Source organism: Halomicrobium sp. HArcel3 (genome assembly GCF_058933135.1).
Map to the genome: position 1 here is coordinate 1 of NZ_JBZYDN010000001.1, position 445,442 is coordinate 445,442.

At 66.9% G+C, this 445,442-nt stretch carries 436 protein-coding genes, 3 tRNA genes and 2 pseudogenes (1 of these 441 running past the window's edge); 243 read left to right on the top strand and 198 right to left on the bottom strand.

Features of this window, described 5'->3' with window-relative positions:
* The 11 genes from AC5FRV_RS00005 to AC5FRV_RS00055 all read left to right on the top strand — a co-directional run.
* Positions 1-869 (top strand): TrmB family transcriptional regulator sugar-binding domain-containing protein (locus tag AC5FRV_RS00005; protein ID WP_493559087.1); only part of this gene is annotated, 869 nt, incomplete at its 5' end.
* Between the two features lie 409 nt (positions 870-1,278).
* Positions 1,279-3,021 (top strand): cellulase family glycosylhydrolase, encoded by a 1,743-nt coding sequence (locus AC5FRV_RS00010; protein WP_493559088.1) that lies wholly within the window; start codon positions 1,279-1,281, stop codon positions 3,019-3,021.
* 61 nt (positions 3,022-3,082) lie between these two features.
* On the top strand, positions 3,083-4,900 hold the full coding sequence (locus AC5FRV_RS00015; protein WP_493559089.1) for a cellulase family glycosylhydrolase: 1,818 nt from the start codon (positions 3,083-3,085) through the stop codon (positions 4,898-4,900).
* A gap of 351 nt (positions 4,901-5,251) precedes the next feature.
* Positions 5,252-5,686: a hypothetical protein gene (locus tag AC5FRV_RS00020; RefSeq protein WP_493559090.1), complete on the top strand. Its 435-nt coding sequence runs from the start codon at positions 5,252-5,254 to the stop codon at positions 5,684-5,686.
* Positions 5,683-7,563, top strand: coding sequence for a sialate O-acetylesterase (locus AC5FRV_RS00025; protein ID WP_493559091.1), 1,881 nt, complete (start codon positions 5,683-5,685; stop codon positions 7,561-7,563). The genes AC5FRV_RS00020 and AC5FRV_RS00025 overlap by 4 nt, the downstream gene beginning before the upstream one ends.
* Before the next feature lie 190 nt (positions 7,564-7,753).
* The gene (locus AC5FRV_RS00030; RefSeq protein ID WP_493559092.1) at positions 7,754-9,061 is read left to right on the top strand and encodes a PKD domain-containing protein; all 1,308 of its coding nucleotides are present in this window, start codon (positions 7,754-7,756) and stop codon (positions 9,059-9,061) included.
* Between the two features lie 76 nt (positions 9,062-9,137).
* A complete protein-coding gene (locus AC5FRV_RS00035) occupies positions 9,138-11,675 on the top strand; it encodes a cellulase family glycosylhydrolase (protein WP_493559093.1) in 2,538 nt (845 codons plus the stop codon).
* A gap of 32 nt (positions 11,676-11,707) precedes the next feature.
* A complete protein-coding gene (locus AC5FRV_RS00040; RefSeq protein ID WP_493559094.1) occupies positions 11,708-13,654 on the top strand; it encodes an endo-1,4-beta-xylanase in 1,947 nt (648 codons plus the stop codon).
* A gap of 171 nt (positions 13,655-13,825) precedes the next feature.
* Positions 13,826-15,772 carry a glycoside hydrolase family 5 protein gene (locus AC5FRV_RS00045; protein WP_493559095.1) on the top strand — a complete coding sequence of 649 codons (1,947 nt, stop codon included), beginning with the start codon at positions 13,826-13,828 and terminating at the stop codon, positions 15,770-15,772.
* Between the two features lie 138 nt (positions 15,773-15,910).
* Positions 15,911-17,746 (top strand): hypothetical protein, encoded by a 1,836-nt coding sequence (locus tag AC5FRV_RS00050; RefSeq protein ID WP_493559096.1) that lies wholly within the window; start codon positions 15,911-15,913, stop codon positions 17,744-17,746.
* An 84-nt stretch (positions 17,747-17,830) separates the two neighbouring features.
* Entirely contained in the window at positions 17,831-18,679 is an 849-nt protein-coding gene (locus AC5FRV_RS00055; protein ID WP_493559097.1) for a VOC family protein, read from the top strand.
* Between the two features lie 290 nt (positions 18,680-18,969).
* Here AC5FRV_RS00055 and AC5FRV_RS00060 read toward each other — a convergent pair whose 3' ends face one another.
* On the bottom strand, positions 18,970-19,878 hold the full coding sequence (locus AC5FRV_RS00060) for an RIO1 family regulatory kinase/ATPase domain-containing protein (RefSeq protein ID WP_493559098.1): 909 nt from the start codon (positions 19,876-19,878) through the stop codon (positions 18,970-18,972).
* Positions 19,879-19,994: 116 nt separating this feature from the next.
* On the opposite strand from AC5FRV_RS00060, the gene AC5FRV_RS00065 reads away from it, so the two are divergent.
* The gene (locus AC5FRV_RS00065) at positions 19,995-20,339 is read left to right on the top strand and encodes a DUF8062 family protein (RefSeq protein ID WP_493560136.1); all 345 of its coding nucleotides are present in this window, start codon (positions 19,995-19,997) and stop codon (positions 20,337-20,339) included.
* Positions 20,340-20,356: 17 nt separating this feature from the next.
* Here AC5FRV_RS00065 and AC5FRV_RS00070 read toward each other — a convergent pair whose 3' ends face one another.
* The 4 genes from AC5FRV_RS00070 to AC5FRV_RS00085 form a co-directional block, all read right to left on the bottom strand.
* Positions 20,357-20,836: an acyl-CoA thioesterase gene (locus AC5FRV_RS00070; protein ID WP_493559099.1), complete on the bottom strand. Its 480-nt coding sequence runs from the start codon at positions 20,834-20,836 to the stop codon at positions 20,357-20,359.
* On the bottom strand, positions 20,833-21,366 hold the full coding sequence (msrA, locus tag AC5FRV_RS00075) for a peptide-methionine (S)-S-oxide reductase MsrA (protein ID WP_493559100.1): 534 nt from the start codon (positions 21,364-21,366) through the stop codon (positions 20,833-20,835). The genes AC5FRV_RS00070 and msrA overlap by 4 nt, the downstream gene beginning before the upstream one ends.
* Positions 21,367-22,140: 774 nt before the next feature.
* Positions 22,141-22,350, bottom strand: coding sequence for a heavy-metal-associated domain-containing protein (locus AC5FRV_RS00080; RefSeq protein ID WP_493559101.1), 210 nt, complete (start codon positions 22,348-22,350; stop codon positions 22,141-22,143).
* 62 nt (positions 22,351-22,412) lie between these two features.
* Complete coding sequence (locus tag AC5FRV_RS00085) at positions 22,413-24,068, bottom strand: NADH-quinone oxidoreductase subunit D (protein WP_493559102.1); 1,656 nt, start codon at positions 24,066-24,068, stop codon at positions 22,413-22,415.
* Positions 24,069-24,154: 86 nt separating this feature from the next.
* Here AC5FRV_RS00085 and AC5FRV_RS00090 point away from each other — a divergent pair, with 86 nt between their 5' ends.
* Positions 24,155-24,847 (top strand): helix-turn-helix domain-containing protein, encoded by a 693-nt coding sequence (locus AC5FRV_RS00090; RefSeq protein WP_493559103.1) that lies wholly within the window; start codon positions 24,155-24,157, stop codon positions 24,845-24,847.
* A gap of 44 nt (positions 24,848-24,891) precedes the next feature.
* On the opposite strand, the gene AC5FRV_RS00095 is transcribed toward AC5FRV_RS00090, so the two are convergent.
* Positions 24,892-26,262, bottom strand: coding sequence for a hypothetical protein (locus AC5FRV_RS00095; protein WP_493559104.1), 1,371 nt, complete (start codon positions 26,260-26,262; stop codon positions 24,892-24,894).
* 117 nt (positions 26,263-26,379) lie between these two features.
* Between AC5FRV_RS00095 and AC5FRV_RS00100 the strand changes: the two genes are divergently transcribed.
* Positions 26,380-27,225, top strand: coding sequence for a lipoate--protein ligase family protein (locus AC5FRV_RS00100; protein WP_493559105.1), 846 nt, complete (start codon positions 26,380-26,382; stop codon positions 27,223-27,225).
* Positions 27,226-27,236: 11 nt separating this feature from the next.
* Here AC5FRV_RS00100 and AC5FRV_RS00105 read toward each other — a convergent pair whose 3' ends face one another.
* Positions 27,237-28,865, bottom strand: a complete 1,629-nt coding sequence (locus AC5FRV_RS00105) for an ATP-binding protein (protein ID WP_493559106.1) — start codon at positions 28,863-28,865, stop codon at positions 27,237-27,239.
* 338 nt (positions 28,866-29,203) lie between these two features.
* On the opposite strand from AC5FRV_RS00105, the gene AC5FRV_RS00110 reads away from it, so the two are divergent.
* From AC5FRV_RS00110 to AC5FRV_RS00125, 4 genes are all read left to right on the top strand, one after another.
* On the top strand, positions 29,204-29,653 hold the full coding sequence (locus tag AC5FRV_RS00110) for a hypothetical protein (RefSeq protein WP_493559107.1): 450 nt from the start codon (positions 29,204-29,206) through the stop codon (positions 29,651-29,653).
* A 90-nt stretch (positions 29,654-29,743) separates the two neighbouring features.
* On the top strand, positions 29,744-30,577 hold the full coding sequence (locus AC5FRV_RS00115; RefSeq protein WP_493559108.1) for a deoxyribonuclease IV: 834 nt from the start codon (positions 29,744-29,746) through the stop codon (positions 30,575-30,577).
* Between the two features lie 140 nt (positions 30,578-30,717).
* Positions 30,718-31,362 (top strand): ferredoxin Fer, encoded by a 645-nt coding sequence (fer, locus tag AC5FRV_RS00120; RefSeq protein WP_493559109.1) that lies wholly within the window; start codon positions 30,718-30,720, stop codon positions 31,360-31,362.
* 684 nt (positions 31,363-32,046) lie between these two features.
* Positions 32,047-32,790: a class I SAM-dependent methyltransferase gene (locus AC5FRV_RS00125; RefSeq protein ID WP_493560137.1), complete on the top strand. Its 744-nt coding sequence runs from the start codon at positions 32,047-32,049 to the stop codon at positions 32,788-32,790.
* 19 nt (positions 32,791-32,809) lie between these two features.
* Here AC5FRV_RS00125 and AC5FRV_RS00130 read toward each other — a convergent pair whose 3' ends face one another.
* From AC5FRV_RS00130 to AC5FRV_RS00140, 3 genes are all read right to left on the bottom strand, one after another.
* Positions 32,810-33,397, bottom strand: coding sequence for a DUF7965 family protein (locus AC5FRV_RS00130; RefSeq protein ID WP_493559110.1), 588 nt, complete (start codon positions 33,395-33,397; stop codon positions 32,810-32,812).
* Positions 33,390-33,836, bottom strand: coding sequence for a CopD family protein (locus AC5FRV_RS00135; protein ID WP_493559111.1), 447 nt, complete (start codon positions 33,834-33,836; stop codon positions 33,390-33,392). The genes AC5FRV_RS00130 and AC5FRV_RS00135 overlap by 8 nt, the downstream gene beginning before the upstream one ends.
* 69 nt (positions 33,837-33,905) lie before the next feature.
* Entirely contained in the window at positions 33,906-34,571 is a 666-nt protein-coding gene (locus tag AC5FRV_RS00140) for a DUF7095 family protein (RefSeq protein ID WP_493559112.1), read from the bottom strand.
* Positions 34,572-34,682: 111 nt separating this feature from the next.
* On the opposite strand from AC5FRV_RS00140, the gene AC5FRV_RS00145 reads away from it, so the two are divergent.
* From AC5FRV_RS00145 to ncsA, 5 genes are all read left to right on the top strand, one after another.
* Complete coding sequence (locus AC5FRV_RS00145; protein ID WP_493559113.1) at positions 34,683-35,144, top strand: SHOCT domain-containing protein; 462 nt, start codon at positions 34,683-34,685, stop codon at positions 35,142-35,144.
* Between the two features lie 75 nt (positions 35,145-35,219).
* Positions 35,220-35,537, top strand: a complete 318-nt coding sequence (gene sugE, locus AC5FRV_RS00150; protein ID WP_089816574.1) for a quaternary ammonium compound efflux SMR transporter SugE — start codon at positions 35,220-35,222, stop codon at positions 35,535-35,537.
* Between the two features lie 32 nt (positions 35,538-35,569).
* Positions 35,570-36,661, top strand: a complete 1,092-nt coding sequence (locus tag AC5FRV_RS00155) for a DUF2332 domain-containing protein (protein ID WP_493559114.1) — start codon at positions 35,570-35,572, stop codon at positions 36,659-36,661.
* Positions 36,662-36,711: 50 nt separating this feature from the next.
* Positions 36,712-37,482 carry an alpha/beta fold hydrolase gene (locus tag AC5FRV_RS00160; protein ID WP_493559115.1) on the top strand — a complete coding sequence of 257 codons (771 nt, stop codon included), beginning with the start codon at positions 36,712-36,714 and terminating at the stop codon, positions 37,480-37,482.
* A 322-nt stretch (positions 37,483-37,804) separates the two neighbouring features.
* Positions 37,805-38,827 (top strand): tRNA 2-thiolation protein NcsA, encoded by a 1,023-nt coding sequence (ncsA, locus tag AC5FRV_RS00165; RefSeq protein ID WP_493559116.1) that lies wholly within the window; start codon positions 37,805-37,807, stop codon positions 38,825-38,827.
* A gap of 22 nt (positions 38,828-38,849) precedes the next feature.
* Here the strand turns inward: ncsA and AC5FRV_RS00170 are convergent, their stop codons facing one another.
* The 4 genes from AC5FRV_RS00170 to cdrS all read right to left on the bottom strand — a co-directional run bounded on the left by AC5FRV_RS00170 (position 38,850) and on the right by cdrS (position 43,275).
* Complete coding sequence (locus AC5FRV_RS00170) at positions 38,850-40,220, bottom strand: right-handed parallel beta-helix repeat-containing protein (RefSeq protein WP_493559117.1); 1,371 nt, start codon at positions 40,218-40,220, stop codon at positions 38,850-38,852.
* A gap of 160 nt (positions 40,221-40,380) precedes the next feature.
* Positions 40,381-41,724, bottom strand: coding sequence for a NosD domain-containing protein (locus tag AC5FRV_RS00175; RefSeq protein ID WP_493559118.1), 1,344 nt, complete (start codon positions 41,722-41,724; stop codon positions 40,381-40,383).
* A gap of 166 nt (positions 41,725-41,890) precedes the next feature.
* Positions 41,891-43,084 (bottom strand): cell division protein FtsZ, encoded by a 1,194-nt coding sequence (gene ftsZ, locus AC5FRV_RS00180; protein WP_493559119.1) that lies wholly within the window; start codon positions 43,082-43,084, stop codon positions 41,891-41,893.
* A 2-nt stretch (positions 43,085-43,086) separates the two neighbouring features.
* Positions 43,087-43,275, bottom strand: a complete 189-nt coding sequence (gene cdrS, locus AC5FRV_RS00185) for a transcriptional regulator CdrS (protein WP_089816579.1) — start codon at positions 43,273-43,275, stop codon at positions 43,087-43,089.
* A 580-nt stretch (positions 43,276-43,855) separates the two neighbouring features.
* Between cdrS and AC5FRV_RS00190 the strand changes: the two genes are divergently transcribed.
* Positions 43,856-43,929: transfer RNA gene (locus AC5FRV_RS00190), tRNA-Tyr, on the top strand.
* A 478-nt stretch (positions 43,930-44,407) separates the two neighbouring features.
* Here the strand turns inward: AC5FRV_RS00190 and AC5FRV_RS00195 are convergent.
* Both AC5FRV_RS00195 and AC5FRV_RS00200 read right to left on the bottom strand, forming a co-directional pair.
* Positions 44,408-44,863 carry a hypothetical protein gene (locus AC5FRV_RS00195; protein WP_493559120.1) on the bottom strand — a complete coding sequence of 152 codons (456 nt, stop codon included), beginning with the start codon at positions 44,861-44,863 and terminating at the stop codon, positions 44,408-44,410.
* Complete coding sequence (locus AC5FRV_RS00200) at positions 44,860-46,260, bottom strand: metallophosphoesterase (protein WP_493559121.1); 1,401 nt, start codon at positions 46,258-46,260, stop codon at positions 44,860-44,862. The genes AC5FRV_RS00195 and AC5FRV_RS00200 overlap by 4 nt, the downstream gene beginning before the upstream one ends.
* A 657-nt stretch (positions 46,261-46,917) precedes the next feature.
* Here AC5FRV_RS00200 and AC5FRV_RS00205 point away from each other — a divergent pair.
* From AC5FRV_RS00205 to AC5FRV_RS00250, 10 genes are all read left to right on the top strand, one after another.
* A complete protein-coding gene (locus AC5FRV_RS00205; RefSeq protein ID WP_493560158.1) occupies positions 46,918-47,088 on the top strand; it encodes a hypothetical protein in 171 nt (56 codons plus the stop codon).
* Between the two features lie 170 nt (positions 47,089-47,258).
* On the top strand, positions 47,259-48,248 hold the full coding sequence (locus AC5FRV_RS00210; RefSeq protein WP_493559122.1) for an aldo/keto reductase: 990 nt from the start codon (positions 47,259-47,261) through the stop codon (positions 48,246-48,248).
* A 403-nt stretch (positions 48,249-48,651) separates the two neighbouring features.
* On the top strand, positions 48,652-49,071 hold the full coding sequence (gene nikR / locus AC5FRV_RS00215) for a nickel-responsive transcriptional regulator NikR (protein ID WP_089816583.1): 420 nt from the start codon (positions 48,652-48,654) through the stop codon (positions 49,069-49,071).
* Positions 49,072-49,128: 57 nt separating this feature from the next.
* Positions 49,129-49,752 carry an HAD family hydrolase gene (locus AC5FRV_RS00220; RefSeq protein WP_493559123.1) on the top strand — a complete coding sequence of 208 codons (624 nt, stop codon included), beginning with the start codon at positions 49,129-49,131 and terminating at the stop codon, positions 49,750-49,752.
* On the top strand, positions 49,746-50,687 hold the full coding sequence (gene cbiB / locus AC5FRV_RS00225; protein ID WP_493559124.1) for an adenosylcobinamide-phosphate synthase CbiB: 942 nt from the start codon (positions 49,746-49,748) through the stop codon (positions 50,685-50,687). The genes AC5FRV_RS00220 and cbiB overlap by 7 nt, the downstream gene beginning before the upstream one ends.
* Positions 50,678-51,424, top strand: coding sequence for an adenosylcobinamide-GDP ribazoletransferase (gene cobS / locus AC5FRV_RS00230; RefSeq protein ID WP_493559125.1), 747 nt, complete (start codon positions 50,678-50,680; stop codon positions 51,422-51,424). Before cbiB ends, cobS begins: the two co-directional genes overlap by 10 nt.
* On the top strand, positions 51,424-51,963 hold the full coding sequence (locus AC5FRV_RS00235; RefSeq protein ID WP_493560138.1) for an NTP transferase domain-containing protein: 540 nt from the start codon (positions 51,424-51,426) through the stop codon (positions 51,961-51,963). Before cobS ends, AC5FRV_RS00235 begins: the two co-directional genes overlap by 1 nt.
* Positions 51,964-52,109: 146 nt before the next feature.
* Positions 52,110-52,934 carry a hypothetical protein gene (locus tag AC5FRV_RS00240; RefSeq protein ID WP_493559126.1) on the top strand — a complete coding sequence of 275 codons (825 nt, stop codon included), beginning with the start codon at positions 52,110-52,112 and terminating at the stop codon, positions 52,932-52,934.
* A 178-nt stretch (positions 52,935-53,112) separates the two neighbouring features.
* A complete protein-coding gene (cobD, locus tag AC5FRV_RS00245; RefSeq protein WP_493559127.1) occupies positions 53,113-54,156 on the top strand; it encodes a threonine-phosphate decarboxylase CobD in 1,044 nt (347 codons plus the stop codon).
* On the top strand, positions 54,149-54,877 hold the full coding sequence (locus AC5FRV_RS00250; RefSeq protein WP_493559128.1) for an adenosylcobinamide amidohydrolase: 729 nt from the start codon (positions 54,149-54,151) through the stop codon (positions 54,875-54,877). Before cobD ends, AC5FRV_RS00250 begins: the two co-directional genes overlap by 8 nt.
* 79 nt (positions 54,878-54,956) lie before the next feature.
* Here AC5FRV_RS00250 and AC5FRV_RS00255 read toward each other — a convergent pair whose 3' ends face one another.
* The 3 genes from AC5FRV_RS00255 to AC5FRV_RS00265 are packed head-to-tail and all read right to left on the bottom strand — an operon-like array spanning position 54,957 to position 57,304.
* Positions 54,957-55,154 carry a hypothetical protein gene (locus AC5FRV_RS00255; RefSeq protein WP_493559129.1) on the bottom strand — a complete coding sequence of 66 codons (198 nt, stop codon included), beginning with the start codon at positions 55,152-55,154 and terminating at the stop codon, positions 54,957-54,959.
* A 60-nt stretch (positions 55,155-55,214) separates the two neighbouring features.
* Positions 55,215-56,132, bottom strand: a complete 918-nt coding sequence (locus tag AC5FRV_RS00260; RefSeq protein WP_493559130.1) for an ABC transporter substrate-binding protein — start codon at positions 56,130-56,132, stop codon at positions 55,215-55,217.
* Between the two features lie 2 nt (positions 56,133-56,134).
* The gene (locus AC5FRV_RS00265; RefSeq protein WP_493559131.1) at positions 56,135-57,304 is read right to left on the bottom strand and encodes a PGF-CTERM-anchored ABC transporter substrate-binding protein; all 1,170 of its coding nucleotides are present in this window, start codon (positions 57,302-57,304) and stop codon (positions 56,135-56,137) included.
* Positions 57,305-57,401: 97 nt separating this feature from the next.
* On the opposite strand from AC5FRV_RS00265, the gene AC5FRV_RS00270 reads away from it, so the two are divergent.
* On the top strand, positions 57,402-58,187 hold the full coding sequence (locus AC5FRV_RS00270) for a cobalt-precorrin-7 (C(5))-methyltransferase (protein WP_493559132.1): 786 nt from the start codon (positions 57,402-57,404) through the stop codon (positions 58,185-58,187).
* Positions 58,184-58,852: a cob(I)yrinic acid a,c-diamide adenosyltransferase gene (locus AC5FRV_RS00275; RefSeq protein ID WP_493559133.1), complete on the top strand. Its 669-nt coding sequence runs from the start codon at positions 58,184-58,186 to the stop codon at positions 58,850-58,852. The genes AC5FRV_RS00270 and AC5FRV_RS00275 overlap by 4 nt, the downstream gene beginning before the upstream one ends.
* Here the strand turns inward: AC5FRV_RS00275 and AC5FRV_RS00280 are convergent.
* The 3 genes from AC5FRV_RS00280 to AC5FRV_RS00290 form a co-directional block, all read right to left on the bottom strand.
* Complete coding sequence (locus AC5FRV_RS00280; RefSeq protein ID WP_493559134.1) at positions 58,849-59,127, bottom strand: DUF8152 family protein; 279 nt, start codon at positions 59,125-59,127, stop codon at positions 58,849-58,851. The genes AC5FRV_RS00275 and AC5FRV_RS00280 overlap by 4 nt on opposite strands.
* 77 nt (positions 59,128-59,204) lie before the next feature.
* Positions 59,205-59,663 carry a hypothetical protein gene (locus AC5FRV_RS00285; RefSeq protein ID WP_493559135.1) on the bottom strand — a complete coding sequence of 153 codons (459 nt, stop codon included), beginning with the start codon at positions 59,661-59,663 and terminating at the stop codon, positions 59,205-59,207.
* Positions 59,660-60,310 (bottom strand): SatD family protein, encoded by a 651-nt coding sequence (locus tag AC5FRV_RS00290; RefSeq protein ID WP_493559136.1) that lies wholly within the window; start codon positions 60,308-60,310, stop codon positions 59,660-59,662. The genes AC5FRV_RS00285 and AC5FRV_RS00290 overlap by 4 nt, the downstream gene beginning before the upstream one ends.
* Before the next feature lie 179 nt (positions 60,311-60,489).
* Here AC5FRV_RS00290 and AC5FRV_RS00295 point away from each other — a divergent pair, with 179 nt between their 5' ends.
* The 6 genes from AC5FRV_RS00295 (at position 60,490) to AC5FRV_RS00320 (ending at position 66,262) form a co-directional block, all read left to right on the top strand.
* On the top strand, positions 60,490-62,022 hold the full coding sequence (locus AC5FRV_RS00295; RefSeq protein WP_493559137.1) for a cobyric acid synthase: 1,533 nt from the start codon (positions 60,490-60,492) through the stop codon (positions 62,020-62,022).
* A gap of 581 nt (positions 62,023-62,603) precedes the next feature.
* Complete coding sequence (locus tag AC5FRV_RS00300; RefSeq protein WP_493559138.1) at positions 62,604-63,371, top strand: nucleotide-binding protein; 768 nt, start codon at positions 62,604-62,606, stop codon at positions 63,369-63,371.
* Entirely contained in the window at positions 63,368-63,949 is a 582-nt protein-coding gene (locus AC5FRV_RS00305; RefSeq protein WP_493559139.1) for a DUF8054 family protein, read from the top strand. The genes AC5FRV_RS00300 and AC5FRV_RS00305 overlap by 4 nt, the downstream gene beginning before the upstream one ends.
* An 84-nt stretch (positions 63,950-64,033) precedes the next feature.
* Positions 64,034-64,993, top strand: coding sequence for a mannonate dehydratase (locus AC5FRV_RS00310; RefSeq protein ID WP_493559140.1), 960 nt, complete (start codon positions 64,034-64,036; stop codon positions 64,991-64,993).
* 246 nt (positions 64,994-65,239) lie between these two features.
* Positions 65,240-65,386 (top strand): hypothetical protein, encoded by a 147-nt coding sequence (locus AC5FRV_RS00315; RefSeq protein ID WP_493559141.1) that lies wholly within the window; start codon positions 65,240-65,242, stop codon positions 65,384-65,386.
* A 69-nt stretch (positions 65,387-65,455) separates the two neighbouring features.
* Positions 65,456-66,262, top strand: coding sequence for an SIMPL domain-containing protein (locus tag AC5FRV_RS00320; RefSeq protein WP_493559142.1), 807 nt, complete (start codon positions 65,456-65,458; stop codon positions 66,260-66,262).
* Positions 66,263-66,318: 56 nt separating this feature from the next.
* On the opposite strand, the gene AC5FRV_RS00325 is transcribed toward AC5FRV_RS00320, so the two are convergent.
* Complete coding sequence (locus AC5FRV_RS00325; RefSeq protein WP_493559143.1) at positions 66,319-67,326, bottom strand: TIGR03557 family F420-dependent LLM class oxidoreductase; 1,008 nt, start codon at positions 67,324-67,326, stop codon at positions 66,319-66,321.
* 120 nt (positions 67,327-67,446) lie between these two features.
* Between AC5FRV_RS00325 and AC5FRV_RS00330 the strand changes: the two genes are divergently transcribed.
* A complete protein-coding gene (locus tag AC5FRV_RS00330) occupies positions 67,447-68,313 on the top strand; it encodes an SMP-30/gluconolactonase/LRE family protein (RefSeq protein WP_493559144.1) in 867 nt (288 codons plus the stop codon).
* A gap of 94 nt (positions 68,314-68,407) precedes the next feature.
* On the opposite strand, the gene AC5FRV_RS00335 is transcribed toward AC5FRV_RS00330, so the two are convergent.
* Entirely contained in the window at positions 68,408-68,581 is a 174-nt protein-coding gene (locus AC5FRV_RS00335; protein ID WP_493559145.1) for a hypothetical protein, read from the bottom strand.
* Positions 68,582-68,735: 154 nt separating this feature from the next.
* Positions 68,736-68,969 (bottom strand): HTH domain-containing protein, encoded by a 234-nt coding sequence (locus AC5FRV_RS00340; RefSeq protein WP_493559146.1) that lies wholly within the window; start codon positions 68,967-68,969, stop codon positions 68,736-68,738.
* A 217-nt stretch (positions 68,970-69,186) separates the two neighbouring features.
* On the opposite strand from AC5FRV_RS00340, the gene AC5FRV_RS00345 reads away from it, so the two are divergent.
* The 3 genes from AC5FRV_RS00345 (at position 69,187) to AC5FRV_RS00355 (ending at position 73,005) form a co-directional block, all read left to right on the top strand.
* Positions 69,187-70,383 (top strand): hypothetical protein, encoded by a 1,197-nt coding sequence (locus AC5FRV_RS00345; protein WP_493559147.1) that lies wholly within the window; start codon positions 69,187-69,189, stop codon positions 70,381-70,383.
* Between the two features lie 125 nt (positions 70,384-70,508).
* Positions 70,509-72,215: an ABC transporter substrate-binding protein gene (locus tag AC5FRV_RS00350; RefSeq protein WP_493559148.1), complete on the top strand. Its 1,707-nt coding sequence runs from the start codon at positions 70,509-70,511 to the stop codon at positions 72,213-72,215.
* A 1-nt stretch (position 72,216) separates the two neighbouring features.
* The gene (locus AC5FRV_RS00355; protein WP_493559149.1) at positions 72,217-73,005 is read left to right on the top strand and encodes a phosphatase PAP2 family protein; all 789 of its coding nucleotides are present in this window, start codon (positions 72,217-72,219) and stop codon (positions 73,003-73,005) included.
* Here the strand turns inward: AC5FRV_RS00355 and AC5FRV_RS00360 are convergent.
* Together AC5FRV_RS00360 and AC5FRV_RS00365 are read right to left on the bottom strand one after the other, a co-directional pair.
* A complete protein-coding gene (locus tag AC5FRV_RS00360) occupies positions 73,002-74,606 on the bottom strand; it encodes a glycosyltransferase family 39 protein (RefSeq protein ID WP_493559150.1) in 1,605 nt (534 codons plus the stop codon). The genes AC5FRV_RS00355 and AC5FRV_RS00360 overlap by 4 nt on opposite strands.
* On the bottom strand, positions 74,603-75,997 hold the full coding sequence (locus AC5FRV_RS00365; RefSeq protein WP_493559151.1) for an aryl-sulfate sulfotransferase: 1,395 nt from the start codon (positions 75,995-75,997) through the stop codon (positions 74,603-74,605). Before AC5FRV_RS00365 ends, AC5FRV_RS00360 begins: the two co-directional genes overlap by 4 nt.
* An 890-nt stretch (positions 75,998-76,887) precedes the next feature.
* Between AC5FRV_RS00365 and AC5FRV_RS00370 the strand changes: the two genes are divergently transcribed.
* Entirely contained in the window at positions 76,888-77,862 is a 975-nt protein-coding gene (locus AC5FRV_RS00370; protein WP_493559152.1) for an endo-1,4-beta-xylanase, read from the top strand.
* Between the two features lie 36 nt (positions 77,863-77,898).
* On the opposite strand, the gene gfo6 is transcribed toward AC5FRV_RS00370, so the two are convergent.
* A complete protein-coding gene (gfo6, locus tag AC5FRV_RS00375; protein WP_493559153.1) occupies positions 77,899-78,966 on the bottom strand; it encodes a D-xylose 1-dehydrogenase Gfo6 in 1,068 nt (355 codons plus the stop codon).
* Between the two features lie 710 nt (positions 78,967-79,676).
* Between gfo6 and AC5FRV_RS00380 the strand changes: the two genes are divergently transcribed.
* The 3 genes from AC5FRV_RS00380 (at position 79,677) to AC5FRV_RS00390 (ending at position 83,833) form a co-directional block, all read left to right on the top strand.
* On the top strand, positions 79,677-81,134 hold the full coding sequence (locus AC5FRV_RS00380) for a family 4 glycosyl hydrolase (RefSeq protein WP_493559154.1): 1,458 nt from the start codon (positions 79,677-79,679) through the stop codon (positions 81,132-81,134).
* A 193-nt stretch (positions 81,135-81,327) separates the two neighbouring features.
* Positions 81,328-83,460 carry an endo-1,4-beta-xylanase gene (locus tag AC5FRV_RS00385; RefSeq protein ID WP_493559155.1) on the top strand — a complete coding sequence of 711 codons (2,133 nt, stop codon included), beginning with the start codon at positions 81,328-81,330 and terminating at the stop codon, positions 83,458-83,460.
* Positions 83,461-83,584: 124 nt separating this feature from the next.
* Positions 83,585-83,833 (top strand): hypothetical protein, encoded by a 249-nt coding sequence (locus AC5FRV_RS00390; RefSeq protein WP_089816618.1) that lies wholly within the window; start codon positions 83,585-83,587, stop codon positions 83,831-83,833.
* On the opposite strand, the gene AC5FRV_RS00395 is transcribed toward AC5FRV_RS00390, so the two are convergent.
* The gene (locus tag AC5FRV_RS00395; RefSeq protein WP_493559156.1) at positions 83,830-84,213 is read right to left on the bottom strand and encodes a hypothetical protein; all 384 of its coding nucleotides are present in this window, start codon (positions 84,211-84,213) and stop codon (positions 83,830-83,832) included. The two genes, AC5FRV_RS00390 and AC5FRV_RS00395, sit on opposite strands and share 4 nt — an antisense overlap.
* 117 nt (positions 84,214-84,330) lie before the next feature.
* Between AC5FRV_RS00395 and AC5FRV_RS00400 the strand changes: the two genes are divergently transcribed.
* The gene (locus AC5FRV_RS00400) at positions 84,331-86,469 is read left to right on the top strand and encodes a periplasmic substrate-binding domain-containing protein (RefSeq protein WP_493559157.1); all 2,139 of its coding nucleotides are present in this window, start codon (positions 84,331-84,333) and stop codon (positions 86,467-86,469) included.
* A gap of 122 nt (positions 86,470-86,591) precedes the next feature.
* Here the strand turns inward: AC5FRV_RS00400 and AC5FRV_RS00405 are convergent, their stop codons facing one another.
* Together AC5FRV_RS00405 and AC5FRV_RS00410 are read right to left on the bottom strand one after the other, a co-directional pair.
* On the bottom strand, positions 86,592-88,376 hold the full coding sequence (locus AC5FRV_RS00405; protein WP_493559158.1) for an ABC transporter substrate-binding protein: 1,785 nt from the start codon (positions 88,374-88,376) through the stop codon (positions 86,592-86,594).
* A gap of 100 nt (positions 88,377-88,476) precedes the next feature.
* A complete protein-coding gene (locus tag AC5FRV_RS00410) occupies positions 88,477-88,893 on the bottom strand; it encodes a cupredoxin domain-containing protein (protein WP_493559159.1) in 417 nt (138 codons plus the stop codon).
* Between the two features lie 169 nt (positions 88,894-89,062).
* Here AC5FRV_RS00410 and AC5FRV_RS00415 point away from each other — a divergent pair, with 169 nt between their 5' ends.
* From AC5FRV_RS00415 to thsA (AC5FRV_RS00460), 10 genes are all read left to right on the top strand, one after another.
* On the top strand, positions 89,063-90,043 hold the full coding sequence (locus AC5FRV_RS00415; protein WP_493559160.1) for a DUF4129 domain-containing protein: 981 nt from the start codon (positions 89,063-89,065) through the stop codon (positions 90,041-90,043).
* Positions 90,040-92,031: a DUF58 domain-containing protein gene (locus AC5FRV_RS00420; RefSeq protein WP_493559161.1), complete on the top strand. Its 1,992-nt coding sequence runs from the start codon at positions 90,040-90,042 to the stop codon at positions 92,029-92,031. The genes AC5FRV_RS00415 and AC5FRV_RS00420 overlap by 4 nt, the downstream gene beginning before the upstream one ends.
* A complete protein-coding gene (locus AC5FRV_RS00425; RefSeq protein ID WP_493559162.1) occupies positions 92,031-92,591 on the top strand; it encodes a DUF7519 family protein in 561 nt (186 codons plus the stop codon). The genes AC5FRV_RS00420 and AC5FRV_RS00425 overlap by 1 nt, the downstream gene beginning before the upstream one ends.
* 143 nt (positions 92,592-92,734) lie before the next feature.
* On the top strand, positions 92,735-93,706 hold the full coding sequence (locus tag AC5FRV_RS00430; protein WP_089816624.1) for an AAA family ATPase: 972 nt from the start codon (positions 92,735-92,737) through the stop codon (positions 93,704-93,706).
* 14 nt (positions 93,707-93,720) lie between these two features.
* On the top strand, positions 93,721-94,443 hold the full coding sequence (locus AC5FRV_RS00435) for a YIP1 family protein (RefSeq protein WP_493559163.1): 723 nt from the start codon (positions 93,721-93,723) through the stop codon (positions 94,441-94,443).
* A 234-nt stretch (positions 94,444-94,677) separates the two neighbouring features.
* On the top strand, positions 94,678-95,664 hold the full coding sequence (locus tag AC5FRV_RS00440; protein WP_493559164.1) for an ABC transporter permease: 987 nt from the start codon (positions 94,678-94,680) through the stop codon (positions 95,662-95,664).
* Position 95,665: 1 nt separating this feature from the next.
* Complete coding sequence (locus tag AC5FRV_RS00445) at positions 95,666-96,682, top strand: ABC transporter permease (protein ID WP_493559165.1); 1,017 nt, start codon at positions 95,666-95,668, stop codon at positions 96,680-96,682.
* A gap of 1 nt (position 96,683) precedes the next feature.
* Positions 96,684-97,811 (top strand): ABC transporter ATP-binding protein, encoded by a 1,128-nt coding sequence (locus AC5FRV_RS00450; RefSeq protein ID WP_493559166.1) that lies wholly within the window; start codon positions 96,684-96,686, stop codon positions 97,809-97,811.
* Positions 97,808-98,962, top strand: a complete 1,155-nt coding sequence (locus tag AC5FRV_RS00455; RefSeq protein ID WP_493559167.1) for an ABC transporter ATP-binding protein — start codon at positions 97,808-97,810, stop codon at positions 98,960-98,962. The genes AC5FRV_RS00450 and AC5FRV_RS00455 overlap by 4 nt, the downstream gene beginning before the upstream one ends.
* A gap of 105 nt (positions 98,963-99,067) precedes the next feature.
* Complete coding sequence (thsA, locus tag AC5FRV_RS00460) at positions 99,068-100,693, top strand: thermosome subunit alpha (protein WP_493559168.1); 1,626 nt, start codon at positions 99,068-99,070, stop codon at positions 100,691-100,693.
* 45 nt (positions 100,694-100,738) lie between these two features.
* On the opposite strand, the gene AC5FRV_RS00465 is transcribed toward thsA (AC5FRV_RS00460), so the two are convergent.
* Positions 100,739-101,500, bottom strand: coding sequence for an IclR family transcriptional regulator (locus AC5FRV_RS00465; protein WP_493559169.1), 762 nt, complete (start codon positions 101,498-101,500; stop codon positions 100,739-100,741).
* 365 nt (positions 101,501-101,865) lie between these two features.
* Between AC5FRV_RS00465 and rdfA the strand changes: the two genes are divergently transcribed.
* Positions 101,866-102,519: a rod-determining factor RdfA gene (rdfA, locus tag AC5FRV_RS00470; RefSeq protein WP_493559170.1), complete on the top strand. Its 654-nt coding sequence runs from the start codon at positions 101,866-101,868 to the stop codon at positions 102,517-102,519.
* A gap of 42 nt (positions 102,520-102,561) precedes the next feature.
* Here rdfA and AC5FRV_RS00475 read toward each other — a convergent pair whose 3' ends face one another.
* Positions 102,562-103,020 carry a universal stress protein gene (locus AC5FRV_RS00475; RefSeq protein ID WP_493559171.1) on the bottom strand — a complete coding sequence of 153 codons (459 nt, stop codon included), beginning with the start codon at positions 103,018-103,020 and terminating at the stop codon, positions 102,562-102,564.
* A gap of 562 nt (positions 103,021-103,582) precedes the next feature.
* Between AC5FRV_RS00475 and AC5FRV_RS00480 the strand changes: the two genes are divergently transcribed.
* Entirely contained in the window at positions 103,583-104,506 is a 924-nt protein-coding gene (locus AC5FRV_RS00480) for a hypothetical protein (RefSeq protein ID WP_493559172.1), read from the top strand.
* 39 nt (positions 104,507-104,545) lie between these two features.
* On the opposite strand, the gene AC5FRV_RS00485 is transcribed toward AC5FRV_RS00480, so the two are convergent.
* The gene (locus tag AC5FRV_RS00485) at positions 104,546-105,817 is read right to left on the bottom strand and encodes a tRNA (N(6)-L-threonylcarbamoyladenosine(37)-C(2))-methylthiotransferase (RefSeq protein ID WP_493559173.1); all 1,272 of its coding nucleotides are present in this window, start codon (positions 105,815-105,817) and stop codon (positions 104,546-104,548) included.
* Positions 105,818-106,002: 185 nt separating this feature from the next.
* On the opposite strand from AC5FRV_RS00485, the gene arlH reads away from it, so the two are divergent.
* The gene (gene arlH / locus AC5FRV_RS00490; RefSeq protein WP_493560139.1) at positions 106,003-106,746 is read left to right on the top strand and encodes an archaellum protein ArlH; all 744 of its coding nucleotides are present in this window, start codon (positions 106,003-106,005) and stop codon (positions 106,744-106,746) included.
* A 97-nt stretch (positions 106,747-106,843) separates the two neighbouring features.
* Here the strand turns inward: arlH and AC5FRV_RS00495 are convergent, their stop codons facing one another.
* On the bottom strand, positions 106,844-107,032 hold the full coding sequence (locus tag AC5FRV_RS00495; RefSeq protein ID WP_493559174.1) for a hypothetical protein: 189 nt from the start codon (positions 107,030-107,032) through the stop codon (positions 106,844-106,846).
* 315 nt (positions 107,033-107,347) lie between these two features.
* A complete protein-coding gene (locus AC5FRV_RS00500) occupies positions 107,348-108,469 on the bottom strand; it encodes a KaiC domain-containing protein (RefSeq protein ID WP_493559175.1) in 1,122 nt (373 codons plus the stop codon).
* A 153-nt stretch (positions 108,470-108,622) separates the two neighbouring features.
* On the opposite strand from AC5FRV_RS00500, the gene AC5FRV_RS00505 reads away from it, so the two are divergent.
* On the top strand, positions 108,623-109,483 hold the full coding sequence (locus AC5FRV_RS00505; protein WP_493559176.1) for an NAD(+)/NADH kinase: 861 nt from the start codon (positions 108,623-108,625) through the stop codon (positions 109,481-109,483).
* On the opposite strand, the gene AC5FRV_RS00510 is transcribed toward AC5FRV_RS00505, so the two are convergent.
* Positions 109,480-109,767 carry a DUF8006 family protein gene (locus tag AC5FRV_RS00510; protein WP_493559177.1) on the bottom strand — a complete coding sequence of 96 codons (288 nt, stop codon included), beginning with the start codon at positions 109,765-109,767 and terminating at the stop codon, positions 109,480-109,482. The two genes, AC5FRV_RS00505 and AC5FRV_RS00510, sit on opposite strands and share 4 nt — an antisense overlap.
* Before the next feature lie 128 nt (positions 109,768-109,895).
* Between AC5FRV_RS00510 and AC5FRV_RS00515 the strand changes: the two genes are divergently transcribed.
* Entirely contained in the window at positions 109,896-110,474 is a 579-nt protein-coding gene (locus AC5FRV_RS00515) for a response regulator (protein ID WP_493559178.1), read from the top strand.
* A gap of 28 nt (positions 110,475-110,502) precedes the next feature.
* Here the strand turns inward: AC5FRV_RS00515 and AC5FRV_RS00520 are convergent, their stop codons facing one another.
* On the bottom strand, positions 110,503-111,258 hold the full coding sequence (locus AC5FRV_RS00520) for a hypothetical protein (RefSeq protein WP_493559179.1): 756 nt from the start codon (positions 111,256-111,258) through the stop codon (positions 110,503-110,505).
* A gap of 96 nt (positions 111,259-111,354) precedes the next feature.
* The gene (locus tag AC5FRV_RS00525) at positions 111,355-111,975 is read right to left on the bottom strand and encodes a TetR/AcrR family transcriptional regulator (protein ID WP_493559180.1); all 621 of its coding nucleotides are present in this window, start codon (positions 111,973-111,975) and stop codon (positions 111,355-111,357) included.
* 240 nt (positions 111,976-112,215) lie between these two features.
* Here AC5FRV_RS00525 and AC5FRV_RS00530 point away from each other — a divergent pair, with 240 nt between their 5' ends.
* From AC5FRV_RS00530 to AC5FRV_RS00540, 3 genes are read left to right on the top strand one after another with little or no spacing between them, the layout of a single operon-like run.
* Positions 112,216-113,796: a COG1361 S-layer family protein gene (locus AC5FRV_RS00530; protein WP_493559181.1), complete on the top strand. Its 1,581-nt coding sequence runs from the start codon at positions 112,216-112,218 to the stop codon at positions 113,794-113,796.
* Positions 113,797-116,325 carry an efflux RND transporter permease subunit gene (locus tag AC5FRV_RS00535; protein ID WP_493559182.1) on the top strand — a complete coding sequence of 843 codons (2,529 nt, stop codon included), beginning with the start codon at positions 113,797-113,799 and terminating at the stop codon, positions 116,323-116,325. It begins immediately after the preceding gene.
* A gap of 57 nt (positions 116,326-116,382) precedes the next feature.
* Positions 116,383-117,795 carry a dihydrolipoyl dehydrogenase family protein gene (locus AC5FRV_RS00540; RefSeq protein ID WP_493559183.1) on the top strand — a complete coding sequence of 471 codons (1,413 nt, stop codon included), beginning with the start codon at positions 116,383-116,385 and terminating at the stop codon, positions 117,793-117,795.
* 67 nt (positions 117,796-117,862) lie between these two features.
* On the opposite strand, the gene AC5FRV_RS00545 is transcribed toward AC5FRV_RS00540, so the two are convergent.
* Positions 117,863-118,570 (bottom strand): 5-formyltetrahydrofolate cyclo-ligase, encoded by a 708-nt coding sequence (locus tag AC5FRV_RS00545; protein ID WP_493559184.1) that lies wholly within the window; start codon positions 118,568-118,570, stop codon positions 117,863-117,865.
* Between the two features lie 1,059 nt (positions 118,571-119,629).
* On the opposite strand from AC5FRV_RS00545, the gene AC5FRV_RS00550 reads away from it, so the two are divergent.
* The 3 genes from AC5FRV_RS00550 to AC5FRV_RS00560 all read left to right on the top strand — a co-directional run bounded on the left by AC5FRV_RS00550 (position 119,630) and on the right by AC5FRV_RS00560 (position 123,391).
* On the top strand, positions 119,630-122,161 hold the full coding sequence (locus AC5FRV_RS00550; protein WP_493559185.1) for a DEAD/DEAH box helicase: 2,532 nt from the start codon (positions 119,630-119,632) through the stop codon (positions 122,159-122,161).
* Between the two features lie 24 nt (positions 122,162-122,185).
* A complete protein-coding gene (locus AC5FRV_RS00555) occupies positions 122,186-122,851 on the top strand; it encodes a helix-turn-helix domain-containing protein (RefSeq protein WP_493559186.1) in 666 nt (221 codons plus the stop codon).
* An 87-nt stretch (positions 122,852-122,938) separates the two neighbouring features.
* Positions 122,939-123,391 carry a HalOD1 output domain-containing protein gene (locus tag AC5FRV_RS00560; RefSeq protein WP_493559187.1) on the top strand — a complete coding sequence of 151 codons (453 nt, stop codon included), beginning with the start codon at positions 122,939-122,941 and terminating at the stop codon, positions 123,389-123,391.
* Between the two features lie 63 nt (positions 123,392-123,454).
* On the opposite strand, the gene AC5FRV_RS00565 is transcribed toward AC5FRV_RS00560, so the two are convergent.
* Positions 123,455-123,805, bottom strand: a complete 351-nt coding sequence (locus AC5FRV_RS00565; RefSeq protein WP_493559188.1) for a putative quinol monooxygenase — start codon at positions 123,803-123,805, stop codon at positions 123,455-123,457.
* A 101-nt stretch (positions 123,806-123,906) separates the two neighbouring features.
* Here AC5FRV_RS00565 and AC5FRV_RS00570 point away from each other — a divergent pair, with 101 nt between their 5' ends.
* The gene (locus AC5FRV_RS00570; protein WP_493559189.1) at positions 123,907-124,032 is read left to right on the top strand and encodes a hypothetical protein; all 126 of its coding nucleotides are present in this window, start codon (positions 123,907-123,909) and stop codon (positions 124,030-124,032) included.
* Positions 124,033-124,044: 12 nt separating this feature from the next.
* Here the strand turns inward: AC5FRV_RS00570 and AC5FRV_RS00575 are convergent, their stop codons facing one another.
* Positions 124,045-124,968 (bottom strand): LLM class oxidoreductase, encoded by a 924-nt coding sequence (locus AC5FRV_RS00575; protein ID WP_493559190.1) that lies wholly within the window; start codon positions 124,966-124,968, stop codon positions 124,045-124,047.
* A gap of 768 nt (positions 124,969-125,736) precedes the next feature.
* Between AC5FRV_RS00575 and AC5FRV_RS00580 the strand changes: the two genes are divergently transcribed.
* Positions 125,737-126,432, top strand: a complete 696-nt coding sequence (locus AC5FRV_RS00580; protein WP_493559191.1) for a hypothetical protein — start codon at positions 125,737-125,739, stop codon at positions 126,430-126,432.
* Between the two features lie 56 nt (positions 126,433-126,488).
* Here the strand turns inward: AC5FRV_RS00580 and AC5FRV_RS00585 are convergent, their stop codons facing one another.
* Positions 126,489-126,725, bottom strand: a complete 237-nt coding sequence (locus tag AC5FRV_RS00585; protein ID WP_493559192.1) for a hypothetical protein — start codon at positions 126,723-126,725, stop codon at positions 126,489-126,491.
* Positions 126,726-127,150: 425 nt separating this feature from the next.
* Here AC5FRV_RS00585 and AC5FRV_RS00590 point away from each other — a divergent pair, with 425 nt between their 5' ends.
* Genes AC5FRV_RS00590 through AC5FRV_RS00600 form a run of 3 tightly spaced genes read left to right on the top strand, consistent with a single transcriptional unit; the run spans position 127,151 to position 128,631 of the window.
* On the top strand, positions 127,151-127,633 hold the full coding sequence (locus AC5FRV_RS00590) for a type IV pilin domain-containing protein (protein ID WP_493559193.1): 483 nt from the start codon (positions 127,151-127,153) through the stop codon (positions 127,631-127,633).
* 10 nt (positions 127,634-127,643) lie between these two features.
* Positions 127,644-128,117, top strand: a complete 474-nt coding sequence (locus AC5FRV_RS00595; RefSeq protein ID WP_493559194.1) for a type IV pilin domain-containing protein — start codon at positions 127,644-127,646, stop codon at positions 128,115-128,117.
* 10 nt (positions 128,118-128,127) lie between these two features.
* The gene (locus AC5FRV_RS00600; RefSeq protein ID WP_493559195.1) at positions 128,128-128,631 is read left to right on the top strand and encodes a type IV pilin domain-containing protein; all 504 of its coding nucleotides are present in this window, start codon (positions 128,128-128,130) and stop codon (positions 128,629-128,631) included.
* A gap of 207 nt (positions 128,632-128,838) precedes the next feature.
* Here AC5FRV_RS00600 and AC5FRV_RS00605 read toward each other — a convergent pair whose 3' ends face one another.
* The 5 genes from AC5FRV_RS00605 to AC5FRV_RS00625 form a co-directional block, all read right to left on the bottom strand.
* Positions 128,839-128,958, bottom strand: a complete 120-nt coding sequence (locus AC5FRV_RS00605; RefSeq protein WP_493559196.1) for a DUF7692 domain-containing protein — start codon at positions 128,956-128,958, stop codon at positions 128,839-128,841.
* Positions 128,959-129,198: 240 nt separating this feature from the next.
* Positions 129,199-130,212, bottom strand: a complete 1,014-nt coding sequence (locus AC5FRV_RS00610) for a hypothetical protein (protein ID WP_493559197.1) — start codon at positions 130,210-130,212, stop codon at positions 129,199-129,201.
* Positions 130,213-130,860: 648 nt separating this feature from the next.
* Positions 130,861-130,934 (bottom strand) — tRNA-Ile (locus AC5FRV_RS00615).
* 84 nt (positions 130,935-131,018) lie between these two features.
* A complete protein-coding gene (locus AC5FRV_RS00620; RefSeq protein ID WP_493559198.1) occupies positions 131,019-131,582 on the bottom strand; it encodes an FxsA family protein in 564 nt (187 codons plus the stop codon).
* Between the two features lie 427 nt (positions 131,583-132,009).
* The gene (locus AC5FRV_RS00625) at positions 132,010-133,389 is read right to left on the bottom strand and encodes a cytochrome P450 (RefSeq protein WP_493559199.1); all 1,380 of its coding nucleotides are present in this window, start codon (positions 133,387-133,389) and stop codon (positions 132,010-132,012) included.
* Between the two features lie 142 nt (positions 133,390-133,531).
* Between AC5FRV_RS00625 and AC5FRV_RS00630 the strand changes: the two genes are divergently transcribed.
* The 10 genes from AC5FRV_RS00630 to AC5FRV_RS00675 all read left to right on the top strand — a co-directional run bounded on the left by AC5FRV_RS00630 (position 133,532) and on the right by AC5FRV_RS00675 (position 141,725).
* On the top strand, positions 133,532-135,220 hold the full coding sequence (locus tag AC5FRV_RS00630; protein ID WP_493559200.1) for a DUF255 domain-containing protein: 1,689 nt from the start codon (positions 133,532-133,534) through the stop codon (positions 135,218-135,220).
* 82 nt (positions 135,221-135,302) lie between these two features.
* On the top strand, positions 135,303-136,106 hold the full coding sequence (locus tag AC5FRV_RS00635) for a TrmB family transcriptional regulator (RefSeq protein WP_493559201.1): 804 nt from the start codon (positions 135,303-135,305) through the stop codon (positions 136,104-136,106).
* A gap of 92 nt (positions 136,107-136,198) precedes the next feature.
* Positions 136,199-136,927, top strand: a complete 729-nt coding sequence (locus AC5FRV_RS00640; RefSeq protein ID WP_493559202.1) for a DUF2103 domain-containing protein — start codon at positions 136,199-136,201, stop codon at positions 136,925-136,927.
* Between the two features lie 294 nt (positions 136,928-137,221).
* Complete coding sequence (locus AC5FRV_RS00645) at positions 137,222-137,500, top strand: 50S ribosomal protein L37ae (RefSeq protein ID WP_089816695.1); 279 nt, start codon at positions 137,222-137,224, stop codon at positions 137,498-137,500.
* The gene (locus tag AC5FRV_RS00650) at positions 137,500-137,634 is read left to right on the top strand and encodes a DNA-directed RNA polymerase subunit P (RefSeq protein WP_012807557.1); all 135 of its coding nucleotides are present in this window, start codon (positions 137,500-137,502) and stop codon (positions 137,632-137,634) included. The genes AC5FRV_RS00645 and AC5FRV_RS00650 overlap by 1 nt, the downstream gene beginning before the upstream one ends.
* An 18-nt stretch (positions 137,635-137,652) precedes the next feature.
* The gene (locus tag AC5FRV_RS00655; RefSeq protein WP_493559203.1) at positions 137,653-137,901 is read left to right on the top strand and encodes a KEOPS complex subunit Pcc1; all 249 of its coding nucleotides are present in this window, start codon (positions 137,653-137,655) and stop codon (positions 137,899-137,901) included.
* A gap of 144 nt (positions 137,902-138,045) precedes the next feature.
* Complete coding sequence (locus AC5FRV_RS00660) at positions 138,046-140,403, top strand: bacterio-opsin activator domain-containing protein (RefSeq protein WP_493559204.1); 2,358 nt, start codon at positions 138,046-138,048, stop codon at positions 140,401-140,403.
* Positions 140,404-140,546: 143 nt separating this feature from the next.
* On the top strand, positions 140,547-140,864 hold the full coding sequence (locus AC5FRV_RS00665; RefSeq protein ID WP_493559205.1) for a DUF7344 domain-containing protein: 318 nt from the start codon (positions 140,547-140,549) through the stop codon (positions 140,862-140,864).
* A gap of 179 nt (positions 140,865-141,043) precedes the next feature.
* The gene (locus tag AC5FRV_RS00670; RefSeq protein ID WP_493559206.1) at positions 141,044-141,433 is read left to right on the top strand and encodes a prefoldin subunit beta; all 390 of its coding nucleotides are present in this window, start codon (positions 141,044-141,046) and stop codon (positions 141,431-141,433) included.
* Between the two features lies 1 nt (position 141,434).
* Entirely contained in the window at positions 141,435-141,725 is a 291-nt protein-coding gene (locus tag AC5FRV_RS00675; RefSeq protein ID WP_493559207.1) for a DUF3194 domain-containing protein, read from the top strand.
* Between the two features lie 77 nt (positions 141,726-141,802).
* Here AC5FRV_RS00675 and AC5FRV_RS00680 read toward each other — a convergent pair whose 3' ends face one another.
* From AC5FRV_RS00680 to AC5FRV_RS00690, 3 genes are all read right to left on the bottom strand, one after another.
* Positions 141,803-142,060 carry a DUF8142 family protein gene (locus AC5FRV_RS00680; protein WP_493559208.1) on the bottom strand — a complete coding sequence of 86 codons (258 nt, stop codon included), beginning with the start codon at positions 142,058-142,060 and terminating at the stop codon, positions 141,803-141,805.
* Between the two features lie 625 nt (positions 142,061-142,685).
* Entirely contained in the window at positions 142,686-142,841 is a 156-nt protein-coding gene (locus AC5FRV_RS00685; RefSeq protein WP_177227426.1) for a DUF7563 family protein, read from the bottom strand.
* Positions 142,842-142,981: 140 nt separating this feature from the next.
* On the bottom strand, positions 142,982-145,441 hold the full coding sequence (locus AC5FRV_RS00690; protein WP_493559209.1) for an ATP-dependent DNA helicase: 2,460 nt from the start codon (positions 145,439-145,441) through the stop codon (positions 142,982-142,984).
* 673 nt (positions 145,442-146,114) lie between these two features.
* Between AC5FRV_RS00690 and AC5FRV_RS00695 the strand changes: the two genes are divergently transcribed.
* Positions 146,115-146,276 (top strand): ribbon-helix-helix domain-containing protein, encoded by a 162-nt coding sequence (locus AC5FRV_RS00695; protein WP_177227429.1) that lies wholly within the window; start codon positions 146,115-146,117, stop codon positions 146,274-146,276.
* A gap of 22 nt (positions 146,277-146,298) precedes the next feature.
* Here AC5FRV_RS00695 and mct read toward each other — a convergent pair whose 3' ends face one another.
* Entirely contained in the window at positions 146,299-147,489 is a 1,191-nt protein-coding gene (gene mct, locus AC5FRV_RS00700; protein WP_493559210.1) for a succinyl-CoA:mesaconate CoA-transferase, read from the bottom strand.
* A gap of 120 nt (positions 147,490-147,609) precedes the next feature.
* Here mct and glmS point away from each other — a divergent pair, with 120 nt between their 5' ends.
* From glmS to citE, 5 genes are all read left to right on the top strand, one after another.
* On the top strand, positions 147,610-148,050 hold the full coding sequence (glmS, locus tag AC5FRV_RS00705) for a methylaspartate mutase subunit S (RefSeq protein ID WP_493559211.1): 441 nt from the start codon (positions 147,610-147,612) through the stop codon (positions 148,048-148,050).
* A 2-nt stretch (positions 148,051-148,052) separates the two neighbouring features.
* Entirely contained in the window at positions 148,053-149,516 is a 1,464-nt protein-coding gene (locus AC5FRV_RS00710) for a methylaspartate mutase subunit E (protein WP_493559212.1), read from the top strand.
* Positions 149,506-150,777 (top strand): methylaspartate ammonia-lyase, encoded by a 1,272-nt coding sequence (locus AC5FRV_RS00715; protein WP_493559213.1) that lies wholly within the window; start codon positions 149,506-149,508, stop codon positions 150,775-150,777. The genes AC5FRV_RS00710 and AC5FRV_RS00715 overlap by 11 nt, the downstream gene beginning before the upstream one ends.
* Positions 150,770-151,855 (top strand): 2-methylfumaryl-CoA hydratase, encoded by a 1,086-nt coding sequence (mch, locus tag AC5FRV_RS00720; RefSeq protein WP_493559214.1) that lies wholly within the window; start codon positions 150,770-150,772, stop codon positions 151,853-151,855. The genes AC5FRV_RS00715 and mch overlap by 8 nt, the downstream gene beginning before the upstream one ends.
* Before the next feature lie 86 nt (positions 151,856-151,941).
* Positions 151,942-152,982, top strand: coding sequence for an L-malyl-CoA/beta-methylmalyl-CoA lyase (citE, locus tag AC5FRV_RS00725; RefSeq protein WP_493559215.1), 1,041 nt, complete (start codon positions 151,942-151,944; stop codon positions 152,980-152,982).
* 4 nt (positions 152,983-152,986) lie between these two features.
* On the opposite strand, the gene AC5FRV_RS00730 is transcribed toward citE, so the two are convergent.
* On the bottom strand, positions 152,987-153,253 hold the full coding sequence (locus AC5FRV_RS00730) for a hypothetical protein (RefSeq protein WP_493559216.1): 267 nt from the start codon (positions 153,251-153,253) through the stop codon (positions 152,987-152,989).
* A 106-nt stretch (positions 153,254-153,359) separates the two neighbouring features.
* On the opposite strand from AC5FRV_RS00730, the gene AC5FRV_RS00735 reads away from it, so the two are divergent.
* Together AC5FRV_RS00735 and AC5FRV_RS00740 are read left to right on the top strand one after the other, a co-directional pair.
* Positions 153,360-153,899, top strand: a complete 540-nt coding sequence (locus tag AC5FRV_RS00735; protein ID WP_493559217.1) for an SRPBCC family protein — start codon at positions 153,360-153,362, stop codon at positions 153,897-153,899.
* 12 nt (positions 153,900-153,911) lie between these two features.
* Positions 153,912-154,298, top strand: a complete 387-nt coding sequence (locus AC5FRV_RS00740; RefSeq protein ID WP_493559218.1) for a hypothetical protein — start codon at positions 153,912-153,914, stop codon at positions 154,296-154,298.
* Between the two features lie 17 nt (positions 154,299-154,315).
* Here the strand turns inward: AC5FRV_RS00740 and AC5FRV_RS00745 are convergent, their stop codons facing one another.
* Positions 154,316-155,329, bottom strand: coding sequence for a sulfite exporter TauE/SafE family protein (locus tag AC5FRV_RS00745; RefSeq protein WP_493559219.1), 1,014 nt, complete (start codon positions 155,327-155,329; stop codon positions 154,316-154,318).
* A gap of 294 nt (positions 155,330-155,623) precedes the next feature.
* Here AC5FRV_RS00745 and AC5FRV_RS00750 point away from each other — a divergent pair, with 294 nt between their 5' ends.
* The gene (locus AC5FRV_RS00750) at positions 155,624-156,232 is read left to right on the top strand and encodes an HdeD family acid-resistance protein (RefSeq protein WP_493559220.1); all 609 of its coding nucleotides are present in this window, start codon (positions 155,624-155,626) and stop codon (positions 156,230-156,232) included.
* A gap of 87 nt (positions 156,233-156,319) precedes the next feature.
* Here AC5FRV_RS00750 and AC5FRV_RS00755 read toward each other — a convergent pair whose 3' ends face one another.
* Positions 156,320-157,438: a pyridoxal phosphate-dependent aminotransferase gene (locus tag AC5FRV_RS00755; RefSeq protein WP_493560140.1), complete on the bottom strand. Its 1,119-nt coding sequence runs from the start codon at positions 157,436-157,438 to the stop codon at positions 156,320-156,322.
* Between the two features lie 829 nt (positions 157,439-158,267).
* Positions 158,268-158,534 (bottom strand): HalOD1 output domain-containing protein, encoded by a 267-nt coding sequence (locus AC5FRV_RS00760; protein ID WP_493559221.1) that lies wholly within the window; start codon positions 158,532-158,534, stop codon positions 158,268-158,270.
* Between the two features lie 272 nt (positions 158,535-158,806).
* Between AC5FRV_RS00760 and AC5FRV_RS00765 the strand changes: the two genes are divergently transcribed.
* Positions 158,807-159,316 carry a CinA family protein gene (locus tag AC5FRV_RS00765; RefSeq protein WP_493559222.1) on the top strand — a complete coding sequence of 170 codons (510 nt, stop codon included), beginning with the start codon at positions 158,807-158,809 and terminating at the stop codon, positions 159,314-159,316.
* Between the two features lie 34 nt (positions 159,317-159,350).
* Here AC5FRV_RS00765 and AC5FRV_RS00770 read toward each other — a convergent pair whose 3' ends face one another.
* The gene (locus tag AC5FRV_RS00770) at positions 159,351-160,085 is read right to left on the bottom strand and encodes a PHP-associated domain-containing protein (RefSeq protein WP_493560141.1); all 735 of its coding nucleotides are present in this window, start codon (positions 160,083-160,085) and stop codon (positions 159,351-159,353) included.
* A 314-nt stretch (positions 160,086-160,399) separates the two neighbouring features.
* On the opposite strand from AC5FRV_RS00770, the gene AC5FRV_RS00775 reads away from it, so the two are divergent.
* The 15 genes from AC5FRV_RS00775 to AC5FRV_RS00845 all read left to right on the top strand — a co-directional run bounded on the left by AC5FRV_RS00775 (position 160,400) and on the right by AC5FRV_RS00845 (position 173,351).
* Positions 160,400-160,966 carry a hypothetical protein gene (locus AC5FRV_RS00775; protein WP_493559223.1) on the top strand — a complete coding sequence of 189 codons (567 nt, stop codon included), beginning with the start codon at positions 160,400-160,402 and terminating at the stop codon, positions 160,964-160,966.
* Between the two features lie 71 nt (positions 160,967-161,037).
* Positions 161,038-162,105, top strand: a complete 1,068-nt coding sequence (locus tag AC5FRV_RS00780) for a TIGR00341 family protein (RefSeq protein WP_493559224.1) — start codon at positions 161,038-161,040, stop codon at positions 162,103-162,105.
* Positions 162,102-163,265, top strand: coding sequence for a DUF7972 family membrane protein (locus AC5FRV_RS00785; protein WP_493559225.1), 1,164 nt, complete (start codon positions 162,102-162,104; stop codon positions 163,263-163,265). Before AC5FRV_RS00780 ends, AC5FRV_RS00785 begins: the two co-directional genes overlap by 4 nt.
* Positions 163,266-163,316: 51 nt before the next feature.
* Positions 163,317-164,108 carry a DUF2182 domain-containing protein gene (locus AC5FRV_RS00790; RefSeq protein ID WP_493559226.1) on the top strand — a complete coding sequence of 264 codons (792 nt, stop codon included), beginning with the start codon at positions 163,317-163,319 and terminating at the stop codon, positions 164,106-164,108.
* Positions 164,105-165,085, top strand: coding sequence for a twin-arginine translocation signal domain-containing protein (locus AC5FRV_RS00795; RefSeq protein ID WP_493559227.1), 981 nt, complete (start codon positions 164,105-164,107; stop codon positions 165,083-165,085). The genes AC5FRV_RS00790 and AC5FRV_RS00795 overlap by 4 nt, the downstream gene beginning before the upstream one ends.
* A 69-nt stretch (positions 165,086-165,154) precedes the next feature.
* Entirely contained in the window at positions 165,155-165,358 is a 204-nt protein-coding gene (locus AC5FRV_RS00800) for a heavy-metal-associated domain-containing protein (protein WP_493559228.1), read from the top strand.
* Positions 165,359-165,464: 106 nt separating this feature from the next.
* On the top strand, positions 165,465-167,096 hold the full coding sequence (locus tag AC5FRV_RS00805; RefSeq protein WP_493559229.1) for a permease: 1,632 nt from the start codon (positions 165,465-165,467) through the stop codon (positions 167,094-167,096).
* A complete protein-coding gene (locus tag AC5FRV_RS00810) occupies positions 167,093-168,475 on the top strand; it encodes a hypothetical protein (protein WP_493559230.1) in 1,383 nt (460 codons plus the stop codon). The genes AC5FRV_RS00805 and AC5FRV_RS00810 overlap by 4 nt, the downstream gene beginning before the upstream one ends.
* A 27-nt stretch (positions 168,476-168,502) precedes the next feature.
* Positions 168,503-170,119: a cytochrome c oxidase subunit I gene (locus AC5FRV_RS00815; protein WP_493559231.1), complete on the top strand. Its 1,617-nt coding sequence runs from the start codon at positions 168,503-168,505 to the stop codon at positions 170,117-170,119.
* 121 nt (positions 170,120-170,240) lie between these two features.
* Positions 170,241-170,648 (top strand): helix-turn-helix transcriptional regulator, encoded by a 408-nt coding sequence (locus tag AC5FRV_RS00820; protein ID WP_493559232.1) that lies wholly within the window; start codon positions 170,241-170,243, stop codon positions 170,646-170,648.
* Between the two features lie 81 nt (positions 170,649-170,729).
* A complete protein-coding gene (locus AC5FRV_RS00825) occupies positions 170,730-170,993 on the top strand; it encodes a hypothetical protein (protein WP_493559233.1) in 264 nt (87 codons plus the stop codon).
* A 7-nt stretch (positions 170,994-171,000) separates the two neighbouring features.
* Complete coding sequence (locus AC5FRV_RS00830) at positions 171,001-171,327, top strand: hypothetical protein (RefSeq protein WP_493559234.1); 327 nt, start codon at positions 171,001-171,003, stop codon at positions 171,325-171,327.
* Positions 171,328-171,334: 7 nt separating this feature from the next.
* On the top strand, positions 171,335-172,663 hold the full coding sequence (locus AC5FRV_RS00835; RefSeq protein ID WP_493559235.1) for a hypothetical protein: 1,329 nt from the start codon (positions 171,335-171,337) through the stop codon (positions 172,661-172,663).
* Positions 172,660-172,974 carry a hypothetical protein gene (locus AC5FRV_RS00840; RefSeq protein ID WP_493559236.1) on the top strand — a complete coding sequence of 105 codons (315 nt, stop codon included), beginning with the start codon at positions 172,660-172,662 and terminating at the stop codon, positions 172,972-172,974. Before AC5FRV_RS00835 ends, AC5FRV_RS00840 begins: the two co-directional genes overlap by 4 nt.
* Positions 172,975-173,045: 71 nt before the next feature.
* Complete coding sequence (locus AC5FRV_RS00845) at positions 173,046-173,351, top strand: DUF7565 family protein (protein ID WP_089816734.1); 306 nt, start codon at positions 173,046-173,048, stop codon at positions 173,349-173,351.
* Positions 173,352-173,440: 89 nt separating this feature from the next.
* Here AC5FRV_RS00845 and AC5FRV_RS00850 read toward each other — a convergent pair whose 3' ends face one another.
* Positions 173,441-175,966: a DUF7405 family protein gene (locus tag AC5FRV_RS00850; RefSeq protein ID WP_493559237.1), complete on the bottom strand. Its 2,526-nt coding sequence runs from the start codon at positions 175,964-175,966 to the stop codon at positions 173,441-173,443.
* Between the two features lie 368 nt (positions 175,967-176,334).
* On the opposite strand from AC5FRV_RS00850, the gene AC5FRV_RS00855 reads away from it, so the two are divergent.
* Positions 176,335-177,126: a hypothetical protein gene (locus tag AC5FRV_RS00855; protein ID WP_493559238.1), complete on the top strand. Its 792-nt coding sequence runs from the start codon at positions 176,335-176,337 to the stop codon at positions 177,124-177,126.
* A 65-nt stretch (positions 177,127-177,191) separates the two neighbouring features.
* Here AC5FRV_RS00855 and AC5FRV_RS00860 read toward each other — a convergent pair.
* The 8 genes and pseudogenes from AC5FRV_RS00860 to AC5FRV_RS00895 form a co-directional block, all read right to left on the bottom strand.
* Positions 177,192-177,290, bottom strand: a pseudogene (locus tag AC5FRV_RS00860) (transcription elongation factor Spt5); the annotation flags it as partial.
* Positions 177,291-177,399: 109 nt separating this feature from the next.
* Positions 177,400-177,837 carry a transcription elongation factor Spt5 gene (locus tag AC5FRV_RS00865; protein ID WP_089816737.1) on the bottom strand — a complete coding sequence of 146 codons (438 nt, stop codon included), beginning with the start codon at positions 177,835-177,837 and terminating at the stop codon, positions 177,400-177,402.
* Positions 177,838-177,841: 4 nt separating this feature from the next.
* Positions 177,842-178,021: a protein translocase SEC61 complex subunit gamma gene (locus tag AC5FRV_RS00870; RefSeq protein WP_089816738.1), complete on the bottom strand. Its 180-nt coding sequence runs from the start codon at positions 178,019-178,021 to the stop codon at positions 177,842-177,844.
* A gap of 78 nt (positions 178,022-178,099) precedes the next feature.
* On the bottom strand, positions 178,100-178,276 hold the full coding sequence (locus tag AC5FRV_RS00875) for a hypothetical protein (RefSeq protein ID WP_493559239.1): 177 nt from the start codon (positions 178,274-178,276) through the stop codon (positions 178,100-178,102).
* A 77-nt stretch (positions 178,277-178,353) separates the two neighbouring features.
* Positions 178,354-179,061 (bottom strand): DUF2270 domain-containing protein, encoded by a 708-nt coding sequence (locus AC5FRV_RS00880; protein WP_493559240.1) that lies wholly within the window; start codon positions 179,059-179,061, stop codon positions 178,354-178,356.
* Positions 179,062-179,154: 93 nt separating this feature from the next.
* Positions 179,155-180,321, bottom strand: a complete 1,167-nt coding sequence (ftsZ, locus tag AC5FRV_RS00885) for a cell division protein FtsZ (protein ID WP_493559241.1) — start codon at positions 180,319-180,321, stop codon at positions 179,155-179,157.
* A gap of 116 nt (positions 180,322-180,437) precedes the next feature.
* Positions 180,438-181,811 (bottom strand): D-aminoacyl-tRNA deacylase, encoded by a 1,374-nt coding sequence (locus AC5FRV_RS00890; RefSeq protein ID WP_493559242.1) that lies wholly within the window; start codon positions 181,809-181,811, stop codon positions 180,438-180,440.
* Complete coding sequence (locus AC5FRV_RS00895; RefSeq protein ID WP_493559243.1) at positions 181,811-183,142, bottom strand: calcium:cation antiporter family protein; 1,332 nt, start codon at positions 183,140-183,142, stop codon at positions 181,811-181,813. Before AC5FRV_RS00895 ends, AC5FRV_RS00890 begins: the two co-directional genes overlap by 1 nt.
* A 234-nt stretch (positions 183,143-183,376) precedes the next feature.
* On the opposite strand from AC5FRV_RS00895, the gene AC5FRV_RS00900 reads away from it, so the two are divergent.
* The 5 genes from AC5FRV_RS00900 to AC5FRV_RS00920 all read left to right on the top strand — a co-directional run bounded on the left by AC5FRV_RS00900 (position 183,377) and on the right by AC5FRV_RS00920 (position 188,204).
* On the top strand, positions 183,377-184,183 hold the full coding sequence (locus AC5FRV_RS00900) for a shikimate dehydrogenase (RefSeq protein ID WP_493559244.1): 807 nt from the start codon (positions 183,377-183,379) through the stop codon (positions 184,181-184,183).
* A 181-nt stretch (positions 184,184-184,364) separates the two neighbouring features.
* Positions 184,365-185,072 carry a helix-hairpin-helix domain-containing protein gene (locus AC5FRV_RS00905; protein WP_493559245.1) on the top strand — a complete coding sequence of 236 codons (708 nt, stop codon included), beginning with the start codon at positions 184,365-184,367 and terminating at the stop codon, positions 185,070-185,072.
* Positions 185,073-185,116: 44 nt separating this feature from the next.
* Positions 185,117-186,688, top strand: coding sequence for an anthranilate synthase component I family protein (locus AC5FRV_RS00910; protein ID WP_493559246.1), 1,572 nt, complete (start codon positions 185,117-185,119; stop codon positions 186,686-186,688).
* A complete protein-coding gene (locus tag AC5FRV_RS00915) occupies positions 186,685-187,344 on the top strand; it encodes an anthranilate synthase component II (RefSeq protein ID WP_493559247.1) in 660 nt (219 codons plus the stop codon). Before AC5FRV_RS00910 ends, AC5FRV_RS00915 begins: the two co-directional genes overlap by 4 nt.
* Positions 187,329-188,204 (top strand): aminotransferase class IV, encoded by an 876-nt coding sequence (locus AC5FRV_RS00920; protein ID WP_493559248.1) that lies wholly within the window; start codon positions 187,329-187,331, stop codon positions 188,202-188,204. Before AC5FRV_RS00915 ends, AC5FRV_RS00920 begins: the two co-directional genes overlap by 16 nt.
* 666 nt (positions 188,205-188,870) lie before the next feature.
* On the opposite strand, the gene AC5FRV_RS00925 is transcribed toward AC5FRV_RS00920, so the two are convergent.
* Positions 188,871-189,017 (bottom strand): hypothetical protein, encoded by a 147-nt coding sequence (locus AC5FRV_RS00925; protein WP_493559249.1) that lies wholly within the window; start codon positions 189,015-189,017, stop codon positions 188,871-188,873.
* 46 nt (positions 189,018-189,063) lie between these two features.
* A complete protein-coding gene (locus tag AC5FRV_RS00930; RefSeq protein WP_493559250.1) occupies positions 189,064-189,588 on the bottom strand; it encodes a GNAT family N-acetyltransferase in 525 nt (174 codons plus the stop codon).
* A 107-nt stretch (positions 189,589-189,695) separates the two neighbouring features.
* Here AC5FRV_RS00930 and AC5FRV_RS00935 point away from each other — a divergent pair, with 107 nt between their 5' ends.
* From AC5FRV_RS00935 to AC5FRV_RS00950, 4 genes are all read left to right on the top strand, one after another.
* Positions 189,696-190,178, top strand: coding sequence for a redoxin domain-containing protein (locus tag AC5FRV_RS00935; RefSeq protein ID WP_493559251.1), 483 nt, complete (start codon positions 189,696-189,698; stop codon positions 190,176-190,178).
* Between the two features lie 45 nt (positions 190,179-190,223).
* On the top strand, positions 190,224-190,907 hold the full coding sequence (gene nth / locus AC5FRV_RS00940; protein ID WP_493559252.1) for an endonuclease III: 684 nt from the start codon (positions 190,224-190,226) through the stop codon (positions 190,905-190,907).
* 50 nt (positions 190,908-190,957) lie between these two features.
* Positions 190,958-191,260 (top strand): hypothetical protein, encoded by a 303-nt coding sequence (locus AC5FRV_RS00945; RefSeq protein WP_493559253.1) that lies wholly within the window; start codon positions 190,958-190,960, stop codon positions 191,258-191,260.
* Positions 191,261-191,336: 76 nt separating this feature from the next.
* Positions 191,337-193,580, top strand: coding sequence for a glycoside hydrolase family 3 N-terminal domain-containing protein (locus AC5FRV_RS00950; RefSeq protein ID WP_493559254.1), 2,244 nt, complete (start codon positions 191,337-191,339; stop codon positions 193,578-193,580).
* On the opposite strand, the gene AC5FRV_RS00955 is transcribed toward AC5FRV_RS00950, so the two are convergent.
* The 3 genes from AC5FRV_RS00955 to AC5FRV_RS00965 form a co-directional block, all read right to left on the bottom strand.
* Positions 193,574-194,062, bottom strand: coding sequence for a DUF7321 family protein (locus AC5FRV_RS00955; protein WP_493559255.1), 489 nt, complete (start codon positions 194,060-194,062; stop codon positions 193,574-193,576). The two genes, AC5FRV_RS00950 and AC5FRV_RS00955, sit on opposite strands and share 7 nt — an antisense overlap.
* Positions 194,063-194,126: 64 nt before the next feature.
* Positions 194,127-194,480, bottom strand: coding sequence for a DUF7344 domain-containing protein (locus AC5FRV_RS00960; protein WP_493559256.1), 354 nt, complete (start codon positions 194,478-194,480; stop codon positions 194,127-194,129).
* A gap of 86 nt (positions 194,481-194,566) precedes the next feature.
* Positions 194,567-195,244 carry a helix-turn-helix domain-containing protein gene (locus AC5FRV_RS00965; protein ID WP_493559257.1) on the bottom strand — a complete coding sequence of 226 codons (678 nt, stop codon included), beginning with the start codon at positions 195,242-195,244 and terminating at the stop codon, positions 194,567-194,569.
* Positions 195,245-195,400: 156 nt separating this feature from the next.
* Here AC5FRV_RS00965 and AC5FRV_RS00970 point away from each other — a divergent pair, with 156 nt between their 5' ends.
* The 8 genes from AC5FRV_RS00970 to AC5FRV_RS01005 all read left to right on the top strand — a co-directional run bounded on the left by AC5FRV_RS00970 (position 195,401) and on the right by AC5FRV_RS01005 (position 200,654).
* Complete coding sequence (locus AC5FRV_RS00970) at positions 195,401-196,198, top strand: DUF308 domain-containing protein (RefSeq protein WP_493559258.1); 798 nt, start codon at positions 195,401-195,403, stop codon at positions 196,196-196,198.
* Between the two features lie 61 nt (positions 196,199-196,259).
* A complete protein-coding gene (locus AC5FRV_RS00975) occupies positions 196,260-197,063 on the top strand; it encodes a halocyanin domain-containing protein (protein WP_493559259.1) in 804 nt (267 codons plus the stop codon).
* Entirely contained in the window at positions 197,063-197,458 is a 396-nt protein-coding gene (locus AC5FRV_RS00980; protein WP_089816757.1) for a DUF7318 family protein, read from the top strand. The genes AC5FRV_RS00975 and AC5FRV_RS00980 overlap by 1 nt, the downstream gene beginning before the upstream one ends.
* A 3-nt stretch (positions 197,459-197,461) precedes the next feature.
* Complete coding sequence (locus AC5FRV_RS00985) at positions 197,462-198,322, top strand: Rieske (2Fe-2S) protein (RefSeq protein WP_493559260.1); 861 nt, start codon at positions 197,462-197,464, stop codon at positions 198,320-198,322.
* 4 nt (positions 198,323-198,326) lie between these two features.
* Positions 198,327-199,130 carry a cytochrome b gene (locus AC5FRV_RS00990; RefSeq protein ID WP_493559261.1) on the top strand — a complete coding sequence of 268 codons (804 nt, stop codon included), beginning with the start codon at positions 198,327-198,329 and terminating at the stop codon, positions 199,128-199,130.
* A gap of 4 nt (positions 199,131-199,134) precedes the next feature.
* Complete coding sequence (locus tag AC5FRV_RS00995; protein ID WP_493559262.1) at positions 199,135-199,905, top strand: cytochrome b family protein; 771 nt, start codon at positions 199,135-199,137, stop codon at positions 199,903-199,905.
* 169 nt (positions 199,906-200,074) lie between these two features.
* Positions 200,075-200,395: a DUF7315 family membrane protein gene (locus AC5FRV_RS01000; RefSeq protein ID WP_493559263.1), complete on the top strand. Its 321-nt coding sequence runs from the start codon at positions 200,075-200,077 to the stop codon at positions 200,393-200,395.
* Positions 200,388-200,654 (top strand): DUF7314 family protein, encoded by a 267-nt coding sequence (locus AC5FRV_RS01005; protein ID WP_493559264.1) that lies wholly within the window; start codon positions 200,388-200,390, stop codon positions 200,652-200,654. The genes AC5FRV_RS01000 and AC5FRV_RS01005 overlap by 8 nt, the downstream gene beginning before the upstream one ends.
* A 1,077-nt stretch (positions 200,655-201,731) precedes the next feature.
* Here AC5FRV_RS01005 and AC5FRV_RS01010 read toward each other — a convergent pair.
* From AC5FRV_RS01010 to AC5FRV_RS01020, 3 genes are all read right to left on the bottom strand, one after another.
* On the bottom strand, positions 201,732-202,169 hold the full coding sequence (locus tag AC5FRV_RS01010) for a DUF7313 family protein (RefSeq protein ID WP_493559265.1): 438 nt from the start codon (positions 202,167-202,169) through the stop codon (positions 201,732-201,734).
* A 109-nt stretch (positions 202,170-202,278) separates the two neighbouring features.
* Positions 202,279-203,019 carry an NAD(+)/NADH kinase gene (locus tag AC5FRV_RS01015; RefSeq protein ID WP_493559266.1) on the bottom strand — a complete coding sequence of 247 codons (741 nt, stop codon included), beginning with the start codon at positions 203,017-203,019 and terminating at the stop codon, positions 202,279-202,281.
* 102 nt (positions 203,020-203,121) lie between these two features.
* A complete protein-coding gene (locus AC5FRV_RS01020) occupies positions 203,122-204,354 on the bottom strand; it encodes a digeranylgeranylglycerophospholipid reductase (protein WP_493559267.1) in 1,233 nt (410 codons plus the stop codon).
* Positions 204,355-204,522: 168 nt separating this feature from the next.
* On the opposite strand from AC5FRV_RS01020, the gene AC5FRV_RS01025 reads away from it, so the two are divergent.
* Positions 204,523-205,683, top strand: a complete 1,161-nt coding sequence (locus AC5FRV_RS01025) for a hypothetical protein (RefSeq protein WP_493559268.1) — start codon at positions 204,523-204,525, stop codon at positions 205,681-205,683.
* An 87-nt stretch (positions 205,684-205,770) separates the two neighbouring features.
* Complete coding sequence (locus AC5FRV_RS01030) at positions 205,771-206,301, top strand: DUF1349 domain-containing protein (RefSeq protein ID WP_493559269.1); 531 nt, start codon at positions 205,771-205,773, stop codon at positions 206,299-206,301.
* Position 206,302: 1 nt separating this feature from the next.
* Here AC5FRV_RS01030 and AC5FRV_RS01035 read toward each other — a convergent pair whose 3' ends face one another.
* A complete protein-coding gene (locus AC5FRV_RS01035; protein WP_493559270.1) occupies positions 206,303-207,166 on the bottom strand; it encodes a 2-oxoacid:ferredoxin oxidoreductase subunit beta in 864 nt (287 codons plus the stop codon).
* Entirely contained in the window at positions 207,163-208,926 is a 1,764-nt protein-coding gene (locus AC5FRV_RS01040) for a 2-oxoacid:acceptor oxidoreductase subunit alpha (protein WP_493559271.1), read from the bottom strand. Before AC5FRV_RS01040 ends, AC5FRV_RS01035 begins: the two co-directional genes overlap by 4 nt.
* A 174-nt stretch (positions 208,927-209,100) precedes the next feature.
* Between AC5FRV_RS01040 and AC5FRV_RS01045 the strand changes: the two genes are divergently transcribed.
* Positions 209,101-209,832, top strand: coding sequence for an FAD-dependent oxidoreductase (locus AC5FRV_RS01045; protein WP_493559272.1), 732 nt, complete (start codon positions 209,101-209,103; stop codon positions 209,830-209,832).
* Positions 209,833-210,202: 370 nt separating this feature from the next.
* A complete protein-coding gene (locus AC5FRV_RS01050; protein WP_493559273.1) occupies positions 210,203-210,991 on the top strand; it encodes an SDR family NAD(P)-dependent oxidoreductase in 789 nt (262 codons plus the stop codon).
* A 6-nt stretch (positions 210,992-210,997) separates the two neighbouring features.
* Here AC5FRV_RS01050 and AC5FRV_RS01055 read toward each other — a convergent pair whose 3' ends face one another.
* Positions 210,998-211,165, bottom strand: coding sequence for a hypothetical protein (locus tag AC5FRV_RS01055; RefSeq protein ID WP_493559274.1), 168 nt, complete (start codon positions 211,163-211,165; stop codon positions 210,998-211,000).
* A gap of 2 nt (positions 211,166-211,167) precedes the next feature.
* On the bottom strand, positions 211,168-211,353 hold the full coding sequence (locus AC5FRV_RS01060) for a hypothetical protein (protein WP_493559275.1): 186 nt from the start codon (positions 211,351-211,353) through the stop codon (positions 211,168-211,170).
* Between the two features lie 115 nt (positions 211,354-211,468).
* Here AC5FRV_RS01060 and AC5FRV_RS01065 point away from each other — a divergent pair, with 115 nt between their 5' ends.
* Positions 211,469-211,759: a transcriptional regulator gene (locus AC5FRV_RS01065; RefSeq protein WP_089816772.1), complete on the top strand. Its 291-nt coding sequence runs from the start codon at positions 211,469-211,471 to the stop codon at positions 211,757-211,759.
* Between the two features lie 54 nt (positions 211,760-211,813).
* On the opposite strand, the gene AC5FRV_RS01070 is transcribed toward AC5FRV_RS01065, so the two are convergent.
* Complete coding sequence (locus AC5FRV_RS01070; protein ID WP_493559276.1) at positions 211,814-212,236, bottom strand: Rieske (2Fe-2S) protein; 423 nt, start codon at positions 212,234-212,236, stop codon at positions 211,814-211,816.
* Positions 212,237-212,358: 122 nt separating this feature from the next.
* Here AC5FRV_RS01070 and AC5FRV_RS01075 point away from each other — a divergent pair, with 122 nt between their 5' ends.
* The 8 genes from AC5FRV_RS01075 to AC5FRV_RS01110 all read left to right on the top strand — a co-directional run bounded on the left by AC5FRV_RS01075 (position 212,359) and on the right by AC5FRV_RS01110 (position 221,682).
* Positions 212,359-213,936 (top strand): bacterio-opsin activator domain-containing protein, encoded by a 1,578-nt coding sequence (locus AC5FRV_RS01075; protein WP_493559277.1) that lies wholly within the window; start codon positions 212,359-212,361, stop codon positions 213,934-213,936.
* 53 nt (positions 213,937-213,989) lie between these two features.
* Positions 213,990-215,063, top strand: a complete 1,074-nt coding sequence (locus AC5FRV_RS01080; protein WP_493559278.1) for a phytoene/squalene synthase family protein — start codon at positions 213,990-213,992, stop codon at positions 215,061-215,063.
* On the top strand, positions 215,063-216,670 hold the full coding sequence (gene crtID / locus AC5FRV_RS01085; RefSeq protein ID WP_493559279.1) for a bifunctional phytoene desaturase/3,4-desaturase: 1,608 nt from the start codon (positions 215,063-215,065) through the stop codon (positions 216,668-216,670). The genes AC5FRV_RS01080 and crtID overlap by 1 nt, the downstream gene beginning before the upstream one ends.
* Positions 216,667-217,500 (top strand): prenyltransferase, encoded by an 834-nt coding sequence (locus tag AC5FRV_RS01090; RefSeq protein ID WP_493559280.1) that lies wholly within the window; start codon positions 216,667-216,669, stop codon positions 217,498-217,500. Before crtID ends, AC5FRV_RS01090 begins: the two co-directional genes overlap by 4 nt.
* Positions 217,493-218,347, top strand: coding sequence for a bisanhydrobacterioruberin hydratase (gene cruF / locus AC5FRV_RS01095; RefSeq protein ID WP_493559281.1), 855 nt, complete (start codon positions 217,493-217,495; stop codon positions 218,345-218,347). Before AC5FRV_RS01090 ends, cruF begins: the two co-directional genes overlap by 8 nt.
* A gap of 908 nt (positions 218,348-219,255) precedes the next feature.
* The gene (locus AC5FRV_RS01100; RefSeq protein ID WP_493559282.1) at positions 219,256-220,824 is read left to right on the top strand and encodes an RtcB family protein; all 1,569 of its coding nucleotides are present in this window, start codon (positions 219,256-219,258) and stop codon (positions 220,822-220,824) included.
* A 136-nt stretch (positions 220,825-220,960) separates the two neighbouring features.
* A complete protein-coding gene (locus AC5FRV_RS01105) occupies positions 220,961-221,251 on the top strand; it encodes a toxin-antitoxin system TumE family protein (RefSeq protein WP_493559283.1) in 291 nt (96 codons plus the stop codon).
* Positions 221,252-221,277: 26 nt separating this feature from the next.
* Complete coding sequence (locus AC5FRV_RS01110) at positions 221,278-221,682, top strand: HVO_A0114 family putative DNA-binding protein (protein ID WP_493560142.1); 405 nt, start codon at positions 221,278-221,280, stop codon at positions 221,680-221,682.
* Positions 221,683-221,714: 32 nt separating this feature from the next.
* On the opposite strand, the gene AC5FRV_RS01115 is transcribed toward AC5FRV_RS01110, so the two are convergent.
* Entirely contained in the window at positions 221,715-222,857 is a 1,143-nt protein-coding gene (locus AC5FRV_RS01115; protein WP_493559284.1) for an acyl-CoA dehydrogenase family protein, read from the bottom strand.
* Positions 222,858-223,086: 229 nt separating this feature from the next.
* On the opposite strand from AC5FRV_RS01115, the gene AC5FRV_RS01120 reads away from it, so the two are divergent.
* Positions 223,087-223,887: an RIO1 family regulatory kinase/ATPase domain-containing protein gene (locus AC5FRV_RS01120; protein ID WP_493559285.1), complete on the top strand. Its 801-nt coding sequence runs from the start codon at positions 223,087-223,089 to the stop codon at positions 223,885-223,887.
* Between the two features lie 19 nt (positions 223,888-223,906).
* On the opposite strand, the gene AC5FRV_RS01125 is transcribed toward AC5FRV_RS01120, so the two are convergent.
* From AC5FRV_RS01125 to AC5FRV_RS01135, 3 genes are all read right to left on the bottom strand, one after another.
* Positions 223,907-224,461, bottom strand: a complete 555-nt coding sequence (locus AC5FRV_RS01125; protein ID WP_493559286.1) for an NAD(P)/FAD-dependent oxidoreductase — start codon at positions 224,459-224,461, stop codon at positions 223,907-223,909.
* A gap of 40 nt (positions 224,462-224,501) precedes the next feature.
* Positions 224,502-224,981 carry an SRPBCC family protein gene (locus AC5FRV_RS01130; RefSeq protein WP_493559287.1) on the bottom strand — a complete coding sequence of 160 codons (480 nt, stop codon included), beginning with the start codon at positions 224,979-224,981 and terminating at the stop codon, positions 224,502-224,504.
* Between the two features lie 88 nt (positions 224,982-225,069).
* The gene (locus AC5FRV_RS01135) at positions 225,070-225,912 is read right to left on the bottom strand and encodes an HpcH/HpaI aldolase/citrate lyase family protein (RefSeq protein ID WP_493559288.1); all 843 of its coding nucleotides are present in this window, start codon (positions 225,910-225,912) and stop codon (positions 225,070-225,072) included.
* A gap of 166 nt (positions 225,913-226,078) precedes the next feature.
* Here AC5FRV_RS01135 and AC5FRV_RS01140 point away from each other — a divergent pair, with 166 nt between their 5' ends.
* On the top strand, positions 226,079-227,062 hold the full coding sequence (locus tag AC5FRV_RS01140) for an aldo/keto reductase (protein ID WP_493559289.1): 984 nt from the start codon (positions 226,079-226,081) through the stop codon (positions 227,060-227,062).
* 115 nt (positions 227,063-227,177) lie between these two features.
* On the opposite strand, the gene AC5FRV_RS01145 is transcribed toward AC5FRV_RS01140, so the two are convergent.
* From AC5FRV_RS01145 to AC5FRV_RS01155, 3 genes are all read right to left on the bottom strand, one after another.
* Positions 227,178-227,660 (bottom strand): PIN domain-containing protein, encoded by a 483-nt coding sequence (locus tag AC5FRV_RS01145; protein ID WP_493559290.1) that lies wholly within the window; start codon positions 227,658-227,660, stop codon positions 227,178-227,180.
* A complete protein-coding gene (locus AC5FRV_RS01150; RefSeq protein WP_493559291.1) occupies positions 227,660-227,953 on the bottom strand; it encodes a UPF0175 family protein in 294 nt (97 codons plus the stop codon). The genes AC5FRV_RS01145 and AC5FRV_RS01150 overlap by 1 nt, the downstream gene beginning before the upstream one ends.
* Before the next feature lie 266 nt (positions 227,954-228,219).
* Positions 228,220-229,071, bottom strand: a complete 852-nt coding sequence (locus AC5FRV_RS01155; RefSeq protein WP_493559292.1) for an endonuclease III domain-containing protein — start codon at positions 229,069-229,071, stop codon at positions 228,220-228,222.
* Between the two features lie 94 nt (positions 229,072-229,165).
* Between AC5FRV_RS01155 and AC5FRV_RS01160 the strand changes: the two genes are divergently transcribed.
* Entirely contained in the window at positions 229,166-230,044 is an 879-nt protein-coding gene (locus tag AC5FRV_RS01160) for an NmrA family NAD(P)-binding protein (protein WP_493559293.1), read from the top strand.
* An 82-nt stretch (positions 230,045-230,126) separates the two neighbouring features.
* On the opposite strand, the gene AC5FRV_RS01165 is transcribed toward AC5FRV_RS01160, so the two are convergent.
* Positions 230,127-230,558, bottom strand: a complete 432-nt coding sequence (locus AC5FRV_RS01165; RefSeq protein WP_493559294.1) for a DUF371 domain-containing protein — start codon at positions 230,556-230,558, stop codon at positions 230,127-230,129.
* A 25-nt stretch (positions 230,559-230,583) separates the two neighbouring features.
* Positions 230,584-230,763 carry a hypothetical protein gene (locus AC5FRV_RS01170; RefSeq protein WP_493559295.1) on the bottom strand — a complete coding sequence of 60 codons (180 nt, stop codon included), beginning with the start codon at positions 230,761-230,763 and terminating at the stop codon, positions 230,584-230,586.
* A gap of 258 nt (positions 230,764-231,021) precedes the next feature.
* Between AC5FRV_RS01170 and AC5FRV_RS01175 the strand changes: the two genes are divergently transcribed.
* The 4 genes from AC5FRV_RS01175 (at position 231,022) to AC5FRV_RS01190 (ending at position 235,504) form a co-directional block, all read left to right on the top strand.
* Positions 231,022-231,546 carry a DUF2062 domain-containing protein gene (locus AC5FRV_RS01175; RefSeq protein ID WP_493559296.1) on the top strand — a complete coding sequence of 175 codons (525 nt, stop codon included), beginning with the start codon at positions 231,022-231,024 and terminating at the stop codon, positions 231,544-231,546.
* 129 nt (positions 231,547-231,675) lie between these two features.
* The gene (locus AC5FRV_RS01180) at positions 231,676-233,508 is read left to right on the top strand and encodes a glycosyl hydrolase 2 galactose-binding domain-containing protein (RefSeq protein ID WP_493560143.1); all 1,833 of its coding nucleotides are present in this window, start codon (positions 231,676-231,678) and stop codon (positions 233,506-233,508) included.
* A 250-nt stretch (positions 233,509-233,758) separates the two neighbouring features.
* Positions 233,759-234,649, top strand: a complete 891-nt coding sequence (locus AC5FRV_RS01185; protein ID WP_493559297.1) for a coiled-coil protein — start codon at positions 233,759-233,761, stop codon at positions 234,647-234,649.
* A gap of 189 nt (positions 234,650-234,838) precedes the next feature.
* Positions 234,839-235,504 carry a LysE family translocator gene (locus AC5FRV_RS01190; protein WP_493559298.1) on the top strand — a complete coding sequence of 222 codons (666 nt, stop codon included), beginning with the start codon at positions 234,839-234,841 and terminating at the stop codon, positions 235,502-235,504.
* Here the strand turns inward: AC5FRV_RS01190 and AC5FRV_RS01195 are convergent.
* The 6 genes from AC5FRV_RS01195 to AC5FRV_RS01220 form a co-directional block, all read right to left on the bottom strand.
* Positions 235,501-236,217: an HD domain-containing protein gene (locus AC5FRV_RS01195; RefSeq protein WP_493559299.1), complete on the bottom strand. Its 717-nt coding sequence runs from the start codon at positions 236,215-236,217 to the stop codon at positions 235,501-235,503. The two genes, AC5FRV_RS01190 and AC5FRV_RS01195, sit on opposite strands and share 4 nt — an antisense overlap.
* Positions 236,218-236,441: 224 nt before the next feature.
* Positions 236,442-237,557 carry a DNA-methyltransferase gene (locus AC5FRV_RS01200; protein ID WP_493559300.1) on the bottom strand — a complete coding sequence of 372 codons (1,116 nt, stop codon included), beginning with the start codon at positions 237,555-237,557 and terminating at the stop codon, positions 236,442-236,444.
* 122 nt (positions 237,558-237,679) lie between these two features.
* A complete protein-coding gene (locus AC5FRV_RS01205) occupies positions 237,680-237,949 on the bottom strand; it encodes a DUF7571 family protein (protein ID WP_493559301.1) in 270 nt (89 codons plus the stop codon).
* A 264-nt stretch (positions 237,950-238,213) separates the two neighbouring features.
* Positions 238,214-238,645, bottom strand: a complete 432-nt coding sequence (locus tag AC5FRV_RS01210) for a hypothetical protein (protein ID WP_493559302.1) — start codon at positions 238,643-238,645, stop codon at positions 238,214-238,216.
* Positions 238,646-238,883: 238 nt separating this feature from the next.
* Entirely contained in the window at positions 238,884-239,741 is an 858-nt protein-coding gene (locus AC5FRV_RS01215) for a hypothetical protein (protein ID WP_493559303.1), read from the bottom strand.
* 609 nt (positions 239,742-240,350) lie between these two features.
* Positions 240,351-240,423 (bottom strand) — tRNA-Gln (locus tag AC5FRV_RS01220).
* A gap of 181 nt (positions 240,424-240,604) precedes the next feature.
* Here AC5FRV_RS01220 and AC5FRV_RS01225 point away from each other — a divergent pair.
* Positions 240,605-241,039 carry a hypothetical protein gene (locus AC5FRV_RS01225; protein WP_493559304.1) on the top strand — a complete coding sequence of 145 codons (435 nt, stop codon included), beginning with the start codon at positions 240,605-240,607 and terminating at the stop codon, positions 241,037-241,039.
* A gap of 29 nt (positions 241,040-241,068) precedes the next feature.
* Here the strand turns inward: AC5FRV_RS01225 and AC5FRV_RS01230 are convergent, their stop codons facing one another.
* The 6 genes from AC5FRV_RS01230 to AC5FRV_RS01255 form a co-directional block, all read right to left on the bottom strand.
* Positions 241,069-241,500 carry a metal-dependent transcriptional regulator gene (locus AC5FRV_RS01230; RefSeq protein WP_493559305.1) on the bottom strand — a complete coding sequence of 144 codons (432 nt, stop codon included), beginning with the start codon at positions 241,498-241,500 and terminating at the stop codon, positions 241,069-241,071.
* Between the two features lie 125 nt (positions 241,501-241,625).
* Positions 241,626-242,108, bottom strand: coding sequence for a ferritin-like domain-containing protein (locus AC5FRV_RS01235; RefSeq protein ID WP_493559306.1), 483 nt, complete (start codon positions 242,106-242,108; stop codon positions 241,626-241,628).
* Positions 242,109-242,199: 91 nt separating this feature from the next.
* Positions 242,200-242,376 (bottom strand): hypothetical protein, encoded by a 177-nt coding sequence (locus AC5FRV_RS01240; protein ID WP_493559307.1) that lies wholly within the window; start codon positions 242,374-242,376, stop codon positions 242,200-242,202.
* A 78-nt stretch (positions 242,377-242,454) separates the two neighbouring features.
* Positions 242,455-243,666 (bottom strand): Fe-S cluster assembly protein SufD, encoded by a 1,212-nt coding sequence (sufD, locus tag AC5FRV_RS01245; protein ID WP_493559308.1) that lies wholly within the window; start codon positions 243,664-243,666, stop codon positions 242,455-242,457.
* A 15-nt stretch (positions 243,667-243,681) separates the two neighbouring features.
* Positions 243,682-245,112, bottom strand: coding sequence for a Fe-S cluster assembly protein SufB (sufB, locus tag AC5FRV_RS01250; protein ID WP_493559309.1), 1,431 nt, complete (start codon positions 245,110-245,112; stop codon positions 243,682-243,684).
* Between the two features lie 64 nt (positions 245,113-245,176).
* Entirely contained in the window at positions 245,177-246,094 is a 918-nt protein-coding gene (locus AC5FRV_RS01255) for an ABC transporter ATP-binding protein (RefSeq protein ID WP_493559310.1), read from the bottom strand.
* Positions 246,095-246,486: 392 nt separating this feature from the next.
* Between AC5FRV_RS01255 and AC5FRV_RS01260 the strand changes: the two genes are divergently transcribed.
* Both AC5FRV_RS01260 and AC5FRV_RS01265 read left to right on the top strand, forming a co-directional pair.
* Entirely contained in the window at positions 246,487-247,386 is a 900-nt protein-coding gene (locus AC5FRV_RS01260) for a hypothetical protein (RefSeq protein WP_493559311.1), read from the top strand.
* A gap of 49 nt (positions 247,387-247,435) precedes the next feature.
* Positions 247,436-248,269, top strand: coding sequence for a M14 family metallopeptidase (locus tag AC5FRV_RS01265; protein WP_493559312.1), 834 nt, complete (start codon positions 247,436-247,438; stop codon positions 248,267-248,269).
* Positions 248,270-248,332: 63 nt separating this feature from the next.
* On the opposite strand, the gene AC5FRV_RS01270 is transcribed toward AC5FRV_RS01265, so the two are convergent.
* The 3 genes from AC5FRV_RS01270 to AC5FRV_RS01280 all read right to left on the bottom strand — a co-directional run bounded on the left by AC5FRV_RS01270 (position 248,333) and on the right by AC5FRV_RS01280 (position 254,111).
* Positions 248,333-249,004, bottom strand: coding sequence for a DUF4166 domain-containing protein (locus tag AC5FRV_RS01270; RefSeq protein ID WP_493559313.1), 672 nt, complete (start codon positions 249,002-249,004; stop codon positions 248,333-248,335).
* On the bottom strand, positions 249,001-249,918 hold the full coding sequence (locus tag AC5FRV_RS01275) for a DoxX-like family protein (protein WP_493559314.1): 918 nt from the start codon (positions 249,916-249,918) through the stop codon (positions 249,001-249,003). The genes AC5FRV_RS01270 and AC5FRV_RS01275 overlap by 4 nt, the downstream gene beginning before the upstream one ends.
* A gap of 140 nt (positions 249,919-250,058) precedes the next feature.
* The gene (locus AC5FRV_RS01280) at positions 250,059-254,111 is read right to left on the bottom strand and encodes a DNA polymerase domain-containing protein (protein ID WP_493559315.1); all 4,053 of its coding nucleotides are present in this window, start codon (positions 254,109-254,111) and stop codon (positions 250,059-250,061) included.
* Between the two features lie 311 nt (positions 254,112-254,422).
* On the opposite strand from AC5FRV_RS01280, the gene AC5FRV_RS01285 reads away from it, so the two are divergent.
* From AC5FRV_RS01285 to AC5FRV_RS01300, 4 genes are all read left to right on the top strand, one after another.
* Positions 254,423-256,690, top strand: coding sequence for an endo-1,4-beta-xylanase (locus tag AC5FRV_RS01285; protein WP_493559316.1), 2,268 nt, complete (start codon positions 254,423-254,425; stop codon positions 256,688-256,690).
* Positions 256,691-256,825: 135 nt separating this feature from the next.
* Complete coding sequence (locus AC5FRV_RS01290) at positions 256,826-257,014, top strand: DUF7331 family protein (protein WP_089816806.1); 189 nt, start codon at positions 256,826-256,828, stop codon at positions 257,012-257,014.
* A gap of 37 nt (positions 257,015-257,051) precedes the next feature.
* Positions 257,052-257,426: a DUF7322 domain-containing protein gene (locus tag AC5FRV_RS01295; protein WP_493559317.1), complete on the top strand. Its 375-nt coding sequence runs from the start codon at positions 257,052-257,054 to the stop codon at positions 257,424-257,426.
* A gap of 25 nt (positions 257,427-257,451) precedes the next feature.
* A complete protein-coding gene (locus tag AC5FRV_RS01300) occupies positions 257,452-257,874 on the top strand; it encodes a DUF7346 family protein (RefSeq protein WP_493559318.1) in 423 nt (140 codons plus the stop codon).
* Positions 257,875-257,902: 28 nt separating this feature from the next.
* Here the strand turns inward: AC5FRV_RS01300 and rad50 are convergent, their stop codons facing one another.
* From rad50 to AC5FRV_RS01320, 4 genes are all read right to left on the bottom strand, one after another.
* Positions 257,903-260,578 (bottom strand): DNA double-strand break repair ATPase Rad50, encoded by a 2,676-nt coding sequence (gene rad50, locus AC5FRV_RS01305; RefSeq protein WP_493559319.1) that lies wholly within the window; start codon positions 260,576-260,578, stop codon positions 257,903-257,905.
* A 43-nt stretch (positions 260,579-260,621) separates the two neighbouring features.
* Positions 260,622-262,001 carry a DNA double-strand break repair protein Mre11 gene (gene mre11 / locus AC5FRV_RS01310; RefSeq protein ID WP_493559320.1) on the bottom strand — a complete coding sequence of 460 codons (1,380 nt, stop codon included), beginning with the start codon at positions 261,999-262,001 and terminating at the stop codon, positions 260,622-260,624.
* On the bottom strand, positions 261,998-262,414 hold the full coding sequence (locus AC5FRV_RS01315) for a DUF7966 family protein (protein ID WP_493559321.1): 417 nt from the start codon (positions 262,412-262,414) through the stop codon (positions 261,998-262,000). Before AC5FRV_RS01315 ends, mre11 begins: the two co-directional genes overlap by 4 nt.
* 98 nt (positions 262,415-262,512) lie before the next feature.
* Positions 262,513-262,782 carry a winged helix-turn-helix transcriptional regulator gene (locus AC5FRV_RS01320; RefSeq protein ID WP_089816811.1) on the bottom strand — a complete coding sequence of 90 codons (270 nt, stop codon included), beginning with the start codon at positions 262,780-262,782 and terminating at the stop codon, positions 262,513-262,515.
* Positions 262,783-262,970: 188 nt separating this feature from the next.
* Here AC5FRV_RS01320 and pan1 point away from each other — a divergent pair, with 188 nt between their 5' ends.
* Positions 262,971-264,185, top strand: coding sequence for a proteasome-activating nucleotidase Pan1 (pan1, locus tag AC5FRV_RS01325; protein WP_493559322.1), 1,215 nt, complete (start codon positions 262,971-262,973; stop codon positions 264,183-264,185).
* A 202-nt stretch (positions 264,186-264,387) separates the two neighbouring features.
* Positions 264,388-264,516, top strand: a complete 129-nt coding sequence (locus tag AC5FRV_RS01330) for a hypothetical protein (RefSeq protein WP_493559323.1) — start codon at positions 264,388-264,390, stop codon at positions 264,514-264,516.
* Between the two features lie 15 nt (positions 264,517-264,531).
* Here the strand turns inward: AC5FRV_RS01330 and AC5FRV_RS01335 are convergent, their stop codons facing one another.
* Positions 264,532-265,287 (bottom strand): SIMPL domain-containing protein, encoded by a 756-nt coding sequence (locus AC5FRV_RS01335; protein ID WP_493559324.1) that lies wholly within the window; start codon positions 265,285-265,287, stop codon positions 264,532-264,534.
* Between the two features lie 142 nt (positions 265,288-265,429).
* The gene (locus tag AC5FRV_RS01340; RefSeq protein ID WP_493559325.1) at positions 265,430-265,717 is read right to left on the bottom strand and encodes a DUF7111 family protein; all 288 of its coding nucleotides are present in this window, start codon (positions 265,715-265,717) and stop codon (positions 265,430-265,432) included.
* A gap of 115 nt (positions 265,718-265,832) precedes the next feature.
* Between AC5FRV_RS01340 and AC5FRV_RS01345 the strand changes: the two genes are divergently transcribed.
* Genes AC5FRV_RS01345 through AC5FRV_RS01360 form a run of 4 tightly spaced genes read left to right on the top strand, consistent with a single transcriptional unit; the run spans position 265,833 to position 268,173 of the window.
* Positions 265,833-267,296, top strand: coding sequence for an HTTM domain-containing protein (locus AC5FRV_RS01345; RefSeq protein ID WP_493559326.1), 1,464 nt, complete (start codon positions 265,833-265,835; stop codon positions 267,294-267,296).
* Between the two features lie 60 nt (positions 267,297-267,356).
* Positions 267,357-267,635, top strand: coding sequence for a helix-turn-helix transcriptional regulator (locus tag AC5FRV_RS01350; protein ID WP_493559327.1), 279 nt, complete (start codon positions 267,357-267,359; stop codon positions 267,633-267,635).
* A 49-nt stretch (positions 267,636-267,684) separates the two neighbouring features.
* A complete protein-coding gene (locus AC5FRV_RS01355; RefSeq protein ID WP_493559328.1) occupies positions 267,685-267,930 on the top strand; it encodes a hypothetical protein in 246 nt (81 codons plus the stop codon).
* Between the two features lie 36 nt (positions 267,931-267,966).
* Entirely contained in the window at positions 267,967-268,173 is a 207-nt protein-coding gene (locus AC5FRV_RS01360) for a hypothetical protein (RefSeq protein WP_493559329.1), read from the top strand.
* Between the two features lie 49 nt (positions 268,174-268,222).
* Here the strand turns inward: AC5FRV_RS01360 and AC5FRV_RS01365 are convergent, their stop codons facing one another.
* Both AC5FRV_RS01365 and AC5FRV_RS01370 read right to left on the bottom strand, forming a co-directional pair.
* A complete protein-coding gene (locus AC5FRV_RS01365; protein ID WP_493559330.1) occupies positions 268,223-269,389 on the bottom strand; it encodes an acyl-CoA dehydrogenase in 1,167 nt (388 codons plus the stop codon).
* Positions 269,390-269,903: 514 nt separating this feature from the next.
* Positions 269,904-270,764 carry a 3-hydroxyacyl-CoA dehydrogenase family protein gene (locus tag AC5FRV_RS01370; protein ID WP_493559331.1) on the bottom strand — a complete coding sequence of 287 codons (861 nt, stop codon included), beginning with the start codon at positions 270,762-270,764 and terminating at the stop codon, positions 269,904-269,906.
* Between the two features lie 194 nt (positions 270,765-270,958).
* On the opposite strand from AC5FRV_RS01370, the gene AC5FRV_RS01375 reads away from it, so the two are divergent.
* Both AC5FRV_RS01375 and AC5FRV_RS01380 read left to right on the top strand, forming a co-directional pair.
* The gene (locus AC5FRV_RS01375) at positions 270,959-271,747 is read left to right on the top strand and encodes a class I fructose-bisphosphate aldolase (protein ID WP_493559332.1); all 789 of its coding nucleotides are present in this window, start codon (positions 270,959-270,961) and stop codon (positions 271,745-271,747) included.
* A complete protein-coding gene (locus AC5FRV_RS01380; protein WP_493559333.1) occupies positions 271,744-272,643 on the top strand; it encodes a class 1 fructose-bisphosphatase in 900 nt (299 codons plus the stop codon). Before AC5FRV_RS01375 ends, AC5FRV_RS01380 begins: the two co-directional genes overlap by 4 nt.
* Before the next feature lie 33 nt (positions 272,644-272,676).
* Here the strand turns inward: AC5FRV_RS01380 and AC5FRV_RS01385 are convergent, their stop codons facing one another.
* Complete coding sequence (locus AC5FRV_RS01385) at positions 272,677-274,716, bottom strand: PKD domain-containing protein (protein ID WP_493559334.1); 2,040 nt, start codon at positions 274,714-274,716, stop codon at positions 272,677-272,679.
* A gap of 117 nt (positions 274,717-274,833) precedes the next feature.
* Between AC5FRV_RS01385 and AC5FRV_RS01390 the strand changes: the two genes are divergently transcribed.
* A complete protein-coding gene (locus AC5FRV_RS01390) occupies positions 274,834-276,648 on the top strand; it encodes an acyl-CoA carboxylase subunit beta (RefSeq protein ID WP_493559335.1) in 1,815 nt (604 codons plus the stop codon).
* 18 nt (positions 276,649-276,666) lie between these two features.
* Here AC5FRV_RS01390 and AC5FRV_RS01395 read toward each other — a convergent pair whose 3' ends face one another.
* A complete protein-coding gene (locus tag AC5FRV_RS01395; protein ID WP_493559336.1) occupies positions 276,667-277,275 on the bottom strand; it encodes a GNAT family N-acetyltransferase in 609 nt (202 codons plus the stop codon).
* A gap of 169 nt (positions 277,276-277,444) precedes the next feature.
* On the opposite strand from AC5FRV_RS01395, the gene AC5FRV_RS01400 reads away from it, so the two are divergent.
* The gene (locus tag AC5FRV_RS01400) at positions 277,445-277,816 is read left to right on the top strand and encodes a DUF5658 family protein (RefSeq protein ID WP_089816826.1); all 372 of its coding nucleotides are present in this window, start codon (positions 277,445-277,447) and stop codon (positions 277,814-277,816) included.
* 84 nt (positions 277,817-277,900) lie between these two features.
* On the opposite strand, the gene AC5FRV_RS01405 is transcribed toward AC5FRV_RS01400, so the two are convergent.
* The 5 genes from AC5FRV_RS01405 to AC5FRV_RS01425 form a co-directional block, all read right to left on the bottom strand.
* Positions 277,901-278,083: a DUF7511 domain-containing protein gene (locus AC5FRV_RS01405; protein ID WP_493559337.1), complete on the bottom strand. Its 183-nt coding sequence runs from the start codon at positions 278,081-278,083 to the stop codon at positions 277,901-277,903.
* A gap of 100 nt (positions 278,084-278,183) precedes the next feature.
* On the bottom strand, positions 278,184-279,428 hold the full coding sequence (locus tag AC5FRV_RS01410; protein WP_493559338.1) for an MFS transporter: 1,245 nt from the start codon (positions 279,426-279,428) through the stop codon (positions 278,184-278,186).
* A gap of 247 nt (positions 279,429-279,675) precedes the next feature.
* Positions 279,676-280,875 (bottom strand): outer membrane protein assembly factor BamB family protein, encoded by a 1,200-nt coding sequence (locus AC5FRV_RS01415; protein WP_493559339.1) that lies wholly within the window; start codon positions 280,873-280,875, stop codon positions 279,676-279,678.
* A gap of 64 nt (positions 280,876-280,939) precedes the next feature.
* Positions 280,940-281,395: a MaoC family dehydratase gene (locus tag AC5FRV_RS01420; protein WP_493559340.1), complete on the bottom strand. Its 456-nt coding sequence runs from the start codon at positions 281,393-281,395 to the stop codon at positions 280,940-280,942.
* A gap of 45 nt (positions 281,396-281,440) precedes the next feature.
* Complete coding sequence (locus AC5FRV_RS01425; protein WP_493559341.1) at positions 281,441-283,360, bottom strand: beta-CASP ribonuclease aCPSF1; 1,920 nt, start codon at positions 283,358-283,360, stop codon at positions 281,441-281,443.
* 259 nt (positions 283,361-283,619) lie between these two features.
* Between AC5FRV_RS01425 and AC5FRV_RS01430 the strand changes: the two genes are divergently transcribed.
* The 5 genes from AC5FRV_RS01430 (at position 283,620) to gltB (ending at position 293,519) form a co-directional block, all read left to right on the top strand.
* Positions 283,620-284,135 (top strand): DUF7984 family protein, encoded by a 516-nt coding sequence (locus tag AC5FRV_RS01430; protein WP_493559342.1) that lies wholly within the window; start codon positions 283,620-283,622, stop codon positions 284,133-284,135.
* Between the two features lie 60 nt (positions 284,136-284,195).
* Positions 284,196-284,912 (top strand): hypothetical protein, encoded by a 717-nt coding sequence (locus AC5FRV_RS01435; RefSeq protein WP_493559343.1) that lies wholly within the window; start codon positions 284,196-284,198, stop codon positions 284,910-284,912.
* Between the two features lie 401 nt (positions 284,913-285,313).
* The gene (gene proS, locus AC5FRV_RS01440; RefSeq protein ID WP_493559344.1) at positions 285,314-286,768 is read left to right on the top strand and encodes a proline--tRNA ligase; all 1,455 of its coding nucleotides are present in this window, start codon (positions 285,314-285,316) and stop codon (positions 286,766-286,768) included.
* Positions 286,769-287,382: 614 nt separating this feature from the next.
* Positions 287,383-288,639: a Glu/Leu/Phe/Val family dehydrogenase gene (locus AC5FRV_RS01445; RefSeq protein WP_493559345.1), complete on the top strand. Its 1,257-nt coding sequence runs from the start codon at positions 287,383-287,385 to the stop codon at positions 288,637-288,639.
* A gap of 272 nt (positions 288,640-288,911) precedes the next feature.
* Positions 288,912-293,519, top strand: a complete 4,608-nt coding sequence (gltB, locus tag AC5FRV_RS01450; protein ID WP_493559346.1) for a glutamate synthase large subunit — start codon at positions 288,912-288,914, stop codon at positions 293,517-293,519.
* Between the two features lie 392 nt (positions 293,520-293,911).
* Here the strand turns inward: gltB and AC5FRV_RS01455 are convergent, their stop codons facing one another.
* Positions 293,912-294,034 (bottom strand): hypothetical protein, encoded by a 123-nt coding sequence (locus AC5FRV_RS01455; protein WP_281244900.1) that lies wholly within the window; start codon positions 294,032-294,034, stop codon positions 293,912-293,914.
* Positions 294,035-294,217: 183 nt separating this feature from the next.
* Between AC5FRV_RS01455 and AC5FRV_RS01460 the strand changes: the two genes are divergently transcribed.
* A complete protein-coding gene (locus tag AC5FRV_RS01460) occupies positions 294,218-295,276 on the top strand; it encodes an NAD(P)-dependent glycerol-1-phosphate dehydrogenase (protein ID WP_089816837.1) in 1,059 nt (352 codons plus the stop codon).
* Between the two features lie 32 nt (positions 295,277-295,308).
* Here the strand turns inward: AC5FRV_RS01460 and AC5FRV_RS01465 are convergent, their stop codons facing one another.
* From AC5FRV_RS01465 to AC5FRV_RS01480, 4 genes are all read right to left on the bottom strand, one after another.
* Positions 295,309-295,785, bottom strand: a complete 477-nt coding sequence (locus AC5FRV_RS01465) for a hypothetical protein (protein ID WP_493559347.1) — start codon at positions 295,783-295,785, stop codon at positions 295,309-295,311.
* An 83-nt stretch (positions 295,786-295,868) separates the two neighbouring features.
* A complete protein-coding gene (locus AC5FRV_RS01470) occupies positions 295,869-297,707 on the bottom strand; it encodes a S9 family peptidase (RefSeq protein ID WP_493559348.1) in 1,839 nt (612 codons plus the stop codon).
* 62 nt (positions 297,708-297,769) lie between these two features.
* Positions 297,770-299,314, bottom strand: coding sequence for an FAD-dependent oxidoreductase (locus tag AC5FRV_RS01475; protein WP_493559349.1), 1,545 nt, complete (start codon positions 299,312-299,314; stop codon positions 297,770-297,772).
* A 48-nt stretch (positions 299,315-299,362) separates the two neighbouring features.
* Complete coding sequence (locus tag AC5FRV_RS01480) at positions 299,363-300,094, bottom strand: Yip1 family protein (protein ID WP_493559350.1); 732 nt, start codon at positions 300,092-300,094, stop codon at positions 299,363-299,365.
* Between the two features lie 173 nt (positions 300,095-300,267).
* On the opposite strand from AC5FRV_RS01480, the gene AC5FRV_RS01485 reads away from it, so the two are divergent.
* The 3 genes from AC5FRV_RS01485 to AC5FRV_RS01495 all read left to right on the top strand — a co-directional run bounded on the left by AC5FRV_RS01485 (position 300,268) and on the right by AC5FRV_RS01495 (position 304,731).
* Positions 300,268-301,329 (top strand): glycosyltransferase, encoded by a 1,062-nt coding sequence (locus AC5FRV_RS01485; protein WP_493559351.1) that lies wholly within the window; start codon positions 300,268-300,270, stop codon positions 301,327-301,329.
* Positions 301,330-301,581: 252 nt separating this feature from the next.
* The gene (locus tag AC5FRV_RS01490; RefSeq protein ID WP_493559352.1) at positions 301,582-302,793 is read left to right on the top strand and encodes a sensor histidine kinase; all 1,212 of its coding nucleotides are present in this window, start codon (positions 301,582-301,584) and stop codon (positions 302,791-302,793) included.
* A gap of 60 nt (positions 302,794-302,853) precedes the next feature.
* Positions 302,854-304,731, top strand: a complete 1,878-nt coding sequence (locus AC5FRV_RS01495) for a DEAD/DEAH box helicase (RefSeq protein WP_493559353.1) — start codon at positions 302,854-302,856, stop codon at positions 304,729-304,731.
* A 730-nt stretch (positions 304,732-305,461) separates the two neighbouring features.
* Here AC5FRV_RS01495 and AC5FRV_RS01500 read toward each other — a convergent pair.
* The gene (locus AC5FRV_RS01500) at positions 305,462-306,070 is read right to left on the bottom strand and encodes a class I SAM-dependent methyltransferase (protein WP_493559354.1); all 609 of its coding nucleotides are present in this window, start codon (positions 306,068-306,070) and stop codon (positions 305,462-305,464) included.
* Between the two features lie 172 nt (positions 306,071-306,242).
* Between AC5FRV_RS01500 and AC5FRV_RS01505 the strand changes: the two genes are divergently transcribed.
* Both AC5FRV_RS01505 and AC5FRV_RS01510 read left to right on the top strand, forming a co-directional pair.
* The gene (locus tag AC5FRV_RS01505; protein WP_493559355.1) at positions 306,243-307,343 is read left to right on the top strand and encodes a DUF8127 domain-containing protein; all 1,101 of its coding nucleotides are present in this window, start codon (positions 306,243-306,245) and stop codon (positions 307,341-307,343) included.
* 157 nt (positions 307,344-307,500) lie between these two features.
* Positions 307,501-307,938: a GNAT family N-acetyltransferase gene (locus AC5FRV_RS01510; protein ID WP_493559356.1), complete on the top strand. Its 438-nt coding sequence runs from the start codon at positions 307,501-307,503 to the stop codon at positions 307,936-307,938.
* Positions 307,939-308,033: 95 nt separating this feature from the next.
* On the opposite strand, the gene AC5FRV_RS01515 is transcribed toward AC5FRV_RS01510, so the two are convergent.
* From AC5FRV_RS01515 to purH, 8 genes are all read right to left on the bottom strand, one after another.
* Complete coding sequence (locus AC5FRV_RS01515) at positions 308,034-308,498, bottom strand: cupredoxin domain-containing protein (RefSeq protein WP_493559357.1); 465 nt, start codon at positions 308,496-308,498, stop codon at positions 308,034-308,036.
* Positions 308,499-308,662: 164 nt separating this feature from the next.
* Positions 308,663-309,127, bottom strand: coding sequence for a cupredoxin domain-containing protein (locus AC5FRV_RS01520; protein WP_493559358.1), 465 nt, complete (start codon positions 309,125-309,127; stop codon positions 308,663-308,665).
* 75 nt (positions 309,128-309,202) lie between these two features.
* Entirely contained in the window at positions 309,203-311,680 is a 2,478-nt protein-coding gene (gene folP, locus AC5FRV_RS01525; protein ID WP_493559359.1) for a dihydropteroate synthase, read from the bottom strand.
* Positions 311,681-311,793: 113 nt separating this feature from the next.
* Entirely contained in the window at positions 311,794-312,441 is a 648-nt protein-coding gene (locus AC5FRV_RS01530) for a hypothetical protein (RefSeq protein ID WP_493559360.1), read from the bottom strand.
* 64 nt (positions 312,442-312,505) lie between these two features.
* Positions 312,506-313,081, bottom strand: a complete 576-nt coding sequence (locus AC5FRV_RS01535; protein WP_493559361.1) for an SHOCT domain-containing protein — start codon at positions 313,079-313,081, stop codon at positions 312,506-312,508.
* 87 nt (positions 313,082-313,168) lie between these two features.
* Positions 313,169-314,254, bottom strand: coding sequence for a Gfo/Idh/MocA family protein (locus AC5FRV_RS01540; RefSeq protein WP_493559362.1), 1,086 nt, complete (start codon positions 314,252-314,254; stop codon positions 313,169-313,171).
* Between the two features lie 87 nt (positions 314,255-314,341).
* Positions 314,342-315,301, bottom strand: coding sequence for a formate/nitrite transporter family protein (locus AC5FRV_RS01545; RefSeq protein ID WP_493559363.1), 960 nt, complete (start codon positions 315,299-315,301; stop codon positions 314,342-314,344).
* Positions 315,302-315,373: 72 nt separating this feature from the next.
* The gene (gene purH / locus AC5FRV_RS01550; RefSeq protein WP_493559364.1) at positions 315,374-316,954 is read right to left on the bottom strand and encodes a bifunctional phosphoribosylaminoimidazolecarboxamide formyltransferase/IMP cyclohydrolase; all 1,581 of its coding nucleotides are present in this window, start codon (positions 316,952-316,954) and stop codon (positions 315,374-315,376) included.
* Positions 316,955-317,124: 170 nt separating this feature from the next.
* Between purH and AC5FRV_RS01555 the strand changes: the two genes are divergently transcribed.
* The 4 genes from AC5FRV_RS01555 (at position 317,125) to AC5FRV_RS01570 (ending at position 322,353) form a co-directional block, all read left to right on the top strand.
* Complete coding sequence (locus tag AC5FRV_RS01555; RefSeq protein ID WP_493559365.1) at positions 317,125-317,676, top strand: hypothetical protein; 552 nt, start codon at positions 317,125-317,127, stop codon at positions 317,674-317,676.
* A gap of 94 nt (positions 317,677-317,770) precedes the next feature.
* Positions 317,771-318,757 (top strand): PrsW family intramembrane metalloprotease, encoded by a 987-nt coding sequence (locus AC5FRV_RS01560; protein ID WP_493559366.1) that lies wholly within the window; start codon positions 317,771-317,773, stop codon positions 318,755-318,757.
* A gap of 794 nt (positions 318,758-319,551) precedes the next feature.
* On the top strand, positions 319,552-320,937 hold the full coding sequence (gene purB / locus AC5FRV_RS01565; protein WP_493559367.1) for an adenylosuccinate lyase: 1,386 nt from the start codon (positions 319,552-319,554) through the stop codon (positions 320,935-320,937).
* Positions 320,938-321,078: 141 nt separating this feature from the next.
* Positions 321,079-322,353, top strand: coding sequence for a hypothetical protein (locus tag AC5FRV_RS01570; protein WP_493559368.1), 1,275 nt, complete (start codon positions 321,079-321,081; stop codon positions 322,351-322,353).
* Positions 322,354-322,481: 128 nt separating this feature from the next.
* On the opposite strand, the gene AC5FRV_RS01575 is transcribed toward AC5FRV_RS01570, so the two are convergent.
* Positions 322,482-323,594, bottom strand: coding sequence for a glutamate-cysteine ligase family protein (locus tag AC5FRV_RS01575; protein ID WP_493559369.1), 1,113 nt, complete (start codon positions 323,592-323,594; stop codon positions 322,482-322,484).
* Positions 323,595-323,779: 185 nt separating this feature from the next.
* Between AC5FRV_RS01575 and AC5FRV_RS01580 the strand changes: the two genes are divergently transcribed.
* Positions 323,780-324,397 carry a phosphoribosyltransferase gene (locus tag AC5FRV_RS01580; RefSeq protein WP_493559370.1) on the top strand — a complete coding sequence of 206 codons (618 nt, stop codon included), beginning with the start codon at positions 323,780-323,782 and terminating at the stop codon, positions 324,395-324,397.
* Here the strand turns inward: AC5FRV_RS01580 and AC5FRV_RS01585 are convergent.
* From AC5FRV_RS01585 to dapA, 6 genes are all read right to left on the bottom strand, one after another.
* A complete protein-coding gene (locus tag AC5FRV_RS01585; protein WP_493559371.1) occupies positions 324,389-325,513 on the bottom strand; it encodes a M20 family metallopeptidase in 1,125 nt (374 codons plus the stop codon). The two genes, AC5FRV_RS01580 and AC5FRV_RS01585, sit on opposite strands and share 9 nt — an antisense overlap.
* Positions 325,510-326,778 (bottom strand): diaminopimelate decarboxylase, encoded by a 1,269-nt coding sequence (lysA, locus tag AC5FRV_RS01590; RefSeq protein ID WP_493559372.1) that lies wholly within the window; start codon positions 326,776-326,778, stop codon positions 325,510-325,512. The genes AC5FRV_RS01585 and lysA overlap by 4 nt, the downstream gene beginning before the upstream one ends.
* A gap of 397 nt (positions 326,779-327,175) precedes the next feature.
* Positions 327,176-327,979, bottom strand: a complete 804-nt coding sequence (locus AC5FRV_RS01595; RefSeq protein WP_493559373.1) for an Nmad3 family putative nucleotide modification protein — start codon at positions 327,977-327,979, stop codon at positions 327,176-327,178.
* 10 nt (positions 327,980-327,989) lie between these two features.
* Complete coding sequence (locus tag AC5FRV_RS01600; protein ID WP_493559374.1) at positions 327,990-328,820, bottom strand: 2,3,4,5-tetrahydropyridine-2,6-dicarboxylate N-succinyltransferase; 831 nt, start codon at positions 328,818-328,820, stop codon at positions 327,990-327,992.
* Entirely contained in the window at positions 328,817-329,578 is a 762-nt protein-coding gene (dapB, locus tag AC5FRV_RS01605; RefSeq protein ID WP_493559375.1) for a 4-hydroxy-tetrahydrodipicolinate reductase, read from the bottom strand. The genes AC5FRV_RS01600 and dapB overlap by 4 nt, the downstream gene beginning before the upstream one ends.
* Positions 329,575-330,501: a 4-hydroxy-tetrahydrodipicolinate synthase gene (gene dapA / locus AC5FRV_RS01610; RefSeq protein ID WP_493559376.1), complete on the bottom strand. Its 927-nt coding sequence runs from the start codon at positions 330,499-330,501 to the stop codon at positions 329,575-329,577. The genes dapB and dapA overlap by 4 nt, the downstream gene beginning before the upstream one ends.
* A 416-nt stretch (positions 330,502-330,917) precedes the next feature.
* On the opposite strand from dapA, the gene AC5FRV_RS01615 reads away from it, so the two are divergent.
* Complete coding sequence (locus AC5FRV_RS01615; protein ID WP_493559377.1) at positions 330,918-331,415, top strand: LabA-like NYN domain-containing protein; 498 nt, start codon at positions 330,918-330,920, stop codon at positions 331,413-331,415.
* Between the two features lie 36 nt (positions 331,416-331,451).
* Here the strand turns inward: AC5FRV_RS01615 and AC5FRV_RS01620 are convergent, their stop codons facing one another.
* Positions 331,452-331,634, bottom strand: a complete 183-nt coding sequence (locus tag AC5FRV_RS01620) for a hypothetical protein (protein WP_493559378.1) — start codon at positions 331,632-331,634, stop codon at positions 331,452-331,454.
* A gap of 151 nt (positions 331,635-331,785) precedes the next feature.
* Between AC5FRV_RS01620 and AC5FRV_RS01625 the strand changes: the two genes are divergently transcribed.
* The 3 genes from AC5FRV_RS01625 (at position 331,786) to AC5FRV_RS01635 (ending at position 333,691) form a co-directional block, all read left to right on the top strand.
* Positions 331,786-332,262: a PUA domain-containing protein gene (locus AC5FRV_RS01625; protein ID WP_493559379.1), complete on the top strand. Its 477-nt coding sequence runs from the start codon at positions 331,786-331,788 to the stop codon at positions 332,260-332,262.
* A 299-nt stretch (positions 332,263-332,561) separates the two neighbouring features.
* Positions 332,562-332,963 (top strand): nascent polypeptide-associated complex protein, encoded by a 402-nt coding sequence (locus tag AC5FRV_RS01630; protein WP_493559380.1) that lies wholly within the window; start codon positions 332,562-332,564, stop codon positions 332,961-332,963.
* Positions 332,960-333,691, top strand: coding sequence for a methyltransferase domain-containing protein (locus AC5FRV_RS01635; protein ID WP_493559381.1), 732 nt, complete (start codon positions 332,960-332,962; stop codon positions 333,689-333,691). The genes AC5FRV_RS01630 and AC5FRV_RS01635 overlap by 4 nt, the downstream gene beginning before the upstream one ends.
* A 40-nt stretch (positions 333,692-333,731) precedes the next feature.
* Here the strand turns inward: AC5FRV_RS01635 and AC5FRV_RS01640 are convergent, their stop codons facing one another.
* Genes AC5FRV_RS01640 through AC5FRV_RS01650 form a run of 3 tightly spaced genes read right to left on the bottom strand, consistent with a single transcriptional unit; the run spans position 333,732 to position 335,623 of the window.
* Entirely contained in the window at positions 333,732-334,349 is a 618-nt protein-coding gene (locus AC5FRV_RS01640; RefSeq protein ID WP_493559382.1) for a DUF6517 family protein, read from the bottom strand.
* Positions 334,350-334,355: 6 nt separating this feature from the next.
* A complete protein-coding gene (locus AC5FRV_RS01645) occupies positions 334,356-334,679 on the bottom strand; it encodes a transcription factor S (protein ID WP_089816872.1) in 324 nt (107 codons plus the stop codon).
* A 44-nt stretch (positions 334,680-334,723) separates the two neighbouring features.
* Entirely contained in the window at positions 334,724-335,623 is a 900-nt protein-coding gene (locus AC5FRV_RS01650; protein WP_493559383.1) for a cell division protein CdpA domain-containing protein, read from the bottom strand.
* A gap of 342 nt (positions 335,624-335,965) precedes the next feature.
* Between AC5FRV_RS01650 and AC5FRV_RS01655 the strand changes: the two genes are divergently transcribed.
* Both AC5FRV_RS01655 and AC5FRV_RS01660 read left to right on the top strand, forming a co-directional pair.
* Positions 335,966-336,256: a DUF5789 family protein gene (locus tag AC5FRV_RS01655; RefSeq protein WP_493559384.1), complete on the top strand. Its 291-nt coding sequence runs from the start codon at positions 335,966-335,968 to the stop codon at positions 336,254-336,256.
* A gap of 75 nt (positions 336,257-336,331) precedes the next feature.
* Entirely contained in the window at positions 336,332-336,772 is a 441-nt protein-coding gene (locus AC5FRV_RS01660; protein ID WP_493559385.1) for a DUF302 domain-containing protein, read from the top strand.
* A gap of 8 nt (positions 336,773-336,780) precedes the next feature.
* On the opposite strand, the gene AC5FRV_RS01665 is transcribed toward AC5FRV_RS01660, so the two are convergent.
* The 6 genes from AC5FRV_RS01665 to nreA form a co-directional block, all read right to left on the bottom strand.
* Positions 336,781-336,903: a hypothetical protein gene (locus AC5FRV_RS01665; protein ID WP_493559386.1), complete on the bottom strand. Its 123-nt coding sequence runs from the start codon at positions 336,901-336,903 to the stop codon at positions 336,781-336,783.
* Positions 336,904-336,935: 32 nt separating this feature from the next.
* Positions 336,936-337,169 (bottom strand): preprotein translocase subunit TatA, encoded by a 234-nt coding sequence (locus tag AC5FRV_RS01670; RefSeq protein ID WP_493559387.1) that lies wholly within the window; start codon positions 337,167-337,169, stop codon positions 336,936-336,938.
* A 100-nt stretch (positions 337,170-337,269) separates the two neighbouring features.
* Positions 337,270-337,434: a hypothetical protein gene (locus tag AC5FRV_RS01675; RefSeq protein WP_493559388.1), complete on the bottom strand. Its 165-nt coding sequence runs from the start codon at positions 337,432-337,434 to the stop codon at positions 337,270-337,272.
* A gap of 149 nt (positions 337,435-337,583) precedes the next feature.
* Positions 337,584-337,817 (bottom strand): preprotein translocase subunit TatA, encoded by a 234-nt coding sequence (locus AC5FRV_RS01680; RefSeq protein ID WP_493559389.1) that lies wholly within the window; start codon positions 337,815-337,817, stop codon positions 337,584-337,586.
* 80 nt (positions 337,818-337,897) lie between these two features.
* Positions 337,898-338,110, bottom strand: coding sequence for a hypothetical protein (locus AC5FRV_RS01685; protein ID WP_493559390.1), 213 nt, complete (start codon positions 338,108-338,110; stop codon positions 337,898-337,900).
* A gap of 39 nt (positions 338,111-338,149) precedes the next feature.
* The gene (gene nreA, locus AC5FRV_RS01690) at positions 338,150-339,436 is read right to left on the bottom strand and encodes a DNA repair protein NreA (protein ID WP_493559391.1); all 1,287 of its coding nucleotides are present in this window, start codon (positions 339,434-339,436) and stop codon (positions 338,150-338,152) included.
* 162 nt (positions 339,437-339,598) lie between these two features.
* On the opposite strand from nreA, the gene AC5FRV_RS01695 reads away from it, so the two are divergent.
* Entirely contained in the window at positions 339,599-340,006 is a 408-nt protein-coding gene (locus tag AC5FRV_RS01695) for a hypothetical protein (protein WP_493559392.1), read from the top strand.
* 269 nt (positions 340,007-340,275) lie between these two features.
* On the opposite strand, the gene AC5FRV_RS01700 is transcribed toward AC5FRV_RS01695, so the two are convergent.
* Both AC5FRV_RS01700 and AC5FRV_RS01705 read right to left on the bottom strand, forming a co-directional pair.
* Complete coding sequence (locus AC5FRV_RS01700; protein ID WP_493559393.1) at positions 340,276-341,241, bottom strand: transcription initiation factor IIB; 966 nt, start codon at positions 341,239-341,241, stop codon at positions 340,276-340,278.
* 5 nt (positions 341,242-341,246) lie between these two features.
* Positions 341,247-341,411 (bottom strand): hypothetical protein, encoded by a 165-nt coding sequence (locus tag AC5FRV_RS01705; protein ID WP_493559394.1) that lies wholly within the window; start codon positions 341,409-341,411, stop codon positions 341,247-341,249.
* 9 nt (positions 341,412-341,420) lie between these two features.
* On the opposite strand from AC5FRV_RS01705, the gene rnhA reads away from it, so the two are divergent.
* Together rnhA and AC5FRV_RS01715 are read left to right on the top strand one after the other, a co-directional pair.
* Complete coding sequence (gene rnhA, locus AC5FRV_RS01710; RefSeq protein ID WP_493559395.1) at positions 341,421-342,014, top strand: ribonuclease HI; 594 nt, start codon at positions 341,421-341,423, stop codon at positions 342,012-342,014.
* Positions 342,007-342,561, top strand: coding sequence for a DUF7108 domain-containing protein (locus AC5FRV_RS01715; protein ID WP_493559396.1), 555 nt, complete (start codon positions 342,007-342,009; stop codon positions 342,559-342,561). Before rnhA ends, AC5FRV_RS01715 begins: the two co-directional genes overlap by 8 nt.
* A 3-nt stretch (positions 342,562-342,564) precedes the next feature.
* On the opposite strand, the gene AC5FRV_RS01720 is transcribed toward AC5FRV_RS01715, so the two are convergent.
* On the bottom strand, positions 342,565-342,927 hold the full coding sequence (locus AC5FRV_RS01720; protein ID WP_089816884.1) for a PadR family transcriptional regulator: 363 nt from the start codon (positions 342,925-342,927) through the stop codon (positions 342,565-342,567).
* A gap of 241 nt (positions 342,928-343,168) precedes the next feature.
* Between AC5FRV_RS01720 and AC5FRV_RS01725 the strand changes: the two genes are divergently transcribed.
* From AC5FRV_RS01725 to AC5FRV_RS01735, 3 genes are all read left to right on the top strand, one after another.
* Positions 343,169-343,702 carry an inorganic diphosphatase gene (locus AC5FRV_RS01725; protein ID WP_493559397.1) on the top strand — a complete coding sequence of 178 codons (534 nt, stop codon included), beginning with the start codon at positions 343,169-343,171 and terminating at the stop codon, positions 343,700-343,702.
* Positions 343,703-343,877: 175 nt separating this feature from the next.
* A complete protein-coding gene (locus AC5FRV_RS01730) occupies positions 343,878-344,027 on the top strand; it encodes a hypothetical protein (RefSeq protein WP_493559398.1) in 150 nt (49 codons plus the stop codon).
* A gap of 79 nt (positions 344,028-344,106) precedes the next feature.
* The gene (locus AC5FRV_RS01735; RefSeq protein ID WP_493559399.1) at positions 344,107-345,450 is read left to right on the top strand and encodes an alkaline phosphatase family protein; all 1,344 of its coding nucleotides are present in this window, start codon (positions 344,107-344,109) and stop codon (positions 345,448-345,450) included.
* Positions 345,451-345,477: 27 nt separating this feature from the next.
* Here the strand turns inward: AC5FRV_RS01735 and AC5FRV_RS01740 are convergent, their stop codons facing one another.
* Positions 345,478-346,365 (bottom strand): alpha/beta fold hydrolase, encoded by an 888-nt coding sequence (locus tag AC5FRV_RS01740; RefSeq protein ID WP_493559400.1) that lies wholly within the window; start codon positions 346,363-346,365, stop codon positions 345,478-345,480.
* An 86-nt stretch (positions 346,366-346,451) separates the two neighbouring features.
* Here AC5FRV_RS01740 and AC5FRV_RS01745 point away from each other — a divergent pair, with 86 nt between their 5' ends.
* Positions 346,452-347,096 (top strand): helix-turn-helix domain-containing protein, encoded by a 645-nt coding sequence (locus tag AC5FRV_RS01745; protein ID WP_493559401.1) that lies wholly within the window; start codon positions 346,452-346,454, stop codon positions 347,094-347,096.
* A 47-nt stretch (positions 347,097-347,143) separates the two neighbouring features.
* On the opposite strand, the gene AC5FRV_RS01750 is transcribed toward AC5FRV_RS01745, so the two are convergent.
* The 4 genes from AC5FRV_RS01750 to AC5FRV_RS01765 all read right to left on the bottom strand — a co-directional run bounded on the left by AC5FRV_RS01750 (position 347,144) and on the right by AC5FRV_RS01765 (position 349,859).
* Positions 347,144-347,338 (bottom strand): hypothetical protein, encoded by a 195-nt coding sequence (locus tag AC5FRV_RS01750; protein ID WP_493559402.1) that lies wholly within the window; start codon positions 347,336-347,338, stop codon positions 347,144-347,146.
* 246 nt (positions 347,339-347,584) lie between these two features.
* Positions 347,585-347,938, bottom strand: a complete 354-nt coding sequence (locus AC5FRV_RS01755) for a transposase (protein WP_493559403.1) — start codon at positions 347,936-347,938, stop codon at positions 347,585-347,587.
* Entirely contained in the window at positions 347,880-348,650 is a 771-nt protein-coding gene (locus AC5FRV_RS01760; protein WP_493559404.1) for an IS630 family transposase, read from the bottom strand. Before AC5FRV_RS01760 ends, AC5FRV_RS01755 begins: the two co-directional genes overlap by 59 nt.
* A gap of 132 nt (positions 348,651-348,782) precedes the next feature.
* Positions 348,783-349,859: a tubulin/FtsZ family protein gene (locus AC5FRV_RS01765; RefSeq protein WP_493559405.1), complete on the bottom strand. Its 1,077-nt coding sequence runs from the start codon at positions 349,857-349,859 to the stop codon at positions 348,783-348,785.
* A gap of 79 nt (positions 349,860-349,938) precedes the next feature.
* Between AC5FRV_RS01765 and AC5FRV_RS01770 the strand changes: the two genes are divergently transcribed.
* The 12 genes from AC5FRV_RS01770 to AC5FRV_RS01825 all read left to right on the top strand — a co-directional run bounded on the left by AC5FRV_RS01770 (position 349,939) and on the right by AC5FRV_RS01825 (position 363,329).
* Positions 349,939-350,466, top strand: coding sequence for a DUF7310 family coiled-coil domain-containing protein (locus AC5FRV_RS01770; protein ID WP_493559406.1), 528 nt, complete (start codon positions 349,939-349,941; stop codon positions 350,464-350,466).
* Entirely contained in the window at positions 350,463-350,990 is a 528-nt protein-coding gene (locus tag AC5FRV_RS01775; RefSeq protein ID WP_493559407.1) for a DUF7311 family protein, read from the top strand. Before AC5FRV_RS01770 ends, AC5FRV_RS01775 begins: the two co-directional genes overlap by 4 nt.
* Complete coding sequence (locus AC5FRV_RS01780) at positions 350,935-352,812, top strand: ATPase, T2SS/T4P/T4SS family (RefSeq protein WP_493559408.1); 1,878 nt, start codon at positions 350,935-350,937, stop codon at positions 352,810-352,812. The genes AC5FRV_RS01775 and AC5FRV_RS01780 overlap by 56 nt, the downstream gene beginning before the upstream one ends.
* On the top strand, positions 352,806-354,497 hold the full coding sequence (locus tag AC5FRV_RS01785; RefSeq protein ID WP_493559409.1) for a hypothetical protein: 1,692 nt from the start codon (positions 352,806-352,808) through the stop codon (positions 354,495-354,497). Before AC5FRV_RS01780 ends, AC5FRV_RS01785 begins: the two co-directional genes overlap by 7 nt.
* 173 nt (positions 354,498-354,670) lie before the next feature.
* On the top strand, positions 354,671-355,138 hold the full coding sequence (locus tag AC5FRV_RS01790; protein WP_493559410.1) for a DUF7283 family protein: 468 nt from the start codon (positions 354,671-354,673) through the stop codon (positions 355,136-355,138).
* Complete coding sequence (locus AC5FRV_RS01795) at positions 355,119-355,508, top strand: DUF7285 family protein (protein WP_493559411.1); 390 nt, start codon at positions 355,119-355,121, stop codon at positions 355,506-355,508. The genes AC5FRV_RS01790 and AC5FRV_RS01795 overlap by 20 nt, the downstream gene beginning before the upstream one ends.
* Positions 355,499-356,404, top strand: coding sequence for a DUF7284 family protein (locus AC5FRV_RS01800; RefSeq protein WP_493559412.1), 906 nt, complete (start codon positions 355,499-355,501; stop codon positions 356,402-356,404). Before AC5FRV_RS01795 ends, AC5FRV_RS01800 begins: the two co-directional genes overlap by 10 nt.
* Positions 356,401-359,409, top strand: a complete 3,009-nt coding sequence (locus AC5FRV_RS01805; protein ID WP_493559413.1) for a DUF7286 family protein — start codon at positions 356,401-356,403, stop codon at positions 359,407-359,409. Before AC5FRV_RS01800 ends, AC5FRV_RS01805 begins: the two co-directional genes overlap by 4 nt.
* Before the next feature lie 70 nt (positions 359,410-359,479).
* Positions 359,480-359,908: a DUF5791 family protein gene (locus AC5FRV_RS01810; RefSeq protein WP_493559414.1), complete on the top strand. Its 429-nt coding sequence runs from the start codon at positions 359,480-359,482 to the stop codon at positions 359,906-359,908.
* Positions 359,909-359,911: 3 nt separating this feature from the next.
* The gene (locus AC5FRV_RS01815) at positions 359,912-360,805 is read left to right on the top strand and encodes an SDR family oxidoreductase (RefSeq protein ID WP_493559415.1); all 894 of its coding nucleotides are present in this window, start codon (positions 359,912-359,914) and stop codon (positions 360,803-360,805) included.
* Between the two features lie 178 nt (positions 360,806-360,983).
* Positions 360,984-362,177, top strand: a complete 1,194-nt coding sequence (locus tag AC5FRV_RS01820; protein WP_493559416.1) for a DHH family phosphoesterase — start codon at positions 360,984-360,986, stop codon at positions 362,175-362,177.
* Positions 362,178-362,243: 66 nt separating this feature from the next.
* Positions 362,244-363,329: an aldo/keto reductase gene (locus tag AC5FRV_RS01825; RefSeq protein ID WP_493559417.1), complete on the top strand. Its 1,086-nt coding sequence runs from the start codon at positions 362,244-362,246 to the stop codon at positions 363,327-363,329.
* An 89-nt stretch (positions 363,330-363,418) separates the two neighbouring features.
* Here the strand turns inward: AC5FRV_RS01825 and AC5FRV_RS01830 are convergent, their stop codons facing one another.
* Positions 363,419-363,589: an HVO_0758 family zinc finger protein gene (locus AC5FRV_RS01830; protein WP_493559418.1), complete on the bottom strand. Its 171-nt coding sequence runs from the start codon at positions 363,587-363,589 to the stop codon at positions 363,419-363,421.
* A gap of 150 nt (positions 363,590-363,739) precedes the next feature.
* Here AC5FRV_RS01830 and AC5FRV_RS01835 point away from each other — a divergent pair, with 150 nt between their 5' ends.
* From AC5FRV_RS01835 to AC5FRV_RS01855, 5 genes are all read left to right on the top strand, one after another.
* Complete coding sequence (locus tag AC5FRV_RS01835; RefSeq protein WP_493559419.1) at positions 363,740-364,855, top strand: glycosyltransferase family protein; 1,116 nt, start codon at positions 363,740-363,742, stop codon at positions 364,853-364,855.
* Between the two features lie 431 nt (positions 364,856-365,286).
* A complete protein-coding gene (locus AC5FRV_RS01840) occupies positions 365,287-365,775 on the top strand; it encodes a DUF7109 family protein (RefSeq protein ID WP_493559420.1) in 489 nt (162 codons plus the stop codon).
* A 311-nt stretch (positions 365,776-366,086) separates the two neighbouring features.
* Positions 366,087-366,713: an NUDIX hydrolase gene (locus AC5FRV_RS01845; RefSeq protein WP_493559421.1), complete on the top strand. Its 627-nt coding sequence runs from the start codon at positions 366,087-366,089 to the stop codon at positions 366,711-366,713.
* 624 nt (positions 366,714-367,337) lie between these two features.
* On the top strand, positions 367,338-368,117 hold the full coding sequence (locus AC5FRV_RS01850) for a DUF7388 family protein (protein ID WP_493559422.1): 780 nt from the start codon (positions 367,338-367,340) through the stop codon (positions 368,115-368,117).
* A gap of 13 nt (positions 368,118-368,130) precedes the next feature.
* Positions 368,131-369,228, top strand: a complete 1,098-nt coding sequence (locus AC5FRV_RS01855) for an NAD(P)/FAD-dependent oxidoreductase (protein WP_493559423.1) — start codon at positions 368,131-368,133, stop codon at positions 369,226-369,228.
* Positions 369,229-369,248: 20 nt separating this feature from the next.
* Here AC5FRV_RS01855 and AC5FRV_RS01860 read toward each other — a convergent pair whose 3' ends face one another.
* Together AC5FRV_RS01860 and AC5FRV_RS01865 are read right to left on the bottom strand one after the other, a co-directional pair.
* A complete protein-coding gene (locus AC5FRV_RS01860; protein WP_493559424.1) occupies positions 369,249-369,785 on the bottom strand; it encodes an Hsp20/alpha crystallin family protein in 537 nt (178 codons plus the stop codon).
* Positions 369,785-369,943, bottom strand: coding sequence for a DUF7559 family protein (locus AC5FRV_RS01865; protein ID WP_177227466.1), 159 nt, complete (start codon positions 369,941-369,943; stop codon positions 369,785-369,787). The genes AC5FRV_RS01860 and AC5FRV_RS01865 overlap by 1 nt, the downstream gene beginning before the upstream one ends.
* Positions 369,944-370,042: 99 nt before the next feature.
* On the opposite strand from AC5FRV_RS01865, the gene AC5FRV_RS01870 reads away from it, so the two are divergent.
* The 4 genes from AC5FRV_RS01870 to AC5FRV_RS01885 all read left to right on the top strand — a co-directional run bounded on the left by AC5FRV_RS01870 (position 370,043) and on the right by AC5FRV_RS01885 (position 375,897).
* Positions 370,043-371,761, top strand: a complete 1,719-nt coding sequence (locus tag AC5FRV_RS01870) for a radical SAM protein (protein ID WP_493559425.1) — start codon at positions 370,043-370,045, stop codon at positions 371,759-371,761.
* 54 nt (positions 371,762-371,815) lie between these two features.
* Positions 371,816-373,678 carry a lysylphosphatidylglycerol synthase domain-containing protein gene (locus tag AC5FRV_RS01875; protein WP_493559426.1) on the top strand — a complete coding sequence of 621 codons (1,863 nt, stop codon included), beginning with the start codon at positions 371,816-371,818 and terminating at the stop codon, positions 373,676-373,678.
* Between the two features lie 248 nt (positions 373,679-373,926).
* Entirely contained in the window at positions 373,927-374,892 is a 966-nt protein-coding gene (locus AC5FRV_RS01880) for a transcription initiation factor IIB (RefSeq protein WP_493559427.1), read from the top strand.
* 105 nt (positions 374,893-374,997) lie between these two features.
* Positions 374,998-375,897 carry a methyl-accepting chemotaxis protein gene (locus AC5FRV_RS01885; RefSeq protein ID WP_493559428.1) on the top strand — a complete coding sequence of 300 codons (900 nt, stop codon included), beginning with the start codon at positions 374,998-375,000 and terminating at the stop codon, positions 375,895-375,897.
* A 63-nt stretch (positions 375,898-375,960) separates the two neighbouring features.
* On the opposite strand, the gene AC5FRV_RS01890 is transcribed toward AC5FRV_RS01885, so the two are convergent.
* Positions 375,961-376,665, bottom strand: coding sequence for a hypothetical protein (locus tag AC5FRV_RS01890; RefSeq protein WP_493559429.1), 705 nt, complete (start codon positions 376,663-376,665; stop codon positions 375,961-375,963).
* Between the two features lie 167 nt (positions 376,666-376,832).
* Between AC5FRV_RS01890 and AC5FRV_RS01895 the strand changes: the two genes are divergently transcribed.
* From AC5FRV_RS01895 to AC5FRV_RS01905, 3 genes are all read left to right on the top strand, one after another.
* A complete protein-coding gene (locus AC5FRV_RS01895) occupies positions 376,833-377,522 on the top strand; it encodes a type I 3-dehydroquinate dehydratase (RefSeq protein ID WP_493559430.1) in 690 nt (229 codons plus the stop codon).
* A gap of 231 nt (positions 377,523-377,753) precedes the next feature.
* The gene (locus AC5FRV_RS01900) at positions 377,754-378,164 is read left to right on the top strand and encodes a DUF7575 domain-containing protein (protein ID WP_493559431.1); all 411 of its coding nucleotides are present in this window, start codon (positions 377,754-377,756) and stop codon (positions 378,162-378,164) included.
* A 237-nt stretch (positions 378,165-378,401) separates the two neighbouring features.
* On the top strand, positions 378,402-380,168 hold the full coding sequence (locus AC5FRV_RS01905; protein WP_493559432.1) for a sensor histidine kinase: 1,767 nt from the start codon (positions 378,402-378,404) through the stop codon (positions 380,166-380,168).
* 150 nt (positions 380,169-380,318) lie between these two features.
* Here AC5FRV_RS01905 and AC5FRV_RS01910 read toward each other — a convergent pair whose 3' ends face one another.
* Both AC5FRV_RS01910 and AC5FRV_RS01915 read right to left on the bottom strand, forming a co-directional pair.
* Positions 380,319-381,485: a 3-dehydroquinate synthase II gene (locus AC5FRV_RS01910; RefSeq protein WP_493559433.1), complete on the bottom strand. Its 1,167-nt coding sequence runs from the start codon at positions 381,483-381,485 to the stop codon at positions 380,319-380,321.
* A 48-nt stretch (positions 381,486-381,533) separates the two neighbouring features.
* Positions 381,534-382,322, bottom strand: a complete 789-nt coding sequence (locus AC5FRV_RS01915; RefSeq protein ID WP_493559434.1) for an SDR family NAD(P)-dependent oxidoreductase — start codon at positions 382,320-382,322, stop codon at positions 381,534-381,536.
* A gap of 157 nt (positions 382,323-382,479) precedes the next feature.
* Here AC5FRV_RS01915 and AC5FRV_RS01920 point away from each other — a divergent pair, with 157 nt between their 5' ends.
* Positions 382,480-383,724 carry a P-loop NTPase gene (locus AC5FRV_RS01920; RefSeq protein ID WP_493559435.1) on the top strand — a complete coding sequence of 415 codons (1,245 nt, stop codon included), beginning with the start codon at positions 382,480-382,482 and terminating at the stop codon, positions 383,722-383,724.
* Positions 383,725-383,771: 47 nt separating this feature from the next.
* The gene (locus AC5FRV_RS01925; RefSeq protein WP_493559436.1) at positions 383,772-384,470 is read left to right on the top strand and encodes an HAD family hydrolase; all 699 of its coding nucleotides are present in this window, start codon (positions 383,772-383,774) and stop codon (positions 384,468-384,470) included.
* Positions 384,471-384,552: 82 nt separating this feature from the next.
* Here AC5FRV_RS01925 and AC5FRV_RS01930 read toward each other — a convergent pair whose 3' ends face one another.
* The 4 genes from AC5FRV_RS01930 to trpC are packed head-to-tail and all read right to left on the bottom strand — an operon-like array spanning position 384,553 to position 388,236.
* Positions 384,553-385,359, bottom strand: coding sequence for a 2-amino-3,7-dideoxy-D-threo-hept-6-ulosonate synthase (locus AC5FRV_RS01930; RefSeq protein WP_493559437.1), 807 nt, complete (start codon positions 385,357-385,359; stop codon positions 384,553-384,555).
* 26 nt (positions 385,360-385,385) lie between these two features.
* Positions 385,386-386,216: a tryptophan synthase subunit alpha gene (gene trpA / locus AC5FRV_RS01935; protein ID WP_493559438.1), complete on the bottom strand. Its 831-nt coding sequence runs from the start codon at positions 386,214-386,216 to the stop codon at positions 385,386-385,388.
* Positions 386,213-387,460: a tryptophan synthase subunit beta gene (gene trpB, locus AC5FRV_RS01940; protein WP_493559439.1), complete on the bottom strand. Its 1,248-nt coding sequence runs from the start codon at positions 387,458-387,460 to the stop codon at positions 386,213-386,215. Before trpB ends, trpA begins: the two co-directional genes overlap by 4 nt.
* A complete protein-coding gene (trpC, locus tag AC5FRV_RS01945; protein ID WP_493559440.1) occupies positions 387,457-388,236 on the bottom strand; it encodes an indole-3-glycerol phosphate synthase in 780 nt (259 codons plus the stop codon). The genes trpB and trpC overlap by 4 nt, the downstream gene beginning before the upstream one ends.
* Positions 388,237-388,511: 275 nt before the next feature.
* On the opposite strand from trpC, the gene AC5FRV_RS01950 reads away from it, so the two are divergent.
* Positions 388,512-388,970 (top strand): MGMT family protein, encoded by a 459-nt coding sequence (locus AC5FRV_RS01950; RefSeq protein ID WP_493559441.1) that lies wholly within the window; start codon positions 388,512-388,514, stop codon positions 388,968-388,970.
* A gap of 22 nt (positions 388,971-388,992) precedes the next feature.
* Here the strand turns inward: AC5FRV_RS01950 and AC5FRV_RS01955 are convergent, their stop codons facing one another.
* The 3 genes from AC5FRV_RS01955 to lonB are packed head-to-tail and all read right to left on the bottom strand — an operon-like array spanning position 388,993 to position 392,384.
* Positions 388,993-389,376 (bottom strand): hypothetical protein, encoded by a 384-nt coding sequence (locus AC5FRV_RS01955; RefSeq protein ID WP_493559442.1) that lies wholly within the window; start codon positions 389,374-389,376, stop codon positions 388,993-388,995.
* Positions 389,377-389,401: 25 nt separating this feature from the next.
* On the bottom strand, positions 389,402-390,262 hold the full coding sequence (locus tag AC5FRV_RS01960; RefSeq protein WP_493559443.1) for a CPBP family intramembrane glutamic endopeptidase: 861 nt from the start codon (positions 390,260-390,262) through the stop codon (positions 389,402-389,404).
* A 4-nt stretch (positions 390,263-390,266) separates the two neighbouring features.
* On the bottom strand, positions 390,267-392,384 hold the full coding sequence (lonB, locus tag AC5FRV_RS01965) for an ATP-dependent protease LonB (protein ID WP_493559444.1): 2,118 nt from the start codon (positions 392,382-392,384) through the stop codon (positions 390,267-390,269).
* Positions 392,385-392,553: 169 nt separating this feature from the next.
* Here lonB and AC5FRV_RS01970 point away from each other — a divergent pair, with 169 nt between their 5' ends.
* The 3 genes from AC5FRV_RS01970 (at position 392,554) to AC5FRV_RS01980 (ending at position 396,477) form a co-directional block, all read left to right on the top strand.
* Positions 392,554-393,132 carry a nicotinamide-nucleotide adenylyltransferase gene (locus AC5FRV_RS01970; protein WP_493559445.1) on the top strand — a complete coding sequence of 193 codons (579 nt, stop codon included), beginning with the start codon at positions 392,554-392,556 and terminating at the stop codon, positions 393,130-393,132.
* A 3-nt stretch (positions 393,133-393,135) separates the two neighbouring features.
* Entirely contained in the window at positions 393,136-393,906 is a 771-nt protein-coding gene (locus AC5FRV_RS01975) for an SAM hydrolase/SAM-dependent halogenase family protein (RefSeq protein ID WP_493559446.1), read from the top strand.
* Positions 393,907-394,044: 138 nt separating this feature from the next.
* Positions 394,045-396,477, top strand: a complete 2,433-nt coding sequence (locus AC5FRV_RS01980; RefSeq protein ID WP_493559447.1) for a DUF5059 domain-containing protein — start codon at positions 394,045-394,047, stop codon at positions 396,475-396,477.
* 150 nt (positions 396,478-396,627) lie between these two features.
* Here AC5FRV_RS01980 and AC5FRV_RS01985 read toward each other — a convergent pair whose 3' ends face one another.
* Positions 396,628-398,634 carry a hypothetical protein gene (locus AC5FRV_RS01985; protein WP_493559448.1) on the bottom strand — a complete coding sequence of 669 codons (2,007 nt, stop codon included), beginning with the start codon at positions 398,632-398,634 and terminating at the stop codon, positions 396,628-396,630.
* A gap of 546 nt (positions 398,635-399,180) precedes the next feature.
* Here AC5FRV_RS01985 and AC5FRV_RS01990 point away from each other — a divergent pair.
* The gene (locus tag AC5FRV_RS01990; RefSeq protein WP_493559449.1) at positions 399,181-399,894 is read left to right on the top strand and encodes a hypothetical protein; all 714 of its coding nucleotides are present in this window, start codon (positions 399,181-399,183) and stop codon (positions 399,892-399,894) included.
* Between the two features lie 10 nt (positions 399,895-399,904).
* Here AC5FRV_RS01990 and AC5FRV_RS01995 read toward each other — a convergent pair whose 3' ends face one another.
* Positions 399,905-400,138 (bottom strand): hypothetical protein, encoded by a 234-nt coding sequence (locus AC5FRV_RS01995; RefSeq protein ID WP_493559450.1) that lies wholly within the window; start codon positions 400,136-400,138, stop codon positions 399,905-399,907.
* A gap of 215 nt (positions 400,139-400,353) precedes the next feature.
* A complete protein-coding gene (thsA, locus tag AC5FRV_RS02000) occupies positions 400,354-401,913 on the bottom strand; it encodes a thermosome subunit alpha (RefSeq protein ID WP_493560144.1) in 1,560 nt (519 codons plus the stop codon).
* 175 nt (positions 401,914-402,088) lie between these two features.
* Between thsA (AC5FRV_RS02000) and AC5FRV_RS02005 the strand changes: the two genes are divergently transcribed.
* Positions 402,089-402,898, top strand: a complete 810-nt coding sequence (locus AC5FRV_RS02005; protein WP_493559451.1) for an amidohydrolase family protein — start codon at positions 402,089-402,091, stop codon at positions 402,896-402,898.
* Positions 402,899-402,929: 31 nt separating this feature from the next.
* On the opposite strand, the gene AC5FRV_RS02010 is transcribed toward AC5FRV_RS02005, so the two are convergent.
* The 3 genes from AC5FRV_RS02010 to AC5FRV_RS02020 form a co-directional block, all read right to left on the bottom strand.
* The gene (locus AC5FRV_RS02010) at positions 402,930-403,826 is read right to left on the bottom strand and encodes a glycosyltransferase family 2 protein (protein ID WP_493559452.1); all 897 of its coding nucleotides are present in this window, start codon (positions 403,824-403,826) and stop codon (positions 402,930-402,932) included.
* A 111-nt stretch (positions 403,827-403,937) separates the two neighbouring features.
* Positions 403,938-404,642 carry a class I SAM-dependent methyltransferase gene (locus AC5FRV_RS02015; protein WP_493559453.1) on the bottom strand — a complete coding sequence of 235 codons (705 nt, stop codon included), beginning with the start codon at positions 404,640-404,642 and terminating at the stop codon, positions 403,938-403,940.
* A gap of 91 nt (positions 404,643-404,733) precedes the next feature.
* Positions 404,734-405,135, bottom strand: a complete 402-nt coding sequence (locus AC5FRV_RS02020; protein ID WP_493559454.1) for a PPOX class F420-dependent oxidoreductase — start codon at positions 405,133-405,135, stop codon at positions 404,734-404,736.
* Positions 405,136-405,297: 162 nt separating this feature from the next.
* Between AC5FRV_RS02020 and AC5FRV_RS02025 the strand changes: the two genes are divergently transcribed.
* The 3 genes from AC5FRV_RS02025 to AC5FRV_RS02035 all read left to right on the top strand — a co-directional run bounded on the left by AC5FRV_RS02025 (position 405,298) and on the right by AC5FRV_RS02035 (position 407,147).
* Positions 405,298-405,567 (top strand): MarR family transcriptional regulator, encoded by a 270-nt coding sequence (locus AC5FRV_RS02025; protein WP_089816936.1) that lies wholly within the window; start codon positions 405,298-405,300, stop codon positions 405,565-405,567.
* Positions 405,568-405,583: 16 nt separating this feature from the next.
* Positions 405,584-406,360 carry an MBL fold metallo-hydrolase gene (locus tag AC5FRV_RS02030; RefSeq protein WP_493559455.1) on the top strand — a complete coding sequence of 259 codons (777 nt, stop codon included), beginning with the start codon at positions 405,584-405,586 and terminating at the stop codon, positions 406,358-406,360.
* A gap of 94 nt (positions 406,361-406,454) precedes the next feature.
* Complete coding sequence (locus AC5FRV_RS02035; RefSeq protein ID WP_493559456.1) at positions 406,455-407,147, top strand: YkgJ family cysteine cluster protein; 693 nt, start codon at positions 406,455-406,457, stop codon at positions 407,145-407,147.
* A 39-nt stretch (positions 407,148-407,186) separates the two neighbouring features.
* On the opposite strand, the gene AC5FRV_RS02040 is transcribed toward AC5FRV_RS02035, so the two are convergent.
* The gene (locus tag AC5FRV_RS02040) at positions 407,187-407,588 is read right to left on the bottom strand and encodes a TRAM domain-containing protein (protein WP_089816939.1); all 402 of its coding nucleotides are present in this window, start codon (positions 407,586-407,588) and stop codon (positions 407,187-407,189) included.
* A 305-nt stretch (positions 407,589-407,893) separates the two neighbouring features.
* On the opposite strand from AC5FRV_RS02040, the gene AC5FRV_RS02045 reads away from it, so the two are divergent.
* Positions 407,894-408,136, top strand: a complete 243-nt coding sequence (locus AC5FRV_RS02045) for a DUF7123 family protein (RefSeq protein ID WP_089816940.1) — start codon at positions 407,894-407,896, stop codon at positions 408,134-408,136.
* A 151-nt stretch (positions 408,137-408,287) separates the two neighbouring features.
* Here AC5FRV_RS02045 and AC5FRV_RS02050 read toward each other — a convergent pair whose 3' ends face one another.
* The 4 genes from AC5FRV_RS02050 to AC5FRV_RS02065 are packed head-to-tail and all read right to left on the bottom strand — an operon-like array spanning position 408,288 to position 411,234.
* On the bottom strand, positions 408,288-408,899 hold the full coding sequence (locus AC5FRV_RS02050) for a winged helix-turn-helix transcriptional regulator (RefSeq protein WP_493559457.1): 612 nt from the start codon (positions 408,897-408,899) through the stop codon (positions 408,288-408,290).
* Positions 408,900-408,945: 46 nt separating this feature from the next.
* Entirely contained in the window at positions 408,946-410,094 is a 1,149-nt protein-coding gene (locus AC5FRV_RS02055) for an SPFH domain-containing protein (RefSeq protein WP_493559458.1), read from the bottom strand.
* Between the two features lie 54 nt (positions 410,095-410,148).
* Positions 410,149-410,751 carry an NfeD family protein gene (locus tag AC5FRV_RS02060; RefSeq protein ID WP_493559459.1) on the bottom strand — a complete coding sequence of 201 codons (603 nt, stop codon included), beginning with the start codon at positions 410,749-410,751 and terminating at the stop codon, positions 410,149-410,151.
* Positions 410,752-410,790: 39 nt separating this feature from the next.
* Positions 410,791-411,234 carry a DUF7312 domain-containing protein gene (locus tag AC5FRV_RS02065; RefSeq protein WP_493559460.1) on the bottom strand — a complete coding sequence of 148 codons (444 nt, stop codon included), beginning with the start codon at positions 411,232-411,234 and terminating at the stop codon, positions 410,791-410,793.
* A 129-nt stretch (positions 411,235-411,363) separates the two neighbouring features.
* Here AC5FRV_RS02065 and AC5FRV_RS02070 point away from each other — a divergent pair, with 129 nt between their 5' ends.
* Positions 411,364-412,149 carry a DUF7847 domain-containing protein gene (locus tag AC5FRV_RS02070; protein ID WP_493559461.1) on the top strand — a complete coding sequence of 262 codons (786 nt, stop codon included), beginning with the start codon at positions 411,364-411,366 and terminating at the stop codon, positions 412,147-412,149.
* 36 nt (positions 412,150-412,185) lie between these two features.
* Here the strand turns inward: AC5FRV_RS02070 and metG are convergent, their stop codons facing one another.
* The gene (metG, locus tag AC5FRV_RS02075; protein WP_493559462.1) at positions 412,186-414,354 is read right to left on the bottom strand and encodes a methionine--tRNA ligase; all 2,169 of its coding nucleotides are present in this window, start codon (positions 414,352-414,354) and stop codon (positions 412,186-412,188) included.
* 384 nt (positions 414,355-414,738) lie between these two features.
* Here metG and AC5FRV_RS02080 point away from each other — a divergent pair, with 384 nt between their 5' ends.
* Entirely contained in the window at positions 414,739-414,966 is a 228-nt protein-coding gene (locus AC5FRV_RS02080) for a hypothetical protein (protein ID WP_493559463.1), read from the top strand.
* A gap of 11 nt (positions 414,967-414,977) precedes the next feature.
* Here AC5FRV_RS02080 and mfnA read toward each other — a convergent pair whose 3' ends face one another.
* The 3 genes from mfnA to AC5FRV_RS02095 form a co-directional block, all read right to left on the bottom strand.
* Positions 414,978-416,033 carry a tyrosine decarboxylase MfnA gene (gene mfnA, locus AC5FRV_RS02085; RefSeq protein WP_493559464.1) on the bottom strand — a complete coding sequence of 352 codons (1,056 nt, stop codon included), beginning with the start codon at positions 416,031-416,033 and terminating at the stop codon, positions 414,978-414,980.
* 156 nt (positions 416,034-416,189) lie between these two features.
* Positions 416,190-418,565: a phosphoenolpyruvate synthase gene (gene ppsA, locus AC5FRV_RS02090; protein ID WP_493559465.1), complete on the bottom strand. Its 2,376-nt coding sequence runs from the start codon at positions 418,563-418,565 to the stop codon at positions 416,190-416,192.
* Between the two features lie 143 nt (positions 418,566-418,708).
* Positions 418,709-419,611, bottom strand: coding sequence for a PhzF family phenazine biosynthesis protein (locus AC5FRV_RS02095; RefSeq protein WP_493559466.1), 903 nt, complete (start codon positions 419,609-419,611; stop codon positions 418,709-418,711).
* A 435-nt stretch (positions 419,612-420,046) separates the two neighbouring features.
* Between AC5FRV_RS02095 and AC5FRV_RS02100 the strand changes: the two genes are divergently transcribed.
* Positions 420,047-420,739 carry a phosphoribosyltransferase gene (locus AC5FRV_RS02100; protein WP_493559467.1) on the top strand — a complete coding sequence of 231 codons (693 nt, stop codon included), beginning with the start codon at positions 420,047-420,049 and terminating at the stop codon, positions 420,737-420,739.
* Positions 420,740-420,802: 63 nt separating this feature from the next.
* Complete coding sequence (locus AC5FRV_RS02105; RefSeq protein ID WP_493559468.1) at positions 420,803-421,753, top strand: AEC family transporter; 951 nt, start codon at positions 420,803-420,805, stop codon at positions 421,751-421,753.
* Positions 421,754-421,960: 207 nt separating this feature from the next.
* Here AC5FRV_RS02105 and AC5FRV_RS02110 read toward each other — a convergent pair whose 3' ends face one another.
* From AC5FRV_RS02110 to AC5FRV_RS02135, 6 genes are all read right to left on the bottom strand, one after another.
* Complete coding sequence (locus AC5FRV_RS02110; RefSeq protein WP_493559469.1) at positions 421,961-422,971, bottom strand: segregation/condensation protein A; 1,011 nt, start codon at positions 422,969-422,971, stop codon at positions 421,961-421,963.
* Complete coding sequence (gene smc / locus AC5FRV_RS02115; protein WP_493559470.1) at positions 422,964-426,557, bottom strand: chromosome segregation protein SMC; 3,594 nt, start codon at positions 426,555-426,557, stop codon at positions 422,964-422,966. Before smc ends, AC5FRV_RS02110 begins: the two co-directional genes overlap by 8 nt.
* A 23-nt stretch (positions 426,558-426,580) precedes the next feature.
* Entirely contained in the window at positions 426,581-426,895 is a 315-nt protein-coding gene (locus AC5FRV_RS02120) for a DUF7518 family protein (RefSeq protein ID WP_493559471.1), read from the bottom strand.
* A gap of 107 nt (positions 426,896-427,002) precedes the next feature.
* On the bottom strand, positions 427,003-427,758 hold the full coding sequence (locus tag AC5FRV_RS02125; protein ID WP_493559472.1) for a hypothetical protein: 756 nt from the start codon (positions 427,756-427,758) through the stop codon (positions 427,003-427,005).
* 72 nt (positions 427,759-427,830) lie between these two features.
* Positions 427,831-428,994, bottom strand: a complete 1,164-nt coding sequence (locus tag AC5FRV_RS02130; RefSeq protein ID WP_493559473.1) for a hypothetical protein — start codon at positions 428,992-428,994, stop codon at positions 427,831-427,833.
* Complete coding sequence (locus AC5FRV_RS02135; RefSeq protein WP_493559474.1) at positions 428,991-429,875, bottom strand: twin-arginine translocation signal domain-containing protein; 885 nt, start codon at positions 429,873-429,875, stop codon at positions 428,991-428,993. Before AC5FRV_RS02135 ends, AC5FRV_RS02130 begins: the two co-directional genes overlap by 4 nt.
* A gap of 130 nt (positions 429,876-430,005) precedes the next feature.
* Here AC5FRV_RS02135 and gatB point away from each other — a divergent pair, with 130 nt between their 5' ends.
* Positions 430,006-431,523: an Asp-tRNA(Asn)/Glu-tRNA(Gln) amidotransferase subunit GatB gene (gatB, locus tag AC5FRV_RS02140; protein WP_493559475.1), complete on the top strand. Its 1,518-nt coding sequence runs from the start codon at positions 430,006-430,008 to the stop codon at positions 431,521-431,523.
* Positions 431,524-431,550: 27 nt separating this feature from the next.
* A complete protein-coding gene (locus AC5FRV_RS02145) occupies positions 431,551-431,868 on the top strand; it encodes a winged helix-turn-helix domain-containing protein (protein ID WP_493559476.1) in 318 nt (105 codons plus the stop codon).
* Between the two features lie 16 nt (positions 431,869-431,884).
* Here AC5FRV_RS02145 and AC5FRV_RS02150 read toward each other — a convergent pair whose 3' ends face one another.
* Together AC5FRV_RS02150 and AC5FRV_RS02155 are read right to left on the bottom strand one after the other, a co-directional pair.
* Positions 431,885-432,610: a rhodanese-like domain-containing protein gene (locus AC5FRV_RS02150; RefSeq protein WP_493559477.1), complete on the bottom strand. Its 726-nt coding sequence runs from the start codon at positions 432,608-432,610 to the stop codon at positions 431,885-431,887.
* A 62-nt stretch (positions 432,611-432,672) separates the two neighbouring features.
* Positions 432,673-433,173 carry a hypothetical protein gene (locus tag AC5FRV_RS02155; protein WP_493559478.1) on the bottom strand — a complete coding sequence of 167 codons (501 nt, stop codon included), beginning with the start codon at positions 433,171-433,173 and terminating at the stop codon, positions 432,673-432,675.
* Between the two features lie 224 nt (positions 433,174-433,397).
* Between AC5FRV_RS02155 and AC5FRV_RS02160 the strand changes: the two genes are divergently transcribed.
* A complete protein-coding gene (locus AC5FRV_RS02160; RefSeq protein ID WP_493559479.1) occupies positions 433,398-435,986 on the top strand; it encodes a DNA topoisomerase I in 2,589 nt (862 codons plus the stop codon).
* Between the two features lie 42 nt (positions 435,987-436,028).
* Here the strand turns inward: AC5FRV_RS02160 and AC5FRV_RS02165 are convergent, their stop codons facing one another.
* Together AC5FRV_RS02165 and AC5FRV_RS02170 are read right to left on the bottom strand one after the other, a co-directional pair.
* Complete coding sequence (locus AC5FRV_RS02165; protein WP_493559480.1) at positions 436,029-436,778, bottom strand: potassium channel family protein; 750 nt, start codon at positions 436,776-436,778, stop codon at positions 436,029-436,031.
* Between the two features lie 852 nt (positions 436,779-437,630).
* Complete coding sequence (locus tag AC5FRV_RS02170) at positions 437,631-438,053, bottom strand: Rieske (2Fe-2S) protein (RefSeq protein WP_493559481.1); 423 nt, start codon at positions 438,051-438,053, stop codon at positions 437,631-437,633.
* Positions 438,054-438,093: 40 nt separating this feature from the next.
* Between AC5FRV_RS02170 and AC5FRV_RS02175 the strand changes: the two are divergent.
* The 3 genes and pseudogenes from AC5FRV_RS02175 to AC5FRV_RS02185 all read left to right on the top strand — a co-directional run.
* Positions 438,094-438,360, top strand: a pseudogene (locus AC5FRV_RS02175) (restriction endonuclease); the annotation flags it as partial.
* A 141-nt stretch (positions 438,361-438,501) separates the two neighbouring features.
* Positions 438,502-439,215: a phosphoglycerol geranylgeranyltransferase gene (locus tag AC5FRV_RS02180; RefSeq protein WP_493559482.1), complete on the top strand. Its 714-nt coding sequence runs from the start codon at positions 438,502-438,504 to the stop codon at positions 439,213-439,215.
* A 96-nt stretch (positions 439,216-439,311) separates the two neighbouring features.
* Entirely contained in the window at positions 439,312-439,743 is a 432-nt protein-coding gene (locus AC5FRV_RS02185; RefSeq protein WP_493559483.1) for a universal stress protein, read from the top strand.
* Between the two features lie 856 nt (positions 439,744-440,599).
* Here AC5FRV_RS02185 and AC5FRV_RS02190 read toward each other — a convergent pair.
* Positions 440,600-442,810, bottom strand: coding sequence for an amino acid permease (locus tag AC5FRV_RS02190; RefSeq protein ID WP_493559484.1), 2,211 nt, complete (start codon positions 442,808-442,810; stop codon positions 440,600-440,602).
* A 397-nt stretch (positions 442,811-443,207) separates the two neighbouring features.
* Positions 443,208-443,675 (bottom strand): Lrp/AsnC family transcriptional regulator, encoded by a 468-nt coding sequence (locus tag AC5FRV_RS02195; RefSeq protein ID WP_493559485.1) that lies wholly within the window; start codon positions 443,673-443,675, stop codon positions 443,208-443,210.
* Positions 443,676-443,779: 104 nt separating this feature from the next.
* On the opposite strand from AC5FRV_RS02195, the gene aspS reads away from it, so the two are divergent.
* The gene (gene aspS / locus AC5FRV_RS02200; RefSeq protein WP_493559486.1) at positions 443,780-445,078 is read left to right on the top strand and encodes an aspartate--tRNA(Asn) ligase; all 1,299 of its coding nucleotides are present in this window, start codon (positions 443,780-443,782) and stop codon (positions 445,076-445,078) included.
* A gap of 149 nt (positions 445,079-445,227) precedes the next feature.
* On the opposite strand, the gene AC5FRV_RS02205 is transcribed toward aspS, so the two are convergent.
* Positions 445,228-445,442: the end of a hypothetical protein gene (locus AC5FRV_RS02205; protein WP_493559487.1), read on the bottom strand. Its footprint extends 751 nt past the window's final position; the window shows 215 of its 966 coding nt (coding positions 752-966); its start codon lies off the right edge, out of view; the stop codon is at positions 445,228-445,230.

A 445,442-nucleotide genomic window follows, 5' to 3' on the forward strand; every position in this document is an offset into this window, starting at 1 on the left:
TGCACGCGCGCGCGTGCGACCCAGTCGAGTTCATCGAGGACCTCCACCACAAGAGCGCACGCCTCTCCGACGTCGCCTCGGAGATCGAGGACCGGTGGGAGCACTCTCCCCTCGGCGAACACGAGATCAACGTGACCAAACACGCCCAGACGGTCCTCGACCACGCGGAGGCCAAGATTCGGGACGCGGAGTGGGTCGTCGACCTCGCCGTGACCGACCGGCAACTCGCCGACCTGGAGGGGGCGCTTGAAGCGGCCGTGGCGAACGACGTCGTCGTCCGCGCGTCGGTGTACTCGGAAGCCGGGGAGTCGTCCATCCTCGACGGCCATCCGGTGACCGACGTCGTGACAGAGATCAGGGCCCGATCCATCAGCGGGCCGTTCCTCGCGGTGATGGACCGGACGGTGGCCTGTCTGGCCCCGACCGAGCGGATGCCGGACCCCTACGGCGTCGTCGTCAACGACGAACTCATCTCCTTCATCTTCCAGTGGTACTTCCAGACCTGTCTCTGGGCGGTGTGGGAGACCCACGACCAGCGCCGCCGGTATCCCGTCCGGTACGTCTCGCTCAAGGAGTTCGTCTGTGACGTCTACCCGGTCTGGTGGGAGGACGCGGTCATCTCCGTGACTGTGGAGGGAATCGACACGACCTCGGGCGAGCAACGGGTCGTTTCGGGCGTCATCACGGACGTTCTCTTCCCCGGCAAGGACCTGACGGGTACCGCCCCCGGCCTGATTCAGCTGGCGGGACAGGCGACGGTGGTCGTCCAGACGCCGGACCGGGTGTGCACGGTCGGTGGATGGGGCGCGCTCATCGAGGACGTCGAGGCACGTCGTATCACCATCGACGCGATCGAGTGGCCTGCCTGATCCGGTTAGCTCACTCGCCACTTCCGTTCTCGACGCACCGCGCCTGACCGCGAGCGGCGCCCACGTGCGACGCCGGTTACCTGCGAATTGCGTGTCAGGTAGACACTTTTACGCGAGTTAAAATGATGGTGGAACTGACAGTGTGCCCACTTTCGTCCACGATATGGCTGGAATTCGAACTCTCGAAGTCATATATGAATAATTACCTGTGGGGAAAACAATAGTAAATTACCAGATTGCTTATACTAGGTGTGAAAAACACAATACTGCTAAGAACGGCGGTTAGAGCGTTTTTAGGACGTTTTTAATATTCTAAAATAATTAACCCATCAGTATAGGAAAGTATTTTATATGGTCCTGTATATAGTATGGCAATACGCACCGTCGGGTGCGTGTAGAAGGGGTCACAATGACAGACCGAGAGACTCCCCCGAAAGGGGATAGAGAGGCATCGCTGTCCGACCAATCGAAGCCCGGAGGGAGCACCCTCAGGCGGGACTTCCTCAAGAGCAGCGCCGTGGCCGGCGCGCTCGCGCTCGGGGCGGGGTCGTTCGCCACCGGTGGCGCGTCCGCTGGTATTCCGACGCCGCGGCTCCATCGAGACGGGAACCTGATCAAGGATCCGGAGGGCAACACCGTCACGCTGCGCGGGGTCAACATCGCCGACCCGAAGCGCATCAACGTCACCTCGCAGGCGCGCGGGATGACCGCGACGCAGGTGATAGACATGCTCACCGACGAGAGCAACGGCTGGTACAACCGGGCGATCCGCGTCCCGGTACAGCCCGTCGACATCGGTGAGTACGAGCCCGGTTCCGGCCCGCCGGTACCGGCGTTCGACGAGACTCAGCTGGAGAGCTACCTCACGAATCACCTCGACGAGGTCGTCCAGCACTGTGCGGACCGTGGCGTCTACTGTATCATCGACTACCACCGCCACCGGGACGTCCAGTGGGCCGAGGGCCAGGACGGGCCGGTCAACACCGAGCTCCAGGACGAGGTCGACATGTTCTGGGACATCGTCGCGCCGCGGTACGCCGACCAGTCCCACGTCCTCTACGAGGTGTACAACGAGCCCACCGAGCCCGGGATGTGGGAGGACCCGACGACGACGCAGTGGGTCGCCGACATCTGGCAGCTCTGGCTCGAGATGGCTCAGCCGTGGGTCGACACCATCCGCTCGCACGCGGACAACCTGATCCTGATGGGGTCGCCCAGCTGGTCACAGAGCCCGGAAGGCGCCCTCGTCGAGGAGTTCGACGGCGAGGACATCGCCTACACCTTCCACATCTATCCGGGGCACAACTCCAGTCAGAACAACGACTGGGAAGACGCCTCGAACAACGGCGAGGGCGTCGCCGGCGTCTACGAGCAGGCACCCCTGTTCGTCACCGAGTTCGGCTGGGAAGAGAACGCCGGCGAGTACATCGGCGGGACCGACTCCGGCTACGGCGAGGCTATCCTCGACTGGATGGAATCCAGCGAGGCGATCCACTGGACCGCCTGGTGCGCCGACCCGGTCTGGCGCCCAGTGATGTTCAGCCGGCCGTTCGCCGACAACGCGAACGACTCGGTCGGCGATCCGTACAACGGGGCCGTCCCCGAGGCCTGCGCCGACCTGCCCTGTGAGTGGGAGCTCACGACCGGCGATGGCGGCATGGGTGACAACGTGAAGAACGCCCTCGAGCAGTACCGCAACGACGGGCTTCCGGGCGACGTCACCGTGACGTCCACCCCGGACACGGATACACCTGAGACGGACACGCCGGAAACCGATACGCCGGAGACGGACACGCCGGACACCGACACGCCAGATACCGATACGCCCGATACAGACACGCCGGACACGGATACGCCGGAGACGGACACGCCAGATACCGATACGCCGGTGTCGGGCGACCTGATCGCGTCGATCGATCCGGGGACGATGTCGGCGTCGACCGGCGACCTCGTCCAGTTCTGGATCACCGACGAGACGGGCAACAGCACCTGGATCACCGACCTCCAGTGGGAGCTGGGCAACGGGTCGACGGGCAGGGGCTGGTACACCGACGAACGCTACCAGTCCGCGGGCACCTACACGGTCACTCTCACCGCCACCGACAACGAGGGCAACACGAGCACCGATTCGGTGGAGGTCACCATCTCCTGACCGGATCGGCACGATTCGACTCGCATAGCGACGCAACTGACCGACTACCAACGACAACACAATGTCAAAGCAAAACGCGAACGACGGCGGCGAATCGAACGGACGACGTATCGACAGCGTCTCGCGACGCGACGTACTCAAGGCCACGGGGGCGACGGCGCTCACGGCCGGCCTGGCGAGCAACCTCGTCGGGTCGGCCGCTGCGGTCGGCATCCCGACGCCGCGACTACAGCGCGACGGCAACCAGCTCGTCGATCCGAGCGGGAACCAGGTCATCCTCCGCGGCGTGAACATCGCCGACCCGGCCCGCGTCACTCGCAGCTGGCGGAGCAAGGACTCGATGGCCATCTTCGAGAAGGCGACCAACACCGACGAGTCCAACGACGGCGGCTGGCACAGCCACATCATCCGCGTGCCGACCCAGCCCCAGGACATCGCCGACGGCGGCTCCGGTAGCGTCGGGGACATGCCCCACGGCGACGACTGGGGCCCGCTCCTCCCCGGACAGTTCGACGAGTCCCATCTGGAGACGTACTTCTCCTCGTACGTCGACCCGCTCGTCGACGCCGCCGAGGAGAACGGCACGTATATCATGATCGACTATCACCGGCACTTCCCCATCTTCCACCAGCCACAGCACGAGGAAGACCTCGGTGACTATCAGTGCGGGAACGAGAGCTTCCCGAACGACATCGGTTTCTGTGGCGAACGGGGCGTCCTCTGGCACGGCGAGGACCAGGCCGACCAGCTCGACGGCTACACCGAGGAGTACGCCGCCGAACTCAACCAGGAGCTCGAGCTGTACTGGAACTTCGTCGCGCCCCGCTACGCCGACCGGGAGCACGTCATCTACGACATCTTCAACGAGCCGACGGGCCCGTACGCCGGCGACTGGGGCTCGCCGACCTCGCTTCCGAACACCGGCGAAGAGGGATCGGAGAACCCCTCCTACGACGACTCCGCGAACCAGCAGTACTGGGACATGTGGGTCGACCGAGCGCAGCCGTGGGTCGACATCGTCGAAGAGAACGCGCCCGCGAGCGTCAAGACCATCGGTTCCCCGCGGTGGAGCCAGCTGACCTACTGGGCACCGACCAACGAGTTCGACGGGGACAACATCTGTTACACGGGCCACGTCTACACCCACGAGGGCATGCGCCCGCTGTCGGACTCCTTCGGCACGGCGGCCGAAGAGGTTCCCGTGTTCTTCAGCGAGTTCGGCTGGGCCGAAGGCGGCGGCAAGGACGGATTCAACTTCCTCGAAGGGACGGCCGACGAGTACGCCGACGACTTCGAGAGCTTCCTCGACGAGTATCCGGTCCACCCCATCTGCTGGAACTTCGACCACACGTGGGAACCCGCGTTCTTCCAGCACGAGTCGAGCCAGGACGGTTCCTGGGAGATCCACCCGTACCAGGACCGTCCCGGCCAGTGGTGGCAGGAGTACCTCGCGGCCAACGCGGAGAACGACATCCCCGGCGAGAGCGACGACGACACGACGACGGAGCCGCCGACGACGACAACGACGACGTCGACGCCGGAGACGGACACGCCGGACACCGACACGCCGGACACCGACACGCCGGAGACGGACACGCCGGACACCGACACGCCGGACAGCGGCGACCTGGTCGCCTCCATCCGGCCCAGCACGACGTCGGCGTCGACCGGCGACCTGGTCCAGTTCTGGATCACCGACGAGACCGGCAACAGCACCTGGATCACCGACCTCCAGTGGGAGCTGGGCGACGGGTCGACGGACAGTGGCTGGTACGCGGACAACCGGTACAGTTCCAGCGGCAGCTACACCGTCACCCTGACCGCGACGAACAACGAGGGGACTTCGAGCACGACCTCGGTGGAAGTCTCGATCTCCTGACGACCGACGCGATAGCAGTGACGACGCCGCGCCACGTGACGCGCGGGCCGTTCGGCCCAGGCAGGGGGACTCGGTCCCGACCACACCGGTCGGACCCGAGCGCTGGTGGCCGAACCGACGCGGCGGCCGACCGCCCCGTCCGGCGGTCGCCCGCCCCGGGGTAGCGAACGCCGGTTCGCCGGTTCCGGGGCGACCGACTCGCCGCCGTTCGATGGCGGCGCACGCCGGGCCCCGGTCACCGGAACGAATCACGCGACCGACCACGTCACTCCCGGCTATCGTCGGGCACGTTACGGGGGTAACTGCCGCCCGACGGCCACCGGGGCTGGCCGACGCAGACACGAGACGACGATGACAGAAAACGACGCGACCGGACCGAGATCCGACGCGAGTGGACCGACGAGCGGACACAGATCGCACGGCGAGCAGCGGGACGGGAGCGCCGGCGAACCCGATACCACGAGCAGGCGGGCGTTCCTGCAGGCCGTCGACACCGGAGCCCTCGTCGGGAGCGCCGCTCCGTCCGCGGACCGGGCGCACGCCGACGACTTCCTGACTGTCTGCGAGACGCTCGATTCCGATTTCGTGTGCCCGCGGGCTTGCTGCTCGGACGAGGCCAGTCACTGTCGCCAGCCGAACCCGGACGTCTACGACGAGGTGGGGTTCCAGCACGCACGAAATCGACGGGATACGACTCGAATTGCCACACGATTGCTCGACGCACCCGCGACGACGCCCCGGTGGTCGGGGCCGACCAGGCGGGCGACGCGAACGAACATTACATGACACGACGGACAGACAGCACCGACGAATGGGGCGAGGGACCGAGTAGCGACGCCGACTATGGCGGAACGAACGAGCGAGACGAGACCGGGGGAACCCAGCATCGACGCGACTTCCTGAAGGCGGGGGCGACGGTCGGCGCGGGCGCGTTCGCGCTCGGACTGGGCGAACAGGCGTCCGCGGCCACCGAAACCGACCCGTCGGACCTCGACATCTACCTGCTGTTCGGCCAGTCGAACATGGAGGGGGCGGGTCCGATCGAGGAGCAGGACCGGGAGACGCATCCGCGGATACACGTCCTCGCGGACCTCGACTGTTCGAACCTCGGGCGCGAGTACGGCGAGTGGTACCTGGCCGAACCACCGCTCAATCGATGTAACGCGGGGATCGGCCCCGGGGATTACTTTGCGAAGACCGTGATTCAGGAGATGTCGGAGGACAGGGGTATCGGCCTCGTCCCCGCGGCCGTCGGGGGCGCCGACATCGCGCTCTTCCAGAAGGGCGCGCCCATCGGCCGGAACGACCGCAACATTCCGTCGCAGTTCGACGGCGGCTACCAGTGGCTGCTGGACCTGGCCCAGAAGGCCCAGCAGGTGGGGACGATCAGGGGCATCCTGTTCCACCAGGGTGAGACAGACACCAACGACCAGGAGTGGACGTCGGACGTGGCCGGTATCGTCGAGAACCTCCGTTCCGATCTGGGTATCGGCAACGTCCCGTTCCTCGCCGGCGAGATGCTCTACGACTCGCAAGGCGGGTGCTGTGGCTCGCACAACACCGAGGTCAACGAACTTCCGGACGTGATCCCGAACGCCCACGTCGTCTCGGCCCAGGGACTGGCGGGCCAGGATTACGCCCACTTCACGACGGAGGCCTACCGGGAGTTCGGCCGGCGCTACGCCGACGAGATGCTGGAACACGTCGACGTCGGCGGGACCGGCGGCACTGGTGGCACCGGCGGCGATTCGGGCGGTGACGGCGGTGGAGACTCGGGCGGTGACTCTGGCGGAGACAGTGGCGGCGGCTCCGGCACCCAGCAGCCGTACGACGGCTCGCCCCACGCCGTTCCCGGCACCATCCAGGCCGAGGAGTACGACGAGGGCGGCTCCGGCGTCGCTTACAGCGACAACACCGCCGAGAACGAGGGCGGTGCGATGCGGACCGACGAGGCAGTCGACATCACCTCCAACAGCGCCGGGTCGGGCTACGGCATCGGCTACATCGAGTCCGGCGAGTGGGTCGAGTACACCGTCGACGTCCAGCAATCGGGCGAGTACACACTCGAAGCGCTCGTCGCCTCCGATTCCGGTGGTGGATCCTTCCACCTCGAGGTGAACGGCCAGGACGTCAGCGGGACCGTGGACGTTCCCGCCACCGGTGGCTGGGATTCCTGGGAGACCGTCTCCACCGCCGGCGTCTCCCTCGACGCCGGACAGCAGGTCGTCCGCGTCGCCATGGACGAGAGCTGGTGGGACCTCAACAACGTCTCCCTCTCGCTCGACAGCGGCAGCGGCTCCACTGGCGGCAGCGACGGTGGCAGTTCCAGCGGCGATTCGGGCGGAAGCGGCGGCGGTTCGGGCGGTAGCTCCGGTGGATCCGGCGGTAGCACCGGCGGCGGAACCGGCGACCTGATCGCCGAGATGGACCCGAGCACGACCACTGCGAGCGTCGGCGAGCGCGTCACCTTCGGCGTCACCGACACGACCGATTCGAGCACCTGGATCGACTCGCTGTCGTTCGACTTCGGCGACGGCGCTTCGGCTACCGGCTGGTGGGCCGAACACGCCTACGACTCGGCGGGGAGCTACACCGTCGCACTGACCGCGACCAACAACGAGGGCAGTTCGACGACCCACGAGGTGACGATCACGGTGTCGTGAACCGAGCTACCGCTCGCCTGGACGGCTCCCGGTCTCCCGGACCGGACGCCGTGGCTCGGCGGGTGATTCGAACGAGAACCGACGACCTATCCCACGCTCGACCGTCGTGGGACGAACCGCCGCTCTGCGGCACGTTCCCGACGGTGACGGCTGGGATCGCGAGATAAACGCACGCAGCTGATTCACACCAATGACACGAGACACGACCGACGAAGGAATCGACGAACGACTGACCGACCCGGCCGACGAACGACCGGCCGACGGCGACGGCCGGGCTCCGCTGGCGAATCCCTCACGGCGGGACGTCCTGAAGGCGAGCGCCGCGGTCGGCGCCGCCGGCCTCGGACTCGGCCTGGGCAACTCCGCCACGGCGGCGACGGCCGAGGAGATCTGCGACTCGGAGTACGGCCAGATCGACGTCGGCGGCGGGTACAGCGTGATGGACAACCAGTGGAGCATGTCGAACGTGCCCCAGTGCGTCTGGCTGAACGACGACGGGAGCTACGGCTACGACTTCGACGCCTCGAACGCCAGCGGCGGCCCCAACTACCCGGAAGTGTTCATCGGAACGCGCCCGTGGGGCGAGGACACCGGCGTCGCCGAGTTCCCCATCCAGCGCCGCGACGTCGACCAGCTTGAGATGGCGATCGACGCCGACTACAGCCAGTCCGGCGGCGAGTGGAACTGGGCAGAGGAGTGGTGGCTGATGGAACAGCCGCCGGGCCAGGAGACCGGGACCCACGTCTACGAGATCATGTTGCTGCTGGACTGGAACGACCAGCACAACCACGGCGGGATGGAGAACGAGGCCGCCTGGACCGACCAGTACGGCAACACGATCGACCACTGGACCACCTACGACGGCGGCGGTACGGACGCGACGTTCCCCATCTTCCGCGTCCAGGGCGGGTACGACGGCAGTCGGATCGACATGACCGAGATCATAGACTACGTCAGCGCCGAATTTGGCGCCTCCGGGGACCTCTGGCTCTCCGGCATCGAACTCGGCAACGAGTACTGGGAGGGCGCCGTCGGCGAGACGACGTACAACGCCTTCGAAGTCACCATCAACGGCTCGACGTACACCAGCGGGAGCGGTAGTATCGAAACGCCGGAGACGGACACCCCGGAGACGGATACGCCGGAGACGGACACACCAGAGACCGATACGCCAGAGACGGACACGCCGGAAACCGATACGCCAGAGACGGACACGCCGGACACCGACACGCCGGAGTCAGGCGATCTGGTCGCGTCTATCCGTCCCAGCACGACGTCGGCGTCGACCGGCGAGATGGTGCAGTTCTGGATCACCGACGAGACGGACGGTGGCACCTGGATCACCGACCTCCAGTGGGAGCTGGGCGACGGCTCGACGGACAGCGGCTGGTACGCCGATGCCCGGTACGACTCGTCGGGAAGCTACACCGTCTCGCTGACCGCGACCGACAACGAGGGCAACACGAGCACCGACGAGGTGACCGTCCAGATATCTTGACCGAACTGCCGCGCTCGCGACCGACGAGCGGCGACTCGAATCGAGACGCAACCGACGGCACGGCGGCCTGCCAACGATGACAACTGACGAGACACCACACGACGCGGCGGGGGGAACAGAGGACGACCAGACGCGAGCGATGGAGCAGACGGGTGAGGGGGGAACCACCAGGCGGACCGCGCTGAAGACCATCGGCGCGTCCGTCGGTGGGCTGGCGCTGACGGGCAGCGTCGACACCGCGGCCGCGGTTCCGACCCCGCGGCTCCACACCGACGGGAAGTGGATACGGGACCCGAACGGGAACGAGGTCCAGCTCCGCGGCATGGCGCCGGCCGACCCGGCGTTCTACCGGCGGACCCACTCGAAGAGCTTCGAGGAGGTGCTTCGGTGGGCGACCGACGAGTCTCGCGGGTGGCACCCGAACGTCGTCCGCCTGCCGTTCACCCAGGACAACGTCGACTACTACGGCATCGACACGCTGGTCGAGGAGTTCGTCCGGCCGTCGGTCGACCTGCTGGCCTCGCGGGACGTGTACGCCCTGGTCGACTTCCACCTCATCAGGCCCTACACCCAGGAGGCGACCGAGACGTACAACTCCGAGAACGAGGACACGCTCGACCCCATCGACGACGTGATGCGGACCTTCTGGAACGCGGTCGCCCCGGAGTTCGCCGACGACGAACACGTCATCTACGAGCTGTTCAACGAGCCGACCCGGCCGGGGATGTACGGCGACGACGCGGGCGCCTGGCAGACCTGGCGCGACGCCGCCCAGCCGTGGGTCGACCTCGTCCGCGAGCACGCGCCGGAGACGCCGATAATCATCGGTTCGCCCCGGTGGACGTCGCTGACGCACATGGCACCGGAGTACCCCTTCGAAGGTGACAACCTGATCTACGCGGCCCACATCTATCCGGACAACGGCGCACCCTCCGAGTTCGACCAGTACTACGGCGAACCCGCCAACGACGTCCCGGTCGTCGTCACGGAGTTCGGCTGGGACCCCGCCGGGGGGAACATCGACCAGGGGACCAACTCGGAGTGGGGCCAGCCCTTCCGCGAGTGGGCCGAGGGCTACGAGAACATGGGGTGGATCTCGTGGTGTTTCGACGACAGCTGGGCGCCGACGTTCTTCGACTCGCCGGGCGAGGGCGCGAACGAGCCCTGGACGCTCAAGGACGGCGACGAGCAGATGGGCGGCTTCATCAAGACCTGGCTGGCGGAGACCCAGGACGACAGTATCCCGGAGAATACGATCGACGATACCATCGCGCCGCCCACTCCCTCGAACCTCACCGTCACCCGGACCTCGGAGATCAGCGTCGAGGTGTCCTGGGACGCCGTGACCGACGAGGGCGAGGCCGGCCTCTCCCACTACGTCCTCTCCGTCGACGGCGAACCGAACCAGGAGGCCCTTCCCGACACCACGTCGGCGTCGGTCACCGACCTCGACCCGGCGACGACCTACGAGATAGCCGTCAGGGCCGTGGACGACGCCGGCAACGAGTCCGGCCCGGCGACGGTCATCGCCGAGACCATCGCGACCGACGCCGAGCAGTCCGCGTTCAACGGTCCGCACACCATCCCGGGCCGCATCCAGGCCGAGGACTTCGACGAGGGCGGCCAGGGCATCTCCTACTACGACACCACCTCGTCGAACCAGGCCGACGGCTCCTACCGCGACGCTTCAGTCGACATCGGGACGTCGGCCGAGTCCGGCTACAACGTCGGCTACATCGACTCCGGCGAGTGGCTGGAGTACACCGTCCAGGTCGACTCGGGCGACGGGCTGGTCACTCACGTCAACGCCGCGGCCGGTGAGGGCGGCGGCGGCACCCTCCGGATCGACGTGGACAGCGAGACCGTCGCCACCCAGGACGTCTGGCAGACCGGCGACTGGACGAACTGGGAGGAGATCCGGGTCGGGAGCCTGGACCTCCCCGAGGGCGAGCACCTCGTCCGGATAACCGCAGAGTCCGGTGCCTGGAACTTCGACTGGATCGAGTTCGGCGATGGCGAGGGTGGCACGGGGACTGAAACGGAGACTGAGACTGAAACGGAGACGGAGACGGAGACAGAAACTGAGACCGAGACGGAAACGGAAACTGAGACCGAGACCGAGACGGAAACGGAAACTGACACTGAGACAGAGACGGAGACCGATGACCCGTCCGGAGGGACGCTGGTAGTCAACGACTACGACGGCAGTCCGTCGTGGTCGTCCGGCTGGAACGACCTCGGTCAGTGGTGTGGGGCCGGGTCCTTCGAGAACGGTGGCGGCGAGGTCGAAGACGGCGCACTGGTTCTGGAGTACGACAACGGCGGCTGGTTCCAGGAGCAGATCAATCGGGACGTGAGCGAGTACTCCTCGCTGGTCTTCTCGGTCAGCGGCGCCAGCGGTGGCGAGGAATCGGAGGTGGTGTTCAGCATGGGCGGGGCCCGCGGCCTGCTCGCCGACGTCACCGACGATTCGATCGGAACGACCACTGCCGACGTGGCGGTCGACCTCGATTCGGCTGGGGTCGACACGTCCTCGTCGAGCCTGGCCCTCCGCCTGAGCTTCTGGCAGGGCGGCGCCAGTACGCTCGAAATCGACGAGATCCGACTCGAATAGTGGAACAAACGACAGACGTTCGAGACAATTCAATGACGAACGACGATACACGCGACGACGGGGAACCGACGGACGAACAGACGGGGATCGAAACGGCGAACGGGCCGACCGATATCGACGGCGCAGACGAACCGACGGCGGCCGAAGTCACGGCGGAGGCAGACGGCGTCCTGGACTCGATCGACCGTCGGGATTACATGAAGGCGGTCGGCGCAGCGGCGGCCGCCAGCGCCATCGGCGGCGCGGCGTCCTCGCCCGCGACGGCGGAGACCGCCGACACCTCGATCAGCGTCGACGAGCGGATCCAGGAACACCGCACCGGAGACCTGGAGATCACGGTCCAGAACGCCGACGGGTCGACGGTCTCCAGCGCCGACGTGACGGTCGAACAGCAGTCCCACGAGTTCGACTTCGGGACGGCCGTCAACGCCAACACCCTGATCAACAGCTCCAGCGAGGGGGACAACTACCGGGAGTACATCCCGGAGCTGTTCAACACGGCGGTGATGGAGAACCGGCACAAGTGGGACTTCTGGGAGAACGAACAGCAGCTGGCCGACGAGGCGACCCAGTGGATCCTCGACCAGGGGCTGGACATGCGCGGGCACGTCTGCCTCTGGGGCCGTGAGGACGTCGCTGCCATTCCCTCCGACATCCAGACGGCCATCGACAACGAAGACGCCGAGACGATCCGCACCCGGACGATGGACCACATCGAGGAGATCATCACCCACTACGGCGACGACCTGACCGAGTGGGAAGTCGTCAACGAGGTGATGCACGTCTACCAGATGCAACTCGGCGTCTATGGCGACCAGATCGACACCGAGGAGCCCTGGACCGGCGAGGTCGTCCCGTGGACCTCGGACCTCCTGGCCGACTGGTACAGCCAGGCGGCGGACGTCATCGAGCAGAACGGCTACGACCTGGACATCGCGGTCAACGACTTCAACCAGTTCGCCTACGGCTACACCGACGACCGGTACGTCTCCCAGATCCAGCACCTGAACGACAACGCAACGGACATCGACATCGTCGGACTGCAGGCCCACGTCGCCGCTCGCCAGGGCGAGTACAACTCCAACGACGACCCGGACGGCCGCATCTCGGCCAGCCAGGTCGTCCAGGAGATGAACAAGTGGGCAGACCTCGGTGCCCGCCTGAAGATCACGGAGTTCGACACGTACAACGGCGACGACTGGAACAGCGACCAGGAACGCGCCGACATGCTGGAGAACTACCTCCGTGGCGCGTTCTCCCATCCGGGCTGTGACGCGTTCATCATGTGGGGCTTCTGGGACGGGCGCCACTGGGAGAACGAGGCGCCGCTGTTCTACGACGACTGGTCGGAGAAGCCGGCCTACGACGTCTGGACCGGCCTCGTCTTCGACGAGTGGTGGACCGACGAGTCCGGCACGACGGACGGGTCGGGAAGCTACTCGACGAGCGCCTTCCTCGGCGAACACGAGGTCACCGTCAGCACCGACAGCGACTCGGCGACGACGACAGTCTCGGTCACCGACACCGGCACGACGTCGGTCACCATCGACGTCGAGGGTGATGGCACAGGTACCGAGACGGAGACTGATACGGAGACGGACACGGAGACTGATACGGAGACGGACACGGAGACTGACACCGAGACGGAGACGGAGACAGATACCGAGACGGAGACGGAGACAGATACCGAGACGGAAACGGATACCGAGACGCCGACCTCCGGTGACCTGATCGCCTCCATCGACCCCGGGGCGACGTCCGGGTCGACCGGCGACCTGATGCAGTTCTGGATCACCGACGAGACCGGCAACAGCACCTGGATCACCGACCTCCAGTGGGAGCTTGGCAACGGGTCGACCGGGAGGGGCTGGTACACCGACGAGCGCTACCAGTCCGCTGGCACGTACACGGTCACCCTCACCGCCACCGACAACGAGGGCAACACGAGCACCGACGAGGTGAGCGTCCAGATATCGTGATCTGAACGGGACGGCTCCGTCGGCGGCGACGACGCTACAGGCGCAGTCGGCTGCCGTCGACGGACACCGACGGCCGCCAAGCCGCTCGTTCACGAGGGGCCTGCGGTGGCGAGACGACGGGCGACACCGAGAACCGGCGAACGACTGCTCGACGACGCGGAATTCAGACAAATGACACGACCGACGGACGACGCCGACGGCACGGGGGAACAGGACGACGGAACGAGCGCGGATAGCGACACCAGCCCGCGGAGAGACGAGCGAAGTGAGCTCACAGATTCCATCAGCGGCGGCTCCCGGCGCGACTTCCTGAAGGCGACCGCCGGAGCCAGCGCCGTCGCCGCGGGCATCGGCTTCGGCGTCAGCGGTTCCGCGTCGGCGGGTATCCCGACGCCGTGGCTCGAACGGGACGGGAACCTCATCAGGGATCCCAGCGGCAACGAGGTGATCCTCCGCGGGGTGAACATCCCCGACCTGAAACGGCTGAACTCGGACAACTACTACTCCTACAGCGTCGACGAGTACATCACCTGGGCGACGAACGGCAACTCGCCGCCGGGGACGGAAGAGGAGAACGGCTGGTACTCGCGGGTGATCCGTCTGCCGTGCCAGCCGGTCGACATCGGCGGGCACGACCCCGGCGCGGCTCCGCCGGCGCCCGGCTTCGACCAGAGCCAGCTCGACAGCTACCTGGAGAATCACCTGCGGCCGGCCGTGGAGAAGTGCGCCGAGCAGGGCGTCTACGCCATCGTCGATTACCACCGCCACCGCGGCGAGCACGACGAGACGCTCCACTACACCAGCGACGAAATCGACGAGGAGATCCGGATGTTCTGGGAGACGATCGCGCCCGAGTTCGCCGAGGAATCCCACGTCCTCTACGAACTGTACAACGAACCGACGGCGCCGTACGCCGACGAGACCGACCCGACGTCGGACTCTCAGGCCGCACAGGAGACCTGGACCACCTGGAAGGAGACGGCCCAGCCGTGGGTCGATCTGATCCGCGAGTACGCGCCGCGGAACCTGATCCTCATCGGCTCGCCACGCTGGAGCCAGTGGACGGCCCAGGCGCCAAACGACGAGTTCGAGGGCGACAACCTGGCTTACACCGGCCACGTCTATGGGCAGGAGAACATGCGGCCCCTGTCGGCGTCCTTCGGCGAACCCGGGGAGGAAGTGCCGGTGTTCATGACCGAGTGGGGGTACAAGAACGGCCGCGCGCCGTACCTCTCGGGGACGACCGACGAACAGGGCCAGCAGTTCCAGGAGCTGTTCGACAACTACCCGCTCCACCCGGTGCCGTGGATCTTCGACTTCCGGTGGACGCCCCAGTTCTTCAACCGGGAGTCCCGGGACGATTTCGAACTGCTCCGGAACAACGACACCCACGGCGGCATCGTCAAGGACATCCTCTACGAGAACCGGAACTCGGACCTGCCGAGCGGCGGCGGCGGTTCGACCACGACGACGGACACGCCGACGACGACCACAGTGCAGCCGACCACCCCGCCGCCGACGACCACGACCGAACCGCCGACGACCACGACCGAACCGCCGACGACCACGACCGAACCGCCGACGACCACGACCGAACCGCCGACGACCACGACCGAACCGCCGACGACCACGACCGAACCACCGACGACGACCACGACGGAGCCACAGACGCCGGACGGCACCGCGCTCCTCGTCAACGACTACGACGGGGACCCGGCGTGGTCAGGCGAGAACGACCTGGGTAACTGGAACGGTGCGGGGTCGTTCGCGAACGACGACGGCGAAGTGGTCGACGGGGAACTCGTCCTGGAGTACGACGGCGGCGGCTGGTTCGTCGAGCAGGTCAACCGGGACGTCTCGAACTACGACCAGCTGGTGTTCAGCGTCCGCGGTGCCAGCGGCGGCGAGGGGAGCGACTTCGTCCTCGACGTCGGCGGCGCGCGCGCCCAGTTCAGCAGCGTCGCCGGGTCGGCCATCACGACGAGTACCGTCGACGTCGCCGTCGACATGGAAGCCGCAGGGATTGACCGCTCGTCGCCCGGTGAGCTCCGATTCGATTTCTGGGGAGGTGAGAACGGGACGAGCACGCTCTACGTCGACGAGGTGCGTTTCGAGTAAGTCGACTCACCCGCGCTTCGCCCGCTGTCAGCCCGCCCGCCGCAGGCCGGCTCGGCCTAGCGGCACGCTTACTAGATTATAAAATTTATTTACTAGTCCGTTAAATTTATTTTGCCAGAGGGGTTATTGTCACGTGCAATGGTAAAAAGACGAACCATACTCAAAAGCAGCATCGCGTTCGGGAGCCTCGGGTTCGCGGCGACGGCACTCGGTCAGGAGTCCTCGCTCGTGGTCCACTCCTTCGACGGCGGCAGTTATCCGGGGTCGAACGACCTCGGTAACTGGGCCGACGCGGGCAGCTTCGCCAACGGCGACGGCGCCGGCGAGGTAGCAGACGGCGCGCTCCGACTCGAATACGACAACGCCGGCTGGTTCGGGAGCAACGTCCAGCAGTCGGTGGCCGACGCGTCGACGCTGAACCTCGTCGTCCGTGGGGACAGCGGCGGCGAGGAGAGCCACTTCCAGCTCAGCGTCGGCGGCGCCTCCGACCTCCTGTCGAACCTCACCGACGACACCATCGGGACGGAGTGGTCGACGGTGTCCGTCGATCTCTCGGCGGTCGGCGCCGACCCCGACAGCCCACAGGCCGTCCGGTTCAACTTCTGGCAGGGCGCCTCGGGAGCCATCGAGATCGACACCATCGCGTTCACGTCCGGCTCGGAGCCCCCGACGGATACGCCGACGACCACGACGCCTCCGACGGACACGCCGGACACGGAGACGCCCGACACGGAGACACCGGACACGGAGACGCCGGACGACGAGACCGAGACTCCCGACGACGGAGAGCCCACGTGGGACGTCCCGTTCCCGGACCGACCGCCGGAGCCGGACACGCTCCCGTCGGACATCACGGGCAGTACGACGGTCGCCGAACTGTACGAGCACTTCGACGACCCGTACTACGTCCCGCGTGACTTCCTGGACTACCTGCCCGGCGAGACGTCCTCAACCGGGCAGACCTGGACGGACTCCGAGAAGGCCGACGAGTTCAACTACGACGTCGCGGCCGTCCAGGACAACGTCCAGGACGGGTCGCTGACCCTCGACCAGCTGGGGACCCAGGCGCTGCCGTACGTCCAGCAGCTCGCGGACAACGACTTCCCCGCGCACGCCACGGTGAAGCTCCTCCCACGGCTGGCGTTGCTGCCCGACGAGACGGAGGACCCCGGCACGCACGACGACCCCGATAACGTCTGGAGCGAGACGGCTGGGCCGACCGCGGCGACGAACGGCCCGGGCCAGTTCATCCAGGACCGCTGGCCGACGGACGCCCGGTCCTACCAGCCCGACGAGGTCCGCGTCCGCGACCGGGTCCACGACCAGCCCGAGTACGACGACACCCGCGAGTGGGGGAACTCGGCGGACCTGCCCGACGACGTCGTCAACAACCCGGACAACCCCATCCACGACATGGTCGCCGACAAGGTCGACCCGCGGACGGGTAGTTCGCTCGGCGGGGACGGGTTCACCGCCAACGCGCCGATGGAGGCGAGTATCGAAATCCACGAGAACGGCGGCAGCTACTGGAACCAGTACATCGTCCTGAAGAACACTAGCGAGGTGCCCTACTTCCAGGACGGCATGGTCATCACGTGGCTCGGTCCGTCGGGCGACGCCGCGAACCTCGCTGACGGCCACTGGAACAACCCCCACCGGCCAGCCCAGTCGCTGGGTCACCCCCAGCGCGACGTTATCGAGGTCATCCACCCCGACTACGAGGGCCTCTCGTCGTACGCCGTCCGCTGTGCGAACCACGACGAACCGTACCACATGCGGACCATCTACCCGAACCAGCAGGTCGCGATGGAGGTCGGCACGCCCGCGAACCTGGACCAGTGGTCCTCGGCCTCTGAGCGCCAGGACCTCGTCGACACGATGCTCGACTCGCTCCACGTCGAACTGGAGACGAACCTCAGCCGGAACGACCGACTCATCGACGAGATCGACCTGAAGTACCGCGTGCCCAACTGAACGGGACGCGACGCCGGTCGACCCTGGAGCGATAGCGGTTGACTCTCCCCACATCATTTCTTTCCGGCGCTCGAGTACTCTCCCATGGAGAGCACAGACGCTGTGATGCCGGCGAGTGCCCACGTCGGCCGCGTCGGACTGACCGTGAACGACCTCGACGCAGCGGTCCGGTTCTACGCCGACGTGGTCGGCCTCCGGGTCCAGTCCCGCGAGAAAGACCGGGCCACGCTGGGGGCGGACGGCGACCCGCTCGTCGTCCTTCGCGCCGACCCGGACGCTCCGGAGCGCGGCCGCGGGGAGGCGGGCCTCTTCCACACCGCGTTCCGCCTGCCTACGCGTGGGGCCCTGGGGGACGCACTGGACCGGGTGCAGGAACGGTGGCAGTTGTCGGGGGCGTCGGACCACCTCGTGAGCGAGGCGCTGTACCTCTCCGATCCGGCGGGAAACGGCGTCGAGATATACTGGGACCGCCCGCGCGAGGAGTGGCCAGTCACCGACGACGGTCACGTCGGGATGGACACGCTGCCACTCGATCTCGACGACCTGCGGGCGGCAGCCGCCGGTGGCGACGCCGCGCCGGACGGAGCCGACGTCGGGCACGTCCACCTGGAGGTGACGGACCTGGCCGCCGCCCGGGAGTTCTACGTGGACTGCCTCGGACTCGACGTTCGCCAGCGGTTCGGCGATTCAGCGCTGTTCGTCGCCGCGGGCGAGTATCACCATCACGTCGGCCTCAACACCTGGAACGGCCGGTCTGAACCGGCGTCGGCCGGCACACGGGGGCTCGACTGGTTCGAACTCGTCGTGCCGGACGACGAGGCGTTCGAGGAGGTCCGGTCTCGGCTCGACAGCGGTGGAGCGTCCCTCGAGTCGACCGACGACGGCCTGGCAGTCTCTGACCCCGACGACATCGGGGTTCGACTCCGTCGGTAGTCCTGAACGTCAGTAGCGCTGAACCGGGGCTTCGAGAGCCAGTTTCGACCGCCGAATCGCCGCGAAACCCCGGGGGTGGTCGCCCCCACGGCCGTAATTTCCAGCCGTAATTTTCCGAATCGCCCGATTTCGGGAGCGACAGCGCTTCGTTCGCAGGTTTGAGAACAGTCGGTAGCGTTCTGATCAGTACTGATTTCCTATAGCGTTATATAGTTTATAAGTAGTGACAGATCCGCCCCTGTCGTGGCGGTCGCTATTCGGTGATCGGCAAAATTCGGGGAAAAGCGGCCTCAGCTACGGTGGTCGTCGAGCGCGTCGAAGCTATCGTCGGCGATGGCGGCGGCCAGGCCGGCGACGTCGACTTCGTCGACGAACTGGGGGTACTTGCGGCTGAAGTAGCCGACGACGTTCGTCACGTCGCGTTCCAGTAGTTCGCGGGCGTTCTCGTGGTCGGTGGGGACGGCCTGGGGCCAGTCGAAGACGGTGACACCCTCGCTGGAGACGAAGACGTTGTACTCGCTCATGTCGGCGTGGACGAACCCCTCGGCGTAGGCCGTCTGCATCTCGTCGAGGACGAGTTCGAGGACGGGGACGACCTGCTCGTCTTCGAGTTTCGTCCGCGCGAGTTCGACGCCCTCGATCTTCTCCATCACGATGGCGTGGCGGTTCTGGTCGATTGGCTGGGGGACGCTGACGTCGGGGTACAGCGTCTCCAGGGCCTCGTACTCCCGCTCGGCGGCCTTGCGGGCGGTGTACTGCCAGGAGACGTGGTCGCGGTCGGACGTGTACTCGCGTTCCTTCTGGACCTCGCGGAAGTTGGTGTACCCCTCGCGGTGGAACTTCAGCGCGAGTGGCTTGTACGAGCGCACCTCGTAGACGTCGCTCTCCTTGCCGACGCCGAGCGGCGCGCCGAATCCCTCTATCGTCCCGCGCTCGACCAGGGTGTGCAGCGCCAGGGCGTCGTACCCCTCGAACGTGAGTTTGAATCCCTCGTACTGGATGGTCTTGCGTTCGAGAAAGCCCCGGTCCTCGCAGCGGTCCAGCCGGTAGTCGACGTTCTCGGCGGTGAGCCGGGAGAACTTCGGAATCTTCTCGCGGTCGACGTACTCCGAAAAGCGCATCCCCTGCTCGACGCCCGAGAGGAGGTGGAAGTCCTCCGCCTCGAGGTCCGCCATCTCGCTGGCGACGTTCTGGACCATCGACCGGCCGTAGACGCCGGACTCCTAAAAGGACAGCGCGTTGCCGCCGGAGGGTGATTCAAGGGGCCGGGTCGCCAATTTCATCTGTGACAGACCCAGACGACGGGACGGGTGACCTGCCCGGGGAACCGGGCGGACCGGCCCGCTCGCCGGCGACAGACGACCTCACCGTCTCCTGCGAGCGGTGCGACCGCGAGTGGGACCTCTCGGACGAGCTCCAGGCCGTCGGCAACCAGGCCTTCGAGCAGTTCGCACTGGACCACCGCCGCCACACCGGTCACTTTCCCGATAGCGTCGAGACCTGGCGAGCGAGTTGTCGTAACTGCCCGGAGGAGGCCGAGCGCCTCGACGAGGGCGCAGTCCACCGCTGGGCCGAGACGCACGCCCGTCACACGAGACACGACGTCGAGATCAGGCACGCGACGGCCGAGGAAGTCTCAGTCGTCGAGGGCGGAGCGTAGGCGTCGCGGCGGTCCGCTCAGAGCCCTTCGAACGAGGAAATTCGCTCGCGCCAGCTGTCCGGAAGCGGTCGCGACGCGCCCGCCGCGCGGTCGTAGGCGACCATCGTCGTCGTCCCCTCCGCGGCGACGTCGCCGTCCGAGCGGACCTCGTACTCGATGGGGAAACTCGAGCCACCCAGCCGCGGGACGCGGACGCTCACCGTTACGGCCTCGACCAGGCCGACGGAGTGGCGGTACTGGATGTCCAGGCTGGCGACGACGATGCCGACGTCGTCGCCCTCGGCCGACTCGGCGGCCAGCGACCGGGCCTCGTCGCCCAGCACCGCGTCGAGGTAGTCGATCCGCGCCTCCTCCAGGTAGGTCGCGTAGGTCGCGTTGTTGACGTGCCCGTAGGTGTCGACGTCGGAGTAGCGGACGTCGACCGTCGTCTCGAACGAGAACACCCCCGTCGTCCCGTCATCGGCGTCGGGGCCGCCGGCCTCGCGCTCGTCGCTCACGCCGCCATCAGCTCCTGGAACTGCTTGCGGACCTTCTCGACCTTGGGGGCGGCGTTGACGGAACAGTAGGCGTCGTTCGGGTTCTTCTCGAAGTAGTCCTGGTGGTACTCCTCGGCCTCGTAGAACGTCTCCAGCGGCGCGATCTCGGTGACGATGTCGTCGTCGTACCCCGACTGGATGTCGTCGACGAAGGCCTCGACGGCCTCGCGCTGGGCCTCGTCGTGGTAGAAGACGGCCGAACGGTACTGACTCCCCACGTCCGGGCCCTCTCGGTCCTTCGTCGTGGGGTCGTGCGTCGAGAAGAACACCGTCAGCACGTCCTCGTAGGAGAGCACGTCCGGGTCGTACTCGACCTGCACGCACTCGGCGTGACCCGTCTCACCGCGACAGACGGCCTCGTAGCTCGGATCCTCGACGTGCCCGCCGGCATACCCCGAGGTGACCCGCTCGACGCCCGCGAGTTGCTTGAACACGGCCTCGGTACACCAGAAACAGCCGCCCGCGACTGTTGCGACCTCTGTGTCGGTCATTACCACCGGTTGGGCGCCTGGCCACTAAACCCTCACTCTCGACGGATCGTTCTTGTTGGTCGTCTCTCGATTTCGCTGCCTGATCTGATGGATGGTCGGTACAGGTGAGCTACGTATCGATTGGTGGGTGTCGGCGTGAGTGCCGTGAGCATGAATTCAAACTACTCGAAAGCCCTCGGCACGCTTCGCGGCCGCTCAGCGGGATACCCTCACGTCCGTTCGGGTAGTGCCCGCTGAGCGACTGCCCTTTGGCGCGACCGTGCCTCGCCCTTTCAGTCCGCCAGGAACTGCATCGCTCGCGCGATGAAACGCGCTCGCGATTAATACCGCCAAACCTCCCCGGTCGCGCCTGGCGGCGCGATACGCTTCCTTATTACTCCACCGTCAGAACGAAGTTCTGAGGAGCATCGCCTCACTACGTTCTGCTCAACGCAACCGCCCGGCCGGGAGCGCGTCCCCGAGCAGACGCGAGGGGCGTGCGACCAGGGGAAGGGCAGGGCTGCGGTGTTGTGCAGTCCTCGGAGGGCTGAAAGGGCGAGGCGGGCTCTGGGAACCCCGGGCCTACAAGCACCGCAGCGAAGCGAGGAGCGCAGTAGGTCCGCGGGACCGGAGCCCGCCGAGGGGTTTCTGGTTGTTGGCAGTGCCGGTACCGATTTCAGAGAGCGCGCCGAGGGCTTTCTGGCTGGTGGCGGTAGCATTTCTTCCATCGAGATCACGACGAACCACCCACTCACTTCACAACTCTACCGAGCAATCACCTCGAATCGGTCACGTTCAGAACGTCGACGGGTAGCCGGCCGCTTCGACGGCTTCGAGCAGCTCTTTCAACTCCGTCGCCGCGGGGTCGAACCGGATGCCGACGACGCCGGTGGGCGAGGACGTCGCCACCCACTGGACGCCCGGGAGGTTGATGAGCGCCGACGTCACCGCCCGTTCCGCGTCCCGTGAGCGGACGCCGGGGACGTCGAGCGCGACCTGTTGCATGCGAATAACTACGAAGTTCTCAGCAATACTATTTTGGGGACCACGGGAAGACGGCGTGGTGACTACCTGTCGACTTCACCCATGATTGTGTCGAGGCTGCCGATAGTGGCCACCAGGTCGGCGACGAACTCGCCACGGCCCATCACGGGAAGCGCCTGGAGGTTCGAGAACGACGGCCCGCGGATCTTGAAGCGGGCGGGCGTGTCAGTGCCGTCAGAGCGGATGTAGATGCCGAGTTCGCCCTTCGCCCCCTCGACGGCGCTGTACACCTCCCGGTCCTTCTCGGGTCGGAGCGTTCTGGGGACGTTCGACTGGAGCGTGCGCTCGTCCTCGGGCCACGATTCGAGGAGGTCGACGCACTGCTCGACGATGCGGGCGGACTGCTCGACCTCCCCCATCCGGACGAGCAGCCGCGCGAGGTTGTCACAGCCGTCTTCGGTGACGACGTCCCACTCCAGTTCGTCGTAGTAGCCGTACGGGTCGTCCCGGCGGAGGTCGTAGTCGACGCCCGACCCGCGGGCGACGGGCCCCGTGCAACCGAACTCCTTCGCGCGTTCCGGCGGCAACAGTCCGGTGTCCATCGTTCGTTCCTGCAGAATCTCGTTGTTCGAGAGCAGGTCGTGGTACTCGACGACTTTCTCGGGGAGGCCGTCGACGAACTCGCGAATCTTCTCGAAGAACGCCGCGCGCGGTTCGGGGACGTCCCAGGCGACTCCGCCCAGGCGGAAGTAGTTGAACATCAGGCGCTGGCCGGTCAGGTCCTCCAGGATATCCTGTATCAGCTCCCGGTCCCGGAAGGCGTACATCCACGTCGCGTTGAACTCGCCGACGACGTCGAGCGCGTACGCGCCCAGCGCCAGGAAGTGCGACAGCATCCGGGACAGCTCCGCCGACATCGTCCGGAGCACCTGGGCGTATTCGGGCACCTCGATGTCGGCCAGTCGCTCGGCGGCGCGAGCGTAGGCCCACTCGTTGCACAGCCCCGCACCGCCCCAGTCCCACCGGTCGGGGTAGGGCATGATCTGGTGGCGATAGGTACCCTGCTGGCACATCTGCTCCTCGCAGCGGTGGATGTAGCCGATGTCTGGTTCGACGTCGGCGACCACCTCGCCGTCCAACTCGACGAGGAGGTGGAGTACGCCGTGGGTCGAGGGGTGGTGTGGCCCCATGTTCAGTAGCATCGTGTCGGGCCCCACCTGCCGATCTTCCATGATCCGTTCGTGCTCACGGTAGGTGACGATCTGTGGCTGGTCCTGGTCGTAATCGTCGGTCAGCGGGTGACCCTGCCACGTCTCCGGCAGGAGGATCCGTCGGAGGTCGGGGTGGTCCTTGAACGTCAGGCCGAACAGGTCGTAGGCCTCTCGCTCGTGCCAGTCGGCGGTCTCGTACACCGGCGCCGCCGACTCGTTGCCCGGATCGTCCTTCGGCGACGGGACGACCACCGACACCTCGTCGGTCGGGTCGTCGTACGTCCTGAGGTGGTAGATGGCCTCGAACCGGTCGCCGTACTCCTGGGCCGTGACGCAGGCGCAGTGGTCGTAGCCTGCCTCATTCTTGAGCGCCGTGAGGACGTCCTGGACGGCGTCGGCCCGGACCACCACCGCCGGCGCGTTGACGTGCCCCTCGTATCCTACTACGGCATCGTCCGGAAGGCTGTCCGGCAAGTCGTCGAAACCGGCCTCCTCCGTCCTCGTACCCTGTTGCTGCGTGGCTTCCATCGTCCGAAACTCGGGCCGGAACGCCCCTCGCGTTTCTGCCTCAGCAGTGGGGTGGATTTATACGAGGTGGCTGTCAGCAGTCCCGCATGAAGTACGTCCGCCTGGCTCTGGACCAGGACCCCGAGGTCCGCCACCCCATGCACCAGTTCGTCGTCGCACACGACGGGTACGAGGTGTCGCGCCTGCTAGAGGTGAGCTACAGCCAGTTCGGCGGCGACGCCGACACGGGGTTCGGCATCCAGACTGCGCTGTTCCACGTCACCGGGTCGCCGATCGAACCCTACGAGGCCGCCCTGCAGGGGACCGAGGAGGTCATCGAGTACGAGATCTCCCACCGTGACGACGAGTCGTTCTACCTCTACGTTCGCGGCGAGCACACCGACGCCGACGACCGCCTTGTCGAGGCGTTCAGCCAGCAGGGCCTCGTCCTGATGATGCCGGTCGAGTTCCGCGCCGACGGCACGATGCGTGCCACCGTCATCGGCCCCGGCGAGACGGTCCAGCGCGCCCTCGACCAACTTCCCTCCGCGTTCGACGTCGACGTCCGTTCCATCGGCGAGTACGACGCCCGCTACTTCGCCACTGGCGGCGACCTCACCGACCGCCAGTACGAGGCCGTCGAAGCCGCCGTCGACTGTGGCTACTACGAGGAACCACGTAGCGGGAGCGTGGCTGACGTGGCGGAGGTGCTGGGGTGTGCCCCCGGGACAGCGGCGGAGCATCTCCGCCGGGCCGAGGCGTCGGTGATGGCCGACGTCGTCTCCGACCGGCTCTCCTGACCATCGGCCGCGTTCGCGAGCGGGCTGGGGGATCCGGACAGCCGCTACTCTCGTCCGGAACGGACCCGAACTGCCAGAACCGCGAGCGGGATGGCCGCGAGGACGGAGACGACGGCGCCGGCGCCCATCAGCAGGATCAGGGGCCCGAACGGCCGAGTCGCGACGGGAACCCGGACGACTGCGGCCAGGAAGAACGCGAACACGGCGCCAATGAATCCGGAGACGATCGTCCAAGCGGTCCGGGTCGAGCGCGGTCCAGCGACCGCGAGCCCGAACGCCGGCGCGACCGCCACGGGGAGGTGGTATGCGGTCTGTTCGAGCACGGTCCGGGCGGAACTGCCGTGCGCCCAGGCGGTGGGCTCGATGGCCGTGGCGACGACCCCGGCTCCGAGCGCGGCGACGACGCCCACTTCGAGTGCATCGCGTACCGACTCCAGGCGGTCGGGCCGTCGCCGGTCGACGAGGGCGGTCACGAGATAAATTGTCGCCAAGCCGCCGTACCACGCTGGCTCGTGAACACGCTGTGCCAGCACGGCCGCGAGGATACCGACGAGGCCGAGCCCGGCAACGACGCCGCCAAGTCGCCCGGAATCACCGGATCCGGCTCTCCGGACCACCGCGACGCCACCGAGCAACAGGACGCCGTAGATGGCCGTCGGTGGGAGGACGTACAACTTGACGTTCTCCAGCCAGAGGGGCGCGGTGGCGAGCGCGACTGCGCCACCGGCGTGGTACTCGCTGGTGTCGGGCGGTCCGTACACGAGGTAGACGTTCTGAAAGATGAACGAACCCCAGTCCGTCGCCGGCCCGGTCCAGGTGACTCGCCGGCCGTCCACGTCCGGAACGCCCGGTGCGTCGGCAGTGTCGGCGTGAATGGTCTCGTTCGGTTCGTTGACCAGCTCCGTCCCCGGCGGGCCGACGACGGTGAACCGGTCGGCGTTGAGAAGCCAGCCGCCCCTGACCCCGCCTTTGTGGAGCGTGCCCGCGACGGTGAGACCGAGTCGTGATTCGCTGGCGTCGCGCTCTCGGAACCGGACCGTGACGTTCCTGTCGTCGACGGAGGCGGTGACAGACGTTCTCGGTACTCTCGTTCCGACGGGGGGTTCGTACCCCTCCGTCGCAGCCGCCCGGGCGACGCGGTGGAGCGCGGCGGGTGACTCGGTGAACTGGTCGGCAGCGGACTGGTCGACGCGATTGGTCACGACCCACGTCGCGGACCCGTTCTCGTGGACGTACACCGTCGCCGTGCTGTGGGTCACGCTGGCTGGCACTCCCTGTTCGCTGGCGGCGTCTTCGAAGGCGTCCCCGCAGGCGCCACAGACGTTGTCGGGCCCGCTACTCGCCATCGCCGGGCCGGCGACCGCCACCAGAAAGAACGCGACGACGAGCAGCGCGCGGCCGGCGACCGGTTTCATTGCCCACGTGTGTTCTCGACCGCCCTATATGTCTTCTGACGTGACACGGGGAGGTCGAAATTCCTCACTTGCGGTCCCCCGTAACCCATTTCCACCGCTCCCGCCAACCCACCCACGATGACGGATCTCGCCGACGAGGAGTGGCGGATCATCGCCGAGGAGTCCCGCGAGGGCCCCCTCAACATGGCGCTGGACGAGATAGCGGCGGAGACGGCGGCTGCCGGCGGTCCGCGTACCCTCCGCGTATACCGATGGGAGCCCAGCACGCTCTCGTTGGGGTACAATCAGGACCCCGAGACTATCGACTGGGACTTCTGCGAGCGGGAGGGGATCACTGTCACCCGGCGGCCGACCGGCGGCGGCGCCATCTACCACGACTCGTGGGGCGACGTCTCCTACTCCATCGTCGTCCCGGCCGACGAGGTGCCCGGCGATCTGATGGAGTGCTACGAGCTGCTCTGCGAACCCGTTCTCTCGGCGTTCGAGCGGCTGGGCGTCGACGCTGGCTTCGCCGACGAGGAGCGCTCCGCGGTCTACGAGCCCGCCTGCTATCTGCGGGCGCTCCATCCGGCCCACGACGTCGTCGGCCCGGACGGCCGGAAGGTCTCTGGCAACGCCCAGTACCGCCAGCGCGACGCCGTCGTCCAGCACGGCTCGCTCACGTTCTCGACCAACCCCGAGCGTCACTGCGCGTGTTTCACGGGCTATCCCGACGCAGACGGCAGCGACGGTAACGCGCCCACGCCTGATCCGGCCGCCTTCGCCGACCGCGTCGCCGGCATTGACGAGTACGTCGACGTCGATCGTGATGGGGTGGTCGAGGCACTGACCGCGACGCTGGCCGAGTGGGCCGACGCCGACGAAGGGGCGTGGACCGACGACGAACTGGCCCGCGCTCGCGACCTGGCCGAGCGAAAACACGAGACAACCGCCTGGACGCGGGACGGAACGGACCCGACCTAAAATTCGGCGAATCAGAGAAGCATCGCGACGCCGACGCCGACGACGAGGCCGATGGTCAGCAACATCACCGCGACGATGATGCCGACGAGCGGGCGGCGGTCGCTGGCGGGCTGGCTGGTCGAACTCGCCGTTCCGGTGTTCGTACCGAGCACCGAGCCGATTGCCCGCTCGACGGTGAGGCCGAGATTGACCGTTGCGGCGCCCAGCGACCCGATGAGGTAGGCGACGAACTCGGCGACCTCCCAGACGGGGTCGTCGGCCGGGTCGGGATCAGGGCTGGGCCGGCGTGCGCGGCGATTGACGCCGCCGTCGGACTTGGCCGACGCGGTCCCCTTGCTCGCCCGCGACCTCCCGCTCGCGTTGCCGGCAGACGCACTGACGTCGCCGGCGGAGACGTTCCGGGCAGCCCGTTCGAGGGCGTCTTCAGTCGTCTCCGCTGCGGGTTCGTCGGACTGCGACTGGGTGCTGGACTGCGACTGCGATTCGCTCGGCGCAACTTCGTCCGGGTCGGGTTCGTCCAGTTCGTCGAGTTCCGAGGGGTCGGTCGACGGTTCCTGGGATCCGCCGGTCGATTTGGAAGCCTGCTGGGAGTCCCTGGCCGCCGCGTCGGCGGCGGGTTCCCCGGCGGCCGCCCCTTCGCCGCTGGGCTCGCGAGGCGCCGTGTCGGCGGGCTCCGGGTCCGCACGCCCGGGGTCCTCGGCGACGGCGTCGACGGCGCTCGAGGTCGCGGCGGCCTCGTCCTCGGCGTCCCAGTCCTTCTGTTCGCCCTTCTCGGTGAGGCTCGCGCCGGCGTCCTCGAGTTCGTCGACGATGTCCGACCGGACCGACTGGGTCTGCGGGTCGTCGATGCCGTCCAGATCCGGCGTCGCGCCGGCGTCCAGCGTGCGCTTGCGGCGGAACTTCACCCGGATCTTGTCGTCCTCCCAGTCGGCCATGATGATCGCTTCACCGGGTTCGAGGCTCTGGACCTCGTCGGCGGTCTGGGAGCCCATGATGGAGGAGACGACCTGGGTGTCGTTCTTCCAGGTGAGGCGGTGCCAGACCAGCCAGTCACACTGGGTGATGAAGTCCTTCGAGACCGAGGCGGGGCGCTGGGACATCGCGCAGACGCCCAGGCCGCGCTTCCGCCCTCGCTTGGCGACGCGGACGAGCATCTCGCCGACCTCGTCGAGTCCCCCCGATTCGGGGATGAACTCGTGGGCCTCCTCGATGAGCAGGAGGTAGGGCACCTTCGCCTTCTTCTCCTTGATGAACAGCTCCCGGACCACGTCGTGGACCAGGCGCTTGGAGTCGGACTCTTCGATGAATCCGGAGACGTCGAGGATGATGGGGACGTTGCTCCCCAGCGTGATGTCGGCGATCTTCTCGGCGTGTTGCGGACCGATACGGAGGTCACAGCGCTCGTCGCCGCCGACGTGGAGCATCTCGTACTCCTCCTTGAGGCCGTAGTACTCCCCGTCGGTGTCGACTATCATCAGCGGGACGCCCTCGTCGAGCAACTCCTCGCAGAGCACGCTCGCCGTGTTGGACTTCCCGGAGCCGGACTTACCGGTGATGAACCCTCGCCCCGTCACCACGTCCGCGATGGGCATGGGCTTGTGTTCCTCCGTCAGTATCATCGTCCGGTCCGCGCTCGACATGTACTGAACACGGCTATGTGCTGGGGGGATAAATGCTTCCTGTCCCTCGCTCGTTCGTCAGACGCATTCGCCTGGGATGATAGATATAGGTGTGATACGTACGACGCGAGACTGTGGGACCTGTTCGTGTGCGGGTAATTTTGCGTCAGTTGGCGTGAACTGAAACAGCGCTTCCGTTGACGGTGGCGTCGGTACCCGTTCAGACGTCGCCGATTCTTCACGACCGACCTTCAGCCGTCACACTGGCGACAGTGTCACGATACCCGCTCCCATCACCAACGCGTCACTCGAATCCGATTTCCCAGTAACCTTTTATCGGCCTGTACTCACCAGCTACTATGAGCGTTCGAGAACGAACAGTGGGGTTCCTGTGGCAGCGGGTGCTGACGCCGATGGCGCTGGGGGTCATCATCCTCTCGCTGACGCTGACGGCGGCGTTCCTCGGCCTCGTGGGGCTGATCAGTGGGGCAGATCTCAACGTGATCACGCGCTTGCCGGCGTACTCGCTGGTGATGGGCATCGTCTTCGTCGTGGCCATCCTGCGACTCGACTCGCCGAACCGCGACGGCATGATGGTGCTCGTCTCGACCAGCGGCATCGCCGTGCTGGCGTTCGTCCTCGTCGGCCTCGCCACCGAGGGCGTGATGTACACGTACAATTCCCCCGAGGAGGTCGTGATGTCGAATCTCATCTTCTACTTCGCCGCTGCAGGCATGGTGTGCACGGGCGTCGTCTTCTGGGCGTTACACCACTGGCGCGAGTTCGCCACGAACGATTCGCGACTGTAGGCCGGCGTTCCGGTCTGTTTCTTTCGCTGCCGTCTCTCCGCACCGCTTCGCTTCGAAGCCCCTATAGTCGCGCTCGCGTAGCCTGATGGTATGCAAGTCGGCGCACACACCTCCATCGCGGGCGGCGCGTACAACGCGGTCGACGAACAGGTCGAGTACGGCGGGAACTGCGGGCAGATTTTCAGCCACTCCCCGCAGGTCTGGCAGGACCCGAACATCGACGACGACGAGGCCGAGCAGTTCCGTGACCTGACCGACGAGCACGGCGTCGGGCCGTGGGTCATCCACTCCTCCTATCTCGTCAACCTCTGCACCCCGAAGGACGACCTCCGCGCGAAGTCCATCGACTCGATGCAGAAGGAGGTCGACGCCGCGGACAAGCTCGACGTCGAATACGTCAACGTCCATCTCGGTGCCCACACCGGCGCCGGCGTCGACGGCGGCCTCGACAACGCCGCCAGCGCCCTGGACGAACTCGACATCCCCGACGGCGTCACCGTCCTCGTCGAGTCAGACGCCGGCAGCGGCACCAAGCTCGGCGGCGAGTTCGAACACCTCGCGGAGGTGCTGGACCGGTCCTCGCAGGACCTGGAGATCTGCGTCGACACGGCCCACGCATTCGCCGCGGGCTACGACCTCTCGACCGTCGAGGGCGTCAACGAGACCGTCGCGGAGTTCGACGAGGTCGTCGGCCTGGACAAGCTGGCGTGCATCCACCTCAACGACTCCAAGCACGAGTGCGGGACGAACAAGGACGAGCACGCCCACATTGGCGAGGGCGAGATCGGCGTCGAGGGGATGCAGACTATCCTCACCCACGAGGCGCTCGAAGACGTCCCGTTCGTGCTGGAGACGCCCACCGAGGACGGCAAGAGCTTCGCGTGGAACATCGAGCGAGCCAGAGAATTAGCTGGAGCGGAGTAACACGACGAGGCGGCTCACGGCTCCCGCTGGTCGCCGCTCGCCAAGAGCTGGTCCCTCGCACGCGGCTCACTGCGTTCGCCGCTCGCTCGGCACCAGCCGCGTCAGAAGATTTTTCGCCTTGATTCGGTTAGGGTAACCCAGTGGATTCCCCGTTCGACGTCCTCCACCTCGACCCCGGCGCCGACGACGAGGCGGTCAAGCAGGCCTACCGCCGCCGGGTGAAGGAGGCCCACCCGGACCACGGCGGATCCAAGGCGGAGTTCCAGCGCGTGCGGGCGGCCTACGAAGCGATCAAGGCCGGCGAGACCCTCCCCAAATCCTGGCCCGAACCCGAGGTCGAGGAGGAGACCGAGCCGGAAGACCAGGACCCTCTCGTCGAGTACCTCGACTACGAGGTGCTGGCCGACAACGGGTGGGAGCTGACCGACGAGGACCTCTTCGAGAAGGCCGCCGCCGCGAACCTCGACAGCGAGGACTACGGCGAGTTCCGGGTCGAGGAGCGGGACACGCTGCTCGAAGCCGCCGAGGAACACGGCTTCACCTGGCCGTTCTCCTGTCGCGGCGGCGCCTGCGCTAACTGCGCCGTCATCGTCGTCGATGGCGACCTCTCCCTGCCCGTGAGCCACGTCCTCCCCTCCGAAATGACCGACCGAGGGATCCGGCTTTCGTGTGTCGGCGAGCCCATCACTGACGACCTGCAGGTGGTGTACAACGTCAAACACCTCCCCGCCTTGGACGAACTGCGGTTGCCGCCCGGCCCCTACGAGTGGGCCTCCGATGACTAGGAGTGACGGCTTTTGTTTGGATATGGGTCGCTGGCTGCTACTTTGAGATAGCAATCAGCAACTCGAAAGCCCTCGGCACGCTCCGGTCCCGCGGCCCCGCTGCGCTCCTCACTGCGTTCGGTGCTTACGGGGCCGGGGTTCCCGGAGCGTACCTCGCCCTTTCATTCCTCCAGGAGAGCAAGCTCTCCTGAGCCTTGCGCTCACTCCGTTCGCGCAAGACTCCGAGGACAGCACCGCAGCCCTGCCCTTCCCCTGGTCGGCCGACGAGACGGCCTCCCGGCCGAGCGGTTGCGGGAGGAAGCGTGACCCGCCGCGGACGCGGCGGGTTCGGGGAGGGCTGGTGGCGCCAATCGCGAGCGCATTTCATCGCGCGAGCGATGCTGAACCTGGCGGAATGAAAGGGCGAGGTGCGGTCGGCGAAGTCCGAACCCGCAAGCACGCGAGGAACGAGCGCGCACAGCGGGTTCGCACGAGTCGAGCGCGCCGAGGGCTTTCGAGGTGTTTGCTGTATCAATTCCGACTCCAGAGAGCCCGCCGAGGGCTTTCGAAGTCTTGTCCGAGTTTCTTGCTCTCGCTCTCACACGAACTCACCCACCAGATAATCGACCCGTTTTTTCCGGTCCGTGCGCAATCACGGGTGTGCGACAGTTCAGCGCCGACTACCTGGAAACGACGCGCCAGGGGATGTGGGAGGGGTCCCGGGAGGCACTCGTGGACCTCGACCTCGCCGAGCGCGAGTCGGTCCTCGACGTCGGCTGCGGAACGGGCGTCCTCACGCGTGTCCTCAGGGAGGAGTGTCCCGCCAGGGTCGTCGGCCTCGACGCGGACCCGACGCTCCTCCAGGCCGTCGACCCGCCGGTGGTCCGCGGCGACGCGACGCGCCTGCCGTTCCGTGAGGACGCCGTCGACCTGGTAGTCTGCCAGGCGCTGCTGATCAACCTCCCGGACCCCGCCGTCGCGGTCCGGGAGTTCGCCCGCGTCGCCGCCGACGCCGTCGCCGTGGTCGAGCCCGACAACAGCGCCGTCACGATCGAGTCCACCGTCGACGACGAACCGGCACTGGCCCGGCGGGCCCGCGAACGCTACCTCGACGGCGTGGACACGGACGTTGCGCTCGGCGCCAGCGCCGCCGACCTGTTCGACGACGCGGGCCTCGACGTGGTCTCGACCCGGCGCTACGACCAGGTGCGGCGGACGGGCCCACCGTACTCCGAGAGCGCTATCGAGGCGGCCCGCCGGAAGGCGACGGGTGAGGCCATCGCCGACGACCGGGCGGAGATTCTCGCCGGCGACGCCAGCGAAGCCGACTACGACGAACTCCGCCGGCAGTGGCGCTCGCTCGGACGTGACGTCGTCGAGCAGATGCAGAACGAAGCGTACGAGCGCACCGAGACGGTGCCCTTCTTCGTCACTGTCGGTCGCGTCTGACGCTGCCGGTCAGCGTGGGCTACTCTCCCTCGCCGACCGGTTCGGAGTCGGGCGTCGACTCTGCTGACTCTGTCTGCTCCGTCGCCGACCCGACCGCCGCTTCGGTAGCCATCGGATTGGGCCCGTCCCTGTCGGGGACGACCAGGCCCGCGATCCGGACCGCAGCCAGGTCGAGCAGCGTGAACACCAGGCCGAAGGCCACGCCGACGACGGTGGCGATACCCGAACCGATCGCGACGATGAGCGCGATACCCGCCGGATTGCTGGGGCCAGAGAGCAGGTCCTGGATCGTCAGGAGGACTACCGGTCCGAGGAAGGTTCCCAGGCCGACCAGCCCACCGCCGGCGCTCCCCCTAAGAATCACGGGCCGTACTGCCCCGACGAGCGTCGCTTCGAACACCTCGTCGGTGAGCACCCAGCGCGTCGCCAGGAAGGAGAGCACCCAGAGGTACGCGTAGCCGAGGAACCCCAGCACAGTCCCGAACTCCGGGAGGACGTCGCTCAGGCCGCCGGAGGCGTACGCCGGGAGGACGAATCCGACCGTGAGCCCGGCGACGTGGAACGACGCCAGCGTCCAGACCAGGAGTCGCCGGTCGGCCTCAGCCATGAGCGAGCACCTCCGCGAGGACGACTAGAACGAGGAGGGCGGCGGTCGTCGCACCGTAGGCCCGCCGGTAGAACGGAACGCTCGCAGGGCCTGGACGTCCTTCCTCGGCGTCTATCCGGGCGATCGCGACTGTACGGACGAGCGACCCGAGCACGAACACGGCGACGACGACGAGCTTCACCAGCAGAATGGTTCCCCAGCGGGTCTCGGGACCGGGCGCCCCGAGCGCGCCGAGGTTGCCGACGCCGGTGACCACCATCACGCCCAGCGCGCCCCAGAACGCCCACTCGTAGCCGCTGGCGAGCGACGACGCCGTGTCACTGCCACCGCCACGACCATCGCGACGAGCCACGTACCACACCATGCCCGCGCCGCCGAGCAGGACGACCATCCCGAGGACGTGCAGCGTGCGAACGGCGACGTGGAGGGTTTCGGCCATCGGTCGGGGTTCACCCGCCGGATAGAAATAGACTGTCGCTGTCACCGGCGACAGGGGCTGTCACACCGCTCAGACCACGTCGCCGCGGACCGTCGCGCCGTCCTGGCGTTCGCGATAGGCCTCGACGACGTCGGCGGCGGCGCTGGCCTCGTCCGCCTCCATCCCGAGCATCTCCAGGGCGCCCGACAGCGTCGGGAAGACGAGTTCGCCCTCCCTGAGTTTGCGGAACGCCTCGTCGCTGCGCTGGCCGCCGGAATCGTCGTCGACCCACAGGCAGACACCTCTGGGATCCAGGATCTGTTCGTAGTTCTCGCGGGCCTGGGCGCCCTTCAGCCGCTGTCGCACGTTGTCCTCGAAGGAGGCGTTGCACACCTCCAGGTGGACCGGTTCGTCGTCGTCGAGCAGCTGGGCCGCCAGACACTGTTCGGGCGCGGCGTGGCCGTTCGAATTGGCCCGGACGTGCTCGGGGTACTCGTCGGCCCACGCGGCCCGGACCGTCTTGCCGACGCCCTGGACGCCGAGTTCCGCCTCGAACTCCTCGGCGCGGTCGGGTGCGTCGCGCATCAGGATGTCCTTGGTGAGGTAGACGTCCAGCCGTTCGACGGGGTCCAGCCCGAGCGCGACGTCGCCGTACACCCAGACCTCGCGGACCGGGACCGGCATCGGTTCACTCGCGACGGTCGAGACGATCTCCGCGACGCGGTCGATGGCTTGCTCTCGACCGAACTCGTTCATTGGGACTCTCTTGGCGAGTGCGAAGGAAAACGGTTTCCAGTCGGCCCGGACGGCCTCGGACCGCTCGACACCGACGCAACCATTAAGCGACGGCTGGCGGTACCCGGACGTATGGAGGACGCCAGTCCGGCCCAGCGGGCCCGCGAGAACGCGACGGGCATCGTCTCGATGCTCGTGACCGGTATCTGGCTGGCCGCGCTCTTCCTGGGGTTCGAGTGGTGGCTCCCGTTCATGCTGTTCGGATACATCGTGCTGATCCCCCTCACTGCCATCCTGTTCGGCGACGAAGACGACGTCGAGGAGTGGGTCGGCGAGGACGTCGCCAGCGGATCGACGACTGGCGAGTCGACCGACGAATCGGCCGACGCAAGGGCCGCTCGCACCGACGCGGACGGGGACGACGAGGCGCTGGCACGGCTGCGGGAGCGCTACGCGAACGGCGAACTCACCGACGACCAGTTCGAGCGGAAGGTCGAGCGACTCCTCGAAACCGACACCCTGGAGAACGTCGAGGACCGGCAGCGTGACCGCGAACGAGGACGAGGGACCGAGCGCGAGACCGAGTTCGAGTGAGCCCGGGACTCGCAACGCCCGCTGTACGCGCTCGAAACGCAAGCACTACCGGCACTCCGCTCCCACAGTTCGTCGATGTCCTGGCTCCTGCTGTTCGTCGCCGGACTGTTCGAGGCGGTGTGGGCCATCGGCCTGGAGTACTCCGACGGGTTCACGAGGCCGGTGCCCACTGCAATCACTGTCGTCGCACTCGCCATCAGCATGGTCCTGCTGGCCCGGGCCGTCCGTGACCTGCCCATCGGCACCGCATACGCCGTCTGGACTGGCATCGGCGCCACGTCGACGGCCATCTACGGCCTGACGGTGCTCGACGAGCCAGCCAGTCCCGCCCGACTGTTCTTCCTCGGGTTCATCGTCGTCGGCATCGTCGGACTCCACAGCACGGGAGCCTAACACTTACTGCCACGCTGGCAGAAGCGGCGGGCATGGTGGACGACGTGGACGCTCACGAGGGGGTGGACGACGTGCCGGCGCAGGAAGGGGTGGCCGAGGCGTTTACCGACCTGGCCGGGTGGGCCGCCGACTCCTCGCCGCTGTACGAACGCATCGGTCGCATCGTCGCCGACGACCCCGACCTCCTCGAACTCGCCGCGGCAGTCCCCGAGGACCGCTCGACGGCCAACGTCTTCCTCGCCGCGGTGCAGTTTCTCCTCTTGCGCGGCGCAGACCACCCGCTGGCCGATTACTACCCGAGCGTGACCGAAACCCCACGTGCTCCGGACGACGCGCTCAGCGACCGACTTCGCGACTTCTGCGAGACGTACGAGGACGACCTCCGCCCGCTGCTCGCGACCCGGCGAACCCAGACGAACTCGGTCCGTCGTGCCGCGGCGCTGTATCCCGCGATCTCTCACGTCGCCCGGCAGGTCGACGGCCCGCTCGCGCTCGTCGAACTCGGCCCCAGCGCCGGGCTGAACCTCCTGTTCGACCGCTACCGCTACGAGTTCGGTGACCGCACCGCCGGGCCGGTCGACGCCCCCGCGACCGTGCGGACGACGGTCCGCGGAGACGAGGACCCACCGCTCCCCGACGACCCGCCGGCCGTCCACTCCCGCGTCGGTATCGACCTGAACCCGATGGACGTGACTGACCCGGACGATGCGGACTGGCTACGGGCGCTCGTCTGGCCCGAACACGACGAGCGTCGTCGGACGCTGGAGGGGGCCATCGAGACTGCCCAGCGGGACCCACCGAACCTCGTCACGGGCGACCTCCTGGAGGACCTCCCGGCCGTCCTCGCCGACGTCCCCGACGACGTGCCGGTCTGCGTCTTCGACACGCTGGTGCTGTACCAGGTCCCAGAGGCCGTCCGCGAGCAACTCGACGAGACCGTCCGCGAGTTCGCCGCGCGGCGCCCGCTCCACTGGCTCGCCGGTGAGACGGTGTTCGGCGATCAGGACGGCATCCGTCTGGAGTGGACCCGTGCCGAGGACGGCGAGGTCAGGACCGACCTCCTGGCCGCCTTCGAACAGCACGGCGACTGGGTCGAGTGGCGGCCGGACGAGGACGCGACGTAGTTCTCCGGAATCGGCGCCCGTTTTTTCCCGCTCGCGGCAGATGCTCGTCCATGGAGTTCGACGTGTTCGGGTCGGCGGACGCCGCGGCCGACGCTGGTGGAGGCGCGGTCGTCGACGGCGAAGCTGACACCAGCGACGGTGCGGCCGAACGTGACTGCCTGTTCGTCCTCGGCTGGGGGAATCGACCGGACCACGAACCCGTCCGCTGGCTGATCGACCGTCTCGTCGCGGACGGCTGGCGCGTCCACACCGCCACCCTCCCGGTCCACGTCAGGAACGTCAGGCACGAGTGGGTCGCCCCCGTCGAGCGCTACGCCGCCGACCTCGACGAGTTCGCCCTGCTGGGCCACAGCGCCGGCGGATTGACGGCCGCCCACGCCCGCGTCTCCGGCGTGACGACGCGGACCTACCTCAGTCCCTGGTGGGGATATCCTCCGGCGACGAGCGGCCCGCTCCCGTCGCTACTCGCGAAGATTCCCGCCGACGCGAAGGTCCTTCCCAGCGGTATGGCGGGGCCGCACCTCCTCGGGGAGTACGCCACCGAGCGGCAGCTGCGGGAGACGCCGAGTCGCGTCTCGCCCCGCTTCCTCCGGGCGACGCGCGAGGCCCACGACCGACTCCCCGCTATCGACGACGACGCCGTCGTCTTCTGCTCGCTGTCGGACCGCGTCGTCTCGACGCGCGCTATCGGCGACCGCGCGAATTCGGACCACATCGTCCTCTACGACGGCGGCCACGAACTGTTCTCGTCGGCCTCACGAGAGGACCATCTGGAGACGTTGCTCGACGTGCTCGCCGACGGGTCGGACGCGCTCGATTGACTCCGCGGTGCGATGTGGAAGGAAGCGTGATTCGCGCCGGACGGCGCGAATCCGGGGAGGGTTGGTGGCCATAATCGCGAGCGTGTGCCGAACGAAGTGAGGCCGCGCGAGCAACGCTGTCCCTGGAGGAATGAAAGGGCGAACGCGTTTGCGGGAACCCGGGCGCAGCAAGCACCGAACGGAGTGAGGCGCGCAGCAAGCCCCGGGACCGCAAACGCGCGAGGGCTTTCTGTGTCTTGGCGTCCACTCTGACGTTCACGAACACAGCTCCGTCACGTCCAGAACGAAACCCTCACCCTCGCGCGTTCACAACCACACGCCAATGGAGTGCGACAAGTGCGGCGACTCGGCGGCGGTCCACGCCGAATACAGCGGCCTCCACCTCTGCGAGGGTCACCTCTGCCAGGCCGTCGACAAGCGGGTCCGCCGCCGGGTTCGCGAGGACGGCCTCGTTCCGGACGACGCGACGCCCGAGGACCCCGACACCTGGGTCATCGGGCTCTCGGGCGGGAAGGACAGCGTCGTCCTCACGCAGATCCTCCACGAAACGTTCGCCGAGGACCCGCGGATCGAACTCGTCGCGCTGTCGATCCACGAGGGGATCGAGGGGTACCGCGACGAGAGCCTGGAGGCCTGCGTGGAACTCACCGAGGACCTGGGAATCCGCCACGAGGTCGTCCACTACGAGGACGAGTTCGACGTCCGGATGGACGACGTCGTCGAGGACGACCCGGAGAACATGGCCGCCTGTGCGTACTGCGGCGTCTTTCGGCGGGATATCCTCTCCCGGTACGCCGAGGAGCTGGGCGCCGACAAACTGCTCACTGGCCACAACCTCGACGACGAGGCCGAGACGGCGCTGATGAACTTCCTGGAGGGCGACGTCGGCCAGATGGCCAAACACTTCGAGGCGTCACTTGGCCCGTTCGATGGGAACCAGTCTGGCGACCGAGCCACGGACGGCGGCGCCGCCACGGACCACGCCCGCGAAGACCAGGACCACCACGTCCCGCGGGCCAAGCCCCTGCGCGACGTTCCCGAGAAGGAAGTCGCGCTCTACGCCCGCTTCCGCGACCTGCCGGCCCACATCACCGAGTGTCCCCACGCCGAGGAGGCCTACCGCGGCGAGATACAGCAGCTGATGCTGAAACTCGAAGAGAACCACCCCGGCACGCGCCACTCGATCATGGCCGGCTACGAGGAACTCGCCTCGCTGGCCTCCAGCGCCCAGGATCCCGACGACGAGGGCACGCCAGACTTCGGCGAGTGCGAACGCTGCGGCGCGCCGACGGCCCGCGACCTGTGCCGGAAGTGTGGGCTGCTCGACGCGCTGGAAGCGGTGTAGCCGAAAAGCGATCCGAGAGCAGTCAGCCTGCGGTCCCGTTCGTCGGTTCCTGCGGGAGCCACGGGTCGAAGTGGACGCCGCTGGAGACAGGTGCGCCGTCACCGTCGGCGGCCGTGCCCGTTATCGGGTCGGTCACGTTCTCACCGGCCGGACTTGATGGCCCGTTCTCGGCGCCCCAGTAGTTGTTGGTCGCGGTGACGACCTGCTCGTCTTCGTTCACGACGGCGTAGGCCTGCCGGTCACCGTCGCTGACCGTGAAGTTATTCGCGCGGACGTCGACGAACGCCGCGCGGGTCCACCGGGGCCGACAGCGGTCCTCGTTGGCGATACGGACGCCGTAGGTGGCGTCGATATCGTTGTGACGGATCGTCGTCTGTCCGGTCGCCCGTCGGACGAACACGCCGTGGACGCCGCCGAGGTCGTTCGAGGCGACCACGTGGTCGTCACCGGCGAGTCGCAGCGCTCCACCGTAGTCGGAGCCGTCCCCGCCGCGGCTGAACTCGTTTTTCACTATCGTGTGATTACTTCCCTCGACGAGCGCGCCCCACTCCGCGGCGCGGCTGACGTCGTTGTTCGAGACGGTGTGTCCGGATCCATCGACGTCGATGCCGGTGTCGTCGGCGCGTCTGATGGTGTTCTCCGCGACCGTATTCTCGTGCCCGTTCAGCAGGATCCCGTGATTCGGCCGTCCTGCGACGACGTTCTCCGCGAGGAGGTTCCCGGACCCGCTCTCGACCGAGATCGCGGAGCCGAACTGCTTGACGTCGAACGAGTTCCGTTTCACGACTGAGTCGGACAGTCGCTCCGCTTCGACTCCGAGGGACGTCGCCGAGAACGTGTTGTTGCTCACAGTGGCATTCGTCGTATCACTGATCCGCACCGCCGCGTAGCCCGCGTGGTACGTATTGTGCAGTTCGCTCTCGCGGATTTCGACCCGTTTGGACTGAACGACCTGGACGCCCTCACCGTAGCTGTTCGGGTCCAGGCTCGTGACGTTCGTAATTCGTCCGTCGGTCACGTTCTCGAATCGGACGTTGACGACGTTATCCGTCCCCTCGAGGTCGGTCACGGTGACGTTTCGAACCGGCATCGAGTTACCCGTTCCGACGGCCTTCGTGAACCTGCCGCTATCGACCACGTGGCCGTCGCCGTCGAGGATGACGTCGTTCGCCCGGATATCGATACAGGCCCGCTCGTCGAGTCCGACGACGTGTCCCTGGTTCGGTAGATCGATGTCCTCCGTCAGGACGTAGTAGCCGGGTTGGTCGATGACTGTACACGAATCGATCGAGGAGGTCTGGGCCGACGCCGGCCCAGTAGCGAGGACCGCGGTACCGGATACGCACACCGCGAATGCGACCAGTACCGCGACCGGTTTCGTCGATAGGCTCATACTGGTACGAGCGGGACGACTCGAGTAGATACATTTACTAATAACACAATAACGGACGCTCTGTACGACCACGGTCGTACTCGAAGAAGCCGTCCTCCGGTCCAGAACTGCCGTTCACGGGGTGCAAGCGAAAGGAGGCCTCGAAGTGCTCTCCGGCCGGTCAGGCCCCGGACTGGTTCGCCGGCTCCTGACCGAGCCACGGGTCGAAGTGGACGCCGCTGGAGACGGGCGCGCCGTCACCGTCGGCGGCCGTCCCCGTTATCGGGTCACTCACGTTCTCACCGGCCGGACTCGACGGCCCGGTCTCGGCGCCCCAGTAGTTGTTCGTCGCGGTAAGGACCTGCTCGTCTTCGTTCAGGACACCGTAGTACTGACCGTCCCCGTCGTCGGCGGTGAAGTTGTTCGCCCGAACGTCGACGACCGCGCCACCGCTCCGCCGGGGCAGACAGAGTTCCGTCTCGTCGACCCGAACGCCATAGATGGCGTCGACGTCGTTGTGGCGAATCGTCGTGGGACCGGTCGCATTCTGGAGGTACACACCGTGGACGCCCTGGAGATCGTTCGAGGCTACCAGGTGCCCACCGCCGGCGAGTTCCAGCGCGCCGCCGCTTCGCTCGATACCGTCACCACCACCGAACCTGTTGTTCACGAACCTGTGGTTACGCCCTTCCGCTGACGCGGCCCACCCGGAGATCCGCGTCGCGTCGTTGTCCGCGACGGTGTGGCCGGATCCCGAGACGCTGATCCCGTTCCTCGCGATTCCGATGGCGTTGCCGGTCACCGTACTATTCTGTCCGCCGACTGCGATAGCGACCTCGGGCCGCTGTTCGAACGTGTTGTTCGCGACGACGTTGCCGGCCCCGCTCGAGAGGTCGACCGGGGTGCTGTCGACGTCGAACGCGTTCTCGGCTATCCGGGACCGGTTCGTCCGTTCGGCGTCGATTCCGGTGACGTATCCACCAGTCACCGCGTTGTTTTCGACGGCGACGTCGGTGACGTCGCGGAGCCGCACTGCGGGGCTTCCCATGTTCGCCCCCAGGTCGCCGTCCCGAATCTCGACCCGTTCCGACTCGACGACGGCGACGCCGGAACCGGCGGATTCCGGCTCCTCGCTCGTCACGTCGACGACCCGGCCGTCGGTGACGTTCTCGAACCGGACGTTCGTTGCGCCCTGGCGGACGGTGAGGTCGACGACGCTGACGTTCTCGACAGCGGCCGATCCGTTCGTTCCGACGACCGTCCCGTAGCTGTTCCCGGTGATGCCGTGGCCGTCGCCGTCGAGGACGACGTCGCTCGATCGGATCTCGATACACGCGCTCTCGGTCTCGTCGGGCTGATCGACGTCCTGCGTCAGGACGTAGTGGCCCGGTTCGTCGATGACTGTACACGAATCGATGGAGGTCGCCTGGGCCGACGCCGGCCCAGTAGCGAGGACTGCGGTACCGGCCGCGCCCACCGCGAGCGCGACCAGTAGCACGGCCACCTGTGGTAATCTTCTGCTCATAGGGCTGTCGACTGACCGAACAGCGTGCTATCGGTTTATTACGAACTAGATAAGGCGGGTAAATTTCACATTATCGCCGCACGATGTAGCTCTCGCTCACCGGTCGAGCGTCGTGAGAAAAGCGAGATAACCGTGTTCGAGAACTCCTGGCGTGGAGTGCCGGGAGTTACTGGTTCGTCCGGACGACGTCGAGACCGTTGTTCTTCTCGTGGGAATCCTGGCCGCCGTCGGTGTGGCCGAACTCCTGGGAGGACTCGACGTTCTGGCTGGCGTCGAAGGACATGTCGTCGTCGTCGACGCCCTCGATGGCCTGCCGGGACTTGTCGGCCTGCTTCTGCGTGCTCGGGCCGAGCACCTGCGCCGACTGGACGCCGGTCATGATGGCCATGACGCGGACCTTGCCCTTGTACTCCTCCTGGATGCGGGCGCCCCAGATGACGTTGGCGCTGGCCTCCAGGCGTTCGGTGATGTTCTGGGCGATGCCCTCGGCCTCTTTCAGCGTGAGGTCGGGACCGCCGGTGATGTGGACGAGGCCACCGCTGGCGCCGCGGTAGTCGACGTCGAGCAGCGGGTGGTTCATCGCGTCCTTCACCACTTCCTCGGTCTTGTTCTTGTCCTGGGTCTCGCCGACAAGCATGACGGCGACGCCGCCCTGGTTCATGATCGAGGTCATGTCGGCGTAGTCCAGGTTGATCAGGGACGGCTGGGTAATCGTCTCCGAGATACCCTTGACGGTCTCGGCGATGATCTGGTCCATCACCGAGAACGCCTTGCCGATGGGCAGGTTGGGGACGTAGTCCAGCAGTCGGTTGTTGTCCAGGACGATGATGGAGTCGGCCTCGTTGCGGAGCCGTTCGAGACCCTCCTCGGCCTTGACTGTCCGGGCACGCTCGACGTTGAACGGCGTCGAGACCATGCCCACGACGATGGCGCCCTGTTCCTTGGCGATCTTGGAGACGACCGGCGCCGCGCCGGTGCCCGTACCGCCGCCCATGCCTGCAGTCACGAAGACGAGGTCGGCGTCGCCGAGGACTTCCTTGACCGTCCCCTGGGCCATCTCGGTGGCGCGCTCGCCCATGTTGGGGTCGCCGCCAGCGCCGAGGCCGTTGGTCAGGGACTTGCCGACCAGGATCTTCGTGTCGGCCTCGATCATCTTGAGGTGCTGCTTGTCCGTGTTGATGGCGACGGTGTCGGCGCCCTCGACGCCGATGTTGTACAGACGGTTGACGGTGTTGTTGCCGGCACCACCACAGCCGACGATGACGATCCGCGGATCGCCGAACCCGTCGACGCTCTCGTCGTCCATCTTCTGCTGCTCCGCTTCGTCACGCTCGAGCGCTTCCTTGACGATGTCCTGCATCGTTAGGCCCTCGCCCAGGTGCGCCGCTTGCGTTTCTCTGATGGCCGTTCCTGAGATGGTTCCTGTTCGGAGAGCATCTCACGCACAGCGGAGCGGATAGCCTCGCTGCGGTTGGGGTATTCCCCCGTCTCGACCATTCGTTCGACCTCTTCTATCTGCTGCTTCGGAATCCGTAGTGTCACACGCTCCATTGTTATTCGTTCCCCGGTAAGACGGATGGCGTTTACACGCCGGACAGTGTGTCACACAGCGAAACCCCCAGACGGCAACGCCGTCCGCGCTGATTCGCACTGTGTAAGACGACCGTCTTACGCGTACCTCACAACAAACTATGGCATAATAAAGGTTACGACGGTGTATGACATTGGCACGTTTACGACTCTAAACGGTGCCTAAATGGCGTTTACAGGCCTCTCGGCCGAGCAAACCCCTTCTGCCGTCGCGGCCGTTCGACCCCGCCAACGAGGGGGCGAAAGCCGGGCTTGAACTCCCGCGTTCCGTCTGGCGCTCCCTCTCGCGGAAGGTGTGTAAACGCGAATAACGGGTGTTTCGAGCCGTAACTAGACGATCGAGGAGATCACAGGACCCGTTTACACGCATCGTTCGGAGCACCACTCGACGTCTGCAAACATCCTCTGAGACGGTCGAAATCGGTGCCATTCGGTTCGTCGTATGGGTCACCGGCGGACTATATCAACTTTCCTCCCCGACCTCCCTGTCACACGGAATGATAACCGTTAAGTCCGGCAACGGCGCTACCATTGAGTACGCCCGCCCTTAGCTCAGACTGGTAGAGCAGTCGACTGTAGATCGACTTGTCCCCCGTTCAAATCGGGGAGGGCGGATTTCTCCTGCGAACGACAGTGAACAGTGAAAAATATTGCCCGAGCCGATTTGAACACGCCAGTCGCAGCCCCGCGCAGGGAGCGCAGCGACCGAGCAGGAACGTCTGGCATCTGTTCAAATCGGGGAGGGCGGATTTCTTCGAAGCCGATTCGCGAGCGTAGCGAGCTGTCGGCTTCGAGAGGGTGTACCGACCCGATTTCGTGCTCGGCAGTCGCAGTCAACAGGCGTAGCGAAACCGCTTCTTTCGTTTAAATCGGGGAGTGCGGACTGAATTTGGGCCGACCGCGACCAGAGGAAGCCAGTGCCGGCTAACCAGCTAACGCCCGAGTCGATTTCGTCGCGGAAATTGCACGCGCCGCGGCTGCAGTCTCCGCTGTCCAGCGACGAAACGCGACTGGCGACGGGAAGGCAGTCGTCGTTTCTGCTCCGTTCGAAAGATCGCAAGCCCGTCCATTCGATGTGTTCAGTATCGATCAGTCAATCGCCGGCCGATTTCTCGGCAGGCTCGAACTCGACGGAGATCTCCTTCTCGGCAGTCCACGGCGCGAGGACCTGCGTTTCCACTCGCGTGAACAGCTCCCCCGCCTCGGAGACAGTGGTTTCGTCCCGTTTGTTCCCGTCGACGTAAAGAACTGCTTTGAGATCGGATCGGCCGGCGTTCATCGATCTGATCCTGCAGACGCGGGCACGAAACTCCTGGGGGACTCCAGCCACGTACGGATACTTCTCAACAGAGCCACCGATACTTCTCGTGGCGCTCCTCACGAGCGCCGCGTGGGTAATCACAGCCAGGACGAATCGAATGTGCCAATCGTCGCCCCCACAGCGAACAAAGCGACCGGGCAGGCACGTCTGGTCAATGTTCGCGTCGAGTGAGCCGTGCGGGAAGCCAGGGATATCTCCCTCCGGGCCGGGGCCGAACGGCAGCGTCACCGACCACGTCCGGCGTCCCGAGTTCCGTCGACGTCTACGTCGCTGCCGATCCGGTCGTCGGTGGGGCGCTCCGACTCGGGTCGCCACGGCCCGTCGCCGCCGTCGACGATAGTCCGCGGCGGAATCGATTCCTGGGGCGTCGCCAGTGGCGTGAGCAGTCGTTCCAGGAGACTCAGGTCGTCTGGGTTCGGTTTCTGGACGGTCTCGTACTCGACGACGACGTCGCCGTCCGCCTCCGAGATGCACACGTAGTTCAGGCGGTACGAGGGGTAGAACACGTCCGGAAGCAACCCGAGCACGACCGATCGCCGGTGGAGTCGTCGCAGCCACGTCCCCGTGTTTACGACGACGCGGTCGGCGACCTCCGTGACGGAGGCGCGGTGGGTGTGTCCGTAGAGGAACACCGCGACCTCGGGGTGTTCGTCGAACACCGCCCGGGCCACGTCGACGTACCTGTCGCTGACGTCTTCCGGGTCGTCTCCGCCGACCAGTCCGAACCGGGTGAGCGTCTTTCGGACGTCTCGCGCGAGGAAGAAGGCCGGAATCGCGAGGAAGGCGAGAATGGCGATGACGACGACGTTCACGACGAGGACGAGGTCGATGAGCGTACCGACGATACTCAACCTGGTGAGCACGAACGACACCGCCTCCGCCGGCAGCGACCAGACGCCGAGGACGTCGAGCGCCACGGCCAGGAGGTAGAGTAGACTCACCTGGAACAGCAGGAGGAACGGCACCGCGGTGTAGCGAAGCAGGGGGCTCATCTCCCGGTAGAAATACTGGGAGATCATCCAGTCGGGAATCCGCGTCATCGGCGTCACCGACTGGATGTCCTTCAGCCAGTTGAACCGCCCTCGCTTCGAGAGCCGTCCCGCTTTGCTCGTGACGTGGCGGTTCACGTGGTAGCCCGGTGGATTCGCGTAGGGGTTTCCGAAGTCGGGACTCCTGTTGTTCGGGTCGCGCTGTTGGCCGTGTTCGATCCAGACGACGCGGTCCGCGACTTCGCGAGTGATGACGATCTCCTGTTCGAGGGAGACGTTGTACTCCGCCAGCCGCTCGACGTACTCGGGGTGACACGCGAGTTCGTAGTCGTGATTCCCCGGGATGACGGTGGTCGGGACCTGCTCGCCGGTCGCCCGGAGTTGCTCGAACAGTTCGGGATACAGTTCGAGCAGCGCGTCGAACTTCTCCATCCCCTCCAGTTCGGTGAACTCCCAGAGCCCGAACAGGTCGCCGTTGATTATGAGCTCCGCGTCCTCGTCGCGCTCGGGTAGCTCGCGGAGGAACGCGAGGAATTCGTCCATGAACTCGACCTCCTGGAGCGTCTCGTCGCCCCCGATGTGGAGGTCGCTGACGAAGTAGTACCGCGTCGCATTCTGGTCTGGCTCTCCGCTCATGCTACGTGCGGGTTCGCACGGGTGCGTCTCGGCCGCCCCCTCGCGTCCGGTCGACGAACGGTCTCGACGGGTGCGGTGACGTCGTCCGGCGCCGTGTCGTGACGGTCCCGGGTCAGGAGAATCGTCGTCGGGAGTACGAGCACGTCTCCTCCTTCGACCGACGACTCAATGAATGTTGTCGGGGTACCGGTTCGGCGCCCCGACTCGTGGCGGTACAGTGAGAGCCCCACGCGCCGTCGGGGACGTCGCGGAGTCCGAGAACTGCTCGTCGAGGAGCGCGACTCGGACCGTGGGATGACTGCTGCCGAGTTCGGCACGGTAGTCACGCCTCTCTACCGGGGAGTGGAGATACGCTTCTCCTTATTCATTCCTCCATTAGACAAACTCGCGCGTGCGCGCGTTGATCATATCAAATTGTAGGGGTACTCTCGACGGACAGGAGCCGTGCGACGGGGAGTGATTCACTCTGACGTCAGTTCCCTGACGCCGACGTCGAGTTTCAGTGGTGTCCCCGAACTACTACCACTGGGGAGCGATGGGCGCGTGCACGACGAACTGTGGGTCCGTTCCATTCAGGTGACAGTAACTGGACAGCTACCGCCGAAAATCACGTGAACGATAGGCTCGCTTTTTAACTACCTGGGTGGTACCTCGGGTGTGGTCGCAATGGGAGTCTTCACCGGAGCGAACGACGGATCGCGCTTCGGGAACCTCGATGGCCGTCCGTACATCTGCATGGGGTGTGAGGCGACCTTCGAGGTCCAGTACCACTCGTGTCCGTCCTGTGGCGGGTTCGACGTCCGCCGGGCCGAGTGGCTCGGCGAGTGACTCCCGGCGTCCACGAAACGGCACGTCCTGTCCGAGTGGGTCCGTGACCCACCGAACCGACGACAGCGGCAGTCCGGAATCTCCGTTCCTGTCATCGGTCCGTTTCGATCGTCTCGTGCGACAGCCTGTTTTGCACATATCCAAGTGTGATCGGTGCATAGTCCCGCTACATGCAGCGACGCGAACTCGGTACGACTGGCTGGAACGTCACTGAGGTCGGCCTGGGAACCTGGAACATCGGCGGAAGCTGGGGCGACGTGAGCGACGAAGACGGTCGCGACGTCGTCCGCACCGCGCTCGACGCCGGCATCGACTTCATCGACACCGCGGACGTCTACGGCGACGGCCGGAGCGAGAAGCACATCGCGAACGTCCTCGACGAGCGCGAGGCACGCGACGACGTCGTCGTCGCGACCAAGGCCGGCCGTCGGCTCGAAGAGCACACCGCCGAGAACTACGACTACGAGCACCTCTCCGAGTTCGTCGATCGCTCGCGGGAGTACCTCGGTCAGGACACGCTGGAACTCGTCCAGCTCCACTGCCCGCCCAACGACGCGTACTACCAGCCCGAGACGTTCGAGGCGCTCGACCGGCTGAAGGAGGAAGGCAAGATCGCTCACTACGGCGTCAGCGTCGAGAAGGTCGAACAGGCGCTGAAGGCCATCGAGTACCCCGGTGTCGAGACGGTGCAGATCATCTTCAACATGTTCCGCCAGCGCCCGGCCGAACTGTTCTTCGAAGAGGCCGAGCGTCGCGACGTCGGCGTCATCGTCCGCGTGCCACTGGCCTCCGGGCTCCTCACCGGGAAGCTCTCCCGGGACGACGAGTTCCCGGAGAACGACCACCGGAATTTCAATCGCGAGGGCGAGGCTTTCGACCGCGGCGAGACCTTCGCCGGGCTCCCCTTCGAGCGCGGCCTCGACGCCGTCGACGAACTCGAAACCCACCTTCCCGGGGACCTGACGACGGCCCAGGCCGCCCTGCGCTGGATCCTCGACTTCGACGCGGTGTCGACGGTCATCCCGGGGTCGACGTCGCCGGAACACATCCGCGACAACGTCGCCGCCAGCGAGGCCGACCCGCTCAGTCACCAGACCCACGGTGCCGTCCGCGACGTCTACGAGAAGTACGTCTTCGACGACGTGCACCACCGCTGGTAATTATATACACTTCCGACACCACTCTGTATTTAGAACTTTTGAATCCGTAATTAGCGTTCTTTCGCCGTTTCGGGTAGCGACAGCGCCATACTCTGGAACAGTAACCATGAATGGAAAAGATGGTGACAAAACCACATGCTGCTATATCAAATCGCCATCGCAAAGCCCGATGCGACCTTTTCAGAACCGTAAAATTTACACTCTTAATCCTGTTTTGAGCCATATCTGTGGTTCTCTCCGGAAAATTTGCTGGAATATCTCGAAATAGTGCTTTCGATGCGATCATCGCTGAAGACGAGTAGCGCGATCGCCCCGAACGTGCTGGCTGATGCGACGGCGAGTGGACGCTCGTCGCGTCTCGAGAATGTGAATTTTTATTACTCGATGCCGTCTTCGTTAATACATGGGCGTCGTCAGCATCTCGATGCCGGACGAACTGGAGCACAGGATCGACGAGTTCGCGGAGGACCACGGCTATACGGGCCGGTCTGAGATCGTCCGCGAGGCCGTGCGCAATCTGATGAGCGAGTTCGAGGACAAGCGCCTCGAGGACCGCGAGCTGATGGCCATCGTCACCGTCCTCTTCGACTACGAGACCACCGCCGTCGAGGAGAAGATGATGCACCTTCGCCACGACCACGAGGACCTGGTCGCGTCGAACTTCCACAGCCACGTCGGCGACCGCTACTGCATGGAGCTGTTCGTCCTCGAAGGGCAGCTGGAGGACATCTCGTCGTTCGTCGGTCGCGTTCGCGCGACGAAGGACACGCTGTCTGTCGATTACTCGGTGCTGCCGGTCGACGACATCGCGTCGATCACCTGACCTGTCCCGCTCGACCTGACCGGACTGTTCAAGTGCGATTGCAGTAATCACAGGTGTGTGGCAGTATCGTTCGACTGCTTCGGGACGCTCGTAACTGCAGACCGGCCCACCGAGCCGTGGGTCGCGGTCGCGGCCGAGCTCCGCGAGCGGGACGTCGCCGTCCCGGACGACTGGGAGGCAGCCTACCGCTCGTCTCACCGCGAGTACGACCGCGGCGCGGAGGCGCCCCTCGACGAGCACGTTCGCCTCGCGCTGGCCAGCCGCGGCGTCGAGATATCGGTGGCGACGGCTCACGACGCGACACTGGTGGCCTTCGACTGCGACGTCTCGGTTCGCGACGGCGCTCGCGAGGCACTCTCTACCGGACGCGATTACGGCCCCGTCGCCGTCTGCTCGAACTGCAGCGTGCCGGGACTCGTCGAGCGGACGCTCGACCGGGCCGACCTCGCCGTCGATGCCGTCGTGACGAGCGTCGACTCCGGCTGGCGCAAGCCCCACCACAAGATATTCGAGGCGACCGCGACGGCGCTGGAGTGCCCGCTCGACGCGCTCGTCCACGTGGGCGACGACGCCCGAACCGACGGCGGCGCTGGGCGGGCCGGCGCGACGTCGGTGCTCGTCGGGGACGTCCCGCTCACCGCGTTCCCGGCCTGGCTCGAAGCGGAGGGATCGCCGTGCTGACGCCCGTCGCCGTCGTCGTCGCGGGCGTGCTCGAAGCGACGCTCGGCGAACCACCGCAACGGCTCCACCCCGTGGCCTGGCTGGGCCGCCTCGTCACCCCGTTCGATCGCCAGTGGTCGCGCCCCCGGGCCGTCGGACTGACCGCGGCGGCCCTCTTGCCGCTGGTCGCCGCGGCGCTCGTCGGAACTGTGGTCGTCCTGGCGGTCCTCGCTCACTCGTGGCTGGGGATCCTGGTCACCGGTGTCGCGCTCTTCGTCACGACGAGTCTGCGAATGCTCCTGACCGAGGCCAGGGGAGTCGTGACGACGACGGACGCTGACCTCCCGCGTGCGCGTGAACGGCTCCGGTCTCTCGCGGGACGGGACGCCGCCGACCTCTCGGCCGGCCAGGTCCGCAGCGCGGCCGTCGAGAGCGCGGCGGAGAACCTCGCCGACGGACTGGTCGCGCCGCTCGGCGCGTTCACCGTCGTCGCCGCGGTGACCGGCGCGCTCGACCCGGCCGCACAGCTCGGACTCGCGGCCGGCGCGGCCACGTGGGTGAAAGCCGTGAACACCCTCGACTCGATGCTGGGCTACCGGTCGAAGCCCGTCGGCTGGGCGTCGGCCCGCCTCGACGACGCCGTGATGTGGCTGCCCGCCCGCGCGAGCGCCGTTCTCCTCGCCGTCGCAAGCGGACGACCGGACGCCCTTCCGGCAGCACGCGCGTGGCTCGACGGGGTTCCCTCGCCGAACTCCGGGTGGCCGATGGGCGTCCTGGCTGCGACGGCCGGCGTCCGACTCGAAAAGCCCGACGCGTACGTGCTCAATCCGGACGCGCCGCTGCCGACGACTGCGGCGGCGCAGTCGGCGGTCCGGACCGTGGGGGTCGCCGGCGTGCTGGCCTACCTGCTCGCCGCCGGGACGCTCGCACTGACGGAGGGGATCGCGTGGTCCTGACCGCCGTCCGGGGTGCGCTCGGGTTCCTCAGCCGGCTCCCCGTCGGCCGCGACGAGGCCGCGCTCGAAGCGTTCCAGCGCAGGCCGGTCGCCTTTCCTCTGGCGGGCTACGTCGTCGGAGCGCTACTCGCGCTCCCGTTCGTCCTCGGCCTCCCGGCGACGACGACGGCCGTCCTGTTTCTCGCGTGGGTCGTGCTGAGTACGGGCGTCAACCACGCGGACGGCCTCGCCGACCTGGGCGACGCGGCGGTCGTCCACGGCGACCCCGCCGAACGGCGGGACGTGATGCGAGACACGACCGTCGGCGTCGGCGCGGTGCTCGCGCTGGGGACCGGCCTCCTCGGGCTGGCGCTCGCCGGCCTGGGACTCGCCGAACTGCCGGTCCGGGTCGCCGTCGGCGTCGTCGTGACCGCGGAGGTCGGTGCGAAACTCGCCGTGGCACTCCAGGTCGTCACCGGCGAGGCGAGCCACGAGGGGTTCGGATCGCGATTCGTCGACCGCGCCGCCAGCGGCGACCGGCCGTTGATCGCATTCGTCGCGCTCCCGGCGCTCCTCGCGAGCGGGTCGGTAGTGGTCGGCGTCGCCTGCTTCTCGGCGGCCCTCGCCGTCTCGGTGCTCGTCCACCGGTGGGCTGACCGCCGGCTGGGCGGCGTCGGCGGCGACGTCTTCGGCGCGACGAACGAACTCGCTCGCGTCGTCGCGCTACACGCGGGGGTGGTCGCGTGGACGCTCTGGTGATGTGCGGCGGCCTGGGCTCCCGGCTGGACGGTGACGTCGAGAAACCTCTCGTGGAGGTCGACGGCGTCTCGATGGTCGACCGCGTCGTCGCCGCGCTGGCTGGCAGTCCCGTCGACGACGTCTACGCAGTCACCTCGCCGAACGCGCCCGCGACGGCGGCCCACGTCGATGCCCCCGTCATCGAGACTGGTGGCGAGGGGTACGTCGCCGACCTCCGGGCGGCCCTCACCGATTCGCGGGTCGACGAGCCGGTCCTCACCGTCGCTGCGGACCTCCCGTTGCTGGATTCGGAGTCGGTGACGGCCGTCCTGGACCGCTGGGACGCGGGCTCGCTGACGGTCGCGGTTCCCGTCGCGCGCAAACGCGACCTCGGGGTGAGCGTCGACTCGTCGTTCGCACACGAGGGCCGCGAGGTGGCGCCGTCTGGCCTCAACGTCGTCGGCGGGGAACCCGAGGCGGTTCTCGTCCGCGACGACGAGGGGTTGGCGGTCAACGTCAACCGTCCCGCGGACCTGGCCCTCGCCCGGCGGCTGGCGTGAGGCCCGGAACCGCTCGGGCCATGGCCGCCGTCGTAGGGCCGGCTTACACCGCTCGCCGGCCCGCTTCGCGGCCGGTCGACAGTCACCGCATCAGTGACCTAAGCGGTTCCTTACAATGTCACGAAGCGGTGTACCCCTCGGTACTGATGTCACAGACGACCGATCGCCTTCGGGACTGCCTTCTCGCAGAGGAACCGTTACAGGGCGTCTACGCGGCGACGCTCTCGGACGAGAGCGCGCCGAAGGAGGTGTCCGTCGGCGTGACCGACCGCCGGTTGGTCTGCCTCGCCGACGACGGGACCTTCCTCGACGTGGGTTACGGCGCCATCTGTGCGATTCGGAGCCGTCCCGAGTCGACGTTCACCTGCCGCGGTAACGACTATCGCCTGGTGGCCGGGGCCGGTGCAGGACTCTCGGTTCTCGGATTCGTCGCGCTGGCGGCGTTCTCCTCGAACCCCGCCGTCCCCGTCCTCGCGCTCGCGACCGTCGGCGCGCTCGTCGCGACTGCCCTCTTCCGCTGGAACGACCAGGTCACCGAACTGGTGACGCTGGAGGCCCTCGACGAGCGGACCGCCGCCGACTTCGACGGCATGGCAGCGCTCCGCCGCGTCGAGCGAGCCCTGCCGGCCCGGGCCGACGGCCGCCGCGTCCTGCTCTCGGTGAGTGCGCTCCTCACCGTCGTGTGCTTCGCTGGCACCGTCGCACTGACGGTGAATCCACTGCTGCTGCTGAGCTTCCTCCCGATGCTCGCCGGCATCGGACTCGTCGAGTACGCGCGCCGCCACGCCGACGAGTTCGACGGTATCGAGATACGCCGGGAACGTGCCCGTAACGTCCGGATCAGTACGGCGGACGGCCGGACGGTCTCGCTGGCGGTCGACCCGTCGGCGGAGATCGACCGCGAGCTCGGCCGACTCACCGCCGTCACCGCCCGCGACGACGCCGTCTCGGCTATCTCGGCGCGGGCCTGATAGTGGTGGTTGTAAGCCTGGCCCCCCTTGGACTGGCCGGTGCCGGCGAACGCCGGTAACAAGGTACAACCACCACTATGAGCCGGTCCGTTCCCAGTCCCGTCACAGCCTGTTCCCCGTCCGTCCCCGGTTCTGCGCCCGCGAAAGTATTATCCGCCGGTGCGACGGACGGGCGGACATGCACCCGGAGGCAGTCGACGCGCTCCGCTCGGGGGCCGAGGACGCCATCGACGCTGACGGCCGCGTTCCCCACGGGAGTTCCGACGACCCCGACGTTCTCGATTTCAGCGCCAACGTCAACCCGCGGGTCCCCGACGGCGCCGAGGCCGTCTTCCGGGAGTCGTTCGACACCGCTCGCAGCTACCCGGACGACGCCTACCCGGAGTTTCGCCGTGCGGCGGCGTCCTACGTCGACTGCGACCCGGACGCGGTCGTGCCGACGGCCGGCGGCCTCGCCGCGATTCGGCTGGCCATCCAGACGGCAGTGAGCCCTGGCGATTCGGTCCTCGTTCCGTTCCCCAGCTTCGGCGAGTACGCCCGCGAGGTCCGCTTGCAGGGCGCCGAGCCGACTTTCGTGGATCACGACGAATTGCTCGACGCCGCCGTCGACGACCACGCGATGGCTATCCTCTGCAATCCGAACAATCCGACAGGGGAAGGTGTCGACGCCGACGCGCTCGACCGCTTCGCCGACCGGTGCCGCGCCGCGGGGACCACGCTCCTCGTCGACGAGGCGTTCCTCGGATTCACGGACCGGCCCTCGCTCGCCGGCGCCGACGGGGTGGTCGTCGCGCGCTCGCTGACCAAACTGTTCGGCCTGCCGGGACTGCGCGCCGGCTTTGCGGTGGCGACGGGTGACCACCGCGCCCGGCTCGAAACGGCCCGGATGCCCTGGTCGCTGGGCACGCCCGCCGCCGCCACGGGGGCGTACTGCATGCGCCAGGACGCGTTCGTCGAGGACACGCGAGCACGAGTCGAGCGGGAGCGTGCGCGCATGCGCGGGCGCCTCGAACACGAGTTCGCCGTCTTTCCGTCCGACGCCCCCTTCCTGCTGTTCGACTGTAGCTCTTCGGCGGCGGTCGACGCCGTGCTGGAGCGCGTCGCCGACGACTCCATCGCCGTCCGGGACGCCCGGACCTTCCGCGGGCTGGACTCGCACGTCCGCGTCGCCGTTCGGCGCCCCGACGAGAACGACCGCTTGCTGGAGGCCGTCGGTGTTTGACCCGACGGTCCGCGACGGCGTCTGCCGGTGCCTGCGCGACGGCGCCCGCTGGCTGGTCACCGGCTGGGACGGCGGCTACCGCGACGCCGACGCGGTGTACAACGTCACCGTCCCCGACGGGTTCGACCGGACCGACCTGGCCGCGTTTCGTGACGAACGACTCCGCGCCGTGGGCTTCGAGGATCTGGGGCCCGCGCTGCTCACCGGCGTCTCGATGGCCCACGCCCGGTGTGCGAGCGCCGGCCCGGTGACGGCGCTGGCGACGGCCGGCGTCTCGAATCCCGCGGCGCTGCCGATGGACCCTCAAACGTCCGAATCCACGGCGGAGGGGAGCGCTGCCGACGGCCCGCAGGACTGGCGCCCGGGAACCGTCAACGTCGTCGTCGGGACGGAGCGGTCGCTCGCTAACGGCACGCTGGCGGAACTGCTCGCCACCTGCGTCGAGGCCAAAGGGGCGACGCTCTCGGACCTGGTCGGCGTTCCGGGAACGACGAGCGACGCCATCGCAGTCGGGTGCGTCCCCGAGGGTGAGCGAGCCGAGTTCGCCGGGAGTGCGACCGAAGTGGGGGGTCGCGCGCGGGCCTGCGTCCGGGATGCGATTCGGGCGAGTTTCTCGTCACGGTACGCGGAAGCGGAGCCGCCGGAGTCGGTCGCCGAGGCGGAGTACGGCGTGGTAACGGACCGGAAGACTGACGTCTGGAACCCGGCCGACCCGGACTGAACTCGGTCGGTACGGTCGCTGTCGCTGGCTCCGGACTGTGGCTGGCACTCGTGCCCCATCGCGGGGAGTGCGCCGATGACTACGGGAGATGCGAGAGGCCGGTCCAGATCAGTCCGCAACCCAGAATCCGGTGTAGCCAGAGACCGCCCCACGTCGGCTCCGACGACTCCCCTCGCAGGAAGTCGAACCCCGTGCTGTACACCCTTCGCGGAACGGCGACGTACGCGAGTCCGATGAGGACGGTGCCGATGGCGGCGATTTGTACGAGCAAACTCATGTCGAATATCGCTCTTGTCTGGCATTTCAATCCGACGGACGCCAATCTCATCGCAGATGGTCAGTCGTGGAGCCGTTCCGCCAGCGGCTCGCCCTCGAACAGCTCCGGATGGAGCACGGTCGCGATGCGCTGGCACTCGCCGGCGAGCCGCGGCGTCCAGCGGTTGAGTGCTTTGCCGTCCAGCACGTACACCCGGTCGTTCCGGACGGCGGGAAGGTCGTCCCAGCCCGGGCGGTCGGTGAGTTCCTCGATAGCGGCGAAGGAATCGTCCAGCGTGTAGCTACACGGCGCGACGACGATCACGTCGGGGGCGGCCTCGCGGACGTCGTCCCAGTCGACCTTCACCGAGCGGTCGCCAGGGTCCGCGAGCGGGTAGTCGCCGCCTGCGTGTGCGACGACCTCGGGGACCCAGTTCGCCGCCAGGTGGAGCGGATCGAGCCACTCGAAGACGGCGACGCTCGGCCGGTCGCCGGAGTCGGCGGCGACCCCTTCGTCGATGATCGACTCGACGGTCGCGAAGCAGTCTTCCAGCTGACCGATCAGCCTCGCGGCCCGCTCCTCCCGGCCCACGGCCGCGCCGACGGTCTCGATGGTGTCGAGGACACTGGAGAGGTCGCTGGCCCGCATCCCCAGTACCTCCGGGTCGGTCGGTTCGTCGGCGAGGATCTCGCGGACGCGGCCCTCGTCGACGGCGCAGACGCCACAGACCGACTGGGTGAGGATCAGGTCGGGTTCGACCTCGCGGAGCAGCTCCTCGTCGATGTCGTACACCTCGTGCGAGGAGGTGGCCTGGCCGTCGCGCTCCGAACTGGTTTCGCCGTCGACGCGGGAGCGGTCCAGGCGCGGCCGGTCGGCGATCGACGGCGGATGGTCACACGACCCGGAGACGACCGCGGGCTCGACGCCGAGGGCGCAGAGTATCTCCGTGCCCGACGGCGACGTCGAGACGACCGTGGGGTCGGTCGACTGGTCGGCCATCGTCAGGCCTCGCGGCGGGCGGCGACCAGCGAGAGGGAGACGAGCGCGACCAGCGCGCCGACGGCGGTGAAGCCAGGACCGCTCGCACCGGTGCCGGCGCCGTCGTCGGTGTCGGTACCGGGCGACCCGGTCGGGGGCGCGGTCGTCGCGGTCGGAGACTCGGTCCCGGTGTCACCTTCTGTCTGTCCGGTCTCCGTCGCCGTTTCGGACGCCGTCTGGTTCGCCTCGGCGTACGCCTCCGGATGCATCGCCTTCGTCATCTCGACGAGCGGGTAAATCACCCGTGGCGCGGGTCGGTTCAGCTGGTTGTAGTTGACGACGACGACCTGGTCCTCCTGGACGGCGGTCGTCCCATTGTAGGCCGCCGTCTTCGGCACCTGGTCGTCGTCGCTGTTCAGCAGTATCCAGTCGGGGTCCTGGTCGACGAGCACCTCGTCGTTGACCTCCTGGTAGCCTTCGATGCCGGCCTCGGCGGCGACGTTCCTCGCGCCGGCGCGCTGGATGACGTTTCCGATGAACGTCCCGTCGCCGGCGGTCCAGCCGAAGAAGGTGTAGATCATCCCAGGACGGTCCTGGCCCTCGACGGCCGCGTCGACCGTCGCGAGCTCGGCGTCCATCCAGTCGACGGTCTCCTCGGCGGCCTCGCACTCGCCGGTGAGTTCACCGATGATACGGGTCTTCTCCTGGATGCCCGCGATCGACCCGGCCTCGCCGAAGTGGTAGACGGTGAGGCCCGCGTCGCGGAGCGACTGGACCGTCTCGTTGTCGATGGTGTTCGGCGCGAGCACGAGGTCCGGCTCCAGGCCGACGACCTTCTCGTTACTGATGGTCTGGCCGCCCGCCGAGATGTTGGTCTTCGCCTCGGCGCCCTCCAGGTTCATGGCGTGTTTCGTCACGCCGACGACCTTGTCCCTGGCGCCGATCTCCCACATCGTCTGGGCCGCGCTGGGGTTCAGCGTCACGACGCGCGAGGGCTCTTCCTCGACGGTCACGTTCGTTCCCGACTGGTCGGTCAGCTCGACCGGGAACGTGCAGTCCGATTCCTGTGCCGCGACGTCCGCCGCCGGCGCGGTCGCCGGGGCCGCCGGGGCTGCCGGTGCGGTCGCCGCAGTCGCCGGGGCCGTCGCTGCCAGCACGAGCAACAGGGCTCCGAAAAGTGGTGCGTATCGCATTCTGCTAGGCACTCCATCGGCACCCAATAAATATTTGTCTACCCCAACTGAGTTTTCACTCCATGCGACCAGCACCAGCCGCTTGCGGAGGGGTGACGTGACCGACCCGGAGGCGGCAGACTCGGGGTCGACGGATCCGGCGACGTTCGCGTCTCGGGAAGCGGAGTCGACCGCGGAGCCGGTCGTCCACGCCGTCGGCGTCGGTCCCGGAGCGCCCGCCTTCCTCACCGGGCGCGCCCGCGCCCTCCTCGCCGCGGCCGACGTCGTCGTCGGGTTCGAGACGGTCGTCGACTTCGCTCGCGGGGCCATCGACGGCGCCGACACCGACTGTCTCACCTGCGGCTACGCCGACGAGGGCGAGACGCTCTCGGCCTTCGCCGACCGCGTGGCAGAGGGCGAGCGCGGCGTCGCCCTGTTGATGGGCGACCCGAACGTCTCGGGCTACCAGTTCCTCGGCAAGGTCGAACGAGCGGTCGACGCGCCCGTCCGCGTCGTTCCTGGTATCTCGTCCATCCAGGTCGCCGCCAGCCGGGCGCGGACGCCGATGGAGGACACCACCTTCCAGACGCTCCACGTCCGCGGCGACGTGACCGGGGCGCTGGACCGCCTGGCCGCAAACGCCGGCGACCGACACCTAATCGTCATCCCCCGCCCTTACGACTGGATGCCCGAGGACGTCGCGGCGTTCCTGCTCGACCGCGGCGCGCCCGGCGAGTCGACCGCGCTCGTCTTCGAGCGCCTCACGCACGACAGTGAATCGCGAGCCGAGACGACGCTGGCCGACCTGGCAACAGGTGCTGGCGGCGACGGCCCGGACGACACTGTGTTCTCGGACCTCTCGATACTCGTTGTCCGGGCACCGACCGACACCGACCTATCATGACCGACAACACGACCGACGCCGCTACCGACGAATCGCCGACCGACCACGCCATCGAACCCAGCGCGCCCGAGGAGTTCGGCCTCGTTCAGGTGTGGTGGGGCGACGGCAAGGGCAAGACCACCGCCTCGCTTGGCATGGGGATGCGCGCGGCCGGCCACGGCTACCGCGTCCACCTGCTCCAGTTCATGAAGGGCGGCACCGCCTCCGTCGAGAACGTCCGCGGCGAGTACAACGCCATCGCCGCGCTGCCGGGGTTCTCCTACGAGAACGCCGGCCACTTCGGCTGGCACGGCTTCATGGACGGCTCCGACGACGACGAGCACGCGGCCCGCGCCGAGGGGGCGCTCGCCCGCGCCCAGGAGATCGTCGAGGGCTCGGCCGATGCGGACCTGACGTCGCCGCTGGACCCCGACGGGGCTCCGGACGAGGGCGTCCACATGCTGATAATCGACGAAATCGTCTACGCCGCGAACCGGGACCTCCTCGACCCCGCAGACGTCGTGGCCCTGGTCGAGTCGAAGCCAGAGGACCTGGAACTCGTCCTCACCGGCGGGCACGAGCGCCCCGAGTACCTGCTCGACCACGCCGACCTCGTCTCGAACGTCCGCAAGGAGAAACACCCGCTGGAGAACGGCCACCCCGCCCGGAAGGGGACCGAGTACTAGTCGAAGCGAGAACGTGCGTCCGCGAGTCGCTCCCGCGCGGCCGCGACGTGTTCGTCGGCTCGCTCGTCGCCCGTTTCGTCGACTGCACTCAGTAGTTCCTCGATCGTCGCGAGACGGTCGGCGACCACGTCCTCGGAAAGGTCGCTCTCGCGCAGGTCAGCGGCGAGCGCTTCGGCCTCCCCGAGCCACCGACTCGCCGACCGCTCGACGGGCAGTTCGGCGGTCGCGGCGAGGTGGTCGTGGAGCGCCGCCAGGTCGTCGGCGTCGTCGGTCACGACTGGTCGCAGGAGCGCCGGCGGGAAAGGTGGCCGGGAGTCACGCGGTCCGGCCAGCGGACCCGAACCGGTCCCGTTCAGCTCGCCACGGCGAGCACGCGGGCCAGCGCGACGCCGTAGACGAGCGAGTAGGTGACGTTGGCGACGCTCCCGGTGAGGTAGTAGGTCGTGTTGCCGCTGGAGATGTCCTGGTAGCGGACGATGGACTTCGCGGTGAAGACCAGCCCCAGCGCCGTGTACGCGCCCAGGAGCGTCAGCGTGAGGATGAGGACGTTCTCGACTTTCCCGACCGCGCGGCCGGTGTCGGCCTCCTCCTCGCCGACGTCGGCGCCCGCGAAGCGGAGCGACCCGGCGACGACGTAGCCGCTGGTCGCCACGAGCAGGCCGTAGCCCGCGGCGAGCGTCAAGATGGCCGTCGCGTCGCGGGCGAAGACGGCCGGTGCCGGCGTCGCCCACAGCAGGACGGCCACCGACGCCGCCGCGATACCGACCGACGCGCCCCGTCGGAGTGCACTCCGATACCCGTCCCCGATCACGCCAGGTCACCCCACAGTTCGGCCATGGCTGTCTGGAGGTCCCGCTCCATCCCCATAATCGTCACGGCGTCGGCCCTCGCGAGCGTCTGTGAGACCGACTGGACGGAGACGTCGAGCCGGTCTGCCACCGCCGCCATCTCCCCGAGGTCGCGGTACTCCTTCGCGACCTCCATCTGCCGGGCGGTCCACCCGGCCTTCCACATACAGACGAGGTCGACCTGGTTGGTCAGCAGGTCGACGAGCCACTCGTCGGTCCCGTCGACGGACAGGCCGACGTACCGGTCGGCCCGTTCGACCTCGCCGAGGAGGTCGTCGGCCTCGTGGAACGCCGGGCCGTCCATCCTGGCGACGTCGTCGGCGTCGGTGCCCACGTCGACGTCCCCCCAGACGACGGCGAACCGGATTCCCGTCGGGTGGACCGCGTCGGTCAGTTCCCGTACCGCGTGGTAGGCCCGGCCGGGATCCGTGAGGACGCCCCCGACCTCGTCGACGCCTTTCAGCGTCGTGAAGGGGGCGACGAGCCGGTCGCCGACGGCGTCGTTCGCCCGCTCGATGCCCGATTCGAGGCTGTCGTGGAGCGCCTCCCTGTCCTCCACCGCGCGCGAGTCGACGACGTCCCCGACGATCACGCATCGACGCCTGGTCATTGCCCGATGTTCAATCTATTTTGGTTTAACTGTTGTGGGTAAATTGGATACAGTTTAATCACGCCGAGGGCGATCAGTTGAATGTGGTTTAGAAAGGTGTGATAAACTGAATGTGTTTGACTCTCGGCGTGAGAGCAGTGGCGAAAGACACGTGGCCCCACACGTCACAGGTGTGAGTGATGACCCGGACCGTCCTCGTCGCCGGCACGGCGAGCCACGTCGGCAAGAGCACCGTCGCGGCGGGGCTCTGCCGGCACCTGGTGAACGAGGGGCGCTCGGTCGCGCCGTTCAAGGCCCAGAACATGTCCAACAACGCCCGCGTCGTGCCGCGCGCCAACGAGGACGATTCGGACGGTGCCACGGACGGAACCGGGACCGCGGCAGACGACGATCCCTGGGGCGAAATCGGCGTCTCGCAGTACGTCCAGGCCCGCGCCGCCCGAATCCCGGCGACGACGGACCACAACCCCGTCCTGCTCAAGCCCCGCGGGGACGGGGAGTCCCAGCTGATCGTCGACGGCCGGGCCGTCGGCCACTTCGAGGCAGGGACCTACTACGACGACCACTGGGACGACGCCCTGTCGGCGGCCAGCGCTGCCCACGCCCGTCTCGCCAGCGAGCACGACGTCGTGGTCGCCGAGGGCGCTGGTTCAATCGCGGAGATCAACCTCCACGACCGAGACCTGGCGAACGTGGAGACGGCTCGATTCGCAGATGCCAATATCCTCCTCGTCGCCGACATCGAACGCGGCGGCGCGTTCGCTTCTCTCGTGGGTACGCTCGAACTGATGCCCGAGGACTGCCGCGAGCAGGTGGCGGGCTGCGTGATAACGAAGTTCCGCGGCGACCGCTCTATCCTCGATCCCGGCATCGAGCAGTTCGAAGACCGCACCGGCGTGCCAGTGCTCGGCGTGTTGCCCTACGACGACCCTGGGTTACCCGAGGAGGACAGCGTCGCCCTTCCCGCAGTTGAGGAGCGGTCGATTCGCGGGGAGGACGACGGGGTGGCCGCGGCCCGGAGCGTCACCGTTGCCGTCCCGCGCCTGCCTCGCATCTCCAACGCCACCGACCTGGAGCCCCTCGCCGCGGAACCCGGTGTCCGCGTGGCATACGTCCCCCTCGACGGCTCGCTGGCCGACGCGGACGCCGTCGTCATCCCGGGGACCAAAAACACCGTCGACGACCTGCTGGCGCTCCGGGACGCGCATATGCACGAGGAACTCCGCACGTTCGACGGCCCCGTCGTCGGCCTCTGCGGCGGCTACCAGATGCTGGGTGAGGAGATTACGAATGCTTCGCTCGAGGGTACTGGTGGGGAAAGTCGCGTCGAGGGCGTCGGTCTGTTGCCGATTACGACCCGGTTCGACCCCGAGAAGACGCTGGAGGCGGTCACCCGGGAACTATCGGGCGTCGATCCACTAGCCGGGGCCGACGGCGAGGTTTCCGGCTACGAGATCCACGCCGGCGAGACGGAGATCGTCGGCGACGTGAAACGGCCGTTCGCCGACGAGGGCGCGGCGACCGACCGCGTCCTCGGCACCTACCTCCACGGTCTCTTCGAGAACGAGGTCGCGCTGGACGCGTTCGTCGAGGGCGTGTTCGAGTCCGTGGGGCGGGAGCGGCCCGACGGGGATTCTGTGGCGGCTGATCCCTACGAGCGCGCCGCCTCGCTTATAGCGGAGTACGTCGATCTGTCGCCGATTCTTGGGTAGTGCTCGTTACGACGAGAGCGACTGCAAACAGAGGAAAGCCCTCGGCGCGCTCGACTCGCGCGGACCCCCTGCGCTCCTCGCCTTCGGCTGCGGTGCTTGCGGGCCCGTGCTTCGTCGACCCCGCCTCGCCCTTTCATTCCGCCAGGATCAGCATCGCTCGCGCCACGGAAGCGCTCGCGATTGTGGCCACCAAACCTCCCCGGATTCGCGGCGTCCGCCGCGAATCACGCATCCTGACCGCGCCGCAACCGCCCGGCCGGGAGTGAGTGGCCGAGCGAAAGCGAGGCCCTCGCGACCAGGGGAAGGGCAGGGCTGCGGTGCTGTACGGTCCTGGTGGACTGAAAGGGCGAGGTGCGGTCCGGGAACCCCGGGCCCGCAAGCACCGCAACGGAGTGAGGAGCGCAGGGGGCCCGCGGGACCGGAGCGCGCCGAGGGCTTTCTGGGTGTTGGCGTCTCGATTCCGACTCATGAGAGCGCGCCGAGGGCTTTCTGGTCGTTAGCGGTAGTTCTGTCGACACCTGGCGACCCACTTTCCCAGCGATCCACACCTTTTAATCAGAACGGGACGACACCGTAAGATAATGGTCGAGGCGTTCGCGGTGGCGAGCGGGAAAGGCGGGACGGGGAAGACCACGAGTACGCTCGCGCTCGGGATGGCGCTGGCCGAGTCCCACGACGTGACCGTCGTCGACGCCGACACGGGGATGGCGAACCTGCTCTTTCACGCCGGGCTCTCGGAGGCGGAGACGACGCTGCACGACGTGCTGTCCGGAGATGCGACCGTCGAGGAGTCCTGTTACGAGCGGTTCGGGATGACCGTCGTCCCGTGCGGTACGAGTCTGGACGGCTTCCGCGACGCCGACCCGGCGCGGTTGCGCGAGGTGGTCGCGGAACTCGCCGCCGACACCGACGTCATCCTGCTCGATTCGGCGGCGGCCCTGTCGAGTCGGTCGGCGATACTACCGGTCGTGCTGGCCGACCGCGTCGTCGTCGTGCTCCAGCCCACGATTCCGTCGCTGTCGGACGGGATCAAGGTCCAGGAGTACGCGAGTTCCTACGGCACCGGCGTGGCGGGACTGGTGTTCAACAAGGTGCGGGACGACGACGCCATCGGTCGGATCGCGGAGAAGTCCGAGCGGTACTTCGACGGGCCGACGCTGGCGACGGTGCCGGCCAGCGAGGCGGCCCGCGAGGCCCGGCGGGCGGGCAGACCGCTGCTGGCCCACGCCCCAGACTCGGACGCGGCGGCGGCGTTCGAGGACGCCGCGGCTGCCATCGACGTCCGCGACGGGGGCTCGGAGGCCGTGGCCGACCGCTTCCGCAGCGCCGTCATCCCGGACCCGCCATGAACCTCCCCGACGGTCGGCTCCTGAAGTCCCGCGTCGTGAGCGACCCGCGGTACCCGCTCGCGGAGGCGCTGGACCGGAACCTCACCGGCTACGCCGTCCTCGAACCGCAGGAGACGCTCCTGCTCGAAGGCGAGGGGCGCGGCGTCGTCACCTTCCGCGACGGCGTCCCGGACCTGACCTACGCCACCGGCACCGAGCGGGGCGGCCCGGCGGCGCTGGGCGACCTGGCCATGCCCGGGCCCTACCACGTCGAACTGTACGAACTCCCGGACGACGCCTTCGACGCGCTCGACGACGCCGCGGCGTTCCGCGTGCCGCCGGGGATGCCCGCCGAGCGACTGGCCGGCGACCCCGCCCTGGCCGCGAGCACGCGCCGCGCCGCCCCGGACGCCCGTGTCGACGCTGGAACCGGTAGCGGCGACGCGTCGGATGGCGACAACGATGGCGCAGAGAGCCGGGCGCCGGAGGACCGCAGCGCCGTCGAGGCGTTCCTCGACGACGAGGAGAAGATCGAGGCGATCCGCGAGCAGGCCCGTCGGGAGGCCGAGGCTCGCGCCGAGGAGTGGGGCTTCGACTGATCCAGCCGTCGATAGCTGTCACAGCACCAGTGGCCGCCACCGCACAGCGAAAGCCTATTTGCCCGTCTGTACCCACGAGTTCGCATGGTACGACCTGCACTCGTTCTGCCGCCGTATCCCGACGAGCGATGGGAACTCGCCAAACAGATGGGCGTCACCGACGCCGTCATCCACCCCCTGGAGATCGGCGACGACAAGACCCAGTGGACGTACGACGAACTCCGCGGGCTGCAAAACTACCTGGAGGGTGCCGACCTGCGTTTCTCCGTCCTGGAGGGGAGCGTCCCCATCTCGGACCGGATCCGCCTCGGACTCGATGGCCGCGACGAGGACATCGAGGTGTTCAAGCAGTTCCTCCGGCACTGCGGTGACCTGGGCATCCCGGTCGTCTGCTACGACTGGATGGCCGGCGTCCGCTGGGCGCGCACCGAGGCCCACAACGAGCTCCGGGGCGGCTCCCTCGCGACGGGGTACGACGACGCCAAGATGCAGGGCGGGCCCGCCGTCGAGGCTGCGGCAAAGAGCCACGAGGACATCTTCGAGGCGCTGGCGTACTTCCTCGAGGAGGTCGTCCCCGTCGCCGAGGACGCGGGCGTCAAACTCGGCCTCCACCCCGACGACCCGCCGCGCGAGGAACTGCGCGGCGTCCCCCGCGTCGTCACCAGCGTCGAGAACTACGACCGCATCCTCGACGTCTACGACAGCGAGTACAACGGCGTCACCTTCTGCCAGGGCAACTTCGCTGCGATGGGCGCGGACATCCCCGAAGCTATCCGCCACTTCGGCGAGAAGATCAACTTCGTCCACTTCCGCGACGTCGACGGCGACGCAGACCGCTTCGTCGAGACGTGGCACGACGACGGACCGACCGACATGCACGCCGCGATGGAAGCCTACGTCAGCGCCGTCGACGACGACGTCCCGATGCGGCCCGACCACGTCCCGACGATGGCCGGCGAGGACAACTCGAACCCCGGCTACCACACCAAGGGTCGGCTGTGGGCCATCGGCTACATGCGCGGGCTGCTCGACTCGCTGGAGTAAGTTCTACCACTGATTCTCGTAGCGCCGGTCGTTCGTTGACGTCCGGCCAGCCGGCGTCTGACGCCCGTCAGACGCCACCACCCCGTTTTCGGCTGGAAACCGACCGCGTAGCGAGCCCGCAGATTCCGTGGTAGCGGTGCTACGTCGGGGCGAGAGACGCCTTCCCCACGACTGGCGACCGGCGTCGCGTTTCACTTCCGCTCCGGTTGGCTGGCGTATATACTCGTCTGGGTCGAAGCCGGGGATATGATCGAACGCCTGCAGCGAGCACTGGACCGGCGGACCAGTGCCACCGAGTACGGCGAATGCAGACAGTGCGGGACGACCGTCGACACCGATACCGCGCGGTGTCCCGACTGCGGGTCGGGCGAAATCGCGAGCTACACGTTCTGATGCCTGAACGTTCAAACCGGATTTTGAGCGTAGGGAACCTTAACTGACCGTCCCGGTGAACGACCGGGTATGAACCGACGAGAACTGATCGTCGCGTCCGGAGGTATCGCTGCGACCGCGCTGTCCGGCTGTCTCGGCATCGGCGAGGGCGACGGGAGCGCCGCTGCACAGCAGTCGTCGCCAACCGTCGAGGAACGGAGTAACCGGAGCATCGTCGTCAGCAACGCCGGCCAGGTCCAGGGCGAACCAGACCTCGCGCTCCTCGACGTGGGCGTGGAAGCCAGCGGCGAGTCGGCCGGGGCCGTGCGAAACGAACTCGCGACCCGTGCCGAGGAACTGCGGACGGCGCTGCTCGATTTCGGGCTCGACGAGGACGCCGTGACGACGAGCAACTTCTACATCAGCGACCGCGTCGACCGCCGCCGGATGGAGGAAGAAGGCGTCCGACCCGACTCCGAGAAGGCCGACGAGTACGTCTACTACCAGGGAAACCACTCGTTCTCCGTCGAGGTCGAGGCCATCGACGAGGTCGGCGCGGTCATCGACGCCGCAGTCGACGGGGGCGCGGACCGGGTCGGACGGGTGACGTTCACGCTCTCCGAGGAGCGCCGGACCGAGTTGCGCGAGGAGGCCCTCCGGAAGGCCATCCAGGGGGCCCGCTCGGAGGCCGAGGCCATCGCCGACGAGGTCGGCACGTCCATCGCCGAGACCACGGTCGTCGACGCGTCCCAGGGGCAAGTGACCCCGTTCCACCGGGAGTTCGCCTACGACGCCGCTGCCACGGCCACGGAGACGGCCGGCGGCGCGTCGACCGGCGTCGAACCCGGCGACGTAACCGTCTCGGCCAGCGTGCGCGTCCGGTACCGGATGGCCTGACGCGCCCGGACTCGAATCGCAACCCGCTCACTCGAACGACGGAATCCGTAGCCCGCTCACTCGAACGCTGGTAGCACGTCCTCGGCCATCACGTCGCAGAAGGCGGCCTGGTCGGGACTGGAGCTCTGGAAGACGACCTCGTCGAAGCCGACGTCCACGTAGGTCTGCGTGACGTCGACCAGGTCCTGCGGGTCGGACGTGACGACGAACGCCTCCCGCAGTCGTTCGTCGGAGACGTCCGCGCCCATCGCCTGGAGTTCGCGGGGGTCCGCCGAATCCGACGACCAGACGTCGTCGAGCAGCGTGAGTCCCCAGGGACGGATCTCCTCCAGGGCGGCCTGCTCGTCCTCGTCGTAGGCGCAGTGGACGTGGACGGTCCGGTGGACGTCGTCGAGTGATTCGTTGCGCGCCGATTTCTCGACGCCCGCTTCCGCCGCGGGGAACAGCTCCTCGCGGACGCGCTCGGGCGGCTCGTACACCGTGACCAGCCCGTCGCCGAGGTCGCCGGCCATCCGTGCGGAGGTGGGCCCGCTCGCGGCGACGTGAATCGGTGGGGCCTCGTCCGGGCCGGTGTAGAGGTTCGCGCCGTCGAGGGTCCAGAACTGCCCCTCGTGGTCGACGAACTCCTCCGCGAACAGCCGGCGGATCATCCGGATGGCCTCGGCGGTGCGGCGGGCGCGCTCGCCGTAGTCGGGCAGCGGGTTACCCAGCGGCACCTCGTTGAGCGACTCGCCGGTGCCGATGCCGAGGAAGACCCGGTCGGGGTACAGTTCCGCCAGCGTGGCCAGCCGGTGGGCGACGTTGGCGGGGTGGTAGCGGTTGATGACCGCCGTCACGCCGGTCCCGACGTCGATGTCCTCCGTCCGGTCCAGCGCGGCGGGGAGCCACGTCCAGCAGTTGCCGCCGTGGGCCGAAGAGCCGTCTGCGAGGTGGTCGAACCAGGGGTGGAAGTGGTCGTTCACCCAGACGCTGTCGAAGCCCGCGGCCTCGGCGAGTTCGACCTGGTCGAGGCAGGCGGCCGGCGAGAACTCCTCCAGCGAGGCGAAGTAGCCGAATCTGACCATGCTGACCAGACGGGCGAGGCCGGAATAAGCGTCGGGGTCGGGCCGCCAGCCGTGGTGGCCGGAACTCCCGCCCGCGGCCGTTCTGGTGGACTTAAGGGCCACTCGGTCGTGTGTCCGTCCATGACACGGTACGAGCGCGTCGCGGACTACCACTCACACACCGGCGAAGGACCGCTGTGGCACCCCGACGAGGGACGGCTCTACTGGGTCGACATCCCGAACGGCGACCTGTTCCGGTACGACCCCGATACCGACGAGCACGAACAGTGCTTCGAACGGGACGTCGTCGGCGGGTTCACCATCCAGGACGACGGCTCGCTCTTGCTGTTCGAGGACGGCGGCCGCATCGAGCGCTGGGTCGAGGGAGCGGGGACGACCACCGTCGTCGAGGGCATCGACGGCGAGGCCGACTCCCGGTTCAACGACGTCGTCGCGGACCCGCGCGGCCGGGTGTTCTGCGGGACGATGCCGACCGACGACCGGCCCGGGCGACTCTACCGCCTGGACACCGACGGATCGGTGACGACGGTGCTCGACGAGGTCGGCCTCCCCAACGGGATGGGGTTCACCCTCGACCGGCGACGGTTCTACTTCACCGACTCCGGCAACGGACGCATCGACCGCTACGACTACGACCAGGCGACGGGCGCCATCTCGAATCCCGAGACGGTCGTCGAGGTGGACGAGGGCGAGGCGATTCCTGACGGGATGGCCGTCGACGCCGAGGGGTACCTCTGGTCCGCCCGCTGGGACGGGGGCTGTCTCGTCCGCCACGACCCGACGGGCGCCGAAGTCGCCCGCATCGAGTTCCCGGCGCGGAAGGTGTCCTCGGTGACGTTCGCCGGTCCGGACCTCTCCGAGGCCTACGTGACGACGGCGCTGACGGAGAATTCGAGGGACGAGGAGGGCGACGGCGCGGGTGCGCTGTTCCGGTTCGACCCGGACGCCGTTGGGGTGCCGGAGTTCCGGTCGCGAGTCGAGATCTGAGGGGGCCGGTTTCGGGCTGTCCGTCGACGAACCGACTGTCGGTTAGGGATGCAAACTGAGCACTGAGGATTACACGATAGAGGGCGCTTCCAGATCAGTATATCGACAGAGTTGCAATCACACCAATAAAAAATCCCGCGAGGAGTAAAAAGAATGAACCATCACCTGCGAAGACACCAATTACAGTCAATTGGAGGGCAAAGAGTAGTAATGCGATCCCTCTAAGAGCAGCGAGGATGTCAAGCCAGACTGAATCATTAGCAGCCATATGATCGGTACATTTCACCTATAAATTAATATTGGTGTCAAACCTAAATCGTAATCGAAATTCTGGTCTCGTTCGGTCGCTCTTTAGCCTGTACTGACCGAGAGCGCAGTCCCGATAGACGAACAATTCCACCTACCGATCCGAATAGAATCCGTCAGTCCATCCGGACCGGGATCCACCAGACGCGACTGCGCCCGCCTACCTTCTTGCTCGTGACGTCGGTGCTCTCCTGCAGGTCGTGGAGTTTGTTGAGCGCGGTCCGGCGCGAACAGCCCAGCAACTCGGCGACCTCCGACGCCGTCAGCGGTTCGGCGTAGTCGGAGCGGTCCTTGAAGACCTGGATGACGTCGGACTCGGAGTACTCGATCTCCCGTCCAGGTGGTGACATGGGTCGCGCTAGGGAGTCGAGATACTTAGCGGTTCGTACGTCCGCCGTCCCCGGATTTTCGTGGTCGGGGCGCCTGTGTCCTGGGGGTCGAATCGGCCCGCTACCCCGGAAACGACGAGCGGGCGAGCGATCGTTCGGACCGGCACCCGGCGCCCGCGTTCGCCGTCGGCCCGGGGGAGTGCAAGATATTTCCACGTCCGCGCCCACGGTCCGGTAGATGCGGTACCGCCGGGCTCTCGCCGTCGCCGTGCTGGTCGTCCTCGTTACGACGGCAGTCGTCGTCGCCGCGGAACTGAACAGCGACCCGCGGGTCGGGCCCGGACCGAACGACGTCCGCCTCGTCGACATGGAGACGGGCGACGACCGCCTCTGGCCCTACACCAGCCGGCACGCGGACTTCGCTTCGCGGACGCTGGCCATCAACCTCATCGTCTACGACGACCCCGAGGTCGTTCGCTATCGGCTCGAACGGCGCTCGAACGCGACCTGGACCGAACTCAACGAGTCCGAGGAGACGGCGAACTTCAGCATCGAACTGACCGAGGAACGGGTCGGGTTCGACTGGCACTCGGCCCACGGCGCGATGCGCTACACCTACGTCGAGCGCGACGGACGGGGCCGGTGGCTCCCCCAGCGCTACCAGTTGCACGCCGGCACCTACCTCGGGACTCGCTCGCACGTCAGAGTGTACGCGCCCGGGGGCGACAGCGAGTGGAGCGCCATCCAGGCACACAGCGAGTACTGGGACTGGTTCCGCATGCGCCACGGCGTCACCGACGTCTGGGGCACTAGCCGGCAACTGGAGGAGGACTTCGCCGACCAGCCCCTCGTCTCGGACGTCGAGCGGGCCTACGCGACCGAACGGGGTCCGATGTCCGACGGGATCTCCGTGGTCCACGTCGCCTCGGTGCTGCTCGCGGTCTCGGTGCCCGCGGTCCGCCGGCGAGTCACCGCGGTGGCCGACGAAGCCGGACTGGCGACGCCGACCCGACGCCGCTCGGTCGCGCTGTTCGGCTTCGCGCTGGCCGTCCCTCTCGTCGTCCGGGGCGCCGGAATCGGGCTGGAACAGGCGCTCCCGTGGCTCCCGCCGAAACTGATCGCTGCACCGCTGTACGTCGTCCTCGTCGCCGGGCTCCCCGTCGGCGTCTACCGGCTGAGCGAGGACGTTCCGACCGAGCGGGCCGTCGCCCTCGCGGTGATGGGGTTCCTCGCCGGCATCACGCTGGACGCCGTGGCCATGGACGTCACGGCGACGGTGATGGCGCGGTACGCCTGGCACCGCCTGGCGCTGGCTGTCGGCCTCGGCGCTATCGCTGGCGGGACGCGAGAACCGGGCCGGTCGCGCACGTTGCTCACCGCGGGATTCTGTCTCTGGTCGGCCGCGGTACTGGCGGCCGCACTGGACGTCATCTGACACTCGTTCGACAACGGAGGACTGTTATGGCATCGACGTAAATATTCAGGTCGATGACTCCGCCGGTCGACCGCCCCTCCACGACAGCGACCCGGCGAGCCGTACTGGCAGGTGTCGCTGGCAGTATGGCCGCCACGAGCGGTTGCGTCAGCCGTCTGCGCACGGTGATGGGCCGCGAGCGCCCGGACCCGGTGACCGTGACGATCAAGACCGTCCCCGCGGACGACGACCCCTACGCCCTGTTGATCGCTCGCCAGCTATCCGAGTGGCTTCGCGCCGCGGGGATCAACGCCAACGTCCTCCCGATGGCGAGCGAGGAACTGCTCCGGCAGGTGCTGGTCAACCACGAGTACGACCTGTTCGTCGGCCGCTATCCGGACTCGACTCTCGACGCCGACTCGCTGTACTCGCTGTTGCACTCCCAGTTCGCCACGGAGCCGGGCTGGCAGAACCCCTTCGGCTACGCTAACCTCTCGGTCGACGACCTGCTGGCGCGCCAGCGAACCACCGACGGTGACGAACGGCGCCAGGCGGTCGCCGACCTCCAGTCGACCGTCGCCCGCGAGAACCCCTTCACGGTGCTGGCCTTCCCGGACGTCATCCGCGCCGCCCGGGACGACCGGTACTCGCGATTCGGGACGACCAAGAGCGACGAGGCGCTGGGCATGCTCCAGTTGCACCGCGCCGACGACGGCGCCGACGCGCTCCGCGTGACGACGACCGACGAGCGCGTCACCAGTACCCTCAACCCGCTGCTGGCCTCGGTCGGCCGGGTCGGGACCGTCACCGACCTGATCTACGACCCGCTGGTCCGGCGCTACCGGGGCGAGCGCTACCCCTGGCTCGCCGAGTCGACGACGTGGGTCGAAGACGGCGTCCTCGAAGCGACGCTCAGGCCCGACCTCTCCTTCCACGACGGCGAGGCGCTGACCGCCGACGACGTCGTCTTCTCGTACAGATTCCTCCGCGACACCGCAAGCGGCGAGCGAAACCAGGCGGCGCCGACCATGCGCTTTCGCGGCCGGTCGACGCTGGCCGAATCGGTCACCGCGCCCGACCGGCGAACGGTCAGACTCACGTTCGGCGAGGAGACGGACTCGGTCGCGGAACGCGCGCTGACTGTGCCGATCCTCCCCCGCCACGTGTGGACGGAGCGGACTGGCGAGCCCAGGGTCGGCGGCCTCGACCTGGGTGGCGGGACGACAGAGGCGCTCGTCACCGCCAACGTCCCGCCGGTCGGGAGCGGGCCACTCGCGTTCGTCAGCGCGACGCGCAACGACCGGCTCGTCCTGAAGCGGTTCGCGGACCACTTCCTCGAGACGGCGGACACGCCGGCGTTACCCGACGCGGTGGCCGACGGCGCCGCCTTCGAGGAACTCGTGATGAAACACGTCGGGTCGGACTCCTCCGCCGTCGACCTGGTCGACTCCGGGGACGCGGACCTGACGCTCGCCGGGCTCGGTCCCGGCGTCCTGCGACGCATCGGGCAGGCCGACGAGCTGGACCTGCTCGTCGACCGCTCGCAGTCGTTTTACTTCCTGGGGTTCAACACCCGCCGGGCGCCGTACGCGAACCCCCGCTTTCGACAGCTCATCGCACAGCTCGTCGACAGACGCCACCTGGTGCAGTCCGTCTTCTCGACGTTCGCCGCCCCCGCCATCTCGCCACTGGCACGCACCGACTGGGTCACCGACGACCTGACCTGGCGCGGCCGAGACCCGATCACTCCGTTCATCGGGGCCGCGGGGGAAGTCGACGACGCCCAGGCCCGGGCGGCGTTCCGTGAGGCCGGCTACCAGTACGACGAGCAGGGCCGACTGCTGGGGGTCTGAGATGGGGCTGCTGGCCGTCGTCGTGGAGGTGGTGACCGCAGTGAGCCTGTTGCTGGTGACGACCGCCGCAGCCGTCGTCGGTCCGGAGCGACTCCGGCGGCTCCGGTGGACGCTGCGCGGCCGCGTTCGCGGCGCCCTCGGACCGATCGTCGCGCTCGCGGTGGTCCTCGCGATCAACGCCGTCGTCCGTGACGTCGGCCTGGAGCTGTCCTGGCTCGTCGGCGTCAACGTCACGGCGGCCATCTACGCCGTCGAGGGCGAGTTCGTCGCCTGGTTCCAGTCGCTCGGGACGCCCGCCGTCACCACGGTGCTTGGCTACGTCTACGTCTACGGGTACGCCTTCCTCGTCACCTTCCCGCTGGTGGCGTATCTGGCTCTGGAGGACCAGCGATACCTCCGCGCGACTGCGACGGCCTACGTCGTCAACTACGGCGTCGGCCTGGTCTGTTACGTACTCTTTATCGCCTACGGCCCCCGGAACTACATGCCCGACATGGTCCAGTCGTTGCTGTACGACGCGTTGCCGCGGTTCCAGCTGCTTACGAGCGAGATCAACACGAACACGAACGTCTTCCCCTCGCTGCACACCTCGCTGTCTGCGACCGTCGCGTTGCTGGCCGTCCGGACGCGCGATATCTATCCGCGCTGGTTGCCGGTGGCATCGGTTCTCGCCGTGCTCGTCGCGCTCGCGACGATGTACCTCGGCATCCACTGGGCGACCGACGTGGTCGCCGGACTCGTCCTGGCCACGGGGGCCGTCGCCGTCGCCTCGCGAGTCCACTCCATCTAGCCGTCGCCGTTCCCGGTAGCACTACTGCCACCCACACCACCGCCACCGTCGCCGACGTCGCGGACCCGGAAGACGACGACGCCCTCGTTCTCGAACACCGGCTCGTACCGCTCGCGATGGGCGAGCGACCGGTCGAGCGTGCCGAAGTTCGCCTGGTCGAAGCCGCGGACGGTGTAGTGGCCCTTCGGGACGTAGAGGTAGTCCGGCTCCTGTTCGACGCTGGCGGTCCACCGTTCCACGCAGCCGGCCGACTGGCACGTCGACGCGTTCACGTACGTGCCGAGGTGGCGCTCGTAGGTGGCCGGCTCGCGCCACTCCATCCCCCACGGGCCGAGGAGGATGGTCCGGTCGGCCACCACCGGGAACCACTCTGCCGCGTCGCCGAGCACGACGAACGTGGCATCCGGCGACGTCTCGGTGCCGGCCCACTCCATCGCAGCGACGTCCGCGTCGTCGACGAACGCCGGCGTCGTGTCGCCCGTCCGCTCGTCGAACTCGTAGCCGACGGCACCGACACCGGCCGTCGCGACGACGACGAGCGCGACCATCGCCAGTTCCCGTCGGTGCTCCCTGACTGTCGGCGACCACGAGCTACCCCTGTCGACGAGGACGACCGCCGCGCCGACGAACGCGAACGCGCCCACGGTGTAGGCGAAGCGGGGCTGTTTGAACAGGAACTCGGCGGCGAGGAGCCAGACTCCGATCACTCGCCAGCCGCCGAGGACGGCGACGGCGCCAGCGGCGAGGACGAGGAGGGACCACGTCGAGACGCCCGACAGCGCCGCGAACAGGCCGCCGCCGACGCCGCCGTGGGTCCCCGCGGCGGACGTGAACACGTCGAACCCGAACCGCGAGGCGACGGTCAGCCACCACGGGGCGGTGAGGACGAGGCCGCCGACGCCGACGACGGCGCCGTCCAGGAGGCCGGGCACGGAGCGGTCGTAGCCCGCCCAGAACACGAGGTAGGTCACGACGACGAACAGCGCGTACGTCGGATGGGTCAGCAGGACGAGCGCGAACAGCGGGAGTCCGACTGCCACCCACTCCCGGTCGCGGTCGCGGAAGATCCGGAGGGCGGCGTACGCACCCGAGAGCGCGAGCAGGAACGCCGGCGCGCGGACGAGTCCGCCAGCGCTGACGTGCCACTCCAGGACCTGCGGGTTCACCGTGACGAGGACCGCCGCGGCCGCCCCCCGGGGACGGCCGTCGAGCAGGTCCCTGCCCAGCAGGTAGGCGGGGACGAGGGCGAGGACGACGACCAGCGGCGGGACGAACCGTGCCGCTGCGAACGCGCCGGCCCCCAGGTCCCGCAGGACGGCGAGCGCGTAGAACGCCAGCGGCGGGTAGGCGAAGGGGACGCCCTCGGTAGTGTAGTGGGGTATCGTCTCCGGCAGTCCGTAGCCCGCCGCGCGTATCTCGTCGGCCGTGAGCGTGTACAGTCCCGCCCCGTAGGCGGGGTACTGGTTGAGCGCGAGGTAGAGGCCCGCGACGACCAGGCCCACGAGCAGCGCGCCGCCGAGCCAGGGGCGGTCCCGCCGGTCGAGGGGGACCTGCAGTCGATGGAACCGGTCGGCCGAGCGGGTGAACAGGCGGTAGCTCATCGGCGGCGGACGTCGAGTGGTGACTGGAGGTCGACCTGCAGGTCGGCCCGGCGCCACTCGTGGCGCGCCCAGAGCGGGACGGCCACGAGCAGACCCACCGCGGCCACGATCTGGAGGGGACCGACCCAGGACGGCAGCAGGTAGATGATTCCGTTGACGACCGGCTTCGGCAACAGGTCGACGACCGACTGGGACGCCTGCTCGGTCCCGGAGTCGGCGGACGGCTCGCGGCTCGTCAGGTCCAGACTGGCGGCGCTCTCGCCGCCCGCACTCTCGTCGCCGGTCCCCAGCCGCTCGGCTTCGTAGGGGAAGCCAATATCGACGCTCCAGACGACGCTCCCGTTGGGGGCGACCTCGATCACTCGGTTCCCGTTCGAGTCGGTGACGAGCGTGTTGCCGTTCGGCAAGCGGTCGGCGTCGCGGGGCCACTGGAGGCGACTGTCCTCCCAGGTCCAGGACTGCTCCCAGTCACCGTCTTCGCGCTGGTACTCCACGACGCGGCCGTTCTCCGAGTCGGCGACGATGACGGCTGGCCCGCCCCGCTCGGCGGGGACGAAGTCGGGGTTGTGCTGTTCGTATACCGTGTCGTAGTCGTCCTCGCTCCCGAGGGTCCACTCGTCCATGAGCCCCCGTTCCACGTCGACGAAGACGACCTGGTCCTGGTTGCGCAGGCTGATCATGACGACGTCGCGGCCGTCGATTTCGACGAGTTCGACGTCGTTCAGGTGCGTCCAGTCCTCGGGGTAGGGGCCGCCGCTGTCGGTGTCGAAGTCGGCCTGGGCGTCCCACTCCCACTCGACGAGCTGGCTCGTCGTGTTGACGACGTAGGCGCGGTCGCGGTCGATGTCGGCGACGAGGAGTCGGTGCTCGTCGATCCGGTCGACGTCGTGCCACCGGGTCGAGTGCTTTCCGGGCGTGATCCGGCTGTAGACGTCGGTCACGTCGCCGGTGGTGAGGTTGACGCGCTCGACGCCGTTGCGCGTACAGACCGTCTCTGCGTCGCACTCGTCGGCGTCGAGGTGGTCGGCGTAGACGTACTCCACGGTCGCGTCGGTTCCAGCGACGGGGTCGACGTCCCAGTAACGCGTGTGTGAGTTGTTGTGGTAGTAGATACTCCCGTCGGGGGCGAGGGCGACCAGTTCCGCGCGCTCGCGGGGACCGGACCCCTCGTCGGTGACGAACGCCGTCGAGTCCGTCGCGATGACGGTGATGTTCTCGCGGGGTTCGACGATCGGGTCGCGGTCCCCGGTTTCGAAGGCGCGTTCGAGGCTCGATTCGTCGCGGAGCTCGTCGCCGGTGACCTGGGGCGCCGCGTAACTCACCAGGAGCGTCGCCGCGAAGACAACGGAGACGACGGCGAAGACCAGTCTGACCCTGTCGGAACCGACCATCTACCCGAAAATCGAGGAGAACGCGAAAAACTGTTGTGTTTTCTCACTGGTGTGTCGGACGTCGGTCCGCACGCCAACCGTCGACGTCGAGGCGGCCCGCCCCGTCTCGAACACTGGTAGTCGGTGTGACGTCGTCGGCCAGTCACCGATTGCGTTTCAGCGTCGGGGCACTCACGCGGTCGAGAACGGCGAAACGTACCAGTTCCAGATACATATACGGAATTGTATAGATAGGATGCCGGTACCGCTCCCGCGGGACACGATACATTACCTCGGTGACTCTCCGAACCACGGCGCGCGAGCGCTCTTCAGTTGTCGACGAGTGTCGTCACTCCGCCCTCGCCAGGGACCCTGACGGCGAGAGCGGGGCCACCCCGGAGACTGCCCATCCCTCGACCAGTTTCACAGCAGACTGGATACGGTTGCAATCGCTATCCTGCGAACAGTCTGGGCGTTCTCCGGTCAGACTCTCCGGAGTCGGTCTCCTACGACTGTACGGGCTCGAGCGGATCCGCTATCGTTCGGATCGACCGCTGACGGATCGAACGTCATCCGTCCGCTATCGCCGTCCCTGGTCCTGTGACGCCCGGCTCGTCGAGGGGGCGCCGACGCACAGCGATCTAATCACGACAGTCGGTGTTACTGACTTCTGTGACTAGTCGAGATACCTAATTATCCAGTGAATAATTTTCAGTGATGTCGTCTCCCTTTCCCCATCACCGGGACCAACGGGCCGCACCGCGCAGTCAGTTGACGGACGCCGAGTCCCATTACAATACTAAGATTGTAAATGTCGTCTGGAGAAGACCTCGCGAGTAATGGATACTGGGAATACCGTCCACTCGCGCCGGCACCACTAATTTTATCCAACTACCGGCGAGAGTAACTCTATGCCAGAGAACGACACCCTCAGAACGGTCGGCACGGAACGCGGATTCGACGTCGGTGCGGCGGTGAGCGCCGCGCCGCTTCGGAGCGACCCCGGCTACAAGAAGACACTCCGGCGGGAGTTCAACACCATCACCGCCGAGAACGCGCTGAAGATGGGGCCGCTGCGGCCGTCGCGACACACCTACGACTTCCACGACGCCGACGCAGTCGTCGACTTCGGTCGGGCCAACGACATGCGGGTCAGGGCGCACACGCTCGTCTGGCACAATCAGACACCCGAGTGGTTCCAGGAGTGGGACTACACGGACGACCAGCTCGAGGCGTTCCTGCGGGACCACGTCCACACCGTCGCGGGCCGGTACCGGGACAAGGTCGACACCTGGGACGTCGTCAACGAGGCCGTCGCCGACGACGGCTCGATGCGCGAGACGGTGTGGTACGAAGCGATGGGCGAGGAGTACCTGGACAAGGCGTTCCGGTGGGCGAGCGAGGTCACCGACGCCGACTTGTTCTACAACGACTACGGCGCCGACGGGGTCAACGAGAAGTCCGACGCCATCTACGACCTCCTGGAGCGGTTGCTGGACCGGGGCGTCCCCATCGACGGCGTCGGCCTCCAGATGCACGCCCTCCACGAGAAGCCCGACCCCGAATCCGTCGCCGAGAACATCCGCCGGTTCCAGGACCTGGGGCTCGACGTCGAGATAACGGAGATGGACGTCGCCTACCTCCCCGAGGACGACCCCGGCGACGAGGCCGCGCGCCGCGAGTTGCAGGCCGAGTTCTACCGCGACATCGTCGAGGTCTGTCAGGAGACCGGCTGTGACACCGTCGTCGTCTGGGGCGTCCGGGACTCGGACTCGTGGATCCCGACGTGGTTCGGCGAACTCACGGACGACCCGCTGCTGTTCGACGCCGGCAACGACCCGAAACCAGCCTACGCCGCGGTCAAAGAAGCGCTCGCGAACGACTGAAGTGGGATCGTTGGCTGCCGATTTCGGGACCGGACGCTACAGATCGACGCGGCGACCCTCGTCGCTGGATTCGTAGACGGCCTCCGTCACGCGCAGGTCGAAGTAGCCGTGGCGGCCGTCGGGACCGATCTCGCGGTCGCCGAGCACGGCCGTCGCGAAGAAGTCGAACTCCTCGACCATCTCCGGGGGTTCGGTCACGTCGACCGTCGTCTCGCCGTGGTCGCGCGCGATGGTGATCCGACGGTCGGCGTCGACGTCGAACACCGGGTCGACAGTGATGCGTCCGTCGGTCCCGACGATGGTCATGTGGTTCGCGCCGCTCGCGCCGTAACTCGCGGTACACTGCGCCGTGACGTCGTCGGGGAACTCCAGCGTGAAGCTGACGTGCTCGTCGACGCCGTCGAATTCGGGCGGGTTCTCGATTGCCGTCGCGTGGACCGCCACCGGGTCGGCGTCGAGGACGAACCGAGCGGTGTTCAGCGGGTAGACGCCGACGTCCATCAGCGCGCCGCCGCCCGCCAGGTCCGGGTCGAGTCGCCACTGGTCCGGGTCGCCGCCGCCGGCGAGCATGTTGAAGGAGAACTCGCCGGCGAACTGGACGGGGTCACCGATCACGCCCGCGTCGATCTGGTCGCGGACCCACCGGACCGACCGCGTCGTCTGCATGCGGTAGGCGGTCATCAGGCGGACCCCGGCCTCTTCGCAGACTTCGACGACGCGTTCGGCGCGCTTGGCAGTCGCCTCCAGGGGCTTCTCGCAGAGGACGTCCTTGCCGAGAGTCGCCGCCGTCTCCACGTGCGGGAGGTGGAGCGCGTTCGGCGTGACGACGTAGACGGCGTCGTATGCCTCGGCGTGCTCCCCGTCGGCGTACTCCTCGTAGGTGAGCGCGGCGTCGAGTCCGCGTTCCTCGGCCACCGACGAGGCCTTTTCGGCGGATCCGCTGACGACCGCCGTCGCTTCACAGTAGTCCGAATCTTCGATGGCCGGGAGGGCGACGTCCCGGCCGAACCAGCCGAGGCCGACGACGGCGAACCGCAACGGTCCGCCGTCGACGGCTCGCTCCCAGTCTCGGTCGGCGAATCGCGTCGGGATTTCCAGATTCATGCACGGTCCTTTAGGGTCCTCCCTCAAATAGTGCGCTGATACGGCTACTACCGTCGCGCTCGGACCGGAGACGAGTCGTCGCGGAACGGCGGGAGAGCGATCCGTCGCCCACCGTCCGACCTCGTCTTTCCTGACGATCGCTGTTCTACGATACAGAATCTGATTCTCTATCCATGGGCGTGATGTGGTATTTCATCGCATGACATGTTCAGCGAAGCGGAACGATACTGCGAGGGAGGTGTCTCGAGGAGATCTCGACGGCGCTAGAACGGTGATTCAGGCCCTCAGCCGTCGATCACTGGCCGGCGGCTGCGTCGCGACCACAATAACGCCCTTAGGCCCGTTATCCCGCTGCCCCTGACTGTCGGCTCATCTTTCAGATGGATAGATCGTGATAATCAATCTGTGATATCTGGGGGGCATTCACAATTACCGGGTTATACGCGCTCGTGGCGGGATTTTCTGTCGCAGCTATCGCCGAATCTCGGCAGAGAAATTTGGAGTGTGTGGTAGCGGTCGTTCTGCGAAACAGAACGGGGGTCTAGTAGGATCCGGTACTGTTCTACTTGTCCTCGAATTCGTTCTCGTAGGTGGAATATCGGAGGTGTGGGTCGCCAGGTCGTGGCCACCGACCGGCGGTGCGCGCGTCGACCGGGCCGTCTGTGACGGTGACCACAGTTATTTACTCTCCCGGTCGCCATCGAACGGACGTGACAATCGAGTCTTTCGACGCAGACGGCGGTCTGGACGGTGACGACCTCACGATCGCGTACGTCGGGGGCGGGAGCCGGCAGTGGGCCCCCAACCTGATCCGCGACCTGGCGCTCTCCGAGTTCGACGGACACGTTCGGCTGTACGACACGAACGAAGAGAGCGCCCGGCTCAACGCAGAGTTCGGGAACTGGGTTCAGGCGGACGACGACGCCACCGCCGACTGGAGTTACGAGGCGGTCGGCTCGCTGGAGACGGCGCTCGCCGGCGCCGACGTCGTGATCCTCTCGACCCAGTACGACCCGCGGGAGACGTTCGTTCACGACCTGTCCATTCCCAGGGAGTACGGCATCTACGGGGCCGTGTCGGCGACGATCGGTCCAGGCGGCATCTTCCGGGCGATGCGGACCATCCCGGTGTACCGGCGCTTCGCAGCTGCGATCCGCGAGCACTGCCCCGACGCCTGGGTGTTCAACTACACCAACCCAGTTCACTTCGTCACGCGCGCGTTGTACGACGAGTACCCCGACATCAACGCGCTCGGGCTCTGCCACGAGGTGCTCGGGACGCGCTGGCACCTCGCTATGCTCGCCGAGGAGGAACTCGGGATGGACGCCGAGCGCGCCGACGTCGACGTGAACGTCAAGGGGATCAACCACTTCACGTGGGTCGACGAGGCCCGCTGCAAGGGCGTCGACCTCTGGCCGCTGCTCGAGGAACTGAAAGACGGCGAACGCGGAAACAGACGGTTCACCTGGGAAGACCTGGCAGACGAGAGCGTCTTCACCGACAACTGGCAGGTCACCTGGGAGCTGTTCCGCCGGTTCGGCGTTCTGCCCGCGGCGGGCGACCGTCACCTCGTCGAGTACGCCACCTCGTTCATCCAGGGCGGCCAGGAGACGCTCAACCACTGGGGCGTCAAGCGCACCGGTGCCGACTACCGGGCGAAACACTGGACGCCGGCCGAGTCCGACCAGACCACGGACGTCGAGGCCTGGCTGGAGGGCGAGAAGGAGTTCGAACTCGAACCCTCCGGCGAGGAGTTCCTCGACATCCTGGAGGGGCTCACCGGCGACGGCCCGTACGTCACGAACGTCAACCTGCCCAACACCGGCCAGATCTCGGATATCGAGCAGGGTCCGGTCGTCGAGACGAACGCCGTCGTCCGCGCGGGCCAGGTCAAGCCAGTCGCCGCCGGCGGCTTCCCGCGACCTGTCCGGAGTCTGATCCAGGGCCACGTCGACACCATCGAGACGATCATCGAGGCCGCACGGGAGGGGGACGTCGACAGGGCGTTCGAAGGCTTCTCGATCGACTCCCAGGTCCAGACGCTGACGCCAGACGAGTCGCGTGATCTGTTCGGCGAACTCGTCGCCGCCGAGGCCGACTACCTGGCGGACTGGGACCTCGGGGAGTCGGACGTGCTCGCCGAGGCCGAGACGTACCCCCGGGCCTGACCCGCGGGAGGTCGACCTGACGCGCGGGAAGGCAGGACCTGAAGCCCCACTCGGATCCGCCGCGAGACGGCCGCCGACATCCGCCTTCGATATTCGCCAACACGACTCTCGATCGTGCAATTTTCGCCGTAGCTATGCTGCAATTATCCAGTACATATTTGGCGTAATAATAGAAAGAACGGGTGAACCACAGATGACAAACGAACGCGCGGACATCGGCAGCGACCGACGGACGTTCATCGGTTCGCTCGCGGCGCTGGGCGCACTCGGCGCCCTGCCGGGAGCGGCCAGGGTGGGCGCTGCACAGGAAGACGCCTCGATCGACGACTACTATCAGACGCTTCGACAGATCCTCACCCAGTTCCGGGGCCTCCCCGAGGGTGAGTTCGTCTACGAACCGGACGAGCAGGTGACCATCGAGACCTTCGACAACGTCGGCCCAGGGGGGAGCAGCTCGTCGACGTTCACCGTGGACGACGTGAACGTTCCCTTCACGCAGGCCGAACGCGTCGAGATCAACGAGGACCCGGAGAACAACTGGACGTACTCCTACCAGGGGATCATCCCCGACGGCCAGTTCGAGGCCGGCGACGTGCTCCTGGGCGTGGCTCACGTCCGGAGCGAGACCAGCGACGCTCAGATACAGGCCGGGTTCAAGTACCGCTACGAGAACTCCGGCGGCGAGACGGCCTACGGGGACGAGAACTTCGTCGCGGAAGGGGCGTTGATCGAGCCGACCGGGTCCTGGGAACGATACTACTTCCCCATCGAGGTCGGCGAGAAGCCCGAGGGGTCGAACCACGAGCCGTACATGGAGTTCTGGACCGGCTTCACGCAACAGAACCTCGATTTCGGTGGGCTCGCGCTCATCGACTACAGCGCCACGGACGTCGCCGTCGGCGACCTTCCCGTCGGCCAGCACTCGCACCCCATCTTCGACTACGACGGTCGGTCCGAGGGTGCCACGTGGCGCGAAGACGCGTACGCGCGCATCGAGGAACTCCGGAAGGCGTCGCTGGACGTCTCCGTCGTCGACGCCGACGGGAACCCGCTCCCCGGGGCGAGCGTCGACGTCGCGATGCAGGACCACGAGTTCGACTTCGGCAGCGCCGTCTCCGTCGAGCACATCACCGGTGACGGCGACGACGACGACGTGTACCGCGCTCGGTTCCTGGAGAACTTCAACAAGGCCGTCGTCGAGAACGGGATGAAGTGGCCGGCCTGGGGCGGCGACTGGGATATCGACAAGGAGGCCACCAGACAGACCGTCCAGTGGCTGAACGACAAGGAGATTCCGACGCGCGGGCACTACCTGGTATGGGAGGAGTACGGCGGCGCCAACGGTGGCGGGATGGACGTCAGCGAGGGCCTCTCGGACAGCGAGTTGCAGGACGAGATCCTCTCCAAGATCGAGAGCCACACCGCCGAGTTCGAGGGGCAGGTCACAGACTGGGACATGCACAACCACCCGATGTGGCAGAGCAACATCCGTGACCGTCTCGGCTGGGACGCGGCCCTCGAGTGGTGGTCGACCGCCGCCGAGGCGACGGACGCCGGCCTCTACACCAACGAGATGGGCAACGTCGCGGGTGACTTCCTCCGCGACCAGCACCTCGAGTTCGTCCAGCGCCTGGTCGACGAGGGCGCGCCCGTCGACGGCGTCGGCTTCATGGGCCACGTCCAGTTCTCCAACGGCAACGTGACCCCGCCCAAGGAGATGCTCTCGACGTTCGACCAGTTCGGGGAGCTGGATCTGCCGATCCTCATCACGGAGTTCGACATCCAGATCGACAGTCGCGACGACCAGCGACAGGTCGACTGGCAGGCGGACTACCTCAGCGACTTCCTGATCGCCTGCTTCAGCCACGAGGCCGTCGAGGGCCTCGTGAACTGGGGCTTCTGGGCCGGCGACCACTGGCGGCCGACCGGTGCCCTCTTCGACTCGAACTGGGGGCTCCGACCCCACGGTGAGCAGTTCATGAACCTGGTCTTCGACGAGTGGTGGACCGAGAACAGCGGCGAGACGAACGACCAGGGCGTGTACTCCTCCTGGGCGTTCAAAGGCGAGTACGAGGTCACCGCAAGCTACGAGGGTGCGGATGCGTCGACGACGGCGACGCTCTCGGACGGCGGGACGACGGTCGAACTGTCGCTCGACGCCGAGCAGTCGACGGCGACAGCGGAGAGCGGGTCGGACGCCGACGCCGACACCGAGACGGAGTCGACGTCGGCCGTCGGCCCCGGTCTGGGCGTGGGCTCAGCAGTGGCGGGCGCCGGTGCGCTCGCGGGCTACAAGCTGACGCGCGACGACGACGACGAAGCGTAGTCGGTCGGATACCGGATTCCGTTTTTTGTCGCTGCCACGGACCACCGAAGCGATCGCCTGGCCCGTCCGGAGTGGGGTAGCCGGCCTCGGTATCTTTTTACGCTCCCCCGGGTGACCAACTGACATGAATCAGGAGGCCCGCAGCGGGAACGAGTCGCGCGAGCGGCTGGTGGCGGAACTGTGCGACCGGCAGCACTACTTCGTGGTCCTCTTCGCGTTCGCGGTGGTGTTCCTGCTGATACAGGTCCCCTACCTGTTCGTCGCCGACAGTGACTCGGCGCTGTACGTGGTAGTCACGATGAACGTGGCCGGGAGCGCTGCGTTCGCCCTCGGAAGTGGCGTCGTCCTCCGGACCTGTGCCCGGCGGGACTAGAAGGAGTTGAGTTCGGCGTCGAGGTCGGATTCGGGCTCGGTGTCGGCGTCGGACTCGGCCGACGAATCGGTCTGGATCCGTGCGACGAACTGGTTGAGCCAGAGGGCACCGTACGCGAGGACGCCGAGGAGGACGACCGTCGCGCCCCAGACGCCGAACATCCCCGCGAAGACGCCGTGGGCGAGCACGTTCAGCGGTCCGTCGGCCCCGAACAGGAAGCCGGGGCGACCCGAGAGGACTGTGGCGCCGAACGCCATCATGGCGATGCCGACGAGCACGGCCACGATGGACATGTTGTTCGCCAGGAAGTAATACGCGGCGAGCAGATATCGTTTCGCGCCCGTGGCCTCCGCGTTCGCCCGTTCGAGTGATCGCTTCATCGGTGAGTGCTGCCACGGGAGATTATTTCAAAGTTTGGGTCGTCGGTACTAGTACCGCCGTCAAAGATCGTGAAAGAATCGGGTACTTTTATATAATATTGGCTGAACGTAGGTAGCATGCGGGAAACTGACAATAACCGCGAGAAGTTGTCGCGACGACGGTACGCGCAACTGGTAGCTGGATCGAGTGCGGCAGCACTGGCCGGCTGTCCGGAGTCGGGGTCCGAGGGAACCGAGACGGAACCCGCCACGAGCGAATCGGACACTGACGAGTCGACGACCACGGACGGGGACTCGACGCCCGATCCGAGCAACCGGATGACCGACACCGTCCGCGTGTTCGTGTTGAACACGCCGGACACCTTCGACTGGAATCCCCACACGCCACAGGACAACACCACTGGCGACCTGTTCATGTCCGAACTGCACGGCATGTCGAACTCCCACGATACGTCGAAGCGCCTCCACGGCGACGACGCGACGTTCGACGCGCCGTGGGTCCAGGGGAAAGACGAGATCAGCCTCGTCACCTGGATCAAGGACTGGGAGGTCGAACCGCCCTACGACCTGTGGAACACCCACGACGAGCGCTCCACGTTCTGGAACGGCGAGCCCAACGACGCCGAGACCCGGTACAAGTACGACAAGGTGCGCTACTTCGTCGAGGGCAACAAGTTCCAGGAGGGCCAGATCCACCGTGCCGAGGCCGAGAGCCAGTGGCGCTACCACTTCTGGCACGCCAGAGCCGAGGTCGAGGGCGCGGACGACGACCCGGCGAACGAACCGCTGCTCGCCGACGAGGCGGCGGCGACCGACGGCGACCCGCCGCTCCCGCAGGAGTGGAGCGACCCGAAGCTACGGGAGTTCGACGCCGCCGGGACCCAGGAGCGGTACAACGAGGTCATCAGCAACGTCCGCGGCGACCGCGTCTCGCTCGAACGGCTGGCCGAGAACGGCTGGGGGACGGGCCCGTACGAACTCCGCTCGACCGACGACATCGGCTCCGACCGCGCCATCCTTCGGCTCCGCGACGAGGACGCCGAGTCGCCACATCCCCACCGCGAGCACATCAACATCCCCAAACTCCAGCTCCAGTTCGGTAACGAGGACCGTGAGCAGACGCTGGCGAACAACGGCGCCATCGACGTCCACGCCGGGTCCATCACGCCCAACAACACCTGGAATCCGGAGAGCCTCCCGGACCACGTCGACAACGTCACCACCTACCTGCGCCCGAACGGCGGCGACTCGTGGTGGTTCAACTGGAACAACCCGCACCTCGGACGGCTGTGGGTCCGACGGGCGCTCGTCACGGCCATCGACTGGAACGTCGTGGGCGCGAACGGCTGGGGCGACCAGCGCTCCGTCCCGCTCGAACACGACACCGGAATGCTCGACGCCCACTCCGAGTCGACGTTCTCCGAGGAGTTCCTGAACAGCCTCCACTCCTGGCCGAAGGAGGCCGACGTCGAGACCGCCAACGAGTACATGGAGCGGGCGGGCTACACGAAGAACGGCAACATCTGGGTCGACCCCGACGGCAACGACTTCAAGCTCGACGTCCTCATCACCTCGAACATCGAGGACTGGATCGGTGCCGGCCAGACCATCCGGCAGCAACTCCGCAACTTCGGCGTGGACGCGACGTTCACCCAGCAGGACTGGGGGACGTGGTCGAACAACCTGGACACGTTCAACAACGAAGAGCCGAACTTCGACACCTCGATCCACTGGTACAACCAGCCGACCCGCTTCGGCTACTACAAGTCCCAGGCCGCGTGGTGGGACAACGCGTCGCTGCTCGGCGGCGACCCCAACGCTACCGGGTCGGACCGCCGTGCCGTCGACCCCGACGACGAGTTCACCATCAAGGGCGAAGTCGTGCAGGCCCATCTGCCGACCAAGGTGGGCTCGATCGAGGCCCCCGACCAGGCCGGGCAGCAGCCCGACCTCGAGGGCGTCACCGACTACGAGGAGGTGAACATGGCCGAAGTGGTCGAGAACATCCGGAAGCCCGCCGATTCGGAAGAAGAGCTCCAGGAGCGCTTCCGGACGTGTGCCCGGTACTACAACTACTACGTGCCGAAGTTCGCGTTCCACCAGTACACCTACGGCGAGTGGGCGAACGTCCGCGACTTCGACTGGCCCGGGGAGGACGACGACGCCCTGGACTGGGAGCGGAGCTTCAACATCACGGACACCGTCACGCTGGGCGGTATCGCCCAAGCCAGTTACGACTCCGAGATGGACCGCTGACGTCGGTCCGACTCCAGCGGCTCGGATCGGAACTTTCGTCGAATCGAACGGACCAGACAGGCTGTCACTACCACTGCGATACGCGCCGTCGATTCCGGGGGCGTCCCGGACTGCCGTGCTTTTTAGCTGTCTCCCGGCCGGACGAGCCCGTGCTTCAGCGCGTAGAACGCCGACTGGTTCTCCGGGCCCGCGGTCCGGTAGGCGTCGTCGTCACCGACCCACTCGAAGTCGCGCGTGTTCCCCCACGTCCCGCTGACGCTCGTCGCGACGTGGATATCGGGCAGGGTGTGGTTCCACCACCGGGCGAACGCGGCCACCGCGTCGGCCGTCGTCTCCCGGTCGGACTGGCTCCCGAGTCGGCGCCACTGGTCGACGAGGTTCACCCTCCGCTCGTCGTCTCCACCGGCCGCCGGAATCGTGACCTCGACGGGCTTGCCGTGGGCCGACGTCTCCGTCGTCGGGTCGGTGACGCCGTAGCCGAGTGCGGTCGTCCCAGTCGCCGTGACGTCGTAGAGCGTGTGGGGGCTCCCGTCGCTGGGCCACAGCAACACGTCGAAGTTGTGCGTGTCGACGTCGGTGACCAGCCGCGGAGCGGGGATCTGCGAGAAGTCGACGTCGAACCCGAACTCGGTCAGCGCCTGGTCGACGAGTTCGGCGCTGGCCTTCCAGTCCGGCCACATGGGCGTGCGGAGGCGGAACCAGACCGACTCGCCGTCGGGGTCGTACCAGTCACCGTCGTCGCGCGTGTACCCCGCCGAGCGCATGTACTCCGCCGCGCGCTCGGTGTCGGACTCGACGGGGTACTCGCGGAGGTCGGCCAGCACGTCCTCGTCGAGCCAGCGCCGTTCGGCTGGCGTCGCCATGCCCGTCTGTCGCGTCGTCGCCTCGCCGAACCCGCCCACGTCGACGACGTCGTCGAGCGGGAGGGCCGCGAGCAACGCGCGCCGGACCGCCAGCCGACCGAGGTGGGCGTTCCGCCAGTCGAGGGCGAGTTTCGTCCCGCCGGTCGTCGGGTACCGGGCGATCTGGTCGACGTTGTCCGCGGGCGACCCCTTCAGCCCCGTCAGCAGGCCACTGCCGCCGTCGAGCGTCCCCTGCTGGACGAACTTGTCGAGGGACACCGACTGGACGACGGGGAACCACAGCGTCGGAACCGCGATGTCGTCGGCCCGGGGATGGTCCTCGAAGCGTTCGAGCATCAGTCGGTTCATCGACGCCTCCACGAGCTCGTAGGGCCCGCACCCGACCCCCTTCTCCGCCGCGTCCTCGAGCGAGACGCGCCACTCGTGGAGTTCCGAGACGACGTCCTCGCTGGCCGCCGAGGTCGACGCAGCGTCCAGGCGGTCCACCCACTGTTCGAACAGCCACGCCGGCGTGTTGACGGCGCCGCCGACGACGTGGGACAGGACCAGGGGTTCGGCGAGTGCGCGGTCGAACTCGTAGACGAGGGTGTGCTCGTCGCGCAGCGTCACGGCCGGCCGGTCCTCGTCGCTCACGGCCGACTGGATCCGCTCGTACACCCACTGGTCGCGCGCCGTCACGGGCTTCCCGTTCCACCAGGAGAATTCGTCGCTGTAGGTCACCGTCGCGGTCGTCCCGTCGATGGCGACGTCCTCGACGACGTCGCCCAGTCGACGCTCGCCGCCGGGCCGCTGGACGGACTGGACCTCGAACAGCATCGTGTAGAAGTGCCAGGGGTACGAGCCCGACAGCCACGGGTTGAGCTGGACGCTCTCGGTGGCGTATGGAAAGGCGTGACCGAACACGTCCGTGGCGTGTTTGACGTCGTCCGGGTCGGACGAGCAACCCGCGAGGCCGCTCAGGGTGAGCGCGCCGGCGCTCGCCAGGACCTGCCGTCGCGTCGTCGTCCCCGAACCGGATCCGTCGCGTCCGCGGCCGTCTCTCATTGGCGGCTTCGTTGTGTAGCGGGGTGTATAAACGCTCCGTCGGCCTGCCGGACGGCTGCTCGACGGAGTGCGGGACCGCGAGAAGTGGTACGGTCGCGGCTTATTCGCAGGGGAGCGATCCGACGTCGTCCTCGCTCGTGTCACCGACGGCGACGGCGCCACACATCAGGAAGTGCGTGTCCTGGGCGTCGTGGTAGGAGTACACGCCGGAGCTCTGGAACGTGTGGGCGCCCGACTCTCCGGCCGCGATGGCCAGGTCCAGTTCCCACTCGTTCGAGCCGTCGACTTCGGTGTTCGCCCGGACGGTCCGCTGTTCACCGGTCTCGTTGATCCACCTGACGGCCTCACCCTCGGCGACGTGGACCCGAAGCGGGTCGAAGGCCTCGCCCTCGGTCAGCGTCACCTCCGCGGTGACCTCGCCCTGTGGTTCGCTGGAGCCGCTCCCGCCGCCACAGCCGGCCACCGCGATCGTCGATGCCGCCACTGTCGTCGTCGTGAGGAATTGTCGTCGTTTCATAACCTTTGATCCCCGGGTGTATGAGGGTAGCTCACACCGTTGGGGAAAATACTTTTCCCCCGGACAGGGTCACCCGAGTTCGACCAGCGCCGATCGTTCCGGTGATCGACTGCCAACTGGATGAAAACAATCCGAACAAACATATAACCGGGTGTCAACACATCGGTGTATGGACTACGTGTCACGTGACACGGCGCGAGTCGTTGCTATCGGGGTGGTGAGCATCGTGGCCATCGCGATGGGGGCGGCGACCATCCAGACTACCGTCGATTTCGGGACCGGCACCGCGTCGGGCGGGCTCGAAATCGGCCAATCGGGTGGCCAGGCCGGTGGCCTGAACGACTCGACGTCGGAGACCAACGGCAGTATCGACATGGGGGAGGGCGGAGGCTCGGACGGGTTCATCGCACAGACCTCGACCTGCGTGGAACCGCTCTCGAAGTGGTACGGCGGACTCGGCTACTTCGGCTTCTTCGGCCTCGTGCTGTACGGGATCAAGCGTCGCTACTCGCTGGGTGCGTCGTTCCTCGGAATGTACGCGATCGCGCCGGTGGCGCTGACGGCGTACTTCCTCACGACCGACTGTACGGCGGCCCTCGACGGCCAGAACGGCCAGTCGGGCGTCGTGGAGGGCATCGGCGACGCGGCCGGGCAGGGCGTCGTCTCGACGGACGTCTCGCCGATGGTCGTCGGTGGCGTGTTCGCCCTCGCGCTGGTCGCGACGGCCGTGGTGCTCTACCGCGCATCGAGCGACCAGACGGCCGCGATGGTCGAGGAGGACGACGAGGAGGAACTCGGCAAGCCGGACGTCGGCGACCTGGCGGCCGCCGCGGCCGCCGCGGCCGACCGACTGGAGGAGCGCAACGCCGACGTGGACAACGAGGTGTACGCCGCGTGGCGCGACATGACCGCGTTGCTCCGGGTGTCGAAACCCGAGAGCTCCACGCCGGGCGAGTTCGCCGAGGCGGCCGTCGAGGCCGGTCTCGACGAGGACGACGTCGGACAGCTCACGCAGCTGTTCGAGGAGGTCCGCTACGGCAAGCGCGACCCCGAGTCCCGCGAGGAGCGAGCCATCGAGGTCTTCCGCTCCATCGAGGCGGCCTACGGGACGGGCGACGACGCCGGCGCGGACGAGGGAGGTGAACGATGAACGTCGACGAGATACTGAAGCGGCTGATCGTCGGAATCGGCCTGCTGTTCGTCGTCGTCGGCGTCGCGCTTATCGCCGTCCCGGACCCGTTCCCGTTCGGCGCAGAGGTCATCTTCGCCGCCGGCGTCGCCGCGCTCCTGGCCGCGGCGCTGACGGTCCGGGGCCGACTCCAGGGCGAAATCACCGAGACGGTGATGCCCGACCCCGAGCGACCGGCGGACAACCAGCGCCCCGGCGACGAGGTCGACCGGATGCTGTACGAGATGACCGAACTCCGTCAGGGCGTCGCGGAGAACAGCGAACACCTCGAAGAGCGCATGGATCGCCTCGGGGTCGCCATCGTCCAGGACCGCGAGGACTGCTCGGTCGCGGAGGCCAGGGCGGTCCTCGAGTCCGGCGACTGGACCGACGACCCCGACGCCGCCGCGTTCTTCCAGGGCCAGCGGACCGAGGCCGACGAGGCCGGATTCACGGGACTCGTCCAGGACGGCGACGACGGCGGCTTCGAGACCGAGTTCCGCGCGGCCGTCGAGGCGCTGCTCGACTACGGCGAGATCGAGGTCGACCCCATCGAGACCGAGGAACCGCCGAGCCGGTTCGAGCGGATCTTCGGCCGGTCCGGTGACGACGACGCCGAAGCGGGCGTCGAGACGAACTGGAACGAGGCGGACTCCTCGATCCCGGACTTCGACACGAACGGGCCGCTGGAGGACGTCTCGCTCCACCACACCAACCGGTGGCTCGGTGTCACCGCCTTCGGGCTGTTCGCCGTCGGTGTCGGCGTCGTCACCTTCTCCCCGGCGCTGATGATGGCGGGGACGGTCGGCATCGCCTACACCATCTACGGTCGCGTCTCGGCGGTACCACGCGTCGAGTCGCTCGCCGTCGAGCGCGAACTCGAGGCCGAGGACCCACAGCCCGGTGACGAGGTAGCGGTGACCGTCACCGTCCGCAACGAGGGTGACTCGATACTGCCCGACCTGCGGATGGTCGACGCCGTCCCGGACGCCTTCGTCGTCACCGACGGCGTCCCGCGGCTCCACACCGCGTTGCGCCCCGGGTCGAGCGCGACCTTCTCCTACGTCGTGCGAGTCGAACGCGGCGAGTACAGGTGGCCGGTGGTCTGCGTCTCGCGGGACTTCAGCGGCGGGGCCGAGCGGACGTCGCTGCTGACGCCCGAGACGGAACTGACCTGCGTGCCGTCGCTCAAAGTCACGAACGACGTGCCGGTACGGGCACAGACGACCCAGTACTCCGGCGACGTGAACACCCAGAAGGGCGGCTCGGGCCTGGAGTTCCACTCCGTCCGGGACTACCTGCCCGGCGACCCGATGAACCGGATCAACTGGAAGCAGGTCGCCCGAACTGGTGACCTGGCGACCATCGACTTCCGCCAGGAGCGGGCGGCGACGGTGACGCTGCTGTTCGACACGCGACAGCGCGCCTACGTCGCCTCCGAGCCGGGCAAACCCCACGCCGTCGACAGCGCCGTCCACGCCGCCAGCGACGTGTTCGGCGCGCTGTTCGACCAGGGCAACCTCGTCGGCATCGCGGCGTTCGACACCGTCCCGTGCTGGTACGACGCTGGCGCGGGCAGCGAACACCGCGAGCGGGCCCGGATGCTGTTCGCCCAGCACCCGGCGCTGTCGCCGCGGCCGCCGGACCGCCAGGACACCGAGGGCGGGTACATCGACCCGATGACGCACGTCCTCCGGCGGCTGTCCAGCAACTCCCAGATATTCCTGTTCACGCCGCTGGCCGACGACTACGCGATGGAGGTCGCCAGTCGGCTGGACTCGAAGGGACACCTGGTGACGGTGCTGAGTCCCGACGTGACGAACGACCAGACGGTGGGCCAACGGCTCACCCGGGCCGAACGGACGGCGCGCGTCCGCAACCTCAGGCAGCGCGGCATCCGCGTCATCGACTGGAATCCGGACGACAAACTGCGACTGCAGATCGACCGAGCGAAAGCGAGGTGGGCATGATGAGTTCAGAACGAGTCAACGGCAGTATGGCGGGGTCGGAACAGGGCGACGAACCGGTGACGGCAGTCGAGGTAACGCACTCTCCGGCGACGGTGAGCAGTGTCCTGGCGGTCGTCGCGGCGGTGCTGGCAGTCGTCGCCAGCGCCACGTCGCTGCTGGCGATGGCGGTCAGCGCATTCGGCCTGGTCGGCGTCGTCGCGGGCCTGTTCGCGTTCGAGTCCGAGCGCGCGGCCGCTATCGGGACGGGCATCGTCTTCGTCGGCGTCGTCCTGAGCGGCGTGTTCGGCAACTCGCTGCCGCTGCTGGTGCTGGGCGCGCTGGCGACGGTGCTGTCGTTCGACTACGGGCAGAACGCCTTCAGCGTCGGCTCGCAGCTCTCGGACCAGACCGACACGGTCAGGGGAGAGGTCGTCCACGCCGCGGCGAGCGTCGTGGTCGGCATTCTCATCGTCGGCGTCGCCTACGGCGTGTACGCGGTCGCCGTCGACGGACTGTCCTACGGCGCGCTCGCGTTCCTGCTGTTCGGCGGGTTGCTCCTGATCTGGGGCATCAGGTCCTGACCGGTTTCGCCCCGAACATTCGTTCTCGACGCGTCGCGCGGTCGTTCCCGGGTCGCGGAGTGGCGACGACGCCGCGCGGTCCGTGGTATCGTGAGGTGCGACACACCGTCACAATTAAGGTGACCTGTCTGCCCATCCATACTATGGCGTCAGAGTTATCGATCCAAGCGGCAAGTGAAGAGATTGACCTGGTAGTCGACGAGATACGATCGTCGGTTATCATCGAGGAGGAGTTCCTCGAGACGGTCCTGGTGGGGCTGCTCTCCCAGGGCCACGTCCTCCTCGAGGACGTCCCCGGGACGGGGAAGACGCTGACCGCGAACAGTTTCGCCGAGGCGCTCGGGCTCTCGTTCTCCCGTATCCAGTTCACGCCGGACCTGCTCCCCAACGACGTCACTGGGACGTACATCTACAACGAACAGAAAGGCGAGTTCGAGTTCAACGAGGGCCCCATCTTCGCAAACGTGATCCTGGCCGACGAGATCAACCGCGCGCCGCCGAAGACCCAGGCCGCCCTGCTCGAGGCGATGGGTGAGGGCCAGGTCACCACCGAGGGTGACACGCGCCAGCTGCCCGAGCCGTTCTTCGTCATCGCGACGCAGAACCCCGTCGAGCAGGAGGGGACCTTCCCCCTCCCCGAGGCGCAGGTCGACCGATTCAACATCAAGTCCAGCATCGGCTACCCCGACAACGACGGCGAGGTCGAACTCCTGCGCCGCCGGAACGACCGCTCGGCGCCGACGCCGACGGTCGAGCAGGTGCTGGACCACGACCGCGTCACGGCGCTCCAGGAGGTCCCCGAGACCGTCACCGTCACGGAGGACATGCTCGAGTACATCGCGGCCATCTCTCGGGCGACCCGAGAGGACCACCGCGTCCAGGTCGGTATGAGCCCCCGCGGGACCCAGCGTCTCTACGAGGCCGTACGCGCCCAGGCGGTCGTCGAGGGGCGTAACTACGTGACGCCGGACGACGTCAAGACCGTCTCGCGGGCGACGATGGCCCACCGCATGGTCCTGACCGCCGAGTCACAGGTCCAGGACGTCGACCGCAACGACATCATCGAGGACGTCCTCGAAGAGATTCCGGTACCGACCGTCGAGGCACCGGCCTGACCACATAGATACCAATGGCTATCTCACAGGCGGTTCGAAACCCGCGATCGTACCTGAGTCGGACGCTCGGGATGTACCGGACGCTGCTGACCGACCCCGGGACGTTCTACGACGAGTACGTCGGCACCCGCGGGCTCCGGGTCGAGATACTGCTGGTCCTGGTCGTCGGCGCCGTCGGCTTCGTCGGGAACGTCTACGCGCTCCTCCAGGTCGAGGAGCTGTTCGCACAGCTCGAAATCCCGCTGGGCCAGGACGTCGCCTTCGCGATGTGGGGCGAGGTCGCCGCGCCGCTGGTCGGCGCCGTCCTCCTGTGGATCGGCCTGACCACGGCACTGTATATCGTCGGCTGGCTATACTCCGCGGTCGGCGAGTACTACGTGCTCCTGAAGTGGACGGCGTGGGCGCTGGTGCCGCTGGCGTTCGCGAACCTGATCCACTCGGTCGCGGTAGCGTACGCCGCGTTCTCCGTCTCGGCCGGGGACGTGGCGACCTCGGAAGTCCCACGGGTTCCGGAGGATCGTGCTGCCTTCGTGTGGGACGTGGTGGCGGGCGAAATCGCCGTGGTCGCCGCCGCCGTCGTCGGCATCGCCTTCGCGGTGTGGGCGGGGTACATCGCCGCCTACGCCGTCCGCGGCGTCCGTGACATCGAGACCGACGAGGCCTACCGGGTCGCTGCCGTCCCGACGGCGGCCTACGTGCTGTACGTGGTCTACGAAGTGGCCACGACGGCGCTGTAGACCGGGCGAACCGATCAGGGGGAGCGGTCGCCGGGGCCGAACTCGCTGTCGTCGAACGCGACGGTGACGACCCGACCGTCACTGCACGGACGCGAGGGTGGTGGGGACCGATCCATTCGTCCGCCCAGCGGACGGTCCGTCCCGCGATTGCTCATCATTGTTGACGGAAGATATAAGGGGTGCTGGGTTGCGTCAACATACATGCGATACTATGTCAGACGCATAGCGCAGTCAGTGTTTACCTTGTTGTCGGGACTGTTCCTGACCTACGCCCTGTATCGCCTCATCCCGGGGAGTCCGCTGAAGGCGATCATGGCCAACCTCATCGCCCAACAGCAACGCAGGGGGGAGGTAGACACCGAACAGGTCGCGAGGATGGCCGAGCAGATGACGGGGATCAACCCGGACGAACCGATCATCGTCGGATTCTTCAACTACGTCAGCGGGATCGTCTTGCGCGGGGACTTCGGGACCTCGATCCTCTACCAGGACCCGGTGTTCGACATCCTCTTCCGGGCGATGCCGTGGTCCATCTTCCTCAGCGTCTACGGCATCATGCTCGGGTTCACAGCGAGTATCCTCGTCGGCGTGCTGATGGCCTGGCACGAGGGCTCGAAGCTCGACTCCGGGCTGACGGTGCTGGTCCTCTCGGTGAACGCCATTCCGTACTACGTCGGCGCGATCGTCATGCTCTCGCTGCTGGCGTTCCAGTGGGGACTGTTCCCGACCGGCGGTCGGGCGCCGCGGGCAGTCGCGCCGGGATTCAACGTCCAGTTCATGCTGGGTATCCTCCATCACGGGGCGTTACCGATCCTGTCCACGTTCCTCCTCGGGTTCGGCGCGGGTTCGCTCGGGATGCGGGCTAACACCGTCCGCATCGTCGGCTCCGACTACCTCCGGTCGGCGCGCCTACGGGGGGTGAGTAGCAACCGCATCCTCACCCGATACCTGACCCGGAACGCGATACTGCCGCTGTACACGGGACTGGTCGTGGGAATCGGCGCGCTGTTCGCGTCGAACGTCATCACGGAGTACATCTTCCAGTACCAGGGCGCCGGGTGGTTCCTGTTCGAGTCCGTGGTCAACCAGGACTACCCGCTGATCATGGGGTCGTTCCTCTTCTTCGGCACCGTGACGGTGCTCGGCATCCTGCTCGCCGACCTCACGTACGGCCTCATCGACCCGCGTGCGGAAACCGGCGCAACGAGGGATACCTTCTAACATGTCACGAGACGACCTCGAAACGGACGGCGGCGTCACGCAGGAGAGCATCTTCGGAACCGGTGAGGACGAGCGGCGCAGTCGGTCCTCGCCGAAGGAACGCTTCGGCAGGGGGTTCGACTCCTACGTGCGAACACCCTTCCGGATCGCCTGGAACGACTGGCGGACCCGCATCGGCGGCATCGGCATCCTGATCTACCTCCTGATGGGCACGGTCGGCGTCATCATCGTGCCAGCGCCGACGCTGAACGAGGGGCCGCGCTACCTCCAGCCGTTCCAGGACTGGACGATTCCGTTCGGCACCGACAACCTCGGTCGCGGCATCTTCAAACAGCTCATTCACTCGACGCCCGCAATGTTGAAGATGGCGCTGGCCGGCCTCGTCTTCGCCGTCGGTGTCGCCATCCTCTTCGGCATGATCGCCGGCTACAAGGGCGGCGTCATCGACACCGTGCTGATGACCATCACGGACATCTTCTTCGTGATCCCGGGGCTCCCGCTCATCATCGTCCTGTCGGCCATCTTCACGCCGCGGGACCCCTTCATCGTCGGCGCCATCCTCTCCATCTCCGTCTGGCCCCGGCTCGCCAGGGAGTTACGCTCGCAGGTCCTCTCGTTACGGACGGAGGACTACGTCGAGGCCTCACGCTCGATGGGGCTGTCGACGCCGACTATCATCGGCCAGGAACTCATGCCGAAACTCGCCCCCTACATCCTCATCCGCGGGTCGGGGTCCGCGGTGCGGATCATCAGGGACTCGGTCGCGCTGTACTTCCTGGGCATCCTGCCCTTCAGCACGACCAACTGGGGCATCATGATGCAGTTCGCCTACAGCCAGGGGAACGCCATCTCGACGCCGAGTCACCTCTACTGGCTGGTCGTCCCCCTCGTCGCGCTGGCGGGGATGGGCTTTTCACTGATCCTGTTCTCGCAGGGCCTCGACCGGGTGTTCAACCCGCGACTCCGGGCCCGGAACACGGAACACGGTGCCGACGAAGACGGGACGGGGGTGATGTGAGATGGCGATAGACCAGCCGGGAACGACCGGCACGCCCGACGCAGACGAGGACGAACCGGAAGATATCGTCATGTCGGTCCGCGACGCGCGGGTGTCCTTCGACATGGCCCGCGGGCAGGCGTGGGTGCTCAACGACGTCGACCTCGACGTCCGGCGCAACGAGATTCTCGCCGTCGTCGGCGAGTCCGGGTCGGGCAAGTCGATGTTCGCCTCGGCGCTGCTCGACGCCGTCGAGGACCCCGGCGTGCTCGCCGGTGACGTCACCTACTACCCGGACGAGGCGGCCGGGGAGAGCCAGACCATCGGCTCGTTCGACCAGGGACTCGACGACTCCGTGGACGTGCTGGACCTGGACTCGGACGAACTGCAGGCGTTCCGGTGGGAGAAGGTCTCGATGGTGTTCCAGGGGGCGATGAACTCGTTCAACCCCACGATGAAGATCAAGGCCCACTTCCACGAGACCATCCAGGCCCACAACGCGGTACTCGAGGAGCGGATGGACCACGTCCGGAAGCTCTTCGACGCGCTGTACATCGACTTCGACCGCGTGATGACGTCCTACCCCCACGAACTCTCCGGCGGGATCAAACAGCGGACGCTGATCGCACTGGCGCTGGTGCTGGAACCCGAGGTGCTCGTGATGGACGAGCCCACCGCCGCGCTCGACCTGTTGATGCAGCGCTCTATCATCTCGATGCTGCGCAACCTCCGCGACGAGTTCGACCTCACTATCGTGTTCATCACGCACGACCTGCCGCTGGTCGGGGGCCTCGCGGACCGCATCGCCGTGATGTACGCCTTCGAGTTCGTAGAGGTCGGCGCGACGCGGGACCTCATGAAGAACGCCGCCCATCCGTACACCCGTTCGCTGTTGCGGTCGGTGCCGAGCATCAACTCGGACGTCGACGAGATGGAACCGATCGAGGGGGCGCGGCCGGACCCGGTCAACATCCCGACCGGCTGTTCGTTCCACCCGCGCTGTCCCGTCGCCGACGACCGCTGTGAGATCGAGGACCCGGACCTGGCCGCCGTCGAGGACGACCTCCAGGCGGCGTGTTTCTACACCGACCAGGCGCGCGAGAAGATCGACTACACGCTGGAAGACGAATCCACGGAGGACGACAGATGAGCACCGACGACGCGACCGACGGGGAACAGCACGACGAGGAAGCCGAGCACGCCGACGAGCCCCTCCTCTCGCTTTCGGACGTCGAGGTCCACTACGATACGGGGACCGGCATCGAGCGCTACCTCAGCGACAAGCGCGTGAAGGCCGTCGACGGGGTGAACCTCGAACTCGAGGAGAACGACATCGTCGTGCTGGTCGGCGAGTCCGGGTGTGGGAAGACGACGCTCGGGAAGTCCGCTGTCGGGCTCGAACGGCCGACCGGTGGCTCCGTGAAGTACCGCGGCCAGGACATCTGGGAGGCCAAGGACCACCCCAGAGGGGCCGACATCGAGTTCCGGGAGATCCGCCGGGCGATGCAGATCATCCACCAGGACCCGGCGAACGCGCTCAACGCCTCGCGTCGGGTGCGGGCCATCCTGTCCGACCCGCTGAAGAAGTACCGGACGGAACTCGGCCCGCAGGAACGCGAAGAGACGATCTACCGCTACCTGGAGTACGTGGACATGACGCCGGCGGAGGACTACGCCGACCGGTACCCCCACCAGCTCTCGGGCGGCGAGAAACAGCGCATCACGCTCGGGCGCGCGCTGTTGATGAACCCGGACGTCATCCTGGCCGACGAGGCGATCAGCGCGCTGGACGTCTCCCTGCGCGTCGAGATGATGGACCTCATCCTCGACCTGCAGGAGACGTTCGACACCTCCTACGTCTTCATCTCGCACGACCTGGCGAACGCCCGCTACCTGGCCAAGCGGGCCGGCGGCCGGATCGCCATCATGTACCTCGGCAACATCGTCGAGATCGGCGGTCCGGACGAGGTGATCCAGAACCCGAGCCATCCCTACACGGAGGTACTCCGGTGGTCGACGCCCTCGATGGACCCGGACGTCGCGATGGAACGGATCAAGGAGAAACCGCCCGTGCGTCAGATCGACGTTCCCGACCCGCAGGACCCGCCGTCGGGCTGTGCGTTCCACCCGCGCTGTACGAAGGCCCGGGAGGCCTGCGCCGAGGGGGCACCGGAACTGTACGACGCGGAGGAAACCAAGGCGGCCTGTTTCCGGGCCCTCGACAACCACGAGTACTGGTCGAGTCCGGAACTCGAGGACGCCGAGGGTTCCGGGACGGCGGAACTCGGCGTCGGCGACTAAGTCCGAATCTCCTGCGACCGTCGCACCGAACCGAACGCCGCCGCCCGCTCGCGATGACCGCGGGAGGGCAACGCTTATCTTTGCTACCGAGTCATCAGGGTACACATGACACGGCAGACGCAGTCAGGCCCGACGAGCGTCACGTCCGAGGAAACCCAGCGCAGCGCCGGCGAGCAGGCGCTGGCGCTGAACGTGGCCGCCGCCGAGGGCGTCACCGACGCGGTGCGGACCACGCTCGGCCCCCGCGGGATGGACAAGCTGCTCGTCGACGGCTCGGGCGACGTCGTCGTGACCAACGACGGCGTCACCCTGCTTTCGGAGATGGACGTCTCCCACCCGGTCGCCCGGTCACTCATCCAGGTCGCGACGACCCAGGAGGCCGAGGTGGGCGACGGAACGACCTCCGCCGTCGTGCTGGCCGGGGCGCTCCTGCAGGAGGCCCTGGACCTGGTCGACGACGGCGTCCACCCGTCGACCGTCGCCACGGGGTACTGGATGGCGGCCGACGTCGCGGGCGAGACGCTGGACGAGATGGCCCGGGGCATCGGGTCGGACGACGTCTCCGTGCTCGAACGCATCGCCGCGACGGCGATGACGGGCAAGGGCGCAGAGCAGGCCAGGGACCAGCTCGCCTCGGTCGTCGTGCAGGCGGTGCGCGCGGCGCTGGCGGAGAACGGCCGGGTGAACGACGACTCGCTCGTGCTGCGAGCGTTCCCGACGCGCTCGCTCACTGACTCTCAGTTCGTCCCCGGACTGCTGTTCGACTACAATCCGTGTCACCGGGGAATGCCCCGCTCGCAGTCCGACGCGGACGTGCTCGTCTACGACGGCGCCGTCGAGACCGCGGAACTGTCCAACGACGGCGGGGCCACCGTCACCGACTTCGGCGAGTACCAGTCGTTCGTCGACCGGGAACACGCCGAACTCGACGCCGCCGTCGACCGAATTCTCGACGCCGGTGCGGACGTGGTCCTCGCGACTGGGAACGTCGAGTCCCGGGCACGGGAACGACTGGCCAGAGCGGACGTGACGGCGTTCTACGAGGTCGACGACGACGACTGCCGGCAGGTCGCACTGGCGACCGGCGCCACGCCCGTCGGCGACCTCGACGTGCTGACCGCGGACCACCTCGGCTTCGCCGGCAGCGTCGAGCAGGAGACGTTCCGGGAGCTGACGCACAAGCAGGACGCGCCGGCCGAGCGGACGATGGTGTTCGACGACCTCCCGGGCGAGACGGTCGGGACCATCCTGCTGCGCGGCGGGACCGAGCACGCTCTCGACGAGGTCGAACGCGCCGTCGAGGACAGCGTCGGTGTGACGGTCGCGGCCGTCGAGGACGGCGTCATCGTGCCAGGTGCGGGCGCCCCGGAGATAGAACTCGCACGCGCCGTGCGCGAGCGCGCGCCGGACGTGGCGGGGCGCGAGCAACTCGCGCTCGAGGCGTTCGCCGATTCGCTGGAGACCCTGCCCCGGACGCTCGCGGAGAACGCCGGTCACGACGTCGTCGACGCGCTCGTCGCACTGCGGACGCGCCACGACGACGGCGACTGGGCCGCCGGCCTCGACGCCGACACTGGCGAGGTCGTCGACGCCTACCGGGCCGGCGTCATGGAGCCCTATCGGGTGAAATCCTGCGCGCTGTCCACCGCGGTCGACGCCGCGACGCTGGTCCTGCGCATCGACGACGTCATCTCGGCGGGCGACCTGACGGCGAGTGATGACGAGAACTAAGATCGGATTCGGGCGGCGGTGAGATCAGGGGCAACCGCGCGCCGGTCAGGAGTGGTTGTGTTCCAGTTCGACGACGTTGGCCGCACTGAGAACTTCGTTGGGAAGTTCCTCGAAGAACCGCTCGTCGTCGACCCGCTGACTCGGACAGGAGACGCTGATGGCGGCCAGCGCCCGGTCGTGGCCGTCGGTGATGGGCACCGCGATACAGCGCAGGCCGGGGAGTCCCTCCTCGCGGTCGACGGCGTAGCGCTGCTCGCGTATCTCGTCGAGCTCTTCGAAGAACGTCTCGCGGTCGGTGATCGTCTTGTCCGTCGCCGCGGGCATCCCGTGCTCGTCGAGGATCGCCTCGACCTCCTCGCGCGGGCGGAACGCGAGGATGGCCTTGCCGAGCCCGGTCGAGTGGAGGTGGACTCGCTGGCCTGCGTAGGTGCCCAGCTGGACGGCCTGGTCGCCCTCGGCCTTGTAGAGGAAGATGCCCCGCCCCTGTTTCTCGACGAGCAGGTTCACGAGCTCGCCGGTCTCCTCGGCGAGTTTGTCGACCGCCGGCCGGGCGGTGTCGTATATCTCGTTTCGATTGCGGGCGTAGGCGCCGAGGCCGAGAAAGGCCAGGCCGATGTGGTACTCGTCACCCTCCTTGACGACGTACTCGCGCTGGGCGAGCGTGTTGAGGTGATTGTGCACCGCGCTCTTCCCCACCTGCACCCTGTCGGCGATCTCGGAGACCCCAGCCCCGTCGAGTTCGCGGATGATCTCGAGGATCTCCAGCGTCCGGTCCACGGTCCGGACCGGATGGTTCGTCTGTGCCATACCTTCGCAACTTACCGAACGAATATAATGGTTCTGCCTGGCCAAACGACGTTCTGTCTGTGGCGGCGCTCTCCGGCTCACGGACGAGGAGCGTCCCGACGAGCGATTCGGCCCGTGGCTGTCGTAATTTTATATAGGATGGGATCCAAATAACGTCTGTCCCGGGGTAACACACGGGACTGGTGGAATCGAACAGCCACGAACCACTGCTACTCACTGCTATGAGTACGCGCGGCGGCGTCGCGGACGCGTCGCGGGACGGATCGCCACTATCCACCCGCGTCCGTCTGCACCGATCCGGAGACACGAACGCCGCCGCGCTCACCACAACAGATTTGGCTCCCATTCCCCAAGACCCGACAGGAATGACTGACGAGGGCCACGTAGACGAGGACGGCGCGGGCGGGGACGGCCCGACGACGCCCGAGAGCCGGCGGAGCAAGGTCGGGCGCGTTCTCGCAGAGCGGGAACTGGACGGGCTGGGCACGGAACTGGAAGCGTACTGGACCGGCGAGGGGAGCGAGCGCTACAGCCTCCGGGATCTCGCGGACCACTTCAACCGGCGCGTCCTCCGGGCGGCGCTCAGAGCGGCCGACCAGGACCCTCTCGACGGCGAGGCCGAGAACCTCTACGAACTGCTCACCGGCGACGAGGTGACCAGCGGGACCCGTATCCAGGCCGAACACCGGCTCGAACGGGCCGGCGTCGACGTCGACCGGCTCGAGCGCGACTTCGTCTCCCACCAGGCCGTCCACACCTACCTCACGAAGTACCGCGACGCCGAGGCGCCGTCCTCTGGCGACGGCACGACCGTCGAGAGCGCCCGGACGACGGTCCAGCAACTGCGGAACCGCCTCCAGGCGGTGACGGAGACGACGATCGGCGCCCTGCTGAACGCGAACCTGCTGTCGCTCGGCGACCACCACGTCTACGTCGACGTCCGCGTCACCTGCAACGACTGCCAGAACCAGTATCCGGTGACCGACCTGTTCGACGCGGGCGGTTGCGAGTGCGAGTGACGCGTTCGAGGCCTCTTCTCTCCGTGCGTTCTTCCGTGCGCCTCACCCCATGACCACCGTGACCGGGCCGTCGAAGTTGAGGATGATCCGCTGGGCCACGTCACCGAAGATGACCTTCCCCGTCGGCGAGCGCCGGCGGCCGACGACGAACACGTGGTCGCAGTCCTCGCGACTCGCCGCGTCGAGTATCTCGTCGGCCAGTTCGCCGTCGTCGGCGACCGAGGCGGTGACGTCGAATGCGGGCGCGTCGTCCCCGAAGACGTCGTCGGCCAGCGTCCGCGCGAAGTTCCGCGCGACGTCCAGCGCGTCGGTGCCGCTGTAGGAGGCGTGCTCGGCCGTCTCGAGGGCCTCCATCGTCTCCGCGTCCTCGTCGTACTCTCCGGGAGTGACCCAGGAGAACAGGACCAGTTCGGCATCGACACCTCGGGCGAGTTGCCCCGCCTCTGCGAGCAGTTCGCGATTCGCGTCGCTGTCGTCCACGACGACAAGTGCCCGTTCCATATCCACGTACCTGCACGCTCTCCCCCATAAGTGTTCCTGGGACGGCCGTTCAGCGGTCCGGATACGTCCCCGCCGACTGCCGGAAACCGATCGAACACGGATCGAATCACATAAAATTCTACTAATACATACATTTCTGATACAACGTGGGATCGTCAGCGACGGGATGCTGCGCTGGTTCACGTCGTTTCTTCGGGTCAGGACTGGGCTGCAGCTCGAAGGTTGCTTCTAGAGGGCAGGAACGTGTCTAATCGGTCGTCGAGTTATCTCGATCCAGTCGGTTTACCGATCGCTGGAATCACGCCGATCTACCGGGCCGCCTTCGAGGGTCAATACTTGTCCCTGGTTCCTTAAACGGTGTTTTTGGACGATGAATGCCTCAGATAGAACCTGCACGGCTGTTCGTTCGACCCGGATTGCCAGATATGATTGAACTTTTAGCATTTACAAGATTTATAGATATTCTGCTATTAGAATTGCCGATCTCGTCACCACATGGCTATCCGGGCCCGGCGTCGATGGCAACCGATACTATAAACAGAGTGCCACGAGCACTGCCGCCATGCCCATCGACCGTCGAACCGCCCTCCAGACGGTGGGAACGGCCGGCCTGGCCGCACTCGCCGGGTGTCCCCTCCTGTCCACGAACCACTACGAGTACACCCTCACGGTGGACTCCGTCGACCAGTCGCTGGCCGACTACGCGCTGTACGACCCGGACGAGGAGTCGCTGTTCGACACCGCGGCGCGGGACGCCCTCGACACGATACTCCCGGACGGCCGGCACACGACGTACGGCTACGAACCGCTCCCGACCGGCGCCTACGTCGAGGATGGGGGCCGGTACTACCAGACGGCGGCCGTCGTCACCGGCCGCGAGCGGATGGAACGGACGCTCGTTCGCGCCGACCGGCTCGAATTGGACTCCGTCTCGGCCGAGACGGTTCCCCTCGATTCCCTCTCGACGGTGAGCCGCCGTATCGTCGAAAACCTCCACGAGTACCACGCGACGGACGCCGCTGGTCACTCGACTGATTTGCTCTGGGACGGCGCGTACGTGCTCCGCCGGCCGGCCGAACTGGACAGCGCGGTCACCGACGAGATCGACGACGCGACGGTGGCGGTGGATCCAGGGGAAAACTCGGCCTACCGTGTCTCGCTCGCCACCGAACGGATCACCGAGCGCGTGGTCGAATCGTTCGCCGTCGCCGTCGCCGAGGACTCGCAAACTTTCAGCGACGTCGTCCTCGCCACCAGGATCGACGCCGAGGTCGAGGGCCCGGACCTGGATCCAGGGGTCAGGCAGGCGCTCGACGACGTCGTCGAAACCGGCGAGACGAGTGAGACGACGCCGTTGACCCCCTCGTTCGAGGGATTGCTCGAACGCCTGGGGCTGGGCGACGTCGACGTCGGCAGGAACGGACAGTTGCTGTGGTACGACGAGCGGCTCTATCGCTACGGCCTGTACGTGAACCCGGCCAACTGAGCGGGGTTCGGTTATGGACTGGCCGAGTTGCGTCCGCGCTCAGTTGACTGGTTCGCCGAAGGCGTACACCGTGTTGTGGCTCGTTATCTCGCAGTCGACGAATTCGCCCAGTTCCAGCCCGCGTTCTTCGGCGTCGGCGATCACGACCTGCCGGTAGGCCCCGTCGTAGCCCACGAGCGACTCGTCGGTGCCGTCCTCGACCAGGAGGACCTCGCGGGTCTCGTCGCTCTCGACCATCGCCTCGTAGGCCTCGGCGACGACGTCCATCTTCAGTTCGGACATCGCCTTCGAGCGCTCCTTCTTGACCGTCCCGCCGAGCCCCTTCATGTCGGCGGCGTCGGTGCCGGGCCGCTTCGAGAAACGGGTGACGTTGATCTTCTCCGGGCGCGTCTCGCGCAGGAGCGCCATCGTCTGCTGGAAGTCGCGGTCGTCCTCGGTCGGGAAGCCGACGATGAAGTCCGTCGAGAGGGTCCAGTAGTCGAGGTACTCGTCGAAGGTCTCCACGACTTCGACGTACTCCTCTACCTCGTGCTGGCGTCGCATGTCGGCGAGCACGTCGTCGGAGCCCGACTGGACTGGCGCGTGCAGGAAGCTGTACAGTTCGTCGTGGGTCGCGAACAGGTCGGCCAGTTCCTCGCGGACGCCGTGGATGCCCTTGGGATTCGCCATTCCGATCCGGACCCGGAACTCGCCGTCGATTTCGGTGCAGATCCGCTCCAGTAGCTCCGGGAGGAGGCTCTCGCCCTGGTTGCGGTCCCAGCCGTAGACGCCGGTGTCCTGGCCCGTAATCCTGATCTCCTTCGCGCCGGCGTGAACCAGCGCGCGGGCCTTCTCCAGGTTCTCCTCGACCGGTGGGGACTCGATCCGGCCAGTCGCCTGCTTGGTGATGCAGTAGGAACAGTCGCTCATGCACCCGCGGGCGATGGGGAGGATGCCGACGACGCCGTCGAGGACGGGTTCCGTGTCCGGCGTGACCGTCGGGCACTCCCCGTTGAGGACGTGCTGGGGGACGTCGTCCCAGTGGAGCACGTCGGCGTCGAGGTCCGCGTTTCGGAACTCCTCGCCCTGGGCCAGCGCCATGCAGCCTGTGATGACGAGGTCTGCGGGGGTCTCTTCGTCGAGTTCTTCGGCCCGTCGGAGCATGTTGCGCTCCGTCTTCTCGACGACCGTGCAGGTGTTGAGGATGGCGACGTCCGCCGACTCTGGGCCGTCGGCCGGGTGGTGGCCGCCGTCGCGGAGCGCCTGCTCGATCTGTCGGGACTCACCCCTGTTCGAGGTGCAGCCGTACGTTTCGATGTGGTAACGGGCCATGGTGGATCGGAGACTGCGACCGCTGCTTGTCCTATCCTTGGTGCTCGCGGCCAAAAGCGCGACGGATCTGACCGGGGCGATTGGACAGGGCGGGGGCGGGTTTTATCGTGCCGTCTCCACTGGATGGGACAAGGTTCTACTGCATGCGTTCGTCCTCGTCCTCCTCTTCGTTCCCGACCGGCCCGATGGAGAGCGTCGCCGGCCGGCTCTACTCGCTGGGCATGGCTCACCACGACCGGCTGAACCACGCCTTCGGCGGCGGCCTTCCCCGGGGGAGCATCGTCCTCGTCGAAGGAGAGTACGGCGCCGGCAAGTCCGTCCTCGCCCAGCGCTTCGCCTACGGGCTTTGCTCGGAGTCCCACGACGTCACCTACCTCTCGACAGAACTGACGACGGGCAAGTTCGTCGCCCAGATGGACTCGCTGGGCTACGACGTCACCTCGCTACTCCTCCAGAACCGCCTGCTCTTCCTCCACGGCGCCGTCGGCGGCACGACGAGCGACGGCAAGCGACTGAACCTCCTCGAACGACTCATGGGCGCGACCGCGATGTGGGACGCCGACGTCGTCCTCGTCGACACCTTCGACGCCATCCTGCGCAACGACCCCACGTTCGAGTCGCTCGTCGCCGACGGCGAACACCGCCAGGCCGCCCTCGAAATCATCTCCTTCTTCCGCCGCCTCACCGCCTCGGGCCGGACCGTGGTCCTGACCGTCGACTCGTCGAACCTCTCCCGGGATTCGCTCGGCCCGTTCCGCTCCATCGCCGACGTCTACCTCGAACTCTCGGTGATGCAGGTGGGGCGCCACCAGCGACGGAACATCGAGGTGAAGCGCTTCGCCGGGATGGGTACGCAGGTGGGCAACAGGATCGGTTTCTCCGTCCGGCCGGGCATCGGTATCGTCGTCGAGAATCGGATGGTCGTCTGATAGTGGTCGTTGTAACTTTTTACCGGCGTTCGCCGGTACCGTCCACGTCGAACGCCGGTAAGGGTTTACAACGACCACTATGAGGGATACGCGGTCCTCAGGCGGTGCCCTGCGCCGCCGCCATCTTCATGATCTGCGGGACGACCAGAACCTCGAGCACGGCGATGCCGAGCACGAGCCATCGCATCGTCCCCTCGAGGACGGTGAACGCGATAATCGTGAGTATCACTGCGCTGCCGATGCCCATGCCGTAGCGCATCGCGGGGGTCTCCAGGGGTGCAGGCATACGATCGGGTGCCCGCGAGCTACCTACATAATGTTTGTCAACTATGGCGGGTAGCAGTGTATCCCTGGTCGATTCAGCCTTGACGTGGCGGTCACGATAGTGCCTCGACGGGGTGGGATCCAAGCATACCGCTCGCCGGAGGCGAGCGGTTTCCCCGGTCGCGAACGGAGTGAGCGACCGGCCTTTTTCACCACCGGGAGAGCAGAGCTCTCCCGAGCCCACACTCGCTCCGCTCGCGTGGACGACGTTTTTCGAGGAGAGGTTCCCGCAGGCTGCCGGAGGCAGCCGAGGAAACCCGACGAAGAAAAAGGTCGCTTAGAAGATACTCGCCTGCTGGTAGACCGAGATGCCGTCAGCCGTTATCTCGTAGGGTTTGGTCTCGCGGGAGTGGTTGGCGTTCCGGATTTTCTGTATCTCGACGGCGAGTCTGGTCTCCTGGTTCTCCGAGCGGACGTACTTGAGGACGAAGACGGCGTCGGTGAGGTACTCGATGATGCCGTGGCGGGAGGCGTAGGGGTTGGTCTCGCTGGCTTCGGAGGTGAGCATGGTCGTGACGCCGGCGCGCTTGAGTGCGCGCGTGAAGTCGAACACTTCGGTCCGGCGGCGGGCCTGGTCGTCGTACATCATCTCCAGCAGCGAGACGGAGTCGAGCACGAGGCGGTCGGCGTCGAACTCTTCGATGAGGTCCGGGAGTTCGCCGCGGATGTTGTCGAGGCTGTTGGCCATCTCCACCGGGTCGAGGCCGACGACGGCGAGCTGGCCGTCGTCCTCGTAGGTCTCGAACTCCCAGCCCCACTCGTCGGCGGTGGCCATGATGGCGTCGTGGCTCTGTTCGAGCGTGACGAAGATGGCGTTCTCCCCCTGTTCGAGGCCGTGATGGAGGAACTGGAGGCCGAAGGTCGTCTTCCCGGTCCCGGCGGAGCCGATGGCGACGATCAGGTGGCGCGCCGGGACGCCGCCCTGGATCATCGCGTCGAGGCCGGCGATGCCGATGTCGATGCGCGGAATCTCGGACTCGAAGTCCTCGTCGTCGAACTCCGCCTCGCCCGGTCCGCCGGCCGATTCGAACGCGGACTCGAAGTCGTCTTCGAACAGCGATCCGCCGCCGTCCTGGGCTCCGAGGTCGACGCCGCCGGCACCGTTGGTCGCGTCGAATCCGCCAGCCCCGCCGTCGTCGAACGGGTCGTCGTCGGTCGCGTCCGACGGCTGGTCCACCTCGCTCTCGATGCGGGCCTGTGCCGCCGCGAAGGCGTCCTCCGCCGCGTCGTCGAGATCGCGATCCGACGGCCCGGCCGCCGTCGTTCCGTCACGCGTCCCCGCGTCGCTCGTCGTCCCGCCGTTCGTCGAGTCGTCCGTCGACTCGCTCTCGTCGACGTCTCCGTCGTCGCCGCTGACGGCGCGTTCGAACCAGTCGTCGTCGGAGGACTCCTCACTCATCTGTGATCCGGGCCCCGCCAGCGAGCCGTTGGGAGGTAACTCGCGTCGGGACAGATTAACCTTACCCGCCGCGTTCGCGTTCCTGATAATTCCGTCGCGGCTCGCGGCCGCCCGTGGACGGGTTTATGTGGACCCCGCCGAAAGCCCGAGGCAATGAAGGTCGGCATCGTCGCCCAGCGAGACAACCGCCGGGCCACGTCTCTCGCCGGGCGCCTCGGCGTGCGACTCCGTTCGGCGGACGCGACCGTCGTGTTCGACGAGACGACCGCCGCCGCGCTATCGGAGGGCGACGGCGAGTGGTCCGCGACGGAGGGACCGGCGACCGGCGTCGACGTCGACGAGATGGCGTCGTGCGACCTGGTAGTGAGTATCGGCGGCGACGGCACGTTCCTGTACGCCGCCCGCGGCGCGGGGTCGACGCCCATCGTCGGTGTCAACCTCGGCGAAGTCGGGTTCCTGAACGCTGTCTCGCCCAGCGAGGCCATCGACGCCGTCCTCGAGGAGGTCCGCCACTGCCGGGAGAACGGCGGGCCGCGGACGACTGACATGGCGCGCATCGCCGCCAGCGGCGCGGACTGGTCGCTATCGCCCGCCATCAACGAGGTCGTCGTCCACGGCCCGCGCCGGGGACACGGCGGCGGTGCGGAGTTCGAAGTGCGCGTCGACGGGTCACTGTACACCAGCGGCCACGCCGACGGCGTGCTCGTGGCGACGCCGACCGGGTCGACGGCGTACAACCTCAGCGAGGACGGGCCGCTCGTCCACCCTGGCGTCGACGGACTGGTCGTCTCCGAGATGGCCGGCGAGGAGTCGATGCCGCCGCTCGTCGTCGGTGCCGACAGCGAGGTGACGGTACGAATCGAGGGCGCAGAATCCGGGGTCGTCGTCAGCGACGGGCGCGCGCGACAGCGGGTCGACCCGCCGGAACTGGTGACGCTCACGCGGGCGGACGTCCCGGTGCGGATCGCCGGGCCGCCACGGGACTTCTTCGGTGCGCTCGGGAAACTGGCCTAACGACGGCCGATGGCGAAGATGACGGGCGCCATGACGAGCAGCGCCAGGCCGACGAACTTGTACATCGCCACGCTCTGGAGGAGGCTCCCGCCTTTCGGCTCGAGCATGTTGCCGGGCAGGACGACGAACAGGAGCCCGAACGTGAGCAGGTGGAGCCCGAACAGCTTGTTCGAACGCTGGACGAGGATCCCGATGGCACCAAGTACGGCGACGAGCAGGAGAACGTCACCGATGTTGTAGTTAAACAGGAAGCTGTCGACGACTTGCAGCGGTAACGCGAGCATCCTTGTCCGAATCTCACGATGGCGGAATCAATAAACTTCCGTTCCGCGCCCGCGCGCTCGGTCGTCGGTGGCCAGGCCGGCGCGGGAGCAAACACACTTATTAGCTGTCGGCCGTGAAACAACTCATTGTGCCGGAGTCATCCGCCGACGCGAGCGTGCTGGTCGTCGACGACGAACGGGACGTCGCCGACGTCTACGCGCTGCGACTGTCAGACGAGTTCGAGACGCGGACGGCCTACAGCGGCGGGGCAGCCATGGAGTCGCTCGACGACGACGTCGACGTGGTGTTGCTCGACCGTCACATGCCGGAGATCTCGGGCGACGACGTCCTCGAGGAGATCCGCGCGTGCGACGTCGAGTGCCGGGTGATCATGTTGACCGCGGTCGACCCGGACTTCGACATCATCGATATGCCGTTCGACGACTACCTCTGCAAGCCCGTCCAGAAGACCGACCTCGTCGCCGCCATCGACCAGCAGCTGACGGCCCGTCGCTACGACGAGCGCCTCTCCGACTACCTGAAGGCCACCTCGAAGCTCGCGCTGTTGCAGGGCGAGAAGCGGGTCGAGAGCCTCGAGGCCAACGAGAAGGTGGCGGCCCTCGAACAGCGGGCCAGCCGCATCAGGGGCGAGATGGACGAAGCGCTCGCGTCGTTCGACGACATCGACGCCGCGTTCAAGGAAATCGGTCGCCACCCCGGCAACTGACGACCGTCACCGCGGCGACTGACTGCCGTTATTCCTCTCGCTCGATCCGTGTGTAGATGACGTAGCCGTCGGCGCCGCCGCTGGCGGTCCGCACCCGGAACCGTTCTGGCCCCGACGGCGTCCGGCAGGCCAGCGACTCCTCGACCGGGTCACCGCCGGCGACGGCGTCGACGACGGCTTCGACCGCCGGATCGTCCTCTTCCTCGGCCATCAGTGACTCGTCGAGCGGCGTCTCGCTGAGGGCGTCGGCCGGCACGTCGAACGTCTCGGCGAAGGCGTCGTTGGCCGCGAGGACGACCGGTCCGTGGCCCCGGTCGGCGACGTACAGCACCGGATCCGGGTGGTCGTCGAACAGGTCGGCGGGCCGGGGCGAGGGCGAGTCGTCCGTCTCCATGTCGACGGTCATCGACTCCGACTGGTCGACGTCCTCACCCCGGGCCTCGGCGGCCAGGAGGTTCGAGACGACGCCGATGCCACCGCCGAGCGCGATGCCTAGCCCGATGGCGCCCTGGGCCGCGAGCGGGAATCCGGCGATCAGGAAGGTCGCAGCGTAGCCGACCCCGGCGCCCAGTAGCGACCCGCCGACCAGCCAGCCGACGAGCCACGTGAGCCCTCGCTTTTCACGCACGTCACCGAGAAAGAGGAGCGACGCCGCCACGGCGAGGCCGTCCCCGGTCGTGGTGGCGACCAGCGCGCTGGCGACGGCGCCGACCCCCCAGGCGACCGCGAGCTGACGCCCCCACGGCATCCGTTCGCGTTCGCTGTCGTGACCCCTTTGTTTCATCGTATCTGGCCTCTGGATGGCCCGCGGTATAACTGTACCTCACCCGGCCGACGCGTCTCGGGGCCGCCTCCCGGTGCCATCGTGCACGCCGGTCCGTCAGGCCAACAGGCGCGATTCGATATAGGCGTTGACCTCGTCGGCGACCGCTTCGTGGTCGTGGGCGTCCCCCGTCGTTCGTCGAAAGATGTTGCCGGCCAGAACGGTGGCGATGAACGTGGCGGCAGCCTCCGGATCGACGGGTTCGAACTCGCCCTGTTCGATCCCGGCGCGAACGATCTCCGAGAGCTGGTCGGCGAAGATCTCGTCCGCCTCGGTGAACTTCTCGAGGATCGTGTCGTCGCGGACTGCCTGTGCTCGCAGTTCGACGTATGTTCCCACGATCTGGAGGACCTCCTCGGGTGGGTGGTCGCCGACGTTGGGGTCCAGGCCGACGAGCAGTTCGACGAAGGTACGGAGGTTCTCGACCGGGTCGTCGCCGGATTCGAGCGAGAAGATCCGTATAAATTCCTCCAGCGTGAAATCCACGAAAGCAGTGAGCAGGTCGTCTTTGCCGTCGTAGTGGTGATAAAACGTGGATTTACTCAGATCGGCCTCATCGGCGATCCGCTGGATCGAGAGGCCGGCGTACCCGTATTCGCGCAAGGCGAGGTACGTCGCGCGCATGATCGCCTCCCGTGAGTCTACCGGTTCGCCCACGAAGGGGAGGTCCTCGTCCATACCGAACGAATATTCGGTCGGGGCAAAAGGGTCTTTCGGCCCGAACGGCACCGGTCAGAGTCGATAGTTTGATAAGCGACCGAACGTTCGTTCGAGTATGGAAAGACGGACGGGTCTCCAGACAGCCGGTGACTCGCGAGCTATCTCTTCCGCCCACCGAACCCGGCCGTTCCGCGGCGTGCCGAAACCGACGCCGGTCCGGTCCAGCGACCGGCGACCCACCTACCGAGTGACTATCCAATGAAACGACGCCTCCAGATCGCGATCGCGATCGTCGTATTGCTCTCCGTCCCCGGCTTCGCCCTGGCCGACGTCAGGGGGAGTCCGGACCTGACCGCCCACATCGGCGACAACCACGTCGTCCCCGGTGAACGGACGACGCTGTCGGTCACGCTCCTCAACGACGGGGAACTCGAATCCAGTTCCAACAGTAACCCGTCGCTGAACGGCGAGGTGACGACGGCACGCGGAGTCACGGTCAACGTCAACTCCGGCGACGCGCCCTTCGACGTCAAGACGGGCCGCCAGGCGGTCGGGACCATCCCCGAGGGCGTCTCCAGCCCCATCCAGTTCACCGTCGTCGTGCCCGAGGACGCCAAGTCAGACACCTACCGCATCCCGGTCCGGGTGTCTTACAGCTACTACGACTACGTCTCCGAGGGCGGCACCCGAACCGAGAGCGACGAACAGCACACCTTCCGCATCCCGGTCACCGTCGAGGACCGCGCGCGCTTCGACGTCGTCAACGTCTCCTCCGACGTCGGCGTCGGCTCGTCGGGCACCGTCTCGGTTACCGTCGAGAACGACGGATCGATGACCGCGCGCGAGACCCAGCTCTCGCTGGCGTCGTCGAGTGCGGATCTTACCTTCAGCGGCGCACAGGAGGGGACCCGCTCGGCAGGGCGGATGGAACCCGGCGAGCAGCGCACGCTCAACTACAGCGTCGCGGCGAGCGCCGACGCAGACACGTCGTCGTACCCGCTGACGCTCACGGCCGACTACAAGGACGGCGACGGCCAGCAGTACACGACGAGCGGGACGCGACTGACCGTTACGCCCGAACCCGAACAGACCTTCGCCGTCGGCCAGGTCGAATCGACGCTCGCGGTCGGTGACGACGGGGAACTGTCCGGCGTCCTGACCAACACCGGGCCGAGTGACGCCGACGACGTCGTCCTGACGTGGGCGAGCGAGCAACAGAACGTCAACCCGACCGAGACGGAGTACGCCATCGGTGCCCTCGAAGCCGGCGAGTCCGCCGAGTTCGAGTTCGACGTCGAGGTAAGCGACGCCGCCCGGAGCGGCCCGCGCCAGTTCTCGCTCGTCGCCGAGTTCGAGAACGACCAGGGCGACGACCGAACCACCGACCCGCTCACCGTGCGACAGGAGGTCGCCGACGCGAGCGACGAGTTCGAGGTCGACATCGTCAACGCGAACGTCTCGGCAGGGGGCAGTTCCACGATCGAACTGGAGCTGACGAACACCGCCGGCGAGGAGTTGACCGACATCTCCGCCGCGCTGTTCGCCGACTCGCCCATCTCGGCCGACGACGACGAGGAGTACGTCCAGTCGCTGGAGCCGGGCGAGTCCGAGACGCTCGTCTTCGGCATCAGCGCGGGCGGTGGCGCGCTTGAGAAGGAGTACCCGCTGTCGATGGACTTCCAGTACGACGAACCCGACGGCGACACGGTGACCTCCGATACGTACCGGGTGCCGGTGCAGGTGACCACGCCCGACGGCGGCGGGTCCCCGCTGGCGCTCATCGGCGGCGCCGTCCTGCTCGTCATCGTCGCCGTCGGAGCCTTCATGCGGTTCCGATAGATGGACTACCAGCGCTACATCGAATGGGCGGACGACCGCATCGTCGAGGACTCACGGACGGTGATCCTCGTCTTTCTCCTCCTGACCAGCGTGTTCGCCGTCGGCCTGGGGAACATCTCCATGGCGGCCGGAACATCGCAGTTCACGACCGGGCTGCCCGCCGAGGAGGCGCTGACGGACATCAATCGGGAGTTCTCGCCCAGTTTCTCGGCCGACACCGGCAACACGCAGCTGATCCAGGAGGGGACGAACGTCCTCTCGAAGGACTCCATGTTGCGGATGTTGCGCGCCCAGGAGCGCGTCGAGGACCACGACGAGTTGCGCGTCACCTCGACGAGTAGCGCCGCGACTATCGTCGCAACCCAGCTGGACCCGGAGGCGACGACAACGTCGGCCCAGATAGACGCCGTCGAGGAAGCGACGCCGACCGAGATAGACCAGGCCGTGCGCAGTGCCGACGAGCGGAGTCCCCAGTTCTCGGGGCTCGTGAGCAGCGACTTCAACCGGAAGTCGGCGTCGGCGTCGGCGACCATCGGCCTCGTCGTCCACGAGATACCGGCCGGTATCTCCGAGGGGTCGGGTCAGGGCGGGTCGAGCCCGCTGACGTCTATCCAGAAACAGGCCGACTTCACGGTGAGTTCGGCCGGTCAGGGGACGATCATGGTGTTCGGGTCCGGGATGATCGCCGAGGAGTTCTCGAACGTCATCGTCGACTCGCTGCTGATCGTGGTCCCTGCGGCCGTCCTCTTTATCTTCCTGTTTCTCACCATCGCGTACCGTGACCTGGCGGACCTGGCGCTCGGGCTACTGGCCCTGTTGATCACGATCATCTGGACGTTCGGCTTCATGGGCCTGGCCGGCATCGCCTTTAGCCAGATGCTGATCGCGGTGCCGCCGCTGTTGCTCGCGGTCGGTATCGACTTCGGTATCCACGCCGTCAACCGCTACCGCGAGGAGCAGGTCCAGGGGATCCCACCGGGGCCGGCGATGCGGACGACGACCGACCAGTTGCTAGTGGCCTTCTTCATCGTCACCGGGACGACGGTGATCGGCTTCCTCTCGAACTTCGCCAGCGACCTCGCACCGATCCAGGACTTCGGGCTCGTCGCGTCGATCGGGATCGTCTTCACCTTCTTCACGTTCGGCGTCTTCCTGCCGGCCGCGAAGGTCGAACTCGACCGGCTCCGGGTCAGGTATCCGATCCCGACGTTCAGCAGGACGCCGCTGGGCTCCGAGGAGTCCAGGCTCGGGTCCGTGCTCCGGAGCGGCGTCGTCATCGCCACCAATGCGCCGGCGGTGTTCCTCGTGCTCGTGCTGGTCTCCAGTGCGGGCGTGGGCGTCTACGCCAGCGACGTCGACACCAGTTTCACCCAGGAGGACTTCCTCCCGCCCGAGGAGACCCCCGACTACCTCCAGCAGCTTCCAGAGCCGTTCAAACCCAGCGACTACACCGTCACCGAGCAGCTGAACTTCCTCGAGGACAAGTTCGAGTCGACCCAGGGCAGCCAGTCGACGGTGTACGTCGAGGGGCACCTGCAGCGTGACGACGCCCTCGAAGAGATCTATCGCGCGGGCGAGGACCCGCCCGAGAGTTTCGTCCGCCAGGACGGGCGCGCAGAGAGCACGTCCATCGTCACGGTGATCCAGGACCACGCCGAGCGCGACCCCGAGTTCCGCCGCCTGGTCGACCGAAACGACCGCAACGACAACGGCGTGCCCGACGACAACCTGCGGGAGGTCTACGACTACCTGTTCGCGTCGTCTGCCGGCGACCAGGCGCGAAACTACCTCACCGAGGACCGCCGGAGCACGCGCGTCGTTTACACCGTCGAGGCCGATGCCGAACAGGACGAGGTGACGGCGGACACCCGGCAGGTCGCCGACGACTTCCGGATGACCGCGACGGCGACGGGACAGACGGTCGTGTTCAAGGCCGTCTCCGACGTGATCCTCGAGTCAGCGCTGGTGAGCCTCGCCCTCGCGCTGGTGGGCGCGACGCTGTTCCTCGTGTTCATCTACTGGGTCGTCGAGGGGTCGCCGCTGCTCGGCGTGGCCAACATGGTCCCGGTGCTGGTCACGGTCGCCCTGGTCGCGGGGTCGATGCGCTACTTCGGCATCGCGCTCAACGCGATCACCGCGACTATCCTGGCGATCACCATTGGCCTCGGCGTCGACTACTCCGTCCACGTCACTCACCGGTTCGCCGACGAACGCGAGCGCCACGACCTGGTCACGGCGCTGGACCTGACGGTTCGCGGGACGGGCGGGGCACTGCTCGGCAGCATGCTCACGACCGTCTTCGGCATCGGCGTCCTGGCCCTGGCGGTGTTCCCCGCCATCGGCCAGTTCGGCGTCATCACCGGCATGTCCATCGCGTACGCGTTCTTCGCGTCGATGCTGGTCCTCCCGGCGACGCTCGTGGTGTGGGACGCGATCGTCAACGACGACGTCAGCGTCCGCTCGCTGTTCCTCCCGGGCGTCGCGAACAAAATCGACCGCGACGAACCATCGGAACGGACGCGGTCGTGACTCCCTCGCGCATTCGCACTCGACCCTTTATGGGTGACCCAGACGGTACATCACGATATGACCCACGTCGTCATCGTCGGCGCCTACGGTAGCGCCGGATCCGCCGTCGCCGAGGAACTGGTCGACGAACCCGGGATCGAACTCACCCTCGTCGACGACGGCGACCCCGGCGGTGGCCTCTGCATCCTCGACGGTTGCATGCCCTCGAAGGAGGTCCTCTCCGCGGCCGAGCATCGGTTCCAGGCCCGCCACGACGACCGACTGGTCGGTGACCTCCCCGAGATGGACCTGGAGGCGGTCGTCGAGGGCAAGGACGACCACACGCTCGGCTGGGCGGCCCACCGCCGACGAGGGATCGAGGAGCTGGCCGAGCGCGAGGACGTCGAGTTCGTCCACGAGACGGCCAGATTCGTCGACGACCGGACCCTCGCCGTGGGGGACCGCGAAATCGAGGCCGACTACGTCGTCGTCGCGACCGGTTCGGTCGTGAACGTCCCCGACCTGCCAGGGATCGAAGAAGTAGAGTACATGACCAGCGCCGACGTGCTCGACGCGACCGCGTTCCCAGATTCGGGTATCGTGATGGGCTTCGGCTACGTCGGCATGGAGCTGGTGCCGTACCTCGCCGAGGCCGGCGGGATGGATATCACGGTGATCGAACACGACGACCGCCCCCTCGACGAGGCCGACGCCGAGTTCGGCGACGCGCTGCTGGATATCTACGAGGAGCATTTCCCCATCGACGTCCCGACCAGCGTCTACGAACGCGAACTCGAACCGACCGCCGACGGCGGCGTCCGACTCACCGTCGAGCGCGCGGACGGGAGCGAGGAGACCTACGAGGCCGACCAGCTGTTCTGTTTCACCGGCCGCCGCCCCAGCGTCGACCGCCTGGGCTTCGAGCGAACGGCCATCGAACCCGGCGTCGACTGGGTCGCGGAGACGATGCAGGCCCGCGACGACGAGCGCGTCTTCGTCGTCGGCGACGTCAACGGGAAAGAACCCATCCTCCACGTCGCCAAGGAACAGGGGTTCACCGCGGCCGAGAACATCTTGCGCCATCGTGACGGGCGCGACGTTCGTGAGTACCACAACGTCCACCACCACGTCGTCTTCACCGGCCTGGGCGTCTCCCCCTACGCCCGCGTCGGTCACTCCGAGGAGACCGCCCGCGACGCCGGCCACGACGTCGTCGTCGCGACGCGCCAGGCCAGCGACGACGGCGTGTTCAAGGCCAAGGCCGTCCCCGAGGGACTGGCGAAACTCGTCGTCGACGCCGAGGACGGCACCGTCCTGGGCTGGCAGGGCCTGCACTACCACGCCGACGTGATGGCCAAGACGATGCAGGTGGTCGTCGAGATGGGGCTGGACGCCCGGGAGATTCCGGACCGGGCGTACCACCCGACGACGCCCGAGACCATCGACGGCCTGCTCCGGGACTGCGTGGCACAGCTGGACGACGCCGTGTAAGGCGTCGACTGGGCGTCGACTGGGCGTCGACGGCGCCGTGCCGCTCGTATCGGAGAGACGTGACGGGTCAGCTGGGCCGACGGGCAGCCAGCACCGGCATCTCCTCGATCCGTTCGTCGTCGAGTTCGTCCCAGTCGACGCCAGTCGGCCGGTCGAACGGCGTCTCGGTCTCGATAGTCCGCTCGGGCGTCACGAGGTAGTCCATCGGCACGTCGTGGTCGTCGACGGGCCAGTCCGAATCGCTCATCTGCATCTCGTGGACCGTCGTCGCCACGGGCGTCTCGTCGTCGACCAGTCCGAGTTCCCGCAGGACGGCGTACTCCAGGTCGCTGTACCCCTCGCCCTTGCCGATGCGGGCGCCGTCCTCCCGGACCGCGACGCTCCCCGAGACGACGAAGTCGACTGACTCGACCGCTTCGGGTCCGACCTGTTGCCCATACTCGTCCATCGAGGAGACCGTCGGCGCGGCGTCGAGGTCGTCGATCCGTTCGGGGTCGAGTTCGACGAAGCACTTCTCGTCTCGGAGTCTGGGGACCGCCATGTAGACGGTCTTTCCTTCGTGGAGCGCCCGGCGGCGGACCGGTAACTGTGGCGCGTCGGGGTTGGCCTTGATCGCGTCGGCGGCTTGCCAGTCCTTGAGTTCCGCGAGGCGGTCGGCGGCCGCTTTCGCGCCCACGAAGTTGGGGATGCGGCCGTGGGGCGGGAACGGAAACCGTGCCTGGCCGCTCTCCTCCAGTTCGTCCCAGACCCGCTCTCGGAGGTCCTGCTTGTCCATTATCTGGGGGTGTCGGCCCGTTCCCGGAAGTCGGTTCGGATCGCTGGAGGATGGGTCTCGTGTGTCTTAGTATCGTTTGGTAGGGGTCGAACCAATGACGTGATCACGGATACCACCACCTCGAAAGCCCTCGGCGCGCTTCGCGGTCGCTCAGCGGGATACCCTCACGTCCGTTCGGGTAGGGCCCACTGAGCGACTGCCCTTCGGCGCGAGCCCGCCTCGCCCTTTCATTCCTCCAGGCCTAGCCTCCCTCGCGCGGGCTTCGCCACGCGCTCGCGATTAGAACCACTACCCCTCCCCGGTCGCGCCGCGTCCGCGTCGCGACACGCTTCCTGACCGCTCCGCACCCGCTCGGCCGGGAGCGAGTGGCCGAGTGAAAACGAGGCCCTCGCGACCAGGGGGAGGGCAGGGCTGCGGTGCTGTGCTGACCTGGTGGACTGAAAGGGCGAGGCGGGCTCCGGGAACCCCGGCCCACCAAGCACCGCAACGCAGTGAGGAGCGCAGGTGGGCCGCGGGACCGGAGCGCGCCGAGGGCTTTCTGGGAGTTGGCGGTGACGATTCCGACTCTTGAGAGCGCGCCGAGGGCTTTCTGATTGTTGGCGGTCTCGATTCCGACTCGTGAGAGCGCGCCGAGGGCTTTCTGGGAGTTGGCGGTGACGATTCCGACTCTTGAGAGCGCGCCGAGGGCTTTCTGATTGTTGGCGGTCTCGATTCCGACTCGTGAGAGCGCGCCGAGGGCTTTCTGATTGTTGGCGGTCTCGATTCCGACTCGTGAGAGCGCGCCGAGGGATTTCTGGGAGTTGGCGGTCTCGATTCCGACTCGTGAGAGCGCGCCGAGGGCTTTCTGATTGTTGGCGGTCTCGATTCCGACTCGTGAGAGCGCGCCGAGGGATTTCTGGGAGTTGGCGGTGACGATTCCGACTCGTGAGAGCGGCCAAGGGCTTCCTACATCTTGCTGTTCCTGACCCTGACAAAGCAGACGACTCAAACCACTCATTCAGTAAACACACCCGCCCATCGAAGAGCAAGAGGAATACGGCTCCACGTAGTACCGCGTGCGTGGACGAGACGATCGCGTGGCTCCGGGACAGACCGTACTACGAGGGCCAGATCCGGGACGAACGAACCGTGCCCGGCCGCGGCGCCGACTTCGACGACGTCGCCCTGGACTCGCGACTGGCGAGCACCCTGGAGTCGGAGGGCATCGAGCGCCTCTACGACCACCAGGCGGAGGCCGTCGACGCGGTCCGCGGGGGAGAGAACGTCGTCCTCGCGACGGAGACGGCAAGCGGGAAGAGCCTCGCATACACCGTCCCGGCGTTCGAGCGCGGGATGGACCGCCGGGCGACCACGCTCTACATCGCGCCGCAGGTCGCGCTGATCAACGACCAGACCGACACGCTCTCCGAGCTGGCCCAGGGGCTGGGCTTCGCCTCCGGCGTGCAGGTCGACCAGTACACCGGCCGGCAGTCCAAGTCCGAGAAGGAGGCCATCCGGGAGTGCCAGCCCACCGTCCTGCTGACGACGCCGGACATGCTCCACTACGGGATTCTCCCGCACGCCCATCGGCTGTGGAAGTGGTTCTTCGAGCGCCTGGAGACGGTGGTCATCGACGAGGTGCACGAGTACCGCGGCGTGTTCGGGAGCCACGTCTCGCTCGTGATGCGGCGGTTGAGCCGGATGGTCGAGCGGTTCGCCGACGACGGGCCTGTGGAAGCGGACGGAAACCCGGAGTGGGTCTGCTGTTCGGCGACCATCGGGAACCCCGTCGAGCACGCCGCCACGGTGACGGGCCAGCCCGACGATTCGTTCGCCCTGGTCGACCACGATTCGAGCGCTAGCGGGCCGAGACACTGGCTGCTGTGGAACCCGCCGGAGTACGGCGGGGGCGGGCTGGCATCCGGGGACGGGGACGGGAGCGCAGGCGGAGGCGGAGGAGGGTGGGGCGACAGCGGCCGCCGCCGGTCGAGTCACGTCGAAGCCAAGAACCTCTTCGTCGACCTCGTGGAGCGTGGCCTCCAGACCGTGGTGTTCACTCGGTCGCGCCAGACCGCCGAGCGGTACGCCAGCCAGTGCGCCGACGAGTTGCAGGATAGGGGGGAGCACGACCTCTCTCGCTCGGTTGGCGCCTACCAGGCGGCGCTCACCGACGAGCGCCGTCGCGACCTGGAGGCCGAACTGCAGTCCGGCGAGCTACGCGGTGTCTGGAGCACCAACGCGCTGGAGCTGGGCGTCGACGTGGGCGGGCTGGACGCCGTGATTCTCGACGGGTATCCCGGCACGCGGATGCAGACGTTCCAGCAGGCCGGCCGGGCGGGCCGCGGAACCGACCCCGCACTCGTCGTCCTGCTCGGCGGCGAGGACCAGCTCGACCAGTACGTCATGCGCAATCCCGAGGTCCTGTTCGACCACCCGCCGGAGCAGGCCGTCACGAATCCCGAGAACGACCAGCTGATGCCCGACCACGTGCTGTGTGCCTCCCGGGAGAACTGGCTCAGTCCCGACGACGACCGCCACTTCGGCGGGACGTTCCCCGACGTCGTGAGCGACCTGGAGGCGGCGGGGGATCTGGACCGGCGGACCACCGACGCCGGCGTCCGGTGGCTCTCCGCGGTCGACGGTAGCCCCCACCACGAGATGAGCCTGCGGACCATCGACTCCCAGGAGATCCGGCTGTTGCACAAAGGCGATATCGTCGCCACGTTGCCGTTCGGCGACGCGTTGCGGGACGCCCACCCGGGCGCCATCTACCACCACCAGGGCCGGACCTACGAGGTGACCGACCTCGACCTGGACCGGGGCGTGGCCGAACTCGACCGCACGTGGGCCGACTACTACACCAAAGTCCTCCACGACAAGGAGATCACCGTCGAGACAGACCTTGGCGAGCAGTCTCTCGACGCCCGGCCGGACGTCCCCGTCCGCTTCGCCGAGGTGACCATGCGCAAGCAGATAACGGGCTACGAGCGCCGGGACGGCCGGAGCGGCGAGAAGATCGGCGAGCGCTCGCTGGACCTGCCCGAGACCAGCCTGGAGACCAAAGCCCTCTATTTCACCGTCCCCGGCGACGTCGAGCGGGCGATGCTGGGCGCGGGCGTCGGCGGCGAGTCGGTCGCGGACGGCGGTGACAGCGGCGGGCACTCGCCATCCGGTGACGAGGGAACGCCGTCCGCCCAGCCGGACGGCCCAGCCCCGGTCGCCGAACTCCCCGACGAACCCGGCGACTTCCCGGGCGGCATCCACGCCGCCGAGCACGCGATGATCTCCATGTTCCCCTTCGAATACCTCTGTGACCGCCGGGATATCGGCGGGCTGTCGACGCCGCTGCACCCCCACACCGAGGAGCCGACAATCTTCATCTACGACGGCTACCCCGGCGGCGTCGGCCTCGCGAAGAGCGGCTACCGCGGCGTGGACGACCTGATGGCGACGACGCTGGACATGCTCCGTTCCTGTGGCTGTGCGGACGGCTGTCCCGCCTGCGTCCAGTCGCCCCACTGCGGCAACGCCAACGACCCGCTGGACAAGGGGCTGGCCATCTACCTGCTCGACGCGCTGACGGCGTCGGGTTCTCCCCGTGCGATCAGGTAAGTGAGTCCGAACCGAAGGTGAGATATGGCCGTCATCACCGAATTCAGCGTCGACCACGTGGAGTTCACCCTCGCGGGCGTCTTCGAGGACTATCCCGACGCGACGGTCGAACTCGACCGGGTGGTGCCGACGGACGAGGCGTTCCTCCCGTACTTCTGGGTGTGGGGTGCCGACGTCGCCGACGTCGCCGAGCTGGTCCGCGAGGCAGACCCCCTTTCCGAGGTCAAACTCGTCGACGAGGTCGACGACGGCGGTCTGTTTCGCGCCTGGTGGACTCGCGACGTGGGTGGGATTCTCGACACGATGGGGGCCTCGGGGCTGACGTTGCGGAAGGGGGTCGGGTCGGCCGAGGGCTGGCTGTTCGAACTGCGGGCCGAACACACCGAGGACCTCTCGACGTTCCAGCGCTCGCTCACCCAGATCGACGTCGACGCCGAACTCGTCAGGATGTACGAACTCGACGACGACGCGACGACCGGCCGGTACAACCTCACGCCCGAGCAGCGCGAAGCGCTCGAGACAGCGTACGACCGCGGATACTACGATCAACCCACGGAGACCGACCTCGAATCGATGGCTGCCGACCTGGACATCTCCCGGTCGGCGTTCAGCGCGCGCCTCAAGCGAGGCTACCGCAACCTCGTCGAGGCCACCATCGCCCACGAACGAGAACCGGACGTCGACCGATAGCTCGCCCGCTTTTCAATCCCCGACATACTGAAGGCCAACGTTCTCTCCTGTGCGGCGTCTACTCAGACGTGATGTTTTATGATTGATATGGCCGAGCACGAGACCTCCCAGTCTGCCGTCGACGCGCGCATCGGGCCCCGCGAGTCGGTCGTCCAGTCGGTTCTCGACGCCGTCCACGCCGCCGCGGGCGAGGACCTGGTCGGTCGCGATTCGACCCGGGACGAAGCCAGCACTGTGACGCCGCCCCCGCTCTACGACTTCGTCAATCCGGACGCGCTGGAGGCGCTGTACACCCATGCGCTCGACCACAGGGGAACCGCCGAGTGGACGACGACGTTCCGCTACGGCGACGACGTCGTCTCCGTCACCAGCACGGGCACCGTGACGGTCGAACCTCGCGGAGCCCAGGGTTCGAACCGACGCGGCCACGCGTGCCCCGACTGCGAGGACGCGACCGTCGGCGTGAGCGACGACCGGTTCGTCGTCGGCGCCACCCTGCAATGCCCCGAGTGCGGTCACGAGTGGGACGTCGCGTTTTAGGGGGGTCTTCACGGGTCCGATGCTCTACGGACGGTGCGCAGTCCTATCCGGAAGACGACGGCGCTACTGCCGGTCCACGTCGACCTCGACGTCCGCGTTCGGATCGACGGCCTCCTCGACGGCGAACTGCGTGACGTCGATGGCGTCGAGGAGGTCCTGATCGCTGTCGAGTAGCTCCGGTAGCTGCGCTTCGAACTCCCGGTAGTGCTCGGACTCGTTGTGGGCCTCCAGCGCTGCCTCGTCCTCGTACTGTTCGACGAATCGGACCACGTTGGGGTTGGCCACCTCCGTCGTGGCCACGTACTCGATCACTCCCGCTTCCTCTCGCGTTTGTCCGACGAGCTCCTCGACCGCGTCGAGGGCTGCTTCGCGCCGGTCCGGGTCGACCTGGAGAGCCGCGTGGACGACGATCATGGTCTGACGAGTCATGCAGACAACAGATAAAGGTTGTACACCTTTGCGCGGACGGCGTCCGAGCGAAAACCACTAGTCTGTGCCCCGACGAATCTGCCGGTATGAACGAGCACGTCGCCGTCTGCCGGGACTGTGAGTGGGAACAGGTGTTCCCGAAACGGGACATGGCCGAACACGGAAAGCGCGTCCACGAGGACGAGACGGGCCACGCGGTCGTACTGGAGTGACGGGACCGCGTCTCACCGCACCGGTTCGACGACCTCCTCGGCGAATCGCGTGAGGTTCGCCGCGGGGTCGTCGCCGCCCGGCGAGACGAGCACGTGGTCGACGCCCAGCTCCGCCAGGTCGCGGAAGTACTCGGCGAACCACTCGGTGCCGGCGCGGTAGCCCAGGTGGATCGGTTCGGGTCCGGCGGTCGGGTCGTCCGCGAGTTCTGTCTGCACCGCCATCGCGTAGGGCTTGTCACCGGCCGCCTCCCGCCAGTCGGCGAGGTAGCTCTCGAGGGTCTCCATCGGAAGGTGGTAGAAGAACCAGCCGTCGCCGTGCTCGGCGATCCACTCGACCTCCTGGCGGGCGTGACCTGTCGGGAGGAGCGGGATCGTCTCGGTCGTCGGCTTCGGAACCATATCCATCTCGCCGTCGAGCGTGCCCCACGCCGACTCTATCTCGGGGAAGTCCTCTCGCCAGACCGTCCGCATGACGTCGACGCTCTCGCGGAACAGGTCGCCGCGCTCGTCGGGGTCGACGTCGAAGGCCGGGAACTCCGGGTCGCGGTCGCCCGTCGCGACGCCCATTACTAACCGGCCGTCGGAGAGCCGGTCGACCGTGGCGGCGGACTTGGCGACGTGGAGAGGATGGCGCAGCGGCAGGACGACGCTGGCGGTCCCCAGTGCGATCTCCTCGGTGTGGGCCGCGGCGTGGCTCAGCCACGGCCACGTGTCGAACGTCTGGCCCGCGTCGCCGAACCGCGGCCAGTAGAGCGGGACGTCCCGGGCCCACAGCGCGTCGAAGCCGACCGACTCGGCGTGAGCCGCCAGTTCCATCTCCTCGTCGACAGGCGGCTGGGATTCGTTGATTCCGGTGAGTGGGAAGCCGGTCCCGAAGGTGAGCCCATCGGTGTCGAAGATCCGTTTCCAGCCCGCGTTGGCGTGGCCCCGTGTCACGTGAGATGGTTTGGTCTGTCGCCTGAAGGGGACTGTGATTTTGGGTGTGTTCGTCGGGTATCGCGTGGGTGAGTGCGACGACTATCCTGGAAGTGCATGCGGTCACTACTGACAGCACTACCACGTCGAAAGCCCTCGGCGGGCTCTCTGGCGTCCGAATCGAGACCGCCAACACCCAGAAAGCCCTCGCGGCTCTCGACCGCTCCGGGGCTCGCTGCGCTCCAGTAGGTGCTTGCGTCGCCCGGGAGGGACGAGAGCCGCTCGCCCTTTCAGTCCACCAGGTACCGCATAGCTCGCGCCCAGAGGCGCTCGCGATTGCCTCCGCCACCCCTCCCCGGTCGCGCCGCGTCCGCGTCGCGACACGCATCCTGCCCGCTCCGCTACCGCCCGGCCAGGAGCGCGTTTCATCGCGCGACTAGGGGAAGGGCAGGGCTGCGGTGGGGGCCCTGGAGGAATGAAAGGGCGAGGCGGGCTCCGGGAACCCGGGCGCAGTAAGCACCGCAGCGGAGCGAGGAGCGCAGCAAGCCCCGGGACCGGAGCGCGCCGAGGGCTTTCTGGGTGTTGGCGGTCTCGATTCCGACTCTTTGCGAGCTTACTGAGAGTTCTCGTAGAAGTCACGAAATCTGTACCGTCACGACGCGCTCGGCTCGATACCATCGCTCGTGAGAACTCGATCGGTATCGCTCGTCTCGTTTTGTCCGGGCACCAAAACCATTCGAACCGAAGTCACGAAGAAAAGCTCTTCTCGGAGGCGACGAACGCCGGAGTATGCGACGACGATCCGTCCTCGCCGCTCTCGCCTCTCTCGGGTCTGCGGCTCTTGCGGGCTGTTCTCTCGACCGCGAACAGGTCCACGACGACCCACCCACTGTTCGGCCGTCGACCGAGACGACCGAACGGACGCCCACCGCAACGGCCATCCCACAGGAATCGACGCCACAGGAATCCACGCCGCGGCCCGGCGACGTCCCCGCCGAGCGCGTCGTCGACGGCGAGGCAGTCTCGGAGAACGGCGTCGGCGTGACCGCCGACCGATGGTTCGCGCTGGAAGAGCTTCGATACGAAGACGGCGACGGCGAGCACCAGACCGTGTCGTCCGACAGCGGCTGGTTCGTCGCGTGGGAGTTCACCGTCGCGAACCGGAGCGACTCGCGGGCCGAGGCGTTCCCGGACTCGATATTCGAACTCCGCGTCGACGGGGCGTCGTACGCCCACCTCCACGAGTTCCCCGGTGGTGTGTCGTTCGGCGCGCTCGACCAGCCCGACTCGGAGCCCCAGGTCCGGGAGCTGGCGTGGTACGGCGGCCTCGACCCCGGCGAGGCGGTGTCGCTCCAGCTTGTCTACGAGGCGCCGGTCCGGCGCGACTACCGGCACTACCTGGCCTGGGACCCCGATTCACCCGTCGAGGACGCGTCGGAGCCGGTGTACCTCACCGGCCGGCGCGTGCTTCCCGACGGGGAATGAGTGGGCGGTGAGGGCCGGGCCGGGTCGCGTCGGGTTGGTCGCGGGTCGCGGTCGGGTTAGCCGCGCGCGAGTCGCGAGGCCACGTCGCCCAGCCACTCCGGTTCGTCGAGGTCGGCGAGGACGCCGTCGCGCCAGCTGGTAACGATCTCCGTCGCGCCGTCGCGCGTGACGTCGACGTGCCACTTCCGACCGTCCTCCGTGGTGAGTTCGAACCGCGCGCCGCCGCCCGGGAGCGCGTCGAGGTGTTCGATGGTCACCGACTCGCCCGTGTAGACCTCGATGGTTTCCTTCATGGGTGGGTTCTGGTATCGAGGTAACTTAAACAGCGGCGGGGATTTCGGACCGGCTGTTTCGCCAGGGAGGTAGATTTTGGTCGATGAATAGCGGGCCAAAATTCGGTCTGACCTTGACCTCTTTTAGCTACTGTCGAGACAAAGATTAGCTGTTGCTCGGAGAACGTCATCGTACACCTGAGCCGACACGTACGCCCCTTCAAGCGGGCCTTGAGCTGCTAAAATAGGTAGTAATGCGGCGTGATAAAGCTGGTCTCGCGGGGTTCTAACCGCTGAATGCGGGGGATAGAACTGATCCGGCCCGGGGTGTTCCCATAGCCTCCACACGCACCCCTTCAGTACCCGTCAAGTAGCACTTGATTAATGCAGAATTAGCGAACGGTACTGAGGGTTTAATGTCCACTCTATCAGGGTTCAACCCGCACATGCAGATCAAACACCTCATGCAAGACGACGATGCCGTTTCACCGGTCATCGGCGTCATCCTCATGGTCGCGATCACCGTGATCCTCGCGGCCGTTATCGCATCGTTCGTGCTCGGTCTCGGTGACCAGGCACAGCAGACAACTCCGCAGGCCAGCTTCTCGTTCGACTATGACCAGAGCGCGACGATTTCTAATGGTGACTTTAGTAGTACTAGTGGCGCGCTTGGTTCAGACGGACTCCTCACAATCACGCACGATGGTGGAGACACAATAGATGGGGCAAGAGTGAATCTCACGGACGGGACCGATACCACAGATACATTCGCCCTCGGTGGAAGCACCTCACCCGATATTGATGAGCTTTCGGCAGGAAGCAGCGCGAAGGTTGGAATCGACAATTCTGACACAATCCGAGTAATCTTCACGGGCCAGTCGGGAGACAGTAGTTCCACGCTCGCAACGTACGAAGCCCCTAACGCCTAAATCTCAAAAAATGGATATCAAATCAATCCTCAGCGACGACGACGCTGTATCGCCGGTGATCGGCGTGATCCTTATGGTCGCGATCACCGTAATTCTCGCGGCTGTGATCGCATCATTCGTGCTTGGTCTCGGTGACCAGGCACAGCAGACAACTCCGCAGGCCAGCTTCTCGTTCGACTACAACGCAAGCGGGGACTCAACAACTGGCCAATTCGGTGGTGATGCTCTCGGCTCAGATGGTCTTCTCACAGTCACCCATGATGGGGGCGATACTATCGACGGGGACAGAGTAAACCTGACTGACGGGAGCGCTACAACGAATACCTATAACGCAGCCTCTGACTCTCCCGGTATTGGCGAGATCTCCGCAGGAACCAGCGTTGACGTCGGCGTCGGAAATTCTGACACCGTGCGCATCATCTACACGGGCGAGTCGGGAGACAGCAGTTCGACGCTCGCAACGTGGGAAGCACCAAACGCCTAAAACTCTAAGGATGGATATCAAATCAGTCCTCAACGACGACAACGCTGTATCGCCGGTGATTGGCGTGATCCTTATGGTCGCGATCACTGTGATCCTCGCGGCCGTCATCGCGTCGTTCGTCCTCGGCCTCGGTGACCAGGCTTCGAATACAACGCCACAGGCGAGTTTCAGTTTCGACTACGACGCCTCTGGTAGCGACGACTTACTCACAATTACACACGATGGCGGTGACACGATAGACGCTGAGAGGCTCAACGCTACTGTCAGCGGTGCCACAGATGATGGTGGTTCTAACGATGCAACATTCGGGAATGACGGTTCCAACAATGGTGGGGAACTCTACAACTCTACCACGTACGACGATGTACAAGCAGGATCTACCTACGACCTGAATTCGGAGGACTTCGATCAAAGCGATCTCGACCTCTCCGGAGCCACTGTAAGAATCGTCTACACCGCTGAGAGTGGAGACCAGTCTTCGACCCTCGCGACCTGGGAAGGCCCAGACGCGTAATTGCTAACGCACTTCCTTTTTCGACGTCTAACGACTGAGTGACATCTATCTCGTAGTAACTCGGAACGGTCAGCGTCTCCGCGATCTCGCGCTTCTGCGTGCTGGTCAAATCATCCCGCGCCAGCACCTTCCGGATCCGCTGGTCGATTCGGAGGGCGTCCTGCGCGAGCGTAGCGAGCGCAGGGCTCGGGTGACGACCAGCGGGAGTCAGCCGGTGAACTCGGCGGACTTCACGAGCGCCGTGGTTTTGTTGCAGCTCCAGAACTCCGCGGCCTGGTCGATCGTGTCTTCGCGTCGAGCGTGCTTCCCGTCGGTTCGGATTCGCATACCCGCCGCTCGTACACACGGGGCCGTAAAACAGGGTCTGCTCGGGTAACTGAACGCTTTTTCTTTAACTACTACTCCGTAGCCATTGCCCATCGCTTGCCAGTCTCCGGACTGAGGCCATCGGAGCCCACTCAATATGCACACGGACTGAACGGGCTTGTGTGCATATCGGAGCGAGTGGTTTTCTCGACGCGCAAGTGGTAGGGACCAAGGACAATTGTCCACAAGCTGTTGCTAAGGTCACGTGCCCTCAATGTCGCCAGAAGACGCGTTTAGATAGTCATAGACGAGATAGTCAAGGTAGAGCCTCTTATACTGATTTTCGCCATTCATAAAGATCAGTCCCATGAATAGCATTCCCGTGCCGAAAACTAGCATCCCCGTATCCATCCCAATTTGTGAATAAACGATTGGGGTGTAATTATCGGTTACAAATAGAATCTCTGCAATAATGCCCGGGACCCATGCAGGCGGATCTGGGTCTAAAGAGACTACAACATATGGAAGTGAAAATGATAGAAGAATAACCCACATACTCCGACAAAAGGAAAATGTGGCATGGAATTTGCGTGACCGTCCAATTCGGCTGAACTCTAGATAGCTCACGATGCTCATATATACCATATCAGAATCTGTTTGATCTATCCAATCCATTCTTTCAGTAACTTCTTCGAGAAGAACTTTCGACAATTCAGTGTCCGAGGCCATTTTTTGGTCGTATAATTGCCGGTGAGGTGTCAGAACCCCCTTTATCCAATCTTGGAGCCTCCCTTTTGGTTCAACAATTATGCTCAGAACTCCTATCAAAAAGCCCCCGACGATAGGGATGTAAAGCTCGTACCTCCCCGTGACGAGTGGATAACCAATACCAAACGCGGCGGTGAGAATAATTCGAATTATGTCTAATTTCTCAAGAGTTGACTTTCCCCTTCCATTCTCTGTTGATTTTCTCCCACTTTTGATCTCTTTTAATATATAGCCAGAGAATGTAATAAGCCGAGAGTAGCTCCTAAGTGTAGAATAGAACAGATTCTCAACGATTACAGCAAACGAATGAACAGCTTGGCCTATTACAAAACCTAGTACTACTGCTATTAGCAGTGTTGCAGCAAGTAGTGCAGGCGACTCTCCCGAAATGAAGGAGATACTGCCCTCGGGGAGTAACGATGCAAACAGCAACAGGAACACTGTCCCTGGGAATGCCTTTGCGTATAAATTATAGGAGTCAAAAATGCTTGAAATCTGTGGTTGCACGTTTTCAACACCCATCCTTTCGACATAAATATCACTACTTCAGCCTTTTCTTTCCTACCTGTCTTAAACCGGCCCACTCGGAACGCGGTGAGTAGCTGCTGAAGGACTGGTAACAGCCCGACAGGCAGTCACACTACCGCAAATGTTCGGACAAATCGACTTCGAGGACGCCCTCGCGGGCGGCCTGTTCACAGTCCCGTCCCGAGACGACCAAACCAGACCTACCGCTCCAGAATCAGTGTCACACCGAGATGAATTGGCTGGGGAGTTGCGCGACCCAGTCGAACGGTCGAGGACCGTTCGGAAGTGGGATGGGCCAACGCGGATTGTGAACCAGAGGAAGACGATCGACCTCACTCCGTTCGGTCGCTGCGACTTCCAGGGTTCAAATCCGCTCGGCTACACGATTCGCTCCTCACGTCCGTTCACTGGAACGGCAGAGCCGTTCCAAGCGTTCGTTCACTCTGTTCGCGAACACGTCGCAGAATAGTGGGCCAACGCGGATTGTGAACCAGAGGAAGACGTTCCGGGCGTGCGGCCTCGCTGCGCTCGGCCGTTCCGGGACTGCGACTTCCAGGGTTCAAATCCGCTCGGTTGTATTTTTGCTACACTCACGGCTCACGTTCGTTCGCTGTTCGGTAGCAAAAATGGGCCAACGCGGATTTGAACCGCGAACCTCCCGGTTATCAGCCGAGCGCTCAACCTGATTGAGCTATTGGCCCGCTGAGCGCATCAGAATGTATCCGAGGGCTACTGTTAAGCGTTACTACTCCGGCCTCGAATGCGGCACAGTACCACCCGACCGCTCACTCGTCACCTTTCTCCTCGAAGTCGATGTCGGTGGCGTTGTCGTGGTCGAACCCGCTGTTCTCGCCGCCGCCAGCGCCGCCGGCGCCGTCCGGGCCCGGTCGGCCCATCCCGCCGAAGCCCACGCGGTCGGTGTCGTCGTCGCCGGGGAACCCGCCGATGTAGACGTTCCCCGTCGCGAACCCGCCGGACTTGGCGTCGATGTAGGGCGTGATGACCCACTTCTTCGCGGCGACGCGGACGGGCCAGCGCGTGAACGGGATGGCCAGCAACAGCGCGAGGGCGTCCGTCACCAGTCCGGGCGTGAGGAAGAACGCGCCCGCGGCGATGAGCAACCCGCCGTCGATGACTTCGTCGGTCGGGATCTCCCCGCTGGCCAGCTTGCGCTGTATCTCGCTGAGGGTGTGCCGACCCTCGGCGCGGACGAGCAACATTCCCAGCAGCCCGGTCAGGACGACGATGAGGATAGTCACCGGCCAGCCCAGGAACTGCTGGCCCACCACTGCCAGCAGGACGACGTCGAGCAGCGGTATCAACAGCAACACCGCGATGACGCGCAGCATACCTCGTCTTGACGGTGGCGCCTCAAACCGTTTTCGTGCTAGGTGTGCCCATCGCTAGAATAAACAGTGGAGATCCGTGAACTGACAGCGCTGTCGAGGTTTCAACAACCCGAAAGCCCCGATAGGCTCCACTCGGGGGGCTCGCTGCGCGCCTCACTCCGTTCGGTGCTTGCGTCGCCCGCCTTCGCGGAGCCTATCGCCCCTTTCAGTCCCACCCAGTGTTCGTTCGTCCGGCCGAGTTACTGTGGACTGATGAGTTTTCCAGATGGGTGGGATCGAAAGGGGCCGACCGCTCGGGGAAGGCGGACGCAGCAAGCACCGAGCGAAGCGAGGCGCGCAGCAAGTCCCCCGACCCGAGCGGGAGGGGGCTTTCGAGTTGTTGCTGGACGTGATCACAGTCCTCGTTGCACTCCCTCCCCTTCTCACGTCACCTCGCGCGAGGAATCACGTCGATACCGTCGCTCGGCTGCAACGTAATCTGCATCGAGAGGTCGAGCGGCGGTTCCGTCACGGGGTCGAACTGGAAGCGCTGGCATAGCGTCGCCAGGATCAACCGGGCTTCCATCGTGGCGAAGCGCATCCCGATGCAGTGGCGGGGGCCGCCCCCAAAGGGGTAGTAGGCGTACTCGGGCAGGGCCTCCTCCATCGACTCCGTCCAGCGCTCGGGCCGGAAGGTATCGGGGTCGTCGTACCACCGCTCGTCGCGGTGGACGTTCCACTGGGGGAGCGACAGCGTCGACCCGGCGGGGATGGTGTACCCGCCGAGTTCGACGTCGGTCGTGGGCTCGCGAAAGATGACGAACGCGGGCGGGTAGAGCCGCAGGGCCTCCTGGATGACGCGCTCCAGGTAGGGCAGGTCGGACAGGTCCGCAGCCGTCGGCGTCCCGCTACCCAGCGCGTCCAGTTCCTCGTGGACGCGGACCTGTTTCTCCGGGTTCGTCGCGAGCAAGAAAATCGCATAGGTCAGCGTCAGCGCCGTCGTCTCGTGGCCGGCGAACAGAAAGGTCATCAGTTGCTCGCGGACGCGCTGGGACTCCATCGTCGTCCCGTCCGGGTACTCCCGTTCCAGGAGCAGGGAGAGCAGGTCGTCGCGCTCCGCGTCCTCGGCCTGTCTCTCAGCGATGATCTCGTCCACCGCGTCGAAGAACTCCTGGACGGCGCGCTTGCAGCGCAGGTTTGCGGGCGTGGGGACCCAGAGCGGGAGGTACGCCGAGAACCCCGAGGTGTCGAAGCGCTCGGCGATAGTCTCGCTGGCGTGCCCGATGGCGGTCTGCTTGTCCCGGACGTCCACGTCGAGCAGCGTCTTGGCCAGGACGTCGAGCGTCAGTCCCTTCAGGCGGTCGTCGATGCGGACAGGCTCACCCGAGGGCAGGCTATCCGCGAACCCGCTGGCGTACTCGCCCATCATCGGTGCGTGGGTCTCGATGCGCTCGCGGTAGAACGCGGGCTGGATGAGGTTCCGGTCCCGCTGCCACTCGTCGCCGCTGGTCGAGATGAGTCCCGTCGGTGCGATGGCGCCGATGGACTGCTCGACGACGGTCCCCTTGACGAACTCCCGGTCGCGCTCGACGAGGACGGTCTGGACGTCGTCGGGATGGGTGAGCATGTAGCCGTTCGTGCCCGCGATGCGGTAGTGGACGACGTCGCTGTCGAACTCCTCCCGGCAGCGCTCGTAGAACGCGAAGGGGTCGCGGACGAACTGGAAGGTGTTGCCCGCCAGCGGGAGTCCGTCCGGACCCGGCGGCGTCTCCCCGGGCGGCCGCTCCACCCGTCGCTCGGCCTCGCCGTCGCCGTGGCTGGTTGCCATCGTTCGACGGTTGACGCGCCCGTCACAAGTCCGTTCCCCCGCGCTGGTGAGGGCCGTTTATGCGATATCCACGGCTGGCCATCTCGGGCGCCCCGTCGCCCCAGAGTGCAAGGTACTTTCCGTCCTCTCACGTAGCGCGAGTATGGACGAGTTCGCTGCGGACACGAAGGTCGAGTGGCGCGAGTGGGGCCCCGCGGCGTTCGAGGACGCCGCCGAGGCCGGCAAGCCGCTGTTGCTCGCGCTGACGGTGCCGTGGAGTTCGGAGTGTCGCGAGATGGACCGGCGAACCTACGGCGAACCGCGCATCGCCGCCAACGTCAACGACGGCTTCGTCCCGGTCCGGGTCGACGCCGACCGGCACCCGCGCGTCCGCGAGCGCTACAACATGGGCGGGTTCCCGTCGACGGTGTTCCTCACGCCCGAAGGGACGGTGCTCTCCGGCGCGACCTACCTCGGTCCGGACGGCTTCCGGGACATCCTCGACGGCGTGCGCGAGACGTGGGACGCGAAGGGAGAGGCCGCCGGGTCGGTCCCCCGCTCGGTCGGGGCCGGCGTCCCGCCCGCGGGCGAGGTCACTCCCCGCATCGAGGAGCACATGGTCGAGCAGCTGCTGGGCGCGTACGACGAGGAGTTCGGCGGCTGGGGCAGCGACGTGAAGTTCCCGATGGCCCGAACCGTCGAGTTCGCGCTCGTTCGCGCCCGCGACCAGGCCACCCGCACGCTGGAGGCCATCCGGACCCACCTCCGGGACACGTACGACGGTGGTTTCTACCGTTTCGCCACCAACCGCGACTGGTCGGAGGCCCGCAGCGAGAAACTGCTCGACGAGAACGCCGCCATCCTCCGGGCGTTCGCCCACGCCTATCGCTACACCGGCGAGGAGGCCTATCGGGAGACGGCCGAGGGGACGGTGGAGTACCTGACGACGACACTCTGGGATGGCGAGGCGCGTAGCGCCTCGGAAAATGCGAGCGGGGAGCAGAGCGACCCGCGAGCAACGCGGGGCGCCTTCGCGGGCAGTCAGGCTGGCGACAGTTCGTACGCGCAGCTCCAGGCCACCGAGCGGGAGGAATCGGACGCGCCCCACGTCGACGCCACCGTCTTCGCCGACCGCAACGGCGTCGCCGTCGACGCGCTGTGTACCTACGCCGCCTACACCGACGACGAGCGCGCACAGCGATACGCCGAGCGCGCCCGCGACCACGTCGTCGAACAGCTGGTCGACGACGACGGCGCCGTTATCCACTACGCCGACCCGGACGCGGGCGACGTCGGCGAGCGCGGCCTGTTACTCGACCAGGCCCGCGTGCTCCAGGGGCTGACGTCGTCCTGGCAGGTGCTGGGCGAGGGCGGCCCCGCCACCGCCGTCGCGGACTGGACTTTGGACGAACTGCAGGCCGAGAGCGGCGCGTTCCGCGACGGGCCGGTGACGGGCGCGGGCCTGCTCTCCGAGCCCCAGTATCCTCTCGACGCCACCGTCGAACTCGCCGACGCACTGGTGGACCTGGCCGAACTCACGGGCGACGACGAGTACCGGGAAGCCGCCGAGAGGGCCGTCGCCGCCTTCGCCGGCGCGGCCGACCGGATGGGCGTCGAGGTGGCGGCGTACGCCAGCGTCGCGTCCCGACTGCTCGAACCGGCGAGCGTCCGCGTCGGCGCACCGGCGGGCAGCGACCTCCACCGCGCGGCCCTGCGACTGGCGGACCACGAGTCCGTCGTCGTCCCCGGCGTATCCGATCTGGACGACGTGGCCGAGCAGCGCGTCGACGGCGAGGTGACCGGCACGGCCGAGTCGCCGGCCGAACTCGAAGCGCTCTTGACCGGCGAGTAGGCAGGTCCCTCCGACAGGCCGGCAACTGACAACCCGGTCAAACCGGCGGTGCGTTTTTGGATGCGGACCGAGAACGACTGGTATGCCCAACCTGCGCGACCTCGGCCTCTCGGAGTACGAAGCCCGCGCGTTCCGATCGCTGCTCGACACCGGTCCGACAACGGCCAAGGAGTTGTCTCGCGCGAGCGACGTCCCGATGGGGCGCATCTACGACGTGCTCAACAGCCTGGAGACGCTGAACCTCGTCCGGAGCCAGGCCGCCAGCCGGCCCAAGAAGTTCGTCGCCGTCGAACCGGAGACCGCCCTCGACAGGCTGCTGGAGGACCGCAAACGCCAGCTCGAGGAGAAGGCCAGTCAGTACGAGACTATCGTCGACGAACTCGCCGACCAGATGGAGTCCGCCGAACCGGTCGACGAGCCGTTCTGGACGGCCGCCGTCGGTCCGGGAGAGACCGTCGATCTGCTCGTCGAGCGCCTGGCGGCCGCGGACGACCGCATCGTCGTGGTCGGTTCGGTCCCCTCCCAGCAGTTCGACGTCACCGAGGCCGCCGACCGCATCGTCGACGAGATCGAACGCGCCCTCGAACGCGACGTCGAGGTGTTCATGTTGCTCCCGCCGGCGTTCTACGAGCACATCCCGACCGAGCGCGGACGCGACTACCAGCGTCGCCTCCAGAACTACGACCGGTTCAACTACCGGGCCAGCGACGAGATAACGTCGACGTTCGAGATCATCGACGACGTCGAGGTCTGTATCGAGGTGCCCCACCCGATGGGCGGGTCGACGTTCGCGATGATCGACCTGAAGGACCCCGAGTTCGCCGACGAGGTGTACGAGGAGTTCCGGCCACAGTGGGACGGAGCGCGGAGGGTCTCGGGAGCCTGACCCACGGCTTCCACCTGGACCTGACTGCCGACTGACGCGACGTCTCCCCGGAATCGCCCCGTTTATCCACGTCCGGAAGTGACGCTCCGACAATGGAGTGTCGGCAGTGCGCCTCGTCGCTGGACCGACCGGGCGACTACTGCCTGGTCTGCCGGACGGCCAACGCCGACACCGTCGTACTGGAACTCGAGAGGGATCGGGCGACCGTCACTGCCCTCCTCGACGAGGACGTCGTCGGTGCCCGGACGATAACGACGACGCCGGAGGACGCCGACGACGGCGAGGCGAACGTCGTCGAACTCCGGAACTTCGCGGGACTGATCGCCGACGAGGTCCGCCGCAAGCGCCCGGAGGAGGTGTACGTCACCGGGGACCGCGACGTCGTCGCGGCGGTCCGCTCGCAGCTTCACTACCCTTTCTACCGCGTCGAGGCCGAGAACCCGGTCGAGCACGTCGTCGAACGCCGCGGTGAACCGGCCCTGGAGGTGGTCGAGGCCTCGCTCTCCGAGAAGCTCGGCGGCTCGCACTCGACGCTCGTCGGCGGCCGTGCGGGCAAGCGCGCCCTCGAAACCGTCGCCGCCCACCCGCACGTGAAGAAGGTCATCCCCGGCCCCATCGACGCCGGCGGCTCCGGGTCCCGAACCGGCGTCCGGGCCAAGGCGACCCGGGCCGACCAGCACGGCAACGTCCGCCTGCTCATCCGCGACGGCTCCTCCGTCCAGGAGAACCGCATCGTCACCACCGCCGGGGACCGCGAACTCGGCGAGCGCGTCCGCGCCGACCTCAACGACGCCCTGCAGGAGACTGAGCTTCAGGAGTGAGGTGGCGATGACCCGACCAATCACGGGGTGGGAATGAAAGGGGCGGCGGGCTCGACGACGGCAGCCGAAGTAAGCAGCGAGCGTAGCGAGGCGCGTGGTTCGAGAGAGCGGAGCTCTCTCGTCATCACGAAAATCTCCGATTTTCGGACGACAGCGAGGCTCCCGAGTCGAGCCCGCCGGGGCTTTCGAGTTGTTGTCTACCGTCGCCGTCTCGTTCTCACTGCCGTGCCATCCCGCTGCTCCTAGCCGCAACTCAACAGGTTTATTTGGCCGCTGTGCCGATACCACGATACTATGGCCAGTAACAAGGGACGGACCGGCAGCGCCGGTCGCTTCGGGGCCCGCTACGGGCGCGTCGCCCGCCGCCGGGTCGCCGACATCGAGTCCGACATGAACGACGACCACGCGTGCCCCGAGTGCGGGAAGGACCGCGTCGACCGCCAGGGCACGGGTATCTGGGAGTGCGGCTACTGCGGCTACAAGTACACCGGCGGCACCTACCGACCGCAGACCCCCGGCGGAAAGACCGTTCGCCGGTCCATCCGCGCGGCACTCGCCGACGACGAGGAATAATGAGCTACAAGTGTTCCCGCTGCAAGCGCGACGTGACGCTCGACGAGTACGGCGGCGTCCGCTGTCCGTACTGCGGCCACCGCGTGCTGCTGAAGGAGCGCTCGCGCGACGTCAAGGAAGTCGACGTCAAATAGCCGTCGGGACGGGGTAGCGTGGACCACGAAGCTGTTCTCTCCTTCGAATACGACGACGGCGAGCGGGCGCGCCGGGTCGAGCGGAGCGTCCGGCCGGAAATCGGCGACATCGACGGCGACCGCACGACGGCGACGCTCGACCGGGACGGCGCCGTCGTGAGCGTGCGAGTCGCGGCGGCCGACCTCGTCGCGCTTCGGGCGGGCGTCAACACCTGGTCGACGCTGGTGGGCGTGGCCGAGCGGGCCGGTGTGGCCGATCTGCGGTAGTTGCAGTCGAGCGGGCCCGTCGACGCACTCGTTCTGGGGCCGGGTCGACGGGGGGTGTGGCGGCGAACTATTATACTGTTGTAACTCCGGGTGTCACGTAGATGAACAGATCGTGGGGGACGACCACGGCGAGGACGCCGACGTATGGTGAGTGAGCTCGAGGCGGACTACCGGGTGGTGCAGGGCGAGGCGGCGACGAGACTCCTCTACGTCGACGCCGACGAGGAGACGATGGCGACGGTCGCCACGTACGTCGAACGGGAGTACTCAGACGTCGAGCTCGTCGGGACGACGGATGCCGGGGCGGCGGTCGACACGCTCCGGTCCGCCGGATGGGGCTGTCTCGTCGTCGGCGGCGACCTCCCGGTCGCCGACCGAAAAGCACTGGTCGAGGCGGCGTCGTGCCCCATCGTCTCCTTCACGAGGGCCGGTCGGGACGCGGACACCGACCCGGTCGTCGCGGCGGCGACGATGGTCCTGGAGAAGGGGACCGACGAGCGGATCCTGGCGATGCTCGTCGACAAGGCCCGACAGTTCGCCGGGGCGGGACCGGACGGGGACGACGAACCGCTCGCGCGGACGCTCGCCCGGCTGGGGGACGCCGACGAGGACATCGCGTGTTTCGTCGTCGACGACGGCGACCTCGCCTGGGCCAGCCGGCCCTTCGAGACGACGTTTCCGGTCGCTGCGGCGGACGTTCCGGACGGGGACTTCGACGACCGGCTCGCCGCGGTGTTCGGGGGCGTCCCGGACCCCGGCGCGTCGCTGGTGACCGTCGAGACAGACGACGCGGGCTCGGCCAGCGCGGACTCGGCCGGCGAGGGTCCCGTGCTGCGCTACTATCGATACGCCAGCCACCGGATCCCGGGCGAGCGCCGGCTGGACGTGTTCGAGGACGTGACCGACAGGGTCGAGCGCGAGACTCGCTCGGGGCTGTACGAGCTCCTCGTCGAGCAGGCCCGCGACGGGCTCTACGTCTTCGACGCCGACGGCGTCGTCGTGTTTACCAACGAGGCGTTCGCGTCGATGCTCGGCTACGACCCCGAGGACCTGATCGGGAAACACGCCGCGGAGATATTCGCGGAGGGCGAACTGCACGCGGCCCAGCGGGACATCAAGAACGTGGTCAGCTCCGAGGACACCGGCGGCGCGGGGGACCGGACGTTCCTCGACTGTCACGGCGACCCGGTCCCGGTGTCGGTCAACTACACCGTCCTGGCCGGCGACGAGACCGACTTCGACGGGTTCGTCTGCGTCGCGCGCGACGTCACCGAACGTCGAAAGCGCGAACGCGAACTCGCGGCCCGACGCGACGAACTGGCCCGCATCAACCGCGCCGACGCGCTGGTGCAGGACGTCGTCCGCGAACTGGGCCAGGTCGCCTCGCGCGACGAACTCGAACGGGCGGTGTGTGAGTGCCTCATCGAAGTCGACGGCGTGACCCTGGCGTGGGTCGGCAACCGCGAGGGTGCCAGTGACCGCATCGTTCCGGGCACCGTCGTGGGCGAGCCCAGACAGTACCTCCACGACCTGCTGGCGTCGACGTCCGTGGAAGGGGCGACGGGCGGCCCGGCAATGCGTGCCGTCCGGACGGGCGACGTCAGGCTAGCCGCGGACCTCCGCGAGGGCGACCGGGAGGACGTCTGGCGTTCGCTGGCGCTGTCCCACGACCTCTACTCGCTGGCGACGATCCCGCTGATTCACGGCGAAACCGTCCACGGCGTCCTCGCCGTCTACGGCGACCGACCGGAGGCCTTCGGCGACGCGCTGACCGACCGGTTCCACCTGCTCGGTGACACCATCGGGTTCGCGATGACGGCCGTCCAGAACAGGCGACTGCTTGAGGAGGACGTCACCGTCGAACTGGAGTTCCGGGCCGACAGTGACGAGGCGCGCCTCGTCTGGCTGGCACAGGCCTGTGACTGTCAGCTGGAGATCGTCGGCTCGGTCGACCTCGGCGAGGACGTGCTCCAGTATCTCGCCGTCGACGGGGCCTCGGTCGAGGCGGTCGCGGACGCTGCGGTCGAGAGCGACGACGTCACCGGCGCCCGCGTCATCCGGGCCGAAGGGTCCGAGGCGGGCGTGGTCGAACTCCGGACGCCCTGGTCGCTACGCTCGGCACTCTCGGAAGTCGGGGCCCGGCTGGAGGCCGCCGTGATCACCCCTGCATCCACTCGAATCGTCGTCGAAGCGCCCAGCGACGCCGACGTCAGGGCAATCCACGAGGCCGTCCGCCGCTCGAACCCGGGCGCGACGCTCGTCACCAAGACCGAGGGTGATCGCTCCAGGCTCGACGGCCGGGAGGGAATCGGCGTGACGGAGTCTCTCACCGACCGCCAGCAGGAAGTCCTCCAGGCGGCCTACCTGGCGGGCTACTACGCCTGGCCCCGTGATACGACCGCTGAGGAACTGGCCGAGTCCCTCGGCATCGCCTCGCCGACGCTCCACCAGCACCTCCGGCGCGCCGAGCGCAACATCCTGGATGCACTCTTTGGCGAGTAAAACCTAGGTGGCTAGGCGTATTCTTGATAGTTACCACGCGGGTATAGTTCAGACGCGAACCAATGACCGAACAGTCCCCGTCTGGCCCGGAAAGCGAGGACTGGCGCGGCATGACCCCGTGTGATCGTGGTCTCACCGCGCCGATGGTCGACGACGTATTCGGGTTGCTGGCCGACTGGCGACGCCGGACTGTCTGTCGATACTTCGTGACGACCGGGTCGAACTCCGCCCACGTCGATACGCTTGCCGCCGCAGTCGCGCGGCGCGTCAGCGACGACGAGATCGAAGCCTCCGAAACGCGCGAACAAGCAATCCGGGCGTCCCTCGTCCACGACCACCTACCCCGAATGGACGAAGCCGGCGTTCTGGACTTCGACGCCCGCAGCGAGTCGGTCTGCTACTGGGGGAACCCGACGCTGGAGAAGTGGGCCGAACACGCCGAGGCCGTCACCGACCGGTAGCGTCCCGCACTCCGCCCCGCCGTCAGTCTCCGCGCCGGTCCCGCCCCCTGTCCGTCCCCGCATCCCGTCCCGCCCCCTGTCCGTCCTCTCCGTCTCCCGCTGGCGCTCGTCTTCCACCCCCGGGCCGAGTATGGGTGACAAAGCAATGGTTTTTCAGTGAGGGACTCAACCCTCCGACCATGCAGGGTAATCTGCCGCCGGAAGCACAGGAGAAACTCGAGGAACTGCAGGACCTTCAGGAGACGGCACAGCAGGTCGCCGCCCAGAAGCAGCAGGCCGAGACGTCGCTGCAGGAGTCCGAGACCGCACTGAACGAACTCGACGACATCGACGAGGACGCCACCATGTACCGCGAGGTCGGTGAGCTGCTCGTCAAGACCGACTACGCCGAGGCTCAGGAAGACCTCGAGGAGAAGGTCGACAGCCTGCAAGTCCGCACCGAGACGCTCCAGAAGCAGGAGGACCGCGTCCGCGAGCAGTTCGAGGACCTCCAGAGCGAGCTCCAGCAGATGCTCGGCGGCGGTGGCGGCCCCGGCGGCGCACCGGGCCCGGGCGCTGGCGGCGCGTAAAATGCCGACCGACGGTGAGACGACGGAGAGTTCGACCGACGGCGGGGACGCCCCGGCCGACGGTCCCACCGACGAACAGGTCGTCGAGACCGCGTCGAGCGCCGCCGAGGGCCTTGTCCTCTCGCGGTACTCGAAGAGCGACCTTGACGACTACGACGTGACCGTCACGTTCGACGACGGCGTGCTGGAAGTGGACGTCTACGTCCACGCGCCCGACGCGCGGGCCGACGAAGACCAGGTCGCCGAGGACGCCGCGCTGGCGGCCCAGTCGGCCGTCGACGACCTCTTCTAGGCCGTTCCGGCCGCTTTTGCGATACTGTTCCTGTAGCTGTGGGTGGGAGAAATCGGGTTATCGGGCGCCGCGGTCATCTAGAAGTCGGTCCGGTCGCTGGCGAAACCGGTCCGGAACGCGATCCACGTCAGCACGCTCATGAAGAGGATCGGCGGGAGGATCATGAAGCCCCAGAGCGGGTCCAGTCCCCAGAAGAGCAAGAGCACGAGGTCGGCGAGGCCGATGAAGAGGAACGGTGAGACGAACAGCAGCGCCTGCTTGCGAGAGATCCCGCTTTCGTCCTCGCGCTCGTCGAGCAGGTCCCTCGTCTCGACGGCCTCCCCGGTGTCTTCCATGGTCTGGACGTTGGGTGGCGACCACGAAAAACGACCCGCTTTGGGACTGTTCTAGCAGGAGGATGTGCGTCCGATTCGGCCTCTCTCCCCTCCGATGCGCTCTCTACGGAGTTCAACTACTGTGTTGATCAGTTCGGGCTGAGACGGCAACTGGAACTCTAAACAACAGCCCGAAAGCCCCCTCCCGCTCGGTGGCTGCGAACCGCGCTGCGCGCGGCCTTCGGCCGTGCTTGCGGGTTGGTTCGAGAGAGCTTCGCTCTCTCGTCATCACGAAAGGCGCTGCGCGCCTTTCGAACGATCTCGCTCACCGAGCGGTCGGCCCCTTTCAGTCCACCCACTTCGGCTGGTTCGTCAGGAGAAATGGGCGGGACTGAAAGGGGCGGCTGGCTCCGGGAACCCCGGCGAAGCAAGCACGCGAACGGAGTGAGCGCGCAGCGAGCCGCGGGACCGGAGCCAGCCGGGGCTTTCCTTTGTCGTCGGTCAGTACAGTTGTTGCTCCAGCACCGAGTGAACAACACAGTAGTTCAGCCACTCACGGACAGTCTCGCCAGTCCGCACTCGGAGACACTAACACCATCAACACAACACCGACAGCCAAAAAATCAGGAGGCGGGGACCAGCGCCGTCACTGACGCGACGAACGCGCTTCGCGGACGTCGTTGCCGTCGCGGAGCTTGTCCTCGCAATACGGGCAGACCCGGGGCCCGTCGTGTCCTTCGGGCGTGAACACCCGAACGTACTGCTCGGTGACGAACGACTCACAGTTCTGACAGTGCGGCATTCACAGAGACACTTACTCAATTACGTATAGGCTTTTTGTTCGCCGGATGAGTCATGATACATACCAGTCAGCTACGTATAGCCGTCGGCCGAATACACGTAGAACTCCGGGCCGATTCTGGGGTTCGACGAAGGAGGAATTCAGCGCCCGTCCCAGAATCGGTCGATCTGTTCGGCGAGGAACTCGGGGGTCATCCGGGTGAACTCCTCGCGTTCTTCCTCGGGGAGGAAGGGATAGACTGAGTGGCGCGCACCGGGGCAGTACCGGCGGCCGACGAACGCCCGGACGCCCACCTCGTCGGTGCCCCTGATGACCCGGCCGATGGCCTGGCGGGCCCGGCGGACGGCGGGTACCGTCAGCGCGTACTCGAAGGCGTCGTCCTCGCCGAAGACGTCGCCGTAGGCGCGCTGGACGGCGCGGACGCGGGGCGAGCCGATGTTGACGAGCGGGACGCCGACGACGGCACAGGTCGACAGTTTCGCGCCGTCGTAGTCGACGCCCTCGGTGAGGGTGCCCCTGGTACTCGTCACGAGCACCTTGTCGCCGCCGCGGAAGAACTGCTGCTTGCGGCGGTCGGTCTCCTCGTTGCTGGAAGACTCGTCGACGAGGACGGGCTTGGTGACGGCGTCTTCCAGATACGCGCCGGCCCAGCGGGCCTCCCGGTAGTTCGGCATCGAGATCATCACGTTGCCCGGCGAGCGGGCCAGCGCCCGCAGCGCGTGGGCGTACTCGTCGCGCGTCGGGTTCCAGCTCTCGCCGAGCGGGCGCATGTCCTCGGGGTCGCCGCGGTTGCGCGCGGTGAAGGGGCGGCAGTCGACGAGCCACGAGGCTCGGTTCTCCTCGGGGAATGTCAGCCCGTAGGTGCGATCGTAGACCGGACGCGAGTCCCGGTCCTTACCGCCCTCTTCGAGGAAGGTGAGTCCGGAGACGTGGGCGAAGACGTCCAGCGGTTCCAGCGTCGCGCTCATCAGCACGCCCCCACCTAACTCGTCGAAGATGTCCCGGAGCGCGCGGGCGGGCATGCAGTTGTACAGCAGCAGGCCCGGCGTGTACATCTGCTCGTAGTCGGCGTCGACGTGGCGCTCGTCGGCAGGCGCGTGTTCGAGTTCGATCTCCCGGAGGAAGCTGGCGTGGTCGCGTTCCCACCAGTGGCCCATGATGGCGCCGACGGCGGCGCAGACCGGCTGGCGGGTCTCGCCGAGTTCGTCGAGGACGTCCTCGACGGCGGCGCCGACCTTCGAGAGCGTCCGCCAGAGGCTCCCCTCGTACCCCATCTCCTCGGCCCACGCCGTCAGGTCGTCCTGGCCCGGCTCTTCGGGGTCCCGAAGCGGGATCTCCTGTTCTCGTTCCGGAAGCGTGGAGGGGTCCGCGCGCCAGCCCTCGGCCTCGCCGTCGAGGTACTCCCGGACGCGCATGTCGAGCCAGTCGATCAGGTCGTCGTAGAATTCGCGGGCGTCCTTGACGGCGTCGAGGGGGACCTCCCGGACCGAGAGGACTTCCTCGACCTGCTGTTTGTGGTCCTGGGTCTGCTGGGCGCGCTGGATCAGGTGGTTGCAGTCGTTGCGCGCCCGCACGAGCGTCTGTTTGCCCACCCGATCCGAGAGCAGGTCGCGCACTCGCTCTTCGAGGCGGTGAGCCTCGTCCACGATCACGAACGTCTGGTCGTCGAGGATCGAGGCGAGGAGGGGTCGCGTCTTCGGGTCGAAGAGGTGGTTGTAGTTCCCGACGACGACGTCGGCCTCCTCCAGCATGACGTTCATCACGCGGTGGGGGCAGGTGCCGCGCTCGACGGACGCGGGGAGGTAATCGTCGATGGTCACGACGCGCTGGCGGCCCGCCGAGAAGTCTATCGGCGACCCCTTGTTCCGGGCGTACCAGTCGGCCTCGAACGGGCAGTACAGCGGCGGGTCGTCGCTCTCGGCCAGTTCCTCGGGCGCGCTCGGCTGTGACTTGCGATAGGGTGAGGTCGCGTTCGCCGTCGCCAGGCTGTCGTCGCCGAAGGACTGCTGGGCCTGCGCTTCCGGCCGCGCGGCCTTCGCCAGGTCGCTGGCGATCTCGGGGTCCCACCACTGGTCGTCGTCGATTTCGGCCTCGATGGCGGCGCTGGCTGCCGCCGATTCCGTCGCGTTGCTGTCGGCCTCGACGAGTCTGGCGGTGTCCTCTCGCAGGTCCTCACACCGGTCGTGCGTGCTCGCGTCGTCGGGGAAGAGCCCCTCCCGGCCGTAGGGACACAGATCCGGCTTCCCCACGAGCGAGATGCCGTCCATCGGCTCGTCCATGTGCGCGTTCATCGCCCGAAGGTCCTCGACGAACTGCTGGAGCTGTTGTTTGACCGGCGTCACGACGACGACCCGTTCGTACAGGTCGGTGTCGCGGACGAGCGACGTCGCCGCAGTCAGCGCGGCCATCGTCTTCCCGGTCCCGCAGGGCCCCTCCATCGCGAGGTACCCCTTCGACTTGCCCGCCCGGATCGCCTGCTCGACGGCGTCGGCCTGGTTCGCGTACGGCTCTTCGAACGCGAAGTACTCGCGCCAGGTGGCCTCCCCCTCGGCCGCTGGGTCCCCCTCGGCGTCTCCCTCCTGGGCCGCGCCGTCACTCATTGAACAGGGGTTGATCGTCACCGGATTTGAACCTCCGGAATTTTGGCTAGGAGTTGGTTGGTGTGCTTTCTGGTGAGCAAGAACTGAGAACAGGACGTCGAAAGCCCTCCCGGCGCTCGACCGCTCCGGGGCTCGCTGCGCTCCAGCAGGTGCTTGCGTCGCCCGGGAGGGTTCGAGCGCCGTTCGCCCTTTCATTCCTCCAGGCACAGCACCGCAGCCCTGCCCTTCCCCTGGTCGCGCGATAAAACGCGCTCCCGGCCGGGTGGTTGCGGAGCGGTCAGGACGCGTGTCGCGACGCGGACGCGGCGCGACCGGGGAGGGGTGGCGGAGTCAATCGCGAGCGCGTGCCGAAGGCCGCGCGAGCTACGGCTGTCCCTGGAGGAATGAAAGGGCGAGGCGCGGTGAAGGAAGCACGGACCCATAAGCACCGCAGTGCAACGAGGAGCGCAGTGGGTCCGCGCGAGTTCAGCGGGCCGAGGGCTTTCCTTTGTTGCCGGTCCCGATTCTGACTGCAGAGTGCGAGCCGAGGGCTTTCGACGTCTTCACGGAGACTGATCAATTCCTCCGTCCACTCCGATTCCACCCGACTACCCATCGAGAAAATCAGACACGGAAGACGGGCGTCAGACGCCATGGCGGTAGCCTTTTGGGCGCGACGGGCCAACGACGGTCCATGACAGCCACCGGATCGACGCCGGACCGCGAGGAGATAACCGTCCGGTTCTCGGAGGGAGTGCTCGACCGGATGGACGAGTCGTGCCGGGCACAGGGCATCGCGACCCGGAGCGAGTTCGTCAGCGAGGCGCTCGACGACCTCGTCGAGCAAGAAGGGTAGCGCACTCGGTCGTCGATAGTTCTCAGTCGTCGCTCTCAGCGGTCCGCCGCCCCTCGGCCTCGGACGCGTCGTCGCCGAGAATCTCCGCTCGATGCTCGTCGAGCAGCGGTGCGCGGCCGCCGGGCGAGGGCTCGGTCTCGCTCATCTTGATCGGCGAGCCCGAAATCGTCACGTCCCGGCCGGCGCCGGGTTGTTCGACGTCCACCAGCATGTCCCGACCCTGGACGTGAGAGTCCTCGAAGATGTCGGCGGTGTTCTGGACCGGTGCGGCGGGGACCTGGCCTTCGAGCGCGTCGACGACGTCCTCTGTCGCCAGGTCCTTCGTCCAGTCGGCGATGGCACTCCGAAGCGACTCCCGGTTCGCCATCCGTGACGTTGCGTCCGGGTAGTCCGCGGCGAGGTCCGCCCGGTCCATCGCCTCGCAGAGGCCGCGCCAGTGGCCGTCTGAGAACGCGGCGATCACGACGTACCCGTCCGCGCACTCGAAGGCGTCGTAGGGAAACAGCGTCGGGTGCGAGTTGCCCTGGCGCGTGGGCGCGTCGCCGGTGTAGGAGTACTGGTAGATGGCGCGCTCGGTCATCGAGATCATGGCGTCGTACATCGCCGTGTCGACGTACTGGCCCTCGCCGGTGCGGTCGCGGTGGTGGATGGCCGCCAGGATCCCGACCGCAGACAGCGCGGCCGTGAACAGGTCGCCGATACCGGGGCCGACCTTCGTCGGCGGGCCGTCCTCCTGGCCGGTAATCTCCATGACGCCGCCGAGCGCTTGCGCGATGAGGTCGAACGACGGCTGGCCCTGCCGTTCGGTCTCGCCGGTCCGCGGGTCGCCGAAGCCCCGGATCGAGGCGTAGACGAGTTCCGGGTTGCGTTCGCGCAGGGTCTCGTAGGCGCAGTCGAATTTCTCCATCGTGCCCGCGCGATAGTTCTCGACGACGACGTCGGCCTCCTCGACCAGCGAGAGGAACGCCTCGCGGTCGTCGGCCGCACCGAGGTCGAGTTCCAGCGACCGCTTGCCGCGGTTGACGCTCTGGAAATACCCCCCATACGGCTCGTCGCTGCTCTCGGCGAACGGCGGGTTCGGCCGGATGAGGTCGCCGCCGGGGCGTTCGATCTTTACCACGTCCGCGCCCATGTCCGCGAGCAACATCGTGCAGTACGGGCCGGCGAGGACCTGGGTCAGGTCGAGCACCCGAAGGTCCGATAGGGCTCCCATGGTCTCGGTCTGTGACTGGTGGCACATCAATCTTGGTGATAAATCATTATAATCTCCTTAAGGTGTATTATCATGAAAAATCATTACGTTTATTGTGGGTGCCCCACCACCAGGTAGTACATGCCCGAAACGGTCATCCTCGGCGTGATAGGATCCGACGCGCACGTCGTCGGAATCACGATCCTCGAACAGGCGCTGTCGGCCGCCGGATTCGAAGTCGAGAATCTCGGCGTCCAGAGCTCGCAGGAGGAATTCGTCGAAGCGGCGAAAGCCGAGGACGCGGGGGCTGTACTCGTTTCTTCGCTGTACGGGCACGCGCGCCAGGACTGCGAGGGGTTCCACGAACGCCTCGACGAGGCTGGACTCGACGTCCTCACCTACGTCGGCGGCAACCTCGCCGTCGGCCAGGACGACTTCGAGTCGACGCGCGAGCGGTTCCGCGAGATGGGGTTCGACCGGGTCTTCGACGCGGAGACCGACCCGGAGGAGGCTATCGCCTCACTCCAGCGGGACCTCCAGCTGACGACGACCGAGCCCGAAGCGGTCAGGGTCGATAGCTGACCATGCTCACCGACACGAGGCTCGCCTCCGACGAGCTACAGCGCATCGCGAACGAGTTGCGCGACAACTGGCGCACCGGCCGCGAAGTCGACTTCGAGGAGGCCATCGCCTTCCACGAGTCGCTCCCGCGCTCGAAGGAGTTCGCCACCGTGCTGGAGTCGGCCGACGCGCCGCTCCTCCAGCCCAGGGCCGGCGTCCCCTGCCTGGAAGAACAGATCGAGTTACTACGGTATCTCCAGGACGAGGGCGACGCCGACCTGCTGCCGACGACCATCGACTCGTACACGCGCGACAACGAGTACGAGAAGGCCGAGGAGGGGCTGGCCGCCTCGCGCAACAGCCCGGACAACGAACTCAACGGTTTTCCCGCGGTCAACCACGGCGTCGAGGACTGCCGGCGGCTCGTCCGGGCGCTCGACGCCCCCATCGAGGTCCGCCACGGCACTCCCGACGCGCGACTGCTGGCGATGGTGACGCTCGCCGGCGGCTTCCAGAGTTTCGAGGGCGGGCCGATCTCGTACAACATCCCCTACACCAAGGAGCACAGCCTGGCGGAGACCATCGAACACTGGCAGTTCGTCGACCGGCTCTGTGGCGCCTACACCGAACGCGGGGTCACTATCAACCGCGAGCCGTTCGGCCCGCTGACCGGGACGCTCGTCCCGCCCTCGATCGCTATCACGGTGATGCTGATCGAGGGACTGCTCGCGGCCACGCAGGGCGTCCGCTCGCTCACGCTGGGGTACGGCCAGGTCGGCAACCTCGTCCAGGACGTCGCCGCGCTGCGGGCGCTGCGCTCCCTGGGTGAGGACTACCTGCCTGAGGAGGTCACAGTCACCACCGTCTTCCACGAGTGGATGGGCGGGTTCCCGCCGGACGAGGCCCGCGCCAGCGGCGTCATCGGCCTCGGCGGCGCGACCGCCGCGGTCGCGAAGCCGGACAAGGTCATCACCAAGTCCCCCCAGGAGTTCCAGGGCGTCCCGACGAAGGAGGCCAACGCCTCCGGCCTGCGCACCACCAGACAGCTGATCGATATGATGATCGAACAGGACATCGACCTCGGCGGTATCGACGACGAACAGGCCCTCATCGAGCGCACGACGCACGCGCTGATGGACGCAGTGTTCGAGGCGGGCGACGGCGACGTCGTCCAGGGCGTGATCAACGCCTTCGACTCCGGCGAGCTCGACGTGCCGTTCGCGCCGAGCGACGCCGCGAAGGGTGCGGTCCTTCCCGCCAGGGACGACGACGGCCGCGTCCGCATCTTCGAGTTCGGCGACCTGGCGCTCCCGGACGAGATCAAGCAGATCCACGCCTCGCGACTCGGCGAACGCGCTCGCACGGAGGGCCGCGAGGAGTCGTTCCGGATGGTCGCCGACGACGTCGACGCCATCAGCGACGGAAAGCTCATCGGGCGTCCGACTGGCGATTCCGATCTCGCCGGAGGTGTCGGCGATGCGGATTGAGGCGGTCAGGGCGACGCCTGGCGTCTCCGGGTTCTTCTTCGACGACCAGCGGGCGATCAAGCAGGGGGCGACCCAGGACGGCTTCGACTACGAGGGCGACCCCGTGACGCCCGGCTTCGAGCGCGTCCGGGAGGCGGGCGAGTCGCTCATCGTCGAACTGGAACTCGCAGATGGAACGGTCGCCAGAGGCGACTGCGCCGCGGTGCAGTACTCCGGTGCCGGCGGCCGCGACCCGCTGTTCCGCGCCGCGGAGTACGCGCCCGTCGTCGAAGGACCAGTCGCCGACGAACTCGTCGGCCGGGACGCGACGGCGTTCGGCCAGAACGCCACCGCCCTCGAATCCCTGGAGCCCGCGAGGACCGACGGCGACCGCCTCCACACCGCGGTCCGCTACGGCGTCTCGCAGGCGCTGCTGAACGCCGCCGCGCAGGCCACTCACCGGACGCCGACGGACGTGCTCGCCGAGGAGTACGGGACCGTCCCGGCCGCCGAACCGATTCCGGTGTTCGGCCAGTCCGGCGACGAGCGCTACGCGAACGCCGAGAAGATGATCGTCAAGGGGGTGCCGGTCCTCCCCCACGGCCTGTTCAACTCCGTCGAGAAGGTCGGCGAGGACGGGGAGAAGCTGATCGAGTACCTCGCGTGGCTCTCCGAGCGGGCGACCGAGCGGGGCGAAGCGTACGACCCGCGCTTCCACGTCGACGTCTACGGCATCCTCGGCGAGGTGTTCGGGCCGCCGTACGACCGCGAGGAAGTGGTCTCGTACTTCGAGGAGTTGCACGAGGCGGCCGCTCCGTACCCCCTCCAGGTCGAGGGGCCGATGGACGCCGAGGGGCGGGCCGAACAGATCGACGCGATGGTCGAACTTCGCGAAGGGCTGGCCAGCGCAGGGGTCGACGTCGACCTGGTCGCCGACGAGTGGTGCAACACGCTCGACGACGTGCAGGCGTTCGTCGACACGGGCGCCGCCGACGTCGTCCAGGTCAAGACGCCGGACCTCGGCGGCATCCAGCGCTCGGCGGAGGCGGTCCTCTACTGTGAGGGGACCGACACCCGGGCCTACCTCGGGGGAACCTGCAACGAGACGGTGACGTCGGCGCGGGCCTGTGCCCACGCCGCGCTAGCGACGAACGCCGCCCAGGTCCTGGCCAAACCCGGGATGGGCTTCGACGAGGGGTTCATGGTCGTCACCAACGAAATGAGGCGGACCATCGCTCGCCGAGCAGCCGGCGCGACCACGGAGGTGACCGCCGATGACTGACGACGACGAGTACGAGTGGACCGATGCGGAGACGTTCGCGGCGGCCCTCGACCGCGCCGAGACGCGCGAGAAGGGCCACTTCTTCGAGTTCTTCGAGGAAGGCGACGAGATCGAACACGGCCCCGGCATCCGACTCGCGCGGGCCGGCAACGAGCAGTGGATGAGCCAGACGCTCAACCACGACCCGGCCTACTGGCGGACCGACGTCGCACAGGAGCGCGGGTTCGAGGAACCGCCGATCCACCCGGACTACCTGCTCGCCTGCGTGATGGGTCCCTCCGTCGAGGACCTCTCGGAGAAGGGCGGCTACTTCCTCGGCCGGACGAACGTTCACTTCCACGAGACGGTGTACCCCGGCACCGAGGTCCACGTCCTGTCGACGGTCGTGGACACGCGAACGTCGTCCTCGCGGCCCGACTACGGCATCGTCACCTGGCAGACGGAGGGATACGACGCCGACACCGGTGACGTGCTCGTCAGCTACGAGCGGACGAACATGATCCCTCGCCGGAATCCGGCGGCGACCGACGGCGGTTCCACCGAGCGGAGCGAGACGTACACCGCCTCCGACGTCCCGAACATCCCCGAGACCTTCGTCACGCCGGAGGGCGGCTACCTGGAGGACTTCCGGGCCGCGCTGGATCGGGCGGAATCGAAGGGAACCGCCGTCGCCTACCGCCACGAGCGCGGGCGGACGATGGACGATACGCTGGTCGCGGGCCTCCCGCTCGCGACGCTGAACACCGCCCGCCAGCACCACAACCGCGACGAGATGGCCGACTCGCCCTCGGGCGACATCGTCGCCTACGGCGACGTGACCCGGTCCGTCGCGCTTGCTCACGCGCGCTCCGACGAAGCGACCTACCGCGAGCGGCGCTTCGAGAACGAGCGCTTCCACGACTTCGTCACGCTGGGGGACACCATCTACGGCTTCACGCGCGTGCTCGACGCCGACAGACCGGTGGCCGACGCCGACGCGGGCGCCGTCACGTTCCAGCACGTCGCCTTCAACCAGGAGCACACGCCCGTCTACTCCGGCGAGCGGACGGCGCTCGTCCGGTGTGCGCCGACGGAGTGACCGACGACCGAACGACGAGCCACACCAGCAACACACGAACGACACACCAACGACACACCAACGGCAAACCAAACGACATACCACCCATGACACGACTCTGCCGCACGTTCCAGACCGCACCGGCCGCCGTCCCGAAGGAGGACAGCGCGAAGTATCTCAAATCCGGCCTGACCGCCGAGGGGTTCCAGTCGCCCGACTGGCTCGTCCCCGACATCGAGGACGGCACCGCGCCGAACATGAAGGCCGAGGCCGTCGAGAACGTCGTCGAGTTCGTGCCCGAGCACGCGTCCGACTTCGGCGGCGAGATCTGGCCCCGCGTCGAGTGGAGCTACGCCGACTCGGGATTCCGGGAACGCGGGAGCGACCAGATCCGGACCCTCGTCGACGAGGCAGGCGACCACATCGACGGCGTCGTCGTGCCGAAGGTCGGCCGCCTCGCGGACGTCGAGCGGGCGCTGTCGGCCGTCGCGGAGGCCGAGCGCGAGTTCGGCCACGACGACGGGAGTATCGGGCTCTCGATCATCGTCGAGACAGCCCGTGCCTGGTCGGACCTCCGAGAGATCGCCATGCTCGGCGAGGACGGCCGACTGACTGGCCTGATATTCGGGCCTGTGGACTACACCGCGGAACTGGGCGGCCGGGCGCTCGACGGCGAGCGCCCGCGCTGGGATGCGATGCTCGAACACCTCTCGAACGAGGCCAGCGCCAGCGACCTGGTCTGCGTCGGCGGCCCGTTCGACCGACTCTTCCACGAGCGCGCCGGCGTCACGTACTTCAACGCGCCGGGCTACGCCGACCAGGTGACCCACGAGGCGAAGATCGGCATCGACGGCTCGTGGTCGCTCCACCCCAAGCAGACGGTCCAGGCCAACCGGATCCACATGCCGACGAGCGAGGAACTCGAACGCGACGTGTCGAAGATAGAGCGGTTCAACGAGGCGAAGGCGGAGGGGACGGGCGCCGTCGTGCTGGACGGCCAGATGGTCGACGAGGCGACGTTCAAGAACTTCGCCAACACCGTCGAGAACGCCCGGGCCATCGACGACGCCCACCCCCAGCAGACGGCCGAGTTCTACGACGACGAGTTGCTGGAGCGGACGCGCGAGCTCGACGTCGGGTTCGCGTGAATCCTCAAACGGAGTCGTCAGCCTGCTCGCCGTCGCTCGCACCGCGACCGTCGCGATCTGGTGCGTCGTTCCGGCCCGGATCGTCCATCTCTGCGATCACGTCGAGCGCGTTCAGGGCCAGGTAGATGGTGCCACCGACGATGGCTGCGCCGCCGACGACGCCCCCGCCGTGAGAATACTCGATCGAAGCGAGTTCGACCGCGATGACGCCGAGGACGACCAGGAGCAGGGCAGTACACCGTCGGACGGTTTGCTGGAGGGCTTCGGTCATACCACCTCGTGGTCCCAGGCGGACCGAATAGCTTCCGGCTGTGGCGTCCCGTCGGTACCCTGGCGGGCCAGAGAATACTTATCACCTGGCTGAACGAATGCTCAGTATGCAAACCATCGTCGCCGGCACCCAGATAGACGCACCGCGGGCCGACGTGTTCGCCTTCTTCGAGCGCATGAACGACCGGCGCTACCGCGCCTGGCACCCCGAGGCCCACCGTGATTTCCGGTACGTCAGCGGCGACCGCATCGAGACCGGGACGGTCGCGCACTTCGAGGAAGTCGTCGGCGGCGACCACCACTCCTTCGACGCGGAATACGCGGCCGTCGTGCCCGACCGCCTGATCGAGTTCCGCCTGACGCATCCGGTGTGGCGGCTATTCCTCCCGACGGTACGCCTGGAATTCCGAGACTCCGGCCGTGGGAGCCACTTCGTCCAGAAGCTGTTCCTCCGGTCTGGCCCGGTTTCGGCGCACTCGGCGCGGGTCCAGGACGAACTCGCTACCGTTCACCAGCACGTGGTCGAGGAGGGCGAGTACCTGCGAGACGTCGTGGAGAACGACCGCCTCGACGCCATCGACGCGGGGTCGGATCCCGCCGTCGTCGGGGGGCCGTCGGCACAGAGGCTAAACGTCCAGACACCTTAGCGAAATTGAACGATGGAAGAACTCGAACTCGGCAAGGCGACGATCGTGTACGAGGACCAGGATGGCGAGATAGTCGAGGAGACTGTCGACAACGAGATGGTCGTCTACGCGCGCGACCACTGGATGCTCAAGTCCGGCACCGACGACGACGGCAACGACCTGATGAGCCAGATACCCCGGGACCGGGTCGTCCGCGTCGACAGGAACGTCGAGAAGTTCGAAGATCAGGCCCGGACCGTCCGCCGACGCGTCGTGTCCTTCGCCGACGAACTCCGCGAGAAGCTCCCGGTCGACGTCGGCGACGGCCGCGGCGGCGGGCCCCACCGGAGTGGTGACCGGCACGAGCCACAGAGCCAGACCATCCCCGTCGAGGAAGGGGACGAGGGCGACGGACGATAGCTATCGTGGTCGGTCGGCTAAACAATCTGGAGGAGCGCGTAGGCACCGATCGAGAACGCGTAGAGGGGGATCAGGTACTCCAGCAGGCGACCGGGGAGGACGCGGACGAGATAGGGCGCAGCGATGGCGGCGAAGAAGGCGCCGGTGAACAGCGACGGGAAGAGCCCGTAGCTGATCGGAAAGCCGGCGGCGAACAGGCCCACGTACGCGAGCGCGCCGACCAGCGAGACGATTCCTTCCGACAGGGACGTGATCGCAGTTGCGGTCTTCTCGTAGACGCCGGCGTAGATCTGTCCGAGCGTCGCGACGGGGCCGTATCCGCCCCCGGAGATACCCTTGTTCAGGCCCGCCAGGAGCGCGAATCCGGCGAGTCGTCGCGGCCGGTAGGTCATCTCCCTGGGCAGGAACTGTCGCAGGAGGCCGAAAACGCCCATGGCGATGACGAGCACGGCGACGTAGATCTCGATGGCCCGTGCCGGCAACGCGACGACGAGGTACGCCAGCCCGATGGCGAGGAGGGTTCCGGCGGTGCCGAACCCGACCAGCACGAACACCGCCCTGGTGGCCTCCGTCACCGGTCGCCTCGCCGAGAACGTCACGTTCTCGAACTCGTGGTGGAGAACGCCGGCGAGCAGTCCGGTCGCGGTTTCCGTAACGAACAGCACCGGGACCACTTCCAGGGGCGCATAGCCCAACGAGAACAGGAGCGGTGCCAGGGACGTTCCGAACCCCATTCCGGAGGCGGAGTCGAGCGTCTCGAAGACGAACCCGGCGAGGAGGACGACCGGGACGAACAGCGACGGAGCGGTCTGAACGACGTTTCCACGCCCGCTGAGGCCGACGACGCCCACGGCGAGGGCGACCAGATAGACCGCCAGCAACACCGCGATCCGGCGGCGCGTCCGTCGCGGGAGTCGCATCCGTTCGCGGATCGGTCTCTCGTCGAGTCGCCGCGCTTCTCTGTCGATTTCAGATTCGTCGTACTCGACGGAGTCCACGCGCTCTACCACCGTCTCTGAGAGATCTGGCATCGACATCTCGGGTCGACCGTCTGTCCCCCGGTACACCGGACGCGCACATTGTTTACCGCCGCCTATTCCCGGGTTGCCTCGCGTTAGACTCCCGATCGAAGTCCCACAGGCGGCGCGTAGCGGGCAGACCGGGGGTTGACCGAGACGTCGTCGCCGAACGAGGCGGTAGGCTCACGTGGATTTGCAGATGGTCGCGGTTAGCCGGGCGCCGGCGTCTGTGGGTCCGTCGCCGTGCTCGCCATACTGAATCGCAAGGCGCCTATAACAAAAACGATAGACTGCGTAGCGATACGTATGGCAGAGTCATCGACTTATCGACCGCGAACCGACGGTGAATCGACGCCCGGACTGGAGACCAGCTGGCGCTCCCTCGAAGTCGGCGGGGTACTGATGGTACTCCTCGGATTGCTGGCGGTACTGTTCCCGTTCGTAGCGGGTGTGTCCATCTCGCTCGTCCTCGGCGGGTTGCTCGTCGTCGGTGGCGTCGTCCACGTCGCACACGCCTTTCGGGCGCGCGGCTGGACCGGGTTCGCCGGGCAGGTCCTGCTCGCCGTCGTCTACGTCTTCGCCGGCATCTCGCTGCTGGCGAACCCGGTGCTCGGTCTGACGACGCTGACGCTGTTGCTCATCGCGTACTTCCTCGTCTCGGGGCTCGTCGAGGTGGCAGTCGGACTACAGCTGCGAGGACAGCCGAGGTGGACGCTCCTCCTGGCCAGCGGACTCCTCTCGCTGGTCCTCGGCGGTCTGCTGGTCGTCGGCTTCCCGTCGACGGCCGCCTGGGTCGTCGGGCTGTACGTCGGCGTCAACCTGATCGCGACTGGCGTCTCGATGGTACTGATGGGCAGGGACGTCCACCGGGCGGTCGCGTCAGTCAGCGGGGACACCGGCGGCGTCGCGCACTGAGACCGGCGCTATTCCTCGTATTTCTCGCCCGTCGACGCGCCCGCACTGGCGGGGCGATTCCGGCCTCGGGCCGGCCGAGCGCCCCGCTCACTCGAAGTACTCGACGAGTCGCTCGGCGGCCTCGTCCACCGTCGGCGTCACGAGGGCAAAGCGGATCCACTCCCGGCGCGACTCGCCGAAGGCCTCCCCGGGCATCCCGGCGACGCCGGCCTGGTCGATCAGTTCGAAGACGTTCTCGAAGGAGCCCGGGAACCCATCGAAGCGTGCCATCACGTAGAACCCGCCCTCCGGGCGGTCGTACTCGGCGCCGACCGCATCGAGTGCCGCACAGAACGTGTCGAGTCGACCCTGGAGTCGGTCCCTGTTTTCCGCATAGTAGTCCGGCCCGGTCGTCTCCAGCGCCCTGTACACGGCGTACTGGGCCGGCCGCGATCCGGTCACGTTGACGATCATGTGCCGGGTGCGAGCGCGGTCGAGCAACTCGCCCGTCGGGCCGTCCTCTGGCGGGAAGACGGCGTAGCCCACCCGGAAGCCCGTGATGGCCATCGACTTCGAGAAGGCGTTCGTCGCGACGACGTTGGGCGAGTCGAACTGCAACGCCGAGGCGAACCGGCCGGTGTAGTCGAAGTGGTCGTACACCTCGTCGCTGACCAGCAGCGCGTCGTTCTCCTCGGCGATGGCGACGAACTCGGCCATCGCCTCGGCGTCGTACACCGCGCCGGTGGGGTTGTTGGGCGAGTTGACGACGATCACTGCGGTGTCGTCGCTCGCGGCCTCGCGCACCCGCTCGGGGTTCAGGTGGCCGTCGTCGTCGACCGGGACGAAGTCGACGTCGGCGCCGACGAAGTTCGCACGGCCGGCGTAGTAGGGGTAGACCGGGTCGGCTAGCAGTATCTCGTCGCCGGAGAAGCGTTCGAGGCCGCCGACCATCGCGAGGTGGTTCGCCTCGCCAGCGCCGTTGGTGAGGACGATGCGGTCGCGGTCGACGCCGCGTCGCTCGGCGATCTCGGTCCGTAACTCCGGCAGTCCGACGCTCGCGGTGTACTGGAACTCGTCGGCGCCCAGGTCGGCGTACTCGCGGAGTCCCTCCCGCAGGCCCGCTGGCGGGTCCCAGTCGGGACTCCCCGACACCATGTCGACGACGTCCCGGTCGGTGCGCCGCGCGTACTGGATGACGCGGTAGAACTGCGGCGTCTCATAATCTATCTTCATAGAATTTCAAAATCCTCCATCTCCTGTATATCTCGATTGCCTAAATAACCTCTTCCCGGTAGGTATCGTTTCAATCTAGGGTCAGCATGTTTAGCGGACGATGTCGGCTCAATGTTAATAGTTTCAGTTTTAATAGTTTTAATGTAGTCAGCTCGGTTTCAGCAATTTCTGGCGATGCATTTATATAAATTGACGGCGTTCCATTGATCAGTCACGGGTCTCGTCCGTCCGTGGACCCGAATCGATGTATGCCCCACGAGGATGTGACATTAATATTGGTCAATACTTGACCTAATTGACCTAAGTTGCAAACTGGTGTCACAAATATATGTGTAACTGACTACCTCGGATAAATATCCGGCTCGTCAGTTGAATAGGACGGACAATCAACCTGGTCAGCCGATGACTAGGAAAACTGTGCGAAGACGTGAAACGGATCCCTTCCTGGGTCCGTGGAACGGACGAGACCCCAAGGTCCTCGCCCAGTGACAACAGTGAAACTTCCGAATATTCGGGAGTATTTAACCGATTTAAGGCCGACCTCCTCATTCGTTGGCTTTGCGTCCGGTTCTTCACTATATTCTGGCTGACCTTCCTCTTAAACTGTATCGAGCAGATATGGGCGGGTGCAATTTACCCCGTTCTGAGTGGGTTCGGTCCTGAACAAATGTTCTGGCTTCTTATTGGGTGGTTGCTTATAAACGAGTTGGGCCTCGATATTTTGGAGGTTTTAGCAATAGCGGCATTCAATAGGGGAATGTCGCTTTACCGGGACTAAATGAGTACCGGGCCTATTCGCTCATAGAAGCCCGCCCGGGCAGAGCTATCGACTGAAGACGACGACGTCGTTGTCCTGAATCGCGACAGTGTAGCCGCAGTACTCGAACCCGACGGTGCCGACGCGCTCGTCACGGAAGATCCGGTCGAGTGCGTCGGGTTCGACAGCGTCGTAGAGGGGCGGGAGGTCGCCCGGCTCCATCTCTTCGGCGTCGGCGACCGCTTCCGCGACCGCCACGCTCGGGAGCACGTCCTGGATCGGCACGACGGTGGTGATTTCAGCGCGTTCGTCGGGACTCACTTTCGAATCCATGGCGTCCTCGCGGGAAAAGACCGGATATCGTTCACCTTCGTTTAAACGGCGACGTCGGCGATATCTAGCGCCGGGTAGAAGTTGACTGAGATGGCGGTACAGCGGCCGAATCGGTTGTTATCAATTCCAAAAACGACTTTCGCGAGCGATGGTCCACCGTATCCGGTGGTTCGTCGGCGGTCGGGTTGGGAGTGACCCCCCTCGACGGCGGCCGGACCGAAACCGGACACCGTTGGGCCGGACTTTTGGCGCTGCCAGTCCAGCCTTCGGGTATGAGCGAGTCAGAAGCGCCGGCCGAGGAGCGCGTGGGTGAGGTGCTGCGGGAGCGGGGAGAGACGGTCGCCGTCGCAGAATCGTGTACGGGCGGCCTCATCGGGTCGCTGCTGACCGACGTGGCTGGGTCGAGCGACTACTTCGACCGGTCGGTGGTGACCTACTCCTACGACGCCAAACGAGACGTGCTCGCGGTGTCCCGGGAAGCCCTCGACGGCCACGGCGCGGTGAGCGAACCAGTGGCCAGAGAGATGGCGCGGGCGGTACGGGACACCGCGGATACGACGTGGGGCGTCGCGACGACGGGTGTCGCAGGGCCGACGGGTGGCAGCGAGGAGACGCCCGTCGGAACGGCCTACATCGGCGTGGCGTACGCGGCGCCGTGGGGGTCGGGAGACTCCGAAACGACCGTCGAGCGCTACGAGTTCGACGGCGACAGGCAGACGGTCAAGCAACAGGTCGCCGAGCAGGCGCTGTCGGATCTGCTGGATGCGGTTGAGGACCGGTGAGAACACCGTTCGCCAGCGCGAGAATCGGGGCCGTTCAGTACACCTTCACGTCGTCGAACCGGCCGCCGTAGGCGACGTGGTCCGGGTGGGTGGCCGCGGTTCCCTGGAGCATGATCCGGTCGAACTTCGACCAGGTGTTCTCGTAGCCGAGGTGGCAAAACTCCAGCCCGCAGCGGAGCGCGTGGAGCGGGCCGTTCCGGTGGAAGATACGCCGTGGCTCGCCGCCACGCAGGGCGTCGACGAACGACGTCTCGTCGGTCAGCGGCCGGTCGAAACTGACCCACGCTTCGCCGACCGTCCCCCGGAGGTGGGCGTACGACGACGTGAACGTCGGGAGGCCGATCGACCGCGCCAGCTCTCGTGCGCGTTCGTTGTGGTGGGGCAGATGCTTGGGGTTGTACACCTCGAGGCCGTGGATGCGGTCCTCGTACCGGCGGATCTGGTCCTCGGTGAGGCTCACCGTGAGAAACTCCGGGTGGGGGACCAGCACCGCGGCGTCCTGCCGGTCGAGTTCCGCCATCGTCCCCTCGAGCGTGAGAAAGTCCGGAACGGGGTCGTCGAGGCCGAGCGCGAGGACGTGACGCCGCTGTTGCCAGCTACCGGTGAACAGCTCCCGGGCCGGGACCACCGTCAACTCGTCGTCGGAGAAGCGCTCGGCGCGCTCCCGGACGTCGGGTAGCCGCGTGAAGTGCGGCGCGTAGACGAGCGCGTTCAGGCCACGCGCCTTGGCGCGCCGGACGACGGCCTCGTCCAGGACCTTCACGTGCATGTCGACCGCGAACCCCTCGTCAGTCACGCCCACACCTACTGCCAGCCCGGTGTTATGGATTTCTATGCGCCGACGGGCCGCCACCACAGAATGTTATCAGTCGAGAGAACTATAATGGTAACAATTCTGTCTCTCTCGGAGAATAGAGAGGGGCGGTCACGTCACGGGGTTTGCGCCGGGAAGATATTAAATAATTGGAGCGTTTGTAGGATTTTTATCGCTATCAGTTCTACATCTGGTAGCGTTCGGCCCGGACGACGCGCCCCCGTGCGCGGATGACATCCCGGCCCGAATAGCTGCGGTTGTCTCAGCCCATGATTGGATACTACGCATTCTGCCACAGGAGTGGCGCACCGCTCTCCGAGCCAACTCACTACGACGAGGACGGACGTGCCTGGCGGTCGGTGCTCTCCGGCGACGGCGACGACGACGATAGACGGGTCGGTGAGCTAACCAACGGAGCGGTCCGTTCCACGCGGCAGGCGCTCGTCACGTACTTTCGCAGGACGCACCGCCGTCACTGCGAATTCGACGCGGAACTGTACAGGCGGGCGGCGCTCGCCATCTCGCGGCTCAAACGCGCCGCGACTGGCGAGCAGGCGGCCGACCGGTACGTCTGGTACGCCCTCCAGCACCGGTTCGACGAACTCGGCTACGACGTCCAGTGGATGCACGCCCACGCGGGCCTCCGCTGTCCGGGCTGTCACGGTCGGCTGAAGTTCGACGACGACCACGACGGCGTCGTCCACGCCGAGTGCGGCACGAACTGTGACGGCACGACCGACGACCAGATGACGCGGATCCGAGAGACCGTCGCGTCGCTGTACACGGCGGCCTTCGACGGATCCGCTGCCCAGCCCGACGAGGTACTCCAGTTCTGATGGATCGGAGTCGCCTGGTTCGTCCGTCCGACGTCCAGCAACTGCCCCGTTACGGGTGTGAGTAACGAGGGATGGCACGACAGGACTTGCGCGTCGTCGAGGTCCTCACGCTCACCCGGGCCGCCCGGGAGGAGGTCGTGGGGGTCCTCGATGCCAACGAACTGGAGTACGTCCTCACCGACGAGAGCGGCGGGGACTCCGAGATGGCGACCATCTCGTTCCCCCTCCCGACACAGACCGTCGAACACATCCAGACGAGACTGGAGGAACTCGACATCGACGACGAGCTGTACACCATCGTCATGGACCCCGAGGCGGTCGTCTCCGACCGCTTCGGCGACTCCGACGACCCTTACGACGAGGTCCGGGGCCTCGGCTACCAGGGTATCTCCCGGAGCGAACTGATATCGACGGCGACCGACATGGTCCCCGACCGGACGATCTACCTGCTGATGACCGCCATCAGCGCCGTCGTCGCGACGGCGGGAGTCCTGTTGAACTCCCTGTCGGTGCTCGTCGGATCGATGGTCATCGCCCCGCTGATCGGGCCGCTGATGGCGACGAGCGTCGCGACGGTGCTCGACGAGCCGAACCTGTACCGCCGCAGCGTTCGATATCAGATCCAGGGCGGTGCGGTGGCGCTGGCGAGCGCCATCGGCTTCGCCACCATCGTGAAGTTCACCGACCTGGTCGATGCGGGGTTCAACGTCAGTCACCTGCTACAGGTGAGCAGCCACACCGCCCCGAACTTCCTGCTCGTCGTCGTGGCGCTGGGCGCGGGCTTCGCCGGCGCGCTGAGCCTCTCGACGAGCGGGACCATCGACCTCGTCGGCGTGATGATCGCCGCCGCAGTGATGCCGCCCATCGGCGTCGTCGGCGTCGGCGTCGCGTGGGTGAGTCTCTCCGCGGTCGTCGGCGGCGTCGCCGTCGTCCTCATGAACGTGTTCTCGATGACGCTGGCGGCGATTATCAGCCTCTGGTACCTCGGGTATCACCCCGAGAGTATGGCCGACGTCCGGCGGGCCCGCGGGACGATGCTCGTCCGGATCTCGACGCTGGGCTGTGCCATCGTCGCGCTCGTCATCCTGCTCGCGCGAGTGACCAACAGCGGTCTGACCGAGGCCATTCCGCTGCTATGAGCGACGACACACGCCCAGACGAGGACGCGGACGAGACGTCGGCGGCCGGCTTCCAGCGGGTCCTCGTCGACGCGATGGCCTCGACCGGCACGGTACTGTTCCTCGTGGCTCGCCTCCTGTTCGTTACCGGCCGGTTCGTCGCCGTCGGCGTCGCCATCGCCGGCGCGACGCTCGCGGACGACGGCCTCCAGGCGTCGGTGCGCCGCTGGTTCCTGCTCGACGGCAATCGCTGGGTCATCGCCGGCGGCCTGACTGCGTTCGCCTTCGTCGGCACGTTCCTGCTGTCGGCGACTGGTTTCGTCGGCGTCGCAGAGGGCGGCTTCGTGACCACCATGTTCAGCGCGTTCATCTCCGGGTTGTTCTCGTTAGTCCCAATCGTGGTGTCCGTCAACCAGCTGACGGTCTCCCGGGTCGTCGGGTCGATCTCGGAGATACAGGAGCAGATGGACAGCGCGCGCGGGTTCCAGCGACAGGTCGCGTCGATGGGCGTCGAGACGGAGATCGTCTCGACCAAGCCGGCGCCGTTCCTCGGGGCGGTCATCTCGCTGCTCCGAAACCGCGCCGAGGGGCTCCAGCGGGCCGTCGACGACGGGTCGACGGCCATGCAGACGGCCGTCGACGAGTACGTCGCGATCCTCCAGACCCAGGCCGGCCACGTCGAAAAGCGGTTCGACGGCGACCGGCAGCGGCTCGGCGACCTGCTGGTGCCCATGATGGGCGACAACTACCCGCAGAACGTCCAGGACGCGCGCCGCATCGAGTCGTCCTACGCGGACGAACTGTCAGACCACGCCTGCGAACTGCTGCAGGACCTGCAGGACCTCTCGACGACGCTGGACCTGCTCCGGCAGTACTACAAGGCGATGTACATCCAGCAGGAGCTCTCCCGGCTCTCCCGGTGGATCGGCTACACCGGCATCGGCGCGTTCTTCGTGTCCATCGTGGTCGTGATGGGCTTCGCCCAGGGACAGCCCTTCGCCGGCTGGCCGCTCCTGCTGGACCTCTCCGTCAGCTTCGCCCTCGCTTCCGTGGTGCTCCCCTTCGCCGTGTTGCTCTCCTTCGTCGTGAAAATCGCGACGATCACGGCACGCACCGCTGCGCCCGGTCCCTTCACGCCGCTGCGGGAGACGCCCGCTTACGCTCGGCACCGGGACGATTGACCGCTCGCCGACCGACGACCGACGGCTCGCTTTCCCCGCCGCTTCGAATCCATGCAACTCGATCACTCTCGGTCACTCGACCGACTGGAACGACGACTGGACAGTGTACAGATACCCCCGGTTACGCTGGGGGTCCTCGCCGTCACGCTCTCTCTGTGGGTCGCCTTGCTCGCGGGCTGGGTGCCCATGCCCATGCCCGCGGATCTCCCCATGTCCGCCCCGGGCGCGATGGAGCGCGCCGCGCTCCACGGCGGTGCCATCGGTACGTACCTGCTGATGTGGGGCGTGATGATGGCGGCGATGATGTACCCGGCGATGCTCCCGTTCGCTCGCCGGTACACGAGCGCGATGGAGGGCGACTGGCCGTCGCGTGCGGCGGCGCTGGTGACGTTCTTCGCGACATACGGGCTGGTGTGGACGGCCACTGGGGCCGTCCCGCTCGCAGTGGACGCTATCGTGGACGTCCACGCGCTGGTCGTGAACGCCCCGGAGCTGGTGTACGGGTCGACGCTCGTGTTCGTCGGCTGGTACCAGCTCTCCGGGTTCAAGGGCGCGGCCCTGGACGACTGCTGTGACAGGGTCTCGGTCGACAGTCCGGCCCTCCGGACGGCAGCGGGACTGGGCCTCCGGCACGGCCGGAACTGCGTCCTGGCCACGTGGCACCTGTTCGCACTCATGGTGCTCGTCGGGTCGATGAACCACTTCTGGATGCTCGGACTGACCGGCATCCTCGTCACCGAACGGTTCCCCGTCTGCGGTCGAGAGATATCCCGGGCCGTCGGCGTCCTCGCCGCGGTCGCCGGCGTCCTGATCCTCCTGCCGGTCCCCTTCCCGTTCCTATGACGCAGGGGTCCTCCCGGGTGTCGCGCCGGCAGTTCCTCGCCGCCAGTGCCGCGGCCGCCGCGGTCGGCCTGGCTGGCTGCGGCTCCGACGACGAGACCAGATACGGCTGGAACGTCGTCGAGACGCCCACGCGAAAGGGACTCACCGACGCCGCGATGACGACCGACGGCCCCTACGCCGTCGGGGAGAGCGGCCTCGTCCTCACCCGGCGCGGCGACGAGTGGAAGACGGTCGTCCAGAACGGACCCGACGGCTCGAACAACGGGCTCTCCGGAATGGACGTCACCGACGACGGGAAGAAGCTCTGGGTCTGCGGCTCAAGCGGCGCGCTCGGCCGCTACGACGTCGTCGCGGGCGAGATGACCGACTTCACCGCGCCCAGGCAGAAGACGAGTAGCTGGGCGGACGTGGCCGTCGACGGCCGAAGCGGTTCCGAACTCGTCTACCTGGTCAACGGCTCCGGTGAACTGCTCCCCGGTCGCTGGAGCGGCCAGCGGATGAACTGGGCCGAGGTGACAAAGCCCACCGGTGGCGAGAGCGCCGCGGCCGTCGACACGGCCAGCGGCGTCGTCTACGTCACCGACACCGGCGGCGGCGTCTACCGACACGAAGAGAAGTCCGAGGACGGCTGGACGGCCGCGGGCATCCGCGGCGTCGACGCCTCGCTCCGGGACGTGGCCGCAGTCGACGGCGACCTCGTTGACGTCGCCGCCGACGACGGCTCCATCTACGTCTACAACGGCTACAACTGGCTCCAGTTGCGCGCGGGCGAACACCCACTCCACGGCATCGACAGAGATCGCCACCGTGGCCTGGCCGTCGGGAACAACGGGAGCGCCCACGCCATCCAGGAGAACAACTGGCAGACCGAGTCGACGCCCACGACGAAGACGCTCCAGGGCTGTGCCCTGGGGAACGCCTCCCACTCCGACGTCGCGGTCGGCAACGACGGGACGATACTCGAGCGGTTCGGGTGAGCGGCAGGGACCGTCCAGCGAACTGGCAAGTTTTGCCTATTTATTCCGCTCCCGCCCCTACACCGGTTGATGTCGGAGTTCATACTCGAAGTCGACGGCATGACGTGCATCAACTGCGAACAGCTCGTCGAAGACGAAGTCGCGAAGCTCTACTCCGTCGACGGCGTGACGGCGAACGCGACGAAGGGTTGCGTTCGCGTCGAGGGCTCGCCCAGCGCGGTGAGCGCCGTCCAGGAGGCCATCGACGACATCGGATTCGACGTCGAACAGTAGCGAGACAGACGGACGTTCTCCCGTGACGGTCAGGTTGACCCCCTCTCCGTCGCACGTTTTCGGCCGCCTACGGCGGCCACCAAACCCGCAGTCAACTACGAGATAAATGTACATCGACACTCTGGTACGCGCAGTCGAACTCGTCGCGGAAATGACGTGGGACACCTGGTGGGCGCTGGTGCTCGGACTGACCATCTCCGGCGCCGTCGAGGTGTTCGTCAGCGAGGAACAGTTGACCGGCCTGCTGGGCGGCGACGGCTGGCGCGAGGCGTCGATCGGTGCGGCCTTCGGCGTCGCCTCCTCCAGTTGCTCGTACTCGGCGGTCGGTACGACGAAGACGCTGTTCAAGAAGGGCGCCTCGGGGGCGGCCTCCCTCGGCGCGTTCATGTTCGCCAGCACCGACCTCGTCGTCGAACTCGGTCTCGTGCTGTGGGTGCTGCTCGGCTGGCAGTTCGTCGTCGGCGAGTACCTCGGCGGCGTCGTCGCCGTGGCCGTCATGGTGCTGCTCTTCCGCCACGTCATCCCCGAGTCGTGGGTCGAGGCCGCCCGCGAGCACGTCCGCACGCACGACGAGTCGGTCTGTGCCACCTGCGACATGACCGTCGAGCCCGACGCCGAGGACGTCGTCGTCGAGGACGTCGACGGCCGCACCGAGTACTTCTGTTGCTCGGGCTGCCTGCAGGTGTATCGCTCGACGGGAGACGGCGGCGCCCTCTTCTCCCGGGCCGGCTGGACGAGCGCGGCCAGCGCGACCATGAAGGACTGGGAGATGATCGGCCGGGACCTCGTCCTCGGCTTCGTTATCGCCGGCGTCGTCGGCGCCGCCGTCCCGGAGACCTGGTGGACGGCGCTGTTCGGCACCCAGGGTACCTTCGAGGGCGTCCTCCTCAACTCGATCATCGCGGTCCTCATCGGCGTACTGACGTTCATGTGCTCCGTCGGGAACGTCCCCTTCGCGCTGGTGCTGTGGCGCAACGGGCTCCCCTTCGGCGGCGTGCTGGCGTTCATCTACGCCGACCTCATCATCCCCCCACTCGTCAATCTCTACCGGCGGTACTACGGGACCCGGATGGCCGCGACGCTGTTCGTCTCGCTGTTCCTCGCGGCCGTCGTCGCCGGCGTCGTCGTCCACTACCTGATGACCTGGGCCGGCATCGTGCCCTCCCAGGGCGTCGTCGGCGGGACCATCTCGAACGAGTACACGACCGTCCTCAACCTCGTGTTCACGCCTATATTCGCGGGGCAGGTCGTGGCGACCTACGGCCGCGACGCCGTCGCGGCGAAACTGCGCGCCTGGGTCGGCGAGGTGCGCTACGTCCTCCTGCTCGCGTGGGTCGGGCTCTCGCTGGGCTTCCTATTCGTCGCCGGCGCCCTCTACTGGCTCCGCGACCGCCTCGCCTCGCTCCACGCGTCGCTCGCGACGGCCCACCGGCGAACGGCAGCGGGATTCGACCGGCTGCTCGACCGCGTTCCCACCAGTTTCCTCCCGACTGGCGACCCGGGCGGTGACGGATCGGCGCACGAACCCGAATCCGACCGGGAGACCACTCGCCGGCGGGCGGAGTACTACGCCTGGCTGGTCGTGCTCGGAGTCTCGCGAGTCGCCCGGGCCGTCTGGCGAGCGGTGGTCGCGGTCGGGACCGGAATCCAGCGCCTCGCCGCGACCGCGTGGTCGCTGGTCCGCGCCGGCGCGAGCGCCATCCGCCGGGCCTGGTTCCGCGTGCGGTCGTGGCGATGACGGACGGATCCGACCGCCACACCGACGTCGAGAACCTGGAGACGGCAGGGCCGCTCCCCGAACCCGGTCGCGGTGACGACGCCAGTCCGACAGTACCTGCCCGGAACCCACGGGATGACGGCGACGAGCCACGGACGCCGGATGCGTCGCACTTCGTCGCCGTGCTGGCGTCCACCACTGGCTTCGAGGCGGCGGTGTGGGTCCTCCTCCGCTACGTCCCGGAATACCTCCAGGCGACGGGCGTCGGCGCCCCGGCCATCGGGGCGTTCGGGACGTTCTGGCTCGCCGCTCGCTGGTTCGGTCGCGGCCGGAACGCGCCGGCCCGCTGGCGGGTCATCGCCGGCGCCGCGGCGGCGGCCGTCGGCCTCTCGCTGTGGGCGCTCATCCCGGAACTCGTCGCCGGCTCCGCGGTGACCGCCTGGCTGCTGGTCGCGGCCGGTGGCGTCGGCGTCGCCGCCTGGGCCCACGCCGGCCCGGACGGCCCCGTCGGGCAGTGGTCCCTCGACGACGGGGACGGCACCGCGACGCCGGACCGGGCGGGCTGGGCGCTGGCCGCGCTGGCTCCGTCCGTCGCGATATTCGCGCTGGCCCGCTCGTTCCAGGCCGGCTATCGCGTCTCGCTGGCGCTCGCCGCCGCGCTCGGGCTGACCGTCGCGGTGCTCTGGGCGGCCGGCGGCCTGGACGTCTCGCCACCTGGCGGGTCGCCCGCCCGCGGCTCACGGCTCGCTTCGCTCACCGTTCGCTCCGAAGCTGGCCCCTCACTTCGTTCGGCGCCAGCCCGCCCACGACGGCGAGCCTCCCTCGGCGACGTCGTCGGCCGGTTCGGCCTGACGACCGTCTCGCTGTTCGTCGTCGTCGCCGTCACCTCGCTCCCCGACCTGTCCGTCGTCGTCCTCGGCCGCCGACTCGCGCCGGCGGCGACGTTCGGCCTCTTCCTCGCGGCCGAGCTGGTCACGGGGGCCGCCGTCGCCCGCGTGGGCCCGCGCGTCGTCGACGCCGTCGGGGTCCGGGCGGCGACTACGTACGCCAGCGTCGTCGCCGCCGCCTTCCCGCTCCTGGTCGTCACCGCGCCCGCCAGTCCACTGGTGTTCGGCGCCCTCTTCGCCGTTTACGGGTCGCGGTCGCTCGGCCGGGTCGCCCGGGAACGCGCCGAAGTGCTTCCCAAATCGGGCGAGACGCTCCCTGCCCGTGCCGAGTCCGCCCGCGATGACTCTGCCCCAGACAGGCGGGAACTCCTCGTGGCGACGGCCCCGCTGCTGGGCGGCGTGCTCTACGCCGTCAACCCGGTCCTCGCGTTCGGGGCCGCCACGGCCATCGGCGCCGTCGGTGGCTGGGAACGCGTCCGTGCCGTCGACGCCGACGCTTCCGCAGACCGATGACGAACGCCGTGACACCACCTCAGATCCATGACGAACACCCAGACGCCCACGAAACCGACCGGTATTCGCAGGTGGCTGACCACCGTCGATCACCGCGACATCGGGCGACTGTACATCGCGCTCGCCGCGGTGGCGGGCGCGTGGGGCGGCCTCGACGCCATGGCGGTCCGGACGGAACTCGTCACGCCGGGGACTGGTGTCTGGGGGGCACAGACCTACGACGCCTTCTTCACGACCCACGGGCTGACGATGCTGTTCTTCTTCGCCACGCCGCTGGCGTTCGGCCTGGCGAACGTCGTCGTTCCGCTGCTGATCGGCGCCGACGACATGTCGTTCCCGCGGGTCAACGCCCTGGCCTTCTGGCTGTTGCCGCCGGCCTTGCTCCTCGTGCGTGCGGGCACCATCGGCCAGCTGGCCGGTATCTCGTGGCTAGCGCCGCCGGCGACGGGGTGGACGATGTATCCGCCGATGAGTTCGGAACAGGCGGGCGTCGGCCTCGACTTCGCGCTGATCGGGCTCCACCTGAGCGGCGTGTCGACGGTGGCCGGCGCGATCAATCTGGTGGTGACCATCGTCGCCGAGCGCGGCGACGGGACGCCATGGCACCGGCTGGACATCTTCACGTGGTCGATGCTGACGACCGCCGGGCTGGTGCTGTTCGCCTTCCCCGTCCTCGGGAGCACCGTGGTGATGCTCTTGCTCGACCGGAACGTGGGGACGACCTACTTCGCCGTCGAGGGCGGCGGGCCGCTGCTGTGGCAGCACCTCTTCTGGTTCTTCGGCCACCCGGAGGTGTACATCCTCGTCCTGCCCGCGATGGGCATCGTGAGCCTGCTGTTGCCGCGCTTCGCCGGCCGAAAGCTGTTCGGCTTCCGCTACGTGGTCTACTCGACGCTGGCCATCGGCGTCCTGAGCTTCGGCGTCTGGGGTCACCACATGTTCGCGACTGGGATCGATCCCAGGCTTCGGGCCTCGTTCATGGCCGTCTCGCTGGCCATCGCCGTTCCGAGCGCGGTCAAGACGTTCAACTGGATCGCGACGCTCTGGAACGGCCGGGTCCGGCTCACCGTCCCGATGCTGTTCTGTCTCGGGGCGGTCGGGACGTTCGTCCTCGGCGGCGTGACGGGCGTGTTCCTCGCCGCCGCGCCCGTCGACCAGGTGCTCCACGGCACCTACTACGTCGTCGGTCACTTCCACCTCGTCCTGGTCGGGATGATCGTCTCGGCCCTCTTCGCGGCGACCTACTACTGGTTCCCGCTGGTGACGGGGCGGCTGTACGACGTCCGGCTCGGCCGCGTCCACTTCTGGCTCACGCTGGGCGGAACATTGCTAGCGTTCGTCCCGATGTTGCTCGTGGGCCAGCTCGGACTCCCCCGCCGGATGGCGACGTACCCCGAGGCGTTCGTCCCGCTTCAGACGGTCGCGACGGTCGGCGCGTACGTCCTCGGGATCGGACAGGTGGTCTGGCTATGGAACGTAGGCAGCGCGTTGTGGCGGGGCGACCGGGTCGAGGCCGCCGACGTCGGTCCCGGTCACCGCGGCGTCGGTGCGACTCCCGAGTGGACGGCGCTGGATTCCCCCGACGCGGAACCGGACGGCCGTCGCGGGGACGCGGCGCCGTGGGACCGACGGCGCGAACGCTGACGGCACGACGTCGTGGCCCAGCGGACCGCGGTCGCCGTCCCGGTCGCGTCAGGTATTCAGGCCGCCGCCGGGTTCGATTCCCGGGCGCGACAGTGGCGGGATTCCCCGCCAGTATCGACGCATGAACGACGAAACGGGCGAGAAAGCACGTATCGGCATACAACCAACCAAGTGTCCCGACGACCTGCGAGCGATCCTCGACGTGACTGGCTTCCAGCGGGACCTCCTCCTCACCGTGGCCAGCGCCGGGAACTCGTACCCGTGTGGTCAGGCGGTCCACACGGCCCTGGAGACCGTCTGGGGGAAGGAGGTCAACGAGAGTCGGGTCTACCAGAACCTCAGCGAACTGAAGGGCAACGACCTGATCTCGAGCTATCCCATCGACGGGCGGACCAAGGGATACCGAGTGACGGACAGGGGACGGTCGCTCGTCTGTGCGTACTGTTCGTGGGCGATGGCCTGCCTCTCGGAGGCCACTGACGGGGAATCGGATGCCGACCCCTGTTCGGAGTTCGAGACGGAGCCCTAGGTCGACGACAGCGTCGAGAGCGACGCCAGCAGTCGATCGCGGACGTCCCCGGAGACGGGACGGTACTTCTGAACCGACAGTATGACGAGAAACTCCTGGAACCGACCGACCGAGCGCGCACAGACCGATCCGCAGACGACCACGCCGGTTCGCGGGGACCGGCGCGGGCCAGCTGTGGACCGAACCGACGAAAAACGAGTTCCGGCCGAACCGCTGGATGATCCGAGCGAACGACCGGATGGACCGAACGACCGACTGAGCGAGTCCGCCGACGACGTGGTGCTCCGGACCAGCGACGAGGCCGACCGCGTCGAGGGCGTCGCGCGGGACGAGCACACCCGGTGAACGGGTCGTGTTCCTCATCCACGTCGTCGCCGGATTCGTCGCTGCGTTCCTGCTGTTCGGCCCGGCGATTTACACGGGATTACAGCTCCTGCCCGGGGAGCCGGCAGTCGAGTACCCGGTCGCCGCTGCGACGGCGCTCGTCGGCGTCCTGGTCGCCGGGCTGATCGACGGACTGCTCGGCTGGCTTCCCGTCGTCGGCGTCCTCCTCGCACCGCTCGCCTGGAGCGCCGTCGTACGGCGGTTCGGACGCGCCTCGTGGCCTGCGAGCTTCGCCGTCGGCTTCGCCACCTGGGCGCTCTCACGACTCCTCTACGCCGGGCTCTCCGGACTATAACGACCTCATGAAACCATTTGACTCACTACAGACGACGATCGATAGCCTCACGAACGAAGCGAAACGCCGGACGGAAGGCGCCGATACCGGGACGCCGAGTTCCGCGTCCGGATCCGCAGCGAGCGACGACCCCTACGCGGCGTCGACCGGACGAGACGACCCCGACGCGGCGTCGACCGGCCGAGACGACGACTCCCCGACCGACCGCGAGTCGGTCGACCACGGCTCGTCGAACAGCTCGCGAACACCGCCGTCGGCCGATTCCAGAGCACCGCCGTCCGACGGCGACAGACCGACGCCCTCTGGCTCGGGCGACGACGGCGACGCGGAGACGGCTGACGGAACCTGGCGCGTCGTCGACACCGACGTCGAGAAGACGATGTACGACGTCACCCGGACGGCGAACGGCGTCTACGCCGTCGGCGACAGCGGGACCGTCGCCAGCCGCGGGGCCGGGGGCGAGTGGACTGTCGCCATCCCGGGCGGTCCGGCGGTCAAGCGCAACACGCTGACTGGCGTCGACGTCACCGACGACGGCGAGCGGATCTGGTTCGCGGGCGCCAGCGGCGCCATCGGGATGTACGACACGACCACCGGCCGCAAGTACGACTACTCGGCGCCCATGGAGATGACGAGCACCTGGGAAGCGATCGGTATCGCCGGCGAGCGCGGCGACGAACGCCTCTTCCTCGCGAACGGCTCGGGCGAGGTGCTCGAGGCCACGGTCGACGATGACGGCTGCCCCGAATTCGGCGACCCGGTCAAGCCGGGAAGCGGGTCCACCATCCCCGCGCTGACCGTCCGCGAGGACGTCACGTACGCCGTCGACACGAGCGGAAACGTCTTCGAGCGACGGGACGGCGAGTGGGCGACCGTCGGCATCGAGAACGCCCAGATCAACTTCACCGACGTCGACGTCGGTCCCGACGGAAGCGTGCTCGTCACGGGCGGGGGCGGCATCGTCTATCGCTACGACGCGACCTGCGGGAACTGGACGCCGGTCGCCGTCGGCACGGTCGTCCTCCGCGGGATCGACCGGTGTGAAGGGCGCCTCGCCGTCGTCGGCGACGGCGGCCACGCCTACGAACGCAGACCTCGCGAAGGCTGGACCGGCGTCGAGACGGGCGTCGAGGCGACCCTGCACGGCATCGCGCTCGGCGAGACGGACGTCGCCGTCGGCGAAGGCGGCGTCATCGTCGAGCGCGAGGCTGGCAACCGGGCCGACGGTGCGACCGAGGACCGGACCGATGCAGAGACCGGCGGCCGGGCGGAGACCGACTCGAACGTGGTGGTCGGTCCACGCTCCCTCGACGGCGACGACGGGGGTGACTCGTGAGCGTCGACGTCGCGACGGCGCTGTTCCAGATGGTGGCGCTGGCCGTGCCACCCATCGCCGTCCTGATCCAGATGCTGCGCAAGTCGGAGAACCTCCCCTGGCGGTACCGGAAGTGGAGTTTCGGACTGGCGATCCTGAGCGTCGTCTCCTTCATCGCCACGGGCGCGCTGGTCGCCGCGTATCTGATCATCCACACCGGTCCGCCCCTCCTCCTGCAGGCCGGCCTCGCGCTCGCCATCCTGGGACTCGTCCCCTTCTCGCTGTTCACCGGAATCCTCTACAAGGAACACAAGTCCGAGCACGGACCCTAACCCGGTCCGTCCGGTGAACTGCGAGCGGCGGGGATGAACGTTTTTAACCTCCGGTCGCATGCGTTTCCACAATGCCACGCTGGGAGTGCGCCATCGAAGCCGACGGCGAAGTGTTCGACCGGGTCGAGGACCTCATCGTTCACCAGTCGACGAAACACGACCGCATCGAGTGCGAGGTCTGTGGTGCCGTGCTCCCCGATGGCTTCTTCGCCATCCGGCACGCCTTCGACGAACACAGCAGGGCCGAGTACGTCCGCGCCTACGACGCCGACGCCTCGGAGGTCCGCCGCCGCGAGAAGGTCAAGGAACGCATCGAGGCCGCGGCGGACATCCGCGAGGTCATCGACCGACTCGAAGGCGGCGACGGCTCGATCTGAGCGGCGTTCCCGGCGCTCCTCTCGACGCGATTCCGACTCGCTCGTCCGTCCGTTTTTCAATACACACGCTATTCGGTTGCTAACTCTGGTTAGGCTCCCTGGCCGTCGGTCCCGACCGTCACGCTCGTCGTGGCTTCGACGGGCAGGCCGTCCTCGTCTATCCACAGCAGCTTCGCCGTCTCGGTGTCGGCCCCGAACCCCGCAGCGTCGACGTCGAACCGGAGCGACACCGCCCCGCTCCCGTCGGACGGCGTCTCGGTCGTCGTCCCAGTTTCCGTCTCGGTCGCGGTTTCCGTGGGCGTCTCGGTCGCCGTCTCGCTGTCCGTCGCCGTCTCGCTGTCCGTCGCCGTTCCGCTGTCCGTCGCGGTCTCGCCGGCCGTCGCCGTCTCGGTCGACTGGTCCGTTTCCGTCGCGCCGTCGCCCCCGGTCGCCGTCTGGGTCGCAGTCGCGGTTTCCGGCTCGGTCTCGGTCGTATCGCCGTATCCATCGCCGTCACCGTCGTCGCGGTCCTCTCGACCGTCGTCCCACCACCAGATCCAGCCGACCTCGTCGTCGTCGTCGCCGCTGTCGCCGCCACCGCTGCCATCGCCACCGTCGCCGCCGTTGCCGTCGTCGTCTTCCCACCACCACGACCAGCCGCCGTCGTCATCGTCGTCCCATCCGTGTGTTCCGAACACGCTCGCCTGGCTCCCCATCTCGTCGTGTCCGTCCTTCCACCAGGTCCACGGTGGGTAGTGGTCGTCGCCGCCGTCGCCGCCGTGCCCGCCCCCGTCCTGTCCGTCGGTGCCGTCCTGTCCGTCGGTGCCGTCCTGTCCGTCGGTGCCGCCTTGTCCGTCAGTACCGTCCTGTCCATCGGTGCCGTCCCGTCCGTCAGTACCGTCCTGTCCGTCGGTGCCGCCTTGTCCGTCAGTACCGTCCTGTCCATCGGTGCCGTCCCGTCCGTCAGTACCGTCCTGTCCGTCGGTGCCATCCCCATCCGGCGACTGCTCCTCGGTACCTTCCTGATCTCCGGAGTCGTCTCCGTCGCCGACCGAATCCGGCGCGGCGCCGCCGCCCCGGTTGACCGCCTCGATCGGTCCGAACCGGATCCGTCTGGCCGCCGCGGGGTCGAGCGACGCCTCCCCGTCGGCGGTGACCGTAACGTCGATCGTCTCCGCTGTCGTGTCGATCGTGCCGGCCGACGCGTCGTCGTCCACAGACTGGACTTCCAGCGTCGCCTCGGTGGCGTTCGCCGGCGGCAGCGACCGGAGCGTCAGCGGCGGGACGAGGTAGTTCCCGCGCCGCAGGGCCGTGATGAACGCCAGGAATCCGTCGTTCTCGACGTCGATGTCGACGGCGTCGTGGTTTATCGCGGCGTCGCCGTCGTTCGGGATCGATACGTCGGCGGAGAACTCGACGCCGTTCATCGCCTGTCGGACGTACACCATGTAGCCGTTGAACCGCATCAGTGCCAGGAAGTGCAGTCCCGACTTCCCGATATCGGCCGTGTTGAAGTCGCGTCGCAGGATCGTCGTGTCGTGACCGCCGTCCGACTCGCCGTCCGTATCGCGCCTGGAGAGGTCGAAGCGTGCGCGGGCGAGTTTCTGTTCGTGACCGACGACGCCCTGTTCTTCGGCGTCGGCCTGGGCGCGCCGCGCGACGTCGTCGTCCGCGTTCACGTCCCGCATCGGGAGGCCGTCGACGCCGCTGGTCCGACCGAGTTCGTTTCCGGTCTCTCCGACGTCGTCGGGACTGTGATGCGGGCTGTACATCCTCTCGACCCGTTCCTCGTGGGGTTGTTCGTACCACGAGTCGAGATCGATGCTGAGGTTCGAGACGTGCTGGATGCTCCCCTGGGCGAACACGCCCGGTGGCATCGGGCTGTCCGCGCCCAGACGCTGGTCGTGGACCATCGACACGTCGTCTTCCGACGGAATGTTGTCCTCGAAGACCGACTGGAACCCCATCGACAGCGGCGCCTCCTCCGAGATGTTCTCGTCGCCGAACTCCTCCCTGGGCAGGCCGCCGCCCACGAACCCGGTCCGCCGGGCCGGGAACTCCGTCGGTCGCTCGAAAATCCCTTCGAAGGTCGCATCGATCGTGACGCCGTTGAGTTCGTCGCGCTCCCCCCAGAGCGCTTCCTCGGCGGCCAGCAGGTTAGCGACGTTGTCGCTGGCCAGGTCGAGCAGTATCTCGAACGGTTCGGCGGTCGGGTCCTCGTCGCCGACGGTGATGGCGTCGATGACGTCCTGGTGGGGTCGCAGGTCCACCCCCGGCGGGACGTCGTCGTTGAACCGCCCGAAGTACTCCGGCGAGTAGTTCGTCGTAAACAGTAACCCATCGTTGCTCCACTCGAAGGCCTCTTCGAGCTGGCGGAGTGCAGTCTCCATCTCCAGTCGGTCGGTCGCCGACGGCTCGCCGCTTTCCTGGTAGTTCATGAACAGCAGCACGTGATGTCTCGGTGGCGCCGCCAGACCCCGGGCGTCCGTGTCGAGGTACGCCGTCCAGGCGTGCTGACGATTGTCCCGGTCGGCCACGCTGGCGCTCCGTTGTGCGCTCGCCGTCCCCGTGAACTCGGTGAACCCCGTCACCGCAGACAGCGCGCTCGCGCCCCCGATGGCGAGCGCCGACTTCACGAATTCTCTCCTCTCTATCCCCCTCTGACTGTCGTGTGGTCCGGAGCCATGCCGCTCCGAACTGGCATGCCTGCAAGGCATCGCAAACAGGCAATAGCGCCCGTTACTCTTTAACTTTCTCTGTATATGTATATGAGAAAAATACATTCTGCTGGCGTACCATCTAGCCTGATTTATCATTGCTAATCACGTGGAATATAAGCTGACTCGCTCGGGCGGTGTCGGACCGCGTCGTGAACTCCGGGGGCTGCACGCGAAGGATGGCTGGGGGGCCGGTATGCTCGGCTTTCTCCGCGGCGGTGACCCGACGCGCGTATCACGGCCGGCTAACAATGGGTCCGAGGCCACTAGACGGACCCGAGACGACAATGTCACACCGAGACCCAGACTCCGAGTCTGACGTGCGCTTCGACAACTGGCCGGTCGAGGGCCGCGGTGAGTACACCGACTGGGAGATCGACCAGTCCCCGACTGAACGGGGCGACGACACCCGAAGTCAGATCGTCGAGGAGTACCGGACGGGGATGGCCGACGAGGAGTCCGACTGGTTCGGCTACGTCGGCCAGACCGACGAGGGCGGTCCGCTCATCTACGCACCCCACGAATCTTCCCTCTACCGCGGCGAGGTCGACGAGGACGAGGAGCGCGTCGTCCTCCGCGAGGAGAACCGACACGACGTCGACGACGAATCCCTCGGTGAGCACCTCGAACGCCTCGGCGAGGAACACGGGTGGACGTGGATCTCGTCGTTCGCCCGCGACCACATGGACGCGGACGAGCACGAAGAACCGAACGTCGAGCACCGGGACAGCGAGTTCCAGCGGCGCAACGTCCTCGACGACGACCCCTACGACCTGTCGTTCTACGCCGCTCACACGTTCACGGACGAGACCGGACGGGTCCACACCATCGACCGGTACTTCAACGTCTACCTGGACGAGGCGACCGCTGACGTCACCACCGTCGAAGTCGAGGAGGAGTACCTCGTCGCCGACGACCCGACGGCGGAGCGTCGCGCCGGCGACGCCACCATCGTCGACGAGAACGAACGGGCCCTGGACGTCGACGCCGACTTCGACGAGTCCAGCGGCGAGAGCTATCTCTCGGAGGAACTGGAGCAGTGGCACGAGGCCCACCGCGGGCTCGGGCGGGCGCAATGACCGGTCTGGGTCGCTAACGGACTGGTCTGCTGACAGCAGAAGCGCTCTTGCGAGGGGCGACCGTTCTACCGCTCTTCGGAGTCGAGCACGCGGATCTGGTCCCCGCGCACGGTGACGGGAATCGGGACCGTCGCTTCGTACAGTTCGACCGTGACCTGGTCCTCGCACCTCCACCTTTTTCTTCGTCGGGTATCCTCGCTCACTCCGTTCGCTACGGGTACCACTCCTCGAAAAACGTGGGCGAAAAAAGCCGCTCGCTCCGCTCGCGGTATGCTACCGCTCTTCCGAGTCGAGCACGCGGATCTGGTCCCCGCGCACGGTGACGGGAATCGGGACCGTCGCTTCGTACAGTTCGACCGTGACCTGGTCCTTGCCTTCGTCGATGCGCTGGACCTGGGCCTTCTCTCCCTTGAACGGCCCGGCGATGAGTTCGACGATGTCCCCCTCGGCGATGCCCTCGACGTCGGGCTTGGGCGAGAGGAAGTGCTCGACTTCCGTCATCGAGGACTGGCCCGGCACGACGCCGTTGGCGTGGGGGATCTCGTCGAGGATGCGCTCGAAGACGCTCTCGTCGTCGGCCTCGACCATGACGTAGCTGGTCAGCGAGTCCGGCGCGAGGGCCGCGTGGATCGACGGCTCCTCGCGGTTGACGATCATGTCCGCGACGGTGCGTTCCTGACTGGCCGTGGTTTTGACTGCGTAGATACCCATGCTATCACGTCGGGACCGCGCCCGGTACGAAGTTCATTATCACGAAGATGGCGAAGCCGATCAGGCCGACGAGCACGACTCCCGCGCCCGCGATGAGCGCGACCTGGGAGAACTCCTCCCACGAGGGCGTGCTCGCGAGCTTGAGCACGCGCACGTACGAGGTAAGGTCATAGGGTACGTCCATGGCGGTGGGTTGCAACCCCTTGCTTTTCTATATTGCGATGGCGCGATGTTTCGGTCCCTACCAGTCGGCGACCCCGATTCACTCCGCCGTCGTCGACTCGACGTCGTCCGACCCGCACTCCGGGCACTCCTCGTGGTCGACGTGGAACCGGGCGTCGCAGTCCCGACAGCGATAGTCCGCCTCTTCTTCGGCGGCCTGTTTCGCGTTCTGTTTGAACTCCTCGACTTCTCGGCCGAGTTTTTCGAAGAGACCCATCTGTCTGTCGACAAATCGACACCGGGACGGAAAAGCGTTGGCCAGGGGAGCACGAATGGGCCCGGACTCGACGACGCTCAGCCAGTCTGGTCGAGGTCGCCCCGGTCCGCCTCGTCGCTCGTCTCCGCGATGTCGGTCTGGCCCGGCCAGAACGCGATGGCGAAGAGGGTGACGTAGAGGAGACCGACGGCGGCGAACACCGCCCATCCCGGCACTCCCGAGACGCGGGCCGCTTCGATCATCGACCCGTCGGCGCCGGTCAGCCGGATCAGCCACACGAGCAGCATGCCACACAGCAGCGGCAGGTACACCCGGCGGAGGCGGTGGGCCAGCGCCTGCCGGAGCGTGAGCTTCACCGTCGGTCGCCGGTAGTCCTCGCTCAGCTGCCGGCGCCAGTCGCGCTGTTCGACGCCCTCGGAGGGGTCCAGCGCGTTCGCGAACAGGTTCTCCTGCATCGAGCGCACACGGGACCGGAACACGTCGTAGCGCTGGAACCGGCGCGCCTCGATGACGAGGAAGACGACGCCGATGACGACCCCGACCAGGATGATGGCGTGGGCGACGTCCTCGCTGGAGAAGGCGTACGCCAGGATACCCGCGATGATAGTCACCGCCCAGTTCGTCGTCGAGTCCAGACGCGTGCGCCAGTTGACCTCCCGGTCGAGTTCGCCGCGGTACATGTGCGCGACCACCGACCCCAGCCCCGTGCTCTGGTCGACCATCTCGCGACCGATCTCGCTCTGTGCCGGTGCCTCCGGATCGAAACCGTCGCGATCGCGAGTCATCGTGTCATGATTCTAAGGGGACGCGGGAGAAACGTCTGTCGACCGGGCGAATAGAGAGAGAATCGCAGAAGGGGAGTAGCGTCGGTCGTCGCGTTATTCGACGTAGTCGATGTCTTCGCCCACCTGCTTTGCGGCCTTCTCGCGTTCGGCTTCGGACTTCCCGTAGATCTGCGGGGACTCGACGCCGGTGACGACGATCATCGTCTCCATCTTCCCCTCGAAGTCCTCGTTGACGCTGGCGCCCCAGATGATACGCGCGTCGGGGTCGATGCGGTCGTAGATCTCCTCGACGACGCCTTCGGCCTCTTCGATGGACATGTCAGGACCACCGACGACGTTGACGAGCGCACTGTTCGCGCCGTCGAACTCGACGTCGAGCAGGGGCGAGCGAAGGGCCGAACGGATCGAGTCCTGGGCCTTGTTCTCGCTGTCGGACTCGCCGAGGCCGATCATCGCGACGCCACCGTTCTCCATGATGGTGCGAACGTCGGCGAAGTCGACGTTGACGAGGCCGGGCTTGGTGATGAGTTCGGTCATTCCCTTGACCGAGCGCATCAGTACGCGGTCGCAGATCTTGAACGCGTCCTGCAGCGGCATCGACGGCGCGTAGTCGAGGAGGCGGTCGTTCGGGACGACGATCACGGTGTCGGAGACAGAGCGGAGGCGTTCGAGGCCGGCGTCGGCGTTCGCACGACGCCGCTCGCCTTCCGCGGTGAAGGGAATCGTGACGATAGAGATAGTCAGGGCGCCCGCTTCCTGGGCGGCCTGGGCGACGACAGGGGCCGAGCCGGTGCCGGTTCCGCCACCGAGGCCGGCGGTGACGAACACCATGTCGGAGCCGGAGATGGACTGCTGGATGTCTTCGATGTTCTCCTGGGCGGCCTCCTCGCCGATCTTGGGGACCGAACCCGCGCCACGGCCGCCGGTGCGCTTGCGGCCGATGAGGATCTTCGTGTCGGCCATGACCTCGTCGGCGAGGTGCTGGGCGTCGGTGTTGGCGGCCACGAGCTTCGCCCCGTGGATGCCCTCTTCCATCATCCGGGTGACGGTGTTCCCGCCGGCGCCCCCGCAGCCGACGACGGTGATCTTCGTCTCCAGGTCCTTGACGACGCTCGAGAGTTCGTCGTCCGTCATCGTCCCCGACGTGTTCATGTCGTCGGTCGTCTCGGGGGTGTTGGCCGCGTCCCGATCCCCGCCCGACGTGGGTTCCTCCCGTTCGTCTTCGGCCTCCTCGATGGCGTCGTCGATTATGCTGTCCATAATTTGAACGCTGATAACAGACCCGTCGTTATTAGCTTTCCCCCTCCGTCTGACGCCCGTCGGACTGATTCGCCAGACTGGGCGGTGACGGTAACGTATCGTTTCAGTGCCGGTAACTAGCAATTAAAGCGCCGTTTCCGTTCTCTACTGACGTCTTCGGGTTTGATAGTTCGGCCGTCGACCTCGACCGGTTCGCCGCTGGAAAGTCGACCGAACTTCGGCCCCTCGGGGACGCCGATCATCCGCGCCCGTTCCGGATCGAGCGCCTGCCGTCTGGCGATCAGTTCGTCGTCGCTCCGCGTGACCTCGTCGTACTTCGCCCGGAGTACGTCGGCGATTCCGTCGAGTATCCGGTCCCTGTCGCTCGCGTTCCGGACCGCGACGGGGCCCACGACGCGCGTTCCGTTTTGCTCCGTGCCGAAGGCGACTGCGTCCTCGGAGACGGCGTCCAGCACGCCCTCGGCGTCGATGCCGCACGCTTCCGTGAGGAGGTCCGCCGAGATGGACACGACGTCGAAGTCGACGGGGGCCGCCGCGTCGTCGTCGGCCGCGTCGTCGACGGCGCCCGCGACCTCACCGAACCGCAGTCCCTCGTCTACGGTCGTGATGGCCTCTTCCGCGCGTTCGACGAGGCCGAGCGGCACGCCGGTCGTCTCCCGGACCCAGGTCTCGCTGACGACGCGATAGCCAAGGGCCGCGATGGTCTCGCGAAGGGCCGGACGGTCGGCCTCCAGCAGGGCGTAGTCGGCGTCGCTCTCCTCGAACGCCTGCCGGACGACGTCCTCGTTAGCTTCGGGGTCGCCCATCGCGTCGAGACACCAGTCGGCCGCGACGTGGCCGACGGCCCAGTCCGTCTCGCGGACGACGCGGTCGAACCGGGGAGCGTAGTGGCCGCCGCCGAAGCCCACGAGCTGTCGACGGGACCTGTTCTCCCGGGGCGCGTCGGGAGCGACGCCTCGCAGGTCCAGGATGGCGCTGGCGACGGCGCGGGCGGCCGCTGGGTCGGCCCACTGGGCCTCGTCGCTGCCGACCTCGACGAACATCGAGGGGGCGCCGACGTCGCTCGGGCCGTGGTGCGTGCACTCCATCCCGACCTCGTACTCTCCGGGCGCGTGCTCGGCCAGCGCCTCGACGACGTGCCGGTGCGCGTTCGGACAGGCGCGGGCGAGCGAGCCGTCAGTCCCGCCGAACTCCGCTTCGCCGAAGTTGCCAGTGTGGTGGGCGGTCAGCAGTTCGTCCGTCTCGCCGGCGTGGCGCGAGGCGAAGACGAGCAGGTCGGGGTCGTCGAAGACGTCGGCGACGCGGGTCGTCTCGAGGTGGAGCGTCTCGAACGTCCGCAGTTCGGCGTCGTCGAGGTGGTACACCGTCCCGCCGCCGTCGGCGTCCGGTCGGGACTCGTCGACTGACTTCTCCCAGTCAACGAGGTCGAGCAGGTGCTCGCCGACGTGCTCGGACGCGCTGTCGGCCCGGGAGACGACGATGGCGAGCATCAGTCGGCGTGCTCCGTCGACGGCTCACGCCAGATGGCCGAGCGAACAGTGTTCGCTGCGATACCGAAGATTTCCATGACTGCACCACGGCGTACCACGAAGAGACCGACCGCGAGCAGGACGTAGAGCACGATGTAGGCGTCGAGGAAGAGGAGACTCAGTTCCTCGGGGTTGGGGACGGTGAGAACTCGGAGGATGAGGAACTCGATGATCACCTGTGAGAGGAAGAGGGCGAGGAGTACGAGCGACTCCCGGACGGATATCTCGAAGTTGATCAGCAGCGCGATGGCGAACAGCGACTGGGCGGCGGTCACCCAGATTTCGACCGACTGCTTGATGTCGAACTGGAGTGTTCCGATCTGGCCCAGGGCGATGCTGTAGACGACGGCCAGCGTCCCGATCAGCAGCGTCCACTGGTTGAGCTTCGAGGAGATGAGCGCGTTGAAGCCGGCCGTCGAGCGCGCCTTGTTCACGAGCACCGCGACGACGATGAGTTCGGGCGTTTCACTGGCCAGCGGCGCGATCCACTGGATCATGAAGAACGCGGGGACGCCGTACTCCAGGCCCAGTTCTTCGAGGCCGTGAGCGAACGGCTCGACGGCGGTGAAGATCAGCGCACCGGAGAAGGCGAACAGCGCGAGGACGACCAGCGGCCGCCACGGTCGGGCCCACCCCTGGAAGTACGCTGGGACGCCGCCGTGTTCCTCCGGGGGCTCGACTTCGCCGCGGAGGATGATAACGATGTACGCGGCGTAGAGGCCGACGAGGACGACGGTGTCGAGCATGTCGATGCCCCCGCCGAAGGGGACGAGGAACGCCCAGACCGTCGCGAGGAAGAGGAAGACGATTTCGAGGCCGATGTCGCGGTCGAGCTGGACCGAGTCCGAGAGCCAGCCCGGTCGGTTCCGGACGGCGGGGTCGCCGGTGTGCATCGCGCGGTAGACGGTGAACAGGGCGATGCCGGACCAGCCGAGGCCGATGAGGATCCGGTTGGCACCGGTCATGTTCGCGATGGCGAGGTTGGCCGCTTCGGCGCCCCGGGGCGTGCCGGCGTAGGCGCCCGCGTTCCAGGCGTACAGGGCGTCGACGGCGTACTCCGGGGCGACGGCGAGGACGGCCAGCACGGCGATGGCGAAGGCCGTCGGCACGTCCTTCTCGGCGGTTTCGGCCGCCCAGGCCAGCAGGAACGACGCGCCGACGACGCCGAGGCCACTGAGACCGACGGTGGCCAGCGTCGAGAGCGGATACCCGCTGGCGAAGGCAACAATCCACGGGGCTGTCAGCAGGAACGCTGCCCCGACCGCGACCAGTGGATGGCGGAGACGACTCACTACTCCCACTGAATGCGGTTCGGTTTGAAACTGTTGCGAAATACCGAGCACCGGCCGGGAACCTGGCACGTCCGGATCTGTCCGGAACCGGACGCGAACGGATCTGTCCGGTGCCGGGCGCGTCCGGGGGTACCGGGCGCATCCGGGGGTACCGGGCGCATCCGGGGGTACCGGGCGCGTCCGGGCCCACCGCGAGCCGGTGCGATTTATGTTCCGCGCCCCACGCAATCGGGTATGCAGGTCTACGGTCTCGTCGGGAACCCGGTCGGTCACTCGCTGTCGCCGCCGATGCACGAGGCGGGCTATCGCGAGGTCGGCCTCGACGCCCGGTACGTCACGTTCGAACCGGACGCGGACGACGCCGTCGCGGCGGTCGAGGGCGCCGACGCGCTCGGCGTCGCCGGTCTCAACGTCACCATCCCGTTCAAGCGGGACGTCCTCGAGGCGGTCGACCCCGACCCGCTGGCCGAACGCATCGGCGCGGTCAACACCATCGACTTCGGTGAGGGGACACCGACGGGGTACAACACCGACGCCGTGGGCGCCGTCCGGGCGCTCCGCGAGCACGACGTCGCCATCGAGGGAACGGCCGTCGTCGTCGGCGCGGGCGGCGCGGGCCGGGCCGTCGCGTTCGGGCTGGCAGACGAGGGCATGACCGTCGAAATCGCCAATCGAACCGTCGAGACGGCCCACGACCTGGCGGCGGACGTCCCCGACGCCTCGGGCCACGGGCTGGACGACCTCGACGACCTCCTCGCGGAGGCCGACGTGCTCGTCAACTGTACCAGCGTCGGGATGGACGAGGACCGGTCGCCGGTGCCGGCCGAGGCGCTTCACGGCGACCTGGCCGTGCTCGACGCGGTGTACTCGCCGATCGAGACGCGCTTGCTTCGCGAGGCCGCGGCCGCCGGTGCCACGACGGTCGACGGCGCGTGGATGCTCCTGTTCCAGGGCGTCGAGGCGTTCGAACGCTGGACCGGTGAGCGGGCACCGGTCGACCAGATGAACGACGCGCTCCGCGACCGACTTCACGAGACGTAGGCGCCGATCTACCCCGCCGAAGCGGCCGTTCCGTCGAGCGATTCCGCCGACCGGGAGATGCGCCGCCGGGGGGCCCGGAGCCGAATTCAATCCCGGGGGATTCGCGGAGTCGCCGCCTCGCCGACCGCTCCCTGGCGAAATCTCGGAAGGGATTAAGTGCCGGCAATTAATAGACCACACCATGGGTCTGATACAGAAGCTGAAATCCGCGCTCGGTCTCGACGGCGCGGACTCTCCCGACTCCGGGACGGCCGCGCCGCGGGACGTCGACGTCACCGTGGAGCGCGAGCCGTCTTCGGAGTCCGAGGACGCCGTCAAGGGGACCGAAACGGCGGCGTCCCGGACCTCCGGGCGGGAGGAATCCGACGTGGGGGTCGGGACTGGGGAATCGAGCCAGGAGGAGACGCCGATCGAAGAAGCCGAACCCGACGCCGGCGACTCGCCGGTCGAAGCGGTCGACGACGAGACCGTCCAGACCGAGATCGAGGACGTCGGCGAAGGAGCCACCGACGCGGCGACTGAGGACGCGACGGACGACGCCCCGATCGAAGACGCCGAGGAGGAGGAGGTGCCTGCCGCGGACGACGAGGAGGCGTCCGACGAAAGCGACGGTGACACGTCTGCCGAGAGCGAGGACGCGGGATCCACCGAGGACCTCGACGAGGGGTCTGCCGAGGACGACGGGACCGAGGCTGGCGCAGCCGACGTCCCGGACGACCCGGTCACCGAGATCAGCGGCATCGGTCCGGCGTACGGTCAGCGACTGTCCGACGCCGGCGTCGAGACCGTCGCCGACCTCGCCGCGGCGGACCCCGACGAACTCGAATCGGCCACCGACATCTCCGCCGCCCGCATCGAGGGCTGGATCGACGCCGCCGCGGAATACTGACGGTATCGTAAGGGAATTAGTCGGACCGCTTCTTTCTCTCTCCAATGCCGACCGTCACGACCGACCGGGACGCGTTTCTCGGCCTCGCGGCCGACGCCCCGGCGACTGCCCGGGTCCCCGTCGAGGTCCGCGTCGCGGTCGACGACCCGTTTCTCGCCTACCGGCGGGCGCGCGACGGCGACGAGGCCTGCGGCGTCTATCTCGGGACCACCGGCGGCCAGTCCGGGTGGGGGTACTTCGCGACGACGCCGGCCCGGTTCGAAGAGGTGGGGCCGGACGACGGCTCCGCGCTCGCCGCACTCGAGTCGTTCCTCGACGAGGAGCGACTCGTCCGGGGCGATTGCGACGTCCCGTACCCCTGCGGCGCCATCGGATGGCTCTCCTACGACGTCGTGCGTGAACTGGAGGACCTCCCGGAGTCGGCCGTCACCGACCGCGCGTTGCCTCGCCTCCAGGTCGCTGCGTACGACCGCATCGCCGCGTGGGAGGAACCCAGGAACGACGCGGACGGAGACGACGCGGGGGACGACGCCGATGGAGACGCCGCAGACGGAGACGCCGCGGACGGCGAGGGCGACGCTGACGACGAGGGCGAGGGCGGGACGACGCTCCGGGTGACCGCCTGTCCGCGCCTCGACGAGTTCGAGAGCCCGGGCGTCGCCTACGCCTTCGGCCGCCAGCACGCTCTCGATCTGGCGAGGCGGGCCGTCAACGGCGACCCACTGGTCGGGGAGCCGCCGGTCCAGACCGACCGCGCGACCTTCGAGAGCGACTGCACGCGTGAGGCCTACGCCGAGCGCGTCCGTCGCGTCAAGGAGTACGTCCGCGAGGGCGATACCTTCCAGGCCAACGTCTCCCAGCGCCTCGTCGCGCCTGCGGCGGTCCATCCTGTCGACGCCTTCGACGCGCTCCGGGAGGTCAACCCGGCGCCCTACTCCGCGCTCGTGGAGTTCCCCGGCGTCGACCTGGTGAGCGCCAGTCCGGAACTCCTGCTCGAACGCGACGGCGACCGCCTCCTCACTGAGCCCATCGCAGGGACGCGCCCGCGAGGGGAGTCCCCCGACGCCGACGACGACCTGGAGGCCGACCTGCTCGGCGACGAGAAGGAGCGCGCCGAACACGCCATGCTCGTCGACCTGGAGCGCAACGACCTCGGGAAGGTCAGCGAGTTCGGCTCCGTCGACGTCCCGGAGTATCGCCGCGTCGACCGCTACTCCGAGGTGATGCACCTCGTCTCGAAGGTCGAAGGTCGCCTGCGTGACGACCGGGACCTCACCGACGCCGTTGCGGCTGTTTTTCCCGGCGGCACGATCACCGGCGCGCCCAAACCCCGAACGATGGAGATCATCGACGAACTGGAGGCCACCCGGCGTGGCCCCTACACGGGCTCTATCGGCATCTTCGGCTTCGACGGCCGCGCGACGCTGAACATCCTCATCCGGACGCTCGTCCGCTACCGAAGCCGGTACTACCTCCGGGTCGGCGCGGGCATCGTCCACGACTCGGTCCCCGAGCGCGAGTACGAGGAGACGCTGGACAAGGGCCGGGCGCTGATCAACGCCGTCGACGCGGCGCTCGACGACCGGACCGAACTGGCAGTGGAGGGGTCGGAATGACCGCTGAAACCGCCGGATCAGCATCAGCAGCCGAGGACCTCTCGCCCACCGTCCTCGTGATCGACAACTACGACTCCTTCGCCTACAACCTCGTCCAGTACGTGGGTGAAGTCGTCCTGCGCCTGGGCGGAGACGCCGACGACGTCGTCGTCCGGCGGAACGACGCCGTCGACGTCGACGAGATCCGGAAGTTGGACCCGGACGGCATCGTCGTCTCGCCGGGCCCCGGCACGCCCGAGGAGGCGGGCGTCTCGATGCCGATATTCGCCGACCTCGACTATCCGACGCTGGGCGTCTGCCTGGGCCACCAGGCGCTGTGTGCCGCCAACGGCGCGCCGGTGGGCCACGCCGAGGCCGTCGTCCACGGCAAGTCCTCGGCGATGACCCACGACGGCGAGGGCGTCTTTGCCGACTTGCCCGACCCGCTCGAAGTCGGTCGGTACCACTCGCTCGCCGTCGAGCGGGACGACCTGCCCGACTCGCTGGAGCTGACGGCTCACACCGAGGACGAGTCTGACGGTGAGGCGGGCGTCGTCATGGCCGTCCGCCACGAGGACCGTCCCCACGTCGGTGTCCAGTTCCATCCCGAGAGCATCCTGACCGAACACGGCAAACAACTCGTCGAGAACTTCGTCCTCAGATGCAATACCACGTGAACGGCGACCTGGTCCCGGCAGAAGATGCGACCGTCAGCGTTGCGGACCGCGGCTTTCAGTACGGCGACGCCGCCTTCGAGACGCTGCGGGCCTACGGCGACGAGTGCTTCGCGTGGGACGCTCACCGCGAGCGCCTCCAGCGGACCGCCGAGACGCTCGGTTTCGGCGACGCAGTACCGGACGATTTGCGCGAGCGCGTCGCCGAGACGCTCGACGCCAACGGCCTGACGGACGCGTACGTCAAGGTCTCGGTGACGAGAGGCGTCCAGCCCGGGAAGCTGACCCCCGCCGTCGAGGTCGACCCTACGGTCGTGGTCATCGTCAAGGAACTCCCCCGGGGCGGCACCGACGGCGATCGTGTCTGGGACGACTTCGCCACGGTGCAGACTGTTCGAACTCGCCGGATTCCCGACGCGGCGCTCCCGACGGACGCCAAGACCCACAACTACCTCAACGGGATCCTGGGCCGCCTGGAACTCCGCCGGGCGGCGACGGCCGACCACAGCGCCGACGAGTGCCTGATGCGCGACGTGGACGGAAACGTCGTCGAGGGCGCGACGAGCAACCTCTTCTTCGTCACGGAGAACGGCCTCCGGACGCCCGCCGCGGACCTGGACCTGTTGCCCGGCGTCACTCGCTCGGTCGTGATGGATCTCGCCGACGCCGAGGACTTTCCGGTCGAGACCGGTCGCTACTCCGTCGACGCGGTCCGGAACGCGGACGAGGCGTTCCTCACGAACTCGACGTGGGAGATCCGCCCGATCGCGAGTGTGGATGGCATCGAAATCGGTAGTGGGCCGATGACGAAACTCCTCCAGCGCCTGTTCGACGAGCGCGTTGAGGAACTGCACTACGGGTGAGATGTGTGTGACGGGATGGAACAGGACTGACCGGAACTCGTTCTCCGTATTCGTCCCTGGATTCTTCGGTACGTGTGTGAAGTGACCAGTTGGTTCGTCGAGATCTCGATGGAAGAAACAAGACCGCTAACACTCAGAAAGCCCTCGGCGCGCTCGTAGCTCCGCGGCTCGTTGCGCTCCTCGCTGACGCTGCGGTGCTTACGTCGCCGGGGAGCCGACGACCGCGCCTCGCCCTTTCAGTCCTCCAGGTTCCGCAGCCCTGCCCTTCCCCTGGTCACGAGGGCCTCGCTGTTGCTCGGCCACTCGCTCCCGGCCGAGCGGTTGCAGAGCGGTCAGGACGCGTGATTCGCGCCGGACGGCGCGAATCCGGGGAGGAGTGGCGGACTCAATCGCTCGCGCGTTTCATCGCGCGATCGATGCAGGGCCTGGTGGAATGAAAGGGCGAGGTGCGCTGGCCGAAGCACGGATCCGCAAGCACGCGAGGAACGAGCGCGCGCAGCGTGGTCCGCGCGAGGCGAGCGCGCCGAGGGCTTTCAAAGTGCTTGTTTTCATGCTCTCTGTTGGAACCCCGGAACAACTGATCGCTCAGTTCTTGATCTGTATCGAACGTTTTCACTTCGTTGAGAATCCCACACCGCCCGGACAGTCCAGAACCAATGGATTTGATCAGAGCTGTCGTCGGACGAGCACCACGATACCCACCACCAGCAACAGGATGCCCCAGTACAGCGAGTCGTAGGGGAGCACCTTCAGCAGCAGCGTCACGAGTCCGGACGTGAACAGGGACCAGCCGACAGTCGTCTGGTAGGTCATACGACACGTTCGCCCTCGGCGTCCGTAAACCCTCGCTCGCTGACAGCTACTCGCGCCACTCGGCTTCGAGCAGGCCGTACTCGTAGAGGTCGACGTGCTCGCCGTCGACGAAGGCGTGGTCGCGCCGGACGCCCTCGCGTTCGAAGCCGACTTTCTCCAGGACGCGCTGGGAGGCTTCGTTGGGGGCGTAGACGTCGGCCCCGACCTTGTGCAGGCGGCGTTCGTCGAAGGCGTACCGAACCAGGCACCGGACGGCGTCGGTGGCGTACCCGTTGCCCCAGTGGTCCGGGTGGATCATGTAGCCCACCTCGGCGTAGCCCCAGGGGTAGGGGTCGAGGTGGAGGCCGGCGATGCCGACCGGGTCGTCGTCGACAGCGAGAACGAACGAGGGTCCGTCATCGTCCTGGCGCTCGTACCACTCGCGTTCGTCCTCGGCGGTCTTCGGGGCGAACGCGCCGACGCCGCGGCGGACCTCGGGGTGGTTGACGACGCGCTGGGCGAACGGCAGGTCGTCCTCGTCGACGACCCGGAGCGTGATCGTCTCGCCACGGAGGAACGTGGGTCCAGACATGCACGGAGCGTCGCGCGCGGCCGCTTTCAGGATTTCCCCGGCGTGCGACCCAGTGACAACGTCGGAACTGGACCACGCTTAAGCCGCCCCTGGCGGAACCACCAGGTATGCTCGACGCCGGCGACCCAGCGCTCGACTTCGACTTGCCGCGACCGACGACCGGGGGGAGCGAGACGTATCGGCTCTCGGCGGCGGCCCGTGAGGGACCGGTCGTCCTCGCGTTCTATCCGGTCACGGACACAGCGGAGTCGGCGGAGCTGCTCCGCGAGCTTGCGTCAGTCGACTGGGAGGCGGTCACGGATAGCCTCTCCGTCCTCGCCGTCGGCGTCGGTCCGCGCGCGAGTCACGACCGACTGGTCGAACAGGTCGACGTCCCGTTCTCCCTGCTGCTCGACCAGGACGGCTTCTTCGCCGAGCGGTACGGGATCCTCGAACCCCTCGACGAACGAGCCGTTCGGGTGCGACCGGCGCTGTTCGTCGTCGGCGAGGACTGTTTCGTCCGATACGCGTGGGCCGCGAACGACTCGGCGCGGGATCCCGAGGACGGTCTGCCACTCGACGAGATCAGGTCGGCAGTCGCCTCGGGCTGACGCGGAGTCGAATCGCTCAAGCCCTCCCACTCGCAACGCCACGCCATGGGAACGCCGCTGGAGTCACGCGAGGCACAGGCCGAGGCGGTCGTCGAGCGCCTCCACGAGGAGTACCCCGATTCCGCCATCTCGCTGCGGTACTCGAACAGGCTGGAACTGCTCGTCGCCGTCGTCCTCTCCGCGCAGTGTACCGACGAGCGAGTCAACGAGAAGACGAAAGACCTCTTCGAGAAATATCAGTCCGCCGCCGACTACGCGGACGCCGACGAGGAGCAACTGGCCGAGGACATCTACGGCATCACCTTCCACAACAACAAGGCGGGCTACCTGAAGGAGGCCGGCGAGATCATGGTCGAGGAGTACGACGGCGAGGTGCCCGACTCGATGTCGGGCCTCACCGACCTGCCCGGCGTCGGCCGCAAGACCGCCAACGTCGTCCTCCAGCACGGCCACGACATCGTCGAGGGCATCGTCGTCGACACCCACGTCCAGCGCCTCTCTCGCAGGCTGGGTATCACGGAGGAGGAGACGCCACCGAAGATCGAGGAAGACCTGATGCCCGTCGTCCCCGAGGACGAGTGGCAGCAGTTCACACACCTCCTCATCGACCACGGGCGCGCGGTCTGTACGGCCCGGAATCCCTCCTGTGAGGACTGCGTCCTGGCCGACATCTGTCCCTCGGCGAAGACCGACAGCGACGTCGACCTCGCCAGCGGCGAGGCGTGGTGAGGAAGGAACTAACGGACAGGTTTTTGCCAGTTCGCGCCCCGCGTTGGACCATGCGCCTCGACGTCACGAGCCTGGGCGGCCGCGTCCGTTTGCGCCCGCTCGGCGTCCTCGCGGGCCTGGTCGCGGCCATCGTCGCCGGCGAGTACGCGGTGGGGACGGTCATCGAGCGGGTCGTCGACGGCGGCGGCCAGTTCCCGGCGTGGCTCCCGCACGCGGGGTCGGTCGGCGAGACCGCAGTCATCTACTTCGTGGCCTTCGATTTCCTCACGTTCGTCGTCCTCCCCGCGGTGCTGGTGTGGGTCGGGTACGTCCACGGACGCCACCACGCCACGAGGGCCGGCGAGCGCGGATAGTCCGCGGCGGTCAGTTTCCGAAACGGCGATACCGACGGGCCAGAGACTTTTGTCGGTCCCCTTCGAGGCGTGCGTCATGCCAACTGTCCCCTACCGGGACCCCACCGAGGGCGTCGAGACGCGCGTCGCCGATCTGCTCGGCCGGATGACCGTCGAAGAGAAAGTCGGCCAGCTACTGGTCGAACCAGCGACCGGGTCGGTCGACGAGGTGGTCGAGACGGTCACCAAGAACGTCGACCGGCACCACCTCGGGCAGGCATCGCCGTTCGGGCGGGAAGACGCCCCGGACACGCCCGAGGCGATGGTCGAGGTGGCCAACGCCATCCAGGAGTACGCCGTCGGGGAGACGCGACTGGGAATCCCACTGTTGCTCATCTCCAACGCCGTCCACGGCAACGCCTACGCGAAGGGGGCTGCCGTCGCGCCCCACAACCTCGGAATGGCGGCGACGCGGGATCCCGCACTACTCGAAGAGATGGCGTCGGTCACGGCAACGGAACTCGCCGTGACGGGCGCCCACCAGAACTACGACCCCATCTGCGACGTCGGGCGCGAACCGCGGTGGGGCCGGGTCTTCGAGACGTTCGGGGAGAGCCCGCGCCTCTGCGGGGCGATGGGCGCGGCGAAGGTCCGCGGCTACCAGGGCGACGGCATCGCGGGCGACGAGACCGTCCTCGCCACGGTCAAGCACTTCCCGGCCTACGGCGAGCCGGTCCGGGGCGAGGACGGCGCGGTCAACGAACTCTCCGAGAGCACCTTCCGCCGGATGAACTTGCGCGCCCACGCGGAGGCCATCGAGGCCGGCGGCGGTACCGAAGCGGTGATGCCCAGTTACGCGGCCGTCGACGGGTTCCCAGTCCACGGAACCCGAAAGTATCTGGGCGACCTGCTCGACGATCTCGACTTCGACGGGTTCGTCGTCTCCGACCACCACGGCGTCCGGATGCTCCACGACGACCACCGGGTGACCGGGTCGCTCCGCGAGAGCACCCTGGCGTCCGTCGACGCGGGGATGGACGCCTTCCTCGACCAGCCCGCTGCTGGGACGTACGCGGACGCGCTCGTGGGCCTGGTCGAGTCGGGCGAAATCGACGAGGAGCGACTCGACGAGAGCGTCGCGCCCGTCCTGGAAGCCAAGTTCGAAAGCGGGCTGTTCGAGGACCCCTACGTCGACCTGGAGCGAGCGAAAGAGACCCTGCGGACCGACGATCACCGCGAAGTGGCACTCGACGCGGCCAGGGAGTCGATGACGCTGCTCCAGAACGAGGGAGAGATCCTCCCGTTCGACCCGACCGTTTCGGAGGTGTTCGTCGCCGGCCCGAACGCCGACGACCTGGACCACCAGTTCGGCGGGTGGAGTCGCGGCGACAACGAGGACGGCGTCTCCGTCCGCGACGGAGTCGAGGCGGTGACCAGCAGCGAGACGACGGTCACCTTCGAACAGGGCGCGACGATGACGGAGTCCCGGGACCTCGACGCCGTCGCCCGGAAAGCCGATGACGCGGACGTCGCCGTGGTGGCGGTGGGCGAGAGCCAGTACATCCACGAGTTCGCCCTCGCGGAGAAGAGCGGCGAGACCGGCGAGTTCCCGACGCGCTCGCAACTCGCGCTGCCCGACGCCCAGCGCGAACTCGTCGAGACGGTCGTCGACAGCGCCACGCCCACCGCGGTCGTGCTGGTGACCGGTCGGCCGCTGGCCGTCGCGGACGTGGCCGACGCCGCACCGGCGCTCCTGATGGCCTACTATCCCGGCAGCGAGGGCGGGACGGCCGTCGCGGAGACGCTGTTCGGCGAGCACAATCCGTCGGGAACGCTCCCCATCTCGATGCCGCGCTCGGCGGGGCACCTGCCGACGCGGTTCAACCGCTATCGGGACACCGACGTCGTCGGCCCGCACGAACACCCCGCCTCCTACGACCCGCTCTTTCCCTTCGGCCACGGCCTGAGCTACACCGAGTTCACCGTCGAGAACCTCTCGCTGTCCGCCCAGACCGCGACGCCCGAGGAAACCGTCGAGGCCACGGTGACGGTCCGAAACGCGGGCGAACGACCGGGCGCGACCGCCGTCGACTGCTACGTCTCCGACGTGCAGAGCTCGCGCGTGACGCCAGTGCGTGAGCTCGGTGACTTCGCCCGGGTGGAACTGGACGCAGGACAGGGGGCAGAGGTCACGCTCGGTGTCGACGTGAGCGACTTCGGCGTCCGCCAGCCCGAGGGGGAGCGCGTCGTCGAACCGGGTACGTTCGAGGTACGCGTCGCCGGCGAGACGGCGACGTTCGATGTCGTCGAGGGAGCCGACGGGTGCCGTGACGGTCAGTAGACGTACCGGATCACGAACCGGGCGAGGCCGACCACGTACGCGAGTATCCAGAAGATGACGTAGCCGAAGACGCCGATGCGGACGCGGGAGCGCCAGTGGCTCATCGTCGGCCCGCCGATCTCGTCGAGCAGGACGTCCTCGTCGTACTCCTCGTAGAGGTCGTGTTCGATCTTCGCCCGGAAGATACGGACGATGCCCGTGAAGCCGAACGCGAGCAGGGCGTAGGCCTGGAGGCCGAGAACGGCGTGCAGCGCCGAGAGGCCACCGAACTGGTCGGGGAGCCGCGGCGCCATCCAGAACAGGAGCGGGACGGTCGTCAGGACGAGGCCGGTGACGACGAACTTGAGGTGGTGCATCAGCACTCCCCAGGTGACCGGCTCCGTCTCGATGATGTAGTAGGCGCCGTAGAGGAAGCAGGGCAGGCTCAGCGTGACGGCGACGAGCACGACCGTCGATATCGCGGCCGGCGAGAGGCCCTGCATGGCCCCGGCTATGCAGGTCGTTCGCTAAAGGATGCCGAAGTCCGTCGCTCGCCGGGCAGTCGGCCTAGTCGGTCAGCTCGGCCGCCAGGTCGAGCAGGGGGACGAGGGAGTCGGTCTCCGTCGTGGTCGCGACCGTCGTCCGGTCCTCGTCGTAGCGGAGGTAGCCCGCGTCTGCGAGCTTCGGGAGGTGAATGTGGTGGAGCCTGACGTAACACTGTTCGACGGCGTCGGCTGATACGTCCCGAGCGTCAGCGTTCCGTTCCCGGGCGACCACGTCCCGGGCCAGGTCGGCGCTACCGACAGGCCCGTCGGCCGCGAGGAGACATCGGAGAAGGCAGCGGCGGCGATCGTCGGCCAGGACCGCGACGGTGTCGGCGGGAAAATCCGCACGGAGAGTCGTCGTCTGGGAGGTAGTCATCGATTAGACGGTGGGCACCGATCCGTTTGAGAAACCTGTCTCAGCTGTCCCACTCCTTAAGTAGCCCCCAGTGAGACGAGCGGCCGTCACCTCTCGTCTTCGTCGTCCCGGTCACCTCCGCCGTCGATAACGAGGGTGCTGTCGACGAGACTCGCCGTCCCACGCCGGATACGAGCAGAGACGGCGTTCGCCGAGATCCCGAGCGCCGCGGCGATGTCGCTCGTCGAGGACCGACGCGGCACGTCGAAGTAGCCGCCGCTGAAGGCGGTGACCAGCGCGTCGCGCTGTTCGGGAGTCAGGTCGTACTCGCGCTGTCTGGGCGCCGTCGGCTGATAGAGCCGTACGACCTCGAAGTTGCGACCCGCTTCGCGGAAGTGGTCCTGGAACTCCCCGACGTGGTGCTCCTCGGCGAACCGGAGCGTGAGGTGCCAGGTGCCGTCCGCCCCGGTCGCTTCGACCATCGCACCGTGGTGGTCGACCACCGCGTCGATCAGGTCTCGGAACGCCTGTTCCCAGACGACCACGTACAGCACGCTGTCGCCGGTGTCCTCCGAGACGTCGGCCGATTCGATCGACGGATCCGCTCGAAGCGCGTCCCGGAACTCGTCGGCGTCGCAGCCGGACCCCCACAGGAACGGCATCACCTGCATCGTGCTGTGGGTCGCCATCCGTTCGGCCTCGACGACGACCGACGGGTGCTCTGTCAGCGCCTCGTCGAGCGCGAACGACGACGACGGGATCGAGAACTCCCCGATGACGCTCATTGTCCCGCGTAGGATACGTGGGTTGAAAAGGGACGTGCCAGGTCCCGTCGCCTTCCGTCGGTTTCGACAGGGATCTGCAGTTCGCTTCCGCCCTGCAGCGCCGCCAGCGTTGCAACGTCGCGGCGTTTATGCGGCTACGGGCCACAGTTTCGCACAATGAGCGACGCCGAGGACGAACAGTACTCGGACCGTGGGGAGGGCGAAAGCGAGTCGGTCCAGGAGCTACGCGACGCCGTCGACGAGAAGTACGACTTCGAGAACTTCGGGCCGGCGGAGATGGCAGAGATGTCCATCGACGAGTGGCAGGCGGCGTTCGACCCCGAGACGTGGATCACCGGCGCGGAACTCATCGACCGCGTCGAGGCGGACCTGAAGACGCGGGTCCGGAACCGCGAGGTGTTCGCGCGCGTCGAGCGCTACGAGGACCCGCCCCGGTTGCTGGCGTACTCCGAGAACTCGTACGCGATGATCTACCCCGACGGGAGCGTCGAGGGCGAGGGGACCGTCCTCCGCGACGTCAAGCCGACGGTTGCACTCTGTTCCATGGAGTCCTACGACGCCCCCGAAGCGCCGGACGGTCCCGTCCTCCCGCGCCCGGACGAGGTCCCCGAGGGCGGAAGCGAACTCGGCAACAACATGCTCCAGGTCATCGCCGGCATCCAGATCCTCGCGGGCGTCGTGCTACTGGGTGGCGGCGTGTTCTCGTTCGGCACGCGGGGAACGAATGCCCTGCTGTTGATCATCGCTGGACTCGGCTTCCTCGCTATCGGGGTCGTTCTCTTCGTGGTCGTGGCCAACGCGCGGCTCTCGGACACGTTCCGCGCCGAGGAGTTCCGCGACCGACTCCGGGGGGTCGGCCTCGAAGACGGGGAACGGCCCGAGTTCCTGCCGCCGGCGCCCGGCGAGGAGGCGGCGGCGGACGACGCCGGAGAGACCCGTTCCGAACGGTCGTGACGGTTCCTGCCGGCGGTATTCGGTGGGTTTATACAAACCGGGGACTGAAATTCGGACGTACATGAACAGGCGGGAATTTCTACTGAGTGCTGGGGGCGCCACCGGTGGCGCAGCGGCCCTCAGCGCCGCCGGCCCTGCTGCCGCCCAGGAGACCGAGACCGCCACCGGCACGCCGGGTGGTGGCGGGAACGAGACCGGCGGTGGCAACGAAACCAGCGGCGGGAACGAGACCGGCGGTGGCAACGAAACCAGCGGCGGGAACGAGACCGGCGGTGGCAACGAAACCAGCGGTGGCGACGGTGGCGGTGGCGGCGGCAGTGCCGGACCGCCGGACTACGGCACCTGGTTCAGCAACGTCGACAACTACGGCGGCGAAACTGTCGACGCCAGGGGCCAGAGCGAGGTCACCATCACCGTCGGTGCGGAGGGTAACGGCGGCGCGTTCGCGTTCGACCCGCCAGCCGTCCACGTCGACGCCGGCGCCACGCTGGTGTTCGAGTGGACCGGCGAAGGCGGCGCGCACAACGCCGTCGGCAACGACGGCACCATCGACTCGGGCGACCCCGTCGGCGAGGCCGGTGTCAACTACGAGGTCGCCATCGAGGAAGACGGCATCTACCAGTACGTCTGTGAACCCCACGAAGGCCAGGGGATGAAAGGCGCCGTCGTCGTCGGCAGCGACTACCCCACCGTCGACACGAGCGGTGACGGGGGCACGCCAGTCAACCCCGAACACATGGGCGTCCCCTTCCAGGCGCACTTCGTCGGCATCTCGACGGTGCTCGCCATCCTCGCCACGCTCGTGTTCACCTTCTTCACGCTCAAGTACGGTGAATCGGCCAACACCAAGGGAGGGAACGACTGATGTCCTCGAGTGGCTCCACCTACGGTGACATCCACCGCTACGAACAGCCCCGCGAGAGCACGGCTGCCGCGCTCGCGATCGTCCTCCTGACGGTCGTCGAGGTCGTGTTCGTCGGGCTGTTCACCTACGGCATCATCGCCCAGTGGGCAGGGACGAACGCCCCGCTGGGGAACATGTTCCTCGGGGGCGTCCTCGCGGTCATCTTCATCGACCTGGCGTTCATCATGGTGCTCTACCGCAAAGAGTTCCTCCCCGACGTGATGATCGTCAAGAAACGCCGCCGAAAGTGGGAGGACCTCTACGTCCGAGAGGGTGACGTCGAGGGGACGCCCATCGCCGACGAGGACCCGTGGGAGAGCGTCAAACGCGCGGTCTACCCCTACTACAAGAAATAGATCATGCCACTGGACGAAGACAAATATCCGGCCGAATCTGGACGCCGCCGTTTCGTCAAAGGCGTCGTGGGCAGCGCAGCGCTCTCGAGCGTCGGTGCGGGCGGTGCCGCAGCGCTCGACGCGACCACCGGGCCTCTCGGGGCCGGCGGTGGCCGAACGAACTTCTTCGGTATCGAGAACACCGCGGGCCCGGCGCCGCGCGGGATGCCGATCATTCCCATCGAGATTACCGACGCTGGCGAGCTACGGGGCCAGACGCCACAGACCGTCGAGGAAATCGACGAGGGCGGCGGCGGGTTCAACGGGAGCGGCGTCCCGTACACCTGGTCCTGGTTCCAGTACTGCGGGATCCAGTCGTACGCGGGGTTAAATCCCGAGGCGGACGAGGACAACTTCTTCCGCGCCACGCCCGGCACCTACGACTGGATGAGCGACGTCGAGGGCGGCGAACCCCTCACCGTCGACATGTTCGACGACTACGAGTCCTGGAACAACGACATCGGGAGTGCCGGCGTCGGCAAACCCGCGACCGCGAGCTGGCGCTCGGAGGGACCGGACGCACAGACCATCCCAGTCCAGGTCCTCCGGAGCAAGCGCGTGACCCAGATGGTCAACGGCGAGGGTCCCTACAGCGACCTCGACGAGAGCGTCAGGACCTTCCTCGAGGGCGCGACGTCCCAGGACTTCATGGTCTGGCTGAACAAGTGTACCCACTTCTGCTGTGTCCCGGGCTTCAAGGCCTACGGAGACAGCGCCCGGTTCGACGCCGAGAACCGGGTGTACTGCCAGTGCCACCAGTCGGTGTACGACCCGTTCAGCCCCGTGCAGAAGGACTTCGTGGCCCTGCCGCGACCGGACGAGTGATACAATGAGTCTCGAACGCAAAGACGAACACGAACACGGAAGCTGGATGGAATCGCGGGACCTGACCGCGATCGAACAGATCTATCTGACGACGCTTATCTGGCTCGACAAGCGCCTGCGCGTCGTCGACTACCTCGAGATCCTGGAGGACATGTACTACAAGGTCAACCTCCAGATGCCCAAGAGCCACACGGAGCAGTACAACCTGGACAACAAGTTCTGGTACTGGTATCCGCTGTACGCGCTCGGGTCGTTCTCGACCATCGCCTACATCGTCGCGGCGGTGTCGGGCGCCCTGCTGGGCTTCTACTACGCGCCCGCGGCCGCCAACGCCAACGGCCAGCCCACCATCGCCTACGAGCAGATCACCTTCATCATGACGCAGCTGAACTTCGGGTTCTTCCTCCGGTCGCTCCACCGGTGGGCGGCCCAGTTCATGGTCGCGGCGGTCTTCCTCCACATGCTGCGGGTCTACTTCACGGGCGCGTACAAGGAACCCCGCGAGCTCAACTGGATCATCGGCATCGTCCTCATCTCGCTGACGATGGTGTTCGGATACACGGGCTACCTGCTCCCCTGGGACCAGCTGGCGTTCTGGGCCGGCCAGATCGGCGTCGAGATGTCGCTGTCGATTCCGCTCATCGGTGAGTGGGTCGCACAGCTGATGTTCGGGGGCTTCACGCTGAGCCAGTCGACGCTCCAGCGGATGTACATCCTGCACGTGTTCTTCCTCCCGTTCGTCACGACCGCACTCATCGCGGTGCACATCGGCATCGTCTGGATGCAGGGCATCGCGGAACCACACTAGTACAATGACAGACGACACCACTTCCGACGACGTTCGCACGGACGGTAGCGGCGGTACAGGCATCGTCCCACCGGACGACGAGACCCCGACCTGGTCCGAGCGCAAGCAGCGCACCCAGGGGCTCTCCAGGCTGACGTACGAATACTTCGAGCGGGCCCGCCGCGAGGACCAGGACCTGCGCCAGCAGTCCGACTACGTCGAGCGCGACGTCCTGGGCTTCCCGGCCTGGCCCCACGAGATGATCCGCAACCTCGCGCTGACGAGCTTCTTCGTCGGCATCATCATCTTCCTCTCGGCCGCGCTCCCGCCCCACATCGGTCCGCCGGCCAACGCCTCCAGCACCCCGGCGGTCATCCTGCCCGACTGGTACCTCTACTGGTCGTTCGGTCTGTTGAAGCTGGGCTTCCTCAACCCCGAACTGGCCATCCTCGGGGACACGAAGCTGCTGGCCGACCGGACCTACGGCGTCCTGGCCAACGTCGTCATCGTCGGCTTCATCGCCATCGTTCCCTTCCTGAACAAGGGGAGCGCCCGGCGACCCGTCGAGCAGCCGTTCTGGGCCGCCGTCGGCATGTCCGGCGTGATCTTCTCGATCACCATCGCCGCGCTGTCGGTCAAGAACCTGCTCCCGATGGACTCGAAGCTCCTGCAGGACCTGACCTTCCTGTTGCCCTTCGTCGGCGCGTTCATCACCTACGCGGTGTTGCGGACGATGCGCGAGGGGTACATGTTCAACCTCAACCGTCGGTACTACCGCTTGCGACCGCCGAAATAGCGGTTCCGCGCTGCGAGTCTTTTCCGTCCGTGTTCGTTTTCCAGCGTCTCTCACGCCGACAAGCGACAGCGTCGTGTCGCGCAAGCCCGCGAGCGACGTGGTGAGTGGGCCAGTCCCCGTCGGCACGAACTCGCCGCAGTAAAGTACGTGCCGCCCGTTCCCGTCCGTAATGACTGACGACCGGTCGGAGGGCGTCGACGAGCCGGACGCGCGGACGCGCGACGTCGTCGTGCCCCTCCGGGTGTACAAGACGGTGACCGTCTTCTCGACGCTGTTCGCCGTCGCCGCCGTCGTCGGCGGCTTCCTCCTCATCGACCAGGCGACCGACCGGGCGACGCTGCCGACATCCGAGATAGATCCGGTGGTCGCCATCGCCGGCATCGCGCTCATCGTCGTCGGCGCGGGGACCTACGCCTTCTCGACGCGTTTCCGCACTGCGGAAATGGGAAAGTCTAAAGACGACGCCGACGAACCCTCAGATAATGGCTGACGAATTCGCGAAAGGCTTCGGTATCCTCGTCACCGCCGGACTCGGATGGATGACGCTGGCCGGCTGGTACCGGACGCCGTCGTTCGAAGGGACACAGCTCACCGGCGCGCCACCCGAGGCCGCCACGGTGTACGACCAGATTGCGCTCACGCTCGAACCCGTCCTCTTCTGGTTCGCCATCCTCGGTGCGCTGACGTTCTGGATCCTCATCCCCGCGTTCGAGCGCGCGCGCGATTCGTACGCCGAACGCACGCAGTAATCTGTTTTCGCGGCCGGGTTCCCCGCTCTGGGACGTCCGTACGTATCGTCCGAAACCGCCAGACGGCTTCGATTCGATTGCTATCGGGAGATTGCGAGTGTAACGATCAGACGGATCTGTGTGAACGGGCGCTGGAAGGAAGAGAGACGACAACACCTCGAAAGCCCTCGGCGGGCTGAACCACCGGAAGACTCACTCCGTTCGTCTTCCGAGCTCTCGTTCGCTCCGCTCACGAGAATCGCGCGAACACCACTGCGCTCCTCGGCCTCGCCTGCGGTGCCCTCAGCGGAGCTGAGGACTACGCGAGAGCTTCGCTCTCGCGGTCGCTTGCGGGGCCGGGGTTCCCGGAGCGGAAGGCCGGCGCAGCCGGCCTTCTCAAACCTGGCGGCTCCGCCGCCAGGCGCACCTCGCCCTTTCAGTCCACCGTCAGAGCAAGCTCTGACGAGCCCTGCCTCGCTACGCTCGGCAGGACCCCAGGCCAGCACCGCAGCCCTGCCCTTCCCCTTCCACGCGAGCGAAGCGAGTGTGGGCTCGAAAGACGAGGTGTGCCGAGTCTTTCGGTGGGTCGCGCGATGAAACGCGCTCCTGGCCGGGCGGTTGCGGGGCGGTCAGGAAGCGTGTCGCTCGCCGGACGGCGAGCGACCGGGGAAGGTTGGCGGAGTCAATCGCGAGCGCAGGGAGGCGCCGACCGTAGGGAGGGGTCTCCGAACGAGCGAACGGGGAGCGAAGCGACCCGTGAGCGCCTTCATGGCGCGAGCTACGTTGTCCTGGAGGACTGAAAGGGCGAGGCGGGCTCGCGCTGCAAGGCAGTCGCTCAGCGGGCACTACCCGAACGGACGTGAGGGTATCCCGCTGAGCGGCCGCGAGCCCGCCGAGGGCTTTCGAGGTCTTTCTGTCTGTTGTCGTTCCTCTAGCGCCACCAACTAGAATCGTTACAGACACTCCCGCTCTCGAACGACTGGGAGCGTCGAACCAGTCACTCACGGGTTTGCCAGACCGGCGACAGCGGAGAAACGGCGGAATCGACAAGAGCGTTCGGCACAGCGAAGCGGGAAATCCAGAGAGAACCGACGGGCGCTACACGAGCGAGTCGATGGAGCCGGTGAAGGCGACCTGGAAGACCACGTACAACAGCGCGAGGACCCAGGCACCGATGGCCGCCTTGGGTCGGTCGAGCGGGAGATCGCGTCGGGCTTCGACCTTGCGCGACTCGAACTCGAAGAAGTCGGTGATGACCATCCCGACCACGAGCACGGAGGTGACGAGGCCGCCGTGGTGGTGGACGGTGAGGAAGTAAAACGAGGCGAGCACGAGCACGAGGTTCGTCACCTCGTGGGGGACCCATCGGGTGATGGCGTCGGCGCCGTCGTCCTCGTACTGGTCGACGTATCGCCGCTGGGCGAGGAACCGGGTCACCATGTTGACCAGGACGAGTGCCAGTATCACGATCTCGATCTGGCCCTGGAGCGCGGCGTCCAGCGGCCCGAACAGGTTCACGAACGGCTCCGTCTGCATATCTTGCACTGTGTCCACCGTCCATTAGTGTCTTTCCAATTTCCAGCGGGTAGAATCCGGCAAATCTGTCGAAGAGTGACAGTTTTGCCGGTGGGCTGTGGTCCGTCGGCTAGAATTCCGGGTCGCTCGCCGGCGTCAGGGCGACGTCGACGGACCCGTCGGGCGTGACGGTGACCGGCTCGCCAGCGGCGACGGTGGCTACCTCGCGGTCGTCGGCGACCAGCGTCACCGGTGTCTCGTCGCGTTCGACCGTGAGCCGGAGGTCCTCGAGGGGGAGGACCCAGTGGTCGGGGTTGGTGGCGAAGGGGGCGATGGGGGCGACGGGTCCGACGCTCGTTCCCGGGGCGACGAGCGGACAGCCGAGCCGGTGGGCGTAGCCGGTCGAGCCGGCGGGCGTCGCGACGACGACTCCGTCCGCGCGGAACTGGCCGACGTGGCTGTCCCCGCTGGCCACTGCGTACTCCGAGATGTGGGCGACTTCCGCCGTCAGCAGCGACACGTCGGCGACGGCGCTGGCGACCCGCTCGCCGTCGTACTCGACGCGAAGGACGGGATACGACTGCGTCTCGGCGTCACCGGCGAGGACTGTATCGATCGCTGCCGCGGCGGACTCGGTCGCGACGGACCGGAATCCCACGTCGACGTCGACCGGCAGGACCGGTAGCGTGGGGGCGGACCGAGCGAGTCGCGCGAAGGCGGCGTCACCGACGGCGACGGCGAGAGCCGGCGACGCGGCCAGCACGGATTCGACGTCGCCCACGCGCGAGCGGGCGCCCGCCGACGTGACGGCCGCCTCCAGGTCCGCCGTCGCGTCGCCGACGACGCCGACGAGCGGCTCCCCGTCGTTCATGATTCGAAACTCAGGCCAGGCGGAGAAAAAGCTGCTGACCTCGCCCGACGCACGGGGACGCTATCGAGGGACCGAGCGCTGGCGGACCGGCGACACCGCCGCTCAGATACCGAGTCTATCCCGGGCGAACTGGGCGAGCAGCGGGAGGTCCGAGAGGTGCATGAGATTCCGCATCGCGAGCCGGTTACCGTTGTTCACCTGCTCCAGGGTGTCCTCGTCCGTGGCGCGCAGGTCGGCCATCAGGCGGTCGTAGCGCTCGTTGGGGGCGAGATAGAGGAGCTGGGTCATGAGCAGTCGGGGGCGCATCTGCGGGGCGACGTCGCGGTGCCACAGCTCGTCGTAGGTCGACAGCGCCGCGGCGGAGGTGTCGGGCTCCTCGGGCGTGAGACAGGCGTCTGCGGTGATTGCCGCCGCCCGTGCCGACTTCATGCCGGAGTGGATCCCCTCGCCCCACAGCGGATCGATCGTCGGGACGGTGTCGCCGATGGCCATGAAGTTGTCCGTGCTCATCCCCTCCGGGGGCTGGATGTGGGCCGACCCGCGGTGTTGCTTGCCCTCGATTCGCTCGGCGTCGTCGAAGCGCGGGTCGCGGTCGATCCAGTAGTCGAGGTAGTCGTCGATGCCCATCCCCTCTTTCGCGTAGGCGTCGTGGGAGTCGTTCTGGATGTAACAGAGGCCGACTTTCGCGGTGTCGGCTCCGGTGTGGAAAATCCACGAGTAGCCGCCCGGCGCCAGGTCGTGGTCCAGGCGGAGCATCATCGAGTCGCGAAGGTCGGCGAACTCGGAGTGGTTCACGGCGACGCCCTCGAACTCGTACTCGATGCCGATGGCCTGGTGTTCGCGTTCGAGGCCGGTGACGTCGAGTTTCTTGGCCAGCGGCGCGGCCGGGCCCGTCGCGTCGACGACGACGTCCGCGTACACCTCTTCGGAGCCGTCGTACCTGACGCCGACGATCTCGCCGCCGTCCATGATGGGTGCCGAGACGCGGGAGTCGAACCGGTACTCTGCCCCTCGCTCGCGACCGTCGCGGACGAGGAAGCGCTTGAAGTCGGCGAACTCCAGGACGGCGCCCGCCTGGTCGCGCACGTAGTGTTCGCTGGGCGATTCGAGAACGACCTTGTCGGTGTAGTGCATCACGACGTCGTCGGGGATGCCGAACGACGCCATCATCGACGGGAAGGTGCCGGCTGTGGACTTGTTGCTCTGACGCGGGAACTGGTCTTCGGGCTCGGTTTCGAGCACGAGGACGTCGTAGTTCCTCGCCGCCAAATCGCGGGCACACTGGGCGCCGGCCGGCCCGGCCCCGGCTATAACCACGTCAAAGCGATCGCTCATAGCATCAGGTCATGCGTACCCACTAATAGTCTTGCTGAATTTGCCAGGTGAATGCGGTCCAGTGGCCGGGTTGTGCACCGCGACGGCGACGCTGTTCTCGAAAGCGTAAAGGCCACACCGGACACAGCACCGGGAAAGCGCGGGGACCGGGGCCCGCGGGGATACATCATGGTCATGAAGACAGGCGCTGGCTGGCTCGCTGACAGCGCGACGTTGCCGACGGCGCTTCGCGCGGTGCTTGGGTACTACGCCGACGCAGGCGTGTTCGACTACGGCAGCCTCTCGCTCAAGCGCGAGATCGACGAGCGCACCGAGCGGATGGTCGACGACGTGTTCGGACTCGTCGAGGACGCCCTCGCCGAGGAGTTCGACCGTCCCTCGGTGGCGTTCGACTACGACACCAAGCTGGTTCTCCCGGCCCAGCTAACCCTCGGGTACGTCTACCGCTCTGCCAGGCAGCGAGCGGCCTCCGATCCCGTCACTGACGAGATAGCCATCGGCGTCCCCGAAGTCGACGAGACGGCCCTCGAGGAGGGCCCCTCACAGCAACTCTCGCCACGCGAGATGGTCGTCCGTGCCGAGCAGATGACCTCCCTCTCCATCGAGGCGCTGGTCGACGGCGACATGCGCGACGCCATCAACGACGACGAGTTCGAGGACTTCTCGGTCGACTTCGAGGCCGACCCCCGGCGCGTCGCCGAGGTCGCCCAGGCGGCGCTCCAGGCCGACCTGGACGCCAAGCTGGAGGGGCTTCCCCCGGTCGTCGAGGAGACCTACACGCGGGCCGTCGACTACTCGGAAGCGCACCAGGACCGGGACGACCAGTTCCGCGAGATGATGAGCGCGGCCGAGGACGGCGACCAGTCGGCGCTGCGCGACGTCCGCGAGCAGTACAAGTTCGCCGACTTCGAGGAGCCCATCGAGCTGTTCGACGAGAGCGAACGCAACCTGCCGTATCTCAAGACACAGTACGCCCGCGTCGGTGTCCTCTACGACGGCATGATCGGTCTCTATCGGCTGGCCGGTCTGGACGTCAACGACGACTTCGCGAAGGCAATCGTGCTCGCCATCATCGGCGCCCAGGTGTGGCTCGACGACGTCGACGACTACGTCGACGACCGCCGGAACGGGCAACTGACGCCCGTCACCGCGGAGTACCTCCTCGCGCCGGACGAGGACGCGGGCTACCGGCGCGTCGTCGACGTCACCGAGCAGTACCTCGACCTGGCCAAGACCTACGCGACGCGGGCGGACTCGCCCCTGACCGGTATCGCCGTCGAGTACATCTATCGGTCCGGCGAACCCGAGGTACTGCCCGGAAGTCCGTAGCGAAGGGGCTCGACGGATTCGCGGCTGTCGCTCTCTCCTTCGCTAGACGTGCTGCAGTTTTACCAGGGCGCGCGCGTATCGATTCGCATGGAGTGGTACAACGAACCGCCGAGCTGGCGCGAGGAGGGCGACCGCCTCGTGGTCCAGGCCGGCCCGGAGACGGACTGCTGGCGCGTGACGCTGCACGACTACGTCGCGGACGACGCGCACTTCTACCATCGAGCGGTCGACGGCGACTTCACCGCGACCGTCGAATTCGCTGGCGACTACGGGTCCCAGTACGACCAGGCAGGGTTGATGATCCGCGACAGTGACGAACGCTGGCTGAAGTGCGGGGTCGAGTACGTCGACGGCGCCCAGCAAGCGAGTGCCGTCGTCACCCGGGCGTTCTCCGACTGGTCGGTCGTTCCCCTCGACGACGACCCGGAGTCGGTCTGGATCCGCGTCGAACGGACCGGCCCCGCGGTCGAGGTGTTCTTCTCCCGCGACGGCCGGGAGTTCACGATGATCCGTCAGGCCTACCTCACGGAGACGGAGACGCTCAGGGTCGGGCCGATGGCAGCGGCTCCGCGCGGTGACGGCTTCGAAACGGTCTTCGAAAACTTCGACGTCGCGTAACTCAGTAGAACTCGCGAACGAGGTCCATCGCGCCCTCGGGGGCGCCGTCGGGGATTTCGGCCATGCTGCCCTCGATGCCCTGGCGCTGCTCGTAGGGGACGCTGTCCTCGTCCTGGTAGAGGACGCCCATGTACTCCGTCTCGGTCTCGCGGATCTTGTCCATCGCCGCGTCCGAGTCGTGGCGGTCGTGGTCGGTCTCGTCGAGGTCGACCAGCGAGTCGCGGAAGTAGTCGTACGTGTCGACGTCGTTGAACGTGACACACGGCGAGTAGACGTTGACGAAGCCGAAGCCGTCGTGCTCGATGGCCTCCTGGACCAGCTCGGCGTGGCGCTGGGAGTCCGAGGAGAAGGACTGGGCGACGAACGTCGCGCCAGCGGCCATCGCGAGCGCCTTGGGGTTGACCGGGGCCATCTGCGGACCCTCGGGCGACGTGGACGTCTCGAAGTCCTCGCGCGAGGTCGGCGAAGCCTGGCCCTTGGTGAGGCCGTAGATGCGGTTGTCCATGACGACGTAGCTCATGTCGACGTTACGGCGGACGGCGTGGATGAAGTGGCCCGCGCCGATGGAGAAGCCGTCGCCGTCGCCGCCGGCGACCATCACTTCCAGGTTCGGGTTGGCCATCTTCACGCCGACGCCGACGGGCAGGGCGCGACCGTGGACCCCGTGCAGCGCGTAGCTGTGCATGTAGGTCCCGATCTTGCCGGAACAGCCGATGCCGGCGACCACGAACGTGTTGTCGGGGTCGTTGCCGGTCTCGGCCAGCGCCTTCATCATGCCGTTCATCGTCCCGAAGTCGCCGCAGCCGGGACACCACGTCGGTTGCTTGTCGGACTTGAAGTCGGTAAATCGGACGTCTGAGCTCATGCTTTCACCTCGGCTTCGTCGGCCATCGCGGCCTTGATCTCCGCGGCGAGTTCGTCGGCGTCGAAGCGGACGCCGTCGTACTTGTTGACGCGGTCGACGCGTTCGAGCACGTCGTGTTCGATGACGTCGGCGAACTGCCCCGTCGCGTTACACTCGACGACGATGGTCTGGTCGGCTTGCTTGACCTCCTCGGTGAGGTCCGGGCGCGGGAAGATGTAGGGGACGGAGATGAAGCGGACCTCGATGTCCTCGTCTTCGAGGAACTCCATCCCTTCGCGCATCGCGCCCTCGTTCGAACCCCAGGAGATGACCAGCGTGTCGGCGTCGGGGTTGCCGAACTCGCGGTAGTCCCAGTCTTCGCGCTCGATGGCGGTCTCGACCTTCTGCTCGCGTTTCTCGACCTGTTCTTTGCGGACCTCGGTGTCCTCGGTCCGGCGACCGAGGGCGTCGTGTTCGAGACCCGTCGTCATGTGCGCGCCGCCGGAGGTTCCGGGGAACGTCCGCGGCGAGATGCCGTCGGCCGCGGGGAAGTGGGGCTGGAACTGGTCCTTCTCGTTCATCCAGCCGTCGATGTCCTCCTCGTCGACGACGTTGCCGCGCTCGATCTCGACCTCGTCCATGTCGAAGGCCTCTGGCTTGAACGTCTGCTCGGTCACCGCCATCGCGAGGTCGGAGACGAGGTAGACCGGCGTCTGGTACTTCTCGGCGAGGTTGAACGCCTCGACGGTCTTCCAGAAACACTCCGAGATAGTCGTCGGCGCGACGACGAACCGCGGAATCTCGCCGTGGCCGCCGTACAGCGTCATGTTGAGGTCGCCCTGTTCCTGCTTTGTCGGCATCCCGGTCGAGGGACCGGAACGCATCACGTCACAGATGACCAGCGGCGTCTCGGTGGTCGCGACCAGACCGAACGTCTCGGTCATCAGGTCGATCCCCGGACCGGACGTCGCGGTCATCGCGCGCGCTCCGGCGCGGGCCGCACCCAGCGCCATGTTGATGGCGGCGAGTTCGTCCTCCGCCTGGACGACTTTCCCGCCGAACTGGTCGACGCGGCCGGTCATGTACTCCATCACTTCCGTCGCGGGGGTGATGGGGTAACCGGCGTAGAACCGGCAGCCGGCGGCGATGGCGCCCATCCCGATGGCCTGGTCGCCGTTGATGAGGACGTAGTCCTCGTCGGACGTCTGGAGTTCGTAGCCGAAGTCGTGGTCGTACTCCTCCTGGACGTACTCCTGGCCCTTGCGCGCGGCCTGCATGTTGTTCTCGACGATGGCCTCCCCCTTGTCGCCGAAGCGCTTCTCCAGGGACTCGTCGAGGTTCTCGATGGGGAACTGCGATACTTCGCAGGCCGCACCGAGTGCGACGACGTTGGCCATGATGGCCCCGCCGGCCTCCTCCGCGAGGCGCTTGAGCGGAACTTCGAGGCCGATCATCTCGTCGGGCACCTCGACGTTCTGCATCGTCGTGCGCTCGCCGTCGTAGATGATGACGGAGCCCTCGTGCAGTTCGTCGAGGTTCTCGTCGATCGTGCGTTCGGTGAGCGCGATGAGCAGGTCGAGGCGGTCCACGACACTCTGGACGCGGTCGAGCGACGTCCGGATCTTGTATGCCGTGTACCCACCGCGGATACGCGACGCGAAGTCCTTGGACGTGAAGACGTGCCGACCGGCCCGCGAGAGTGCCTGGGCGAAGATCTTCCCGGTAGAGTCGATTCCATCGCCGGCTTCGCCGCCGATGGCCCAGTTGAGGTCGTCGGGCATTCTAGCGCGTGGGTATCCGTTGCCTATGGAAAAACCTTCTGTAAACGCCTGGAGACCCGAAGGCTGTGGGTTTTGCCTCTTTTCCGGTTGCGAATAGTGTACTCGATTCCGAGTGATCTGTTCGGCCCGCTCACGGACCGAAACCGGCTTGCCGGTAATCGCCCAAGCGAGCCTATGGATCCAACGAAGACTGCCGTCCGGGCCGTCCGTGACGTCGGTCCCGACGCGGTCGCCATCGATCTGGAATCGCCGACGGAGTTCGACGCCCAGCCGGGACAGTTCGTCAAGCTGACGTTCGACCTGGCCGACAAGCTGGAGTTCGAGGCCATCGAGCGCCTCGCCGCCGAGGGCGAACTCGACGTCGAGACGGCCGACGAACTCGAACGCGGCGACGAGGTGCTCGTCTCCCGGTTCTACACCATCTCCTCGCCCGACGTCGGCGACACCTTCGAGATAACCGTCGGCATCTACCCCGACGGAACCCTCGCCCCGGTCCTGGCCGACCTCTCGGCCGGCGACGTCGTCACCGTCTCCGGCCCCTTCGGGAACGACTACTACGAGGGCGAAGACCCCGCCGTGATTCTCGCTGGCGGCCCCGGCGTCGGCCCCGCCGTCGGCATCGCCGAGCGCGCCCTCTCGGACGGGAACCGCGCCGCCGTCGTCTACCAGGACGACGCCCCCATCCACGAAGAGCGTCTCGCCGACATTCGGGAACAGGGCGCCACTGTCACGCTGCTGGCCGCGGGCGAGGACCTGTCCCCCGCCGTCGCAGACGTCCTCGACGACTACGGCGCCGACAGCCAGCTCTTCGTCTACGGCTTCGCCGACTTCATCGACGACGGGACGTCGGCCATCGACGCCGCCGGTGGGGATTCGGAAGGCGCCAAGATCGAGAACTTCGGCTAGGAGGAGTTGGTTTCTGTTTTTGGGCGGTTTCATACTCGCTCGTCGTCTTAACAACCGATACCGCAAACAACTCGAAAGCCCTCGGCGCGCTGGACTCGCGCGGACCGCGCTGCGCTCCTCGCTCACTGCGTTCGCTGTGGTGCTTGTGGGTCCGTGCTTCGTCCACCTCGCCTCGCCCTTTCAGTCCACCAGGACCAACACAGCACCACAGCCCTGCCCTTCCCCTTCCACGCGAGCGAAGCGAGTGTGGGCTCGAAAGACGAGGTGTGCCGAGTCTTTCGGTGGGTCGCGCGATGAAACGCGCTCCCGGCCGACGAGTACGCTCAATAGACGGGGATAGCGTAATAGACCCACGTTGACACGGGCAAACATGGAGTATCCAGCGTGTGGGTCACGCCTCGACGGGAAGGTCGCCCTCGTCACGGGGTCCACCCACGGAATCGGTCGCGGCATAGCGGAACGGTTCGCGCGCGAAGGTGCCTCGCTCGTCGTCAACGACGACGGCGAGTACGACGGGGAATCGGTCGCAGACGGCCTCCCGACCGATTCGATCTACGTGGAGGCGGACCTCGGCGAGCCCGCTGCGATCGAGCGCCTCGTTGAGGGTGCCGTGGAGGCGTTTGGACGCATCGACGTGATCGTCAACAACGTCGGCGAAGCCCAGATGGGACCACCCGAAGACGTGACGATCGACGAGTGGACGTACACGTTCGACCTGTGTCTCCGGAGCCAGTGGCTCACCGTCAAGCACGCCCTGAAGTACCTCCCACCTGGGGCGAGCATCGTGAACATCTCGTCGGCCAACGCCTGGGGGAGCGCACCGGGCTTTTTCCCGTACAACGTGGCGAAAGCCGGCGTCAACGGACTGACCCGATCGCTCGCCGTCGAACTTGGCCCGCTCGACGTTCGAGTCAACGCTATCGAGCCTGGGATGATCAACGTCGAAGAGCGCGATCCAGCGTCTACCGAACTCGAACAGGAACGTGAGATCGATCCTGCCGGGCGTGCCGGAACCCCTGCAGACGTCGCGGGGCTCGCCGCGTACCTCGCCAGCGACGAATCAACCTTCGTCACTGGCGCGGCGATTCCCGTCGACGGCGGTCGTCACGCTGTCCTCCTCGACGATCAGTACGCGGGCCACTACCGGTTTGATGGCTGACGGGACCTACATCGCACCGGCGACGCCGCTGCCGATAGCGGCGCCGCAGTCGCCGCAGCCGACGAGGTAGAACCGCTTCGAGGCCGTGAAGAAACCGGTCGTCGAGTCCATGTCGAGGAACTCGACGTCGTCGGCCTCGGTCAGTTCAGACTCGCAGTGGGGACAGTGTACCATCGTTACGCTGCCCCCGCGTTCGATTTGGCGCCGGCGACGCCGCTGCCGAGCGTTCGGCCGCAGGCGGCGCAGTTGGCGGTGTAAAACCGCTTGGAGGCTCTGATGAATCCGGTCTTTGCGTCGGTCTCGACGAATTCGATGTCGTCGGCGTCGTCGAGTGTCGTCTCGCATTCAGGGCAGTGTACCATTGCGCACGGGGCATCGAGGCAGGTCGAAAAATAACTGTGGGTCGCTTCGACTGGAACCGAGCGTCGGTTCGCACACCCCCGGAAAAGATATACCCGCCATCATCCAAGGTCTGGTATGCGCGAGGCAAGTCGGACGACCCGCCAGCGCATCGCCGACCGACTCCGGGACGACGCCCTCCAGGCGGGGGCCATCGCCCGGGAGTTCGAAATACAGACCAGCGACGCGCTCAGTCACGTCGAGCACATCTCGAAGTCGCTGGACTCGACCGACGAGCAGTTGCTCGTCGCGCCGCCCACCTGCGAGGAGTGCGGCTTCGACGCCTTCGACGACCTGGTCAACCGGCCGAGTCGCTGTCCGGAGTGCAAGAGCGAGTCCGTGACGGAACCGGCCTACCGGATCAACTGACGTCGTTGCGGACCGGCCCGTCAGCCGCGCCGTTGGAGCGGCGCGCCGCGTGGCTCAGTTCCCGGAGAAGCCGATCCGGCTCCCCGACGAGCGGGTTCGCTCGTCGGCGGGGCCCAGGTGTTCGAACGCGTAGCGGTCGTCGGTGAGGTAGACGCCACCGTCTGCGACCGCAACGTCGACGACTTCCAGCGTCGCACCCTTGCAGGGACCGAAGTTGCAGTACCCTGAGTCCATCTCGAAGTACGCGCCGTGTTTCTCGCAGACGAGTTCGTCGTTTCGGAGCGCCGCACCGGACCCGGAGTCCAGGCGCACGTCGGTCCAGTGCTGACAGTAGTTCTCGTAGGCGACGACGCCGTCGGTCAGGCGGAGCAGGATGGCCTCGACGCGCTCGTCGCCGTCGGCGACTGTCGCGGTGAACAGCAGGCTCCCGTCCTCGGGCACCTCGTCCAGGGCGACGATCCGGCGTGAGTCGTCCATGCTGGCCCGAGCGTTCGCGAGTCACCGATTTGAATCCCGCGGTCCAGAGGGGCCGGTCCGCCGAGGTCGCCCAACCGCCGGCCCGCCCGAACGTTCATTTGGTGAGTTCCGCTATCTAGCCCATGAGCGAACCCGAGGCGCCCGCGGTGTCGTTCCCCCTCAAGGAGCGCGCGATGGACGAGGCGCCGGTCGGTATCACCATCACTGACGCGACTCAGCCCGACAACCCGCTAATCTACGTCAACGAGGCGTTCGAGCGCGTGACGGGCTATCCCCGAGAAGAGGTCCTCGGTCGCAACTGCCGCCTGCTGCAGGGGCCGGAGACGCGCGAGGAACCGGTGCGGACGCTCCGCGAGGCCGTCGACGCGGGCGAGTCGGTCACCGTCGAACTGCGCAACTACCGCAGGGACGGCGAGGAGTTCTGGAACGAGGTGACCATCGCGCCCATCGAGGGCGAGGACGGCGAGCCGGTGAATTTCGTCGGCTTCCAGAACGACGTCACGCGCCGGAAGGCCGCGGAGATGGCGCTCGAGGACGAACGCGAGCGCCTGGACGTCGTCTTCCGGCGGGTCGAACGACTCCTCGACGCCGTGACGACGGCCATCATCGCACCGACGTCCCGGAGCGACCTGGAGCGCGCAGTGTGCGAGGGACTGGTCGACGCCGGTCCCTACGAGGCGGCCTGGATCGGAACCGTCGACGCCGCGGGCGAGTTACTCTCGGCGTCGAGTACGACGGGCGACCACCCGGCGCTTCCCGAAGGGGGCGTCCGCGTCGATACCGACCATCCCGCGGCGGTCGCGTGCCGAGAAGGGACGATTCAGGGCCTCCACGGGCTCTCGGATGGCAACGGCGGAGCCGGTGACGACGGCCAGCAGATAGCCGTTCCGTTGCGTCACGGCGACTCCGAGTACGGCGTCATCACGCTCGTCGCCCCTGCCGGGCTCCGCGTCGACGAGCGTGAGGCGACGGTCCTGACGGCGCTCGGGCGAGCCATCGCCGCCGCGCTGTCCGCGGTCGAGACCCGGCGCATCCTCGTCGCGGACGACGTCGTCGACGTCGAGCTATCGGTGCGCGACGACGACCTCTTCTTCGTCAGGATCTCCGAGCAGGTGGACTGTCGGCTGACCTACGAGGGGGCAGTGGCGGATGCCGACGTGCCGTCGCTGTACTTCACGGCCACCGGCGCGCCGGTCGAGGCCATCCTCGAGGCCGCCGCGGACTGTCAGGACGTCGTCGCGGTGTCGACGGTCATCGAGGACGGGGAGCAACACCTGCTGGAGTTCGAACTCGGCCGGGACCCGCTCGTTGGTCGACTCGCCGCCTTCGGCGCGGAGACGCGATCCATCGTCGCCGAGGAGGGGGAGGCGTCGGTCGAGTTTACCCTCCCCGCGGGGGCGGACCTGCGCTCACTCGTCGAGCGCGTCCGCGAGGAGTACCCCGACACGGAGCTGCGGTCGACTGCCCACCGTGAACGGCCGCCCGAGACCAAACAGGAGTTCTTCACGCGCGTCGAGACGGCGCTGACCGACCGACAGCTCGCGGCCCTCCAGACGGCCTTCGTCGGCGGCTTCTTCGACCGGCCACGGCGGGCGACCGGCGACGAACTCGCCGCGTCGATGGACCTCACGCGGTCGACGTTCCACCAGCACCTCCGGGTCGCCCAGCGAAAGCTCCTCGCGGAGTTCTTCGAGCGGTAGTACCCTACTAGTCCGGCATCCGGCTTATGGTACTGACAGCACAACTATAGGTAATGAGTCAGCCATCCGAAGGGTTCCGCGACGGCGGAGCCTCGACGACGCCGGCCGAACCTGTCGCCGAGAGTAAAGCTATCCAGCGGCGGACCGGTGCGACGTTCCACCTGGCGACGCGCGTGCTCCCGCGGCGCGTCCGTCACGCGACGTACGTCCTCTACGCGTTCTTCCGCGTCGCCGACGACGTCGTCGATGACCCCGACCCGGGGCCGCCGGCCGAGCAGCGCCGGGAACTCGAACGGATGCGCGAGGCTGCCCACGGACGGACCGATAGCGACGATGCCGTGGTGACCGCGTTCCACCGTATCGCCGACGAACACGGTGTTCCTCCCGCTGAAATCGACGAGTTCGTCGACGCCATGCTACGGGACGTCGAGGGGGCGGACTACGAGACGTACGAGGACCTGGAGGCGTACCTCCGGGGCTCGTCGGTGGCGGTTGCCAATATGATGCTCGCGGTGATGGATCCGCCGCAGGCCGACGAGGCGCGACCCCACGCCCGTGCCCTCGCGGAGGCGTTCCAGCTGACGAACTTCGTCCGCGACGTCAGGGAGGACGTTCGGGACTACGACCGCGTCTACCTCCCGAAGGCGACGCTGCGCGAGCACGGCGTGAGTACGGACGACGTGCGCGCGCTCGATCCCTCACCGGCGATGCGCAGGGCCGTCCGGACGGAACTCCGCCGGACAGAACGGCTCTATCGCGAGGGCGTCGCGGGCATCCGGATGCTCCCCCCGGACTGCCAGTTCGCGGTCCTGCTGTCGGCGACGCTGTACGCCGAGCACCACCGGCTCATCAGGGCGCGAAACTTCGACGTCCTGACCGGCCGACCGTCGCTCTCGACGGCCCGGCGGCTGGTCGTCCTCGCCCGGACCTGGGCCGCCTGGAAACGTTTCGACGACCCCGAGACGGTGTTCTACCACGTCAGTCCCGTTCCGGAGACGGAAGACGTCCCGCAGGAGGTTCAGGCGACCAGTGCGGGACGACGCGGCCGGCTCTCCTCGGCGATCAGGGACCGAACACCCCAGGGCCTCGGCGCCGTCGGCTCGGTCGTCCCCTGGAGGAGCGACTGATGGCGGCCGGTTCCGACGCCGAGGTCGTCGTGGTCGGCGCCGGCTTCGGCGGCCTCTCCACGGCGTGCTACCTCGCCGACGCCGGCCTCGACGTCACCGTCGTCGAGAAGAACGAGTCGCTGGGTGGCCGGGCGAGCGTCCTCGAACGCGACGGGTTCCGATTCGACATGGGGCCCTCGTGGTACATGATGCCCGACGTCTTCGAGCGCTTCTTCGGCCACTTCGACCGCGAGCACACCGAGTTCTACGAACTGACACGCCTCGACCCCCACTACCGGGTGTTCTTCAAGGACGGCGACCAGCGGGCCGCTGTCGGCCAATCGAACGGCCGGCACGCGCGCGACGACGTCGACCAGGTCGACGTCACGCCGGACCGCGCCGCTATGCGCCGCCTCTTCGAGTCGTATGAACCGGGGGCCGGCGCCGCGCTCGATAGCTACCTCGAACAGGCCGCCGAAACCTACGAGGTGGGCATGGAGCAGTTCGTCTACACCGACCGGGGGTCGTTCCGTGACTACCTGGACTGGGACGTGCTCCGGAACGCCCGCGGGCTGGGCCTGCTCGGGTCGATGCAGGACCACGTCTCGGACTACTTCGACCACCCGAAGCTCCAGCAGCTCGTCCAGTACTCGCTGGTGTTCCTGGGCGGGTCGCCGACGAACACCCCCGCGCTGTACAACCTGATGAGCCACGTGGACTTCGAACTCGGCGTCCACTACCCGGAAGCCGTCGGCGACTTCTCGCCGCCGAACCGCGAGACGGCCTCGCCCGGCGGAATGGGGACAGTCGTCGACTCGATGGCGGCCCTCGGCGACGAGATGGGCGTCACCTACCGGACCGGCGTCGAGGTCGAACGGATCACGGGCGAGCGGGGGAACTTCACCCTCGAAACGAGCCAGGGGCCCGTGACGGCGGACCTGGTCGTGAGCGACGCCGACTACGCTCACACGGAGAAGCACCTGCTCGCCCCCGAGGACCGGCAGTTCGACGACGATTACTGGGATTCGCGGACGTACGCCCCCTCCGCCTTCCTGCTGTACCTCGGTGTCGAGGGCGACGTCGACCCGCTGGAACACCACACGCTCGTGCTCCCGGAGGACTGGACCGACCACTTCGAGAAGATATTCGACGACCCGTCGTGGCCCGACGACCCCGCATACTACTGCTGTGTCCCCTCGGAGACGGACCCGACCGTGGCGCCCGAGGGCCACAGCAACCTCTTCGTGCTCGTCCCCATCGCTCCGGGGCTGGAGGACGGGCCGGAAGCGAGGGAGGCGGCCCGTGACGCGCTGCTCGACGACCTCGCCGAGAACGTCGGCGTCGACCTGCGCGACCGCATCGTCGTCGAGGAGCAGTTTACCGTCTCGGAGTTCACCGACCGGTACAACGCCGAGCAGGGGTCGGCGCTGGGGCTCGCCCACACGCTCAGACAGACCGGGCCGCTCCGGCCGGACCACCGCTCGTCGGCGCTCGACGGCCTCTACTTCACCGGTGGGTTTACGCGTCCCGGCATCGGCGTTCCGATGTGTCTGATCAGCGGTGAACACGCGGCCAGCGCCGTCCTCGCCGATCTCGACGGCGATCGACGGATCCAGCGTCCTGCATGAGCACGCTCGTCCGCCTCCTCCGACTGTCCCGCCCCCGGTTCTGGCTCTATCTGGCCGGGCCCGTACTCGTGGGGCTGTCGTTCGGCGCGGACGCACTGGCGGACCTGGTGACACCGCTCTCGCTCGCGCTCGTCGCCTACTTCCTCCTCCCCGCGAACGTCTTCCTCTACGGCGTCAACGACGTCTTCGACGCCGACGTCGACCGGGAGAACCCGAAGAAAGACGAGAAGGAGGTTCGGTATCGGGGGAACGTCTGGACGCTGGTCGCCGTCGTGACCACCCTCTTCCTCGGTGCCGGCCTCGTCGCATGGTCGCCTCCCGCCGCCCGCCCCTGGCTCGTCGGCTTCTTCCTCCTCGGCGCGGCCTACAGCGCGCCGCCCTTCCGACTGAAGACGCGCCCGCCGCTCGACTCGCTGTCGAACGGCCTGTACATTCTCCCCGGTGCCGCGGCCTACGCCGCCCTGACGGGGACTGCGCCACCACTCGCGGCACTTGCCGGCGGGTGGCTCTGGACGATGGCGATGCACACTTACTCAGCGATCCCTGATATCGAGCCCGACCGGCGGGCCGGCATCGAGACGCTGTCGACGGTGCTGGGCTACGGCCGTGCGCTGGCCTACTGCGCCGCCTGCTGGCTCCTCTCGGCGGCCGCCTTCGCCCTGCTCGACCCGCGCGCTGGCCTGCTGCTTCTCGTCTACCCCGCCCTCGTCGTGATTATCGCCCTCCGCGACGTCGACGTCGACCGGGCGTACTGGTGGTATCCCGGCGTCAACGCCGTCGTCGGCGCGGTGTTCACCGTTGCCGGCCTGTGGGGTGTCGTCGGTGCCTGACGCGCCGACGGCCGACGGCGTGATTTCCGACGCGACGCTCGTCCGCCTCGAACGCCTCGTCCGCGAGAACCGCTTCACCATCGCCGTCGTCTTCCCGGCCGTCGGTGCGGTAACGCTCGTCGCGAGCGCGGCTGACCTCCTGCCACCGCTGCTGGCGTACAACCCGCTGTTCGTCCTCGTGGGGACGCTCGTCATGCGCCTGCCCCTCGTCGCCGCGCTCGGCCCGTTGCTCGACCGCCGGGCCATCGGCGTCCTCTCGGTCCTCGTGGCCTACACCTACGCCATCGAGGCCGTGGGGCTCGCGACCGGGTTCCCCTACGGCGACTTTCGCTACCTCGCCGACGTCGGGCCGATGGTCGGCGGCGTCCCGGTGGCCCTGCCGCTCTTCTTCGTCCCGCTCGCGCTGAACGCCTACCTGCTGGCGACGCTGTTGCTGGGTTCGAGAGCGAGGCGAGGGCTCGTCCTGGTGCCCCTCGCCGTCGGCCTCCTGCTCGTCGTCGACCTCGTCCTCGACCCGGCGGCGGTCGCCATCGACTTCTGGACCTACGACGGCGGCCCGTACTACGGCGTCCCCGTCTCGAACTACCTGGGCTGGCTGCTGAGCGGCAGTGTGGCCGTGGGCCTGATCCACGCCGCTTTCGACCGCGCTGCGCTCCTGGGCCGCCTGGAGACCTGCCCGTTCGCGCTCGACGACCTGGTGAGCTTCACCCTGCTCTGGGGCGTCATCAACGTCGTCGCCGGCAACTGGGTCCCAGTGGGTTTCGCACTGGTGCTCGTGGCCGGGCTGGCGCGGACGGAGCGCTTCGACCTGGCGACGCCGGACTCGGCAGAACTCGGCTGGGGATGAGTGTGTGGGTGGTACAAGTGAAGGACTGAACGAATTGCCAGAGCTGCTGTGACCACGACATCAAAGAACTCGAAAGCCCTCGGCGCGTTCGACTCGCGCGGACCCCCTGCGCGCCTCACTCCGTTCGGTGCTTGGGGGTCCGTGCTTCGTCGACCGCACCTCGCCCTTTCAGTCCTCCAGGGTCCGCGTTGCTCGCGCACGGAGGCGCTCACGGGTCGCTTCGCTCCCCGTTCGCTCGCTCGGAGACCCCTCCCTACGGTCGGCGCCTCCCTGCGCTCGCGGTTGACTCCACCAACCCTCCCCGGATTCGGCGCGTCCGCGCCGAATCACGCTTCCTGACCACTCCACCGTCAGAACTACGTTCTGACGAGCATCGCCTCGCGGTGCTCGGCCCAACGCAACCGCCCGGCCGGGAGCGCGTTTCATCGCGCGACCCACCGAAAGACTCGGCACACCTCGTCTTTCGAGCCCACACTCGCTTCGCTCGCGTGGAAGGGGAAGGGCAGGGCTGCGGTGCCTGGTGGACTGAAAGGGCGAGGCGGGCTCCGGGAACCCGGGCGCTGCTAGCACCGCAGCGCAGCGAGGAGCGTGGTTCGAAAGGCGCGCAGCGCCTTTCGTCATCACGAGAGAGCGAAGCTCTCTCGAACGACAGCAAGCCCCGGGACCGGAGCTCGCCGAGGGCTTTCCGAGTGTTGTTGGCCCCGGTATTGGCTTCAGATAGCGCGCCGAGAGCTTTCTGGTTGGTAGCGGTCTCCTTTCTTCCAGCAACAGCCCACAAGAACCACCCGTTCAACTCACAGGTGTACGAATCATACAGCATACACCACTTCGCAAACCACCTCCCAGAGAGTCACGCACACGGTCCCGTCAGCTACAAGCCCGCGAGTCGAGTACGGCCACACCACGCTATGGCGATAGAGCTGACGGGCGCGCACACGACGGCGCGCGTGCTGGTCGACGACGACTCGCTGGCCGAAGACGATTCACTGTCCGCGGACGACTCGTTGGCCGAGGACGACTCGCTGGTCGAAGAGTCTGCGCTGGCCCAGATCCAGGAGCTGATCGACCACCCGGCGTTCACCGAGCCGGTGCGCATCATGCCGGACACCCACGTCGGCGCCGGCGCGCCGATCGGGTTCACCATGCCGCTGGCCGAGCGCATCGTCCCGAACATCGTCGGGGTCGACGTGGGCTGTGGGATGGCGGCGGCGAACCTGGGCGAGGAATTGCCGCTCGCCGACGCCGAGCGCGAGCGGCGCGTCCGCGACGCGGTCCCGATGGGCCGCGACGTGCACGACTACGACGACGCGCCCCACCTGGTGAACGAGTTCCCGTTCGAGCGGGCCAACCGCGTCTTCGAGCGATTCGACGAGGCCTTCCAGGAACGGTTCGGCGAGCCCGTCGACCCTATCGAGTTCGACTTCGACGGGTACGACGGGGAGTACTTCGAGGCGCTCTGCGAGCGCGTGCTGGCCAGCCAGCGCCAGGGGATGGGCCACGTCATCCAGAGCGTGGGGACCCTGGGTGGCGGGAACCACTTCGTCGAGTTCGCCCGGGCCAGCGAGGCGGGCGACTACTGGCTGGTCGTCCACAGCGGGTCGCGCTACCTCGGCAAGTCCGTCGCCGAGTACTGGCAGGGTACGGCCTCCGACCGACGAAACGTCGAGCGCATCCGGGAAGCCATTCCCGACGACTACCACGAGTACCTCGAGTTCGACCCGGCGACGGTCGAGGGCCGCGACCTCTACGAGTGGGTCACCGGCGGCAAGGGCGAGTCCCACATCCGCAAACAGCGGGTCCGCGACGACTTCGAGGGGAGCGACATCGAGGACGTCTTCGACGCGCTATCGAAGCTCCGGCCGAGCGACGTCGTGACCGACGAGGCCGGCGACGAGTCCGACGACGGCGAGGGTGGCGGTGACGGCGAAGCCGCCGCCGGCCGCAACACCGACCTCGACTGGCTCGAAGGCCGCGAGGCTCATGGATACTACGTCGACATGCTGTTCGCCCAGCAGTACGCGCGCTGGAACCGCGAGCGGATGGTCGACGCCATCTGCGACGCGCTCGGCGTCGACCCCACGGACCGCTTCCAGTCCATCCACAACTACGTCGACTTCGCGGACCTGACCATCCGCAAGGGTGCGACGCCCGCCCGCGACGGGCAGCGCCTCGTCGTCCCGTTCAACATGGCCGACGGCTCGCTGCTGGCCCGCGGGAGAGGAAACGACGAGTATCACCAGACCGCGCCCCACGGCGCCGGTCGCACGATGAGCCGCGGCGCCGCCCACGACGCCATCGGGATGGACGAGTTCGCCGACGCCATGGACGGCATCTACTCCGAGTCGGTCATCGAGTCGGTCCGCGACGAGGCGCCGATGGCGTACAAGCCCGCCGAGGCCATCGCCGAGGCGATCGAACCGACCGCCGAGGTCGTCGACTGGCTGGAACCGGTTCACAACCTGAAGGCGACGGAGTGAGGCTGGTATCCCGGGGGCGAGAGTTTTTACGGAGAGAGGGTGCCAGACGGCCCGATGCATCCACGTCGACGAAGCGAAGGCAGGGCATATGGGATCTGTACCATAACGGCTTTTCCGGACAAGCGCCTACGGTAGGATGGATGGCGACGATCCGGTTGTCCGTCGGTACGAGCGGATTCACGGTAACACTCACGTTGAGAGCGTCACTATCCGTCGAACGGACGACGAGACGTACCCCTCGGGGTGGAAGTACTCGCTACACTACGGCGAAATCGGCGGCGAGACCCTGCTTCGATACGACAACGCTCACGAGCGAACGAAGGGTCACGAGAAACACACGCGGTCGTTCGTCGAACTGATCGAGTTTCCCGGAATGGAAGCCCTGTACCGACGATTCAAGCGGGAGAAAGAACGACTACCGCCGTGACAACGAAGCCAGAGGCCCATTACAGCATGACGACACTGAAAGTGACCGTCGGCGAGGCGGACCGACTCGAACGGGAGACCATACAGCGTATTCGCGCTGCAGAGCGCGGTGAGCCGCTGGACGACGACCAGCCAGTACTCAACTTCGATGACTACGCGACCCTCGCGGAGTTTCTCCGGGAGACCAATCTCGAACTCCTCGAAGCGATCCGGCGGGAGGGCCCGGACAGCATTCGCGCCGCCGCCTCGCTCGTCGACCGGGACTACCGCGAAGTCCACCGGAACCTGAAGACGCTCGAATCACTCGGTCTCGTGCGACTCAACGACGACGGTGCCGGCACCGCGAAGACGCCCATCGTCGAATACGACGACATCGAGATATCCATTTCGCTCGGTGAGCCGACGGACGACTCCCAGAGCGTCACGACGTAGACCGATACAGGCCAGCGGGGACCGGCGTTCTCTCAGAGCCCGAGTTCCCGCCCGAGAACCATCCGCTGGATCTCGCTGGTCCCCTCGCCGATCTCCATGAGTTTGGCGTCCCGGTAAAACCGCTGGGGAGCGAAGTCGGTGGTGTAGCCGTAGCCGCCGAGCACCTGGACGGCGTCCTCGGCGACCTCCCGGCAGATCTCGCTGGCGTCGAGCTTGGCCAACGAGGAGATTCGGGTCACGTCTTCCTCGTTGTCGTACGCCGTCGCGGCCTTGTGCGTCAACAGCCGCGCCCGCTCGATCTTCCGGTCCATCGCCACGAGCATGTCCCGGACGGCGTCGAACTTCCCGATGGGCTGGCCGAACTGCTCACGCTCCTTCGCGTAGGCGAGCGCCGCCTCGAAGGCGCCCTGTGCCAGCCCCACGGAGAGCGCGGCGATGGAGATGCGGCCGCCGTCGAGCGTCGCCTTCGTCTGGTCCCAGCCGTCGCCTTCCTCGCCGAGGAGTCGATCGGCGGGAATGCGGCAGTCGGTGAACTGGATTTCGCAGGTCGGCGAGGCGTTGAGCCCCATCTTGTCCCACTCCGACGTGACCTCGAAGCCGTCGTCGTGCTCCGGGTCGACGATAAAGGTCGAGATGCCGTCGTAGCCCGCACCGGGTTCGGTGACTGCCTTCACGAGTATCGACCCCGCGACGGAGGCGTTGGTGATGAACTGCTTGGTCCCGTTCAGGACGTACTTGTTCCCTTCCCGCTCAGCGGTAGTCTCCATGTCGCTCGCGTCGCTCCCGCTCCCGGGTTCGGTGAGGGCCCAGCCGCCGAGGTACTCCCCCGTCGCCAGTGGCCGGAGCCAGCGCTCTTTCTGGCCGTCACTTCCGAAGTTCTCGATGGGCTTCGACGCGAGCGAGACGTGGGCCGCGTAGGACAGGCCGACGCTCCCGGAAACTCTCCCGAGTTCCTCCGTCACGAGCGCGTACAGCAACTGGTCGCCGCCGAGGCCGCCCCACTCCTCCGCGACTGGGACCCCGAGCATATCCAGGTCGGCGAGCTGGTCGAATATCTCCGCGGGAAACCGGTGTTCGTCCTCGATCTCCTGGGCGACCGGCGCGATCTCTGCCTCGCAGAACTCTCGGACGGAGTCGCGGATCATCCGGTGCTCGTCCGGGAGGTCGAAGTTCATGGATCGCGATTCGTGCTGTGGGAACAAATAGCATTCTACGCGAAGGGTGGTTCGACAGGTATCGTCGCAGTCGATCCGACCGTGACCGTCAACAACGCGAAATCCCCGTGGATCGTGAAGGAGGGCGGGACTTTCGAGTTGTTGGCGTCAGTGACTCTCTCGTCCTGCCCTGACTCCACAACCCCTAGAACCGAACCCCTAACAGGGGGCCGCTCGTTACTGTGAGCAGATGGCGTTTCGCCGATTCCTCCGCGGTCGCGTCCCCTGGGAGACGCTGGAGGGGGTCGTGGCCGAGGTCGCGCGCCGGTACGACCAGCCCGGGGTCCGCGTCGAGTTCCTGGAGGCGGACAACTGGCTGTCGACGCCGATGGTGGTCGACGACGAGTGGTTCGTCAAGGTGGTCACCGAGCAGAACTCCGTCGTCCACGCGCTGTTGACGGCCGGCCGGAACCTGGGGGCCTTTTCCTCCGGGCGGGAGGGCTTTTTCGAGCACTTCGGGACGCCCTACGAGATGGCCGAACACGAACTCGAAGCGACGCGGAAGATGCGCGAAATCGGCGTCAACGCGCCCGAACCGGTCGAGGCCTTCGAGTACGACGGCGTGGGCGTTCTGGTGCTCGAGTACCTGCCCGAGTTCGAGACGCTGGAGGAACTCGACCCCGACGTCGTCGCCGAGCACGCGCCGACGGTGTTCGACTTCCTCCACCGGATGCACGACGCCGGGCTAGCCCACGGCGACTTCCGCGGCGAGAACGTGCTCGTCTCCGGCGGCGACCTCTACTTCATCGACGCGACGAACGTCCGGGACGAGGCCATCGAGGACGCCCGCTCGTACGACCTGGCCTGCGCGCTCGGGGCCCTCGAACCGCTGGTCGGCGCGCGCGTCGCCGTGCCCGCGGCGGCCAGTCACTACGACTCGGCGGCGCTGCTCTCGGCCGAGGAGTTCCTCGATTTCGTCAACATCCGCCCGGACCACGACTTCGACGCCGCGGCGCTGCGGGGCGAAATCGAGAAGATAGCGACGGCGTGAGGGCGATCCTCGGCGAGGGTTACTCGGCGTCGGCGGGGACGTCGAAGTCGTGGTAGTGCTCGCCTTTCTCCTTCGAGAGGATGTTCAGCGCCGCGGCCGCCCCGTCGCCGGCGGAGATGACCGCCTGCCACTCCTCGGCACGGACCATCGCGCCGGTCGCGTAGGCGTCCTCGACGCTCGTCTCCATCGCCACGCCGACGTCGACGACGTCTTCGTCGGTGAACGCACAGCCCAGGCTCTCCGCGAGGTCGCGCTTGGCGCCGGTCGCCAGCACGACGTAGGGAGCCTCGTGCTCGTCGTCCTCGGTGGAGACGGTGAAGCCGCCGCCGGTCTCCTCGACGCCGGTGACCTGTTCTTCGCGGAGTTCCGCGCCGAAATCTTCGACCTGCGCGCGGGCGTCATCCACGAACTGCGTTCCGTCCTCGCTCTCGATGCCGAGGTAGTTGAACAGGTGCGCCTTGTGCATCCAGGTCTCGTCCGTGTCGAAGACGACGGTGTCGAGGTCGTTCTTCGCGGTGAACAGCGCTGCGCTCAGGCCGGCGGGGCCGCCGCCGACGATCAGGACATCTGTCATACGATGGAGTGGGGCCCACTCCGAGAAAAAGATGTGGTACCTAGCCGAGGAGTTCCCGTGTCCGACGGTGCCGGTATCGGAACATCGGTTCGAAGCCGACGACAGCGAAGGGGTCGACGACCCGACCGACCGGACCGCCGAGGAGTTCGTACTCGACGCGGTCGTGGACCAGCGTCCCGTCGCCCTCGGCCGTGAAACGGTGCGTGTGATCCCAGAACGCGAATGGGCCGTCGACCATCCCGTCGCGGAAGAGCGCGTGTCCCTCGCGCTCCCGTCGGTCGACGATCACCGAGGTCCACCGCTGGCGCGGGCCGACGCCGAACGGCCGGATCGAGGAGACGATAGTGGCCCCTTCCTCCAGAACGTCGGGGTCCAGCTGACCGTCGGGACCGGTCGCCTCCTCGATGCGGAGGTTCATCCAGTCGGGGGTCAACGCCTCGAGGCCGTCACCGCTGGAGTGAAACTCCCAGACGTCTTCGAGCGGCGCGTCGACGTGCGTGGACCGCTCGTACACGGGCATGTCCGCTGGTTGGGTCTGGAGAAGCAAAACGACCGGGGTACCGGTCAGTCGGCCCCTGGCGGCCGGGGGACGACGTTCCGCTGACGGGTCAGCGGCGCTTCAGCTCGCCGGCGCGTTCGAGAATCCGTTCGGCCTGGTTGATCTGCGGCGCGTCGATCATCTCTCCCTCGACGACGAAGACGCCCCGGTCCTCGGCGTCGGCGTCCCGCTTCGCCGTCATGATCGTCCGGGCCCACTCGACCCGTTCCGGGTCCGGCCTGAACGCGTCGTGGATCACGTCGACCTGTGCCGGGTGGATGGCGAGCTTCCCGTCGTATCCCAGGTGGCAGCCCCGGCGGGCGTCGTCCCGGAGCCCCGCTTCGTCCTCGTATTTTGTGTAGTGCGTGTCGATCAGGTCGACGCCCGCGGCCCGCCCGGCCAGGACCACGTGCTGGCGGGCGTAGGATAGTTCAGAGCCCTGGGCAGACCGCGTCGCGCCGATGTTGCCTGCGAGGTCTTCGGCGCCGAAGACCAGCGCTGACGTGGGTGCGGCCGTCGCGATGTCGGTCGCGCCCAGGACGCCCTCGGCGGACTCGACGAGCGCGACGATGGGCAGCGGCGCGTTGCGGTTCCGGAGCTTTCGGAACAACATCCGGACCTCGTCCGGACCCGACGTCTTTGGGAGCATCACGCTGTCTGGCGCCGCGCGCTCGAGGACGACGTCGAGGTCGTGGGTGGCGCCGTGGTCGATGGGATTGACTCTGACGGCGAGTTCGCAATCGACGTCGAGATCGGCGACGGCGTCCCGAACGGCCTCGCGTGCGACGTCCTTCCGGTCGGGGGCGACGCCGTCTTCCAGGTCGAACACCACCGCGTCCGCGCCGCTCGTCGCCGCCTTCCGGAGTTTGTCTGGCTGGTCGCCCGGCGAGATGAGGACGCTCCTGCGGACCATAGCCCCCGTTGGGACCGAACGCACGTAACTCCGATTGCCGGATAGACGCCAGACTGCTGATCGACGGACCGTTAGGTCGACGCGACCGACGCGTACGGGCTGTCCAGTGACAGAGAGCAGTGTATGGAGCCAGTACTACTAAGCGGAGCCGAACTGAGTACAACACATGGAGTACAAACGGCTCGGTACCACGGGACTGGAGGTCTCACCGATCTGCTTCGGCACCTGGCGCTTCGGCAAGGAACACGAGGACAGCGGGGTAATGGAGACTGACCGCGAGGGCGCTCACGAACTGCTCGACGCCTTTGCAGACCGCGGCGGGAACTTTATCGACACGGCGAACGGCTACGGCGAGGGCCGGAGCGAGAAATGGATCGGCGAGTGGCTCGCCGACCGGGACCGCGAGGACTTCGTCGTCGCTTCGAAGTGCTACTGGTCCGACGTCTCGCGCTTCCAGGAGAACCTCTCCCGGAAGAACGTCCGCGCCGAGGTGGAGGGGTCGCTCGAAAAGCTGGACACCGACTACCTCGACATCCTCTACCTGCACCGCTTCGACGACGAGACGCCCATCGAGCGCACCCTGCGCACCGTCGACGACCTGGTCAGTGAGGGGAAGGTCCACTACGTCGGCATCTCGACGTGTGACGCCTGGAAGCTGGCGAAGGGCCTCTGGCAAGCTGACGTGAATAACTACGAGGCATTCACCGTCACCCAGCCCCAGTACTCGGCGACCCACCGCGACCCCGTCGCGAACTATCTGGACGTCTGCGCCGACCAGGACCTGGCGGTCTGCCCGTACTCGCCGCTTCACGGCGGCTTCCTCACGGGCAAGTACGAGCGCGTCGGCGACGGCGAAGTGGAGGCACCGGACGGCTCCCGAGCCGACCTGGACGAGCACTTCGAGGACTGGTACCTCTCGGAACGCGCCTGGGACGTCCTCGACGAGGTCCGTGCGGTCGCCGACGAGGCCGACGCGACGCCCGCCCAGGTCTCGTTGCGCTGGCTGATGGACCACGAGCGATTCACCTGCGTGCCGATCATCGGTGCGCGGACCGTCGACCAGCTGGACGAGAACCTCGGCGCCGTCGACGTCGAACTCACCGACGAGCAGTTCGAGCGCATCGACGCGGCCGGGCAGGCCGACGCCTGATAGTGGTGGTTGTAAACCCTTGCCGGCGTTCGACGGGACCGGCGCCATCTAACGCCGGTAATACGTTACAACCACCACTATAAGACTGCGCCCACTGCTCGGCAATTCCGCACTTTCAGACTTCGTCCAGTTTCTTCTGTATCTTGGTGTAGACCTGCGGGCTGAGATTCATTCCTTCGTCGACGAGGTCGTACAGGAGGTCGCTCGCTTCGTCCGCGCTCAGCGTTTCTTCCTTCGTGCATTTCAGGAGCAGCGTCGTCACCCACCAGCATTCGACGTCGTGGCTTCGACCGACCGTTATCAGCCCCTTGTCGTTCGCCTGGAGTACCCTTTCTCCGGCCTCGGCGTGCAGGATAACGGACGCGTCGGTGACCGCGATCCCCTCTAGTGACGCTACCTCCTCCGCGCTGGGATGTGGTTCGACCACGTCCGCGTCGTCGAGAAACGCTTTGAGGGCGGCAGTCCCCGGCTTCCCACCGGTGAGGAGTTCGTCCCGAACGCCATCGGTCGTCCGAACGTCGTCGAAGGCCGCTCCGATCAGATCGAGCCGGCCGACCCGCGACAGCGGGATCAGCGCGGAGGAATCGACGACGACCATCAGATTCGATCCAGGTCGCGATCGAGATCCTCGGCCGTGTACCCGACGTCCAGCCCCTCCTCGGAGGCGAGAGTCAGCATCTCGACGTAGCTCAGGTCCGCTATCTCCGCCGCTTTCCGGAGCGTTACAGCGTGGTCACCGAGGAGGTCGAGAGCCCGTTCCCTTCGCCACTCTTCCAGGCCCTGCCTGATGAGCCGGCGGAGGACCTCCGACCGGTCCGCACTCATCTCTGCTTCGAGTTCCGAGAGCGCGTTCTCGTCGTCCTCGGGGATGCGAGTGGTGACAGTCTCCATCGTTACGATAACTGACGTTACGATACAGTATAGATGTAACGCCCCATCCGGCTCCGATCAGGAGAAGAATTCGACGCCAACCGGACGTGGTCGCTGGCTCATAGTGGTGGTTGTAAGCCCTTTCCGGCGTCCGGCCGAACTGCGTGAGGCCGGGCTCGATAGACGAATGGAGTGAGCGCGGGCTCGACGGACGAGCAGAGCGAGTCCGTCGGCGTTCGACGTGGCCGATGCCGTCGAACGCCGGAAAAAAGTTACAACCGTCACTATCAGTCCGCCTCCGACACCTCGCTCGGATCCACCACGTCGCCGTCCACGGGATAGACGCCGACCTGGTCGCAGAGATCCTCGATAGGACAGGCGTCCGGGCCGTCGAGACACGCCGGCTTTCTCGCGGTGCAGTACTCGCGCCCGAACTGGATCATGGCGGTGTGACCGAAGCCACATTTCTCGCCGGGAACCGCCTCCTCCAGCGCTTCGCGGACGCCCTCGTGGTCCGCGTCGGCGGGCGCGACGCCCAGTCGGCGAGCGATGCGGTGGACGTGCGTGTCGACGGGGAAGACGCCGGGCTGACCGCCGGCGAACAGCAGGACGCAGTCGGCCGTCTTCGGGCCGACGCCGTTCATCTCCAGCAGGGTGTCCCGGACTTCGTCTGGGTCGCCCTCGCGGACGAACTCGTCGAACCCCGCCGCGGAGCCGTACTCCTCGACGACGCGTTCGGCGATTTCGACGATCCGGGCCGACTTCTGGTTGTACAGCCCTGCCGACGAGATGGTCTCGGCCAGGTGGCTCTGTTCGGCCTCGGCGAGCGCGACGGCGAGATCGGGATCGAGGTCGTCGTCGTCGTCCACGTCGCCCTCGCCGTCTGGCGCATACTGGTCCATCAGCGCGTCGTGGGCCGGCTGACTCGCCACGTCGGAGGTGTTCTGGCTGAGGATCGTTCGTACCAGACACTCGAAGGCGTCCCGCCCGCCGTAGGTCTTCGTCCAGTACATCTCGCCGAGACGGTCGACGACTTCTTCTGCGCGGGTGTCGGCCTCGGCCGGGTCGAACGCCGCCGCGACGCCGCCGCCAGACGCGCCGCCGCTGATGTTCTCCGCTGGCTCCGGGTCGTCGGTCATATCTGCCCGTAGCGGCGCGTCGCCAATAACACCTCCCGACCCGGAGACCGGTTCGGCCGGCGCCTTATTCACCGTCGAAGCCCAACTCGTGGGCATGACCGTTCTCGTCACCGGCGCGACGGGCACCGTCGGGTCGCGCGTCGTCGCCGCGCTCGCTGCCGCGGACGACCCCGTTCGCGCGGCCGCTCGCGACGCGGCGCGCGCCCGAGAGTCGCTCGACGCTGACTCGGCAGTCTCGTTCGACTTCGAGAAACCGGAGACGTGGGGCGACGCGCTCGATGCCGTCGACCGGCTGTTCCTCGTGCGACCGCCGCAACTCTCCCGGGTGGGCGCCATCACCGACTTCGTGGACGCCGCGGAGCGGGTCGGCGTGGACCACGTCGTCGTTCTCTCCGTCCTCGGCGCCGAGAAGAACCCGTTGCTGCCCCACCGACGGATCGAGCGCCACGTCGAGGGGACGGGCCTCGAGTGGACGTTCGTCCGGGCGTCGTTCTTCATGCAGAACTTCCTCGAAGAGCATCGCGAGGAGGTGCGCGACGGCGTGTTATTCGTCCCGGCCGGCGACGGAACGACCAGTTTCGTCGACGCGCGCGACGTCGCCGACGTGGCCGCCGCAGCGCTGACCGAACCCGATCACGGCGGGCGGGCCTACGACGTGACTGGTCCGGAGGCACTGACGTACGTCGAGGTCGCAGCGGTGTTCAGCGACGTCCTCGACCGGCCCGTGACGTACGCGAACCCGTCGCTGCCGAGATTCGCCTGGGAGACCTACCGGCGCGGGACGTCGCTCGGCAAGACCCTGGTGATGAGCGGCATCTACACGACGGCCAGGTTCGGCCTCGCGGGACGAGTGGCCGACGACGTTCGGACTGTACTGGGCCGCGACCCGATCGACTTCCGGACGTTCGTCGATGACCACGCGAGCGACTTCGCCGTCGAGCGGTCACCCACGCGATCGCACCCCCGGAACTGAGGGTCTCTCCTGGGCGCTCGTACTTTTCTGGGTGCCAGTGCAGGCGCGTCGCGAATGCGTACTCGATTCCGGCTCTCTGCCGTTACTCGACGGAGAATGTCGCAGTCACGTCCGCGCCGTCCGCGAGGGCCGCAACCAGGTCCCGGTCGAGGTCCGCGGCCGCCCCGTCGGCCTCGACCATCACCGTCCGGTCGTCGACGTAGTCGCTGGTCCGGCAGACGAAGCTCCGGTCGCCGTCGAAGGTCAGGTTGGGGTGACCGCTGCCGGTGACGGTCTCGGACTTCCCGCTGGCTTCGATGGTCAGCGTTATCGTCGCGTCGGCGTCCCGGCACGCCTCGACGAACGCGTCGTCGAAGTCCGCGGGGACGCGGTCGGCTTCGATGGCGAGGATGCAGTCGCCCGCCGGTGTCAGAAAGTCGTCGCTCGTGAGTTCCAGCGTGCTCGAGTGTTCGGCGCTCACGTTCTCGTGTCCGTGCCCGTGGACCACTTCGGTCGTCTCCCGCCCGTCGTTCATACCCCCGCTTTCCCGTCGGCCCACTTCAGCGAGTCGACTCGGAATCGCGTGCGACCGTGACCGTGACGGCGCCACAGCGGCACTCGTAGGCACGCCGCTCGCCACCCTCGGTCCGGAACGTGAGCGTCGGTTCGTCGGCGAGGCGCCGCTCGCAGTTCTCCCCGTCACACGTCGCCGTGGTCTCGTTCCGGAGTTCCTCTATCATACATCCGACTCCACGGGGAACGGATATGAAGGTCCGCCTCCCCCGGAGTGGAAGTGAAAGTGTGGGCCGGCGCGGGGGTGAACCCGACGAGCGACCACAGCGCCGAACCCGAGGCGACCGCCGGTTGCGAAACGGAGTCACCGTGGGTGGTATGCGAACACTAGCCGTAACAGTTACAACCACCATAGTGCAACAAGTGCGCAAGTGTTCCAGAGAGTTCGCGGGCGCGTCACCGGGAATCTCGGTCGTGCGAAGCGCATGCTTCGCCGCTCGTTCTCCGGAGACCACTCGACCGAGGAGATCGCCCGGAGCTTCGGGCTCGGCGTGTTCATCACGATGCTGCCGACGCTCGGCGTCGGCTTTCTCGTCTTCCTCGTCCTCGCGGCCGTCTTCGATAGCATGAGCAAACTCGCGCTCGTCGCCTCCGCCGTCGTCTTCAACCCGGTGGTCAAGTGGGGCGTCTACGGGCTCAGTCTCGGACTGGGGATGTTCCTGCTCGGTCCGGTCGAGGGAGTCACGATGACCGACGCGTCGCTGTCCGCCGCGCCGGCTGTCGTCCTCCGACTGGTGGTGGGCAACGTCATCCTCGCCGTCGCCGTCGCCGCCGTCAGCTACGTCGTCTCGTTCCGGTTTATCGACCGCTACGCGGACACGGCCGCCGAGTACATCGACGACGTGAGCGACCACGTCACCGCCCCGTTCGGCGGGACGGGCGAGGATCGGGACTCGGTCGAGGGCCCGGACGTTGGCCCAGACGGTGACGACCCCCGGGGCTGTGACTGACGTCCGGGCCGCCGACACGCGCTGGCGTTCTCCCGACTGGGTCGAGAGACCCTTCTAACGTCAGCGAACGAACTACTACGGCGAGTACAGGGGGTAAAGTACATGCCCGCGGAGAACAGCGCAACGTACATGTCGCTGGAGTGGCGAGGTGCGGCAGTCGAATCCGGGTCCGGCGTCCCGTCGGCGACGACGTGGCAGGACGTCGACGTCCCCGGACGACCGGTCAAGTTTGCCGGTGACGACGCCGTCGCCTATCGAACCGAGTTCGCAGACCCCCGGGAGGCCGACGACGAGCACGCCGTCCTCGTCCTGGAGGGAGTTTTCGCACACGCCCGCGTCTGGCTCAACGGTGACGAGCTGGCCGAACACGACGCGTACTTCGACCCGCTCCGTGTCTCCCTGCCCGTCGAGGACGAGAACGAACTGGTCGTCGAGTGCCGGGCCCCCGAGGACCGGTTCGGCGGGATATACGACACCGACCGCGTTCCCCAAAACGCGTCGGTCCCGGGTATCTGGTGGGGTGCGACCATCGAGACCCACCCCGACCCCTACGTCGAATCGCTGAGCGTCGCCCCTCGCATCGGCGAGGGGGAACCCACGGTCGCCGTCGAAGCGACCGTCGTCACCGACCAGCCTCTCGACGACCGGATGACCCTGTCGATACGGCCGGAGGGCGACGTCCGTGGCGGCGGGATGATGAACCGCGCGGCCGTCGAGACGGCCCCCGGGCGAACGACAGTCTCCCACGAGGTGGAGGTCCGCGACGGCTCGCTCTGGTGGCCCCACGACCTGGGTGACCAGCCCCGCTATACGTTGCGCGCGAAGCTGGCCGACTCTGAGCGGACCACCGTCACGGGGCTCCGGAGCGTCGACTACGACGAGGACGGCCTCCTCGTCAACGGCGAGCGCGTCGCGGCCCGCGGCGTCAACCTGACCGACGCCACCGCGGCCGACGTCGAACGCGCTGCCCGGGCGAACGCGAATCTCGTCCGGGCCCACGCGCACGTCCTCTCCCCCGAGGTGTACGAGGCCTGCGACGAACAGGGGCTGCTCGTCTGGCAGGACCTCCCGCTGACCGGGCCCGGCGAGTTCGACGTCGAGCGCGGGCAGGACCTGGCCGAGCGCCTCCTCCGGGCCCGACGGAACCGACCCAGCCTGGCCGCCGTCTCCGTCCACGACGAGCCGATGCCGGACCTCGGCGACGGACTCGGAACTGGCGCCGTCGACCGCCTCCGCTATCGCTGGCGCGCGTGGCGCGCGAGCTACGACAGGGAACCGGCAGACTCCGTCGCCGAGGTCGTCTCAGAAGTGCCGACGTTCCCCGTCGTCGGTCCGGCCGGCATCGGCCCGGACGCTGCGACGATCTATCCCGGCTGGACCTTCGGCGAGGCCGGCGACGTCGACTGGCTCTGTGACCGCTTCGACCTGGGGGACGTCGTCGCGGAGTTCGGCGCCGGCGCGCTCGCGGCCGACGACCCCGCCGACGAGACGGACTTCGACGCCGACCGACACGCGGCGCGCGTCGGCAGCGGCGTCGACGAGTCCCAGGACTACCAGGCGGACGTCCTCGGCACCGTCGCCGAACGGCTGCGATTGCGCGGGACGAACGTCCTGGCCGCCTACGCGCTCCGCGACGTCGGTGACGCCGGGATGGGCGTGCTCGCCCGGGACGGCAGCGAGAAGACCGCCTTCGACCGACTCGCTGCGGCCTACCAGCCCGTCCAGGGCGTCCTCTCGGACCCGACGCCGGGCGAGAGCGACGTCGTGGTCATTCACGACCGCCCCTCGCCGGCGACCGTCACGGTCGAGTGGGACGTCGACGGCGAGCGAGAGCAGGAGGAACTGAAAGTGGGCGCCTACGGTCGCGTCGACGTGACGACGCTCTCCCTTTCCGAGGGCGACGCCGTCACTATCGCCGTGGCCACCGACGACGCCGTGGCGCACAACGAGTACCGTATTTAACGTCTCCCGACGACGTGTGAACCCGTGGCACGCGGTTTCTCGCGGGTGTGAGCGGTCACCACGGTGTTCGTTGTACCGCAATGTTTAAAGGAAATCGACCAGTACGTACAGGTACCAGAACGTCTCCGGCGTTCGGGCAGTATCGCATTCCGCCCAGTATGACAGGGAACCCTTGTTATCGGCGTCAGCCCACTGAGAGGAATACGACTGCCCAGCGCCGTGGCGGTCATGGAATCGAGGATTAACAACAATGGCAGAATCGATAGACGAATCCAAAAACGTAGAAGTCACAGACGAAGATCTCGAAAACAAATCCAAGGGCGAGCTCATCAAGCTCGCCGGCCAGCTCCGCGACCGACGGAACGACCTGAACCAGCTGGCATCCGAGCGGGCGTCCAGCCGGGACGACCTCAACGCGAAGACCCGTGAGAAGGTCAACGAGGCCCAGGAACACCGCGAGCAGCGCGACGAGCTCAACGAGCAGGTCCAGGAGCACAAGGAACAGCGCAACGAGCTCAACGCGGAGGCCAACAAGCTCTTCGACAAGGTCGACAAGATGAAGAACGACCTCGAGCTCGACGAGGGAAAGTCCGTCGACAAGCTCGAGTCCGAAATCGAAGACCTGGAGTTCAAACAGCAGACCGAGGTGCTCAGTAGCGACGACGAGCGCGAACTCATCGAGAAGATCGAGGAGAAACGCGAGCAACTCGCCGAGAAGAAGGAGAAACTCGACCAGACGGGCGACCTCGACGGCCTCAAGGAGGAGGCAGAGGAGGTCCGCTCCGAAGCCTCGACCCACCACCAGAAGGTGACGGAACTCGCCGACGAGGCCCAGAAGCACCACAACGAGATGATCGAGGCCTATCGCGAGGCCGACGACATCCGCGACGACGCCGACGAGATGCACGAGAAGTTCGTGGACGCCCAGGAGGCCGCCGACCAGCACCACGAGGACTTCGTCCGCGTCCAGAAGCGCCTCCGCGAACTGGACAAGAAAGAGGAGAAGGCCGAGCGCTCCGCCCGCGAGGAGAAGCAGGAGGCCGCCAAGGAGGAGGCCGAGGAGATCTACCAGAAGTTCAAGGAAGGCGAAACCCTCGACACCGAGGACCTGATGAAGCTGCAGAAGGCCGGCAAGCTCTAGACCCGGTCTCTTTTCTCTCTACGCCGTTCTCGACCCACCGAGCGACTGCTATCGCGAACGTTACCACTGGCTGACCTGGCCGCACGTCGCGGCAGTCCACTCGCCTGATGCCGGTCTGTCCACGGCGCGTCACGAGTTCTCAGCACGGTCCCGTTACCCCTTTCACCGGCGATAACGAACTCTCCGGCGATGTCCCTGGCCGCGACGCTGGTCGGTGGGATGGTCTTTGGGCTCGCGCTGGCGGCGCCACCGGGGCCGATGAACGCCGTCATCGCGACGGAGAGCGTGCTCCGTGGCTGGGGCGCGGGCTTCCGCGCCGGACTGGGAGCGATGGTCGCGGACGTCTGTTTCTTCCTGCTGGCGCTGGTCGGCCTGGTCGCGTTCGTCCAGCGCTCGCCGGACGTCAGGACCGCGCTGTTCGTCGCCGGTGGCCTGCTGATGATCTACTTCGCCTACGGCGCCGTCGCGAGCGCCCGCTCGTTCGTCGACGAGGAACTCGAAGAAGGCAAGGGGTTCCGCAAGGCGTTCGTCCTCGCGCTCACGAACCCGTTCCAGATCGTCTTCTGGCTGACCGTCGGCGTCGGCTTGCTCGAACCGGGCCAGCTCGACGTGCTGGCGGCCCTGCCCGTCGTCGGCCAGTCGCTCGCCGGACGCGCCGTCGTCCAGACCGGCGAGCCGGCGATAATCGTCGGCCTGTTCGCCGGCGTCGTGGCCTGGATTCTGGGCTTTCCGGCGGCACTCGTCTCGGCCCGGCGCCGTGTGGATTCGGTCGCGCCGGTGGTCGCGTGGCTCTCGGCGGCGGTGCTGGCCGGGTCGGGCCTGCTCTTCCTCGCGGAAGCGGCGTCGCGGCTCTAGTCGCCGCCCATGCCGGAGGCCATGTCGACGACGGCCTCCTCGCCGTCCATCTCGGCCACTTCGCCCTCGAGCCACTCCTGGAACCAGCGGGCGCGCTTGAGTCGGCGCTGGAGGACGGCCTCGGCGGTCTCGCTCTCGATCCGGTCGCGAGCGTCGCGGCCCCGCTCGACGACGCGGCCGACCATCTCGGCGGCGTCCATGTGCGAGCGGGCCTCGTAGCCCATCCGCAACAGCATCAGCGCCGTCCCGTTGGCGCCGACCTTGTCGAGAATGTCCGCCTCGATGAGACACTGGGTCTCCATCGGCAGGTCGGTCACGTCACCCTGGTAGGAGTGGTCGCGGATGGCCGTGCACACCTGGTCGACGAACGAGTCGGGGTAGTCGCCGTGGGCCGTGAGGTACTCGCGGGCGATGTCCGCGCCAGCGTCGGCGTGGACGTCCTGGTCCACTTCGAGTTTCGCCACGTCGTGGAAGAGGCCGGCGACGCGCGTCACGTCGGCGTTCGCCCCTTCTTCGTGAGCGATCTCTCCGGCGAGGTCGACGACGTTCAGGATGTGATTGAACCGGTACTCCGCGGAGTGCCAGGGGTACCACCGCATCCGGCCGCCTTCGTCCTCGTTCTCCACGCTGGCCGTCAGGTAGTCGCGCACGAACGTCTGCATCGCGTCGAATTCGTCGTCCGAAACTGGCGACTCCTGGATCTCAACGCCCACAGAACCACCTCCCAGAACGGATGTCGTTATTCATCTTACAGGGAAAAACGTGCGTTCGACTCTTTAGCGTTACGACAGGGTGAACAACTGCCAGCCACACCGATCGAAATCTGGCGAACTGGTCGCATCCGCCCGCACGTACGACCGCCGTCACCGACTCTCGCGGTGGACCGTTCGCCTCGTGATCCCTTCCCCGACGTCTCTCCGCCGCCAGTACCGCCGTCTTACGGGTCGGAGGGGGAGGTCGCCGATTCTGGCTCCATCTCTGTCTCTGCCCCCGCGTCCGGACCGGCACGCTCGCCGTCGATCGGATCGTGAATCGCCCGGTACCCGTCCCCGGTCGATTCGACGGCGTCGACGGCGTACAGCCGGATCCGCTTCTCCTGCTTTGTCGTGACAGGGAAGTCGTAATTGTCCGCTTCGTAGTCGAACTCGTCGCCCGCCGCGCGTTTGTCGTCGACGAACGCGCGGTGGTCGCCCAGTCGCTGCTCGACAACGTCGCGGGAGAACTCGGGGATCGCCTCGGTCCGGTCGTCGAAGACGCCCGTGAACTCGCCGTCTATCTCGTAACCGACCGAGTTCCGGCCGGCGGTCATGGCGGCGAGCGTCGTCGTCCCCGTCCCCCAGAAGGGATCGAGGACGGTGTCGCCGTAGACGCTGTACATGTTGATCAGCCGGTACGGAATCTCGAAGGGGTACGCGGCGGACCGGCTCCGCAACTCGTCGTGATCCAGCGCCTGGTGTTCCCCCGTGACGTCCTCCCAGACGTCGCTGAACCACTGGTTGCGCTCCTCCCAGAAGTACGCCGCGCCGTAGCGCCGATCCGACCCGGGCTCGAAGTTCCGGTGGGCCTTGCCGTTCCTGAAGACGAGGACGTACTCGTGTTCCAGCGTGACGTAGGCGTTGGGCGGCAACATCCCGCTGCCCATGAACTTCGCCGCCGAGTTGACGGGCTTGCGCCAGAGAATCTCCGGCAGCGGCTCGAACCCGAGTCCCTCGAAGGCGTCGACGATCCGCGAGTGGTTCTGGAAGACGCGAAAGCTGTCGTCGACCTTGCGGGTCGCGTCGCCGACGTTGACGCAGGCGACGCCGCCGTCGACGAGGACGCGCCCGACTTCGGTCCACACGCGCTCCAGTTGCGCGTGCATCGCCTCGAACGCAGCCTGCCCGTCGCCCACGGCGAGGTGGTCCGCGACGGTCGGATCGAGCTCCGCGAAGAGGTCGTCCCACATCTCGATCATCGGATACGGCGGCGACGTGACGACGAGTTCGACAGAGTCGTCGTCTACCTGTGCTAGCTCGCGGGAGTCGTCCACGACGACGCGATGCTGCGTTTCCACGTTAGTGGTTCCTCGGAGCGTTGGTTGATAGAGGCTTTGCCTGGCTTCGGCTGTCGAGGGCGTCTCGTCGACGAGCGTCCGCGATACGGTTCTGAAAAGCGACCGAACCGACCGCTCGCCGGTCAACCGTGAACCGATTCGCAGTGCCACCCGGGGTCCTGACCCGTCTGTTCGATCCGGTCCGACCGACAGGCCGGGCAGTAGTCCGGGACACCGGTTTCGGAACGGGGGACGTAGACCGCGCCGCTACACTCCACGCACGCGTCGGAAACGATCGTCACGCAGTCCGCACAGAGGTTGAAGTCGTCGACCGTGAGTTCGCGCAGGGGTTCGAGTTGTTTGTCCAGAATGTACTCGTCGATGACCGCCTGACAGTTTTGGCACGGTTGCATGTCGATCCACTCGGTACCATGAGAAGAGGTACCAAATAGCTTCCCCCGCCGGCGGTACTTGCGGCCGGGAACGAATCCACGTCAGTGACATCTCTTCCTGGTGTGCGCTTTGGAGAATATAGTCTCGGGCGGATCCCCATCGTGAAGGTATTAATTCTATCCCCAGAGTGACTGGCTATCATGCCCAGCGTAAACGATCCGAACAGACCGCGAGCCTCTGACTGACGAACGAGAAGAGGAACTCGAAGAGCTCCTAAACTGAATTTATATCGGCGGTCGGCGATTCCTCTTATTCTCGCCAAAGATAGCCTTCAGTGTGAAGTACACCGTCCCGACAATGACCAGTCCCACAATCAGCGTCACTGCTAGTACTGGGGCTCCGAACAGGAATGATGCTGCTACCGTCATTGCGAAGTTCAGCCCCAAACCAGCCTTTCCCGCTTGAAGGTACGAACCGATCAAGGAGGAGATCGTAATTACCAATGGGAACACTGCGAGCACTCCCATGTAGAGCATCACGATTCCTCTGACATTCACTGGTTGACTGGTGGCTGTTGGCATTACAGTGAACATCTTCCAGATTATCAACTGGAGTGTCGGGAGGACGATAGCGTTGACAATTGCAGTCTGGAGGGAACTCGCACCGAGGTCTCCGGCTACTCGTGGATCTGGCGTTGGTGTTGGTCTTGACGCCATAATTTAAAATTTCGGCGGTGACTTATATACTTTGATGGGGAAACAACCGCAGAACTCACGGTATTTTCGACATATTTGTGGTAATGGTACTGCGCATAGTCTATCACAAGTTGTAGGTTATATTTTTGATAGGTATGTTCCAGAGCACCGTCGAGTCTGGTAGTTTTACTCGCCATCTTAGGCCTTTTCATCGTTGCTCGTGAAACCAGGAGCTCTGATACCGACCTCGCTTACCCTCCTATGCGTACCTTGGTAAGATGGTGAAGTTCGCCACTACAAGCGCCAGTAAAACGATCAAGTAATCGATCCACCCGCTTCTCTCAGTCATGAACTTCGCTAAGCCGAACCGTGAATACCAGAACTGTACTGGATAATTCATCAAGAAAATAAGGACGAGGAAGAGGATATTCAGTCCTCCAGAACCGAATACCCATGCTAAAACAGCCCATACTGCTCCATAACAAATGGTAGCAATGGCTACTATCGGCCCGAAAGGTGGTGAAGCCCCTACTTCCACTCGATGTTCCAACCAAGCCAATTCAGCCGGGATAGACTCACTACTCGAATACTCTACAAATTCACTGCCGACATCTAAGAATCTATCATGGATCGTATCTTCAAGACCTAAGAATTTCTTCTCGTCAACCCTCACCGCCGCATTGTGGCAGAGAACAGCGAGATAGAGATTTGCATCACCGAATACCTTCTCATGCAGTACAAACACGACAATGACAAATACGGGCACTAGCGGTGCGGCGACCAGTACTGGTGAAATTGGAAGACCGGTCAGGGACACAAAGGCCGTACCTCCCTTTAGCAAAAGATACGCTAGAGAAATCGATGTTATTGCCATGATGAAGGGGAACGTGCCTTGCAGAACTCGATCAGGGGGTTGATGATTGTTTGCGACAGCCATCTTTCGAACCAGAGTGAAAAACCCGAGGAGGATTACGAGCGCTTTCAAAATCGCATACCCGGAGTCCGGTGTTGGAACAGCGAGAACTGATGTTACTACGAGCGCAGTGAACGCGATTTCGAAGTCAGCCTGATTCGTATCGTCATTATTGAAGACTGCTCCAGGATCGATGCGTTCCATTCAGGATACTTACCTGACGGGTGCAGCATCTGGTCTGTTAAACGTTTCTAGCCGTACCACACCTTCAAAAGGGGTGTCCCGCACAGGTTTACATGTTCCCCGGGTGTTCCAATCCTGTATATGCTGGGATGGTTGTGATCAGTAATCGATCTGGTCATGCGGCGGGGCTCGAACTTCATCGGTTGGTGCCGGGACCCATGGAATGGTAATCAAATGAGCCGACCCTTCACTCGACACTACACCTCAACGGGTGAGTCCATCGTCTATATCTTTCTGTATCGGGCAGGGTCGGCAATCTACAGTATCCTCTACACAATCTTGTTCGACGGGGTTGCCACACTCGCAAAATTCACTGTGGGTGTACTCAGCGACCTCTGGCATTCAGACTACCACTACGGACGATATACCCTTGGGTTGCTTCTATCCGGTCTCAGGCTTGGCATCTCAGTGCTCATTGCCGTCGCTATCTTTCTCAAGGAGATCATAGAGCGATTATTTTTCAAGAAATAGGCGTCTCCCGCTTCCTACTTACGAAGTTGGGAATTCTTGAGATGCCAACCAAATACCTACAAAATTTGCTGGGAGAAAGGATTCGAACTGTTTAGGTCATAGTCCCGGGCGGATTCGAACCGCCGTCATAGGCTCCAAAGGCCCATATGATTGGCCACTACACCACGGGACTGCACTCTGTTGGTTCCCCTTGATTCCTTAATAGCGTTACCTTCTACCGGAACAGACCGTCGAAACGCCTCCTGATGGGAGAGGCGGTGTCGCTCGTGACCCCATCATATTCTTCCTAAATCGCAGTAAGGCGGCGTTACCGGGACGGAAGACCTATAACATACCTTCGGAAACGAGTACCAATGATCGCGACGGCAGTTCTCGCTGGACTCGGAATTCTCCTCTCGGTCATTGGTGGCGTACTCGTCCACGAACTGCTCCACGTGCTCGTCTTGCGGTCCGGAGGCGTGCGATGTTCGCTCGTACTCCGGCGGGTCCGTGGCGAACAGGGCGGTTTCCAGACGCTCGTCTCCGGGTCGTGGGCGTCGGTCGAGATGGAATCGATCCCGGATGACTGCTCCAACTGGCGACTGCGTGGCGCGTCGATGGCTCCATTCGCGATGCTGGTCCCCGTCGGCGCGTACGCGTGGGCGGTGACGAGTGGACAGGTGACGGGCACGCTCTTCGGGTCGATGGTCGTCATCGGCTGGATGGCGTGTGCGCTGCCGAGCCCTGCTGACTTCTCCGTGGTCTGGCACACAGACGAGGCGAGAGCACTGGTCGACGAAAGCGCCTGACCACTGCCGACGGCGAAAAGACCAGCCGTTCAGTCGGACGCTTCGAGTTCGGGTTCCAGCAGGCCACAGACGTCTTCCTCGGCGTTGAAGCAGTCCGGGCACTGGGGTTCGCGGTCGATGATGGTGTCCAGTCGATCGGCGACGGTCTCGTCGATGACGCCCTCCAGCTGTTTGGCCTCCTCGCGGAACTCCTCGACTTCGAGCACCTCGACGAGGAATCGCTGGATGATGCAGTAGTTCTGGAGCGAGAGCCGGGCCCGTCGGATCCCCTCGTCGGTGAGGTCGACGCCCTTGTACTTCTCGTGGTCGAGCAACTCCTGGGACTCGAGCTTGCCGATCATCTCGTTGGCGCTGGCGGGGCTCACCTCCAGCAGGTCGGCGACGTCGCCGGTCGAGGCGGGACCGTCTTCCTGCTCCTGGACGAGGTAGATCGCTTTGAGATACTGATCAGCTGTATTCATGCGAATCCCTCCGGGTGAGCGTGAGCTCGAAAGTCGAGCGGAGCGAGTCTTTCGGTGTTCATGCGAGGAGCCTCCGTGCTCCGAGAGTGTGCTCGATAGTCGCGTAGCGTCTATCGGTGTTCATTCTATTCTCGCGCCTCCATCAGTCGCGTCACTTCCTCGACGCCGTCGGCCTCCTCGTCGCGGATCGACTGGAGGGTGTCGACGAGCCTGTTGCGGTCGATGCTGAACTCCGTGTTCGACGCCGCGATGGCACCGATGAGGTCGTCGTAGAACTTGTAGGCGGTCTCCTCGTTGCAGAGCTGGTCGTAGAGGACGCCGTCGAAGTCGTCGTCGGCCTCGTACTGGGCTTCGACGAGGCGCTTTATCTCCTCGAAGGGCACCGTGTCGGCGTCCATGTCGTCGATGAGCGCCTCGAGTCGGTCGCGGTGCTCCGCGGACTCCTCGGCGGCGTGCTCGAACAGGTCGACGACCTCGTCGTCCAGGTCCGCCGCCGTCACCTGTGCGTGTTTGTCGGCGCGAGCCTCGACGACCTCCTCCAGCACGACGCCGATCTGCAGGAGTCGGGCCAGTTGATGGTCGGAGCCGATGGGTCGCTGGAGGCTCACGCGAACCACCTTCCGGGACGTTCGTCGGCCGGTACTGTCATGGTGAGTTTTCGGGGAGGTGGCGACTTAAGCGATTCCCTCCGCGCGGCTGTCACTCCAGCCCTCGCCGGTCGTATCTAACGCGTTCCGCGATCAGGCCCCAGAGAAATCGAGTTATCCGAAAGAGGACCCAGAAGACGACAGCCCAGAAGACGAGCATCACCAGCGCAGTGACGACGAGAATGAGAGCGAGAAGTAGATCGTTCGCACCCGCGTCGGGGAGCCCCATCTGCCCTGCTGGTCGGTGGCGTGCAGCAAGTAGCCGGACAGCGAGCGCCCGAGAAAACATGAGTCGAGGAGCGATTGGTTACTCGACCAGACGCTCGACGATGAGGTCGTCCAGATCCTCGCGGAGTTCGTCGACGGCGACCTCTTCGAGGACGGGGACGAAGAAGCCCTCGACGAGCATGTTCCGGGCGAGTTCGGGGTGCACGCCGCGCGAGGTCATGTAGAACAGGTCCTCCTCGTCGACCTGTCCGACCGTCGCGGAGTGGCTCGCTTCGGTGTCGTGGTTGTTGATGATCAGCTTCGGGGACGCGTCGGCCTCGCTATCCTCGGAGAGCATCAGCGTGTTCTCGCGCTGGTAGGAGTTCGTGTCCCAGGCCTCGCGGCCGACGTCCTGGACGCCTTCGTACACCGAGCGGGCGGCGTCGTCGAGGACACCACGCGTCACGAGGTCGGCCGTCGTGTGCTCGGCCTCGTGCCAGACGCGGGAGGCCAGATCGAAGTGCTGGTCCTCGTGGCCGAAGAAGGCGCCGACGATCTTCGACTCCGAGGAGTCACCGAGCAGTCGCGTCTCGACGTTCGTCTTCGTCAGTCGGGAGCCGATGTTGCCCTCGATCCAGTCGATGCTGGCGTACGTGTCTGCGTGGCCGCGCTTGACCTGGAAGTTGTAGCTGTCCTCGGCCAGGTTCTGGAGCGTGCCGTACTGGACGTGGGCGTTCTCGCCGGCGACGGCCTCGACGACGCCGGAGTAGTACTGCTCGCCGTCGACGTTCGTCCCGGTGCGCTGGCGCTCCAGGATGGTGACCGAGGAGGACTCCTCGGCGACGACGAGGGTGTAGTTGAACAGCGACCGGCTGTTCATCGTCGTCCGGATCTTGACGTCCTCGGCGGCGACGCCCTCGGGGACGTAGACCACGGTCCCGGCGGCGAACAGCGCCGTCGAGAGCGCTGTGAGGTAGTCCCGCTGCGGGTCGACGACGCTGCCGAAGTGCTCCTCGACGAGGTCGCCGTGCTCCTCGAGCGCGTCGGCCCAGGAGAGCACGTCGACGCCCTCGGCGTCCACGCGGTCCTTCTCCTGTTCCCACTCGAGGGGGTCGACGAGCGTCTCGTAGTCGAGCGCGTCAAGGTTCGTCCAGTCGCGACCGGGCGTCCGGATGACCTTCGGCATGTCGAGGTCCTCGAGCGCCGCGAGGGCGTCGAGGCGGGTCTCGAGCAGCCAGTCGGGCTCGTCAAGCTCCTCGGAAATCTGTCGTACCTGCTCCTCCGTGAGGTTGGCTGTTAGCTGCGTGCTCATGGTAGATCCGGGGAGTTACCCGAGGCTTCCCTCCATCTCGAGTTCGATGAGGCGGTTGAGTTCGACGGCGTACTCGATGGGCAGTTCCTCCGTGATGGGCTCGATGAAGCCGGCGACGATCATCTGCTTGGCGTCGTCGTCGTCCAGGCCGCGGGACTGGAGGTAGAAGACGTCCTCGTCGCCGATCTTGCCGACGGTCGCCTCGTGGGCGACGTCGACCTTGTTCTCCTGGATCTCCATGTACGGCATCGTGTCCGAGGTGGACTCGTTGTCGAACATCAGCGCGTCACATTCGACGGACGTCGAGGAGTTCTCGGCGCCGTCGGAGATGTGGACCAGGCCGCGGTAGTTCGTGCGGCCGCCGTCCTTGCTGATGGACTTGGACTCGATGGTCGACTTCGTGTCGGGCGCGTTGTGGTACACCTTCGCGCCGGTGTCGATGTTCTGACCCTCGCCGGCGAACGCGATGGTGATGTGGTTGTCCGTCGCGCCGGGGCCCTTGAGGATCGTCGCGGGGTAGAGCATGGTGGCCTTCGAGCCCATGGAGCCCGATACCCACTCCATCGTGCCCTCTTCCTCGACGATGGCGCGCTTGGTGTTGAGGTTGTACGTGTTCTTCGACCAGTTCTGCACGGTCGAGTACTGGACGTGGGCGTTGTCGCGGACGAACACTTCCACGCAACCGCTGTGGAGGTTGAACGCGGAGTACTTCGGCGCGGAACAGCCCTCGATGTAGTGGACCTCGGAGTTCTCCTCGGCGACGATGAGCGTGTGTTCGAACTGGCCCATCCCCTCGGAGTTCATGCGGAAGTACGCCTGGACCGGCATGTCGACCGTGGTGTCCTCGGGGACGTAGACGAACGAGCCGCCGGACCAGATGGCGCCGTGGAGCGCCGCGAACTTGTTGTCGCTCGGGGGGACGCACTTCGTCATGAAGTGCTCCTTGACGAGGTCGGGGTGCTCCTGGACGGCCTTGTCCATGTCCATGAAGATGACGCCCTTCTCCTCCCAGCGCTCCTGCATGTTCTGGTAGACGATCTCGGACTCGTACTGGGCGCCGACGCCCGAGAGGGCGTTCTTCTCGGCCTCCGGGATGCCCAGCTTGTCGAAGGTGTCCTGGATCTCTTCGGGGAGGTCCTCCCAGTTCTCGGCCCCGCCGCGGGTCTCGATGTCGGGCCGGATGTAGGGGACGATCTCGTTGAGGTCGACCTCCGAGAGGTCCGGCTGGCCGGGCCAGTCGGTCGGCATCGGCATTTCCTGGAACTGTGCGAGTGCGCGGAGACGTCGCTCGAGCATCCACTCGGGCTCGTCCTTGTCCTCGGAGATGAGGCGGACGGTCTCCTCGGTGAGGCCTTTGTCGGTCTCGAAGGCGGACTTCTCCTCCTTCTTGAACTCGAAGCGGGCCTCGGTGTCCGTTTCTTTGAGTTGGTCTTGATCTGAGCTCATGGTTGTTGTCTGCGGCTTGGGTGTGTGCGGTTAAGGGACTTGTGCCCGGACTGGTGGATCGGCGTCACGCGGCTTCGTACACTTCTTCGCGGACCCAGTCGTACCCCTTGTCTTCGAGTTCCTCGGCGAGGCTGGCGTCGCCGGATTTGGCGATTTCGCCGTCGATCATCACGTGGACGTGGTCCGGTTCGACGTAGTCGAGGATGCGCTGGTAGTGGGTGATCTGGAGGACGCCGGTGCCCTGCTCGTCACGCAGCGCGTTGATACCGTCGGAGACGTCCTGCAGGCGGTCGATGTCCAGCCCGGAGTCGATCTCGTCGAGGACTGCGACCGAGGGCTCGAGGATAGCGGCCTGGAGGACCTCGTTCTGCTTCTTCTCACCGCCGGAGAAGCCCGCGTTGAGGTAGCGGTTGGCGAACTTCTCGTCCATGTCGAGCTGTTCCATCTTCTCCTTGAGAAGCTGCTGGAACTCGGCGACGCCGACCTCGCCTTCGTCGACGTCACCTTCCATCGGGGAGGTGTCGTAGCCGACGTCCTCCTCTTCCTCGTCGGCTTCGGCCTCGTCGTCGTCCTCGAAAAGCTCGTCGCGCTCTTCGAGCTTGGCGTTGAGCGCCGTCCGGAGGAAGTTCACCATCGTGACGCCCTCGATCTCTGCGGGGTACTGGAAGCCGAGGAAGACGCCGAGCGCGGCGCGTTCGTTGGGCTCCAGGTCGAGCAGGTTCCAGGTGCGCTTGTCCTCGGGGATGTCGAAGTCGTCGCCGAACTCGTCGTCCTCGAGGTGGATGAGGACCTCGCCGTCGGTCACGTCGTAGGCCGGGTGGCCCGCGATGATCTTCGCCGTCGTCGACTTGCCCGAGCCGTTGGGACCCATCAGCGCGTGGATCTCTCCGGACTCGACTTCGAGGTCGACGCCGCGAAGGATGGTCTCACCGTCCTCTTCAGCGACTTCCGCGTGTAGATTGTTGATTTCGAGTACTGCCATAGTAGATGCTTAGGTCACCCGAAACCTAGAGAGAGACGCTGATAATAGTTTCGAGTTTTCCCGGCCCACTTTTCCGAATCGAAAACACAATTTCTCCCGACGAAAAATTCTACACCACGTCGTTCGAGCCCGTTTGTGGAAACGCACACCAGATTTCGATAGAGCCCCGGTTTCTAGATTTATACTATCTGTCGAACGGGCACTATTTCACTGGTACCACTTGTCTCTCTGTGGTAGCTCTGATTTCGGTGGAATCACTGTTCTCGCGCGCGCAGACCAGTCTCTCGACCAGGTGATGGTCCCGACAGTTTCGCTGTGAACGGGCGTGGACGATTCGGCCCGATAATACAGCGTAAGAAACTATTAAATAATGTCCGGGTCATCCAAAGATAGTGCCAGACAGGACCGATACGGACAGGGGGGAGTCGGTGACAGAGGGGCTGTCCGGTGGTCGGGGGAGGTCGTCCGGCGGTGTGTCGCGCCGCGCCGCGCTCGGACTCGGTGGTCTCCTCGCCACCGGCGGCCTGCTCGGGACGGGTCTCGTCACGTCGGGAGCCACCAGTTCGCGAACACTCGACGGGAATCTCGACTGCAACGGCTACGACCTCGGCGAAGTCGGCGCGATCCAGGGAAGGGTCGCGGACGGCCAGCGCCTGGAATCGCTCGTCGGCCGGAACCTCTCCGTCGCCGACGGACGACTTCAGGCGGCTGTCGGCGAAGTCGACGACGACGTCGCGGCGCGTCTGGACGACGCACTCACTCGCCTGGAGGTCGTTAGCGGCACGGCGAATACCTGGCGTGCGGGCCCCGTGCTACCCTCCGGCGACTACCACCTCACCAACGAGTTCGGGTTACTCATCGAGACGGACCGACCTGCCTACCTCGGCGAGTGTACCATCGACGCAGACTCCGCCGGCCGGTTCAGCCCGGCGCTGTACGAGTACGACCCGGAGGCGGACGGGCTCGGCGCACAGGTGGAGGCGATGACCGTCCAGGCGACGGGTGGGCGTCAGACCATCTACCTCGACTTCCTCCTCGACGAGCCCGGTCAGTACCTGTTGACGCGCCTCTTGCCCCGTGAAGCGCCGGACAACCCGAACGCGCCGGCCACCCTCTACAGACCCTCGGACGACGCGGTCGAACTCCGACGCGTGGAGGGATACGGCCAGTTCGAGGACGACTCCCGGAACGGCGTCACGTTCCGGGGCGGGTACAGCCCGTCGGCGACGGACGGCCCGGTCGACTACTACTACTACTTCTTCGACCTCGAGGTGTCCTCGGCGCGCTCGTGAGGAAGACGATGCAGGCACCGACCGACCGACCCGATGCCGGAGGGGGCCGATGACGGACGCCACGCTCGAGGAGAGCGTCGAGCGGATCGAACGATCCCTCGCGGCCTACCGCCGGTATCGACGCCGACGGCGGAACCCACAGCTGGTCACCGAGCGGAACGACTCGAACGACGTGGACCGGTCGACCGAGATGCTCATGCCGGACACCAAGTGGGCGACGCCGCTGCACGAAATCGACGCGGCGAGGGACGGGCCGACGGCGTTCGTCGTCGCGGGCCAGCACGGCATCGAGCCAGCCGGCTGGAAGGCCGCCGAGTTGCTCGTCGAGATGACGCCCGAGGCCGGGACGCTCGTCGTCGTTCCGCGCGCCGACCAGACCGCTATCGAGGCCGGCGTCTACAGCGGCGACGAGGGGAGCCTCAACGACCACTGGCGCGTCGGCCGCGAGCCGACCATCGAGATCGCGAGCGTCATCTGGGACCGGTTCGAGTCCTACCAGCCTGACATCGCCTTCGACCTCCACAGCTCACAGGGGATCTACAAATCAGGCATCGACGACGGCTTCGGACAGGCGCTCTACCCGACGCCCGGTCGAGCGCGTGACGTCGCGGACGCGGTGGTCGATACCCTCAACGAGGAGTTCGTCACCGACTGGCCGGACCACTACGACTACATCATCGGGAACCTGCAGAGCGGCTGGGGTACCTTCTTCAGCCACAAGGTCGGGGGCCAGTACGACGGCGACTGCCTGCTGTGTGAGCCGACCCGCCGAACCACAGAGGACGGGCGACACCCGACCGAGGCCCAGCGTATCAGGTGGAACCTGGCCTCGGCCGTGCTCGCGCTCGACCACTACGGGATGACGTTCGACGAATCGATCTGAGGACGACCGACTTCGACCGCTCGCTCCCCTCGTTCCCCCTCGTTGCTGTTCCTCTCGTTCCCGTTACTCGCCGTGCGTGGGGGAGACCGGTCGGACGTCGTCGGGCGCCGTCTCGCAGTCGATCCACTCGACGTCGAACGACCCCGAGTACTCGAAGACGAGGCCGACGACCGGGTTCGTCACGCGGACGGCGATCCGATAGCTATCGGCCGCCTCGTCGTACCACTCGTGGACGTTGGCCGTCGCCGAGAGGACGAGCGGGAAGTCGATTCCCGCCCCGAACGCGTACAGGCGCTGGGCGCCGGTCGTGAGTTCGACTCCGCTCTCGTCGCTGACGCCCACGTCGACGTCGACCGCGAGGTGGTGGCGCTTCCCCAGGTAGTCGACGATACGGTCGCGCTCCTCGCTGTAGATCATCGCCGCGTCGAAGTGGCGCTCTCTGGGCAACTGGAACGTCCGGAGCCAGGTGACCGTCTCCCGTCCGTAGGCGTCCTCGTACGCGTAGTTCCGGATGGTGAACGGGACTGCAGTGTTCTCCTCCGGAAACATGGTGTGCATCGTCGCCCCGACGGCGAGGAACGGGAGGGTGTACAGTCCGCCGTTGCGGACGTACTCCATCGTCCCGTGGCCGATGGCCGCCACGCCGTCCTCGCTCGTGAACCCGAACCGTCGCTGCATCTTCGGGTGGAGGTCGTCGAACTCGTCGCCGAGCGCGCGCTGGTAGATGGATCTCACGATAGTTCACTCTCCGTGCGGTCGCTGATACAGCGACGGGCACTCGGAAGTTCCTCGCCGGCGGCGTAGCCGATGGCCGCGAGCGCGAGCATCGCGACGCCCAGCGGAACCGACGAGAGGGGATGGGCGAGCAGGCCCGGGTTCGCGACGAGGCCGCCGCCCACGAGTGCGACGGTGAGCAGCGCAGACGCGGGAAACACCCCCCGTCGGTGCCACGCCACGAGGAGCAACAGGCCGAACCCCACCTCCGCCGCGCCGAGAGCCAGAATCGTCCCGTCGACGGGAAGCCCTGTCGGTAGCAACGCAGCGGAGAGCTCCCGCTCGACGGGATGGGGTCCGAGTAGCTTCGGAACCAGCCCCTGGTACACCCAGACCGCGGCGAGCGAGAGCCGTGCCACGGCGTGGACGACCGCCTGCCGCATCGACGCCTCGGGCGAGACGTCTGATTCGAGCCACAGACGGAGCCGGTCGAAGCTCCACGCTGTCGCCCAGACCATCAGCGGTCGGAAGACGTATCGGTCGAAAACGTTGCCGGGACGGCCGAAACGCGTGTCGTAGTTGTAGGCGGTGAGGAACCGGACGCCGCCGTCCTCGGGGAGGTACTTCCAGTACCCGTTCCCCTCGCTGATCAGCGACTTCGGGTCGTCGGACCAGAACCGGAGTGCGGAGGTTCGCTCCCCTCCATCTGCCCGTTCGCCCGTCGACTCGCCACCACCGGAGACGCCGATGCCGAAGCCGATTCTCGTCTCGTAGTCGAACTGCTGTGGTTCGCTCTCGTCGGGCCGCGGCAGGTAATCGATGTCGGTGAACCGGAGGTCCCACCGCTCGTGCTGGTCCGGTTCCTGCGTCGCCCCCCACAGGTCCTCCACGTCTGCGTCCACCCACGTCTCGATGTACAGTTCCGTCCCACTCATCTACCAGTTTCTCCACGTACTCCCAAATAAACGCGGGGGCCACGAGTGACGCTTCGACCGAACGCTATCCCCAGCCAGGGCTCATTCACTACATTGCTCTCAGAAGTTCCGTCCCACCACCGGGAGGGGAACCTTTTGAGTCAGGTGAACTGTCCGAGGCCGGTCTGTTCCTGGCCGGACTTCACTTCGTTCCAGGAGATGTCGAGCGCTTCGAGGATCCGGGCGATGGGGCCCTTGAGCGTCTTGTCGAGCATCTTCTCCCAGTCGACCTCGAACTCGTCAGGCACCTGGTCGGCGAACTCGTAGCAGATGACGTCCTGGTCGCGGCGGAACTCGTTGAACAGGTCCTCGGCGCCGGCCGGAATCTCGTCTTCGATCCGCTGGAAGAAGTCGTCGTGGACCCGGTCGAGGTAGACGCGCTTGGGTTTGGAGCCCCGCTGGAAGTTGGTACCGAGCATGAGATTCGCGTACTTGGCGCCCCGAACCTGGGCCGTGTCGGTGTCGTAGTTGTCCAGGCGTTTGCCGATGCCGCCCGGGATGCCCACGTCGTCCAGGTCGACGTTGCCGGCCTGGTAGTCCTCGATGACCTCGTGGACGTAGTCCTTGATGGCCTCGCGGTCCTCGCCGTGGACGATCATGTCGATGACCTCCTTCTGGACGCGCTTGGTGATCGGCGAGATGTCCGAGCGCTGGTACTCGAAGCCGGTGATGTCGATGTCGTCGACGTCCTTGCCCTCCTTCCAGACGATGTGGCCGGCGTAGCGTTTCTTCTTGCCCGCCTGGAAAAACCGCCGGTAGAGCTTCTCGAACTCGATCTGGAAGCGGTGGTTCTCGGCGTTCAGCTCCTCGCGGGCGAACTCGTCGTAGGCCCCGTTGATGTGGTCCTCTATCTCGAAGGACTGCTCGATGGCCTCCTCGACGGAGACGTCGTTGCCGAGCGAGAGCATGACGCTGTCGGTGTTGTGGAGGACGACCCCGCCGACGGCATCGACGAAGTTCTCGTTCTCAGCGACGCTGAGGTCGTACACGTACCCGTCGTGTTCGACGTCCGTGACAACCGGGTCGCGGCCCGTACGATAGTAATCGCAGGTACGGATCGTATAGCTCTCCTTCTCGTCGCGGTACTTGAGGGAGTGCTTTTCCTCACGTTGCGTGAGTAACATCGAGAGGCCAGCGGCGAGTTCCCTGCTCGTCGTCTCGAAGTCGAAGTTACGTTCACAGTACGCGTCGTTGTAGCGAGGGAACTCTCTGGACCCGTCACCTTCGACGAGGACATCGAGGAACAGTTGCTGTTTCTCTTCGGGGAGATTAAACACGAATCCGGGGATGCGCTTTCCCCGAGAGCCCTGGCCGGCGAACTCCCGAAAGAAGACCGCCGAGAGTTCGTTCATCATCTGGAGTTTCTTGGTCTGGTCGTCGTAGGTGATCGACGTTTCTACGTCCTGGGTAGCGTACTTTACAGTACGTTCGTCCTTGCTGTCCGAGGAAATGATGCAAGTCGTGCAATTCTCGAAGAGACGGTCATAATCCTCTTTTAGCCCGGCGAGCCACTCGCGGCGTGACTCGGAGATACTCGCTCCAAACTTGTTTTCCGAGGTCTCGGCAGTTGAGGAGCTTCCTTCGGTCACGTACGCAGCGAGCAGTCGAAGCAGCGCCTCACCGTCTTCGGAGTCGATATTTATGAATCGCTGTACTTTGATCGTCGATTCTAGATTGCCGTGATGCCCGTGGCCGAACCAGACGAACTCGTCATCGGCATGTACTCGATTGACCTTGGTTTCCGCGTTCTCCGAACCGACGCTCCGTCCGTCCTTGTAAGATCGGGTGTACCCGTCGAGAACATCGTAGACGTCTATTGTTTCGACGGTTTCCACGTCCGGAACGCCTGGTATCCGTAGTGGTTCGTCCACCTTGTCAGGTTTCGATTCGACGTACTCGCCATCCTCCTCAACGACGAACGAATGATCTCGCGTCGTCGTCGATTCCCCCAACTTGTGCTGGAGTTTCACTACCGGCTTGTCAGTTTCGTGGCGGATCACCTGATCGATCGGTTGCCACTCGGATTCGCCGTCGTCAGCGAGTGATAGCGCTTCCCACCCGTCGAGTTGTCGCCGGTCCTTACCGGGCGACGCGCTCGCTGCCGTCCCGCCGTCCACGGCAATTACGATTTCCCGTTCCGACTCTGGCATCGCACGTTCGAACAGTTCCTCGATCGGACGGATCTGGACGATGCCGTCTGGATCTCGAACCACTATCGGGCGGCCGCCGGTTACGCTGTCACCGTAGGCCACGTCGTAGCCGATGTCGTTGGCGGCCTGCTCGGTGAACTGGATGACGTCGCGGCCCGTCGCCGTGACGGCGGCGCCCATCTCCTTGTCGTAGAGGCGGAACCGATCCCACCCCAGTACGCCGTACAACGAGTTCATGATGACCTTCACGGCGGCCTGCTGGCGGTCGTACCGGCCGTAGGCGTCCGAATCGGGGTCGTGGTCGTTGCGCAGCGACTTCTTCTCCTCGCGCTCGCTCAGCAACTCGTCGACCATCGACCGGATGACGCCGTCCGGTTCCTTGCGGAAGTGGGTGCCGTTGGGCGCTCGGTAGGTGTGCTCCTGGAACGCTTCCTCGCTGTCGTACTCGGCGGGAGTGACTTTGGTCTCCGGGCTCGCGTTCGTCGTCACCATACACATCGGGTACAGCGACTTCAGGTCGAGCACGGTGACGTTCTCGCGGACGCCCGTGATCGGTTCGAAGACGGCGCCGCCCTCGTACTCCTCGCCCTCCTGCTGGCCCTTCGAGGGGAGCGCGTAGTTCCCGTGGAGCTTGTGGAGGACGTACATGTCCACCGCGTCGCCGGGCGTCGTCGCGTCCTCGATCTTACAGCCGACGAACTGGCGAACCTCGTCCCAGAAGGGGATGATCCCCTGCTCGCGGTCCAGTTCCACACAGAGTTCGACGTCGCGGAGGTTGTACTCCAGCAGGCGCTCGGGATCCTCTTCCCAGAGGTCGCCGATGTCGCCCTTGTACCGCTCCTTCCCGACGCCAAGTTCCACTTCGCCGACGGCGTCCAGCCGGTAGGAGTCGAGTTCGCTGAACTGCGTGCGCTGGTAGGCGTACAGCAGGTCGAAGACGACGCGCCCCTTCACGTTCGGGCCCTGCCAGTTCGAGCGCCACACCTCGTCGATGCGGGAGAGTCGATCCGAGTTCAGGTCGTAGTCGTGGTTGTAGTCCTGGAGTTCCTCCAGCCGATCGAGGAAGTATGGCGCGTCGAAGTCGTCGAAGTTCCACCCGGTGAGGATGTCCGGGTCGGTCTCGTCGACGTAGTCGAGGAACGCTTCGAGCATCGCCTCCTCCCGCTCGAAGATGCGGACGTCGGCGTCGAAATCACCACTTATCGGCTCGTACCGTTCGAGCGCTTCCGGCCCGGCCACGTTGTCCGGGTCCTCGTAGAGCCAGACGACGTACTCGTCGTCGTAGGAGTCGTGGCTGGTGAGGCAGATGATGGTCTCCTCGCCGTCTTCGGGGAAGCCGTGGCGGTCGTCGACCTCGATGTCGAACGTGTTGACCCGTGGGTCCGCCTGGACCGCCGCGGGTTCGATCTCGGCGTGGTGAACGCGTAAGGAACCGTCGTCTTCCTCGCGGGCGGGCACGCGGACGCCGCCCGTGATGGCCTTGTCGATGAGGAGCCGGTTGGGGAAGAGGATGTCCGCCTCGTAGTGGTCGAACTCGTCGCGGATCTGGCCGACGTCGCGGGGCGTCTGGCCGAATATCTTCACCAGCCGTTCCCCGCGGATGGACTCGTACGGTTCGCCTTCTTCGTCGAACTCTTCCCAGCCGGTGATCCGGTCGTACTGGCGGAGTCGGTCGTCGGAGACGGAGTCGACCGGGGCGTAGAAGTACGGTCTGAAGTCGTAGACCCGGGCGTGGACCGCATCGTTCTCACTCGTCCGGCCGAAGACGTGGACGACGGGGTACTCGTCGTCACCGTTCCCTTCGATGGTGTAGTCGACCTGGGTCACGACGAACTCCTCGTGGCCGTCGACGTCGGGGAACAGGTGCTCGCTCGCGTCGACGACGTCGGCCGTCGACCCGCCGTTGCCGGCGATGGCTTCGGCCTCCGCCGTCGCGTCCCGCTCTCCGCCGTCCCCGTCGTTCGTGGCGAACGCATCGAGGCCTTGCTGGCCCTCGTCGGTCATGTTGAGACGACCTTTGCGACGCCCGGTAAAAACTACGGCGGTCCGGTCGCTCGAACGTCGTCGGGGACAGTGACTGAATGTGCGTCGGTCGCTGGGCCGAACTAGCGTCTGTCCTGCGTGTCGCCGGCCGTCCGCTGACGAAACCATATCTCGCCAATGAACGATGTTAAAAGGTTGCTAAGGCCGCTGTGGCGGCCAAACACTGTGTCCAGGCCGCCGTGGTTAGGACGTAACTAGCAGACGCTTTGCTATTATTTGAACGATTATGGCAGATTAAGTAATGGCCACCACACTGAGCTGAATGGATATTCATGCCAGACGAACAGACAGGGTTCGAGAGCAGGCGGCGAACGTTCCTGAAATCGGTCGGAGCGCTGGGGGTCACGGCGGTCGGTAGTTCGGTGGCCACGGCGCAGGAGTCGTCGGACTCGCTCGGCGACTACCACCAGTCGCTCCGAGACGACCTCACGGGTCGCGGGGGGAACAGGACGCTTCCGGCAGGAGAGTACGTCTACGGCACGACAGAGGAAGCGGCACTCGAAGCCTTTTCGCTCGAAGGCGACGGCGAGGAGTCGACGATCTCGGTCGACACCGACGCCGTCCCGATTACGACCGCGGAACGCCTGGAGATCTCCGGATTCCCAGGTCAGCCCTACGAGGTATCGTACAAGGGGCTCATCGAGGACGGTTCGTTCAGCGAGGGTGACCTCCTCCTGGCCGTCGCGTACGTCCGGAGCGACTCCGAGCACGCCCAGGCGAAGGCGTCGTTCAAGTACGAGTACACCGACTCGGACGGGAACACGGCCCACAGCGACAGTTTCGTCCAGCGGGGTGCGGAGATCGACCCGACGGGCGAGTGGCTGCGCTACTTCTTCCCCATCGAGGTGGGCGCGCAACCCGACGGGTCGGACCACGTCCCGTTCCTCGAGTTCTGGACGGGCTACGGCGAGCAGACCATCGACTTCGGCGGGATGGCGCTGATCGACTACAGCGACGACGACGTCGACCTGGGGACGCTGCCGCCCTACGACTACGAGGGCCGGTCGCCCGACGCCGAGTGGCGCGAGGAGGCTCACGAGCGCATCGAGGAGCATCGGAAAACCGACGTCGAGGTCGAGGTCCTCGGGCCCGGCGGCCAGTCGATGAACCGCGCCGGTGTCGAGGTCGAGATGCAGGAACACGAGTTCGACTTCGGCAGCGCCGTCTCCGTCAACCACATCACCGGCGACGGCGAGGACGACGAGACGTACCGGGAAACCTTCCTCGAGTACTTCAACAAGGCCGTCGTCGAGAACGGGCTGAAGTACCCGGCCTGGGAGGGAGGCTGGGACATGTCCCAGGACGACATCCGGTCGACGCTCGACTGGCTCGACGAGCGTGACGTCCCGACCCGCGGCCACTACCTCCTGTGGGAGGAGTACACCACCGACGGCGGCGGTGGCATGTACATCGAGAACGCTGACGAACTGTCGACCGACGAGATAGCGGAGCTGATCACCGAGAAGATCACGAATCACGCGAACGAGTTCGAGGACGGCGTCGCCGAGTGGGACATGCACAACCACCCCATCTGGCAGAGCAACTTCCGCGATACGGAGGGGCTCGGCTGGGAGGCGGTCGACCGCTGGTGGCAGGCCGCGAACGAGGCCACGGACGACGAACTGTACACCAACGAGATGGGCGCCATCGGCGGTGCGTGGCAGCGGAGCCAGTACCTCGACTACGTCGAGCACCTGGTCGACAACGACTATCCGATCGACGGGATCGGATTCATGGGCCACCACCAGCAGCAGTGGAACCAGATGCTCCCCATCACCGGGGACCGGAGCATGGAAGAGGGCTTCGACGCGTTCGCGGACTTCGATCTGCCGCTCCTCATCACCGAGTTCGACATCGAAATCTTCAGTCGCCGCAACGCCCAGGACGTCGCGGTCCAGGCCGACTACACGCGTGACTTCCTCACGATGGCGTTCAGCAAGGAGGCCGTCGAGGGCGTCATGTCCTGGGGCTTCTGGGAGGAGGACCACTGGCGGCCGACCGGCGCCTACTTCGACTCCGACTGGACGCTGCGTGAGAACGGCGAAGTCTACAGGAATCTGGTGTTCGACGAGTGGTGGACCCACGAACGTGGCTGGACCGACCACGACGGCGTCTACGAGACGCGCGGGTTCAAAGGCGACTACGTGGTCAGGGCCCGGAAGGGCGGACTGACTGGCGAGACGACCGTGACAGTCGACGACGAGACGGAGACGGTGACGGTCGAACTCTCCCCGGACGACGAAGAGTCGGACGACGACGTGGAGTGCGGACCAGGCCGGGACGACGAGAGGGGGAAGGGCCCTGGCTGGAAGGGGAAGAACGGAAACGGGCACGGAAAGGGGAACCACGGGAACAGGCACGGCTGGAAGGAGAACGACGACGGCGAGCACACCTGGCACGGGAAGAACGCCAGCGAGTGGAACGAGACCGCCCACGACTGGCCGGAGAAGAACGCGAGCCAGTGGGGCGAATCTGACGAGCACGACTGGAACGAGACGATGCGGGAGTGGTTCAACGAGACGGGGGACCGCGGCGACTGACCGAAATCGCCGCGTACTGCCCATCCAGAGACCGTCAGATCCGGCGGGCCGGCTACGTGGGCCGCTCGTGTCGTCTGAACTACTGGTGCCGGAAAGTATATGACATGCCATGCCATACCACATTCCGACGCCCAAATGTCGAACCACGCACCCAGTGGAGAAACGGACGACGCGATAGAACTGACGTCGGAACCACAGTTGCCCGATGCGATCCAGTCCACGGAGACGTACCAGACCGACGAGGGGACAGTATTCTACGACGCCCAGAATCCGCTTGCGTGGCTCCAGACCGACGCCGCCGTTCGCCTGAGCGACCGGGCGTAGGCGAACGCCTTTTGCGGCCGCCCGCTAACGACGACTCGTGAGCCAGCCGGACGACGAGCGCGACGACCGAAACCTCGCCCAGCAGTACGCCGATGAGTACGGCGGCCCCGACCACGACGCGTCGCTGCTCTCCGAACCAGCTGACGAGGACCTCCCCGGCCCGGATCCGCCGTCGCCCACGGGCGCCGGCGAGGTGGACCCGGAGATACGGAACCTGTTCTGGCGCCTCGTCCTCGTGTTCAACGTCGCCATCGCGGCGCTCGCGCTCGGCCCGATGCTGATCTACTTTCGCGGCGCGCTGGAACTCGGCCTGCAGGTAACCGCGGGCGGCGCCCTCACGTTCGCGTATGGGGTTTTTCGCTACCGTCGGTTCCGTGCGACGGACGACGAAGCGCCGGAACGCAACGGCTAACCCTCGCGAACGGATACGTCGCGTTATGCGAACGGTCCGGGACGCCGACGGCGCCCGCTATCTCCTCCTGAAGGAGTCCTCGGAGTCGAGCCGCGTCCGCGACCCCGAAACGGGCGAGGAGCGCCACGTCCCGAACGACGAACTCGAACCGGTCGACGGCGAGTCGCCCCTGGAGACGGCTGCGAATGCCTTTCCCGAGGCCGCCCGCCGTCTCGTCACTGCCGTTCCGGACCGCCGCGCCCTCGGCCTCCTCGTCGAAGTCGACGACCGTGGGCCGCTCGACGTCCACGTCCTCCTCGACGCGTACGACCTCTGCGAGAGCGACCTCCACGGACTTCTGGCGGAGTTTCGCGCCGCCGGGCTCGTCGAAGAGACCGACGTCGCCGGCCGTCGCGGCTACCGGATCACCGACGAGGGCCACGACGCGCTCGCACGACTGCGGGACTAATCGACCCGTTTGACAGGCCGTCTCGACCCTAGTCGGCCAGTTCGGCGACGACGCCGGTCTCCACGTGTTCGACCGAGGACCGGTTGGTCGTCGAGTCTTTTGCCACCCGCACCAGGTCGTCCGCCGCGCCGACGAGTTCCTCGTCGTGGCTCACGACGACGATCTGTTCGACGCCGACGTCGTCGCGCATGTACTCGATCATGTCGAGTAACTGCGTGACGTGGCCCGAATCGAGGAACACCGTCGGCTCGTCGAGGATGAGCGGCGGCATCGGGGCCGCGCCATCGATCCCTTCCGCGAGCAGCCGGTAGATCGCACAGCGCAGGCTCAGGTTGAACAGCGCGCGCTCGCCGCCGGAGAGCTGTTCGGGGTCGAGCGCCTCGCCGTCCTTCTGGTAGACGGTCAGCTGGTACTCGCCGTCCAGTTCGATGCGGGCGTAGGAGTCGTTCTGGTAGACCAGGTCGAAGGTCTCGTTGACCATCCGTTCGAGGGTCTCGACGTTACGCTGGCGGAGCTCCGCCCGCAACGTGCCGTACATCTCCTGGAGGTCGTCGGCCTCCTCGTACAGCGATTCGAGCCGTTCCAGTGTTTCCGAGAGCTCCTCGCGCCGTTCCCGCAGCCCTTCCAGTTCCTCGATTTCGTTCTCGACGGCGCCGACCTGGCTCTGTAGCTCCGACCGGCGCTCCCCCAGTTCCTCCAGTCTCGCGTCGGCCTTCTCGACGTACTCGGTCGCCCGGTCGCGTTCACTCCGGGCCTGCTCGACCTTCTCGTCGTCGAACTGCTCGGCCAGGTCTTGCTTCCGCTCGCGCTTGTCGGCCAGCCGCTCCCGGCGCTCGTCGTTGATCTCGCCCTTCTGGTCGTGCTGTTCGCGCAGCCGTTCGAGCGCCTCCTCCAGGGTCTCGACCTCGTCGAGCAGTGTCGAAACCCGTTCCAGCCGATCGATACGCTCCCGTACCTCCTGGCGTTCCTGGTTGCACTCGGCGACGACGCTCCGGCACGCTTCGGCCGACTCCTCGGCCTCGGCGGCGGCCGCACGCTTCTCCTCGGCCGTCGACTCCAGTTCCTCGGCCTCCTCGCGGAGCCGTTCGATGGCCTCCTCGTCGTCGCCCAGGCCGGATTCCTTCTCCTCGACGAGCGTCTCGACCGTCTCGCGGTTCGTCTCCAGCTGGTCGAGCTTCGTGGCGGTCTCGGCGAGAGCCTCGGCGCGTTCGAGCTTCGCTTCCAGTTCGTCGCGCTCCTCGGCGGCAGATTCGAGTTCCGCCTCCAGTTCCGCGATACGCTCTCTGTCCTCGTCGATCGTCTCGACGTGGGGCGAGCCATCGACGTCCTGGCCGCACTCGGGACACTTCCCCTGGTCCCGGAGTCGTTCCGCCTCTTCGAGCGCCTCGCGTTCGTTCTCGAGCGTCGTCTCCAGCTCCGTGACGGTCTGGCGCGCTTCGTCGAGTTCGCTCGCCACCGCCTCGCGGTGCTCGCCGACCGACTCCCTGTCGGGGGGCGCGTCGTCGAACTCGGCCGATAACGTCTCGACCTTCTCGTCGAGGGAGTCGAGTTGCGCCCGTTTCTTCTCGATCTCCTCGCGTGCCTCGGCCAGTTCGGTCTCGGTGTCTGCGGCCTCCTCGCGCTTCGCGTCGGCGCGCGATTCGAGGTCCTGGGCCTGTTCGCCCAGCGACTCGGCCGTGCTGTTGTGTTCCTGGGCCTCGACGCTCTGTTCCTTGATCCGCTCCTGGAGGTCGTCGTCGGTCGCCTCGAGTTCGTCGATTTTCGTCTCGACCGTTTCGGGGTCGGCCGCCTCGACGTCGCTCTCGGCGACGGCGTCGTCCAGTTCGTCGCGCTTCTCGGAGAGCGTCTCCCGGCGGTCGCGGATCCGCTCGTTCAGTTCGTCGCGTTCCTGTTCGGTCTCGGCGATAGTGTCCAGGAGTTCCGCTATCTCTGCTTCGAGTTCGTCCAGTTCCTCCCGCTTCTCCTCGTACTCTTCCAGAACTGACGCGGCGTCGTCGCGAGTCTGGACAGCCTGTTCGCGCTGTTCCTCGATGCGCTCTCTCTCCGCGGTGACCTCGTTGACCTGGCCGCCGAGTTCGTTCAGTCGCTCGTGGAGCTCTTTGTCCTCCTTGGCCTCGATCTGTTGATCGAGATTTTCGAGGACGTCTCGCTTTCCGTCTCGGACTCGTTTCACGCCGACGCGAGCGTCGCTGGCGCGCTCGCGGTACTCCTCGAGTTTCCCGAGCTGGAGGAGGTCGTCGAGCATGTCCTGGCGCTCGCCGGGCGAGGCGTTGATCAGCTTGTTGACCTCGCCCTGGCGGACGTAGGCGCAGTTGACGAACGCCTCGTGGTCCATCCGGAGCAGGTCGGTGACCCGCTGGCGGACGGCGCGCGCACCCTCGTAGGTTCCCTCTGGCGTCTCGAGAACGGCCTTCGCCGTGACGGCGCGCTCGTCCCGGACGCGAACCCGCCGTTCGACGTGGTAGTCCCCGCCAGCGTGGGTGAACCACAGTTCGACCTCCGCGTCTTCGGCACCGATGGAGACGACGGCTTCGAGCGTCTCGTCCAGCGCCTTGGACCCGTAGAGCGCGAAGAAACAGGCCTCCAGCAGCGACGACTTGCCGCTCCCGTTGAGTCCGTGGATGACCGTGACGCCGCGGTCGAGGCGGAGGTCGGCGTCGGCGTAGCACTTGAAGTTCTCCACCCGGACGCGCGTGAAGCGCATCAGGCCTCACCTCCCGTCGGACAGCGGGTCACGGGATTCCGGATCACAGGTACTCCTCCATCGAAGACTGGCCGTCCCCGGCGTCGGGTTCCGGTCGCGTCTCGTTGGTCGACTCTGAATCGTCGGCCGCTTCGTCGGCTGGCGAACTCCCGTCGCTTTCGGTACCGCCATCTGCCTCCGCGGCGGTCGCCACCTGTTCGGCCGCGGTCGACCCGTCCACCCCGGCGTCGGTTTCCGTGGCGTCTCCGCCCTCGGCGACGGCCCCTGCTTCCTCGTCGCCGGATTCGACTTCTTCACCCGCAGGCGCTGGCGCCGCGTCGAACACCGACAGGTCCTCGTCGTCGACGAGCTCCCGGACGTGTGATTCGACCTCGTCGGCGACGTTCGAGTCGGCGACTTTCGAGGCCCGGATGGTCTCGTCTATGTCCCGGGCGGCCTCGCTGAGGCCCAGTTCGCGCACGCGCTCGCGGACGGCGTCGTCGGGGTCGGCGAAGTTCACCTCGACCTCGCGGTCGTCGGCCAGTTCCCGGTGGTCTGTGACACGGGCGACGAGGGCCCCTTCCTCCAGGGCGAACTCCTCGACGCTGGCGGGGGTGACTGGTTCGCCGTCGCCGTCGACGTGGACGATGACGACGGCGTCGGTCAGGTCGTACTGACCGACGGCCTCCCGGACGCGGGAGACGCCCTCGTCTTCGGCCAGGTCGACCTCGCAGAAGACGAACTCGCGCGTGTCCAGTCCGCGGCGACTGATCTGGACGTCGTCGTCTAAGGTGACGATATTGTACCCCCGGTCCTCGCGTTCGTCCGCGCTCGCGCGCTCGGTCGACCCGCAGTAAGTGAGCCAGGTGTCCGCGACCTGGGCCGTGTCGGGGACGTGGTCGTCCCCCAGCAACATCGCGTCGAAGTCGATGCTCGCGCCGTCGAGGATCTCGGTGGCGTCCCAGTTGCCGTGTTCGAACGGCTGGAACAGCCCGTGGGTCACGAGCGCCGCGAAGTCGGCGTCGTGGTCCTCGAACGAGTACGCGAGGTCGTCACGTTTCGACCGCGGGACGAAGTCTAGCCCGTAGAAGGCGGTGTCGCCGAGTATCACCGGGTCGTCGCCAAGTCGCGTGGCGAGGCCGAGCGACTCGAAGAGGTCGAGCCACTGGGCGTCGCGCTTTGCCTCGTGGTTGCCCACGACGGCGAGAAACGGAATGTTCGCGTCGTCGAGGTTCCGCAGCACGTCGAGCGTGCCCATGATGTCCGACAGCGTCGGGCGTCGATCGTGGAAGAGGTCCCCGGCGTGGACCACCGCGTCGACGTCGTCGGCGACGGCGTCGTCGACCACCTGCCGGAACGCCGCCAGAAAGTCCCGCCGGCGTTCGGGGACGTGGTACTGCTGGTACCCGAGGTGGGTGTCGCCGGTGTGTATCACCCTCGTCATTCGCTCGGGCCTAAGTCACCACTTCCTAAAGAGGTTCCGTGACCGGGGTGGAAGTGGTCGGCGTCGGCCACCTCGTGGTCGTCGCTGCTATCCCAGTTCGTTTCGCTCGCGCCGGTGCCATCGGCGGCCTCCCTGAACTCGCGAAACGCGGCGAGGGCGCGCTGACCGTCCTCGGCGCACGCGCTCACGGACTGTTCCGCTCGCTCGACGGCGCGTTCGAGTTCCTCGACGCCGTTTTCTTCGACGAACTCCGCCGCCGCGTCCAGGTCGTCGACGGCGGCGTTCGCTCGCTCGATCGTTTCGCGGTACGTTCCCGGCTGCTCGTCCGAGCCCGAGACATCGACCGTCTCGGACTCAGAATCGACCGAGTGCGCCAGGTTCGCGAGTGCTCGTCGGACGGCGTCGTCGGACATGAAGCGAGTTGGCGCGTGATCACTGAAAAAGGTTCGTCGACGGATGCGGGTCGGCGGATTCTCGTGGCGGCGGGCTGGTCACTCGATGGTTTGCGCGGTCACTCGATCGTGAGCGTGTAGATGCGCTTGCGTGCGTCTGCGAAGGAGAACCGCGAATCGACGACGCCGACGTCTTCGAGCCGGTTCAGCGCGTAGCGGACGGTCCGCGGCGGGAGGAGCGTCTCGTCGGCGAGCTGGCTCTGGGTGAGCGTACCGTCGTACTCCAGTACTTTCGCGACGAGTTTCGCGCTGGGAGGTAACTCTTGGACGGCGCTCCAGTCGGCCTCGGCGGGCTCCGCGTCGGCGGTCGTCGCCTCGGGTGCACTCATGGTACTCTCCCGTACCGGATACAGCCTAATAATATTTCCCGTTCGAATTTATGACTGTTGGGAATGTTGCGGTAATATTCTCGCGCGCTGGCTCGTTCCTCGTCGGCCCTTCGAACCGGCGATAGCGCAACTGTCGGCCGATGACCCGACCCGAAACCTCATAATGGCTGACCCGCTAGCGAGGGGTAATGACTGACACCGTCGACGACGTGGATATGCCGTACGAGGACGACACGTCGCAGCAAGAGAAAATCGAGTCACTCCAGGAACGTCTCGAGGTGCTGGAGGGGCAAAACGAGGAGATGCGCGACAAGCTCCTCGACGCGAACGCGGAGAACAACAAGTACCAGCAGAAGCTCGAGCGGCTCACCCACGAGAACAAGAAGCTCAAGCAGTCGCCGCTGTTCGTCGCCACCGTCCAGGAGATGACCGACGACGGCGTCGTCATCAAGCAACACGGCAACAACCAGGAGGCCCTGACCGAGGTCACCGACGAACTCCGCTCGGAGCTCGAACCGGACAGCCGCGTCGCCGTCAACAACTCCCTCTCTATCGTGAAGTCTCTCGACGACGAGACGGACGTGCGCGCCCGGGTCATGCAGGTCGACCAGAGTCCCGAGGTCACCTACGCCGACATCGGTGGCATCGAGGAGCAGATGGACGAGGTCCGCGAGACCGTCGAAATGCCGCTGGAACACCCCGAGATGTTCGAGGACGTCGGCATCGACCCGCCGTCGGGCGTCCTCCTCCACGGCCCGCCGGGCACCGGCAAGACGATGCTCGCCAAGGCCGTCGCGAACGAGACGGACGCGACGTTCATCAAGATGGCCGGCTCCGAACTCGTCCACAAGTTCATCGGCGAGGGCTCGAAGCTCGTCCGCGACCTCTTCGAACTCGCCCGCCAGCACGAGCCCGCCGTCATCTTCATCGACGAGATCGACGCCATCGCCGCCAAGCGGACCGACTCCAAGACCTCTGGCGACGCAGAGGTCCAGCGGACGATGATGCAACTGCTCTCGGAGATGGACGGCTTCGACGAGCGCGGTGAAATCAGGATCATCGCCGCCACCAACCGCTTCGACATGCTCGACCGGGCCATCCTCCGGCCCGGCCGCTTCGACCGCCTCATCGAGGTCCCCAAGCCCGACTACGAGGGCCGCGTCCAGATCTTCAAGATCCACACGCGCAACATGAACGTCGCCGACGACGTCGACTTCGAGGTCCTCGCCGACGAGGCCGGCGAGGTCTCCGGCGCCGACGTCAAGGCCATCACCACCGAGGCCGGGATGTTCGCTATCCGCGACGACCGCACCGAGGTCCAGATGGACGACTTCCGGAACGCCTGGGAGAAGATCGAGGCCGAAGAGGACGAGGACGAGGACGTCTCGAAGACCTTCGCCTAACGACCTTTTTCGTCGTCGGGTTCGAGTCGCGGCTTCGCCGCGATCGAACCACTCCTCGAAAAACGTCGGGGAAAAAGACGGAAGCGCCTTCGGCGCTTCCGGGGAAACTGCGCCTCACTCCGTTCGGCGCAGTATGCTTACCCAACCTGTACGCTCTCTTCTGGAGACCCACAACTAAGGCCTATCACGGGTAACTACGAGTATGCCCAGTGTCACTGAGCAGTTCGACCACCCATCGTGGCTGACGGCCGTCGCGACGGCCGCCGGCTACGGACTGATCTTGCTCGTCCTGTTCGTGCTGCTGTTCCTCGTTCCCTACGTGCTCATCTGAAACGGAAATCGCTCCTTAGCTGGTCGCGTTGTACGTCACCTGGACAGTCGCCCGGACGGTGACTGGACCGCTGTCTATCTGGGTGCCCGAGGCTTCGAGCGGGGCCACGTCCTGCGAGGCGAACGGCTGGGGCCCCTCGGAACTCGTCGAAATCGAGCTGACGCTGGTTAGCTGGAGGTCTTCGGTCGCGGCGAGGGTCTCGGCCTGGGTTCGGGCGCTCCCCATCGCTTCTTCGAGGGCCTGGTTCCGGAGGTCGGCCTGGGACTCCTCGGAGAGCGTGAACTCGACGTTGCGGACGCCGGTCGCGCCGCTGGCGACGGCGACGTCCACGAGTTCGCCGACGCGGCTGGTGTTCGTCACGTCGACGGCGATCCCCTGCTGGGCGACGTATCGGGTCTGGTTGGGCGTCTGCTCGGGCCCACCGCGATCGGAGGCGTCGTAGAGGTTGTAGTCGGTCGTCCGGATCTGGTCCTCGGAGACGCCAGCGTCGAGGAGTGCGTTCCGCAGTCGCGACGTGTTTGCGGCGAGGCGGTCGGTGGCGGTCTGGGGCTCCTCGGCGGTCGCGGCCGATTCGAGGTGGAGGACCGCGACGTCGGGTTCGGCCTGGACGTCGCCGGCGGCCGAGACGGAGATCGTCGTCGTCGAGTCGGTCGCGTTCCCGGCCTGGGCGGTCTGTGCCTGGGGTTCCGGCGCGACCGCGACGGCCGTCATCGCCCCCGCGAGGAGGAGGACGAAGACGACGCTGATCGCCGACCGGTGCGCTGATTCCATAGTCACACGTCCGGCGCATCCGGTTTTGTTATGCGTGGCCAAGTCCGATGGGCCGGTTCTCGCGCTCGGGAGGTTCGACCGAAAGCGAACGGAAGTAGCGGTAAGCCGAATCTACGCGCCCGATTCCCGTCGCCGGAGCCTCCTACATTCCCATGTCGCTGGCGGCGTCCGGGACGGGCAGCGCCGTCGGGTCGACCCCGAGGAGTTCGCCGGCGTGGTCCAGCGCCATGTCGAAGCCGTAGTAGCGTTCGAGTTCGTCGCCGTCGGCCGTCGGTCGCACCTTGAGCATCGCGTACCCCTCGCGGTTCTGCGCGATGGCGGCGGTGCCCGTCGCGCCGTCGCCGTCCCCCTCGAACGCCAGGACGCGCTCGGTGTCGGTCTCGTAGTAGCGGGCCGTCACGCCGTTCGCATTCGCCTCCGCGTCGGTCATTGCGTGGGAGTTCGACGTCGGGGGAGTGAAAGCTGTCGGTCCGCGGCCGAGGACCCGACGCAGGAGTAGAAGACTTTTCACCCGACGTGGGCAGATATCATCCGAGAACCTTTCCGTGACCGAACGAACGACTGCCGGTTCGTCGACGCTCGCCCGGGTTCGCGACGGGCTCGAACGCCGGTTCGGCGTCGACCCCAGAGCCCTCGCCGCGTTGCGCATCTCCCTCGGGACGCTGCTGTTACTCGACCTCGTCCTGCGAGCGCGCGACCTCACGACCTTCTACAGCGACGTCGGCGTGTTCACGCGGACGGCCCTGGCCCGCCAGTACCCCACCATGGGCTCGGTGTCCATCCACACCATCTCCGGTGAGGTCTGGGTGCAGGCCGTCCTGTTCCTGGTTGCCGCGGCGTTCGCGACGGCCGTTCTAGTCGGCTACCGGACTCGTCTCGCCACGCTCGCCTCTCTCGTTTTCCTCGTCTCCATGCACGCCCGCAATCCGATGGTCCTCAACGCCGGCGACGTGCTGTTCCGCAGGCTGCTGTTCTGGGGACTCTTCCTCCCGCTCGGTGCCCGGTGGGCGATCGACGCCAACACCGTGGCCAGTGCCGACACCGACGACGATGGAGGTGGGTGGATAGCGACCGTCGCGACTGCGGCGTTGCTGGTGCAGGTGGTGCTGGTGTACTTCGCCAACGTCGCGTTCAAACTCCGGACGGACGCCTGGACCCGGGGAGAGGCCATCCGGTACGTGTTCGAACTGGACCAGTTCACCGTCGGCCTCGCCTCCGTCGTCGCGCAGTACCCGACACTGCTCGAACTCGCCGCGCTGGGCTGGTTCGCACTGCTCTGCATCTCGCCGCTGCTCCTCGTCGTCACCGGCCGGGCCCGACTCCTGCTAACAACGCTGTTCGCGTCGGGACACGTCGGCATGTTTCTGACGATGGACCTGGGTATCTTCCCGCTCGTCTCCCTCACTGCGTTACTCCCCTTCCTTCCCCCGTCGGTATGGGACCGCGTCGAGGCGGCCACCGAACCGGTGTGGACGCGCCTCCGGACTGGCCTCCCCTCGGTCGACCCCCGTCGTGTGGAACTCCCCGTCGGACAGCGGGCGCGAGCAGCGCGCTCAGTGTTTCTGGCTGGATTGCTGGCGTCGATGCTCCTCCTCAACGCTGTCGCCGTCGGACTCGTCGACGCCCCGGCGAGTACACCCGAGGCCGTGGAGGACCGGTCCTGGAACATGTTCGGGAATCCGCCGGAGTCGGAGAGCTGGTACGTCGCGCACGCGACGTTCGACTCGGGACGCAACGTGTCCGGTCACGTCTCGGCGGCCCGCTGGGGCGGGCCACTGGACGGTCGCGACAGGTATCCGCGCGGACGCTGGCGGAAGTTCACCTCGAACGTCGACAGGGGAGACGACGACCAGTTAGTGGCAGCGCTGGGGCGAGACGTCTGTCGTCGCTGGTCCGCCAGCGGTGACGAGCAGGTTCGCGCCGTCACGCTCGAACGCGTCGACGAGGAGTCTGTGCTGGATGGCCCGGACCGGCGCACGAGTACCGTCGTCTGGCGTGGCGACTGCTGAGGTCGGCGCCGGCCGACGGGAAGCGCAAGGAACTACTGGCTCTGCTGCCTTCGCTCGTCCATGACCAGGTGGCTCCAGAGCGGGCGGCGGCGGGACGTGTGCGTCTTCCTCGCCGACGAGGGCGAACTCGCGGGACAGAAGCTCAAAACCCGCCTCGAACGCCACTACGACACACGCATCGACCCGAAGAGCTTCTACGGCGCGCTCTCCGCGCTCGTCGATTCGGGATTCGTCGAGAAACACGAGGACGGCATCGCGGACGTGTACGCGCTCACGGACGCGGGCGAACGCCGCGTGCGCGAACACTACGAGTGGATGGGCGAGCACCTGGACGAGTAGGGCCACCGACCGACGAATGACTTTTCACGGGCCTCCGTGACGGACGGCCATGGGACGGAGACGGGCAGCTATCTACGGAATCACGGACGCAGCGCCGTTCGCTATCGGTCTGGCCATCGTCGTGTGGAGCGTCGGCGAGATGTTCGCACCGGGTCGATTGCTGATAATCGCGCTCCTCCTCGGCGCTGGCGTCGGGGCGCTCCTGGCGACGCTCAGCGCGAGTCGGTACGTCGCCGACGGAACGCGGTTCTGGCTGGTCAGGGCGACCGTTGACGCGTTGCTCTGGTTGCCCTGACCGGAGGTTTTTAAGAGGGGACGCACCAGCCGACCCATGCGAATCGTAACTCCACTCGATCGGCTTCTCCAGCTGGGCGGCGACGGCGTGACGATGCTGTTCTGGTTGCTGACCGTCGTCGTCGCGCTCGCGTTCGTGCTCACCGACGTTCCGTGGGCCATCTCGTCCGGGATGATCGGGACCGGACTGACGATATACTGGATCCGATACCGGAACATCACGATCTCGGAACTGCTCACCTAGATACGGTCCCGGCCCGTTCTCGCCGGTGGGCACGATGAGGACGTGGCCGTCACTCCAGCAACTGGTCGGCGATGGTGTTCCGCAGGACTTCGCTCGTCCCCTCGTAGATCTCGTTGAGCTTCGCGTCACGGTAGAACCGCTCGGCGGGGAAGTCCTTGGTGTAGCCGTAGCCGCCGTGGATCTGGATGCCCTCGTTGGCGACCTCGCGGGAGATCTCCGAGGCGTAGAGTTTGGCCTGGGCGGCCTCCTTCACGAAGTCTTCGTCGCGCATCTTCAGGTCCGCCGCCCTGTGCATCAGCATGCGCGCGGCCTGGAGTTTGGTGTCCATGTCGGCGAGTTTGTGCTGGATGGCCTGGAAATCGCTGATAGGCTGGTCGAACTGCTCGCGCTCCTGGGCGTACTCCAGCGCCGCGTCGAGGGCAGCCTGAGCGATGCCGACGCCGCGCGCGGCGATGGTGATCCGCCCGCCGTTGAGCGTCTTGAGCGCGTGGACGAACCCCCGTCCCTCCTCGCCGAGGCGGCGGTCCGCCGGGAGTCGCATGTCGTCGAATCGCAACTCCGCCGTCGGACACCCCTTGTCGCCGAGCTTGTGTTCGGTCCCCTCGACGTGGAAGCCGTCGTCCTCGTCTGGCCGCACGAGGAAGGACGAAATCCCCTTGTTCCCCGCCTCGGGGTCGGTCTTGGCGAAGAGGACGACTGTGTCCGCGACGGAGCCGTTGGATATCCAGAGTTTGCCGCCGTTCACGATGTATTCGTCGGGGTCGCCGTTACCGCCGTCGCCACCGACGGGCTCAGCGGTGGTCTCCATCGCCGGTACGTCGCTCCCCGCGCCCGCCTCGGAGAGGGCGAACGCACCGACCTCCTCGCCGTCGGCTAGCGGGACGAGGTACTCCTCTTTCTGTTCCTCGTCGCCGAACTCGTAGATCATGTTACAGGCCAGGGAGATGTGCGCGGCGACGATGGTGCCGAGGCCGCCGCTCCCCCGCGATATCTCTTCGAGCGCCATGGCGTAGGAGTGGTAGTCCAGCCCCGCACCGCCGTACTCCTCGGAAATCGGCATCCCCATCAGCCCGAGGTCGGCCATCTGGTCGACGAGGTCCCGTGGGAACTCGTCGGTCTCGTCGATTTCGGCCGCTCTGGGGACGACCTCCTCGTCGACGAACTCCGTGACCATCTCCCGGATCTGTCGCTGTTCCTGCGTCGGCGCGAAATCCATGCTAGCAGGTCTCGCGGGACGGGCCTTGATTGTTCGCCTACGATCTATGGATGGTGGCTCCGAGAACGACGGAATCGGCCACAACTACAACCAGAAAGCCCCGCCCGTCTCACCTCCCGCGGCTCGTTGTCGTCCGAAAATCGAAGATTTTCGTGATGAGCGTGGGACTCGAAGAGTCCCACGAACCATGCGAACGGGCGCTTCGCGCCCGTGAGCAGATGACGAGAGAGCTCCGCTCTCTCGAACCACGCGCGCTCACTCCGTTCGCGTGCTTACTTCGCCGGGGTTCGGTGAGACGGCCGCCCCTTTCATACCACCCGGTTCGGCTGGGAAGTCCGGAGAAAGGGGTGGGACTGAATGGGGCCGGTCTCTCCGGGAAGGACGACGACGTAAGCACTGAACGAACGGAGTGAGTGAGGCGCGCAGCGAGTCGCCCGACCGGAGAGACCGGGGGCTTTCTGGCTGTGGTCAGGAGTTACGACGTCGGCGGTAGCGCATCCCCGAGAAATCTCTTCTAGTCGTACTCGTAGAACCCCTTCCCAGTCTTCTTGCCGAGGTCGCCGGCCTCGACCTTCCGCTTCAGGAGATAGGCGGGCTTGTACCGGTCGCCCAGTTCCTCGTGGAGCGTCTCGGAGGCGTGGAGGCAGACGTCGAGGCCGACGTGGTCGGCGAGTTCCAGCGGCCCCATCGGGACGTTCGTTCCGAGTTTGAGCCCGCGGTCGACGTCGTCCTTCGTCGCGACGCCCTCGTCGAAGGCGCGGATGCCCTCGTTGATCCAGGGCATCAGCACTCGATTCACCACGAAGCCGGGCTTGTCGTCGGACTCCCATGTCTCCTTGTCGAGGGACTCCGTGAACTCGTGGGCCGTTCGGAGCGTCTCCTCGCTGGTCTTCTCGCCGTCGACGACTTCCACGCCGGGCATGACCGGGACGGGGTTCATGAAGTGGAGGCCGACGACCTGTTCGGGGCGGACGGTGGCCTCGGCGATGCTCGTTATCGAGAGGGTGCTGGTGTTGGTCGCCAGAATCGCGTCCGGGCCACAGACGTCGTCGAGGTCGTCGAACACGTCCCGCTTGACGTCCATCGACTCGACGACGGCCTCGATGGCCAGGTCGGCGTCGCCCAGGTCCTCGGTCTCCGTCGACCCGTCGATCCGGTCCCGGGCGGCGTCGGCCTCCTCGCGCGTCAGTTCCTCCCTGCCGACCAGTCGGTCCAGGCTGTCGTGGATCCGGTTGAAGCCGGCGTCGACCGGGTTCGATTCGACGTCGACCATCGTCACGTCGTATCCGGCCGTCGCGGCGACCTGTGCGATGCCGGCGCCCATCGTTCCCGCGCCGACGACGCCGACGGTCCGGATGCTGTCGACTTCACTCATGCGCGAATGGTCGTTCGCCTGTCGTATAGAGGTGCCGTCGAACGAGCACGCAGATCGGCCGCGTGAATTGCTACCACGAGACCCGCTCCGTCCGGGGATATTGGCAATTCCTGCCTCGCCTGACGCGTATTGACTCGCTTCGTAGTAAATGTCAGTAACAAAATACTTGGTCGGTCGCCGAGAACCGACACCTGATGCGGCCCATCGACGACACCCCACTGGCTCGGGACGGCAAAGTGCTGATTCTCGCGTACGACCACGGCATAGAACACGGCCCGGTCGACTTCGAGGAGCGCCCGGAGAGCGCCGACCCGGAGTCCATCTTCCGGACGGCCACACACGACGCGGTCACCGCACTCGCAGTCCAGAAGGGACCCGCGGAGGCGTACTACCCCTCCTACGAGGACGACGTGACGCTGCTGGCGAAGCTCAACGGCACGTCCAACATGTGGATGGGCGAGCCGGACTCGTCGGTCACCTGTTCCGTCGAGTACGCGGCCACCCAGCTCGAGGCCGACGCCATCGGCTTCACGGTGTACCCCGGCTCCAACAAGGAGACGGAGATGGTCGAGGAGTTCCGCGAGGCCCAGGAGGCTGCCCGCGACTACGACATGCCCGTCGTACTGTGGTCCTACCCGCGCGGTCAGGGTCTCAAGAACGACACCAAGGAGAGCACTATCGCCTACGCCGCTCGCCTCGGACTCGAACTGGGCGCCGACGTGACGAAGGTCAAGTACCCCGGCTCCCGCCAGGGGATGGAGCAGGCGGTTCAGATGGCCGGCAAGTCCAAGGTCATCATGAGCGGCGGATCCAAAGTTTCGGACGAGGCGTTCCTGGAGAGCGTCCGCGCAGTGATGGACGCCGGCGGCGCTGGTCTCGCCGTCGGGCGCAACGTCTGGCAGCGCCAGGACCCCGAGAGCCTGCTCGACTCGCTCGAACGCGTCATCTATAAGGACGACACCGTCGACGCTGCAATTCGATGAGCGGCTCGCTCGACGTCTCCGGCGACCGGACGGATTCGACCGTCGACGCCGTCGTCGAGACCATCGCGGAGACGGCGCCCGACGTCCGGACGGCCATCGCCGAGTACCGCCAGTACACGGCGGATTCGAACGCGACCGGCGACCAGCAACTGGCCGCCGACGTCCGCGCCGACGAACTGTTCGAGGACCGCCTGTTGGCCATCGACGGCGTCGCGAGCTACGCCAGCGAAGAGCGCGAGGACGTCGTCACGGACGGGCCCGACGACGTGGCCACCGACGAGGGCGACCTCCACGTCGCCATGGATCCGCTCGACGGTTCGTCGAACCTCAAGCCTAACAGCGGCATGGGCACGATCTTCGGCGTCTACGAGACCCAGCCGCCGACGGTCGGTCGAGATCTGGTCGCTGCGGGCTACGTCATCTACGGCCCGGTCACGAGCATGGTCGTCGCCCGCGACGGAAGCGTCACGGAGTACCTCCTCCACGACGGCGAGTCCCGCGTCGTCGACCACGACGTCACCATCCCCGACGACCCGACAGTGTACGGCTTCGGCGGCGGCGAACCCAACTGGACCGTCGCGTTCACCGAGTACGCCGACGAGGTCCGCGAGGAACTCAAACTCCGCTACGGCGGCGCGATGATCGCCGATATCAGCCAGGTTCTCACCTACGGCGGCATCTTCGCGTACCCCGCGCTCCGCGACGCCCCCGAGGGCAAACTGCGCCTCCAGTTCGAGGGCCAGCCGATGGGCTACGTCGTCGAGACGGCCGGCGGTCGCTCCTCGAACGGCGAGGAGTCGCTGCTGGACGTCGAACCCGACGGACTCCACGAACGGACGCCGCTCTACGTCGGGAATATCGCCCTCGTCGACCGGCTCGAAGCGGTGCTCGACTGACTCTCTCCCCCGTTCCAGCACAGTATTTTCCGGTCAGTACCCCAGGTAGATAGCGAGCGCCTTGAGCACGCCGTAGGTGCCGACGACGAGACCGATAACGCCGGTCAGAATCGTCCCGACCAGCCCGTCTGGCCAGAGGGCCAGCGGGTTCGGTATCGGGACGTCGAACCCACCGGTGGAATCGTTCTCGCTCCCGTTGGCTTCCTCGCCGGCACCGTTTCCGTCGTTCGAGAGCAGGCCGCCCCCGCTTTCTTCGGTGGGCGTCTCGTCCCGCGTGACCACTCGAAGGTCGCCAGCGACGGTGCCGTTCACGCTGACGGTCCCGTCGCTGACAGCGCGCGTGGCGAAGGAGACCGACCTCGTCTCGCCCGCGTCGACCGTCACTTGCCGCGTGTCGACGACCTGGGAACCCACCGACAGTCCCGCGAGGAACGAGCCCTGCTCTGTCCCGTCGTTCGCGAGCGTCACTTCGACGACGACGTACTCCCCGAGGGGGACGGCGTCGCGGACGAGGCGTGCGTCGGCGACGCGAACGTCGCCTCCGTCACCCCCGTCGCTGTTCGCCGCCGCTCCGTCGCTGGCCTCCCAGTCGCGTTGGGCACCCGACGCGCCGACGACGAACGTCGACAGCCCGGGGGACTCGGCCTCGTAGACGACCGTCGACTTCGTCGCCCGGACGACGTCGGTAGGGAGTTCGGTCCAGTTCCCGTCGTCGCGGTACAGCGCGACGTCCGAGTAGGAGATGCCGGCCCGGGAGAGCCGCGATGCTGAAACGGAGAACCGGAACGTCGGGTCCGCGACGCTCTGGTTGTCGTGCTCGATGGCGACGGACGTGAGCGCCTCGCGTCCCGTCGCGGACTCGAACCCGGTCGCCGTGGCGTTGCCAGAGACGTTGAGGCGGAGCGTCTCGTCGGTCGGGAGCGTGACGCGGAGCGAGCGCACCGTCACGTCGTCGTCGCCGGCGAGACGGCCGTACTCGTCGGTGATCCGGACGCGTTCGTCCGTTCGATTCGAACTCACGACGACGCGGTGGGCGCTGTCGTTCGTCGTCGTGACGCCGACGCCGCGCTTGCTCGGAGCGTCGTGAACCGTGACTGACCAGTTCGCCGTATTCGCGTTCCCGCCCTCGTCGGCGACGGTCAGTCCGACCTGGTGGGTCCCGGGTTCGTCGAAAGCGTACTCGAAATTGCTTCCGTTGCCGGCACTCTCGCCGTCGACAGTCCACTCGTAGCCAGTGACGCCGACGTTGTCCGTGCTCGCCGACCCGTCGAAGCGGGCGCGATCGCCGGCTTCGAAATGGTTGGGACCGTCTATGTCCGCGGTCGGGACCGTGGCGTCCCGGACGAACGTCTCTGCCGTGGTGAGGTTGACGAAGAGACCTGATTCGTCCTCGAGCGAGGTCACCTCGACGGTGTAGACACCGTCTTCGGGAAAGTGGACGGTCCGCGCGTGGGGGACGCCGAAGACGTTGTCGTCGACGGCGCGGAAGTCGGCCCTGCTCAGATTCGCCGCCGTCGGGCCGCGGATCTCGACGGCGAGTCCCGTCAGGGGTTCGTTCGACCGGGCGACGATCTTCGCGGCCGACTCGTTGACCCGTTTGAGCCTGAACTCCCGGAGGAAGGGGAGTCGGCTGTCCATGCCGGTGACGGTGACCGAGTCGTCCGCGAGCGCGTTCCCGGCGGCGTCGGTGACGTCGCCGTCGGCAGGACTCTGGACGGTTACTGTGTCGGTGTTGATCCCGGACTCGAGGAAGAGTTTCACCGTCGCGTTCGATCCGCTCTCGCTGACGTTGATCGACGCGAGGTCGCCGTCGCTGAGCGAGAAGTCCTCGACGTCGATAGAGCCCTCGTCGACGTCCGTATCGTCCGCGACGGTGACCTGCATCGTCGTGGCGTTGACCCGCTCTCCGCCGGCCAGCGTCGGCGGACTGTCGTCCGACTCCTGGGCGACAACCGGACTCGCCAGTAGTAGCGAGAGTACCAGCACCGCGGCGACGGCCATGACCGCGAGTCGCGCTCGCCACCGCTCGCTGGGCAAGGCAGACGGCGCCGTCGCGGGGGACGAGGAATTCACTACCCCGCTGTTTCCCACCCCGTAGCATCAATAACCCGGCGCGATTACAACTGGTGATAACCGGGAGCGGTCGCGGAGGGGACAAACGTTGTTACAGCCCCGTTCGTGGTACGTGGTATGAAGGTGCACATCGCGGCCGGGGCGAGCGAGGACGAGGCGTCGGCCATCGCCGCCGCAGTCGCGGAACACGTCGGGGAGCCTGTCGAGGTGTTCGTCGGCGACGCCGAGGAACCCGCCGTCGTCCACGAGGTCGACGCGTCTCCAGCGGCTGACGGGCACGCTTCCGAACCGAGTGATGCTCCCGGCGAAACCGGGGAGGAACTCGGGCCGACCGACCGCGAGCGCCGCCTCCGCGACGAAATCGCCGACATCCACCGCGGTGGCCCGGAGAAGTATCGGGAACGCCTGAGCGAGCAGGGGAAGCTGTTCGTCCGCGACCGCCTCGACCTGTGGTTCGGAGGCGACGGGACGGGCGAGGAAGATCGGGAAGACGGCGTCCACTTCGAAGACGGGACGTTCGCCAACTTCGATAGTTGGCACGAGGATTCCCCGTCAGTCGAAGAGGCCGATCCGGACACCCGGCTCCCCGCCGACGGTCTGTTGACAGGCGCGGCCACCTTCGAGGGCAGGGACCTGTTCTTCATGGCCAACGACTTCACCGTCAAGGCCGGGTCGATGGCCGAGAAGGGCGTCGAGAAGTTCCTCCGGATGCAACAGCGGGCGCTCAAGAACGGGAAGCCGGTCCTCTACCTGATGGACTCCTCTGGCGGGCGCATCGACCAGCAGCGTGGCTTCTTCGCCAACCGCGAGGGCATCGGGAAGTACTACTACAACCACTCCATGCTGTCCGGGCGGGTGCCACAGATCTGCGTCCTCTACGGCCCCTGCATCGCCGGCGCGGCCTACACCCCCGTCTTCGCCGATTTCACGGTGATGGTGGAGGGGATGTCGGCGATGGCCATCGCCAGCCCGCGGATGGTCGAGATGGTAACGGGAGAAGAGATCGACCTGGACGAACTCGGCGGCCCCGGGATTCACGCCCGCCACTCCGGGAGCGCCGACCTGGTCGCCGAGGACGAGGAGCACGCCCGCGAACTGGTCGCGAAGCTGATCTCCTACCTCCCGGACAGCGCCGGGGAGTCACCGCCGAAGACCGACGGGACCGATCCAGCGAAATCGCCAGCGGGCATCGACTCGGTCATCCCCGAGGCGCCGAACAAGGGGTACGACGTCCGGCGAGTTATCGACCGGGTGGTCGACGCGGACTCCGTCCTCGAACTCCGCCCGGAGTACGGAAGCGAGATACTGACGGCGTTCGCCCGCATCGACGGTCGCCCGGTCGGCATCGTCGCCAACCAGCCGAACCAGCGCGCCGGCGCCATCTTCCCGGACGCCGCGGAGAAGGCCGCCCAGTTCGTCTGGACCTGCGACGCCTACGACGTCCCCCTGCTGTACCTCTGTGACACGCCGGGGTTCATGGCCGGCTCACAGGTCGAGAAGGAGGGCATCCTCGAACAGGGGAAGAAGATGATCTACGCGACGTCGTCGGCGACTGTCCCGAAGCAGTGCGTCGTCCTCCGGAAGGCCTACGGCGCCGGCATCTACGCCATGTCCGGGCCGGCCTACGACCCGGAGGCGACGCTCGGGCTGCCGTCGGGCGAAATCGCTATCATGGGCCCCGAGGCGGCCATCAACGCCGTCTACGCGAACAAATTGGAGGACATCGAGGACGACGAGGAACGGGAACGCCGCGCGCAGGAACTCCGGGAGGCGTACCGCGAGGACATCGACGTCCACCGGATGGCCAGCGAGGTCGTCATCGACGAAATCGTCCCGCCGAGCGACCTCCGGGCCCAGCTGGCGGCCCGGTTCGAGTTCTACGAGACCGTCGAGAAGGACCTGCCCGAGAAGAAACACGGGACGGTCATCTAACGGGGCGCTGGTCGTCCGCTAGTCACCGTCCGTCGCCGCGTCGTACTCCTCGCGGGTGACGCTGTAGCGGTGGACGTCGGCCGGTTCGTCGCCGTAGACGAGTTCGTTCCGGATCTGTCCCTCGTAGGTACCGCCGTGGGCTTCGACGTACTTCTCGATGGCGCGCCTGGATTGCTCGTTGTCCACGTGGCAGGTGACGCCGACGACGTCCAGGTCGAGTCGCTCGAAGGCGAGTTCGAACAGCGCCGCCGCGCGCTCGCCGGAGTAGCCCCGGCCCCAGAACCGCTTGCGTAACCACACGCCGAGCGTGCCGCGACGGCGCTCCCAGTCGACGTCGAGGGCGGCGCCGCCGGCGATTTCACCGGCGCCCTCCTCGCCCTCTCTCGGTCGGATCAGGTAGGCGGCGCCGTCACCGTCCTCGCGCTCCGCGGTGACCGTCTCGATGAACGCCAGGGAGTCCTTCGGCGTCTCGTGGGGGTTCCAGGTGAGATACCTGGTTATCTCGTCGATGGCCGGTTCGTGCCGCGAGGCGATCCGATACAGTGTTAGCGGGTCGACAGTACCGGTCGTCAGCGCTTCGAGTTCCAGGCGGTCGGTTTCGATGCGTTGCGGGAAGAGTTCGTCCATGGTTCGACGTCGGGAGACCGGCTCTTAACGGTACTCCGGCCGTGCTATCGATTCTCGTTCGCCGGGGCGACGTGGGAAATAACAGGTAGCTTTTTGATATATTGCGCCCACGTCTCCGGTGGACCACGGTGCACCTGGTGGGAACGGTGAATGGTGGTCCGTCGCAGGAATGGACGCACGCAACACGTCGGAGTCCCCGGTGACGAACTGGGCCGACTCACTGACGGAACGGGTGGTGGCGTCCGGCGTCGACCGCGGGGAGATCGAGCGACACCTCTGGCTCGTCGTCGTCTTCGCGCTGGTCGCGGACGTGCACCTGACGCATCTCGGACTCCAGTACGGCCTGACGGAGGGCAATCCGGTCGCCCGGTGGGCGATCGCCGCGGGGGGCATCGAGACCCTCGCCCTCGGCAAGGTGGCCGTACTCGGCATCGCCGCGCTCGTGCGGTGGCGGCATCCACAGCACGGGCCGGTCATCCCGCTCGGACTGGCGGTCCCCTGGCTGACGGCGGTGGCGCTCAACGCCGTCACGCTGGCGTAGGGCCCCGCGTCCGGGCATCGCTGTGAAAAATCCGGTACTGGCGAGACTCCCGAATCGGGACTCGCCCGCCGGTCTCCCTGGCCGTTACCGCATCGCTTCGAGGCTCTGGACGACCGACACCGGTGCAGTTATCCACTGGCTCAGCTGGTCGTATCCCGTCACGTCGTCGGGAGCGATGGTGTACGTCGCCGATCCGTCGGACTCTTCCTCGACGTACCCGATCAGTTTCGGCGCTTTTCCGTCCAGTTCCCGGTGGCGTATCGACATAGTCTGGCCCCTCTATCTGTTGCTGGGACGTACGCGGTGTTATAGCTGACCGCCGATTCTTAGCCGGTGAGAATTGGGCGAATATCTGGCCCTGTTCCGGTCACTCGGTGCGTTCGGGGAGGCCCATTCCCGCCAGTACGATCGCCGTCGCGCCGACCGCGAGCGCGACGAGGCCGGGGACGAACGACCCCGTGACGTCGCGAAGCGTGCCGACGAGGAACGGGCCGGCGAACCCGCCGAGTTCGCCGACGGCGAAGATCAGGCTGACGGCAGTGGCGGTCAGTGCCGGGCCGACGTCCTCGATCTCCGTGGGGATGGCCCGGATCAGCGGCGAGACGCCGCCGACGGCCGCGCCGGCGACGAGCACGGCCGCGCCCGCACCGACGACGCTCTCGGCGACGACGAGCCAGCCGACGCCAGCGGTGGCGGCGACGCCACAGCCCACGACCGCGGGGCGTCGCCGGCCGAGTCGGTCCGACGCGGGCGGGATCACCAGCGTCCCGGCGGCCTGGCCGACGACGAACAGCGTGGCGACGGTGGCGGCGAGGCTCGGGTCGAGGCCACGTGACTCGAGGATGGTCGGCAGCCATCCCTGGAGGCCGTGAGAGAGGAGGAGGTAGGCCGTCCCGACGACGACGAGCAGTCGCATCGCGCGGTGGGCGAACACCCGGGCCACGTCTTCCCGGACGGACCTGAGCGAGAACGCCGACTCGGTCCCCTGGTCGTAGGGCGTTCCGTGCTCGCGCGCGTGCCACCAGGCGACGGGGACCCAGACCGCCAGGAACGCGAGCGAGACGACCGCCAGGACGCGAAACGTCGGTCGCCAGCCGCCGAGCATGGGTCCGAGAATGCCGCGACCGACGCTGTAGGCGGCGGCGATGCCGGCGTACGAACCCAGCAGGTACACCGTCGACATCGTCCCGAGCAAACGCGGGGGGAAGACGCCGGCGACGAGCTTCGGCAGGCCGAAGGTGATCGCCGTGGCGCCGATGGCCAGCAGCACCGTCGTCGCCAGCATGTCCGGGAAGCCGACGGTGAACGACCGGAGGAGCTGGGCGACGCCGAAGACCGCGAGGGCGGCCGCGATGCCGGTCCGCGCGCCGATGCGGTCCAGGACGACCCCGGTGAGCAACGAGAGGGGGACGTACGTCAGCGGTATCGCCCCGACGAGCGCGCCGGCCTGCGCGCCGGTGAACCCGAGCTGGTCGCTGATCGGGTCGAGAAACGCTGCGAGCGCGAACCAGTTTGCCATCAGGAGCAGGTAGCTGACGCCGCCCAGCACGACCAGCGCGTAGGAACTGGGAGCCACGGCGTCTCCGTGTTCGGTCCCGTCTCCGCGATCCATCTACTCCGGAGTCGGGTGATCGGCGCAAAGACTCTGTCGGCCGGTGCCGCAGGGGTAGGCCCGGTCAGTCCGCTCGCTCGGACAGCACCGTTCGCTCGAAGGAACAGACCACCTCGTCGTCCTGGTTGAACGCCTCGACTTTCATGATTATCGGGGGTCCGACAGTCTACGCGTCACGTCGGTCAATTGCTCTCTCCACGCACTCCGTGCGTTCCGGCCGATCACTGGCTCCCGTGAGCGGTGGTCTTCAACCGGGATCCAGGCGGACGAGCGACGGGTTCAGTTCCTCGTTGGCCTGGTAGGTGACGAACAGGGCTCCGTCGGCCACTGCGAGTCCCGCGATCGGGCGTCCCTGTGATGGGTACGTGAATCGTTTGGGTCCCTCCCCGAGCGGTCCTGGTCCGAGACGGTAGGCCTCAACGGTCTCGCTGTTCGGGACGTATACCCGGTCACCGGCGCCGACGGGCGCGGCCGAGTCGAGATCGATATCGGTGCCGCGTTGCCACAGGCGCTCTCCGGTCCCTCGGCTCCGAACCGTGAGTCCCTCCCAGCCTGCAGAGACGAACTCGCCATTGAGTACGACCGGAGCGTGCGCGGACCATTCTCTCGGCACGGTCCAAGCGACGGCCCCGCCGGAGTCGGAGTAGTCGTATAGCACTCGCGCGCCATTCCTCGTTTGGACGAAGACCTTGCTGCTATAGGGAGCGACTGATCGTACGCTCGGGCCGAGTTCTTCACGCCACTGCTCGGCCGGTCGCTCGTTGTGACTCCCTGGCAACTCGAACGTTGCTACGGAACCGCTCCGTGTACCTACGTAGAGTACGTCGTGCTCGACAGCGAGGGAACTGATCGTTCCGAAGAGATCCGCACGCCAGGTCGACGTCCCAGTCGCCGGGTCGATTCTGTGAACCACGCCGTTTTCGCTCCCCGCGAAGACGAACCCAGCGCCGTCCTCACCGACGACGTGGGGCCGAGAGACGACGGGTTCCTCCTCGAGTGACCATTTTCGTTGCCCGCTTTCAGCCTTGAGCGCGTGTACTGTCCGTGTCTCGTATTCCGTAACGTAGACGCTCTCTCCGTGGACGGTGGGGACTGACGGCCATCCGTGACCCGCCGTTTCGAACCGCCAGCGCACGTCTCCAGTGGCGGCGTCCAGCGCAACGAGCCCGCCCTCGACCGAGAGATAGACGCGTCCGCCGGCGATCACCGGCGGTCCGCCGGCCGTACCTTGGTCCGCTCGCCAGGCTTCGGTGTACCCCTCGCGCGGTGCGACGGCCTCGCGGCTGTAGGCCGTGTTTCTCGCGTCGTATCGGGGGAGCGGCCATTCGGTGTCGGCGTCCTCTCCGGCGTCGGCTTCGACCTCGCCGCCGTCTAGCAGGGTGATCCCCGCGATGCCTGCGGCACCGATCGCCCCCGCCGCAGCTAGTAGTCGTCGTCTGGAGGGCATCGGCTACGGCTGTTCCGTCGAAAACGTAAGTGTTCCGAACACTCTCGACCCTTTCCCTGACGGGTTATTCAACCATCGAGCGCTTCTCTGACAGCACCGTCCGCTCGAACGAACACACGACTTCGTCGTCCTGGTTGCGAGCGTCGACGGCCATCGTGACGACGCCGCGCTCGCCGTCGGAGGTCTCCCGCTTGTCGAGTACCGTCGTCTCCGCACGGATGGTGTCGCCGTGGAAGACGGGCGCGGGGTGTTCGACGTCGTCGTAGCCCAGGTTGGCGACGATGGTCCCGTCCGTCGTCTCGGGAATCGTCATCCCGACCGCGAGAGACATGGTGTAGAGGCCGTTGACGACGCGCTCGCCGAACTCCGTCTCGGCAGCGAACTCCGAGTCGAGATGGATCGGCTGCTGGTTCATCGTCAGGTCGCAAAAGCGCTGGTTGTCGCTCTCCGAGATGGTTCGCGAGCGGGGGTGTTCGATGGTCTCGCCTACCCTGAATTCTTCGTAGTACTTCCCGGGCATACGAACTGTCTCTTCGTCGGCTCGTGGCAAAGGTCTCGGGGATTCTCAGAGGAATCGGAACGTCTCGAGGTTCTGCGGGGCGAAGGTGCGCATGTTGAACTCGTGGTAGAGCCCGGAAGACAGGTCCTGCGTCGCGGATTCGTCGCCGTGGATGCAGAGCACTTTCTCGGGGCGGGGGTTCATCGTCCGGACGAAGTTCTCCAGGCCCTGGCGGTCGGCGTGGCCGGAGAACCCGTCGACGGTCTCGACGTTCATCTCCATCGAGACGGTGTTCGTCCGACCGGTGCCGTCGCCGACCGGAATCTCGTTCTGGCCGTTCTGAATCCGGCGTCCGGTCGTTCCCTGGGCCTGGTAGTCGACGAAGACCATCGACGAGTCCGGGTCGGGGCCGAGGTGTTCGAGCCAGGACGTGATCGGCCCGCCGGTGACCATCCCCGACGTGGAGAGAACGATACAGGGCTCGCCGTCGGCGACGGCCTGGCGTTCGTCCTCGCCGTCGTCGATGTGGTTGAACTGGTCGGCGAGGAACGGGTTCTCGTCCTCGTCGAAGATGCGGTCCCGGAGGTCGTCGCGGAGGTACTCGGGGTAGGTCGTGTGGATGGCGGTGGCCTCCCAGATCATGCCGTCGAGGTGGACGGGCATCTCCGGGATGTCGCCGTTACGCATCGCCTCCTCTAGGACGAGCATTATCTCCTGGGAGCGACCGACGGCGAAGGCGGGGACGAGCACCGTGCCGTCCCGCTCGTAGGTCTCGTTGATGACGCGCTTGAGGTCGCGTTCGGAGTCGCCCTGGTCGGTCTGGTAGTCGTTGCGCCCGCCGTAGGTCGATTCGAGGACGAGCGTCTCGACGCGCGGGAAGTCGTTGACCGCGCCGTCGAACAGCCGCGTGTCGTCGTAGTGGATGTCACCGGAGAAGGCGACGTTGTAGAGGCCATCGCCGATGTGGAAGTGCGACACGGCGGAGCCGAGGATGTGCCCGGCGTTGTGTAGCGTCAGCTTGACGTCCGGCGCGATGTCCGTGACGTCGCCGTACTCGATGGGGACGGTGTGCTTGATCGCCTCGCGGACCATCTCGGAGTCGTAGGGCTGGGTGCGACCTTCCTTCGAGGCGGCGTCGATGTAGTCAAGCGTGAGCAGTCCCATCAGGTCCCGCGTCGGTTCGGTACAGTAGATGGGGCCGTCGTAGCCGTGCTCGAACAGCAGCGGGACGAACGCGGAGTGGTCGAGGTGCGCGTGGGTGAGCACGACCGCGTCGATGGACGTTGCGCCCGACCCGAGCCCTTCGGGGATGTGGAGGTAGGGCATCTCGTCCTCGGCACCGGGCTTGTCGCCGCAGTCGACGAGGATCCGTGTATCCGGCGTCGAGAGGATGAACGCGGCGCGGCCCACCTCGCGACAACAGCCCAGCGTCGTGATCCGGACCCACTCGTCGTCGGACATGGGTTCGCGGTGGATCTGGCGGCCGACGCGTTCGAGGATGTCCCGGCGGTCCTCGCGCTCCTGCTTGAGGAAGTTGCGGACGTTCTGGGCCGTCGAGGACTCGATGGGCGGCGTCCGGACGACTTCCGGCGTCCAGCCGACTTTCTGTGTTATCTCCCGGAGGGTCGCGCCGTGGCGACCGATGACTATCCCGGGCTTCTGGGCCTCGATGACGACCTCGCCAGTGTCGGCGTGGAAGTCCAGATCCGTGACGCCTGCCTCCTCGGGGATGACGTCCGAAATCTCTTCGCGGGCCTGGTCGGCCGGTGAGAGCACCTCGGGGTCGGGACGGACGGTGATCCGCTTGCGGAGTTTGCTCGCGAGCCGACGGATCAGGTCCCCGTCGCTGGCGAACTCCCTGGGATCCCGGGTGTAGATGACGAGTTCGGGCCCTTCGTATTTCACGTCGGAGATGGAGATTCGGTTCGGAACCTCGTCGGCGATCGTTGCGCGGACCGTCTCTAGCTGCTTGTCTACCGTACTCATGACTCAGACGCGATTGTGGCGGTTCCCGGGGCGGCTGGACCCGACGACCAGCGTGACCCAGGTTCGACACGGTCTAGGAACATCATTGAAACTCTGTAATCGGCTCTCGGTAACGTCTCCGGACCGTCGAACGCCCGGAAAACCGGCCTATGGTTCAGCGTATCTCCTGCCAATATAAAAGCCTTCGCAATACAGAGTTTCCGATGGCCGACCGGCTGGCAGTCGGTAGACAATTGCCCAGTGGAGACGAATCGTCGCTATGCACGTGACGCGAGAGACAGTCCGCGACCAGCAGAACTGGGTCGCGGAGCGAACGCCCGTCGTCACCGAGCTGATAAACGAGACGCGCGCGGGCCTGGGTGACCACTTCGACGTCGACGTCGACACCGTCACCGTGGACCAGGTCGACGACGCGGTCGACGCCGTCTTCGCCGACGGCGACCGCGCGGTCAACGTCGCCGCCATGATCGCTATCCTCCGCGACCTCGACGTCGTGGGCGACTACCCGGGGTTCGTCGTCGACGAACTGATCGGTCGGGAACTCGCCGCGACGATAGCCGGCGACCAGCCCCTGCGACTGCTGGCCGAGGCGACGTTTCACTACGCCGACGTCCGAACCCACGGCGACCTCGATGACCCCGAGGACCCGGAGGATCCGGGTGACGGGGCGGGACTCGACGACCTGGACGCCGCACTGGCCGCCGGTTTCCAGACGCGCTTGCCCGGGTGGTCCTGGCGCGAGCGTCCCAGCCCCTTCGCACTCGAAAGCGAGTGATAGTGAAGCACGTGACAGTGCCGTCCCCACTCTTTTCCTTTCCCCCTCCGTGGGGCGGATATGGACACCATCGGGATCGTCTGCGAGGCCGACCATCCCGTATTCGGGCGGGCGGCCGAACGTCTCGCAGCACGCGGGTTCGGCGTCGAGTTCTTTGCACCAGGCGAGCCGCTCGGGGGGCAGGCGCTCGACGACCTCGACGCGCTCGCTAACACCGTGCTCAGCCCCTGGTCGTTCGCTGTACTCGGCGAAGCTGACCGGGCCGGCCTGGAGACCTGGAACGGGTACGCACCGACGACGATGCTCTCCTGCCGGCTCCTCGCCCTGCACGCACTCGACCGGCTGGGCTGTCAAGTGCCGTCGACCGGACCGTCCGAAACCGACGGCGACGCCGTCGAACGAGCCCGGTTTCGCTGGGACCAGCCGACGGCTGCGCGGGCGGACGTCCTCGTCGAGCGCGTCCGGACCGAACCGGTGACCTACCGGTACTACGCGGTCGACGACGGCGTCGAGACCCACGTCCACGCGATGGTCGTCCGGTCGGAACTGGACGGCTACCGGCCCGCCGCCGAGGAAGCCGACGTCGACGTCGAACTGGCCACCCGCGTCCGCGAGTTGCTCGACCGGTTCGGGGCCCGGACCGTGGCCGTCGACTTCGTCGCGACGCGGGAGGCGTTCTACGCCGTCGACGTCGACCCGGCCCCGGACTTTTTCGGTACCGACCTGGACCGACGCATCGCTGACTCGATCGCTTCGCTGGCGACCATCGGCGCTTGACCCCACCCCCGGAGTCCTCCCTGTCTGCGAAGTCTCCTCCCCCCTCCCCCTGACCCCGAAAACAGCGCCCGGGCCGGTCCCGGTGGAAGATGATGGATAGGCGGGGCACCGGCCCGGGCATTCCCTGGTGGTCCCGTCATCTGACTTAAGGGTTCGGCTGGTGACCCTACCCACGCGGGGTGGGAATGAAAGGGGCTGGTCTCTCGACGAAGGCGGACGCAGCAAGCACCGCAGGAGTGAGCGAGCGAACGACGAGGAGCGCAGCAAGGCCCCCGAGTCGAGAGGCCAGGGGCTTTCAAGTTGCTATCGTCGGTATCTTCTTTCGGATCCCGGTGGGCTGTGACTCTTCCCAGGCGTGCGAAACACAGCGCGTTTATTCCCCCCACGAATCAATACCAGGTATGACCGACGAGCAGGACCTGGGAATCACGAGTTCGAAGTCCCACCAGACGGGTGACTGGTACGCGGAGGTCGTCCAGAAGGGAGAGATGGCGGACTACGCACCCATGGGCGGCTTCATCGTCACGCGTCCGCGCGGGTACGCGGTGTGGGAACGGCTGCAGGAGAACCTCGACGGCTGGTTCAAGGAGACTGGTGTCCAGAACGCCTACTTCCCGCTGTTCATCCCCGAGAGCTACCTGGAGAAGGAGAAGGACATCGTCGAGGGGTTCGATCCCGAGGTCGCGTGGGTCACCCACGGCGGCAACGAGGAACTTGAGGAGCGACTGGCGGTCAGGCCCACCAGCGAGTCCATCATCGCGCCGTTCCTGGCCCAGTGGACGCGCTCGCACCGCGACCTGCCCCTGCGGCTGAACCAGTGGTGTTCGGTCGTGCGCTGGGAGGCCACGGAGACCAAGCCGTTCTTCCGGACGAAGGAGTTCCTCTGGCAGGAGGGCCACACCGCCCACGCCGACGAGGAGAGCGCCTGGGACGAGACGATGACGCGCCTCGACCAGTACGAGCGCCTCTACGAGGAGGTGATGGCGATGCCCGTCATGAAGGGCCGCAAGCCCGAACACGACAAGTTCCCCGGCGCGCACACGACGAGCACCGTGGAGGCGCTGATGCCCGACGGGAAGTCCGTCCAGGGCGGCACCTCCCACTACCTCGGCACGTCGTTCGCGGAGGCGTTCGACATCGAGTTCGTCGACGAGGACGAGGAGATGCAGACGGCCCACACCACCTCGTGGGGGCTCTCCTGGCGCGCGATGGGCGCGCTCATCATGACGCACTCCGACGACCAGGGTCTCGTGCTCCCGCCCGCGCTCGCACCCGAGCAGGTCGTCGTCGTCCCCATCTACTCCGAGGACACCCAGGAGGAGATCCTGGAGTACTCCGCCGACATCGCCGCGGAACTCGACGAGGCGGGCGTCCGCGTCCACCTCGACGACCGCGACCACCGCAATCCCGGCTTCAAGTACAACGACTGGGAGCTCAAGGGCGTCCCCCTCCGCATCGAGGTCGGTCCCAACGAGATGGAAGACGGGGAGGTCACCTTCTCCCACCGGCCCGACGGCGAGTCGGTCACCGAGAGCCGCGAGGACCTGCCCGCGACGGTCGAGGAGCAACTCGACGCCGTCTTCGCCAAGCTCTACGCCAGCGCCGAGGAGACCCTGGAAGGGGAAATCCGCGAGGCCGAGTCCCGCGAGGAGATTCTCGGCACCCTCGGCCAGCACGGCGGCTACGTCCAGTGCGGCTGGTGCGGTGACGAGGCCTGTGAAGAGCCCATCAAGGACGCCATCGCCGCCGAAATCGTGATGGTTCCCCTCGACCGCGACGAGGAACCGATCCACGACGACTGTGCCATCTGTGGCGAGGAGGCCGAAGAGACGGCCTACTTCGCGAAGAGCTACTAGCATACCGCGCAAACGGAGTGAGCGCGGTTTCACCGAGGCGAGCGGAGCGAGCCCTCGGCGGTTTTCCCCGACGTTTTGCGAGGAGCGGTGCCCGCAGTGAACGAAGTGAGCGAGGACACCCGACGAAGTAAAAGGTCGGCGTACTTCGCGAAGAGCTACTAGTTCCCACGTCGCGACCTGTTTTCTCCGCGATTCGTTCTTCCGGGAGCGGGGCCGTTCGAAGCCCACGGCGTAGGGATAACCGCTGCTGTTCGCGGACGTGCCTTCAGAGAACCGACCGCCTGAACCGTCCAGTCGGACGAGTTGGGGAGGGAGCGTGTGACATTTCCGGCGCCCCCAGGGAATCGTGTCCCGCCATCCCGTATAAATCACCGTCAGACTTCAGTCGGACGAACGGCAGACTGTGGGAGCTTTCCTCACCGCCCTGGCCCCGACGATATCACGAAACTGCCGATCTATCACGATAGATTGTTCCTTAATCGTATAATAGGTGACCTTATTAGTCTAAATGGACTTAAGAACTAAAACAAAACTGCCCCGTTCCTCATGGTTTGTCAGCCATTCGGCGAACGAATTCCGATTCACTTTTAACTCCATTATACAAACGTCCAGTTATGGCAGACGACGTCAATCCGTTCGAGAGCTTACAGGAACAGGTCGACGACGCTGCGGCGTACCTCGACATCGACGAGGGCATGCTCACTCGCATCAAGAACCCGGAGCGCATCCTCGAGACGAACCTCTCCGTCGAGATGGACGACGGCGACATCGAGGTCTTCCGCGCGTTCCGCTCGCAGTTCAACGGCGACCGCGGGCCGTACAAGGGTGGCATCCGCTACCACCCGCAGGTGTCCCGCGACGAGGTAAAGGCCCTCTCGGGCTGGATGGTGTACAAGTGTGCGACGGTCGGCATCCCGCTGGGCGGCGGCAAGGGCGGCATCATCATCGACCCCGACGAGTACTCCGAGGCAGAACTGGAGCGGATCACCAGGTCGTTCGCGAAGGAACTCACGCCCCTCATCGGCGAGGACCGGGACGTCCCCGCGCCGGACGTCAACACCGGTCAGCGCGAGATGAACTGGATCAAGGACACCTACGAGACGCTGGAAAACACCACCGAGCCTGGCGTCATCACGGGCAAGGACCTGGCCTCCGGCGGGAGCGAGGGCCGCGTCGAGGCGACCGGCCGTTCCACGGTCATCGCCGCGCGCGAGGCATTCGACTACCTCGACAAGGACGTCGAGGGCGCCACCGTCGCAGTCCAGGGCTACGGAAACGCCGGCTGGATCTCCGCGAAGCTCATCGAGGAGATGGGCGGGACGGTCGTCGCCGTCTCCGACTCCAGTGGCGGCGTCTACAACGAGGACGGCTTCGACGCCGTCGCCGCGAAGGACCACAAGCGCGAGACCGGGAGCGTCGTCGGCTTCGAGGGCGCCGACGAGGAGATCACCAACGACGAGCTGCTCCAGCTCGACGTCGACCTGCTGATTCCGGCGGCCCTCGAGAACGCCATCACCGAGGATATCGCCCAGGGCGTCGAGGCGGACGTCATCTCAGAGGCAGCCAACGGCCCGATCACGCCGAAGGGCGACGACGTGCTCGCCGACAAGGACGTCATCGTCGTGCCCGACATCCTGGCCAACGCCGGGGGCGTCACCGTCTCCTACTTCGAGTGGGTCCAGAACCGACAGCGTTTCTACTGGGAGGAGGAGCGCGTCAACGACGAACTCGAATCGATCATCGTCGAGCAGTTCTGGAACCTCGTAGACGCCTACGAGGACCACGACCTGCCGACGTTCCGCAACGCGGCCTACGTCGTTGCGCTCCAGCGCGTCGTCCAGTCGGCCGGGGAAGGCGGCGTCTGGCCCTAGCCGGCCGTCTCCCTGCCGGCCTGCGCAGATAACTCTCCAGATACTTTGACGTTCGAACAATTCCAATACTCAGTTACGACTATTTGTCGACATCAGGTTGAAGTTGGTTCCCGTTCTTTCTTCTCCCGTGGCTGGCTGCTCCCCGTCGACTGCGATCGCCGGTCCGATCGTGGTGATTTACCGTGATAGATATATATGGCCTTAAATGTGATAGTACAACCCTAATACCTTCAGGAGTACGCTCTTTATCGATGGAATCAACGTACGGGTAGATGACTGGAGAAGACGCTACTGGTGAGGCCACGGGCGCCGCAGGGCTCGCGGACCCCACCGACGAACGGTCGAACTGTGGCGTCGGGGTCGTCATGGACCTCGACGGCGGCTCCGAACACTGGGTCGTACAGGACGGGCTCGAACTGCTCGCGAACCTGGAGCACCGCGGCACCACCGGTGCCGAGGAGAACACCGGCGACGGCGCCGGGATCATGCTCCAGTTGCCCCACGAGTTCTTCGTCGAGGAGGTCGACGAGGACCTGGGCGAACCCGGCGAGTACGCCGTCGGCACCCTCTTCCTCCCGCAGGACCAGGACGCCGCCGCAGAACTTGTGGGCGTCGTCGAGTCCGCGTTCGCCGACGAGGGCCTCGACGTCGTCGCCTGGCGAACCGTCCCCACGAACAACGAGGAACTCGGCGCGACCGCACTGGAATCCGAACCGTCCGTGATGCAGGTGTTCGTCCGCTCGACCGACGGGCTGACCGGCGAGGCGTTCGACCGACGCCTGTACGTCGCCCGGCGCGTGCTTGAGAACACCGTCGAGGCGGAACAGCCGCCCGGTCACGAGCGCTTCTACGTCTGCTCGCTCGACCGCGAAACCATCGTCTACAAGGGGCTTCTCACTGCCGAGCAGCTACCGACGTACTTCCCCGACCTGACCGACGAGCGCATGGAATCGACGTTCGCACTCGTCCACGCGCGTTTCTCGACGAACACGCTCGGTGCCTGGCACCTCGCCCATCCGTACCGGAACATCATCCACAACGGCGAGTTCAACACCATCCAGGGCAACATCAACTGGATGCGCGCACGCGAGACGGACATCGCGAGCGAGGCCTTCGGGGACCGGTCGGCGCGAAGCGCCGACGAACGAGCGAGCGGTGACGAACCGCGAGCAGAGATAGAGAAGATCAAGCCGATCATCGACGACCCCGAGCAGTCCGACACCGCCAGCGTCGACAACGCCCTCGAACTCCTGCTCCAGGGCGGTCGGGACCTCCCCCACGCGCTCCGGATGCTCGTCCCGGAGGCCTGGCGCGGCGAGTTGAACGACGTCCAGGGCGACCGTCGTGACTTCTACGACTACCACGCCTCGCTCGTCGAGCCGTGGGACGGCCCCGCGCTCGTCGCGGCGACCGACGGGGAACGCATCGGAGCCGTACTCGACCGAAACGGCCTGCGCCCGTGCCGCTACGACGTGCTCGCGGACAACACGCTCGTGATGGCCTCAGAGGCCGGCGCGCTCGACCACAGCCCGGAGGAGATCGCCGAACGCGGGCGACTCCAGCCAGGCCAGTGTTTCCTCGCTGACCCCGCACAGGGCCGCGTCATCCCCGACGAGGAAGTGTTCGAGGACATTACCGACGAGAAGTACGGCGAGTGGGTCGCCGAAGAGCAAGTTCACCTCGACGACCTCACCGACCGGGCTGACCCGCTTCCACGCGCAGCAGTCGACGACCTCCGGAGCCACCAGGCCGCCTACGGCTACACGTACGACGAGGTCGACCACCTCATCGAACCGATGGCCCACAAGGGCAAGGACCCCGTCGGCTCGATGGGCGACGACACGCCGCTGTCCGTCCTCTCGCAGTTCAACCGACCGCTGTTCACCTACTTCAAACAGCTCTTCGCCCAGGTGACGAACCCGCCGCTGGACAACATCCGCGAGGAACTCGTCACCTCGCTGGAGTCGCGACTCGGCTACCAGCGCAACATCCTGGACGAGTCGCCCGAACACGCCCGACAGCTCGTGCTCGACTCGCCGATTCTCACCGACGAGGAGACGACCGCGATCAAGGAACTGGACGCCAACGGCCTCTCGACGGCCGTCGTCGACATCACCTACGACGAGAGCGAGACCGACCTCGAAGCGGCCGTCGAGTCCGTCCGCGAGGAGGCGACCGACGCCGCGACCGAACACGACGTCGTCGTCCTCTCGGACCGGGCTGCCGGTCCGGACCGGGTTCCCATCCCGAGCCTGCTCGCCGTGGGCGGCGTCCACCACCACCTCGTCCGCAACGGTCTGCGCAACCACGTCGGTCTCGTCGTCGAGTCCGGTGACCCGCGCGCCACCCACCACGTCGCGACGCTTGTCGGCTACGGCGCCGGCGCGGTCAACCCCTACCTGGCTTACCAGACCATCGAGGACCTGGTCGCCGGGCCGGACGGCGCCGACACCGACAGGGCGATCCGGTCGTACGTCAAGGCCGTCGAGGACGGTCTGCTGAAGACGATGGCCCGCATGGGCATCTCGACGGTCGAATCGTACCAGGGCGCCCAGATCTTCGAGGCCGTCGGTCTCGACTCGGACTTCGTCGCCGAGTACTTCGAGGGCACCACCTGCCGCACCGGCGGCATCGACGTCGAGGACGTCGAGGAGGACTTGCTCCATCGTCACGAGGTCGCCTGGAGCGACGATGACCCGGAGATGGAGCGCCAGGGCGAGTACGAGTTCCGCTCGAACGGCATCCACCACCAGTGGAACCCGAGCACCGTCGGCGCGCTCCAGCAGGCGGTCCGCACCGGCGACTACGAGCAGTACCAGGAGTTCGCCGAGCAGATCAACGACCAGCAGCAGAACCTCCAGACGCTGCGCGGGCTGCTGGAATTCGACGACGGGTCCCGGGAGTCGATTTCCATCGAGGAGGTCGAACCAGTCGAGGACATCGTGAAACGGTTCGAGACGGCCGCGATGAGCCTCGGGAGTCTCTCGCCGGAGATGCACGAGAACAACGCCATCGCGATGAACCGGCTGGGCGCCACCTCGAACACCGGCGAGGGCGGCGAACCGCCGGAGCGGTTCGGCACCGAGAAGGAGTGCTCGACCAAGCAGGTCGCCTCCGGCCGCTTCGGGGTCACCTCTGGCTACCTCACGTCGGCTGACGAACTCCAGATCAAGATGGCCCAGGGCTCCAAGCCCGGCGAGGGTGGCCACTTACCGGGCAAGAAGGTCAACGAGATGATCGCCCACGTCCGCCACTCGACCCCGGGCGTCGGCCTCATCTCCCCGCCGCCCCAGCACGACATCTACTCCATCGAGGACCTCAAGCAACTCATCCACGACCTGAAGGCCGGCAACCCGGAGGCCGACATCAACGTCAAGCTGGTCGCCGAGGACGGTATCGGCACCATCGCCGCCGGCGTCGCCAAGGCCAACGCCGACGTGGTCCACATCTCGGGCCACTCCGGCGGCACCGGCGCCTCGCCCAAGACGTCCATCAAGAACGTCGGCCTCCCGTGGGAGCTCGGACTCTCCGAGGCCAACCAGATGCTCCGCGCGACGGGCCTGCGCTCGCGCATCAAGGTCACCACCGACGGCGGGATGAAGACCGGCCGCGACGTCGCCGTCGCGACGCTGCTGGGCGCCGAGGGGTACACCTTCGGGACCGCGTCGATGGTCACCTCCGGCTGCGTGATGGCCCGCCAGTGCCACGAGAACACCTGCCCGGTCGGCATCGCCACCCAGAACGAGACGCTCCGCGAGCGCTTCCCCGGTGAGCCCCAGCACGTCATCAACTACATGACGTTCGTCGCCGAGGAACTCCGGGAGATAATGGCCGAACTCGGCTTCGCCACCGTCGACGAGATGGTCGGCCAGGTCGACGTCCTCCGCCAGCGCGACGACGTCGAGAACCCCAAGGCGAAGAAGCTCGACCTCTCCGGATTGCTGGCCGAACCCGCGGGCGACGACGACGCCTACAAGACCCGCGAGCAGAACCACGACGTCGACGAGCAACTCGACTGGGACCTCGTCGACGCGGCCGAACCCGCGCTCGAACGCGGTGAGCCGGTCACTATCGCGACGGACGTGGACAACGCTGACCGCGCCGTCGGCGCGACGCTGTCGAATCGCATCACCCGGGCCCACGGCGTCCCCGGACTCCCGGACGACACCATCCAGGTCGACTTCGACGGCTCCGCGGGCCAGTCCTTCGGTGCCTTCCTCCAGAGCGGCGTCACGATGAACCTCGTCGGCACCGCCAACGACTACGTCGGCAAGGGTCTCTCCGGCGGGAAACTGATCGTCCGGACGCCCGAGGCCGCCGGCTACGACGCCGCCGAGAACATCCTCGTCGGTAACGTCGCGCTCTACGGCGCGACCGACGGCGAACTGTACGTCAACGGGATGGCCGGCGAGCGTTTCGGCGTCCGCAACTCCGGCGTCAAAGGCGTCGTCGAGGGCGTCGGCGACCACGGCTGCGAGTACATGACCGGCGGCGCCGTCGTCGTTCTCGGGGGAACGGGCAAGAACTTCGCGGCCGGCATGTCCGGCGGTGTCGCCTACGTCTACGACCCCGACGACGAACTCGAACCGAAGGCCAACACCGGGATGGCGTCGCTCTCGACGACGCTCGAACCGAAGGACGAGGCCATGATCACCCGACTGGTCGAGAACCACGCGGCCTACACCGACTCGGACCGCGCGAACGAACTCCTCGACGACTGGGACGAGGCCGTCTCGGACTTCGTCCGCGTCCTCCCCGACGCCTACGCGGAGATCATCGCCGAGGGCGACCGCCACGACGTGCGCAACGAACTGCCCGAGGCCGCGACGCCGACCGCCGACGGCAACGACGCCGACTTCGCCGCCCAGAGCGACGACTGATAGTGGTGGTTGTAATTCTTTACCGGTGTCTCTTCGCAACCGGCCGGTTCAGCTCCGATTCACCACTGGTAGTGTCTGCCCCTTGAAAATAGTTACAACCACCACTATGAGGGACCGGACAGCTCCGTTCGTTCGCTTTCGACTGTTTCTGCACGTGCCCAATCGTGGGCTCGTTCGATCGGCCCGAGGACGTTCGATGTGTTCGAGATCGTGGTCACGGCGACGGCTTTGCCACCCTCTGGTCGATACGTCGCCGACCGTTAGCAACCGTTTAGTGAAGACGGGTCGGAAAATCTGAATCACTCGACGCTTCGCTCGCTCAGCAGGGGCTGCCCAGCAGGCCCCAGGCTACGCGTGACCGAACACGGCGTCCGAGAATCGCTCCTGACCGACTACACCCACTCTTCGAGGCAGTCAGTCGAGCAGAAGGCCAGGTCGACGTTCGACTCGGTCTCCTCGACGTGCGCTCGAAGGGTGTACGCGGTTCCGTCGGTGTCACAGTTGATGCATCCCATGACCGATCAGTCACACCGAGAGTGGTTTGTTATGAAGCTTTTACCGACCGCGGGCGATCGTTTGGTGGGCTGAATCGGCATGAACGATCGTGGGGGACTACGTGCCGAGAGCGGTCCGGCATTTACGCTCTCCCGGGCCCTGGACACCAGTAGGTTTTCACCTATCCCCGGTAAGAGAGGAGTATGTTCGACAAAGCGACGTGGATCCGGCTGCCGCGGAACGTCGTGGTGGGCCACGGCGTCATCGGGCAGACTGTCGACGCCGTCGAGGACGTCCACCTCTCGGGGCGCCCGCTGGTGGTCTCCAGTCCGACGCCCCACGAGGTGGCGGGCGAGCGCGTCTTCGCGCAGTTCGAGGAGCGTGGCCAGGACCCGGCCGAGGTCATCGTCGAGACGGCGAGCTTCGGCGCCGTCGAGCGCGTCATCGAGACGGCCGAGGAGGTCGACGCCGGGTTCCTGCTGGGCGTCGGCGGCGGCAAGGCCATCGACATCGCAAAGATGGCCGCCGAAGACCTGGACCTGGGGTTCGTCTCCGTGCCGACGGCGGCGAGTCACGACGGCATCGTCTCGGGTCGCGGGTCGGTGCCGGAGGGCGACACGCGCCACAGCGTGGCGAGCGAGCCGCCGCTGGCCGTCGTCGCCGACACGGAGATCATCGCCGACGCGCCCTGGGAGCTGACGACGGCGGGCTGTGCCGACATCATCTCGAACTTCACGGCCGTCCGCGACTGGCAGCTCGCTAACCGCCTGAAGAACGTCGAGTACCACGAGTACGCGGGGACGCTCTCGCAGATGACCGCGGAGATGCTCGTCGAGAACGCCGGGTCGATCAAGCAGGGCCTCGAAGAGTCGGCCTGGATCGTCGTCAAGGCGCTCGTCTCCTCGGGCGTCGCGATGTCCATCGCAGACTCCTCGCGACCCGCGTCGGGCGCGGAACACCTCTTCTCCCACCAGCTCGACCGCATCGCGCCCGAGCCGGCGCTCCACGGTCACCAGGTCGGCGTCGGTGCGATAATGACCGAGTACCTGCACACGGGCGCGAAGGGCCAGTGGCACGACGTCCACGACGCTCTCGAGGCCATCGGCGCGCCGACCACGGCCGACGACCTGGGCATCGCCGAGGACACCGTCATCGAGGCGCTGACGACGGCTCACCAGATTCGCGACCGCTACACCATCCTCGGCGACGGCGTCAACGAACCGGCCGCTATCGAGGCGGCGACGGTGACGGGCGTTATCTAGCCAGCAGCGAAGGACTAGCCACCCGCTAAGAACTAGACGTACTCCGGAATCGCGGGCGTCTCGGACGTCCACGCCGCGTTCTCCACGGTACCGCGCACGTACGTCGCGTCGAGGAGTGCTATCAATCGGTAGACGGTCGGCGCGTCGGAATCGGCCTCGTTGTTGACGCCGGCGATGGTCGCCCGCGCTACCTCGTCGAGACTCACCTCGACGCCGGACTCCCGTCGAACTGTCCTCGCGACGGCGATGGCGAGGGATTCGTCTGACCTGGCCACGCACCGCGGCACTGGACAGTCCCGGTCGTCGCCGAGGTGCAGCGCGTCGCCCTCGTCGTCGTACACTCTCACGTAGACGTCGATGGCGCCCGCGTCGGCGCGCTCGCGCGCCGTCTCGTAGTCGGGCTCTGGGACCGTCAGCGTCGTCTGGTTGACGGGAAACGAGCCGAAGCGTTCCTCCAGTCGCTCGATACCGGCACCGACCCGGTCCTGCATCGTCCCATCACATCCCATGCCGGATACTCGCTGCCGGATAAGGATAAATCCATCTCGTCGTCTCAACACGAGAAAAAGGTTCGCAGTCTGTCGATTTCGTGCTAGACGTGTCTGGATAGAAATTCGACGACGCTGGTGTAGGCCTCGATACGATTCTCCCGCTTGCTGATCCCGTGACCCTCGTCGTCGAAGATCAGTTTCTCGACGGGGACGCCCTGCTCGCGGACTTCCTCGACGATCTGTTCGGCCTCGCCCACGGGAACGCGCGGGTCGTTCGCGCCGTGGAGGACGAACAGCGGCGCGTCGATCTGGTCCGCGCTGTGGATTGGCGAGATGGATTCGAGGAACTCGCGGTCGTCCTCGAGCGACCCGTACTCGGCCTCCCGGAGCGACCGGCGCCAGTCGCCCGTGTTTTCCAGGAACGTGACGAAGTTGGCGATACCCACGACGTCGACGCCCGCCGCCCACAGATCGGGGTACTCGGTCAGCGCCGCGAGCACCATGAACCCGCCGTAGGAACCGCCCATCGCCACGATTCGGTCGGGGTCGACCGCCGGGTGGTCGTGAAGCCACTCGACGCCCGCTTCGATGTCTCTCACGCTGTCCATTCGGTTTTCCACGTCGTCGAGCCGGGTATACTCGGTCCCGTAGCCCGTCGACCCGCGGACGTTCGGCTCGAAGACGGCGTACCCCTGCGAGAGGAAGTACTGGGTGAGTCCGGAGAATGAAGGGCGGCGCTGGCTCTCCGGGCCGCCGTGGATGTCGACGATGACGGGCGTCTCGTCGGTTCCCCCTCCGACGGCCCCCGTCGCGTCGTTGGCGGCGTTGCCGTCGGTCGCGGCGCCGTCGGGCAGCGAGAAGAACGCCGGAATCTCACGGCCGTCGAAGCTCTCGAATTGGACCCCCTCGGGCGCGACGAAGGTGGACTCCGGGATGCCAGCGGTCGCTGCGTAGGTCCAGCGCTCGGCTTCGCCAGTGGCCGTCTCGACGACGAAGACGTTGGTGTTGACCGTTCTACCGGTGACGGTGACGGCGAATCGCTCGCCGTCCGGCCCCCACGAGACGCCGCCGGCGATGCCGCCGGGGAGGTCCGGTTCGGGGAAGCGGTCGATGGTTGTCGGGCCCGTTATCTCGCCGACGGTGAGTTCGTTGTACCCCTCGACGTTCCGGGAGTAGGCGATCTGATTCGACTCCTGGTCGACGGAGACGCCGTCTACGTTCCACCCTTCGCCTTCGGCGACGGTCTCCAGCGTTCCGTCGAGTCCCAGATACGCGAGATTCAGCGTGTCGCTATCGCGGTCGGTGACGAGGTAGAACCCGTCGCCGTCTGGCGCCCACTCCGCGCTCTGGTACCGGATGTCGCCCTCGTGAGGCGTGAGATGGTCGAGGTCGCCCGACTCGACGTCGAGGACGTAGACGTCCTGGTCGAAGTTCGAGTAGGCCTCGGTGACCAGTAGTTTGTCGTCGTCTGGCGACCAGCCGCCCACCGAGAGCCAGCCGTCGCCTTCCAGAATCAACTCGGCATCGGCACCCACAGCGTCCCGGTCCTGGACGTACACGTCGAACACCGACTCGTCCCGGCGGTTGGCGGCGAAGGCGAAGCGCTGGCCGTCGTGGCTCCAGCCGCCCCATCTGTGTTTTGCGTCGGGTCGTGCGGTGAGCGAGTGCATCTGCCCGTCGTCGTCCAGTCGGTAGAACTGCAGCCGCTCGTTGCCGCCCTCGTCCATCCCGAAGATCAGTTCCGGGCGTTCGGGCGAGTAGGAAGCGAAGGAGACCGGTTCGTCGTAGAACGTCCGCTGTTCGGGCCAGACGCCGGACTCGTCGAGCGTCCAGACCTGCGGGACGCCCGTCGTGTCCATCCGGAAGGAGAGTCGTCCGTCCGGGCCGAACGTGGCGCCGTAAGCGCTCCGAACGTTGAGGTATCGTTCGAGGTCGTACACGGTGGTGTCGAGGTCGGCAGCGAGTATAACGGTTGGGCGCGTCGCGAGCGCGCCCCGCGAGTTCAAAACTGGAGGAGGCCCTCGTACAGCTCCCTGGTCGTGAGGTGCTCCTCGACCTCGGCGTCTATCTGCTCGTAGTACTCGTCGTGTTTCCGGACGACCTCGTCGCTCACGTCGAACTCGTTGGTCTCGTAGAAGACGGACTCGGCGCCGAGGTTCCGCATCATCGTGTAGAAGTCCGGGAGGGAGAAGATGGACAGTTTCAGCAGGTCGTCGTCCTCGGAGAGCGGAACGACTTCCCTGGTCAGCCCGTTCCGGTCGAACTGCTCGACGATCGCGTCGACGCGCGGGCTGTACTCCCTGGTGGCGACGTCGCGCCAGAACGCAGTCTCCCCGGTCGCGTACCGGTAGTGGATCGCGATGAAGTCGTAGATGGACTCCCAGACCCATCGTACCCACGTGTTGTACTCCTCCCGGAACCGGTCGTCGGCGATCCCGCCGCGTATCGACAGCATCGTCGCGAGTTTCTCGGCCGCAGTGGCGTTCCCGGTCAGCCCGGTCGATTGCAGCGGTTCGACGAAGCCCTGGGAGTTGCCGATCGCGACGCAGTTCTCGATCCAGGCGCGGTCGTAGTAGCCGGAACTGAACTCGTACTTCGCCACGTCGTCTCTGGCGACGTCCGGGTCACCGCCGGCGCTGTCGGGGGCGACGTCCGGGATGTGGTCGAGGAACTCCTCGAGCGCCGTCTCGTCGTCCACGTGCTCGGAGCTGTAGACGTAACCCAGGTCGCGGTCGTCGTAGGTGTCGATCTGCCAGAACCAGCCGTGCTCGCCCGAGTCGACGGCCGTCGCCGGCAGGACTTCCGAGAGGTCCCTGTCGATCCGAACGGTGTACGCCGAGTCGAGCGGGAATCCGAAGTCCCTGAACTCGGCGTCCTGTTCGCGACGGAGCACGCGCCCGAATCCCGTCGCGTCCACGTACAGGTCACCCTCGTATCGCGCCTCCTCGCTCAGCACACCGTCGATGTGTGCGCCGGTCGTCTCGACGCCGGTGATCGCGTCGTCGACGATCGATATGCCTCGTTCGCGACAGACCTCCCGCAGGAACGACGCGAAGCGCTTCGTGTTGAGGTGGTAGGCCACCTTCTCGTACCGGTCGAGGTTCCCGTCGGACCCGAAGAACCACGGCGATTTCTCCTGCTCGACGATGGCTTCACCCTTCGTCAGGTGGTCCGGGCTGTCGTACAGGTCCGCGTACTGGTGGTAGTAGTGCTCGACCGCGTTCGGATTCTTCGGGTCGGGGTACTTGTCCTCCGGATCGAAGGGGTAGTGGAACGCCGGTCGGTCACACCAGTTCCGGAAGAACAGTGCTCCTTTCCAGACGGGGCGGACCTCGCCGATGAACCGCCGCTCGTCGATGTCGAGCGTTCCGTGGAGGATGTCCTGTATCTTCTTGAACGTGCTCTTTCCCACCGCCGGCGCGTCCCGCTGGAGGTCGTCGACGACGGTCACGTCCATCTCGGGGTTCAGTTTCTGTATCGAGAGCGCAGTCAGTAACCCGATGTCTCCACCGCCGACCACGACCACGTCCCCTATCTCGTCGTCCATGCGTGGGCCATATAGCGCGATGAGAGTAATAACGGTTTGGCGCGCTCCTCAGAGCGCGCCGAAGACGAAGAAGAGCAGCGTCACGGTTCCGGCGACGGCCGCGGCCTCGGACCGCGAGACCGACCTGGCGGATTCGAGGCCGAACGTCCAGACGGCGGCGCCCCAGAGCGATCCGACCGCGTTGAGTGCGAGCGCGACGGGCCGCCAACGGTCCAGGCTCTCCATGATCGGGTCCCGGAAGGCCGCAGGGTCGCTTGCGGCGGTGACCGTGACCGGGTCCATCATCACCCACAGCACGGCCAGGGACACCGGCATCACGAGGAGCGTCGGTGTGAATCCCCAGGCCGCCACGGTCAGCGTCTCGGCGAATCCGCCGTCGGTGTCGAAGAGAGCGGTACCGACGTGGAGCAGCGCACCCGCCAGCAACAACACGATGGGAAGCCCCACCAGCATCGCGCCGTAGAACTGACCCATCGCGTCGCCGAGTATCGTGTCGATGTCCCGGTCGACCTGTGCCGGCGCGTCGCAATCGAAGGCCGACGCGTCCATCTCCTCGAACGCACCGTCCGTACCGTCGTCGCAGAACCCCTCTGGCGGCCGGTTCGGGTTGTCGACCGCGACGGTCCCGTCTATCCTGTCCATGAAAACCGCGCCGAGCAGCCAGATGGCTACCAGGGAACCGAGCGTGACGACGACGGCCAGGATCAGGCCTCGAACGGGGTCGGGCGTTCGCCGTGCGAAGTAGCTGTCTGGGCGGAGGAGGGGCGTGCGAGGACGCATATCTACCGAGATATACACCGTGAACAAATCTCTTCTCACTCGGCGTGTTGCCGGTGCCGACCGGACGCTCACGCGATCTACGGGTGGCGTCCTGTCGCCGCCGGGGAACGACCGGACGAACTCCCATCACTCGAACGAGGGGATTTTTCATCCCCCATAGCAATCTCGGGAGTATGCGCGTGGCGTTCGTCGCGATGGAGACGGTCCACCTGCGAGACACGGAGGGAAATCGACGGCTGGACCGGCTCGCACACCAGCTCGCGGAAGCGGGCCACGACGTGACGGTCTTTTGCTCCCGCTGGTGGGAGAGCGACGGCGACGTGTTCGAACCCGAAGACGTCACGTACCACGCACTTTGCGACGAGCCCGCGACGGCCTCGTTCTGCGTCCGCCTGCCCTACGAACTCGCCCGGCTGAAACCGGACGTGATCCACGCCACGTCTGCGCCCTCGTCGGTCCTGCTGTTCGCTCGACTCGGGGGAACGCTCGCGCGGGCGCCCCTGCTCGTCGAGTGGTTCGGTGACAACGAGCCCCTGCACTCGCGGACGAGCGACCTGGCGGTGCGCGCGCCGGCGGAGATTATCACTCCCTCCGAGATGGTGCGGACCAGCGCGCGCGAGCGCGGCGCGACGGAGAACGGGACGACCGTCATCCCGGAGAGCATCGACATGGACCTCGTCCGCGAGGCCGACCCGGCGGAGACGGTGGACGTCGTCTTCGCGCACTCGCTGGACGACAGCGCCAACCTGGAGAGTCTCTTTCTCGGTCTCGCGGAGCTCCGCGAGAAGGACTGGTCGGCGACGATCATCGGCGACGGCCCCAACCGGGCGGACTACGAGCGCCAGGCGTCGGATCTGCGAATCGACGACCGCGTCGAGTTCGTCGGCGCCTGCGACCGCGAGCGCCGCGTCGAGATATACAAGGGCGCCCACGTCTTCGTCCAGACGGCCTACCGGGAGTTCTTCGCCTCGGAGTTGCTGTGGGCGCTCGCGTGTGGCTGTGTCGGTGTCGTCGAATACCAGGCCCGCTCCAGCGCCCACGAACTCATCGAACACCGCGAGCGGAGCTTCCGGGTGACGAGTACCCAGCAGATGGCCGAGGCCATCGTCGAGGCCGGCGAGTTCGAGCGCCTCACCGTCGACGACACGCTCGCGCCCTTCGACCACGAGAGCGTCCGCGCCGAGTACGAGGAGTGTTACGCGACACTCGTCGACGAGTTCGGCTGGCTCGGCTGAGGGGACGTTCCGCAGTTCCAGCTGGCTGACGGATCGGGTTATCGATCGCGATTACGTCGAACGCGATAAGTACAGATGGCGGATTGATGGGCGAGGGAACCGCTCTAGGTGACACACGCACGACAATCCAATTATCTTCTTTGATTCCCAACCGCGGTTACTTAACGTCGCTCGTGGTACGGGGTGCACGAGGCTGGGTATGAACGCCCCGATGAAACCAGTCAGACCGGCGTCGAATTCGAGGAATCGAGCGTGAGCTCGCTCGACAGAGACCCTGACCTGTCGGGTGCGCTCGCACGAATCCGTCGATTCCGTGCCGAAGACGTCGCTCCCCTGTGTCTCTCCGCTATCGGCGTCGCGCTCGTTCTCCTCGTCGTCGTCGAGTGGATACTCTTCGCACGGCTCCGGCTCGCTCTCATACTCAATCCGGTGAATCTTACCGGCTTACTCACCAGCGCTCCCTCCATGGCCGCGCTCGTCTACGGCGGCCACTGGCTCGCACGGAGTGACGTCGCCCCCGATCGATACGTCCGCGTCGTCGGGTGGTGCGCCGCCGGCATCACCGTCTCCTCGGCGATGAACCTCCTCATTATGAGTACCACGCCGGTGCCGGATCCGTGGTACCTCGTGGGCTGGCTGCGGTGGGCGATGTCCATCGGCGGCGGCGTCGGGCTGCTCGTCGGTGTCATCGAGGCCCGGGCCATCGAGCGCGAGCGGACGGCGGAACGAGCCACCGTCCGCGCCGATTACGCCGAATCCCGCCGCGAGTGGTTCGACTACCTCAACAGTCTCCTCAGACACGAGGTGCTCAACACGTCGAACGTGATCAGCGGACGCTCCGCGCTCCTGCTGGAGGAGTACGACCCCGACGACGAAGCCCGATCCCACCTCGAAACGATCACCCGCCAGAGCGAGGACCTCACGAGGGTCATTCGCGACGTGCGCGTACTGCTCGAGGCGACAGACCGTGACCCCCAGTACGAGGCCATCGACCTCGCGAGCACGCTGGAGGCGGAGGTCGCGAGCCTCCACGACGGGTACGAGGGCGTCCGGACCGAGCTGTCGGTTGCAGACGACCTCACCGTGATGGCCGACGACCTCTTGCCCCGTCTGTTCTCGAACCTGCTCTCGAACGCGGTCGAACACAACGACGGCGACTCCCCTGAGGTCCACGTGACGGGGGAGAAGACGGAGGACAGCGCAGTCGTCCGCATCGCCGACGACGGCCCGGGGATCCCGGCCGAACAACTCGAAACCCTCTTCGAGCGCGACACTACCAAGAGCACCACTCACGGGCTCGGACTCTTCATCGTCCGCACCCTGGCGGATCGCTACGGCGGGACCGTCGCGCTCACCGAGACCGGGCCGGACGGTACCACCATCACCGTCGAACTTCCCCTGGCCGAACGCGGTCCGGACCCGGCGGCTCGCGACGTCGCGGTGGTCCCACCGGATTCCGAGTAGTCCCCGTTCAGCGGGACGGTGGCGCAAGGCGTTTACCCCTCCGACGGATAGCCCGCGGCAGTGACAGACGCCGAACTCTCGCTGTCGGACCTGTACGACGCCATCGAGAGCGTCGGCCGGCCCCACCTCACCGCCGCGGAGCTCTCGCGGAAGACCGACCTGACGACCGAGCGGGCCCGCGAGGAACTCGAACGGCTCGCCGAGCTCGACGAGGTGGCCCAGCAGGACGTCACCAGCGCCGACGCCGTCTGGTACCCGACGGACCTCGACGCCGTCACCGACCGCGAGCGCGTCGTGCTCTTCCCCGACCGCCGCGAAGTCGTCGTCCAGCACGCCGACCAGTTCACGCGCGCACAGCTCTCCCAGTTCGCCCACCTCGTCGACACGAATCGATCCGGTGGGGCAATCTACGAGATGCGCGAAGAGGACATCTGGCAGGCGCCTTACGACTCGCTGGACGACCTCGTCGCGACGATGCGGGACGTCTTCGGCGAGCGCTCGCCCCACCTGGAGGAGTGGGTGACGAGCCAGTGGGAACGGGCCCGGAAGTTCCGCCTCTACACCCATGAGGACGGCTACACTGTGCTGGCCGCCGAGAGCGACGACCTGATGGGCAACGTCGCCCGCCAGAAACTCGACGACGAGACGCTGCGAGCGCCTATCTCCGATTCCGAGAGCTGGGTCAACGAGGAGAAGACGGCCCAGGTCAAGCGCACGCTGTACGACGCTGGCTACCCCGTCCGGGACGAGCGCGACCTGGACGAGGGCGAGGACCTGGACCTGGAACTCCGGCTGAACCTGCGGGACTACCAGGCCGACTGGGTCCAGCGCTTCGTCGAACAGGGCTCGGGCGTCTTCGTCGGCCCGCCCGGCAGCGGCAAGACCGTCGCCGCCATGGGCGCGATGGAAGCGGTGGGGGGAGAGACCCTCATCCTCGTTCCCTCGCGCGAACTCGCCAGCCAGTGGCACGACGAACTCATTTTGCACACCGACCTGGAGGAGTCCCACATCGGCGAGTACCACGGCGGGACCAAGGAGATTCGACCGGTCACCATTGCCACCTACCGCACCGCAGGGATGGACCGCCACCGCAAGCTCTTCGACGAGCGCCGGTGGGGACTCATCGTCTACGACGAGGTCCACCACGTCCCCGCCGACGTCTACCGCCGCAGCGCCGACCTGCAGGGGAAACACCGACTCGGCCTCACCGCGACGCCCACCCGCGAGTCCGACGACGAGGAGGAGATTTTCACCCTCGTCGGCCCGCCAATCGGGACGGACTGGTCGGCGCTGTTCGAGGCCGGCTTCGTCCAGGAGCCCGAGGTCAACATCCGGCTCGTCCCCTGGGGCGACGACGCGGAGGCCGACGAGTACGTCTCCGCCGTCGGCCACGGCCGGCGGCAAGCGGCGGCCGACAACTCCGCGAAGATAGACGAGATCCGATTCCTGCTGGAAGAACATCCCGCCGCCAAGGCGCTGGTCTTCGTCGAGTACCTCGACCAGGGCGAAGCCATCTCCGAGGCCCTGGAGGTGCCCTTCATCAGCGGCGAGATGCCCCACGCCCGCCGCGAGAAGCTCTTCGACGAGTTCCGCCGCAGCGAGCGCGACGCGCTCGTGGTGTCCCGTGTCGGCGACGAGGGCATCGACCTGCCGGATGCAGAGCTCGCGATCATCGCTTCGGGGCTCGGTGGTTCACGTCGGCAGGGTGCACAACGAGCCGGCCGGACGATGCGTCCAGTGGGTGACGCGTTACTGTACGTGCTCGCGACCCGCGGGACCGAGGAGGAGGACTTCGTCCGCCAGCAGATGCGCCACCTCGCGTCGAAGGGGATTCGCGTGACCGAGAGCGAGAGCGAGGTTGGCGACGTTCGGGAGTCGACGCTTGACGATGGCGACGCTGATTCTGACGCCTCCGGCGAGGGCGGGACTGTGGACTGAGTGATCGACGACTATCGATCCACCCCGGACGTACACCGAGGGCGCGTGCGGTCGTGCGTGCCGGCGCGACAGCGCCGGTCGCACACCTTTCCGCGCGAGGGATGAGCACCGAAGCGAACGGAGTGAGCGAGGCGCGCAATCGGCTGGGGAGGTTCGAGGCTGTGGCGTTCGGTCCCTGGTGTCTTGCGCGAACGAAGTGAGCGCAAGGCTCAGGAGACGAACGAAGTGAGTCTCCTGATGGACTGAAAGGGCGAGGGTCGGTCCGGGAACCCGGGCAACGTAAGCACTGGAGCGAACGGAGTGAGCGAAGTGCGTGGTTCGAGAGAGCGAAGCTCTCTCGTCATCACGAAAGGCGCTCCGCGCCTTTCGGACGACAGCGAGCCCCGGGAGCGGACCGACCCGAGGGCTTTCGGCACCTTCTCGACTCCGGAGTGAGTTTAGACAACTCCCAGAAAGCCCTCGGCCCGCTCGCAGGTTCTGTGCGACATATCCTCACTCACTCCGTTCGCTCGGATAGGGGCCGCGCAGAACCTGCGACCGAACCTCGCCCTTTCAGTCCACCAGGATTCACCGACAGCCACACGCCTCCCCAGCCGACTCACTCGGTCGCGGGGCTCCCTCGCTCGCCCCTCGCGTGGATTCGACGAGCGGCCTCCGCTGTCGCTCCGGCACGCTCGACCGCACGCGCCGACGGACTGGACTCCATCTCTCGATTCACACGAAAACTGTCTCACGCTCGCGCACGGAAGAACTCGAAGGTGCCGCCGAGTTCGTCGTCGACTTCCTCGACGTCCTCTATCTCGAAGCCCGCAGCCGTCACCAGTTCGCGGTTCTTTTCGGGGCCGTAGAAGCTCCAGGACATCGTCTCGCCGGTGTCGAGCCAGTCGTCGTTCTCGTCCTCGAACTCCGCGGTCCCCATCGTCACGACGAGGCGTCCGCCGGGTCGGAGCACGCGCTGGAACTCCGAGAGGACGTCCGCGTGCTCCTCCTTCGGGACGTGGATGATGGCGTGGTACGAGACGAGCGCGTCGAAGCTGTCGTCGGCGAAGGGCAGGCTCGCCAGGTCGCCCATCGTCAGGTCGGCGACGGGAACGCGCTCCGTGGCCATAGAAAGCTGTTCGCGGGAGATGTCCAGGCCGACGACGTCGTGGGCCGCCGCCAGCGTCTCGGTCGCCGGACGGCCCGCGCCGCAACCGGCGTCGAGGACGCGGGAACCGTCCGGCAGTGACGCGGCGAGTTTCTCGGCAATCTCCCGCTCGCGGCCGTCGCCCCGGCGCTCCTCGGCGTAGGTCTTCGCGATGGCATCGTACCCCTCGCGAACGACGCCTCGCTGGTCCATGGTGGGGACTCGTTCGAGGGCGCGAAGGATTTTCCGATCCTGCGAGAAGGGTCACGGACAAGCGAAAGCCGAACCCGCTAGTCGTACTGCGTCGGCCGGATTCGACGGTACCTGGCGGCGTTCGATCCGATTCAGAAACACTTTTCGCCCATGGAAGGGCCGAAACCAACGTATGATCTCGGTCCCCCACCCGTCGAAGACCCTCCTGTTCGTACTCGTAGTCGGCGCCGCCTTCGCCGCAATCCCGTACGCCATCGACGTGAAAGCCGGCGCAAACGACGGACTGAGGTACGAGGCGACCGCGTTCGATCCCGAGTCGGAGGCCCACGTTCTGGCCCACCGGTCGAGCGCCGTCGAGAACCTGACCGCGGCCGCCGACGAACCCGACAACCGGAAACTCCTCGACCGGGCCGCAGACGGCGAGACCGTCTCGGTGCCCGCGAATCATAGCCGGCTCGGGTATCTCGCCCACGAAGACGGCTACGCGGTCTATCGTGGCGAGTACTACCTGGTGAACGGCACCGAACGGAACGAGACCGTGACGGTGCGATTAGAGGCCCGCACGACGGACCAGGCGATGGACGATCTCGCAGTCCCCTATGAGTCGGCCTTCCCTGGGGTTAAGCGAGTCGTCGACCGGGGTAACGCCACGATTACGCGGAACGAGAGCGACAGGACAACTGGAAACGAGTCGGTCGGAAATGAATCGGGTGAATTTTCCCTCGGCCCTGACGTTCCGCCGGTCGTCGAACGGGACGGGACCTACTACGCGATCGGTCTCGTGAATCCACTGTCGATACTCCTCCCGTTCGCTCAGGCCGCCGTCGTCAGGTGGTTGCAGCGGCTCGGAAACGTCTACGCTGGGGCTGCCCTTGGCGTCCTCGGTGCCACGGCATTCACCCGGTCCAGAAGCGCGCTGACCCTTCGTTCTGCAACGGTCGTCGCCGCGTTCACGGCCGCCGTCCACGGCGTACTCGTCGTCGCCTCACCGACACCAAGTAATCCGATTGCCGCCGGCTCGTCGCTCCTCGACGCTTTTGTCCTGGCTGGAGCCCTCGGCGTCGGTGTCGCCCTTCGGCCGCCCCGGTCCGGCCGTCGAATGCTCGCCGCCGGGATCGTGATGGGAGCGATATTCACGACGGCCGCCGCAAACGCCGCGATGGTCGGGTCGATCCTCGCCCTGTTCACGTCGCTGATCTGGATAGTTCTATCCGCGCTATTCGTCAGTCCGCCGTTGCTCGCGCTCGGGTACGTCCACGGCGTCGATCAGTAGAATCGACGGCGGACGACTACCCTGACGGCCGGACGAAGCCGATGGATGGACAGTCCGATACCGCTCTGGTGTGCCTGCACAAAACGACCGCCGCTCCGACGCCGTCGCCAGCGCTCCCGGAATCACTTTGCCGGACCCGGCAGTCCGTGCGCACGAGATGCCAACGGTCGAGCGACTCACCAGCGACGAGCAGTGGGACGAGGCGGTCCCCATTCTCAGACAACTCTGGTCCCACGAGGACGAAGACTTCGTCCGGTCCTGGCGTGACGAAGCAGACTACGAGCTGTATGGCTACTACGCCGGTGACGAGAGCGACGACACCGACCGCGAACTCGTCGCCGTCGCGGGGCTCTCCGTCCAGCGCGTGCTCCACCACCGGCGCCACGCCTGGGTCCACGACTTCGTCGTCGACGAGGCCCACCGGGGCGAGGGCCACGGCGCGGCCCTGCTCTCCTGGATCGAGGAGTGGGCCGACGAACAGGACTGCGAGTACGTCGCGCTGGCGGCCGTGCTGGACAACGAGGAGGCCCGGGAGTTCTACGAGGCCAACGGGATGGAGACGTGGGGCTACGTGGTCGAGGCGAAACTGGAGTGACGGACTCAGCTTCGGATCGACTCGGGGCCGTTGGCGGCCTTTACGACCTTCACTGCCGTCGCGTTCTCGTAAACATCGAAAGAAGACATCGCGGGTTATTCCTCGACGACGATCATCCCAACCATCTCACTTCTCTCGTGGGGGATACAGAAGTATTCGTACACGCCGGGCACCTCGAAGGTGTAACTGTATGTGTCTCCCTTGCGTAGCAGACCGGTTCCACTGTCATCTCTCGCTGCTTGTTCGGATTCGTGATCGCCGGCGTCGAAGAACTCGGCGTCCTCCGGTATTTCGTCCTCGTAGGCCGTCACCGTGTGTTCGCGGTCGCCGTTGTTGAACCAAACTACGCTCTCACCGGCAGCAATGGTAACTCTTTCCGGAACGAACTCGTTTTGATCGTTGGCCTGGACTACTCCGGCATATTCCTCTTCGAGATCGTCCTGAGAGTGCTGTGGTGCCACCTCGCCGTTTTGGTAGCACCCTGAGAGGGGAAGTGTGAGACTTGCTCCGAGTCCAGCGATAAACCGTCGGCGTGTATACTGCATGCATTTGAAGGGCATGACTGGAACAGCACGTCTCGTCTCTTCAGTTCTTTGATGGTCGGGGACTTGATTAAAAAGCGGCGTCGGGCGAACTTAGTCACCGATCGACTCGGGGTCGTCGGCCGCCTTCACGACCTTTACTGCCGTCGGTTCTCGAAAACATCAAAAGAAGACATCGTGGGTCATTCCTCGACGACGATCGTCCCAACCATCTCACTTCTCTCGTGGGGGATACAGAAGTATTCGTACTCGCCGGGCACCTCGAAGGTGTGGCTGTACGTGTCCCCTGTCCGCAACCGGCCAGTCCCGGAATCATTTCTGGCTTCTTGCTCCGACTCATGATCGCCGGCGTCGAAGAACTCGGCGTCCTCCGGTATTTCGCCCTCGTAGGCCGTCACCGTGTGTTCGCGGTCGCCGTTGTTGAACCAGACAACGCTCTCACCGGCAGCAATGGTAACTCTTTCCGGAACGAACTCGTCGCGATCGTTGGCCTCGACTACTCCGGCATAGTCCTCTTCGAGATCGTTCCGAGAGTGCTGTGGCGTCACATCGCCGTTCTGAGAGCACCCTGAGAGGGGAAGTGTGAGACTTGCTCCGAGTCCGGCGATAAACCGTCGGCGTGTATACTGCATGCTTTTGAAGGGCATGACTGGAACAGCACGTCTCGTCTGTTCAGTTCTTTGATGGTCGGGGACTTGGTTAAAAGGCGACGTCGAGCGAACTTAGTCACCGATCGACTCGGGGTCGTCGGCCGCCTGCACCACCTTCACTGCCGCCGCGTTCTCGTGGACGTCGTGGACACGGACGATGTCGGCGCCGCGGTCGGCGGCCAGCGCCGTCGCCGCCACCGTCGCATTCGGCGCGTCGCCGCCGCCCTCGCCGACGTGGCCGAACATCGACTTGTGGGAGTGGCCGATCAGCACCGGACAGCCGAACGTCTCGAACTCGTTCGTCCGGCCCAGCAGTTCGAAGCTCTCGGTTTGGGTCTTGCCGAAGCCGAGACCAGGGTCGACGATGATCTGCTCGCGGTCCAGACCCGCCTTCTCGGCCAGGAGGACCTTCTCGGTCAGCTGGTCGACGACGTCCTCGACGACGTCATCGTACTCGACGTCGTTGTCCGGGTCCACGGGCACCGCCTCGCTGTGCATCACGACGAGGGGGACGTCGTACTCTGCGGCGAGGAAGCGCATCTCCGGGTCCTCCAGCCCGGAGACGTCGTTGAGAATGTCGGCGCCGGCATCCAGCGCCGCCCGGGCGACGGTCGCCTTCCGAGTGTCGATGGAGACCAGCGCGTCCAGGTCGGCGAGTTTCTCGACGACCGGAACGACGCGGTCGACCTCCTCCTCGACGGGGACGACGTCGGCGCCTGGGCGGGTGGACTCGCCGCCGACGTCGATGATGTCAACGCCGTTCGCGACCATCTCCTCGGCCCGGGCGACGGCGTCCTCCACGGCGTCGTACTCGCCGCCGTCGTGGAACGAGTCCGGCGTGACGTTGAGGATGCCCATCACGGCGGTGCCGTCCTCCCACGGGTAGCCACGGGAACTATCGGGTTGCTGGATGTCCAGCGCGGCCCGGAGTTCTCTGGCCAGCGTGGACAGGCCGTAGGGCTGGCCGTCGAGTTTGTCGCAGAGGCGCCTGTACTGGGCCATCGTGGCCATCAGCACGACGTCGAGGTTCTCCTGGTCCTGGTTGTTGAGCCCCGACACCGCGCACTCGCCGCCGAGCGACAGCAGTTCCTCCTTCAGGTACTGGGCCTGCCGGGGCTGGACGCGGGTCTTGAGGACGCGGTGGACTGCCTTGCCGCGCATCCGCCAGGCGCCGGCGTCGGTGACGTGGGCTTCCTCGATGGCCTCCCTCGCCTCCGAGATGGAGTCGACCTGCTTGGGTATCTTCGGTCGGATCCACCGCGACCGGGCCTCGCCGACGGCGTACAGCGACCCGGCGACGAGCACGCAGTCGTCCTCGCCGGCGGCGTCGAGCGCGATGTCGAACGCGCCCGCGACGTCGCTGCGAGTCTCGATCTCGGCGTCGGTCTCCTCCTCGAAGGCCGCCGCGACGACGGACTCGTCCTCGGCGCGGTCGACGTCGGGCTGGCAGGCGACGACGTTGTCGACCGAATCGATGGCACGGGCGACGCTACGCAGGTCCTTGTCCACCATCGCGCCGACGACGAGGTGGAGGTCGTCGTAGTCGAACTCGCTCAGCGTCTCGGCGACGCGCTGGACGCCGCCGGGGTTGTGGGCGCCGTCGAGAATGACGAGCGGGTCCTCGCCCATCACCTCGAAGCGGCCCGGCCAGTGGGCGTTCCGGAGCCCGCGGGCGATGGTCGCCTCGTCGACGTCGGCAACTTGCCTGGCGAGCGTCGCGGCGATACCGGCGTTGCGGGCCTGGTGCGCTCCAACCAGCGAAAGCTTCGTCTCGACGGCCCAGTCGGGGCCCGAGAGGGAGACCGCTCCTTCCAGCCCCGACCGACCGTCGTACGTGACTTCGACGCCTGGGTCGGCGTCGTCGGCGTCGCCGGCCCGGGAGTCGTCGGTCCGCTCGGCGTCGCCGACGGTCACGACGTCACCGGCCACGGCTTCGACCGCCGCCAGCGCCTCCCCGGTCGTCGCCGTGACGATGGGTGCGTCGTCGGGCTCGACGTGGGCCTTGTCGCGGGCTATCTCGTCGATCGTGTCCCCGAGGATCCCGGTGTGTTCGAGCGTGACCTCGGTGACGGCGCTGGCGACCGGGTCGACGACGCTCGTGGCGTCCTTCTTGCCGCCGATGCCCACTTCGAGTATCGCGACGTCGACGTCCTGCCGGTCGAACTCCCAGAGGGCCAGCGCCGTCAGCGTCTCGAAGAAGGTCGGCGAGTCGCCGTCGGCGGCCTGGTCGGTGACGTACGGTCGAATCTCCTCTGCGAACTCGACGATGGCGCGCTCGGTGATCTTGTGGCCACCGACGGTGACCCGTTCGCGCACGTCGTCGAGGTGTGGCGAGGTGTACAGGCCGACGTCGAGGCCGGCCTCCCGCAGGGTGCGTTCGAGCATTCGCGCCGTGCTCCCCTTTCCGTTCGAGCCGGCGATCTGCACGCACTGCAGGTCGACGTGGGGGTCGTCGAGGTGAGCGAGCAGGTCCCGTGTTGCCTCGGTGCCGGGCCGCAAGGCGAAGCGCCGCAGATCGAAGAGAAAGTTCGCCGCCTCGTGGAACTCCATGCTCGTGTGTTCCCCGCCGCGCGCTTTAGACTGACGATTACACCGACGTCAGCGACGACGGGGACGACACTGTCGACACCCCAGCGCCCGGAATCCCGGCCCGCGGTGGCCCGTCAGTCCTCGCGCTCGCCGTCGAATCTCCGAAGGAGGACCGTCGCGACGGCGAGAAACGCCATCCCGACGACGGGCGCGACGTCGACCGGGTAGTCCCTGGAGGCCTCGTCGTCGGCGTGGGGTTCGTCTGGAGTGGGGTCCTGGTCAGTGGCTCCGCGCCCGCTGCTCGTGAACTCGTCCTCACCGCCGCTTTCCCGGAACTTCAGGAACCAGACGGCGACGGCGCCGACGACGCCGAGCGCGGCGGCGATACCGCCGATCAGGAGCTTCTTCTCCATTATTCGGGATACGAGCCCCCCGTCCTCGTCGTCCGGTTCGTCGGTGGGCGCGCCGGGCCACGGCGTCGACGGGCGCGTCCACGTCCTCGCGCTCGCTCGGTTCTTACCGGCCGAGTCGTCCAGGTGTGCCTCCACGCCTGCCGATCTCGCGGGTGGTTCGTCGGTCGGACCGACGTCGGCGCCGGGGGAACTCGCGTCGTCGACGCCGGTCGCGGACGGGCCAGGCTCGGCCTCGCTCGCAGGACTTCCCGCCTCATCTAGGTCCCGTTCCTCGGCCGGGACAGGCGTCACACCCGGAATCGACGTGAGGATCCGACGGATCGCGTCCTCGTCGACGTCGAACTGGAAGAACGTGAACTCTCTGCTCATGTGTGTTACGACGGGCGCCGCCACCAAAAACACCACCGACGGTGAACACGACCGCGGCGCAGGCTCACTCGGCCTCGCGCTGTCGCTCACGGTTCAGCAGACCCGAGACTCGTGAGTCCCCACCTCGGTCGTCGCTCTCGCGCGTCGATTCGAGGGCGTCGAGCGGGCCGGTGTGGTCGGCGAGCGTGGACTCCGGTTCGGCCTCGGCGAGGAGGTCGAGCATCTCGCGCTCGAAGTCCCGCTCCGACAGGTCGCCCTCGACGTAGCGGCGCTTGATCGCTCGCTCCCGCTCTTCGAGGCTCGGTGCGAACCGCTCGGAGAGGGCGAGCCCGCGAATCGGCGGCAGGACGGTTTCGAGGAGCGAGAACATCCGTGCTGCGCGCTCGCTGGTGGGGAAGGAGAGCCGCCGGAGCACGCTCACGACGAACGCGACGGTCAGCGCCACCTCGGCGAGTATCAACAGCGCCGCGACGCCGACGACCACCGCCGCGTCGGCGAGCAACGCTCCGAGGCTCGCGCCGCCGACCGCACCTGCCAGGAGCGCGAGCGCGCTCACGCCGAGGAACCCCACGATGACGTACCCGACGACGAGCGCGAGCGCGAGCGTCACCCAGTGCCAGTTACGCGAGAACCAACTCACGCCGAACTGTTCGCAGTGCGGGGGCAAAAGCACGGCGAAACCGCAAGACACAAGCCCGACGAACGGGTGCCGCCGCGCGCGGAAGGCTCAGACGTCGACGGTGGCGCGGGCGTCGGCGAGCAGTTTCTGGACCGCGACCGGCTGGTCGGTCTCACTGCTCTCGATGGCTGCCTCGACGAGGGCCACCGACTGGAGGTTGTCGTGGACGTTGGTCGCCATCGGCTCACCGCCGTCCAGCCAGTCGAGGAACTGCCCGACGAGCCAGGTGTTCGACCAGTGCTCGCGCTCGTCCAGGGGGACCGCTTCGCCCCGCTCTCGGCCTGTCGTTCCGACGACTCCCTCTGCGTCGGCGTCGTAGGGATAGCGCGTCAGTTCCCGGCCGTCGAGCTCGAGGGTGGCGTCGCGACACTCCGCACGGACGTAGTCGCTCCCCCAGCCGTTGAGCGTCGTCGCGTTGGCTTTCGCGCCCTCCCACGTCGCGCGGACACCGTTTTCGAAGCGCAGCTGGACGGTTGCCTGGACGTCGCCGGCGTACTCGGCCCACTCGGGCTGCCAGGAGTCGGCGTACAGCCGCTCGCAGGGTGCGCCGGCCATGTCCGCGAGGAAGTCGAGCTGGTGGACCGCTCCCTCGACCATGAGCGGATGATCCATGTCGTGGCGAAACGCACCCCACGTCCCGTAGGTCCGGGCGTTGCAGGTGAACCGGCCGACGAGGTAGTCCAGCGGGCCGCTCGACTCGGCGCCGATCTGCCGACGCAGCGTCGTCTTGTCCCGGTCGAACCGGTGGCTCATCGTCACGCCCATCTTCGCGCCGGCGCGCTCGACTTTCTCGGCGATGCGGACGGACGCCTCGAGCGTGTCGGCGATGGGCTTCTCCGAGAGAACGTCGAGGTCGTGGGCGAGGGCTGCGTCGACCACCTCCTCATGGACCCACGGCGGGACGACGACGGTGCAGAAGTCGGCGTCGTGTTCGGCGAACGCCTCTTCCACGTCGGTGTAGCAGGCCTCCGCGGGCACGCCGAGGTGGTCCCGGGCGTTCTCGTGGGCCGACTCGTCCACGTCGACGGCGGCGACGACGTCGACCCGGTCGGCTTCGACGTGGGGCTGCAGGAAGGTGTCACACCAGCGAGCGCCCTGGCCACCGGTCCCGACCTGAATCGCGCGGTATGTCATACCACGCATCCGACGCCGCGCGCACAAAGCCGTGTCGGCACGCCGGCGTCGATCCACCTCGTCACTTACCTCCGACAGTCCGCCTCGTCACTCGTCCTCGTCGCTCTCCCCACGGAACGGGACGTACGCGCGCCCGCTGATGCCGCCCAGCAACGACTCGCGGAGCGAGAGCTGGCGTTTGAAGTCCTCGCTCCGGGCCTCCTCCACCCGACGCTCGGTCGTCTGGAAGTAGTTCACCACGGTGACGAGGGCGACGCCGCCGACGGAGTTGCCGAGCAACACCGGCAGGACGAACTCCCAGACCCCGACGGCGAGGGCGAGTTCGCCCTGGAAGACGAGGTAGACCATCTCCGTGGACGAGACGACGACGTGGTAGAGGTTGCCGAAGGGGATGGCGAGGAAGGCGACGTAGACCAGCACGAGCCGGGAGATGGTGTCCCGGGAGGCGTAGTCGACCCAGACGACGCCGGCGACGATGAGGCCGGCGAAGACGGCCTTGGCGAACAGCGTCCACCAGGCGGTGTCGATGGCCTTCTCGGCGAATCCCTCGGCCGCCGCCGCGGCCTCGGGCGTGAACACGCCCGTCGAGGAGAGGAAGAACGCCCCGGCGACGCCGCCGACGAGGTTGGCGGCGAGCACGACGGCCCAGATGCCCAGCAGCGCGGGCACGCTCGCGAGGCGTTCGAGGACGAGCGCGACGGGCGGGAGCGTGTTCTCTGTGAACAGCTGGTAGTCGCCGAGGATGATGTAGACGAAGCCCAGGGGATAGAGGATGGCGCTCAGGACCGGGTCACCGCCGGTCTTGGCCGTCATCGCCGTGTACAGCAGAAAGGTGATCGTGATGGCAAAGCCCGCGGCCAGGCCGCTGAAGAACAGTTCCCGGGTGCCGACGCGGATCTCCTCGTCAGCCGCCGCGAGGATCCGCTGGAATATCTCGTCGGACGAGAACCGGTCGCGGACCACCGCGCCCGCGGCGGGTGCGCCGTGTCGCGACCGCTCGACCGCCTCGCGGACGTGGTTCCCCTCGGACTCGTCAGGATCAGCCATTACGGGGGTCCTACGACGAACTCCCGGAAAGGAACTTCGTTCGAGGGTGGCGAGCGAAGCAGTCGCTAGCGCTCAGTCGTGCCTAAAGGAGCGCTGGCCGGTGAACACCATCGCCACGTCGTGTTCGTTCGCGGCCTCGACGACGGCGTCGTCGTTCTTCGACCCGCCGGGCTGGATGACAGCCTCGATGCCGGCGTCGACCGCTTCCTCGATGCCGTCCGGGAAGGGGAAGAAGGCGTCAGAGGCCATGACGGCGCCCTGCGAGTCCTTCCCCTCGGCGTGCTCGTCGGCCTTCATCGCTGCGAGGCGGACGGCGTCGACGCGGGAGACCTGTCCCATGCCGATGCCCACCGTCTCCGTTCCCTTCGCGAAGAGGATGCCGTTCGACTTGACGTGCTTGAGCGTGTGCCAGGCGAACAGCATCGACGCTATCTGTTCGTCCGTGGGCTCGCGCTCGGTGACGATCTCCAGGTCGTCCGGTGTCAGTTTCTGGCGGTCGCGCTCCTGGACGAGTCTGCCGCCGACGAGGGGTTTCTCGGTGAGGGGCTCCGTGGCCTCCAGGTCCCCCTCGCAGTGCAGGACACGCAGGTTCTCCTTCTCGAAGAGGACGTCCAGCGCCGCGTCGGTGTAGCCGGGCGCGACGACGACTTCCTTGAACGAGTCGATGATCTGTTCGGCCGTCTCGGCGTCGCACTCGCGGTTGAGCGCGACGATGCCCCCGAAGGCGCTCATCGGGTCCGTCGAGAGGGCCTTCTCGTAGGCCTCCGCGACGGTGTCGGCCGTCGCACAGCCGGCCGGGTTCGTATGCTTGATGACAGCGGCTGCTGGCTCGTCGAACTCTTTGATGAGGTTCAGCGCGCCGTCGGCGTCGTTGTAGTTGTTGTACGACAGCGCCTTGGCGCCCTCGTTCAGCTGGTCGGCGTGGACGACGCTCGCCTCCGTGGTGGTAGGATCGGCGTACAGCGCGGCGTCCTGGTGGGGATTCTCCCCGTAGCGCAGGTCCGCGGCGCGCTCGTCGCTGACGAGGCGCCGAGTCGGGAACGCGCCGCCGTCGTCACCGTCGACGTCGACGGTGCCGGCCGCCTGGTCGACGTCGACGCGGTCCTCGGCGAACCACTTGACCGCTCGCGGGTACGCGGCGAACTCGCCCTCGTAGAGGACGCGCTCTTTCAGGTCTGCCTCGTCGTCGCCCTCGTAGACGGGGATGGGTTCCTGGGTGACGACGGGGCCGCCGTCGACCGTCTCGTCGACGACGTGGACGGTACAGCCCGTGAGCTTGACGCCCGACTCGATGACCTGCTCGTGGGCGTCCATCCCGGCGAAGGAGGGCAGGAGCGAGGGGTGGACGTTCAGCGTCGTCGGCGTCGCGTCGAGGAAGGTGTCGGTGAGGACGCGCATGTACCCGTCGAGGCAGACGAGGTCGACGTCGTAGTCGGCGAGTGCGTCGACCACGCGTTCCTCGTGGGCCGCGCGTTCCTCGTCCTCGTCGCGTTCGACCACTTCGGTCGGGATGCCGCGTTCGGCTGCGGCGTCGAGCACCGGTGCGTCGGCGTCGTTCGTGACGACGACGGCGAAGGACGCGCCGCCCGGGGCGCGGTCCGCGATGTTCATCAGGTTCCGGCCGCGGTTGCTGGCCATGCCGGCGAGTTTCATGTGCGAGGAAGCGGAGCGGGCGCGCAAAGTAGTTGCGAATCCACCCTCGACACAGTCGACACAGTCGGTGCAACAGGTGCAGTCGACGCGACCGAAGCCGTCGACGCGGCGTGGCGCTTCGACGCGGTCGACACCCGAACCATTTGTCACGGGCGGCCGTAGTCGCCCCTGTGACCGGTACTCGTCGTCACTGGGCCGCGCTCCCCGTCGTCGCAGGTGGACTGACCTGGACCGGCTGGGCAGTCGTCGCTGCAACCACCGGATCGGTCGCCGACGGCGTCGCGCTCTCGCTGGTCGCGATCTCGGGCCTGCTACTCGCCGTCGGGCTCGCCGGCCTCGTCCTCGCCTTCGACTGGGCCTACCAGTTCCCCGGCGGCGAGGGGGCCGCCCTCGCAGCCGTTGGGTCGCTCTCGTTCGCCGTCGGCCAGGCGCTCGGCCTGGTCCGTGGCGAAGGCGGGCTCGCGACGTGGTTCCTCGCGCCCGGTGTCCTCGTGCTCGTGGCCGGGTCGCTTCTCCTGGCCGCCGGTCTCGTGCGCGCCCGCCGTCTCCCGCCGTGGATCGGTGTCAGCCTGTTCGTCGGCACCGTCCTGTTCCTGGGGTTCAACCGGGTGTCGGCGCTGGCGCTCCCGGTCGGCCTGGCCTGGGTCGCGGTCGGGAGCCACCTCTGGCGCCATCCCCATCGCCCGGCCGACCACCTCGAACCGAGCGCCGCCGGGCGGTAGTCGCGCCTTCCCATCGCGGCATCGACCGGTTCGCGGCCGTTATGGTCGGTCGCTCGGGGAAAATCACTACGGTGTGGCGCCCGTTTTCCCCCGTATGCGTGATCGAGACCCGGTAGCGATCGTTCTCGGCGGTACCGAGGACCTGTACGACGTCGCCGAGTGGGACTCCCGGTCGATAATCGACAGGCTCTCGGTCGTGATATACGCCGTCTTGCACGGGATCAAGCGGTACGGCCTCCTCGCGCTCGCGCTGCTCTTCTTCGTCGCCCAGCTCGCCTTCGCGGGGTTGCTCGTCCTCGAAGAGCCCAGACTTGGCTTCCTGGCGGCGCTGTCGGCGGTCCCGGCGCTCCTGCTGGTCGCCTACGTCTGGTACGACGACCCCACGCGCCGGGAGCCCATCGACGCGCTCGCGATCACCTTCGTCCTCGCAGTCCTGTTCGCGAGCTTCGCCGCCGCAGTCAACTCGGTCTTCCAGATCGTCTTCAGCTGGATTCCCGTGATCGGGATGGCGCTGTTCTTCTTCCTCGTCGTCGGCCCCATCGAGGAGACGGTGAAGTGGCTCGCGATCCGGACTCACGCCTACCGCAGGGACGACTTCGACGCCGTCATCGACGGCGCGGTGTACGGCGCCGTCGCGGGACTGGGCTTCGCCACCATCGAGAACGCCCTCTACATCGCACAGGGGTACCAGGCGGCCGCGGAGATGGCCGGCGTCACCCAGATCGAACGCGCAGTAGGGACGGCCACCAGCCGTGCATTCGTCGGCCCGGGCCACGTGCTCTACTCCGCCTTCGCCGGCTACTACCTCGGCCTCGCCAAGTTCAACCGCGAGAACGCCGGTCCAATCGTCGTCAAGGGTATCCTCATCGCCGCGCTCATCCACGCCACCTACAACACGCTCGTGACGTACCTGCCGGCCGTCCTCCCCGTCTGGAACCTGTTCGTCTCCCTCGGCTTCATCCTCGGCTTCGACCTCATCGTCGGCTACTTCCTCTACCGCAAGCTCTCCCGCTACACGAGCTACTACCACCGCGCCGAGGACGAGTCGGACGCCATGGGCGCGACGACGGAAGACGACTGATCTGTTCGGTCGTCTCTTCGTGATCTGATTGGCTTTTTCCGTGCAGTGAGTGGGATACCGTAACAGGTAGCTGGGAGACATAGAGACAGCAACATCCAGAAAGCCCTCACGCGTCTCCGGTCCCTGGACCCACGCTGCGCGCCTCACTCCGTTCGGTGCTTGCGGGGTCCGGGTTCCCGCAGACGCGTTCGCCCTTTCAGTCCACCGGAAGACTCACTCCGTCGTCTTCCGAGCCCTCGTTCGCTTCGCTCACGAGGACTCCAGGCACCGCAGCCCTGCCCTTCCCCTGGTCGCGCGTCCCTCGCGGCTCGCGTGTCGCTTCGCTCCCGCTCGCCCATCCGGCGGCCGTCGCGACGCTCGGCCCGCCCGTCGCTCGGGCCCGCGCTCTCGGCCGGGCGGTTGCGGAGCAGTCAGGAAGCGTGATTCGCGCCGGACGGCGCGAATCCGGGGGAGGAGTGGGGAGTCAATCGCGAGCGCGTTTCATCGCGCGAGCGATGCTGACCCTGGAGGACTGAAAGGGCGAGGCCGGCTCGCGCCGAAGGGCAGTCGCTCAGCGGGCCCTACCCGAACGGACGTGAGGGTATCCCGCTGAGCGACCGCGAGCGCGCCGAGGGCTTTCGAGTTGTTTGAACTCATGCTCACGGCTGAAACGCCGGAACCCACTGATCACTACGTCGTAGATCTAAATCCATCACCAGACGTACTCCCAGCCAACCCAAATCCAACTCATACCCGCCCACGTCATACACACGGGATTCGATACGCTTTTTCGGCGGCCCGGCCCACTCACCGCCATGACAGAACGCGGCGCGCTCGACGCCGTCTCGCCACTCGACGGGCGGTACGCCCGGTACACCGAACCGCTCGTCCCCTACGCCAGCGAACGCGCGCTGATGCGGGCGCGCGTGCAGGTAGAGGTTGAGTACCTGATCGACCTGGCGGACCTCGAACAGACGCCCCTGACCATTAACGCCGCCCAGCGCGAGCACCTCCGCGGGCTCTACGAGGAGTTCGACACCGACGACGCGTCCGTCGTCAAGCAGCTCGAAACGGAGGGGTACGGCGAGTACACAGCGACGAACCACGACGTCAAGGCCGTCGAGTACTTCGTCCGCCTCAACCTCCCCGAGGATCTGGATGCGGGGAACTGGATCCACTTCGGGCTGACGAGTGAGGACGTGAACAACCTCGCCCACCGGCTGCTCGTCAAACCGGCCGTCGAAGAGGTGCTGGTACCCGAACTGCGTGAGACTCGTGACGTACTCGCCGAGATGGCCCGGCAGTACCGCGACGTGCCGATGCTGGCGCGCACCCACGGCCAGCCCGCGACGCCGACGACGTTCGGCAAGGAGATGGCCGTCTACGCCTCGCGGCTGGGTCGTGCCCTCGCGCGTATCGAGCGCGCCGCCGCGGACCTCTCCGGAAAGCTCGCCGGCGCGTCGGGCACGTACGCCGCCCACCACGCCGCCTATCCCGACGTCGACTGGCCGACGTTCGCCCGCGAGTTCGTCGACGGCCTCGGCCTCGACCACGAACCGCTCACGACGCAGGTCAACCCCTGCGACGACCTGGCGGCGCTCTTCGACGCACTGCGGGGCGCCAACAACGTCCTGCTGGATCTGGATCTCGACGTCTGGCTCTACGTCTCCGACCGTTACCTCGGTCAGGAGGCCGTCGAGGGCGAGACCGGGTCGTCGACGATGCCCCACAAGGTCAATCCCATCGACTTCGAGAACAGCGAAGGGAACCTCTCGAAGGCGAACTCCGACCTGACGTTCCTCGGTGACTACGTCACGAAGTCTCGACTCCAGCGCGACCTCTCCGATTCGACGGTGAAGCGGAATATCGGCGCCGCCTTCTCGCACTGTCTCATCGGCTATCAGAAGTGCCAGAACGGGCTGGCGAAGGTCGTCCCGAACGAGCAGGTGATGGCCGACGACCTCGAATCGACGCCCGAGATCATCGGCGAGGCCGTCCAGACCGTCCTCCGCCGGGAGGGCCACGAGGACGCCTACGAACAGGTGAAGAAGGCTACGCGCGGGCAGCACGTGACGATGGACGACTTCACCGCGATGATCGACGACCTCGACGTGAGCGAGGGCGTCCGTGAGGAACTGCACGCGCTGACGCCGGCGGGCTACACCGGCATCGCGGACGAGATGGTGGACGCGCTCGACTGACCAAACGTCGAGGTTCTGCAACGACGGTTTCGCGATACCTGCCCGGCTGATTGGAATGTTAGCCACCCCATCTCGTCTTACGTACTATCTATATTCTGGTTAAATTTACAATAGCGCGAGCTGTTCGGTCAGTTGCATATTATGGCTGACGAATCCGAACGCATCCAGCAACTCGAACAGCGGATCGAACGACTCGAGCGCGAAACGACCGCGGACTCGTCCGGTGACGCCTCCCCGATGAACTCTACACGTCGACAGGTCCTCGGCGCTCTCGGCGTGGGCGGGCTCCTCCTCGGTGGTGCGGGGACCGCCGCGGCAGCGCCGTACGACGACGACCTCGGCAGTGCGCGGTTCGTCGGTAAGGGTGAGTCCCTTCAGGACGCGGTCAACAAGTCGAACCTCGTGTTCGTAAGCTCGGCGTACGATAGCAGCGCCGAGGACTCGTTCCCGATCGTCATCGACAGGGAGATAACGGTGATAGGGGACGGTAACACGTACATCACGAATCCGGGAAGCGGCCCGACAATCAAAATCGTAAGCAAGAGCGAGCGTCCGAACGCAGTGAGCCTCCAGAACCTATCCATAAAGGGCGGGGACCCCGGTTTACTCATCGAGGACACGAAGTTCTGTCAATTCTCGAATGTTCACGTGAGGGATACCGGCGGACACGGAATCTCCGTGAGGGATCCGTCGCTCTCGACGAATTCTCTGAACTTCTACAATACGTCCGTTCAGAACAGCACTGACGACGGTATCCACGTCGCGGGCGGATCTCACTCGACGAACATGTTTGGCGTCAGAGTCATCGAAGCGGGGAGACACGCAGTCAACGTAAATGGCAGTCATGCGGTGAATATGATGGGCTGTCAGCTCGAGGACTCTCAGGGGTACGGGCTCCGCATGGAAGGGCTCAGCGCTGCTGACGTCTACGGTGCCTACGTGGAAGGGAACAAGAGAGATTCTACCGTCGGAAGCCAGAGCGCCGAGATACACGCGGAAGGCTGCTACGGACTATCGATCGACAGCGCGTACGGTAACCCATTAGACGATTCACTCGGGAGCTTCATGTACCTCGAAGGATGCCGGACGGCGACTGTGCACGGGACTCGCATCAAGGGCGGCTACAGCTATCTGATCGATGGACCGACCCAGAGCGGCGGTCAGAATCGTCGCCTGGACGTCTATAGAGGAACGCACTATCCCGGGTACAGTGATGGAGTCGTCTCGGACCCAGATATCGCAAAGCGTCTGCGGAGCAATGGAGTGGTCGTCGCGCGCGATATCGGTGATGCGAATGGCCAGCATCCCGGCGAAATCGGCGTTCATAACGCCTATACCAACCAAACGCCGGAAATCTACGTCTGGGACGACAGTGCGGGGAGCTGGGTCAGTTCCGACGGCACAACGACGAGGTAACCTTACTGATATCAGGGACTGAACGTCTACTAGGTGCCCTACTACCCCACCTAGGATGTGCATGAGAGGCCCTCCAAACGGCGCGATCAGGCCGAAGACTGTCGAGTATCGGTTCTGGCCGACACTAATCAATCGCTCCTCATCGGCTCGGCCTGCAGCACGTCGCGTTCGAGCCGTTCGGCCTGTTCGAGTCGTAGTCGCCGGGCCGCGTCCGGCGAAACGGTCCGCCCATGGTCGGTTTTCGGCGACACCGGGTCGTACGCGTCGACGTCGAACCCCATCCGGTCGAGGTACGCCCGGAGTTCGGGGTCCGCCAGGCCATCGCGGATGGCGGCGTTGACGTACTCGATGACCGAGTCGAACTCGGGCAGGACGATTTCGTCCCCCTCCACGCGGCCGCTGTCGCCCTCGATGCGGACGTCGGCGCCGCGTAAGCGTTCGACGACGCCGGCCAGGTCGTCGGCGAGTCGGACGACCTGGCTCGGGAGGGCGGCGTCCGGCGAGCGCCACTCGACGGTCCCGAACTCCTCGCGGAGCTGGACCGGCGTCCACACCGCGCTCTCGGGGTCGAAGCCCGACGCGATGGCGCGCCGGTCGACGCCGGCGTCGGTCGCGGCGGTCAGGAACTCCTCGTAGCGGCGTTCGAGCCGCCGGGTCCACTCGTCGGCGTCGTCCGCGTAGGGCCAGAGCCGACCCTGGTGTGGGACGTCGTCGTAGGCCATCCAGCGATAGAGCTTCGAGCGCGCGCCGTCGGCCAGGCGCCGTCCCCGGAAGTACGGCGAGGAGTTGACCAGCGCCAGCGCCGGGTCCAGCGCGATGAACGCGTTCAACTGGTCGATGGCGCGGCCTGGCTGTTGCTCGACGTGGACGTGCGTCCCCGCGCAGTGGCGGACGTACGCGAAGTCCTCGCCGACGACGGCGTTCTGGATACGCGTGCGCTCGCTCTCGCGCTCGCGGATATCGTCCTGGTTCACGGGCGTCGCCAGGGGGACGAGCCCGCGGTCGAGTTCGTCGGCCCGCTGGAGAACAGCGCCGACGCGTTCGTACAGTTCGTCGCGCAGCGCCGCTGTCGACTCGCAGGGCGTCGTCTTGATCTCGATCAGGGGTTCGACGAACTCCTCTTCGGCGCCTGGGGACGCCTCCAGGAGTTCGCCCGGTTCGACGAGTCGGCCCTGGTCGTCGATTACCCAGTACTCGACTTCGATGCTCCGCCGGATCGGTTCAGGTTGGTGTGGTGGCACGGTGACTTCGCAACGACTGACGTTCGTTCCCACTCAGCGAATTCGCCGTTCGAGCGCTGTCTGTTGGTGTGTTGTATGGTATCGTATGCCACGACAATACAAGAATGTTTTCGGGACGGAAATATTTCCCCGGCCCGTCACTCGCCGGCGTTCGACCTAACTACCGTCAGGCCCTACACTCCACTATGTTCCGCGATCGCACGGACCCCGGCGAACGCCTTGCCGACGCGCTTCGCGAGCGTGGCGTCGAAGCCGACGTCGTCCTCGCCATCCCGCGCGGTGGACTCCCCCTCGGTCGCGCAGTCGCCGATCGGCTGGACGCTCCGCTCGACGTCGTCGTGGCAAAGAAGATCGGCGCCCCGCACAACCCCGAGCTGGCCATCGGCGCCGTCGCCGAGAACGGGGCGCTGTGGCTGAACCGGTCGCTGATCGACGACGTGGGCGTCCGCGACGCATACGTAGCGGACGAACGGGTAGCGGTCAGCGAGGCCGCGAGTGAGAAAGCGCGACGATATCGGGAGGGTCCGCCACCGGATCTGTCCGACAAACGCGTCGTCGTCGTCGACGACGGCGTCGCGACGGGGGCGACGATGCGGGCCTGTCTCCAGCACGTCAGCGACGAAGGGCCGGCGAGCGTGGTAGTCGCGGTCCCGGTCGGCCCCCGGGGAAGTATCGAGGAACTCCGCGAATTCGCCGACGAGGTGGTAGCCCTCGAAACCCCGGCCGCGTTCCGCGCGGTCGGTGCGTACTTCGAGAATTTCGACCAGGTGAGCGACGAGGAAGCGAAGACGTACCTACACTAGCTCGCCCAGTGCCGTGCGGACCGCCGCCGCGGCCGCCTCGACTTCGGAGAGGCGGACGTACTCCCGTTCGCTGTGAGCGACGGCGCCGTCGTCGTCCGCGAGGTCGCCGGGGCCGAAGACGACCGTCGGCGCGTGCGCGGCGAAGAAGGACGCCTCCGTCGCGGCGCCGAACGGACGGACGTCGCCGCCGCTGGCGTCGGCCAGCGTTTTGACCAGCGTGTTCTCGCGGTCGGTGGCGAACGCACTGAGGAACGGCGACTCTCGGGGCGTAAGTTCGACGCGGAGGTCCATCCCGGTCGGCATCCACTGGTACAGGTGCTCCTCCAGGTCGGCCCGGAACTCCTCGGCCGACTCGGGCGGGACCGGCCTGCGGTCGAAGGTGATCTCGCACGTCTCGGGCACCTGGTTCGACGTCTCGCCGCCCTCGACGACCGTCGGCGTCAGCGTCGGCCGCCCGAGCGACTCGTGTTCGCCCGGTCCGCGTTTCTCGTCATAGGTCTCCATGGCCTGCAGGACCGGCGCTGCCGCACGAATCGCGTTCGCGCCGCTCTCCGGCGTCGCCGCGTGGGCGGCCGCGCCGGTGATGGTGATCGTCCCCTCGTACTGCCCACGTGCGGCGGTGCAGACGTCGAGGCCCGTCGGTTCGCCGACGACGAAGCCGTCCACCGACAGGTCACCCTCCGCCATCCGGTCAGCGAGGTGGGCCGCGCCGGACTGGACCGTCTCCTCGTCTGGCGTGATAGCGAGGGTCAGTTTCCCGTCGGTGGGCTCGACTACGAGGAAGGCGGACAGCAATGCGGCGAGCGGCCCCTTCGCGTCGCAGGCACCTCGACCCCTGACCATGTCACCGTCGCGCTCGTAGGGAACGTGCGGCGGGACGGTGTCGATGTGGGTGTTGAGGACGAGGTGGCGGCCGTCCGTGTTGTCCCCGTCACCGTCTGCGGTGCTGTCGTCGGCACCGCCACGAGTCGCGAGCACGTTGCCCGCCTCGTCGACGGTCGCGTCGTGGCCGGCGTTCTCGAGCGTCTCGACCAGGAGGTCGCGCATCTCGTCCACGTCCTCGTGGGACGCGGTCTCGACGGCTTCCCGGTGGAAGGTCTCGAGGTCGAAGCTCATCGGTCGGACTCTGGGCTGGCCGACCCGATTTCCGCCTCGTCTTCCACTCTGGTCACGTCGGCCATCGTCTCCCGGCGACGGACCACGCGCACGTCGTCCCCCTCGATGGCGACCTCGGCTGGTCGGGGCTGGGAGTGGAACTGGTTGGCGAGTTCGTACCCGTACGCGCCGCAGTTCCCGATGGCGAGGACGTCCTCGCGCTCGGGGCGGGCGACCGGTCGGTCCGTCGCGAACACGTCCGCGCTGGTACAGCAGGGCCCGCCGATGGCGACGGGGTGGTCCTCGCGTTCCGGCGCGCTGACGTTCCGGATCGGATGGTAGGAGTCGAACATCGCCGGGCGGATCATCGTCGCGAGCGAAGCGTCGACGCCGACGACTGTCGCAGCCGGCGTCTCCTTGACGGTATTGACGGTCGTCAGGATGAGTTCGGCGTCGGCGACGACGTACCGGCCCGGTTCGAGTTTGATCTGGGCCGACAGGTCCCCGACGGCGTCCCTGACTTTCTCGCCGACGAGTTCCATGTCCAGCGGTTCCTCGTCCTCGCGGTACGGCACACCGAAGCCGCCGCCGAAGTCCACGAACTCCAGGTCGTCGTCGCCGACGTCGCGGGCGAGGTCAGCGACCTTCGCGATGGCGCGGCAGTGGTCGTCCAGGTCGTCGTGCAACACGCCGCTGCCGGCGTGGGCGTGGATGCCGACGAGGTCGAAGCGCTCGCGGACGTCGTCGGCGACCTCGGGAACCTCGTCGTAGGGAATCCCGAACTTGGCGTCCTTGCCGGTGGCGACCTTCTCGTGGTGCCCGGTGCCGATGCCGGGGTTGATCCGGATGGCGACGCGCCCGTCGTAGCCCCGCGCTTCGAGGCGGTCGAAGGTGTCCCGCGCGCCGGCGGTGATGGTGAGTCCCGGATGGTCCGACGCGAGGTCGACGGCGTAGTCCAGGTCTCGGTCCGGCGGGTTGACCGCCGTGTACTGGAGCGTGTCCGGGTCGGCGCCGGCCTGGATCGCCCGCTGGAGTTCGCCCGCGGCGGCACACTCGATGTCCGCCCCCGCTTCGAGGAGGGCAGAGAGCACCGCCTGCCCGGTGTGGGCCTTCGCGGCGTACATGACGTGGGCGTCGGGGAAGGCGGCCGAGAAGCGCCGGTAGTTCTCCTGGACCCGCTCCGGGTCGAGGACGTACAGCGGCGTGTCGTACTCCGCGGCGAGGTCGAGCAACTGGTCGTGGTCCCAGTCCGCGAGCCGGCGGATGGGCGGCGAGGCGTCGTTCATTGGCGAACACACGGCAGCGCCCGCTAACAAGGGTTCCGTTTCTCCGAGTGTGAGCTGGAGTCTGGCGTCTCGATGCAATCGCGACGAGCAGTACCGCAAACACCTCGAAAGCCCCGACGCGCTCCGGTCCCGCGGACGCACTGCGCTCCTCGGCCTTCGGCCTGCGGTGCTTGCGCGTCCGAGGTTCCCGGACCGCGTCGCCCCTTTCATTCCCACCCATTTCTCCTGGCCAATGAGCCGACCTGGGTGGGGATGAAAGGGGCCGTGCGCTGCGGGAACCCCGACGAAGCAAGCACCGGAGCGAACGCAGTGAGCGAGGAGCGCAACGAGTCGCGGGACCGCAGCGCACGGGGGCTTTCGAGGTGTTCGCGGTACCTCACCCGACGGTAGTGCGCACTCAGGAAAAGTCGTCGGTCGCACTCCGTACGAATTCCAGCAATGCCTCCGCATCGATCTCACACCTGATCGCTGGCTTGAACCCGCCGAGGTGACAGCCATCGGCGCCACTCCGGCAGGGGCGCAACGTCGATTCGACGCCGTCGGCCATGTAGTAGTTCGGGCCGCGACGGCTGTCACTCAGCCGAATCGTCCGGTCGAGCAAGCCCCCGGGCTCGCGGCCGTGAACGACGACGACTGGATCCATCCGGTCGGTGAAATCGGGGTCGTGGTAGTACAGGTCGCCGTGAGCGGCGAAACGTTTGGCGTGGGCGTTCTCGGGATGATTTTCCAGCACTGCGCGCTTGTCGGCCAGGTCGTCGTCCGGTTCCAGCACCACGGGTCGCTCCGCGACGGTGAAGAAGCCGAACAGGTAGCGGTGCTTGTACTCGGAGTCCGGACCAGGAAAACCACCGTAGAACGCGACGACGTCGCCCGGGTCCAGTTCGCGGAGCGCGGCGACGTAGGGTGGGCGGTGCTCGCCGTAGGTCAGGGCGTCGAGGTTCGGGTCGCGGTGGACGGGCTGGCTCGCGATGGCGTCCGGATCGGTCATCCAGTCGCCGTCGCTCCCCGGTCGGATTCCGTCGAGCGCCTCAGCGAGCGGACCGTCGCCGTACCGACTTTCGAGCGTGCCGTAGGTCGCCGTCTCCGCGGTCGGACCTTTCTCCGGAATCGGGACGTACTCGAACCGCCCGTCACCGTCGACGCGTGGGACGGGTCTCACGTTGCCGGTGTCGGCGCCGACGCCGCAGAGAACGACGGTCAATTGCGGGAGACTACTCCCGGAGCGCGTCCTCGCGCTCGGTCGCCTCCAGCGTCTGTTCCTCGACGTCCGTTGCGACCACGGCGGGCTTGTAGGCGCCGCCATCGAACAGGTCGTGGTCCGAGACGCTGGACTCGACGAAGCGAGTGAACGCGCGGCGCTCCGGCGGCAGTTCGCCGTAGATCACTTCCTCCTCGACGAGGTCGTAGATGGGGATGCGAGGCGTCAGGAGGGTGTTCTCACCGACGACGGAGTTCTCGCCGACGACGAAGCCGGAGGTGACGCGGCAACCGGCGCCGAGGGAGACGCCGTCCTCGACGATGACCGGGGCATCCTCGACCGGTTCGAGTACGCCGCCGATGAGGGTGTTGGCGCCGAGCTTGACGTCGTCGCCGATCTGGGCGCAGGAACCCACCGTATCGCAGGAGTCGACGAGCGTGCCGTCGCCGACGTGGGCACCGATGTTGACGAACGCAGGCGACATCAGTATGGCGTCACTGCCCACGTAGGCGCCCCGGCGGATGACGGTGCCGTCCGGCGTGTTGCGCGTGCCGCGCTCGTTCAGGTCGGCGGTCTCGCGGAGCGGGAGGACGTCGTGGTAGGTGACGTCGCCGTAGGTTCGGGCCTCGGTCTCCCGGAGGCCGAAGTTGAGCAGGATACCCTGCTTGACCCACTCGTTGGCCTCCCAGGAGTCGCTTCCCTTCTCCGCGGCGCGGACCTCGCCCGCTTCGAGAGCTTCGAGGAACTCGTCGAGCGTCCCGAGGTGGTCGTCGGTCGCGTCGGCGGCGGTCAGGCCGTCCTGCTTGCGCTCCCAGAGGTCGCTGACGTCTGCTTCGAGGCTCATGTGTCGTCGATGACCGCCCCGAATGAATACCATTCCGGATCCCGACCGGCGAGCCACGCCGCGGCGTCCAGCGCGCCGGCGGCGAACACCCCTCTATCCTCCGCGCGGTGGGACAGGGAGACGACCTCGTCGTTGCCGGCGAGGACGAGTTCGTGCTCACCGCGGACGTCCCCCGCACGCCGCGCGAACACGCCGATCTCGTCCTCCTGGCGCGGGGCGTGACCCTCGCGGCCGTAGACCGGTTCGACGTCGCGTTCCTCCTGGATGGTCTCCAGGATGGTGTTGGCCGTGCCCGACGGCGCGTCGATCTTGTCGTTGTGGTGGGTCTCCATTAGCTCCAGGTCGTAGTCGGGCAGCGCGGCGACGGCCTCACTGATAGTCCGTTGCAGAACCTGGATGCCCCGGGAGAAGTTGGTCGCCTTCAGCACCGGGACGTCCTGACTGGCCGACCGGAGCGAGGCCATCCCGCCGGAGTCGAAGCCCGTGGTCCCGACGACCATGCCGACGCCGGCGTCGACGCAGGCGTCCGCGAGCGCGAGCGTCGACTCCGGGACGGTGAAGTCGATGACGACGTGGGGGTCGTGTTCGGCGAGTCCCTCGGCCACGTCGTCGGCGTGGAAGATAGGCACGCCACCGACGTCGTCGACGTCGTCCACGTGGAAGCCCACGACGACGTCGAGGTCGTCACGCTCGCTCGCGGCCTCGATGACAGCCCGGCCCATGCGACCGGCCGCGCCGTTGACCGCGACGCGCGTCATCGCTCGACCTCCGCGAAGGCGTCCTCACCGTCCGGGTTCTCCAGTTCGGCGAGGATCGATTCGAGGTCGTCGACGTACTCCTCGCTCAGGCGGGAGAGGGGCTGTCGGACGCGAGCGGGGCCGTAGCCGCGGATCCGCATCGCCTCCTTGACCGGGATGGGGTTGGTCTCGACGAAGAGGCCGCGGAACAGCGGACCGAGTTCGTGGTGCAGATTTCGGGCACGTTCGTAGTCGCCGGCGACCGCGGCGCCGACCATCGCGCACGTTCGCTCGGGTTCGACGTTGGCGGCGACGCTGATACAGCCGTGGGCGCCTACCGAGAGCATCGGAAGAGTCATGCCGTCGTCGCCGGACAGCACCGAGAAGTCCTCCTCGCGCGTGCGCTCGACGATCTCCGAGATCTGGTTCATGTCGCCGCTGGCGGCCTTGTAGCCCAGGATATTGGGATGAGAAGCGAGTTCGACGGCCGTGTCGGGCTCGATATTCTGGCCCGTGCGCGAGGGGACGTTGTAGACGATCTGGGGACAGTCCACTTCGTCGGCGATGGTCTCGAAGTGGTCGACGAGGCCCCGCTGTTCGGGCTTGTTGTAGTACGGCGAGATGAGGAGCAGGGCGTCGGCGCCGGCGTCGGCGGCGCGCTGGGAGAGCGAGAGCGCCTCGCGCGTGTTGTTCGAGCCAGTTCCCGCGATGACGGGGACGTCGTCGACCGAATCGACGACTGCCTCGACGACCTCGACGTGTTCGTCGTGGGTCAGCGTCGCCGACTCGCCGGTGGAGCCGACGGGGACGAGACCGTCGACGCCCGCCGCTTCGAGGCGCTGGGCGTCTTCCCGGAGGGTTTCGAAGTCGATGCTGCGGTCCGCGTCGTCGTGGAACGGCGTGCACATCGCGGGGAACACGCCGGTGAGGTCGATGTCTGTCATGTGAGTGGTCGCTGGTCTGTTGTGGGTGAGTCTGCGCGCGATGCAAAAATGACTGCCGTTCGGTCGCCGGGTGGACGGCTCCGCGGCTTCGAACGACAGGATTCCGGGCCCGGGACGGGGTCGCTACGCCCGCCGCGAGCCGCTCAGAATAGCTGTTTCGGCTTGGCCTTGGTGGCCGGTACGGGCGCACCGCTCGTCGAACTCCAGCGACGGGTCGGTGCGGTCCGTGACATTGGATGAAATGGACACGTGGAGCGTCTTAGAGCTTGCGTTCCGACGCTGGGCGCTCACTCGCGTCTGCCGCATCGGATCCCCACATCGAGGCAGGCGCGCTGACGCCACCGTGCTGACAGTTCCGGCCCCTCCGGCCCCTTCGAGCCCGAAAAATTAACCGGGCAGGGGTCACACGAACGTGCATGCCTGTTACGCACCCGACCCAACGGGTGGGCGTCCTCGCGGACGCGCAGAACCTCTATCACACGGCTCGGAGTCTCTACTCTCGCAATATCGACTACAGCTCTCTTCTCGAAGGTGCCCTCGACGGCCGGGAGCTCACGCGCGCCATCGCCTACGTCATTCGGGCGAACTCGCCCGAGGAGGAGAGCTTCTTCGAGGCACTCGTCGACATCGGCTTCGAAACGCGCGTCAAGGACATCAAGACGTTCGAGGACGGCTCGAAGAAGGCCGACTGGGACGTCGGGATGAGCCTCGACGCCGTCTCGCTGGCACCCCACGTCGACACCATCATCCTCTGTACGGGTGACGGCGACTTCGCCCGTCTGTGTCGCTACCTGCGCCACGAGGGCTGTCGCGTCGAGGCGATGAGCTTCGCCGAGTCCACCTCCGAGGAACTGGTCGCGGCGGCAGACAGCTTCGAGAACCTGAGCGAGAACCAAGATACGTACCTGCTGTAGGCACTGGCGAAGCGGCGTGCCGAAAGAAGTGACAGTTTAGACCGGACGGGCGTCTTCGGACGTACCGACGAGCAGCGCGCCAGCGGCGAGGCCGAGCGCGGCGAGCGATCCGAGGACCGGCGGGAGACCGCTCCCGAGCTGTCCCGTGCCGAGGATGATAACCGTACTCGCGACGAGCAGGAGGACGCCGACTGCGACTTTTCGCGTATCCGTTGCCATGTCGGACGGAGATTATCGGTCATCCGGTATAAATTTCCCCAAAACCGACGGAGAGAAACTCGATCGATCGTTATTGTTTTCGATCTAGACGTTCAGGCGAGTCCGTCCGCGGTTGGTGACGCTTTTGGTGCCAGGTCGTCTGCTTCAGGTGATGACCGACGCCGAGGCCACGCTGTTGCGCCGCGCCGCCGACTACCAGTTCGGCCGCGGCGGCGGCGCGGCGCTGTTTCACGACCTCGAATCGCTGACCGTGACCCGGACCAGTTCAGGCCGACCGCGGCAGGTCACGGCGACCGAGGGCCGCCTGGTCAGCTACGGCAACGACGGCCGCTTCACGCTCGGGATCTCAGGCGGGCGGCGGCTCCACGAGGCCTTCGAGGCACCGCGCAACCGCGTGGTGGTCGGCGACGAGAGCGAACCCTTCGTCCGCGACGGGCGCAACGTGTTCGCGAAGTTCGTCGACGAGGCCGACGACGAGATTCGGCCGGGCGACGAGGTGCTCGTCGTCCACGAGGACGGTCGCCTCCTCGCGGTCGGACGCACGGAACTGTCCGGCGAGGGCATGCGATCGTTCGAAACTGGGATGGCCGTGAAGGTGCGGGACTCAATCGGCGAAAGCGACGAGTAACTGGAGACCAATCCGTCGGATCAGTTCCGTCTGGCGGCGTCTGAGTGGTGTCCGATTCCCACACCGCCATCGACCGTGCCACCCTGGCGTTTCGGTCTGGAGGACGTTCGTTCTCGTCCCGGAAGCGGCGCAGCGCGCCGCTTCCGGCCTTTTTCGCCACCGGGAGAGCAAGCTCTCCCGAGCCCACACTCGCTCCGCTCGCGTGGACCACGTTTTTCGAGGAGTGGTCGCCGAAGGCGACCCGACGAAGAAAAGGTGGAATGGGAGAGCTTTTTGGGACGGAAGGCCCAGGTTGGCCTATGTTTGGAGGAGGCGGCGGCGGACTCAATCCGCGCAAGATGAAGCAGATGATGGAACAGATGGGCATCGATATGGAGGATATCGACGCCGAGGAAGTGATCATCCGGACCCCCGACGAGGAGCTGTACTTCACCGACGCGGAGGTCCAGCTCATGGAGGCCCAGGGCCAGAAGACCTACCAGGTCGTCGGCGACCCGGAGAGCCGCGAGCGCGGCGCCGACTCGGGCGGCGAATCAGCGTCGGGCGGCGACGGGAGTGCGGACGCCGGTGGCGACAGCGGGATTCCGGACGACGACGTCGAACTCGTCGCGATGCGGGCCGACGTGGGCGAAGACGAGGCGCGCGAGGCGCTCGAAAACGCAGACGGTGACCTCGCAGCGGCCGTCGAGCGACTAGAGTGAGCTACCTGTTCGTCCGCGAGGACCGCGAGTATCTGCTCGCCCCGGGCGACACGCTGGAGTCGGACCTGGGTATCCTCGAGGTGCCCGAGGACGTCGAACCCGGCGACACGGTCGAGACGCATCTCGACACCGAGTTCCGGGTGCGGAAGCTCCGCGGCCCGGATCTTTTCAACCACCTGGAGCGGACGGGCGCGCCGATGATGCCACGCGACATCGGCCTCGTCGTCGGGCAGACCGGCCTGCAGTCCGGAGACCGCGTCCTCGACGCGGGGACTGGCACCGGCGTCCTCTCGGCGTACCTCGGACGTATCGGTGCGCGCGTGACGACGTACGAAGCCGATGCGGACTTCGCCGACGTCGCTCGCGAGAACATGGCGCTGGCCGGCGTCGAGGAGGCCGTCGAGGTCCGCCACGGCGACGTGACCGACGAACTCCCGACGCTGACCGATGGCGAGGGCTTCGACGTACTGACCCTCGACACCGCCGACGCGGCGGCCGTGGTCGAGCGCGCGCCCGACCTGCTGGTCTCTGGCGGCTACGTCGCCGTCTACTCGCCGTTCGTCGAACAGGCCCGAGAAGCAGTCGAAGCGGCGCGGGCGGCCGACCTCGAGGACCCGGAGACGCTGGAGACCATCCAGCGGGAGATGGACGTCGGCGACCGCGGCACGCGGCCGTCGACGCGGGGCGTCGGCCACACCGGCTATCTCACGTTCGCCCGCAGGGAGTGAGGTTCGCTTCGTTCCTGTCGACCCTTTCGTAATCGGGCAGTCACGAGACACCCCCCATCAGTTCTAGCAGTTCGCGTCTGTACGTCGACGCCTCGCGACGGAGCACCGGCGGTGGATCGTCGAGGCCGAGTAGCGGCCCTATCGGTCGTTCGGGGTAGGCACCCCCACTGACGAGGAATCCGTCGTCGTACCACGCCCCGAGCCAGCCGGCGAGGGGGACTGTCACAGCCGGCGTCTCGAACTCCAGCGCGGCCTCGAATCGACTCAGCGGCACGCGCTTCCCGAATCCGATCCGCCGCCGTTCCGTCCGGACTCGATCGACGTCGGTGAGACCGCTGTCCTGGAGCGTCGACTGGAACCGGTCGATCGCTCTCGCCCGGACGACCGGCAGGAGAAACGCACGACTCGCGGTGGGCGGGACTTCCGGGTCGAAAGAGAGCGCCGTCGCGAAGAAGAACCGCCACGTCGCCTCGACGTCTGCGTTCTCGGTAGTCGCCGTCGACGTGGCGTCGTCGCGAAACTGCAGCGTCGCTCCCCGAACGCTCACACCGGGGAGCTGGAATACCGTCTCGACGTTTTTCTCGGACTGGACCCAGCCCCCCGCGTCGAGTCTATCGCGCGGAACTGTCGGGAACGAGACCGACTCGCTCCCCGTCACGACCGGTCAGTGGTCGTCTTCGCGCCACTTGTGCTCGCACTCGGTACAGGTGAGAAAGCGCGTCTCGGACTCGTCGGCCGACCGGATCTGTTTCATCTCCCAGAACGCCTGATCGTTGTCGCACTGGGGACACTGCGCCGTCGTCGTCGGCCCCATGTCCTCGGCGTCGACCTCGGAGGTGTCGACGATTTCGCTCTCTTCTTGCCCCTGGGTCGTGACCATCGCGCTCTCGGAGCCGGAGTCGCGGGCCTTCTCGTAGCCACAGCTCCCGCAGACCCACGTGCCGTCTTCCGTCTTCATCATCGAGCCGCACTCGTCGCAGAATTCCATGTTGTCACTCGTATACGCCGTCGGTGTAATTTAAAGACAGGGATTCACCGCGACTGCTCGCGCCAGGACGAACACGCGTCCATGTCGTCGAGCTCTTCGCCGTGATACTCGCAGTAGGGCTCCGGTTCGCCGTCGAGAGTGACGTACTCGAAGTGTCGGCAGTTCCCGCAGTACGAGTCGGGCTGGGTCTTCGGCGCCGTCGAGTCGCTCATCCGGTCAGTGGACCCGCCAGCCGTCGTCGACTGGGGCGTCTGCGTCGTGCTCGTTCCGACTTCGTCGAGCCCGTCCGTCGCCGCCGAGCCACCGTCGCTCACCGCCGCCGACGGGCCGACACCGCCGACGGACTGTCCCGACGAGACGTTCGTCTGCGTCTCGACCGATCCGTCGGGCTCCCTGCCGAACAGGCCGATCCCGCCGAGCCCGCCCGTCGACTGGGCCTCCTCGACGAGACGGATGGTCCCCTCCTGGGTGACCTCCATCCGGGCCGTGCCGCCCGGGTCGTTCCGCGTCTTGAACGTCGCGAGTCCGACGAACAGACACCAGAACGTCGTGACGACGCCGAAGAAGTAGACTGTCGTCGTCGCGAGTGCGAACAGCGGCGCCGACTCGACCCACTGGTACGGATAGACGTGCTGGAACAACGCCACGCCGAGCAGCGCGACGCCGGTGCCGATGACCGCTGCGCCGCGTACCCGGCGCGATGCCGGGAGCAACGCGAACACGCCGAGCAGCACCGTCTGCAGTCCGATTCCGGCCAGGATGCCGCCGACTTCCCTGGCCCCATACTCGCTCAGTGCCGCCGTCCCGATTCCCGTCGTGGCGACGCCGATGGCACCGACCAGCATCGCCGCGCCGGCGAGAAACAGCCCCGAGCCGAAGAGCTGCTGGCGCCGGCTGGCGACCCGGCCGACGCGTCCCTCGTAGACGTCGGTGAGGCTCGTCATGGGCGCGACTTTCGGTTCGACACCCAAAACAATGCGTCAGACGATCGTCGGACGGGGAGTCGACCGAGTGCCAGTGACGGCTGGGGGAAGGGTGGCTACGGACGGCCAGTCATCGTGAAAAACCGCTGCTGAGCCATCCGGTGTGGGTGGGAATGAAAGGGGCGGCCCGTTCGCAGAACCCGGACGAAGCAAGCACGCGAACGGAGTGAGCGCGCACAGCGAGTCCCGGGAGGCGAACGGGCCGGGGCTTTCGAGGTGTTGTTGTTTCTCCGCCCGTTCGGAGCGAATTCCCCGTCACGTCGTACCGAAAGCACTAATCACGGCCGCTCGTAACCGGAGGGTATGAGCGAGGACGAGAGCGAGGACGAGGGACCGGCCGTCGAACTCGGCGACGGCGAACCGGTCGAGGGCGCGCCGCTGGCTCGCGTGAGCTCCCGGCTCACCTGGGGCATCAAGCACAGCACCGTCGTCGAGCGCGAGGGTGACACCCTCGTCCGGACGCCCGACGGTCCGCAGGAACTGGCGACGCTGCTGGACGACGTCGACGTTCCCTACTTCCAGCACCGCCGCGAGTTCGAGAGCGCCGTCCGTGACGTCATCGGCGACGGGCCGATTCCGACGGCGAACGAGTAGGACACGGAACCCGACCATCGACCGGCGACGGTCTCACCGACCAGCTTTTTCTCGCGCGGCACTGTATCGTCAGTCATGACGCTCCCGTTCGACCCGGAAGCCGTGCGGTCAGAGGACATCGGCGAGGAACGAGCGACGATCGAGATGGACCACGAGGCCGCCGTCGAGCACGTCCGCGAGGTGTTCACGGACGCGGGCTTCGGCGTCCCCGTGGAGTTCTCGCCGTCGGAACTCCTGAACGAAAAGGTCGACGCGGACCGTGACCCGTACTACGTGCTCGGCGCGTGCAACCCGGCGATGGCGGACCGTGCGCTCGACGCCAGCGACAAACAGATCGGCGCGCTGTTCCCCTGCAACGTCATCGTCTGGGAGGAAGAACCGGGCGTCCAGACCGTCTACCACGTCAGCATCATGCGTATCGCTCGTCTGGTGGGGATGGCGCCCGACGACGAGACGTGGGCCGACATCGTCGCCGAGACCGGCGAGATGGTCGACGAGGCCTTCGCAGCGCTCTAGAGGACCCCTCAGGACAGCGCGTCCTCGACCGCGTCGAGGATCCGCGTCGCGACGTACACCGGGAGGGCGACGAGCCCGAACAGCACGATGACGAGTAACTCCATGGTAAACGGGAAGACGATAGCGGCCATACCTACCTGATCCCGATACCTGTTGGTAAAGATTACTCCAGTTCGTCGTCAGGTTCGTCCGTCACCGTCCCGCGTTCTTCGCGGAGTTCTTCGACTTCGCGTTCGAGTTCCGCGATGCGCTCGTCCGACTCGGAGTCGTTCCCGGTCAGCCGCTTGACGACGACGATGAGCCCGCCGACAAGTCCGGCCAGGATGATGAAGTTGAGAAGGATGATTATCAGTTCCTGAACGCCGGGGAGTCCGACCTGAAAAACGACTGAAACCATAGCGCGGGCTACCGAACCGGTCGTGTTAAAACTACTCCCTCGACTGTTCGGAAGCCACGTTTCGCCTCTCGTGGCGTCCGAATTCGGTAGAACGACGGCGTCAGTCTCGGCCGTCAGGCGTTCCGTCCGTGGAAGACGACTCCTCCCGAAGTTCCTCGACTTCGCGTTCGAGTTCCGCGATGCGTTCCTCGTTACTGGTCGAGTCACCTTGCCACAGACGGAGAACACCCAGGGCAACGAGAACGACGACCACGGCTGGGGCCACGAGTACGATCAGTATGAGGAGAATGATCAGTATCTCTTGCGTGCCGGGTATTCCGACTTGGAGGGCGGTTTGGTACATTGGCGATAATTTCTCGGAATGGCTCGTTATATACTTGCTTCTACAGGCAGTTCCAGGCTGTCCCTCACCCGTTAGCGATCACCGCCAGACGCGGGGTCGCTCTCGGAGTCTGCCGCTCGTAGCTCCTCGACCTCCCGTTCGAGTTCCGCAACGCGCTCTTCGGACGCAGCGTCGGCCGCTCGCTTGCGTCGAATGAACACGACGATGAGAGCTATCGGAATGCCGAAAATCAGGAGGCTAATCAGGAGGACGATAATCAGTTCCTGAAACCCGGGGATTCCGACTTGCGCGATCGTGGAGGGCATAGCGGGGGCTTCTGACGGTCAGTTGTTAAACACACCGGCCTGGCTGCCGGGACAGCATGTCAGTGAACGCTGCTTCGCCGTCACTCCGCCCCGTCCAGACTGTCGTCGTCGGCAGCGGCTTCGATCTCGGTTACTTTGTGTTCGAGCAGCGCGACGCGCTGGCGGAGTTCTTTCGTCCGTCTCGCGACAATCCAGCCGATCAACTTGACGACGGCACCGACGATGACGGCCCAGTAGAGGACGACGAAGACTAACATGACGACCTCACCGCCGAGGTGGAGACCAAACTGCATACCCTCGCCTGCCGCGGCACTCGTCAAAGCACTGTCGAATCAGAAGTCGGTGATCTGCGACTGCAGTCCGGCGACCATGTCGGACTTGCGGCGGAGCGTGTTCAGCGACACCGGAAGCTGCTGGGCGACGGCGTTGACGGCGTCGCGGAACGTCTCGGCCTCGGCCGGCTGGTCGGCGAGGCGGGGGTTGCTCGCGTCGCCGGCACCCTGCTCGAAGGCGTTGCGAACGCCCTCGCGGACCTGCCAGACGCCGACGGGCGCCCAGTACTCGTCGGTGACCTCGCGCAGCACCAGGCACTTCGCCTGCCGGTCGCGCTCCTGGAGGTGTTCGAGGACGCCGAGGCGAGAGGCGTAGTACGCGCCGGCGGTCTCCTCGACGTAGCCGGTGCGGCCCTCGTACCCCTCGCTGGCGCTGGAGAGGTAGTAGGACTCGGCGACGGGGTTCCAGACGCTCTCGGGGGCTTTCATCTCGACGAGTTCGAACTCCCAGCGACCCGGCGTGAGGACGACCCAGTACCGGTTTCCCATGTACTCGTTGTACCAGACCTCGGTCGTGTCGATGGTGTCACGGTTCAGGACGCCGCCGCGGAGGTACTTGCCGACGGTGTCGTCGACGGCGGTGATGGACCACCGCGTCGGGACGAGTTTGCGCTCGTGGTTCTGGCCCATGGCGCCCGCCGAGAGGATGGTGTTGACCTCGTACACGTCGAACCCGCGGTTGTAGAGGTACGTCATTGCCCCCTCGGCGCGCCAGTCGTCGTCCTCCAGCGTCTTCTCGACGGAGCGGGGGACGTGGGGATTCTCCGCGAGTTCGGCGCTGCTGGCCCGGGCCCGCGGACCGGTCGGCGTCGAGATGTCGTCCAGACCGATGTCGAGGTTCGAGGCGTCGTCCAGCCCCACCTCGACGTCGACGGGTCTGTCGGCGATGGCCACTTCGCGCTGGGTGCCGACGAAGCCGTCCCAGACGTCGTCGACGTTGACCTTCGCCGACCGCGTGGAGTTGAGCAGGCCGGTCCGGCGCTGGAGCACGTCGTCGATGCCCAGGCCGCGCTGGTACCACTCGCCGCTGGTGGCGAAGTCGGCGGCGTCGGCGTCCTGAGCCATCGGCGAGAGCACGCCGGTGGAGATGTTCGGGTAGCCCGACCGGCCGACGAATATCTCTGGCGCGGTCGAACCGAACAGCGAGTCGCCCTGGACCGTCTCCTTGAACTGCTGTTCGACGTCGTCCAGGTAGTTGGTGATCTCGTAGGACTTCTCCTCGGCGAGGCGCCGTCGCTCGGCCGCTTCGTCCCGCTCGAACCCCGCGACGAACTCGTCGAGACGCATCTATCTCCCCTTGGACGCAGGGGGGTAAGAATCTGTCCCGGCGGGCTCGGAGTCTCACGCCGCAGCGGCGGTGGCGACTTGCCCGTGCCCCGATCTGCTGGCGCCGCACCTCTCACTGAGGCTAACAGTTAGGGGTGTCCAGTCCGTACGTTTACACCAGGCATGTCCCGCGTTCTCAAACTGGCGGCGGTGGTCGCCACGGTCGCCGCGCTCGGTACCATCTTCGCCCCGGCCCTCTGGCGCGTGAGCCACGGACAGGCACTGACCAACGTCCTGGTGGGCGAGTTCGCGACCCTCGCGATGGGTTACACCGCTTACCGGATCGCCTACGGCAAGGACGCGTCCCGTTCGGTCGCGCTCGCCGCGGCCGTGTTCGGGGCGGTCCTCGCCGTCTCCCCCGTCGTCTTCGGCCTCGTTCCCGTGTTCACGTCAGTCACCATGATCGGCGGCGGCCTCGTCGCCGTCGTGAGTCTCGTCGCGTTCGTGACGACGTTCACCGGCGACGATCGGTCCGTCCGCGGCATCTCACGTGGCCGGGACGCGAGCGATGACCAGCCAGAGGCGGTGTGACCAGCTCGTCTCACGGCCCGCCAGCCTGCTCACGGGTCGATCCGCTCCCCGTTCGCGATTCGTTGGTACCTCGCTTCGCTCGGTACCAATCTGCTCGCGTGTAGTCGGGCCCTCACTCCGTTCGGCCCCGACCTGCTCGCGTGTCGCTCCCTTCGGTCGCTCCCGCTCGCGTATAGCTGGTGCCTCCCTGCGGTCGGCACCAGCCTGCTCACGGGTCGCTGCGCTCCCCGTTCGCGATTCGTTGGTACCTCGCTTCGCTCGGTACCAACCTAACTATGGATCCCCATCGCTTCGATCTGTTCCTGGTACCGATTCCGGATCGTCACTTCCGTGACCTGGGCGACGTCGGCGACTTCGCGCTGGGTCTTCTTCTCGTTGCACAGCAGTGAGGCGGCGTAGATGGCCGCCGCGGCGTAGCCAGTCGGCGACTTTCCGGAGAGCAACCCCTGCTCGGCCGTCGCCTGGATTATCTCCTTGGCCTTCGACTGGACTTCTTCGGTGAGGTCCAGTTCCGAACAGAACCGCGGGACGTACTGCTTGGGGTCCACGGGTTCCATCTCCAGGGAGAGTTCGTGGGAGACGTACCGATACGTCCGACCGATCTCTTTGCGGTCGACGCGGGAGATGTCTGCGATCTCCTCGAGGCTCCGGGGGATGCCTTCCTGGCGACAGGCGGCATACAGACACGAGGTCGCGACGCCCTCGATGGACCGGCCGCGGATGAGGTCATCTTTGAGCGCGCGCCGGTAGATGACGGAGGCGACTTCTCGCACCGAGCGCGGGACACCGAGCGCACTCGCCATCCGGTCGACTTCCGAGAGCGCGAACTGCAGGTTTCGCTCGCCCGCGTCCTTGGTTCGGATACGCTCTTGCCACTTCCGCAGGCGGTGCATCTGGCTGCGTTTCTTCGAGGAGATAGACCGACCGTAGGCGTCCTTGTCCTTCCAGTCGATCGTCGTCGTCAGCCCCTTGTCGTGCATCGTCTGCGTCGTCGGCGCTCCCACCCGCGACTTCTCCTGGCGTTCGGAGTGGTTGAACGCGCGCCACTCCGGCCCCGGGTCGACGTTGCCCTCTTCCACGACGAGCCCACACCCCTCGCATATCAGCTCTCCCCTGTCGGCGTCTTTGACCAGGTCCACGGACTCGCACTCCGGACACTGCTTGGCCCGTTCGGACTCGTCTCGTTCGTTCTCCTCCTGTAGCTGCCGCTCGCGGTGACGGGTGGGCCGTTTCATCGCAGTTACACGTTAAGAGCAGTAGGATATTTAACACCTTGGGAAGCCATACCGTCGTCGCCGTCGTGGTCGGCCGGGCCGTGGCGGATGGCGGTGGCGGTGACGAGCGTCGAGATCCCGGGGGACGCCGGCCCGCCGAAGAGGAACGCCTTTACTCTCAGGTCGGCCATCTTCAGGCGATGCCGACCATCGAGTGCGACGAGACGACCGCGCGCGAACGGCTCGAAGCGGCGGGGGTCGACGTCGAACCGGGGAACACGGAATACGAACGCTGGCGAGCGACCCACGCCGGCGCGACCGCCGTCGCATACGACGGGAAAGTGGTCGTCCAGGGCGGGTCCACCGCACAGCTCGAGGCGGTGCTCCGCGACGGCGGCGGACGGGTCGAGGCCTACTTCGACGGCGCCTCGCGCGGCAACCCCGGGCCGGCGGCGGTCGGGTGGGTACTCGTCACGAACGACGGCATCGTCGCCGAGGGCGGCGAGACCGTCGGCCGGATGACGAACAACCGCGCCGAGTTCGAGGCGCTGATCACCGTCCTGGAAGTCGCACAGGGACACGGCTTCGACGAAATCGTCTTGCGCGGCGACTCTGACCTCGTCGTCAAACAGGTCCGCGGGGAGTGGAACGCCGACGACCCCGAACTGCGAGAGCGCCGCGTCACCGCCCACGAACTACTCCGCTCGTTCGACGACTGGTCAATCGAGCACGTCCCGCGCGAGGTCAACGACCGCGCGGACGAACTGGCCAACGAGGCGCTCGACGATGACTGAGCTTCCCGACGACGTCGTCGCGGAGGCCGAACGGCTGACGCGCCTGGCACGACAGGCCGTCGACCCGGCCGAAAGCAAGGCTTACCGGACGGAACGAGACGCGCTTATCGGCGAGTACGACTACACGGTCCGGATCCGGGAAGACGACGACGCCGACGTCCTCGTCTGCTATCCCTCCGAGTGGATGGACGACGGGACCGTCCGGACGGAGCGCATCGAGGACGTGGACCGCGGCGTCGAACGTCGACTCTCCGGCGCGGGCGACCCCGACGACTGGGAGGCGGTCGCGGAGACGAACGACGAACTCGTCGAGGACGTGGCAGCGGACCACGAGGACGTCCACGCTGCCAACGCCCGTGCGCTGGCCGACTTCGCGAGTAACCACTACGCGAAGCCGATCACGGAGTTGACGCGGTCCGAACTCCGCGAATTTATCGAGGAGTACCTCCCGCGGAACGCCTGGCCGACGGACCGACAGCTGGCGCGCGTTGAAGCCTCTGTGGAGGTAGCGTTCGAAAAAACTGACATCAGTTGTCCGCTGGAGTAGGTTCTACTGCTGCTCGGCGTCGACGAGGTCGTGGAGCGCGTCCGCGCGCTCGTCGTCGGCGGCGAACTTGCCGAACACCCACGCGAGCTGGTCGAGGACCGCTTCCTCGCCCTCTTCGGTGAGCGCGTACTGATTCGTCCGCTTGTCGAGTTCGCTCTTCTCGACGAGGTCGAGTTCGACGAGGTCGTCGAGGTTCGGGTAGAGGCGCCCGTGGTTCACTTCGCTGTCGTAGTAGGTCTCGAGTTCTCGCTTGATAGCCAGACCGTACCGTGGCTCCTCGGAGAGGATGACCAGAATGTTCTGCTGGAAGGCCGTGAGTTCTCGCGCGATTCCCGGAGTGCCGTCGATGGCTTGTGCCTCTGACATGGTTAGCGAAATGTCAGCAAACTATTTAACGCTTGTTAACTCCAGTGAGCTGTCCCGAAAATCCACTTGACGGCAGACCTGTGGCCTCTATCCTCCAATCTAAGTTCAATTCAGAATTACAGGTGTTGTAATTGATTAGGAAACCAATAGCTGGCGGTACGAACCGATTACCCCGCGCCTCACGTGGTGATGAGAATGGATTACGAAAGTACTTTTTGGCCGCCTCACGGACTGAGTCGTGATGACGAACCTGTGGCAAGACCTCGAAACCGGCCCGAACCCGCCCGAATCGATCTACGCCGTCGTCGAGTGCCTGAAGGGAGAGCGTAACAAGTACGAGTACGACAAGGACGTCCCCGGCGTCGTCCTCGACCGCGTGCTCCACTCGAACGTCCACTACCCCTCGGACTACGGCTTCATCCCACAGTCGTACTACGACGACGAGGACCCCTTCGACGTGCTCGTCCTCGTCGAGGACCAGACGTTCCCCGGCTGCGTCATCGAGGCCCGACCGATCGCGCTCATGAAGATGGACGACGACGGCGAGCAGGACGACAAAGTCATCGCCGTCCCCGAGGAGGACCCCCGTTACGACCACCTCCAGGACCTCGACGACATCCCCCAGCAGCAACTCGACGAGATAGACGAGTTCTTCGCGACCTACAAGAACCTCGAGGAGGGCAAGGAAGTCGAGACCCAGGGCTGGGAGGACAAGTCCGCCGCGAAGGAGGCCATCGAACACGCGATGGACCTCTACGAACAAAACTTCGCGTAAGTTTCCGGTCCGGCTCGCCGAACGACTTCTCTCTTATTCGCGTCGTCAGCAGTGATGCTCGCCAGTGGCACCGACGGCGACGGGATCGATACCCGACGGTAATACCGGACAGCGCTACCGATAAATTATGAGCATGGGTAATTACTTGTGGCGAGAGCGGCTAGTCGGAGACGTGATGGCAACGAAGCAACCGGCGGTCGCCGTGGACCACCCGACAGTCGTGCCGGAGAACTACGACGCCGCGGACGACACCGACGAGGACACCGAAGACGGTGAGTCGGTGACCGGTGAGTCGGTGGCCGGCCAGACGTCTCACCAGGAGTAGGTATTGCCGATACCGGCGACGTGCGCGAATTCGGGCCGCGAAAAGAAGTTTCTTGTTCCCGTCCGCTGAAAGGACGCGTATGGGCCTGTTCGACCGTCTCCGCGGCGACGAGGGACCCCGTGTTGCCTTCTTCGGCATCGACGGCGTCCCGTATAGCCTCGTCTCGGACCACCCCGACCAGTTCGAGAATCTCACTGCATTGGCCGAGGAAGGCAGCGCGGGGCCGATCGACAGTATCGTTCCCCCGGAATCCAGCGCCTGCTGGCCGTCACTCACGACCGGCGTCAACCCCGGCGAAACCGGCGTCTACGGCTTCCAGGACCGGGAGGTCGGGTCCTACGACACCTACGTCCCGATGGGGCGGGACGTCCAGGCCACGCGCGTCTGGGACCGGGTCGCCGACGACGGACGCGACGCCACCGTGCTGAACGTTCCCGTCACTTTCCCGCCCCAGCGCAACGTCCAGCGCATGGTGTCTGGCTTCCTCTCGCCCGGCGTCGGCGACGCCTCCTTCCCCGACGAACTGGGCGACTACCTCGACGACATCGACTACCGTATCGACGTCAACGCCAAACTCGGCCACGACGACGACAAGACGGACTTCATCGAGGACGCCCACGAGACCCTCGACAAGCGCTTCGAGGCGTTCAAACACTACGTCCAGGAGGACGACTGGGACCTCTTTTTCGGCGTCTTCATGACCACCGACCGGGTCAACCACTTCCTGTTCAAACACTACGAGGAGGACGGCGAGTACGAGGAGGAGTTCTTCGAGTTCTACCGCAAGGTCGACGACTACCTCGGCCAGCTGCGGGAGATGCTCGACGACGACACGACGATGATGGTCGCCTCCGACCACGGCTTCACCAGCCTCGACCACGAGGTCCACTTCAACGAGTGGCTCCAGCAGGAGGGGTGGCTCTCCTACGAGGACGACGACCACGACAGCCTCGGCGACATCGCCGACGACACCCGCGCGTACTCGCTCATCCCCGGGCGCTTCTACATCAACCTCGAAGACCGCGAACCGCGCGGATCGGTTCCACAGGACGAGTACGAAGCCGTCCGCGACGAACTGCAGGCCGAACTCGAGGCCCTCGAAGGCCCGGACGGCGAGAAGGTCGCCGACCGCGTCGTCACCAAGGAGGACGCCTTCCGCGGCGACCACGACGACATCGCCCCGGACCTCGTCGTCATCCCGAACCACGGCTACGACCTGAAAGCCGGGTTCAAAGGTAGCGACGAGGTGTTCGGCCTCGGGCCCCGAAACGGCATGCACAGCTTCGACAACGCCTCCCTGTTCGTCGACGACCCAGACGTCCGCATCTCCGACGTCGACCTGTTCGACATCGCGCCGACGATGCTCGACCTGATGGACGTCGACTACGAACGCGGCGAGTTCGACGGCAGCAGTCTGGTCTGAGGGCGGTTTGCGCGCCACAGATTCTCACTAGTCGTTGAGCACGTCAGTTCTGCATCGCAGTAGCGCATTCAGGTGGTCGACATCTTCCAGCACCGTCAGTTCCGCGTTCGGGAGCGCGTCTGCCAGCCGATGCGCACTGTCGAGGGGGACGTTCGCGTCGGCGTCACCGTGCCAGAGCCGGACTTGCGCCTCGACGTCGCGCGGGGAGCAGTCCCACTCGCTGTTCAGCAATTGGCTCTCGGTGACCAGCCCCTCGCCCCGGCCGGCGACCGCTACGACGAAGTCGCGCCGGACTACCTCGGCGGCCCCATCGGGGACGTCGGCCGCGCCGCCGTCCGAGGTATACTGAGAGACCACTAGCGAAGGCGTAGTCCTGTTCGCGAGCCAGGCCTGTGCGCGGACGAGTCCTCGAAGGAGTCGCGGTGCCCTGCGTGAGACGGTTTCGAGGACGCGAACCGGACGAGGAACGGCCTCGACCAGCGACGGCGGCGCCGACGTCGAGACGAGATCGACGGTCTCGATTCGCTCGGGAGAGGTCGCCGCGAGCGCGAGCGCGTGTGGGCCACCGCCGGAGAAACCGACGACCCTCGCGGAGGCGACGCCGGCATCGTCGAGCACCGGCATCACGAATCGTTCGGTGTCGGCCAGCGTCCGGTCCGACCACTCGTCCGAGCGGCCGTAGCCCGGTCGGTCGATGGACAGCACGCGGACGTCGCTCTCGCGTGCGGCGTCGTGTAATAGCTCGCCGAGGACGCGGGATCCGGGAGTGCCGTGGAAGAAGACGACGGGCGCACCGCTCGCCGTCCCGTACTCGGCGTAAGCGATACTCCGTCCGTCGTCGGTCCTGACGGTACTGCGCTCGTCTCCGACTTCCACGTCCCGACGCTGACCGTCCGTGGCCGCCGTCTCGGTCATCGATCGATAGTCGCAGGCCGAACCGCCTGGCAGTTCTCCCGGATGAATGCGGTTCTTTTTAACAGATCCTCGGAAAAGGCGATGGCATGGAGCGCGTCGCGTTCCGGGCGCGGTACCCCGACGACCTGTTACATCCGTTCCATCGTCGGCTCGCGGCGACGGACGACGTGTCACGCGCCGACCTCCTTGTCTGGGGACCGCTGTCGACCGTCTCCACGCTCACGTGGTTCGACGGGGCGCCGGACGCCGTCGCGAACGTGTTCGAGGCCGTCGACTCGACGACCGGCACCGAACTCGTCCCCGGTGACGGTGGAACGTACGCGTTCGTCCACCAGACCGAGTACGAGTTTCCGGAAGAACTGCTGGAACTGGTCGCCGAATCGCCCGTCGTCTACGTGCCGCCGATAACGTTCTTCGACGACGGTCACGTCGCGTTCGAGGCCGTCGGCCAGTCGGAGTCTCTCGCCGCGTTCCACGGCGAACTCGCCGATTTCGCCGACGTGACCGTCGAACGGGTGGGGGAGTTCGACCGGTGGGGCTCGTCGGCGACGCTCACCGAACGCCAGAAAGCGGCGCTGGCCGCCGCAGTCGACGTCGGCTACTACGACGTGCCGCGGTCCAGCGGGGTCGAAGACGTCGCCGAGCGACTCGACTGCGCGACGAGCACTGCAGGTGAACTACTCAGGAAGGCGGAATCGAGCGTGATTCGCGAGTTCACAGAGAGTCGCTGACGGACCGACCCGAATCAGGAGACGTCAGCGACGGGCCTCCACCGGCCTCACATCCTGGAAGCGTTCTTCGCGTCTTCGGCGTGTTCGAGCGCGAACTCAAGCTGTCGCCGGTGGACCTCCTCCAGTTCGTCGGTGTCGGCGTCCGCGAGCCGCGTCGTCACCGTGACACCGGGCAGCGACGTCTTCAGTTCGTTGTCCGCGCCGTCGATGAACTCGCTGGGGTCGAAGTCTTGTTCCGACATACCTGTCCAGAGGAGTCCGAGTCCGAAAACGTCTGGCCCGCGTGGCGGACCGGTATCGCGGCAGGTTTCCAGCATACCGCGGCGCGGAGCGCCGCGGTTTCCTCCGCAAGCGCGCCGAAGGCGCGACTTGCGGCCTTTTTTCGCCGCCGTCGGAGCGTAGCTCCGACGAGCCCTGCGGTCGCGACGCGACCGCAGGACGACGTTCGCAAGTGCTCCGCACTTGCGAGCCCATCAGACGCGCTTTAGTTACAGACACAACTTTTGAACGTCGAGGAAGCGGTCCACCCACGATTCGGCAAAGCTGAGTCGCTCAGCGATGGTTTCGAAGCGGTCGACGATGAGACGGTGCCAGGCGTCGATATCTGGCGCTTCACGCGGTGAGAGGTCGCGTTTCAACGTTTTCCAGACCTGTTCGATTGGGTTTAAGTCGGGAGCGTAGCGTGGGAGCCGCACCCGGTGGATGCCGAGCCGATCTACAATATCGTCGACATAGTCAGCAAAATGGGAAGAGAAGTTGTCGCAGATCAGAATGATTGGCCGGTCAGGATTCTTCTCGCGGATCAGCTCGAAAAAACTCCCCGATGGATTCTTTGGAGACATCTGGTTTGCACTCGGCGACACTTTCACCGTTGAGTGCGTAGAATCCGAGCGTTGGATCGTCGGTGGTTGCCGTCGGCGTTTCTTTGCAGATTGTCGGCGAATCGAAGGCCCAGAGCCGCTGACGGTTTTCCGTCGGTTGCGGCCAGGCTTCGTCGAGGAACCCGACGACGTAACCACCGTCCGGGACGGGTTCTTCGTCACGGAGTTCGTTGATCGCGTCCTGCAACCGGTCGGAGAGACGGTCTTCGGCGTCGTCCGGCCGGTCCGGATCCTGTGGTCGTGGTTTGGCGAAGTTCATTCCAAAGTTACTGAGTAGTCGATGAACGTGACGGTCTGAATAGGCAACGCCGAACGCTTCTTCAATGAGCGTTTTGACCTCGCGCTTGGTCCACGGCTGGTCGGCTTCGAGCAGGGATTTCAGTTCGTCACGCTGTTCATCGGATAGTTTCGGTGGCCGGCCACCGCCGAAATCGGGGTCGAGACCGCCGATTCCGGCCTCATTCCAGCGATCTGCCCAGCGACCGGCGGTCGGTCGAGAGACGCCGACGCGCCGTCCGGCCTCTTTTAAGGAATCGCCTTCGTAGAGATTCCTTATCAGGCACAAGCGACGCACACGGCGTGGTTTTCCGGCTTCCTGGGCGTCGTCGATCGCGGCGTCTAACTCGTCGGGCGAGAGGTGGCGTTCAACAGATTTGCGTCGATCGCCCGGCATACGTCAAGTTTCGAACGCCAGGCGTTCAAGGGTTTCGGCGGTTACTATCGCGCGTCTGAGGGCGTTTTTTGTGGGGGGTTGAGCGCTCGCCGGAGGGGAGCGCGATTCCCCCCACGAAAAAAGGTCGTTGTGTTACATCAGGTCGTTCAGGTCGTCGTTCGTCATACCTTCCATCGGGTCCCGCTCTTCGGCCATGCCCTCGCTGGCCTCACGTGCGCGGTCCATGAACTCCTGAATGCGGGCCGAGCGTTCGACGCCGCCGAGCAGGACGAGCGAAGCGATCTTCTCGCTGTCGATGGGGAAGTCGCCGCCCCGCACTTCGAGGCTACCGGTCTCGTCCTCCATCCACTTTCGCGCGCGTTCGACGCCCTTGCGCGAGATGCGTTCGGGGTGGCCCGCGACGACGAGGAGGCCGGCGTCGGCCTCCGTCGCGTCGGGGAGGCTCATGCTCGTCATCAGCGCGTTGCGGGTGACGCTGGTGATGACGGAGATGTTCTCGCCCGCATCCTCGCTGGCGGGGGCGGCGGCGTAGCCGATGGAGGCGATGCCGCCGTTCTTGAGGGTGTTGATGATCTCGGAGGAGTCGACGACGCTCTCGCCGACGCCCTCGACGGCCTCGCCAGCGGCGAACAGCAGGCCGACCCGCTGGGCGATGGCGTCGTTGATGCGGTCGAAGCCGGCTTCGAGGCTGTCGTCGGCGGCCTTCCAGGCGTCGTTGTCGATGAGGATCAGCGAGTCGGCCTCGCGGACGCAGGTCTTCAGCGACCGGCCGGCGTTGGCCTGGTAGATACCGCCCTCGTCGCGCCCGGGGAGGACGCCGAGCACGTAGACGGGGACGTCGTAGATGCGCTGGAGTTCGCGGGTGAGCATCGGCGCGCCGCCGGAGCCGGTGCCGCCGCCGAGGCCAGCGACGACGACGACGGCCTCGGCCTGGGAGGTGATGCGACCGTCGAGGTCGCCCATCACTTCGGTGGCGTTCTCCTGCATGATCTCGGCGCCGAGTTCGTTGTCGCCGCCGACGCCGTGACCCTTGACCCGGTCCTGGCCGATGAGGGACGTGTCGATGTCGAGTTCACGAAGGTCCGCTTCGGCCGTGTTGACCGCGAGCGCGCCTTTCACCGCCTCGAAACCCATGTCGTAATCGAACTCCGCGAGGGCCTGGGTGACTTTCCCCCCGGCCTGTCCAACCCCTATCAGGACGACTTTCATACCACATGGCTCTACAGGGCGACTAATCAACGTTGCCCCGCTCCCGGGGTTCAAGTACCGGGACGGGACCAGACGGCCCATGTCCGACGACGAAGCGCTGCAGCGCCGATTGCGCGCGGTCGAGCGATCACTGACCGACGGCGACCACGACGTCGATTCCCTCCGAGCCGCAGGCGACCAGGCGAACCGGATCGACGAACTGGCGGCCCGACTCGACGAAGCGGAGGACCGAATCGCCGAACTCGAGGCGTCGACGCAGGCGCTTCGCGGCTACGTCGGCAACGTTCGCTCGGTCAACGAAGACGTCGAACAGCGCGCCGACGCTGCGCTGGCTGCCGTCGAGCGCCTCGAAGCACGGATCGACGACGCAGGACGATCAGACGCTGGTTCCGCCGAGGCAACCGATCCCCCTCGGTCATCAATTCCCGGTCGAGACACCCGACAGCCCCGGGACAGTTCACCCGACCGACAGTGGGCGGACGACAGGACGGAGGCAAACGGCGATACCGGTGGCGACAGCGACGCCGGGAAAGACGGCAGCGACCGCGACGATGGCAACGCCGGTGGCGACGGCCTGGTAGCGCGAATCCGGCGAACGTTCGGATGATACGGGCGGTACTTGCCGTCGTGCTCACGACCGCCCTGCTGGGCGCGAGTCTCCCGGCCATCGACGAGGCGCGTCTGGAACACACCGAAACGACGGTCGGGACGGAGCTACGCGCGCTCGAACGGGCGGCGACGGACCTGCTGGACACCGACGATCCCACCGAGGACGGGGCCCGACGCGTCGTCGAAATTCGGTTGCCTGCACGAAGCTGGAGCGACGCGGGCGTCGACGCTGTCACGATCGGCCAGTCCCGGACCGCTGGCGGTGGACGGCTCACCTGGACGGCAACGGGCGGCAGACAGCGAGTGCGTCACCTTCCGGAGGTTCCACTACGGACGGGTGACGGTACGCCGCTGACGCTCGAAGGAGCGGAGAGACACCGGCTCGTGCTCTCACTGGATGGCAACCGGACCGCGCCCATCGTCACGGTCCGGACCTTTACAAGCGATGACGGGACCAGCGGGGCACATGCGACGGTGGTTACCGACCGGCGACGGCGAAGCGGTCGGCGAGTGCGCGTGTGAACCGACCGTGAGACGGGACCGGCTCGTCGTCGACGCCGGGAACTGCCCGGGACGGGGACGGCTGGTGTCTGAACCGAACTGCCGCCGGACTGTCGTCGACGCGCTCCGGGACGTCGACGTGGACGCCGTCGTCACCCGTCACGACGGGCTCGAGCGGGCGTACCTCGACGACGCGGCGGCCCTGCTCGTCGCCGCCGGTCGGTTCGCCGACCGCGTCGCGTTCCACGACGACCGGCTGGCCGACCTGGCCACGTCGGACCCGCTGTCGGCGGCCCACGAGGCCACGGGACGAGCACCCCCGGTCGCCGACGTGGCGGCCGAATCCGGACTGGCGCTGGGCGCCCAGCGCGTCGACGGGTACGACGACGCCCTGAGGCCATCCCTCGGCCTGCGCATCGGCCACGCACGCCTCCGGACCGCACCGCCGCCGGACGCGAACTTCGAGGGCGTCAGGACCCTCTCGACGGACGCGAGGGTTCGCCTGTACGAACGGCCCGGGAGCGAACTCGACGTCTATCACCTCGAACCTGTCGAACTGGATCTCGAGGAGGCGGCCACCGCGACGCTCGCCCGGGCACGGGAGTTCCTCGCGAGCGGGGCAGTCGGCGGCGAGCGGGCGCCACGGCGGGCCGTCCGGCGCGTCGCGAACGAACGGGACCCGGTCGACCGACTCGGTGCGGTCCTCGAAAAGCACACGAGCGACCTCGGGGTACTCGCCGACCTGTTCGCCGACGGGCGCGTCTCCGACGTCTTCGCGAACGCGCCCGTCACGGAGACGCCGCTCACCGTCCGCGTCGACGGCGAGCTTCGCCGGACGAACGTCCGGGTGACCCGGCGGGGTGCCGACGCGCTGGCCTCCCAGTTTCGTCTCCGGAGCGGCCGCGCGTTCTCGCGTGCGAACCCGACGCTCGACGCCACGGCGACTGTCGGGGACCGCCGTGTTCGCGTCGCCGCGACGACGGAGCCGGCCAGCGACGGCCTGGCCTTCGCCTTTCGCGCCCACGACCGGGACACCTGGACGCTCCAGCGCCTCGTCGCCAACGACACGCTCCCGCCGGACGCCGCCGCGTTCCTCTCGCTGGCTGTCGAGCGGGCCGCCGCCACGCTCCTCGCTGGCACCCGCGGCGCCGGCAAGACGACGATGCTCGGTGCGCTCCTGTGGGAACTCGCCCCGACGGTCCGGACGCTCGTCGTCGAGGACACGCCCGAACTCCCGGTCGACGCGCTCCAGGCTGCGGGGCGTGACGTCCAGTCTTTGCGCGCAAACGGCGGCGACGGGCCGGGAATTACGCCAGCGGAAGCGTTGCGAACGGGACTCCGACTCGGCGAGGGCGCCCTCGTCGTCGGCGAGGTCCGGGGTGAAGAGGCCGCCGTGCTCTACGAGGCCATGCGCGTCGGTGCGAACGGGAGCGCCGTCCTCGGCACCATCCACGGCGACGGCGGCGAGCGCGTCAGAGAACGCGTCGTCTCCGACCTCGGCGTTCCGGAGTCGTCCTTCGCGACGACCGACCTCGTGGTGACGCTCGAACCGTACGACGACGGTGGCGACCGAGGCCGTCGCGTCGCCAGCATCGAGGCGGTCGTCGACGGCGACGCGGGCGTTCGGTTCGCGCCGCTGTTCGCACTGGAGGACGGTGAACTCCGACCGACCGGACGCATCGACAGGGGGAACAGCCGCCTCGTTCCGTCCCTGACCGAGTCCGGGGAGACGTACGCACAGTTTCTGGCGACGCTGGCCGAACGCGAGCGTTCGCTCCGGGCGGAAACGGGGGTCCCCGGCGAACCGACGTGGGCCGAACCGACGGACGCCGGCCCGTGTTGATCCGCGTCCTCGAATCGACCGCACGCCTCTGGCCAGGCCCGGTAAGCGTCGACGACGAACTCGACAGGGCGCTGGCGTTCGTCGGCGCCGACGTCGACGGTGAGACGGTCCATCGCGCCTCGTACGCCGCAGCCGTCGCGCTCGCGGTGATGGGATTCGTCGCCACGACTGCCACCCGGAGTACACCGATCGTGGCCGCGCCGTTCCTGGCGCTCGCGACGGCCGTCGCAGTCGGCGGGCCGGTCGTGCCGCTCGCGCTCGCGCGGGCGAAGCGAACGCGCGCCCTGGGATCCGCTCCCTCGCTCGTTACCCGGGCGGCGCTGTCGATGGAACTGGCGCCGTCGCCCGAGCGGGCGGCACAGTTCGCCGCAGCGACGAGCGAGGGGGCCCTGGCCAGCAGTCTCGATGCCCACGTTCGGCGCTCGGCGGCCGGCCCCGAGACCGGATTCGCCGGGTTCGTCGCGGAGTGGAAGCCCTGGTTCCCTGCACTGGAGCGGGCGTGTACACTCGTCGAGAGCGCTGGGACCGTCCCCGCCGACCAGCGGTCCGCGACGCTCGAACGCGCCCGGGGCACAGTCCTGGACGCGACGCGGGATCGGATGGCCGACTTCGCGGGATCGATCCGGGGCCCGGCGACGGCGGTCTACGCCTTCGGCGTCCTGCTCCCCCTGGCGCTCGTGTCACTGCTGCCGGCGCTCCGAGCGGCCGGCCTCCCCGCACCACTCCGGATCGTCGCCCTGGTCTACGACCTCTTGCTTCCGCTCTGCCTGCTGGGGGCGAGTGTCTGGCTCCTCGCTCGCCGACCGGTCGCGTTTCCACCGACCACGGTCCAACGGTCTCATCCGGACGTTCCCGCCCGTCGCTGGCCGGGCCCACTCGTCGGGTGCCTCGCGGCCGCACTCTCGTGGTGGACCGCGTCGCTGGTGTTTCCGCCGTGGGCGACACCGGTCGCCGTCACTGGTACAGGGGCCGGAGCCACACTCGTCGTTCACTACCGACCGATCGTCCAGGTACGCGAATCGGTCAGTGAAGTCGAAGACGGGCTGAGTGACGCACTGGCGCTGCTCGGTCGTCGCGTCGAACGCGGCGAGTCCGTCGAGTCGGCGGTGGCCGGCGTCGCCGACGACGTTCCGGGGCCGACGGGCGAACTCCTGGCAGCCGCGGCCCGTCGGCAGCGACTGCTCGGCGTCGGCGTGGAGACGGCATTTCTCGGGCCGAACGGCGCTCTCGAAGCGATCCCAAGCGACCGAGTGCGCAGTAGCGCGACCCTGCTCGCGCTGGCGGCAGCGGAGGGACCACCGGCCGGTGCGGCCGTCACCGCGATGGGCGAGCACCTCCAGGAACTCGCCGCCGTGGAGGCCGAGGCGCGTCGCTCGGTCGAACAGGTGACGCGGACGCTCGCGAACACCGCCTCCATCTTCGGCCCGCTCGTCGGGGGTGCGACGGTCGCACTCGCGGGGGCGATGGGGTCGGCCGGACCACTCGCCAGCGGTGGGGCGGCCGATGGCCTCGGCCTCGTCGTCGGGGCGTACGTGCTCGTCCTCGCCGCCATCCTGACGGCACTCTCGACCGGTCTCTCGCGAGGCTTCGACCGCGCACTCGTGGGATACCGCGTGGGACTCGCGCTGCTGGCCGCCACGGCGACGTACCTGGCCGCGTTCGTTGGTACCGGTCTTACCGTCTGATAGTGGTGGTTGTAACTTTTCACCGACATTCGCCGGCACGGGCCACGTCGAACGCCGGGAGACTCGCTGCACTCGTCTCCCGAGCCCGGACTCGCCATGTTCGTCGGGACGCCGGTACGGGTTTACAACCACCACTATGAAGGTTTAAAACGGATGACGGGGCCAGGACGCCCATGTTCGACGTCCCGGTAGATTCGACGTACGTGTGGTTCGGCGTCGGTGCGGTCAGTCTCGCGGTGTTCGGCGTCGCGGTCGGACTCCCGAGTTCCGCGCCGCCGGACGCGAGGGCTGCGGCCAACGCCGTCGACGCCGTCGCCGTGGGTCCCTCTGGTGCCGTCGGGACGCACCCGCTCCCGGCGGCCGACCGATTCCGACTCGGACCGACGCAGGTCGGGCTCGAAAACGACGGCGGCCGCGCACACGCGACGTTCGCCTATTCGGTGACGCCGGCCGTTGCTGACGACCGACTGGAACGCGTACTCGACGGAGACAGCCCGCGATCGGCGTTCGACTCGCCAGCGGCGTTCGCCGACGCAGCGTCAGCGGCCAGCGAAGAGAAAACCGGCTGGCGACCGGCACCGGACCGATTGACCATCCGACGCGTCACCTGGAGGCACGTGAATGTCACGCTCGTCGGATAGGGCCCAGACGGAGCCCCTCGCGGCCCTCGTGGCGGTCGTCGCCGTCTGTCTCGGGCTGAGCCTCTACGTCGGCGTGCTCGACGCGGAGCTGGCCCCCTCGTCGGAGCGAAACGTCGCGGCGTCGGCCATCGAACCCGTCGAGGACGCGTTGGCCCCGTCCGCCGTCGCGCTTCCCGATCGGATCGACGACGGACAGGCGAACGGGCCCGGAGGCTACCGGACGAACGTAACGTTGACCACGGAGGACGATCGATGGCGTGCGGGCCCCCCAGCGCCCGCGAACGCGGACAGTGCGCGCAAACGACTCGGGGTTCGGGTCGATCCAACGCAGGTCCGAACCGGGACACTCCGAGTGAGGGTATGGACGTGAGAGCGGTCAGTACGGTCGTCGACGCGACGGTTTTCCTCCTGCTCGTCGGCGGCGCTATCGCCACGTTAGTCGCCGGTACCGGAACGATGCAGGCGGAGAGCCACGAGCGGCCGGAGTCGGGGAACCCGGCCGCCGAAGACGCCAGGCTCCTGGCGACGACGACGGCGACGGTCGACTACTCGCTGGCTCCGGCGACGGCTGCCGAAGCCGACGGCGTGACGTTCCACCGGACGGATGGGAGTGGCTTCGAACGGACTGCCCACGGCACGCTCGCGTCGTTGCTCGCAGACGCGGCCGTCGGAAACGTCGCCAGCGACGGCGAGCAACTCTCCCACGCCAGCGACGAGTTCGAGCGCCGACTCTCGTCGACGGTCCGGGACCGGCTCGGTCGGCGGGGCGTGCGGACCAGCGTCGAAGTGACCTGGGAACCGTACGACGACGCACACCTCGTCGGTACGACGCGCGTCGGTGACGAACCGCCACGAGACGTCGACGTACACGCCGCCACGCTGACGGTCGACAGCGGATTCCCGGCGAGTCGAGAACGGGCCGAACGAGCGGCCGAGGAGGACGGATTCCGGGGCGTCGCGACGGTCGTCGCCGACGCCGTCGTCCACGGTCTGTTCCCGCCGCGAGAGACCCAACTGGCGCTCCGGGGCTCGTATCCGGGTGACGCACTCACGGACCAGCGGTATCGCCGGGCTGCGACGCTGTTCGGCGCCGAACCGCCGACGATCGAGGAGACGAACGTCTCCGTCTCGAACGATCGCCTTCGGACGGCGCTGCGTGACCGACTCGTCGCCGATCTGGAGTCGCGATTCGGATCGTCCGGTGCGGCCGCGCGTGCGGTCGAGACCGACACCGTCGACGTCACCGTCAGGACGTGGTCGCCGTGAGCCGGTCCGACCGCGGCCGGATACCGTTCGCGCTCGTGGGCGTGCTGTTGCTGGTCACCAGCGCGACCATCGCCGCGACGAGCCAGCCGCGAGCGCTACCGGCCGAGCCGGCGGTCTCGAAGGCCCTCGACGGCGCGACCGCCGATACCCAGACTGCCCTCCGCGAGGCGATCAGGGAAGCGAGCGAGGACGCGGCCAGAGAACCGGTGGTCGAACGGGTGAACACCACTGCCGGTCGGACGCTGAATGAGTCCGTGCCGTTCCGCGACTCGCTCCGGATCCGTGTCTATCTCGCCGCGCGCGACCGGTTGCAGGACGTCGAGCGTCGGCGCGGTGACGTTCGCGTCCACGCGTCACTGCCGCCCGTGGCAGACGCGACCGGTCTTCGTGCGGCGAAACGCCGTGTCCACGTCGAACGCGCGGACGAGAACGGAACGACGTTGCGCGTCCGGGTCGAGAACGTCACCCTGACCGCTACGCGGAACGGTCGCGTCCTGACCGAAGAGCGCGTCTCGCCGACGCTCGTCGTCGGGACGCCCGTCCTGGGCATGCACGACCGCGTGAGCGCGTACCAGCGACAGCTCGAAGCTGGCGTGACGAAGCCTGGGCTCGACCAGCGTCTGACCGCACAGCTGTACGCGCTCACCTGGGCCCGGGGCTACGCTCAGTACGGCGGTGCGCCGATAAACAACGTCGTGACTAACCGGTACGTCGCGCTGGCGACGAACGCGGGGTTGCTCGACGTCCAGCGTGAGACCATCGGCACGAGCGACGGCGTCGGACGGCGGACGCTGGCCGTGGAGACGGGCAAGCTCGCGGGGAGCGAACTGCTCGGTGCAAGTGGGGCGGAGGCACCGCCGGTACAGAACGCCCTCGATTCTCCCACGAAGCCACCGCCGAACGACATCCAGGGGCTGGAACCGCCCGGGGGAACCCGGCGGAACGACGAGATGCCGGTCGGTGTGAACGAGACGGCCGACGACGCGTTCCTCGACGTCGTCGTGGACGGAGACGTGAACGAATCGATCGCCACGGTCTACAGCGCGGACGTGCGTCTCGTCAGCGACGTCGACCACGTCGGTGGCGACCGACCGGCAGCGCCGGAGTCTCCTGGGGCAAACTGGACGCTGGTCGACGACGACCAGGCCGTGACCACCGACGTCGAAGCTGCGGACGTCGCCCCGCCGGCCTCGCCGACGGGCTGGCACCGGCTCGAAAGCTACGGCCGGGAGGTCGACGTCGACCGGACGCGCGTCCGGACGTGGCGCCGCGGGAACGAGACGCGAACGACGGCGACCGAGGCCACCGAGACGCGGCGCGTCGCGGTCGCCGTGGTCGGGCGCCACACCACCAGTGAACGAGCGCCCGGCAACGCCGTCCCGACCGTCCACGAGCACGGCGAAGGACCGCTCGACGGGCCGAACATGGCCGACGTCCGGGACGAGGCCGTCAACAGCCTGGTGACGAGTCGGGGCGGTACGGACGTCGTCGTGGCCCGGGCCGCGACCGGGACGCTCGACGCGGATCCGGTTCGCGTCGAGGGGGACCGCCCGGACGGTCTCTACCGGTGGGTCTACCGGGACCTGATGGGCCTTCGCGAGCGGGTTCGGGACGTGGAAGTTCCCGTCGAACGCGGCGCAGTGGGCTCGTTCGAGGTGAATCCGCCGGCGATGCTCGCCGACCGGATCCGTGGGCAGCGAGCGGCCTTCGTCGACGCGCCGGCCACCTACGACGGCGTCGCGACGAAGGCGCGAATCGCCGCCCGGGTCGCCTACCTCGACCGCGTGCTGGAACGCCTGGACGAGCAGGCGGCCGAACGACTGGACCGCGGGAGTCGGCTCGGCAAGTCGCTGGAAGAGCGCGGAAGCGGCTCGCTCTCGGAACTCCAGGCGGGGATGGACGTCCCGCGGGCGTCGTCGCCTGACCGCCGGCCGGCGTTCGAGGGACCGGCCGGTCCAGTCAGGATGCGGGTCGACAGCGCACCGTCGTACCTGACCCGGGCCGAAATCGACAGCGAGCGGGTGCCGGCGCTCGACGGGCCGGCCCACCCGCTGGTGGCCCGGAACATCAACGTCGTCACCGCGCCGTACGGCGACGTCGCCGACACGGTCGTCGACGAGGTGATCGGGTCAGGCGGGACCGTCCGCCTCGCGACGGCGGCCCGAACGCTCCGGGCGGCCAACGCGACGCTCGAACGACGGAACGCGAGCGCGGTCCGGGAGCGACGCGACGCCCTCCGGACGGAAGTGGCGGACGGCAACCGGTACGTCCGACGGGGGATGCGCCTGACGCTGGCCGAACAGGGCGTCGGTGACGGCGATGCGGAACGACGCGAAATCGTCGCCCACGGGCTCTCTCGATGGGACACGACCGCGGCGCGCGCGCTGGCACTGTCGAACGGGTCAGCCAGCCCCGCGGTCGCCGCCGCGGCCGCCGACCGGGAGTCACTGGACGAGACGCGGGAGGACCGTCTCCGGCTGGAACTGGAACGGCGGACCGAGACCGCGCTCCGGACGGACGCGGCGAAGCCCGAGAGCGATGCCGTCAACCGGAGTCGGACGGTGACTCGCGACGTCGCGACCGAGCTCACGCGACGGATAGCGAAGAACACCACCGAGCGCGGCGTCCAGCGCGTCACCAACGAGTCCTTCGAGAAGGTTCCGTCGGGGCTGCCGCTCGCACCGCCGATCACGGCCTGGTACGCGACGACCAACGTCTGGCACGTGACGGTCAGGGGGGAGTACGCCCGCTTCGGAATACGGGCCAACCGCGGCAGACCCAGTGAGCCCGGGAGCGACCTCGCGTACGCCCGCGACGGAAGCGAAGTCAGGCTGGACGTCGACGACGACGGGGAGAAAGAGCGACTCGGCCGGGCTACGCGCGTCGACTTCGACGTCTCGACGACGATCGTGGTGGTCGTCCCGCCCGGGAAGAGCGGCGTCGGCGACCGGGACGGGAACGTGGACGAGCGATCCGACGGCTGGCCCGAGCCGGGGCCGAGCTGAGAGTCGGGAAAGGGTCGGTCCGTTTGCGGCGGAACAAACTGATTTGTACCCCCGACAGCTAGCGGCGTGCATGATACGAGGGGAGTTCCCGGACGCAGGCGAGCGGACGCCCGAAGAGCTACGGCGCGGGTACGAGGCCCTGCTCGCCGAGACGATCGACCAGGTCGGCCTCGAGACGGTCGCCGAGGAGACTGCGCTGGACCGCGAAACCGTCGAGTCGCTCGAGGCGGGCGACTCGCCCGAGGTCACGCTCGAGGAGGCGGCGGCCGTGCTCGCGCTCGACGAGGACCGGCCGCCGGCCGACGCCGTCGCGGCCGAGGCCCGGGACATCCTCCTCATGGGGATGACGACGGCGGTGCTCGACGTGGAGACCCTCGCCTCTGGGGTCGACGGCGCCCTCGAACCCAAGGAGATCCAGCAGAAAGTCGAGGGCCGGTTCCCGATGACGCTGGCCGAGTACGCCCTGCTCCACCAGTACATCGAGCAGCGGAAGGGGTGACGGATGCGCGTCGCGATTCTGGGCTGTGGCTACGTCGGACTCGAACTGTGCAGACAGCTCGCGGAACGAGACCACGACGTCGTCGGCGTCAGGCGGTCGTCGGCGGTCGTCGGCGCCGTCGAGGACGTGGGTGGCGTGGGGGTTCAGGCCGACGTCACGGACTCGGACTCGCTGGGCAAGGTGCCGGACGCCGACGCGCTCGTCTTCGCCGCGAGTTCGGGCGGCCGCGGTGCCGAGGCGGCCCGCGAAATCTACGTCGAGGGACTGCGAACCGTCGTCGACCACTTCGGTGCGCGTGACGACGCCCCGGACCGACTGGTGTACACGTCGAGTACGGGCGTCTACGGCGACCACGACGGCGGCTGGGTCGACGAGGAGACGCCGCTCGATCCGACCACCGAGAAGACCCGCGTCCTCGCGGAGGCCGAACGCGTCGCGCGCGATGCGGCGGCGGAGTGGGGCATCGACGGGACCGTCACCCGCTACGCCGGCCTCTACGGGCCGGACCGGTACCGGCTCGATCGCTATCTCGACGGGCCGGTCACTGAGGGGTACCTCAACATGGTCCACCGGGACGACGCCGCCGGGGCGGTCCAGTATCTATTGAGCGAGGACCTGGCGCGCGGCGACGTCGTCCTCGTGGTGGACGACGAACCGGTTGCAAAGTGGACGTTCGCCGACTGGCTGGCCGACGAGTGCGGCGTGGAGCGACCGTCCAAGCGGACGAAGGCGGAGCGACTCGCGGACGGGGACCTCTCGGACGCGGCTCGCCGGCGCATCGTGACCAGCAAGCGCTGTTCGAACGACCGACTCCGGGACCTGGGCTACGAGTTCCGCTTCCCGACGTTCCGGGAGGGGTACCGGGCAGCCATCGATGCCTACGTCGCCGGCGGATAACCGGATTCGACCGGGCGAACAGCTACGACGCGAACCAGTATCGGTTCCGGCGCAGTCCCGTATCCATTCTGACCTGACGGACCTGAAACCGCACGAGGGCTAGTCGGTCGAGTGGGAGGTCGCTCCGTCCGGCTGAGTGGGGAACCTTCATGGTCGTCGGGGCCAACTCCTATCGCGTATGTCGCCTAGGGCTGTGGGGTCCCTCCAGGACGTGATCGACGCACTCGCGCCGGTCACCCCCGAGTCACCGCTGGAAGTCGCCGCCATCTTCGTCGCGCTGGTACTCGTACTGGCGGGGCTCCGCTGGCTCGTGGGCTACTTGCGTTCGACGCCAGCAGAGACCCTTCGCGAGACGCTCGCCGAACACGACCGGATCTCCGTGTTGATGCACCCGAATCCGGACCCGGACGCGATGTCGTCGGCGCTGGCCGTCGGCGAACTCGCCGAGAGCGTCGGTACGGAGACGACCCTCAACTACCCCGGCCAGATCCGCCACCAGGAGAACCGGGCGTTCGAGACCGTGCTCGACGTCAACTTCGAACAGATCGACAGCGCGGGGGAACTCGACGGCGACGGCGTCGTCCTGGTCGACCACAACGAGGCTCGCGGGTTCCCCGGCGCCGAAGGCGTCGACCCCGTCGCGGTCATCGACCACCACCCTGGTGACGGCGAAGGCGCCGAGTTCACCGACGTCAGGGCCGACCACGGCGCCTGCGCCACTATCTTCGCCGAGTACTTCGAGACGCTCGGCTGGGAGCCGGAGAAGCCCGGTGCCGACGAGAACGGCGACGACTCGGGAGAGGACGGCGGGGACGGACTCCCCGTCCAGCTCGCGACCGGGCTCCTATACGGCATCCAGTCCGACACCAAACACCTCACGAAGGGCTGTTCGCCCGCGGAGTTCCACGCCGCAGAGTACCTGTACGCGGGAATCGACGAGGACCGCCTCGACCGCATCGCCAACCCGCAGGTCGACGCCGAAGTGCTCGACGTGAAGGCCCGCGCCATCACCAGCCGGACGGTACGTAACGCATTCGCGGTCAGCGACGTCGGCGAGGTGTCGAACGTCGACGCCATCCCGCAGGCCGCCGACGAATTGATGAAACTCGAGGGCGTCACCGCGGTAGTCGTCCTCGGCGAGAAGGACGGGACGCTCCACCTCTCCGGGCGCTCTCGGGACGACCGCGTCCACATGGGGAAGGTGCTCGACAACGTCGTCGACGACATCCCGATGGGGACCGCCGGCGGCCACGCCCGCATGGGCGGCGGTCAGCTCTCCATCGAGCACATGGAGGGCATCGGCCCGAGCGAGGGCGTCCTCCGTCAGGACTTCACCGAGCGACTCTTCGACGCCATGTCGGGCGACATCTAGACGCCCGCTCGCCCGGCGTCGGTTCGAGTACCAGCAGTTTTCAGGCCAAGCGTCCTACGCTGCGGTATGGCCACGCAGACGGCGACCTGGGCGTACCGCGACGACCACGGCGAGTTCGCCCGCACGTTCTTCCGCCGGTACGCCGATTGCGTCGTCTCCAGCATCGGCGTCGGCACGTACCTCGGCGATTCGACCGACGAGCTCGACGACCGGTATCACGACGCTATCGTCGAGGCGCTGGAATCCGGTATCAACGTCGTCGACACGGCGATAAACTACCGGAACCAGCGCTCCGAACGGGTCGTCGGCGACGCCGTTCGCGAGGCAGACATCGACCGGGAGGCGGCACTCGTCGCGACGAAAGGCGGGTTCGTCCCGTTCGACCGTGAGCGCCCCACCGATCCGGGCCAGTACGTCCTCGAGGAGTACGTGGAGTCGGGTGTCGTCGACCGCGAAGACCTGGTACGGGGACAGCACGCCATCGCGCCGGGGTTCGTCGACGACCAGCTGGACCGGTCGCTGTCGAATCTCCACCTCGACACCATCGACCTCTACTACGTCCACAACCCCGAGACGCAACTCGCCGAGCGGTCGGCCGAGACGGTGTACGACCAGCTCGAAGCCACCTTCGAGCGACTGGAGGAGCGCGTCGCCGACGGTGACATCCGCCACTACGGCGTCGCGACGTGGGAGGGGTTCCGGGTACCCGAAGACCACGACAGCTACCTCTCCTTGCCGGAGGTCGTCCGTCGCGCCCGGTCGGCGGCCGATTCGGCCGGTGCCGACGCGACGCACTTCCGGGCGATTCAGCTCCCCTTCAACGTGCAGATGGCAGACGCGTTCACCGTCGAAGCCCACGAGGGGCCCGAGGGTCCCCAGTCGGCCCTGGAGTTCGCCCACGAGGCGGGCATCGACGTGTTCACCAGCGCGTCGATACTGCAGGGGCAACTCGCCGACGGGCTTCCCCAGGACGTCGCGGCGAAGCTCTCCGGTGAGACGGCCGCCCAGCGGGCGATCAACTTCGCCCGGAGCGCGCCGGGCGTCACCTCATCGCTCGTCGGGATGGGGTCCCCGGCCCACGTCGCCGAGAACGTCGCGGCGGGGACGTACGAGCCGCTGGGCGCCGATGCGTTCGACTCGGTGTTCGAGTGAGTGAAGCGCGGGAGAGAAGAAGTCAGGGCGGGCTCGTTCGGCGGATCGGTCGATGCAGTGGGACCGTCGGAGGGCTATGAACGGGACGCTTACCCGACTTCCTTCCACTCCGTGCCGCACTCGGGACAGACGCGGACTTTCCCCACCTGGTCCGGGTCGTTCTCTGTGGCGAGTGCCTCCTCGCAGTTGGCGCAGGCTAGCCGCTCGTAGGTGTCTTTCTCGATATCCCCGGCTCGGAGCCCCTTGCGCACAGATTTCATAGCCAAGCTTGCGAGACCATCGCATAAAAAGGTCGCGGCGGGTTGGTCGGGAAACCGGTCGCCGGAGTGCCGTCTCTCGGACTCGGGGCCCGTCCGCGCACCGTGGTCGGAACGGGAGGTTTTTGGCCGCGCTGGCACAATCCGCGGCCGATGGAGTACGTCCAGGAGCGGATCGCGACGCTCCACGACTTCGACGGGACGGTGCCGGCAGCCCCGACCGACCGGGCCGCCGTCGTCGTCCCTCTCACGGAGCGGGACCACGCCAGCCTCGCCGCCGAGCGCGTCTTCTCGCGGCTCGAACGGGTCGATCCGGCGCGCGTGTACGTCGCGCTGCGGGCCGCACCGGACCAGGTCGGCGACGTCGTCCGCTGGGTCGACAGCTTCGACCTCGACGGCGAGGTGCTGTGGTGCAACGCGCCGGCGGTCGAATCCCACCTCGACGAGCGCGGACTGGGCGGGGACGCGGGAATGGGGCGGGACCCAGGAAAGGGACGAGACGTCTGGCTGGCGCTTGGCGTCGCCGCGCGCCACGACTACGTCGTCGTCCACGACGCGGACGCGACGACTTACTCGGTGGCCCACGTCCCGAAACTCCTCTTTCCGCTGGCCAACGGTTTTCAGTTCTCGAAGGGCTACTACGCCCGCGTGGAGAACGGCCGGCTCTACGGCCGCCTCTTCCGGCTGTTCGTCCGGCCGCTGCTCCGGGCGCTCGACGAGGAGACCGACCACCCGCTCGTCGACTACCTGCTGGCGTTCCGCTACGCGCTGGCCGGCGAGTTCGCCGCGACGAGCGACGTGGTCCGCTCGCTCCGCGTCCAGCCCGGCTGGGGGCTCGAAATCGGCACGCTCGGCGATGCTTACGACGCGGCGGGTTTCGAGGGTTCTGCGCAGGTCGACCTCGGGACCCACGAACACGACCACCGCGCCGTGGGCGGGCCCGAGGGCCTCGGCGACATGTGTGCCGAGGTCGGCGCGGCGCTGTTTCGTGCGCTCGCGGAGCGGGGCGTCGACCTGGACTACGACGTGCTGGCGGCCGCCTATCGCGACGTCGCCCGGGCGACTATCGACCAGTACGCCGCCGACGCGGCGTTCAACGACCTGGAGTACGACTCCTCTGGCGAGCGCGACCAGGTCGACCAGTACGCCGCTGCGGTCGGGGCGCCGGGCGAGGACCGTCGCCTCCCCGCATGGAGCGACTGCGAACTCGATCCGGAGGAGGTCCGGGAGTTGTCGAATCGAGCCACCGACGAGGCGACGGCCGAATAGCCGGTCGATCCCGACGCAGCCTCTTCACGATTGCTAACAGGTTCGTGAGCCGAACGGCCGGGAGGAGCGCTGTGGGAGGTTTTCGCAAGAAAAACTGCCGCACGCGAACGGTTTTCACGGGACGGCGACTCACGCAACCTTCATAGTCTCCCCGCGACCATATGCTGATAATGAAACAAGACCACTACACCTGTGCGAACTGCGGCCAGCAGCTGAGCTATCAGACCACCAAACACAACGGCTGCGCCAACTGCGGTTTCCTGCCCCTCCACGGCGCCGACTGACGCGCCCGATTCTCGCAGTTCCGTACAGTGCGTAACTCGTCCGGTCCGACCGGACCCGGTTTTTCCCGACGCTGACTTCCTTCGAACAGTCCGTCGTCCCGCGAGCCAGACAGAATCCTCAAGTCCGTCGCCGTCAGCCCACTATCCATGGAGGTAACGGCGGACGAACTCGCGGGGGTCGTCGACGTCTTCGGTGCGTTGACCCGATCGGAGCTTGCGGACGCGCTGGCCGAACTGGCGTTCAAGCGCGCCGACGAACTGGAGCGTCCGGACGACGCCATCGACGACGCCGTCGCGTCGTACCACCTCGTCGGGTTCCAGCCCGGCGAGAGCGGTGACGGCGACGACGCCGAGCGACTGCTCGTTCCCGGCCCGACGGCGTTCCCGGAGATCCCCGAAGGCGGCGCCGATCTCCCGCACATCATGGACGTCCCCGAGCGCGACGTCGACCGAGAGGTCCTGACCGCCGCCGTCGCCGACCGCTTCCGGGAGGAGAGCGTCGTCGCGATTCGTAGCGACAATCCCGAGTTTATCGACCGCCTGCTGGACGTGAGCTACGAACTGGAGGTGTGGGGCGACGTGGACGTCTCCGGTGCTCGTGATCAGCTGGTCGAGGCGCAAGAAGGAGAGTCGTGACGAGTTGGTTCACGGGTACTATTGCTGACTAATCATCCCGATCCCTGGCGGAATGAAAGGGCGAGGCGCGGTCGGGGAAGCCGGGACCCCCAAGCGACCGCGAGAGCTTCGCTCTCGCGTAGTCCTCAGCTTTCGCTGAGGGCACCGGAGCGAACGGTGTGAGCGAGGAGCGCAGGGCGGTCCCCGCGACCCGAGCGCGCCGAGGGCTTTCTTCGTCTTGCCGTCACCGTTTGCAACGACCGTCCGCACAATTCTCACCCCCCAAATCCGGCCCCGAGCGAATTAAGACCGTGCCCACCCACGCTCTTGGCATGGACTTCGACCGGGTCGCCGACTTCGACGCGGAGGCGGTCACCGGCGAGGACCGCGAAGCGGCGGTCGTGGTACCCGTTATCGAACGCGACCCCGGCGAGTACTACGTGCTGTTCACCAAGCGCGCCGACCACCTGTCGGACCACCCCGGCCAGATGAGCTTCCCCGGCGGCGGGCGCGAGCCCGAGGACGACGACCTCCTCCGGACCGCGCTCCGGGAGGCAAACGAGGAGGTCGGCCTGGACCCCCAGGCCGTCCACGTCGTCGGCCGGGTGGACGACATCCGCACCGTCTCGAATTACTCCGTCAGGCCGTTCGTGGTGCGCATTCCCGACCGCGAGTACGTGCCGACTGACGTGGACGAAGTCGCCGAGGTGGTCGTCCTGCCCGTTCGCGAACTGGTCGACCACGGGAACTACGAGTCCGAGCGCCGGGACCACCCCTACTACGGCGACATCCGCCTGCACTTCTTCTACGTCGACGGCTACACCGTCTGGGGCGCGACGGCCCGGATGCTCGTGCAGTTCCTTGAGCTCGCGACTGACTGGGAGATGCCCCCCGAGCCAGACCGGGTGGCTGGCCCGGACGACGACCTGCCCGAGAGCGTCCGTGATCAGGTGCGCTAGGAGTTTTTGTAGGAGTCCACTGCTACAACGAGTTCGCAGTGAGTACCGACGACAGAGGGACTACCGACGACAGAGGGACTACCGACGACAGAGGGACTACCGACGACAGAGGGAAGCCCTCGGCGCGCTCGTACCGCCGCGACTCGTTGCGGTCCTCGCCTGACGGCTGCGGTCCTTACTTCGTCGGGGCGGCGACGAGCGCGCCTCGCCCTTCCATTCCTCCAGGCACAGCATCGCTCGCGCGGCCTCCGCGTTCGCTCCGGCCCGAGCTCACGGCTCGCTTTGCTCGCCGTTCGCTCATCCGAAGGCCCCTCGCTTCGCTCGGCGCCTTCCTGCGCTCACGAATGGCTCCACCAAACCTCCCCGGATTCGGCGCGTCGCTCACGGCTGCGCCGTTCGCGCAATAGGTGGCGTGGTCCGAAAATCGCGGAGCGATTTTCGTCATCACGAGAGAGCTTCGCTCTCTCGAACGACTCCGCGCCACCCTGTCCGCGCCGAATCACGCTTCCTTCAGCCCCGCTCCCTTTCGCCCCGCAACGGTGGCGTTCACAGTACTCCGACAGGACTTTGGGCGGCGGAGGGGTACGAGAGCGCAACCAAACGGGCGCGCTCGCCCGGACAACCATGCTCACAGGGACGACGCTCACGGCGGCGGGTATCGACGCGGTCGCGCTGAAACCCAGCGAGGTCGACGTCTCGCGAGCGTCGGCGCTGGCCGTCGACGTCGTGACGGTCGACTACGAGGGCGTCGAGCACCTGCCGGACCTGGAGGTTCTCGACGGACTCGCCGACGAGCGGGACGTGCGGCTCACGACGCCGGTACGGGCCGACGGCTTCGACCCGCTGGGCGACGACTCGCGGCTGGCGGCGATGCCCGAGCGCGTCGGGTCCATCCTCGTCGCGGGCCACCCGGCGTACCTCTCCGACGCCGAGGCGTCGCGGGCAGTCGCGCCCCGGCTCCGAGAGGCAGCGGCGCAGACCACGGACCCCTGGGTCGGAACCGAGGGCGTCGAGCGACTCGCCATGGCCGTCGGCGGCACCCAGTTCGAACTGCTCGGGCCGTCGGCCGCGCGCGATATCGAGGCGCTCCGGAGCGCGGGCTTCGACGGCCATATCGCCGTCTACGCGCCGACGGTGCTCACCGACGACGAGGACGCCATCCTCGACGCCGTCGGGGAGTACGCCGCTCGCCGGAAGCCCGTTCGCGACGCACTACCGGCCGACGCGGCGCCCGGTGCCGACGCCCGGGGACGAGCGCGCGAGGTGCTGAGCCAGGCGGTCAGGGACTACGCGCTGGTCGGCGACGTGGAGACGGTCGCAGCGCGCGTCTCGCAACTTGAGGCGGTGGGCGCCGACACCATCGTCGCGTACCCTGCCCGCGGGCTCAATCCGGTGCTCTCCTGATGACGGTGGTCCGGTGACCCGGGTCGCCGTCGTCGGCGGCGGCGCGGTCGGACTCGCCGCTGCCCATCACCTCGCGGAGTCAGGCGCAGACGTCGTCCTCTACGAGCGCGAGGGGATCGCCAGCGGGAGCACCGGCCGCGCGGCGGGCATCTGCTACGACGCCTTCGCAGAGGACCTGGACGCCGAAATCGGTGCCGAGTCGCTGCGGCGCTTTCGCGAACTGGGCGTCCTCACGGAGTGTCCGTACGTCTGGCTCGCTCGTGAGGGCGACGACGCGAACGCCGACGCCATCCGTGAGCAGGTGCCCCGGATGCAGGCCCACGGCCGGAACGTCGATCTCGTCGACCCGGAGGCCCTGGCCGAGCGGTATCCGCAGCTCCGGACCGACGACGTCGCCGTCGCCGCCATCGCCCACGAAGCGGGCCACGTGGACCCCGAGGAGTACGCCGCCGTCGTCGCCGACGACCTCCGCTCCGCCGGCGTCGACGTCCGTACGGACGCGCCCGTCTCCCTCGACGGCCCGACGACCGTCGACTCGCCCACCGGGACCGAATCGTTCGACGCCGTCCTCGTCGCGGCGGGGCCGGAGACGAAGCCAATCGTCGCCGACGTCGGCGTCTCGCTGGCGCTGAAGGCCTACCGGGCGCAGGCGCTCGTCACCGAACCGCTCCACGCGACGCTGCCGATGACCTACGACGCGACGCAGCACGTCTACTGGCGACCGCGGGACGGCGGGCTGTTCGTCGGCGACGGCGCCCACCCGGTCGACTCGAACGAGTGGGACCGCGACGCCGACGACTCCTTCCTGGAGAGCGCCCTGGAGCGCGTTCGAGCGGCGACGACGCTCGCTCCGGACGTGAACCGCTCCTGGGCCGGGCTCTGTACGGCGACACCGGACCGCGACCCGCTGCTCGGTGCGGTCGCCGACGGCCTCTACGTTGCCACGGGGTGGCACGGCCACGGCTTCATGCGCTCGCCGGCCATGGGTGAGCGCGTCGCCGCGCAGATGCTCGGCGATAACGACGGTTCGGTGGCCCACTACGACCCGGGCCGGTTCGACGGCGACGAGGAGTTCGACGTGATAGAAGGGATGGCGCTCGACGAGGAGTAGGAGGGGCGACGCCTCCCGCCTTACTCTCCCCGGTCGGTCTCGTTCTGGTGGCCGCCGTCTGCAGCGGCGTCTTCGTCGGAATCGTCGTCGTCGCCGACTTCGGTGCCGGCGCCCTCGCGTTCGTCGGCCTCTTCGACCGTGTCGTCTATCTCGTCGCCGAGGTCCTCCTCGGCGCTGCCGGGTTCGCTCCTGCCTTTGGGGATTCGAACCTGGAGCGTCCCGTCGTCGCGGAGGGTCGCGGTCGCCGATTCGGTGTCCACTGGCGCGCCCTCGGGGAGCGTGGCGCTGCCCGCGAGCGAGAGGCCGCGGCCGGGGTACACCATCTCGAAGCCGTCGTGGAAGTCCCGGAAGCGGTCGATGCGGACCTCGACGCGGTCCTCGACGTAGCGGACCTGGACGTCCGTCGCGGTGACGCCGGGAGCGTCGAAGACGACGAGGTACGCGTCGTCGCTCTCCAGCACGTCGGCTGGGAGGGGACGATTCTCCTGAAAGCGGCCCGCCGCGCGCCCGATGTTCTCGAAGATGGTGTCGCCGATTGATCGGGTGAGTTGCCGCATCACAGTTCGACCTCCCGGAGTTCCTCGGTCGTGTCGCAGTAGGGGCACTCGAAGTCCGACACGCCGACGTCGTCGGGCATGTCGTAGGTGTAGTGGAGTTCGAACATGTCGAGCGTACAGTCCTCGTTCTCGCAGACGACCTCCAGAGTGGCTGGCATACCGACACGTAGGCCCGGACGGGACAAACAGCTTTCGGGAGCGGGGGTCGCGAGGACGGACCAGACACGGTTTTACGCCTCCGGCGACTACCCGCGTCCATGACTGCCGACCCCGCCGACCTCTCGGTCACGGTCGTCGACGGCTACGTCGACGAGCCCGCGCACTTCGGGGTCCCGCCGTACGTCTCGACGTACCCGCGCTACACCGCCGGCGCCCTCGTCGACGCCGGCGTACCCGAATCGCAGATAACGTACCACACTATCGACGGCCTGCGTGACGACGGCTCGCGCTGGCAGGACGTCGAGGAGGCGGACCTGCTGATCTACGTCGGGGGGATGACCGTCCCCGGCAAGTACGTCGGCGGGACGCCCGCCGAACCCGACGAAGTCCGCCGGATGGCCTGGACCGCCGACGGCGTCTCGATGATGGGCGGGCCCGTCCGCTTCGGCGTCGGCGAGGCCAACGAGGGTGCTAGCGAGACCGCTCGCGACGACCTGGACTTCGACTTCCTGGCGATGGCCGACGTCGAGGCGGCAGCCTACGACCTCGTCTCGAACGGTCTCGAAGGGTTCGAGAACCGCTACCGCGGCGTCCCCGAGGAGACTCGCTGGGCGCGCAAGGGTGCCTTCGTCGTGGAGCAGCACCCAAACCACCCGGACTACCTCATCGCCGAACTGGAGACATCGCGCGGGTGTGCCTACCGGTGTTCCTTCTGTACCGAACCGATGTACGGCGATCCGGACTTCCGCCCCCCAGCGAGCGTCGTCGACGAGGTGGACGCGCTGTCGGACCGGGGCGTGAAGCACTTCCGCATCGGCCGCCAGGCGGACATCCTCGCCTACGGCGGCGACGGCGAGGCGCCGAACCCCGACGCCCTCCGGGAGCTGTACGGCGGCATCCGCGAGGTGGCCCCGGACCTGGAGACGCTGCACCTGGACAACATGAACCCCATCACGGTCGTGAAGTGGCCGGAGAAGGCCCGCGAGGGGATACGGATCATCGCCGAGCACAACACGCCCGGCGACACCGCGGCGTTCGGGCTCGAATCCGCGGACCCGCTCGTCCAGGAGGAGAACAACCTGAACGTCACCGCCGATCAGTGTTTCGAGGCGGTCCGCATCGTCAACGAGGAGGCCGGCTGGCGCCCGGGAGAGGAACCCGGCGACGGCCCGAGTTTCGGCGACGACGCCCCGCGCCGACTCCCCAAACTCCTCCCCGGCATCAACCTGCTCCACGGGCTGAAAGGCGAGCGCCGCGAGACGTTCGAACACAACAAGCGGTTCCTCCAGCGCGTCCTCGACGAGGGGTACATGCTGCGGCGGATCAACATCCGGCAGGTGATGGCCTTCGAGGGCACCGACATGGCCGAGACCGGGGCGGAGATCGCCAACGACCACAAGCAGCTGTTCAAACAGTACAAGGAGGAGGTCCGCGAGGAGATAGACAACCCGATGCTCAAGCGCGTCGCGCCGCCCGGGACTATCCTTCCCGACGTCCACCTGGAGTACCACCAGGACGGGAAGACCTTCGGCCGACAGATCGGGACCTACCCCCTGCTCGTCGCGATTCCGGGCGAGCGCGAACTCGGCCAGGTGCTCGACGTCGCCATCACGGACCACGGCTATCGTTCGGTCGGTGGCGTTCCCCACCCGCTCGATCTAAACTCGGCGTCGATGGACGAACTAACCGCCATTCCCGGCATCGGCAAGAGCACCGCCGGCGACGTCGTCGTGAACCGGCCCTACGAGTCCGTCAGCGAGTTCGACGCGGACCTCGACCAGTTCGTCACCGTCCAGTCGCCGGAAGGGGCGGACTGATCCAGACGAGTCAGCGAACAGAAGGTACTTTTCGACCCCGCTCCACGTCCCCGTATGAGCAACGTCGAGGTGAGCGTCGTCCTCCCGGCCTACAACGAAGAGGCCACCATCGAGGGGACCGTCGAGGTGACGCTGTCGACGCTCGCCTCGTTCATGCCGGCCGGGTCGTTCGAGGTCATCGTGGCCGAGGACGGCTGCGACGACCGGACACCGGAGATAGCGACGCGGCTGGCGGGTGAGGACGACCGGGTACGCCACATCCACTCCGACGAGCGGCTCGGCCGCGGCGGCGCGCTGGAGTACGCCTTCCACCGCGCCGAGGGCGAGACGCTGGCGTACTTCGACACGGACCTGGCGACGGACATGGACCACCTCGAAGAGCTGATCGAGTCGATTCGCTCGGGCGAGTACGACGTGGCGACGGGGTCGCGCTGGATGCCCGAGAAGACGGCCGACCGGCCGGCCAAGCGGGGCGTGCCCAGTCTGGGATTCAACACGCTCGTTCGCTTTTTCCTCCGGTCGGACCTGCGGGACCACCAGTGCGGGTTCAAGGCGTTCTCCCGCGAGGCCTTCGAGGCGCTGGACGACGACGTCCAGGACGAACACTGGTTCTGGGACACGGAGATGCTCGTGCGCGCACAGCGGACGGGTTTCCGTGTGAAGGAGTTCCCCGTCGACTGGGAGCCCAAGGGCGACACCAAAGTCGACCTCGTCCGTGACGTGTTCGGGATGGGGAGCCAGATTCTCCGGACCTGGTGGCAACTCTCGGTGAGTCCCCGGATAACGCGGAAGGTGAGCATGACGGCCGGGTCGCTGCTCGTCATCGCCGCGCTGGTGCTGGCGGTCACCGTCGTCTTCGACCCCTCGGCGGTGCTGGACGCCATCGGCGGGGCGGACGTCGGTATCGTCGCCGCCTCCGGGGTCGTCTACCTCCTCTCGTGGCCGCTGCGCGGGCTCCGGTATCGCGACATCCTCGACCGCCTGGGCCACGACGGCGACACCTGGTTCCTCACCGGTGCCATCTTCATCAGTCAGACGGGGAACCTCGTGTTCCCGGCCCGGCTCGGGGATGGCGTCCGTGCGTACGTCGTCAAGGCCCGCCGTTCGATCCCCTATCCGACCGGCTTCGCGTCGCTGGCCATCGAACGCGTCTTCGACCTGCTCGCCATCACAGTGCTGGCCGGGAGCGTCCTGGTCGGGCTCGTCCTGACGGGCGGCACCGAACAGATCGCCGAGGCCATCGCCGCCGACGTCCCGCCGGTCCAGGTCGGTGACGACACGCTCGACCCCGCTGCCGCGGCGCGGACGGCGCTCCAGGTCGCCGCTGCCGTCGGCGTCGCGGCCATCGCCGGCGTCGCCGTCATCGTCGTCAACGCCCGGCGCGAGAGCAACCTCGTCCATCGGGCCGTCACCGCCGTGAGCAACGACTCCTACGCGGCCTACGTCTCGGGCGTCATCGAGCAGTTCGTCGGCGACGTCGAGACCGTGGTGGGCGACCGCGGCGCCTTCTTCCGGGTCGGCGTCGGCAGCCTCCTCATCTGGGTCGTCGACGTGCTGACGGCCGTCGTTATCTTCGCGGCGTTCTCCGGTCCCGATACCCAGTGGGAGATCACCGCCTCCCTGGTCGCAGCGGCGTTCTTCGCGGTCAGCGTCGGGAACCTCGCGAAGATCCTTCCGCTATCCCCGGGTGGTATCGGACTCTACGAGGGGGCGTTTACGCTCATCGTCGTCGGGATGACGGGCGTCTCGGCCCCGGTCGCACTCGCGATCTCCATCGTCGACCACGCCGTCAAGAACGCCGTCACCATCCTCGGCGGCCTGGCGTCGATGACCTGGCTCAACGTCTCGCTGACGACGGCCGTCGAGGAGAGCCGGAACGCCAGTGACGTCGAGGCAGAACCCACGCCGCAGGACTGATACAGGAGCCAGTCGGCGCTCTCCCTTCCGGTGACCGGGAACGTACCAGATGCTATTTGAATGGGTGCGGTAACGAGTCACAAACCCGGTCGTCGGCCCGTGTGCGTGGCATTCGCACTACCGTACCAAAATCTTTAAATGCTTTTCGAACTCATTGTATTGGTACCAACCGGGCGCCCGGGTATATCGGCCGTCGTACGTCGGTATATTTTCAGGAACCTTCCTGCCCGGAGCGTCTGCCCCGTACAATGAGCGACGAGAACACCAGAACGCGAACGAGAGAACGCACGGACGAGACGGAGGAACAGCACACGTCGGCGGCCTGCCCCGAGTGTTCGGGGCACCTGATCGCCGACGAGGAACACGGCGAGACGGTCTGTGACGACTGCGGACTCGTCGTCGACGAGGGCGAGATCGACCGCGGCCCGGAGTGGCGCGCCTTCGACTCCAGCGAGAAGGACAGCAAGTCGCGCGTCGGCGCCCCGACGACGAACATGATGCACGACAAGGGACTGTCGACCAACATCGACTGGCGCGACAAGGACGCCTACGGCAACTCGCTGGGCGCCAAGCAGCGCCAGAAGATGCAGCGCCTCCGCAAGTGGAACGAGCGGTTCCGCACTCGAGACTCCAAGGAGCGTAACCTCAAGCAGGCCCTGGGCGAGATCGACCGAATGGCCAGTGCACTCGGTCTTCCCGAGAACGTCCGCGAGACCGCGTCGGTCATCTATCGCCGTGCGCTCGACGAGAACCTCCTGCCCGGCCGGTCGATCGAGGGCGTCTCGACGGCCTCCGTCTACGCCGCCGCGCGCCAGGCCGGCGTTCCGCGCTCGCTCGACGAGATCACCGACGTCTCCCGCGTCGAGAAGTCCGAGATCGCACGGACCTACCGCTACGTCGTCCGCGAACTCGGCCTGGAGGTCGCCCCGGCCGATCCCGAGAGCTACGTCCCACGCTTTGCCTCCTCGCTCGATATGTCCGACGAGGCCGAACATCGCGCCCGACAGCTGCTCCAGAACGCCAAGCAACAGGGCGTCCACTCCGGCAAGTCCCCCGTCGGTCTCGCCGCAGCGGCCGTCTACGCCGCCGCCTTGCTCACCAACGAGAAGACGACGCAGGCGGCCGTCAGCGAGGTCGCCGACATCTCGGAAGTGACCATCCGGAACCGCTACCACGAACTCCTCGAAGCCGAACAGGGGCTCCCTGCGGCCTGATCCGGGTTTCGACCACACCCGATTCCTCGCCGGTCTCTCAGCGAAAGAATCACTCCTGATAACTGCGCAGTCACGCTTAATCCGGTCCGCATCGCTTTCTGTAGCATGGATCCAGACCCCAGCCCCGACGGGGGTGTCGAGATGACGTCGCCGTCGATGGACACGCTCGACGACGGCGAGCTCGGCGCCGCTATCGACGAGCTGCTGGCAGCGTCCGAGAACGTCTCCCAGAGCTCCCAGTCTATCAGCGACCTGGCCAACGACCAGTCGGAGAACATGCGCGAGGTCGCCGGCGAGGTGTCGAACCTCTCGGCGACGGTCGAGGAAGTCGCCTCCAGTGCGAGCCAGGTGAAAGCCGTCAGCGACCAGGCGCGACACCTCGCCGACGACGGGCGTGAGGCCGCCGACGACGCCATCGAAGCGATGGAGTCGGTCGACGACGCCAACACCGACGTCTCCCAGGACGTCCGCCAACTGCGCGACCGCATCGACGAGATCGACGAGATCGTCGAGGTTATCAACGACATCGCGGACCAGACGAACATGCTGGCGCTCAACGCCTCGATCGAGGCGGCCCGCGCCGGTGAGGCCGGCCAGGGGTTCGCCGTCGTCGCCGACGAAGTCAAGTCACTCGCCGAGGAGTCCCAGCAGAACGCCGCCGAGATCGAACAGCTGGTCTCGAACATCAAGTCCGACACGGACGACACCGTCGACAGCATCGAGCACGCCAACGACCAGGTCGAGGAGGGCATCGACCAGGTCGAGGACGCGGTCGGTATCCTCAAGGAGATCGACGAGGCGGTCCGCGAGGCCGCCCAGGGCGCCGAAGAGGTCGCCTCCGCGACGGACGAACAGGCGGCCTCCACCGAGGAGGTCGCGAGCATGATCGACATGACCGCCGAGAGCGCGGAGGAGGTGGCCGAAGAGATCGAACAGATCGCCGCCGCCAACGAGCAACAGGCCGCCAAGGTCAACGAGCTACAGAGCCTCATTCGGAGCCGGTAACACCGGATAACGCCGGATCACGCCTGGTCTCGCCACGCTGTCGTTACTCGTTCTCGCCGTCCATCAGTCGACCATCGACGAGACGAACAGCCGAAGGTTCGTCCCGAAGTTCGCGGCGAGCGCCCGCGGGAGCCGACGTCGTGCGCCGTCTAGGGCGTCGTCGAGCGCTTCGTCGGCAGCCTCGAACACGCCTCGTCCGTGGCCGAAGAGGATGCGCTCCGGCTCGATGTCAGCGAACACCTCCCGCGGCGGGAAGAGTCGGCTCCCGAGCATCACGCCCACGCGCTCGTCACCGACCGGGTAGCCCGAGCCCGACGAGAGCAGGTCCGGGACGATCAGCGTCCCGTCGGCCGGCCGGTACGCGACGACCGCCTGGTACAGCGAGAGCGGTTCGACGGCGGTCGTCTCGAACCCCGCTGGCCCAGGTACAGCGTCGGTCCACTCGACCGGCGCGTCGATCCGTTCTTCGACCCGGTCCATCCCGCGCGGGACGTGGACGGCGACGTCGTGGCGGTTCGCGAACGCGTCGGCGTCTCTCGCGTGGTAGTTCGAGAGGACCGCCACGCCGGCGACGTCGCCGTACTCGGCGAGCAGGTCGTCGACCCCCTGGGCGTCGACCGGGTCGACGAGCCAGAGGCCATCGTCGGCGGCGATGGCGTGACTCGCGCGTTCTCCGGCCTCGTCGGGATGGGCGAGCCAGCCGACGCCGCCCGACCAGCGGTCGATGACCTCGAACCCCGTCGAGAGCGAGCGGTCGTACGCAGGCATCGGTCGGTGGCTCGAACGCCGACGAGTAAATCCCGTCGATGAGGGCAACTGGAGCACGGTGGCCGGGCCGACGCCGATGGGCCTCACGGATACCCCGTTCCCAGCCGAGGGAGAGCGGTGCTCGCTGAAGGCAAATTGATAAATCCCGGACGGGTGAAACCGTCGGCATGGACTTCGACTCGTTCGTTCTCTCGGCGGCGACGGGCGACATCTACGACGAGCCGGCAGCCCGCTCCCACGCCGATATCCTGGAGTACCGGATGGACCTGGCGACGGATCCGATAGACAAACTCGCCGAGTACGACGGCGAGCTCCCGCTGCTGGTGACCAACCGCGTGGAGTGGGAGGGCGGCGACGCCCCCGACACTGCGGACCGGCTGGACGCCCTGGAGACCACCGTCGAGTACGACGCCGTCGAGGCCGTCGACGTCGAACTCGGGGCGCTCGTGGGTGAGGGAGCGTACAACGCCGACCGCGTCGTCGAGGCGGCGAGAGGGCTCGACACCACCGTTATCGTCTCGGCCCACGATTTCGAACGGACACCAAACCGCGAGAAAATCGAGGAGTGGCTCACCCGGGCCTGCAAACACGGCGACGTCGGCAAGGTGGCCACCACCGCGAACGAACCCACCGACGTCCTGGCCTTGCTCTCCGCCACGGAGGCCAAGACCAGCCGCGGCCACGCCGTCGCGACGATGGCCATGGGTGAGGCAGGTCGCCACTCCCGCGCCGTCGCGCCGCTGTACGGCTCGAAGATCGGGTACGCTCCCGTCCGCCCCGAAAACGCCACGGCGCCAGGCCAGTACGACCTGGAGACGCTCCGGGAACTGATCGACCAGCTCAAGAGCAGGGAGTAGTTTGGAGACTGAGCGATTTCGGGCCGGTTGCGGAGCGGTTGTAGTCGCGTCAAGCATACGGCGCGCGAAGCGCGCCGTTTCCCCCGAACTCGCCGGAGGCGAGTTCGGCCTTTTTTCATCGACGTTTTTTGTGGGGGGTTGAGCGCTCGCCGGAGGCGAGCGCGATGCCCCCCACGAAAAAAGGTCGGTGCGGAAGATTAACGTACGTCGGAACGCGATTGAGCCACTACGGTGGCTGAAACCAAGCGAAGGCGGCCCTGGCTGGCCGCTGCACTGGCGTTACTCTCTCCCGGTCTCGGACACGTCTATCTCCGCGAGTGGCTTCGGGCCGTCGTCTGGTTCGGACTGATGTTCGCGGCGACGGAACTTCTGGTACCCGTGCCCCCCATGCCGGCAGAGGTGACCGTGACGTCTGTCCTCGAAGCCTCGCGGATGGCGGCCGATCAGGTCGATGCTCCCAGCCGACTCGCGCTCTTTGCGATAACCGCGCTCTCGATGGCCGACGCCTACTGGATCGCGACCCGGGGAAACCAGCAGGCGGCGACCGAAGAGGGCGTCTCCTGTCCCCACTGCGGCCGCGAGGTCGACGAGGACCTGGAATTCTGTCACTGGTGCACGACGCGCCTCGAACCCCTGGAGTGACTGACGGAGCGACGTCCCGACCGAAGGCCTTCGACTGACTGTTCCCCTTTAGTCGACTGCTAATCTCTGATTATCGTTCGTGGTATCACGCTACGGCGATCGCTCCCACTGTTCTCCACGGAAATTCGCTCGCCGTCCGATGATCCAGCATCGATCCACGACTGCCCGGTGCGGTCCGGGTATCGATCCTGAGTATGGGGCACAACGGCTATTTCGGTTCTCAGCAAAGAGCCAGGCGTGCTCCAGTTCCCAGTCGATGCTCCGGGATATCTCCTCCACCTCCTCGGGCTGGTGGTGACCGCCGGCGTCTCGATTGCGGTGGCACGCTGGGTCTCCAGACAGTCCGACGAGGGCGCCGCGCGGACGATGGTCCTGCTGCTCCGGATCCACGCGACGATGGCGGCGCTCGTCGCCGTCCAGCTGCTCGTCTCGTCGGCGGCCGTCGAGGAACTGCTCGTGGGGACCTGGCACGGGCTGTTTCCCGCGACCGCGCCCGTCTGGCTCGCCTTCGCGATATACTACACCGGACGAGACCACTGGATGACGGCGCGGGTCCGGCTCGTTCTCTGGCTGGGCGGCGTCGTCCCGTTCGTCCTCTCGGTGACCGACCCGGTCCACGGACTGATGTTCACCGACTGGACGGTGCAGACCGAACCGTTCACGTTCCGCTACGCGGCAGTCACGTCGCTCAACGAATCCTTCCTGGTGCTGACCACGCTGGGCATACTCACCGGATTTGCACTCCTCATCCGGTTGTCGGTGTTCTCTCGGCGGTCGTCGCGCTGGCAGTCGGCGGCCTTGCTGGCGGGCTTACCCGTCATCCTCCTGCTTGCCATGCTCGCGTACACGCCGTTCGCTCCGGTCCGTAACTTCCCCTACGGCATCTTCGGTTCGGGCGTCTTCGGCGTCCTCGTCGCGGGGTCGCTGTACCGGACACGCCTGTTCGCGGTGGCGCCGCTGGCCCGGGATTCCCTCTTCGACTCCGTCGACGACGCAGTGATCGTCGTGAACACGGACAGGCGCCTCGTCGACTACAACGCTCGCGCACTCGCCCTCTTTCCCTCGCTCGACGGCAGGATCGGGCGTCCGCTCGACGACGTCTGTCCGGTCCTGGTCGGGTCCGCCGACTGGACGCCCGACGCTAGCGACCACGGCGTCGGCGAGTCGATCTCGCCGTTCGTCGGTGCAGTCCGTCGATCCGTCGACGGCGAGACGCGCAGTTTCAACGTCACGACCTCCGAGATATCCCGCGGCGGGCGTCGATACGGATACGGTCTCATCGTCAGCGACGTCACGACCCTGGTCGAGTACTCCACCGAACTCGAACGGAAGACCGAACGACTCGAACAGTTCGCGTCCGTGCTCTCCCACGACCTCCGGAATCCGGTTTCGGTCGCGATGGGTCGGATCGAACTCGAACGGGAGGACGGCGACAGCGAACACCTCCGAAAATCGAGGGAGGCGCTGGACCGCATCGACACGACCATCGACGACCTGCTGAGGCTCGCCCGGAACGGCGACGCAGTGTCGGACCCGGACCCCGTCTCGCTCAGGCGCGTCGCCGCCGACGCCTGGGAGACGTCCGACACGGGCGACGCGACCCTGTCGGTCGAGGTCGACGACCAGTATCGAGTGCTCGCCGACCGTTCTCGACTCAGAACCCTGCTGGAGAACCTCTTCCGCAACGCGGCCGACCACGGCGGCCACCGCGTCACCGTCGGTCGCGTCGGTGCGGGGGCGAACGTCGGCCCGGGATCGGGCTTCTTCGTCGCGGACGACGGCCCCGGCATCCCGGAAGACGAACGCGACGCCGTCTTCGAGTACGGGTACTCCACCGTCGACGAGGGCACCGGATTCGGGCTCGCCATCGTCCAGTCCATCGCCGACGCCCACGACTGGTCACTCGCTATCACCGAGAGCAGTGACAGCGGCGCCAGGTTCGAGGTGACCGGCGTCGCGACGTCAGAAGCAGACGTCGGCTCGACGACAGAACCCGCCGCCTGAGCCAGTAGGAACACCGACTGAGGCGTGTCGTCAGGCAGCGGGACGGGACCCCTCGCGTTCGGACGAGGATCGATGACCCAGGCGATTGGGGTTCGCTCGACATCCCTACCTGGGGTAAAAACCGCTGTGCAGTTCTCAGACGGTGAACCGCTACTTTTCGATGATCGATTCTTCGACGGCCTCACCGAAGTGCCGTGCGGCGTCCTCGAGGTAGACGAGGATCTCGTCGCCGGACTCGAGGTCGGTGACGGCCTTGCGCCCGTCGCGGGTCCGGATCTTGATGGTCTCGGCGTTCTGGAGGAGCGTCTCGATGCGGTCCCCGCCCTCCGTCTCTGCCTGGACGCGGAACATCGGGCGCTTCTCTATCTTGGCGCGGCCGACGATGGCCTCGCGGGTGTTGCCGTTCGCGTCGACGACCTGGACCTCGTCGCCGCTCTGGAGCTCGGAGAGGTACTTCGTGCCGCCGTCGGGCGTGCGGACGTAGGCGTGGACCGCGCCGGCGTTGACGCGGAAAGGGCGGGAGGCGACGTAGGGGGACTCGGCGGTCTCGGCGTGGACGAAGAAGAGCCCGCGGGCCATCGAGCCGACGAGCATCCCCTCGTCGTGTTCCATGAGATTGCCGGTGTCGATACAGACGCGGTCGGCCGAGCCGGTCTGCTCGACGTCGGTGACCTCGGCCCACTGCATGTCCAGGGTCTCGCGGCCCATCTCGTCGCGGACCTCGACGGTGCGGCGGATTTCGTCGGGGTCGTCAGAGTCGAGCAGGACGCCGTCGGCGCCGAGTTCGAGCGTCTCGTAGGCGGTGCGGGCGTCTTCGGCGGTCTGGACGCCCGTGACGAGCTCGGTGTCGTCGCCGACGCGGGCGATGAGGTTCTCCAGGGGGATGATCTGCCAGTCGTCGCCGATGACGATGGTGAACTCGGACTCGTCGGCGACGGCCTCGGCGAACTCCTCGTACTCTTTGCCGCGGATCCGGACGTAGCCGCCCTGCGGCCTGGCGCTGTCTTGGCGGAGCGCCGAGAGGTCGGCCGAGCCCGAGAAGTCGTTGGGCAGGTCGACGGTCCCGTCGCCCTCGCCGTCCTTGCCGACGATGGTGGCGTCGGCATCGACGTCGGCGGCCTCGGCGTCCATCACGTGGACGTCGTCGCTGGAGAACGCGGCCACGTTGACTTCGCCCAGGTCGCGCACGCTGTCGACGTCGACCTCGTCGACGAGGACCCAGTCGACGCCGGCCTCCAGGCCGGCGGTGATGCGTCGCTTCCTGGCCTCCCAGTCGCCGACAGAGCTGTCGGCCTTGAGCCACACGGATCGTGTCATAGCACCACGTCTGCAGCGGCGGGGCTTGAACGTGGCGGATCCTCGAACCTAGCAGACCTGCCAGCCGCCGTCGACGTGGAGGAGTTCGCCGGTGGTGTAGCCCGCGGCGTCGCTGGCGAGGTAGCAGATGACCGGCGCGACGTCCGCTGGCGTCCCGGCCCGTCCCATCGGGATATCCTTGAGAAATCCGTCCGAGTCGACGGACTCCTGGGCCTCCTCGGTCCATCCCTCGAGAAACTCGGTCGCGATCTGCCCGGGTGCGACGGCGTTGACCCGGACGCCCGTCTCGGCCAGGTCGAGGGCGGCGCCGCGGGTGAGCATCCGGACCGCGCCCTTGGTCGCGTCGTAGCCCACCTGGCCGTACTGGGCGTACGTCGAGCTGATGGAGGCGGTGTTGACGATACAGCCCGGTTCGTCCCGGTCGAGCATGTCGTTGGCGGCGACCTGGGTTCCGAGCATGACGCCCCGGGCGTTGACGCGCAACATCGCGCCGAAGTCGTCGACGTCGAGGTCCCTGATCCCGCCGCCGGCGAACAGGGCGGCGTTGTTGACCATCACGTCGACGCCGCCGAGTTCGCGGGCCGCCGCGACGACGCTTTCGACGTCGTCCGGGTCCGAGACGTCGGTCTCCACGTACTCCGCAGTCCCGCCGCGCTCGCGGATCAGTTCGTGGGTCGCCACCTCCGCGTCGAGGTCCTTCGGGGCTTCGCGGATGTCGGCGACGACGACGGTGGCGCCCGCCTCGCCGAAGGCGACGGCCGTCGCCCGCCCGATGCCGGAACTGCCGCCGGTCACGATTACCGTCTCCCCGTCGAAGTCGAAGGTCGCGTCTCCCATGGCCGAGAACACGGCGGTCGATACCAAAACGGTGGTGCACGGTCGGGCGGTCGGCGAACGCCACTGTACCACCGATAGACTCGGCCGCCGACCGACGTACCCTCTCTTTGATATCAGGCGTAATAATTACGGTGCTGGTCACACTGGCTAGCGGTAGATGCCAGATTGCACGGTGTTCGCCGTGGCCAGTGCCAAGGGGGGCGTCGGTAAGACGACGACCAGTATCAATCTTGGAACTGCACTCGCCGCCCGAAACCTCGACGTCGTCGTCGTGGAACTGGACCTGGCGATGGCGAACGTCGTGGACTTCCTCGCACTCGATTTCGACGACGAGGCCGACCCGTCGATGCACGACGTGCTCGCTGGCGACGTCCCGGTCACAGCGGCCCTCTACGACGCCCCCGGCGGCGCGACGGTCGCCCCGAGCGGCACCGCGCTCGACGCACTCGGTGCTATCGACATGAACCACCTCCCGGACGCCATCGAGACGCTCCGGGACCGCTTCGACGTCGTCGTCCTCGACACCGGCGCGGGCGTCAACAGCGCGACGACGACGGCCGTCTCGGTGGCTGATAGGACAATCCTCGTCTCCACGCCGCGGGTCGCCTCCGTCAGGGACACGGAGAAGACACGTACCATCGTCGAGAAGCGTGGCGGCGAGGTCGCCGGTCTCGTGCTCACACAGGACGGAACCGGATCCTCGCCCGGGTCGGACCGCCTCGCCGGTTTTCTGGAGGTCCCCCTCCTCTGCAAGGTGCCCCAGGACGCGTCTATCCACGAGTCACAGGACGCCGGCGTGCCGGTGGTCGAACGGCTCCCCGAGAGCGACGCGGCCCGGGCCTACGTCGACGGCGCGGCGTCACTCGCCGAATCGCGACTCGAATCCGACGAACCCGAGGGAACGGCAGCTGTGGAGTCCGAGACGTCGGCCGACGAATTCGCCGCGGTCAACGAGCCTACTACCGAGACCACACCGACCGGATCGGACGCCGGGCACGAGCCGACGAGAGCACCCGACGAACCGGCGACGCCACCGCCGTCGAAGGAGACGCTGGAGGCCGACGGGTGGACGTTCCCCGGCGCTGGCGACACCGAGACCGCCGACGAACACGACCGCACGGAAATCGACGTCGTGACTCGCGACCGAGGGAACCGAGCCGTCCGCTCGCTCACGTCGGACGGCGGCGACGCGTCGATACTCGACGTGGAGTCGGCGGACCGGTCGACCGATGGCGCCGACTCCGCCGGGAACGACGCCACGGGGTCAACCGACTCACCAGCGTCGGACGAATCAGACGCCGAGAATCGGGGAGACGCGGACGACGCCGATGCCAACGCGGACGACGAATCCCCGGACTCGCTGGCCGGCCGGGTCACGGCACTCCTTCGCCGCTCCGGGTAGCGCGCGGACGCCAACGTTTACAGTCACCTCTCGAGTACGAGGTTGAAATGACGGGGTTCGACGCCGTCTGCTTCGACCTCGACGGAACGCTTTGTGTGTCCGATCAGGACCCAGCGGAGCTTCTCGACGCTGCCTTCGCGCGCGCCGACACTGATTCGTTGTTCTCGGTCGCCGACGTCGCCGCGGTAGACCCGGCGGACCTTCCACCGGCCGATTCCGACGTCGAGTTCCAGCGCTTGCTCTTCGGTGCGTCGGCCGAACGTGCAGGAGCCGATCCATCAGCGGCGACCATCACGGCTGTCGCCGAGGCGTACGTGGAAGCCCTCGATCCTACCGCCGTGTCGTTTCGCGAGGGCGCCCGAGACGTTCTGGAGTACGCTCGGGAACGATACGACCTCGCCCTCGTGACCAACGGCGGCCGGGAGACTCAGCGGGCGAAGCAGGCCGCGCTGGGCATCACGGACCACTTCGACGTCGAAGTGTACTGCGACCCTTCGGCGGGCGTCGTCCCGAAACCCGACCCGGTCCCGTTCCGGACGGCGCTCGACGAACTCGGCGTGCGCGCGGACGCGACACTCAAGGTGGGCGACTCACACGGGGCCGACGTCGTCGGTGCCCACAATGCCGGGATGGCGTCGGCCTGGGTACCGCGGCGGGAGCTCCCGTCTGCGGAACTACCGAGCGATCCGGACCCGGCCCCGACCCACCGGCTCGACTCGATGACTGACCTGCACGGCGTCATCTAGAAACAGTCGCTGGAGAGACGGAGAATGGAACGGAGCGGTCGATATCGGTGATGCGAGTGAAGCGAGCGGTGGCGCGATTCTCTCAGGCTTCCACGGCGAGGCCGACCTCGCGCAGCGCGTCGGCGGCCTCCGCGTCGTCGTGGACGACCTTGGAGACGGCGCGGGTAATCTGGCCGGGCTCCTCGTGCTGGAAGATAGAGCGGCCCATCGAGACGCCGGCGCCGCCGGCGTCCATCGCTCCGCGGACCATGTCGAGGGTCTCCTCGTCCGTGCCGCGCGAGCCGCCGGCGATGACGACCGGGAGCGACGTCGACTCGACGACGCGCTCGAAGGTCTCCGGCGAGCCGCTGTAGGCGGTCTTGACGACGTCGGCGCCGAGTTCCTCGCCGAGGCGGACGGCGTGGCCCAGGTCCTCGGCGAACAGTTCGGGGTCGTCGTTGCGGACGTCGTGGCCGCGCGCGTACGTCATCGCGAGCACGGGGAGGCCGTAGCGTTCGGCGGCGCTGGTGACCTCCGAGAGGCCCGTTATCTGGTCGGGCTCGTGGTCGGAGCCGACGTTGATGTGGAAGGAAACGGCGTCGGCGCCGGCGCGGATGGCGTCCTCGACGCTGCCGGTCGGGCGCTTGTCGGACTCGTCCGGGCCGATGGTCGTCGAGCCGTTCAGGTGGACGATGTAGCCCGCGCCGCCGAGGTTGGGATGGACGCGGCCCGCGACGCCGCGCTGGGTGAGGACGGCGTCTGCGCCGCCGTCGGTGATGTCCGAGACTGTCGATTCGAGGTCCACGAGACCGTCCACGGCGCCCATCGTGACGCCGTGGTCCATCGGGACGACGAGGTACTTCCCGTCTGTCCCGATCCGGTCGAGTCGTGCAGCTTTGCCAGCAGTCATGTTGTGATAGAGTGTGGCAAGTACGACTATTTGCCTTCCGGTTGCGGTCGATTCTGTGCCCCGCGGAGCGCGCCGCCTTTGAGTTCCCGCGCCTTTGTTTCGAGTCGTTCCGCCACGTCCGCGACGTCGTCGCCGTTCTCGTGGCCCTCGGCGATGATATCCACCAGTGCACTTCCGACGATGATGCCGTCCGCGCCCGCCGAGACGATGCGCTCGGCGTGGTCGCCGGTCTTGATACCGAAGCCGACGGCCTTCGGGACGTCCCACTGGGCGAGTCGGGCCAGCGACTGCTCGGTGTGGTCCGAGACGTCGTCGCGCGCGCCCGTCACGCCCAGGCGGGCCTGAACGTAGACGTAGCCAGAGACGTGCTCCATCATCCGTTCGAGGCGCTCGCCCTCGGTCGTCGGCGCGACGATGAACACGAGGTCGAGGCCGAACTCGTCGCACGCCTCCCGGAGTGGTCCTGCCTCTTCCGCTGGCAGGTCCGGAACGACGAAGCCCTCGATGCCGACGTCGGCCGCTCGCTCGACGAACGGGCGTGGTCCCTCCTCCGTACCGTACTGGTAGATGAGGTTGTAGTAGGTCATACAGACCAGCGGGACGTCGACGTCCAGGTCTTCGACGAACTCGAAGAACCGCTCGGGCGTCATCCCCGCTTCGAGCGACCGGACGACGGCCTCCTGGATGGTCGGTCCCTCGGCGATGGGCTCCGAGAACGGGAGGCCGAGTTCGATGACGTCCGCGCCGCCGCGAGCCAGCGCCTCGACGTACTCGATGGACGAGTCGTAGTCCGGGTCGCCCGCCGCGAGGTAGGGGACGAAGGCGGGTTCGTCGGCGAACACGGCTTCCAGACTCATAGCCCACCACCGACTTCGCGGAACACGGAAAGATCGGGTGCCGACTCCAGGTCGCGCTTCGACGTCTCCTCGATGACCGTCTCCAGATCCTTGTCACCGCGACCGGAGACGTTGACCACGACGGAGTCGCCCAGTTCGTCGTGGTGTTCGTGGAGGAAGCCGAGCGCGTGGCTCGACTCCAGCGCGGGGATGATACCTTCCTCCTGCGAGAGGCGGTGGAAGGCGTCCAGCGCCGCGTCGTCGTCGACGTTGACGGCCTGGACTCGCTCCTCGTCGACGAGGTGGGCGAGTTCCGGCCCGACGCCGGCGTAGTCCAGGCCCGCGGAGACGCTGTGGGACTCCATGATCTGGCCGTGGGAGTCCTGGAGGAGTTTGGTGCGCGCGCCGTGGAGGACCCCCTCGTCGCCGGTCGACAGCGACGCGGAGTTGGGTGCGACGCCCTTCTCTTCGTCCACCGAGAGCGAGGAGCCGCCGGCCTCGACGGCGTACAGGCCGACGTTTTCATCCTCGACGAAGTTCGCGAACGTGCCCATGGTGTTCGACCCACCGCCGGCGCAGGCCAGCACCGAGTCGGGGAGGGAACCGATCTTCTCCCGTGCTTGCTCGCGTGCCTCCTCGCTGATGACGGCCTGGAAGTCCCGGACCATCGCGGGGAACGGTGCGGGCCCCACCACGGAGCCGATGACGTAGTGGGTCGTCTCGACGGTGGTCGCCCAGTCCCGCATCGTCTCGGAGATGGCCTCCTTGAGCGTGCCGCGACCAGTCGTCACCGGGTTCACCTCGGCGCCGTTGATCCGCATCCGGAAGACGTTGGGTCGCTGGCGGGCGATGTCGGTCTCGCCCATGTATATCTCGCAGGGCATCCCGAGGTGGGCACAGGCCATCGCCGTCGCGGTGCCGTGCTGGCCAGCGCCAGTTTCGGCGATGATGCGCTCCTTGCCCATGTACTTCGCCAGCAAGACCTGTCCGAGCGCGTTGTTGAGCTTGTGCGCGCCGCCGTGGACCAGGTCCTCGCGCTTCAGATAGACGTCGGTGTCGTAGCGCTCGGAGAGCTGTTCGGCGTACTGCAGCGGCGTCGGGCGGCCGCCGAAGTCCGCGAGGCGCTCGCGGAACTCGTCCATAAAGCCGTCCTCGTTGTCGAGCACGTACCGCTCGTACGCGTCGGTCAGTTCCTCGATGGCGGGCATCAGCGCCTCTGGGACGTACTGGCCGCCGTAGTCGCCGAAGGTGGATTCGCTACTCATGATTGCTCCGTCGTAGTCAATTCGCGCGTGTTCTCGGTCACGTCTCCGTCCATTATCGCCGAGCCGACGAGCAGGGCGTCGGCGCCGGCCGCGCGCATCCGCGCGACGTCGTCGGGCGTCGATATGCCGCTCTCCGCTATCAGGGTGACGTTCTCCGGGACCGAGGGAGCGACGTCCTCGAACGTCTCCAGGTCGACTTCCAGTTCCGCGAGGTCGCGGTTGTTCACGCCGACGATCTCCGCGCCTGCCTCGATGGCTTCCTCGACTTCCGCAGCGGTGTGGGTCTCGACGAGCACCTGGAAGCCCCGCTCGCGCGCGGCGTCGAGCAGGTCCGCCAGGTCGTCGGTGTTCTCCTCGTGTAGGAACCGAACGATCAGCAGGATAACGTCGGATTCGACGATGTCCAGTTGCTCCTCGTGCAGCACGAAGTCCTTCCGCAGTACCGGGACGTCGACGGCCGCGCGCACGCGTTCGAGCGTCTCCGGCGACCCGCCGAAGTGCTCGGGTTCGGTCAGTACCGACAGGGCGGCGGCGCCGCCCGCGACCATCTGCTCGGCGAGTTCGACCGGGTCGTCGGTCCGCTCGCCGTCCGTCGTCGGGCTCGTCGGTTTCACCTCGGCGATGATCGGCACCCGTCCGTCCGCCTCGGCGGCCTCGAACGCCGCCGGAAGCGACTGCGCGTCGACGGAGCGCCGACCCTCGGCGCCGCCCCGCTCGCGGGCCGCGTCGAGTATCGACTGCACCGCCGGTGCTATCTCACCCTCACTGGAGTTCATTACCGAACACTAACGTACAGATGTGTACATAAGGGTTGCGACACCGGCCCGGACAACCGACAGACAGGAGGAATGAAAGGGACGAGTGGCTGGACGAAGCCCGGCGAAGCTAGCACCGAGGAACGAACGGAGTGAGTGACGAGGCGCGCAGCGAGTCGCGCGAGTCCAGCCACTCGGGGCTTTCGAGACCGTATTAGCGCTTTCGAGTTTCGTTGCAGCAGGCATCACTCCTCTCACACGCAAATCTTGAAGGTCCACGGTCCCGACCCGATACTATGGAAGACGCGGGGATCTACGCGCGCGAGTCGGCGTATCTCGACCGGTTCGTCCAGATCGGTGCGGCAGGCGAGAAGGTCATCAGCTGTTCGTTTCCCGTCACGCCCGACGAGGACGCCACGGACGACCACCCGGTGCTCGAGCGGATCGACGCCTATCTCCAGGGCGCCGAGGACAGCTTCGCCGACGCCCAGATCGGACTCACGGTGCCGACTGACTACCGCAACGTGCTCGAAGCGGTGCGCGAGATTCCCTACGGCGAGCAGGGGAGCGTCCAGCAGGTCGCGCAGATGGCCGCCGGCCTCGACCCGAACGAGGACGAGGACCTGACGACGGTCCGCGAGGCGCTGGCGGCGAACCCGATTCCGCTACTTATCCCCGACCACCGCGTCCGGGACGGGCCGAGCGGCGCACCACCGGAAGTCGAACAGAAACTGCGGTCCCTGGAAGACCTCTGAGTAACGTGCGGACGGTCGCTTTCTATCGGGGTCGCGACTGACTCCGCTGGTAGAGGTACAGCACGAACGCGGCGAGCAGCGCGACCGTCCCGAGCAGCGACACGGCGGCGTTGACGGGGACGACGCCGAGCTTCGCCAGCCCCTCGTAGCCGATGGTGAGGCCCGCGACGAGGAAGGCAGCGCCGGTCACGACGGCGAGCTGGTCAGTCTCTCGCTGCTCCCTCGCCCGCTGGATCACGTAGACGGACGCCGGAACCACCAGTGCCGCGAGCAGCAGGTCGGCGGCCGCGGTTGCGAGGTCACTCCCCGTGACGTACTGGACGAGGAACAGCGCGAGATAGACGACGAGGGCGGCCAGGATGATTCGTCGTTGCGTCGGCGTTTCGATGTCGAAAGGGTCGGCCATTGCCGGGTGGTGGGGACGGCCCGTGTTAAACGTGTTCAGCGCCCCGGCCGACGCCGAGGCCCTCGTGGACGACCAGTTCCAGCGCGTTGACGAGGTAGTGGGCCACCACGACGACGAGCAGGCTCTCGGTGAGGACGAACCCCGCCGCGAGCACGAATCCGAGCGTCCCCGTCACGACGACGCCGACGCGACCCTGTGCGCCGTGGGCGACGCCGAAGGCGAGCGACGAGACGACGGCGGGCAGCCACGGCGAGATGCCGAAGCCGGCCGCGACGGCGCCGACGGCGGCCGCCCGGAAGATGAACTCCTCGACGAACGCGATGGTCGGGAGCACGACGCCGAGCAGGATGATCCACCCGCCGAGCGAGTCGGGAGCGAGCATCGCCCGGAGGGACTCGTCGTAGCCCGCGCCCGCCACTTCGGCCACGCGCCCGGCCGCCTCGTTCCCCAGCCAGAGGACGATTCCGAAGGCGACGCCCGCTGCGACCCCGAGGCCGCCCGCGGCGAGCGGTGTCGGGCCGACGCCGAGCCCCGCGAGCGGTATTCGAAAGTAGACCGCGCCGCCGGCGAGCAGGGCACCGAAGACGCCCTGCGTGAAGACGACGTTCGCGAGCAGCGCCCCGGTCGAGAGGTCGTGGGGGTCGACGTCCGCCCGCCTCGCGCTCGCGTCTGCCGGCCACCCGCGCTCACCCGGTCGGTCGAATCGTGGGATGACCGGGTCCGTCTCGGCGTCGCGCCGGGACCGCGTATCTCCGAAGGGACGGGAGCTGGTGGCGTGTGAGACGGCGGTGCGGTCGCTGACGACGGTCTGTGAGAGGCGCGCGAGAATAAGTAACAGCGTCACGACGACGCCGGTGAGGCCGACGAATGCGGCCCACCTGGTCACGATTCTACTGCGGGCTGGGACTGCCGCCGCCGACTTCCCGCTGTTCGAGGGCCTTGCCCGTGATGGACTTGAGCCGGTCGACCAGCGAGTCCTTCTCGGGTTCGCCGGCGAGCGCGACGTCGAGGACCTCGCTGATGTGCGAGACCGGGATGATCTCGATCTGGTCCTCGTACTCCTCTTCGATCATCACGTCCTGTTCGTTCGCCTTGGGGATGATGACCGTGTCGAGGCCGGACTTGGCCGCTGCCTCGATCTTGTGGGTGACGCCGCCGACCGGCAGCACGTCGCCCCGGACCGACAGGGAGCCGGTCATGGCGAGGTGCTGTTCGATCGGGATGTCCTCCAGGGCGCTGATGACGGCGGTCGCCACCGTGATGGAGGCGGAGTCGCCGTCGACGCCGCCTTCACCGGCCTGGACGAACTGGATGTGGATGTCCTTCTCCGAGATGTCCTCGTCGGAGAACTTCTTGATGATCGCCGAGACGTTCTGGACGGCCTCTTCGGCCATCTCCTTGAGCTGCCCGGTAGCGATGACCTGTCCTGGTCCCTGTGACGGGGCGACTTCGGCCATGACGGGGAGGACGATGCCGCTGTCCTCGCCCATGACGGCGAGTCCGTTGACGCGCCCGATGACGTCGCCCTGGTTGACCGTGAGCTCGTAGTCCTTGCGGCGCTCGATGTAGTCGTCGGCGAGCTGTTGCTCGATGGAGCGACTGCGGCTCTTGGCCTGCAGGACGTCGTCGCGAGTGGTCATCTCCTGGTCCTCGGCGCGGGCGATGTCGCCAGCGACGCGGACGAGGCCGCCGAGTTCGCGCAGCTTGAGGGTCAGGTGACCCTTCCGGCCGGCGCGGCGGCGCGCTTCGAGGATGACCTCCTCGATGGCGTCCCGGGTGAAGTGCGGGAGCCGCCCGTCCTTCTCGACCTCCTGGGCGATGAAGCGGGCGAGCTTGCGGCGCATCTCGGGGGTGTCCTCGATGGTGTCGTCCATGTACACCTCGTAGCCGTACCCCTTGATACGGGAGCGCAGCGCGGGGTGCATGTTCTCCATGGCGTCGAGGTTCCCCGCCGCGACCATCGTGAAGTCACAGGGGACGGGCTCGGTCTGGACCATCGCGCCCGAGGAGCGCTCGGACTGGCCCGTGATGGAGAACTCGCCCTCCTGGATGGCCGTCATCAGCTTCTGCTGACTGCGGACGTCGAGCGTGTTGATCTCGTCGATGAACAGCACGCCCTTGTTGGCCTCGTGGATGTTGCCCGACTCCACGCGGTCGTGGCTCGGCGTCTCCATCCCGCCGGACTGGAACGGGTCGTGGCGGACGTCGCCGAGCAGCGCGCCGGCGTGGGCGCCCGTGGCGTCCTTGAACGGCGCCGTCTGCTGGTTCGCGGTGTTGATCAGCAGGTTCGGGATCATCGCGTCGTTGCCGCGCGAGCCGTAGCGGAAGGCGAGGTAGATGACGCCCGCCGCGAGGATGCCCAGCAGGATCTGCTGGACGATGATCAGCGCGTAGCCGATGACGATCGCGATGATGATCCACATCAGGAAGGTCCGCATCTGGTTGCGCTTGCGGGCCTCCTCCTTGTGGGCGTCGACGATCTGTTCGCCCTTGCCCGCGGGGACGGTGCGGACCTTCGGCTCGTTGCCGTCGTCGGGGTTGTGGTAGACGAGAACGTCCTGCAGTTCTTCTTTCGGCAGCAGCTGACTCATCGCTTTGGCCAGCATCGACTTGCCCGTCCCGGGCGAGCCGATCATCATGACGTGCCGGCGTTGCTTGGCGGCCTTCTTGATGACGTCACGGGCGTGGTCCTGCCCGATGACCTGGTCGACGAGGCGGTCGGGAACCTCGATGTCTTCGGTGGACTCGACCTCGAGTCCACCGAGGACGCCGGCCTCCTCGGCCTCGTCGAACGTCGCTTCGCCTTCGAGTTCGACTTCGCTCCCCAGGTCGGGCTGGTCGCCCGCCTCGGGGGCGTCGTCGCCCTCGTCGGCGAAGCCGTCGTCCGCCGTCGCCCGGTCCTCCTCGTCCGGGACGACGACGTCGCTACCGGACTCCTCGTCCGGCGTGGGCTCGGTCACCTCCCGCTCGGAGTCGGGAGTGTCGTCAGTGTCTCTATTGTCGCTCATAGAACGGTTGCTAACATCGGATCGGAAGGACTGTCCACTGATATACTTTCTCCCCTCGCGCCGCTCCGAATGGGTTGCATAACCGCCGTACTCCGGCCCAACGACCGTCTCGGTGGGCGCCTGCCGAAACACTCGTCGCCTTTTTTAGACGCGGCGCCGGAGGGGGAGTATGCGCGGCTTCTACATCGGACGCTTCCAGCCGTACCACAACGGCCATCACACGATGGTCTCGACCATCGCCGACGAGGTGGACGAACTCGTCCTCGGCATCGGGAGCGCCGGCGACTCCCACTCTGCCCACGACCCGTTCACTGCAGGCGAGCGCATCATGATGATCACCAAGGCCGTCCGCGAGTACGAGCGCGAACACGACCTCGTGACCTACGTCGTCCCTATCGAGGACCTGAACCGCAACTCCGTCTGGGTGAGCCACGTCCAGAGTATGAGCCCGAGCTTCGAGGTCGCCTACTCGAACAACCCCCTCGTCGTCCAGCTGTTCGAGGAGGCCGGCATCGAGGTCCGCCAGTCGAGCATGTTCGAGCGCGACCGCCTGGAGGGTAGCGACATCCGCCAGCGGATGATCGACGGCGAGACCTGGCGGGACCGGGTCCCGGACGCCGTCGTCGAGACCATCGAGGAGATAAACGGCATCCAGCGCCTCCGCACGGTCGCCGAGGACGACGTCGTCGAGCGCTGGGAGGCCAAGAACGGTTCTGGCGGCGAGAGCGCGCGACGCGACGACGACTGAGCGATGATCACGCTCAGCTCCGACTTCGGGTCGCCGTATCCCGCGGCGATGAAGGGAGTCATTCTCCGGCAATCCGACGCCCGCCTCGTCGACGTGGCCCACGACTTCCCCCGGCAGGACGTTCGCGCGGCCGCGTTCTGGCTCCGCGAGGTGCTCCCGCACTTCCCGCCCGCGGTCCACCTCGTCGTGGTCGACCCGGGCGTCGGCACCGACCGGGACGCTATCGTCGTCCGCGCGGGCGACCACGCGCTCGTCGGCCCGGACAACGGCGTGCTCATCCCGGCCGCACGGGCGCTCGCGAACGGACCCGATTACGACGACTTGGACGTCTTCCGAATCACCGTGGACGACCCCGAGAGCAGCACGTTCCACGGCCGGGACGTGTTCGCACCGGCCGCAGCTACCGTCCACGAGGCGGGCGTCGACCGCTTCCACGAGGACGACGGATTCGTCCCCGCGGACACCGTCGAGGACCTGCAGTTCCCGATGGCCACCGTGAGCGAGACGGGCGCCAGTGGCGAGGCGCTCGTCGTCGACGGCTTCGGCAACGTCGTCACCAACGTCCCGGGCGACGCCGTCGCCGACAGGTTCGGCGAGCAGGTCGGGATCAACGGCGAACCGGTGCCGGTCCGCAGGACGTACGCTCGCGTCGGCCCGGGCGACCGGCTCGTCACCGTCGGGAGTCACGGCAACGTGGAACTCGCGGTCAACCGCGGACGCGGCGACGAGGCGTTCCGGGTCGGCGCCGGGGACCGCGTCGAACTGGAGTTCTGACCCGTCTATTCACGCGAAATCTCGTCCACACTGAGGGATACGGACGCCGGTGGAGGGGAGTGACCGGCATTCATCATGGTTTTAGGCTAGCCAAAAGATCACCACGCTTATATTCTTTAGGCCGGCCTAAACAGACGAATGTACACGAGAAGGAAGCTCATCGCGGGGCTGGGTGTGGCGGCGAGTGGCTCGCTCGCGGGCTGTCCCAGCGATACGGCCGAATCGAACACCGAGGAGACGAGTACCGGCGGGACGAACACGCCACAGCCGACCGGTGGCGCGGCGGCGGCCGTCGCGGCGCAGTGGAACGTGTATCGCTCTCGCCTCTACGACGCGGTCGCGCTCGGACGCGCTGGCGAACCGGGAGCCGGGGCCAGCGTCGCACAGTCCATCTTCGCGACGTTCGAGGGCGCGAGCGGCGAATACGGTGCACACGAGTACCTGGAGGAGACGAGCCACTCGGCCTACGAGGGGTTCGAGGACGCGCTCGGCGACCTCCAGTCGAGTCTCTCGGAGGAAGACCTGGCGGGCGCCACGGAGGCGGCCGATGCCGCCGCAGGCCAGCTGCGGAGCGCCCAGCGGGCCGTCGCGAGCGACGGAACCGCGAACGCGCTCGACCTCCTCTGGCTCGCAGGCCGGGGCGCAAACGCGGGCTTCCTCGCCGATGCCGGACACTTCGCCGCCGCGGAAACGGTCGCCACGGAGGCCAGCGAGTCCTTCGAGGGCGCGCAGGTCCACGACGCACTGGAAGACGCCGACCCGGAATCCTACGAGGCGTTCGAGGGCGGCCTCGGGGATGCCGCGACGGTGGCCGCGGACGAGGACATCGGCGCCGTCGGCGACGCGGTCCAGTCCGCGCTGGACGCCGCCGTCGAGGGAGCGTACGGCTTCGCCGGTGACGACGGCGCCGCAGGGGCCGGCCACCTCGCCGCGTTCCAGGCGCGCGGGTACGACGCGTCCGTCCTCGCCGGCCTGGGCGGGCCGGGCAAATCCCTCGCCCACGCCGCGTCGTTGACCGTCTACCGCGCTCGCGCCGCCGACGCCGCCTGGCTCACCGGCCAGGGCGAGTCCGACCTCGCGGCGACGATGGCACAGGACGTCTTCGCCCACTTCGAGGGCGCCAAGGCCCACGAAGCGCTGGAGGAGGCGGATCACGAGGCATACGAGGGATTCGAGGGCGGCCTCGACGACCTGCGGACGGCCATCGAGAACGGCGAGCAGGCCGGCGTCGACGAGGCCGAGTCGGCGGTCGACTCGAACCTGGTCACTGGTGTCGAGAGTCTCGCAGGCGAGAACGCGCCTGTGATCCAGTCGGGCTACTTCCGGGTCCGCTTCGGCGACGCGCGCGAACTGTACGAACTGGGCGACGGCGACGCGGCCGCGGACGTCGTCGAGGACCTGTTCGCCCGTTTCGAGGAGAACGAACTCGACCTCCACGAGGCCATCGAGGAGGAGAGCGAAGACCTCTATCACCGGTTCGAGGAGGAGCACCTGTCGGCGCTGGGGACCGCCTTCGCCGACGGCGACGACGAGGGGGTCGCGACGCACTACGAGGGCGTCCAGTCAGCACTCCTGGAGTTCGAGGCGTCTCGCTCTCCGGCCAACGCGAGCGGGGCCGAGACGGCGTTCATGCTCGGCCGCGGCTTCGACGCCGCCGCCGTCGCGGCGACGGGGAACGGCGACCGCGCCGAAACTATCGCCGCAGACGCCTTCGAGTACTTCGAGGGCGGTGCGGCCGGCTTTCACGATGCCCTCGAACACGCCGACCACGACCGCTACGAGGCCTTCGAGGAGCAGCTCGGTGCCGTCCGCTCGGCGGCGGCCGACGACGGCGACGCGTACGCCGCCGCGAAATCGTTCAACGACGAGGGGGTGGCCGGTATCTACGCCATCGTCGCCAACGCCGGCGGCGATCACGGCGCCGCCGCGGCTGGCATCGTCCAGGACGTCTTCGCGACGTTCGAGGAGGCCGCGGTCCACGAGGCTCTCGAAGAAGCCGATCACGACGCCTACGAGAACTTCGAGAGCGCCATGAACGACTACGCGAGCGCGCTCGAATCCGGCGACGCCGACCCGACCGCGTTCGCGAACGCGACGCGGACCGCGCAGTTCGCCGTGGTCGGTGCGGTCGAGCAGGCACCGGCGGGCGAGAGCGGCGGCGACCACGACGAGGGCAGCGACGACGGCGGGAGCGAGTCCCTCGCCGGCGGTCCGGACGTCGTCGAGGGCGTCCCCGACGACGCGGACCACGTCGTCGCGGCGAAGGCGGTGTCGTTCGAACCGGCCGAACTCACCGTCTCGGTCGGCGACACCGTCGCCTTCGAGCACGCCGGCGGCGAACCGCACTCCGTGACGGCCACGGAGGCCGAGATCCCCGAGGGCGCGACCTACTGGGCCTCCGGCGACTTCGACTCCGAAGAGGCGGCCCGCTCCGGCTGGAAGAACGGCGAGGGCGCCGTCCAGTCCGGCCAGTCGTACGTCCACACTTTCGAGACCGCGGGTGAGCACCACTACGTCTGTATCCCGCACGAGGCGGCGGGAATGACCGGGGTGGTCGTCGTCGAGGAGTAGGACCATCTCCGTGGCCGAACGGCCACGCGTCCGTTCCAGTCGGTGCGGCCGCGTTGGATTTCGATCCGATCGTCGTCGCCGCGCCCGGCTGCCATGATTTTCGCCGTCGACGCCCGCCGGAGGCTCCCGGCGCGGCCGGACTCCGGGGCGTCACGGCTCCGTTGCGTCGATGCTGTACGTCGCTACTTCTCCGGGCTGGTTCCCGCACAGCGCTGCGGCTTCTCCCGCCGACCGGAACGTCTCGCTCCCGGCGTAGGGCATCGCGTAAGCGCGTCTGACGGCTGGTTCGGTCTCGGCGGTTGCCAGTCGCAGTCCGTCGTCGAGGAACCGGTCGCGCCGGAGGCCGTAGCACAGCGCGACCGAGTCGGAACTGACGGCCGTGACGCTTTCGTCGGCCGGAGACTTCGGCACTCCCACTCCGTCCTCGATTCCCGGCAGGCTACCCAGTTCGGAGAGTTCCGTGCCGTGGACCCAGAGGTCGAAGTGGTCGCGCCGGTCGAACCCCTCACGCCGCTCGGCCGCCTGCAGGTCCCGAATCGCGTCGAGTGAGTCGGGATGCCGGAGCCCGTGGAGCGACGGGGGGTCCGACCGCTCGATGGGGACCTCCAGTCGGCGAGTCGCACCGGGAGCGAGCAGCACCGGTTCGTCGTTCGAACCGAGCGAGAATCGTTCTACCCGACTGTCGCCCGCTAACAGCGACGCCGCCTCGTGTTCGGCGACGTACGCGTCGGGGTCACAGGGCATCGCGAGCGCGTCGCGGAGCGTCGTCTCGTCGGCGGCCTGGTCCGACGCGATTCGGAGGGCGAGCGTGTCGCCGTCGAGCCACCGGTCCCGCCGGAGGCCGCGAACGACGGCGACGTTCCCGTCCGGCCCGCCGTCGTAGGGGTACTCCCCGTCGACGTAGCCGTCGACGTCGTGGAGGAACGTCCAGCCGTCGCCGCTCCGCGCGCTCACGCGGCGGTCGTAAAAAGAGAACGCGTCGCCGCGGAGCCAGAGGTCGAACCGGTCGGCGGGGTCGAACGCTGGCCGCGTGGACAGCGTCGAGAGCCAGGCGTACAGGAAGCGGTCTCGGGCGACGGTGTCCGTCGCGACTGGGCCCTCGAACGTGGCGCCGGGCGCGTTCGGCACGAACGGGTCGAACCCCTGCTCGGTCGGGACGTAGCTCCCGCGCACGTACCAGCCCAGGCCGGCGGCGCCAGCGTCGAGCGAGGCCCTGAGGTTCGACCGGATGGACTGCTTGCTCGGCGTGTGCTTCGGGTTGACCGTGTGGGTCTGCCCGAGGTAGAACACTGGCTTCCCGCCGAGGGCCGCGCCGGCGTTTTCGACGAGGCTTCTGACGGCGTCGTCGGCGACCTCCGGGCCGACGTCCTTCTCGTACCACCCCCGGTAGAAGTCGGTGAAGGCGAAGTCGGGGCTGGCACCCCGGTCTGCGATGCGGTCGGTCAGCGTCTCGAACACCTCGGGCTTCTTCGAATCGACGACGTAGGGAAAGTGGCAGAAGATGCCCACCTCGCGGTCGGTGGTCGCCTCGACGACGGTCCGTTTCTGTGCGGCGTAGATTCGCGGGCCGTATTCGAGCATGTTCTCGACCGCCGCGTCGTTCCACTCGCCGCCCGCGACCCACTGGCCGAACACGGGCGCCTCCTCCCAGAGTATCACGCGCCCGTCGTCGGTCAGGTCGTCGTAGATCCGACAGACCTCATGGAGTCGGTCCAGATGGCGCTCGCGGGCATCGGCGTCCTCGACGAACGCCTTCGCGGTGACGTCCGTCAGCAATCCGACGCGAATCCAGACGTCGAGTCCCGCGGCCGTCGCCTCTTCGAGCGCTCGCCTGAACAAGCCGCCTCTCGAATCGAGGTTGGCCGAGCGGATCAGGACGACGACGGCCAGGTCGTGGCGGCGTGCGAAGGCGAAGCGGTTGGCCCGGCGGCGCTCGTCGGCTAGCACGTCACCGTACATCCACAGGAAGTCCCCGCGACGGTTCGACCCGACCGGGTCGGCGACCTGTCGCACCTCGCGCTGTTCGAGCGTGTCGTCGACGACGGCGCTCCCCATCAGCGACACCGCTCCGAGCGCGCCGGCGGCCTGGAGGTAGGTTCGTCGCGTGGTGTCGGTCGGTGCGTCACGTCGGTCCGTCGTTCGTGATGAATCGGGCATTGGAGTGGCGAGAGACAGCAGGGAAATCCAGGGACTGCTGCCGGGTCGGCGAACGGCTCCAGTAGTATTGGCTCGTCAACAGTTTCGACTACGACCGGCTTGAGTGTTGGGCCCACCAGGTGGAAATCACCGATGGATTTTTGTTCTTTAGGCACGCCTAAACTGATGTGTGCCGCGGAAGCCGGTACACGCCGGGCGACGCTTGCGAGACAGCGCACCGTTTTCGAACACACGCGCGGCGGCCACCACTACCGTGGGCATCCCGCCGCGCGCGTCTGTCCCCTTTCCCAGACGACCAAACGACGAACGGTCAGTCTCGGACGTGCCACTCTCGCCCGAAGCGATCGGATTATTATCATTTGGCCATAGATTTTCTACGTGCCATCGAAGCAGTCCTCCAACGCTCGTCCTCACGCTCTCGTCACCGCCCTTCAGTGGGGGCTGGTCGCAGCTTTCGTGTTCGACACGGTGGGCCGGTTGGGCCGAAACTACTACCGCGCCACGACTGACGCGTTCTTCCCGCCCGATTGGGTATCCTTCGTTCAGATGGCGTCGATGCCTGCCTTCCTCCTGGGCGCGATTCTCGGGTACTGGTGGCTAGCGAGTGGTCGCGGCGACGCGACCGCGGCGGCCCATCAGACCCGTGTCCGGTTCGTGGGAGCGCTCGTCGCCGGGTGGGGTCTCGCCATCGTGCCGACGCTGACCTTCGAGTGGGTACTCGGCGACTCTCTGTTCTCCGTCCCGTTTTTCCTCCTACCCACGCTCACCGCGGCGGCCGCGATGAGCGGCGCGTCCCTGCTCGCCTACCGCGTCGACCCCGCCTGGTACGAGCGAAACCGGAGTCGACTCCTCGGCGCGGTTCAGGGCGCCTTCGTCGGGCTGCTACTCGGAGTAATCGGGTTCGTCGCGTACGGAAGCTACCTCTCAGCGACGCAGTCGAACTTCGACCTGAACGGCGGCCCCGGCATCGTCGTTCTCGTCGGTCTCGGGGCTCTCGCCGGGTCCCTGCTCGCTGACCGGCCAGACGGCGCGGACCGGGCGGCGGAGTTCGCTACGCTGCTGGTGCTCTCGACGTTGGCGCTCACGATCGTGACGGCCGTGAGCTTCGTCGCGGTCGATGCAGTCAGTCTCGGATACCTGGGTAACACCTTCCTGATCTACCCCGTGGCGCCGCTCCTGGCATCCCTCGCGATCGCCGTCTATCTCACCTACCGCGTCAGAACGAACGTGTACGACAGACTCGTCGGTCGGAGTCAGTGACGCGTCCCGGTCACCGCTGTTCAGCCGTCTCGGGGTCGTCCGGGACCAGCAGGTCGGGCACGCCCCGCCAGAGAACGACGAGCAGTGCGACGGCGACGGACATCGACAGGCCCGCGAACGCGCCCCGCACGAGAACCTGGAGGAATCCGCCGTCCCCGAAGGCCAGGAATATCGCGACGTAGAGGGCGACGACCGACGCGATGAAGGCGAGCCACGCGTTCGTGGTTCGGGGGGCGGAGACCATTGAGTCAGATGACTCGTTCCGCGGACGAAACGTTTTCGAGTCGGTCAGACGGACACTGCGCGAACCCGTCACTTCGAAAAAGCCGACAGTCGGTGTTCGATTCATCGACCGAGTAGCGCCGCGAGGGTCGAGGTGAATCGCGGCGCGGGAGTCGACCGATCAGCTCGCTTCGTACTCTCCGCGAGCCGCAGTCTCGCGATGAAACGCTCGACCGATCAGCTCGCGGAGATGACGTCGTCGATGCGAGCGATCATCGTCGCGGCCTCGGTGGCGCTCTCGACGGCCTCCCGCTTGACGGCGGCGGGGTCGAGGACGCCGTAGTCGACGGGGTCGTCGATGACGCCGGTCTGGCCCTCGCTGATGATGCCGGCGCGGCCCTCCTGCTCGTGGAGGCTGCGCAGGTCGACGAGCGCGTCGATGGGGTCCATCCCGGTGTTCTCGGCCAGCGTGCGCGGGAGCACGTCGAGGGCGTCAGCGAAGGCCTCGACGGCGAGTTGCTTGCGGCCCTCGATGCCGGCTGTCTCGCTGCGGACGTAGTCGGCGACGGCGATCTCCGTGGCGCCGGCGCCGGGGACGACGCCGCCCTTGTCGAGGGCGGCCGTCACGACGTCGAGCGCGTCGTTGAGCGCGCGCTCGAGCTCGTCGGTGACGTGTTCGGTGCCGCCGCGGGCGAAGACGGTGACGGACTCGGCGGTCGCGCCGCCGGTGACGAAGGTGAGGTCGTCGTCGCCGTACTTCTCGACGCTGACGTCGTCGGCGGCGCCGATGTCCTCGTCTTCGAGCGTGTCGACGCTGCCGACGCGGTTGGCGTCGGTGGCGTTGACGATGGCCTGCACGTCGTCGTCGCCCACGCTGTCGAAGGCGACGACGCCGGCCTTGGCGAGGTGGGCGGCGACGCGGTCGTCGACGTCACCGGTGACGAAGACGACGTCGACGCCGGTGTCGACGAGATCCTCGGCGTAGCCCTGGAGCTCGGACTCCTCGGCCTCGATGGCGGCGTTGAGCTGGTCGACGCTGGAGACGTTGTACTCGGCGTCGATGTTGCTCTCGCGTACCTCCAGGTCGGCGTCGACGACGCCGATAGCGGCGTCCTGGACCGAGCGGGGCATGTTCTCGTGGACTGGCTCTTCCTCGATGACGACGCCCTCGATGAGGTCCGTCGCGGAGGAAGAGGAGCCTGTCTGGGTCCGGACGACGATGTTGTCGCGGACGATGCCGTCGTCGCTGTCGGCGTGTCGGACGGCCTCGACGACCGTCTCGGCCAGTGCGTGGGCCGCGACGTCGCCGGTTCCCTTGCCGGTCATGGAGGACTCGGCGACCTTCTCGAGAATCTCGTCGTCGAGTTCGTCGTCGAGCACTTCCTCGTCGATGGCCTCCTGGGCGAGTTCGGCGGCCTGGGAGTACCCCTCGACGATGGTCGTCGCGTGGACGTCGTCGTCGAGCAGGTCCTCGGCCTTCGCGAGGAGCTGTCCGGTGAGTACGGACGCCGTCGTCGTGCCGTCACCGACCTCGTCTTCCTGGGTCTGGGCGACTTCGACGATCATCTGGGCGGCGGGGTGCTCGATGTCCATCTCCTCGAGGATGGTCGCGCCGTCGTTCGTGATGACGACGTCGCCCGAGTCGGAGACGAGCATCTTGTCCATGCCACGGGGGCCCAGTGTCGTCCGAACGGACTCACTGACGGCCTTTCCGGCGGCGATGTTCGAACTCTGTGCGTCCTTCCCGTGCGTCCGCTGGGTGTCCTCGTCGAGGATGAAGAGGGGCTGGCCACCCATGCGTCGCTGACCGGACTGTGACATAGCTGTATACCTCACTCAAAACATCGTTAGCGGTTCTATATAAAACTTTCCTATCGGGCGGGCGAGACGGCGTGCGACACCCGGACGAGAACCGGCGCTCACCGGCGACGCTGCCGATGGTTTAATACAGCGATACCGCATCACTCGGACCATGCTGGAGCTGGAGCACGGATTTCGCGTGGTCGACGTCCACGCGCGCCTGGAACCCGACGAGTCCCGCCGTCCCCGCGACGGCATCGGCGACCCGGAGCGACTGGAGCGGGAGATGCACCAGGCGGGCGTCGTCCGCGCGGTGGTCTACCCGGGCGACCGGGAGGGGAGCTATCTCAAGGCCAACAACGGCGTGGCCCGGATGAGCGTCGGTCGCCCGATGGTCGCGTTCGCCCGTATCAACGGGTCGCGCGAGGCCGGCACCGACGCCGGGTCACGGCTGAAGAACCTCGCGGCCCGGCGCGGGGAGGACCACACCTCCCCCGACGACGTCGAGAAGTACGCCTACGACGACCGCTTCGCCGGCTTCGAACTCCACCCCTCGCGTGACGGGCTCCCGGACGAGGCGGTCATGGCCGAACTGGAGTCCGTCGGCAAACCGCTACTCGTCCACGGCGGCCTGGAATTCCCGCCCGAGGCCGTCGAACGGCACCTCCTGCAATACGACCTGCCCGTCATCCTCGGGCACTTCGGTGCGCATCCCCTCCAGCGCGACCTGATGCACGAGTCCATCGACCTGCTGGACGCCTACGAACAGTGCTACCTGGACACGAGCGTCGTTCGATACCGGGACGCGCTCGAACGCGCTATCATCGAACACCCGGACAGAGTGCTGTTCGGCAGCGGCGCACCGAGCGCCCATCCCAACGTCGCCGTCATGGAGATTCTCACCCTCGACGTCCCGGAGGACGCGATGAAGAAGGTGTTCTCGAAGAATCCCGTCCGCGTCGTCGAAGAACTCGCGCCGTAGAATTCTGGGAGCGAGCGGTCGGCTCCGAACGTTACTCGTACACTTCGACCGCCCGGTCCACGCGCATCGAGCGTCCGTTGGGGTTCTGGCGCGGCGGGTGGTCCCGGAACCGGGCGACGACGCCGTCCTTGGCACCGGTCGACACGCCGCCAGCGACCTCGCGACCAGTGCCCAGCCAGTTCGAGGCGCCGGCGTCGCCCCGAAGCACGTCCCGGAGCCCGTCGTAGGCGTCGCGAGCGGCGTGGGCGCCGACCCGGTGGGCGACGGTCGGTCGGAACCCGTAGTTCTTGACGAGGCGGTAGGCCAGCGACTGGTACTTGGCGGTCCAGTCCGTCCGGCGCATCCCGCCGTCGGCCTCGAACTCGCGACGGACGCACATCGACGACTGCCAGGCGACGTCGTAGTCGGCCCCGGCGATCCGGTGGGCCAGGTCGCGGGCCCCGCCGATATCGAGGTACTCGTCGAAGCCGTCGAACTCGTCGAGAATCTCGGTCGTGAACGTGACGTTCCCCGGGTTGAAGTACGTCACGTCGCGTCCGGCGATGGTCGTCGTCTCCTCGGACTCGGTCGTCATCCCGGCGGTGAGTTCCTGGTGAGTGGGGCCGGTGACGACTGGCGCCTCCGTCAGGCCCTCGAGGACGGCGTCGAACCAGCCGTCTTCGACGGAGAACGTCCGGTCCAGCAGTGCGACGGCGTCTCCGGTAGCGCGATTGATGCCCGCGTTACGGGCGGCGTTGATAGTGCGGTCTGCGATCTCGACGAGCACGTCGACGTCCGCCCGGTCACGGACCATACCCGTCGTGCCGTCCGCAGAGGGGCCGTTGACCACGACGACCTCGGCGTCCGGGACGCGCTCGGCGAGCGCGTCGAGACAGCCCCGCAGCTCCTCCCGGCCGTTGAGCGTCGGGACGACAACCGAGAGTTGCATAGATACAGATAGTTCCGCCGAGCCGTATAAAGTTCGCGCACTCTCGCCCGCCGTGGGGGTCCGTGCCGGTGTCTGACAGCGATTCGCGGGGGAGCGGGCGCGCGCGGCCGGTCAGACCCGGGCGTCCCAGTACGACACGGAGGCCAGCGAGTCGCCGACGGGCGACTTTCCGACGGCGGTGTCGAGCGAGCGGAACGCGGCGGCGAGACTGTTCGGGATCTTCCGGTAGAAGCCGTAGGGCAGGACGAAGTCGTGTTCGTCGCTGGCCAGTTCCAGGTTCGCTCCGTCGAGGAGGCGGTCGATCTCCCAGCGGGAGTACAGCCGCGACCCCATCGGCAGCGCCCAGTTGTACAGCGACCGCGTCGAGAACCGGTTGAACGTGTCGAACACCACCTGCTCCTTCGAGACGCGCCGGAGTTCGGCGAGGAAGGATGCGGGGGTGTCCGCGAGGTGGAAAAACCGCATGGCCATGACGACGTCGAAGTGGTCGTCGGGGAACGGCAAGCGCGCGGCGTCGCCACGCATGAACTCCACGTGGTCGTCGACGCCGGCCGCCTGGGCCTTGGTTCGACCCTGCTGGAGCATCGGCCCGGAGATGTCGAGGCCGACGATGTCGGCGCCGCGTTCGGCGAGCATCACGGTGAACCTGCCGGTCCCGCAGGCGACTTCGAGGACGGACTTCCCCTCGACGGGGCTGATCGCGTCCAGCACCGCTTCCTTTTCGCGACTGTCGATGAGGCGCCCGCCGCGCGAGAAGCGCTTCGAATCGTACTCCTCGGCGACGTCGTCAGCCTGATACCACTCCTGGCCCTTCACGTTAGCAGGTTTCCCCACCCGGGGAATAAAACGATACTGCTTCGACGCAACCGGGACGGGCGGTTCCCGGGCGCGAACCGGCGACGAGTCCCTACGACGTCGCCACGCGGTCGGGCCGTATCTCGACGATGACGCGGGCACCCTCCTCGGTCCCCTTGTTCGGGTACTCGTCGACGTCCATGTACCGCCGGGCAAGTTCGTCGATGTGGTCGACGGCGCCGTCTTCGACCATCGCGTCGACCTCGCCCCGGACCGAGAGGAACCGGTAGGGGTCCTCGGGGTCCGTCATGCTCACACCGACCTTCGGGTTCCGCTGGAGGTTCCGCTCTTTCAACCGCCCGCGGACGGTGTTGAGCAACAGGCGGTCGCGGTCGCTGTCGTAATCGACCCACACCGGCGTCACCTGGGGGGTGTCGTCGCCCATCAGCGTCGCGACGTGGGCGAACGTCCGCTTCTCGAACAGGTCGTGGAACGCCTCGGGTATCGCTGCCATACGCCCAGAGAGTCACGCCAGCCCTTTCAGCGTTCGCCGAAACCGCCAGATCGATCACCCGAATCCGGGAATATAAGGGGTCATTATATGCACTGTATACTTTCCATTGTATTGACCTCCATATAGCGAAGTTTTACCAGTGACGTCGATGCAGGCTTTCGTATGAGCACGACCACCGAGGAACCCACGACTGATCCGTTCACCGAGCAAGCGTTCCGTGAAACCCTGCGTGAACTACCGCCGAGCGCCAAACTCGTGGCAAAAGTCCTCCAGTCCGGTGAACCCCTCTCCCAGGGCCAGCTCGTCGAGGAGTCGCTGCTCCCCGACCGGACCGTCCGCTACGCCCTGAACCGACTCGAGGAGTGCGACCTGGTCGACTCCCGCTACAGCTTCTCCGACGCCCGGAAACAGGTTTACTTCCTGTCGGTGTGAACTGCCGGGCGACTGGATGGAACGCACGCGAATCCCGGTCGACGTCGAAACCCGCGCCCCGGGCGGCCAGACGAACGCGTACGTGGTCGGTCACTCCGACACGCTCCTCGTCGACCCGGCGTGCCGAACGCCCGCACTGGACGAGGCTCTCGCGGACAGGCCGGTCGCACACGTCGCCGTCACCCACCACCACCCGGACCACGTCGGCGCCGTCGCGTCGTACGCCAGCGAGTTCGACGCGACCGTCTGGGCACGGGCGGGCCGTGAAGACGGATTCGAATCGGCCACCGGCATCGCGCCGGACAGGACCTTTCGCGACGGGACGACCATCCCAGTGAGCGGGGGCGGCGTCGCCGTCGCGGAAACGCCGGGCCACGCCCCAGAACACGTCGCTTTCGCCGTCGATGAGGATCTCCTCGTTGGCGACCTCGCGGTGGCCGAAGGCAGCGTCGTCGTGGGCGCGCCAGAGGGTGACGTCCGCGCGTACCTGAGCTCTCTTCGTCGAGTCTACGCTCGCGCACCCGCCAGACTACTTCCTGGCCACGGCGCGGTCGTGACCGACCCGCGCGAAACGTGCGCGCGACTGATCGAGCACCGGCTGGACCGCGAGCGACGTGTGCTCGCCGCGGTCGAATCCGGCGCGACCTTCGTGGACGCCATCCTCGACGCCGCCTACGAGAAGGACCTCGCTGGCGTCCGCGACCTCGCCGGTGTGACGGTACGAGCGCACCTCGAAAAGCTCGCCGTCGAGGGTCGAGTCGAGTGGGACGGCCGTCGGGCGCGCCCCGCGTAGCCGCCGGGTCCGCTGCGTTGCTGCGCGACCCATCGGACAGCCGACTGATTCGCGCTTCCGGACCCCTTTTCACCGCTGGCCCGTACTCACTCACGTGGAATCTCTCGAAACCGAACTCGAGCGCGCGCGGGCGCTCGACGTCGCGGACCTGGCCGACGCCATCGAGAACATCGGGTTCGAGTGTACGCGCTGTGGCGCGTGCTGCAAGGCGAACGAGGTCGACGGGAGTGAGACGGACGACGAAGGCGAGACCGAGCCGCACACGGCGACGGTCCAGCCCGAGGAAGTCCGTCGGCTGCAGGCGGCCGGAGAGAAGGAATACGACTGGCGCGACGTCGCCCGACCGATGCCCTTCGGCGTCCGCGAGGGCGAGGATGGTCCCGAGGGCGAGACCTTCGAGTGGGCGCTCCAGACGGACGACTGCGGGGACTGTACGTTCTACCGGGAAGACGAGGACGGCGTCGGCGCCTGCTCCGTCCACGGGGACCGCCCGCTCATCTGCCAGACGTACCCCTTCAGCGTCGCGCTCGGCGGGACCAGTCAGCCGATGGGCGAGGCCGTCGACGAAGCCGGAATGGTTCGGGCACACGAATGTGAGGGCCTCGGCCGGGACATCTCCCGATCGGACGCCGAGGAACTGGCGGCCGCACTCAGGGAGCGGGCGGTACGAGAACTGGCGTCGGCCATCGACGTCCGGGAGAACTACGAGCCGGCGAACCCCGACCAGGGGGTCGTCGTCCACGATTCGGAAGGCGCGAAACGGCCGGACGGGACGCCGGTCGAGTAGGCGACCGGCCGGGGCCGTTCGAGCGGGAGAAACGAGCGCCTAGAACTCTTCGTCGATTATCTCGCCGACGGCGAAGTTGGACTTTACCTCGCTGATCTCGACTTTGACGCGCTCGCCGATCTCCGCACCGGGGACGATGATGACGTAGCCGCGCTCGACGCGAGCGATGCCGTCGCCCTGCTTGCCGATGTCCTCGATCTCCACGTAGCGTATCTCGCCCCCTTCGACTGGCGGCTGGGGTTCGGTCGGCGCCGTCGTCGTCCCGCCGTCCTCGCTCGTCTCCTCGGACTCGTCGGCGGCGATGAGCGCGACCCGGTAGGTCTCGCCGGGCTGAATAGATCCGGTGTCGACCTCGCGACGCGGTACCTCGACGACGTAGCTGTCCCCGTCCTCGGAGACCTCCGCACTGAACAGACACAAGAGTTTCTCTGAGATTTCCACAGCTTTAGACCTCTACTCCCCGCATTGAAGGCCACTGATAAAGATGTTACGTCGGTCTCCCCGGTCTCGCGCCCCTAGAGAGACGTACCGATTTCTCCGGTAGCCTGTCGCATCCGCGAGCGCTCACGCGGACCGCTGGTGCCGTCACCGGGCTTTCCGCAGAGTAGGTGCCGGTTACCCGACCGTACCAGTGACGGCAGCGGGTCGGTCGAATACCGGCGGGATGACCGCGAAAACCGCAAGAAAGCGAGCCGTTAACCGACTGTACCAAACCCACTAAGACCGTTTCCCCCAAACGGATTGATATGAGCGCCACAGCGTCGACGACGGACACTCGCCTCTCGGACAAGCAACGCCGCATCCTGGAGTTCCTCCGGGACAACGCCGACACCCAGACCTACTTCAAGTCACGCCTCATCGGCGACGAACTCGACCTCTCGGCCAAGGAAGTCGGGACGAACATGACCGCCATCGAGGGCGGCGAGTTCGACGTCGAAGTCGAAAAGTGGGGCTACTCTTCCTCGACGACCTGGAAGGTCACCGCGTAGGGAGAGCAGACCGCACGGCGACGGCCTCTTTTCGACGCTGCCAGTGGGTCGAGCGACTGCTCCCAACGGACGTCGTTCTCACTCCGGGCGTAAGTTCGCTCGCTAGAGAACGGTGCTAAGTCCAGACCAGTCGAGCCGACAGACGACCTGGTCAGGGGTCGTACGCGAGGAGGTCCGCCGCCTCCGAGGCGAGGGCGGCGGCGTCGGTGTCGAACGAATCCGCGTACCGAACGACCAGCGTCAGCACCGTCTCCGGTGCGTCCACCGCGTAGCCGTCCTCCCGGGAGAGGAGCCCGGCCGCTTCCAGTTCGGCGGCGTACTTGCTGACCGTCGGCCGCGAGACGTCGAGGTCGTCGGCCAGGTTCCCCGCCGTCGTCGTCGGGTCGCGGAGCAACGCGACGAGCATCCCGCGGGTGGTGTCCCGTCGGAGGTACCCGAGCGTCACCTTCTCGTACTCGCTGAACTGGTCGGCGGGGAAGAACCGGCGATAGTCGCCGTCCTTCTCGCTCTCGATGGCGCCGTTCTCGGCCAGTTCCCTGAGGTGATGCTGGGTCTCGCCGGTGCCGAGCTGGAGGTCGTCACGGATCTTCGAAAAGTGGGCGCCCGGCGTGGTCGAGAGGTAGCCGGCGATGGCGTCGCGGGCGTCGCTCCCGCTCCCGCTTTCGCTCTCCGAGAAGCGGACGAGCGGACTCGCCGCGCCGAGTGCGGCGAACCGCCGGAGGGTAGCCCGCTTGGACTCGTCGACGTCACCATCCCGACCCATTGATACGTTGGTATGACGAGGACGTGTAAAACGGCTTCGACTAGGATCAGTTCTCGTCCGAGGCGGTCGACCCGCCGTCGGCGTTGAACTCCTGGTCCATCTCCTCGATGACCTCGTCGGCGTCGGAGATTTCGTTCGGATCCTCGCCGTGTTTGACGGCCTGGGCGGCCTGTTCCATCTCTTCGACGTCGACGTCCGCCTCGGCGTCGATCTGACCGAGGATCTCCTCGATGTCGTCGAGGCCGAGCATCTCGCGGGACTCCTCGTCGAATTCGAGCCCTTCGAGCACGTGGCCGTTCTCCTTGACGTCGGAGCCGGTCAGGTGCTTGCCGTAGCGGCCGACGAGTGAGGTGACCTCCTGGGGGAGGACGAACGTCGTGGACTCGCTCTGGCCGATGCCCTCCAGCGTCTCCATCCCCTTGTCGATGATGGCGCGCTCGCCCATCGCCTCGGCGGACTTCGCGCGGAGGACGGTGGAGATGGCGTCACCCTGTGCTTCGAGGATCTGGCTCTGCTTTTCACCCTGTGCGCGGATGATGTTGGACTGCTTGTCACCTTCCGCCGTCTCGACGGCGCTGCGGCGTTCACCCTGGGCTTCCAGGATCATGGCGCGGCGCTTTCGCTCGGCGGAGGTCTGTTGCTCCATGGCCTGCTGGACGTCCTTCGAGGGGTTGACCTCGCGGACCTCGACGCTCTCGACGCGGATCCCCCACTCGTCGGTGGGTTCGTCGAGTTCCTGGCGGATGCGGGAGTTGATCTCGCCGCGTTTGTTGAGCGTGTCGTCGAGTTCCATGTCGCCCAGCACGGCGCGGAGCGTCGTCTGGGCGAGGTTGGAGGTCGCGCGCTCGTAGTTCTCGACCTCGAGGAACGCCTTCTTCGGGTCCATCACCTTGATGTAGACGACGGCGTCGGCGGTCACCGGCGAGTTGTCGCGGGTGATCGCTTCCTGACGGGGGACGTCCAGCGTCTGGGTACGCATGTCGAACCGGGTCACGTCCGAGACGAAGGGCCAGACGAAGTGGATACCCTGGTCGAGCAGGCCGTTGTACGAACCGAGGACCGTGTACGCGCCCTGCTGATAGGGTCGGATGATGACGATGCTGGAGTAAACCAGCGCGATAACGAGTAACAGGAGGATGACGCCGACGAACATGACTCCGGCGCCGCCACCCTGGAGGACCACTGTTGGTAGCATAACGTTCGGTTTTCAGGTTCCCTAAAATAAAAGTGTTCGGTGTGCTTCCACGCCTCAGGAAGCCCGGTCCGACTCGACGTCTGTCTCACGGTCTCCGTCGTCGTCGCGCTCCGGACTCTCGGCGTCTTCCCCGGGCTCCGACGCGGCTCGCTCCCGTGCGAGCGCGCGGTCGATGTCGTCACCCTCGGCAACCGACTCGACGGTCACCACGTTGCCGCCGCCGGGGTCGACGACCATGACCTCGCTCCCGACCTCGATCTCGCCCTCGACGCTCCGGGCGCGGTAGTAGGGGTTGAAGCCACCGTCTTCGAGTTTGACCTCGCCCTCGGTGGTGGTCACTCGCTCGGTGACCGTCCCGAACTGGCCCCTGAGCGACCCGGAGTGGCTCGTCTCCGCCGCGCCCTCGCCCCCGTAGATGTCCAGCCGTCGGTAGCCCCAGAGCGTCAGTCCGGTCAGGGCCAGCACGACGACGGCGAGGATTATCGGCGCGAAGATACCCAGCCCACCGGGGAGCAACAGTCCCACCAGTCCGGCGGACAGCAGTGCCACCCCGAGGACGAACAGGTGAGCGCCCGGCGCGAACGCCTCGGCGACGAGGAGGATGGCACCGGCCAGGAACAGGAAGAAGGATATCGACTCGCTGAACAGTTCCGGCATATCCGAGGCTAGGGTCCCGGCGAAATTAAGTGTCGGGGGTCAGGAGTCGGATGTCAACACGCCGAAAAAGCCGAAGAGGACGAGGCCAACCAGGAACGTCCCGCCCGTGAGGACGAGCAGGTCCTGCGCGTCGAACCCCTGGACGTCGACGAACAGCCGCGTCAGCCCCAGGACGGCGACGTACGCCCCGAAGACGACGAACAGCGAGTTCTCCAGCGACGGTGTTCCCGGTTCGATGGTCGCCGATGGACGAAACTCCCCTGCGACGTTGCCCCCCGACGACCGCGCGTCACCGTCGTCGGTGTCGCCGCCGTCGTCGTCCCCGTCCACGACCCCGGCCTCGTATCGCTGGTTGTAGTACTCCTGTTCCGGTTCCTCGTCGAGTCGGTCGCCGTTGACGTTCTCGTCACCGCCGGGGCTGCTCCAGGTTCCGTCCCGGGACTCCTCGCCGTCGTCTGCCCCGCGACCCGCGTCATCTCGCATACAGAGGGGTTGTTCGTCGCGCTACTAAAGCGCCTCGCGTGCCGCCAACGAGGAACCGACGAGCGGTCTGTCCTAATTCCGGCAGCCACGTGACGGAAACCATTTATTCCGGCCCGAAATGCACCCGCTATGGCCCTCCACGTACTGGACGCCGTCGAGCAGGGACTCACCCGGACCTTCGAGCGAAACGGCCTGCTGCTCGTCGCGGCGTTCGTCGCGTTCGGACTCCTCGGAACGCTCGCCAGCGAAGCGACTGCCGGGACGTACGCGGAGTTCTTCACCGAGCAGTCGGAGATACTGACCAGCACGGACGGTACGACGCCCTCACCGCTAGAACCGCTCTTCGACGTCACTTCGGACGGAGTCGACTGGCACGTGACGACGTTACCGCCCGGGACCGTCGTCGCGCTCTCCGTCCTGTTCGCCGTCGGCGAGGAAGCGCTCAGGATCGTCGCGATCCGCGTCTTCGCGTCGGCGGAGACCCAGACCATCCCCGCCACCCTGGTCCGCCGGAACCTCGCGTGGGTGACGCTCCACGGAGTCCTCGCGGGCGTTCTCGTCGCCATCGCGACGGTGATTGGATTCGTCCTCCTGATTATCCCCGGGATCTTCCTGGCGCTGTCGTTCTACTTCGTCAGGCAGGTCATCGCCCTCGAGGACAGGAACACGTTCGGCGCGATGGAGCGCGCCTGGGACCTGTCGCGCGGTAATCGCCTGGACCTTATCGGCCTCGCTCTCGTGGTCGCCCTGGTCGGTCTCGTGGCCAGCATTCCGCCGGCGCTCGTGGGCCTCTTCTCGCCGCTGGCGGGATCGGTCGCCGGGGCCGTCACCTCCGCGTTCGTCCTGGTCTTCAGTATCGCGGCGACGACGCGAGCCTTCGAGCAAGTTCGAAGCCAGGAAGCGAGCCAGCCGTAGAAGCAGTGGGGAGTCGGACCCCAGTTTTCGACCTGCTCAGTGGACGCGCGTTCCGAGCGGCGAGTCCTCGTGGGTGGTCAGCAGGTCGGCCTCGTCGCCCGCCGCCAGCACCATCCCGTTGGATTCGGTGCCGAACAGTTCGGCCTTCTCCATGTTGGCCAGCAGGACGACGCGGGTGCCCGGAAGCTCGTCGACGTCGTGGAGCTGTTTGATCCCGGCGACGACCTGGCGGACTTCGTGACCGATGTCCACCTGCAGCTTCACCAGTTTGTCCGAGTCCTCGATGGGTTCGGCCGACTCGATCTCGCCGACGCGTAGGTCGATCCCCTGGAAGTCCTCGAAGCTGATGCGCTCGTCTTCGAGGGGTTCGAGGTCGACGGCCTGGTCGCTCGCCTCACCGTCGCCCTCGCCGTCGTCTGCTTCGTCACCCTCGTCGTCACCCTCGCTCGCAGCCTCCACGCGCTCGCGGAGGTCCTCGTTGAGCGCCTCGATCTCGTCGTCTTCGACCTTGGCGAACAGTTCTTCCGGCTCGTCGAACTCGGCGGGCGGGGCTTCCAGCGCCGCGTCGAGGTGGGCGTCCTCCACGGTGCCGCTCTCTCCGAGCTGCTCCCAGGCGGCCTGGGCCTTCTCTGGGAGCACCGGCTGCATGAGGACGGCGACGGCCTTGGATAGCTGGACGCAGTCGCGGATGACCTGCGCCGCTTCGTCGGGGCTGTCGTCGACGAGGTTCCAGGGCTCGTTGCGCTGGATGTACTCGTTGCCGTAGTCCGCCAGTTCGACGGCGGCGTCGGCGACAGTTCGGAGGTCGTAGTCGGCGACGGCCTCTCTGAACTCCGCGACGGCGTCCTCGATACGCTCGGCGACGTCGTCGCTCGTCTCGACGTCGGGGGTGCCGCCGTAGTTGCGCTGGGCGAACAGGAGCGAGCGGTAGAGGAAGTTGCCGACGTTACCCACCAGCTGGCCGTTGACCCGCTCTGCGAAGCGGTCCCAGGAGAAGTCGACGTCCGATTCGAGGCCGGCGCCCGAGATGGTGTAGTAGCGGAAGAGGTCGGGGTGGAAGCCGGTGTCGAGGTACTCCTCGGCCCAGACGGCGCGGTTGCGCGAGGTGGAGAGGGACTTGCCGTCGATGCCGACGAAGCCCGCCGCGAGGATGGCCCGTGGCTCGGCGTAGCCCGCGCCGCGGAGCATGGCCGGCCAGAAGACGGCGTGATGCTGGATGATGTCCCGGCCGATGACGTGGATTATCTCGCCGGCGTCGTCGGTCCAGGCGTCGTCCCACTCGGTGCCGTGGCGCTCCTCGCCGTCGACCTTCCAGACCTGCTCCCAGTCGTACTCGTCGGCGCCGACCCGCTCGGTGTACTGCTTCGTCGAGGCGACGTACTCGATGGGCGCGTCGACCCAGACGTAGAGGACGAGGTCTTCTTCGGTGTCCGCGTCCTCGTCGGCTTCACTGTCCTCGTCGCCGGGGTAGTCGATCCCCCAGTCGAGGTCCCGCGTGATGCACAGGTCCTCCAGTTCGCCCTCGATCCACTCCCGCGGCTGGTTGCGGGCGTTGTCCGTCCCTTCGAGGCGGTCGATGAACCCCTGCAGGTACTCCTGGAAGTCCGCGAGGCGGAGGAATCGGTGGTCGCGCGAGCGGTACTCGGCGGGGTTGCCCGTCAGCGTCGAGACCGGGTCCTCGATCTCGCCGGGTTCGAGGTGGCGCTGGCACCCCTCGTCGCACTCGTCGCCGCGGGCGTGCTCGCCGCAGTAGGGGCAGGTCCCCTCGACGAAGCGGTCGGGCAGCCACTGGTCGGCCTCGGGATCGTATCCCACCTGGATCTCTTTCTCGTAGACGTGGTCGCCGTCGATCCACGATTCCACGAACGACTGGGTGAGTTCGGTGTTCGTCTCGTCGTGGGTGTGGCCGTAGCTGTCGAAGGCGACGTTGAACTTCGGGAACGTCTCGGCGTACTTCTCGTGGTACTCCAGGGCGTACTCCTCGGGGTCGACGCCCTCCTCGGCGGCGTTGACGACGATGGGCGTCCCGTGCATGTCCGACCCGCTCACGAAGGCGGTCTGCTGGCCGACGCGTTCGAGCGCGCGCGAGTAGGCGTCCCCGACGACGTACGTCCGGAGGTGGCCGACGTGCAGGTCGCCGTTGGCGTAGGGCAACCCGCACGTGACGACCGCCGGATTGTCGGTCGGTAGCGTGTCGTGGCTCATGTGTGTGCGATACCTCCATGCGGGCCTAAAACCCGCGGGTTTGGTGCTGTCATCTGTGTCGTGACTGGTGCAGTTACTCGGTGCGTACGACGCTGGTGACCCACCGGGGTTCACCAGTCGGCGGCCGCCCCGTCGCGTTACCGGCGAGGCGTCGTCGAGTGGGTCCACCCGGTGCTAGAAGAAAGGCATCGTGCCGCGCATTTCGGGGGACCACGTCGCTGGCATTGGTATTGATTGGGGTTGGTGTAGCAAAAGCCTGACCGTTCCGAACGAGAGCGGTTTCGCCGAATCGCGCCCTGGCGACGGACGAACGTGATCAGGACCGCTCCGTCGGGAGCGTCTCGGCCGGGGAACGCTCAAGGCGACTCACGTTCCACTCTTGACATGAACGCGAAGGGAGCAATCGTGACGGTCGTCGGTGTCGTCGTGACCCTCCTCGGGTTGTTGTGGGTTGTACAGGGCCTCGGAATCGTCCAGCTCGGTCCGGTCCTGTGCGTCGCGGAGTGCGAACCCATCACCGGGAGATCACTGCAGTGGACGGTCATCGGCGCGGTAGCACTGATTGCGGGGGCACTGATGGTCAGATTGGGACTGGGACGCGAGAGCCAGTGAGTGTTCGCAGGTCAGTACCAGTCCAGGTCGGCGACGAACGAGCGCAGCATCGACCGGGTGACGTGGGGCATACAGACGACGCGCATCTCGCCGGCGCCGGTCTTGGAGACGCGCCAGCCGCGTTCCCGGAGTTCGGCCGTCATCGGGACGGACAGGTCCGCGGCGACGAGCGGGAGCTCGGGGCCGACGACGTCGTGGCCGCGGGCGTCCAGCTGGTCGGCGAGCCACTCGGCGTTAGCCATCGAGCGCTCGTACTGCTCGCGGTACCCCTCGGGCCAGAGCGCGTCCATCGCGGCGACGGCGCTGGCCACACCCGCGCCGGAGCGCGTGCCCGTGAGCGTGACCTGACTGGTCGATTCGAGGTAGGGCGTATCGATGGCGAGTTCGTCCAGCAGATCGGTCGAGTTCGCGAGCAGGCCCCCAGCGGGGACCGCAGCCTGGCCGACCTTGTGCGGGTCGATGGTGAGCGTGTCGACGGCGGCGTGATCGAAACTCCACTCGTGGTCGGTGAAAGGGAGGTAGAAGCCGCCCCAGGCCGCGTCGACGTGACAGAGCGCGCCAGCGTCCGCGGCCAGGTCCGCGATGGCCGGGATGGGGTCGACGAAGCCGTACTCCGTCGTGCCTGCGACGCCGACGAGAGCGACCGTGTCGTCGTCGACGAGTTCCGCCATCGCGTCGACGTCGGCCCGATGGCCCGTCGCGGGCGCCGTTCGCAACTCGACGCCGAGCATCTCCGCCGCCTTCCGGAACGAGAAGTGGACGTGCTCGGGCGCGACGACGTTCGGGTCGTCCGTCGCGTCGCTGGCCCGGTTACGTGCGATGCGGACCGCCTGGATGTTGGCCTCCGTCCCGCCGCTGGTGACGTAGCCCGCGGGGTCGGCGAGGCCGGAGATGGCGCCGAGTCGCTCCACGGCCTCGCGTTCCATGTCAGCAATCGTCTCGTAGGTCCCGGGGTCACCGGGATTCGTCGCGAGGAATCGCTCCGCCGCCTCGCGGGCCGCCGGGTGCGGTTCCGTGCACATCGAAGAGAGCACGCGGTCGAAATCCTGCGGTGCGGCCTGCTGCATTCTATCCCATACCACGGGCCTGTGGCCTTTAGCCGTTGTGTTCGAGCGAGGAGCGTGGAATCAGAGTTCTGGAGTGGCCGACTAGTGCCCTGCTCGTTCACGTCCGACGCGTCAAGAAAGACCGAGTCGTATCGAAAACAGTGGCGGCCCGGCGACTTACCGTACCGACTCGAGCAGCAATCGCTGTTCGACGCGCTTGACCTCCTGCTGGACGTCGAAGACGGCGTCGATGTTGGCGCTGATGGAGGTGACGCCGCTGTTGACGAGGTGGCGCACCATCTCGGGTTTCGAGCCGGCCTGCCCGCAGATGCTCGTCGCAACGTCGTGCTCGCGGCAGGTCTCGATGGTACTCCCGATGAGTTCGAGGACGGCGGGGTGGAGTTCGTCGAACCGGTCGGCGACGTTCTCGTTGTTCCGGTCCACGGCGAGGGTGTACTGCGTGAGGTCGTTCGTCCCGAAGCTGGCGAAGTCGATGCCGGCCTCACAGATCGATTCGATCGAGAGCGCGCTGGCTGGCGTCTCGACCATCACGCCCCACGAGCGCTTCTCCGGGTCGAGGCCGACGTCCTCCATGATGGCCTTCGCCCGCAGCACGTCCTCGGCGTCGGTGACGAGGGGGAGCATCATCTCGACGTTGTCGTAGCCCATGTCGTACAGCCGGCGGAACGCTTCGAGTTCCAGCCGGAAGGTCTCGGGCCGGTCGAGACTGCGGCGGATGCCGCGATAGCCCAGCATGGGGTTGTGCTCGTTGGGCTCGTCCTCGCCGCCGTCGAGCTGGCGGAACTCGTCGGTGGGCGCGTCGAGCGTGCGGACCCGTACCGGGCGCGGGTAGAAGGACTCGGCGACGGTGCGCACGCCGTCGACGATCTCGTCGACGTAGGCCCGCTCGCCGTGGTCTGCGATGTAGCGCTCGGGCGTCTTGCTCGTCGAGAGGATCATGTGCTCGATGCGGAGCAGACCGACGCCGTCGGCGCCGGTGGCTGCCGCCCGCTCGGCCGCGGCCGGGATGGAGACGTTGACCTTGATCTCCGTGCCGGTCATCGGCTTCGTCGCCGGCTGGCCGGTGGACCCGGACTGCCCGTCGGCAGACTGGCCGGACTGGCCGTCCGGCGCCGTCGCGGTCTGGTGTTCGTCGTCGCTTTCACTGGAACCCTCTGCGCTGTCCGGGCGGACGGTCCCCCGTTCGCCGTCGATAGTGACGCGCTGGCCGTCCTGGAGCCGTGCCGTCGCGTCGTTCGTCCCGACGACGGCCGGAACGCCGAGTTCGCGCGAGACGATGGCCGCGTGGGAGGTCATTCCGCCCTCGTCCGTGACGAGCCCGGCGGCGCGTTTCATCGCGGGCACCATGTCCGGCGTCGTCATCTCGGTGACGATGATGTCGCCCGACTCGACCTTGTCCAGCTGGTCGAGCTTGGTGACGATGCGGACGTCGCCCGTCGCCGACCCGGGGCCGGCGCCGAGGCCGTCGGCGAGGATGCCTTCCTCCTGGCTCGCCATCCCCCCGCCGTCGGCCAGGCCGGCGTCGGCGCTGACGCTGGCGGAGTCGGCGTCCGTTTCGATGGACTGTGAGTCGCTTCCGTCGGCAGGCGCGTCGAAGGCTTCGTCGATGGTGGTGATGGGCCGGGACTGGAGCAGGTAGACGTCGTCGTCGTAGATGGCCCACTCGACGTCCTGCGGAGTCTCGTAGTGGTCCTCGATGCGCTCACCGAGGGTCACCAGTCGGTCGACGTCGTCGTCGTCCAGGACGCGCTGTTCGCGCTTCTCGTCGGGGACGGCGCGCTCGACGGTCTCGCCGCCGTCGCGGACGTACATCATCTTCTTGTCCGCGACGGTGACCTCCTCTACGTCACCGGTCTTGCGGTCGATAACGTAGTTGTCCGGCGAGACGGCGCCAGAGACGACGGCTTCACCGAGCCCCCACGCGGCTTCGATGATCGACGTGGGCGCTCCTGTCGAGGGGTGGCTCGTGAACAGGACGCCGCTCGTGTCCGCGTCGACCATCGCCTGGACGACGACGGCGATGTCGACGATATCGTGGGCGAAGCCCTGTTCCTGGCGGTAGTAGATGGCCCGCTGGGTGAACAGCGAAGCCCAGCACTCTTTGACGCGCTGCAGGAGGTCCGCGCGCTCGACGTTGAGGAACGTCTCCTGCTGGCCCGCGAAGGATGCGTCGGGCAGGTCCTCCGCCGTCGCCGAGGACCGCACCGCGACGACGTCGTGGCCCAGGTCGTCGTAGGCCCCGACGATCTCGTCACGGACGTGGTCGGGGACCTCGGTCTCCAGAATCAGTTCCTGCGCACGTTCGGCGGCCGCCGCGAGCGCCTGTGAGTCGTCGGTGTCGACGTCGACCACTTCGAACAGTTCGACGTCGATGCCGGTGTCTTCGATGAAGGAGCGATACGTGTCCGCGGTGACGACGAACGCGGGCGGAACGGGGAGCCCGGCTGCCGTGAGTTCACCGAGGGACGCCGCCTTGCCGCCGACCGAGTCGAGGTCGTCGGCCGTAATCTCGTCGAGCCATCGTAGCGCCATGTACTCGTTCGTCTCTACATGTACAAATATTAAGGTAGTGTCGAAGCCGGCACCATCTAGTACCCCTGACTCGGAATCGAATCAATCGCTTCTCCGACCTGTTCTCTCGTCACTGTGTCGACGGCTCGCCACGGTATCGCCCGTCAGACCTCGATTATCTCGTCCTCGTCGTCGTCGGGGATCACGAGGTCGCCGTCGAACGTCGTCACCGCGCGCCCGCCCACGCGGACCTCGTCGCCGTCGGACTCGACCCGGACCGTCCCCGGGCGGTCGAGGAAGTGGCCCTGCTCGACGAGAATCTCGTCGAACTCCTCGTCCATCGCGTTGTGTCGCCGGAGATAGGCGCCGAGTGCGCCCGCGGCCGTCCCCGTGACCGGGTCTTCCGGGATGCCCGCGAGCGGGACGAACGCCCGCGCGTGGACCGTCGTGTCCATGTCGAGCGTGTCGAACGTGAACGCGTACAGTCCCTCGCAGCCGGTTCGCTCGCACAGATCCTCGATAGCGGCCATGTCCGGGTCGGCGTTGCTCAGGTGTTCGAAGTAGTTGATCGGCACCATGAGGAACGGCATGCCGGTCGATACCTTCCCGATGGGGACGTCCGCGCCGACGTCCCGGAGCGACGCCACGTCGACGCCCAGCGCGTCCGCGGCCTCCTGCTCGTCGACGTCGACCCGCCCGACCTCGGCGTTCGCTTGCTCCATCCACACGGTCCCGTCGATGGTCAACTCGATGTCGAACGTTCCAGCCTCGGTCTCCAGGGTGTGGGTCCCGTCGTCGACGACGGCCCGCTCGAACAGGTAGGCGTGGGCCGCGATCGTCGCGTGCCCGCACAGGTCCACCTCCCGTTCCGGTGTGAAGTAGCGCAGCCGTCGATCCGCGTCCTCCGAGGGCACGACGAACGCCGTCTCGCTGGCCCCGAGTTCACCCGCTATCGCCTGCATCTGGTCTTCGCTCAGGTCGGACGCGTCCGGCAGGACGCCGGCCGGGTTCCCGGCCATCGGCTCGTCCGCGAACGCGTCGACTAATAATGCTTGCCGAGTGTCCATGGCCTGGGGTTTGCCGACGCGCGTGAAAACGATTCCCCTGACTAGGTGTTGTGACTGGTACTGCGAGTGTGATAGTACTCACCGCTAACAACTCGAAAGCCCCCGGTCGCTCGTGGGCTGCGACCGCACCTGCGCGCGCCTTCGGCGTGCTTGGTGGGTCTCGCTCCACGAGCGACCGGCCCCTTTCAGTCCCACCCTCCTAGACTAACGAGTCGGGTGGGACTGAAAGGGGCGTCCGGCTGGCCGAACCCCGGCGAAGTAAGCACCGGAACGAGCGTAGCGAGTGAGGAGCACAGCGAGCCGCGGGAGGCCAGCCGGGCGGGGCTTTCGGGCTGTTGTTGGCAGTGATAGCACTGCTGTAAACGGCCATCTCGTCAATCACTCAGGACTCTCCTACTCGAAACACCGAAGGTCGGCGAAGATGCACACCAACACATGAGCGACCTGCCGGACGACTTCTCGTGTACCATCACGAACTGGGAGTACATCTACGGGCTCTGCCGTGACGTCGCGGACGAGGTCAAGCGCGCAGAGTTCGAACCGGACGTCGTCGTCGCGCTCGCCCGCGGCGGCTGGTTCGCCGGGCGCTGCCTGTGTGACTTCCTTGGACTCGACGACCTGACGAGCCTGAAGATGGAGCACTACGTCGGGACGGCCCAGAAGGCCGACGAGGCGCAGGTCCGATATCCCATGCCGGCCGGCTCCGTCGAGGGCAAGGACGTCCTGATCATCGACGACATCGCCGACACCGGCGGGTCGATCAGTCGGGCCCACGAGTACGTCACGGACCGGGACTGCGGCGAGGTGCGAACCGCGACGCTCCAGTTGCTCGACACCAGCGAGTTCCAGCCCGACTTCGTCGGCGAGCACCTGGAGGAGTGGACCTGGGTGGTCTACCCCTGGAACTTTATCGAGGACATGATCGAACTCGTCGAGGGCGTGATGGAGCGCGCCGACCAGGACGTGCTCGAAGAGGAGGCCGTCCGCGGCCTGCTCCGGACGTACCACGACGTCGACCGCATCGAGATGGAGATCGCCCAGCCCGACCGCCTCGGCGAGGTCCTGACCGAGATGGAACGCCGCGACGTCGTCGACTGGACCGGCGACGGCTGGTCACTCGTCGAGTGAGGGGCCTGACACGACGCGTGCGGTTTCGACAGGATTCTTAGCCCCGCCGCGCACTTCACGAGCGTGTCGCTCCTGGGCATCTTCGCGTCGGCTATCCTCCCGATTATCGCCATCGCCGCCGTCGGCTTCGCGCTGGGCCGGGTGAAGGGCGTCCAGCCGGACGCGCTCAACACCGTCACGGTGTACCTGCTCGCGCCTGCGCTCGTACTCCATAGCCTCGCGACGTCGGCCCTGGGCGGGTCGACCATCCTCGAAATCGTGGCCGTCGTCGCCGTCTTCTCGGTCGCGATGATCGTCCTCGCCGAGGGTATCGGTCGCGCGTCGGGCCGCTCGGAGCCGCTGCTGGGCGCGTTCGTCATGGTAGTCATCTTCCCGAACGTCGGCAACTTCGGCATCCCGCTGGCGGACTTCGCCTTCGGCCAGGTCGGTCGCAGCGTCGCCGTCCTCGTCACCGCCGTCCAGGGCGTCCTGCTGTACACCCTCGGCGTCTACGTCGCGGCCCGGGGTGACGAGGGCGCCGTCCGCGAGAACGTCAAGCGCGTGTTCACCCTGCCGCTGGTGTACGCCGTGGTGGTCGCGCTCGCGGCGCGCTGGCTGGGCGTCGTCCCGCCGACCGACTCGACGGTGATGCAGACGCTCGAACTGCTCGGGAACGCGTCGATCCCGGTGATGCTCGTCGTGCTCGGCATCCAGCTCTCCAGCGTCGACGTCGAGGGGGCGCTCCGCCCGGTCGGCCTCGCGAGCGGGGTCAAACTCCTCGTGGCTCCCGTGGTCGCGCTGGCCGCGGCGCTCCTCGTCGGGTTCGGCGACGCCACCGTCGCCCGCGTCGTCGTGTTACTACTCGCAGGCCCGACCGCGGTGACACCGATCATCCTCGTCGGCGCCTTCAGCGGCGACACCGACGGTATCACCGCCAGCGAGTTCGTCAGCGCGACAGTGTTCCTGACGACCGTCGCGAGCGTCGTCACTGTCACTGCACTGGTCGCGATTCTCCAGTCCGGCGTCGTGATCTGACTCTCAGTGCTGACGGCGGGACCGACCGTCGTCGCGGACGTACTCGAGCGCTGCGACGAACTCCTCGGGGTCGACCCCGTCACCGACCTCCTCGAGGCGTTCGCGAATTGACGTAGGCGTCATGGCCATTGGTATCTATGCACACGGAGTAGATAGCCGTTCCCGTTCCGACGACTAACTGGTGTGAGGGTGGTGAAAACCGGAATATTAGTCCGCGAACGCTTCTTCCGACCCCGTCGGCGCGGCGGGGTCCTGTACCCACAGGTCGCCGAACAGTTCGTCCTGCTGGAGGCGGACGCGGCCGCGGTGGGAGAGGAAGAGCAGGCCGAGGTACGTCTCGACGCGCGACCCGCCTGCCATGTGGACTTCACGGTACAGCACCTCGTCGCGGCCGGCGTCGTAGTGCTCCCGGAGCACCTCGTAGACGGCGTCGATGATGTCGTCCATGTTCTCCGCGTGGGTCGTCCCGGTGACGTCGTCCTCCGTCGGCTCGTCGTCCATCCGCAGGTCGTCGGCCGACCGGTAGTCCAGTTCCTGGGTCCCGCGCTGGAACCCCTGTGGGGAGTCGCTCGTGTCGTACTCACGGGACTCTTTCCACCACGACTCGCGCTCGGCGTCCCGCAGGTCCCGCACCAGCTCGTCCAGCGTCTGGGGCATCCCGCGCGCCCGCCGGCGTTCGAGGCGCCGGTCCATCTCCTGTTCGAGCGAGGCGAAGGGGTCCGGCTCGTCGATAGGCGCGTCCTCGCCCATCGCCTGCTCCCAGGGCTCGACCTGTTCGGCCTCCTCCTCGTCGTCCTCGGTGAGCATCGCGTCGCTCTTCATCCGGATGAGGACCGAGGCGTAGAACAGCGCCCGGCCGGAGGTCCGCAGGTCCTGGGCGTCGAGGACGTGCAGGAACTTGTCCGTCACCCGCACGACGTCGATGTCCCACGGGTCGATCTCTCCCTCGTCTGCCAGCTGGACGAGCACCTCGACCGGCTCGACGTTCTCGTCGTCGTCCTCGTCGGACTCGGCGTCCTCGTTCTCTGTTGCCGTACTCTCGGCGTCCGATGTGGTTTCAGACTCCTCGTCGACGTCGTCGCTCGCGCCGAAGAGATCTGCCGCATCGGAACCGCCAGGCGGCTCCCTGTCCTCGTGTCCCGCGATGTTCAACGGGATGTCGTCGTTCCGGTCCTCACCGTCTTTGCTGTTCTCCTCGTCCCCGCTATCGTCAATCATCCGCTGGCACCTCCCCGTCACCGTCGATATCCACGTCGCCGGAGAGGTCGATTCCGGTGACGGCGCTGATGTTGTTGTCCTGCATCGTCACCCCGATGGCGCGCTCGGAGCGGTCGAGCAGGGCCGAGCGGTGGGAGACGACGACGAACTGGGCCTGGCCCGCGAGTTCGTCGACCATCTCGCCGACGCGCTCGGCGTTGGCGGCGTCGAGGAAGGCGTCGACCTCGTCGAGTGCGTAGAACGGCGCGGGGTTGTGGCGCTGGATGGCGAAGATGAACGCCAGCGCGGTCAGTGACTTCTCGCCGCCGGACATCGCGTTGAGGCGCTGGATCGGCTTGTCGCCGGGCTGGGCCTTCATCGTCAGGCCGCCGTCGAAGGGGTCCGCCTCGTTCTCGAGGAAGAGCCGTCCTTCCCCGTCGGAGAGGCGCTCGAAGATGTCCTGAAAGTTCTCGTCGATGGCGTCGTAGGACTCCATGAACGTCTCCTTCTTCCGGGCCTCGTAGGTCTCGATGCGGTTCCGGATCTCTTCTGCTTCCTCGACGAGCGTCTCCTTCTTGTCCTCGAGTTCGCCCAGGTCCTCGGCGACGCTGTCGTACTCCTCGATGGCGCGCATGTTGACCGGCTCCAGCTTCTCCATCTCGCCTTCGAGCCGGTCGATCTCGGACTGGACCGTGTCGTGGTCGGGGACGTCCTCCGGGTCGTAGTCGCCGACCTGGGCCTCGAGCTCCTCGATCTCCCAGTCCAGGCGGTCCTCTTCCTCGCGGGCGTCGTCGAGGTCGCGCTCGACGTCGCTGACTTCCGATTGCTGTTCGTCGCGGGCCTCCTTGGCCTCCTGGAGTTCCTCGCGCAGATCCTCACGCTCGTCCTTGAGGTCTGCCAGCTCTGCTTCGAGTTCCTCGACTTCGGCCTCCTTCTCGGACTTTTTCTCGCGGTGGTCCTCGATTTCGGATTCGAACTCGGCAATGTGCTCCTGGGCGTCGGCCTTCCGGTTCTGGGCCGTCTCGATGTCGTCGTGGAGGTCGTCGATGGCGTCCTCCGCGTACTGTTTCTCCAGGTTGAGTTCGTTCAGGTCGGCGTCGAGGTCGTCCTGGCGGTCCTCCAGCTGGTCGATCTCGGCGTTGATCCGGTCCTTCTGGTCGGTGAGGTCCGGGAGGTCGGAGTCGGCGACCTCCGCCTCGAGCTCCTCGATGTCGGCGTTCAGCCCGGCGATGGTCTCGTCCTTCTCCGAGATCTCGGCCTCGAGTTCGTCCATCTCGTCGGAGACGGCCTCGCGCTCTTCCTCGATCTCTGCGAGTTCGTCTTCGAGACGCTGGATCTTCTCTTCCGCGTCCTCGATGGCCGTCTCCTTGCGCTCGACGTCGGCCTCGATCTCGCGGACCTGGTCGGCCGCGTCGGCTTGCCGGTCTCGGGCGTCGTCGAGTCGCCCCTCGACGTCGCGGAGTTCCTCGCGGACCTCCTTGCGCTCGTCCTCGAGGTCGTTGATCTTCTTGGCGACGCGTTCGAGTTTGCCCTGGCCGCCGGAGAAGGAGTAGCGAGTCCCGGACGAGGACCCACCGGTCATGGCGCCGGACTTCTCGACGAGGTCGCCGTCGAGCGTGACGAGGCGGAACTGGCCCATCATGTCGCGGGCCGTCTCGATGTCGTCGACGACGACGGTGTCGCCCAGGACGTAGGAGAACACGCCCGCGTACTCGGGGTCGAAGTCGACGAGGTTGTACGCGAAGTCGACGACGCCGTCTTTGTTCGGCAGGTTTCCGAGCCCGCGCTGGTGCATCTCCGTGATGGGGAGGAAGGTCGCCCGGCCGGCACCCTTGGATTTCAGGTACTCGATACCACGCTGGCCGACGGTGTCGTCGTCGACGACGACGTGGGCGAGTCGGCCGCCCGCGGCGGTCTCACACGCGGTGGCGTAGTCCGGGTCGACGCCACCCAGCTGGCCGACGGTGCCGTGGACGCCCTCGATACCGGCGTTGAGGATGGACGTGACCGCGCGGCCGTACGAGGAGTCGCCGTCCTGGCCTGCGCGGGCTTCGAGTTCCGCGTACTCCTGCTGCTTGGCGGAGATGTCGTCCTCCAGGTCGTCGATTCTGGACTGGAGCTCCTGCTTCTCGCTCTTGAGGTCCTCGACGACGCCGGTGATGGTCTGCTTGTTCTTCTCGGCCTTCTCCAGTTCGTTCTCCAGGTCGCCGATCTCCGATTCGAGGTCGGGGATCTCGGCCTCGGCCTCCTCGATGGCCTCGCGCTTCTCACGCTGCTCGTTCGAGCGGCGGCGGGCCTCGTCGATGAGCCGGTCCTGTTCGCGCTGGAGGTCGTTCTTCTCGGACTTGGCTTCCTCGAGGTCGGCGCGCTTCGATTCGAGTTCGTTCTTGACCTCCTCGAACTCGTCGCCGACCTCGTCGATCCGCTGCTGGACCTCCTCGAGTTCGGCTTCCTTCTCCTGGATCTCCGCCTTGACGTTGGACTTCTCGACCTTGCGTTCGCGGATGTCGCTCTCCAGGTCGTCGATGGTCTCCTGCTTGCGGTCGATCTGGACGAACGCCTGCCGGCGGGTGTTCTCGGCGTCCTCGACCTTCTCCTCGGCGGTCTCGATCTTGTCCTCGAGCCGGGAGATGTCGCCCTTGATCTCCTCGATCTCTCGCTTGATGGCGAGCTGTTCGTCCTCGCCCTTGCGTTCGATCTCCGCGTTCAGGTCTTCCAGGTCCTCTTCCAGGCGGACGACGGTGCCCTGGCGCTGGTCGAGCTCCTCCTGGAGTTCGGCGAGTTCGTCTTCGAGCTCGTCGATCTCCGATTCGATCTCCTCGAGTTCCTCGCGCTTGTCTTCGAGTTCGGCCGCCTTGCGGTAGCCCTCGTACTCCTCTTTCTCCTCGCGAAGGCTCTGGTATTCGAGGGCGGTCTCCCGTTCGTCTTCGAGCTGGTCGAGGCGGTTCTGCTTCTCCTCGATCCGTAGTTCGGCCTCGTCGATGCGTTCCTGGACGACCTCGAGTTCCTCGAAGGCCGCTTCCTTCTTCTGGTCGAACTCGGCGACGCCCGCGATCTCGTCGATGATCGCCCGGCGCGCGCCGGGCGTCATGTTGATGATCTCGGTGACGTCGCCCTGCATCACGACGTTGTACCCCTCGGGCGTGACGCCCGCCTGAGACAGCAGGTCCTGGATGTCGGAGAGGTTGACCGAGCGGCCGTTGATATAGTAGTAAGAGTAGTAGTTGTCCTCGGTCTGTTTCACGCGCCGCCGGATCGATATCTCGTCGACGTTACCGACGTCCTCGGTGCCCGCGGCGTTGATAACCTGCGAGCGCTGGAGCTTGCGGTCCGAGTTGTCGAGGATGACCTCGACGCTGGCCTCGCGCTCGCCGCCGAAGTCGTCCTCGTCCTCGGCGTCCCGCGGGTTGTAGATGAGGTCAGTCAGCTTCTCGGCCCGGATGCCCGACGTGCGGGCCAGGCCGAGGGCGAACAGGACGGAGTCGATGATGTTCGACTTCCCCGACCCGTTCGGTCCGGTGACGACGGTGAAATCCTCGTAGAACGGAATCCGCGTCTTCCGGCCGAAACTCTTGAAGTTGTCAAGGACGAGCTCTTTGATGTGCATTGGGTCGCTCGTGGCCGTCCGGCCTACGCGACGATGATGTCGGAGCCGGAGTCGGCCTCGCTTTCCTCCCGGTTGTCCTCAGTTGTGGCGTCCTCGGCTTTATGTGTGTCGGCTGCCCCCTGCTCCGCTGCCGGTGTGGTGTCAGTTTGCGCACTGTTCGACGTCGAATCGCCCGCGGACCCGGCGTTCTCGTTGCTGAGTCCGATATCGGTGTCGACGGCGTTCTCCAGTTCGCGGAGGCGGACCTTGCACTCGACGAGTTCGTCGGTGAGCCCTTCGACAGACGCTTCGAGTTCCTTCACGCGCGATTCGAGTTCCTCGACACGGTTACCGCACATGGACATACAGCGCGACTGAGGGCCCTTAAACCTCCGTCAGACATTGACAGCGAGATTGACAACTCCCCGACCTGTCTGCTTCGACGAATCCGGTCGCAATGTGGCGATTATCCTCCGTACGCCTCGTCGAGATACGCGGCGGTGCGGTCCACGACGGCGGGGTCGAAGGTCCACACGCCCGTCCACTCGTTCGGCCCGACTTCCGTCGCGAGCAGGGCGCCCTTGAACTCGTCGGGGCAATCGGTGTTGACGACGAACCACGAGGTGCGAATCTCCTCGCTGCCGTCCGCGTGGACCGTGAGTTCGTCGGGCAGCGACGGCAGGCCGTCCGGCGACCCGTACACGTGGACGGCGATGCCGGCGTCGACGAGGCGCTCGTACACCGACTTCGTCCCGCGTTCGTCCTCGATGCGAGCGAGGTGCTGAAAACCGGTGTGTAACGTGCTCCCGCCGGACCGGTACGCCAGGGCCTCGACGTGGCGCGAGATCTCGATCAGTAGCATCTTCTGCTTGCCCGCGACGGTGAACGTCGTCTCGTCCAGACCCGCGAGGACGTCCGGCGTGTCGACTTCGTCGATGGACCGCGTCCCGGTGACGTAGAGGTCCGAGTTGACCATCAGGACGCTGTTTCCCACGTCGGCGATAGACGAGATGGCGAGTTGCGCCGCTCCCTCTTCGTCTCCTTCGAGGATGACGAGGTTGCCGGGGCTTCCCTCGGCGGGTTCGTCCTCTCGAATCCGCACGTCTGGTGCGTCGACCATCCGCCTGAGCATTCGAACGAGCGGCTCCGGTTCGTCCCGATTCCGTATCGTGAGCGTCTTCTCATCGGAGTCGACGTCTGCGATGATGTCGGCGAGTCCCATTGCCTCCTCGTTCGGGCGGCGTGCTAAATACGATGCGGGGCGATTCCCATCGCTGATAGCGACACGCGACGGCTACGCGTCCGTCCACGGGAACAACGGGCCGTCGCACTGCTCGCGAACGCCGTCGCTCGTCACCGTCGATCCGTCCGTTCCGTCGACCATGACGGGATGGTCCTGCGGCGTCAATCCCGGCACGTCAGCGTCCCAGTTCGCCTCGTAGGCCAGCGGCGAGTGGGGTGAGAACGGCTCCGTCCCGGTCGGCAGGTACGCCTGCGTCGCCCACGGGACGAACCGCTCCCGGTTCATCTCCTGGTTCCGGAGCCAGTTGCCGTCCTCGACGCTTCCGTCGAGACGCTCGTCGGTCCCTCGCTCCAGTCCGTTCGTCATCCCGCCTTCGGGCTGGGTCCCGTTGACGTAGAAGACGTGGAGCGGGTACGGGCTGGCGTCCCACGTGCGGGCCAGCGTCGTGCCGTCGGCCAGCACGATCAGGTCCAGGAACGTGTACACCGTCGGCGGCGTCCGAATGTACGACGGGACGTCCTCCGGGCCGTTGTCCGGGAACTCCACCTGGAACCGGACCGGGTCCCGGTAGAACAGTTCGTTGAGCTTCCGGACGTAGGTGTCCTGGCCGCCGACGATGGCCGAGACGCGGACGCCCTCGACCGTCTCGCCGTCCGGCCCGTCCACTGCGACGCGATTCACGTCCTCGGACCTGGGTTCGTGGCCGTGGCCGTCGCCGCCCTCTCGCTCGACGATATCGTCGTCGTAGCGAATGCGGTGGGCCCTCGCCTTCTCGCGCCCGTCGAACCAGTCCCAGAACTCGCTCGGGGGGTCCTCGATCAGGGTCCGCATCGCGTTGTCCTCGCCGTGGTCGGTCTCCCCTTCGACGCAGACCCAGACCGGTTCGTGCTCGTCGAGGGTCACCGTCACCGCGTCCCAGTTGTCGATCTGCTTCCCGTCGCTCGACGGAAAGTGCACCTCCAGGTGGTTCTTCAGCCGGTAGGCCCGGAACTCCTCGCCCGGGTACTCGGGGAACGTCTTCCTGGCCGCCAGCGCGTCGTCGAGGTCCGTCGGCAGGGACTCCCGCTGGTCCCCGAGGAACCACGCGTCGAGGCCTTTCCCCCAGTAATCCGGCATCGCGCTGTCGAGGTCGTCGCCACCCGCGGTGCTGTGTTCGCTACCGCCGGGGATCAGCGAGAGCGTCGTCGCCGACCCGGTCACCGTCTCGTCACTCACAGCCACCCACCTCCGAACAGGTACTCGACGCCGTCCAGCACGAACTCCACCCCGTCGTCGGTCAGCGTCTCGACGGTGTAGGGCACCGACTCGCCGCCCTCGAAGACGAATTCGCCGGATTCCAGGTGCTCCGTCCGGAAGTGGACCTCCGTCGAGCGGTAGGCCCCGAGGGCGAACTGGAGACGTTCGAAGTGGTCGCCCAGTCGCACGCGCCGGATCTGGTCGCCGTCGTCGGTCAGGTGGACGTCGTCGACGATGGTCGTCCACGCCTCGCTGGCGGCACTGTCCAGCGAGTCCGACACGGAGTCCGCCGCCGGCGACCAGTCGATCTCCAGTTTCGTCGCGTCGGCTCGCGTCGTCTCGGCCAGGTCGCGCAGGTCCCACGAGACGACTGCGGGCGCGTGCGGCCGGACGGTCTGTGCGTCCGATTCGACGACGGCAGTGTCCTCGCCGAAGAGCCCGTCGTCTGCGTAGTGCAATCGAAATCGCACCGAGACGGCGACGTCCCCTTCGGGAATCCGGCCGGGCGTGACCGTCGCGAACAGCGAAGGAGCCGCGACGAGGTCGGCGTTCCTGACGCGTTCCTCGTTCTCGATCTGACCCCCTGTTCGGTCCGTCGTCGCCGCCAGCGCGTGTTCGCCGCTCGTGACAGCGACCGGTCGATCCGATTTCGCGGCCCGGTCGAGCGTCGTCTCGCCGACGCCTCGCCAGCCGTCCAGGTCCGACTCGAAGTCGCCCAGAACGACGGCGTCGCCGCTCGTCTCCGCCGCCCCGCTCGCGGGCACCGCACCGCCGGCGAGCGCCGCGGCAGTCGCGGCCCCGATCCCCTTCAGTACGTTTCGACGCGTCGCTGACCCAGTCGACCCCCAGGTACCTTCCATTTTAGGTCCGAAAGACCTCGGCCACCACTCAAAACGTTACCCCCTAATCGCTTAGCCCGGGGCATGCACGTCGACGAGCGGAACGAACCCCTTCGTTAGCCTTTAGCCGAACGGCGTCGAATCGCGGACAATGACTGCTCAGGCCACGGAGTCGCGCGAACTCGCGACCGTCATCGGGCTCGAGGTCCACGTCCAGCTCGAGACCGAGACGAAGATCTTCTGCGGCTGTTCGACCGACGTGGGCGACGACGAACCCAACACGCACACCTGCCCCGTGTGTCTTGGACTCCCCGGCGCGCTCCCCGTCGTCAACGAGGCCGCCGTCGAGTCGGCGGTGAAGGTCGGCAAGGCCATCGACGCCGACGTCCCCGAGGAGACCACCTTCCACCGGAAGAACTACTACTACCCCGACCTGCCGAAGAACTTCCAGATCACCCAGTACGACGCCCCCATCTGCCAGGACGGCACGCTTGAGTTCTCCCACGAGGGCGAGCGCCGGGCGGTCGACATCCGCCGGGCGCACCTCGAAGAGGACCCCGGGTCGATCAAGCACGTCCGCGACGGCAGCGGACCGCTCGAATCCCGGACCACCGGCATCGACCGCGCGGACTACACCCTGATCGACTACAACCGCGCGGGCACGCCGCTGATGGAGATCGTCACCCAGCCCGACTTCCGGGCGCCCGGTGAGGTTCGGGCGTTCCTCGAAAAGCTGGAGGAGGTCCTCGAGTACCTCGGCGTCTTCGACGCGACGCGGGACGGCAGCCTCCGCATCGACGCGAACCTCTCGCTGGTCGACGCGGACGAGGTGGACGAGGACGGCGCCATCGACGAGTCGGTCCTCGAAGACGCCAACCGGACCGAGGTCAAGAACATCTCCAGCCACAGGGGCGCCGAGCAGGCGCTGGCCTTCGAGGCCTCCCGCCAGAAGAAACTCGTCCAGTCCGGACGCGAGGTCGAACAGGAGACCCGCCACTTCAACGAGACCCACGGCAACACCGTCGGGATGCGCTCGAAGGAAGAGGAGAAGGACTACCGCTACTTCCGCGAGGCCGACCTCCCGCCGCTCCGCGTGAGCCACTGGAAGGAAGAGATCGCCATCCCGGAACTTCCCGACGCTCGCCGCGAGCGCTTCGTCTCGGAGTACGGCCTGAGCGACGAGGCGGCCTCGAAGCTCACGAGCACCAAGCAGGTCGCGGACTTCTTCGAGAGCGTCGCCGAGCGCTTCGACGCCGACCTCGCGGCCACCTGGGTCGCCGACGAACTGCTGGGTGAACTCAACTACCGCGACATGGAGATAACCGACGTCGAGGACCGCTTCGACGAGGTGACGCGCCTGGTCGAACTCGTCGCCGAGGACGAGATCACCGCCAAGAACGCCAAGGAGACCGTCCTCCGCGGGATGCTCGACGACGGCGACGACCCGGACAGCATCGTCGAGGCCGAGGACCTGGGCAAGACCAGCGGCGACGAGATACAGGTGGCCGTCGAAGACGCCATCGACGAGAACCCCGACGCCGTCCAAGACTTCCACGACGGCGACGACGGCGCCATCAACTTCCTGGTCGGCCAGGTCATGCAGAAGACGGGTGGAAGTGCCGACCCCGGTGAAGTGAACGGGCTGCTGCGGGAGGAGCTGGAAGAGTAAACCAATCTCACAGGAGTGGGTATTTCCATGAGCAAGATCGAATCCGCCGTCGAAGACACCGTGTTGACAGATGTCCTCGGCTCCCACGCCAAGGTGAAGATCCTGACCGCGCTGCTGAGCGAAAACGACCGCGACCTCAACGCGACGGAAATCGCCCGCCTCGCGGGTATCGACCGGAGCACGTTCTACGACCACCTCGACGACCTGCTCGACTACGAGATGATCGAGGAGACGCGTCGCGTGGGGAACAGCCAGATGTACGCGATCAACCGGGACAACTCGGCCGCCGAGGACCTGGCCCAGATGGAGTGGGACCTGCTCGACTACGTGGACGAATCGGAGTAGACGGAAGCAGCAGAACCTACGCCAGCGACTCGTCGACGACGCCGTCCGTCAGGTCCGACAGCGGCGCCGTCAGTTCGTAGCTCGGCGTCCGCAGATTGATGGGCGACGTCGAAGAGAGACCGCTGAAGTGCAGCGTCATCTGGTAGCTCCCGTCGTCGGCGATGGGCACGGCCTCCTGCTGATCACTCGCCCCGTGGCTGGCCCAGGCGTACTCGCCGGCGTCCGCGGGGTCCGACTGGCCGCGGATTTCGAAGCTGGCGTTCGACCCGCTGCCCGTGGTCGGATAGCCGTTGTCCATCCAGGCGCCGAATCCTTCGTCGATAGCGTAGACGTCTTCGTACCCCTCGGAGATCAACTCGCCGGCCCGGAGCGACGAGAGGTGGTGCGGGCACCGGCAGTAACAGACGATACGCTGGTCCTGGGACCACTCGTCGGTCGGGTCGACTTGCCGTGATTTCGACCAGTCCTCGACGCGACGTGCAGAACTCAGGACCGCGTCTGTGATGTGCGCCTCGTCGTACTGCCGCTGGCCGCGGGCGTCCACGAACTTCGTGTCGGTCTCCTGGTGCCACGTGTGGGATTCGTCGACGGGAACCAGCGGGACCTGCTCACCGCCGACGTCCAGCGTCTGGTACTCAGACTCCGTCCCCGAGCCCGAACTATCGCCCGATCCACCGCCGAGACACCCCGCGAGACCGCCTGCCAGCGCCGCGGTCGACGCCAGGAGAGTTCGCCGATTCATATTGCCGAAACGTTAGTCGAAAGGAATGATAAAGTCGTCGGGAGCGGTCGCCGGGCGCGCCACTACTCCGTGTCGGCGTCGGAATCGAACCGCAGGAGGAACGCGAACAGCGCCGCCGCGAGCAGTTCGACGCTCTTGATGACCCCCTCGACCGGTTCGACGACGTAGTGTTCGGCGATGGTCCCGAGAACGCCCCCGCCGTGGGAGTGGCCGCCGCCGGCGCCGGGGGCGGGTGCCCCTGTCAGGAAGGCGCCGTGGCCCGTCTCGTGCCAGAACACCCAGCCGAGAAAGGAGAGCACCATCAACGCCAGGCCGAGCTGATAGGCCCGGCGGAGCGAGAGTTTGTCGTGGATGACGAGGTAGGGCCCCGACAGGAGCGCGAGCGCGAAGGCGACGAAGAGGAACGGTCGGGGGTCCGGCGGCAGGCCGCGCGAGGCCAGGTCGAGGAGGGCGGTTCCGTAGATGAGACTCCGCGGGAACCCCCACCAGAGGTGGTAGGCCGCGGTGACGAACACGAGGGCGGCGACGGCGGCCCGCGCCGCGCGGACGTACCGGTCGTTCATGTCCGAAACGCGGACGAGCGGGGCCAAGAGCGCGTCGATACGCGGCGGGAACGGTACACCTCCGCGCACGTGTGCGAGCGCGGGAACGAACACGCGCCGTGCGCGGACGCCCGCGCCCGCCCAACTGCCCGCACACACGCGCTATCTGTCGATTTCGGACGAAACACTTTTGCATGCACCTCGCCCTATCACCCTGTAATGAGCGAGCAATCTGGTGATGTCTCGTGGAGCTGATCATCACCGAGAAGGAGAACGCTGCCCGCCGGATTGCGGAGATCCTCAGCGAAGGGAGCGCGCAGGCCGAGCGCAAGAACGGGGTCAACGTCTACCGCTGGGGCTCGAAGCGCGTGATGGGGCTCTCGGGCCACGTCGTGGGGGTCGACTTCCCGCCCGAGTACTCCGACTGGCGCGACGTCGAGCCGGCGGAACTGGTCGACGCCGACGTCGTCAAGTCGGCGACCCAGGAGAACATCGTCGAGACGCTGCGCTTTCTCGCCCGCAAGGCCGAGGAGGCCACCATCGCGACTGACTACGACCGCGAGGGGGAACTCATCGGCAAGGAAGCGTACGAACTGATCCGCGAGGAGACGGACGTCCCCGTCAAGCGCGTGCGCTTCTCCTCGATCACCGAACGCGAGGTCCGGGACGCCTTCGCGAACCCGGACGACATCGACTTCGACCTGGCCGCCGCGGGCGAGGCCCGCCAGATCATCGACCTCGTCTGGGGCGCCGCACTGACGCGCTTTCTCTCCCTCTCGGCGCGCCAGCTGGGCAACGACTTCATCAGCGTCGGCCGGGTCCAGTCCCCGACGCTGAAGCTCATCGTCGACCGCGAGCGAGAGATCGAGGCCTTCGACCCGGAGGACTACTGGGAGATCTACGGCGACCTGACCAAGGGTGCCGAATCCTTCGAGGCCCAGTACTTCTACGAGGCCGACGACGGCACCGAAGCCGAACGCGTCTGGGACGAGGCGTCGGCCGAGGCCGCCTACGAGGCCGTCGCGAGCACGGACGCGGCGACGGTCACGTCGGTCCGCCGACGGACCCGCACCGACGACCCACCGGAGCCGTTCAACACCACGGCCTTCATCTCCGCCGCGAGTTCGCTGGGCTACTCCGCCCAGCGCTCGATGTCCATCGCCGAGGACCTGTACACCGCGGGGTACATGACCTACCCGCGGACGGACAACACGGTGTACCCGGACGACCTGGAGCCGGACGAACTGCTCGACGAGTTCGTCGGCGACTCGACGTTCGGCGAGCACGCCGAGATGCTGCTGGAGCAAGAGGACATCGTGCCCACGGAGGGCGACGACGAGACGACGGACCACCCGCCAATTCACCCGACCGGCGAGATTCCCGCGCCGCGCGAACTCGGCGAGGACGAGTGGGAAGTGTTCGAACTCGTCGTCCGCCGCTTCTTCGCGACGGTGGCCGAGCCAGCGAAGTGGGCCCACCTCCGCGTGGTCGCGGAAGCCGCGGACCACTCGCTGAAGGCCAACGGCAAGCGCCTGATCGAACCGGGTTACCACGAGGTGTACCCCTACTCCAGCGCGAGCGAGAACTTCGTCCCCGCCGTCGAGGAGGGCGAGGAACTCGCGATGTCCGACGTCGAGTTACAGGCAAAACAGACCCAGCCGCCACGGCGCTACGGCCAGTCCCGGCTCATCCAGAAGATGGAGGAACTCGGGCTCGGGACGAAGGCGACCCGCCACAACACCATCGAGAAGCTGTACAACCGTGGCTACATCGAGAACGACCCGCCGCGGCCGACGACGCTGGCCAAGGCCGTCGTCAAGGCGGCCGAGGAGTTCGCCGACCACGTCGTCTCGGACGACATGACCGCCCAGCTGGAGGCGGACATGTCCGCCATCGCCAACGGCGAGGCGACGCTCGACGACGTCACCGTGGAGTCCCGCGAGATGCTGGAGGCGGTGTTCGAGGAACTCGCCTCCTCCCGCGAGGAGGTCGGTGAACACCTCCAGGAGTCGCTCAAGGCCGACAAGCGCCTCGGTCCGTGTCCCGACTGCGGCGACGACCTGCTCGTCCGCCGGTCGCGCCAGGGGTCGTACTTCGTCGGCTGCGACGGTTTCCCCGAGTGCGAGTACACGCTCCCGCTCCCCTCGACGGGCGACCCGCTCGTCATCGAGGAGACCTGCGAGGAACACGAGATGAACCACGTGAAGATGCTCGCCGGCCGGGACACCTTCGTCCACGGCTGTCCCCGCTGTGAAGCGGAGAAGGCCGACGACACCGAAGACGAGGTCATCGGCGTCTGTCCGGAGTGTGGGGAGGAGCACGACGGCGAGTTGGCGATCAAACGTCTCCGCTCTGGCTCCCGACTCGTCGGCTGTACACGCTACCCCGACTGCGACTACTCGCTCCCGCTGCCGCGCAACGGCGACATCGTCGTCACCGAGGAGCGCTGTGAGGAGCACGACCTGCCGGAGATCGAGATCCACGACCAGGCGGGCGACGGGGCTGGCGACAGGACAGAGGACGAGGCAGCCGAGGAAGCAGAAGACGGCGCTGGCGACGAGGCAGACGACGACGGACCGTGGGAACTGGGCTGTCCCATCTGCAACTTCGAGGAGTACCAGGCCCGCCAGCGCGTCGACGACCTGGAGGACCTGTCGGGTATCGGCGGCGCGACTGCGGAGAAACTCGCCGACGTCGGCGTCGACTCGCCGGACGACCTGAAAGACGTCGAACCGGGCGAGGTCGCCGCCACCGTCCAGGGTGTCACTGCCAAGCAGGTCGAGGAGTGGCAGGAGACCCTCGACGGCGAAGGCGAAGCGCCCGCTGCGGACTGACCGAGTTCCGGTTCTCTGGCCCAGCGGCCGTCGACTGATGAGCTACAGCGTCGTCGAGACGCGCTCGCCGCTGACGACTTCGGGGATGATCACCTCGTCGGCGCCCGCGCGGCGGGCTAGCGTCTCGTCGGTCTCGTCGCCGACGCGGACGACCAGTCTGACGGTCGGGGCCAGCTGGCTCGCCGCGAGGACGATCTGGATGTTCGCGTTCGAGTCGTCGATGGCGCCGACGACGGCGCTGGCCCGCTCGATGCCCGCGTTGCCGAGGGTCTCCTCGCGCCTGGCGTCGCCCCGCACCGCGAGGACGCCGTCCTCGACGGCCTGGTCGTACTGTGCCTCCTGGGTCTCGACGACGACCACGTCGCGACCGGCGTCGTCGAGGCTGCGAGCCACGGTCTTGCCGAAGGTGCCGTAGCCGCAGACGACGACGTGGTCGTCGAGGTCGCCGATGGTGGATAGTAGCTGCATCGCTCTGAGTTCGTCGCGCATCTGCCCGCCGAACGCCGCCGTCAGGACCGTCTCGCCGGTCCACAGCCCCGAGAGCACGAGCCCCGTGAGTACGACGATAGCGTACCCCTTCACCAGCGTCGCCGGCCCGTCGTGGTTCTGAAAGTGCAACTCGATGCTCGTCGGGTCGAGCAACCAGAACAACGCGTCGACGACGCCGACGCCGCCGAGGGCGGTAAAGCCCGCGACGCCGGCGAGGACGACGGCCGCGAACGCCGCGATCGGTTTGAGGGCGTGTCTGAGCAGTGGTCGACGGAGCAAGCCGCCGAGCGGAACAGGTGCCACGCTTCTATGGTATGTGGTATTGGGTATCAATGGGGCGTTCGTGGCGAGACTTGCTATTGTGTGGGTCGTTCGTGGAGGATTATCGTTTACTGAGTGCGTGTTTCGAGTGAATGGTCGGTTCTCGGTCGGATTGGTGCTGGGAGAAACAAGACCACCACCGCCCAGAAAGCCCTCGGCGCACTCTCAGGAGTCGGGATCGCGACCGCCAACACCCAGAAAGCCCTCGGCCCGCTCCGGCACCGAAAGACTCACTTCGCTCGTCTTTCGAGCTCTCGTTCGCTCCGCTCACGAGAATCCCGGGGCTTGCTGCGCTCCTCGCTACGCTGTCGTTCGAAAGACGCTTCGCGTCTTTCGTGATGACGAGAGAGCTTCGCTCTCTCGAACCACGGTGCTAGCGGCGCCCGGGTTCCCGGACCGCACCTCGCCCTTTCAGTCCTCCAGGTACACACCGCAGCCCTGCCCTTCCCCTGGTCGCGGCATAAACGCCGCTCCCGGCCGTGCTGTGCGGTCAGGAAGCGTATCGCTCGCCGGACGGCGAGCGATCGGGGAGGGTTGGCGGACTCAATCGTGAGCGCGTTTCATCGCGCGAGCGATGCTGGGCCTGGAGGACTGAAAGGGCGAGGCGTGGTCGACGAAGTCCGAACCCGTAAGCACGCGAGGAACGAGCGCGCGAAGCGGGTTCGCACGAGTCGAGCGCGCCGAGGGCTTTCGAGGTGTTGTTGTTGGCTTCAGTGCCAATTCCAGAGAGCGCGCCGAGGGCTTTCGAAGTATTAGACGTCGTGGTCACAGCTGCTCCGGCAAATCGTCCAGTGCCCCATCAGTCTCACTCGCTACTACCGAGATACCGAACACCTAGAAGCCGATGTGGGAGGTCGAACTCGGGCCGTCGTCGCCGTCGTTGAGGCCGCCCTCGTGGGCGAAGGTGTACTCGTCGTCGGTCAGGAAGACGGCGCCGTCGTCGACTGAGAGGCCGACGTCGGGGAGGGTCGTGTCGGCGGCGTCGCCGTTGTCGCAGTAGCCCGAGCAGGCGTCGAACATTGAGCCGTGTTTCGGGCAGATGATCTGGCCGTCGCGCATGGCGACGCCGCGCCCGGTGTCCAGGCGCTGAGCCTCGTGGGTACAGCGGTTGACGAAGGCCCTCACAGGTCGGTCCTCCTCGTCGCAGGTGACGACGAGTAGTTCCTCCTCGGCGCCGTACTCGTCCGTGGCCGTGAAGCGATAGGAGCGGTTCTCGCGGACGTCGGAGACGGTGGTGAGTTCGGTTCCCGTCGGCATGGTCGTGCTGTGGAGTGAGAGGGACTAAGGTCTGGGGGTGGTCGACGAGGCCGGCGGGTTCGCGGGCTTCCGCGAGACAGCGACCAAGACCAACTCGCTGGTGGACCGCTTCCGGAAACTCACCCTCCCCGCAGTGGACGACGTGCGCGAGGGGCTGGCGAGCTACGTCGAGACGATGGAACGCGCCGAGGTACTCGAAGACAAAATCCAGCGGACCGACGACCTCATCGACGAAATCGTCTACGAACTCTACGGTCTGACCGACGAGGAAATCGTGATCGTGGAAGAGGCGGTGGGCGAGGACTGAGTACCGCGAGCGAACGGAGTGAGCGAGCGGCCTTTTTCGCCCACGTTTTTCGAGGAGTGGTGCCGGAGCGACGCGACGGCACCCGACGAAGAAAAAGGTGGTTCCGAAGCGGTTTTACCGTGCGGCGAGAGTCACCCACCAATGACTGACTGGGCGGACTGGGACCACATCGTGAAGATCGACCCGGACAAGACGCTGGTCGAGGGGGAGACGTTCGAGGACGTCGCGGCGACGGGCACCGACGCCATCGAGGTCGGCGGCACGACCGGCATGACAGAGGAGAAGATGGCCCGCGTCGTTGAGGCCTGCGGGAAACACGACGTGCCGGTGTACATCGAGCCGTCCAACCCGGCGTCGGTGGTCCACAGCGACCTCCACGAGGGCTATCTGGTCCCGGTCGTCCTCAACGCGGGCGACGTCACGTGGATCACGGGCGCGCACAAGGAGTGGGCGCGCCTCGACGACGGCATCGACTGGTCGCGCACCTGGACGGAGGGGTACATCGTCATGAACCCCGAGGCCTCCGTCGCCAGCTACACGCAGGCTGACTGCGACCTCGAAGCCGACGACGTCGCGGCCTACGCCGAAGTGGCCGAGCACCTCCTCGGCCAGGACATCGTCTACGTCGAGTACTCGGGGACGCTCGGCGACCCCGAAATCGTCGAGGCCGCCGCGTCGGCCCTCGAGGACGCCACGCTGTTCTACGGCGGCGGTATCCACGACTACGACTCCGCGCGCCAGATGGCCGGCGTCGCCGACACCGTCGTCGTCGGCGACCTGGTCCACGACGAGGGCGTCGACGCGGTCCGCGAGACCGTCGAAGGGGCGAAAGACGCCCAGCGCGCGACGCAGTAGGTTCGCCGACCCCCTTCGGCTATCGGCGCTGCCGCTGTCTGAGACGGTGAGCGGATTCCGGCGAGTATTAATCCCGTCCTCGACAACGCGGCAGGTGTGTACGATCGTATCCTGATCCCGACCGACGACGGCGAGCAGATGGAAGCCGTCTTCGAACACGCAGCCGAGATCGCCAAGCGCCACGAGGCATCCCTCGACGTCGTCCACGTCGTCGACAAGCGTGCCTACCTGACTCTGGACGAGGAGATCATGGACGACGTCGAACGACAACTCGGAGAGCAGGGCGAGGAGGCGACCCAGCGCGCCGTCGAGTGGTTCGAACAGGAAGGGGTCGACGTCGAAACGACCAATCTCAGCGGGGACCCTGCCGAGGAGATCGTCGCCCACGCAGACGAGACTGACACGGACCTGATCGTCATGGGGACCCGGCGTCGGGATTACAGCCAGACGATGCTCGGGAGCGTCTCGGAAGAGATCGTCTCGCGCGCCCGCCGCCCCGTCCTCATCGTCGACATCGCCGGAGAGTAGGCGCCCGACGCTGCCCGCGAGACCCTCGAATTTGGTGGCGGGCGAACTGGCGACGGAGACCGGAGACGGCAATTTGTGGAACGTCCTCGGCACGCTCTCTGGAGTTGGTACTGAATCCAACAACACCTCGAAAGCCCTCGGCGCGCTCTCTGCAGTCGGCACTGAAGCCAACAACAACACCTCGAAAGCCCTCGGCGCGCTCGGGTCGCGGGGACCACCCTGCGCTCCTCACTCCGCTCCGGTGCTTGGGGGTCCCAGCTTCCCCGACCGCACCTCGCCCTTTCAGTCCTCCAGGGACTGCACAGCAGCCCTGCCCTTCCCCTTCCACGCGAGCGAAGCGAGTGTGGGCTCGAAAGACGAGGTGTGCCGAGTCTTTCGGTGGGTCGCGCGATGAAACGCGCTCCCGGCCGACCGCCGTGCGGTTGCTGTAGGAAGCGTGATTCGCGGCGGACGCCGCGAATTCGGGGAGGTTTGGCGGACTCAATCGCGAGCGCCTCCGTGGCGCGAGCGAGGCTGAGCCTGGAGGAATGAAAGGGCGAGGCGGGCTCCGGGAACCCGGGCGCAGCAAGCACCGAACGGAGTGAGGTCGTTCGAGAGAGCGAAGCTCTCTCGTGATGACGAAAGGCGCGAAGCGCCTTTCGAACCACGCGCAGCAAGCCCCGGGATTCTCGTGAGCGGAGCGAACGAGAGCTCGAAAGACGAGCGAAGCGAGTCTTTCGGTGCCGGAGCGAGCCGAGGGCTTTCTGGTTGTTAGCGGTCGCAGTGTTAGTTTCAGGGAGCGCGCCGAGGGCTTTCTGGGTGTTGGCGGTCGGGATCCCGACTCCTGAGAGTGCGCCGAGATCCTTCTGGGTACCCGTTAGAAGACGAAGCGTTCGAAGAGTCGGCGCAGGATCGTCGACCGCTTGGCGCCCTGTGGGTGGACCTGGATGGCCGTGCAGTCGACGGCGTCGACGATGCGGTCGGCGGGGCGGCCAAAGAGGTTGCCGGTGATCCGGCCGCCGTCGGTGCCGATGATCAGCAGGTCCGCCGGGTCGATGGCCGAGACGATGTCGCGGCTGGGGTCCTCGGAGTCGACGATTTCCCGGTGGACGGGGACCGAACACAGTTCCTCGAGTTCGGCGAGGTACTCGGTGATGGTCTCGCGCTGGGCGTCGGTCGCAGTGCCCTCGATGGGGTAGAGCAGGTCGATGCGTGACCCGGTCTCGGTCGCCAGCGCGCTCGCGACGGCGATCCGCTCGGGGTCGAACGGGCCGTTGTCGGTGACGACGGTGATCGTGTGTATGCGGTCGAGGTCCCGGTCCTCGACGAGGAGGACGTCACACGGCGCGTTGCTGGTGATCCACTCGATGCCGGTGCCGAACACCGACGCGTAGAGGGGGTCGTCGCGGCGGGTGAGGAGCAGGAAGTCCGGGTCCTCGTGGTCGGCGAAGTTGACGATGGCTCGCTCTGCGTCGTGGCTGACGATCTCGCCGTAGCGGATCGGGACGTCGAACTCCGCAGTGAGTTCCTCCGTCTGGCGTTCGAACTTGACGTCGGCGGGCGACTGCGTCTCGGAGGCGTGTTCGAGCGTCACCTGGTCGGGCACCTCGTCGAACTGGACGACGGTGACGGAGCCGTCGTTCTTGCGGGCGACGTCGGCGGCGATTCGGAGGAGCGACCGTTCCCGCTCCTCGCTCGTGTGCTCGGTGATGGCCACCAGCACCTCGTAGCCCGTGACGTCGTCGAAGGCCGACTTCGTCCGCTCGACGGCCTTGCGGCCGACGCTCCGGCGGACCACGTCGGTCGCCGCGCCCTCGCGGTCGACCTTCTCGCGGGCGTAGAAGAAGTACCAGAGCACGGAGCCGACCGTGATGACCAGGGCGCCGACGAGGGGAATGGTCCCCATGAACCCGATGAGCAGGAGGCCACCGAGGATGCCGGCGATCTGTGTCCACGGGTACAGCGGCGACTCGAAGGAGGGGTCGTAGTCGCCCACGGCGCCCTCGCGGAAGGCGATGACGGCGCCGTTGACGAGCGCGAACACGACGATCTGGAACGCGCTGGCGAGCTTGGCGATCTCGGCGATGGGGACGAAGGCGATGAGCACGAGCATCACGGCGCCGGTGAGGGTGATCGCTCGCACCGGCGTCCCGTACTTGTCGTGGATCTCCGTCAGCGACGGCGGCGCCAGGTCGTCGCGGGCCATCGCGAACGGGTAGCGCGAGGAAGAGAGGATACCGGCGTTGGCGGTGCTGACGAGCGCGAGCACCGCGGCGGCGATGATGGCGAACACGCCGACCGGCGCCAGCGACGCTTCGGCGGCGTGTATCATCGGGACGTCGGAGTCGCTCAGCAGGTCAGGCGTCGTCACGCCGACCATCACGACGACGATGAGGACGTACAGCAGCGTGGTGAACGTCAGCGATCCGAGGATCCCGAGCGGGATGTTCCGGTCGGGATTCTCCACCTCTTCGGCGACGCTCGCGATCTTCGTCACCCCCGCGTAGGAGACGAAGACGAGGCCGGTCGCCGCGAGCAGGCCGCCCGACCCCTCGTCGAAGAAGCCGCCGTAGTAGGCCGGCGTCGTGTCGGGGAGTCCTCCGAGGACGAACCACAGCAGCGCCGCGAGCATGACGGCCACGATGCCGATCTGCAACCGACCGGTCTGCTTGGCGCCCAGCATGTTGACGACGATGAGGACCGCCGCGAGCCCGAGAGCGACGGGCTTCTGGGGGAGGTCGAACAGGTACAGCATGTAGGGGACGCCGCCGACGAGCGCGAGTGCGCCTTTGAACGACAGCGAGAACCAGGTGCCGACGCCGGCGATGGTCCCGAGCAGCGGTCCCATCCCGCGCTCGATGTAGATGTAGGTCCCGCCGGCCTGAGGCATCGCCGTCGCCATCTCCGACTTCGAGAGGGCGGCCGGGAGCACGAGCACGCCGGCCAGCAGGTACGCGAGGATGACCGCCGGCCCGGCCGTCTCCAGCGCGAGGCCCGGGAGGATGAAGATGCCGCTCCCGACCATCGCACCGATGCTTATCGCTATCACCGCGAACAATCCGAGGTCTCGTTCTAGTTCCTTTGGCATGTCAGTAGTCGCCGACTGGCAGCAGTCTCGTCGATACGTCGCAGTGGGGCCTCCGTCGGAACGTCGCGGGGCCGATTCGGTGAGCTGTCCGTCACGTTACCTGTAGTACCGAAATCATTTCAGTGTTCGATCGGTCCACTCCACCGTCGATCATCGGTTGGATAGCTGGGTATCCTTCCCGCATCCCGATAAAGAGCCCGATTGGATTGCGGAAGCGTGAATATATAGTCTATATTCTGTGGGGTCGTCCGAAGGTGGTGATCGAACCCGGCATCTCTCGGGACACTCCGAGCGGCAGTAGGCTGGTCGCCGTCGGCGGAGCACGCTGGCTTCGTCCCGGCGTCTCTCCGACGTCCGATGCCAGTCGCAGCGAACGACGGGGTTCGACCGACGCGAGTCAGACGTCGACGTCGAACTCGTGGAACTGGTGTTCGTACTCGTTACGGATGAGGTCCTCGTCGACGACTTCGAGGCCCAGCGCGTCGAGGTCCTGGCCGATCCGGCTGAGGTCGTCGCCGTCGGTGCCGATGGCCTCGACGTGGACGTTCTCCGTTCCCGTCGTTATCTCGCGGACGGCGACGACGCCCGGTACCTCCAGCGCGTCCCGTGCGAGTTCTTCGCGCTCGGGTATCGGGGCGGTACAGACGATGAGCGTCCGGAGCTGGTAGCCCGCCTTCTCGTAGTTCACTTCGGGCCGATACCCCATCAGAATACCCGCGTCCTCCAGTTTGCGGATCCGGTTCCGGACGGTGCTCGCCGAGACGCCGACCTTCCCGGCGACGTCGCTGGCTGAGGTCTTCCGGGCGTCACACTGCAACGCGTGGATAATCCGCTTGTCGAGGGCGTCGAGCGGCTCGTCGTTCATACCCTGGCTCTGGCGTGACGGACAGTAGGCCTTTTCCCTGTGGGCACCGGCCGTCGGCGACCGAAAAGACGGTTTTTAAGGCCGGTCCTCCAGAACGGGCACGTATGGACGACCGCACCTACACGGCCGACGCCGAGCCGGGCGACACGGTCACTGTCGCCGGCTGGGTCCACGAGGTACGGGACCTCGGTGGCATCGCCTTCCTGATCCTGCGAGACACCACGGGCAAGATTCAGGTCAAGTTCGAGAAAGACGAGATGGCCGACGAGCTCGTCGAGACGGGGCTGAACGTCCAGCGCGAGTCCGTCATCGCCGTCACTGGCGACGTCGAGGAGGAGCCCAGGGCGCCTACCGGTGTCGAGATTACGCCCGACTCCGTCGACGTCATCTCGGAGGCCGACCCCGAACTCCCGCTCGACCCCTCCGGGAAGGTCGACGCGGAACTCTCTACCCGCCTGGACAACCGCACCCTCGACCTGCGCAAGGACGAGACCAAGGCGATCTTCGAGATCCGCGCCGAAGTCCTCCGCGCCGTCCGCGAGCAGTTCCGCGAGATCGGTTGCACGGAGATCAACACGCCGAAGATCGTCGCCACGGGGACCGAGGGCGGCACCGAGCTGTTCCCGATCACCTACTTCGGCCGCGAGGCGTTCATGAACCAGAGCCCGCAGCTGTTCAAGCAGCTGATGGTCGGCTCCGGCCTGGAGCGAGTCTTCGAGATCGGCCCGATCTTCCGCGCCGAGGAGCACAACACGCCGCGGCACCTCAACGAGGCCACCAGCATCGACTTCGAATCGGCGTTCGCCGACCACGAGGACGCCATGGACGCCTGCGAGTCCGTCGTCCGCGCCGCCTACGAGGCCGTCGAGGCGAACTGCCAGGACCAGCTCGAAGCGCTGGACCTGGCCGACGAGTTCGAGGCCCCGGCCGATAGCTTCCCGCGCCTGACCTACGAGGAGGCCATCGAGCGCATCAACGCCACGGGCGAACTCGACGAACCGCTCGTCTGGGGCGACGACCTCCCGACCGAGGGCGAGCACGCGCTCGGCCAGGACGTCGGCGAGCACTACTTCATCACCGACTGGCCCAGCGAGATCAAGCCCTTCTACATCATGGACAAGGACGACGACGTCTCCACCGGCTTCGACATGATGCACCCGACGATGGAACTGGTCTCGGGCGGTCAGCGCGAACACCGCTACGACCAGCTCGTCGCAGGGTTCGAGCAGCAGGGGCTGGACCCCGAGGCCTTCGACTACTACACCAGGATGTTCAAGTACGGCATGCCGCCCCACGCCGGCTGGGGACTGGGTGGCGAGCGCCTCGTCATGACGATGCTCGGGCTCGGTAACATCCGTGAAGCGGTTCTCTTCCCGCGAGACAGGCAGCGTCTGTCGCCCTAGGCGACAGCGCAACTGTCGAGCGGGAGCTCGTCAGTCGAGCGAAGCGAGTCTGACGGCGTTCCCGCGAGATCGCCAGCGGTTGAGCCCGTAAACCGCGTCGGTCCACCGACCGTTTTTCGCCCACTCGACTCGGATTGCCGAAGCGTCGCTCAGAACAGTCCACTCAGCGTCGCTGGCGAGAGCCAGAACGCGACCAGTTGGCCGCCGATGACCATGATGCCGCCCAGGATACCCGCGCTGTAGACCCGTCTCCGGAGTTGCGACGCCGCCGCATCGAGGTCGCCGCGGATCAGGACGGCGTCGGCCTCGGAGCCGTCGCCGGCGGTGTAGTCGGCGTGGGTCCCGAGCAGGTCGTCGGGCGGTG

What these genes read in the sequence shown, in the direction of transcription:
- AC5FRV_RS00010 (WP_493559088.1), top strand. Translation starts at nt 1,279, where the DNA reads ATGACAGACCGAGAGACTCCCCCGAAAGGGGATAGAGAGGCATCGCTG.
- AC5FRV_RS00015 (WP_493559089.1), top strand. Translation starts at nt 3,083, where the DNA reads ATGTCAAAGCAAAACGCGAACGACGGCGGCGAATCGAACGGACGACGT.
- AC5FRV_RS00020 (WP_493559090.1), top strand. Translation starts at nt 5,252, where the DNA reads ATGACAGAAAACGACGCGACCGGACCGAGATCCGACGCGAGTGGACCG.
- AC5FRV_RS00025 (WP_493559091.1), top strand. Translation starts at nt 5,683, where the DNA reads ATGACACGACGGACAGACAGCACCGACGAATGGGGCGAGGGACCGAGT.
- AC5FRV_RS00030 (WP_493559092.1), top strand. Translation starts at nt 7,754, where the DNA reads ATGACACGAGACACGACCGACGAAGGAATCGACGAACGACTGACCGAC.
- AC5FRV_RS00035 (WP_493559093.1), top strand. Translation starts at nt 9,138, where the DNA reads ATGACAACTGACGAGACACCACACGACGCGGCGGGGGGAACAGAGGAC.
- AC5FRV_RS00040 (WP_493559094.1), top strand. Translation starts at nt 11,708, where the DNA reads ATGACGAACGACGATACACGCGACGACGGGGAACCGACGGACGAACAG.
- AC5FRV_RS00045 (WP_493559095.1), top strand. Translation starts at nt 13,826, where the DNA reads ATGACACGACCGACGGACGACGCCGACGGCACGGGGGAACAGGACGAC.
- AC5FRV_RS00050 (WP_493559096.1), top strand. Translation starts at nt 15,911, where the DNA reads ATGGTAAAAAGACGAACCATACTCAAAAGCAGCATCGCGTTCGGGAGC.
- AC5FRV_RS00055 (WP_493559097.1), top strand. Translation starts at nt 17,831, where the DNA reads ATGGAGAGCACAGACGCTGTGATGCCGGCGAGTGCCCACGTCGGCCGC.
- AC5FRV_RS00060 (WP_493559098.1), bottom strand. Translation starts at nt 19,878, where the DNA reads ATGGTCCAGAACGTCGCCAGCGAGATGGCGGACCTCGAGGCGGAGGAC.
- msrA (WP_493559100.1), bottom strand. Translation starts at nt 21,366, where the DNA reads ATGACCGACACAGAGGTCGCAACAGTCGCGGGCGGCTGTTTCTGGTGT.
- AC5FRV_RS00080 (WP_493559101.1), bottom strand. Translation starts at nt 22,350, where the DNA reads ATGCAACAGGTCGCGCTCGACGTCCCCGGCGTCCGCTCACGGGACGCG.
- AC5FRV_RS00085 (WP_493559102.1), bottom strand. Translation starts at nt 24,068, where the DNA reads ATGGAAGCCACGCAGCAACAGGGTACGAGGACGGAGGAGGCCGGTTTC.
- AC5FRV_RS00090 (WP_493559103.1), top strand. Translation starts at nt 24,155, where the DNA reads ATGAAGTACGTCCGCCTGGCTCTGGACCAGGACCCCGAGGTCCGCCAC.
- AC5FRV_RS00095 (WP_493559104.1), bottom strand. Translation starts at nt 26,262, where the DNA reads ATGAAACCGGTCGCCGGCCGCGCGCTGCTCGTCGTCGCGTTCTTTCTG.
- AC5FRV_RS00100 (WP_493559105.1), top strand. Translation starts at nt 26,380, where the DNA reads ATGACGGATCTCGCCGACGAGGAGTGGCGGATCATCGCCGAGGAGTCC.
- AC5FRV_RS00105 (WP_493559106.1), bottom strand. Translation starts at nt 28,865, where the DNA reads ATGTCGAGCGCGGACCGGACGATGATACTGACGGAGGAACACAAGCCC.
- AC5FRV_RS00110 (WP_493559107.1), top strand. Translation starts at nt 29,204, where the DNA reads ATGAGCGTTCGAGAACGAACAGTGGGGTTCCTGTGGCAGCGGGTGCTG.
- AC5FRV_RS00115 (WP_493559108.1), top strand. Translation starts at nt 29,744, where the DNA reads ATGCAAGTCGGCGCACACACCTCCATCGCGGGCGGCGCGTACAACGCG.
- AC5FRV_RS00125 (WP_493560137.1), top strand. Translation starts at nt 32,047, where the DNA reads ATGTGGGAGGGGTCCCGGGAGGCACTCGTGGACCTCGACCTCGCCGAG.
- AC5FRV_RS00130 (WP_493559110.1), bottom strand. Translation starts at nt 33,397, where the DNA reads ATGGCTGAGGCCGACCGGCGACTCCTGGTCTGGACGCTGGCGTCGTTC.
- AC5FRV_RS00135 (WP_493559111.1), bottom strand. Translation starts at nt 33,836, where the DNA reads ATGGCCGAAACCCTCCACGTCGCCGTTCGCACGCTGCACGTCCTCGGG.
- AC5FRV_RS00140 (WP_493559112.1), bottom strand. Translation starts at nt 34,571, where the DNA reads ATGAACGAGTTCGGTCGAGAGCAAGCCATCGACCGCGTCGCGGAGATC.
- AC5FRV_RS00145 (WP_493559113.1), top strand. Translation starts at nt 34,683, where the DNA reads ATGGAGGACGCCAGTCCGGCCCAGCGGGCCCGCGAGAACGCGACGGGC.
- sugE (WP_089816574.1), top strand. Translation starts at nt 35,220, where the DNA reads ATGTCCTGGCTCCTGCTGTTCGTCGCCGGACTGTTCGAGGCGGTGTGG.
- AC5FRV_RS00155 (WP_493559114.1), top strand. Translation starts at nt 35,570, where the DNA reads ATGGTGGACGACGTGGACGCTCACGAGGGGGTGGACGACGTGCCGGCG.
- AC5FRV_RS00160 (WP_493559115.1), top strand. Translation starts at nt 36,712, where the DNA reads ATGGAGTTCGACGTGTTCGGGTCGGCGGACGCCGCGGCCGACGCTGGT.
- ncsA (WP_493559116.1), top strand. Translation starts at nt 37,805, where the DNA reads ATGGAGTGCGACAAGTGCGGCGACTCGGCGGCGGTCCACGCCGAATAC.
- AC5FRV_RS00170 (WP_493559117.1), bottom strand. Translation starts at nt 40,220, where the DNA reads ATGAGCCTATCGACGAAACCGGTCGCGGTACTGGTCGCATTCGCGGTG.
- AC5FRV_RS00175 (WP_493559118.1), bottom strand. Translation starts at nt 41,724, where the DNA reads ATGAGCAGAAGATTACCACAGGTGGCCGTGCTACTGGTCGCGCTCGCG.
- ftsZ (WP_493559119.1), bottom strand. Translation starts at nt 43,084, where the DNA reads ATGCAGGACATCGTCAAGGAAGCGCTCGAGCGTGACGAAGCGGAGCAG.
- cdrS (WP_089816579.1), bottom strand. Translation starts at nt 43,275, where the DNA reads ATGGAGCGTGTGACACTACGGATTCCGAAGCAGCAGATAGAAGAGGTC.
- AC5FRV_RS00200 (WP_493559121.1), bottom strand. Translation starts at nt 46,260, where the DNA reads ATGAGCGGAGAGCCAGACCAGAATGCGACGCGGTACTACTTCGTCAGC.
- AC5FRV_RS00210 (WP_493559122.1), top strand. Translation starts at nt 47,259, where the DNA reads ATGCAGCGACGCGAACTCGGTACGACTGGCTGGAACGTCACTGAGGTC.
- nikR (WP_089816583.1), top strand. Translation starts at nt 48,652, where the DNA reads ATGGGCGTCGTCAGCATCTCGATGCCGGACGAACTGGAGCACAGGATC.
- AC5FRV_RS00235 (WP_493560138.1), top strand. Translation starts at nt 51,424, where the DNA reads ATGTGCGGCGGCCTGGGCTCCCGGCTGGACGGTGACGTCGAGAAACCT.
- AC5FRV_RS00240 (WP_493559126.1), top strand. Translation starts at nt 52,110, where the DNA reads ATGTCACAGACGACCGATCGCCTTCGGGACTGCCTTCTCGCAGAGGAA.
- cobD (WP_493559127.1), top strand. Translation starts at nt 53,113, where the DNA reads ATGCACCCGGAGGCAGTCGACGCGCTCCGCTCGGGGGCCGAGGACGCC.
- AC5FRV_RS00255 (WP_493559129.1), bottom strand. Translation starts at nt 55,154, where the DNA reads ATGAGTTTGCTCGTACAAATCGCCGCCATCGGCACCGTCCTCATCGGA.
- AC5FRV_RS00260 (WP_493559130.1), bottom strand. Translation starts at nt 56,132, where the DNA reads ATGGCCGACCAGTCGACCGACCCCACGGTCGTCTCGACGTCGCCGTCG.
- AC5FRV_RS00265 (WP_493559131.1), bottom strand. Translation starts at nt 57,304, where the DNA reads ATGCGATACGCACCACTTTTCGGAGCCCTGTTGCTCGTGCTGGCAGCG.
- AC5FRV_RS00275 (WP_493559133.1), top strand. Translation starts at nt 58,184, where the DNA reads ATGACCGACAACACGACCGACGCCGCTACCGACGAATCGCCGACCGAC.
- AC5FRV_RS00290 (WP_493559136.1), bottom strand. Translation starts at nt 60,310, where the DNA reads ATGACCAGGCGTCGATGCGTGATCGTCGGGGACGTCGTCGACTCGCGC.
- AC5FRV_RS00295 (WP_493559137.1), top strand. Translation starts at nt 60,490, where the DNA reads ATGACCCGGACCGTCCTCGTCGCCGGCACGGCGAGCCACGTCGGCAAG.
- AC5FRV_RS00300 (WP_493559138.1), top strand. Translation starts at nt 62,604, where the DNA reads ATGGTCGAGGCGTTCGCGGTGGCGAGCGGGAAAGGCGGGACGGGGAAG.
- AC5FRV_RS00305 (WP_493559139.1), top strand. Translation starts at nt 63,368, where the DNA reads ATGAACCTCCCCGACGGTCGGCTCCTGAAGTCCCGCGTCGTGAGCGAC.
- AC5FRV_RS00310 (WP_493559140.1), top strand. Translation starts at nt 64,034, where the DNA reads ATGGTACGACCTGCACTCGTTCTGCCGCCGTATCCCGACGAGCGATGG.
- AC5FRV_RS00315 (WP_493559141.1), top strand. Translation starts at nt 65,240, where the DNA reads ATGATCGAACGCCTGCAGCGAGCACTGGACCGGCGGACCAGTGCCACC.
- AC5FRV_RS00320 (WP_493559142.1), top strand. Translation starts at nt 65,456, where the DNA reads ATGAACCGACGAGAACTGATCGTCGCGTCCGGAGGTATCGCTGCGACC.
- AC5FRV_RS00325 (WP_493559143.1), bottom strand. Translation starts at nt 67,326, where the DNA reads ATGGTCAGATTCGGCTACTTCGCCTCGCTGGAGGAGTTCTCGCCGGCC.
- AC5FRV_RS00330 (WP_493559144.1), top strand. Translation starts at nt 67,447, where the DNA reads ATGACACGGTACGAGCGCGTCGCGGACTACCACTCACACACCGGCGAA.
- AC5FRV_RS00335 (WP_493559145.1), bottom strand. Translation starts at nt 68,581, where the DNA reads ATGGCTGCTAATGATTCAGTCTGGCTTGACATCCTCGCTGCTCTTAGA.
- AC5FRV_RS00340 (WP_493559146.1), bottom strand. Translation starts at nt 68,969, where the DNA reads ATGTCACCACCTGGACGGGAGATCGAGTACTCCGAGTCCGACGTCATC.
- AC5FRV_RS00345 (WP_493559147.1), top strand. Translation starts at nt 69,187, where the DNA reads ATGCGGTACCGCCGGGCTCTCGCCGTCGCCGTGCTGGTCGTCCTCGTT.
- AC5FRV_RS00350 (WP_493559148.1), top strand. Translation starts at nt 70,509, where the DNA reads ATGGCCGCCACGAGCGGTTGCGTCAGCCGTCTGCGCACGGTGATGGGC.
- AC5FRV_RS00355 (WP_493559149.1), top strand. Translation starts at nt 72,217, where the DNA reads ATGGGGCTGCTGGCCGTCGTCGTGGAGGTGGTGACCGCAGTGAGCCTG.
- AC5FRV_RS00360 (WP_493559150.1), bottom strand. Translation starts at nt 74,606, where the DNA reads ATGAGCTACCGCCTGTTCACCCGCTCGGCCGACCGGTTCCATCGACTG.
- AC5FRV_RS00365 (WP_493559151.1), bottom strand. Translation starts at nt 75,997, where the DNA reads ATGGTCGGTTCCGACAGGGTCAGACTGGTCTTCGCCGTCGTCTCCGTT.
- AC5FRV_RS00370 (WP_493559152.1), top strand. Translation starts at nt 76,888, where the DNA reads ATGCCAGAGAACGACACCCTCAGAACGGTCGGCACGGAACGCGGATTC.
- gfo6 (WP_493559153.1), bottom strand. Translation starts at nt 78,966, where the DNA reads ATGAATCTGGAAATCCCGACGCGATTCGCCGACCGAGACTGGGAGCGA.
- AC5FRV_RS00385 (WP_493559155.1), top strand. Translation starts at nt 81,328, where the DNA reads ATGACAAACGAACGCGCGGACATCGGCAGCGACCGACGGACGTTCATC.
- AC5FRV_RS00390 (WP_089816618.1), top strand. Translation starts at nt 83,585, where the DNA reads ATGAATCAGGAGGCCCGCAGCGGGAACGAGTCGCGCGAGCGGCTGGTG.
- AC5FRV_RS00395 (WP_493559156.1), bottom strand. Translation starts at nt 84,213, where the DNA reads ATGAAGCGATCACTCGAACGGGCGAACGCGGAGGCCACGGGCGCGAAA.
- AC5FRV_RS00400 (WP_493559157.1), top strand. Translation starts at nt 84,331, where the DNA reads ATGCGGGAAACTGACAATAACCGCGAGAAGTTGTCGCGACGACGGTAC.
- AC5FRV_RS00405 (WP_493559158.1), bottom strand. Translation starts at nt 88,376, where the DNA reads ATGAGAGACGGCCGCGGACGCGACGGATCCGGTTCGGGGACGACGACG.
- AC5FRV_RS00410 (WP_493559159.1), bottom strand. Translation starts at nt 88,893, where the DNA reads ATGAAACGACGACAATTCCTCACGACGACGACAGTGGCGGCATCGACG.
- AC5FRV_RS00415 (WP_493559160.1), top strand. Translation starts at nt 89,063, where the DNA reads ATGGACTACGTGTCACGTGACACGGCGCGAGTCGTTGCTATCGGGGTG.
- AC5FRV_RS00420 (WP_493559161.1), top strand. Translation starts at nt 90,040, where the DNA reads ATGAACGTCGACGAGATACTGAAGCGGCTGATCGTCGGAATCGGCCTG.
- AC5FRV_RS00425 (WP_493559162.1), top strand. Translation starts at nt 92,031, where the DNA reads ATGAGTTCAGAACGAGTCAACGGCAGTATGGCGGGGTCGGAACAGGGC.
- AC5FRV_RS00430 (WP_089816624.1), top strand. Translation starts at nt 92,735, where the DNA reads ATGGCGTCAGAGTTATCGATCCAAGCGGCAAGTGAAGAGATTGACCTG.
- AC5FRV_RS00435 (WP_493559163.1), top strand. Translation starts at nt 93,721, where the DNA reads ATGGCTATCTCACAGGCGGTTCGAAACCCGCGATCGTACCTGAGTCGG.
- AC5FRV_RS00445 (WP_493559165.1), top strand. Translation starts at nt 95,666, where the DNA reads ATGTCACGAGACGACCTCGAAACGGACGGCGGCGTCACGCAGGAGAGC.
- AC5FRV_RS00450 (WP_493559166.1), top strand. Translation starts at nt 96,684, where the DNA reads ATGGCGATAGACCAGCCGGGAACGACCGGCACGCCCGACGCAGACGAG.
- AC5FRV_RS00455 (WP_493559167.1), top strand. Translation starts at nt 97,808, where the DNA reads ATGAGCACCGACGACGCGACCGACGGGGAACAGCACGACGAGGAAGCC.
- thsA (WP_493559168.1), top strand. Translation starts at nt 99,068, where the DNA reads ATGACACGGCAGACGCAGTCAGGCCCGACGAGCGTCACGTCCGAGGAA.
- AC5FRV_RS00465 (WP_493559169.1), bottom strand. Translation starts at nt 101,500, where the DNA reads ATGGCACAGACGAACCATCCGGTCCGGACCGTGGACCGGACGCTGGAG.
- rdfA (WP_493559170.1), top strand. Translation starts at nt 101,866, where the DNA reads ATGACTGACGAGGGCCACGTAGACGAGGACGGCGCGGGCGGGGACGGC.
- AC5FRV_RS00475 (WP_493559171.1), bottom strand. Translation starts at nt 103,020, where the DNA reads ATGGAACGGGCACTTGTCGTCGTGGACGACAGCGACGCGAATCGCGAA.
- AC5FRV_RS00480 (WP_493559172.1), top strand. Translation starts at nt 103,583, where the DNA reads ATGCCCATCGACCGTCGAACCGCCCTCCAGACGGTGGGAACGGCCGGC.
- AC5FRV_RS00485 (WP_493559173.1), bottom strand. Translation starts at nt 105,817, where the DNA reads ATGGCCCGTTACCACATCGAAACGTACGGCTGCACCTCGAACAGGGGT.
- arlH (WP_493560139.1), top strand. Translation starts at nt 106,003, where the DNA reads ATGGAGAGCGTCGCCGGCCGGCTCTACTCGCTGGGCATGGCTCACCAC.
- AC5FRV_RS00495 (WP_493559174.1), bottom strand. Translation starts at nt 107,032, where the DNA reads ATGCCTGCACCCCTGGAGACCCCCGCGATGCGCTACGGCATGGGCATC.
- AC5FRV_RS00500 (WP_493559175.1), bottom strand. Translation starts at nt 108,469, where the DNA reads ATGAGTGAGGAGTCCTCCGACGACGACTGGTTCGAACGCGCCGTCAGC.
- AC5FRV_RS00505 (WP_493559176.1), top strand. Translation starts at nt 108,623, where the DNA reads ATGAAGGTCGGCATCGTCGCCCAGCGAGACAACCGCCGGGCCACGTCT.
- AC5FRV_RS00510 (WP_493559177.1), bottom strand. Translation starts at nt 109,767, where the DNA reads ATGCTCGCGTTACCGCTGCAAGTCGTCGACAGCTTCCTGTTTAACTAC.
- AC5FRV_RS00520 (WP_493559179.1), bottom strand. Translation starts at nt 111,258, where the DNA reads ATGAAACAAAGGGGTCACGACAGCGAACGCGAACGGATGCCGTGGGGG.
- AC5FRV_RS00525 (WP_493559180.1), bottom strand. Translation starts at nt 111,975, where the DNA reads ATGGACGAGGACCTCCCCTTCGTGGGCGAACCGGTAGACTCACGGGAG.
- AC5FRV_RS00530 (WP_493559181.1), top strand. Translation starts at nt 112,216, where the DNA reads ATGAAACGACGCCTCCAGATCGCGATCGCGATCGTCGTATTGCTCTCC.
- AC5FRV_RS00535 (WP_493559182.1), top strand. Translation starts at nt 113,797, where the DNA reads ATGGACTACCAGCGCTACATCGAATGGGCGGACGACCGCATCGTCGAG.
- AC5FRV_RS00540 (WP_493559183.1), top strand. Translation starts at nt 116,383, where the DNA reads ATGACCCACGTCGTCATCGTCGGCGCCTACGGTAGCGCCGGATCCGCC.
- AC5FRV_RS00545 (WP_493559184.1), bottom strand. Translation starts at nt 118,570, where the DNA reads ATGGACAAGCAGGACCTCCGAGAGCGGGTCTGGGACGAACTGGAGGAG.
- AC5FRV_RS00555 (WP_493559186.1), top strand. Translation starts at nt 122,186, where the DNA reads ATGGCCGTCATCACCGAATTCAGCGTCGACCACGTGGAGTTCACCCTC.
- AC5FRV_RS00560 (WP_493559187.1), top strand. Translation starts at nt 122,939, where the DNA reads ATGGCCGAGCACGAGACCTCCCAGTCTGCCGTCGACGCGCGCATCGGG.
- AC5FRV_RS00565 (WP_493559188.1), bottom strand. Translation starts at nt 123,805, where the DNA reads ATGATCGTCGTCCACGCGGCTCTCCAGGTCGACCCGGACCGGCGCGAA.
- AC5FRV_RS00570 (WP_493559189.1), top strand. Translation starts at nt 123,907, where the DNA reads ATGAACGAGCACGTCGCCGTCTGCCGGGACTGTGAGTGGGAACAGGTG.
- AC5FRV_RS00580 (WP_493559191.1), top strand. Translation starts at nt 125,737, where the DNA reads ATGCGACGACGATCCGTCCTCGCCGCTCTCGCCTCTCTCGGGTCTGCG.
- AC5FRV_RS00585 (WP_493559192.1), bottom strand. Translation starts at nt 126,725, where the DNA reads ATGAAGGAAACCATCGAGGTCTACACGGGCGAGTCGGTGACCATCGAA.
- AC5FRV_RS00590 (WP_493559193.1), top strand. Translation starts at nt 127,151, where the DNA reads ATGCAGATCAAACACCTCATGCAAGACGACGATGCCGTTTCACCGGTC.
- AC5FRV_RS00595 (WP_493559194.1), top strand. Translation starts at nt 127,644, where the DNA reads ATGGATATCAAATCAATCCTCAGCGACGACGACGCTGTATCGCCGGTG.
- AC5FRV_RS00600 (WP_493559195.1), top strand. Translation starts at nt 128,128, where the DNA reads ATGGATATCAAATCAGTCCTCAACGACGACAACGCTGTATCGCCGGTG.
- AC5FRV_RS00605 (WP_493559196.1), bottom strand. Translation starts at nt 128,958, where the DNA reads ATGCGAATCCGAACCGACGGGAAGCACGCTCGACGCGAAGACACGATC.
- AC5FRV_RS00620 (WP_493559198.1), bottom strand. Translation starts at nt 131,582, where the DNA reads ATGCTGCGCGTCATCGCGGTGTTGCTGTTGATACCGCTGCTCGACGTC.
- AC5FRV_RS00625 (WP_493559199.1), bottom strand. Translation starts at nt 133,389, where the DNA reads ATGGCAACCAGCCACGGCGACGGCGAGGCCGAGCGACGGGTGGAGCGG.
- AC5FRV_RS00630 (WP_493559200.1), top strand. Translation starts at nt 133,532, where the DNA reads ATGGACGAGTTCGCTGCGGACACGAAGGTCGAGTGGCGCGAGTGGGGC.
- AC5FRV_RS00635 (WP_493559201.1), top strand. Translation starts at nt 135,303, where the DNA reads ATGCCCAACCTGCGCGACCTCGGCCTCTCGGAGTACGAAGCCCGCGCG.
- AC5FRV_RS00640 (WP_493559202.1), top strand. Translation starts at nt 136,199, where the DNA reads ATGGAGTGTCGGCAGTGCGCCTCGTCGCTGGACCGACCGGGCGACTAC.
- AC5FRV_RS00645 (WP_089816695.1), top strand. Translation starts at nt 137,222, where the DNA reads ATGGCCAGTAACAAGGGACGGACCGGCAGCGCCGGTCGCTTCGGGGCC.
- AC5FRV_RS00650 (WP_012807557.1), top strand. Translation starts at nt 137,500, where the DNA reads ATGAGCTACAAGTGTTCCCGCTGCAAGCGCGACGTGACGCTCGACGAG.
- AC5FRV_RS00660 (WP_493559204.1), top strand. Translation starts at nt 138,046, where the DNA reads ATGGTGAGTGAGCTCGAGGCGGACTACCGGGTGGTGCAGGGCGAGGCG.
- AC5FRV_RS00665 (WP_493559205.1), top strand. Translation starts at nt 140,547, where the DNA reads ATGGTCGACGACGTATTCGGGTTGCTGGCCGACTGGCGACGCCGGACT.
- AC5FRV_RS00670 (WP_493559206.1), top strand. Translation starts at nt 141,044, where the DNA reads ATGCAGGGTAATCTGCCGCCGGAAGCACAGGAGAAACTCGAGGAACTG.
- AC5FRV_RS00675 (WP_493559207.1), top strand. Translation starts at nt 141,435, where the DNA reads ATGCCGACCGACGGTGAGACGACGGAGAGTTCGACCGACGGCGGGGAC.
- AC5FRV_RS00680 (WP_493559208.1), bottom strand. Translation starts at nt 142,060, where the DNA reads ATGGAAGACACCGGGGAGGCCGTCGAGACGAGGGACCTGCTCGACGAG.
- AC5FRV_RS00685 (WP_177227426.1), bottom strand. Translation starts at nt 142,841, where the DNA reads ATGCCGCACTGTCAGAACTGTGAGTCGTTCGTCACCGAGCAGTACGTT.
- AC5FRV_RS00690 (WP_493559209.1), bottom strand. Translation starts at nt 145,441, where the DNA reads ATGAGTGACGGCGCGGCCCAGGAGGGAGACGCCGAGGGGGACCCAGCG.
- AC5FRV_RS00695 (WP_177227429.1), top strand. Translation starts at nt 146,115, where the DNA reads ATGACAGCCACCGGATCGACGCCGGACCGCGAGGAGATAACCGTCCGG.
- mct (WP_493559210.1), bottom strand. Translation starts at nt 147,489, where the DNA reads ATGGGAGCCCTATCGGACCTTCGGGTGCTCGACCTGACCCAGGTCCTC.
- glmS (WP_493559211.1), top strand. Translation starts at nt 147,610, where the DNA reads ATGCCCGAAACGGTCATCCTCGGCGTGATAGGATCCGACGCGCACGTC.
- AC5FRV_RS00710 (WP_493559212.1), top strand. Translation starts at nt 148,053, where the DNA reads ATGCTCACCGACACGAGGCTCGCCTCCGACGAGCTACAGCGCATCGCG.
- AC5FRV_RS00715 (WP_493559213.1), top strand. Translation starts at nt 149,506, where the DNA reads ATGCGGATTGAGGCGGTCAGGGCGACGCCTGGCGTCTCCGGGTTCTTC.
- mch (WP_493559214.1), top strand. Translation starts at nt 150,770, where the DNA reads ATGACTGACGACGACGAGTACGAGTGGACCGATGCGGAGACGTTCGCG.
- citE (WP_493559215.1), top strand. Translation starts at nt 151,942, where the DNA reads ATGACACGACTCTGCCGCACGTTCCAGACCGCACCGGCCGCCGTCCCG.
- AC5FRV_RS00730 (WP_493559216.1), bottom strand. Translation starts at nt 153,253, where the DNA reads ATGACCGAAGCCCTCCAGCAAACCGTCCGACGGTGTACTGCCCTGCTC.
- AC5FRV_RS00735 (WP_493559217.1), top strand. Translation starts at nt 153,360, where the DNA reads ATGCAAACCATCGTCGCCGGCACCCAGATAGACGCACCGCGGGCCGAC.
- AC5FRV_RS00740 (WP_493559218.1), top strand. Translation starts at nt 153,912, where the DNA reads ATGGAAGAACTCGAACTCGGCAAGGCGACGATCGTGTACGAGGACCAG.
- AC5FRV_RS00745 (WP_493559219.1), bottom strand. Translation starts at nt 155,329, where the DNA reads ATGCCAGATCTCTCAGAGACGGTGGTAGAGCGCGTGGACTCCGTCGAG.
- AC5FRV_RS00750 (WP_493559220.1), top strand. Translation starts at nt 155,624, where the DNA reads ATGGCAGAGTCATCGACTTATCGACCGCGAACCGACGGTGAATCGACG.
- AC5FRV_RS00760 (WP_493559221.1), bottom strand. Translation starts at nt 158,534, where the DNA reads ATGGATTCGAAAGTGAGTCCCGACGAACGCGCTGAAATCACCACCGTC.
- AC5FRV_RS00765 (WP_493559222.1), top strand. Translation starts at nt 158,807, where the DNA reads ATGAGCGAGTCAGAAGCGCCGGCCGAGGAGCGCGTGGGTGAGGTGCTG.
- AC5FRV_RS00770 (WP_493560141.1), bottom strand. Translation starts at nt 160,085, where the DNA reads ATGCACGTGAAGGTCCTGGACGAGGCCGTCGTCCGGCGCGCCAAGGCG.
- AC5FRV_RS00775 (WP_493559223.1), top strand. Translation starts at nt 160,400, where the DNA reads ATGATTGGATACTACGCATTCTGCCACAGGAGTGGCGCACCGCTCTCC.
- AC5FRV_RS00780 (WP_493559224.1), top strand. Translation starts at nt 161,038, where the DNA reads ATGGCACGACAGGACTTGCGCGTCGTCGAGGTCCTCACGCTCACCCGG.
- AC5FRV_RS00785 (WP_493559225.1), top strand. Translation starts at nt 162,102, where the DNA reads ATGAGCGACGACACACGCCCAGACGAGGACGCGGACGAGACGTCGGCG.
- AC5FRV_RS00790 (WP_493559226.1), top strand. Translation starts at nt 163,317, where the DNA reads ATGCAACTCGATCACTCTCGGTCACTCGACCGACTGGAACGACGACTG.
- AC5FRV_RS00795 (WP_493559227.1), top strand. Translation starts at nt 164,105, where the DNA reads ATGACGCAGGGGTCCTCCCGGGTGTCGCGCCGGCAGTTCCTCGCCGCC.
- AC5FRV_RS00800 (WP_493559228.1), top strand. Translation starts at nt 165,155, where the DNA reads ATGTCGGAGTTCATACTCGAAGTCGACGGCATGACGTGCATCAACTGC.
- AC5FRV_RS00805 (WP_493559229.1), top strand. Translation starts at nt 165,465, where the DNA reads ATGTACATCGACACTCTGGTACGCGCAGTCGAACTCGTCGCGGAAATG.
- AC5FRV_RS00810 (WP_493559230.1), top strand. Translation starts at nt 167,093, where the DNA reads ATGACGGACGGATCCGACCGCCACACCGACGTCGAGAACCTGGAGACG.
- AC5FRV_RS00815 (WP_493559231.1), top strand. Translation starts at nt 168,503, where the DNA reads ATGACGAACACCCAGACGCCCACGAAACCGACCGGTATTCGCAGGTGG.
- AC5FRV_RS00820 (WP_493559232.1), top strand. Translation starts at nt 170,241, where the DNA reads ATGAACGACGAAACGGGCGAGAAAGCACGTATCGGCATACAACCAACC.
- AC5FRV_RS00825 (WP_493559233.1), top strand. Translation starts at nt 170,730, where the DNA reads ATGACGAGAAACTCCTGGAACCGACCGACCGAGCGCGCACAGACCGAT.
- AC5FRV_RS00835 (WP_493559235.1), top strand. Translation starts at nt 171,335, where the DNA reads ATGAAACCATTTGACTCACTACAGACGACGATCGATAGCCTCACGAAC.
- AC5FRV_RS00845 (WP_089816734.1), top strand. Translation starts at nt 173,046, where the DNA reads ATGCCACGCTGGGAGTGCGCCATCGAAGCCGACGGCGAAGTGTTCGAC.
- AC5FRV_RS00855 (WP_493559238.1), top strand. Translation starts at nt 176,335, where the DNA reads ATGTCACACCGAGACCCAGACTCCGAGTCTGACGTGCGCTTCGACAAC.
- AC5FRV_RS00865 (WP_089816737.1), bottom strand. Translation starts at nt 177,837, where the DNA reads ATGGGTATCTACGCAGTCAAAACCACGGCCAGTCAGGAACGCACCGTC.
- AC5FRV_RS00870 (WP_089816738.1), bottom strand. Translation starts at nt 178,021, where the DNA reads ATGGACGTACCCTATGACCTTACCTCGTACGTGCGCGTGCTCAAGCTC.
- AC5FRV_RS00875 (WP_493559239.1), bottom strand. Translation starts at nt 178,276, where the DNA reads ATGGGTCTCTTCGAAAAACTCGGCCGAGAAGTCGAGGAGTTCAAACAG.
- AC5FRV_RS00880 (WP_493559240.1), bottom strand. Translation starts at nt 179,061, where the DNA reads ATGACTCGCGATCGCGACGGTTTCGATCCGGAGGCACCGGCACAGAGC.
- ftsZ (WP_493559241.1), bottom strand. Translation starts at nt 180,321, where the DNA reads ATGGACAGCATAATCGACGACGCCATCGAGGAGGCCGAAGACGAACGG.
- AC5FRV_RS00890 (WP_493559242.1), bottom strand. Translation starts at nt 181,811, where the DNA reads ATGCTCGCCATCGTCGTCTCCCGGGCCGACAGCGCGTCCGAGCACGTC.
- AC5FRV_RS00900 (WP_493559244.1), top strand. Translation starts at nt 183,377, where the DNA reads ATGCAGGTCTACGGTCTCGTCGGGAACCCGGTCGGTCACTCGCTGTCG.
- AC5FRV_RS00905 (WP_493559245.1), top strand. Translation starts at nt 184,365, where the DNA reads ATGGGTCTGATACAGAAGCTGAAATCCGCGCTCGGTCTCGACGGCGCG.
- AC5FRV_RS00910 (WP_493559246.1), top strand. Translation starts at nt 185,117, where the DNA reads ATGCCGACCGTCACGACCGACCGGGACGCGTTTCTCGGCCTCGCGGCC.
- AC5FRV_RS00915 (WP_493559247.1), top strand. Translation starts at nt 186,685, where the DNA reads ATGACCGCTGAAACCGCCGGATCAGCATCAGCAGCCGAGGACCTCTCG.
- AC5FRV_RS00920 (WP_493559248.1), top strand. Translation starts at nt 187,329, where the DNA reads ATGCAATACCACGTGAACGGCGACCTGGTCCCGGCAGAAGATGCGACC.
- AC5FRV_RS00925 (WP_493559249.1), bottom strand. Translation starts at nt 189,017, where the DNA reads ATGACCTACCAGACGACTGTCGGCTGGTCCCTGTTCACGTCCGGACTC.
- AC5FRV_RS00930 (WP_493559250.1), bottom strand. Translation starts at nt 189,588, where the DNA reads ATGTCTGGACCCACGTTCCTCCGTGGCGAGACGATCACGCTCCGGGTC.
- AC5FRV_RS00935 (WP_493559251.1), top strand. Translation starts at nt 189,696, where the DNA reads ATGCTCGACGCCGGCGACCCAGCGCTCGACTTCGACTTGCCGCGACCG.
- nth (WP_493559252.1), top strand. Translation starts at nt 190,224, where the DNA reads ATGGGAACGCCGCTGGAGTCACGCGAGGCACAGGCCGAGGCGGTCGTC.
- AC5FRV_RS00945 (WP_493559253.1), top strand. Translation starts at nt 190,958, where the DNA reads ATGCGCCTCGACGTCACGAGCCTGGGCGGCCGCGTCCGTTTGCGCCCG.
- AC5FRV_RS00950 (WP_493559254.1), top strand. Translation starts at nt 191,337, where the DNA reads ATGCCAACTGTCCCCTACCGGGACCCCACCGAGGGCGTCGAGACGCGC.
- AC5FRV_RS00955 (WP_493559255.1), bottom strand. Translation starts at nt 194,062, where the DNA reads ATGCAGGGCCTCTCGCCGGCCGCGATATCGACGGTCGTGCTCGTCGCC.
- AC5FRV_RS00960 (WP_493559256.1), bottom strand. Translation starts at nt 194,480, where the DNA reads ATGACTACCTCCCAGACGACGACTCTCCGTGCGGATTTTCCCGCCGAC.
- AC5FRV_RS00965 (WP_493559257.1), bottom strand. Translation starts at nt 195,244, where the DNA reads ATGAGCGTCATCGGGGAGTTCTCGATCCCGTCGTCGTCGTTCGCGCTC.
- AC5FRV_RS00970 (WP_493559258.1), top strand. Translation starts at nt 195,401, where the DNA reads ATGAGCGACGCCGAGGACGAACAGTACTCGGACCGTGGGGAGGGCGAA.
- AC5FRV_RS00975 (WP_493559259.1), top strand. Translation starts at nt 196,260, where the DNA reads ATGAACAGGCGGGAATTTCTACTGAGTGCTGGGGGCGCCACCGGTGGC.
- AC5FRV_RS00980 (WP_089816757.1), top strand. Translation starts at nt 197,063, where the DNA reads ATGTCCTCGAGTGGCTCCACCTACGGTGACATCCACCGCTACGAACAG.
- AC5FRV_RS00985 (WP_493559260.1), top strand. Translation starts at nt 197,462, where the DNA reads ATGCCACTGGACGAAGACAAATATCCGGCCGAATCTGGACGCCGCCGT.
- AC5FRV_RS00990 (WP_493559261.1), top strand. Translation starts at nt 198,327, where the DNA reads ATGAGTCTCGAACGCAAAGACGAACACGAACACGGAAGCTGGATGGAA.
- AC5FRV_RS00995 (WP_493559262.1), top strand. Translation starts at nt 199,135, where the DNA reads ATGACAGACGACACCACTTCCGACGACGTTCGCACGGACGGTAGCGGC.
- AC5FRV_RS01000 (WP_493559263.1), top strand. Translation starts at nt 200,075, where the DNA reads ATGACTGACGACCGGTCGGAGGGCGTCGACGAGCCGGACGCGCGGACG.
- AC5FRV_RS01005 (WP_493559264.1), top strand. Translation starts at nt 200,388, where the DNA reads ATGGCTGACGAATTCGCGAAAGGCTTCGGTATCCTCGTCACCGCCGGA.
- AC5FRV_RS01010 (WP_493559265.1), bottom strand. Translation starts at nt 202,169, where the DNA reads ATGCAGACGGAGCCGTTCGTGAACCTGTTCGGGCCGCTGGACGCCGCG.
- AC5FRV_RS01015 (WP_493559266.1), bottom strand. Translation starts at nt 203,019, where the DNA reads ATGAACGACGGGGAGCCGCTCGTCGGCGTCGTCGGCGACGCGACGGCG.
- AC5FRV_RS01020 (WP_493559267.1), bottom strand. Translation starts at nt 204,354, where the DNA reads ATGAGCGATCGCTTTGACGTGGTTATAGCCGGGGCCGGGCCGGCCGGC.
- AC5FRV_RS01025 (WP_493559268.1), top strand. Translation starts at nt 204,523, where the DNA reads ATGGTCATGAAGACAGGCGCTGGCTGGCTCGCTGACAGCGCGACGTTG.
- AC5FRV_RS01030 (WP_493559269.1), top strand. Translation starts at nt 205,771, where the DNA reads ATGGAGTGGTACAACGAACCGCCGAGCTGGCGCGAGGAGGGCGACCGC.
- AC5FRV_RS01035 (WP_493559270.1), bottom strand. Translation starts at nt 207,166, where the DNA reads ATGAGCTCAGACGTCCGATTTACCGACTTCAAGTCCGACAAGCAACCG.
- AC5FRV_RS01040 (WP_493559271.1), bottom strand. Translation starts at nt 208,926, where the DNA reads ATGCCCGACGACCTCAACTGGGCCATCGGCGGCGAAGCCGGCGATGGA.
- AC5FRV_RS01045 (WP_493559272.1), top strand. Translation starts at nt 209,101, where the DNA reads ATGGATCCAACGAAGACTGCCGTCCGGGCCGTCCGTGACGTCGGTCCC.
- AC5FRV_RS01050 (WP_493559273.1), top strand. Translation starts at nt 210,203, where the DNA reads ATGGAGTATCCAGCGTGTGGGTCACGCCTCGACGGGAAGGTCGCCCTC.
- AC5FRV_RS01055 (WP_493559274.1), bottom strand. Translation starts at nt 211,165, where the DNA reads ATGGTACACTGTCCCCACTGCGAGTCTGAACTGACCGAGGCCGACGAC.
- AC5FRV_RS01060 (WP_493559275.1), bottom strand. Translation starts at nt 211,353, where the DNA reads ATGGTACACTGCCCTGAATGCGAGACGACACTCGACGACGCCGACGAC.
- AC5FRV_RS01065 (WP_089816772.1), top strand. Translation starts at nt 211,469, where the DNA reads ATGCGCGAGGCAAGTCGGACGACCCGCCAGCGCATCGCCGACCGACTC.
- AC5FRV_RS01070 (WP_493559276.1), bottom strand. Translation starts at nt 212,236, where the DNA reads ATGGACGACTCACGCCGGATCGTCGCCCTGGACGAGGTGCCCGAGGAC.
- AC5FRV_RS01075 (WP_493559277.1), top strand. Translation starts at nt 212,359, where the DNA reads ATGAGCGAACCCGAGGCGCCCGCGGTGTCGTTCCCCCTCAAGGAGCGC.
- AC5FRV_RS01080 (WP_493559278.1), top strand. Translation starts at nt 213,990, where the DNA reads ATGAGTCAGCCATCCGAAGGGTTCCGCGACGGCGGAGCCTCGACGACG.
- crtID (WP_493559279.1), top strand. Translation starts at nt 215,063, where the DNA reads ATGGCGGCCGGTTCCGACGCCGAGGTCGTCGTGGTCGGCGCCGGCTTC.
- AC5FRV_RS01090 (WP_493559280.1), top strand. Translation starts at nt 216,667, where the DNA reads ATGAGCACGCTCGTCCGCCTCCTCCGACTGTCCCGCCCCCGGTTCTGG.
- AC5FRV_RS01100 (WP_493559282.1), top strand. Translation starts at nt 219,256, where the DNA reads ATGGCGATAGAGCTGACGGGCGCGCACACGACGGCGCGCGTGCTGGTC.
- AC5FRV_RS01105 (WP_493559283.1), top strand. Translation starts at nt 220,961, where the DNA reads ATGGATGGCGACGATCCGGTTGTCCGTCGGTACGAGCGGATTCACGGT.
- AC5FRV_RS01110 (WP_493560142.1), top strand. Translation starts at nt 221,278, where the DNA reads ATGACGACACTGAAAGTGACCGTCGGCGAGGCGGACCGACTCGAACGG.
- AC5FRV_RS01115 (WP_493559284.1), bottom strand. Translation starts at nt 222,857, where the DNA reads ATGAACTTCGACCTCCCGGACGAGCACCGGATGATCCGCGACTCCGTC.
- AC5FRV_RS01120 (WP_493559285.1), top strand. Translation starts at nt 223,087, where the DNA reads ATGGCGTTTCGCCGATTCCTCCGCGGTCGCGTCCCCTGGGAGACGCTG.
- AC5FRV_RS01125 (WP_493559286.1), bottom strand. Translation starts at nt 224,461, where the DNA reads ATGACAGATGTCCTGATCGTCGGCGGCGGCCCCGCCGGCCTGAGCGCA.
- AC5FRV_RS01130 (WP_493559287.1), bottom strand. Translation starts at nt 224,981, where the DNA reads ATGCCCGTGTACGAGCGGTCCACGCACGTCGACGCGCCGCTCGAAGAC.
- AC5FRV_RS01135 (WP_493559288.1), bottom strand. Translation starts at nt 225,912, where the DNA reads ATGGTCCGCAGGAGCGTCCTCATCTCGCCGGGCGACCAGCCAGACAAA.
- AC5FRV_RS01140 (WP_493559289.1), top strand. Translation starts at nt 226,079, where the DNA reads ATGGAGTACAAACGGCTCGGTACCACGGGACTGGAGGTCTCACCGATC.
- AC5FRV_RS01145 (WP_493559290.1), bottom strand. Translation starts at nt 227,660, where the DNA reads ATGGTCGTCGTCGATTCCTCCGCGCTGATCCCGCTGTCGCGGGTCGGC.
- AC5FRV_RS01150 (WP_493559291.1), bottom strand. Translation starts at nt 227,953, where the DNA reads ATGGAGACTGTCACCACTCGCATCCCCGAGGACGACGAGAACGCGCTC.
- AC5FRV_RS01155 (WP_493559292.1), bottom strand. Translation starts at nt 229,071, where the DNA reads ATGACCGACGACCCGGAGCCAGCGGAGAACATCAGCGGCGGCGCGTCT.
- AC5FRV_RS01160 (WP_493559293.1), top strand. Translation starts at nt 229,166, where the DNA reads ATGACCGTTCTCGTCACCGGCGCGACGGGCACCGTCGGGTCGCGCGTC.
- AC5FRV_RS01165 (WP_493559294.1), bottom strand. Translation starts at nt 230,558, where the DNA reads ATGAACGACGGGCGGGAGACGACCGAAGTGGTCCACGGGCACGGACAC.
- AC5FRV_RS01170 (WP_493559295.1), bottom strand. Translation starts at nt 230,763, where the DNA reads ATGATAGAGGAACTCCGGAACGAGACCACGGCGACGTGTGACGGGGAG.
- AC5FRV_RS01175 (WP_493559296.1), top strand. Translation starts at nt 231,022, where the DNA reads ATGCTTCGCCGCTCGTTCTCCGGAGACCACTCGACCGAGGAGATCGCC.
- AC5FRV_RS01180 (WP_493560143.1), top strand. Translation starts at nt 231,676, where the DNA reads ATGTCGCTGGAGTGGCGAGGTGCGGCAGTCGAATCCGGGTCCGGCGTC.
- AC5FRV_RS01185 (WP_493559297.1), top strand. Translation starts at nt 233,759, where the DNA reads ATGGCAGAATCGATAGACGAATCCAAAAACGTAGAAGTCACAGACGAA.
- AC5FRV_RS01190 (WP_493559298.1), top strand. Translation starts at nt 234,839, where the DNA reads ATGTCCCTGGCCGCGACGCTGGTCGGTGGGATGGTCTTTGGGCTCGCG.
- AC5FRV_RS01205 (WP_493559301.1), bottom strand. Translation starts at nt 237,949, where the DNA reads ATGCAACCGTGCCAAAACTGTCAGGCGGTCATCGACGAGTACATTCTG.
- AC5FRV_RS01210 (WP_493559302.1), bottom strand. Translation starts at nt 238,645, where the DNA reads ATGGCGTCAAGACCAACACCAACGCCAGATCCACGAGTAGCCGGAGAC.
- AC5FRV_RS01215 (WP_493559303.1), bottom strand. Translation starts at nt 239,741, where the DNA reads ATGGAACGCATCGATCCTGGAGCAGTCTTCAATAATGACGATACGAAT.
- AC5FRV_RS01225 (WP_493559304.1), top strand. Translation starts at nt 240,605, where the DNA reads ATGATCGCGACGGCAGTTCTCGCTGGACTCGGAATTCTCCTCTCGGTC.
- AC5FRV_RS01230 (WP_493559305.1), bottom strand. Translation starts at nt 241,500, where the DNA reads ATGAATACAGCTGATCAGTATCTCAAAGCGATCTACCTCGTCCAGGAG.
- AC5FRV_RS01240 (WP_493559307.1), bottom strand. Translation starts at nt 242,376, where the DNA reads ATGGGGCTCCCCGACGCGGGTGCGAACGATCTACTTCTCGCTCTCATT.
- sufD (WP_493559308.1), bottom strand. Translation starts at nt 243,666, where the DNA reads ATGAGCACGCAGCTAACAGCCAACCTCACGGAGGAGCAGGTACGACAG.
- sufB (WP_493559309.1), bottom strand. Translation starts at nt 245,112, where the DNA reads ATGAGCTCAGATCAAGACCAACTCAAAGAAACGGACACCGAGGCCCGC.
- AC5FRV_RS01255 (WP_493559310.1), bottom strand. Translation starts at nt 246,094, where the DNA reads ATGGCAGTACTCGAAATCAACAATCTACACGCGGAAGTCGCTGAAGAG.
- AC5FRV_RS01265 (WP_493559312.1), top strand. Translation starts at nt 247,436, where the DNA reads ATGACGGACGCCACGCTCGAGGAGAGCGTCGAGCGGATCGAACGATCC.
- AC5FRV_RS01275 (WP_493559314.1), bottom strand. Translation starts at nt 249,918, where the DNA reads ATGAGTGGGACGGAACTGTACATCGAGACGTGGGTGGACGCAGACGTG.
- AC5FRV_RS01280 (WP_493559315.1), bottom strand. Translation starts at nt 254,111, where the DNA reads ATGACCGACGAGGGCCAGCAAGGCCTCGATGCGTTCGCCACGAACGAC.
- AC5FRV_RS01285 (WP_493559316.1), top strand. Translation starts at nt 254,423, where the DNA reads ATGCCAGACGAACAGACAGGGTTCGAGAGCAGGCGGCGAACGTTCCTG.
- AC5FRV_RS01290 (WP_089816806.1), top strand. Translation starts at nt 256,826, where the DNA reads ATGTCGAACCACGCACCCAGTGGAGAAACGGACGACGCGATAGAACTG.
- AC5FRV_RS01300 (WP_493559318.1), top strand. Translation starts at nt 257,452, where the DNA reads ATGCGAACGGTCCGGGACGCCGACGGCGCCCGCTATCTCCTCCTGAAG.
- rad50 (WP_493559319.1), bottom strand. Translation starts at nt 260,578, where the DNA reads ATGCGCTTCACGCGCGTCCGGGTGGAGAACTTCAAGTGCTACGCCGAC.
- mre11 (WP_493559320.1), bottom strand. Translation starts at nt 262,001, where the DNA reads ATGACGAGGGTGATACACACCGGCGACACCCACCTCGGGTACCAGCAG.
- AC5FRV_RS01315 (WP_493559321.1), bottom strand. Translation starts at nt 262,414, where the DNA reads ATGTCCGACGACGCCGTCCGACGAGCACTCGCGAACCTGGCGCACTCG.
- AC5FRV_RS01320 (WP_089816811.1), bottom strand. Translation starts at nt 262,782, where the DNA reads ATGAGTGCACCCGAGGCGACGACCGCCGACGCGGAGCCCGCCGAGGCC.
- pan1 (WP_493559322.1), top strand. Translation starts at nt 262,971, where the DNA reads ATGACTGACACCGTCGACGACGTGGATATGCCGTACGAGGACGACACG.
- AC5FRV_RS01330 (WP_493559323.1), top strand. Translation starts at nt 264,388, where the DNA reads ATGCCCAGTGTCACTGAGCAGTTCGACCACCCATCGTGGCTGACGGCC.
- AC5FRV_RS01335 (WP_493559324.1), bottom strand. Translation starts at nt 265,287, where the DNA reads ATGGAATCAGCGCACCGGTCGGCGATCAGCGTCGTCTTCGTCCTCCTC.
- AC5FRV_RS01340 (WP_493559325.1), bottom strand. Translation starts at nt 265,717, where the DNA reads ATGACCGACGCGGAGGCGAATGCGAACGGCGTGACGGCCCGCTACTAC.
- AC5FRV_RS01350 (WP_493559327.1), top strand. Translation starts at nt 267,357, where the DNA reads ATGACCAGGTGGCTCCAGAGCGGGCGGCGGCGGGACGTGTGCGTCTTC.
- AC5FRV_RS01355 (WP_493559328.1), top strand. Translation starts at nt 267,685, where the DNA reads ATGGGACGGAGACGGGCAGCTATCTACGGAATCACGGACGCAGCGCCG.
- AC5FRV_RS01360 (WP_493559329.1), top strand. Translation starts at nt 267,967, where the DNA reads ATGCGAATCGTAACTCCACTCGATCGGCTTCTCCAGCTGGGCGGCGAC.
- AC5FRV_RS01365 (WP_493559330.1), bottom strand. Translation starts at nt 269,389, where the DNA reads ATGGATTTCGCGCCGACGCAGGAACAGCGACAGATCCGGGAGATGGTC.
- AC5FRV_RS01370 (WP_493559331.1), bottom strand. Translation starts at nt 270,764, where the DNA reads ATGAGTGAAGTCGACAGCATCCGGACCGTCGGCGTCGTCGGCGCGGGA.
- AC5FRV_RS01375 (WP_493559332.1), top strand. Translation starts at nt 270,959, where the DNA reads ATGCGGCCCATCGACGACACCCCACTGGCTCGGGACGGCAAAGTGCTG.
- AC5FRV_RS01380 (WP_493559333.1), top strand. Translation starts at nt 271,744, where the DNA reads ATGAGCGGCTCGCTCGACGTCTCCGGCGACCGGACGGATTCGACCGTC.
- AC5FRV_RS01390 (WP_493559335.1), top strand. Translation starts at nt 274,834, where the DNA reads ATGAAGGTGCACATCGCGGCCGGGGCGAGCGAGGACGAGGCGTCGGCC.
- AC5FRV_RS01395 (WP_493559336.1), bottom strand. Translation starts at nt 277,275, where the DNA reads ATGGACGAACTCTTCCCGCAACGCATCGAAACCGACCGCCTGGAACTC.
- AC5FRV_RS01400 (WP_089816826.1), top strand. Translation starts at nt 277,445, where the DNA reads ATGGACGCACGCAACACGTCGGAGTCCCCGGTGACGAACTGGGCCGAC.
- AC5FRV_RS01405 (WP_493559337.1), bottom strand. Translation starts at nt 278,083, where the DNA reads ATGTCGATACGCCACCGGGAACTGGACGGAAAAGCGCCGAAACTGATC.
- AC5FRV_RS01410 (WP_493559338.1), bottom strand. Translation starts at nt 279,428, where the DNA reads ATGGATCGCGGAGACGGGACCGAACACGGAGACGCCGTGGCTCCCAGT.
- AC5FRV_RS01415 (WP_493559339.1), bottom strand. Translation starts at nt 280,875, where the DNA reads ATGCCCTCCAGACGACGACTACTAGCTGCGGCGGGGGCGATCGGTGCC.
- AC5FRV_RS01420 (WP_493559340.1), bottom strand. Translation starts at nt 281,395, where the DNA reads ATGCCCGGGAAGTACTACGAAGAATTCAGGGTAGGCGAGACCATCGAA.
- AC5FRV_RS01425 (WP_493559341.1), bottom strand. Translation starts at nt 283,360, where the DNA reads ATGAGTACGGTAGACAAGCAGCTAGAGACGGTCCGCGCAACGATCGCC.
- AC5FRV_RS01430 (WP_493559342.1), top strand. Translation starts at nt 283,620, where the DNA reads ATGCACGTGACGCGAGAGACAGTCCGCGACCAGCAGAACTGGGTCGCG.
- AC5FRV_RS01435 (WP_493559343.1), top strand. Translation starts at nt 284,196, where the DNA reads ATGGACACCATCGGGATCGTCTGCGAGGCCGACCATCCCGTATTCGGG.
- proS (WP_493559344.1), top strand. Translation starts at nt 285,314, where the DNA reads ATGACCGACGAGCAGGACCTGGGAATCACGAGTTCGAAGTCCCACCAG.
- AC5FRV_RS01445 (WP_493559345.1), top strand. Translation starts at nt 287,383, where the DNA reads ATGGCAGACGACGTCAATCCGTTCGAGAGCTTACAGGAACAGGTCGAC.
- gltB (WP_493559346.1), top strand. Translation starts at nt 288,912, where the DNA reads ATGACTGGAGAAGACGCTACTGGTGAGGCCACGGGCGCCGCAGGGCTC.
- AC5FRV_RS01455 (WP_281244900.1), bottom strand. Translation starts at nt 294,034, where the DNA reads ATGGGATGCATCAACTGTGACACCGACGGAACCGCGTACACCCTTCGA.
- AC5FRV_RS01460 (WP_089816837.1), top strand. Translation starts at nt 294,218, where the DNA reads ATGTTCGACAAAGCGACGTGGATCCGGCTGCCGCGGAACGTCGTGGTG.
- AC5FRV_RS01465 (WP_493559347.1), bottom strand. Translation starts at nt 295,785, where the DNA reads ATGGGATGTGATGGGACGATGCAGGACCGGGTCGGTGCCGGTATCGAG.
- AC5FRV_RS01475 (WP_493559349.1), bottom strand. Translation starts at nt 299,314, where the DNA reads ATGGACGACGAGATAGGGGACGTGGTCGTGGTCGGCGGTGGAGACATC.
- AC5FRV_RS01480 (WP_493559350.1), bottom strand. Translation starts at nt 300,094, where the DNA reads ATGCGTCCTCGCACGCCCCTCCTCCGCCCAGACAGCTACTTCGCACGG.
- AC5FRV_RS01485 (WP_493559351.1), top strand. Translation starts at nt 300,268, where the DNA reads ATGCGCGTGGCGTTCGTCGCGATGGAGACGGTCCACCTGCGAGACACG.
- AC5FRV_RS01500 (WP_493559354.1), bottom strand. Translation starts at nt 306,070, where the DNA reads ATGGACCAGCGAGGCGTCGTTCGCGAGGGGTACGATGCCATCGCGAAG.
- AC5FRV_RS01505 (WP_493559355.1), top strand. Translation starts at nt 306,243, where the DNA reads ATGATCTCGGTCCCCCACCCGTCGAAGACCCTCCTGTTCGTACTCGTA.
- AC5FRV_RS01510 (WP_493559356.1), top strand. Translation starts at nt 307,501, where the DNA reads ATGCCAACGGTCGAGCGACTCACCAGCGACGAGCAGTGGGACGAGGCG.
- AC5FRV_RS01515 (WP_493559357.1), bottom strand. Translation starts at nt 308,498, where the DNA reads ATGCCCTTCAAATGCATGCAGTATACACGCCGACGGTTTATCGCTGGA.
- AC5FRV_RS01520 (WP_493559358.1), bottom strand. Translation starts at nt 309,127, where the DNA reads ATGCCCTTCAAAAGCATGCAGTATACACGCCGACGGTTTATCGCCGGA.
- folP (WP_493559359.1), bottom strand. Translation starts at nt 311,680, where the DNA reads ATGGAGTTCCACGAGGCGGCGAACTTTCTCTTCGATCTGCGGCGCTTC.
- AC5FRV_RS01530 (WP_493559360.1), bottom strand. Translation starts at nt 312,441, where the DNA reads ATGAGCAGAGAGTTCACGTTCTTCCAGTTCGACGTCGACGAGGACGCG.
- AC5FRV_RS01540 (WP_493559362.1), bottom strand. Translation starts at nt 314,254, where the DNA reads ATGACATACCGCGCGATTCAGGTCGGGACCGGTGGCCAGGGCGCTCGC.
- AC5FRV_RS01545 (WP_493559363.1), bottom strand. Translation starts at nt 315,301, where the DNA reads ATGGCTGATCCTGACGAGTCCGAGGGGAACCACGTCCGCGAGGCGGTC.
- purH (WP_493559364.1), bottom strand. Translation starts at nt 316,954, where the DNA reads ATGAAACTCGCCGGCATGGCCAGCAACCGCGGCCGGAACCTGATGAAC.
- AC5FRV_RS01560 (WP_493559366.1), top strand. Translation starts at nt 317,771, where the DNA reads ATGCGTGATCGAGACCCGGTAGCGATCGTTCTCGGCGGTACCGAGGAC.
- purB (WP_493559367.1), top strand. Translation starts at nt 319,552, where the DNA reads ATGACAGAACGCGGCGCGCTCGACGCCGTCTCGCCACTCGACGGGCGG.
- AC5FRV_RS01570 (WP_493559368.1), top strand. Translation starts at nt 321,079, where the DNA reads ATGGCTGACGAATCCGAACGCATCCAGCAACTCGAACAGCGGATCGAA.
- AC5FRV_RS01580 (WP_493559370.1), top strand. Translation starts at nt 323,780, where the DNA reads ATGTTCCGCGATCGCACGGACCCCGGCGAACGCCTTGCCGACGCGCTT.
- AC5FRV_RS01585 (WP_493559371.1), bottom strand. Translation starts at nt 325,513, where the DNA reads ATGAGCTTCGACCTCGAGACCTTCCACCGGGAAGCCGTCGAGACCGCG.
- lysA (WP_493559372.1), bottom strand. Translation starts at nt 326,778, where the DNA reads ATGAACGACGCCTCGCCGCCCATCCGCCGGCTCGCGGACTGGGACCAC.
- AC5FRV_RS01600 (WP_493559374.1), bottom strand. Translation starts at nt 328,820, where the DNA reads ATGAGCCTCGAAGCAGACGTCAGCGACCTCTGGGAGCGCAAGCAGGAC.
- dapB (WP_493559375.1), bottom strand. Translation starts at nt 329,578, where the DNA reads ATGACGCGCGTCGCGGTCAACGGCGCGGCCGGTCGCATGGGCCGGGCT.
- dapA (WP_493559376.1), bottom strand. Translation starts at nt 330,501, where the DNA reads ATGACAGACATCGACCTCACCGGCGTGTTCCCCGCGATGTGCACGCCG.
- AC5FRV_RS01615 (WP_493559377.1), top strand. Translation starts at nt 330,918, where the DNA reads ATGCCTGTTACGCACCCGACCCAACGGGTGGGCGTCCTCGCGGACGCG.
- AC5FRV_RS01620 (WP_493559378.1), bottom strand. Translation starts at nt 331,634, where the DNA reads ATGGCAACGGATACGCGAAAAGTCGCAGTCGGCGTCCTCCTGCTCGTC.
- AC5FRV_RS01625 (WP_493559379.1), top strand. Translation starts at nt 331,786, where the DNA reads ATGACCGACGCCGAGGCCACGCTGTTGCGCCGCGCCGCCGACTACCAG.
- AC5FRV_RS01630 (WP_493559380.1), top strand. Translation starts at nt 332,562, where the DNA reads ATGTTTGGAGGAGGCGGCGGCGGACTCAATCCGCGCAAGATGAAGCAG.
- AC5FRV_RS01645 (WP_089816872.1), bottom strand. Translation starts at nt 334,679, where the DNA reads ATGGAATTCTGCGACGAGTGCGGCTCGATGATGAAGACGGAAGACGGC.
- AC5FRV_RS01650 (WP_493559383.1), bottom strand. Translation starts at nt 335,623, where the DNA reads ATGACGAGCCTCACCGACGTCTACGAGGGACGCGTCGGCCGGGTCGCC.
- AC5FRV_RS01655 (WP_493559384.1), top strand. Translation starts at nt 335,966, where the DNA reads ATGAGCGAGGACGAGAGCGAGGACGAGGGACCGGCCGTCGAACTCGGC.
- AC5FRV_RS01660 (WP_493559385.1), top strand. Translation starts at nt 336,332, where the DNA reads ATGACGCTCCCGTTCGACCCGGAAGCCGTGCGGTCAGAGGACATCGGC.
- AC5FRV_RS01665 (WP_493559386.1), bottom strand. Translation starts at nt 336,903, where the DNA reads ATGGCCGCTATCGTCTTCCCGTTTACCATGGAGTTACTCGTCATCGTG.
- AC5FRV_RS01670 (WP_493559387.1), bottom strand. Translation starts at nt 337,169, where the DNA reads ATGGTTTCAGTCGTTTTTCAGGTCGGACTCCCCGGCGTTCAGGAACTG.
- AC5FRV_RS01680 (WP_493559389.1), bottom strand. Translation starts at nt 337,817, where the DNA reads ATGCCCTCCACGATCGCGCAAGTCGGAATCCCCGGGTTTCAGGAACTG.
- AC5FRV_RS01685 (WP_493559390.1), bottom strand. Translation starts at nt 338,110, where the DNA reads ATGCAGTTTGGTCTCCACCTCGGCGGTGAGGTCGTCATGTTAGTCTTC.
- nreA (WP_493559391.1), bottom strand. Translation starts at nt 339,436, where the DNA reads ATGCGTCTCGACGAGTTCGTCGCGGGGTTCGAGCGGGACGAAGCGGCC.
- AC5FRV_RS01695 (WP_493559392.1), top strand. Translation starts at nt 339,599, where the DNA reads ATGTCCCGCGTTCTCAAACTGGCGGCGGTGGTCGCCACGGTCGCCGCG.
- AC5FRV_RS01700 (WP_493559393.1), bottom strand. Translation starts at nt 341,241, where the DNA reads ATGAAACGGCCCACCCGTCACCGCGAGCGGCAGCTACAGGAGGAGAAC.
- AC5FRV_RS01705 (WP_493559394.1), bottom strand. Translation starts at nt 341,411, where the DNA reads ATGGCCGACCTGAGAGTAAAGGCGTTCCTCTTCGGCGGGCCGGCGTCC.
- rnhA (WP_493559395.1), top strand. Translation starts at nt 341,421, where the DNA reads ATGCCGACCATCGAGTGCGACGAGACGACCGCGCGCGAACGGCTCGAA.
- AC5FRV_RS01715 (WP_493559396.1), top strand. Translation starts at nt 342,007, where the DNA reads ATGACTGAGCTTCCCGACGACGTCGTCGCGGAGGCCGAACGGCTGACG.
- AC5FRV_RS01720 (WP_089816884.1), bottom strand. Translation starts at nt 342,927, where the DNA reads ATGTCAGAGGCACAAGCCATCGACGGCACTCCGGGAATCGCGCGAGAA.
- AC5FRV_RS01725 (WP_493559397.1), top strand. Translation starts at nt 343,169, where the DNA reads ATGACGAACCTGTGGCAAGACCTCGAAACCGGCCCGAACCCGCCCGAA.
- AC5FRV_RS01730 (WP_493559398.1), top strand. Translation starts at nt 343,878, where the DNA reads ATGGCAACGAAGCAACCGGCGGTCGCCGTGGACCACCCGACAGTCGTG.
- AC5FRV_RS01735 (WP_493559399.1), top strand. Translation starts at nt 344,107, where the DNA reads ATGGGCCTGTTCGACCGTCTCCGCGGCGACGAGGGACCCCGTGTTGCC.
- AC5FRV_RS01740 (WP_493559400.1), bottom strand. Translation starts at nt 346,365, where the DNA reads ATGACCGAGACGGCGGCCACGGACGGTCAGCGTCGGGACGTGGAAGTC.
- AC5FRV_RS01745 (WP_493559401.1), top strand. Translation starts at nt 346,452, where the DNA reads ATGGAGCGCGTCGCGTTCCGGGCGCGGTACCCCGACGACCTGTTACAT.
- AC5FRV_RS01750 (WP_493559402.1), bottom strand. Translation starts at nt 347,338, where the DNA reads ATGTCGGAACAAGACTTCGACCCCAGCGAGTTCATCGACGGCGCGGAC.
- AC5FRV_RS01755 (WP_493559403.1), bottom strand. Translation starts at nt 347,938, where the DNA reads ATGTCTCCAAAGAATCCATCGGGGAGTTTTTTCGAGCTGATCCGCGAG.
- AC5FRV_RS01760 (WP_493559404.1), bottom strand. Translation starts at nt 348,650, where the DNA reads ATGCCGGGCGATCGACGCAAATCTGTTGAACGCCACCTCTCGCCCGAC.
- AC5FRV_RS01765 (WP_493559405.1), bottom strand. Translation starts at nt 349,859, where the DNA reads ATGAAAGTCGTCCTGATAGGGGTTGGACAGGCCGGGGGGAAAGTCACC.
- AC5FRV_RS01770 (WP_493559406.1), top strand. Translation starts at nt 349,939, where the DNA reads ATGTCCGACGACGAAGCGCTGCAGCGCCGATTGCGCGCGGTCGAGCGA.
- AC5FRV_RS01775 (WP_493559407.1), top strand. Translation starts at nt 350,463, where the DNA reads ATGATACGGGCGGTACTTGCCGTCGTGCTCACGACCGCCCTGCTGGGC.
- AC5FRV_RS01780 (WP_493559408.1), top strand. Translation starts at nt 350,935, where the DNA reads ATGCGACGGTGGTTACCGACCGGCGACGGCGAAGCGGTCGGCGAGTGC.
- AC5FRV_RS01790 (WP_493559410.1), top strand. Translation starts at nt 354,671, where the DNA reads ATGTTCGACGTCCCGGTAGATTCGACGTACGTGTGGTTCGGCGTCGGT.
- AC5FRV_RS01795 (WP_493559411.1), top strand. Translation starts at nt 355,119, where the DNA reads ATGTCACGCTCGTCGGATAGGGCCCAGACGGAGCCCCTCGCGGCCCTC.
- AC5FRV_RS01800 (WP_493559412.1), top strand. Translation starts at nt 355,499, where the DNA reads ATGGACGTGAGAGCGGTCAGTACGGTCGTCGACGCGACGGTTTTCCTC.
- AC5FRV_RS01810 (WP_493559414.1), top strand. Translation starts at nt 359,480, where the DNA reads ATGATACGAGGGGAGTTCCCGGACGCAGGCGAGCGGACGCCCGAAGAG.
- AC5FRV_RS01815 (WP_493559415.1), top strand. Translation starts at nt 359,912, where the DNA reads ATGCGCGTCGCGATTCTGGGCTGTGGCTACGTCGGACTCGAACTGTGC.
- AC5FRV_RS01820 (WP_493559416.1), top strand. Translation starts at nt 360,984, where the DNA reads ATGTCGCCTAGGGCTGTGGGGTCCCTCCAGGACGTGATCGACGCACTC.
- AC5FRV_RS01825 (WP_493559417.1), top strand. Translation starts at nt 362,244, where the DNA reads ATGGCCACGCAGACGGCGACCTGGGCGTACCGCGACGACCACGGCGAG.
- AC5FRV_RS01830 (WP_493559418.1), bottom strand. Translation starts at nt 363,589, where the DNA reads ATGAAATCTGTGCGCAAGGGGCTCCGAGCCGGGGATATCGAGAAAGAC.
- AC5FRV_RS01835 (WP_493559419.1), top strand. Translation starts at nt 363,740, where the DNA reads ATGGAGTACGTCCAGGAGCGGATCGCGACGCTCCACGACTTCGACGGG.
- AC5FRV_RS01840 (WP_493559420.1), top strand. Translation starts at nt 365,287, where the DNA reads ATGGAGGTAACGGCGGACGAACTCGCGGGGGTCGTCGACGTCTTCGGT.
- AC5FRV_RS01845 (WP_493559421.1), top strand. Translation starts at nt 366,087, where the DNA reads ATGGACTTCGACCGGGTCGCCGACTTCGACGCGGAGGCGGTCACCGGC.
- AC5FRV_RS01850 (WP_493559422.1), top strand. Translation starts at nt 367,338, where the DNA reads ATGCTCACAGGGACGACGCTCACGGCGGCGGGTATCGACGCGGTCGCG.
- AC5FRV_RS01860 (WP_493559424.1), bottom strand. Translation starts at nt 369,785, where the DNA reads ATGCGGCAACTCACCCGATCAATCGGCGACACCATCTTCGAGAACATC.
- AC5FRV_RS01865 (WP_177227466.1), bottom strand. Translation starts at nt 369,943, where the DNA reads ATGCCAGCCACTCTGGAGGTCGTCTGCGAGAACGAGGACTGTACGCTC.
- AC5FRV_RS01870 (WP_493559425.1), top strand. Translation starts at nt 370,043, where the DNA reads ATGACTGCCGACCCCGCCGACCTCTCGGTCACGGTCGTCGACGGCTAC.
- AC5FRV_RS01875 (WP_493559426.1), top strand. Translation starts at nt 371,816, where the DNA reads ATGAGCAACGTCGAGGTGAGCGTCGTCCTCCCGGCCTACAACGAAGAG.
- AC5FRV_RS01880 (WP_493559427.1), top strand. Translation starts at nt 373,927, where the DNA reads ATGAGCGACGAGAACACCAGAACGCGAACGAGAGAACGCACGGACGAG.
- AC5FRV_RS01885 (WP_493559428.1), top strand. Translation starts at nt 374,998, where the DNA reads ATGGATCCAGACCCCAGCCCCGACGGGGGTGTCGAGATGACGTCGCCG.
- AC5FRV_RS01890 (WP_493559429.1), bottom strand. Translation starts at nt 376,665, where the DNA reads ATGCCTGCGTACGACCGCTCGCTCTCGACGGGGTTCGAGGTCATCGAC.
- AC5FRV_RS01895 (WP_493559430.1), top strand. Translation starts at nt 376,833, where the DNA reads ATGGACTTCGACTCGTTCGTTCTCTCGGCGGCGACGGGCGACATCTAC.
- AC5FRV_RS01910 (WP_493559433.1), bottom strand. Translation starts at nt 381,485, where the DNA reads ATGACACGATCCGTGTGGCTCAAGGCCGACAGCTCTGTCGGCGACTGG.
- AC5FRV_RS01915 (WP_493559434.1), bottom strand. Translation starts at nt 382,322, where the DNA reads ATGGGAGACGCGACCTTCGACTTCGACGGGGAGACGGTAATCGTGACC.
- AC5FRV_RS01920 (WP_493559435.1), top strand. Translation starts at nt 382,480, where the DNA reads ATGCCAGATTGCACGGTGTTCGCCGTGGCCAGTGCCAAGGGGGGCGTC.
- AC5FRV_RS01925 (WP_493559436.1), top strand. Translation starts at nt 383,772, where the DNA reads ATGACGGGGTTCGACGCCGTCTGCTTCGACCTCGACGGAACGCTTTGT.
- AC5FRV_RS01930 (WP_493559437.1), bottom strand. Translation starts at nt 385,359, where the DNA reads ATGACTGCTGGCAAAGCTGCACGACTCGACCGGATCGGGACAGACGGG.
- trpA (WP_493559438.1), bottom strand. Translation starts at nt 386,216, where the DNA reads ATGAGTCTGGAAGCCGTGTTCGCCGACGAACCCGCCTTCGTCCCCTAC.
- trpB (WP_493559439.1), bottom strand. Translation starts at nt 387,460, where the DNA reads ATGAGTAGCGAATCCACCTTCGGCGACTACGGCGGCCAGTACGTCCCA.
- trpC (WP_493559440.1), bottom strand. Translation starts at nt 388,236, where the DNA reads ATGAACTCCAGTGAGGGTGAGATAGCACCGGCGGTGCAGTCGATACTC.
- AC5FRV_RS01950 (WP_493559441.1), top strand. Translation starts at nt 388,512, where the DNA reads ATGGAAGACGCGGGGATCTACGCGCGCGAGTCGGCGTATCTCGACCGG.
- AC5FRV_RS01955 (WP_493559442.1), bottom strand. Translation starts at nt 389,376, where the DNA reads ATGGCCGACCCTTTCGACATCGAAACGCCGACGCAACGACGAATCATC.
- lonB (WP_493559444.1), bottom strand. Translation starts at nt 392,384, where the DNA reads ATGAGCGACAATAGAGACACTGACGACACTCCCGACTCCGAGCGGGAG.
- AC5FRV_RS01970 (WP_493559445.1), top strand. Translation starts at nt 392,554, where the DNA reads ATGCGCGGCTTCTACATCGGACGCTTCCAGCCGTACCACAACGGCCAT.
- AC5FRV_RS01975 (WP_493559446.1), top strand. Translation starts at nt 393,136, where the DNA reads ATGATCACGCTCAGCTCCGACTTCGGGTCGCCGTATCCCGCGGCGATG.
- AC5FRV_RS01980 (WP_493559447.1), top strand. Translation starts at nt 394,045, where the DNA reads ATGTACACGAGAAGGAAGCTCATCGCGGGGCTGGGTGTGGCGGCGAGT.
- AC5FRV_RS01985 (WP_493559448.1), bottom strand. Translation starts at nt 398,634, where the DNA reads ATGCCCGATTCATCACGAACGACGGACCGACGTGACGCACCGACCGAC.
- AC5FRV_RS01990 (WP_493559449.1), top strand. Translation starts at nt 399,181, where the DNA reads ATGGCGTCGATGCCTGCCTTCCTCCTGGGCGCGATTCTCGGGTACTGG.
- AC5FRV_RS01995 (WP_493559450.1), bottom strand. Translation starts at nt 400,138, where the DNA reads ATGGTCTCCGCCCCCCGAACCACGAACGCGTGGCTCGCCTTCATCGCG.
- thsA (WP_493560144.1), bottom strand. Translation starts at nt 401,913, where the DNA reads ATGGGTGGCCAGCCCCTCTTCATCCTCGACGAGGACACCCAGCGGACG.
- AC5FRV_RS02005 (WP_493559451.1), top strand. Translation starts at nt 402,089, where the DNA reads ATGCTGGAGCTGGAGCACGGATTTCGCGTGGTCGACGTCCACGCGCGC.
- AC5FRV_RS02010 (WP_493559452.1), bottom strand. Translation starts at nt 403,826, where the DNA reads ATGCAACTCTCGGTTGTCGTCCCGACGCTCAACGGCCGGGAGGAGCTG.
- AC5FRV_RS02020 (WP_493559454.1), bottom strand. Translation starts at nt 405,135, where the DNA reads ATGGCAGCGATACCCGAGGCGTTCCACGACCTGTTCGAGAAGCGGACG.
- AC5FRV_RS02025 (WP_089816936.1), top strand. Translation starts at nt 405,298, where the DNA reads ATGAGCACGACCACCGAGGAACCCACGACTGATCCGTTCACCGAGCAA.
- AC5FRV_RS02030 (WP_493559455.1), top strand. Translation starts at nt 405,584, where the DNA reads ATGGAACGCACGCGAATCCCGGTCGACGTCGAAACCCGCGCCCCGGGC.
- AC5FRV_RS02045 (WP_089816940.1), top strand. Translation starts at nt 407,894, where the DNA reads ATGAGCGCCACAGCGTCGACGACGGACACTCGCCTCTCGGACAAGCAA.
- AC5FRV_RS02050 (WP_493559457.1), bottom strand. Translation starts at nt 408,899, where the DNA reads ATGGGTCGGGATGGTGACGTCGACGAGTCCAAGCGGGCTACCCTCCGG.
- AC5FRV_RS02055 (WP_493559458.1), bottom strand. Translation starts at nt 410,094, where the DNA reads ATGCTACCAACAGTGGTCCTCCAGGGTGGCGGCGCCGGAGTCATGTTC.
- AC5FRV_RS02060 (WP_493559459.1), bottom strand. Translation starts at nt 410,751, where the DNA reads ATGCCGGAACTGTTCAGCGAGTCGATATCCTTCTTCCTGTTCCTGGCC.
- AC5FRV_RS02065 (WP_493559460.1), bottom strand. Translation starts at nt 411,234, where the DNA reads ATGCGAGATGACGCGGGTCGCGGGGCAGACGACGGCGAGGAGTCCCGG.
- AC5FRV_RS02070 (WP_493559461.1), top strand. Translation starts at nt 411,364, where the DNA reads ATGGCCCTCCACGTACTGGACGCCGTCGAGCAGGGACTCACCCGGACC.
- metG (WP_493559462.1), bottom strand. Translation starts at nt 414,354, where the DNA reads ATGAGCCACGACACGCTACCGACCGACAATCCGGCGGTCGTCACGTGC.
- AC5FRV_RS02080 (WP_493559463.1), top strand. Translation starts at nt 414,739, where the DNA reads ATGAACGCGAAGGGAGCAATCGTGACGGTCGTCGGTGTCGTCGTGACC.
- mfnA (WP_493559464.1), bottom strand. Translation starts at nt 416,033, where the DNA reads ATGCAGCAGGCCGCACCGCAGGATTTCGACCGCGTGCTCTCTTCGATG.
- ppsA (WP_493559465.1), bottom strand. Translation starts at nt 418,565, where the DNA reads ATGGCGCTACGATGGCTCGACGAGATTACGGCCGACGACCTCGACTCG.
- AC5FRV_RS02095 (WP_493559466.1), bottom strand. Translation starts at nt 419,611, where the DNA reads ATGGACACTCGGCAAGCATTATTAGTCGACGCGTTCGCGGACGAGCCG.
- AC5FRV_RS02100 (WP_493559467.1), top strand. Translation starts at nt 420,047, where the DNA reads ATGAGCGACCTGCCGGACGACTTCTCGTGTACCATCACGAACTGGGAG.
- AC5FRV_RS02110 (WP_493559469.1), bottom strand. Translation starts at nt 422,971, where the DNA reads ATGATTGACGATAGCGGGGACGAGGAGAACAGCAAAGACGGTGAGGAC.
- smc (WP_493559470.1), bottom strand. Translation starts at nt 426,557, where the DNA reads ATGCACATCAAAGAGCTCGTCCTTGACAACTTCAAGAGTTTCGGCCGG.
- AC5FRV_RS02120 (WP_493559471.1), bottom strand. Translation starts at nt 426,895, where the DNA reads ATGTGCGGTAACCGTGTCGAGGAACTCGAATCGCGCGTGAAGGAACTC.
- AC5FRV_RS02125 (WP_493559472.1), bottom strand. Translation starts at nt 427,758, where the DNA reads ATGGGACTCGCCGACATCATCGCAGACGTCGACTCCGATGAGAAGACG.
- AC5FRV_RS02135 (WP_493559474.1), bottom strand. Translation starts at nt 429,875, where the DNA reads ATGGAAGGTACCTGGGGGTCGACTGGGTCAGCGACGCGTCGAAACGTA.
- gatB (WP_493559475.1), top strand. Translation starts at nt 430,006, where the DNA reads ATGACTGCTCAGGCCACGGAGTCGCGCGAACTCGCGACCGTCATCGGG.
- AC5FRV_RS02145 (WP_493559476.1), top strand. Translation starts at nt 431,551, where the DNA reads ATGAGCAAGATCGAATCCGCCGTCGAAGACACCGTGTTGACAGATGTC.
- AC5FRV_RS02150 (WP_493559477.1), bottom strand. Translation starts at nt 432,610, where the DNA reads ATGAATCGGCGAACTCTCCTGGCGTCGACCGCGGCGCTGGCAGGCGGT.
- AC5FRV_RS02155 (WP_493559478.1), bottom strand. Translation starts at nt 433,173, where the DNA reads ATGAACGACCGGTACGTCCGCGCGGCGCGGGCCGCCGTCGCCGCCCTC.
- AC5FRV_RS02170 (WP_493559481.1), bottom strand. Translation starts at nt 438,053, where the DNA reads ATGCCGACGGGAACCGAACTCACCACCGTCTCCGACGTCCGCGAGAAC.
- AC5FRV_RS02180 (WP_493559482.1), top strand. Translation starts at nt 438,502, where the DNA reads ATGACTGACTGGGCGGACTGGGACCACATCGTGAAGATCGACCCGGAC.
- AC5FRV_RS02190 (WP_493559484.1), bottom strand. Translation starts at nt 442,810, where the DNA reads ATGCCAAAGGAACTAGAACGAGACCTCGGATTGTTCGCGGTGATAGCG.
- AC5FRV_RS02195 (WP_493559485.1), bottom strand. Translation starts at nt 443,675, where the DNA reads ATGAACGACGAGCCGCTCGACGCCCTCGACAAGCGGATTATCCACGCG.
- aspS (WP_493559486.1), top strand. Translation starts at nt 443,780, where the DNA reads ATGGACGACCGCACCTACACGGCCGACGCCGAGCCGGGCGACACGGTC.